We start from the raw sequence: 461,373 nt of genomic DNA on the forward strand, positions 1-461,373 counted from the left end.
ACGAGCGGTTCACAACCTTTACCTGGAAACAGCGCGAGCCCCTGGACATGGGCCCGTGGTGGCGAGAGACCGCCGTCGAGAACCCTGAGGCCGAACCGATCACCAACGTGATCGACGGCGATTTCTGGCGTCAATTCTGCGTTTGGCGCAAAGACAAGGCGATCGCCGATGCGCGACACATCGCCGTGCCCACGGGCGATGAAGATGCCACTGCTCGCTGGAAACGTCTGACCAGCTACCTGGACATCGGCTGGAACATTTTCAATTTCGGCGCCATGTTGGTCCCCGGTTTAGGCGAAGCCGTGCTGGCCATGATGGTCGGACAAATGATGCTCGAAACCCTGGAGGGGATTGAGGACTGGAGCAAAGGCGACAAGGAAGAGGCAGCGGCTCATCTGACGGGTGTGCTGATCAATTTCGCTCAATTGGCACTCATGGGGGCGGGGCATGTTCTGCCGGGTGGCGCGCCTGCACCGGTCAAAGCCTCACCCTTTATCGACGGACTGAAAAAGGTCGAACTGCCCGATAGCAAAACCCGTCTCTGGAACCCCGATTTAAGCCCTTACGAACATAAGGTGACTTTGCCCAGAGATTCGAAACCCAACGAACGGGGACTTCATCGACATAACGAACAGGACATCCTGGCGCTGGACGGTAAGCATTTCGAGGTGAAAGAAAACCCACAGACCGGGCAACCGCAACTCACGCACCCTAACCGACCAGCGGCCTATCAGCCACGAGTCGAGCATAACGGTGCGGGTGCCTGGCACACCGAACTTGACCGCCCCATCGAGTGGGACAAAACCGCACTGATGCGGCGCCTGGGCCCTTCTGTCGACGGGTTCTCCGACGAAACGCTGGAGCAGATCCGTATCGCCAGCGGTGTCGAAGAGGATGTGCTGCGCAAGCTGCAAGTGGAAACAGAGCCGCCACCGGCGTTGTTGGGCGACACCCTCAAGCGCTTCAATGTTTATGCCGATGTGGGCACGCTGGTGGAGCAGATACGGGCCAATCAGGTCGCGCAGAAATGGGCGGATCATCTGCCGCCGCTGATGACAGAGTTGCCGCGATGGCCGGAGTACAAAAGCATCGAGCTTTTCCCCGGGCCGGAGTTGTGGGGTGACTCCATCCTGCACGGTAACCCGGACGCCTCGCCAGCCCATCGTGTGAAGTTGACCCTTGCCGAACTGAAGGCCGGGAAATTATCTGACCGCGTGGTGGACGCCTTCGACGAGAAGGAAATCCAGCAGATACTCGGCCGCAGTATCAGCAGTGACAGGCAGGTGCGAATCGACGCTTTGCAGGAGCGCCTGGCCATGCGTGCAGAGCAGCAGAAGAAACGCCTCTTCGAGTCGTTCTACAAAAACTCAGAGGCCGAGACTAACGTGGCCTTACTTCAAGACGCCTTCGCAGAGCTGCCGACCAGTATCGCTAAAGAACTGCTGGCGGATGCTTCGCCGCAGGAACTGGCGACGATGGCCGAGCACAAGCGCGTTCCGTTGCATCTCAAGGAGCGGGCTCGTGCGGCGTTGCGGGAGGTGCGGTTGAACCGCGCTTATGAAGGACTGTTTCTCGATGAGCTACACAACCCGGACACCGAAAGACTGGTGCTGCACACGCTGGAATCCCTGCCGGGCTGGCCGGACGATGTGCGCATTGAAGTGCGCAACGGTGCGATGTCTGGCTCGCTTGACGACAGCATCGGCCCGGCTGAAGCCTCTGTCCGCAAGGTCCTGATCAAGAACGAAGACGGCCTGTATGCGGCACGCAGCGAAGACGACCATGAGCTTCATGGCCCCGATAACCTCCTGGCCGCTGTGCTGCATGCCTTGCCCGATGCCGAACGCGAAGCCTTGGGTTACGAGATCAATCAATGGCAAACCATCAGACTCGCCGTCCTGCGCTCCCCTCTGACCCACGACAAGTTCAGAGTGATCCTGGCGGACAACCCTGTGCGAACGCTGAAGTTCGACCCTGAAACCATGCACCTTCGCGGTGGTATGCAAGGCTTCTCCCAAGGGCTTCGTCGTGCGTCCGGGCAACTGACCGCGCAGGAACGTGTCCGGTCACTTCGTCCCGGCTGGAGCGAAACCGACATTCAAACCTATCTGGAGCACAGCGACAGCGGGGACACACCACAGGCGAGGGCAAGTGCCCTTGAAACCGAGTTCAATCAACTCAACGCCAGCTTTCGGCGCTGGCTGGACTCGCCCACACAATCGTTCAGCCTTAGCTCCGATGGCATTTCACAGTGGCAATCGCGCAATAGCGTCTATAGGGCAGTCAGGCGATGCTGGCAGCGCAGTGGTCCCCGGGATCTCGACGCCCAGGGAAACCCGAGAGGATGGGTACTTGATCTGAGCAACATCCCCATGGGGCGGCACCTGGAAACGATGCCAAAACTGGAGGCGAATTTCGAACATGTTACCCAGCTAAAGTTGCTCAACACAGAAATGACCGATGCCCACGCCTCGCTCCTCGATCATTTTCCAAAACTGCGTTCCTTGAATCTGAACAGTAATCGGCTGACTCGCTTGCCCACGGCGGTGGGACGAATGCAATTTTTGACCGAGCTGCACCTGGCCAACAACCGCATCGAATTGACCTTGCAGGCGGTGGACGAGTTGCGCGATCTCTTCCGGCTCGAATCCATCGACCTGCGAAGCAACCCGCTGCGATGGGTGCCAAACATCAGCCGTATGCCCATGTTGCACACGCTGATTCTGGCGGACACCGGGATCAACACCTGGCCCGGTGGTCTGTTTTCCCAGCCACGTTTGCGGCACTTCCATCTGAGCCTGCAGCGCAATCTCATTACCTTTGTGCCACAGGTGGTACCCGGTTCCGTAGAAGCAGAGTTGCTGGCCAGAACGATCTTGAATCGTGAGCCGCAGTGGATATCGGAAGCGAACCTGAATCAGCTGAGAGATTACATCCGCTCCGTAGGCCTGGACCCTGATCGGCCCTATCCGTCCCGTGGTGTGCGCGACAGTCTCGACTGGGAGGAAGGCTTGACGCGAGCGGAATGGGTCGACCTACAGCCGGTATGGAATGAGGTGGAGGATGAGTTCGGCTCGGTCCCGTTCTTCGATCACGTAAGACTGCTCACCAAGTCCAGCCACTTCACTAATGATCGGGTGTTCAGGGTCGACATGACAGCCAAACTCTGGCGAATGCTGGAGGCCATGTTCAAGAACAGCGAACTGCGCAGCAATCTTTTCAAGCAGGCTCAAGAGCCGATCAACTGTGTCGATGCCGGGGCGGCACTGTTCAATGCCACGGGCCTTGAGGTGCTGATTCACGAAGCTTACGAACTGGCCAATCCTGCGCTGGTCGAGGCCGAACTGGTGCTTTTGGCCAAAGGCAAATCCCGCCTGGATGAGCTGACCAGGATCGCTCATAAAGAAGTTGCCAGGCGAATGGAGAACGGCGAAGGCTTCAGGCGGGTCAATGCGCAAGGGGAGGTCACGGGAACCATTGATGAAGTCGAGACTCACCTGGCCTATATGACGGATCTTGCCAGCCGGTTGGACTTGCCGTGGCAATCCCGGGACTTGCAATTCAGAACGCACTCCGGCGTTACCTCGCAGATGATCGACGACGCTTTTAAGCGTGTTCTGGCGTTGGAGGAGGGCGATCTGCTGCGCGATTCGATCAGCGAGCAGCCCTTCTGGGAATCTTACATTCAGGGTTCCAATCGCCGTGCCTTCAAGGCCATCCGGCGTCGGCTCGATGCGGCGACAGAGTTTTACATGGCGCTGGAAAAACGGGCGACCGAGTCTCTTTCCGTACAAGAAAAGGCGCAATTGAAAGAAGAGATCAGGGTACTCGCCGCGGAACTCGGCAAACCGGAAAGTGAGTTCGCCCCGGGTCGTGTCATGAGCGCCGATGAGTATGAAACCGAAATGAAGCAGCTCAACGATGAGCGGCTGTCGCTGCTCAAGACGCTCACCCAACAGGCGATGGATCGGGCAAAACTGCAGCGGGTCGAAATCCCCTTCACCGTAAAACCCTGAACTGTTACTCCGGCACGAAGACTGATGATCTTCGTGCCGGCCCCAATAAGTCGTACATAAGGATATGTACCTTGCGAAACGAACACGAAAGCCCTAAAGCAACCGCTGTGCAATCACCGACTGCCGATCAACAAAGTATTCACGCCGAGTTCATTGCCCAGACCATCCCGGCCTGGCTGGTGAATGCCTCGCCCGAACGGCGAGAGGCGGTGAAAAATGCTCCGATCATTCTTCCCGGTTGGTATCTGGCTGCATCGCAGGCGCAACGCCAGGCCATGAACGTGTGTTTTGAGGCGAGTATGGCGTCCCAAAACCTGCTGGATAAAACCATGTCGCGTCTGCAGGGCATTGATGCTTTTGCCGAACCATTATTGGTCAAGGCACTCAAGGATCAGTTCGCCGTGGAGCTGGACGTCAAGAAAACCTTCCTGCAGCTGAAAAAGCCCTTGGAAATGGGCATTTTCGAAATCGAGGTCGGCACGTTCGAAGTGTTGAATTTGCCTCTGCTGCAAGCCGCGTTGCATAACTTCGAAGAGCATGAGTGTGCGGCCGGCCATTTTCATTCCACATCAGGATTTGTGGCCGAAGCGTCGCCCCCCGGCCAATTCAGCAAGGTGACCACCTCCCTGACGGCGGTGCAGTTTCTGAAGCTGTGTCGGGAGCTGGACATCGGTGCGAAGTATCAGGTTTACCTGAAGGACTTTTTGCAACCAGCGAACCCGGTGGCTGAAGCGGTGCTTCGTCAGCGGTTCGTGACCAGTCAAAAAGACGCCATGCGCGCTGCGGCCGAGCTGGCCCTGCTGCAAAAGGACATTGAGCCAAAGGATTACTCGATGATCCTGGCAGTCATCGACGGTGAGATGAGTCCGCTGGTAGACGATAAGCCAGTCTGGTTTCGTGACCTGGGTCTGATGAAGAAAAAGATGACGGGCTGTGTCCTGTTTCTCATCGGCGAAAAGTTTCGATACTCCGATGAAATGATTCTTTACGTTCCCCATGATCCAGAGCATCCGTTGAAGCGGTACAAGGGCCGAGCGATGGATGCGGAGCTTAAACGCCAATTCATGGCAAGAGATGCTTCGACGCCCAAGGACGGTAACCCGACCGCGTACCAGCGTTTTTTCAGCCAGTTCGTTGACTATGCCGATCGCCCTTACTACTTCGGCCAGTTCACCCGCAAAGCCGCAGACGCGCTGGCGGATCCGTTGGCCGCTCTGCGGTCTCCCTGGATGAAAGGGGTTGATGCGATCAATCCGTTTTCTGTGTTCGTCACACCCAAGGAGTTGCCACCGGAACAACCGCCCAAACAGGTGCCGGTCGAAGACCCCTACATGCGGACGTCGAGCTTTACCCAGCGAGGACTTTGGGGCGCGAATGGCGATCTGTGGGTGGACCTCTACGAGAAGAACCGTGACAAGATCATTGCCGATGCCCGTCACTATGCGGTCCCGACCGCCGATGTGGATGCCAAGGTCCGGGCGCAAAAAATCGCCGTGTTGCTGGAAATCGGCATGCTGGTGTTGAACGGCGTCTCGATGTTTGTACCGGTGCTGGGCGAAGTGATGATCGGCGTCATGGCCGGCCAGCTCTTGAGCGAGACGTTCGAAGGGGTGATCGAATGGAGTGAGGGAGATCACCGGGCCGCCCTGGCGCACATAACCGACGTCGCAGAAAACCTTGCGCTGATTGCGGTCATGCATGGCGCGGGCAAAGGGTTCGCAAAGCTGACGGCCGTCAAACCCGATCCTTTTGTCGAGGGGCTAAAACCGGTCACGCTGCCAACGGGCGAGCAACGGCTATGGAAGCCTGACCTCGGGCCTTACAAAGTCCCCATCAGGCTGCCGGCGGATTTAAAGCCAAACGAACTGGGCCTGCACAGCTACAAAGGTCAGGACATCCTGTCGCTGGATGATGATCGTTTTGTTGTCAGGCAGGATCTGGACGACGGGCAATATCGCATCCAGCACGCGAGCCGTGCGGATGCGTTTGCACCGCGACTGGAACATAACGGTGCCGGCGCCTGGACCCACGAGGCCGAAGAACCCTTGAGCTGGGACGGGCCCATCTTGATGCGGCGTCTGGGCTACCGAGCGCAGGCGTTCACCGATGCACAATTGGAACAGGTACGAGTCGCCAGTGGCGTGGAGCCCGATCAACTGCGTCGGCTGCATGTCGAACAACGGCCGCCAGCGGCGCAGCTGTCCGACACCCTGACGCGATTTCGAATCGACCGGGACATCGAAACATTCAGCGAACAAATCGGCAGCGATGACCCTGAGATCTATGCCAAGGCTGATCTGCGTATGCAATTCAGGGTCATGCGCAGTCAGGAGCTATTACCCGTTACACCCCCGATCAAAGTCCTGGACGGCAAGGCAAAGATTATTTGGGAAGATCCTGTAGCGCAGACCGAACGATCACGCAGGCTGACGTTCGTCGTGAGTGATCGGGACGCGGCGAGGGGCACGTTACTCACGTCGTTGCTGGACATGTTCAAAGCTCGACAGATCGATATCGAGAGCGTTCCGGGGGCGTCGGATTTGACGTTGGATCAGCGCGCCGTTGAGCTGCGCAAGGAAATCGCTCGCGCAGTGCAGAACAAAAAACGCTCATTGTTCGAGTCCGTGTATCGAGAGCAGGATGCCAACGCCAATGGGGCTGTGGAGCGGATCAAGGTGTTTTTCCCGCAGCTGCCCAGCGTTGTTGTGGAACAGATACTGGAAGGCGCGACTCAGGAAGATCTGTTGGCGCTGGGTAAGCCCGGACCTTTGCCTCACAGCATTTATGAGCGAGCCGAATGGGCCCGGCAAGAGCTGCGCGTGTCCCACGCTTATGAAGGCCTTTATCTCGACACCTCATCCGGCATCGACAGCGAACGACTGGCGCTGCGCAGTCTTGAAACGCTGCCAGGCTGGCCGAAGGACGTACGCTTCGAGCTTCGCGAATATGGACCGAAAGGTCAGTTACTGGACACGATTGGTACGCCGCAGACACCGGCGCGTGCGGTGTTGATCGTCGATGAAAACACCCGATTCGCTCAATCGACTTCTGCAAGCCTCTATTCGTCTGTCTTGCAAGCCTTGACGCCAGAGGAGCGGCAAGCATTGGGCTTCACGCTCGAAGAAGCCGAACGATTGAAACTGACGGTGCAGCAAACGCCGTTGCCACGAGATCAGTTCAGGGCGGATCTTCAGAAGCACCGAGTGCTCAAGCCAAGCGTCGAGCCAGGCATGAAACTGCTCGGCGGCGTTGGGCCCTCCCAGGTGATCAACTTCTTTCGAACGCCTCAAGCGCGGGTACTCAAGCTGTACCCCGACTTCAGCGAGGTGGAAGTTGAAGCATTCCTGCGCTCACTGGGCGAAGACATTCGTGGTGGACTGACTCGACGTGAAGCCGAATACGCGACCCTCAAAAATGAGTTGAATACCTGGGTTCAAGCACGGGTCACGGCAGAAAGCAGCCCCGCTGTTGCGGGGCGAATCCCGGGCGGGCGCGAACGTCAGATAGCCAGCAACATCAAGCGTTGCTGGCGGCGGCAGAGCAGTTCGACACTGAGCATTGATTCGACCGTAGAGCTGCCGTCGTTGAATGCCCAATTCAGTCATGTCGAGACGCTCGCGCTGACCGGTACAGGCGTGCGCAACCTCAATGCCTTCCTCAAAGGGTTTACCGGGCTCAAGACGCTGAAACTGGAGGGGATGTCCCGGCTCAGCGAATTGCCTGAGGCGCTCGATGACATGAAAGGTTTGACTCACTTGAGCCTCAGGGGCAGCCGGGTTCGGCTTAACGAGCACAATGTGGCAATCCTCGGTCAGTTGAATGCTCTTGAGGAACTCGACTTGTTGAGAAACCCGTTGGGTATCGCACCGGATTTCAGCACGATGACTCGATTAAGGACCATCAACCTCGGGGGTACGGGAATAGACGAATGGCCGGTGGGCACGACAAACCTGCCCGACTTGCAACTGCTGGACTTGCGCAATAACAACCTGACCGAAGTGCCCCAGGCGTTACTCTCTACAGCCGATGATCAGATCGAAGCGAACGCCAGGGTCAATCGGGTCACCCTTCTGGAAGGTAACCCCTTTACTCGCCAGGGACGGCAGCAGCTCGAGGAATACCGAGAGCGTCTGGCAGCGCTGAGGCCTGAACTGTTGGAGGGAAGTCTTCCTGGCGCATTTAAGGCTCAAGACTCGATGTCCGCCAGAGTTCGTCAGCTGTACCCCGGCTTCAGCGAGCTTGAAGTTGAGCCATTCCTGCAAGCGCTGGGGAGCGGGGCGGAGGTTGAGGCCGAGCTGATCCGCCTTGAGAGGGAGTATGAAACGCTGAATCGGCAGCTATCTGCCTGGGCGTTTTCCGGGGGAGGCGCGCGCCAGCGATACGTGCGGGCTGGCCAGAGGCAAGACTTCTCCCACTTGGCAGACCGATACGAGGCCGCCGAACGCATTCGCCGCTGCTGGAGGCTGCAAACGCCGCAACGATATGCCGTGGACGGCAGCCCGATCGGTGTTGAACTCGACTTGAGTGGCCAGACGCTGGACAGTGTTCCGGACCTCGAGGCCGATTTCAGTCATGTGGGCTCGCTCAAACTCAACAACATGGGCCTGAGTGTGTCGCCAGAGGGATTTCTCTGGCGTTTCAGGGGCGTGCGTTGGCTGGATATGTCGAATAACCAGCTGACAGCGATACCTCCGGCATTGGGTGAGATGCATGGGCTGACCCGCTTGTTTCTCCAAAGGAACCGGATTCGACTGACCCCCGAGACTGCTCAACTGTTGGCCGGGCGGACAACACTCAGGGCGTTGAGCCTGTCTTATAACCCCTTGGGCATGCTGCCGGATTTCAGCCGGATAACGGATATGCGCTCGCTCTCGCTAGTGTCGTGCGACGTTGATGCCTGGCCAGTCGGATTAGGCGAGCAACCCCTGCTGGACGGCATTTATCTGAAAAACAACCAAATTACGACGATTCCGGAGCCAATCATTGTTCCGTCTGCCGAACAGCTGGAGCGCGCGGCGCGGGTCAACAACGTTACACACATTGACGGCAATCCATTATCCGAAGCTGCTCAGCAACAGCTGAGCGATTACTGGGCCCGACTTGAGCGCGAGCGACCTGATCTTGTGGCAATGAGGCGGCCGGGTGCATTCGAGTTTCGGGCACCTGGTCCCGTGCTGCCGGAGCATGCGCAACTAGGTTTGCAAGGACAAACAGCCCTTGGGCGATGGATCAAAGACCTGCCCGCGGATCAAGTACCACTCAGGCAGACCCAATGGCAGTCACTGTACGCGCAGGACGGCGCGGGTGGATTTTTCCGCGTACTCAACGACCTCGAAAATGCTGGCGCTGGCCATGAAGACCTTCAGCGGCGCGTATGGGAGGTCATCGACTCCATCACCGAAGAAAATCCGCAGTCTGAAGCATTGCGCGGGGAGATGTTCGAGTGGGCAGGAAGGCCGGCCTGTTGCGACCGTGCAGCCTTGTCATTCAGTAACCTGGAAATCATGGCGCTGGTGTACAGGGCCCGAACGCTGGCCATGGACGGGGAGCAAAGTGCGGCGCTGCTGAAGTTGTCCCGAGGGTTGTTCCGGCTGGACGAGGTCGAGAAAATCGCACTGGCCGACATCGAACGCCGCACCACCGCTATCCATCAGACGCCGGGTCTGTCAGCGGCCGAACAGGCGCGCCGCATCAGTTACCTGGAAGATGTCGAGATAAAACTGGCCTACCGCATTGGCCTCAAGGACCGGCTCGGATTGCCGGGGCAGCCTCGGCGAGCCAGGTTCACCAGCCTGAGCAACGTCACACCGGCGATGCTGGATCAGGCGTACGCCAACGTGGTGGCACTGGACAACTCACCAGCAGAGTTTCAGTCGCTGGTAGCGAAAGACTTCTGGAAAGACTTCGTGACGAACACTTACCGACCGCAATTCGAAGCGCAACGCGAACCCTATCAGGATCGCCTGGCCAGTCTGCGTGAAAGCCAGCAGGCAGGAGGATTATCAGAGGCGCAATACAAGGCGCAATCCGAAGAGCTGGATGCTCAGCTGCAGATCGAAGAGGCTGCATTGATCGAGAAACTCACGCGAGAGGAGATGGCCAAACATCCGCTCTGAACGGGCATAGGTTGTTTTCAGTAGTGGTTACGCAATAAACAAAGGCCTGGATGCGTATGAGCATCCAGGCCTTTTTTTTGTGCCACTTAACTGATCAAAACAGGAAGTAGCGCTGAGCCATTGGCAACACATCCGCCGGTTCACACCACAGCAACACGCCATCAGCCTTGACCTGATACGTCTGCGGATCGACATCAATATTCGGCAGGTAATCGTTGTGAATCAGATCGGTTTTTTGCACCGACCGGCACCCTTTTACCACCGCGATTTTCTTCTTCAGGCCCAGGGCTTCGGGAAGACCGGCCTCCTGCGCTGCCTGGCTGATAAAGGTCAGGCTGGTGGCGTGCAGCGAACCACCGTAGCTGGCAAACATCGGACGGTAATGCACCGGTTGTGGCGTCGGGATCGACGCGTTGGCATCGCCCATCAAACTGGCCGCGATGGCGCCGCCCTTGAGGATCAGCGTCGGTTTGACGCCGAAGAACGCCGGGCGCCAGAGCACCAGATCGGCCCATTTACCCACTTCGATCGAGCCCACTTCGTGGCTGATACCGTGGGTGATTGCCGGGTTGATGGTGTACTTGGCGATGTAGCGTTTGGCGCGGAAGTTGTCGTTGCCTTCGCCATCACCGGGCAACGGGCCGCGCTGTTTTTTCATCTTGTCGGCGGTTTGCCAGGTGCGCGTGATGACTTCGCCGACACGGCCCATGGCCTGGCTGTCGGAGCTGATCATCGAAAACGCGCCGAGGTCGTGGAGGATGTCTTCGGCTGCAATCGTCTCGCGGCGAATTCGGCTTTCGGCGAACGCCACGTCTTCGGCAATGCTCGGGTCCAGGTGGTGGCAGACCATCAGCATGTCGAGGTGTTCGTCGATGGTGTTGCGGGTGAATGGCCGGGTCGGGTTGGTCGAGCTCGGCAGCACGTTGGCAAAACCGCAGGCCTTGATGATGTCCGGCGCATGACCGCCGCCCGCGCCTTCGGTGTGGTAAGTGTGGATGGTGCGGCCCTTGAAGGCGGCGAGGGTGGTTTCGACAAAACCCGATTCGTTGAGGGTGTCGGTGTGAATCGCCACTTGCACATCGTACTGGTCGGCGACGTTCAGGCAGTTATCGATGCTGGCCGGGGTGGTGCCCCAATCTTCGTGCAACTTGAGGCCGATGGCGCCGGCTTTGACCTGCTCGATCAACGGCTCCGGCAGGCTCGCGTTGCCCTTGCCGGTGAAGCCAATGTTCATCGGGAACGCATCGGCAGCCTGGAGCATGCGCGCCAGGTGCCACGGTCCTGACGTGCAAGTGGTGGCGTTGGTGCCCGTGGCCGGGCCGGTGCCGCCGCCGATCATGGTGGTGACGCCGCTCATCAATGCCTCTTCGATCTGTTGCGGGCAGATGAAATGGATGTGCGTGTCGATGCCGCCGGCAGTGAGGATCATGCCTTCACCGGCGATGACTTCGGTGCTGGCGCCGACCGCAATGGTGACGTCCGGCTGGATGTCCGGGTTGCCGGCCTTGCCGATGGCGGCGATGCGCCCGTCCTTGAGACCGACGTCGGCTTTGACGATGCCCCAGTGGTCGATGATCAGGGCGTTGGTAATCAGCGTATCGACCACTTCTGCGGCGAGTAATTGGCTTTGGCCCTGGCCGTCGCGGATGACTTTGCCGCCGCCGAATTTCACTTCTTCACCGTAGGTGGTGAAGTCTTTTTCCACTTCGATCCACAGCTCAGTGTCGGCCAGACGGACCTTGTCACCGACGGTGGGGCCGAACATGTCGGCGTAGGCTTGTCTTGAGATTTTCATGCGCTTGCCTTGAGATTCAATTGGATTTGAGACCGCTCGCATAGCTCGCTATCGCAGCCTCGCTCCGCTCGACAGCTCCTACAGGGGACCGCGTTTTCCTGTAGGAGCTGTCGAGCAGAGCGAGGCTGCGATCTTTTGGGAGCACCGCATCTTTCAGTCGAGATCACCCATGATCCTGCCGGCAAACCCGAACACCCGACGATGTCCGTCCAGGTCGACCAACTCAACCTCGCGGCTCTGCCCCGGCTCGAAGCGCACGGCGGTGCCGGCGGGGATGTTCAGGCGCATGCCGCGGCTGGCGGCGCGGTCGAAGGTCAGGGCGTCGTTGGTTTCGAAGAAGTGATAGTGCGAGCCGACCTGGATCGGGCGGTCGCCACTGTTGGCCACCTTCAGGCTGAGGGTACGGCGACCGACGTTGAGTTCGATGTCGCCGGGCTGGATCTGGTATTCACCGGGAATCATTAATGGGCTCCCTGGAGAATCTTGTAGTAAAGCGCGGTCGATTTGTACCGGCCACTTGGGTCACAGGCGTAGTCGGGGATTTCACCTGCTTTGGTGTAACCCAAGGCTTTGTAGAAGTCTTCCGCGGGGGAGCCGGCCTCGGTGTCGAGATAGAGCATGCCGCGCTTGTACTGGAGGGCGGCGGTTTCCAGAGCGCTCATCAACTGTTGGCCCAGACCCCGGCGACGCGCATGTTCGCGCACCAGCAGTTTCTGCACTTCAGCACGGTTCAGGCCGTTGGCTTTCTGGCACAGGGTCAGTTGCACACTGGCCTGCACTTGCTCGTCTTTGACCACCACCCACAGCAGCACGTTGCCCTTGTTCAGGTTCTCCTGGACATCATCGAAATAGGCTCGGGCTTGAGTGGCGTCCAGGTTGGCCATGAACCCGACGCTGGCGCCATAGCCGACGGCGTCGAGCAGCAGATCAATCAAACCCTGACGATAGTGCGCAAAGCTTTCAACATTGACGCGGCGTAGTTGGGCGGCGTTCATGGGAAATTACTCCTTGTTGGCAGTCGGCGGTTCCGCGCCAGGATTGAGGGTCAGTTGCATAAAAGTCAGATCGAGCCAGCGACCGAACTTGGTGCCCACCTGGGGCATCTGCCCGGTCGTCACGAAGCCGGTTCGCTCATGCAGGCGAATAGAAGCGGTGTTACCGCTTTCGACGGCGGCGACCATCACGTGTTTGTCGCAGCCTTTGGCGCGTTCGATCAGCACTTCCATCAGCCGCGGGCCGAGACCATTGCCGCGCTGGTCGCTGCGCACGTAAACCGAGTGCTCGACGGTATGGCGGAAACCGTCGAACGGTCGCCAGTCACCAAATGAAGCGTAGCCCAGCACCGTGTTGTCGCCGTCGACGATCACCAGAATCGGGTAGCCCTGGGATTGCCGGGCGCTGAACCAGGCCTGGCGGTTGCCCAGGTCCACGGTCTGTTCGTTCCAGATGGCCGTGGTGTTGAGTACGGCGTCGTTGTAGATGTCGCGGATCGCCGGTAGATCGGCGTGCACCGCATCGCGGATTTGATAGGTCATGACGCGTCCTCAGGCGATCGGTTGATGAACAGTGACCAGTTTGGTGCCGTCGGGGAACGTCGCTTCGACCTGGATCTCCGGGATCATTTCCGGGATGCCTTCCATCACTTGATCGCGGCTGAGCAGGGTGGTGCCGAAGTGCATCAGCTCGGCCACGGTCTGGCCGTCACGCGCGCCTTCGAGCAGCGCAGCGGAGATGTAGGCCATGGCTTCCGGGTAATTGAGTTTCACGCCGCGCGCCAAACGCCGCTCAGCCACGAGGCCGGCGGTGAAGATCAGCAGCTTGTCTTTTTCGCGAGGGGTCAGGTCCATCGTTTGGAATCCATTGTTGGCAGAATGAAAATCTAATGTCTTGCATCCTCTTGTAGGAGCTGTCGAGTGAAACGAGGCTGCGATCTTTTGATCTTGATCTTTCCTGGCATCGCTGAAGATCAAAAGATCGCAGCCTCGTTTCACTCGACAGCTCCTACAGGGGATATGTGTTCAGGTGGCCCATATTCTTGGGGGGACAGCTTCTCGGCAGAGCAACGCAGGCCTGAGCAATCGCCACAAATCAATCAGCCAACCGCGCGCCAGCAGCGCTTCACTGGCCAGGCACCGTGCAACCAGAAGCCCCGGCAATTGCGTCAGATCTCCGCGCACTTCGTTGGGCAGAGAACGGCAACGCTCCAGCAAATCACTTTCGATGTCCCCGGTCACCAGCAACGTCGCAAACACCGGTTGCCCATCCAGCCCAATCGGCGAATCAAGCAAACCGTCATTCCCGACAATGCGCTGGCGTTCGTGCCAGAGCAACTGGCCGTCGCGGCGGATATCCAGCTGCGCCTGAAAATGCCCGAGGTCGAAGCGCTCGCCACTGGCCGGGCGACCCAGCGCCACCACGTCCCAGTAAAACAACCGCGCATCGCCTTCCAGATCAATCGAGGTGCTGAGTTCAGCCTGGGCGGCGCTGAAGATAATCGTCTCTTGTGGCAGCCATTCCAGTGTCGCGCCGGCGGCTACTTTCAAGTCGAGCTTCTGATAAGCGGGTCCCGACGCGCGATACCACTTGGCCGCGCCAGGGCTGGTGATTTGCGCCCAGGCATCAGGGCCGACACTGGCCGAGATATCCAGCCGATCACCACCGGCAATCCCGCCCGGCGGGTGCACGATGATGTGCTGGCAAACTTCCGGCCCTTCGGCATACAGATGCTTCTGCACTCGCAGCGGGCCTTTATGGCGGCGCTGAACCGGGCGCGTGCTGTCGCCGAATCGGGCGTAGCCGAGTTCCAGCTCGGCGTGCCAGCTGGGGGTAAACAGGGCAGTGGGAAGAGGTAAATTCATGGCTTCTAATTATCGTTGGGACGCTACAGATTAGATCGTAGCCTTATATCGTAACCAAACCGCGTACACCCTCGGCTTCCATATTTTCTCCGCGACCCTGTTGCACGATTTCGCCCCGGGACATCACCAGGTACTGATCGGCCAGTTCGGCGGCGAAATCGTAGAACTGCTCCACCAGCAAAATCGCCATATCACCACGGGCTGCGAGCTTCTTGATGACCGCGCCGATTTCCTTGATCACCGATGGCTGGATGCCTTCGGTGGGCTCGTCGAGAATCAGCAGGCGTGGACGGCTGGCCAACGCTCGGCCGATCGCCAATTGCTGCTGTTGACCACCGGACAAGTCACCGCCGCGCCGCTGCTTCATCTGCAGCAGCACCGGAAACAGCTCGTAGATGAACGCCGGGACTTCCTTGGCTTCAGCGCCGGGAAATCGCGACAGGCCCATCAACAGGTTTTCTTCTACGGTCAGCCGGCCGAAAATTTCCCGACCCTGAGGCACGTAAGCGATCCCGGCATGAACCCGTTGGTGTGGTTTGAACGTGGTAATCGGTTTGCCTTCCCAGTTCACCGCGCCTTCTTTGGCTGGCAGCAAACCCATCAGGCACTTCAGCAGGGTGGTTTTGCCCACACCGTTGCGCCCGAGCAGGCAGGTGACTTCACCGACTTTCACGTCAAACGTCAGGCCCCGCAGGATGTGGCTACCGCCGTAATACTGATGCAGCTTGTCGACTTGCAGCATGTTCAAATTCTCCTCAATCCCCTGTGGGAGCGAGCCTGCTCGCGAAGGCGCAGGCACATTCAACATATGAGTCGCCTGACGCGCCGCATTCGCGAGCAGGCTCGCTCCCACATAAAATCAATGCTCATAGTCTTCAGCGACCGAGGTACACCTCGATCACGCGCTCGTTGTCCTGCACCTGTTCCAGCGACCCTTCAGCCAAAACACTGCCCTGGTGCAACACGGTGACGTGGTCGGCGATGGAGCCGACGAAGCCCATGTCGTGTTCCACCACCATCAGCGAATGCTTGCCGGCCAGGCTCTTGAACAATTCGGCGGTGAATTCGGTTTCGGCGTCGGTCATGCCCGCCACCGGCTCGTCGAGCAGCAGCAGTTGCGGGTCCTGCATCAACAGCATGCCGATTTCCAGAAACTGCTTCTGACCGTGGGACAGCAAACCCGCCTGACGATTGACCGAAGTGGTCAGACGAATGGTGTCCAGCACCTCGGCGATGCGATCTTTCTGTTCGCCACTGAGGCGCGCCCGCAGGCTGGCCCACACCGATTTGTCGGTTTTCTGCGCCAGTTCCAGGTTCTCGAACACGCTCAAGGCTTCGAACACCGTCGGCTTCTGGAACTTGCGGCCGATGCCGGCCTGGGCGATTTGCACTTCGCTCATCTGAGTCAGGTCGAGGGTTTCACCGAACCAGGCCTTGCCGTGACTGGGGCGAGTCTTGCCGGTGATCACGTCCATCAGCGTGGTCTTGCCCGCGCCGTTGGGGCCGATGATGCAACGCAATTCGCCGACGCCGATGTACAGATTCAAGTCGTTCAGTGCCTTGAAACCATCGAAGCTGACGCTGATGTCTTCAAGCGTCAGGATTGTGCCGTGGCGCGTATTCAGACCGGGACCGACACGTTGGCCGAGGCCGATGGCGTCACGGCTGCTGCCGGCGTCCCTGTTGGGTTCCAGTGGCGGAAAAAACGCCGGTTCGAGCATGAATTCAGCCGTCGCAGTGACTCTCATTGTTCACCTCTTTTTTTCAGCAAACCGATCACGCCTTTGGGCAGGTACAAGGTCACGACGATGAACAGCGCGCCGAGGAAAAACAGCCAGTATTCCGGGAAAGCCACGGTGAACCAGCTCTTCATGCCGTTGACCACGCCGGCCCCGAGCAACGGGCCGATCAGCGTGCCACGACCACCCAGCGCCACCCAGACCGCGGCTTCAATGGAGTTGGTCGGCGACATTTCACTCGGGTTGATAATCCCGACTTGCGGCACGTACAGCGCGCCGGCCAGGCCACACAACACCGCGCTCAGTACCCAGACAAACAACTTGAAACCGCGTGGATCGTAACCGCAGAACATCAGACGATTTTCGGCATCTCGCAGGGCGGTCAACACCCGGCCGAACTTGCTTTGCGTTAGCCGCCAGCCGATGAACAGGCTTGCCACCAGCAACACCACGGTGGCGAAAAACAGCACCGCGCGGGTGCCCGGTTCGGTGATGCCAAAGCCGAGAATGGTGCGGAAGTTGGTGAAGCCGTTGTTGCCGCCAAACCCGGTTTCATTGCGGAAGAACAGCAGCATCCCGGCGAAGGTCAGGGCCTGGGTCATGATCGAGAAATACACGCCCTTGATTCGCGAGCGGAAGGCGAAGAACCCGAACACCAACGCCAGCAACCCCGGCGCCAACACCACCAGGCACATCGACCAGAGGAAACTGCTGGTGCCGGTCCAGTACCACGGCAACTCGGTCCACGACAGGAAGGTCATGAACGCCGGCAACTCATCACCCGAGGCCTGGCGCATCAGGTACATGCCCATCGCATAACCGCCGAGGGCGAAGAACAGGCCGTGACCAAGGGACAAGAGACCGGCGTAACCCCAGACCAGATCGAGGGCCAGCGCGACAATCGCGTAGCAGAGAATCTTGCCCACCAACGTCAGCGTGTAAGCCGAGACGTGCAACGCGCTGTCCGCCGGCAACAGCGACAGTAGCGGCAATGCCAGCAGCAGAACGAGGATCACCGCGCCGATGGCGATCGTGACTTTGGGGCCGGCCTTTTGCGTGGCCGTGAGCATCAGAGGCTGGTTCATCAGTCGATCACCCGTCCTTTCAGTGCGAAGAGGCCTTGCGGACGTTTCTGGATAAACAGAATGATCAACGCGAGGATCAGGATCTTGCCGAGCACAGCACCGATCTGCGGTTCGAGAATTTTGTTGGCGATGCCGAGGCCGAACGCGGCCAGCACGCTACCCGCCAATTGGCCGACGCCACCGAGCACCACCACCAGAAACGAGTCAATGATGTAGCTCTGGCCGAGGTCCGGACCGACGTTGCCGATCTGGCTGAGCGCTACACCGCCGAGCCCGGCAATGCCGGAGCCGAGGCCGAAGGCGAGCATGTCCACGCGTCCGGTCGGTACGCCGCAGCACGCGGCCATGTTGCGGTTCTGGGTGACGGCGCGAACGTTCAAACCCAGGCGCGTCTTGTTCAGCAGCAACCAGGTGAGGACCACAACAAACAGCGCGAACGCGATGATCACGATGCGGTTGTAGGGCAGCACGAGGTTGGGCAGCACTTGAATCCCGCCCGACAACCACGCCGGGTTGGCCACTTCGACGTTCTGCGCGCCGAACACCAGTCGCACCAGCTGAATCAGCATCAGACTGATCCCCCAGGTGGCGAGCAGGGTTTCCAGTGGGCGACCGTAGAGGTGACGAATCACCGTGCGTTCCAGCGCCATGCCGATAGCGGCCGTGACAAAAAACGCTACCGGCAGAGCGATCAGCGGATAGAACTCGATGGCTTGCGGGGCGAAGCGCTGGAACATCAACTGCACGACATAGGTCGAGTACGCGCCGAGCATCAGCATCTCGCCGTGGGCCATGTTGATCACGCCGAGCAGGCCGAAGGTGATCGCCAGACCGAGTGCGGCAAGCAACAGGATCGAACCCAGCGACATGCCACTGAAGGCTTGACCGAGGATCTCGCCGATCAGCAATTTGCGTTTGACCTGAGCGAGGCTGGTTTCGGCAGCGGTGCGTACGCCGGCGTCGGCTTCGACACCGGGTTGCAGCAGGCTTTCGAGGCGGGTGCGAGCCAGTGGGTCACCGGTTTCACCGAGCAGACGCACAGCGGCAAGGCGCACGGCCGGGTCGGTGTCCACCAGTTGCAGATTGGCCAGCGCCAGGCTCAGGGCGGCGTGAACGCTTTCGTCGTGTTCGCCAGCCAGTTGCTGGTCGAGAAATTTCAACTGCGCCGGTTTGGCGCTTTTCTGCAATTGCTGCGCGGCGGCCAGACGCGTTTTGGCGTCGGTGGCGAGCAATTGGTGGCTGGCCAGCGCGGTGTCGATCAGACCGCGCAGGCGATTGTTCAGGCGCAGGGTTTTGGCTTGGCCGTCGAGAGTCAACTCGCCTTGCTGCAAGGCGTTGATCAGCTCGATACGGGCGGGATCGGGCTGCGCGGCCCAGGCTTCCAGAAGCTTGGCTTGCTGCACGGGATTGGCCGCGACGAAGTCTTCGGCGTCGCTGGCCTGTACGGCCATCGGCAGTAAGAGCGCGAGGGCGAGGATGAAGCGGTAAAGGGCAGTGGGCATTGGTGGTGTTCCTGTTAAATCGACCCCTCACCCCAGCCCTCTCCCCAATGGGGAGAGGGGGAAAGGGGGCCGATCTTCATGCTTTTCAAATCCTGAGTTCGACTTGATTGCGCAGGTCGAAGTAGCTCGACCAGACAACTCGGTCAGTCCCCTCGCCCCTCTGGGGAGAGGGTTAGGGTGAGGGGGGGATTTCAAGCCCACCCCAAACTCCAGATCCGCCTCAGTTGCTCTTCACCGCATACTCCGGCTTCTTATCGTTACCCGATATGAACGGGCTCCACGGCTGAGCACGGATCGGCCCTTCGGTCTGCCACACAACGTTGAACTGACCGTCCGCCTGAATCTCGCCGATCATCACCGGTTTGTGCAGGTGGTGGTTGGTCTTGTCCATGGTCAGCGTGTAACCCGACGGCGCGGCAAAGGTCTGGCCGGCGAGGGCTTCGCGGACTTTGTTGACGTCGGTGGACTTGGCTTTCTCAGCCGCTTGCGCCCACATGTGAATGCCCACGTACGTGGCTTCCATCGGGTCGTTGGTCACCGCTTTGTCGGCGCCCGGCAGGTTGTGTTTCTTGGCGTAGGCTTTCCAGTCGGCAACGAACTTCTTGTTCGCCGGGTTCTCGACCGACTCGAAGTAATTCCACGCCGCGAGGTTGCCCACCAGTGGCTTGGTGTCGATACCGCGCAGCTCTTCTTCACCCACCGAGAACGCCACGACCGGAACGTCAGTGGCTTTCAAGCCCTGGTTGGCCAGCTCTTTATAGAACGGCACGTTGGAGTCGCCGTTGACGGTGGAGATGACCGCTGTCTTGCCACCGGCCGAGAATTTTTTGATGTTGGCCACGATGGTTTGATAGTCGCTGTGGCCGAACGGGGTGTAGACCTCTTCGATGTCCTTGTCCGCCACACCTTTAGAATGCAGGAACGAGCGCAGAATCTTGTTGGTGGTGCGCGGGTAAACGTAGTCGGTGCCCAACAGGAAGTAACGCTTGGCGCTGCCACCTTCTTCGCTCATCAGGTATTCCACCGCCGGGATCGCCTGCTGGTTCGGCGCGGCGCCGGTGTAGAACACGTTCGGCGACATCTCTTCACCTTCGTATTGCACCGGGTAAAACAGCAGGCCGTTGAGTTCTTCGAACACCGGCAACACCGATTTACGCGACACCGACGTCCAGCAACCGAACACCACGGCGACCTTGTCCTGAGTCAGCAGTTGACGGCCCTTTTCAGCGAACAACGGCCAGTTCGACGCCGGGTCAACGACCACCGGCTCCAGCATCTTGCCGTTCACGCCACCCTTGGCGTTGATCTCGTCGATGGTCATCAACGCCATGTCTTTGAGCGACGTTTCGGAGATCGCCATGGTGCCGGACAACGAATGCAGAATACCGACCTTGATGGTCTCGGCGGCCTGGACAGTCCAGGTCATGCCCATCGCGGCAATGCTTGCCGATAGTGTGAAAGCCTTGATCAAGCTGCGACGCTTCATTGTGCGATCTCCATGAATTTATGAATTTTCTTGGTTGGCAGATGCGGACTACTGAAGGGTCTTTAGCAAGGGCTGTGCCTGGTCGGCAAAAGGCAGGGAAATGTCGTATTAGAGCGGTTGCGCGGTTTGGCGGCGCACCATGAAGGGACGAGGTCGGGGCGGTGGTGCGAGAGGGTGCGCCACATTGGGGCGCAGACCTTGCAGACAATACCGATCCAATGTGGGAGCGGCGGTGCGACGATTCGACTTGCTCGCGAAGACGGCGGCACATCCAGCATCAATGTGACTGACACACCGCTTTCGCGAGCAAGTCGAATCGTCGCACCGCCGCTCCCACATTTGAATTGTGTCGGGTGCGGGATCTGTGGACGACGATCAACCCCTGTGGGAGCGAGCCTGCTCGCGATAGCGGAGTGTCAGGCGCAGGGATGTTGAATGTGCTGCCGTTTTCGCGAGCAGGCTCACTCCCACATTTGTTTTTTGTGGTGTATTTAGGTGGGAACGACGTTGTCCACCGCGCGGTTCACGGCCAGTTCCGCCAGCATGATGATTTGCTGAATCGCCATCACCTTATGGCGTTGCGGGCCGATCATGTCGGCGGCGAAATCGCTGGCCATGACACTGGCTGACGCCAACGATTCACAGGCATTGACCAACAGGCTTTCGGTGTCGTTGTCCGGGGCGATCATGAACATGGTGCTGGGGCGGCGGGGTTTTTCCGCGTAGTGCACCGGCGGATCGAGGTAGTAGTCGAGGGCGCGTTTGATGGCGTCGCGATCTCGGAGCAGGTCGTCGTCGCGTGATGGTTCGGGATCGGGGGTGGTGGTGTCGATGGGTGGATCTGGAACTATCTTCTTATTCATTGAAACGTCCTCTAAGCAATTGGAACCATCACTCATCGTTTCTCACGCGACGGAGTGGTGGCAGCTATGTGCGGAGTGAGAAACCGGTAGAGGACTAATTCCGGCCGGACCGAAGTCCGCCCGCACACAGCCGCCATAGAACATTGCAGGCAGCAAATAAGCTGGCGGCAATTATGGTGGTACTGGCGGTGTATTAAAACCTCTACCGGGCTCTCACACCCGATCACTGAGTCTTCAGTGACAGCCACAGACTAGAGAGCCCGCTTCCGACGAACAACCTGAAAAAGGCGTGGGAAACTTCCAGATTCCGACACATCCATTAAACAAAAAAATGGAGCTCCCCCGATTTCTGTAGCAGCTGTCGAGTGAAACGAGGCTGCGAGCTTTTGATCCTGAAAAATCAAGGTCAAAGGCTCGCAGCCTCGTTTCACTCGACCGTTGCTACAGGAGACCCTGTAAATTTTAGCGGCGGCGCATGAGGCCGATGAAGAACAGGCCGCCGATGGCGGCGGTGGCGACGCCGATGGGCAGGTCCTCGGGGGCGATCAGGGTGCGGGCGGCGACATCGACCCACACAAGAAAGACGCTGCCGAGCAACACGCACACCGGCAGCAATCGCCGATGCTCCGCCCCGACCAACCGACGCGCAATGTGCGGCACCATCAGCCCGACAAACCCGATAGACCCGCTGATCGACACCAACACCCCAGTCATCAGCGACGCAATCAAAAACACCCGCAACCGCACGGTGCGAGCATTGAGCCCGAGGGTCACCGCTGTCTGTTCACCGGCCATTAACGCATTCAACGGCCGCGCCATACCCAGCAGCAACACCAGCCCCAACAACACGCTCGCCGCCGGCACCGCGAGCAATTCCCAGCGCGCCAACCCTAGCCCGCCGAGCATCCAGAACATCACCGCCGAACTCGCGCGGTGATCGCCGAGAAACAGCAGCAGGTTAGCAATCGCCATCATCACAAAGGACACCGCTACTCCGCACAGCAGCAGCCGATCACTGTCCAGTCGACCGTTGCGGTTGGCGATTATCAGCACGATCAGCATGCTCGCCAACGCGCCGATAAATGCCGCAATCGGCAAGGTCAGCAAGCCGACGATTTCACCAACATGCAGCACCACAATCACCGCGCCGAGGGTCGCGCCGGAGGTGACCCCGAGCAAATGCGGGTCGGCCAATGGATTGCGTGTCACCGCTTGCAGCACTGCACCGATCAGCGCCAATCCGGCACCCACCAAAGCGCCGAGTAACATCCGCGGAACACGAATCAACCAGACGATGTGTTCCTGCCCGGCGGCCCAGTCCGGCACGCCGAAACCGAAAATCTTGTGCAGCAAAATCCGCCACACCACCTCCACCGGCACCCGCGCCGGGCCAAAGCCCAGCGACACCACACACGACACCAGCAACAACGCGCCGAGGGCGATCAGCAACACAGCGTAGCGACGATTGATCATCCGCCGTGGAAACCCTTGGCCAGGGTTTCGACCGCCAGCACGTTGTCGATGCCTGGCGTGGCCTGCACATACGGAATCACGATGAAGCGCTGATTCTTGATCGCGTCCACCGATTGCAGGGCTTTGTTGTTGAGCAAGAATTGCTCTTTTTGCTCGGCGGTGACTTCGCCGTAATCGACGATCACGATCACCTGCGGATTGCGCTCGACCACGTTCTCCCAGTTGACCCGGGTCCAACTGGCCTCGACGTCATCCAGAATGTTGCGCCCGCCCGCCGCATCGATCAGTGCCTGCGGCATGCCGAGGCGCCCGGAAGTCATGGCCCGATCTTCACCGCTGTCGTAGAGGAACACGCGAGGTTTGTCCGCCGGCAGATCCTGGCGAACCTCGGCGACCTGCGTCTGCATCTCGGCGATCAAAGCATTGGCGCGATCCTGCACGTCGAAGATTTTTCCGAGGTTGCGCAGGTCGTTGTAGGTGTCTTCCAAGCTGGCCGGCGGACGCTTCATCACGAACGCGCAGGACTCGGTCAGCTCGTAGACATTGATGCCCAGCGGCTGCAACGTTTGCGGCGTGAGGTCACCGCCCACGCGCATGCCGTAATCCCAGCCGGCGAAGAAGAAATCGACGTTGGCGTTGAGCAGGGTTTCCACCGATGGGTACTTGGCCGCCAGCTCCGGCAAACCGTCCAGGATGCTCTGCATCTGCGGCGTGACCGACTTCCAGCCGGTCACGCCGCTGTAGCCGGCCATGCTGGGTTTGAGGCCGAGGGCGAGCATCATCTGGGTCATGTTGATGTCGTGGCTGACCGCGTGTTTCGGCGCTTGCTTGAAGGTCACTTCGCGGTTGCAGCTCTGAATCGTCAGCGGATATTTGGTGGCCTCGGCAAATGCTTGGGCATTGCCCAGCAACAGAGCGGCACAAAGCAGGGAACGCAAAGTCATGGTTGGGTTATCCAGGTGATTCGTGGGTAGCCGTGCAAGGGATGTTCATCGATCAGCGCTTCGACGCCGAACACATCGTGCAGCAGTGGGGCGGTCAGGACTTCTTTCGGCGTGCCGCTGGCGACGATGCGCCCGTGATTGATCACGTACAGCCGATCGCAGAAAGCGGCCGCCAGGTTCAGGTCGTGGATACTCGCCAGGGTGCCGATCTTCAGGCGTTTGACCAGTCGCAGCAGTTCGAGCTGAAAGCGCGGGTCGAGGTGATTGGTCGGCTCGTCGAGGATCAGCATTTGCGGTTGCTGAGCCAGGGCACGGGCGAGGATCACGCGCTGCTTTTCACCACCGGAGAGGGTAGCGAAGTCATGGTCTTCGAAACCTTTGAGGCCGACCGATTCCAATGCTTGCGTCGCAAGGTGTCGGTCTTCGAGGGTGTCGCCATCGAACAGGCCTTTGTGCGGCGTGCGACCCATGGCGACCACTTCGTTGACGGTCAGGCCGAAGGCGTCGGGGAACTCCTGCAAGACCACGGCGATGCGTTGCGCGCACCAGCGTGAGGACTGCTTCCAGACGTTGTGGTGATCAAGCTTGACCTCGCCGCTCTCGGGTTTGTTGAAGCGCCAGGCACAACGCAGCAGGCTGGTTTTGCCGCTGCCGTTGGGCCCGATCAACCCGATCAACCCGACAAACTCACCGGCAGCCACGTGCAAGGAGGCATCACGCAGCTGGAACTGGTGATGGCAATGGCCGTGGCCCAGGGGTGTCCAGGCGAGGTTTTTGAGGTTGAGCGAGGTCATGCATTTGCTCTGAGATGTTTGGCGATGCTGATGACGCTTTCGCGAGCAGGCTCGCTCCCACAGGTATTGCGTAATCCCTGTGGGAGCGAACCTGTGCGCGAAGGGCGATTTGAGCCCGAACATAATTATTGCGTTACACAGTAACACTAAAAATAACTATGAGATAAACGCCAGAAGTCTACAGATCCCTCTAAACCGCGCATCTCGCCTGTTTCATGATGAAGGTGAGGCCGATTCAGTTTGCCGATTGAATCGCGACAGCAGCACCCGGTCCAGCACCCAAACCACCACCAGCGAAGCGCCCACCAACGGAAACGCTACCGCCAATGCAAACATGATAACCATCGCGGTTTTCCATTTCGGCAGGTCATGGCGCAGCGGCGGAACACCGAATTTTCCCTGTGGACGGCGCTTCCACCAGATCACCACGCCACTGACGGCGCTGAGCAAAATCATCAGGCAGATCAGCAGCACGATGATCTGGTTGAACACGCCGAACATTTTACCTTCGTGCAGCATCACGCCGATTTCCGTCGCGCGGGCGACGGTACCGTATTGGGCGTAGCGCACGTCGGCGAGGACGTCGCCGGTGTACTGATCCACATGCAGCGTGGCGTCGCTGCGCGGGTCGTCGGCGAACACCGCGATGGTGAACACGCCGGTGGCGGTTGTCGGCAAGGTGATGCTGTAGCCCGGTTCGACCTTGCGTTGCGCAGCGATGTTCTGCACGTCCTGCAAGCTGATGGTCGGCGCGGCGGGGGCCGTTTGCGTACCGCCGTGGGCCATGTGTTCGGCGTGGTCGCCGGACATCGGCATCGGTGTGTTTTCCATCGCCCAAGGCACGGTCTGGCGAGTGGCGGTGTTGAGGCTGCGGGCCTCGACATCGGACTTCGGTACGTCGTCCCACATTGCTGCCGGAAAGACATTCCACACTTCGGCGTATTGCTTGCCCCAGAACCCGGTCCAGGTCATGCCGCTGAGCAGCATCACCAGCAGCAACGACGCGCCCCAGAACCCGGTCACCGCGTGCAGGTCACGCCAGAGCACTCGACCGCGACTGCTCAAGCGTGGCCACAGGATGCCGGCCGCCTGGCCGCGCGGCCACCACAGAAAGACGCCGGAGACCACCAACACCACGCCCCAACCGGCGGCCAGTTCGATCAGTCGATCACCGACGGTGCCGATCATCAACTCGCCATGAATGGCTCGCGCAACCGCTTGCAGATTCTTTTTGGCGTCTTGCTCGCCGAGGATGTCGCCCTGGTAGGGATCGACGAAAACGTTGAGCTCGTTACCACCATTGAGCACGACAAATTGCGCGCTGCGCTCGGCGTTGAGCGGTGGCAAATACTGCTTGATCGTGGCTTGTGGGTAAGCCTCTTTCACCCGCTTGAGCAGGTCATCGGCCGGGACGCTGTGATGCCCGGCCGGGACCTTCAGCAGGCTGCCGTACATCAGCGGATCGAGTTGCGGTTTGAACAGGTAAATGATGCCGGTCAGGGCCAGCATCACCATGAAAGGCGCGACGAACAGACCGGCATAGAAATGCCAGCGCCAGGCCAGGTTGTAGAAATTCACTTTGGGCTGTTTCATTGGTTGTGCTCCGCTTGGCTTGGGTCTTTTGTTGTTGTCTGGTGACTGCTGCGCAGTCATTCGCGAGCAGGCTCGCTCCCACAGGATCAACACTGTTCATGTGGGAGCGGGCTTGCCCGCGATGCTCTTAAAAGCTCATGTCCACTTTGGTCCAGAGCGTGCGCCCCGGTTCTTTGATGGCTTGCGGGTCATTGGCCGGGTAGCCGAAACCGGCGTTGCCGGCCAGGTTCAAGTGTTCGGCGTACGCCTTGCCGAACAGGTTGTCGACGCCGGTGCTGACCTTCCAGTGTTTGTCGATCCGATACGCACCGTTGAGCGAGAACACGCCAAAACCCGAGGTTTTGTCGAAGTCCTTGCCGACGACGTTGCCCTTGTTCTGGTCGATGCGGTTTTGCGCCGCAACGACCCTCCACAAGGCCCCGGCGCTCCAGTTGTCTTCGCTGTAGGTCAGGCCGAAACGCGCGTCCAGCGGCGGCATTTGCGGCAGTGCATTACCGTCGCTACTGTTTTTGCCCCAGGCGTAGGCCAGGGTCGCATCGGCCTTCCAGTGGGAGGTCAGCTTGTAGGCCGCACCCAATTCGCCGCCCATGATCCGTGCGTCGATGTTCTGTGCTTGCGAGGTCATGCCCATCATCCCGGGCGTGTAGCTGAACAGGATGTAGTCGCGCACTTGCCCGACGTAACCCGAGGCCCAGGCTTCGAGGTCTTCGGTTTTGTATTGCAGGCCGAAGTCGAGCTGGGTGGTTTTTTCAGGCTTGATCGAATCGAAGGCATTCACCGAACCGGCAGGCCCCGAGTTCGGCGAAAACAGCTCCCAGTAATCCGGGAAACGCTGGGTGTGACCGAGGCCGGCATACAGCGTGGTCGGACTGTCAGCCAGGTCATGCTCGTAACGGACGAAACCGCTCGGCAATGTGTCGGCGCGGGTGTCGTCGGCGGTCGGGTTAGGGCGCGCCATCATCCCGGAGCCAGTGGTCTGCCGGAAATCCTTGGCCGAAGCGCGGTCCAGTCGCGCGCCGGTAATCAGCCGGTCACGGTCGGCGGCGTACCAGGTCAATTCGCTGAACACGCCGTAGTTGTGAAAGTCGGCGTCCTTGTTGCGCGGCAGATCCTTGTAGACGTCGATGCCCATGGCGCTGCGTTGGCGATGTTCGCTGGTCTGCGCATCGATGCCGCTGATCAACTGCACATCGGCCCAGCGCCAGGTGGCTTTGATCCGTGCGCCGAGGGTTCGACGGTCGACGTTGGAGGCCATGGGACCGGCCATCATTCCGGTGCCGGACGGCGTGCGCAGGGTGTAGTTGTCCATCACGTGGTCGGCATAGTTGTAGTAGATCTGCGCCTCGACCTTATCCAGCACATCACCGATGTTCGACCTTTCGAATCGCAGGCCCAGGCTTTCGCGCTTGAACTGCGAGCCGTCCATGCCGCGCCCGGCGTAACGCGCTTCGCCGTCGCCCTTGCCGGCGGTCAGTTCCAGCAGGGTGTCGGTGTCCGGCGTCCAGCCGAATGCCACGTCACCGTTCCATTTGTCATAGCGCGACGGCACGGTGTCGTTGTTGCCGTCCTGGTAGTCATCGGCCTGCGCGGTGTTGCCGATCACTCGCACGTAACCCAATGGCCCGCCGGCAGCAGCGTCCACCACTTTGTCAAAACGGCCGTCGGAGCCGGCCAGCACGCTGGCGTTCACCCGGGTGCCGAGTTCGCCGAAGCTTTCCGGCTCACGGTCGAAGAGGATGGTCCCGGCCGATGCGCCCGGTCCCCAGAGCACGGTTTGCGGGCCTTTGATCACGGTCAGTTTGTCGTAGGTTTCCGGCGAGATGTACGAAGTTGGTGCGTCCATTCGGCTGGGGCAGGCGCCGAGCAACTGGCCGCCGTTGGTGAGGATGTTCAACCGCGAGCCGAACATGCCGCGCAACACCGGGTCGCCGTTGGTGCCGCCATTGCGTACCAGGGCGAAGCCGGGGATGGTTTTCAGGTAGTCGCCACCGTCGCTGGCCGGCACCGGTTGGCGCGGATCCTTGGGGTTGGTGACGATGGTCAGCGGTGAACTCGGCGCGATGGCGGTGATCACCGTCGGGCTCAGTTCTTCACTGTGGCCCGCGTGTTCATCGGCCAGCACCATAGGTGTCAGCAGTGCACCGCAAAAGAAGGCGGTGGCGTGCCTGAAACGAATACTGGATTCGTTCGGGGCAAAAGAAGCTTGGGCAGCGCTCAAGCGTGTGTCAGCAGAAAACCTGGACATGACAATTTCCATCGAACAGTCGTAAACGACACGGCCGGCAGCCTGCGGCTGTCTTCTAAACCGTGTGAGATCGGAGGTAGGTGTTTACGCGTCGATGGGCGGGGCGCGGGTGCGGGCGCCGGGGAAGAAGGTTTGCCGGGCGTGGCCCAGGCGAGGGGAAGGTGTGGTGAAAGTGGTGGCTTTTGGCGTGTCGAATGCGACGAAGGACTGGCCGCCGGTCAGCGCCGGGCAATTGAATAGCAGGCTGCAATAGCCGCATTTTTCCCAGAGCGCGTGATGTGCGACTTTTGGCGGGCAGTGTTCGGCAGCGGGTTGTGCGTCGTGGTCGGCGTGCTCCATCGCCGACATGTCCATGCTCATCGACATCGACATCGACATCGACATCGACATCGAGGCGCGTTGATCCATCGGCATCGACTGGGAAATCAGCGGGCCGATAAAGATCATCAACATGGCGAACAGGCTGATCCAGCTGCCGCGCGTCAGGCTTAACGGCTGACGACGGTGTGCGGATGACCTGGCGCTAAGCGGGCGCATGGCGTTTTCTGCTCAGTCGATTACTGGGCGTGGGCGTGTATCTGCATGCCTTCCGGCGGCTTCTTCTGCACCGAGACGTCGACCGTCACGTCGCCGGACTTCTCGAAGTGCATCGTCAGCGGGAAGCGCTTGCCATCGCTCAGCTGACTGCGATCTTTCAGGTTTACCAGCATCACGTGATAGGCCATCGGCGCAAAGGTGATGTTGCCACCGGCAGGAATGTCGACGCTCGGCACCTGCTGCATTTTCATCAGATCGTTTTGCATAACGTGCTCGTGCAACTGGGCTTCGCCTGCAATGGGCGAGTCGACACTGAGCAGCCGGTCAGCCGTTTTACCGTTGTTGTGAATCACGAAGTAAGCCGCAACTGTTGGCGCATTGGGTGGCAACTCTTGCGACCACGGATGAGCGATCTCCAGCTCCCCGGCCTTGTATTCGTGAGCATTGGCAAAACAGGCAGGCAGCAGCAACACAGCCAGGACGATGAGTTTGTTCAACATGGCAGTTCTCCAGAACGATTCAATACGCAGGTCAATTGCGAGAAGGAATCACACCAGAGGGGAAGCACGAGGATTGAGACTTGGCCATTGCTGGCGTGGTGTCGGTGTATCGAGAGAGGCGTGAGGCAGGCTTCGATTGGCCTCGAACTGCGCAAGGTACAGTTGCGGCATGTGCCCGGGCAGCGCCACCAGTGGCGCGGAACCTGAACAGCACCAGCAGTGCTGCATGTTGGAGTGATCGTCACTCTGCGGGGTTTTCTGTTCGATATCGCCCAGGGAAATCGCCATCATCTTCGTGCCGCTGGACGAACAGAAACTGCCCCACAGCAACTGCACGGCAGGCGATTTCGCCGTCTGCGCCATCGCTCCGGTCATCGGCATGGCGAGCACGTTGAACAGCACTGCGAAGCAGGCGATCCAGGCAAATGCGAGCCGTTGTCGGGACATGGGACAAATCCAGTGGGTGGGCGATCAGGCGCGGTTATTTAGCCTGATCAGGGCCGATAAGTAAAAAAGCGGCGTGCGGTGTGGTGTCGCAGCGCCATGCTCCATAGCCTTCATGATAGTCGTGAATTACGGATTGCCAGTGCCGTGCGGATCAGCCATCACACAATTTTGTAGCAGCTGCCGAAGGCTGCGTTCGGCTGCGCAGCAGTCGTCAATCCTCCAACCACGATTAACCTGAAAGACCGAGGCGTTTGATTTTACGACTGCTACGCAGCCGAACGCAGGCTTCGCCAGCTGCTACAGGTTATGTGGTGGATTCTGCGGTTAGTGCTGCCAATACGTCTGTCACCGCCCCAAACTCCCGATCAACCCCCGGCAACACCGGCCGCTGCAAAACAAGCACCGGTACCCCATGCTCCCGTGCCACTTCCAGTTTCGGCTCGGTCGCGGTGCTGCCGCTGTTCTTGCTGATCAGCACATCAATCTGCCGACGTTCAAACAGTTCACGTTCGTCCTCGATCAGAAAGGGCCCACGTGCGCCGATGACTTCGCAGCGTTCGTTGCCGGGGTAAACGTCCAGGGCACGCAAGGTCCAGAATTGCTCTGGCGGTATTTCATGCAGATGCTGCAAGGGTTCGCGGCCGAGGGTGAACAGTGGTCGCCGGAACGGTTTCAGCGCTTCGATCAGCTCGGCCCAGTCGCTGACTTCGCGCCAGTCATCCCAAGCCTGTGGTTGCCAGGCTGGGCGTCGCAAGGCCCAGCAGGCAATACCGCTCAACTGCGCGGCAGTGGCGGCGTTCTGGCTGATTTGTGCGGCGTAGGGATGGGTCGCGTCCAGTAGCAGGTCGATCCCTTCATCCCGAATGAACTGCGCCAGGCCTTCAGCGCCGCCGTAACCACCAACGCGAACCTGGCAGGTCAAATCCGTCGGTACGCGTCCGACACCGGCCAGGCTATAGATATGTTCTGGCCCAAGTGTGCGGGCAATGGCCAGGGCTTCGGTCACGCCGCCAAGCAGCAAAATACGCTTCATTGAAAAGCTCCCGCATGACCCACAATCCCACCCTGGCGATCGATGGCAAATACTTCAACCTGAACCTGCGCCGGCACCACGCTGCGGGCAAAGTCCAACGCGTGCTGACACACCGCATCACCCAGGGCGATCCCCGCAGCACTGGCCATCGCCAATGCTTGCTGGCTGGTGTTGGCCTCGCGAATCCCTTGCTGCAACGCTTCATCGGCACCGACCGCTGCGGCCCATTCAGCCAATTGCGGCAGGTCGATGCTCGAATGCCGGCTGTGCAAGTCCATATGCCCGGCCGCCAGTTTGCTGATCTTGCCGAAACCACCGCAGAGGCTGAGTCTATCCACAGGCACTTTGCGCAGATGTTTGAGCACGGCGCCGACGAAGTCGCCCATTTCGATCAGGGCGATTTCCGGCAAGTCGTAAACCCGGCGCATGGTGTCTTCACTGGCATTGCCGGTGCACGCGGCGATGTGCAGGTAACCGTTGGTTTTGGCGACGTCGATGCCCTGATGGATCGAGGCAATGTACGCCGCGCAGGAAAACGGGCGGACGATGCCGCTGGTGCCGAGAATCGACAAACCGCCGAGAATCCCCAAGCGCGGGTTCATGGTTTTCAAGGCCAGCGCTTCACCGCCTTCGACGTTCACCGTGACCTCGAAACCGCCGCGGTAATCGAGTTCCTCGGCCAGCAGGGTCAAGTGATCGGTGATCATCTTGCGCGGCACCGGGTTGATCGCGGGTTCGCCGACGCCCAGCACCAGCCCCGGCCGGGTCACCGTACCGACGCCGCGACCGGCATTGAAGCGAACACCCGGTTCGGCATTCAGCCGCACCCGTGAATAGAGCAAGGCGCCGTGAGTCACGTCCGGGTCGTCCCCGGCGTCCTTGATGGTTCCGGCCTCGGCACCGTCGTCGGTCAACCGGCAGAACTCCAGACGCATCTGCACGTGCTTGCCTTTGGGCAGGACGATTTCCACGGCGTCCGAATGCGTGCCAGCCAACAACAAACATGCAGCCGCCAGACTGGTGGCGGTGGCGCAGCTGCCGGTGGTCAGGCCGCTGCGCAGCGGTGCGGGTTGTTCGGCAGTTTCGTCACGCATCGAAAGGCTTCGTCACTTCCAGCAAGGTAATCGGCAACGCCTGACGCCACGTATCAAAGTCCCCCAACGGTTGCGCTTGAGCAATATGAATGCGTGTCAGCTCGCCGCCGTGCTGTTCGCGCCAGGCCATCAAGGTCATTTCACTTTGCAACGTGACGGCGTTGGCGATCAGTCGGCCGCCGGGTTTGAGTGCAGCCCAGCACGTGTCGAGCACGCCCTCACGTGTGACGCCGCCACCGATGAAAATCGCATCTGGACGCTCGAGCCCGGCCAAGGCCAGCGGTGCACTGCCGCGAACCAGTTGCAGCCCGGGAACGCCAAGGGCATCGCGGTTCTGTTCAATCAACAGCTGCCGCCCTTCGTCAGCTTCGATGGCCAGCGCCCGGCAGCTCGGGTGGGCGCGCATCCACTCGATGCCGATCGAGCCGCTGCCGGCGCCTACATCCCAGAGTAATTCGCCGGGCGTCGGGGCGAGGCGGGCGAGGGTGATGGCGCGCACGTCGCGTTTGGTCAGTTGGCCATCATGCTCGAACGCCGAGTCGGGCAGCCCGGCGAGGCGAGACAGGCGAGGTGCATTCAAGTCGGCCAGGCATTCGATGGCGATTACATTGAGGTCGGCAATGGACGGGGCATTCCAGTCATTGGCGGTGCCGTCGATGCGGTGCTCGGCACTGCCGCCCAGATGTTCGAGAACACTCAGACGACTGGCGCCGAATCCGCGCTCGCGCAGCAACGCCGCGACAGCCGCCGGGCTCTGCCCGTCATTGCTCAGCAGAAGCAACCTCACGCCGCTGAACAACTGCGCATTGAGCGCCGCCAGTGGACGGGCCACCAGTGACAGCGTCACCACGTCCTGCAACGGCCAGCCGAGCCGGGCGGCGGCCAGCGAGCAGGAGGACGGCGCGGGCAGGATCAGCATCTCGGCACTCGGCACCTGACGCGCGAGGCTGGCACCGACGCCGTAGAACATCGGATCACCGCTGGCCAGCACACACACCGCTTCGTCGCGTCGTTCCAGCACTGGCGTGAGAGAGAACGGGCTCGGCCACAACTGGCGTTCACCGCGAATGCACACCGGCAACAAATCCAGTTGACGCTGGCTGCCGACAATCCGCGAGGCGCCCATCAGGGTGCGCCGGGCGTTTTTGCCCAAGCCCATGAAACCGTCTTCACCGATGCCTATTACCGTCAGCCAGGGTGCCATGCCGTTCCTTAACCCAGTGTTCACATTCAAAGCCGGCATCATAACGCGGCCAGTGTTATCAGGCGCGAGTCTATTTGCCATTGAGAGAAGTTGCGGCTTTGAAATTTAATGTTGATAAAACCATTTTTTTACTGTGTCACAAGTCTGTTAGTTTCATTCAAGTTAAATAAAAATGACGGGTTATATAGGTGTCGCGTTATCAGTGGATGGTGGCTGCGAAAATCTTCGTGCAAGTGTCAGTGTTGGCACAAGAACTATGGAAGTGAATGTTATGGATGTAATAAAACATAGCGCAAACGTTGTGGGAAATATCTTGCTGGTTGGCGTTGAAGGTCTGTCGAAGGGGGATCATGATTTTTTAATGAACTGCATATACCTCGCCAGCACGGGGGCAGACAGTTTGTATAACAGCGACACCCAGCCCGGGCAATGGATCGATTACTTCACGGATATTTTCTGGAAGTATGGTTGGCGGCCTGATAATTATGCTGACAAGCCGGTTGTCGAGTACGTCCAGCCTCAGTTTTCGGGAAACGTACAACAGGCTTGGCTTAAAGTCGCGTCTCCCGTTCTCGATCAGAAAAAAGTTGTACAAGTGGAAAAGGGACTGGAAAAGTTTGAGAGCCACGCCAGTCTTCTGCAGCGAACTTTTGGTGCCAGTGGGAAGATCTTCGACCTGAAAATCTCGCCGGTCAGTTACTGCGAGAACGGGGATCTGGAACTGTTGAATACCCATGTGAGGTTTATCAAATCAAGCCTGAACACTGGTTATCTGTTTTGGATGGTCACGCAGAAACTGACTCAATTGGACATCAGAGCCAGACGGGTCGTAATCTCGCGCCGGGTCATGGACGCACGCCGAAATGAAGTGGAAAAAGCTGTAGAAGCCCTTGCGGCCAAATTGATCGACTATGAATTGTAAGCGTTGTCAGGCTTATGGCTCATTAGTCCGGTTGCGACACGACCATTGATTCCGACCGGCAGGCAAAGCAGGCATAATGGCGACCTTTCACCCGCCAAAGCGCCTCCAGCCAGCCGGTCATCCCTTGAACGAACGCCTGCTTTCACCTTCGTTACGTCCCTCGGCCTGCCCGGGGTTGTTGCGTATCGTCCAGGCGCTGGACGGTGGCATCTGCCGGATCAAGTTGAATGGCGGTTCGATCAGTGCGGCCCAGGCCGAAGCGGTGGCCAGTGCAGCTGAGCGGTTCGCCGGCGGCGTGATCGAGGCGACCAACCGCGCCAACCTGCAAATTCGCGGGATTGGCAGTGAACATGGCGCCATGATCGATGGCCTGATGGCTGCCGGGTTGGGCCCAAGCACCGCCGCTGGCGACGATGTGCGCAACCTGATGCTCAGCCCGAGCGCCGGGATTGATCGGCAGATGCTGTTCGACACGCGACCGCTGGCCGAAAAGATCCTCGCCACGCTGCAAAGCCATGAACGCTTTCACGACCTGAGTGCCAAGTTCGCCGTGCAACTCGATGGCGGCGAAGGCTTGGCGATGCTCGAACATCCCCATGACCTGTGGTTGTCCGCCACTGAGCGAGACGGCGAGCTGGTTTTTGCATTCGGTCTGGCGGGGTGTCCCGTGGACTCGCCAGTGGGCGCGGTGTCACTGGAGCAGGGCCACGCGCTGGTGGTCGCGGTGCTTGAGTTGTTTCTTGACCTGGCGCGCCCCGAGCAGACACGCATGCGGCATTTACTCGCTGAATGCTCGCTCGACGGGTTTCTCGCTCGTCTGGCCGAGCGCGTGCCGTTGATGTCCATTTCGGGCTGGCAGCGCGATGTCAGCCCGGGTGTCCTGCACATCGGTGCTCATCAACAGTGTGATGCCGAGCGTGTGTACATCGGCGCGGTGCCGCCGTTGGGCCGTCTCAATCCCGCGATGCTCAGAGGCGTCGCGCAACTGGCACGTGAACAGGGTGACGGCAGCCTGCGTTTCACCCCTTGGCAAAGCCTGTTGTTGCCCGGTGTTCATGGCGACGATGTGCCGCAAGTTATCCACAACCTTGAACAACTCGGCCTGCGTTGCTCGGCTGACGATGCCTTGGCGCATCTGATCGCCTGCACCGGCTCGACGGGTTGCGGCAAAGGGTTGGCCGACACCAAGGGCGATGCCCGACAACTGGCGACGCTGCTGCAACGTCACGGCCAAACGCTGAACGTGCATCTGTCCGGTTGCCCGCGTTCCTGCGCGGCCGCACACATCGCACCCCTCACGTTGTTGGCGGTTTCTCCCGGTCACTACGACCTCTATTTTCGCGATGCAGATCAGCCGAATTTCGGCGCGCTGCACGCACGCAACCTTACTATTGAAGCGGTCGCAGCCTTGCTCGACGCCCGCTCACGGAGTCCCCTTGATGCTTGATTACATCCGCGACGGTCAGGAGATCTATCGCAACTCCTTCGCGATCATTCGTGCCGAGGCCAACCTCGAGCGTATTCCGGCCGACCTGGAAAAACTCGCGGTCCGTGTGATCCACGCCTGCGGCATGGTCGACGCCATCGACGGGCTGCAATTTTCCGAAGGCGCGGGCAAGGCTGGGCGCGATGCGCTGGCCGCCGGCGCGCCGATTCTGTGCGACGCGCGGATGGTCAGCGAAGGCGTGACCCGTACTCGTTTGCCAGCGAACAACGAGGTCATCTGCACCCTGCGCGATGACGGCGTTCCAGAACTGGCGCGCGAGTTGGGCAACACCCGCTCCGCCGCTGCGCTGGAGCTATGGCGCCCGCACTTGGAAGGCAGTGTGGTGGTGATCGGCAACGCGCCGACCGCACTGTTCTATCTGTTGGAAATGCTCGACGCGGGCGCACCGAAGCCCGCGTTGATTCTCGGCTTCCCGGTGGGCTTTGTCGGCGCCGCCGAATCCAAGGCAGCGCTCGCCGCCGACAGTCGTGGCGTGCCTTTCGTCATCATGCAAGGCCGGCTGGGCGGCAGCGCCATGGCCGCCGCCGCCGTCAATGCCCTCGCCACGGAGATCGAATGATGCAGCAACCTGGACGCTTGATCGGCCTGGGCGTCGGCCCCGGTGATCCGGAACTGATTACCGTCAAAGCCCTGCGCCTGCTGCGCGAATCGCCGGTGGTGGCATACTTCGTCGCCAAGGGCAAAAAGGGCAACGCCTTCGGCATCATCGAGGCGCATTTGCAGGACGCGCAAACGCTGCTGCCGCTGGTGTATCCGGTGACCACCGAAGCGTTGCCGGCGCCGCTGTCGTATGAACAAGTGATCAGCGATTTCTACGATGCGGCCGGCGAAGAACTGGCTGCGCACCTGGACGCTGGCCGTGACGTGGCGGTGATCTGCGAAGGCGATCCGTTCTTCTATGGCTCCTACATGTACCTGCACGATCGGCTGGCCGAGCGCTATGAAGCCGAAGTCGTGCCGGGCGTTTGCTCGATGCTCGGCGGCGCTTCGGTGCTGGGCGCGCCGCTGGTGTATCGCAATCAGAGTTTGTCGGTCCTGTCGGGTGTATTGCCCGCCGACGATCTCAAGCGTCGTCTGGCCGATGCCGATGCCGCCGTGATCATGAAGCTGGGGCGCAACTTTCCCAAGGTCCGTCAGGTGCTCGAAGAACTCGGTCTGGCGGAGCGTGCGCTGTACGTTGAACGCGCGACCATGGCCAACCAGAAAATCGTCCCGCTGGATCAGGTTGAGCCGATGTCCTCGCCCTACTTCTCGCTGATCATTGTGCCCGGCGAAAGGTGGCAAGGCTGATGGCCCGTCCAGTTCCGGCGATTGTCATTCTGGGCAATGGCAGCCTCGCGACCGCGCGCAGGATCCAGCAGGTGTACCCCGGCGCGTTGATTCACGGCCTCGCCGAACGAGTGCAAGGCGCGGACTGTGTCTATCACGAGTTCGGCGCCACCTTGCGTGAGTTCTATCAGCAAGACACGCCGATCATCGCCTTATGCGCGGCGGGCATCGTGATCCGCACACTGGCCCCGCTTCTGCTGGAAAAAGGCGCCGAGCCGCCGGTGCTGGCCGTGGCTGAAGACGGCAGCGCCGTGGTGCCGCTGCTCGGTGGCCTCGGTGGCGTGAACGTCATGGCGCGCGAGATTGCCGTCGGTCTCGATGTGGCAGCGGCAATCACCACCAGTGGTGAATTGCGCTTCGGCACCTGCCTGCTCAATCCACCCAGCGGTTACGCCCTCGGCGATCTGGAACTGGGCAAGCGTTTCGTCTCGGATTTGCTCGCTGGCCAAAGCGTACGCGTCGAAGGTGCTGCGCCGTGGCTAGTGCAGGCGCAGTTGCCGGAAGATCCTCAAGCGCATCTGTCGATCCATGTCGGCCATGCCGAGAGGACACCGGCAGCCAATGAATTGATGATCTACCCGCGCAACGTGTTGGTGGCGGTGAGCGGCGAGGTGACAGATCTGCCAGGCGCGATTCGCGCGGCCCTGCATCAGGCGAACATCGCCGTGCAATCGGTGGCGTGTCTGTTGGCCAACGATCTGGACATGGCCAGTGCGGCATTGCGCGAAGCGGCGCTTGAGCTGGGCGTGCCGCTGCGGTTTGCGTCGGTTAGCGGTGGCGTCAGCGAACTGACCCGCGAGACCGTACCGAACGCTAGCGTCGTCTGGACTGACAAAGACATCGCCATCGCGGTAGCCGGCCAGCCGCTGGACCTTTCGCAGATCGGTCGTGCGCGCGGTCGTCTGGCGGTGATCGGTCTGGGCCCGGGTGCCGCCGAACTGATGGTGCCAGCGGTCAAGGCCGAACTGGCCAGGGCCACCGATGTGCTCGGTTATGAAACCTACGTGCGCATGGCCGGGCCGTTTCGGGTCGATCAAGTGCTGCATTGCACCGACAATCGCGAAGAGATGCAGCGTGCCCGCCACGCCTTCGAGCTGGCGGCGCAAGGCCGTTCGGTGATCGTGGTGTCGTCCGGTGACCCCGGCGTGTTCGCCATGGCGGCGGCGGTGCTTGAAGCGTTGCATGAGTCGAGTGAGCCGAGCTGGCACAGCGTCGATCTGGAGATTCTTCCGGGTGTCTCGGCCTCGCTGGCGACGGCTGCGCAGGCCGGTGCTCCGCTGGGTCACGACTTCTGCGTGATGTCGCTGTCGGACAACCTCAAACCCTGGTCAATCATCGAGAAGCGTCTGGACTTGGCCGCCGAAGCCGACCTGGCGCTGGCGTTCTACAACCCGATCTCCCGCGCGCGGCCGTGGCAACTCGGCCAGGCGCTGGAAATCGTCGGCCGGCATCGCACGCCGGAAACGGTGGTAGTGCTGGGTCGCGATATTGGCCGTCCTGGCCAGACGCTGCGGGTCACCACGCTCGGCGAACTGACCCCGGACCAGGTGGACATGCGCACCATGGTGCTGATCGGTTCGTCCACCACCTGCGTATTCCCTCGTGCCGAGGGTGGCGAGTGGGTGTATACGCCGCGCTGGTACGGCGAAAAACCGGCCAATTGAGCCATGGCGGTCAGTTCCGCTGGCCGCCACTGCCCCTCGAATATGTAAGATTTTTCACTGACAAGCACTGGAAACACGTTCGTCTTGACGTCGGAAATCGACGCCGCGAGCGTTGAATTGTTGTGCCCGCGCATCAGTTATTTTACTTCTGTTGTCTTCATGTTCTGAAACAGTCGTTAGAGGCCTTGGTCTTTCTTGATGTATGCAGATAATAAGAGTGTTTTAGGGTGAAAGACTAATAGTTACATTTGCGCTATGAGTTTAAGTGTAATTAATTAATTGCCTGGGTGTGCGGTTGAAGTTTGGGGTTTTATCATTTAGTGTTTTTTGGTCTGGTGAGGGCTGATGCCATTGGGTGATTGTTGTTTTCTCAATAGTGTTTGGTTCTTTCTTGAGTGCTTTTCACATTTAATTACGAAGTTGAAATAATGTCCGAATTTATCTGTCGGTCGTGTCGCTTTGCGTGTGGATATTTCCTTATTAAATTTAATCGATTGCAAGGATGTAACGCGTTATGAACTATGTGGATGGCAGGGCTGCGGCCGGGTACAAGGAATTCGTCGAACTTTTTAAACTGGTTGAACTTGAAACCGCTCTAAAGGACTTCAATGAGACTCCAGAGTATGAGGCGGTCATACGTTATTACTTTGCGTGTATCGATACGCTCAAGCCTGAACGGCAACGGGAGCCGATCGGGTTACTCAAGGAGGCTCTGGCATCGTTACCCGGGTCTGAACTACGTCGTCGGCGCGCCTCGGAGCTGGAGTTGTCGGTCAGTCCCGGTGCCGGCCAGGCACCCGATCTGACGGAGATTTACGAGCGGGTCGAAGCGTTTCAAGGGCGATTAAACAGTCATGTCGCGTTACTCCAATCCACCCCCGTCGACGTGCCGAAGAATCTTCACTTCGTTTGGCTGGGAGGGGGAGTGGGGAATATTCAGCGCGACTACATCAACGTATGGAGGCAGGTTCTGGCCCGTCAGGGCTATACGCTGAAACTTTGGTATGACCGTGATGCACTGCTTGCCCACGAAACCACTCGGGTCATTGTCGAGACGGTAAAAGCAGATGCGATGGCTCAAGGGGGGCAAACGGTTAGCGATCCACAGGCGCTTTCAAACCTGTACGAAGAACGCGCAATCGTACTCAAGACTCAGATGTTTGCGCATATCCAGGAGACCGTAGAAAAAGGCGGCACAGCCGACGAGGCAAGAATTGATCTTCTGGTGCGCGGCTACGGCCAGGATGAAGTCGCGCTGAAAGCATTGCGAGATAAAAATCTTCAAAGTATTTCCATTGAAGGTTTAGAACTTCGGGATGTGAGGGCTGATAAGTCGTTGTTTCGGTTGAGCGATATCTACGAGCGTGAAATCGGATTGCGGGGAAACCTTGCGGCGGCCTCTGATGTTGTGCGTGTCGAGGTGCTGTTAGCCGAAGGAGGCGTGTACTCCGATGTCGATAACTTGCCGCCGCTCGCCAATACACTGGGAAGCGTAGATATAAGTCAATTTAACCCAAATGCTCGTTTGGGTGTTTTGCAGTTGCTGCTTGATCAGAATCCGGAGTGGATGCCGGGCCGACAGGCAAGCAAATATTCAAGCCATGTCGAGAGTATCCCGCAGGCGCATCGTGCAGCATTAGAACAATTTGCCAAAAGCAGCCCCTCGCTCAATGACGTTTTTATTGCCCCCCGTGAACGTCTTGTACGCCCCGATGGTTTGCGGGCAGTACTCGATTCGAACAGTCTGAACAATGCGTTTCTGATGGCGCACGCAGGTTCGCAAACGCTGGAAGCGGTGCGCGATCGTTTCAGAGCCAATTATGATTTTCTCGACAACGTTACCCAACAGGCCATCAAGAATGCCATCCCCTTGACGGATGTCGAGGCGATGATCGAGATGGCGAGTGGAGTTGCGCTTCAACGTTTTGGTGCTAAGGAACAGTTGCCGGAGCTGGAAGAGCACGCGGTGGAAAACTTAATGAAAGGAGTCGTCGGTTATTTTGGCGATGGCATCCTTCCGGATGGTGACAGCACCATCTACATGACGGGGCCTGCTGCAGTACGTCACGGCATGGCGAATGCTCAGAAAATGCCCTACTCCGTCGAAATGATCGAACGCTGGAACGCGGAGGCAATACTCCCGGACAGCGTTAATCGCTTTACCGAAGAAGAGCAGGACCACTCCTGGAAAGTGGCCGAGGGTAACTCGTATCAATGGCTGGTTGATGAAAAAAAGCACTGGCAGGATGGCAAGTACAAAACCCGCTATGCCGGCGATGTCACACAGCTGCTCAAGTACCAGCGTATTGATTTCGAAGAAGGCTGGCCGGTGATCGAAGATCGTCATGTGTTGATCACCGATCTGTTGCAGCAACTGGCCGATGATCTCGGTGAGCCATTTCGCCAGGCAATGAGCCAGCGCCACAACGGCAGCGTGACGTTTGAAAAGCCGTTGTCCCTGAGCTTCGATGACCGGCAAGCGATCATTGCCCAGGACGCCAACATCCGCCCCCCGGCATCCCTCCCGGACGCGGCGACGCAAAATCTGTCGGTGGATGAGCTGCTGAGCCAGGTCGCCAAAGACCCACTGCTCACCGTGAAACTAAACCCGCTGCAACGTCTGTTGTTGGGTGGGCTATTGGGGGTCAACGCCCTGGATAACCAGCATTTTGATGCCGCCAGTGCAACGCTTGAAAACCTTGCCAATACGATGTCGGAGTTGGGACTCATCCACCGTTACGGGGCCATTGAGCGGGAGTTGTTCAAGCAAAGTCATCCGGCTTTCCTTGCCGGGTTGACGCGTGCTTCCAACCCGCCTGTGGCCTTGTCCGAAACGAGTGTTGAACTCAAGAAACAGGCACTCGGACGTCCGCTGACCCTGCAGGAGTGGGGACGTTCGGTCGCCAGAATTCAGCAAGTGGCGAAGCTCGAATACCGCGACCGGATCGGCGAACGAATCGGTGAAGTGTTGGAGAGCTTCGATCACGGCAGTTTCAAAATGGTGCCGCAGGACTTGCTGCTCGAAGGCGCGGGTGACCGGGTTGCCGGACGCTGTTACCCACTGGCGCTGGCCATGGCGGCAGCGCTCCACAAAGGCAACACGGCGGCAAACACCTTGAGAGAACGCTTTTACCTGGCCGTCACCGAACCAGAGGCCGGGGATTCAAAGGCGTTTGTGAGCATGATCGAGGAGTTGCGTGACGCACCTGTCAATGACATAGGCAAGCCATTGATGCGCTCTGATCTGGCTCAGGTCGTGGCGATACTGGAAGAAAAAACGGCCAGCACTTCCGTGATGCTCAATTCGGACAATCACTCGATGCTGGTGGCGAAAATCTTCGAAGGCGAGCACAGCGTTTATCTGCTCTACGACCCGAATTTGGGGATCTTCGAGGTTGTTACGTCGTTGGCGTTCAGTGACGCGTTGACGCACTTTTTCCTGCGCAAACAAATGGCCACGCATTACGCAGCTTTTGGCGATGCACAACGGCCGACCTTTGATCTGATCGAGCTCGATGGCGCCAAACTGAACAAGATCGTGCTTGCATCCGGCAGTGAGGTATCAAGCCTGTCCGAGCCAGGTGCTTTGCCAGAGCAAGCGCTGCCCAGGGTTCGGCAACGCGTGGCCATAACACGTGGGCGATCGCTGGTCAACAATGCGGCCCTGGGCAGTTCATTGCTGGAATTGGACGCGCACTGGTGGGGCGGGCAGATCGCGCAGGCGACACGGCAATTGCAGGAGCAACACGGGCTGGCGTCGGGCGCTGTCGCGTTGTTCGAGACACTGGAGATAACCCCGACAGGCGCTTACAAAATCAGTCTGGTCAACACTGATTCCGCGAAGACCATTGTGCGTGTGATCTCTGAGGACCATCGACTCCTGAGGATAAAAAACTTTCTCTCGGAAACCTTCCATACGTTGGCCGCTCGACCGCGAGCACCAGCACCAGCCCATTCGCTTGATCCGACGGACGCCGGAAGCGTTCATACGCTCAATGCCGGGTTCACCATCCAGGCTCTGATGAACGCGCTGCGGCATCATGAGAGCGCGGCCAGCGGAGGTGATAAGGCTCTGACCACCGCTATTCGCCTGCATGCCTATGTCAACTACGCCCAACTGGCCCATGGCAACGTGGTGGATGTGATTGGCATTGTGAAACTGGTGCGTCAGGCACTGGACGATGAAAAGCTGATCGCCCGCACCAGCGCACCTTTAGTGCAAAAGGCTTTGGGGCATGTCGCCAATGAAGGCGTCGGCACGGTGTTGGGGTTGGTGAATGTCGGGTTTGATATTTATCAGTTGAGCCATGCCACCAATGACATTGAAAAGGCGCAGTTCGGAACGCAGTTGGCGTTCGATTCCGCGAGTGCGGTGTTGGGCGCAGCCGGGCTGGGGGCGGCACTGGCTGGCGCGGGTACAGCGGCTGCGGTGCTGGGCGGCGCCGGGGTGATTCTGAGTGGGCTGGCAGTGGGCGTTGCTGCGCTGGCCGAAGGCTTTGCCACCATTGCCGAGGAGGCCAAAGAGGTCGGCCTGTTTTTTGAGGGGGTGGAAGAGGCTTATCTGCAGGGCGGCTATCATCTGGACAAGGCGTCGAATGCCTGGATTGCGCATCCCTTGACGGTCTTCGCCGAAGTGGATTTGCACGCATCCACCGTTCATTTCGACAGTCCGAAACTGTTCCCGCTTCGGGATCATTTCGGGGTTCCGGATTTCGATGTGAACTACGCATCTGCCACTGATATTCGCCAGGGACTTGGTTTGCCAGACTCGGCGCGTTTCTCACCGCAGGCGAGGCAGACAATCGTTCTGCCTTGCACACCCAAGACCTGGTACGGCTATGAATACAAGTTGTTGCCTTTTGTCACGTTTCGTCATGCCCATGGGTTCGATACGGCGCGACGCCTGGAGAAAAAGAACCAACAGGGGCAATGGCAGTTCCTGTTTTCGTTTTACTCTTTTCCTGGTGAGTATGTCGTCAACAAGCTGAACCCGGTCTATAAACCCACGGTATTCAATGTTCGTCTCGATAATGTCGAGCGCTCGCTGGCGGTCCCTGCTCTGCCCAAAATGTGGCATAGCCTGATCACCTACAGGATTGAAGGTGCAGGTGCGCAATGTTCCGTGCAGCTCAACCCGGGTGTGAGCCTCGAACTGGACGCGCCGGGACACACCGCGATGCGCTGGTTGCTGTTGGCTCCCTGGCTGAATGAGGCAGACATCCAGATAGAACCGGCGGGGCGCCTTGTTTCAAGCACGTTGGATATGAAGTTCAGTGGCAGTGGCGTACACGATGTGTTGCTCAAGCTGGCGGGTAACAAACTCATGCGCGTTGATCTTGTAGCCCGTCGGCTCGAGCTCATGGAAGAACAAGCCGATCCGGCCCTCGGGGAGCAAGCATTGCTGGATCATTTCAAGTCACTGGCTCGTGAGCATCGCCTGGCCATGCCTTATACCCGCGTTCATGACTTTGTGGTGCCGTTTGAGAAGCCGGACGAACCGAGGACGGTGGCCGCGTATTACGATTCAGCTCAGGATCGTTTTCTGTATATCCGCGACGCGAGTGTCGTGTTGTCCGATGAGGCGATATTGGGCGCGGTGTTGGAGAACTCGGCCTACTTCTATCACCCCGAGAGTTTCGATGTCTGGCAGGTCGATGCGATCACCGGCACTCTGGTTCAGCGCTATCGTTTGCTTGTAAGAGATGGCCTGACGATTGTCCGCTGTGAGGCCGTGGCCAATGGCGGCATTCAGATCGTGCAGCAGCTCACTCGAGAGGGAGGCGAGCACGATGAGCTGACCTACCTGATCCATGACCGGGCAGTGGCGCTCAGCTCGATCACCCGCGGTCAGGACCCTGCATTGCAGGCCGTTTTGGAGGCTGACACGCTGACGGACTGGAAGCAGGTACTGGGCGACTATGTGTTGCCGGCAGCGTCCGCCAACACAGTGAACTGGCGTCCCGGTGCACTGGTTTCGATTTGTTGGCAGATTGATGCCAAGTGGCGGGATCTGGTCTGGGTGCGCGACGGTGACGGGTTGATCATCCGTGCGCCTGCCCGGCGTCACCATGCGCGGGGATGGAAGGATTCGATCAAGGACTTGAATGAGCTTCTGCTTATCGCTCCCGCCGGTGCCGAGGGCGAAGTGTTCGTGACCTACGACAAGCCTTACGCAAGTCTCGTGCGACAACAAAGGTCGATGGTGGAGGGTCGCGCACAATGGTCTTCCAGCGAAATCGCCCCTCTGGGACTGAAAAATGTTGTCGCCGTTGAGCAGGGTTATCTCGCGCTGACCGACGCTGGCCTGTTCTTTAATATGACGCCGGATGGGCATTTGCGATTTGGCGGGCTGACCGAGCACTGGTTCAAGAATCGAGCTCAGTGGTGGTCGGCGCTGGCATCGGTGGCATCGCAGTATCCGGTGCCGAGTTTTGCCATCCTGGGCTTGTCCGGTTTCAAGGGCGAGGCCGGTTTGTGTGCCTGGTACCTGGATGATCGGTTGCTACTCGCTGAAATGGGGCACGGCAAAGAAGTACGGTTGTTGAGTATTACCCCGGACAACCAAGCCGCCTGGCTGTTTGATCGTTCGACCGGCAAGATTGTCCGCCAGGGTTTCATCGATGCGGACTACTTGAGCGCGGCATTTGCCCAGGGAACGAAACTGTTAGTGGCAGAGGCATTGCCTGCCCCAGTGCAGGAATGGGCGACCTGGACTTTTAGCGACGTAACGGTGGAGGGCACTGGCCTGAAGGCCACGACGCTTGAAGGCGTGGAGGTGGATTTACAGCACAATGAACCGGCACGGATTACGGGCGTTGACAGCCTTTGGGTCGCTGCACGGGAAGGTGCATTGAGTGAAGGTCTGGCGGCGCTGGCGAACGAACATCGATGTGCCGATTTTCTGTCCGTCAAAGACCCCGACAACCTGCAGTGGTATGTGGTCCGAACCGGGCGGTTGATCCGTATTCCGAAGGCTGCCATTGCTGAGCAATACGCGCTGGTGGGCACCCGGGACCAAACCAATGTGATGCTGCACGAGCGCGGGGACGGTTTTTTGCACACCTATCCGCAAAATAACAGGGTCGGACCGCTCGACTATATCGAGCGAAACGCCGAAGTATTGGTGGTTGAAGGGCCGAAGACGGGCAACGACCTGCTGCCGATGATTGCCGATGATGTCAGTATCCTGGTGCTCAAAATGGGTCAAGGTTCAACGACCAGTCGATTAACCAGAGCAGCGTGGTTGAAACTCGAATCGGTCATTGTCGATTGCCGCTATTCACTCGATCACCCGCCTTCGATTCCGGGAAAACTGATCTGGGATGTCGTGGTTGCGGATCAGTTGTGGGTGAGCCGGGTCGATGAGCACTTGGTGATTGTTGATTCCGACAGCGGGCACAGTTTGATCGTGCGAGGCGTCTGTTCGAACGATGTCAATGTGCGGGGCGATGTATATATATCGATCAAGGGGTATCCGTCTTTCGCTGTATCGAAAATAGTGACTCCGTTATTGGCGCAAAAGAGCCCTCCGGCCAGTGTGGCATTAAAACAACTATTGGCATCGGCTTGGGTTGTGTCGACGGAACAGCATTTGGCGCAGGTTTAAATATCTAATTAAGGCGACATGGCATCGGGCGATCTATTCGTCCGATGTTGTTGGGCTGTGTTTGTCACATTTTTTTGAGGCATGGAAGCGATGAGTGAATTGCAAGTATGGGCGATGGCGGGTCAGTCTTTTTCACAGGTTTTCTACCCGGGTGAATTGCCATGGATATGGCAAGAGTTTTCATCTGCTTCCGAGTATGAAACATTGCATCGGTACTATAAGGCCAGTTCTGACAGTCAGCTGTGGTCTGAGCAATTGGCACCTGCTTTGTTATTTAAGGATGCATTCGATTCGTTGGTTGCTAATCGAAAAGGCCCGGCATCAGCAAAATTATCTGATATTTCTGCACGGCTTGATAATTATGTAAATCGACTAAAAAACACCGTTCAGATGTTCAGCCCAGTGTTGCCTGAAGTGCCTAAAATCATGCACTTTGTTTGGGTGGGTGGTAGCGAGTTTGGGGGCAATCAGCGGGACTATCTCAATATCTGGAAGCAAGTGCTAAGTAACGACGGGAATACTCTGAATCTTTGGTATGACCCTGACGCACTGATGGCTTTTGATACCAATCGGATTATTACCCAGGCCGCCAAGGCGCATGCCATGGAGTCCGGCGGGGCTGAAATGACTCGTCTCAAGGATCTTTCCGAACTCGTCGAACGTCGCGTAGAGGTGCTACGGCGGCAAATGTTCGAACACGTAAAAGCCGTTCAACAGCGTGGCGGCAAAGCTGACGACGCGCGCATAGATTTGCTGGTCAATGCATATGGACAGGATCGGGCCACGCTTGAAGCCGCGAGGGCGCGATATCTTGAGAGTCACTTGGCGATGGCAGGGGAACACGTTCGGGTATGCGATGCCCGTGCGACATTCAGCTCTCACTTTCTGTGGGACGTCTATGAGCGCGAAGTGTCGTTTCGCGGGAATCTGGCCGCCGCGTCGGATGTGGTTCGACTTCAGGCGCAAAGCCTGGGGGGCGGCACTTACAGCGATCTGGACTACTTGCCGCCATTGGTCGAAGTGATGGGCGGTGTAGACATCAGCAAATATTCTTTCAATCAAAAGTTGGGTGTCTTGCAGTTGTTGCTCAATGGTAATCCTGCCTTGATGCCCCACCGTGATAAAAATCAGTACAAGAGTCAGGTGGAGGCAGTACCTGTCAAAGATCGGGAGGCGTTGGTCAAATTTTCAGCTAGCAATCCTGGCGTGCTTGATATTTTTGCTGCGACCAAGGTGCTGACCGCTCCGCAAGATGGTGTTCGTTTGGGAACGGCGCTTGGCAACAAAGAGATGAACGCTTTCATCACGGCCCATCCAGATTCCGGGATGGTTCATTCGATCATGAAGCGCATTCGCAGTAATTACGATTTGCTACTCAGTGTGGAGCAGAAAATCATCAACACCGGCGCTCATTGGGAAAGTGGTTTGGCCGGGCAGTCCGCCCAGCAACTTCTCCAGCAGGAAAGTGAGCTGACACACCGTCCGCTGGACTATCTGAATCCGTTTATTCCCAAGCTGTACACCGCCATAGGTAACTACCATCGGGATGGAATCTATCCCCAGGCCGATGGAACGATTCTCTTGACCGGGCCCGGCGCTGCCATCTGGGGAATGGAGGATTTTGTGCAAACTCACTGCATTCAGGAGGCCATGGCAGCACTCAAAGGTCAGCTGAAACTCGACACCGGATACAACCGTGCGACGGAAGAAGAGACCATTAGCGGTTGGGTTGACAATGTCACAGAGCTTGAAACGTGGGTGTTGAAAGAACAGCAGAATTGGCGTGAAGGAAAATACAAGACTCGCTACACAGGCAACCTCCCGGAGTTGTTGAAACAACCAACCATGGCCTTCAAACAAGGCTGGCCGGTCATCGAAGGTCGACCGGTTCTGCGAACCGGTCTGCTGCAACGCTGGATGGACGAGTTGGGCGAGCCCTTTATCCGTGCGATGAACGAAAAACTCAGTGGCGAACTGAACTTCGATAGACCCTGGTCCGTGGACTTCGATGATCGCCAGCAAGTGCTCGCCCAGCCCTTGACTGAACTCCCGGTTTCCCACGGCTTCGACCCCATCGGCAACCTGAATGAAATGATCGTTCGCATTGGTCACGGGTCTCTGCCGTTGGATCAGTTGAGCCCGATGCACCGGACGCTACTCGGTGGTCTCTTCGGTGCTCATACGCTGGACAATGTCGGTTTCGACGCTGCCTGGCAGCAGGTCCGCACGCTCGCGGAAAATACAGCCGACCGTGGTTTCTCCCAGCGTTTCATGGCGATCGAGCAGGTGTTGTTGACACAAAAACATCCCGAATTCGTAGCAGGGTTTGATGCGGCTCAGGGTGCTTTTCAACCCGCGAAGGAAAGCGCTCAGCTACTCAAGGCACTCGCATTCGAGAAGCCGATGAGTTTGCGCCAATGGGGTGAGCGCGTGGTCCGGATCAGGCACCAGGTGGAATATGAGCTGCGCAAGTACATCTTGGAACGCAGTGGCGCAGTGCTGGAAACGTTCATCGAATCGGGCGCTACCACGGGGAAGCTGATGCCACAGGGGCTGTTGGTTCGAGGCGAAGGCGACCCCGGAAGGCGCTGCTATCCCCTGGCGCTGCTGATGGCCGCTGCGATTCATCAGGGTGACGCGTCGGTGGAGGCATTACGCGGCAGGTTGGCCAATGCCAATCTATCTCCCGGTGAGAACGACAGTCACGCTTTCCTTCGGGCGCTCGACGATTTGCGCTCCATACCGCAAGCCGATTTTGGCAACAAGCTGGGCGCTTTGAATTTCGATGGCGTGTTAGGCGCTCTGGCGGCTAAATCCTCGCCTTGCACACTCATGCTCAATACCGAGAACCATTCCATGCTGGTGGCCAGGATCGGGACGCCAGAACAAGGTCGTTATTTTTTTTATGATCCTAATTTTGGCGTCTTCGAGTTTGATCGAATAGAGAGTCTCGAGCGTGGGATGAAGCGGCTGTTCAGTGTGCCCGAATTGGCCAGGCAGTATGCAATCGAGGCGTCGGTCAACTCGTCGTTCAACGTGATAGAGCTCGATGGTACGCGCATCGCCAGCAAGCGACTGCCATCGAAACTAAACGTCTTGGCGTTTCTCGGTAATGAGTCCTTGAGCGCTGGCAAGACCGTCGTGCCATGGCAGCATCACGCTGCCTTGCGTGCTCGTGCGTTGTCTGAAAATGCCCGATTGGGTCGCGCATTGTCCGAGCGGGATGCCAGTGTCTGGGCGAAGGAAATTGACCTGGTGACCGCGCGGGTAAGAGCTGCGAACCAGCTCGGGGCAGAGTTCGTTCCCCTGTTCTCAACCGTGCAGGCTCAGGCGGATGACAGCACTGCACTGTCGTTTATGGATATCAAGACATCACAGGTCCACGAGGTTACGAGCAAAGAACCGCTTCTCAAACAGATCAAGGCATTCCTGGACAACACCATCAAACACCTGGCAGGCAAGAATGACAGGCCCGTCAGCCCTGTTGATCCGACTGACGTTTCCGAAGGTAGCAGGTTGAGTTTTGCTTTTGGTTTCCAGACGTTGATCACGGAATTACGCAATCGGGATCATGGCGCGGAGCCAGGAATGGAGTCGAACCTGGCGGTCGCCGTTCGACTTCATGGTTACTTGGGCTATGCGCAGTTAACTCACGGTATCGTGCTCGATACGCTGCAAATGGCCAGCCTGGTTCGGCAACTTGTCAGCGTGGAGCGAGCGATAGCCGTCAAAGCTGTTTCGACGGGCGGGCAGCTGCTGACGCGAGTCGCTGGCCCAGGCTTGGGGCAGGCGCTGGGGGTGGTCAATATTGGCTTCGACCTTTACGAGTTTCTCAATGCAGAAAACCACGAGCAAAGCGCGCGCTTTGGTACTCAACTGGTGTTCGACGTCGCTGCGCTTGCACTCGATGGCGTTGCGTTGGTGGCTGGGGGAACGGCCGGCGCGGTGGCCGGGGCGCTGTCGGTGCCCTTGCTGGGCATCGGAATCGGTGTCACGGCAATAGCCGGCAACCTCGGGCAAATCATGGACAAGGCCGAGAAAGTGGCCGAATTGTTTACCCGATTCAAAATGGCCTATAGCCCAGAGGCTTTTTCGTCCAACGAGGGTTTTGTATCGGTCATGCCCGAGGCGGTGGTGGATACCCTGGATCTTCGTGAAGGCGTGATCGTGTTCGATAGCCAAGGGCTCTTTCGTTCAATGGGTGGCTCTGGGCTTCCACGGCCCGATGGAAACAAAGAGAACGCCATTGTTATTCGCGAGAGCATGGGGCTACCAAAACAGGTCGCGATTCCCGGCCCGCGCGTTCACGGCCGATTCAATGCTGTCCCGACTGGCTCGGCCTTGCTGCTTCCCGGTACTCCAAAATGCTACTACGGCTATGAATACCAACTGGGTTCTGATCCAGAAGCATTTGAGTGGGAGGACCTGATCAGGTATTCCAGTCTTGTCGGTTACGCAAGCATCGGCACCAAGAAGAAGTACCCGCAATATGAAGTCTTGCGTGATCTTGAAACTAAGGAAGAAGGTTTCTACTTCACCCATGCCAGACCCTTCCGGCACATCCTCTACAAACTAAATCCAGTCTATGAGCCCACGACGATTAACGTGCGGGTCGGAAATGAGACGCGGGCACTGTACGTTCCTGAATTGCCGCGGGAGATCAGCGGAAAGGTTTCTTACCGAATCGATACGGTAGGAGGGCCGTATGCGCTGTCACTCAGGCCGGGTGTGGTAGCGGTCACCCTCAGCGCACGTCCAGATAAGGAGGCCTTGAGCTGGGTATTGATCGCCGACTGGACGGAGCCGCAACAGGTCAGTGTCGAGAGTTTTGGGCTGAGCATTGACGGTATTCACGTGAATATCGCGGTTGGCACCGAAGTTTTTGTTCAGACACGTCGTGCAGAAATGTACCGCGTTGTCTGGAGCACCCGGCAACTGAGTCTCGCCACGCTCAAGGCGAAAAAAGGCAATTATTCCCGGACTGAACGGGAGCGTTTAAAAAAGCTTTATCAGGAACAGCGGCTGGATGGCGCCATTGTGCCCCTGGGCGAATTTCAACTGCCGTTCGGCAACCCGCAAAACCCGCAACGCACTGCAGGCTGGTATGAGGTCGCAAAAGAACGCTTCATCTACGGTCGCCAGTTTCTGGGCCCCGTCAGCGAAAAGCTTCAGCTGGCGGCTGTGCAGGGGGATCACGCGTACTTCTATCATCCGGATTACCCTCTGATTTGGCGCGTCAATGCGATCACCGGATTGACGACCTGGTGTTACCGCGTACTTAACCCCAGCCGTCAATTCGCAGTGATCGCCAGTTGTCTCGATCTGGGGGCAGGGGTCATACAAGTGACTCAGACGGTACGTCTGACGCCAACACAGCGTTATGTCGTGGTTTATCTGATTCAGGGTCAGGAAATCGTACTGGTGTCTGTCACCACCGAGCCTCCGGATTACTTTGATTCACTTGAAGGTGTGCTTTCGTTGTTCAAGCAAGTGGATTCTCCGGTGGTCGCTGATAGCGGCAGCGCCGAGAGGTGGGCGTCATGGAAGCCGGCGCGGTTTGTGACGGCAATGTCCGGTGAGATCGACAAGCCGTCGTTGCCGAGATGGATTTTCAGCGAGGGCAATCAGGTCATGCAACCGCGTCTGCCTTCCGGCGAGATCAGTGCGCAAGCGTTGCAGCTGACCCTTTTGCCAATGGGCGATGCGGATGCTCAGGCGTTCCTGTTTTATGACGCTCACAGTCAATTTATCTACCAGCAGCAACTGACTGCGTCCCCGGAGACAACGGCCCGGCATGTCCCCCTGCCGGGTAAGGTGACGCTCTCGGGCCGAGAGGGTCGATACCAGGCCATCAACGACTACGGACTGATCTTTGACCTTCGAGCGGATGCCAGCTTTTTCCTGTGGGGCGTTACCGGCCGATGGCTCAACTCACACCCTGACTGGTTGAACGAGCTTCAGGTCCTCGGTAAAGAGTTTGCTGTTTCTGTGATTGCACTCAGCGGATTGTCGAACGTTACGGGCCGGATGCCGTTGTTCGCACTCTATGTTGAACACCGACTGTTGATTGTCGATCCAGACCATGAAGGTGACTACCGTTTGCTGGGCACATCCCGGGATGGGAAATACGCCTGGCTACACGGCATGAAGACCGGCCACCTTTATCGCCAGCCTTTTATGACTGATGAGCAATTGCGTATCGCGTTCGGCGGTGGCACACGGCTGCTCCACCGCGAGGCACTCTTGCGACCTGAAAAACAATGGGCTCAATGGTCGTTTTCTGACGTGCTGCCTTATGACGGCGGTTTGCGCGGCCGCACCCGTGACGGGCTCAATATCGACATGGTTGAGGCTGGGGCGGCCCGCATCATAGGTGTCGAGCACGTTTGGTCTTATCGTTCTGGCGAGTCGATCGAGGCGTTAACGGCGCGATTGAAGGACCTTGTCTCCCGTCACGCGCATGTGCCGTACCTTCCGATTGGAAACGCCGGAAGTCGCTTTCGTTACTACGTGCCGCAGCTCAATCGTGTGTTCAGCATTTCCGGACGGTCTGACGGCCAGTGGTCGAACTTTCTCGGTACGAAGAATGAAACGATTCCTGTGCTGTTTGACCCGGTGGACGGGCTGATATTCAACCGCGATACGCACGGCGTTTTGTGGGTCAAGGCAAGCAAGGCTACCCGTGACGGCGACGTCATGACGCTAGAGATACCTGGTGAGGTGAACGATCTTTTGGCGGTGGTTCCCGATGGTGTGAGCACATTGGTCCTGGGGTGTGCCGAAACGGGATCGACTTACCGAGTATCGGAGGCAGCCTGGCAGCACTTGGACTGTATTGTTGTTGATTGCAGTGACGTGCAGGGGAGTGAAACTCAAGCGCCTGGCCACTTGATACTGGAGACGGTTGTCCGGGATGGCTGGCGGGTGGATCGGGTGGAACGGCATCTGTTGTTTACCGATCCCGACAATGGCCGAAGCGTGATCTTTCGCAATGCCCACGGTAGTCGTTCCGCGTTGCGCAGGTTGCCAAGCCTGAGCCTTCAAGTCTTGGGTGGCACGCTGGAGGTCACGGTTGATGAACTCCTGGAGGTAACGGCCAATCACGGTGAAAGCAGTCTTGAGCTCAGGGCGGTTGTTGAGCGGTTGAACGAGGTGTGATGCATTCGGGCATCAGGGTACGAGGTAACCTTTCACACCCGTGAAAATAATCTGTGCCGCCAGCGCGCAGACGAACAACCCCATCAGCCGGCTGACGATCTGCAAGCCCTGGTCACCGAGAATCCGCTCGATACGGTTGGACAAATAAAGCACCACGCCGACGGTGAAACTGGCCAGGGCAATACTGAGAATGGCCGTGAGTTTGTCGTCCCAATGCGGCTGACTCACGCCCATGACCAGCAGGGCGCCGATGGTGCCGGGGCCGACCGTCAGGGGAATGGTCAGCGGGACGATGGTCACGTCCTGCTGCACGTTGTCGGTTTGCACCGCCGACTTTCCCTGAGCCATGCCAAGTGCCGAGATGAACAGCACACTGCCGGCACCGATGCGAAAGGCGTCCACGGTGATGCCGAAAACACTGAAAATCACCCGCCCGAACAGGTACAGCAAGACGCTGGAAACCAGCGTGGCAGTCGCCACTTTCCAGGCCAGTCGCCGTTGTTCCTTACGCGAATAGCCGCGGGTCAGGCTGATGAAGCAGGACAACACGAAGAACGGGCTGTAGAGCACCAGCATCTTCAGGTAAACGCTGAATAACACAGGGAGCATGGTTTCGGCTCGCATCAAGAGAGGAGTGAGGCGAAGTCTATCAGTCGATCAATTGCGTGTGGGAATCGGGTTTCAATGACCTGGTTGTTATTTGTTTTTATTTGCGTGCTCTGAACTAAGGATATGGTGTTAGTTGTTATGGGGTGGCGGGATATGATGTTACATGTTTTGGTTTGTTAGTGTTCGCTTGTTGGGTTATTGTTTTTTCCGCAAGTTCATGAGGAACTTGCTTTAATGTAAATAAGGAAGTTGTTATGAATGACCAAGTAGTTAGTGAGCAGTATATTGCGGGTTGTGTTAAGCGTCTGCAGGAATATGAACTGGATGATGGGATGACTATTCGCCCTCGTAGTCTGTTGACGACGGGTGACAAGGTTGAAGAACCTTCGAAAGCCTCTATTGTGGGCGAAGGTGTGTTGTCTTTCAGCAGTAACCTCAGTGGTGAGAACCGGTCGGATGCGCAGAACGCTTTTCTCTATGCGAGCCTTGCAGCGAACAAAGCGTTTCCAGAGGAATCCCAGGGTAAAGAATGGTATGGAAGGTTTGTGAAAGTCATGACCGACGCAGGCTGGTCGCCTACCAGCAAGTACTACAACGACTTGCTCATCAGCGGAACCAGTGTCCGTATGGACAAACTGGTGTTGGAGATTCTTGGCTCGGTGGTCGCTGGCGTTGCACTGCCTGGTCCGACGACTGCATTGATGTTGAAAGTGGCGGGGGAGGCGCTTACAGCCCTGCAAAAGCGCGATACGGCACTGACAGTTTATGAGCGAAATCTGTTGGCGCATGGCGTAGGCGGAATTGCGACCGGTGCGTGCACTGAACATAATGGCGTAGCCACTTTTGCCCTGGGTGCGGTGCGGTTTTCACGCAGGAACACGTCGACCAAAGTGCTGTTTGTCGATGTGGATACTCGTAATGTGAATCTGTATCGCGGTGAGACTGTATTTACAAAAAATGATACGGTCGCCAAAGCCGCTCGTGGAATTATTGAGAACAAACTTATTGTTCATGCCGGCAAAATTGCTGACTATGACATCTAATTGATCTGGAAGGGCAGTCGAGTATCGGCTGCCTTTCTTTATGAGCGAGGAACTGATATGAGTTGCGATTATTCAGTGTCGGTCGTAGGTGGGGCCATCGTGATTGTCCCCGAATCTGATGGGTTGGCCGCTCATGATGATTTGGTCAATTCGGTGTTCTTGGCGCAATTGGTTGCCAATAAAAAGGTTGAAAAAGATCCAAAGGCTGATTGGTACAACGCTTATGTGGAAGTTTTAGATGATTTCTGGCTGCGGCAATCAAAAGCGCGAGAGGAATGGCTCATCACCGAAAACAGCGGCGAGTCTGCGATCGAATGGGTTACCGCTGCGATGGCCAAAGGTGCTTCAGGCGAAGGGCAAGCTGCTGCCGCAATATTGGCACGGGTGGCGAGTGTGTCGGGCACTGAACCTGCAATGAGCTTGCTGCGCAGTTACGTGCAAAAAACGTCCGCAGATGAATCGAATGAAGTACCTGCGCCGCCCAAGGCTGTGCGACTGCTGGTGATTCTGGCGCGAACTCCAACCTCGTTCACAAGTGTGTACTTGGAGTTCAAGACCCATCTGGAGATAAGTCCCAATCCTTTGGTACAGCTGTATCAGGCCGAAGATGTGCAAGGCATTGTCAGCATCCGTTATGCCCGGGCCAATCTGGACGAAAAACACTACGGTCGTGCGCGTAATTCTATCGCCTTGAAGGTCAGGGAAAAGCTTGACGCAAATGTTGCGATGTTGAGCTTGTCCGACGGCTCTTGGGGCGTCTGATCGAATCGCACCACAGGGCTGCTCAGAAGGTCGAAGCTGTACGATTCTGCTGATCACGTTGAGCCACCCAATGCTCAATCAAATCGCGCAGTTGCGACAGCTCGACCGGTTTGGCCATGTGGCCGTCCATCCCCGCCTGGCGTGCGCGTTCCTTGTGCTCTGCAAGGATGTGCGCAGTCAACGCCACCACTGGGGTGCGAGTCCGCTGATTGCCGACTTCCCAGGCACGTAATTGCTGAGTCGCGGAGAAGCCGTCGAGGATCGGCATTTCGCAGTCCATCAGGACCAGGTCATACCGCTGGGCTTTCATTGCCTGCAAGGCTTCTTCGCCATTGCTGGCAGTGTCCGGTTGCAGGTTGAGCTTGCCCAGCATGCCGCGAATAACTTTGGTCGAGATGCTGTTGTCTTCGGCCACCAGGATGCGGAAATCGCTTGGCACCTTCACCGGTAATGTCGGGCCGGTGGGCAGGTGTTGCGAGATGGAAAGGCCCTTGTTTCGCTGGTTCAGCTCATCGGCCAGCGTCGTCTTGAGGGTGTAACCGGCCACCGGTTTGGCGAGGATGCGTTTGATCCCGGAATTGCGCGCGATGATCTTGCTGGGCGCATTGCTGATACCGGTGAGCATGATCAGCAGGATGTCGTGGTTCAGGCTCGGGTCTTCCTTGATCTTGGCGGCCAGTTGCATGCCGGTCATGCCAGGCATGTTCTGGTCCAGCAGGACCACGTCGAAGTAATCGCGCAGGTGGGCCTTGGTGCGCAGCAGCGCCAGTGCTTCCTTGCCGGACGCAACGGCACTCACATTCAGACCCCAGGCGCTGCACTGTTGCACCAGCACTTTGCGACACGTGTCGTTATCGTCCACCACCAATACCCGTGCACCCTGTAGTGGGCCATCAAGGTCAGACGTCGGGTGTTCGAGGCGATCAGTGTCCAGCGGCAGGGTCAGCCACAAGGTGCTGCCTTGGTTGGCACCGCTCTTGATGCCGAACTCCCCTTGCATCAAGCGAATCAGCTGACGGGCGATCACCAGCCCCAGATTGCCTCCCAGACGGGTGGCCGAGAGGAAGTGTTTGCTGTGCAGTTCGGCGTGCATCAATGCGTCGCGCTCTTCGGCCTCCATTGGCTCACCGCTGTCCTGCACGGCAATGCGCAAGCGCGGTTTGGCACTGCGCTCATCGAGCGCGACGACGATAAGGATTTCGCCTTCGTCGGTTTTCTTCAGGGCGTTTTCCAGCAGGCTCAGCAGGGTCTGACGCAGGCGCGTCGGGTCACCGCTGATGACGCGTGGCACTTGCGGCTGGATAAAGCTGATGAGCTCGACGTTCTGCTGTTCGGCCTTGGCGCGGAAGATGCTCAGGCAGTCTTCGATCAGCGCGTTGAGATCGAACTGCACATCGTCCAGTTCGATCTGCCCGGATTCGAGCTTGGAGATGTCAAGAATTTCGTTGATCAGTGTCAGCAGTTCGTTGCCGGCACTGTGGATGGTCTGCACATAGTCGCGCTGTTTGACCGAGAGCGGCGTGCCCAGCAGCAGCTCGGTCATGCCCAGCACGCCATTCATCGGGGTGCGGATTTCGTGGCTGATTTTTGCCAGGAATTCGGCCTTGGCGTTGATCTCGGCGTTGCTGGCGGCCAGGTCGCGGCTGACGCTGAAACGGTCTTCGGTGATTCTGCGCTGACGTTCGCTCAGCGCAATGCTCATCAACACGCCGCTGATGCAGATTAACCCCAGCAGCGTCATGATCAAGCCCTGCGGTGCGACCAGGGTCAATCCCAGCAGTGCCGGCAACATGATCAGAGTGCCAATGTTGAACACCACCATCGCCGCGACGAACAGGCGCGCCGGGCGATAACCTTTTTGCCAGTGATAGGCGCTGACGAACAACATGCTCAGACCTGCCAGAGCGACCAGGGCGTAGGTCATGATGTTCAGCGGCAGCGTGTTGACGAATAACAGCAGCAAGCCGCAGACCACGATGAACAGAATGTCCCCCAGCAGCAGCTTGTTCAGCGGGTGCGGACCGAGCGGGGTGAAGAAGCGATAGGCGAACATCAGGCCGCACGGCGCCGTCAGCAGCAAGGCGAGGTAGGCGCCGGGTGTCTGCACCGCGTGCCAGTTCGGCAGCCAAGGCCCTGCCAGATTCAGCAACAGCAACAGGCTGAGCATCAACAATGCTTCGCATCCGGCCAGCCAGAGACTGCTGCGTGAACGGGTATAGGCGTAGCGGACGAGGCTGTACAGGATCAGCATCGCGATACAGCCGAACAACAGTCCGTAGATCAGCGTCTGATTCTGATTGGCCGCGGTCATGATCGCCGACTGCAGGGTGATGTAAGGCCTCAACTGATGGTCGGAGACCAGTCGCAGGTAAACGTCGAGAGGTTTTTCGTTTTGCGGCAACGGCAACATGAAGTCGCTGCTGGGCAATGGCCGTTCAGCCTGGGGCTGGCCGGTGCCGGTGTTCAATTGCTCGATCAGCGTGTCGCCGTCCAGCACATACAGATTGAGGTGCGACAGGTCAGGAGCGAACACCCGCAGCAACTGTTCATGCTTGCCGGGCGCGAGTCTGAAACGCAGCCATAACGCGCCATCGGGCTCGGCGGCGGTGAGGCGGTCGAGTTCAATGGGGCTGAATTGATTGGTGTAGCGAGCGGAACGGATGTCGCTGAGCTGCAGGTCGCCCTGTTCGTCGAGCAATACCGCCCAGCCACTGCCTTGCGCGGCTTGGGCCGGGAGCATGCAGAGCAAGGTCAGCAGAGTGACGGTGAGACCTATGGCAATCCTGAGCCAGCGCACGGCGAAATCCCTTCGTAGGTTGATGCCAGAATATAACTATGCGCGGCGCCAGAATAGTCCGGCAAGGGCCTGAAGCCCCTGCCTGGCCCAATGGCGCTCTTATTCCTGATTTTCGCCACGCTCGCGGGCAATGGCACGGTAGCCGATGTCCTTGCGATAGAAACAGCCTTCCCAATCAATTCTGGCCGCCAGCTTGTAAGCCTGCTGCTGAGCGGCATCGACACTGGCACCCATTGCCGTGGCGCAGAGTACCCGACCACCGGCCGTCACCACTTGACCGTCCTTGAGCGCAGTACCGGCGTGGAAGACTTTGCCTTCCAGTGCTGCGGCTGCATCGAGGCCGTTGATGGCAACGCCTTTAGCGTAGTCACCAGGATAGCCGCCCGCCGCCAGCACGATGCCGACACTCGGACGCGGATCCCATTGTGCTTCGACCTTGTCCAGCGCTTGCGCCAGAGCGGCTTCGACCAGCAACACCAGGCTCGACTGCAAACGCAGCATCACCGGTTGGGTCTCAGGATCGCCGAAACGGCAGTTGAACTCGATAACTTTTGGGTTACCAGCTTTGTCGATCATCAGTCCGGCGTACAGGAAGCCCGTGTAGACGTTGCCTTCCTCGGCCATGCCGTGCACGGTTGGCCAGATCACCAGATCCATGACGCGCTTGTGCACTTCGCTGGTGACCACTGGTGCAGGGGAGTAAGCACCCATGCCGCCAGTGTTCGGACCGGTATCGCCGTCGCCGACGCGTTTGTGGTCCTGGCTGGTGGCCATCGGCAATACGTTTTTGCCGTCGACCATGACGATGAAGCTGGCTTCTTCGCCGTCCAGGAACTCTTCGATCACCACGCGCGAACCGGCGTCGCCGAAGGCGTTGCCCGCGAGCATGTCGCGTACGGCGTCTTCGGCTTCGGTCAGGGTCATCGCAACGATCACGCCTTTACCGGCGGCCAGGCCATCGGCCTTGATCACGATCGGCGCGCCTTTTTCACGCAGGTAAGCCAGGGCTGGCTCGATCTCGGTGAAGTTCTGGTAGTCGGCGGTCGGGATCTTGTGGCGAGCCAGAAAATCCTTGGTGAAGGCTTTCGAACCTTCCAGCTGAGCAGCGCCAGCGGTCGGTCCGAAGCAGTCCAGGCCACGGGAGCGGAACAGATCGACGACGCCGGCGACCAGTGGCACTTCCGGACCGACGATGGTCAGGGAAGCATTCTTCTCGGCGAAGTCGGCCAACTGTTCGAGTGCCAGCACATCGATAGCGACGTTCTCGCACTTGGCTTCAATGGCGGTGCCGGCGTTGCCCGGCGCCACGAAAACTTTCTGCACGCGCGGATCCTGAGCCACTTTCCAGGCCAGGGCGTGTTCGCGGCCACCGCTGCCAATGATCAAAACATTCATTTCAAAAACCTCGGATGACGCTAATTCTGTGGAGCACCGCAGAGATGCTTTTCTGTGGGAGCGAGCCTGCTCGCGAAAGCGGTGTGTCAGTCAACATCAACGTCACTGGCAAATTGCATTCGCGAGCAGGCTCGCTCCCACAGTTGATCGTCGTACTTAGTGACGGAAGTGGCGCATGCCAGTAAAGACCATGGCGATACCCGCTTCATCAGCGGCAGCAATCACTTCGTTATCGCGCATCGAGCCGCCTGGTTGGATCACCGCAGTGATACCAACCTTTGCCGCGTTGTCGATGCCGTCGCGGAACGGGAAGAATGCATCCGATGCCATGACCGCACCTTGCACCTGCAAACCAGCGTGCTCAGCCTTGATCGCAGCAATGCGCGCGGAGTTCACACGGCTCATCTGGCCAGCGCCGACACCGATGGTCTGACGGTTCTTGGCGTAGACGATGGCGTTGGACTTAACGTATTTGGCGACTTTCCAGGCGAAGATCAGATCGTGGATCTCTTGTTCGGTCGGGGCGCGTTTGGTCACGACTTTCAGGTCGTCGGCACCGATCATGCCGATGTCGCGGCTCTGCACCAGCAGGCCACCGTTGACGCGTTTGTAGTCCCACGCAGCAGCGCGATCAGCCGACCACTCGCCGCAGGCCAGCAGGCGCACGTTGGCTTTTGCCGCCACGATGGCGCGAGCTTCTGCGCTGACGGACGGGGCGATGATCACTTCGACGAACTGACGCTCGACGATGGCCTTGGCGGTTTCAGCATCCAGCTCGCGGTTGAAGGCGATGATGCCGCCGAACGCCGACTCGGTGTCGGTGGCGTAGGCCAGTTCGTAAGCCTGGCGGATACCGCCTTCGGCGTCCGGGCTGACGGCAACGCCGCACGGGTTGGCGTGCTTGACGATCACGCAGGCCGGTTTGACGAAGCTCTTCACGCATTCCAGCGCGGCGTCGGTGTCGGCCACGTTGTTGTACGACAGCTCTTTGCCTTGCAGTTGGGTGGCGGTGGCGATACCCACTTCGGCAGGCTTGGCTTCCACGTAGAACGCCGCGCTCTGGTGCGGGTTCTCGCCGTAGCGCATTTCCTGAGCCTTGACGAACTGGCTGTTGAAGGTGCGCGGGAATTCGCTGCGACCTTCGGTGCTGAGGGTGTCAGCGGCCTGGTTTACGGTGCCCATGTAGTTGGCGATCATGCCGTCATAGGCGGCGGTGTGTTCGAAGGCCTTGAGCATCAGGTCGAAACGCTGAGCGTAGGTCAGGCCGCCGGCCTTGAGGCTTTCGAGGACGTTGGCGTAGTCGCTGGCATTCACCACGATGGCCACGTCTTTGTGGTTTTTTGCAGCCGAACGAACCATGGTCGGGCCGCCGATATCGATGTTCTCGATGGCGGTCGGCAGGTCGCAGCCTGGTTTGTTGATGGTGGCTTCGAACGGGTAGAGGTTGACCGCTACCAGGTCGATCGGCTTGATGCCGTGCTCATTCATGATGGCGTCGTCGATACCGCGACGACCGAGGATCCCGCCGTGGATTTTCGGGTGCAGGGTCTTGACCCGGCCGTCCATCATTTCTGCGAAACCGGTGTAATCCGCGACTTCCACTGCGGCAACACCGTTGTCGCGCAGCAGCTTGAACGTTCCGCCGGTGGAGAGGATCTCGACGCCCAGGGCTTCAAGCTCTTTGGCGAATTCGAGGATCCCGGTCTTGTCGGAAACGCTGATCAAGGCGCGGCGGATCGGCAGGCGGGTAGTCTGGTCGGTCATTTCAATTTCCATCAAAAGCAAAGGAGTCAGCAAAAAAGGCGACCGTTTTTACGCGGGCGCCTTTCTGGTTTGATTGAATGCTTACAGCAAATCGTACTGCTTGAGTTTCTTGCGCAGCGTGCCTCGGTTCAGCCCGAGCAGCTCGCTGGCCTTGGTCTGGTTGCCCTTGACGTAGTTCATCACGCACTCGAGCAGGGGGGCCTCGACTTCGGAGAGCACCAGGTTGTACACATCCGTGACGGCAGCGCCCTCAAGGTGGGCGAAATAATTGTGCAGCGCCTTCTCGACACTCCCGCGAAGGGTCTGACCTTCTTCGCTCGGCGTGTTGAGGTGCTGTTTCAAATTCACGTTGTCGCTCACGGGTGTTGTTCCACTCACTAAAGTCTCGGTCATCATCGTCATGCGGCCACCTCGTCTTCGTCCCCTGTCAGGCTCTTGTAACGTCCGGCGAAGAAGCCCTGAACGTTGGCGCATTGTGCTTCCGTATCTTCCAAACGATTGAAGTGGGCGCGAAACTCCCTGGCGCCCGGCAAGGTTGCGAGATACCAGCCCACATGCTTTCGAGCAATGCGTACGCCCATGACGTCTCCATAGAAGACGTGCAGCGCAGCCAGATGCTCTAGCAGAATGCGTTCCACCTCGATCAGTTCCAGTGCCGGGAGTTTCTCGCCGGTGCGCAGAAAATGATCGATCTCACGAAAAATCCATGGCCGCCCCTGGGCGGCCCGGCCTACCAGCAGGCCATCGGCACCGGTCGCATCGAGCACGTACCGGGCCTTCTCTGGCGAATCGATATCGCCATTGGCAAAGATCGGAATCGACACGGCCTGCTTGATTGCGGCAATGGTGTCGTATTCGGCTTCGCCGGTGTACAGATCGGCACGGGTGCGGCCATGAACCGCCAACGCCGTAATGCCTGCCTGCTCGGCGATCTTCGCCACGGTCAGGCCGTTCTTGTTGTCCCGGTCCCAGCCGGTGCGGATCTTCAGGGTGACCGGCACATCAACCGCAGCCACTACGGCCTGCAGGATCTCGGTCACCAGTGCTTCATCCTTCAACAGCGCGGACCCGGCGGCCTTGTTGCAGACCTTTTTCGCCGGACAGCCCATGTTGATATCAATAATTTGTGCGCCCAGTTCAACGTTGGCCCGGGCCGCATCCGCCAGCATCTGTGCATCACCACCGGCGATCTGTACCGAGCGGGGCTCGGGATCACCTTCGTGGATCATGCGCATCCGCGATTTGCGGGTGTTCCACAAGCTCATGTCGCTGGTGACCATTTCCGAGACTACAAGTCCTGCGCCCAGTCGCTTGCACAGCTGACGAAAGGGTTGGTCTGTGACCCCCGCCATCGGGGCGAGAATCAAGCCGTTGTGCAATGTGTAAGGACCGATGCGTACCGCCGACATAGGACTTCCCTGTTGTGGGGTCGGATCATGAGAGTTCGAAAAAGGGTTGGCATGATACCCGCTCTCGATGACTGGATAAAGGCTGAATTGAACAAAATCTGAACAGTTATTCTGTTATCGCCAGCGGTTTGGTATGAGCGGTCAAAGTCAGAAATATGCCGTCAAAGCCGTAACACTGAACCGTTTCACTCGGGCGAATGGAAGCTCAGGCTGTAATTCACCGCTTTGGAGCCTGGATCGAGGATATCCAGTGCGATGTGGATCGGCGTTTGCGGAGGCATTTCCGCCATCCCTTCGAGATCGCCGTTGAGGTACTCGCCGGGTTTGAAGCGACGGCTGGCGATCAGGTGGCCGTTGAGGTCGGCAAAACGCAACTCCAGCAGCGGGAAAGGCTGTGAGAAGGGCGCGCGGTTGTAGATGATCGCGTCGACCACCAGTGCACCGTTGAAGTCCGGGTGACTGCGGACCACCAGGTTGCTGCTTTTGATTTTGGCGATGTCGACTTTGGACGGTACGGTGCAGCCGATTTGCGGGCACAGTTGCTGGAACCACGGACGGTACTGATCCTGGCGCGCCAGCTCGTCGAAATGGTAAGCAATGTACTGGCCGGCGAGTGCGGCGGCGCCGAGCAGGATCAGCAGCAGCCAGAAAAATCGGCGACCCCAGGGCGAGCGGCGTTTTTGCCAGTCCAGTTGCAATGGGTCATCGGTCAGGTCTTGCAGGGCTTCAGCGCGAACAGCCGGCTCACGCTTTTTGCGCAAGGGCTCGATCGAGGGCAGATCGTCGTCGATTTCATCGGTCGCCGACAGGCGTTCGTGATGCATCGGGGCATCGAGCGGGTCGTGCAGGCGCAGCTGTGGCGGCAGAGACTCGTCGTCCAGTTCCACCGGTTCCAGGGACAGCGAAGGTTCGGTACGCGAGTATTTGCTCGGATCGAGTTCCAGCTCCGGCAAGTCGGTTTCAGCGGTCTGCGCACGATCGGCGGCCGATTCGCTGAACAGGCTGTCGGGCCACGGCGTTTCTTCGTGCTCGACGGTATCCCGGCTGGCACTCAGGTTGTCTTCGCGGGGCCGGCCGAATTCCGTGGTCGGCTGGATCTCCCGTTGTTCGAGGCGGGCGAGCTCTTCGTCCAGGTCCAGACTGTCCAGATCCAGCTCGGCGGCGGTCCATTGCTTTTGGCTGATGGCTCGCGGCTCCGGCGGTTCGACGATGGCCGGGGCGACCGGCGTGATCGCGTCTTTGCCGGCCCGTTGCTCGAGCAACTGCTTGGCGGCGTTGAACACCTGCAAGCACGAGCCGCAACGAACCACTCCGCGGGCCACGCTCAACTGAGCATGGCTGACACGGAAGCTGGTTTGGCAATGCGGGCACTGGGTGACGAAGCTGTCGGTCATGCGGCGATCCGGTTTATGCAGGCGCTCATTCTAGCGCCGACGGCCAGTGATGCGCACCCAGCCATCGCGATTGGCGATCGGGTCCAGATCGAAGTCCTGGGCGTAAGCTTTGGCGACATCTTCACCTTGCTCCGCGAGGATGCCCGACAGCGCCAAGCGACCACCGGATTTGACCAGGCTGGACAATTGCGGCGCCAGGGAAACCAGCGGGCCGGCAAGAATGTTGGCCACCAGCACGTCGGCCTGAACCTGCGGCAGATCTTCCGGCAGATACAGCGGGAAGAGTGCTTCGGCAATGTTGTTGCGCCCGGCGTTATCGCGGGAGGCTTCCAGGGCTTGTACGTCGATATCGGTACCGACGGCTTCCTTGGCGCCCAGCAGCAGGGCGGCAATCGCCAGAATCCCCGAACCGCAGCCGAAGTCCAGCACGTTGCAGTCCTTCAGGTCTTGGCCATCGAGCCATTCCAGGCACAGCGCGGTAGTCGGGTGAGTGCCGGTGCCGAACGCCAGGCCTGGATCCAGCAGCAGGTTCACGGCGTCAGGCTCGGGTGCAGCGTGCCAGCTTGGGACGATCCACAGGCGCTGACCGAAACGCATCGGCTGGAAACCGTCCATCCAGCTACGTTCCCAATCCTGGTCTTCGATGACTTCGCTGTGATACTCGGGCAGCGGGCTGCCGGTCAGCAACTCAAGGTGGGCCAGCACGGTGGCGGCTTCGGTGCCACCTTCGAACAGCGCCAGCAGGTGCGTGTGCGACCACAGCGGGGTGGTGTTGAGTTCCGGCTCGAAGATCGGTTGATCTTCGGCGTCCATGAAGGTCACCGATACAGCGCCCACTTCAAGGAAAGCGTCTTCGTAGGTTTCGGCTTGTTCTGGGCTGATGGCGAGACGGACTTGCAGCCAAGGCATGGCGGGCACCTTTGAAAAATATTGATTGCAGCCTAGCGGGCTGCGAGAAGCGCGCAAGTTTACGCGAGCTCGGAGGGTTTGTGGGAGTCGCTTGAGCTGCATTCACCGCGCAGTTCCTGAATGACATCGAACCCTGTGGGAGCGAGCCTGCTCGCGAAGAGGGTGGGACATTCAGCATCGATGTTGACTGAACCACCGCCTTCGCGAGCAGGCTCGCTCCCACAAGGGGGCATGGCAGTTGATCGGCTGAAACCTCCAGAAACAACAAAGCCGCCCGAAGGCGGCTTTGTTGTTCGGGCTAAAGCTTAGTGCTTTTCGCCAGCCAGCTTGTGTTCCAGGTAGTGGATGTTGACTCCACCTTTGCAGAAGCCTTCATCGCGGACCAGATCGCGGTGCAGCGGGATGTTGGTCTTGATCCCGTCGACAACGATTTCGTCCAGCGCATTGCGCATGCGCGCCATGGCTTCGTCACGGGTTGCGCCGTAGGTGATCAGCTTGCCGATCAACGAATCGTAGTTCGGCGGAACGGCATAGCCACTGTACAGGTGCGAATCGACGCGAACGCCGTTGCCGCCTGGTGCGTGGAAATGCTTGACCGTGCCTGGGCTTGGCATGAAGGTTTTCGGGTCTTCGGCGTTGATCCGGCATTCCAGCGCGTGACCGCGGATGACGACGTCATCCTGGGTGTACGACAGCTTGTTGCCAGCGGCGATGCTGAGCATCTCCTTGACGATGTCGATGCCGGTGACCATTTCCGAAACCGGGTGCTCAACCTGAACGCGGGTGTTCATTTCGATGAAATAGAACGCGCCGTTCTCGTACAGGAACTCGAAAGTACCCGCGCCACGGTAGTTGATGTCGATGCAAGCCTTGACGCAGCGTGCGAGGACTTCAGCCCGTGCCTTCTCGTCGATGCCCGGTGCCGGCGCTTCTTCGAGAACCTTCTGGTGACGACGTTGCAGCGAGCAGTCGCGGTCGCCCAGATGGATGGCGTGGCCCTGGCCGTCGGAAAGGACCTGAACTTCCACGTGACGTGGGTTGGTCAGGAATTTTTCCAGATAGACCATCGGGTTGCCGAACGCCGCGCCAGCTTCGGTGCGGGTCAGTTTGGCAAAGGAGATCAGGTCTTCTTCTTTATGCACAACGCGCATGCCGCGACCACCACCGCCGCCAGCGGCTTTGATGATCACCGGGTAACCGACTTCGCGACCGATGCGCAGAGCGGTTTCTTCGTCTTCAGGCAGCGGGCCGTCGGAACCCGGAACGGTTGGAACGCCAGCAGCGATCATGGCGTGCTTGGCCGATACCTTGTCGCCCATCAGGCGAATGGTGTCGGCTTTCGGGCCAATGAACGCGAAGCCGGAGTTCTCGACCTGTTCAGCGAAATCAGCGTTTTCCGCAAGGAAACCGTAGCCTGGGTGAATGGCGGTAGCGCCGGTCACTTCAGCTGCGGCGATGATTGCCGGGATGTGCAGGTAAGAATGCGCGGCCGAGGCCGGGCCGATGCAGACGGATTCGTCTGCCAGACCCAGGTGCATCAGCTCTTTGTCGGCCTTGGAGTAAACGGCGACAGTCTTGATGCCCATCTCTTTGCAGGCACGCAGAATCCGCAGGGCGATCTCACCGCGGTTGGCGATCAGAACTTTTTCCAACTTCGCAGTCATCAAAGTCTCTCCGCGGTTCAAACGATGGTGAACAGCGGTTGGTCGTACTCAACCGGCTGGCCGTCTTCGACGAGGATAGATTCGATCACACCGCTGGTTTCAGCTTCGATGTGGTTCATCATCTTCATGGCTTCGACGATGCACAGGGTGTCGCCTTTCTTCACGGTCTGGCCGACTTCAGCGAAGGACGGCGAGGATGGCGAAGACTTGCGATAGAAGGTGCCGACCATAGGCGAACGGGCAACGTTGCCGTTCAGCACTGGCGCAGCGGGAGCCGCAGGAGCGGCAGCGGCAACCGGGGCAGCAGCAACAGGCGCAGGCGCAGGCGCCGGAGCATGCATTGGAGCCGGTGCGTAGTACTGCTGAGCCGGGGTCTTGCTGTGACGGCTGATGCGTACGGACTCTTCGCCTTCCTTGATCTCGAGCTCGTCGATGCCGGACTCTTCCAGCAGTTCGATCAGTTTCTTAACTTTACGGATATCCATGAATCATCAACTCCCAAGGGTCGGTCAGGGGCGTTACGCTTGTTGTTCAAGCCGTTGCCTGTCTTTCAAGCAGCTCTAGTGCGGCCTCCAGGGCCAGTCGATAACCGCTGGCGCCAAGGCCGCAGATCACTCCCACCGCTACGTCGGAGAAGTAAGAGTGATGGCGGAAAGGTTCGCGTTTGTGCACGTTAGACAAATGCACTTCGATGAATGGGATGCTCACCGCCAGCAGCGCGTCACGTAATGCGACACTTGTGTGCGTAAAAGCTGCTGGGTTGATCAGAATGAAGTCCACACCTTCGCTGCGGGCAGCGTGGATGCGGTCGATCAATTCGTACTCGGCGTTGCTTTGCAGGTGCAGCAAATGGTGGCCGGCTTCACGGGCGCGGCGTTCCAGGTCCTGGTTGATCTGCGCCAGTGTCGTAGCGCCATAAGTGCCCGGTTCACGGGTGCCGAGCATGTTCAGGTTGGGTCCGTGCAGAACCAGTAGCGTCGCCATCTGCTGTTCCTTGTGATCTGTGTGCAATTGTCAGAACCCGGCGACTATGCCGCAAAGCCTTTGTGACTGTCCAGTTCTATGCAATAGCCAGCACGATGGCCGATGTTTGCGCGAAATATGTGACCGGGTTGTTAAATCCGGTCATTTGCTTTCGCAACACGTTCGGCGAAGTCGGTGGCGTTGATCTCGCCGATCACCCGCACATCGGCGCGTTCGACGCCGTCCTTGCCGAAAAACATCAGCGCTGGCGGGCCGAACAGTTTGTAGCGGTCGAGCAGGGCACGTTGCTCGGCGTTGCTGGCGGTGATATCGAAGCGGATCAGTCGATAGCCTTTGAGGCGTTCGACGACTTTGGTGTCGTTGAGCACTTCATGTTCGATGACTTTGCAGCTGATGCACCAGTCGGCGTACCAGTCGAGCAGCAGCGGGGTGCCCGATGATTTGGCTTCGGCGAGGACGCGGTCCAGGTCTGCCGGAGTGCTGACGGTTTGCCAGGCGCTGGTGTTTTGCGGCTGCTGGTTGCCGGCAACCGTGCGCGGCTGGCCAATCGGATTGAGCGGGTCGGTCTGACCGCTGAACGCTCCGTACCAACACGCCAGCGCATAAAACAGCAGGAACATCCCAAGCAATTGGGCCAGGCGTTTTCTCGGCGGTTTGTAGACGAACTCCAGCGCACCCATGAACAACCCGACGCCACCGGCCAGCAAGCCGATCAGCAGCAGCGTGATCTGGCCCGGCAGTACTCGACTGAGCAGACCGATCGCCAGCCCCAGCAACAAAACGCCAATCGCGTTTTTCACATAGATCAGCCAGGGGCCGCTTTTCGGCAGCCAGGCGGCGCCACCGGTGGCAACCAGCAGCAGCGGGGCGCCCATGCCAAGGCCGAGCATGAACAATTTCAGACCGCCGCCCAATGCATCGCCGCTGGCGCTGATGTACAGCAGCGCGCCGGCCAGCGGCGCCGAGACGCAGGGTGACACCAGCAGGCTGGAAACCACACCCAGCACGGCGGCGCCCCACAACGAGCCGCCTTCGGTGCGACCGGCGATCCGATCCAGCCGACTGCTGATAGCGTGAGGCAGCTTGAGTTCGAAGACGCCAAACATCGCCAAGGCAAACAGCGCAAAAAACATCGCGAATGGCACCAGCACCCACGCCGATTGCAGTCGCGCCTGAAGATTGAGCTGTGCGCCGAACATCCCCATCAACGCCCCGAGCAGGGCGAAGCAGGCGGCCATTGGCAGCACATAAGCGAGGGACAGATTGAAGCCGCGCAAACCACCCACCTGACCGCGCAACACCACGCCGGACAGGATCGGCAGCATCGGCAGCACACACGGTGTGAACGTCAGGCCCAGGCCTGCGAGGAAGAACAGCGCCAGTTCGCGCCAGCTCCAGGCGGGTGTCGCGCCTGCGCTGCCATCTATACTCAGGCGCTCGGTCTCGGGTGGATAACACAGCCCTTTGTCGGCGCAACCCTGATACGTAACCGCCAGCGTGAACGCTCGTTGATCGGTGCGCGGCAGTTCGACTTCGAGAATGCCGTGGTAGACCTCGACATCGCCGAAGTACTCATCGTGCTTCTGTTCGCCCTTGGGCAGTTGCGCGGCGCCCAGGCCAACATCGGCGGGATCGGCGCGAAACTGAAAGCGGTGTCGGTAGAGGTAGTAGCCCTCGGTGGCGACGAAACGCAGCTTGATCGATTGCGGTGTGCTTTCTACCAGACTCAACTGAAAAGCTTCGCGCACCGGCAGGAAGTCGGCGCTGTTGTTGATCGAGCCCAACGTCGAACTGGGCCGACTGTCCAGCAACCCGGCGGCGGTGGCCGGCAGGGCGAGCACTAAAAACAGCAGGCAGAGCAAACGGCGCATGACAATCTCGCGTATCGAAAGTGAGGGCATGATAGCGGACAGTCGCGGGGTGTGCAGGGCGAGACCTGTGGTGATTGTTCTGACGCCTTCGCGAGCAGGCTCGCTCCCACAATGGAATGCGTACCCCTGTGGGAGCGAGCCTGCTCGCGAAGGTGATCTATCAGACGCGGAAGGCTTGGACGGCTGTATGCAATCGCCCACCCAACACCAGCAAATTCTCCCCCTGCACGCGTCCTTCGCCAATGCGCAGCAAATTATCCCCACCCAATTGGTGAATCCGCTCACTGTGATCGCGGATTTCGCTGACGGCGCCGCTCTGCTGGGCGGTGACATCGGCGATGCGCACGGCGGTGTCGGAAATGGTCTGGATCGCGCCGACGATTTTATCCAGTGCGCCGTCGGCGGCCTGGGCCTGATTGGCAGTGGCTTCGGCGTGTTCGACTTGGGCGCGCATGCCTTCCACCGATTGTCGCGCCGCGGTTTGCAAACCCGCGATCAAGGTCTGGATCTCTGCGGTGGCACCGGCGGTGCGTTGTGCCAGTGAGCGAACTTCTTCGGCCACCACCGCAAACCCCCGGCCCATTTCTCCGGCACGAGCCGCTTCGATGGCGGCGTTCAGGGCCAGCAGGTTGGTCTGGTCGGCAATCGAACGGATCACTGTCAGCACGCCGCCGATGGTCGCCGACTCTTCGGCCAGGTGTTCGATCATCTGCGCGTTGCCTTGCACTTCGCCGACCAGCGCGTGGAGCCCGGTGAGGCTCAAACCGATGACTTTCTGGCCGTGCTCTACCGCCAATCCGGCATGGCGGCTGGCGTCGGCCGCCTGGCTGGCATCGCCGGCAACCTGTTGAATGGTCGCTTCCAGCTCACCAAGAGAGTCGCGGATCAGCGCCGTGTCGCCGGCCTGATGTTCGGCGCCGCTGTGCAGGTCGTTGCTCAACTCGGCCAGGGTTCGGCTGCTACCGGCGACCTGTTCGGCGTTGAGGCGAATGGTCCCGACCAGGTCGACCAGATAGGCGCGCAAGCGATTGAGCGAAGCTTGAATGTCATGCAGTTCGCGATTGGTCGCGCCCAATTCAATGTCCCGGCTGAAATCGCCCTCGGCCCAGGTCGAGAGGGCCGGCGCGAGGTTGGTCAGGGTTCGGGCCAGGCGTCGTTGCAGGGTATCGATGAGCAACGCGATCAACAGGATCAGGCCGATCATCACCCCTTGCATCAGCCGCACTTCGCCCTGGATCTGACCGTGCTGGGCGCGAACCACCGGCTCCAGCCCGGCAATGGCCTGCTGCACAGCGGCGATTTTCAGGTGAGTGGCGGCGCTGAGGTCGGTGCGTTTCTGGATCTGCTCACGTGTGCGCGCCAGTTCAGCCGGGTAGCGAGTGAGGAGGCTGTTCAGTTCACGCTTGAGGCCGACGCCCGCATCTTCGGCAACAGCTTTTTCGGTGTTCTCCAAGCCCATCATCGCGGCGAAATCATCGGTGCCGGATTCGCTGCTACTGGCTACACCGAGCAGCGGCAAGGCTCCCAGCAACTCAGCCTCAGTGCGGATGTTGGCGACTTCACGCTCGACATCGGCGGCCAATTCGCTGCGGCCGCTGCTGACCAGTTTGTCCCGCGCCAGAGACAATTTGCCCAAGTGCTGGGAGGCGGCGAGCAACGGCGTCAGGTACGCGGCGTTAGCGCTGGCGTATTGGCTGAGCTGATCGAGGCTGGCACCGAGTTCCCGCTCGGCTTGCAGCAACAGTGCTTGCGGATCGCCGGCCAGTTTACCAGCGGCCAGCAGGTCAGTTTTGCTGAACTCTTCGAGGTTCGACAGGCTCGGGCGCAAGGTGTCGGCCAATGCCGGTGGCAACTCGCCGAGTTCCTTTTGCAGGCTGTCGATGGCCTGACTGGCGCTGCTCAGGCGCAGGGCATCGCCGCTGGCGAGGTAGTCCTCGATGTTGCGCGCGACTTCATTTTGAAATTGCTGGGACAAGCCCAAGTAACGCTCCATCAATAGATACGGGCGCTCCAGGGCTTTTTGCGACCACCAAAGCGTGGCGCCAAGGGCCACGCACACGGCGACTAAAAGGAGGGTATTGAGATTGGTCAGCAGCTTCAGGCGCATCGCGGGTCTACCAACGGCAGAATGGTAAGTGCCTAAAGTTATTGCGTTTGTGTTACAGGGTTATGACCGAATCGGTCGATTCCGATGAAAAGGTGGCACTTTGCTTTGATGTTCGCGCGGCCTGCACGCGGTTGCGTCCAGCGTCTTTCGCGCGGTACAGCGCTTCGTCTGCCTGGCTGGCCATCATCAGGCTGTCGGAGTTTTCACACAGTTCCACCACCCCGGCGCTGAACGTACACCAGAGGTCCTGGGGTTGAGCCGGGTAGTGAATCTCGGCAAAGCGTCGACGGATTTCGTCGAGCACTTTGTGGGCCGATTCGAGATCGGTGTCCGGCATGACGATGGCGAATTCTTCACCGCCGTAACGACCGATGAAATCGGTCTTGCGCAAGCGTTGCTTCAGAAACAGCGCCAGGCTCTTGATCACCCGATCGCCCATGGGGTGGCCGTGGCTGTCGTTGACCCGTTTGAAGTGGTCGATGTCGAGCATCGCAAAGCTCAGCGGCTTGTTTTCGCGGCGGGCGCGGAAGCTGCAGTCTTCGAGCAATTGCAGAATGTGGGTGTGGTTGTACAGCCCGGTGAGGCTGTCGCGGACCATCCGCGCTTTCAAATTGCGTGCTCGCGCTGCGCGGTTGCGCACGGTGGTGATCAGGTGCCGGGGCTTGATCGGTTTGGTCAGGAAGTCGTCGCCGCCCTCGCTCATGGCGTCGAGCTGCTTGTCCAGATCGTCTTCGGCCGACAGGTAAATGATCGGCACGCTGACGTAACGGTCGTTGTGGCGGATCACTTTGGCCAGTTCAGTACCGGTGCAGGCCGGCATGTACATGTCGAGGATGATCAGGTCTGGCTGGAAGTCCGCGAGTTCGGCCATGGCCTGGATCGGCTCGATCAAGGTCCGCGTGACAATCCCGGCGCTATTGAGCAGGCGCTCGGTGTGCAAGGCCTGGGCGCGGGAATCGTCGATGATCAGCACTTTATAGGGTTCGTACTGGGCGACGCAGGTCAGGACTTCGATTTTCTCCAGCAGGCTCGAGGCTTCGAGGGTGCCGGTCAGGAATTCCTGGCCACCGGCACGCACGGCGGCGAGACGGGTCGGGGTATCGGTTTCGTTCAGGCTGAAGAACAACAGCGGTAATTGATGATCGAGGCCTTCCTGGGCTTCGGCGGCCAGCTTCAGGCCGATGCCGGCACCACTGAAGTCCACGTCCATGACGATCGCCGCGGGCAAGCGCTCGACCATCGAAGAGCGGAACGCCGCAACGCTGTCGAGGGCTTGCGCGCTGAGCCCGAAAAACTCCAGCTGCTTGGCCAGACGTTCAGCGCGGTCGTAATCCTGCAACATCACGTAGATCGGCTTGCGCAGCGGCGGCAGGAAGGTTTGTTCGAGTTGGTCGCCGTGGCGCAGACCGGTGCGCGACAGGCGCTGCATCAAACGATTGAGGTCAGTGATCAGTCCGCTGCTCAGGCGTCCGCGATTGGCGTCGACCGCCTCCAGCGACTGACCGATGTGGCGCGCCAGCTGGGTGTGTTCAGGTTGTTCAAAGCGCTCGGCGAAACGCAGCAGGCGCAGATTGGCCTCGCTCAGTTCCGATAAGTCGGTGGTGGACCACTCGCTGCATTGCAGGCGCTGCCATATCTCAAGAATTTGACGTGCCTGATGAATTACCCGCTGGGCAAAGTGGTGCTTGAGGCGCTCACGGCTGGGGTCTTCTGGCTCGGTCATATCCTGACTACTAGTTAGGGTGCATGCTGAGATCGACTGGTGGCTCTATGCTAGCACCTCTTTTCAATCGCATGAGTGTCGTACGTCAATTAACTGCAAAGCGACCTGATTCAGTTACTGACCGACTGGTCGCATAGGATCAACGCTGTGCTTCATTTATAGTGGCCCTCGATTGTAGCCCTTGTGCGGGTTAGTGTTTGCGCAGGATTTAATGCGCGGCAAACGAGGCACGATGAGATAGGGTTGTGGTCGAACCGATGAACTCAAGTGATTGAAAGGATATCGCCATGCTGGACTGGAAGAACCGCGCGGGCAGCGCCCCTGAACGTGCCGCTGAACCGAAATCGGCCACCCGCAGTTACTTGGGTGGCCTGTTGTTCAGCCGGGCGCTGGCCACCCTGATTGGCCTGTACTTGCTGGTGGCTATTGCGCTGGGCTGGTACTGGAGCCAGGAACCTGCGCTGTTTCCGGTTCAGCAGAATGCCCAGATGGCCGCCGAGAAAGAAGGCAAGCAAATGGTCATCGGCTACACCACGGTCGAAACCCTCAAGACCGTCGCCGGTACTTTGCTGACCAAACCGGGTGGCTATATTTCCAACGACCGTTTCCCGCCGGGCCTGTGGATGGATAACACGCCGAGCTGGGAATATGGCGTGCTGGTCCAGGTCCGTGACTTGACGCGTGCCTTGCGTAAAGACTTCGCCCGCTCGCAATCGCAATCTGCCGAAGACTCCGATCTGGCCAAGGCCGAGCCGCGTTTCAACTTCGACAATAAAAGCTGGGTGCTGCCATCCAGTGAGTCCGAGTACCAGGAAGGCATCAATTCCCTGAGCCGTTATCAGGCGCGCCTTTCCGATCCGTCGCAGAAAAACGCGCTGTTCTATGCCCGCGCCGACAACCTGAACAACTGGCTGGGCGATGTGGGCACCCGTCTGGGTTCGCTGTCGCAACGGCTGTCGGCCAGCGTTGGCCGGGTCAAGCTCAACACCTCGCTGAAAACCGAAGTCGTCGCACCGGGTCAGGTGCCGCAGGTTGACGAAGAAATCGTCGAAACCCCGTGGATGCAGATCGACAACGTGTTCTACGAAGCTCGCGGTCAGGCCTGGGCCTTGTCCCATCTGTTGCGCGCCATCGAAGTCGACTTCGCCGATGTGCTGGCCAAGAAGAATGCCACGGTCAGCGTGCGTCAGATCATTCGTGAACTGGAAGCCTCGCAGGAACCGGTCTGGAGTCCTATGATCCTTAATGGCAGCGGTTTCGGGGTGCTGGCCAACCACTCGCTGGTCATGGCCAACTACATCTCCCGGGCCAACGCCGCAGTGATCGATTTGCGTCAATTGCTCAATCAGGGCTGAGTCATGGTCAATAGCGCCAGAGAGGTCGCGCACCGCGCGGCCTCGGATGCCGAACAGATCGCTTGGGTCGACGAGCAGGACAACCTGCTCGGCGCCCTGGTCCGCTCCGACCTGCGTGAACGCGGGCTGATCGGGCGCGGCACTTACATCATGCTGTTCAATTCTGCCGGTGAGCTCTGCGTGCATCGACGCACGCTGAGCAAAGCCATTTATCCAGGTTTCTGGGACGTGGCGGCGGGGGGCATGGTGCTAGCGACCGAAACCTACGCCGAATCGGCTGCCCGCGAGCTGGAAGAAGAGCTGGGCGTGAGCGGTGTGGAACTGACTGCCCATGATCACTTTTTCTTCGAAGACACCGGCAATCGACTCTGGTGTTCGGCTTTTTCGGCGGTGTGGGACGGTCCGTTGATCCTGCAACCGGAAGAGGTGCTGGAAGCGCGTTTCATCCCCATCGATCAGGTCCTGCTGGAAATCCAGCAAAAGCCTTATTGCCCGGACTCTCTGGCTGCGTTGAAGCGGTATCTCCGGGCCCGTGGGTCGGACGTCGCAAAAGAGGCATAAATTGGCGCCGATTGGCTCTTAGCAAGTCGGCTTTTTGCCGTTACACTGCGCGACCTTTTCAAACTGAACCGGCATTGCTTTTTGTAGGAGCTGCCGCAGGCTGCGATCTTTTGACTTTGCTTTTGAGTCAAAATCAAAAGATCGCAGCCTCGTTGCACTCGTCAGCTCCTACACAGGGTTTTCCGTTTCAGTAGCGCTGCCCCTGCCTGAGTGGGGCTTCGCGGTCGATGGCACTTGCCCAAGTTGCCGCGACCAGTCTTTGTCCTCCCAAGAGGATTGCCGGTGGCCAAAAAAGCCGCATCCTTCGCCGCCCTTGGTGGCCTGGTATTTTCCACCGACGCAGGTCGTCATTGCCCGGATTGCAGTAAACCGGTGGATGCCTGCATCTGCAAACAGACCGTTATCCCGGCCGGCGACGGCATTGCTCGCGTGCGTCGCGAAAGCAAGGGGCGTGGCGGCAAGACGGTGACCACCATCACCGGCGTGCCGTTGGCCGAAGACGCACTCAAGGACCTGGCGACCACGTTGAAGAAACGTTGCGGGACCGGTGGTGCGTTGAAAGACGGAATCATTGAAATCCAGGGCGATCATGTCGAGCTACTCTTGGCCGAACTGATCAAACTCGGTTTCAAGGCGAAGAAGTCCGGCGGCTAGCAGCCTCTGTGAAAACCACCCTCGGCTTGATCCTGCCCTGATCCGATTCAGGTCTGGCGTCGTCTACATGGTTTTCACAGAGCCTGTTCTGACCGGTTTCTAAACTCACTGCGGTCAGCGAGGTCTATCCCCTCGTTGACGAACCGTCATTTTCATTCTTTAGACTGCGCCGGCCTGAACCCAGGCGACGCTCTATGACTTCTTTATAGGGGACTTCAATGTCCGTACGACGCACACGCAAAGACGATGGCAGCCAATGGACAGTTGCGGACAGCCGCAGTGTTTACGGGATTCGCCATTGGGGGGCCGGGTACTTCGCGATCAATGACGCCGGTCGCGTCGAAGTTCGTCCGAACGGTCCGACCAGTTCGCCTATCGACCTCTTCGAGCAAGTTGACCAGCTGCGCAAAAGCGGCCTGTCCTTGCCACTGCTGGTGCGTTTCCCGGATATCCTGCAAGACCGCGTGCGTCAGCTGACCGGCGCCTTCGACGCCAACATCGAGCGTCTGGAATACCAGAGCAAGTACACCGCGCTGTACCCGATCAAGGTGAACCAGCAAGAAGCGGTGATCGAGAACATCATTGCCACCCAAGACGTGTCCATCGGCCTGGAAGCCGGCTCCAAGCCTGAGCTGCTGGCCGTGCTGGCCCTGGCGCCGAAGGGCGGCACCATCGTCTGCAACGGCTACAAGGATCGCGAGTTCATTCGTCTGGCGCTGATGGGCCAAAAGCTCGGCCACAACGTGTTCATCGTGATCGAGAAAGAATCCGAAGTCGGGCTGGTGATCGAAGAAGCCGCCTCGTTGAAGGTCAAGCCACAAGTTGGTCTGCGCGTGCGTCTGTCGTCCCTGGCGTCGAGCAAGTGGGCCGACACTGGCGGCGAGAAATCCAAGTTCGGTCTGTCGGCGGCGCAACTGCTGTCGGTGGTCGAGCGTTTCCGCGCCGCAGGCCTGGATCAGGGCATTCGCCTGCTGCACTTCCACATGGGCTCGCAGATCGCCAACCTGGCGGACTACCAGCACGGCTTCAAGGAAGCGATTCGTTACTACGGCGAACTGCGCAACCTCGGCCTGCCGGTTGACCACATCGACGTCGGCGGCGGTTTGGGCGTGGACTACGACGGTACGCACTCGCGCAATGCCAGTTCGATCAACTACGACATGGACGATTACGCCGGTGTTGTGGTCGGGATGCTCAAGGAATTCTGCGACGCGCAGAGCCTCCCGCACCCGAACATCTTCTCCGAAAGCGGCCGCTCCCTGACCGCTCACCACGCCATGCTGGTGGTGCAAGTGACCGACGTCGAGAAACACAACGACGACGTGCCGCAGATCGAGAACAAGGAAGAACTGCCGGAAACCGTGCAGTGGCTGGTTGACCTGCTGGGCCCGACCGACATTGAGATGGTCACCGAAACCTACTGGCGGGCCACTCACTACATGAGCGACATCGCGACCCAGTACGCCGATGGCAAGCTGACCCTGGCCGAGAAAGCCCTGGCCGAGCAATGCTACTTCGCCGTGTGCCGTCGCCTGCACAACTCGTTGAAGGCGCGTCAGCGTTCGCACCGTCAGGTGCTCGACGAACTCAACGACAAACTGGCCGACAAGTACATCTGCAACTTCTCGGTATTCCAGAGCCTGCCGGACACCTGGGCCATCGGCCAGGTGTTGCCGATCCTGCCGCTGCACCGTCTCGACGAAGAGCCGCTGCGCCGTGCCGTGCTGCAAGATCTGACTTGCGACTCCGACGGCAAGATCAAGCAATACGTTGACGAGCAGAGCATCGAAACCAGCCTGCCGGTTCACGGTTTGAACGACGGTGAAGACTACCTGCTGGGTATCTTCCTGGTCGGCGCCTACCAGGAAATCCTCGGCGACATGCACAACCTGTTCGGTGACACCGACTCGGTGAACATCTACCAGAACGCTGACGGCAGCGTGTACCACGCGGGTATCGAAACCCACGACACCATTGAAGACATGCTGCGTTACGTGCACTTGTCGCCGGAAGAGTTGATGACCCACTACCGCGACAAATGCGCCAGTGCGCGCATCACTGCTGCCGAGCGTACCCAGTTCCTTGACGCTCTGCGTCTGGGCCTGACCCGTTCGTCTTACCTGTCTTCTTGAGGTAAGGCACCGCTCTCATCAGGTTGTCTGAAAATGTTCCGCACGCTGCGGAAATTTCAGATGACTTGGTGGGATGCCTCCCTGATTTCCAGCGAAATGACTCACATTCTTGGCCATCCAAGCGATGTGGTCTTCTTTTCGCGTAGGTCATTTCCTAAGTTGTACTTCGGCACTCTACTCGGCCAACTCTCTCGGAGAGAATCCCCGGCCGCCCCTCCTGTAGAGAATCGCCGATGTTCGATCCAGTCAACGAGCCGTCATTTCGTCTGGATGTAGAGGGTCTGCCCGACCCCTTTGAGGTCTTGGCGTTTACCGGTAGTGAAGCCATCAGCGAGCCTTTTGTGTTCGACGTGGATCTGCTGATCGATGACCCGACACTCGACCTTGCAAGCCTGCTGTACCGTCCGGCCTTTCTGCATGTCGGGCCTGCGGGAAACGGCTTTCACGGACAATTACATGAACTCGTCCAGCGTGATCATGACCCGGCTGTCAGGCTCTGCCGCGTACGTCTGGGGCCGAAGCTGGCGTGCCTTTCCCTGCGCTTGAGCCAGCGAATTTTCAGCGCGCGCTCGGTGCCGCAAATCCTCAGTCAGGTGCTCAAGGAACACGGGATTGCCGGCAAGAATCGGCGCTTCGAGCTGAGTGGCGATTACCCGCCCCGTGATTTCTGTACGCAGTACCGGGAATCGGATCTGCAATTTATCCAGCGTCTGTGTGCTCAGGAACGGCTTCACTACCATTTCGAACACGGCGCGCGCGGGCATTGCGTGGTTTTTGGTGAGGGGCAGGGTCATTTTCGCCTCGGCGAAAATGCGCTCTTTCAGGTCGAGAGCGAACAATCAGCGGTACGTGAGTTCAAGCTTCTGGGCTGCGCTGATACTGCCCGGGAGGGGCAACGAACCGCGCCGATTGCCGAAGGTCGGACGGACCTGACGGCGCTGCGCAGCGGTCAGTTGATGCCGCTGTCCGGCCATCCGATTGCCGACTGGAATCATCTCTGGCTGCTGACCCACGTTGAGCATCAGGGCAGCCAGGATTTAACGGCGTCCTACAGCAACCAGATCCGCGCGATTCACTGGCAGGTGCCTTTTGTATCGCCTCATTGCGCAGTGAAACCCAGGATGCACAGCCTGCAACGGGCCTGGGTGGTCGACATTGATGAGTCATGCCCCGATCCGTCCAGGCCGGTGGCCGTGCAATTTGACTGGCTCTATCAGGGCGAGGGTGCAGCGCCCAGCCACTGTTGGCTGCCGTTGGCCGCTGAACTGGGTGACGCGGCAGTCACGCAGTTGAGTGAGGGGGCCGAAGTGGTGGTGAGCTTTATCGAGGGGGATCCGGATCAGCCGCTGATTACTGGGTTTCTTCACACCCCTGCGTCCGTTGAAGACGCTGAGGAGGACAGCCCGCCGCCTACGTCCGCGGCAGATGATGTCGGGGGCTTGCTGGGGCTTCTGCGATCGAGCGAGCCATTGATGTTGCTATGTCTGCTGCCCGGTGGCGGCAGTTTCAACCATTGCACGCAGGCCCTCTGCACCTGCCGGGCGGCGATGCAGTTTGGCCAGAGCGGTGCGGCATGATCGCCGAGACCCCGCAATGGCTATTGCTGGATATACCGGGTGCGCCACAGGCGGGGGCGATGCTGCAACAGCAGTTTGCGCATGCCCGGTGGTTCTGGCTGTTCGAAGGCACTGAGTGGCATGCGCTGCGTGAACACGGCCCGGCCCTTGTCGACCTTCGGACTTGCCCTGCGCTGGCCGGTTTGTGTGACAGCGAAGTGCCCCTCTGGCGTGGCTTGCTGATGGCCAGCGAGGTGTCGTCGTCGCAGTTGCTGGAGCATTTGCGCCGCATGCTCACGGTCACTTTCGGTGTGCATCATCGAGCCTTGTTGAGTTACTACAACCCACACACGGCCAGTTACTTGTTTGATGCCTGCGATGCGCAGGAACTGAGTCGCTGGCTGGGTCCTGTCAGCCATTTGCGCTGGTTCGGCGGTACGTGGGCCGACCGCGCGATAGGCAGTCAAGGCTGGCAGCAGTTGGTCAATCCGGGGCTTTGCGTCAGCCCCTTGGCGGTTGAAGAAAACCTCAGTCCTCGTCAGCAGGAAAAACTGCAAACCTGCCTGCTGGAGCAGCATGCCTGGCACTGGAGTCGATCCACCGGGACTGATTACAACACGCTGTGGTCCCACGTGCAGGAAGGGCTGGCGCTGGATTTTACCGAGCGCCCGGTACTCGATGACTGGTTATGGCTACGCTTGCAGTACCCCGGCGCTTTGCTTGGGCACGCGTTGCCGGGACTCACCCAGCAGGAGCGTCTCGATAGCCTGCGCAACCGGTGGCAGAGCGATCAACCCTGAACACGAGGTTCGACATCGATGGCGAGTACCACGCGGCGGTTGTTCAGCTTGATAACCGGCGGCGTATTGCTGGCCGTGATGACGGCGTGCTCGCCGCTGAAGTTGCTCAATGCGCTGACCCCCGATGCAACCTACGACAAGACCGAGGGCATTACCTATGGCGCTGATCCGCGGCAAAAACTCGATGTCTATGTGCCGCGCCATCCCATGGAAAACGCCCCGGTGGTGGTGTTTTTCTACGGCGGCAGCTGGAACAGCGGTTCACGCAGCGATTACGCTTTTGTCGGCGAGGCCCTGGCGTCCCGGGGAATTGTGGCGGTGCTGGCGGACTATCGGTTGTATCCGCAGGTGCGTTATCCGCTGTTCCTTGAAGATGGCGCCCGGGCCGTGGCCTGGACCCATGAACACATTCGTCAATATTCCGGGAATCCGCAGCGGTTGTACCTGATGGGCCACAGTTCCGGGGCTTACAACGTCGCGATGCTGGCGCTGGATCCTGGGTTACTGGGGGCGGTAGGCCTGTCGCCGCACAACCTCAGCGGCTGGATCGGCCTGGCCGGGCCTTATGATTTTCTGCCGATCAAAAATCCGGATGTGCGCCCGGTGTTTTTCTGGCCGGATTCACCACCCCGGTCGCAGCCGATCAATCATGTCAGTCGCGGCGCGCCACCGGCCTTGTTGATTGCTGCGAGCGACGATGAGCGGGTCAACCCGGCCCGCAACACCGGAGGCCTGGCACGCAAACTGCGCGAGGCGGGCGTGCCGGTGCAGGACCTGTATTTCTCGCGCACCAGCCACGCCACGCTGGTGGCGACGCTGTCGCGGCCCATGCGCGGTTTGGCTCCGGTGCTGGATGTGGTCACGGCCTTCGTCAATGCCACGCCGACTCAGTGAGCTTTGCCTGCGAACCAGCCGTCGCTTTTGTGCAGATACCAGGCGAACGCGCCGAGGGTCAGGCTGCGCAGCAACATGAACAGCAGAAAGGTTATCCACAGCCCATGGTTGCCCAAACCTTGCAGTGCCCAGGCGAACGGCAGTAGCAGAATCACCGTCAGCAGCATGCCGTTGCGCATTTCCCGGGCACGGGTGGCGCCGATAAACAGCCCGTCGAGCAGGTAACTCCAGACCGCGATCAGCGGCAGTGCGGCGAGGTAGGGCAGGTAGATGAACGCCGTGTCGCGCACGCTCTGAATGTTGGTCTGCATCTCGATAAACAGATGCCCGGCGAACAGAAACAGCACGGCAAAGCCCAGGCTCGCCAGCAACGACCAACCGCAGGCCACCACCAATGAGCGACGCAGGGCCTCTCGATCGCGAGCACCAATGGCATGCCCACACAGGGCTTCCACGGCGTGGGCCAGGCCGTCCAGCGCATGGGCGGTCAGCAGCAAACCATTGAGCAGCAGCGCGTTGGCGGCGACGGTGGCATCACCCAGTCGCGCGCCTTGCACGGTGATCAGGAAAAACACCGATTGCAGCGCCAGGCTGCGGATGAATATGTCGCGGTTGACCGCCAATAGCGGCCGCCAGCTCTGCCACAGCGCCAGCGCGGCCCAGGCGATGTGGCCGGGATAGGCGCGCAGGGCGTTGCGGGTCATCAGAAGGCCGATCAGCGCACCGGTCCATTCTGCGATCACCGACGCTCGGGCCGCACCGACCACGCCCCAATCCAGCCCGAGGACGAACCACAGGTTCAGCGCGATATTCACCAGGTTGGTGCTGAGCAAAATGGCCAGCGGCGCCCGGGCGTTCTGAGTGCCGAGGAACCAACCGACCAGCGCATAACTGGCCAGCGCCGCCGGCAGACCGAACAGGCGCGTGTGGAAAAATTCGCGGGTCAGTTGATCCAGCTCCGCCGACGGCTGCATGAAGTGCAGCGCGACCCCGCTCAACGGCACCCCCAGTGCTCCCAGGACAATGGCCAGGCCCATGGCCAACAACAGACCCTGCAGCAAGATCTGCCGCAACGCCGCGCCGTCCCCACGCCCGGCGGCCTGTGCGGCGAACCCGGTGGAACCCATGCGCAGAAAACCCATGGCCCAGGCGAGAAAGGTATACAGGCTGGCGCCGACCGCGACGGCGCCCAACTGATGGGCGTGGGGCAAGTGACCGATGACGGTACTGTCGACCAGCGCCACCAGCGGTACGGAAATGTTCGAGAGAATCATCGGCGCGGCGAGTGCCCAGACTCGATGATGGGTAGGGCGGTCGCGCCAGTCGGCGATCAGGTTGGACATGCAGGCTCCTTGGGGGAGCGGGCATTGTAGCGACACATTGGAATCCGCAGCGATTCATTGTGGGAGCGAGCCTGCTCGCGATGGCGGAGTGTCAGGCGACATCAATGTCGACCGGGCGGCCGCCTTCGCGAGCAGGCTCGCTCCCACAGGGGGATCAGGTTGCTAGTGGATTATCCAGCTCAACAACCACAACCCCAGCAGCAACCAGATAATCCCCATGATGATCGACGCATTCATGAACGCCCGAATCGCCGACCACAACAGCATCAACCCCAAAATCAGCGCGATGATGCTGATGATTGACGCGTCCATGCCTAACGCACGGGACAGCCCTTCGACAAAGTTGCTGCCGGCGTGGCTCAACAGATTGAACAAGCCACTGAGGCCGTCAACGATGAAACGGATAACCGAACCGAGTGCCTGGCCGAGCCATTCGAAAAAACTTTCTACCTGCATGTCGTGAGCGTCCTTGATGAATGTGGTGGCGTGGTTGCCGGACTTGAGCCTTGGGCTATCGAGCAGGGTACCGAGTTCCCGTAGGAGCTGCCGCAGGCTGCGATCTTTTGATTATGGTGCAAAGATCCGCGCCGCACCGAGACGCTTGCCTTCCCCCGTCATCCCCCCGAAGCTATACGCCTTCAGGAGAGCCCGATGAACCTTGTTGAACTGACCGAACGCCTGCACGCCATCCGTGACCGCAATGACTGGCGGCAATTTCACAGCCCGAAAAACCTGGCCATGGCCGCGAGCGTGGAAATGTCCGAGCTGGTGGAGATTTTCCAGTGGCTGACTGAAGACCAGTCGCGCCAGTTGTCGGCGGACACACTCGCCCATGCCGGGCAGGAAATCGGCGACATCGTGCTCTATCTACTGCTGCTGTGCAGCGAGTTGGGGTTGGACATGAATGAAGTCGTGCGCAGTAAACTCGCGGACAGTGAACGGAGGTTCAGCTGATGAGCGACCGTCATTTCGATCAACTGGCGACCCGATTCGCCGAAAAAATCTACGGCGGTGCCAAAGGCGCGATCCGTCTGGCGGTGCTTCAGGCCGACCTGGCCGAAACCTTGCCGGACCGGCCGTTGCGCGTACTGGACATCGGCGCCGGCCTGGGCCACATGTCGTTGTGGCTGGCCCAGCGTGGTCATGAGGTCACGCTGGCCGAGCCCGCCGAGCCGATGCTCGAAGGCGCCCGCCAGCGCTTTGCCGACGCCGGGCAAACAGCGACGTTCATTCAGGCCCCGTGGCAGGATCTGCTCGGCCAACTCACCGAGCCCTATGACCTGGTGCTGTGCCATGCGGTGCTGGAATGGCTGGCCGAACCGCATGCGATCCTGCCGGTGCTGCATCAATTGACCAAGCAGGATGGTTGGTTGTCCCTGGCCTTCTACAACCGCGATGCGTTGATCTATCGCAACCTGCTCAAAGGCCATTTCCGCAAGATGCGCAAGAACGACATGGCCGGCGAGAAACAGAGCCTGACCCCGCAGCAGCCACTTGATCCCCGCGAACTGGCGGCGCAACTTGAAGGCCTGTGGCAGGTCGAAACCCAGAGTGGGGTGCGGGTTTTTCACGATTACATGCCGGTGGAATTCCAGGCCCGCGCCGAACTGGTGGACTTGCTGGAAATGGAACTGGCCCACCGTCGTCACCCAAGCTTTGCCGGGCTTGGGCGCTACTTGCACTGGATCTGTCGGCCGGTCTGATCGGAGCGCGAAATGAACAGTCGTTCGGGCTTATTGGTGATTTGTCTCGGGTTGGCGGCCTGCCAGGGCACCAACCCTTATGTGGCGTCATCCAACCCCTTGCCACCCGCGCCGCCTCAGGCGGCCAACACCTTTGACCGCAGCGCCTACCCGGCACCGCCGCGCGACTACGGGCGCTACCGCAGCTGGGCCTGGCTCAACGGGCAGCTGCCGCCGGGCAACGCCTGGGCGGATTCGGCGCAGGTCGCTGAAGCCGTCAGCAATGCTCTCGATCAACGTGGCTTGCGCCCGCTGCACGATAACCGCCCGGCCGACCTGTTTGTCAGCGCCGACCTGCACCTGGAAACCCGCTTGCGTCAGGTTCAGGACGACTATGGTTATTACGGCGGCGGTTATGGCGGTTACAACCGCTACGGCAGCGGTTACGGCATGTACAACACCGTGCCGGTCGTGCGGACTTATCAGGAACAGGTCGTGGTGGTGCGGGTTGATTTGTTTGACGCTCAAAGCGGTCAACCGGTATGGAGTGCCAGCGCCGAAACCAGCAACCGAGGCAGTCAGAGCGAGCGAGCCGACGCGATACGGGCGGCTGTAGAAAAGGCCATGTCGGCGTATCCTCCTAGTTAGCTTCTGTCGTTAAGAAGCATTGCGCAGGTTCATGTCTTCAACCGGAGAAATATCATGTTCCGCCGTCTCGCTTTACTGGCTGTGGCCGCGCTGCTCAGTGCCTGCGCCGCCAACCAGGTCAATCATGACTTCGATGCCAGTCGCGACTTTGCCGCCTATCGCAGCTGGAGCTGGAAAGAACCCGCCCTGCAGTATCGCCCCGATGACCCACGGATCAAGAGCGACCTGACTGAACAACGCATCCGCCAATCGGTGACCGATCAGTTGGATCAGCGCGGCCTGCGTCCGGCTGCCGGTGGCCAAAAGGGCGATTTGAGCGTGCAAACCTATCTGATCGTCGAACAGCGCCAGCAACAAGTGACCACCAACTACGGCGGCGCTTGGGGTAATCCATGGAACGGCTACTGGGGCGGGCCGATGTACAACGAAACCCGCAATGTCACCTACAAGGTCGCCACCATCCAGATCGACCTGCTTGATGGCAAGGACGGCAAACTGGTGTGGCGCGGCAGTGACGAGCAGATGCTCAGCCGCACACCGAACCCGTCGGATCGCAGCACTGCAATACGTGAAACGGTCGGGCGAATTCTCGCCAACTACCCACCGCACTAAACACGATCAACCCTGTAGGAGCCGAGCTTGCTCGCGAAGGCGGCGTCACATCCAGAAAAGAGGTGACTGACAGACCGCATTCGCGAGCAAGCTCTGCTCCTACAGGGTTTTTCTTGTCTGCAATGGCATGTTGCCAGCAGTCCGGCCAAGTCTTGTCTACACTGCTGTTCACCCATGGAGGTAGCCCTCGGTTGTGCACCGGCAAAGGAGTGCGCGATGTCTCCCCGTTTGCAGTTTCGCAGCCCGTCCCGGCAACGGGGGGCGATCGGTTTGATGGCGGCGCTGACATTGGGCATGGCCCTGATGTTCTTGCTGGTCGTGGTCGACAGCGGTCGTTTGTACCTGAAAAAACGCGACCTGCAGCGCGTAGCGGACATGGCCGCACTTGAAGCGTCCACCCGAGGGGGGGATTGCGCCGCCGGCAACACCGCCACCGTCTATGCCACCGCCAGCGCAAACCGTAACGGCTTCACGCTTCCTGACCCCAATCACAATCTGCTGGTCGCTTGCGGCGCCTTGACCCTGGATGCCAATAACCTTCGAGTATTTGGCGCCGACCCGAGCAAGAGCGAAGCCATTCGGGTGATCGCCAGCCATTCGGTTCTGCAGAGTTTCGCCGGCGGTGTCGGCGCCCTGTTCGGTGGCGCTCCACGCGCAGCGACCATCAACATGACGGCCAGCGCTGTCGCCGCATTACCGCCACCGCAGGCTTCGCTGACCCTGCGCAGCACGACGCTGAGCGTCGACACCAGCAAGTCGGCCACGCTCAACGCACTGTTCGGTGGTTTGCTCGGGGGCAACCTGAACATCAATGCGGCGGGTTGGAACGGACTGGTGAACACCAACATCAGCCTGCTCGGCTACCTCGATCGATTGAAGGTCGACCTTAACCTCGGCGCTGCCGGGTATGACCAGGTATTGGGCAATACGATTGCCGTCAGCCAGCTGATCCAGACGGCCGTCAATGTGCTGGACCCCGGCGGCACACTCGGCGCGACCGCAACCATTGCGAGTCTTCAATCGCTGAAGGTCGCGGCAGGTGCAACCACTGTCGTACTCGGCAACCTGCTGCATGTCGAGGCTGGCAGCAACGTGACGGCGCTGGCGACCAACCTGAAAGTGTTCGACCTGATCGAAGCGGTCGTGCAACTGGCCAACAAGAAAAACGGCCTGGTGGCGACCCTGCCGATCAACCTCGCGGGGCTGGCGCAAATCACCGCTCGGGTGCAGATACTGGAGCCGCCACAGCTCTCGGCCATCGGCAATCCGAAAAACGCCGCGCTCGCGCCTTTGGGGCCCAACCGGATCTATGTGAAAACCGCTCAGGTTCGTACATTGCTGTCGATCGACTTGCCCATTCTGAGTGCGATTCAACCCTTGCTCGAGGCGGCGGCTGATCTTGCCGGGCCGTTGACCAATACCCTGAACGCCTTGCTGCATCTTAATCTGGTCGGTGTCATTGACTCACTGACCTGCGCGCTGGGGGCGGCTTGTGAAACACCCTCGATCGTGCCGCTTTCCAGTACCGTAAGCCTCGATGTCGCACTGGACGTCGCGAGCGCCAACAGTTACGTCACCGCCTACAGCTGCGTCAGCGCCACCAACAAATCCCTGACCACCCATACCAGCACTTCACTGGTGAAGCTCAAAATCGGCAAGATCGATCCGAACACGGCTTTCGGCGACAACATCACGCCGCCCACCGTGGTGGTACAGCCGTTGAAGGTGATCGATATCGGGGTGAAAACCTGTCGCCGGTTCCTGATCTTTCCCGTCAGTTGCGACCCGCGAATTCCAGGCGTTGGCGGCGGCATCGATATCATGGCCGACACCACCGTGGCACAGAACGCCAACATGCCACACGTCTATTCCGCACCGCCGGCCACCAGCCTGCCGGAGATCAACCAGCCACCGTTCTACTATTCCTATTCCACCAGCAATATCGTCAGCAGCCTTACTGACACGCCGACCAATATCAAGGTCGACATGTACGGCCCGACGGGCAGTCTGGTCGGTGGTCTGGGGGCGATCCTCAGCGGTGTCACCACTTTGCTGGTCAACGCGATCAACAGCGTGCTCAGCCCGTTACTCGACACCTTGATCAACACACTGCTGCTCAGTCTGGGAATCGATCTGAACAAGGTCGATGTCGGCGCCAACCTCAGTTGTCACTCAGGACGAGCGACGCTGGCAATCTGATCGTCGGCGGCAATCGGCAGTTCGATACAAAACCGTGCGCCCTCGACCGAGTTTCTAACGCTCAGTTTTCCGCCCATGTTCTCGACGATGCCGTAACTCACCGACAACCCGAGCCCGGTGCCGACACCCACTGGTTTGGTGGTGAAGAACGGCTCGAAAATTCGCTCCAGCAACCGCGGATCGATACCGCCGCCGTTGTCCTCGACCCACAGCCGCACCGAATGCGCATCACGTTCGGCGTACACCGAAATCCACGGCTTGAACTCGCGGTCGGCCTCGCGTTTGCCAAGCAACGCATCCCGAGCGTTGACCATCAGATTGATCAACACCTGTTCGAGTTGATCGACGTAACCGCGCACTTGCACGTCAAACCCGGTCTCGCCAACCCGCAGATCGACCCCTTTGCCGCGCATCCCTTCAGCCAGCAGCGACAGCGTGCCTTCGATGGCTTGCGCAGGATTAAACGGATGTTGCTCGATCTCCGAGCGGCGGCCAAACACCCGCATGTGATCCACCACCCGCGCGGCGCGCTGGACCTGTGCATCGATGCGGTTGAGCTTGTCGGTCAGGTAGTCGATCTGCGCATCGCCGTTGTTCAGACGCTTGAGCACGTTGACGATGGCCATGCGCATCACATTCAACGGCTGATTGATTTCATGGGCCAGTCCTGTGGCCATTTCACCGAGGGTGGCCATTTTTGCACTTTGGGTGAGCTGTTGTTGGGCGCGGCGGACCTCGGTGTTGTCGCGCCCCACGGCCTGAATCTCCAGCAAATGGCCGTGCTCATCGAACACTCCGCGATCCGACCACACCCACCAGGCATGTTCCCGCCCCGGTAGTTGCAGGTTGATTTCCGCGGTGCTGACCGGGAATTCCGGGCTGAGTTGGCTGAGCCGCTGGAGAAACGCTTCGCGCTGTTCCTGCGACATCCAGCTGCCCAGACTCACCCCGGGCAGTTGCTCGGGCTGGCACTCCAGGTAAGTCGCCAGCGGGCGGTTGCCGAAGGTCAGGGTCAGGTCCGGGCGGTAGCGGCAGATCATCGCCGGAGAGTCTTCCACGAGGATCCGGTAACGTTCTTCACTCTGCTTCACCTGTTCGGCGGCCAGGGTTGCTTCGGTGACGTCCAGCCACAGGCCGACGGCTTCCACCGGCAAGCCAAGGTCGTCGCGCAGTAGCTTGGCTTCATCGAGTAGCCAGTGGTAATCGCCGCGACTGTCGCGCAGCCGATAGCGGGCGCGCACCGAACCTTCACGCAGCAAATGTCGGGTGCGTTCGAAGTACCGATCGCGGTCCTCTGGGTGTACCCTTTCAACCAAGGCTCCCGCCGCGCAATCAGCCAGTGTCCAGCCGAGCAGCGGCAGTAGGCTGTCACTGAAAAACGTCGGTTGCAGCGCACCTTCGTCATAGCGCTGCACGTAGATCACCGCCGGTGAGCTGGCGATCAGGTTGTCCAGTCGGGCATGGGCCGCCGCGGCGTTTTGCTCCTGGTTTTTGATGTCGCTGATGTCGAGCATGAAGCCCACCAGCCGTCGGCTTTTACCGATGCCCAGGACCTGGCCTTGCAGACGATACCAGTTCGGCGTTTGTGCCAAACGCACGCATAGCAGCAGAGGAATGCCGTCGTCTTGCAAGGCTTGCAGACGACTGCTCAGCTCTTCCCGGTCGGCGGGGTGCACCCGATCAAGCCAGTCGTGCAGCGGCAAACGAGCGCTCGCAAGGTTCAGGTGACTGGCCAACGACGGCGCCAATTGCACCTCGCGACTGTCGCTGAACACCTCCCACCATCCGGTGCCGAGCAAGGCTTGCAGCGACTCCAGCCGTTCCAGTTGCAGATGGTGCCGGTGCTCGCGCAAGCGCTCAAGCAGCGGGCCTGCCAGCGCGGCGGTGAGTTGCAACCAGTCGCGATCATTCATGTCGGGTGCATGTTGCTGCACCGGATAAAAGCCACACAGCAACCAGGCGGCCACACCCTGAGCATCGTGATAGGGCACCGCGAACCCTTCGGCATTACCGAAGGTGCCTTGCAAACGGGGATGTTCAGCGGGCGTCAGGCGATGCGGCGCAGAGCCGCTCAGACTGTCGAGCCCCGTGCCCAGGCGCTGAGCGTTTTGCCACAGCTGGGGGGCATCGAAGGCCGCGTATTGCTGGTGTATCTGCCAGCCTTCTTCCTGTTCATCGAGCAACGCCACCGCAATGCATGGCATGTGGAAACGCTGGGCCAGGCCTTGCAGTTGTTCCGCCAACACCTCGGGCAGGCGCGTCAGGTTGCACCGGCACAACTGTTCGCCGATCTGCGCTGCAAGTAATTGGCATTGCTCACGGCTGCGTGATTGTCGACGTTCTAGCAACAAGTCGCCGATGTCCAGCAACTGCAACAGCCAGGCGTCGGCCAACGGCTGGACCCAGCCGCGCAGCTGCAGGGGTTGTCCGTTGAGGCTGTAAAAGTCCAGGTCCAGACACTGTCCCTGCCAGTCGACGGGCGAGCCTTCAACGGCGAGGCAGCTGTGGGGCATGAGGAAATCGAGTAGGTGCGGTGCTTGCGCCGCAGGCGTCTGCTGGGCCAGCGCATGCCGCAGCGGGCCGGTCAGGTGAATCACTCGACCGTCGGCATCCAGATGCACCTGCAAACCGACACTTTGCACGCTCAGGGTGTCGGGCGTGTCCAGTGGCTGAGGCGGATGGCGGTTGAGCAGACGCCCGAAGAGTTTGTCTGCGGAACTCAAAATTGCAGGCTCGAACTGGCGGTGAGGTTTGCCGGCAGATTGGGCACCTGGCCAATCCCCGGCACGTTCAGAAACGGGATGACCTGCTGCAGTTTGCTGGTGGGGTAGTTGACGCTGACCTTCAACACCCCGCCCACGTAGGTGGCGCTGGCGTCGGTGGCGACATTGAAATTCAGTGCGGCAGGAATCCAGGCCAGCTGTCGGCTCAGTTCTGTCGTGGCAACGGTTTTTACCGCGGTGTCGTATCCGGGGGTGCTCGGATCCAGCGCCACGCTCCGGCGCACCGCTTCGGCGGTCGACTGGTTGAACGATTGCATCAGCAACAGCGGCAAGCTGTAAGTGACAACTCCATAAAACACCGCGAAAAAGATGAGGAACACCAACGCGAATTCAATCGCTACAGCGCCTTTTTGCTTACGGGGGAGGCCTGTTTTCATGACTGCGTCTACCCTGACATTCACTACGTGATATCAGCATAGAATCATTCAGCCAAAACGGACGCTTTTTACCGAATGCAGAGCTTTGTCCTACTGATCTGGCTGACGCTATGCGCAGCACAGGATGCTCGAGAACGGCACATCGCCAATGGCCTGACCCTTGGCGCAGGGGTGTTGGCGCTGGCGTATCTCCTGTGGACGGGCACTACCTGGCTGGGGGCCGAGGCGGTGCAGGGCGGCTGGGCTTTTTTGCTGGCGTTGGCCTTTACCTTGCCCGGTTATGCGCTGAAACGCTTGGGCGCAGGCGATGTGAAACTGATGACCGGCCTGGGGCTGGCGACGGACGGCATGCACCTGCTCGGCGTGTTCATCGGTGCCGGATTGGCCAGTGTGCTGTGGCTGCTGTTGGCGCCAAGAGTCTGGCTTCATATGGGTCAAGGGCTTAGAAATCGTCTTCGATATCTGGGGCCTGGAATGTCAAAGAAACAGCCCTTTGCGCCCTTCGTATTGGTGGGCCTGTTGCTCACACTCGCCTGGTTTCACTAGTCGCCTGTTCTATACAGAGTAGGAAAGTACGTCTACTTTCAATTCAGTAGTTGTACAGCCTGTGGCTGTCACTAGGGGGCGTTCTCAATTAGTTTCCCCACCGCGCCGGGTCTGCTGTTGTGCAGGGCAAGGCGCGAGAAGCGTGGTTTGGTCGTTCCAAATAAGCTTCGAGCAACGCAGCCCTGCACAACAGCAGGCCCGGCCCTTCGGGTTGTGCCTTAAAGCGGGCCAGGCTGCGTTGCAGGCCTTGGAAAGGGAACAACCATTCCCGGCGGCCTGCGCCTTGCCTGGCCCGCTTTAAGGCGACAACGCGGCGGGAAAACTAATTGAGAACGCCCCCTAGAGGAACGGTCAACTTTGACCTCGCAGGGAGTCGCACGTGAACAAGCTTTCTTCGGCAGTAAAAATCCTTGTGGTCGACAACCTGCCGTTTATTGCCGCAGAGCTCTGTGAGTTTCTTGAAGGCAGCGGTTACCGTTGCGTTCCTTGCGAGACTGGCAAGCAGGCAGTCGAGCGTTTCAATGAAGACGAAGCGATCGGCCTGGTGCTTTGCGATTTGCACATGCCCGGTCTGGACGGGATTCAACTGGTTCAGGAGCTGCAACGGTTATCCGGCAAACACCGTGTGTTTGAAGCGATCATGCTCACTGGGCGTGCGGACAAACAGGATGTGATCAAGGCGTTGCGGGCCGGGTTTGCCGATTACTACCAGAAGCCGATTAATCTGGATGAGTTGCTCGAAGGGATTGCGCGTCAGACAGTGGTTTTGCAAGAACGGCAGAAGAGTCTGCAGCTAGGGCATTTGGATCAGAAGCTGCAGTATCTTGCCGAGTCGATCGATGTTCTGTATCAGGATCTGGATAAGGTTCGGCGTGGGCCGCGGTTGTCGGTTTCCCCCGATGACGATGTCAGTGCTGTGGGTCGGGTTGAGATTCCGGCGATTTTCGGTCCGCTGTCACCAAGGCAGTTGGATGTGGCGCGGTTGGTGGGGAAGGGGCAGACGAATTATCAAATTGCCTGTGAGTTGGGGATTACCGAGAACACGGTGAAGCTTTATGTGTCGCAGGTTTTGCGGTTGACGCATATGCATAATCGGACGCAGTTGGCGCTGGCTTTGTCGCCCAGTCATTCTGGATTGCGTCATCAGGTGACTGCGCATTAGGTTTTTGTGGGTGTGCCTATCCATTCCTGCGGTAACGACCGGCGACTCACTTTTTTTACAAGCGCCCGGAATGCTTAATGCCAGTCAGTTAAGCCGTAACGCGATCTGTAGCAGCTGCGTTGTGGCGAGGGGATTTATCCCCGTTGGGCTGCGAAGCGGCCCCTGTTTTTCCAGCCACACCGCGTCCAATGGATTACGACGGCTTCGCCGCCGAACGGGGATAAATCCCCTCGCCACAACGCAGCTGCTACAAAGAGTGTCGTGGCTGAAATTGCTTAACTGACTGGCATTACCCGGAATGCCGGCCCGAAAAAAGTCAGCCAAAAAAACGCTAGCCCCCAGCGTCCAATTCCCGGAACAAGACTACCCCCCCGTCCCACCGTCCACCTTCCCGCTCTCATACTGATCAAAGTACTCCGGGATCTCATGCTGATAGCTTTTCAACCAGCGCTGCATGCTCAGCTCGCGCTCGGTCGCGGTTGAGGTTTGCGGTTTTTGGGACGCCGCCTTGTTGCTGCTTTGCAGTTGCAGCCAGCCTTCGGTTTCCTGTTGTTGGGCCGAGGCGGGGCCGGGGTCAATGGCGTGAGTGGTGAGGGGCAGGGCCAGCAGGCCGAGGCAGCAGAGGATGGTCGGTTTCATCAAAAGCCTCTCCTTATTGAAGCGTCGGTGTGGCGACGGCGACCTGGTTTACGGCGGTCGGGCCGGACTTGCTCGGTGTCTTGAGTCTTTGCGCGCGGGCCTGGGCTTCGGTGACTTGGGCGGGGCTCAGGCCAAGACGGCTGACGAGTTCGGCCGCGCGGCTCCAGTCGTCCTGATAGATCAGCAGCGTCACCAGATTCAACGCTGCCAGTTGATCGCTTTGCTTGAGTTCCATGGCCGTCAGGAATTCAAAGCGCGCATCCTCGACGCGTAATTGATTGAGGTACACCACGCCCAGGTCGTTGCGGATTTTCTCGTCGGTCGGTGCTAGCCGTGCGGCCCGTTGCAAGTGGGCTTGTGCTAGGCCGTTGTCGCCCTTGGCGGCGGCGAGTTGGCCCAGGCCGTGTTCGGCTTCGGCGGCCAGGCAACTGCCGAGCAGGCTGCGGTACAACGGCTCGGCTTCGCTGCGGCCCAGCAGTCGATAGACCTTGGCCTTGCGCAGGCGCACGTCGGCCAGGTTGTCGGGCAGGCTTTGCAGGTTGGCGAGGCTGGCGTGCAGTTTGCCGTCATTGGCCATGTCATCGGCGAGGTTCAGCGACAGTTGTTCCTCAGAGGTCAGCTTGCCGCAACTGGCCGGGTTGGTCAGGGCGCTCCAGGACGCACCGTTGCTCGCGCAACCGCCTAATAACAGCAGACTCAAACCGGCAATTATTGCTTTCATAACGATCCCTCTAAGAACCAAAGGCATGGGACAGGGCAGTGAAGCCCGGGCCGGCCAGTACGATCAATAACGCCGGGAAGAGAAACAGCATCATCACGACGGACATTTTGGCGGACAGCTTGGAGATGTATTCCTGCAAGCGCGTCAGGCGCCGGTCATCGAGCAATTGCTTGAGGGTTAGCAGGGATTTCATCGCACCGCCCCCCTGATGGATCAACTGCTGCAGGATGACGCAGGTGTCGGTGAACTCGTCGACGGCCAGCAATCGGGTGGCTTTGTTCAGTTCTTCACCCAGTTCCAGGCCGGAATCGACCCGGGCCAATACCAGACGCAATTCATGGGTCAGGGCCGGCAATAATTGTTTGCCTTCATTGCTCAACACTCGCAGCGACTGCTCCACCGCCATGCCCGATTCGAACAGGATGCGCAGTAGCGGAATGAAGGTAGAAATCTCGGTCGCCAGTTGTTTCTGCCGATGCTGCGCGGCAGCGGCCAGCAACCGTTTGGGCAATAGATAGCCGATGCCAGTGGCGAACACCGGGGCCATCCAGTGGTTGTCTGTGTGAGGGAAGAACACGCCCTGGATCAGCAAGCTCAGGGCCAGCGCCAGCACCGGAGCGCCTACCTGGAACGCCGCGAACAGTGAGCGTCGCCGGGCGCTGCGCCAGCCGAGACGGTTAAGCAATGCCTGGGTTTCGTTATCCAGGTTGACCGAGCGCTGACCGATCCGGCTGCTGCCCAGCACCTGCAGCCACTGATCCACCCGGTTGTCGCTCGCCAGTTTGCCGTCGAGTCGTTGCGCCACCTGGCGAACCCGCCGACGGTGTTCCAGCAAACCGCTGAGCAGCAACAACGTTGCCCCCAGAAACAGCAATGCGCAGATCAGCAACGGCACTTTCATACGCTGCGCAACATGTGCCAGAGCGCCAGGCTGCCGACCACCTGCAAGCCGAACGCGGACGCGAGCATGATTTGCCCCGAAGGGTCGTGCCACATGGCGAGCAAGTAATGAGGGTTGGTCGCGAGGAAATAGCCGGCCAGGCAAATCGGCAAACAGCCCAGGACCCACGCGGTCACCCGGGTTTCACCGGTCATGGCCCTGAGCTGGCGCGCAGCCTGCTCGCGCTCACGGATCATCTTGATCAGGTTTTCCAGTAATTCGCTGGCATTGCCGCCATAGCGGTGATTGACCTTCAAACCGAGCGCGAACAGGCGAAGTTCGTCTTTCTCATACAGCTCGGCGAGGTCAGCCGCGGCATCCGGCAGGCTGACCCCCAACTGTACGTTGCGCTGAACCCGCCCCATGGCATTTTTCAGCGGGTCTTCAGCGGCGTCGATGGCGCCCAGCACCGCATCGGCCAGGGTGCGCCCGGACTTCAGACTGCGCACGGTGTGATCGAGCATTTGTGGCAGTTGTTCGATCATGCGCTGGAGTCGGCGCTGATAACGCCAATTGACATACAGACGCAGAATCAACGGCGGCAGCAGTAACAGAGCCAGCAAGCCGAGCCAGCCACCGGTAGCCAATCCGAGCAAGATGCCAAAGGCCCACAGCAGCAGCCACCCCCCCAGATGCTCGGAGGGACGCCCAAGGCCGGCCCGCAGAAAGGCCCGATCCAGACCGACCCAGGAGGTTTTCGTCAGCGCCGGCTGCGGTTGCCCCTGGGTCAGGCGTCCCAGCACCCGTTCGGTGCCGGTCTGGCGCAAACCGCGATAAAACAGGCGGATCGACAGTCCGAGCAGGGCCAGGCAAACGAGGATGAGCAGCACCGGTTTGAGCATGCCGTGGCCTTCAGTACGCAGAGGGAGAGAGCGCCAACTCACGGCGCAGTTTGTCGCCGGCGGGGTTGACCGCCTCACGCATGAATCCGAAACCGCTGCGCCGGTCGAGCCGGAACAACGTGTTGGTGACATACACGTCATCACGCAAGCCGATCACCTCCACCACTTCGCTGACGCAGCGGCGGCCGTCGGGCATGCGCGTCAGCTGGATCACGACGTCCAGTGCGGCGCAGACCATTTGCCGCAAGGTACGTTCGGCGATGATGCGGCCCGTCAGGCCCACCAATGTCTCCAGGCGCAACAGCGCATCCTGGGCGTTGTTGGCGTGCACGGTACTCATGGAACCGTCGTGGCCGGTGTTCATGGCGGTGAGTACGTCCAGCACTTCGACGCCACGAATCTCGCCGAGGATGATTCGGTCCGGGCGCATCCGCAAGGCGTTGCGAATCAGGTCACTGGCCTTCACTTCGCCGTGGCCTTCGGCATTCGGCGGTCGGGTTTCCAGACGCACCACGTGAGGGTGGCCCAATTGCAGTTCGGCGACGTCTTCGATGGTGACGATTCGCTCGTGAGGGTTGATCAACTGGCTGAGAATGTTCAGCAGCGTGGTCTTGCCGGTGCCGGTGCCGCCGCTGATCAGGATGTTGCAGCGCTTGCCCACGGCCTCCTGAATGAAGTCGAAGATCGCCTGATCGATGGTTTGCATCGCCATCAGGTCCGAGCTTTTGAGCATGTCCTTGCGAAATTTACGTATCGACAGGCAGGGGCCATCGAGCGCAATCGGTGGAATGATCGCGTTGACCCGGCTACCGTCGGGCAGTCGTGCGTCGACCATCGGCGACGACTCATCGAGCCGTCGGCCAAGGGGCGCGAGGATCCGTTGCATCACCCGTTCGACGTGATGTGCATCGATGAAGCGCAGGTCGCTTTGATGCAGTACGCCGTCGCGTTCAATGAACACCCGGTGTGGGCCGTTGACCAGAATCTCCGTCACCGCCGGGTCCCGCAGCAGCACTTCCAAGGGGCCGAAACCGGTGAGTTCGTCGACGATTTCTTCGGCCAGACGCTCCATTTCATAGCGGGAAATCGCCAGGTGCAGACGGGCGATGTACTCGGCAACCTTGTCGATGACGAACTGTGAGAGCACCTGCCGTGAACCCTCCAGCAGGTTTTTGCCGGACTCCTCGATGGCGTCGATGATGTAGCGGTGCAGCACCAGTTTCAGACCTTCGTTATCGGTGTTGCCGCTGGTTGTGCGCACAGGGGCGCCGAAGAGTTTTTCACCGCTCATTGCGCACCCCTCAACCGGTTGAACCAGCCAGACTTGGGCTTGGCCAGGCCCTCGGAGCGCTTGGCCAACTGATCGCCGAGGGCGCGCAGGCTTTGAGTCAGGCCTTCGCGGGGGGCCAGCTGAAAAAGAGTGACACCTTGGTTTTTGGCGTTAAGCCGCACTTCCGGGCTGTAGACGAGGGTCGCGATGATCTCCATGCCGAAGCTTTTGCTCAGGGTGTCGGCGTCCGGTGCGACGTTGCGCAGGTAGCGGTCCACCAACAGCCTGGCGTGGTCGAGCTTCATGCCTTTTTCACGCCACAGGTTGAGGACTGCGAGGTTGCGACGGCAGTCGAGTACGTTCTGATCGGTGTACCACAGCAACTTGTCGCAATGGGTGACGAAGGTGCGTAGCGCTTCGCTGTCCGGCTGGCCTGTCAGGTTCACCACGATGTGCTGGAAGTGTTGGCGCAGGGCGCTGAGCAACATGTACAACTCGGCGGTGCTGGTGTGTTCCAGCGGCTCATCGTGGCTGGCGTAGGCGAGGATCCGCAACCCGGCGGCGCAGTGGGTGAACGCGCTGTCGATCAGCGTCGCGTCGAGGCGCCGCAAGTGCCGGAGTGCATCGCCGAAGTGGAACGAACTCTCCAGCCCGAGCAAGGCCAGGCTGTCACCGCGCGGCAGGCCCAGGTCCAGCAACAGCGTTTGCTGTCCGCTCTTGTGCACCACTTGCGCCATGTGCGTGGCGAGCAGCGCGCCGTCGGCGTTGATCTGCACACCGTAGAGCACCGTCAGGCTACCCAGTTGGGTGTTCGGGGCCACGGGCGGCAGGCGTTTGCCCAGCCGTCGCACCAACCCCGCGACTTCACTGGAACGCGAACCATAAGCCACGAAATCCCGTGCACCGGCGCGCATGGCATTGAGCACGAGTTGGTTGTCCATGCCATCGCCCAGCGCGACGATCGCCAGCATCGGTTTGGCTTCCAGGGCACCTTCGATCAGTGCGCTTTGGGCCACCACGTGTTCGCGGTCCAGGCCGACGAACACCAGGCTGGCGCAGGTCACGTCCACCAGCGCCAGTAATTCGTCGAGGCTGCCACTGCCGGCGCTGACCACTTGGCCCAACGGGGCGAGGGCGCCTTGCAGCCATTCAAGGTCGGTGCTGTTGCGCGTGATCGCGAGGAAGGTCTGGCTCAGGTTCTGGCTCTGGCTCATTGCGATAATCCGCTGCGTTTATCGAAGTTGCCGTTTTCGAGGAAGTACAGGCGATACCAGTTCGGGTCATAGTTGCGCAGCTTTTCACCCGGCAACGACGGCAATTGTGCGTTGGCAGCCAACGGTTGGACCAGGTGCGGCGTGACGATCATCAGCAACTCACGCTCTTCGCGGTTGACCGATGAGGTGCGAAAAAACGCACCGAGAATCGGGATATCGCCCAGGCCTGGAAACTTGCTGACTTGCGAACTGTTGTGAGTGCTGATCAAACCGCTGATGACGAAACTCTCGCCATCGGCCAGCGAAATGCTGGTGTCGGTGCGGCGAATGGTGAACGCCGGGACGGTGGTGCCGCCGATGGTCACGCCATTGTTGAAGTCGAGTTCGCTGACCTCCGGCGCCACTTTGAGGGTGATGCGGTCGTGGCTGACCACGGTCGGTGTGAGCGTCAGGCGGATGCCGAATTCCTTGTATTCGATGGAGTAGCTGTTGCTGTTGGCGCTGGGCACCGGGATCGGAATTTCACCCCCGGCCAGGAAGCTTGCGCTCTGCCCGCTGAGGGCCACCAGGCTCGGCCGTGCCAGGGTGTAGGCGAAGCCGCTGCCTTCCAGGGCGTTGACGATACCGAGGAATTTGCTGCTGCCACCGCCCCAGACAATGTTGAAACTGTCGTTGAGCAACGGGATGCTGGGCACCGCGATCCGGGGATCAATGTTGTGCAGCGGCACCACGCCCGGCGTCACGGCCGTGTTGGGCACCGTACCGGGTGCGCCGAAGAGGAAGTTGTTCGAGCCCTTGCCGAAAATCGACGTGCCGGCCTCTTTCAGTTTGGTCCGGCTGACTTCGACGAAACGAATGTCGGTCTGTACTTGCGACGGTAGCAGTGGGTCATCAGAGGGTAACCGTGTCGCGGTGGTCATCGCCGCGGTGGCCTTGCCCTGAACGAACACCATGCTCTGGCGCGGAGCACTGGCGCAGGCGGTCCAGACCATCAGGCTGGTAGCGCCGGGGGCCATCCCGGTCAGCAAAAAAGCTTGATTGGCGTTGACTCGCACGTCGGCGATTTTCGGGTCACCCACCGCCACCCGAGTGATCGCCACCGGCGATTGCACCTCCTGTTGCAGCCCTTCACCGACTTCCAGCACCGCAGGCAACGAACCCAGCGCGGCACAATTGCCGACGGCTGCGAACGTTACGCTGAGCGGCACACCGCTCAGTAAAGAAACCCAGAGCAGGCCTTGAAACAGGGGCATGCAATGTCTGCGCATTTAGATGCGTCCTTGCTCGATTCAGGGGGTTTGTTGGGTAATTTCGATGCCGCGGATGACTTCCACGCTCGACTTGCGCGGTGCTGTGCCGCCGTGGGTGACGACAGGTTTGGGTGGAGGCGTCATGGCCAGTTGGCTGAACTGGATCAACTCGCGGTTGGCACTGGCAAGGTTGGCCGATGAATCGCTTTCGCCGGCCCAGTAACGGGCCAGACGTTTTTCATCGGCGCTGCGTACGGCCAGGCGCAACACGCCGGCCTGGGCCGCGAGCATCAACCGACTCAGTAGTTGTTCGGGGACGGCAAGCAAGACGCTGTGGGCGTTGGTGCGCGTTTGTTCCTGCCTGAGTTTTTCTTCGAAGCTGCGGGCCGGGCTTGCGGGTTGGCCGTCATTGGTCAACCCCATCTGTTCGCCCACCCCGAGCACCCGCAAGGCCGGCACCACCAGTTGAGCCGACGGCTGAAGGTTGTTGTTGTCCGTGCGCAGAAACAGCAGCACATCGACATAGTCCCCCGGTGTCAGTTGCCCACCGGCATTGATGACTTCATCCACCGCGACGGCGAGGGCACGTTCATCGGGACGAATCATCCGCGCCAGTCTGCCGCCGGCTTCGAAGCTTTCATCATTGAGCCAGGTGCCGGCGCTGAGGGCCCGCCAGGGCGTTCGGCCAATCGCTTGATCGAGACGGCTCAGGCTGCCGGCCGGGACGGTACGAAGTTTTTCCACGGTCACGTCGGCGGCGCTGATCGGCATGAACGGTGGCACATCATGCAGCAGCACCACCACCGGTTGGCGGGTGGGGTCGTCCACGGGGACAGGCGTCTGAGCGATGGGTGCAGGCGTGACGATCTCGGGTTGCACGGCAGGCTCGGGAACGGGTTGGCGGCTCAGCGTGAGGCCCCAGTAACCGGCAATGATGGCGCCCACCAGAAACAAACCGGCCAAGCCCAGAGTGATACGACTGTTCATGACGGCTCTCCCTTTCCTGCCGCTTGAGACTTCGTCGCATCCAACGAGTCAACTTCGCAATCAGGCAGCTATGAACATGGAACTATTTCGCTATTTGACGGTAGCTCAGCTAGAGCAAAAAGCCATTACGGGCCTGAAAATAAGTAGCGAAAGTAAGTAGCCAAGACGAAAACGTGGCTTTTTTGGCGCCAACGAAACAACTAATACTTTAGTGATAATTCGTTCTTACAGTTGTGGGTATAGGGAATGCCGACAATGCTGATGCTGGCAAAGGGGAATCATGTTGCGGCCGTGCAACACCCGTCGTCTTTCAGGAGAAACATCATGTCCTTTTCCAAACTTGCTCAGAAGATCAAATCCCGCATCTTTTTTTTCAAGGGCCTGGCAAAGGATACTGAGGGTGCTTCGGGTATTGAGTACGCGATCATTGCCGCCATGATTGCGGTGGTGATTGGCACCTTCAGCACGACGATCTCTGCTGCGATCACCACCACGTTCACCAGTATCCTGAACGCGCTATGACGGTGAGGCGAGTTCTTGCCGGCAACTTGCGAATGCGCCAAAGGGGTTCTAACGTCAGCGCTTAGTCCATTGCAGGTGTTGCCCATGAACGCTCCCGTGCTCCCACGCCAACAGCTTCTTCTGGTCGATGATGAGGAGGATGCGTTGCTGGAGTTGGCGGAATTGCTGGAGGGTGAGGGCTTCAATTGCTTTACCGCCACCTCGGTCAAACTCGCGTTGCAACATCTGACGCGCCATCCTGATATTGCGTTGGTGATTACTGATTTGCGGATGCCGGAGGAGAGTGGCATGTCGTTGATCAAGCGGTTGCGCGAGCATACGTCCCGCCAGCATTTGCCGGTGATTGTGACGTCGGGGCATGCGGACATGGAGGATGTTAGTGACATGTTGCGGTTGCAGGTGCTCGACCTGTTTCGCAAGCCGATTTATCACGTGCGGTTGTTGGAGACGTTGAATAATTTGTTTCCGCAGCCTCGCATGGATTTAGTGAGTCCGTGAGGGTGGCGAATCCCTGGCGCGAGCTGGCAGTGAATTGATCGTTCCCACGCTCTGGTCTGCACCCCAAGAGCCGAACGCAGAGCACGGGAACGGATCGGGTCAGGCAACCGGCCGCCAATGCCCCACCATATGCTCAAGATCCCCCGCCCCCACCAACTGCAAATCCCCGCTCGACCCTGCCGCACTGGCCAGTAATGTCACCTCACTGGGCAATCGCACCGGTTTGCGAAATTGCACCGCAATCTCGACATTCGCCGCCGGCAGATGATCGGCAAGCGCCGCCAGGGTGCGGGCCTTGTTCCACAATCCATGGGCGATGGCCGTCGGGAAACCGAAGAGTTTGGCGCTGACGGCACTCAGGTGAATCGGGTTGTAGTCGCCGGACACTTTGGCGTACTGGCGCCCAATGTTCGACGGCGCTTTCCAGCGGGCCACCTCCGACATCTCCAGCGTCGATGCCAACACATCATCGACGGGCTCGCCTGCGAGTTTGACCCCCCGGCACAGCATCTGGCTCTCAGCTTCCCACAACGCCCCCAACTGATCGTCCAGCGTGGTCACCAGATCGAACGTCGCGCCCTTTTCATGGGGCTGAAGGTTTTGCACCTGCACGCTGACCCGCACACGATTTACACCGCCCATCGGGCGAAAGATGCGAATGCGGTTGCTCAGGTGAATCAACCCCAGCAGCGGGAACGGAAACGCCTTGGCCGTCAGCAATTGCATCTGCAAAGCGAAGGCGAGGATGTGTGGATAGGTCGGCGGCAGCAAACCGTTGTCGGCAAAACCGCAGACCTTGCGATAGGCCGCCAGGCGCGTCGGGTCGACATTGATCCAACAGCGCAACCCCGACTCTGGCAGGGTGGTGCCGGTGATTTTGCGCCGTGTCGCAGCCCGCACATACAGTCCCGACAGGCTTGGTTCGCGGTTGAGTGTGTGCCAATCGATGATCATGCTTAAGCCCCCAAAACACTTTGCCCGCACACTCGCAGCGCTTGCCCGGTGAACGCGCCGGTGCCCGGTTGAGCCAGCCACGCCACCGCTTCCGCGACGTCTTGCGGCAGGCCGCCCTGGCCCAGCGAGCTCATGCGCCGCCCGGCCTCACGGACGCCGAACGGAAGATGCGCGGTCATCTGGGTTTCGATGAAACCGGGTGCTACCGCATTGATGCTGATGCCGCGCTCATTCAGCAACGGCGCCCAGGCCTGGGCCAGGCCGATCAGCCCGGCCTTGCTCGCTGCGTAATTGGTTTGCCCGCGATTGCCGGCGATGCCGCTGATGGACGCCAGCAGGATCACCCGGCCGTTGTCGTGCAGGGTGCCGCTGTCGAGCAGTGCCTTGGTCAGCACTTGCGGTGCATTGAGGTTGACCGCCAGCACCGCGTCCCAGAATTCCGGGGTCATGTTGGCCAGGGTTTTATCCCGGGTGATGCCGGCGTTATGCACCACGATGTCGATGCCGTCGGGCAGTTGCTCGATCAACTGCGCAGCGGCGTCTTCGGCGCAAATGTCCAGGGTGATGCTGCGCCCGCCGAGGCGTGCGGCGAGGGCTTCGAGGTCAGTCTTGGCCGGTACTACGTCGAGCAGGATCACTTCGGCCCCATCGCGGGCCAGGGTTTCGGCGATGGAGGCGCCGATGCCGCGTGCCGCGCCGGTGACCAGCGCCTTACGGCCAGACAATGGACGAGTCCAGTCCGTCACCTGCGTGTCGCAGGCGTTCAAGCGAATCACTTGCCCGGAAACGAATGCACTTTTGGGCGAGAGGAAAAACCTGAGTGGGCCTTCCAGTTGATCCTCCGCCCCTTCGCCGACCTGGATCAGCTGCAAGGTGCCGCCGCTGCGCAGTTCTTTGGCCAGCGAACGGCTGAAACCTTCCACCGCTCGCTGGGCGCTGGCGGCGAACGGATCGCTCAAGGTTTCCGGCGCGCGACCCAGGATCACCAGGTGCGCGCTGTAATCGAGGTTTTTTATCAGCGGCTGGAAGAACTCGCGCAGCTGTTTGAGTTGATCGGTCTGCACCAGGTCACTGGCGTCGAACACCACGGCTTTGAGTTTGGGGCCGTGGCCGGGAATCCACGCGGTGGCCAGTGAAGGCTCGGTGCCGTAGCTGTAAATCGCGTCGGTCAGGCGGTTGGCGAAGGTGCCGATTTTCTCCGTCAACGGGCCACCGCCTAACAACAGCGCCCCCTCGACAGGCCGCAGCCGGCCAGCTTGCCAGCGCTCCAGCCGAACCGGCGACGGCAGACCCAGGGCCCCGACCACACGATGGCCGATGGACGAATTGGCGAAGTCGATATAGCGGTCAGACATGGAACGCACTCCAGCAGCTGGGGTTCAAAGTGTGGACCACGAATGGCGATCAGTCGTTCGATCCACGAGATAAGGCCTACGCTTGGCTATTGTAGGAGCTGAGCTTGCTCCGGGCGGCGCTCCGACGATGGCGGTGTATCTGTCGACATCAATGTAGCTGACACACCGCTATCGTCGGAGCGCCGCCCGGAGCAAGCTCAGCTCCTACAGGGGGCGGTTTTCAAATTGGATATTCCATCAGGAGCTTTTCATGACTCAGCTGCGTCGCGTTGCGATTATGGGTGGTAACCGTATCCCCTTCGCCCGTTCCAACGGGCCGTACACCACCGCCAGTAATCAGGCGATGCTCACCGCCGCGCTCGAAGGCCTGATCGAACGCTACAACCTGCACGGTTTGCGCATGGGCGAAGTGGTGGCGGGGGCGGTGCTCAAGCACTCCCGGGATATGAGCCTGACCCGCGAATGTGTGCTCGGCTCGCGGCTGTCGCCAACCACCCCGGCCTACGACATTCAGCAGGCGTGCGGCACCGGGCTGGAGGCTGCGTTACTGGTGGCGAATAAAATCGCGTTGGGCCAGATCGAATGCGGAATCGCCGGCGGCGTCGACACCACCTCCGACGCGCCGATCGGCGTCAACGAAGGCCTGCGCAAAATCCTCCTGCAAGCCAACCACGCCAAAACCACCGCCGAGAAACTGAAAGCCTTCCTGCAACTACGCCCCCGTCACTTGATCCCGGAACTGCCTCGCAACGGCGAGCCACGCACTGGCCTGTCGATGGGCGAGCACTGCGAGATGATGGCCCAGGCCTGGAACATTCCGCGCGACGAACAGGACCAGCTGGCGTTGGAAAGTCACCAGAAAATGGCCGCGTCCTACACTGAAGGCTGGCACAACGATTTGATGACGCCGTTCCTCGGCCTGACCCGCGACAACAACCTGCGCCCTGACCTGACCCTGGAAAAACTCGCGTCACTCAAACCGGTGTTCGAGAAAAGCACCAAGGGCACCCTGACGGCGGGCAACTCGACGCCGCTCACCGATGGCGCGTCGCTGGTGCTGCTGGGCAGTGAAGAGTGGGCCAAGGAGCGTGGCCTGCCGATCCTTGCCTATTTGCGCGATGGCGAGACGGCGGCGGTGGATTTCGTCAACGGTGCCGAAGGGCTGTTGATGGCGCCGGTGTACGCGGTGCCGCGTTTGCTGGCACGCAATGGCCTGACCTTGCAGGACTTCGATTACTACGAAATCCACGAGGCCTTCGCCGCGCAGGTGCTCTGCACGCTGAAGGCCTGGGAGGATCCGGAGTACTGCAAAACTCGTCTCGGTCTCGACGCGCCGCTGGGCTCCATCGACCGCAGCCGCCTCAACGTCAAAGGCAGTTCACTGGCGGCCGGGCATCCCTTTGCGGCTACCGGCGGGCGCATCGTCGCCAACTTGGCGAAGTTGCTGGATGCGGCGGGCAAGGGTCGAGGCTTGATCTCGATCTGCGCCGCCGGTGGCCAGGGTGTGACAGCGATTATTGAGCGCTGAGGACGGCGGCGCGTTGCTGTTGGGCTAACGGCCGATTGCGGTTGGCGTAACTCTCGGCCATGACCGAGCAGACGATCAGCTGCAACGGGTGGTAGATCATGATCGGCAACAGAATCAGCCCAAGCCCCGGGTTGGCGCCGAAGATCAGCGCCGCCATGGGCGCACCGGCGGCCAGGGATTTTTTGCTGGCGCAAAACACCGCCGCGATTTCATCCGCCGGGCTGAATTTCAACGCGCGAGCGGTGCGGGTGGTCATCCACAGGATGATCGCCAGCAGGATCGCACTGCCGATCAGTGCCGTGAGGATCACGCTGTTGCCCTGCTTTTGCCACATCCCCGAGACCATCGAATTACAGAACGCCGCGTACACCAGCAACAAGATCACCAGCTTGTCGACGATATTGGTGTAGCGCTTGTGGCGGGCGAAGATCTTGCCGAGGAACGGCCGAACCCATTGGCCGAGCACCAGTGGCAACAGCAACATGGCGCAGAGGTCGAGCAGGGTGGCGCCCAGATCGATGCCGCCCGCGCCGCTGCCGACCACGAAACTGACCAGCAACGGCGTCAGGAAAATCCCCAGCACGCTGGACAGGCTCGCATTGAGAATCGCCGCCGGTACGTTGCCGCCCGCGCTGCCGGTCAGGGCCACGGACGAGGAGATGGTCGAGGGCAGGGCGCAGAGGTACAGGAAACCCAACATCAGCAGTGACGGAATGTGCGAACCCAACAGCGTGTCGCTCAGCAGCCAGATCAGCGGAAACACCGCGAAGGTGAAACCCTGAACCATCACGTGCAGCTTCCAGTTTTTCAGACCGTGAGTGATCTGCTCGCTGGACAGGTTGACGCCGTGCAGGAAGAACACCAGGAACACGCCGATGTTGATCACGTATTCAGCGTGCATCCCGCCACCGGTGGCGCCGAAGGTCGGGAAGAAATACGCCAGCAGCGTGGCGATCAACATGCCACACAAGAACCAGTCGGTGACCACGCGTTTAAGGTGTTTAAAGGCATGCATAACAGGCACCGAATACATTTGTCAGAATGGGTGACTTAGCCTAACGTCGGCTCCATCAGCCGTCTTGCGACATAAGGCCAATCAATGCCGACTAACGGACAACTTTCCCTCGAACGGACGATTCCGACGCTCACGGCGCTGCCGCGTCCGCTGTATGCCCGTGCGGAAAGTCTCAACGCCGGTTCGTGGACGCCGCCGCATCGGCACGATTGGGTGCAGTTTTCCTACGCGATCAGCGGCGTTCTCGGCGTGCACACCGCCGAAGGCAGTTTCTTTGCGCCGCCGCAGTGGGGGATCTGGATTCCGGCGGATCTTGAACACCAGGTGGTGACTTCTATGCGCGCCGAAATGCGCAGCCTCTATGTGCGCCGCGAGGATTGTGAATGGGCGGACGGGCGTTGCCGGGTGCTGGAAGTGACGCCGTTGGCCCGGGAGCTGATCAAGAGTTTTTGTTTGCTGCCGGTTGAATATCCACAGGGCGACAGCCAGGAATCGCGGCTGGTGAGTGTGCTGCTGGATCAGTTGGCGCATCTGCCGGAGGTCGGCTTCTCGCTGCCGTTGCCGCGCCATGAACGGTTGCTGGGATTGTGCAACGAGCTGATCGAAAGCCCTGAGCGGAACGTGACCTTGCAGGCGTGGGCCGAGCGGTTGGGGACGTCGGAGAAGACCTTGATGCGGTTGTTCCAGCGGGAAACCGGGTTGAGCTTTCGAGGATGGCGCCAGCGGATGCGGTTGCTGTCGTCGTTGAGTTTGTTGGAGGAGGGGGACAGCGTGACCAATGCGGCGCTGTCTTGCGGGTATGACTCGACTTCGGCGTTTATTGCGGCGTTTAAGGGGTTGTTTGGGTTTACGCCGGGGGAGTTGTTTCGGCAGTGAGATCCAGCCCCTCATCGGAACGCCGCCCGCCCATCCCTCTCCCCACGGGGGAGAGGGGGAAAGGGAGCCGATCTTCATTGTTTTCTAAACCTGAGTTCGACTCGGAATTTCAGGTCGATGTAGCTCCAAGAGCAACTCGGTCAGTCCCCTCTACCCCTTGGGGCGGTCCGACGTTTCGGGAGGGTTAGGGTGAGGGGTGGATCTAAAACCACCCCACATCTTAAGTCCTGAACCGCCGAACCAACCCATCCAGCTCATTCGACAACCCCGCCAGACTCTGCGAATCCAGTCGCGCCGAGTTCGCCAGTTCCGCCACCAACTGCGCATCACCATGAATCTGGCTGATGTGCCGATTGATGTCTTCCGCCACCTGATGCTGTTCTTCCGCCGCGGTAGCGATCTGGGTGTTCATGTCGCGAATCACGTCCACCGACTCCCGAATCAGCCCGAAGCTGCTGCGTGCTTCACCGATGCGGCTCACCGACTGCTGAGACACTTCCAGGCTGGCATGCATCTGCTGGGTTACCTGGCTCGTACGTTTGGCGAGGTTGCCCAGCAACCCGTCGATTTCCGCCGTGGAATCTGCCGTGCGTTTGGCCAGTGCCCGCACCTCATCAGCCACTACCGCAAACCCACGACCCTGTTCACCGGCCCGCGCCGCTTCGATAGCAGCGTTCAGCGCCAGCAGGTTGGTCTGTTCGGCAATCGAGCGAATGGTCCCGAGGATTGACTGAATGTCGTTGCTATCGCGCTCAAGCTGTTGCATCGACTGGGCAGACTGTTCGATTTCCTGGCTCAAGCGATCAACGCTGGTCACGGCTGCATCAATCTGCTGCTGACCTTCTCGCGCCTGGCGCTGGCCGCTGTCGGCCGATTCCGCCGCCTGGCTGCAAGAGCGCGCGACTTCGTTGGCGGTGGCGACCATTTCGTGGAACGCCGTGGAGACCATGTCCACCGCTTCACGCTGACGCCCGGCGGCTTCGGCCATGTCACTGGAGACCTGGGTCGAGCTTTTGGAGGTCGCGAGAATTTTGGTCGCGGCGCCGCCAATGCTCTGGATCAGGTTGCGAATTGCCGCCAAAAACTGGTTGAACCAGTTGGCCAGTTGCGCGGTTTCATCGCTGCCACGGATTTGCAGGTTCTTGGTCAGGTCGCCTTCACCTTGGGCGATGCCTTCCAGACCGCTGGCCACGCTGCGGATCGGCCGCACGATGAGGCTGGCGAAACTGGCGCCGACGATGGCGAAGAATACGGCCAGCACGGCGGCGATGATCGCGATCAGCCAGGTCAGCTGGGTGGCCGAACTCATCACGTCGGTCTGCTTGATCAGGCCGATAAAGGTCCAACCCAACTGTTCCGACGGCCAGACGTTGGCCATGTAGCGTTCGCCGTTCAGCTCGACTTCCACCAGCCCTTTGCCGGCCTTGGCCAGTTGCGCGTAGCCGTCGCCGAGGCTGCTCAGCGCTTTAAAGTTGTGTTCCGGTTGCTTCGGATCGACCAGCACAGTGCCGGTGTTTTCCAGCAGCATCAGGTAGCCGGTTTCACCGAGCTTGATCTGTTTGACGATTTCGGTGAGCTGCTTGAGCGTCACGTCGATGCTGACCACGCCGCCATTGCTGCCCAACTTGTTGTCGATGGTGCGCACGGTGCTGACATACGTCGCGTCGTCCTGGGCCCAGTAATAGGCCTCAGTGCGCAACGGCTTGCCCGGTTTGGCCTGGGCAGCCTTGTACCAGGGGCGCTGGCGCGGGTCGTAATTGCTCAGCTTGGCATCGTCCGGCCAGGACACATAACCGCCCGCCGCGGTGCCGAGGATGGCATAGGCGTAGGACGGGTGACTGTTACCCAAGTCCTGTAGGAGGCCGAAGACCTTTTTGTCCATCTCGCCTTGGGGAATGCTCTCGGCGTTGGCGCTCATGTAGGTCTTGAGGCTGTCGTCGGAGTTTTTGATCAGCGGTTGGGTCGCCAGGTAATCCACGTTCTGGCTGATGCCGTCAAAGAACAGTTGCATGGCGTTGCTGACCTGACGAATTTCGCGGCCACTGCCGTCAACGAAACTGTCCTTGGCATCACTGCGCAAGTTCAGCACAACCAGGGTAGCGACCAGCACCACCGGCAAGCAGGCGATGATTGCAAACGCCCAGGTCAACTTCTGTTTGATGTTCATCCGCGCTCCAGATTTTTCTTGTAGACCCACGCAGTGCAGATGACTCGCGGATTATTGGCAGCCGTAAACGTTTTTGATCGACCCGGTTCCGTGAGTGCGCCATCGTTGTTGTAGTCGAAACGATTGTCGGACAAATCACTTTGTCACTGATGACTTCGGCTGGCCGAGGCGGAAATTGAGGCCTATTAAGAAAAATCCTACGAAGGGTATGAATCGAGATGTCAGCTTCTGTCGCAAATACCTGCTTAGCCCTTCAGCAACAAGTGACGCAGGCTCAGCTATGATCTGTGGCGGCCGATGACGACCGGCGGTTGTTGACTGATTAAACCGGCACATTGTGTGCATCTGACGGTCACTGGAACGTTCATAGGTCGGCAACCCCTCCCCCGAATGAGTGGATTGCCGTATAACGAATGACTTTCGCGTGTTTGGTAATAAAGGACCCCCAATAAAAGCTGATGAAGACTCCAAAACGCATTGAACCCCTGATCGAGGACGGTCTGGTCGACGAGGTGCTGCGCCCACTCATGAGTGGTAAAGAAGCAGCTGTTTATGTGGTGCGCTGCGGCAACGAGTTACGTTGCGCGAAGGTCTACAAGGAGGCGAATAAACGCAGTTTCCGTCAGGCGGCCGAGTATCAGGAAGGCCGCAAGGTGCGCAACAGCCGTCAGGCTCGTGCGATGGCCAAAGGCTCGAAGTTCGGCAAGAAAGAAACCGAAGACGCCTGGCAGAATGCCGAAGTGGCGGCCCTGTTCCGTCTGGCCGGTGCCGGTGTGCGGGTTCCCAAGCCGTATGACTTCCTGGAAGGCGTACTGCTCATGGAACTGGTGGCCGATGAATACGGCGATGCCGCACCGCGTTTGAACGATGTGGTGCTGGAGCCGGACCAGGCGCGCGAGTACCACACGTTCCTGATTTCGCAGATCGTGCTGATGTTGTGTACCGGTCTGGTGCACGGTGACCTGTCGGAGTTCAACGTACTGTTGACCCCGACCGGCCCGGTGATCATCGATCTGCCGCAAGCGGTCGACGCGGCGGGCAACAACCACGCGTTCAGCATGCTGGAGCGGGATGTCGGCAACATGGCGTCCTACTTCGGGCGGTTTGCGCCGGAGTTGAGAAAGACCAAGTACGCCAAGGAAATGTGGGCCTTGTACGAGGCCGGCACCTTGCACCCGGCCAGCATTTTGACCGGTGAGTTCGATGAGCCGGAAGAGTTGGCTGACGTTGGCGGGATCATGCGCGAGATCGAGGCGGCACGCCTTGATGAAGAGCGCAAACAAGCGGTGCGCGCGGCAGATGATGCGCCGCCTGGCAAAACCGAAGAGCCGCCTCCACCTTGGATGCAGTGATTGGTTAATGAAAAACCCGGCTTTGGCCGGGTTTTTTGTGTTTGCTGGATTTTGGTGGTGTGTCATGTGGATCGACCCCTCACCCCAGCCCTCTCCCCAGAGGGGAGAGGGGGAAAGGGAGCCGATCTCCATGTTTTTCAAAGCCTGAGTTCGACTCGGAATCTCAGGTCGATGTACCTCGAAATACACCTCGGTCAGTTCCCTCGCCCCCCTGGGGAGAGGGTTAGGGTGAGGGGTGGCTTCCAGATCCACAAAAAAACGCGTCTACTGCCACCGGCCCAAAACCACACTCAAGGATTGAATGTGAACACCGTATCCACCCGCAATGCCCAACTGATCATCACCGCCCGTCTGGTCTCGGACTTCGGTGCCTTCCTCAACATGGTCGCCCTGGCTACTTACGTCTACCTGTTGAGCAACAGCGCCATGAGCGTTGGCATCTTCCTCGCCAGCCGCGTGGCCGGTGGGATCTTCGCCAGCCTCATCGGTACGACGTTTTATCGCCGCTGGGCCGGGCGCCTGCCGTTGATTGCCTTCGACCTGTTGCGCGCCGGGCTGCTGGGCCTGCTGCTGGTGCTGCCGGTCACCCAGCAGATGCTGCTGTTACCAGTGATCGCTTTCGGCCTGGGATTCGGCAACTCGATGTTCGCCATCGGCCTCAACAGTCAGTTGCCGCACTTGATCGAGGCTGAGCATTTGCTCAAGACCAACGCCTGGATCACCTCGGCGTCGTCGGCAGCTATGGTCGGTGGAAGTCTGGCGTCGGGGCTGTTAGTGGCGGCATTCGGCTTTGAAACGGTGTTTGCATTGAACGTGGTCACTTATTTGCTGGCCGCGCTGGTCATCTTGCCGTTGCGCTTTTCACAACCTGCGCCCAGCACCGAACCACCCCACGAACGTGGTGAATGGGCGGCCCTGCTCCAGGGGCTGCGCAGTGCACCGGTGGTGGCGGCGATGCTCGCGGTGGCCATGGCCGACACCCTTGGCAGTGCCGCGCACAACGTGGGTTTTCCGATTATTTCCAGACTGCTGACGCCCGAGTCGGCCAGCACCACGCTGGGTCTGATGCTGGCGGTCTGGGCCAGTGGAAAACTCATCGGCACGCGCATCGCCAGCCGGCTGAAAGGCTCGGATAACGTGAACCTGGAGCGACGTTTCTTTTTTGGCGTGTTGCTGATGTCCTGCGGCTTCATCCTGATGTTTCAGCAGCAGACCCTTTACGGGCTGCTGCTGTTCTCGCTGCCGGCGGGTCTCGGCGACGGCTTCTCGGAGGTAGGACTGATGTCGCGTCTGCAGCGTGAACCGGACAGCCTGCGCCTGCCGATTTTCAGCTTTCTGACGTTGTTGCAAATGACCGGGTTCGGCGTCGGCATGCTGATCGCCGCGCCGTTCTATTCGTGGTGGGCGCCGGGTGCCGTGGTGCTGTTGTTTCACGGCATTCCCCTCACCACCTTGTTGGTGGTGAAGGGGCTGGCAATCAGGGGCGAGCGGGTGGGGCGCAACAGCCCGACTCCAGGTTCTTGAGGATCGGGCAGTCGGGACGGTGATCGCCATGGCAGTGTTCGACCAGGTCCTGCAGGGTGTCGCGCAGTTGGCCGAGTTCGCGGATTTTCTGGTTCAGCTCATCAATGTGCTGACGTGCCAGGGCCTTCACGTCGGCACTGGCTCGTTGGCGGTCCTGCCAGAGGGTCAGCAGTTTGCCGACCTCTTCCAGTGAGAACCCCAGGTCCCGGGAACGCTTGATGAACGCCAGGGTGTGCAGGTCATCGTCGCCGTAAACCCGGTAACCGCTGTCGGTACGATGGGCGGCCTTGAGCAAACCGATGGATTCGTAATAACGAATCATCTTCGCGCTCAGGCCGCTTTGGCGGGCCGCTTGGCCGATGTTCATCGGTTGTCCTCCAGATCCTTGGGTGTCCAGGTTTTCAACAGTAGCGCATTGCTCACCACGCTGACGCTCGACAACGCCATGGCCGCACCGGCCAGCACCGGGTTGAGGAAACCGAAGGCTGCCAGCGGAATTCCGATCAGGTTGTAGACGAAGGCCCAGAACAGGTTCTGACGAATCTTCGCGTAAGTCTTGCGGCTGATCTCCAGCGCCGCCGGCACCAGCCGTGGGTCGCCGCGCATCAGGGTGATCCCGGCCGCGTGCATCGCAACGTCGGTGCCACCCCCCATGGCGATGCCGATGTCTGCGGCGGCCAAGGCGGGTGCGTCGTTGATGCCGTCGCCGACCATCGCTACCACGCCGGTTTTCTTGAGTGTGGCGACGGTGGCGGCTTTGTCCGCCGGCAGTACTTCGGCGTGGACATCCGTGATGCCCAGCGCCTCGGCAACCACGTTGGCACTGCCCCGATTGTCGCCGGTCAGCAGATGGCTGCTGATGTTGCGTGCGTTGAGTTGTTGTACGGCTTGCAGTGCGCCGGGTTTGAGGGTGTCGCCGAAAGCGAAGAGGCCCAATACTCGCGGCTCGGGGCTTTGCTCGATCAGCCAGGACAGGGTCCGGCCTTCGGTCTCCCACGCGGTGGCGGAATCCGCCCATTCACCTGCGCTCAAGCTGCTCTCTTCCAACAGACGACGATTGCCCAGCGCCAATCGACGACCGTCGAGAGTGCCCGCGATGCCTCGGCCGGTCAGGGACTGGCTGTCGGTGACATCGGCTACCGTCAAGCTGCGTTCGGCGCAAGCGTCCAGAACCGCCTTGGCCAGCGGATGTTCACTGCCGCGTTGCAGGGCGCCGGCCATTTGCAGCAGGGCCGCTTCGTCATTGTTGATTGCGCTCAAATGAGCGATACGCGGGGCACCCGAAGTCAGCGTGCCAGTCTTGTCGAAGACCACCGCACTGACTTCATGGGCACGCTCCAAAGCTTCGGCGTCCTTGATCAGAATCCCGTGGCGCGCCGCCACGCCGGTGCCGGCCATAATTGCCGTTGGTGTGGCCAACCCCAGGGCGCAAGGGCAGGCGATCACCAATACCGCCACGGCATTGATCAGCGCCGTTTCCATCGGCGCGCCGTACAACCACCAACCGATCAAGGTTGCCAACGCAATCAGAAGGACCGTTGGCACGAACACCTGACTGACTTTATCCACCAGTTTCTGGATCGGTGCCTTCGCCGCTTGAGCATCTTCGACGAGGCGGATGATGCGGGCGAGCACGGTTTCCGCGCCCAAGGCCAGGGTGCGAACGAGCAACCGGCCTTCGCCATTGATCGCGCCGCCGGTGACCTTGTCGCCGGGTTGTTTGGGCACTGGCAGGCTTTCGCCGCTGATCAGCGCTTCGTCGGCGTGGCTCTGGCCTTCGACCACTTCACCGTCCACCGGGAAGCGTTCGCCGGGTTTGACCATGACCCGATCATTCAGACGCAATGCGCTGATGGCGACATCTTGCTCGCGGCCGTCGATCACCTGAATCGCCCGCTCCGGGCGCAAGGCTTCGAGAGCGCGAATGGCACTGGCGGTCTGGCGTTTGGCGCGGCTTTCCAGGTATTTACCCAGCAGCACCAAGGCAATCACCACCGCCGAGGCTTCGAAATACAGGTGCGGCATGCGCCCGGTGGCGGACGCCCATTCATAGAGACTCAAACCATAGCCGGCGCTGGTGCCCAACGCGACCAGCAAATCCATGTTGCCCGCACCGGCGCGCACGGCTTTCCATGCAGCGACGTAAAACCGCGCACCGAAGATGAATTGCACCGGCGTGGCCAGCGCGAATTGCACCCAGGCCGGGAGCATCCAGTGCACGCCGAACGGTTGCAGCAACATCGGTAAAACCAACGGCGTCGCGAGGACGATCGCCATGATCAAGGCCCAACGCTCGCGGTGCAGGCGCTGTTGCTGAAGGTCGGTTTGTGGGTGTTCAACTTCCCAGACGCTGGCGCTATAACCGGCCTTGGTCACCGCGCCGATCAGGGTTTGCGGATCGATCTGGCCGAGCAGCTCAAGGTGCGCGCGTTCGTTAGCCAGGTTTACGCTGACGCTTTTGACCCCTGGTACCTTGGCCAGCGCTCGTTCGACCCGGCCGACGCAGGAAGCGCAGGTCATGCCGTCGATGCTCAATTCCAGACTCTGCTGCGGCACGCTGTAACCGGCCTGCTGCACGGCGTCCATCAAGGCCGGCAGGCTGCCGCTGGGCGCTTGACCCCGGGCTTGCTCAGTGGCCAGGTTGACGCTGACGGCGGAGGCGCCGATGACTTTGCTCAAAGCACGCTCGACACGCCCGGCGCAACTGGCGCAGGTCATGCCGGCAATCGGCAGATCGAAAGTGGTGGATTCGGACATCAGTCACGCTCCCTGTAGAAGATACCTACAGGATCAACCTTGCCATGCTGGCAAGGTCAAGCGCCATGTCCCAGATCAAAAGATCGCAGCCTCGTTGCACTCGACAGCTCCTACAGGGGATACGAATCCTTGTAGGAGCTGTCGAGTGCAACGAGGCTGCGATCTTTTGATCTTTTTTTACCGGCGACTCAATATTCGAGGGCAGCGGGTTTCAGATACATCCCTTCCTGTGTCATCGCAATCCGGAACTTCAGCACGTCACCGGCCTTGAGCGTGATGGTCTGTGAACCCGGTGCAAGCATGCCGGGATTGCAACCCGGCGCCTGGCCCGGCAGCAGTTTCAGACGCAGGGACACATCGCCCGGCGGCAGATTGAACGAGGTGCTTTGTTCCTGGAACAACCGCGCCGACAACTGATCGTGAATGTACACGCCGATCTCGCAGGAGGTAGCGACTTCCAGGCGCTCGCGGGAAATGATCAGCACGCCGTAGTCCTCCCCGGCAGCATTGACCGAGGGCACGGCGGCGAAAAGGCTGAGAAAGCCAAACAGGCTGAGAGCTGACCAGCGCATGGCTGAATCTCCTGATGTCGAGTCATTGATGGACGCAGCTTGGCCGAGCGCGATGCCGATTGCCAGCCCGGCAGCGCACTTCAGAACTTGACCTTGCCATGGTGGCAAGCTCGAGACTGCACGCAACCTTACTCAAGGAGTCATCCCATGCAAATGTTCAACGTTCAAGGCATGTCCTGCGGTCACTGCGTCAACGCCATCACCCAGGCGCTGCAAGCCAAGGATCCTGCGGCTAGCGTGCGGATTGATCTGGCCGCGAAAGAAGTCGGTGTCGAGAGTGCGTTGACAGCGGATCAGGTGATCGCGGCGATCACCGAAGAAGGCTACGCCGCAAAACTCGCCTGAACTCAAGCACAAATCCCCTGTGGGAGCGAGCCTGCTCGCGAAGACGGAGTGTCAGTCGCCATTGATGCTGAATGACACACCGTCTTCGCAAGCAGGCTCGCTCCCACACAGGTTTTGTATTCATCCAGTGGTTTTTAATAGTTAGCGACCTAACGGAATGTTCAAGGCGTCCATGCGCGGCTAGACTGTGGGGCTGCCGCCCCCTGTCCAACTGGATGCCTGATGAATTTGCGTACCATTTTGATTCTTGGCGCCTTGAGCGCCTTCGGTCCGCTGGCGATCGATTTCTATCTGCCGGCCTTCCCGGCGATGGCGCTCGCCTTCGCCACCGATGAAAAACACGTTCAGTTGACCCTGGCGGCGTATTTCCTTGGCTTGTCCATCGGTCAACTGGCTTATGGCCCGGTGGCGGATCGTTTTGGGCGACGCATTCCCTTGCTGACCGGCGTCGGCCTATTTACCGCGGCCTCCCTGGCCTGCGCCTATGCGCCGAACCTTGAATGGCTGATTGGCGCGCGGTTTATCCAGGCGTTGGGTGGGTGCGCAGGGATGGTGATCGCACGGGCGATTGTCAGCGATAAATGCGATGCAGTGGGTTCGGCGAAGGTCTTTTCGCAGCTGATGCTGGTGATGGGCCTTGCGCCGATTCTTGCGCCCATGCTGGGTGGGCTGTTGGTCAACACCACAGGCTGGCAGTCGATATTTCTCGTGCTGACCGGTTTCAGTGCGCTGGCAGGCTTGGCCGTGGCGCTCGGGCTGCCGGAAAGTCTGCCGGCCCATGTGCCGCGTCAACCGTTGTCGGGGGCGTTGCGTCAGTACGGTCGACTGTTGTCGGACCCGGTCTACCTCGGCCACGCCCTGACCGGTGGCATCGCCATCGCCGGGATGTTTGCCTACATCGCCGGTTCACCGTTCGTGTTCATCAAACTGTATGGCGTGCCGGCCGAGCATTTCGGCTGGCTGTTCGGCACCAACGCGGCGGGTTTCATCCTGGTGGCGCAGCTCAATGCACGATTGCTGGCTAAACGTGGCCCGGCGTTCTTGCTGGCGCGCACCGTGTGGATCTACGTCGGCGCCGGTCTGGCGCTGCTGGCCGTCAGTTCGCTGCACACCGCGCAGCTATGGCCGTTGCTGATTCCGCTGTTTGTTTGTATCGCCAGCCTCGGTTGCATCCTCCCCAACGCCTCGGCCTGCGCCATGAACGGGCAGGGCGCTCGCGCCGGCAGTGCGTCGGCGATGCTCGGTTGCCTGCAATTCAGCGTCGCCGCCGGGGCCGCAGCACTGGTAGGCGTTTTACACGATGGCAGCGCCATGCCGATGGCCATGGTCATCAGCTTGTGCGGAATTCTGGTGGTGAGCGTGGCGATGCTTACCCGGCGTTTGCAAAATGCCCGGGCACTGGCGCAAGCCCAGGTCTGAGGATGGACTCAGCCAGCGGCACGCTGCTGGCGGTCAATAATTTGATGAGGTGCTTGTAGTCGTGCTTCAAGGGTGCGGGTGAAGGCGCGGGCTTCGGCTTCGCTGCGGAATGTCACGGTGTGTTGGTCCAAACGGACTTGCCACTGGGATTTTGCCAATTCTTTTATCAGGATCTTCATTGCTGATCTCTCCTCTCGTAAAAGATGTCACATAAAAGATTGTGCCGCAGAGGACTCGATTGTAGACCCGAATACGATCGCAATTGTGACAAGGGTCAACTCTCGGACTGACGGTTTGAAATGCAAAAAGATCGCAGCCTTCGGCAGCTCCTACAGGATTTGTGTACGACCGGAAACAGGGGTGTACACCCGACCTTGTAGGAGCTGGCGAAGCCTGCGATCTTTTGACCTTGGTCCTTAGAACCCTTCAAGCACAATCTTGCCCTTGGACTTGCCACTTTCGAGCAGTTCATGGGCACGGCGCAGGTTCGCCGCGTTGATGGTCCCGAAGTGCTCGCCGACCGTGGTCTTCAGCGTCCCGGCGTCGATCAGCTCAGCCACGCGGTTAAGCAATGTGTGCTGCTCGATCATGTCTGCGGTTTCGAACAGCGAGCGGGTGTACATGAACTCCCAGTGCAGCGACAGGCTCTTGCGCTTGAGCTTGGTCACGTCCAGCGCCTTCGGATCATCGATCAGGGCCAGTTTGCCTTGCGGTGCCAGTGCCTCGACCAATTGATCCAGGTGGTGATCGGTCTGGGTCAGGCTGGCGACGTGGGTCACATGGTCGACGCCTGCGCGTTTGAGTTCTTCGCTCAACGGCTGGCTGTGATCGATCACCAGGTCGGCACCCAGCTCACGAACCCAGCTCTGGGTTTGCGGCCGGGAAGCCGTGCCGATGACGTTCAGCCCGGTGAGCTGGCTGGCCAATTGCGTGAGGATCGACCCCACACCGCCCGCGGCACCGACGATCAAAAGGCTCTGGCCCTCATCGGTTTTGCTTTCACGCACTTGCAGGCGTTCGAAGAGCAATTCCCACGCGGTGATAGCGGTCAGCGGCAGCGCGGCGGCTTCGGCGAAACCGAGGGTTTTCGGCATATGGCCGACGATCCGTTCGTCTACCACGTGCAGTTCGCTGTTGCCGCCAGCTCGGGCGATGGAGCCAGCGTAGAACACCTTGTCGCCGGCCTTGAACAGCGTCACTTCACTGCCGACAGCCTTGACCACCCCGGCCACGTCCCAGCCCAGCACTTTCGGCGCGCCCGCTTCAGGCTGGACGTTCTGGCGGACCTTGGTATCCACCGGGTTGACCGAGATGGCTTTGACTTCCACCAACAGGTCACGCGGGCCGGCAACCGGTTCTGGCAGTTCGATGTCTTGCAGAGAATGTTCGTCGCTGATTGGCAACGAGGCGTAGTAGGCAATGGCTTTCATACGGGCTCCTGAGAAGTAATAAAAGAAGGCAGATCAGACGATGGAGCGCAGGCGCTTGAGGTCGAAATGTTCGAGAAAGTCGCCTGCCTTGGCGCGGAAGTTCTGGATATGCGCGCTGGCGTCATGGGCTTGCAGCGCTTCGTCGCTGCTCCAGTGTTCGATCATGTAGAAGGCGTGAGGATTGGCGAGGTCCTGGTGCAAGTCGTATTGACCGCAACCGGCCTCGGCGCGGGTCGGTTCCAGCAGCGCACGCAGGTGCTGTTCGAGGGCGTCCTGCTGGCCGGCTTTGGCGATGAGAGTGGCGATAGCGGTGAAAGGCTGGGACATGTTCGGCTCCGGGAACGGGATGAATTCGATGGGACGGATGATTGGCTATTTCTCCGCAAGATAAAACCCGCTAAAAGAGCAGTCTCTTTCAATGTTTTTTTGATAATCGAGGCTGAACAATGCTGCGTTTCGATGACTTGCAGTTGTTTGTCCGGGCGGCGGACCTGGGCAGTCTGTCAGCGGCGGCGCGCGGGATGGACATGTCGGCCGCGGTAGCCAGTGCGGCGTTGAAGCGCATCGAACAGCAGCTCGGCGCCCGGTTGCTCGCCCGTTCTACCCGCAGCCTGCGGCTGACCGCTGAAGGCGAGGGATTTCTCGAATACGCTCGGGCCGCCTTGAGTAATCTCGACGAGGGCCGTCGTTTATTGGCCAGCGGTCAGGACCAGGTCAGCGGGATTTTGCAGCTGTCGGCGCCTTCGGACTTTGGCCGCAACCTGCTGCTGCCCTGGCTAGACGAGTTTCAGCGTGAGCATCCGAAACTCACGGTGCGTTTGCTGTTGGGCGACCGCATCGCCGACCTGTTCCGCCAACCGGTGGACATCGCCCTGCGTTACGGCGAGCCGGAAGACTCAAGCCTGGTGGCGCTGCCCATTGCCCCGCAGAACCGCCGCGTCCTCTGTGCCGCCCCGAGTTACCTGGCCCGGCATGGCGAGCCTCGGCAACTGGAGCAACTGGCTCAGCACAACTGCCTGCTGTTCATGCTCGGCAGCCGGGTCCACGATCATTGGAGTTTCCACGACGGCAAACGCGAGGTCAGCCTGACCGTCAGCGGCGATCGTTTCAGCGATGATGCCGATGTCGTGCGGCTGTGGGCCGTGGCAGGTGCCGGGATCGCCTACAAATCCTGGCTCGATGTCGCAGCCGATGTGCTGGCCGGTCGATTGAAAGTGCTCATGCCGGAACTGCTCTGCGAGCGCGCACCGCTGAATTTACTGTGCGCCCATCGCGCACAATTGAGTAAGCCGGTGAACCTTTTGCGGGAAATGCTCGCCAGTCGATGCGCCCGGTTGAGCAGCCAATTTCCGACGTTATCGGGTGCCGATCATTAGTCGCAGGCAAATAGCGAAATTTCACTCAGGAACTATCACCACCAATGGATTCCCAAGGGCAGGAACCGGCGGTTAACCCGCCTATACTAGCGCTCGCCTCATGTACGCACCGTCGATCTCGCAATGGCGAGTCCACGTCCGAGTCAGCCAGGCCCCAGGGTCAATCGCCGCGGCTTTGCGAAACCTGCGAAGCAATGGCCTGTGCGAATGCCTGGCTTTGCCCGGTTTATGGCGGTTTCCACGCCTTGGCCGACGACACATTACTGGTCAAGATGTCTCTGAGCAGTAGACGAAACGATTCAACAGGGAGTGAATACATGGAACATGCACCTTGCATCAGCCAGATCGCCACGTTGCTGGCTGACCCAAAGCGCAGCGCAATGATGTGGGCCTTGATGGACGGCTCGGCGCGGCAAACCGAAGAGCTGGCCTTGTTGGCTGGCCTGTCACCGTCTTCGGCCAGTGCGCATCTGGGGCGTTTGTCCGCCGGAGGTCTGTTGAAAGTCGAAATCCGCGGCCGCAAGCGGTTCTTTCGTCTTGCCGCGCCCGAAGTGGGGGCCGCGATAGAGGCACTGGCCAGCGCCACCCTGGCCAGCACGCCTCGGGAAATCCCGGACATTTTCAAACGCACGACACCCATCGCCAAACCTCAGGCGGCGCCTTCGTCATTATTGCGCGCCAGGCTTTGCGACGACCATTTGGGCGGCACCCTCGCCGCCGATCTGTACCAGCGTCTGCTGGATGCGGGCTGGATCGAACAGTTCGATCAGCGGGTCATGATCACCCACAAGGGCGCCACGCAATTGGCGACACGGGGTGTGTTCATCCAGGCGCTGGCCCATCGCAACAGCAGAGTCGCTTGCGCTTGTCCTGACTGGAGCGAAAGGCGCCCGCACATGGGCGGATCACTGGGGGCGGCGTTGCTGCAATTGTTCATGCAGTCAGGTTGGTTGAGCCTGCCCAACGATTCGCGAGCCTTGCAGATCACCGCCGCTGGGCAGCGTGAAATCCATCGGTTCGCCAAGGAAACCGAGCTGGAAATGGCGTTGTAGACGCATCGAGATCGACGTCCGAAGCTTCGGGCGTCGTTCAGAGCTGCGAACAGGTCGCATCCAGCAGTAACCCCCAGCGGCTATCGCGCACACTCGTCCGGGGACTTTCGGATCGAGGGAATGTGGTATGGAAACACGAGGCTTCAGCGCGGCGGAACGACTGGAACGGCTGCCCATCAGTGGTTATCACCGGATCATTTTCATCATCATTGCTCTGGCGTTTTTCTTCGACTCCATGGACCTGGCGATGATGACCTTCCTGCTCGGCTCGATCAAATCCGAGTTTGGCCTGAGCACGGCACAGGCCGGGTTGCTGGCCAGTTCGAGCTTTTTCGGCATGGTGGTGGGGGCGTCGCTGTCTGGCATGCTGGCCGACCGCTTCGGTCGAAAACCGGTGTTCCAGTGGAGCATCGTGTTGTGGGGGATCGCCAGTTATCTGTGCTCCACGGCGCAGAACGTCGAAACGCTGACGTTGTTTCGAATCCTGTTGGGGATCGGCATGGGCATGGAGTTTCCCATCGCTCAGTCGATGCTCTCGGAGCTGATTCCAGCCAAAGGGCGCGGGCGTTACATTGCGTTGATGGACGGTTTCTGGCCGCTGGGCTTCGTCGCCGCCGGCGTACTGTCGTACTTCCTGCTGCCGGTGATTGGCTGGCGGGACATCTTCCTGGTGTTGGCGGTGCCGGCGGTGTTTGTCCTGGCGATTCGCTTTTTCATTCCCGAATCACCGCGCTGGCTGGAACAGGCCGGGCATCATGCCGTGGCAGACAAGGTCTTGCTGCGCATCGAAGATCGGGTCCGGACATCTCTGGGACGTTCGGATCTGCCTGAGCCGATCCGCCTGCCGAGAGTGGCGAGTACGCCGGGCCATTTCTTTTCCGCGTTGCGGCAGATCTGGTCGCCGCTGTATCGCCAGCGCACGATGATGATCTGGAGTGTCTGGTTCTTCGCTTTGCTGGGGTTCTATGGCCTGACGTCCTGGCTCAGTGCCTTGCTGCAGCAGTCGGGTTTTGCCGTGACTCAGTCGGTGTATTACACAGTGCTGATTTCCCTCGGCGGGATTCCCGGTTTCCTGATGGCCGCCTGGCTGGTGGAGCGTTGGGGGCGCAAACCGGTGTGCGTGGTGACGTTGCTCGGCGGCGGGGTGATGGCGTTTCTTTATGGTCAGAGCGCAGTGTTTGGCGGCAACGTCAGCCTGTTGATTGCCTCGGGGCTGCTGATGCAGTTTTTCCTGTTCGGCATGTGGGCGGTGCTTTACACCTACACGCCGGAGTTGTACCCGACATCCGCGCGGGCCACGGGCTCGGGATTTGCTTCGGCGATTGGCCGCGTGGGTTCGTTGCTCGGGCCAATGGTGACCGGGCTCGTGTTCCCGATGACCGGGCAGGGCGGGGTGTTTGCGCTGGGGGCGATGTGTTTTGCGATTGCGGCAGGGGTGGTGTGGGTGTTCGGGATGGAGACCAGAGGCAAGACGTTGGAGGAATTGACTGAAGCAACCCCGATCTAATTGTGGGAGCGAGCCTGCTCGCGAAGACGGTATTCCAGTCGACATCATCATTGACTGATCTGACGCCTTCGCGAGCAGGCTCGCGCTCCCACAGTGGTTATGTGGTGAGCCCTAGGGTTTCACCAACCGTGCATCCAGGCTGTTCTGCGCCAACCGCTTGGCTTGATCCTGAGTCATGCCCAAATGGGTGTACAACGCGTGGAAGTTCTCGGTGACATAACCGCCGAAGTACGCCGGGTCATCCGAGTTCACGGTCACTTTCACGCCACGCTCGAGCATGTCGAGAATGTTGTGCTGAGACATGTGATCGAACACGCAGAGTTTGGTGTTCGACAACGGGCACACGGTCAACGGGATTTGCTCGTCGATGATTCGCTGCATCAAACGCTCGTCTTCGATGGCGCGCACGCCATGGTCGATGCGCTGGATTTTCAGCAAGTCGAGGGCTTCCCAGATGTACTCGGGCGGGCCTTCTTCACCGGCGTGGGCAACGGTCAGGAAGCCTTCGTGACGGGCACGATCAAACACGCGCTGGAACTTGCTCGGCGGGTGACCCATTTCCGAACTGTCCAGACCGACGGCGACAAACGCATCACGGAACGGCAGCGCCTGGTCGAGGGTTTTCTCGGCTTCTTCTTCGCTCAAGTGGCGCAGGAAGCTCAGGATCAAACCGCTGGTGATGCCCAGTTGCTGCTCGCCATCCTTCAACGCGGCGGCGATACCGTTGAGCACCACTTCGAACGGCACGCCACGGTCGGTGTGGGTCTGCGGGTCGAAGAACGGTTCGGTGTGAATCACGTTCTGCGCCTTGCAACGCAACAGGTAAGCCCAGGTCAGGTCGTAGAAATCCTGAGAGGTGCGCAACACGTCAGCGCCCTGGTAATACAGGTCGAGAAACTCTTGCAGGTTGTTGAAGGCGTAGGCCTTGCGCAGGGTTTCGACGTCGCTCCACGGCAGGGCAATCTTGTTGCGTTCGGCCAGGGCGAACAGCAGCTCAGGCTCCAGCGAACCCTCAAGGTGCAGGTGCAGTTCTGCCTTGGGCAGGGCGTTCAGCCAGTCGTACATAGTCTTTTCTCATCAGGTGCAGATGGTGAGCATTCTACAGATGCCCGTAGAAACAATTAGCAAAACCTGACCAGCCGGTTCATCACACCGCTTCCTGTTCCCGTCGATAGGCGTAGGTATCGGCGAAGCGTGAGAGCAGGAATTCGGCGCAGGTGGTGGCCGGATACTTTGCCGGGTGCCGTTCATCCTGACAGCCGGGCAGGCATTCGATGATCGTGTCGGGGTGCGGCTCGGCGAAGAACGGCATCGAGTAGCGGTCCACGCCCAGCGGGCTGATCACCCGGTGCGGCGTCGACAGGTAACGGTCGTTGCTCCAGCGCGCCATCATGTCGCCGAGGTTGACCACGAACGTGCCGTCGATCGGCGGTGCGTCGATCCACTTGCCTTTAACGTTTCGCACTTGCAGACCGCCGGCGGCATCTTGATACAGCAGGGTGATGCAGCCGTAATCGGTGTGGGCGCCGGCGCCTTGCTGCTCTTCGGAACTGGCAGTGTGGCGCGGCGGATAGTGAATCATCCGCAGCACGCTGACCGGCTCAACGAAGCGGGTGTCGAAAAAGTCGCGCTCGATGCCCAGCGCTACGGTCATGGTCCGTAACAGGGTTTGTGCCAAGGCCTGCATGTCGACGTAGTGCTGCTCCATCAGCGATTCCCAGCCGGGCATCGACGGATGGCGGTTGGGGCCGCGCAAGGGTTTTTCCGCGAGCACTTCAGGGTGATCGGCCGGCAGGTGCAGGCCCATGTCGAAGGTTTCTTTCAGGTCGCTGGGTTTGCTCGGGTCGAGTTGTTCAGTGGCGATGGCGCCATAACCGCGGTGGTGGCGGGTTTGGGTGATGTCGATCTTGAGTTTTTCGGCGGCGGGGAGGGCGAAGAAACGTTGGGCGCTGTCGAGCACGGCGTTAATGCGCGCTGCGCTGATCGGGTGACCTTTGATGTAGAAAAAGCCCCACACGCGGCAGGCGTGGTCGATTTGCGTGGCGATTGATTGCCAGGCGTGTGCGTCATCGCTGTAGAGCGGGGCGATGTCGATGATTGGGAGTTGATTCATGCGCAGTCCTTAAGAACGCTGAAAATCCATTGTGGGAGCGAGCCGGCTCCGGGCGGCGTTCCGACGAAAGCGGTGTGTCAGCCAACATCCATGTTGAATGTTAGTCCGCTATCGTCGGAACGCCGCCCGGGCCGGCTCGCTCCCACAGGTACTGTGTACTGACTGAAGGAGCTACTTCGGCATCTCGGCCTTCATGCCTTCGACGTAGTAGTTCATCGATGCCAGCTCCGTGTTGCTGGCCGTCGCCCCCGCCGCAATTTTCTCTGTGCCTGCCTGATCCTTGATCGGTCCGGTGAACGGATGGAAAGCACCGCTTTTGATGTCGGCAATGATTTGCTCTGCCTCGGCCTTCACCGGCGCCGGCACCAGATCGCTGATCGGCAACTCAACCGTACCTTCCTTCAACCCGCCCCAGTAATCCTGCGATTTCCACGTGTGGTCGAGCGCGCTTTGGGTCGCCTGAATGTAGTGCGGGCCCCAGTCGTTGACGATGGACGTCAGCACCGCTTTCGGCCCGAAGTGCGCCATGTCCGAAGCGTAGCCCACGGCATATACGCCGCGACGTTCAGCCGCCTGGATCGGCGCCGGGCTGTCGGTGTGCTGGAACACCACGTCAACGCCCTGATCGATCAGGGCGTTGGCGGCATCGGCCTCTTTGCCCGGATCGAACCAGGAATTGACCCACACCACTTTGATCTCGGTGCCGGGGTTGTACGTGTTCAGGGCCAGTTGAATGGCGTTGATGTCGCGGATCACTTCCGGGATCGGAAAGGACGCGACATAGCCGATCTTTTTGGTCTTGGTCATCTTCGCCGCGAGGAAACCGCCGACGTAGCGACCTTCATACGTGCGCGCCAGGTAGGTGCCGAGGTTCTTGTCCTGCTTGTAGCCGGTGGCGTGTTCGAAGGTCACCTTGGGAAATTGTTTGGCGACTTTCAGGGTCGGGTTCATGTAGCCGAAGGACGTGGTGAAGATCAGGTCGTACTTGTCCTTGGCCATGTTTCGGATCACCCGTTCGGCGTCGGCGCCTTCAGCGACGTTTTCCACGTAGTTGGTGGTGATCTGGTTGCCGAATTTTTCGGCCAGCGCCTTGCGCCCCTGTTCATGCTGATACGTCCAGCCGTGGTCGCCAATCGGACCGATGTAGACGAAGCCGACTTTCAGCGGGTCGGCTGCACTGGCGGTCAGGCTGGCGCTCAGACCGATGGCTGCGGCGACGGCGCAAAGCAGCTTCTTCAACGGACGTTTGTGCATGAATTCGAACTCCATGGTGTTGTGAGGTTGGCAAGGTCAATGCAAATTGCTGACCAACAGGACAACAAATAGGCTGAGCCCGTGTAACGGCCTTCGCGAGCAGGCTCGCTCCCACAGGGGATATGCGGTGCACGGAGATCAAATGTGGGAGCGAGCCTGCTCGCGAAGAGGCCCGCAAGGCCAATAAAAGTGCACGCCCTGAACCTGTTGCCATCCACTGGTGCGCTAAGGTGTAACGAAACGTTAGCGCCGCCCCGCAGTCACTAGCTCATCACCCTGATTTCGCTTCAGTCGGCAAAAAAGGCCCGCAATGCTCACATTCCTCAAGCAAGAAACGTTTCTGTTGCTGGCCCTGCTCGCCGCCGTCGTTGCCTATCCACTGGAACACTGGATGCTGCACAGCGGCCAACCCATTGCGCTGACCGCCGGCCTCGTACTGATCGCCTTCATCGTCGCCGCCTCCATGCGCGTCGCCCATCACGCCGAGCTGCTCGCGGAAAAAGTTGGCGACCCCTACGGCACGATGATCCTGACCCTGGCCGCCGTGCTGGTGGAAGTGGTGATTCTGGCGATCATGATGAGCAACGAGGCCTCATCGACCCTGGTGCGCGACACGATTTATTCGGCGGTGATGCTCGACATCAACGGCATCCTCGGTCTGGCCGCGTTGATGGGCGGGATCAAGCACGGCGAACAGTCCTACAACGACGACTCGGCGCGCAGTTACAGCGTGATGATTCTCACCGCCATGGGCGTTTCCATGGTGGTGCCGGAGTTTATTCCCGAGGCCAACTGGAAAATTTATTCGGCGTTCACCATCGGCGCGATGATCGTGCTCTACGCCCTGTTCCTGCGTATGCAGGTCGGGCCGCACAGTTATTTCTTCAGCTACAGCTATCCGGAAAAACGTCGCAAGAAAGTCCCGGAGGAAGAACCTGAACCGGTCAATCTGGCGCTGAGTATTGGGACATTGGTGTTCGGCGTGGTGGTGATCGGCGCATTGGCCGAGGTGATGTCCAAAACCCTCGACCTGGGCCTGGAAGGGACGGGCGCACCGCCGGTGATAACGGCGATCCTGGTGGCGGCAATCTCGGCGGCGCCGGAGATACTGACCGCGTTGCGGGCGGCACTGGCCAACCGCATGCAGTCGGTGGTCAACATCGCCATGGGCGCGTCACTGTCGACGGTGATCCTGACGGTGCCGGTGATGGAGGCGATGGCGCTCTACACCGGCCAGCCGTTCCAGATGGCGATGACCCCGGTGCAGACCGTGATGGTCTTCCTCACCTTGCTCGTCAGCGCGATCAACCTCAACGATGGCGAAACCAATGCCATCGAAGGCATGACCCACTTTGTGCTGTTTGCGACATTCATCATGTTGTCGCTGCTCGGTCTCTGAAATCACCACAAATCCCCTGTGGGAGCGAGCCTGCTCGCGATGACGGAGTGTCAGTCAACATTGATAGTGTCTGACACACCGCTATCGCGAGCAGGCTCGCTCCCACAGTTTTTGATTGGTGTTATGTCAGGTACCGGCGATTAGCTGTCGAGCCGCCTGACTGTGATCGGCAATCAAGCCTTTCAAATCCAACCCTTCAACCTGGCCATCAATCACCCGCCATTTGCCGCCGACCATCACCCGATCCGCCCGATCCGCGCCGCACAGCAGCAACGCCGACACCGGATCATGGCTGCCGGAAAACCGCAGCTCATCCAGCTTGAACAGGGCCAGATCCGCCTGCTTGCCCACCGCCAGTTCGCCGATATCGGTACGGCCCAGCAACTGCGCCGAACCCTTGGTCGCCCACCCCAGCACCAACTCCGGCGTGATCTTCTCGGCGCCATAACGCAGCCGCTGAATGTACAGCGCCTGACGGGTTTCCAGCATCATGTTCGACGCATCGTTGGACGCCGAACCGTCCACGCCCAAGCCCAGCAACGCACCCGCAGCTGTCAGTTCCAGCGTCGGGCAAATGCCGGAAGCCAGACGCATGTTCGAACTCGGGCAATGGCAAATGCCGGTGCCGGCAGCGCCGAGGCGAGCGATTTCATCCGGGTTGAAGTGAATGCCGTGAGCGAGCCAGGTGCGCGGGCCGAGCCAGCCGACGCTGTCCAGGTAATCCACGGTGCGCAGGCCGAAGCGTTGCAGGCAGAAGTCTTCTTCGTCGAGGGTTTCGGCCAGATGGGTGTGCAGGCGCACGTCGAGTTTGTTCGCCAGGTCGGCGCTGGCCGACATGATTTCCGGGGTCACCGAGAACGGCGAGCACGGCGCGAGGGCGATCTGGATTTGCGCGCCGTCGCCACGTTCGTGGTACTCGGCGATCAAGCGCTGGCTGTCGGCGAGGATGACTTCGCCTTCCTGAACGGTTTGCTGCGGCGGCAGGCCACCGTCCTTCTCGCCGAGGCTCATGGAACCGCGCGTCAGCATGGCGCGCATGCCCAGTTCGCGGACGCTCTCGACTTGTACGTCGATCGCATTTTCCAGGCCTTGCGGAAACAGGTAGTGGTGATCGGCCGCGGTGGTGCAGCCAGACAGCAGCAACTCGGCCAACGCGACTTTGCTGGCGAGGGCGAGTTTTTCAGGGGTGAGGCGTGCCCAGACCGGGTAGAGGGTTTTCAGCCACGGGAACAACGGCTGATTGACCACCGGCGCCCAGGCTCGGGTCAGGGTTTGATAGAAGTGGTGATGGGTGTTGATCAGTCCCGGCAGGATCACATGCTCGCGGGCATCGAACACTTGTCCACAGGGCGCGGACGGTTGCTGGCCGGTGGCGAGCACTTCGACGATCAAACCGTCTTGCAGCACCAGGCCGCCACGGGCATCGAGGCCATTGGCAGTGAAGATCGCGAGGGGATTTTTTAACCAGGTACGGGTCGCAGGCATGTTGGCCGGCTCCTCTGAAAGTGGGGTTCAGGTTAGCCAGCTCAGTGATTACCCTGTCTGCTGATCCAGGGTCGCCGCGGGGACGAGGTGCGGAGTTTCATTCAAAAAAGCATCGCGGGCAAGCCCGGCCCGACAGAACAACCCCAGCCTCTGTGTGGAATGATCCCTTGTGGGAGCGAGCCTGCTCGCGAAGGGGGCCTCACATCCAACATCAATGCTGGATGACAAACCGCTTTCGCGAGCAGGCTCGCTCCCACAGTAGACGGTGGTGATTACCAGGGAATGGTTTCACCCCGGTAATTCACAAAATGATGCCCGCCGTTACTGGCGTATGCGTTCACCTGATCGACCAATCCGCGTGTACTGGTTTCCACATCAATGTCAGCACCTTCACCGCCCATGTCGGTCTTCACCCAACCCGGATGCAGCGACAGCACGGTGAGTTTCTGGTCGCCCAATTGAGTGACGAAGCTGTTGGTCATCGAGTTCAGCGCTGCTTTGCTGGCCTTGTACAACGCCAGCTCCGGCGCATCCGGCATGGTCACGCTGCCCAGCACCGAACTCATGAACGCCAGCACGCCACTGTCCGGACGGATCTGCCCGACGAAGCGCTGGGCCAGGTTGATCGGCGCCACGGCGTTGGTGAAAAACAGTTGCCCGACTTCGGCCAGCGTCGCGCCTCCCGGCGTTTGAACTTCCGGGCCTTTGACCCCGGCGTTCACGAACAACAGGTCAAACACTTCGCCCTTGAGTTGTTGGCTGAGGGCGATGACCGCCTGCTGATCGTCCATGTCGAGTTTTTCGATCCGCACCTTGCCCAAGGCCTGCAAGGCTTCGGCGTTCTGCGGGTTGCGCACGGTGGCGGTGACCTGCCAGCCGTCGGTCAGCAGGGTTTTTACCAGACCGAGGCCCAGGCCCCGGGAGGCGCCGATGATGAGTGCGGTTTTTGCCGTAGACATAAATGGCTTCCTTGATAAATGAGGATCACGGATTTAATGGACAACGTTGACCGAGCCGTTGCTGCAACTCCTGACGCAGGGCGCCGAGTTCGTCGATTCGGGTTTCGATCAGTTTGAGTTTGTCTTGCAGCAATTGTGTGACGGCGCTGTCCGGGTCGGGCGACTGCCACAATGCGGCGACGCTGTTGCCGATCTCGCCGAGCGTAAATCCCAACCGCTGGGCGGTCTTGATGTACAGCACCAGCTGCACCATGTCCGCCGGATAGTCGCGATAACCGTTGGCGCTGCGTTGCGCCGCAATCAACCCGCGCTGCTCGTAGAAGCGCAGCGTGTCGCGGCTGACGGCGCTGGCCTGGGCTAATTCACCGATGCGCATCATGACATCTCGAGAGGGCTTGACGCTGGAGCATACTCCAGGCTTTAGCCTTGTTGCTCCCTGAATTGATGGAGCAAGACGGATGTGGACTTCAACGCAATATCGCCGGTTGGTGAAGGGTAGCGCCTGGTATGACTTGATCGTGACGGCAGCGTTTGCCACGCCGTGGAGTTTTGCAGCGTTGCATGGCGTTTTGTTGAGTGTAAGTCAGGCGTTCAACTTGCCTGGCGAGTTGCCGCCGTTTGAGCCGATGCACCTGCTGATGGCCAATCTGTTGGGGTCGATTGTCTGCGTGTGGGCGGTGCTGCGGATCCGTGATCCGCAGCAGGTGTTTGGGCGGTATGACGCCGTTGGCAGATTTCTGTTCTCCGCTTGGCAGCTCTATGCCTTGCTCCATGGCGCCAGCTCTTTGTTGGTGATTTTCTTGTTCTTTGAATTGGCTTGGGGCGTTGTTCAGGTGTTGCCTGTTCGGACGCTTTCGCGAGCAGGCTCGCTCCCACAGGGGATCCGTGTCGACCCGCAATCCTGAGTTAAACCCGGACTACTGTGGGGGCGAGCCTGCTCGCGAAGAGGCCGGTGCAGACAAACACTAATGCCCTGCCTGCCACGGCTGCCCCAACGACATCGGCGCATACAACCGCGTACGCAGCGCATCCCGGGACAACAGCACCAACACCACAATGGTCGCGACATACGGCAGCATCGCCAGCAGACTCGACGGAATCGCCAGCCCCAACCCCTGCGCCACCAGGTGCAGGATGCTGGCGAGTCCGAACAGATACGCCCCCAGCAGCAACCGCCACACCCGCCAACTGGCAAACACCACCAGCGCCAAGGCAATCCAGCCACGCCCGGCGCTCATGTTCTCCGCCCACATCGGCGTGTAGGCCAGCGACAAATAAGCCCCGGCCAATCCCGCCATCGCTCCACCAAACAGCACCGCCAACGTGCGCACGCCCAACACCGGCAAGCCCATGGCACTGGCCGCATCCGGGTTTTCCCCGACCGCCTGAATGATCAGTCCCACGCGACTTTTCACAATCACCCAGACCACCAGCGCAAACAGCGCGAACGACAGATACACCAGCAGATCCTGCGCAAACAGCATCCGCCCGATCAGCGGGATTTCACTCAAATAAGGAATCGCCACCGGCTCGAAACCCGCCAGCGGTTTACCGACCCACGCCGCGCCGACAAAGGTCGACAGGCCCACGCCGAAGATCGTCAGCGCCAACCCGGTGGCCACCTGATTGGCGTTGAACACCAGCGCCACCAACGCAAACAACGACGACAGCAGTATCCCGGCCAGCATCGCCAGCAATACACCGAGCCACAGGTTGCCGCTGTTCAGGGCGACGATAAAACCAATCACCGCACCAAACAGCATCATTCCTTCCTGACCGAGATTGAGGACGCCGCTCTTCTCACAGATCAATTCACCGAGTGCCACCAACAACAACGGCGTGCCGCAGCGGACCATGGCGTAGAAAATATTGCTCAGCAGATCGATATCCATCACAGCGCTCCTGCGTGTACGGCGGTGGTCTGTGCACGACGGGCCCAGCGCAGGTTCAAGCGCGGTCGGTAGAGAATCAGCACGTCACTGGCCAGCAGAAAAAACAGCATCATTCCCTGGAACAATTGCGTGATGGCCTGCGGCAGATTCATGCTCATCTGCGCGCTCTCGCCGCCGATGTACAACAGCGCCATCAGCAGACTGGAAAACAGAATACCGATGGGATTGAGTCGCCCGAGAAACGCCACGGTGATCGCGGCATAGCCATAACCGGGAGAGACTTGCGGCACCAATTGGCCGATCGGCCCGGTGACTTCACACACCCCGGCCAGCCCCGCCAATCCACCGCTGATCAACAGCGCCAGCCAGATCAGCCGCTTCTCGCGAAAGCCGACGAAACCCGCCGCACGCTTGTCCAGCCCGAGCACTTTGATCTGGAACCCGATAAAGCTTTTCTGCAGCAACACCCACACCGCCACCAACGCGAGCAAGGCGAAATACACGCCTGCGTGAACCCGACCGTCCTCCATCAACAGCGGCAAACGGCTGGCATCGCCGAACATCGCTGACTCCGGAAAGTTGAACCCGGCCGGATCCTTCAGCGGCCCATGCACACAGAACAGCAACAGGTTCAGGGCGATGTAATTGAGCATGATGCTGGTGAGGATTTCGTTGGCGTTGAAACGCGTGCGCAACCACGCCGTCAGCCCGGCCCATGCCGCGCCGGCCAAGGTGCCGGCGAGCAGGATCAACACCAGCGCCCAGCGACTTTGCAGGCCGATGATATTCACGGCCAGCGCACTGCCGGCCAACGCGCCGAGCAGCAACTGACCTTCGGCACCGATGTTCCAGATCCGCGCTTGATACGCCACCGCCAGCCCCAATGCGCAGAGCAAAATCGGCAGCGCTTTGACCAGCAGTTCAGAGACGCCATACAGGTCGCTGACTGGTGCGATGAGCAACGTGTGCAAGGTCAGTAACGGGTCATGCCCCAGCGCGATAAACAGCAGCGAGCCACAGCCCAGTGTCAGCACGGCCGCCAGCAACGGCGAGCACCACAGCATCAGGCGCGATTGCTGGCCACGGGGTTCGAGAGAAAGCAGCATGTGAACTCCGTTAAACCGTTGCGGGTGCGAGTGATTGAGGGGCGTCGAACTGGCCGGCCATCCAGCCGCCGACATCGATCAGGCGCGTGTCGATCGTGGCCTTGAGCGCCGACAATCGACCGCTGCACAAAGCGCCGAGGCGGTCGCTGATCTGGAACAGTTCGTCGAGGTCTTCGGAGATCACCAGGATCGCCGCGCCGGCGTCGCGTAAGGCAATCAGCGCCCGGTGGATGGTCGCGGCGGCGCCGACGTCCACGCCCCAGGTCGGGTGCGCGGCCACCAGCAGTTTCGGTTGCTGCAGGGTTTCGCGGCCGAGGATGAATTTCTGCAAGTTGCCGCCGGACAGGCTGCGGGCCGGTGTCTGGGTGTCGGGCGTCTTGACCCCGAAGCGGCGGATGATTGCTTCGGCCAGCGCTTCGACCTTGCCGCGCTGGATCAGGCCGTTGCTGACCAGCCCTTGTTGAAAGGCAGTGAGCAGGGCGTTTTCCGCCAGGCTCAGGTCCGGCACCGCGCCATGGCCCAGACGTTCAGCGGGGACGAAGGCCAGGCCCAGTTTGCGCCGTGCATCCGGCCGCAAGTGCGCCACCGGTTGCCCGCCGAAACTGATCGTTGCGCCGTCGTTGCGGCTTAGCAGTTCTTCGCCACTGAGCAGGGCCAGCAACTCATCCTGACCATTGCCCGCGACCCCGGCGATGCCAACGATTTCGCCGCTGCGTACTTCAAGCGCGATGTCCTTCAGCGAACAGCCGAAGGGATCCGGGTTGCGCCAGGACAATCCGCTCACACTCAAGAAGACATCACTTCCGATCACCTTTGGATAATCGGTAATCAACTCGGCTGCTTCACCCACCATCAACTGCGCCAGTTGCCGATCTGAACACTCGGCCGGCACGCAATGCCCGGCCACCCGACCGCCGCGCAACACCGTTGCGCTATGGCACAACGCGCGAACTTCACCGAGTTTGTGGCTGATAAACAGAATGCTGCAGCCCTCGGCGGCCAGTCGACGCAGGGTGACGAACAATTCGTCGGCCTCTTGCGGAGTCAGCACCGAGGTCGGCTCATCGAGAATCAGCAGACGGATGTCCTGCATCAGGCAGCGAATGATTTCCACCCGCTGGCGTTCGCCGATCGACAGGCTGTGGACAAGTCGCTCCGGTTCCAGCGCCATGCCGTAGCGCCGGGAGACTTCACGAATTTTCGGCTCAAGCTGTTTCGGTGTGCCAGCCGCCGCGCCCATGGCCAGGGCAATGTTCTGCGCTACGCTCAGCGTCTCGAACAGCGAGAAATGCTGGAACACCATGCCGATTCCCAGGCTACGAGCCTGAGCCGGGTTGCGCATTGTCACGGGTTGCCCTTGCCAGATCATCTCTCCCGAGTCTGCGTGGGTGACGCCGTAGATGATCTTCATCAGCGTACTTTTGCCCGCGCCGTTTTCGCCGAGCAGGGCGTGGATTTCGCCGGGTGCAATGCTCAGATCGATGGCGTCGTTGGCCAGGCAACCGGGGTAGCGCTTGCTGATTCTGCGCAGTTGCAGACGAGGTGTTTGATCGGGGATCGGCACGGGGTTGGGCATGACAGGCTCGGGTCGATTGAAGGGATGCCTGTGGACAAAGCAATTTCCTGGCCATTGAGTCAAGAAAACTCAAAAGCGTTACAGGTTAAGGCTTTGAAGGCGGTGCCTTGCCCTATGTCGATCCCGAACCCGGCACCACTTGAGGGCAAAGCCGTTCATCAGGCTCTGGTTTTGCTCAGGGTGTTTGGTCAAAAAACAAGCAACCGACCGCAAGCCATACCGGACATGGGGCGGCGACAGCCATGAACGGGTTATCCACAGATTGCTCCACAGTATTTGTGCGCAAGCCCGAAGCTCGGGCATAAGCACTGCGTGGCTTTCTTCTAAAGGTGATAAACCACGCTAACTGATTGTTTTTACGTGGATTTAGCTTTTTTGATGGCAGATTGGGCGAAAAGTGAGCAAAGCCCGCAAAGCCGCATGACAGAAGGGCTACAGCCGGATGTGCTCAGGTTATCCACAGCCGGGTGCACAGTAGATGTGGGCAAATGCACCAGTTCGACGAAAGGGCTGTGAACGTTGTTGGTGCGATTAGTGCTGCAACAAAATGCGCCCGCGACTCAAATCCGCCAGCTGCGTTTGCAGGGTATCGATCTGGCTTTCGCCGATCGCCAATTTCAGTTCTACGCCATTGGCCGCGAAGGTTTCTTCCACCACCAATCCACCCAGTTCCGCCACCCGAAGCTTCACCAGCGGCAACTCTGCAAAAGCACAGGCACAACTCACTGGCACCCGACTGATCAACTCAACCTTTGCCGCCGCTTGCAGGCACTTATTGGCGCCGCCGCCATACGCCCGGGCGAGGCCACCGGTGCCGAGTTGAATGCCGCCATACCAACGAATCACCAGCACCGCGACCTGATCGCAATCCTGCGCGTCGATTGCCGCCAGAATCGGCCGGCCAGCGGTGCCGCCGGGCTCGCCATCGTCAGTGCTGCGGTATTGGTCGCCAAGCTTCCAGGCCCAGCAATTGTGCGAGGCATTCAAATCGCTGTGTTGTTCGATGAACGCCTGGGCTTCAGCAGGGCTGCTGATCGGCGCGGCGAAGGTGATGAAGCGGCTTTTGCGAATCTCTTCGCGGTATTCGCAAAAGCCGCTGAGGGTAAAAGGCATAAGTGTCTTAGATCGTTGGCGTCAGGCCGCAGCCCTTGAGAATGATGCGGATCAGGTTGTCGCCGGCGTCTTCCATGTCCTGCTTGGTGAGCTTGGTGCGCCCGCTGACACGGCAAATCTGCGTGGCAAAGTCCGCGTAATGCTGAGTGCTGCCCCACAAAAGGAAGATCAGGTTCACCGGGTCGACCGGGTCCATTTTTCCGGCGTCGATCCACGCCTGGAACACGGCGGCACGGCCCTGGAACCAGGCGCGATAGTCTTGATTGAAATATTCGGTCAGGCATTCGCCGCCGCTGATGACTTCCATCGCGAAGATTCGCGAGGCTTGCGGCTGACGACGGGAGAATTCCATCTTGGCGCGGATATAACGCGTCAGCGCTTCGGCTGGATCATCCTCGGCTGTCAGGGTGTTGAAGGTGCTGTCCCACAACTCGATGATGTTGCTCAACACCGCCACGTACAAACCGAGTTTGTTGGTGAAGTAGTAATGCAGGTTCGCCTTGGGCAACCCGGCATTCAGGGCGATGGTGTTCATACTGGTGCCTTTGAACCCGTGACGGGCGAACTCGTCTTCGGCGGCTTTGATGATGGTCTCTTCGTTCTTCTGACGAATGCGGCTGGCAGGTTTGCCGCCGTGAGCGGGGACTTCAAAGGTCATAGGCACTTCCGAACAGGTGGGTGGGTGCAACCAATGCGTTGATAGCGCACCCACAGGCATCAGACAAGTCCTGGAACGATAAAACTGTGGGAGCGAGCCTGCTCGCGAAGGCGGCGTGTCAGCTGTAGAAGTATCGACTGACACTCCCTCTTCGCGAGCAGGCTCGCTCCCACAAGTTTCAACGCGTAGCGGCCAAGCTTTCGAGGAAGCTTTCCAGCACCAGATGCGGGCGACGGCCCTTACGGGTGACGGATGCGAGGCTCAGGTCATAGAACCGCGCTTTTGGTTTCAGCGCACGCAATCGGCCTTGCTGCACCCAGAGGCTGGCGTAGTGGTCCGGCAGGTAGCCGATGTAGCGCCCGGTGAGGATCAGGAACGCCATGCCTTCACGGTCCGAGGCACTGGCGGTGCAATTGAGCGCCTGGTAATGGGCCTGGATTTCTGCAGGCAAACGGAAGGTCGGCGCGATGGCGTCCTGGCTATTGAGGCGCTCGTCATCCAGTTGTTTGTCGTCGACATAAAACAACGGATGACCGACCGCGCAGTAGAGCAGCGAGCGTTCGCTGTAGAGCGGCTGATATTCCAGCCCTGATAGCGCGCTGGCTTGCGGTACCACGCCGACATGCAATCGACCGTCGAGCACGCCTTGTTCGACTTCATTGGGCGCGATCATGCGGATCTGAATCTGCACGTCCGGCCCGCGCTCCTTCAATTGCGCCAAGGCGTGGGTGATGCGCATGTGGGGGAGGGTGACCAGGTTGTCGGTCAGGCCGATGGTCAATTCGCCGCGCAAGTGTTGGTGCAGACCGTTGACCTCGGTGCGGAAGCTTTCCAGCGCACTTAATAGCTGCAAGGCCGATTGGTAAACCTCGCGACCTTCTTCGGTCAGGGAAAACCCGGCGCGACCGCGTTGGCACAAGCGCAAACCGAGGCGCTGTTCCAGATCGCTCATTTGCTGGCTGATGGCCGAGCGACCGATTCCCAGGACCGATTCCGCTGCCGAGAAGCCGCCGCACTCCACCACACTGCGAAAAATCCGAAGCAGGCGTATATCAAAGTCACTGACTTGCGCCAGCGGATCGGGGCGACGGCTGCTCATAGTTTAGTGGTGACCTGACTGAACGTTAGAAGAGTTGGATTTCACCGACTTTATCCCCGTGGCAATTTAGCTGCAAGAACGCTTTTGATCTCTATGCCGCTTATTGCCCTGCGAGGTTTTTCCCATGAACGTGCCTGAAAACAACCCGACGTCCCTGGCCAGCCAGCTCAAGCTCGATGCTCACTGGATGCCCTACACCGCCAACCGTAATTTCCAGCGCGATCCGCGACTGATCGTGGCGGCTGAAGGCAGTTGGCTGATAGATGACAAGGGCCGCAAGGTTTACGACTCGCTCTCTGGTTTGTGGACCTGCGGCGCCGGGCATACCCGCAAGGAAATTCAGGACGCGGTCGCCAAGCAATTGGGCACCCTCGATTACTCGCCAGGTTTCCAGTACGGCCATCCGCTGTCGTTCCAGCTGGCTGAGAAAATCACCGACCTGACCCCGGGCAATCTGAATCATGTGTTCTTCACTGACTCGGGCTCCGAGTGCGCTGACACGGCGGTGAAGATGGTTCGTGCTTACTGGCGTCTGAAAGGCCAGGCCACCAAGACCAAGATGATCGGCCGTGCACGTGGTTATCACGGCGTGAACATTGCCGGTACCAGCCTCGGTGGCGTGAACGGCAACCGCAAAATGTTCGGTCAGGCGATGATGGACGTCGATCACCTGCCTCACACCTTGCTGGCGAGCAATGCCTACTCCCGTGGCATGCCGACAGAGGGCGGTATCGCCCTGGCGGATGAACTGCTTAAGCTGATCGAACTGCATGACGCTTCGAACATCGCCGCGGTATTCGTCGAGCCAATGGCCGGTTCCGCTGGTGTACTGGTTCCGCCACAGGGTTACCTCAAGCGTCTGCGCGAGATCTGCGATCAGCACAACATCCTGCTGGTGTTCGACGAAGTGATCACCGGTTTCGGCCGTACCGGTTCGATGTTCGGCGCCGACAGCTTCGGCGTGACCCCGGACCTGATGTGCATCGCCAAGCAAGTCACTAACGGTGCGATTCCGATGGGCGCGGTGATTGCCAGCTCAGAGATCTACCAGACCTTCATGAATCAGGCGACGCCTGAGTACGCGGTGGAATTCCCGCACGGCTACACCTATTCCGCGCACCCGGTGGCGTGCGCCGCTGGCCTGGCAGCACTCGATCTGCTGCAAAAGGAAAACCTGGTGCAGAGCGTGGCTGAAGTCGCACCGCATTTCGAAAATGCGCTGCACGGTCTGAAGGGCTCGAAGAACATTATCGACATTCGTAACTACGGTTTGGCCGGTGCAATCCAGATCGCACCGCGTGACGGCGACGCCATTGTGCGTCCGTTCGAAGCCGGCATGGCGTTGTGGAAAGCCGGGTTCTATGTGCGTTTCGGCGGCGACACCCTGCAGTTCGGCCCAACCTTCAACAGCAAGCCGCAAGACCTTGATCGTCTATTCGACGCGGTCGGCGAAGTGCTGAACAAGATCGACTGATCCCTGTAGGAGCACAGCTTGCCTGCGATGGCGTCCTTGAGGAAGGCATCGCGAGCAAGCTCGGCTCCTACGAAAAGCCATTCATATTTTAGCCGGCGCCCTCGACGGGCGTCGGTGGACAAAATTTCAGGAGCCCCGCATGAGCCTTATCCCGCATTTGATCAATGGCGAACTGGTGACCGAAGACGGTCGCACAGCTGACGTGTTCAACCCGTCCACTGGCCAGGCGATCCACAAGCTGCCATTGGCCAGCCGCGAAACCATTCAAAAAGCCATCGACTCGGCCAAGGCTGCATTCCCGGCCTGGCGTAACACTCCGCCAGCCAAGCGTGCACAGGTGATGTTCCGCTTCAAGCAACTGCTGGAGCAGAACGAAGCACGTATCGCGCAGCTGATCAGCGAAGAACACGGCAAGACGCTGGAAGATGCGGCGGGTGAATTGAAGCGCGGTATCGAGAACGTCGAGTTCGCTTGCGCGGCACCGGAAATCCTCAAGGGCGAATACAGCCGTAACGTCGGCCCGAACATTGATGCCTGGTCGGACTTCCAGCCGTTGGGCGTGGTGGCCGGTATTACTCCGTTCAACTTCCCGGCCATGGTGCCGCTGTGGATGTATCCGCTGGCGATCGTCTGCGGCAACTGCTTTATCCTCAAACCGTCCGAGCGTGATCCAAGCTCCACGCTATTGATCGCTCAATTGTTGCTGGAAGCCGGTCTGCCTAAAGGTGTGCTGAGTGTGGTGCACGGCGACAAGGCTGCGGTGGACGCGCTGATCGAAGCGCCGGAAGTCAAAGCGTTGAGCTTCGTTGGTTCGACGCCGATTGCCGAATACATCTACGCCGAAGGCACCAAGCGCGGTAAACGCGTTCAGGCACTGGGCGGGGCGAAGAACCATGCGGTGCTGATGCCGGATGCGGATCTGGATAACGCGGTCAGCGCACTGATGGGCGCGGCGTACGGTTCTTGCGGCGAGCGTTGCATGGCGATCTCGGTGGCTGTGTGTGTCGGTGACCAGGTGGCGGATGCGTTGGTGGCCAAGTTGGTACCGCAAATCAAGGCGCTGAAAATTGGTGCCGGAACTTCGTGCGGTCTGGACATGGGGCCGCTGGTTTCGGGTCAGGCTCGTGACAAAGTCAGTGGCTATATAGAAGACGGTGTTTCTTCTGGTGCGACCTTGGTGGTGGATGGTCGTGGTTTGAGCGTGGCCGGGCATGAGGAAGGGTTCTTCCTGGGTGGCTGCCTGTTCGATAACGTCACGCCAGAGATGCGCATCTATAAAGAAGAGATCTTCGGGCCGGTGCTGTGCATTGTGCGGGTGAATAGCCTGGAAGAGGCGATGCAGCTGATCAACGATCACGAGTATGGCAACGGCACCTGCATCTTTACCCGTGATGGGGAAGCGGCGCGGTTGTTCTGCGACGAGATCGAAGTCGGTATGGTTGGCGTCAACGTGCCATTGCCGGTACCGGTGGCTTATCACAGCTTTGGTGGCTGGAAGCGCTCGCTGTTCGGCGACCTGCATGCGTATGGTCCGGATGGCGTGCGTTTCTACACACGTCGCAAGGCCATTACCCAGCGCTGGCCACAACGGGCGAGCCATGAAGCTTCGCAGTTCGCATTCCCTAGCTTGTAAGTAGAAGGGAAGAAGGCCGGCCCCTTGGGGCCGGCCTTTGCGTTTCAGGGCTTTTTTTACCTATATGACAGAATTGTGAAAATAGGTGTTGACGGCAGATTCTGGAAGTCTATAATTCGCCCCACTTCCGGCGCAGTCGAAACGGAAAACTCCTTGGTAAACAAAGAGTTATGCAGTTTTCGGCAGCCAGTTGCTTCAGTTCATCGAAGCCTGGAAGGAGTTGAAAGAGCGGGGTTGTTTGGCTCTTTTAACGGTTCGATCTTCTCGGTCGAAAGCGGTGAAAAAGAGGTGTTGACAGCAGCGAGTAACGCTGTAGAATTCGCCTCCCGCTAACGAGAGATCGAAAGCGCAAGTGGTTGAAGTTGCAAAGGAAACTTTGAAAACTTCGAAAAATAACCGCTTGACAGCAACAGAGGCTGCTGTAGAATGCGCGCCTCGGTTGAGACGAAAGATCTTAACCAACCGCTCTTTAACAACTGAATCAAGCAATTCGTGTGGGTGCTTGTGGAGTCAGACTGATAGTCAACAAGATTATCAGCATCACAAGTTACTCCGCGAGAAATCAAAGATGTAACCAACGATTGCTGAGCCAAGTTTAGGGTTTCTTAAAAACCCAAAGATGTTTGAACTGAAGAGTTTGATCATGGCTCAGATTGAACGCTGGCGGCAGGCCTAACACATGCAAGTCGAGCGGCAGCACGGGTACTTGTACCTGGTGGCGAGCGGCGGACGGGTGAGTAATGCCTAGGAATCTGCCTGGTAGTGGGGGATAACGCTCGGAAACGGACGCTAATACCGCATACGTCCTACGGGAGAAAGCAGGGGACCTTCGGGCCTTGCGCTATCAGATGAGCCTAGGTCGGATTAGCTAGTTGGTGAGGTAATGGCTCACCAAGGCGACGATCCGTAACTGGTCTGAGAGGATGATCAGTCACACTGGAACTGAGACACGGTCCAGACTCCTACGGGAGGCAGCAGTGGGGAATATTGGACAATGGGCGAAAGCCTGATCCAGCCATGCCGCGTGTGTGAAGAAGGTCTTCGGATTGTAAAGCACTTTAAGTTGGGAGGAAGGGCATTAACCTAATACGTTGGTGTCTTGACGTTACCGACAGAATAAGCACCGGCTAACTCTGTGCCAGCAGCCGCGGTAATACAGAGGGTGCAAGCGTTAATCGGAATTACTGGGCGTAAAGCGCGCGTAGGTGGTTCGTTAAGTTGGATGTGAAATCCCCGGGCTCAACCTGGGAACTGCATTCAAAACTGTCGAGCTAGAGTATGGTAGAGGGTGGTGGAATTTCCTGTGTAGCGGTGAAATGCGTAGATATAGGAAGGAACACCAGTGGCGAAGGCGACCACCTGGACTGATACTGACACTGAGGTGCGAAAGCGTGGGGAGCAAACAGGATTAGATACCCTGGTAGTCCACGCCGTAAACGATGTCAACTAGCCGTTGGGAGCCTTGAGCTCTTAGTGGCGCAGCTAACGCATTAAGTTGACCGCCTGGGGAGTACGGCCGCAAGGTTAAAACTCAAATGAATTGACGGGGGCCCGCACAAGCGGTGGAGCATGTGGTTTAATTCGAAGCAACGCGAAGAACCTTACCAGGCCTTGACATCCAATGAACTTTCCAGAGATGGATGGGTGCCTTCGGGAACATTGAGACAGGTGCTGCATGGCTGTCGTCAGCTCGTGTCGTGAGATGTTGGGTTAAGTCCCGTAACGAGCGCAACCCTTGTCCTTAGTTACCAGCACGTTATGGTGGGCACTCTAAGGAGACTGCCGGTGACAAACCGGAGGAAGGTGGGGATGACGTCAAGTCATCATGGCCCTTACGGCCTGGGCTACACACGTGCTACAATGGTCGGTACAGAGGGTTGCCAAGCCGCGAGGTGGAGCTAATCCCAGAAAACCGATCGTAGTCCGGATCGCAGTCTGCAACTCGACTGCGTGAAGTCGGAATCGCTAGTAATCGCGAATCAGAATGTCGCGGTGAATACGTTCCCGGGCCTTGTACACACCGCCCGTCACACCATGGGAGTGGGTTGCACCAGAAGTAGCTAGTCTAACCTTCGGGAGGACGGTTACCACGGTGTGATTCATGACTGGGGTGAAGTCGTAACAAGGTAGCCGTAGGGGAACCTGCGGCTGGATCACCTCCTTAATCGACGACATCAGCTGCTCCATAAGTTCCCACACGAATTGCTTGATTCATTGAAGAAGACGATAAGAAGCAGCCCGAAATTGGGTCTGTAGCTCAGTTGGTTAGAGCGCACCCCTGATAAGGGTGAGGTCGGCAGTTCGAATCTGCCCAGACCCACCAATTTTGTGTGGGAACCTGTAGTAATACGGGGCCATAGCTCAGCTGGGAGAGCGCCTGCCTTGCACGCAGGAGGTCAACGGTTCGATCCCGTTTGGCTCCACCACTACTGCTTCTGTTTGTTGAAAGCTTAGAAATGAGCATTCCATCGTTGAGATGGTGAATGTTGATTTCTAGTCTTTGGCTAGATCGTTCTTTAAAAATTTGGGTATGTGATAGAAAGATAGACTGGACCACACTTTCACTGGTGTGGGATCAGGCTAAGGTAAAATTTGTGAGTTAAATTGCGAATTTTCGGCGAATGTCGTCTTCACAGTATAACCAGATTGCTTGGGGTTATATGGTCAAGTGAAGAAGCGCATACGGTGGATGCCTTGGCAGTCAGAGGCGATGAAAGACGTGGTAGCCTGCGAAAAGCTTCGGGGAGTCGGCAAACAGACTTTGATCCGGAGATGTCTGAATGGGGGAACCCAGCCATCATAAGATGGTTATCTTAAGCTGAATACATAGGCTTAAGAGGCGAACCAGGGGAACTGAAACATCTAAGTACCCTGAGGAAAAGAAATCAACCGAGATTCCCTTAGTAGTGGCGAGCGAACGGGGACTAGCCCTTAAGTGGCTTTGAGATTAGCGGAACGCTCTGGAAAGTGCGGCCATAGTGGGTGATAGCCCTGTACGCGAAAATCTCTTAGTCATGAAATCGAGTAGGACGGAGCACGAGAAACTTTGTCTGAATATGGGGGGACCATCCTCCAAGGCTAAATACTACTGACTGACCGATAGTGAACTAGTACCGTGAGGGAAAGGCGAAAAGAACCCCGGAGAGGGGAGTGAAATAGATCCTGAAACCGTATGCGTACAAGCAGTGGGAGCCCACTTTGTTGGGTGACTGCGTACCTTTTGTATAATGGGTCAGCGACTTATTTTCAGTGGCGAGCTTAACCGAATAGGGGAGGCGTAGCGAAAGCGAGTCTTAATAGGGCGTCTAGTCGCTGGGAATAGACCCGAAACCGGGCGATCTATCCATGGGCAGGTTGAAGGTTGGGTAACACTAACTGGAGGACCGAACCGACTACCGTTGAAAAGTTAGCGGATGACCTGTGGATCGGAGTGAAAGGCTAATCAAGCTCGGAGATAGCTGGTTCTCCTCGAAAGCTATTTAGGTAGCGCCTCATGTATCACTGTAGGGGGTAGAGCACTGTTTCGGCTAGGGGGTCATCCCGACTTACCAAACCGATGCAAACTCCGAATACCTACAAGTGCCGAGCATGGGAGACACACGGCGGGTGCTAACGTCCGTCGTGAAAAGGGAAACAACCCAGACCGTCAGCTAAGGTCCCAAAGTTATGGTTAAGTGGGAAACGATGTGGGAAGGCTTAGACAGCTAGGAGGTTGGCTTAGAAGCAGCCACCCTTTAAAGAAAGCGTAATAGCTCACTAGTCGAGTCGGCCTGCGCGGAAGATGTAACGGGGCTCAAACCATACACCGAAGCTACGGGTATCACTTAGGTGATGCGGTAGAGGAGCGTTCTGTAAGCCTGTGAAGGTGAGTTGAGAAGCTTGCTGGAGGTATCAGAAGTGCGAATGCTGACATGAGTAACGACAATGGGTGTGAAAAACACCCACGCCGAAAGACCAAGGTTTCCTGCGCAACGTTAATCGACGCAGGGTTAGTCGGTCCCTAAGGCGAGGCTGAAAAGCGTAGTCGATGGAAAACAGGTTAATATTCCTGTACTTCTGGTTATTGCGATGGAGGGACGGAGAAGGCTAGGCCAGCTTGGCGTTGGTTGTCCAAGTTTAAGGTGGTAGGCTGGAATCTTAGGTAAATCCGGGATTCTAAGGCCGAGAGCTGATGACGAGTTACCCTCTGGGTGACGAAGTGGTTGATGCCATGCTTCCAAGAAAAGCTTCTAAGCTTCAGGTAACCAGGAACCGTACCCCAAACCGACACAGGTGGTTGGGTAGAGAATACCAAGGCGCTTGAGAGAACTCGGGTGAAGGAACTAGGCAAAATGGCACCGTAACTTCGGGAGAAGGTGCGCCGGTGAGGGTGAAGCATTTACTGCGTAAGCCCATGCCGGTCGAAGATACCAGGCCGCTGCGACTGTTTATTAAAAACACAGCACTCTGCAAACACGAAAGTGGACGTATAGGGTGTGACGCCTGCCCGGTGCCGGAAGGTTAATTGATGGGGTTAGCTAACGCGAAGCTCTTGATCGAAGCCCCGGTAAACGGCGGCCGTAACTATAACGGTCCTAAGGTAGCGAAATTCCTTGTCGGGTAAGTTCCGACCTGCACGAATGGCGTAACGATGGCGGCGCTGTCTCCACCCGAGACTCAGTGAAATTGAAATCGCTGTGAAGATGCAGTGTATCCGCGGCTAGACGGAAAGACCCCGTGAACCTTTACTATAGCTTTGCACTGGACTTTGAATTTGCTTGTGTAGGATAGGTGGGAGGCTTTGAAGCGTGGACGCCAGTTCGCGTGGAGCCAACCTTGAAATACCACCCTGGCAACTTTGAGGTTCTAACTCAGGTCCGTTATCCGGATCGAGGACAGTGTATGGTGGGTAGTTTGACTGGGGCGGTCTCCTCCTAAAGAGTAACGGAGGAGTACGAAGGTGCGCTCAGACCGGTCGGAAATCGGTCGTAGAGTATAAAGGCAAAAGCGCGCTTGACTGCGAGACAGACACGTCGAGCAGGTACGAAAGTAGGTCTTAGTGATCCGGTGGTTCTGTATGGAAGGGCCATCGCTCAACGGATAAAAGGTACTCCGGGGATAACAGGCTGATACCGCCCAAGAGTTCATATCGACGGCGGTGTTTGGCACCTCGATGTCGGCTCATCACATCCTGGGGCTGAAGCCGGTCCCAAGGGTATGGCTGTTCGCCATTTAAAGTGGTACGCGAGCTGGGTTTAGAACGTCGTGAGACAGTTCGGTCCCTATCTGCCGTGGACGTTTGAGATTTGAGAGGGGCTGCTCCTAGTACGAGAGGACCGGAGTGGACGAACCTCTGGTGTTCCGGTTGTCACGCCAGTGGCATTGCCGGGTAGCTATGTTCGGAATAGATAACCGCTGAAAGCATCTAAGCGGGAAACTAGCCTCAAGATGAGATCTCACTGGGACCTTGAGTCCCCTGAAGGGCCGTCGAAGACTACGACGTTGATAGGTTGGGTGTGTAAGCGCTGTGAGGCGTTGAGCTAACCAATACTAATTGCCCGTGAGGCTTGACCATATAACACCCAAGCAATTTGCTGACCTGAAGAGGCACCAGATTGCGGTGTGTGAAGACGACACGAGTCGAAAATTCGCAACGCAACACACAAATCTATCACCTACCCATTCGCTGGAGCGTGAACCTGCAAAGGCCCACGACCTGGCTACCGAATTTCTTGACGACCATAGAGCATTGGAACCACCTGATCCCATCCCGAACTCAGCAGTGAAACGATGCATCGCCGATGGTAGTGTGGGGTTTCCCCATGTGAGAGTAGGTCATCGTCAAGATTAAATTCCGAAACCCCTATCTGCGTATGCAGGTAGGGGTTTTGTTTTGTCCGCAGGAAAGTTCGTACAGCAATACCGGACGGCTCCCGGCTGTCACAGTCTCCCGACAATGCTAAGGTTCGGCCCTAGCTTTTGTATTTTCCCAAGGAAGCCTTTATGCCGGACGCGACGTCCCTCAGTGCTGGTTTTATGGTGGTTCACGGCAATCGCCTGGACGAGTTGCGCAGCCTGGTGGTCGGCTGGATGCGGCGTTACCCGCTGGCTCCCTTGGAAAATGAAATTGCCCTGGTACAGAGCAACGGTATCGCCCAATGGCTGAAGCTGGCACTGGCAGAAGACCCTGAAGACGATGACTTGGGCGGCTGCGGAATTGCAGCAGCCATCGACGTGCAGTTACCGGGTAGCTTCATGTGGCAGCTCTATCGCATGGTACTTGGACGTGACGAAATCCCGGTCAAATCCCTGCTTGATAAAGCCCCTTTGACCTGGCGTCTGATGCGCCTGCTTCCTCAGTTGATCAATCAACCGCACTTCGAACCGCTGCAGCGCTTCCTGACCCATGACACCGATTTACGCAAACGCTATCAGTTGGCCGAGCGGTTGGCGGATTTGTTTGACCAATACCAGGTGTATCGAGCCGATTGGCTCGAAGACTGGGCAGAAGGTCGCCATCAATTACGAAATGGCAGAGGCGAAACCAAACCTTTGACCCCGGCTAACTGCTGGCAGGCAGAGTTGTGGCGTGCGCTGTTGCTGGATGTGGGTGAACAAGGCATGGCGCAAAGCCGAGCCGGCGTCCATCAACGGTTTATCGAGCGCATCAACAGCCTCGACGTAGCTCCCAGTGGATTGCCTTCACGGGTAATCGTTTTCGGGATTTCTTCACTGCCCGCTCAAGCTCTGGAAGCACTGGCGGGGCTGGCCCGGTTCAGCCAGGTTCTGCTCTGTGTGCACAACCCGTGTCGTCACCATTGGGCGGACATCGTCGCCGATAAAGACCTGTTGCGGCATCAGTACAAACGTCAGGCTCGCAAGAGCGGAATGCCGGTTGTGCTCGACGCGCAAACCCTTCACCAGCATGCCCATCCACTACTGGCGGCGTGGGGCAAGCAGGGGCGGGACTATATCAATCTGCTCGACAGCTACGACGATCCCAACAGCTATCGCTCGGCATTCCGCGATGGCCGTATCGACCTGTTCAGCGATAGCCAGCCGCAGAACATGCTCAATCAATTGCAGGACGACATTCTTGAGTTGCGTCCCTTGAACGAGACTCGCGAGCGCTGGCCGGATGTCGATCCGGCGAACGACGAATCGATCCGTTTTCACATCGCCCATAGTGCCCAGCGCGAAGTGGAGATTCTCCACGACCAGTTGCTTGCACGCTTCAGTGCTGATCCAGACTTAAGGCCTCGCGATGTGATCGTGATGGTCCCGGACATCGACAGCTACGCACCGCATATTCGCGCGGTATTTGCGCAGCTTGAACGCCACGATCCGCGTTTCATTCCCTTCACGCTCGCCGATCAAGGCCAGCGTGGCCGTGATCCGCTACTGATTGCTATCGAGCATCTGCTCAAACTGCCCGACAGCCGTTTCCCCGTGAGCGAGATCCTCGATCTGCTGGACGTTCCTGCACTACGCGCTCGCTTCGGTGTAGAGGAGCGTGATCTACCGACCCTGCACCGTTGGATCGAAGGAGCAGGCATCCGCTGGGGCATGAATGCTGAGCAGCGCGCGAGTCTCGGTCTGCCGCAGGAGCTGGAACAAAACAGTTGGCGTTTCGGCCTGCGACGAATGCTGCTCGGTTATGCCGTGGGCTGTGCCAGTGCCTGCGAGGGTATCGAACCCTACGACGAGATCGGTGGTCTGGATGCCGCGCTCATTGGGCCTTTGGTCGCGCTGCTGGATGCATTGGAGATTGCCCACCAGGAACTCTCTCAACCGGCAGCTCCCAAACAATGGGGCTTTCGATTGCACGCACTGGTTCAGTTGTTCTTCCAGGCCAGTAACGAGCATGACGACTACGTGTTGGCCCAACTCGAAGAGTTGCGTGAAACCTGGCTTGAGACGTGCGAGTCAGTTGGCTTGCATGATGAACTGCCGTTGACCGTGGTCCGTGAAGCATGGCTCGCCGGCCTCGACCAAGGCCGTCTGTCCCAGCGTTTTCTGGCCGGTGCGGTTAACTTCTGCACCTTGATGCCCATGCGAGCGATCCCATTCAAACTGGTCTGCCTGCTGGGCATGAATGACGGGGACTACCCGCGTGCACAGCCGCCACTGGACTTCGACCTCATGGGCAGTGATTACCGCCCTGGCGATCGCTCCCGACGTGAAGATGACCGCTATCTACTGTTGGAGGCTCTGTTGTCGGCACGTGACCAACTCTATATCAGCTGGGTCGGTCGCAGCATTCGCGATAACAGTGAACGCCCTGCGTCGGTACTGATTGGTCAATTGCGAGATCATCTGGCCAGCGGTTGGCGACTGCATGATGTCGACGAAGATCTGCTTGAAGCCATCACTCAGGAACATCCACTGCAACCTTTCAGTGCCCGCTACTTTCATGAAGGCGATGCCCTGTTCAGCTACGCGAATGAATGGCAGGTGCTGCATCAAACCAGTGAGCCGTCGACTGATATCGAGGTCCTTGATCCCTACATTCAGGAGGAGCCGCTGAGTCTCGGTCAACTGCAGGACTTCCTGCGTAATCCTGTGCGACATTTCTTCAGTCAACGACTGAAGGTGTACTTCGAAGCGGCTGAAGTGCCCTTGGCTGACGAAGAGCCATTTGTACTCGACGCATTGCAACGTTACAGCCTCAGTGACAGCTTGCTCGAAGCGGCGCTGGGACATCTGGATAGCACCGACCAGATACTGGAAGCACAGGCTAAACGTCTGCAAAACAGTGGGCTTCTGCCCATGGCCGGATTCGGCGAATGCCTTCAGCGAGAGTTGATCGAACCGTTGCCAGATCTGTTGCAGCGTTACCAACAGCTTTTGGCGTTATGGCCAACGCCGCTCACCCACGCTCTGCCGGTGAATCTGGAGTTGCAGGGTCTTTGTCTGGAAGGTTGGCTTAGCGGTCTGCATCAACGTGCGGACGGTGGTTTGCTATCAGTCACTACAATCCCCAACAGCATCGGCTCAATCAAGTCGCGCAAATGGCATCGGCTGACGCGGCCATGGGTCAATCATCTGGTTGCCTGCGCCAGTGGTATGGCGATGACCACCGCGTTGGTGGCCAGTGACGACAGTCTGCTACTCGGTCCGATGGCGGAGGATGCGGCGTTGCGGATTCTGGGTGACCTGTTAATGGCTTGGCAAACGGGCATGCGCCAACCACTGCCGATTGCGGTAAAGACAGGCTTTGCATGGCTTGGTCAAACTGATCCGGTCAAAGCCCAGGCCGCAGCCCGCAAGGCTTATGAGGGCGATGGACTGACCACCGACGGCGAGCGTCGCGAAAGCCCGGCACTCGCACGGCAGTTCGCCGACTTCGACACGCTTATCGCAGACGAAACGTTCCCGGATTGGTGCAACGCATTGTATAGGCCTCTGTTTGAAGCGCCTTGGCGTTCATTGAACAGCGAGGAGGCGCGCTGATGACCACGAAACCTCTGGCCTTGGCATTCCCCCTACGCGGCAGCCAACTGATCGAAGCGAGCGCCGGGACTGGCAAGACCTTCACCATTTCCGCGCTTTATCTGCGCCTGGTCCTTGGCCACGGCGCAGAGTCGAGCGGCTTCGGACGTGAACTGTTGCCGCCGCAAATCCTCGTAGTGACGTTCACCGATGCTGCGACCAAAGAATTGCGCGAACGTATCCGCACGCGTCTTGCTGAAGCTGCGCGGTTTTTCCGTGATGAAACATCGGCGCCCGATAGCCTTATCGCGGAGCTTCGTGAGGAGTACCTTCCCGAGCAGTGGTCCGGGTGCGCGAACCGCCTGGACATCGCCGCGCAGTGGATGGACGAGGCGGCAGTTTCGACTATCCACAGTTGGTGCCAGCGCATGTTGCGCGAGCACGCGTTCGACAGTGGTAGCCTGTTTACACAGACTCTGGAAACCGATCACAGCGATTTGCTGGGCGAAGTCCTACGCGATTACTGGCGCCTGTTTTGCTACCCGATGCAAGGCGATGCGCTGAACTGGGTGCGTGGGAATTGGGGCGGTCCAGCGGCTTTACTGCCGCGAGTGCGTGGTTTGTTCGCCAGTGAGCGAGACAGTGTTGAAGGTAAAGAGCCTGCCGAGCTGATCACGCGGTGTCTGCAAGAGCGACGAGCAGCGTTGCTCGAACTCAAGATGCCCTGGCGCCAGTGGGCGGACGAATTGCTTGCCATCTGTCACCAGGGTGTTGCGAGCAAGAGCGTCGACGGTCGCAAGATGCAGGCGCGCTATTTCGAACCTTGGTTCGAAAAGATCAGGGCCTGGGCTGAAGACGAATCGCTTGAGCAACTGGATATCGGCACCGGATTCACGCGCCTGACGCCCGATGGTATGGCTGAAGCCTGGAAGGGCGAACCACCCAGTCATCCCGGGCTGGACGCCATGCCCGGCCTCAAGGCCAGTCTCGATGGATTGCCGACACCTGATGCCGCCGTGCTGCAACACGCCGCCCAGTGGGTCGGTACACGGTTCGAGGAAGAAAAGCGTCGCCGTGCGGAGATGGGCTTCGATGACATGCTGTTGCGCCTCGATGCAGCGTTGCAGTCCGATGGCGGTGAGCGGCTGGCGACCCTGATTCGTGAGCAGTTTCCGGTGGCGTTGATCGATGAATTCCAGGACACCGACCCGGTGCAGTACCGGATCTTCGAGAGCATCTATCGCATCGAAGATAACAATCCCGAATGCGGTCTGTTCCTGATCGGCGATCCCAAGCAAGCGATCTACGCGTTCCGCGGTGCCGACATCTATACCTACTTGCGCGCCCGCCAGGCCACCGCTGGCCGCCTGCATACCCTGGGCACCAATTTCCGTTCCAGCCATGGCATGGTCAGTGCCGTGAACCATGTATTCGAGCGTGCCGAGTCTCGCGAATCCGGGCGGGGCGCCTTCCTGTTTCGGGAGAAGAATGGCGAGAATCCGGTACCGTTCCTGCCCGTCGAATCCCAAGGGCGCAAAGAAGTTCTGCACATTGCTGGCGAGGTCGTACCCGCCCTGAACATCTGGCACCTATCCGCCGATCAGCCGCTGTCCGGCGCGGTGTACCGACAACAACTCGCTGCCGCCTGCGCCAGTGAAATCACCGCGTTGCTCAATGGCGGTCAAGAAGGTAGGGCGGGTTTCATACAGGACGGCAAGGACTTCAGAGGGCTGCTGCCAGCGGATATCGCGATCCTGGTACGCGACGGTAAAGAAGCCCAGGCTGTGCGTGGCGAACTCTCCGCCCGTGGCGTTCGCAGCGTCTATCTGTCGGACAAGGACTCGGTGTTCGCCGCCCAGGAAGCCCACGATCTACTGACCTGGCTCAAAGCCTGCGCCGAGCCGGATGTCGAGCGCCCGCTGCGAGCCGCGTTGGCCTGCATCACGCTGAACCTGTCGCTGGCTGAACTGGAACGGCTCAATCAGGACGAACTGGCCTGGGAAGCTCGGGTCATGCAGTTCCGTCATTATCGCGAGCTTTGGCGCAAGCAGGGCGTGTTGCCAATGCTGCGGCGATTGCTGCATGACTTCCAGCTGCCTCAGACATTGATCATGCGCAGTGACGGCGAGCGGGTGCTGACCAATTTGCTGCACCTGTCCGAATTGCTGCAACAGGCGGCCGCGGAACTCGATGGTGAGCAAGCGCTGATCCGTCATTTGTCCGAGCACCTGGCGTTGTCCGGTCAGGCCGGTGAAGAGCAGATCCTGCGGCTGGAGAGCGACGAACAGCTGGTCAAAGTCGTGACCATTCACAAGTCCAAGGGGCTTGAGTATCCCTTGGTGTTCCTGCCGTTCATTTGCTCGGCGAAGCCGGTGGATGGCAGCCGTCTGCCGCTGCATTACCACGACGAAAGCGGCAAGGCCCAAGTGACCTTGAAGCCGACGGCCGAGTTGATTGTTCAGGCGGATGAAGAGCGTCTTGCCGAGGATCTGCGCTTGCTTTACGTGGCCCTGACCCGGGCGCAACACGCCTGCTGGCTCGGAGTGACTGATCTCAAGCGCGGCAATAACAACAGCTCGGTGTTGCATCTTTCAGCATTGGGTTATCTGCTGGGAGGCGGTGCGCCATTGGCCGAGTCGGCAGGCTTGAAGCGTTGGCTGGAAGACCTGCTGCAGGACTGTTCTGCGCTGAACTACGGTGAAATGCCTGAAGCGACTGCCGAGCACTACCATCCGCCACACAACGATGCGACGTTGCTTGCTCCGCTGATCCCCAAACGCAAGGCCAGCGAAAACTGGTGGATTGCTTCCTACAGTGCCCTGCGAATTGGCGACAGTATGAGCGTGGGCACTGATGACGCGCCGGAGAGCCCGCAAGCGCAAAAGCTCTTCGACGACGAACGCCTCGATCCGCAAGCGCCACGAGAAGTGGTGGCCGGCGGCGCTGATATCCATCGATTCCCTCGTGGCCCGAACCCCGGCACCTTTCTCCATGGTTTGCTTGAATGGGCCGGTGACGAAGGTTTTGCCACCACCCCGCAAACTGTGGAGGACGCCATTGCCCGTCGTTGCAATCGCCGTGGCTGGGAGGGCTGGATAACCGCCCTGAGCGACTGGCTGCTGCACCTGCTTACGTCCCCGCTGCATATCGGCGGCGGGCAGGCCCCCGTGGTATTCGAGCGGCTCACCCAATACCGGGTCGAGATGGAATTCTGGTTCGCCAGTCATAAGGTCGATGTGCTCAAGCTCGATGAACTGGTGCGCCAATACACCCACAACGGCGTGGCCCGGGTGGCTGCCGAGCCGGTGTTGCTCAACGGCATGTTCAAAGGCTTCATCGACCTGACGTTCGAGCACGACGGCCGCTATTACGTCGCCGACTACAAATCCAACTGGCTGGGTGTCGATGACGCGGCCTATACCGAGCAGGCCATGGAACAGTCGATTCTCGACAACCGTTACGACCTGCAATACGTGCTGTACCTGTTGGCCCTGCATCGCCAGCTCAAGGCGCGACTTGCCGATTACGATTACGACCGGCATGTCGGTGGTGCGCTGTACCTGTTCCTGCGGGGTACGCGCGCGTCCAGCCAAGGCGTGTATTTCGCCCGACCTCCAAGGGAGTTGATCGAGCGTTTGGACCGGCTGTTCCAGGGTAAGCCAGAACCCAAGGCTGAACCCGCCTGGGAACAGGGAGTTTTGTTATGAGTCGCACCTTCGCTGATTTGCTGCCCACTTCGTTGACAGCCGAAAGCCTGTCGGATCTGGCGCCGTTGAGTCGCGCCGATGACTTGCTGCTGTTGCTGACGCGCTGGGTTGAGCGCGGCTGGCTGCGAGCGCTGGACAAAGCCTTCGTCGCCTTTCTTCATGAGCTCGCTCCCGGCGATGATCCGCTGGTACTGCTGGCCGCCGCGTTGGCCAGCCATCAGTTGGGTCACGGTCATGTGTGCCTGGATCTGTTCGAGACGCTCAAGGAACCGGACTTCGCCCTGTCGCTGCCACCGGAAGGCGATCTGCAAAGTGGCGCGATGTTGTTGCCGTCGCAATTGCTTGAGGCGCTGGACGGTGCCCATTGGTGCAAGGTCCTGGCCTCCAGCAGTCTGGTCGCTTTGGCAGTCGACGGCCGCGAGGCGGCGCAGCATCGGCCATTGGTGTTATCGGGAAAACGCCTGTACTTGCGTCGCTACTGGGCTTACGAACGGCGTATCGACAACTCGCTGCGCCAACGCCTGGTGGAACACGAAACCACGCCGGATGATTTGTCCCAGCGCCTCACCCGTTTGTTCGGCCAAGCCCAGCCCGGCGAAGTGATTGACTGGCAGAAACTCGCCTGTGCCCTCGCAACCCGCAGCGCATTCAGCATCGTTACCGGTGGCCCGGGGACCGGCAAGACGACGACGGTCGTGCGTCTGCTGGCGTTGCTCCAGGCGCCGGCAGTGGAGGCGGGCAAGCCGTTGCGCATTCGTCTCGCGGCACCCACCGGCAAGGCTGCAGCCCGACTGACGGAGTCCATCAGTCAGCAGGTCAGAACCCTGGAAGTCGATGAAGCCGTACGAATGAAGATCCCGTCGGACGTCACCACCGTGCACCGCCTGCTTGGCAGTCGTCCCGGTACTCGACACTTCCGCCACCACGCCGGTAATCGCTTGCCGCTGGATGTGTTGGTGGTGGACGAAGCCTCGATGATCGATCTGGAAATGATGGCCAACTTGCTCGATGCGTTGCCGGTCCATGCCCGACTGGTGCTGCTCGGTGACAAGGATCAACTGGCATCGGTGGAGGCCGGCGCCGTTCTGGGCGACCTGTGCCGCGACGCCGAGGCCGGTTGGTACAGCCCACAGACTCGCCTGTGGCTGCAAGCGGTCAGTGGTGAAAGCCTGGATGCCAGCGGTTTGCAGGAAGACACCCAAGGGACTCATCCCCTGGCCCAGCAAGTTGTGATGCTGCGTCATTCACGCCGTTTCGGCGAGGGCAGCGGCATCGGTCAACTGGCTCGTTGGGTCAACCAGCAGCAACCCGAGAAAGCTCGTCAGTTGTTGGCAGCGCGAAGCCATGACGACGTGTTTTCCCTGTCCCTCAAGGGGGAGCAGGACCGGGCGCTGGAACGCTTGCTGCTTGAGGGGCATGGCGATGGACCGCAGGGCTATCGGCATTACCTAAGGCTCTTGCGCAGCCTGCGACCACCGCTCGGCATCACGCTTGATGATCCCTGCTGGACTGATTGGGCTCGCCAGGTACTGCAAGCCTTCGACGCCTTCCAATTGTTGTGCGCCGTACGCAAAGGGCCGTGGGGCGTGGAAGGTTTGAATCAACGTGTGACCACCGCGCTGCTCAAGGCTCGGCTGATCGACAGCGACCAGCAGTGGTACGAAGGTCGGCCGGTGCTGATGACCCGCAACGACTATGGTCTGGGTTTGATGAACGGCGACATCGGCATTGCGCTCAAGCTACCGGAACGTGAGGGGCCGGAGGTTGGGAAGCAGGTGCTGCGTGTGGCGTTCCCGAGAAATGATGGTCAGGGCGGCGTACGTTTTGTTCTGCCGAGCCGGCTCAATGATGTTGAAACCGTGTACGCCATGACGGTGCACAAATCCCAAGGCTCGGAATTTGCTCATACGGCGTTGATTTTGCCGGATGCCCTGAACCCTGTACTCACCAAGGAATTGATCTATACCGGAATTACCCGGGCCAAAAACTGGTTCACCCTGATCGAGCCTCGTTCCGGCGTATTCGAAGAGGCAGTGCGACGCAAGGTCAAACGCTTGAGCGGGTTGATGCTGGAATTGGATGAGGGTGTTGAATCAAGTGATTGAAAGGGACGGCGCCAGACGACGGAAGCTGTCCGAAGTGCCGTAGGACGCGGCCTCGCTGGCGTTTGAACGCTGTGCTATCGTTGCGGCATCATTTCGCAACGATCGAAGAGAATCCCTGCATGAAGGTCGCTGTCTGGACGACACAGCGCGTTATTGGTGGCAAACAAGTGCTGCTCGCCGGCCTTCTCTGTTTGTTCACCAGCGTCGTTTTCGCTCAGTCGGAAACGCCTGTGAGCATGGCCGACCAGCGCGCAAAATCCGTCACGCAGGTTGTACTCGGAATACTCAGTTATGCCCGTTGGCCTGTTGAGCCAGCACAACTGCGCTTGTGCATTGTGGGCCCCACCGAATACACCGACGATCTGGTCAAAGGCACAACCCAAGCCACCGGTCGACCCGTCACGGTGCGACGTCTTTTGGCCGACAACCCATCGGTTGCCGGTGAGTGCGATGCGGTGTACATCGGCAAACTGACCAGTGATGAACGCAGCCAGCTATTCGCCTCACTGGCAGGGCGTCCGGTGCTGAGCATCAGTGAAGGCGACGACCCATGCACCGTCGGCAGTCTGTTCTGCCTGCGGGTCGGCGATGAGCAAGTGTCCTTTGAGGTCAACCTCGATTCCGTCGCTCGCAGCGGTGTGCGTATTCACCCCAGTGTGCTGCAACTGTCCCGCCGCAAGCCGGCGGCGCCATGAGTCTATTCAAATCGGGTAGTCGCCCAACCTTGCGCTCGGTCATCGGGCGCGGACATTTGATCGTCGCGCTCGTCGCCGTGGCCATGGCCAGTGTTTCGCTCACTCTGCTCGGCGTTCTTGCGTTGCGGGTTTATGCCGACCACAACCTGCACCTGATTGCGCGCTCGATCAATTACACCGTCGAGGCGGCGGTGGTGTTCAACGACAAGTCTGCCGCTACCGAAGCGTTGGCGTTGATTGCTGCTACCGAAGAAGTGGCCGATGCCCAAGTGCTGGACGAACAAGGCACGTTGCTGGCTCGCTGGGAGCGGCCCGAAACCGGCTTGTTCTCGGATCTCGAAATGCAAATTGCCAAGGCCTTTCTGGAAAAGCCGATCAGCATGCCAATCGTCCATCAAGGTCAGGAAGTCGGCAGCATCCAGCTCACTGGTCACGGGGGCAGCCTGTTGCGTTTTCTACTCAGCGGTCTGGTCGGCATCGTCTTGTGTACCGCCGTCAGTGCCTGGGTGGCGCTCTATCTGGCTCGCCGACAACTTCGCGCAATCACCGGCCCGTTGCGCAGCCTGGCGTTCGTGGCTCACGCCGCACGCAGTGAGCGAGCCTTCGATCAGCGTGTGCCACCCGCCGCCATCGCCGAACTCGACAACCTGGGTAATGACTTCAATGCCTTGCTCGATGAACTTGAATCCTGGCAGACCCACCTGCAAAGCGAAAACGAAACCCTCGCACACCAAGCCAGCCATGACAGCCTCACCGGGTTGCCAAATCGGGGGTTTTTCGAAGGCCGGCTGATTCGAGCGCTGCGCAACGCCAACAAGCTCGACGAGCAAGTGGCGGTGCTGTTTCTCGACAGCGACCGGTTCAAGGAGATCAACGATAACTTCGGCCATGCCGCTGGCGATGCGGTGTTGATGGCCGTGGCCAATCGGGTTCGTGCGCAGTTGCGTGAAGATGATCTTGTGGCGCGTTTGGGGGGGGACGAATTTGCCGTTCTGCTGACGCCGCTGCATAAGATCGAGGACGCCGAGTGGATCGCCGACAAAATCATCGCCAGCATGGAAGTACCGATCCCGTTGCCAGGCAATACCCAAGTGTTGACTTCACTCAGTATCGGCATCGCTGTGTACCCCGATCATGGGGCCACACCGGGTGCTTTGCTTAACGCCGCCGATGGGGCCATGTATCAAGCCAAGCGCCTTTCCCGAGGCGCACAGCACACGGCAGGGTCGGAGCACCCTGTCGCCGATGTTTAAATCAGGAGCTAATTTTTGTGTTCTCACTGACCCGGCGTTCCCTGCGATTTTTCACGTTCACCTTATTAATGGCCTTGCTGGCATTGACCGGTTGCCAGACGGCGCCGCAAAAAGGCCTGACTCCGGCACAAATCACAGTGCTTAAGCAGCAAGGTTTCGAATTGACCGATGAGGGTTGGGCCTTTGGCCTGTCCGGCAAAGTGCTGTTTGGCAGTGACGTCGAAAGCCTGAATTCGCAAAGTACCGAGATCGTCGAGCGTATCGGCAAGGCGTTGCTGGGTGTCGGAATCGAGCGAGTGCGGATCGATGGTCACACCGATACCTCGGGCAAAGAGTCTTACAACGAACTGCTCTCTCTGCGCCGCGCAAAAAGCGTCGGCAAGGTGCTGACCACCGTTGGCATGAAAGAACAAAACATCCAATTGCGCGGTCTCGGCAGCAGAGAGCCGGTCGCCTCCAACGACACGCCGACCGGTCGTACCGAAAACCGCCGGGTGTCGATTGTGGTGAGCGCCGACTAATCGGCGAACAGCATCTCCCGACTTTCACCCATCAACAGACCTTGATTCTGCTCAGTGACCGCACGGATGTAGTCCCACAACAACGTGATCCGCTTGAGCTTGCGCAGGTCCTCGCGGCAGTACATCCAGAACTGTCGAGTGATGTTGATCTCCTGCGGCAACACCGGCAGTAACCGCGGATCCTGGGCCGCCAGGAAGCACGGCAGAATCGCCAGTGACCGCCCTTGCTGTGCGGCCACGAATTGCGCAATCACACTGGTGCTGCGCAGGTTGGCACTGGCGCCGGGCAGTACATTCGCCAGGTACAACAGCTCCGAGCTGAACGCCAGGTCGTCGACGTAACTAATGAATGAATGCTTACCCAAGTCAGCCGGGCGGCGGATCGGTGGGTGCTTGTCCAGATAATCCTGCGTCGCGTACAGCTGCAATCGGTAGTCGCAGAGTTTGCAACAGACGTACGGACCATGCTCCGGGCGCTCCAGCGCGATGACGATGTCCGCCTCGCGCTTGGACAGGCTGATGAAGTGCGGCAGCGGCAGGATGTCCACCGAGATCGCCGGGTAGGCGTCGACGAAATGGCTCAGCTGCGGGGTGATGAAAAAGCTGCCGAAGCCTTCGGTGCAGCCCATGCGCACATGGCCGGACAACGCAACGCCAGAGCCCGAAACTTGCTCGCAGGCCATGTGCAGCGTGCTTTCAATCGACTCGGCGTAACCCAGCAACCGCTGGCCCTCGGCGGTCAGGACAAAACCGCTGGTCCGGGATTTTTCGAACAGCAAAGTGCCCAACGCCGCTTCCAGCGAGCTGATGCGCCGCGACACGGTGGTGTAGTCCACCGCCAGACGCTTCGCCGCGGTGCTGGCCTTGCGGGTGCGGGCGACTTCAAGGAAAAACTTGAGGTCATCCCAGTTCAGCGAGCCTAAGGACGTGATGTTTTTTTGCATGATGGACCGGCTTTTATGTGCGTTCTTATTAGAAGTTTGCACATCTATACTCCAAAAACAGTCCGACAACCAATTCGCGACACACGCCTCATCTCAAGGCGACTTTCTCGCCTTGGCTCCACAGATAGCTCTCTAAATAAGAACAACGTCCCGGAGACCCAACATGAACGCATCGCTCACGCCAAACGAAACCACCGTGCAGAAGGTCAAGTTGTTGATCGACGGCGAGTGGGTCGAGTCCCAGTCCACTGAGTGGCACGACATCGTCAACCCGGCCACCCAGCAAGTGCTGGCCAAGGTTCCGTTCGCAACCGCGCAGGAAGTGGACGCCGCGATCAGCGCCGCCCATCGCGCCTTCCAGACCTGGAAGCTGACGCCGATCGGCGCGCGGATGCGCATCATGCTCAAGCTCCAGGCGTTGATTCGCGAACACTCCAAGCGCATTGCCGTGGTGCTCAGCAATGAGCAAGGCAAAACCATCGCCGACGCTGAAGGCGATATCTTCCGCGGCCTGGAAGTGGTCGAGCACGCTTGCTCCATCGGCAGCCTGCAAATGGGCGAGTTCGCCGAGAACGTTGCTGGCGGCGTCGATACCTACACCCTGCGTCAGCCAATCGGCGTGTGCGCCGGCATTACCCCGTTCAACTTCCCGGCCATGATTCCGCTGTGGATGTTCCCGATGGCCATCGCCTGCGGCAACACCTTCGTACTCAAGCCGTCCGAACAGGACCCGATGTCGACCATGCTGCTGGTGGAACTGGCGATCGAGGCCGGTGTTCCGGCGGGCGTGCTCAACGTCGTTCATGGCGGTAAAGACGTGGTGGATGCGCTCTGCACCCACAAGGACATCAAGGCTGTTTCCTTCGTCGGTTCGACCGCAGTCGGCACTCACGTCTACGACCTGGCGGGTAAACACGGCAAGCGCGTGCAATCGATGATGGGCGCGAAGAACCACGCCGTTGTGCTACCGGACGCGAACCGCGAACAAGCGCTCAATGCGCTGGTCGGTGCCGGTTTCGGTGCGGCCGGGCAACGCTGCATGGCCACATCCGTCGTGGTGCTGGTGGGCGCGGCCAAGCAATGGCTGCCAGACCTGAAGGCGCTGGCGCAGAAACTCAAAGTGAATGCCGGCAGCGAGCCGGGCACAGATGTTGGTCCAGTGATTTCCAAGCGTGCCAAGGCGCGGATTCTGGATCTGATCGAGAGCGGCATCAAGGAAGGCGCCAAGCTGGAACTGGACGGCCGCGATATCACGGTTCCAGGCTTCGAGAAGGGCAACTTTGTCGGCCCGACCCTGTTCTCTGGCGTAACCCCCGAGATGCAGATCTACACCCAGGAAATCTTCGGTCCGGTACTGGTCGTGCTGGAAGTCGATACCCTCGATGAGGCCATCGCACTGGTCAACGCCAACCCGTTCGGCAACGGCACTGGCCTGTTCACCCAGAGCGGTGCGGCGGCGCGTAAATTCCAGACCGAAATCGACGTCGGTCAGGTCGGCATCAACATCCCGATTCCAGTGCCGGTTCCGTTCTTCAGCTTCACCGGTTCGCGCGGTTCCAAACTTGGCGACCTCGGTCCGTATGGCAAGCAAGTGGTGCAGTTCTACACTCAGACCAAGACTGTCACCAGTCGCTGGTTCGATGACAACAGCGTCAACGACGGTGTGAACACCACCATCAACTTGCGTTAAGGAGCCGGATATGAAAATCGCTTTTATCGGTCTCGGCAACATGGGCGCGCCGATGGCGCGCAACCTGATCAAGGCCGGCCATTCGCTACGGCTGGTCGACCTGAACAAAACCGTTCTGGCAGAGCTGGAGCAATTGGGCGGCAGCATCAGCGCTTCGGCACGTGAAGCCGCTCAAGGCGCAGAACTGGTGATCACCATGCTGCCAGCCGCTGTGCATGTGCGCAGCGTGTGGCTGGGTGAGGACGGCGTGCTGGCGGGTATCGCCAAGGGCGTGCCGGCAGTCGATTGCAGCACTATCGATCCGCAGACCGCACGTGATGTTGCTGCGGCAGCGGCCAAGCAAGGCGTGGCCATGGCGGATGCGCCAGTCTCTGGCGGGACGGGTGGTGCAGCGGCCGGGACCCTGACGTTCATGGTCGGCGCTACCCCTGAGCTGTTCGCCACCCTTCAGCCGGTATTGGCGCAGATGGGCCGCAACATCGTCCATTGCGGCGAAGTCGGCACCGGGCAAATCGCCAAGATCTGCAACAACCTGCTGCTGGCGATCTCCATGGTCGGTGTCAGTGAAGCCATGGCGCTGGGTGATGCGCTCGGGATCGACACGACGGTGTTGGCGGGAATCATCAACAGTTCCACCGGCCGTTGCTGGAGTTCCGAGATGTACAACCCGTGGCCAGGTATCGTCGAAACGGCGCCGGCCTCGCGCGGTTATACCGGCGGTTTCGGTGCCGAACTGATGCTCAAGGATCTGGGACTGGCCACGGAAGCAGCGCGTCAAGCGCACCAACCGGTGGTGCTCGGCGCGGTGGCTCAGCAGTTGTATCAGGCGATGAGTCAGCGTGGGGAAGGTGGCAAGGACTTCTCGGCGATCATCAACAGCTATCGCAAACCCCAATAAGGGGTTTTCCGGGATTGTGGCGAGGGGGCTTGCCCCCGTTGGAGTGCGTAGCGCTCCCCCTGCATTCCCTCAGCCACACCGTGTAGACAGGTTTTACGACGGCTTCGCCGCCGAACGGGGGCAAGCCCCCTCGCCACAGGTCTGCATTTATCCAAAGATATTTACCGGGAAATCACGTCGGGTGATCTCCCGGTTTTTTGCATCAGGCAAACACGAAATACTTGCGCACGGTTTCAACCACTTCCCACGTGCCTTTCATGCCCGGCTCAATGACGAAAATATCACCGGCGCGCAGATGGATCGGCTCCTTTCCTTCTGGGGTGATGATGCAGTAGCCCTCGCGGAAATCGCAGTATTCCCACTTCACGTATTCCACATACCATTTGCCCGGTGTGCAGATCCAGGTGCCCATGATTTTGCTGCCGTCTTCGCTGGTGTAGGCGTTGAGGTTGACGGTGTGCGGGTCGCCTTCGAGTTTTTCCCATTTGCAGGCGTCGAGCACCGGCAGTGGGTGGGTATCGCGAAGAACGGTAATCGGTGCGGTCATGTGGACTCCGGGGCAGTGGACTAGAGAACTGAAGTCGCACCCTATAGCGCCCCGCACCCGGTCAGTTGTCTGTGCTCGACACTCAGTTACCCAGAAGCGCTGTGCCGCTTTGCCGGATCGGCTTGTAATCCCGCACGAGCATTGTTTAGTGACTGCGCTGATATAGAACAATGTTATGAAGTTATAACTACTTTCTTATCCGGTTTTTATTATTTGTACGTCCGTGCCATCAGCCAGAAGTTAATACTTTCGGTCCCCTCTCTATTTAGCCAGCGATACGACGCACACCCCCACCATACGCAGCCTTTGTTAAGTAAATAAGTCGACTGGCACGCGACTTCGCACCAACCGGGTGTGGTGCGCAGGCCAATTTTTGCGCCTGTCTCAAGTTGTTAAAAAACTTTGAATAGTTCGTTGACTCTCCCCTTAAGGGCAGAGTTTAGATTTCCGCCGCGTGAGAAGTTGCCGTGGGAATAGTTACTTCTCACATGCGGAATTGATGAAGCAATCACGATATAGGGAGATAGAGATGAACAATCCATTGGAATTGGAAAACGTCATTGCCAGCACCCGCGAGATCCTCGCGCAACTGTTGGTGATGAGCGTCGATGATATCGATGAGAGCAGCAGTATCGTCGAGGACCTCAGCGCCGATTCGCTGGATATCGTTGACCTGAGTTTTCAACTGGGCCGTCAGTATGGCTGCACCTTGCCCAAAACCAGCGTGCTCGATCACGCCATCGCTGTCTGTGGCGACGCCAGAGAGTTCCTGGCAAACGGGCGCATCACCGAAAACGGCAAAGCCTTGCTCGAACAGAGCCTGAGTGCCTACTCCCTGGGTCAACTCCAGACCGGAATGCAACCGACGCAGGTCTTTGCCGCCACCACCGTGCGCAACTGGGCGCAACAGTGCCGCAACCTCTTCAACTACCTGCCGCGAAGCTGCCCCGATTGCGGGGCTCATCAAGCTGTGCTGAACGAACGCCGGCAAGTGGTCTGTGGCGCTTGTAGTGCGCGGCTGGTGCCGGTCGACGGCGACGAGGTTTCACGTCGACTGGTGGAGCAATTTGTGGCCACTCACGCCCAAGAGACGGTGTAGGAGTTCTCATGCGGACACGAGAAGTCTATGTGACCGGATTCGGTCTGGTGGCGCCCATGGCACTGGATGCCGCCACGTTGTTCGAGCGGATCTGCCAGAAGCAGTCCTGTGTTCGCGAACATCCACGGTTCAAGGCGTTGGGCTTCAACAACAGCGCTGCCGGATTCATCGATGACAGCCAGTGGCAGCAGATCGCCGCCGGTTTCGGCGGCAATGCTGCGCTGCATCCGCGGCAAAGCGTGCTGGCCGAGTTTGTCGCCCGACGAGCCTTGCTGCACGCCGGCCTGACCCCGACAGCCTTTGCTCGCACCCGCAGTGGATTGTTCCTGGGGGCCAACAAGTACTGCGCGGACAGTCACGACCTGCTTCGGGCCAGTCGCTACATGGATGAAGACGGGCGTGTCGACCTGGATCAACTGCTGAATAACCCGGCGCCATCGAGCGCGGTCTTCGGGCGCAGGGTCGATCAGCAGACCCTGCACCTGGCCGAGACGCTCGGTATCCGCGATCACATTTCGACCCACTCTGATGCCTGCGCTGCCGGCACCATGGCGATTGGCAGCGCCTACCGGGCGATCGAGCGTGGCGAAATCGACCTGGCCATTTGCGGTGCCGTCGAACTGATGGCCAACGAGTTGCCGTATTACATGTTCAACAGTCTCGGCGCGCTGTGCCAGGCCGACCTGCCTGCCGGCGAGCAGAGCCGACCGTTCATGCCGGACCGTTGCGGCTTCGTGATTAGCGAGGGCGCGGCCATGGTCATTCTCGAATCCGCCGAGCATGCCCAACGTCGCAAAGCCACGCCGTTGGGGCGAGTGCTGGGTTACGCGAATGTGTGCGAGGCGCAAAAAATGACTTCCAGCAGCCGGGACGGCCGCAAATATGAGGAATGCATGGAAGCCGCAATCGAAGACGCCGGGCTGCTCAGCAGCGCGGTGCAACACGTCAACACCCACGGCACGTCAACCCAAGCCAACGACAGCTGTGAGGCCCTGGCTTTGCAGCGGGTGTTCGGCGAGTGCCGGGAGCACGTGACGTTCACCGCCAACAAATCGGCCATCGGTCATTCCCTGGCGGGCAGTGGCGCGATTGAAGCGGTGCTGTCGCTGATCAGCCTGCGGGACGGCGTGCTGTTGCCAACCCTGAACTACGATCATGACCGCGCCGAATACCCCTCGCTGACATTTCTCAGCGAGCCAATGCGCCAGTCGATCAACGTGGTGATGTCCAACTCATTCGGTTTTGGCGGCGTCAACAGCTCGCTGGTTCTGGGGAGGGCATGACATGAGCATTGCCGTTTACATCCATTCGGCGGCCGTATTGAACGCCGCCGGCAGCGAATGCGCCGACCTGCTCGGGACGCCACCTTCGCCGCAACCGCTGGCATTCGACGCGACGCGACGGGCTTACCCGCTGCCGACACCGCGCCTGGCCAGCGATCTGTTCGACCGCAAGATCCAGCGCAGCGTCGAACCACAAGGCTTGCGCCTGTTGCATTGCGCGGCGCGCCTGGCGCCTGCGCTGACGGCCCTGAATCTGCCGCCGGCACGGGTTGCCCTGACGGCGGCCATTCCAGAAGTCGACGCGCCGAGCCCTTGCTGGGACGCGGTGCAAGCGATCGGCGAGCAACCGCAAAAGCCTCTGGCGCAATTGTTGGCCAACACGCCGCCGCTGCACGCCCTGACGCTGCTCAACAGCAGCGTGATGGCTTACGTGGCCGAAGCGTTGCAATGTCATGGGCCGATGGGCGGGTTCTGTTCCCAGGACAACGCTGGGCTCGATGCCCTGATCGAAGCCTGTCAGCAGATTGTCGAGCAACGTGCCGACGCCGCGCTGGTGGTCAGCAGCAGTCCGAACCTGACGCCGGCCCTGTATCTGCGTGAACCCCAGCAGGCAGACGAGGCGATTTATGGCGAGGGCGCCGCCGCGCTGCTGCTCGGCTCGGCACCTTCGCCCGACACCCTGAACGCCTTGCGTATCGCCGGATTTGGCCGGGGTTACAGCGCTGACCCGCGACGTGGCGCAGCGGTTGCCCGGCGGGTGATCGACCAGGCACTGAGCCTGGAAAAACTGTGTCTCGGTGACGTCGAGCAGATCGTCGCCAATCCCGAGGATGCGCAATTGATGAGCCTGTTCGCCGACTGCCCACGGGACGTTCGCAGCACTCGTGCCATGACCGGCGATCTTGGCGCCAGCGCCTTGCTGACCGAAATCGCGCTGGCCTTGCACCATACCCACAACGCCTCGGCGACACCGGGCTACATGCTGTTGGTCAGCCATAGCCGCGCCGGTCATTGGGGCGCCTTGCTGCTGGCCAGTGAAACCATGGAGAAGCACACATGAGTGCGACACGGATTGTGATTACCGGCATGGGCGCCGTGACCGGGTTCGGTTTCGAATGGCAGACCCTCTGGGAAAAGATGCTCGGCGCCGAACATTGCGTGCGTCCATGGCAACCCGACGGGGTGGAGGACGGCACATTCCCGGTGCGCTACGCCGCGGCCGTGGATATGAGCCTGTTGCCCGAGGCCCTGCAGGAGCACCCGGCCTGGACCGTTGCCCTGGAAAAACGCAGCCGTTTTGGCTGGGTGGCGGCCACCCAGGCAGTGAACGACAGCAGACTTGCACCAGAGCAACTGCGTGAAGCCGCCGTACTTTGTGCTTCAGGTGCGCCCCAACACATGCTGGCCGATATGCTGCTGACCCAGGTACCGGATGGCCACGCCCCGGGCTGGCAACACCTGATGCCCCGTGCCGAGCAAGTGAATGCCGAGGGCTCGCTGCGTCAGAGTAATGATCGACTGGCGCGGGTCATTGCCGACGGCTTGGGCTGCGAAGGGCCCGTGATCAATATCAGTAGCGCATGCGCCGGCGCCTCCCAGGCCATCGGCAATGCCTTCCAGATGATTCGTCGCGGTGAAGTGAACGTGGCGATTGCCGGTGGCGCCGACTCGGTGCTGAACATCGACACCATGGCCGCGCTGTACCTGCTCGGCGCAGCGTCGAGCGAACAGCGCTGGGGCGTCGATCTGTGCCGGCCGTTCGACCGTGATCGCAGTGGCCTGATTGCCGGCGAGGGCGGTGGTTTCGTGGTGCTGGAAAGCCTTGAACATGCGCTGGCGCGAGGTGCGACGCCCTATGCCGAAGTCCTCGGCTTCGGTAGCAGCCTGGACGCCTACAGGGTCACCGCCCCGCAACCCGAAGGCCGGGGCGCGGCGCTGGCGATGCAAGCCGCGCTGGACGACGCTGGCCTGCGTGCGCAACAGATCGATCTGATCAACGCCCACGGCACTTCGACGCCGCTCAATGACGTCGCGGAAACCCTGGCGATCAAAAGTGTGTTCGCCGAGCACAAGCACTACCGGTCCCTGGCTGTCAGCGCCAACAAGTCGCAGTTCGGGCACTTGATTGCCGCCGCCGGCGCGCCCGAATGCATGATCACGGCCCTGGCGTGCCTGAACGATCTGGTCACGCCGACGGTGAACCTGCATGACGTCGATGAGCAGTGCGACCTGGACTATTGCGCCGGGCAAGCGGTCAGCCGCCGAGTGGATTTTGCCTTGAGCAATTCCTTTGGTTTTGGTGGCCTCAACACCTCGCTGGCCCTTGGCAAATATCGGGAGCACTCACAATGACTGGCGCTACTGTGCGTGTTGCGATCGCCGGCGGCGGTTGCGTATTACCCAGCGGCTGGGGCGTGCAACGCTTCTGGTCGGCGGCCAGTGAAGGCCGCAGCGGCATCGCTTTGCTGCAGTCGAACTTGTTTCACAGTGAGCGCGTGGCAGCCTTCGGGCATGTCAGTGATGAAGACCATCAAACCAGTCGCCAGGACGTGGCCCAGAACCTCCAGCGCTACTGCCCGCCGGCCGTGATCTGGGGTGTCAGCGCGGTGCGCCAGGCCTTGGCTGAAGCGGGGCTTGAACCGGGCAACGACGGGCTGCGTTATGGCCTCTATTGCTGTCAGGGCGGTTACACCCATCCGTCGTTGGCGGCCTATGGCGAGTTACTCCATGAGTGCCGCGATGAGTCCGGCGCCGACATGCGGCGCCTGGCTCGACGGGTGTTGCAGGAGCGCGCGCTCGATCCGTTCCTGGTACTCAAAAGCCTGAGCAACGGCTTGCTCGGGATCGTCAGCCTGGCGCTGAAACTGGAGTGCGAATGCAACGCCTACATGCAAGGCGTGGCCGGCAATCTGGCGGCATTGCGTGAGGCGTGTGCGGCGTTGCAAAGCGGTCGTATCGATGCGGCGATTGTGGTCGGCGCCGGCAGTGAGCTCGATCCGTTGGCACTGGCCGCGCTGGCCGAGGCCGGCGTGATCAGCACCGACGGTTCCCAATCCTTGCGCGCATTCGATCGTCAAGGCACGGGCGGGATTGCCGGTGAAGGAGCGGCGGCGTTGATATTGCGCCGGGCCGACGATCTACCGGATGGGCCGCAGACCTGCCTGTCGGGACTCTCCGCCCACCCGCGTCTGGGGGCGTTGAACCTGCCGGACAAACAGGTCGATCTGCTGGTCAGCAGCGCTAGCGGCAATCCGCACAAGGACGCCGACCTGGCCCGAACGCTGGCCCGCGCCGGTGCCGCGCACATCACCAGTAGCGTGCCGGTGACCGGCATTCTCAGCGGTGCGCCGAGCCTGGTCGACCTGATCCTGGCCCGCAACGCACTGCATGCCCAGCATGTGCCGCCGATCATCGGGTTGCAGCAATCGGTGGATCCGCACCTGCCGTTTGTGCTCGGTGAGGGGCGGGACGCGGTGCTGCGCGACTGCCTGATCATCAACCGCGACGACAACGGTTTCAGCGCCTGTTACCAGCTCGATCATCAGGCGGCCGACTAGCCGTTTTGAGTGCATTGAATCGCTTCTATTTTTCTACTTAAGGGATATGGCTGTCATGGATTACCGCGATTACGTACGACCGAAATTCGTTGAATTGATGCAGGCCCTGGGCCTGGAATGCCAGTTCCACCGGGCGTTGGGCAGCAAGCTGTTTTACCGCGACAAACAGGGCTGCGATGTGACCGTCACCGACTTTCTCGGCGGTTACGGCGCTGCGTTGTTTGGCCACAATGACCCGCAGTTCGTCGATCAACTCTGCGGCCTGTTGCGCGCTGATGTGCCGTTCAATGCGCAGATGTCCGTGCGTGGCGCGGCCGGCCTGTTGGGGCGCGAACTCAGCGAGGCGTTCAACCGGGAGTTGAACAACAGCGAGCGCTACATTTCGACCTTCTCCAACAGTGGCGCCGAGTCGGTGGAAATCGCCGTCAAGCATGCCGAATACCGCCGCCAGAAAACCTTGCAAAAACAGTTCGACGAACGGGATTTCGCCCTGGCCAATTTGACCGCCAGTGACAAGGCCTACGTTGAACTGGACGTCGACGACCTCGACCTGCCCGCCGGGTTGCTGCCAGACAATCTGTCATACGTGACCGTGCGCCAGGTGGTGGAAGCGGTGCGTCAACACAACCTCGCGCAGTTGCATGTCGAACCGGTATTCGTGGCCCTGCGCGGCAGCTTCCACGGCAAACTGGTGAACACCGTCCAGCTGACTTACGGCAAGCAGTACCGCCAGCCGTTCGCCCGTTTTGGCCTCAACGTCGAGTTCATCGACCCGCAACAACCCCAACAACTCCAGGATTTACCGGCCCGTCACACACGGCATTGGCTGAGCCTGGAGTGGAGCGGCGAGACCTTGCAGGTGCGCCGTGAAGCCTTCAGTGCGATCACGGCGGTGTTGCTGGAGCCGATCCAGGGCGAGGGCGGCATCAACGAGTTTGCCAGCGAGTTCTACCTGGGCCTGCGTCGCCTGTGCAATGAGCAGCAATGCCCGCTGATCATCGACGAAGTGCAATCGGGTTTCGGCCGCACCGGCACTTTGCTTGGCGCCAGCCATTTCAACTTGCAGGGCGATTACTACTGCCTGTCCAAGGCGTTGGGCGGTGGCCTGATGAAAATTGCCGCTACGGTTATCCGCGCCAGCCACTACGAAACCGATTTCAGCTACATCCACAGCTCGACCTTCGCCGAGGACGATGCCTCGTGCCATATCGCCCTGTCGGCCTTGCGCCGCTTGTTTGCGAATGACAGCGCCATGCTCAAGGACGTGAACAGGAAAGGTGAATACCTCAAGTCGTCATTGCTCGAACTTAAAACCGCGTACCCGGACGTGATTGCCGATGTGCGTGGCCGTGGCTTGTTGCTGGGGTTCGAATTGCACGACCTGACCGGCACCAGTTCGCTGGTCCAGGCGTCGGCGCAGTACAACGATGCGCTGGGTTACATCATCGCCGGCTACTTGCTGCAATTCGAATCGCTGCGGGTCGCGCCGTCGGGCAGTAACGCCAACGTGATTCGCCTGGAGCCACCGGTGTGCATCACCTTCGAGGAAATCGACGGCTTGATCGGCGCGTTGCAAAAGGTCTGTGACATGCTGCGTCGCCGCGATGCCTTCCCGCTGGCGGCCGGAGTGTGCGCCGACAGCATCCGCGAAGTACCGGCTCGCGAAGTGAGCTTCAAGGAGCCTGAAAACCTCCCAAAGTCTGACGAGAGCGTTCGCGTGGTGGCGCGCGTGGCGTTCATCAATCACCTGATCGATTCGGACATGCTCAGTGATGTCGACCCGTCGCTGTCCACCCTCAGCGCCGAACAGAAACGCGAGTTCATCAAGCGCATGGCTCCGGAGCGGCGTGCCGCACCAATCGGCCCGGTGCTGATCCGTTCGAAACTCGGCACCGCCGTGGAATTCACCCTGTACCCGTTGTGCATGGACTCCGATGCCATGGCCGCGTACATCGCCAGTGGTGACCTGGACACTATCCGGGACGAAGTCGGTAATCGCATCCGTGATGCCCGGGCCGATGGCTACAGTGTGGCCGGTCTGGGCATGTACACCTCGATCGTCACCAACAACTGTCAGGCGCTGAAAATCCCCGACATGGCGCTGACTTCCGGCAACGCGCTGACCATCGGCATGGGGCTGGAAGCGATCGAGCAAGGCTGCAAGCAGCAAGGCCTGGAACTGAGCGAACAGACGGCGGCGGTGGTCGGCGCGGCCGGCAACATTGCCTCGACGTACGCCTCGTTGCTGTCCACCAGTGTCGAACACCTGATCCTCATCGGTAGCGGTCGCGACGGCTCAGTGCGGCGCCTGGAGAAGACCGCCCAGCTGATTTACGCCGAGGCCGCCCGCGCGATTCTCAAGGGTGTCGCCGAACATGACCGCCTCGCCAGCCGCTTGCAGAAACTCGACGGCATCGACGCGTTGTTGCAGGCCCACGGTGCCGGTACCGACCTCGGTCAGCGGGTGCAGCGCCTGGTCGAAGAGCACCTGGGTTCGAATGCGTTCATCACGGTCAGCAATGACCTTGAGGTGCTGAAACAGGCGCGCATCGTGCTCTGTGCCGCGAACGCCCCTCAACCGTTTCTCGGTGCCGACCACTTCGCCGAAAACAGTGTGATCTGCGACATCGCGGTGCCGCTGAACGTCGATCAGAACCTATCCAGCCAACGTCCCGACGTGCTGTACATGCATGGCGGGATTGTCCAGACACCGTTGGGCGATGGCCTGATCCGCAACGTGCGCGCCTACCTCAAGGAAGGTCAGCTGTATGCCTGCATGGCGGAGTCGGTGTTGATGGGTTTGTCCGGGATGAAACAGCACTACTCCTACGGCGATATCAGCCGCGAGCAAGTGCAGCAGATTCGTGCCCTGGCCGCGACCCACGGCTTCAGCCTCGCGCAGTTCAAGACTGACAACTCACTCTAAGGAACGGTCATGCCGAATAAAGTAGCAGTGGTGACCGGTGGCAGTCGTGGTATCGGCCGGGCAATCGTCCTGGCCCTGGCCGGCGCGGGTTATCAGATCGCATTCAGTTATGTGCGCGACGAAGTGGCCGCCATGTCCTTGCGTGACGAGGTCCAGGTGCTTGGCCTCGAGTGTCTGGCGCTGCAGTGCGATGTCAGCAGCGGCGACAGCATCAAAGGCTTTTTCGAACGCGTCGACCAGCATTTCCAGCGCGTCGATCTGCTGGTCAACAACGCCGGCATCACCCGTGACGGGTTGCTGGCGACGATGCCGAGCCGCGACATCCTCGAGGTGATCCAGACCAACCTGATCGGCACCTTGCTCTGCTGTCAGCAGGTGGTGCCGGGCATGATGCGTCAGCGCAGCGGGTGCATCGTCAACATCAGTTCAGTGGCCGCGCAGAAACCCGGCAAGGGGCAAAGCAACTATGCCGCGGCCAAGGGCGGAGTCGAAGCGCTGACCCGCGCCCTGGCGGTGGAACTGGCGCCGCGCAACATTCGGGTGAATGCGGTGGCCCCGGGCATCGTCAACACCGAAATGAGCACGGCGCTGATTGGCAGTCAGGAGCAGGAAATCCAGTCGCGGTTGCTGATCAAGCGTTATGCCGAACCACAAGAAATTGCCGAGGCGGTGCTGTACATCGCCGATCGCGGCTTGTACCTGACGGGTGAGGTCCTGCCGGTCAACGGCGGGTTGAAAATGCCATGAGCCGGACCATTCTGATTACCGGTGCCGCCAAGGGCATCGGCCGGGCGGTGGCGGAGAATTTTGCCGCCGACGCCGGGCACCGCTTAATCCTGCTGGACCTGGATTTGCCGGAACTGCAACGCTGGGTCGACGAGCAACACGGGCAGATCAAGGCCCGGGTCGAAACCCATTCCGCGAACATTGCCGACCTGGCGGGCATGGAAGCGTTCTTCAAAATGCTCGCCAAACAAGTGGATTACGTCGATGTGCTGGTCAACAGCGCCGGCATCTGCAACGAGAATGAACCGGAAGATTTGCACAACTGGCACAAGGTGATTTCGGTCAACCTCAACGGTACGTTCTACGTCACTTCGTTGTGCCTGCCATTGATGCCGGATCGCGGGCGGATCATCAACATGTCGTCGATCCTCGGCCGTGCCGGCAAGGTCCGCAACACCGCGTACTGCGCTTCCAAGCACGGCATCATCGGCATGACCAAGGCCCTGGCGATGGACCTGGCACCACGGCTGATTACGGTGAATGCGATTCTTCCCGCGTGGATCGATACGCCCATGCTGCAAGGTGAATTGGCGGCACAAGCGGCCATTGCCGGGCTGACCCAGGAACAGATCCTGCGCAACGCCAAGAAGAAACTGCCGATGCGTCGCTTCATTCAAAGCGAAGAAGTTGCGGCGATGGTGCGTTACCTGGCCAGCCCCGAAGCGGGCGGGGTGACCGCCCAGAGCCTGGTGATCGACGGCGGTGTCGGGTTGGGAATGTAGCCATGCAGGAATCACACATCAGCCGCACCGCGTGGGCGGTATTGGCCTGCATGGTCGCGCCGCCGGCGCTGGCTGAATTGACGGTGGACGACTTCAAACCAGATTACGCCGACGCCGAAGTCGGCGTGGCCACCGCGTTGCGCTTGCACGGTGACGACCAGGTCACCCAGAAGGCCATGTATTTCAAAGCCAACCTGGAAGACAACTGGGACGGTGGTTACTACAAGGCCAAGGGCCGGGTGCGTTACGACGCCCGCTACGACGGCAACAATCCGTACAGCGAACGGGCGCGGGACAAATACCGCTTCGACGCCGACTGGCGGCATTTGTACTGGGGCCAGTCGGTGGGCGACGGCGAAGTGACCATCGGCTGGCAGCAAGTGGTCTGGGGCCGTGCCGATGAGTTGCGGGTGCTCGATCAGGTCAACCCGGTGGACTATCGCGATGGCCTGACTCCGCTATTGGAAGACAGCCGCATCGCGGTGCCCATGGTGCGGTTTGCGCAACCGGTGGGCGAGTGGGAACTGGAGGCGCTGTGGGTCACCGATTTTGTCAAAAACCAGCCGCCGGTGGCGGGCAGCGAGTTCGACGCGCCGTTGTTTGCAGCGCCGGATCCACAGTATTTCCTGTTGGATTCCAAGCCCGGCTACGACGGTGACAAGGGTTTTTCGTATGGCTTGAGCGCCAACGGCCGGATCGGTTCGGTGGACACCAGTTTTGTCGCTCTGAACGCCCGCCAACAGGACCCGGTGTACGCCGTCGAAGGCCTGGCCGATGACGGCCGCACGCGGCTGGAACGCCAGTTTCCCCGTTACACCATGGGCGGTGCGGGGCTGGCGATCGACGCCGGTCACAGCATCGTGGTGCGCAGCGAAATTGCCTGGTTCGACAACTGGCGGGTGACCAATCCGACCCGTGCCTACGGCACCGACAGCACCCCGATGGTCAAGTCGTTGCTGGGCGTCGATTACTTGCTGCGCGACTGGCTGATTTCCCTGCAATGGCAGGAGCAGCAACTGCTCGACTGGCAGGACGGCATGCTGCAGGACAAGCGAGAGCACCTGTTCACCCTGTCGGCCGAAGGCACCCATTGGCAGGACCGACTCAAGAGCCGGCTGGTGGTCGCCGCTTCGCCGCCGTTTAACGACGATGCGCTGTTGCAAGGCATCTTCACCTACAAACCGGTGGACTGGATCAAGCTCGGGCTGGAAGTGGATGTGTTCTTCGGCAAGCCCGACAAGCCCTTCGGCGAGTATGACAAACGCGATCAAGTGCGGCTGTCCGCCGGTTACCTGTTTTAACCCCATGACGCCTGCGTGCCCCTGGCGCTTTGGCTCGACCATATTCATCTGACGAAAAGGGAAGTTCCCATGTTGCCTCTGTTCAAAAGTCTGACCGCCGCCGCATTGATCCTGAGCGGCGCTTGCGCCACCGCCGCCGAAGGCAAGAATGCCGATGAAATCATCCGCCAGGTGCGCGATCGAAACGACGGTAAAAGCTTCATGTCCCAAGTGTCGCTGATCCTTCACGACAAGAAGGGCAATACCCGGGTTCGCGAGTTCACTTACCTGCAAAAGGATTACCCGGACAGCGACAAATTCAGCATGTATTTTTCCGCCCCCACGGACGTGCGCGACGTGGCCTTTCATATCGAAAACCCCCACGAAACCCTGGGGCTGGAAGACAGCCAGTGGATGTACTTGCCGGTCAGCCGCCAGACGCGGCGGATCTCCACCACCGACAAGCGCGGCTCGTTCATGGGCAGCGAGTACTCCTACGCCGACCTGGACAAGATCCGGGTCAAGGATTACTCCCAGACACTGGTCGGCGAAGAGCAGGTCAAGGGCCGCGATTGCTACGTGATCGAGCGTGAGCCGGCGTCTCCCGAGGTGCTGGCCAAGACTGGCTACAACAAACTGAAAGTGTGGATCGACAAGCAGAATTTTCTGGTCATGCGTCAGGATTTCTTCGACGTCAAAGGCGTGTTGGTCAAGCAGATGCGCACGCAAAAGGTCGACACCATCGACTCGATCGACAGCGTCGTGCTGAGCGAAACCGAACACTTCATCGACGGCACGCGTTCAGAGATGCGCTTCAACCACCTGCAATACAACGTGCAACTGGAAGACCGTTTGTTCACCCAGACCGCCATCAAGCGCGGACTGAAAACCGGCGACGTGCCGGACTTTGCCGTGTCTGCCCGCTAAGCGCCGACCCTGACGACCCTGGAACGCATGATCATGGAAAGATACCTGAACTTCGTCGAGCGCTATGCGCGGGCGATCGTTTTTCTGCTGGTGGCAATCACGGCGTATTTTACCTATACGCTGGGCGCGCTGATCTCCGACACCAACCCTTACCTGCTCAAGGAAACCCATCCGGCGCGCAAGACGATCATTGATCTGCAAAGCGAATTCACCGGCACATTCGACTCGGTGATGGTGGCAATCAACAACCCGCAGACGGTGTTCAACAAGCAGACCCTCAACGCACTGTTTTCGATGTCGCAATCGGTGCGCAAAATGATCCTGGCCAACGACGCCGACAAGGAGCAGTTGACGCAAATCGTCGCCAGGCACCCGGACGACAGTCGGGCGCAGTTGTTGACGCGCGACATTCTGGAGAACGGGTTTTCGCAGAACGACTACGCCCAGGCCAAGGCCCTGCGTGATTACGCCCAGAGCCAGAATTGGGATGCCCATGATCAGCTGTTCCTGACCTTTCTCGCCGAGCGAATCAACCCGATCCGCGAAATGGCGTCCATGGGCGACCTGGAAAACATCGTGCTGACCGACGATGGCGAGTTGCTGATCCACAAGACCCTCAACGCCTACGACATGGACCCGGCGCTGGTCGAGTCGCAGATCATGGGCAACGAGCTGATGGTCGACGGGGTGGTCTCCAAGGACAAGAAAGTCGCGATGCTGGTGGCCGAGCTGGGCACCAAGCAAGACGATGCCCAGGCGCAACTGCGCGCCTACCAGATTGTGCGTGGGATCGTCGCGGACTATCAGGCGGCGCACCCCGAGTTCAAGGATGAGATCTTCATTGCCGGGATGCCGATCTTCATCGCGGCCCAGCAGGAGATCATCGACCATGACCTGGCGGTGCTGTTTCCGATTGTCTTTTTGCTGATCACCCTGCTGTTGATTTTCTTCTTCCGCAAACCGCTGGGCGTGTTGTTGCCGCTGTTCAACATTCTGTTCTGCACCATCTGGACACTGGGCCTGATGGCCTTGTTGCGGGTGCCGTTTGACTTGCTGACCAGCGTGCTGCCAGTGTTTCTGTTCACCATTTGCTGCTCGGATGCGATCCATGTGATGGCCGAGTATTACGAGCAGAAAAACGCCGGTAAAAGTAACCGTGAAGCCAATCGTGAAACGCAACGGCTGATGGTGGTGCCGGTGGTGTTGACGACGGTGACCACCATCGCCACCTTTATGATTTCCACCACCAACAACATTGTCAGCATCCGCAATTTCGGCGTGTTCATGTCCATTGGCCTGACGGCGGCGCTGATCATTTCGCTGTTGCTGATTCCGGCCTGGATCTCGATCTGGGGCAAGGATCAAACCCCGAAAACCCTGGCTGCCGTGCATAAGGAATCGATCATCTCGCGCTATCTGGTGGCGTTCTGTGCGCGACTGATTCAGTGGCGCAAACCGATCCTGATGGTGACGCTGCCGTTGCTGGCGCTGATGACGGTGTTTACCTTCCGTGTCGATATCGAAGACTCGGGCATCGCCTACTTCAAGCCCGAGAGTCATATCCGCGTTTCGGACCAGTTCATCAACCACGCCAATGTCGCGGGCACGGCGCCGGGCTGGATCGCCATCGACAGCAAAGAGCCGCGTGGGGTGCTGACCACGGAGGTGGTGCAGTTCATCGACAAGCTCGACCACTTCATCAAGCAGCAACCGGATGTCAGTTATGGCTATTCCCTGGCCACGTATGTCAAGCGCATGAACCTGGTGCTCAATGACATGAATCCCGACTACTTGCGCGTGCCCCAAGCGACGGAGCGGGTCACATCAGTCAATGACGAGGGGCAGACCGAGCAGTTCGAGGTGCCGGGCAATTCGCTGATCGAGCAGCACGTGATGCTGTTCGAGAACGGCGGTGGTTCGGACCTCAACAATGTGCTCAACGCCGACTATTCCAAGGCGCTGACGCTGTACACCATGACGTCGTCGGTGGCCAGCGACTACCAGGGCATGCTGGATCGGCTCGATGCCTGGTTGCTGGTGAACAAACCGGCCAACCTCGAAGTGACACACGCCGGCACGCCAGTGATCTGGACCGGCGTGTTGCAGGAAATCACCCAGGGCCAGGTCCTGAGTTTTTCCCTGGCGTTGCTGGTGGTCACGCTGATGATGATGTATTGGCTCAAGTCGGTACGCCTGGGGATCCTCGGCATGCTGACCCTGTTGACCACCTCGGTGACGGTCTACGGCTTCATGTTCCTGTTCGGCATCGAACTGAACATCGGCACGACGCTGGTGACCTTCCTGGTGGTTGGTGTGGTCGATTACGCGGTGCACCTGCTGTCACGGATCAAGCTGTTGGTGGAGCAAGGGATTCATGTCGATGCGGCTATTTTGCAGGCGATGCACAGCGTCGGCCGTTCGACCGTGGTCAACGTGGTGATTTTCTCCGTGGGCTTCATGGCGCTGCTGTTTTCCGACTTCAAGCCGATTGTCGATCTGGGCGCGCTGGTGGCGATGGCGCTGTTCTCCAGCGGTGTCATGACCATTCTGCTGGTGACGCTGGTGTCGCCGTGGTTCTTCGCGGCAATTGTTCCGGTGCCTGAACAGGACCGAGCCGTGGGGGATCCTGCCTTGAGCTGACCGGACGACCGGGACCGCAGGCGCCCAGGTGACCTGCGAGCCTGGTCATCCAGCGCAGCAGGGATTTCAGTTCAGCGTATGGTTCGGGTTTTTTTCGCCATAGCGGGCGATACGCTCGAACTGACATTCCTGTCGGGCATCGTTGAGGCTGCTTTCAAACGCTTCGAGGCCATTGTGCAATTGCTGTAGAGCGCCGATCTGGGAGACCAGCTCGGCCTTTTTTTCGGCAATCGCTTTTTGCGCCATGTCCCACGGGAATTCATCACCGTGGTAGTTGTTCAACATCACCTGCAGCTCTTTGAGCTTGAAACCCAGTTGCTGGGCGCACTTGATGAACGTCAACACCTCGACACTCTGCTGGCTGTAGATGCGGTATTTGCCTTCACGCTTGGGCTCGGGCAACAGGCCGATTTCTTCGTAATGGCGAATGCTTTTGACTGTGGTGCCCGACAGCTGGGCAGCTTTACCGATATACATAAAGATCCGTCTCGATGATCAAACAGGGTATAGCGCGACCAGACTTCATGCCTGATCGGGGGAATAATATAGGGAATAACATTCAAAGGTTGCAGCGGAGTGTAAATGACGCGCGCACGCGACGAACGACCGCTTGAAGGGGGCGGGAGGGGCTGACGGCGAGGGCGCGTCGTCAGCAAACAGCGAGGGGGAGCATCAGCTGCCGGCGGTGACCCGGGCCTGTTCCAGCCACGCGTCACGCTGGGTCGACTTGGAACCCAGGATCGGCCCGAACGTCAGGGTCTTCAACGGCTTGATGCCGCAGAACTCCAGGGTTGTCTTGCGCATCTGGTGCAGGCCGGGCATGCGATAGACCCATTTGTAATACCAGGGCGGCGTGTCCATGGTCACCAGCAGATGTGCGGTCCGTCCCTTGAGCAATTTGTCGGGGAAGGCCTTGCCCTCGCGGTATTTGAAGGCAAAACCGGGCAGGAAAATACGGTCGAGAAAGCCCTTCATCAGCGCCGGTATGCCGCCCCACCAGATCGGATAAACGAACGTCAGGTGTTCGGCCCAGGTGATATCGGCCTGGGCTTGCAACAGGTCCGGCTCCAGCGGCTGGATCGTGTGATAACCCTCGTGCAGGACCGGATCGAAGTCCAGCGCATCCAGACGCAGCAGGCGCACGTCATGACCGGCATCCTTGGCGGCCTGGACGTAAGTTTCGCTCAGCGCCCCGCAGAAACTGTCGGTGGAGGGGTGACCCAGAATCACGAGCATTCGTTTGCTCATCGCATGTACTCCTGAAATGAAGCCCGCAGCATAGAGTCTGCCCCTAACGGTAGAGTCAAGGCGTTCCCGGCGTCAGCGCCTCGAGCAAGGCCCTGGCGTAACCGGGCAGACTGTCGACGTCACGGGCGCAGATTTTCAGGGTGCGGTTGGCCCAGTCTTCGGGAAGAGCGCGGGTCGTGACAGCTTGCGCCGGTAGCCAGCGCTCGATGGCGACCAGCGGCACAATGGCCAGTCCTGCGCCGCGAGCGACCATGCGAATGACCCCGTCGAAGCCGTCGGCACGAATACGGATCGGCATGCGCTGGCCAATGTGCAGGGCCTGTTCCTCAAGGTGGATCGCCAATGCACTGCTGGCGTCCAGGGCCACGTAGTCGTGGCTCAAGGTGTCGGCGAAGGTCAGTGACGGGTGTTCGGTCAGGGGATGTTCCGGGGGCAGGATCAGCACCAGCGGGTCATCGCGAAACGGCCGGGTGTGCAAGTCATCAGTGTCGACCGCGTCGGACACGATCCCGAGGTCTGCCGCCCCCTGACGCAACGCATGGGTGATGCGGGCGCTGGGCAATTCTTGAAGGTCGATGTCGAGGTTCGGATGCTCGCGCAGAAAGTCGGCAAGCAACTCCGGCAGGTATTCAGTGATGGCTGTGGTGTTGCAAAGCAACCGTACTTGACCTTTGACGCCCTTGGCGTATTCGGCCAGATCCTGTTGCATGCATTCGGCTTGTTGCAGCAAGGCCCGGGCGTGTTTCGCCAAGGCTTTGCCGGCCGGTGTCGGTGTGACGCCGCGACGACCGCGGTCCAGGAATTCGATGCCAAGTGAGGCTTCCATGGCGCGGATTCGCGCGCTCGCTGCCGCCAGGGACAAATGGCTGCGAGCGGCGCCGGCGGTGATGTTGCCGCTGTCGAGGATGTTCAGGTAGAGGCGCAGGTCGGTCAGGTCGAAGTGCATCGCAACAAGCCCAGAATATTTATTGTCTGAAAGGGCGCTTTCGCGAGCAGGCCCGCTCCCACAGTAGACCGAGTCAGCCCGGACGACGCGGTCACCTGTGGGAGCGAGCCTGCTCGCGAAGGCGTCAGTAAAAACGACGAAACCTTAAGCCTCTTGTCAAATAAGAGGCTGCCTCAGTATATGGCAGATTTTCAAGCAGCCAATCCAGGCCCACGATAGCGCCATGAATACTCTCGCCGCGTTCTATCAAAACCTCGGTCTGGCCCTTTCATTGATGGTCATCGCAACCTTTCTGCTGGCCGGCATGATCAAGGGTGTGATCGGCCTGGGTCTGCCGACCATCGCGATGGGTTTGCTCGGTCTGGCTATGGCGCCGTCGCAGGCTGCCGCACTGCTGATCATCCCCGCGACGCTCACCAATGTCTGGCAACTGGCATTCGGCGGGCATCTGCGGGGGTTGATCAAACGGTTGTGGCCGATGTTGCTGGCGATCTTCATCGGCACGGGGGCCGGCACGTTATGGATCGGCATGGCCGGTGGTCATTGGGTCGTGCGAGGGTTGGGCGCTGCGCTGTTGCTCTATGCGTTGAGCGGATTGTTTCTGCCGACCTTGCGTGTCGGCCGTCACACCGAGCGTTGGCTCGGTCCTTTTTGCGGCCTGTTGACTGGCGTCATCACCTCGGCCACCGGCGTCTTCGTGATTCCGGCCGTGCCTTATCTGCAAGCATTGGGCTTGAGCAAGGATGAACTGGTGCAGGCGCTGGGATTGTCGTTCACCGTCTCGACCCTCGCTTTGGCCGCCGGACTTTTGTGGCGTGGTGCGCTTGGTGGTGGCGAGTTAAGTGCGTCGTTGCTGGCGCTGATCCCGGCGGTGCTCGGCATGTTGCTGGGGCAATGGCTACGCCAGCGGATCAGCGCCGTGTTGTTCAAGCGCGTGTTCTTCATCGGCCTCGGTGTGCTCGGCGGCCACTTGCTGATCAGCGGGTAGCGGACGACGGGCTGAGCATGTCGATGGCGCGGATATCGAAATCCCGTTCCAGGTACTCATCGCGCTGCTCTAGGAACTGCTGCATGTGCGGCAGGTTCGAGTGCACGTCCAGGTGGGCCTGGGACTGCCAGATCTCGTAGAAGATAAACAGCGTCGGGTCCTGTTTGTCGCGCAGCATGTGGTACTCGATGCAACCGGGCTCGGCGCGACTTGCTTGCACATAGCCGCTGAAAAACGCTTCGAAGGCGTCGGATTTTTCCGGGCGGGTCTTGGCGTGCAGGATGAAGCCTTGCATTTCACTCATCAGAAATCTCCTCAAGTTCAGAATCGGCGCAAGTTTATGGCAACAATCGGCTGTCGATTCGTGCGTATTGGTCAAATGAATGTTGTGAATTCAACGCTTATTCCGCGCGAGGCAGATCGCTACTCTGCCGCCATCGAATTCCCACCTTCCGAGACTTCCCATGAAAAAAGTCCTGTTGCTCAATGGCGGCAAAAAATTTGCCCACTCCGATGGCCGCTACAACGCCACTCTTCACGAAGCGGCGCTGAGCGTGCTGGATCGCGGCGGTGTCGACGTGAAAGCCACCTTCATTGACGAGGGTTACGATGTCGCCGAAGAAGTCGCCAAATTCCTCTGGGCCGACGTGATCATTTATCAGATGCCCGGCTGGTGGATGGGCGCGCCCTGGACCGTGAAAAAGTACATCGACGAAGTCTTCACCGAAGGCCATGGCAGCCTTTACGCCAGTGACGGCCGCACGCGCTCCGACTCGTCGCAAACGTACGGCAGCGGTGGTCTGTTGCAGGGCAAGCAATACATGTTGTCCCTGACCTGGAACGCGCCGCAGCAAGCCTTCGACGACCCGAGCGATTTCTTCGAAGCCAAGGGCGTTGACGCGGTGTACTTCCCGTTCCACAAGGCCAACACCTTCCTCGGCATGACCGGCCTGCCGACGTTCCTGTGCGTTGACGTGATGAAGCGCCCCAATGTCGAAGCCGATGTCGCGCGCTATGAGCAGCATTTGACCGAGGTGTTCGGCCTTAAGGCTTGAGCCTCGGCTACTATCGATATCTTATGCGGACGCTGATTTGTGGCGAGGGGATTTATCGGAATGCCGCACCACCCCGTTGGTGCGCGAAGCGGACCCAAAACCAGCAAGCGCGGTGGTTCAGGCTATCCGCGGTGGCTGATTTTACGACGGCTGTGCCGCCGAACGGGGATAAATCCCCTCGCCACAGTAGAACTACGCCGGACTATCGATAAGGAATACACGTGAAAGCCAGATCCGATGAGTTGCAGATTTTCGTCTGCGTGATTGAATGCGGATCGATTTCCGCTGCGGCCGAACAGGTCGGGCAAACGCCTTCAGCGGTCAGCCGCACGTTGTCGCGGCTGGAGGCGAAACTCGATACCACGCTGATCAACCGCACCACGCGGCGCATGGACTTGACCGAGGAGGGCAAGTACTTCTTCGAACACGCCAAGCTGATTCTCGATCAGATGGACGAGCTCGAAGAACGCCTGACCTCACGCCAGCAAACACCGTCCGGGCGTCTGCGGATCAATGCCGCGTCGCCGTTCATGCTGCACGCCATCGTGCCGTACATCGACGAGTTCCGCCGGCTCTATCCGGACATCCAGCTGGAACTCAACAGCAACGATCTGATCATCGATTTGCTGGAACAAAGCACCGACATCGCCATTCGTATCGGCACGCTCGCCGACTCGACGTTGCACGCTCGATCTCTGGGATGCAGCCCACTGCACATCGTCGCCAGCCCGGCCTATCTTGAAAAACACGGTGTACCGGCTGAAGTGGCGGATTTGTCCGGGCACACGCTGCTGGGCTTTACTCACAACGAAGGTCTCAACCAATGGCCGCTGCGCTACGTTCACGGTGATCGCTGGCCGATTCAGGCTTCAATCAGCGCCTCCAGCGGCGAGACGATCAGACACTTGGCGCTGGAAGGTCAGGGCATTGCCTGTCTGTCGCATTTCATGACCATCGACGACATTCGCGCCGGACGTTTGCAGGTGCTGCTGGCGGATTTCAACAGCGGTTATCGCCAGCCGATCAATGCGGTGTACTACCGCAACTCGCAACTTGCCCTGCGGATTCAGTGCTTCCTGGACTTCATCCAGGGCAAGTTGGCGGTTTACGCGAATGCGGATTTCAAGGGCTGATTCGTGATCCCTGCGCAAGAGTGAATTGGGCAACGCTGTCTGTTTCCTCAGGCATCGGTCCTCGATACTGGCTGCATCACTTATTAACGCAGGGAGTTTCTCCATGAACGTATTCGTTACCGGCGCTGCAGGTTTTATCGGCGGCTCCATCGCCACGGGTCTGGTCCGGGCTGGCCACAAGGTGACTGGCCTGGTTCGCAGCACCGAACAAGCCAATGAATTGAGCGCTCTGGGCATCACCCCGGTTATCGGCACGCTTGACGACAGCGCAGTACTGACCGAACAGGCCCGCGCGGCCGATGCCGTGATCAACGCCGCCAGCAGCGACCATCGCGCTGCGGTGGAAGCGTTGCTCGATGCGCTCCGCGGGTCCAACAAAGTGTTCTTGCACACCAGCGGTTCGAGCATTGTTGGTGATGCGTCGGGCGGCAAATCCAGCGACGTTATCTATTACGAAGACAACCTGCCGGCACCGACCGTCGACAAGGCTGCGCGCGTGGCCATCGACAACCTGATCCTTGCCGCGGCGAAGGATGGGGTGAACTCGGCAGTCATCTGCAACACCTTGATCTACGGCCACAGCCTGGGCGTGAATCGTGACAGTGTGCAGCTACCGCGTTTGCTGAAACAGGCGCGTAAAAGTGGTGTGGTCCGGCATGTCGGCACCGGCCAGAACATCTGGTCCAACGTGCACATCGAAGACGTGGTTTCCCTGTACCTGCTGGCGCTGACCAAAAACGTACCGGGCACCTTCTACTTCGTCGAAAGCGGTGAAGCGTCGTTCATCGACATGACCACTGCGATCGCCCAAGCGTTGAATCTGGGTGAGCCTCAAGACTGGCCGCTGAAAGATGCGGAAGCCGAGTGGGGTTATGAAATGGCCAACTATGGCCTGGGCTCCAACAGCCGGGTTCGCGGTAAACATGCGCGGGAGTTGCTGGGTTGGTCGCCGAAGCGGACATCGGTGATTGAATGGATTCGTGACGAAATGGTTTGAGTTCGCCTTAGACCGCGTCATCGTTTTTCGTCGGAACGCCGCCCGGAGCCGGCTCGCTCCCACACTGGACTTGGGTCGACCCACAATATTGGGTTCGACGCAGGACCAATGTGGGAGCGAGCCTGCTCGCGAATGCATTTGTGGAGTCCCCACAACTGGCCGGCCCGTCCTCAATTCCGTAACATCCGCACCCTCTTTTCCGGTCACTTCCTGCGGCCTATATCTTTGGGTAAGCCATGAAACCAACACGTCTGCGCGCCGATACCCTGGCCGGACTCACCACGTCTTTCGCCCTGCTACCCGAATGCATCGCCTTCGCGCTGGTTGCTCACCTCAATCCATTGATGGGGCTTTACGGCGCGTTCATCATTTGCACGTTGACCGCGCTCTTCGGTGGGCGGCCGGGCATGGTGTCCGGCGCCGCGGGGTCGATGGCCGTGGTGATCGTCGCGCTGGTGGTGCAGCACGGCGTGCAGTACTTGCTGGCCACGGTGCTGCTGGGTGGGCTGATCATGCTGGCATTCGGGCTGTTGAAGCTGGGCAAGTTGGTGCGCATGGTGCCGCACCCGGTGATGCTCGGCTTCGTCAACGGCCTGGCGATCATCATTGCCCTGGCGCAGCTGGAACACTTCAAGAGCGGTGACGCCTGGCTCAGCGGCACGCCGCTGTACCTGATGACAGGGCTGGTTGCCGTGACGATGGCCATCGTCTACCTGCTGCCGCGCCTGACGCGTGCCGTGCCGCCAGCGCTGGTGGCGATTCTGGGCGTTGGTCTGGCGGTTTACCTGCTCGGTCTGCCGACCCGCACCTTGGGCGACATGGCGCACATCGCCGGCGGCTTGCCGACGTTTGCGCTGCCAGACATCCCCAGGAGCCTGGAAACCCTGCGCATCATCGCTCCCTACGCGATATTGATGGCGTTGGTCGGTCTGCTGGAAACCCTGCTAACCCTGAACCTCACCGACGAGATCACCGAGAGCCGTGGCTACCCGGATCGCGAGTGCGTGGCGCTGGGCGCGGCCAACATGGTCTCCGGTGTATTCGGCGGCATGGGCGGCTGCGCCATGATCGGCCAGACCGTGATCAACCTCAGTTCCGGCGGTCGCGGTCGGCTGTCCGGTGTGGTGGCCGGGGTGATGATCTTGCTGTTCATCCTCTTCCTCTCGCCGCTGATCGAGCGCATCCCGCTGGCTGCATTGGTCGGGGTGATGTTCGTGGTGTCACAGCAGACCTTCGCCTGGGCCTCGCTGCGGGTGGTGAACAAGGTGCCGCTGAACGACGTGTTGGTGATCATCGCGGTAACGGTCATTACGGTGTTCACCGATCTGGCCACTGCAGTGCTCTGCGGGATCATCATTGCGGCGCTCAACTTTGCCTGGCAGCAGGCTCGCGAGCTTTATGCCGACAGTCACCTCGAAGCCGATGGCAGTAAGCTTTACCTTCTGCATGGCACGCTGTTCTTCGCCTCGACTGCGCCTTTTCTCAACCAATTCGATCCCGCCAATGACCCCTCCGTGGTGACGATCGACTGTCGCCACTTGAGCTTCGTCGACTACTCGGCCATCGCCGCACTCAAGACCCTGCGCGAGCGCTACGCCAAGGCCGGCAAACACCTGCGCGTGCTGCACTTGTCCGAACGCTGCAAGAAACTGCTCAAACGCGCCCACGTGAATCACGACTGAAGTTGATGCGTGATCGTTCCCACTCCGCGTGGGAATGCCTCACCGGACGCTCCGCGTCCGCTCTTGGGGTGCAGACCAGAGTGTGGGAACGATCAACGTAACGGCTATGAAAGTTTCACTGGCCGATTTTCATAACCGGCGACCTCTCATACCTCTGTGCGACATCCCTTATCCCTCCACGAAAATTATTTTCACCTCGTTTGAAAATCACACCTCGAAATGATTTATGAGTTTCACAACCCATTCGACGTGACCCTTTCGAGGAGTACCGCATGACACCGTCCTTCGGCTATTGGCTGCTGGTTTACGCCGCCATCGCCATCATCGCGCTGATCGTTCTGATCGCGCGTTACCGGCTCAATCCGTTCATTGTCATCACCTTGGTGTCCATCGGTCTGGCGTTGCTGGCGGGGATGCCGCCGTCGGGCGTGGTGGGGGCGTACGAGGCGGGCGTCGGCAAGACGCTGGGCCATATCGCGCTGGTGGTCGCGCTGGGCACGATGCTCGGCAAGATGATGGCCGAGTCCGGCGGCGCCGAGCAGATGGCGCGCACATTGATCGACCGCTTCGGTGAGAAAAATGCGCACTGGGCGATGGTCTGCATCGCTTTCCTTGTAGGACTGCCGCTGTTCTTCGAGGTCGGTTTTGTACTGCTGGTGCCGATTGCTTTCACCGTAGCGCGGCGCGTGGGCGTGTCGATTTTGATGGTCGGTTTGCCGATGGTCGCCGGGCTTTCGGTGGTTCATGCGCTGGTGCCGCCGCACCCGGCGGCGATGCTGGCGGTGCAGGCTTATCAGGCCTCGGTGGGGCAGACGTTGCTCTACGCGATCCTGATCGGGATTCCGACCGCGATCATCGCCGGTCCCCTGTACGCCAAGTTCATCGTGCCGCGCATCCAACTGCCAGAAGATAACCCGCTGGAGCGTCAGTTCCTCGAGCGCGAACCGCGCGACAGCCTGCCGGGTTTCGGCATCACCATGGCGACTATTCTGCTGCCGGTGGTGCTGATGCTGGTCGGTGGTTGGGCCAATCTGATTTCCACGCCGGGCAGCGGCTTCAATCAGTTTCTGTTGTTCATCGGCAATTCGGTGATCGCCTTGCTGCTGGCGACCTTGCTGAGCTTCTGGACGCTTGGCCTGGCCCAAGGCTTCAACCGTGAATCGATCCTCAAATTCACCAATGAATGCCTGGCGCCGACCGCCAGCATCACCTTGCTGGTGGGGGCTGGCGGTGGTTTGAACCGGATTCTGGTGGACGCTGGCGTCACCGACCAGATCGTCAGCCTGGCTCAAGTATTCCACCTGTCGCCGCTGTTGATGGGTTGGCTGTTCGCTGCGCTGATGCGCATCGCCACCGGTTCTGCCACCGTGGCCATGACCACCGCGTCGGGGATCGTCGCGCCGGTGGCCATTGGTCTGGGTTATCCGCATCCAGAACTGTTGGTGCTGGCGACAGGCGCGGGGTCGGTTATCTTTTCCCACGTCAACGACGGTGGTTTCTGGTTGATCAAGGAATACTTCAACATGACCGTCGCCCAGACCTTCAAGACCTGGACAGTGCTTGAGACCATTATCTCGGTCGTCGCCTTCGGTCTGACCGTTGGCCTTTCTTACCTGCTATAGCCGGAGCCGCCCGCCATGGACATCCTCTACCAGATCCGCGCCCGTCAGGATTCCTTCAGCGCGGGTGAAGGACGCATCGCTCGGCTGATGCTCGACGACGTAGGATTTGCCTCCGCCGCCAGTCTCGATGAGCTGGCGCTGAGAGCGGAAGTCAGCACCGCCACGCTCTCGCGTTTTGCGCGTACGGTCGGCTGCCGCGACTTGCGTGATCTGCGCCTGCAACTGGCCCAGGCCAGCGGTGTCGGCAGCCGTTTTCTCGACCCTGCGAGTGCGCCCGAGCAGTCGGCGTTTTATGGGCAGATCGTTGGCGATATTGAATCGACCTTGCGCCAGCATCTGTCGGCGTTCGACGAGTCGCGTTTCGCCGACGCGGTAAAACTGCTGGGCAAGGCGAGGATGATTCACGCCTTCGGCATGGGCGGCTGCTCGACCTTATGCAGCGATGAGTTGCAAGTGCGGCTGGTGCGGTTCGGCTACCCGATTGCGGTGTGCCACGACCCGGTGATGATGCGTGTCACCGCCGCCAGCCTCGATGCCGAACGCGCAGTCATTGCCTGTTCGCTGACCGGCATCACGCCCGAACTGCTCGAGGCCGTCGAGCTGGCGCGCAGCTACGGCGCACGAATTCTCGCCATCACCCGGGCCGACTCGCCGCTGGCGCAATTGGCTGATGTGCTGCTGCCGCTGCAAGGCGTCGAAACCTCATTCATCTACAAACCCACGGCGGCGCGCTACGGCATGTTGCTGGCCATCGACGTACTTGCCACCGAGCTGGCGCTGGCCAATCCTGAAGACAATCAAGAGCGTCTGCGGCGGATTAAACTCGCCCTCGACGATTACCGCGGCGGCGACGATCACTTGCCGCTGGGAGACTGACATGATGTACGACACGCTGATCCGCAACGCCCTGATTATCGATGGCAGCAACGCCCCCGGTTATCCCGCCGACGTGGCGATTCTGAACGGCCGCATCGAGCGTATCGGAGACTTGCACGATGCCTGCGCCACCGAAGAAATTGACGCCGCCGGCCGCGTGTTGGCGCCAGGCTTCATCGACGTGCACACCCACGACGACACCGTGGTGATCCGCCAGCCACAGATGCTGCCCAAGCTCAGCCAGGGCGTGACCACAGTGATTGTCGGCAACTGCGGGATCAGCGCTTCGCCGGTGAGTTTACGCGGCGATCCTCCCGACCCGATGAACCTGCTCGGCACCGCAGCTGCGTTCGTTTATCCGAGGTTCAGCGACTACCGCGCAGCCGTCGAAGCGGCAAACACCACGCTGAACGTGGCCGCACTGGTCGGCCACACGGCGTTGCGCAGCAATCACCTCGACGATTTGTTCCGCACTGCCACTGCGGATGAAATATCCGCGATGCGCGAGCAATTGCGCGAGAGCCTTGAGGCCGGTGCCTTGGGCTTATCCACGGGGCTTGCCTACGCCAACGCGTTCTCGGCTTCCACCGATGAAGTGATGCAATTGACCGAAGAGCTGAGCGCGTTCGGCGCGGTTTACACCACGCATTTACGCAGCGAATTCGAACCGGTGCTGGAGGCGATGGACGAGGCATTCCAGATCGGCCGTCATGCGAAATCCCCGGTAATTATTTCCCACCTGAAATGTGCGGGCGCCGGTAACTGGGGGCGGAGTCCGCAACTATTGGCATCGCTCGAAAACGCGGCGAAAACCCATCCTGTGGGCTGTGATTGTTATCCCTATGCGGCGAGTTCTTCGACGCTGGACCTCAAGCAAGTCACCGACGCTCATCGCATTACCATCACTTGGTCAACGCCGCACCCAGAAGTGGGTGGCCGTGACCTGATGGACATCGCCGCCGAGTGGGGCGTGCCGCTACTTGATGCCGCTCGCCGATTGCAACCGGCCGGCGCGGTGTACTACGGGATGGATGAGGCGGATGTACGAAGAATCCTCGCGCATCCGCTGTCGATGGTGGGCTCTGACGGATTGCCGGAAGACCCGTTTCCGCATCCACGCTTGTGGGGCGCATTCCCACGCGTGCTCGGACATTTCAGTCGCGACGTCGGACTGTTTCCGCTGCACACCGCCGTGCACAAGATGACAGGGCTCTCTGCAGCACGATTTGGTTTGAAGGCGCGTGGCGAAATCCGTGAAGGGCATTGGGCGGATCTGGTGTTGTTCGATCCTGAAACGATTCGCGATGTCGCGGACTTCAATGATCCGCAACGGGCGGCGGAAGGGATTGACGGGGTGTGGGTCAACGGTGTGTTGAGTTACAGCGATGGCCAGGCGAACGGCAGAAGGGAAGGGCGGTTTCTGGCGCGGGAAGGAAATTTGAGTAAAGGCTTTCATTGATCGCATTGACGCTAAAAGATCGCAGCCTGCGGCAGCTCCTACAGGGAACGTATTTCAATGTAGGAGCTGCCGCAGGCTGCGATCTTTTGATCTGCTCCGAGTAGTGGCACATTGCAATTAAAGAAAGCCGTCACCGAGCCGAAGTGCTGACATCCATCCCAACTACAATGGGGTGTCTTATCAGTCTGGGAGCAACTCCATGAGCTTCGGTAAAACCACCCCGATCCTGCGGATTTTCGATGAAATCAAGGCAGTGGAGTTCTACGTCGACTTCCTGGGATTCAAGATCGACTGGCAGCATCGCTTCGAACCCGGTTTTCCGCTGTACCTGCAAGTCTCTCGCGGCGAATGTGTGCTGCACCTCTCCGAGCATCACGGTGACAGCACACCGGGCTCGGCGCTACGAATCGAGACCGATGAGCTTGAGGTGTTCCAGCAGCAATTGCTGGCCAAGGAATATCCCTTTGCTCACCCGCAGATTCAGGCCATGCCCTGGGGGAGCCAGGACATGACCATCAGTGATCCGTTCGGGAATCGATTGGTATTTACCAATGCGATCTGTGTGTGAAGCGCATACCTGCTACGAGTTGGGGCTCCGCATGTAAAGGGCCCTGGACGACTGCATTGATTGTAAGTGCGCCGGATAGTCGATGGGAGCGAGTCGCCCAGTGGGGATGTTGATGTCCCTGGGGATCAAGACATTACAGTTCATGCACGTGGGGAAATCGGTTGCTTGCTGAGAATCGGCAACGCCCTTCAGACGTTGCGTCATCACAAATATGTTTTCAGGCAGGACGCTGGCGCTCGATGGACGATTGAGCAATGCGTTCCTGCTCCGGACTTCTGCATGACGTCCGGGAGTACCCGACCTGATGGGGAACAAGTGTCCGGAGTTTCCCAAATGGTCGCGAATATCCCGAGCCAGAGTCGAGTGAAGGCTTACGTCACCCTGATTGGCATAATCTTGTTCAACCTGGGCCATGTAAGTCTCTGGCCGGGTGACTTCAAAGATACCCAAATCCGCTGGCCCGGTTGATGGGGGGAGCGGATTGCGATAAATGACGATCCCGGGATAGGGCGTGTCCCCCAGATGTTCAGGGAAGTTGAAATGCTCCCAGGACGAAAAGCTACCGGTTGCCGTAGTGACCGCTGCATGTGCGGTGTACTCATTCAGTTTATTTCTTGAATACGTTTTGAACGTTGGATTGGCGGCTTCGATTCCGGCGATTTCTCTGCGTGTCACAGGATGCGTCTGAGGGGGAGATAGCGCTTGCCGCGCGGTCAATATCGCTGCTTTTGCGTTTGCAAATTGTCTTGGGGCATCGGTCATCGAAACGGTTTTCACCGAAAACTGGTCGTAGTAGCTCTGAACCACTGGCACATGTGCCAACTCAGCGCGCACGAGCCCTTGTGTATCGACAAATCTCACCGGGTTGTTCCCCACCATGCAATACAGATTCAACCCGTCAGCCGTACCCGCCGGGTCCGGATTGATCCATCGTTGCAACCATGGCGCGTAATACCGTTGGCCGTAGTAATACAGCCCACTGGCATCACGCTCTTTGCCCGAGTAGCGAATGGTTCTGTAATTCGCTTCCAGCGCGTTACGGGCGGCTCGCCACGCAGTGCCGCCAAACGGGTAGTAGCCTTCCTCGCTGATCAAATTTCCTTCAGCATCCAGTTCCATCGAGTTGGACCCAAGGTGGTCGTCAAAGCTGTAACGTATAGCGTCATTCGTGATGGCTGAAGGCGTTCCCCGGCTCCAATGCAGACAACGTACGTTGCAATTGCCTGCCTGGACGCTGATAACCTCGAGATTTTCCCTGTCGCTTACACGGAGTTCCAAGCCTGGTAGGTAGATGACGTCACAGCATTTGGTGATGGTGTGTGCCTTTTTGGTTTGTCGCTTGCGAACGCGCTGACCGTTGCCATCGTAGAGGTACGTTTGCGTATCTGCTTCTTGCTCTGTTCGTTCCAGTAACGTCACGCGGTGCAATCGGTTACGCGTGTCCCACTCCAGAGGTTGGCCTGTCTGTAGTGATTGCAGATTTCCGTTGGCATCGAAGCTGTTTGCAAAATCGGGTTCAGGATCACTCGTTTTCCATGGCAGTCCACGATTGCTGTTCACTTCGATACGCATCTCACGCGTGTAATTGTTCCCCTCACGCTGATGTTGCAGCCTGATCAGGTTTCCACGGTCGTCATAGGTGTAACGCTGAGTGAAATTGAACAGTCGGCTGCGATCGCCCGGGCTCGGCGACCAGTCGGGAAGTGCAGTATGAATGCTTGCCCCATCGTCTTCGCGGCCCGAAGCCTGGATGAGTTGATAAAGGCTGTCGTACTTGTAAATGCTGACGGGCGTTACGCGTTGGTTAGCGTTGTGCTGTTCCGGTTTGCTGCGGTCTTCGACATTCAATACATTGCCGACAGCGTCGTAGGCATAGTGCAGATTTTGCAGAACACGCCCCCCGGAACGCGCGGTTTTCCACTGAGTCATGCGCCCACTTTGAGGCCTGTAAAGCGCCGTACTGGTGATCTTTCCGCCCAACGTCCGGGATTCGATCTGCCCTTGTGCGTTATAGCCGGCCTGATCGAATATCAGACGTTGTTCAGTGGCACCGTTGAGTTGCAGAGTGACTTTATTGAGCTGCCCGGCAACATCGAACCAGAAGCGTTGCGTATGACCTTTGGCATCCGCCTGTTTAAGGACTTCGCCAACCGGTGCGTACTGCCAGGTGGTGGTGTAGCCGGATCCGCTTTCGAGCAGATCATCCCGTTTGGCGGGTTCTTCGGGCCAGCCCGTTGTTTGTGGGTCTTTCAGCAAAAGTCGTGTTTCGCGCAGCAGATTCCCCGTCAGGTCATACTCGCCAAGGAGCCGTTTACCAGCCGTATCGTCATGACGAATCAATCGGCCACACAGATTTTTTTTCGCAGAGTCGGTTGAGCTGTCTGCATAAGTAAAACGTTCGGTGGCTTGGCTGGTTTTTTCTTTGCCTTTTTCGTAAATGACCGTGGGGCGTAACTGATTGTCATAGTGCGTTTTACGATGACTGCCCCGAGAGTCCCAGTTTTCCAATGCTTGTCCTGCCTCGCCGAACAGCGTCAGGCGCCAACCTGCGTCAATGCTTTTTGTTAACAGCAACGCACCCGACAGGCTGCTGACCTGCGTTGATTCCGCTGTTTTCACGCTGTCACCGCTGTGTTGCTTGGTAATTTGGCCATTGATGTGGTGCGGGTAACGAGTAATACGCACCTGAGGCTGAGGGATGGCGTCATTGCACAAGTAGGTGACTTCGCGAACCCGAAGGCCACGACCATCGACGACGTTCAGTGTCGGGGTATTGCTATGAATATTGATGCTCATACGTCGCCTCCCTGTGTAGTTGAAGGGTCAGGCTGTGTGTCGTTCTCGTCTTCAGTAATGGAGTACCAGGGGTGGTAGGTGTGCCGACGTTCGTCGCCGTTAGCATTGATGATACGAATGAGCCGGCCCAGCGGGTCGTGGAAATGTTGATCGAAAAGTTTCGACTGGTGTAAGGACTCATTGTCGATGTACCGATGACGGTCACTGAAACAGGGGCGGTAGGTACGAGTCACCAAACCCTTGGAGTCGTATTCGATGCGTTCACTGACGCGCCAGCGGTGATTGACTTCACTTTTTTGCGCGGTGTCTTTCACCTGCTTCTGAGTGCTTTCTTCATTGATGATTGTGGCTGCACCTGACTCGGCTTTTTGTTTGATTTGTAGCTGTCGACCAAAACCATCCTGGTAGACGACAGCGATACGGGTCTGCTTTTCGGCATCGGTGGGGTATCTGTCCGCCTGCATCATTGCGTGGTAAACCGGTTCGCGCTGCGCGCTAGCGATGAGCTTCTGAAGTTCTTGCTCGTCAGCTGTCTTCTTGGTTTTGAGGCCGGACAGGCGAGTACGAGTACTGGCACAAACATGCCCACCGGGCAATAGATCGCCACGTGTCACCGCTTGTTTGCACACGTCTTGTTCTGGTTTGTTTTTGGCTTCAACTTGCCCCATCCAGCTCAGCGAATTGTAGAACCAGACGCTGGCGACATTCTGGAGCGCCTGGTCCGGGTTTTCGATGGCGAGATCAGGCCGGCCCTCGTAACGACGGATGTACGTGGACAATGGCTTGAAGCCGATATATTCACCGTCGATGCTTTTGTAATGGCTGACGGCTTGAACGCGTCCGAATGGATCGTACAACGCTTCCCGGACAATGCCATTGGGGTCGGTGATCTGGGTGGGCTGGAGTGTTCGGTAGTCAATATTTGATGCTGTGGTGGCGCAATCGTCTGGCAGTTTGACGCGGGTGGTCAGGCAGTAATAAGGGTCGTAGGTAATCGCTGTTGGACCCAGCGACTGGCTTTCTTTGAACGTCTGCACTTTAAAGAAACCATCCGCTTTTTCGTAAGTAGCAAAATGGCGTCGTACCGACCAAAGTTTGCTTTTTTTATCCCACTCGGCGTCAGGCGGTAAGGCGATGGGCATTTTTTTGTAGCCACCGTCCTCGAGTTGCCTGGTCATATCAAAAGTTGCTGAGTCCGATGGAGCTTTGAGCCTGTCATAGACCTTCAATGCCACGTCATTGAGCTCGGCTATTTCCAGGTGATCCACCAACGCTTCGACACTGGCGCTTCCATCGGTATAGGTGTCTCCTGTGTCTGGTTTTCTGTAACGCATGAGCGACAGGCCAGTCATGACTTTCCTGGTGTTCCATGACGCTGAGGTGATTAGCTGAAGCAGGTTTTCATAATTGATGGCTTTGGGTTCCAACCCCCCAGCCACAGGCGCCTTGGGCAGTTTCAATGCATTGGTTCGCTGTAGATAACGCAGACCCAGGCGCCAGGCCTGAGGTGTGACAACGTGGATGAATTGAGCCTTTGTTTCGTTCACGTAGTAAAACTGTTGGGCTACATCATGGTCATCTCCCCACCATTTTTTCTGCCAGATGTCTGTAAACGGTGAGGGGTCCTGTTTCCTTTTACGTCGTGCGTAACTGATCTCCAGGCTGTGGGTGAGGTGGCCGTAGGCGTCCCATTCCAGATTGATCGAATGAGTGCAGCGAGGATCATCGGGGATGCGTTCGTATTGATAACTTATGGACTCCGCCCTCAAGGGATGCACGATGGAATAGGGGCTGTGTTTATCCAGACTCCGAAGCTCGCGTATCAGATAACGGTATTGTTCTACCGAATAGGGATGGTTTGCCTTCGGGTCCATGTCCTGACCGTAAATCTCTACCCGCAACGGGCGTCCGTTCAACGCTCTGGCGAACTCACGGCGCCGGGCAGGGGTGTTGTGGACAAGGCCGTCAAGGGACGACTCAAGCTCATGGTTTTCGCTCATTTGCAGCACGGTGGGGCTGAGCGGAACGGCAGATGCATCGCTGTGGTTGTAATCCTGATTGACCAGGTCTATTTCTTCACCGGTGTGGAACCAGGTCTTGGTCAGTTTCGTGACACCCGTGACGGACGGGCTATCGGTTTGCTGGAGCAGACCGAACCCCTGAAACATTCGCTCGCCGCTATCGTAGACGCCCCGTCGATACTTGAATCGTTGGGTTAATTGAGTGTCCGTGACTTCATCGAATTGAGTCTGTTTTTTGACAAGATGCACTGCAAAGGGAAGGCGTGAGATCGCTGGTTGGTTGTTCTGGAGTAAATGTTCTTTTTCGTCCAGCCACTCTTGTGCAGAGCTGCGATAACGAATGCTGCCACTGGCACCCATATTGTTATTGGTCGTATTGAGCAGGTAGGGCTTCTTTTCAACAAAGTCATATCGCCAATGCCGTTCTACCTCCCCCGGCAGGCTGAAAACCAGGCTGGAGCAGCCAAGCCCCTGCAGATCGGTAGCGCTGACCTGGCAGAATCGGTCATAACGCAGGCCTTCGGGCCATGGCAAAACGACCCCCCGATGCAGACTATTGCCTCCCCTGTTCATAAAAATGCGCGCACCCTCCGCTTGCAAATAGATCAGGTCGGTAGCACCCGAGCCGTCCAGATCGGCCAATAGAATGCGTGATGCGTCAAATGCCTCGTAGGTGAAATCAAGGGTGGCGATAACCCGGCCCTTTGCGAAGCGTCCGCGACCCAGGTTGGGCCAGCATTTCACTTCGTTGTGGCGGATACGGATCAGGTGTTGTTGGCCGCTGCCCAGAAAATCGCTGAAAGCGACCAGTTCACCGCGAGTGTTGCCAGGCACTGGCAAGTCATCCTCATCATCCAACCGTGACACTTCGATTGAGGGCGCGAACCGGGCGGTTTTCTGGTGGGCATACAGTCGAACACTGCGCGGGCCCAGCATTATCAGGTCGCTGAGCCCGGCTCCCATCAAATTAGCCAACTGTCCTTGAGGGTTGAAGAACTCTGCTGGAACGGCGGCAAATGAAGTGAAGTTCGACCATTTGCCATTGGGACTCAGGGTGAAAAAACCACTGAGCCCGGGTCGCATCACGATCCAGTCCGGACGACCGTCACCGCTGATGTCACCCAGAAACTGTCGAAGGGGTTTATTGCTATCGGCCAATGGTATTTCTGGCAGCTCATGCCATTGTGCGTAGGTGACGTGGTCCGTTCCCTTCTCATCTCGTAACGGTTGGCTGTAGCGCCAACTTTTGTCCGTTTGGTGAAGTACTCCAGGCAGCCCCTCTCCCAGCAAATCTACAAATTGAAAACGCTGACTGTGGTTGAGACTGGACAACGCATCGAAGGCTTTGTAACCGTCAGCGTCAGGTTTCAGAGTGAAATGGGTGTACGCGAACTCAAGCGGCGGTTGGTAGCTGCCTGTTTCTTTGCCACAGGATTGGGGCAACGCAGCACTCAGGCAGCTGTAGGATTGAGCGCTGGCATGGTACTGAAGCAAGACGCGACGAACCAACACCGGCTCTTTGCCCATGGACGTTTCATTGGGGAAGTAATGAAACATCAGGACTTGCCGGCACAAGTACCGAGTCCCTAATTCAAAACCGTAAGCGAATTCCGAGAATGGATCACCGCGTACAGACCATGCGGGAGTCGTTCTGTAGTCGGGCGTCTTATCGGGTGTTGCGTTGACCTCGTCGTAGTCGAAACGCAGTTCGAAATGCCACTGTTGATCCTTGAGGCCATCGATTTTGCACAGGTACAACTGTGAATCGGCTTTGAAATTGCCATAGCGCACGCGGCTCGGATAACGCTGGGCACGGTAATCGGCAGGGCCCGTGTTGGGCTCCTTGTCCGTGGCGTACTCATAAACAATATGTTCGCCATGAGCATTCATGCTTTCTTCGAGCAACCATTCGGCGACCCGCACCGGTGCGTCGGGATCTGCGCGACGTGCCGACGGTGTCTTTCCGTACACGTGCTGGCTGCCGTCGGCAGTATGTATCAGCCAGAAGCCGGGTTTGTCGGTGGCGCTGGACCAGTGTTCGATCAAGTCGAAATCGGCTTCGATCCGGGGGCGGTAGCGCACCACATCATGCTGCACCTGTTGTTCGCCGACACCGCACGTTTTATGAGTGGATTGGATTGCCCCCGTCGTTTTGTCCCGTTCAGGCAGCCACACTGCGCCACTGGGGCCGACGAACAGATCATCGTCGGTGTAGGCCGGGACGCCCAGGTGGGTACGTCGTGCGACAGTCGTCAACGACAGTGTCCAGCCGAGACCGAACATACCGTTGCCTTGAGCACTGCTGTAGCGCAATGCCAGGGCCGGAGCATATCCGCGCCCAGGTGACACCGGCAGCGGGATCTCGCAGGTGGCCGTACCGCTGGAGCCGACGGCGCCCAAGCCGTGACCAATGCCTTGAATCGCACCGCCGCCCTTGGGCAGGGTCGCAGGGGTGACGTGTATATCGGCTTGTTCGTTCATTGCACACCTCCATTGGCCCTGGCGGTGTACTGCACGTGCACGATGATGTCGGTCAGTGATTCGAGCATGCTTTTCTGTGCGGCAGGATTGGGGAACGACAACTGCCATTTCGATATGGCGCCGGTGTATTCAAAAGGCAGGTAGCGGTCGTCCTGAAAGTTCAGCGTGAACAGACCGTTGTCGTCGATACCCGTCGACAGGGCGATTTGCTGATTGGCCCGTAGACTTTTCATGACCGTCTTGTCGGTGCCGGGCATGACGACTTCGCTGCTCGTCTGGGTCAGCGTGGCACAGATATCTTCATAAGGGCCGAGGATGGACGGCAACGAAATACTGATGCGCCTGATCCGGCGCAGACGGTGCCCCGGGTAATCGTTTTCAAACAGGCTCTGCGTCAATTCAAACTCGCACGAGCCCGTGTCGACCAGTAGGGACTTGATCCCTTTAATCGGCGTTTTGTCCGCTGCGGGCGTATCGTCCCAGGGTTTGTTTATCGATGGCGAAGGCGTGTCCGTGACGTTTTCCTTGATCTCTTCCTTTGCGTGGAGCCGGCGTAACGACACGGTCTTGCGGATTTCCAGCTCGCGCTCGTTGCCCAGCAGATAGGCGTTTTTCATCTTCATCAAGCCCAACTTCATGCGCTCACCGGGGCCGAGCCCACGGTAGGTGCTGTTCCAGGTCTGGTGCTGGAAGAACGGCTGAGTGGTGTGGTCGGCGGTCTCATAACGCCAACTCCGTTCGGTGAACTGGCACAGAGAGAACGTTGAGTCATACGCCTGGTAGTAGAAGCTGGAGAGTTGATGGGTGAACCACTGGTAGAGCTGTGAGTTGGTGAAGCGCTGGCTGAGAAAATCGTAGGAGGTCCGGGCTTGATCCAGAGACGTTTGAGTCTGTTGTAACAGCAGTTGTGAAGCGGTCTCTCGTTCGGTCTCCAGGGCTAGTTGCGCATCGATCTGGGCGATTTCGAGTTTTGCCTGGTCGCGGGCGAGCGTCCAATCTTGATGGCGGCGTCGATATTGCGCGGCACGCTCAAGGGCTTCGCCTGCGCCATAGGCCGCGGTTGCTACGCCTTGGGCCATGGCCATCATGGCAAGCGGGCCACCCTCCAGGCGAGCCCCGCCGTCTGCCAGGCCAAATATGTTGGGAACCACCTTCAGACCCTGGCCGCCTGCATGAGCCGCATGGGCGCCTGCTTCAGCGATCCGCCCCTCTAGATGGAAAGCGCAGGCCGTCACTTCTTCCTGATTGACGATCTCATTAACCAGTTGACTGTAGTAATCCCGACGGCATTCAACGATGGCTTTACTGGCCAGTAATGCTTCCCGGGTTTTCTGGTCGATCTTCAGGGCCTGGGTCTGCAGGTCTACCGCAATGCTCGCGATATCCCAGATGTGCTGCTGCTGAAGCTCTTGATAACTGGCCTGCTCGCTACGTTCGATGAACGACATCAGCGTTGCACCGAACTGAATCACCGTGTCTACCGCACTCATGGCATGGGCATGCAGGGCACTGAAACGGTAAGGCGGGATCTCTGTGCCCAAACGCTGGGCCATGCCGGGCTCCGCAGCGCGAGAGGGATTGGCGCCGAGCTGATTGCCTGAAACGGCTGGAGTCGTAAAGAGCTCAAGCCTCAGGGGGCGACCCACAATATCGAGATGATGCCTGAGGTTGTGCAGGCGACTTTCGAGTGTCTCCCAGCGTGGGAACAGGACGGGGTTGAAGGGCAAACGCGAATGCGGCGCGTCAATCGCATGCGCAGAATGTGAATGGACATAAGGGCGAATACACAGTTCAGGGGCCAGTCCTGGTGCGACGGTTGTCGGTTGGTGTTTGCCGTCTTCACCCAGTTTTTTTTCAAACTCACGGAGTTTTTTGTTGGGCTCCTCACTGAATTTTTTCAACGTGATTGCTGCCCATAGATCGGTTTGCCTGACATCCGGTCGTGGGCCCAACAGGTTCTGTGCGCGCAGATACCAGAGCTTCGCGTCGGTCAGGCTGTCAGGGGTCAATTCGCGATACGCGGCGTCGCCGCGATTGAGCAGAATGTCGATGTAAAGCACGTACAAGGCTTTGCGAAAATGCACGGGGTGACTCAGTGCAATCTGGTGCGGATCCTGTGGCCCCTGGAGGGCGTAGCTGGATTGGCCGGGCTTGGGAATGCGGGTGATCAGTGGCACCGCGTTCCAATAGTCAGGGTTACTGTCACTGACTGCTTTTCGGGCGGGATTGAACAGGCAGTGCAACCAGCGCTCGGCTTCGGCGTATTGGCGCTCCTGGTTGAAACGGTGTGCCACCAGCCAGGGAAGGTAGAGAAACAGTTCGACGAAGTAGCGACCGTAGGCGCCGTAGAAATCCAGTTGCTCAGACGGTTTACCACTCTCGAAGGGCGGCTCTTGCAGATGCTGAGAGGACCAGCTCAGCAACGAGTCCATACTTTCTTCTGCGCGCTCGATCAGGTGCCTGGCGAAGGTGATGTTCATCCGGATGGGGTGGCGCGGCTGGTTTTTTTGAGCCTCGCTATTTTTTATTCCAGACTCATTAAAGTCGATGAAGTCTGTCGTACCTAACGTGGTGTCCGTCAGGGATTTGATACGAGGAGTTTGCGACGAGGCTGGTTGGAAAATGGACTGGAGCATTTCCGGCCTGGAGGATGGCCAGCGCTCCAGAAGCGCAATAACCGTCTCGTCTTTCTCGGCATTCAGTTTCGTGCGAGGCGTTACTTTTGAAGTGATCAAGGCATCCTTGTCGATAGCGAGCGACATGCAGAAATCGACAAATGGAATACTAAAATCTTCACGCTCAAATTCACCGATATGCAAAACGACGCAGAGTGAAGAAGTCGATTGATCACAGGTAGCAATGGTGCGAGTGATTCCCTTCAATTCCGTTAAGGTCATGCCGTTAATTGTTTCGGCCAAACAGTAACCTTGCACGCAGGTCTGCGGCGTACTCCAGCTCCCGTCATATTTCTTGAAACACATGTTCAGACGAAACAATGGATTGGTTTTGTCCTTGTTATCTTCATGGGTCGTTTGATCATGAAAGATGCATTCAGCCCAGATCACATATAAGCGATTGTTGAACATGACCGGGCGAATAGTGTGTTCGAGGGTGCTTTCGGAAACAGGCAGATTGATGCGGTGCCAGTCGGACCATGCTTGTGGTTCAGGTGCATCATATTTGGCAGACCGGGAGCCGGGTACGACGGGGCGACACGCCATGTCCAGCGAACGCCAATACCACGTATTGGCAGCACGGGATTTGGCAATGAAGTAATAGGTGCTGTTGGCGAAATCGGTTCCATCGATGTAGCCATTGACGATTTCAAGATTGGCCACTTCCTCCAGTCTGGACAGATAGGCCAGCACGGCCGTTTGCACGGACTCGGCAGTGAGCTGATTACGGTTGAGGTCATTTTCCAGTTGCGCGAAGCTTTCGGTTCTGGTCTTGCGAAGCGTCGGATCAAGGTACGCCGCCGGGAAATAGTACAGGCGCTGATTAGCTGTCCAGGCCTGGTAGTGATGCATGACGGTGCGCCAGGTTTCGACTTGATCGGTTGGAATCTGCGCGGCGTGATACCCCGGTTCCATGTTGGCCAGAATGTTGTTGATGTATTGCTGAAGGCTCGCAATGGCGCAGGCGACCAGACTGGTCGGCACGTCTTGGCTGACCAGCACATCAAGCAACCAATAGTGGTAAAGGTCGTCGGCCGTTTTGAGATGCTCTGCGATCTTCAAGGCGTTCAGTGTTTCGTCTTGCGGCGCGATCGCTGACAGATAGAGCCCGAGTTGCGCATCACGCAGGCTTTCACTCAGTTGTTTTTCAATAGCTGTAGACATGTTCATTCCTTGAGCATGTAACGAGATTAGTGACTGGCCGCCATGATGGCTTCACCCACTGTTTTCCATTGACCGGCCGAGCTGTTGCTGTCGAGAGCCGCGGCCCAGAGCAGTGCGGTCGCGCTAAGCCCGGTGGTTTTACAGGTGTTGTGACAGCGCATAACCCAATCAATGTCCTTCATTGATCTGGCCTGGTTGAACTGCAGCTTCGAGGTGAGTGCGGTGATTTCAGCCGTGGTCCAACTCATTAGTTGGGCCAGACGTTCGTTGACAGCGCTTGTCTCACGACCGGCGGAGTTGGCGAACTCCAGGTAGCTCAAAAGGCTTTTTTCCGGCTGCTGGTAAGTGCTCATGAAATGGTTGAAGCGGTCGAGCAGATACAAGGTTTTGAACGACAGCCTCAGCTGTCCATCCGGTGTGTCCAGCCAACGGGCGGTGCTCAGGAGCGCACGCAAGGCCTTGTTGCTCAACTGCAACCGGACAGCGGCCTCGGCATGGCGCAACAGCGGATGCATTTTGCGCGCAAGTTCGTGCGAGTCTTTTGAGTCCAGGGCCGAGGTGAGCGTCTGGTGGACTGAGGTTTCTGCCCATATCACTACATCTTTTGCACAGTTCATGGGCAGCAGGAACGTTTCCTGCAAAAACGTTTCGATCAGATGCTGCTGTCGATCATGGGCCAGCAGGATCAGGTTTTTAAGTTTTTGCCTGGCGTCGCTCTTGAGCCTGAGGTCTTTATCGGGATCCGCGTCCAGACTCAGCTCAGCAAACACTTTCTCCAGTGCTTCTGTCAGCTTTCGCGGAACATCGTCTTCGATCGTGGGGGCGAAATCTTTGACCAGGCCTTTTTCATCCAGCAGGGTAATTGCCAGCTTCGCCCGCCAATCAATTTTTTCCGGCAGTGCCAATGTCGCCAATTCTTGTTCCGTTACCGCGCACTTGCGTGTTTCGGCGCCAAGTTTGGTGAGGTGGTGCTGCAAATCCCCCAAGAGATAGTCATCACTGCTTTGTAGTTCAAGAACACGTTGCAGCATGGGGATGTCGTAGGCGCATTCTTTAATCCAGCGGGATGCCCAGTCCAATTGCATCATCACATCAAGGAGGTTGAAGACAGAATCACCTTGGGGCGCTTCATTAATCAGGACGACTTCATCGATGCCCCCCGTCGAGGTGCCAAACGGATACATTCCCCCCTCGGGACGAAATGATTGCAATAGCAGGGTTGGACGTTGTCGGTGGCTGAGTTCATCGAAAGCACTGCCACTCCATTCAAGTTTTTGCCCCTCCAGTGACGTGACCTGTTTCTGGTCCGTGGTTTGAATCTGATTGATGTAGATCCACGGCACCTCCTTTTCGTCTGACCCGCTGGTAAATCTGAGATCAAGTTTTTTGTCTGTTGTGGCGTCGGCAAACCATTGCGTGTTGGTGCGCAGGGTTGACCCGGCAAGCAAGGTGGCCTCGCCCGGCCCATACTGATCCGGGAGCTGAAAATTCGCGACCAGTTCGAAATATTGCGCTCTTTTTTGGCCTCTTATTCGAAGGGTTCGTCTGCCGGCATCACCGGTTGCCAGGCACCTGGAAATACTTTCCCCACCCAGCAAATTGACCAGCGTCGAACTTTCAGCGATCGAAAGACCGAACATTCGCGCCATTCGCGCCTGGCGATAAATGGACGACAGCGTGCGCAAGTCACACTTGAGCGAACCCAAGTATCGTTGCGTGTTTTTGACGACCCGCAATAGTGAATCCTCTGTCAGAGGCAAACCAAGGCTGACGCTCAAGTGCTGGAGAATGGTGTGAGAGCCACGGTCCGAACCATTCGCCAGGAATGTGCGGCCATCGAGCTTCAGTGGCGTGTCGAACACTCGGGCCTGATTGAAAACCTTATCGAGTAACGCGGTGTTATCACCCGTCGCGCAAGGCGATACATGGTGCAGCAGCGCGGCGAACTCTTCAGCCGTGACTGAATGCTTGCGACTCAGATAACGATAAACCCCGAGGGCCTGGATGACATAGCTGTCGAGTCGCATCTGTGTGTTGCTTGGCCGCGATTCAAGTGCGCTGCATATCAGGCTGTCCAGCTCGCAGAAGGGGATGTCCAGCCAGCGCTGGAGGCGGATCATTCGATGCAGGCGTTCGAGTTGGTCCTCGGTCGCATTCGCGATTTCCCCGGGCTTTGTGTCTCTGTCCAGCGCTATGCTTTTGTCAGTGACAGCGAGCGGACCGTTGACGTAACGGGCTCCATAGGGCTGGGAAAAAGGCGCCGACAATGTGTAGTGAGAAGATTGGCGTGGCGCGTATTTGCCCTGCGCCAGCAATGCTTCCATTTGCTCGGCTTTGAGTTCGGTTCGTTCCAGGAAGGTATTTATTTTTCTCAGATCGGAAATGGACGCGCTGCCGTAGATCTTTTCCCAGTAGCTGTCCTTTTGCTTGCGTTGTTCCTCGGGCGTGAGCCTGTTGTACGTTGCATCTGTCAGGACCCACTCAGCCCATGGCAGTTCTGTCAGCAGTGCCTGCTGTTTCGGACCCAACCCTGACATCAGCCGCTGAGCTTGATCAGTGGATGTTTGCAGCCCCTCGCCGTACCGAGGATTGTCCAACGGCGAGAGAGGAAGGGATTGGCTGATGCGGTAATTCAGCTCCCCGAGTGTCGGTGTGTTCGCGCTCAACCCCAGCAGGCACTGATGGTGGAAAAACTCATAGGGCAGGGCAAAGGGATAATACCGCTGCGCTAAAACGTCGTAGGTCGATTTGCCTTTGTCGCCGGTGGTCGCCAGCGCCTTCTGAATATTTTTATCCAGCGTCGAATTGACGATTCCGAGCATCGGTTGCGCAGTGAAGGTGGTTTGCTGATCAATCGACAGGTCGGCCAGATCCGGGCGTCGTTTTTCCAACGGGATTCGGTTGTTTTTTTCATCAGCTGAGGTTGAGGGGCAGGACTCCAGTTGCAGGGCAAACCGGTACAGCGCTCTAAGGTAGGCGACCGGTGAGTCGATGGCCGCGATCGAGTCGTTCTTGCAGGCATCGTCCCAATTCTCTTTGAAAAGATGGGTGTAGGTGGGGCCCTGTTTCTCGACCGCACGAATGCCCGGGGGATACCAGTGTTGCTGTGCCGTTCCTTCCGACGTCCGGTGCTCTCGATAGAGGTGGCTGATCTGGGCGGCGTAACAGTGGGCGTTGGCGTAAAGCGATTTTGTGTCGATGGGGGAAGCGTACTGCTTGAGCGTTGGATCGCCGTTGATCGCGGTGTCGATGCGGCTCTTGAAGCTGGATTCGGTGAGCGCGGTGATGGCGAACACCGAGGTGAAGCCCAGCTTTTCTTTGAAAAGGATTTGAAGGGTGTTTTTTTCTGGATCGGGTTCAAAGGCCTTGATCAGTGACTGGAGTAGGGGGTTGTCGTCCATGCCGATGAGTCTCTTTAGTTGGGACTCTGGACGTTACTCAATGACGCGGCGGCGCGATGTCAGTTTCTCCATGCGGTGAGAGCTGGAAGTTTCGTCGATCTGAAGGGGAAGGGAGGCGGGCGGCTGTAGGAATGCGAAACACCCGCCAGTATCGGACTGGCGGGGAGCTGCAGCGCAGGCCTTACACCCGGAAGTGGCTGACCATCATCTGCAACTGATTGCCCAACCGCGCCAGTTCAACACTGGAGGCGGCGGTTTCGTCGCTGGCGGCGGCGGTCTGTTCGGACACGTCGCGCACGTTGATGATGCTGCGGCTGATCTCTTCAGCCACGGCGCTTTGCTGCTCGGCAGCGGCGGCGATCTGCTGGTTCATCGACTGGATGTTGGACACCGTGCGGGTAATGTTTTCCAGTGACACGCCAGCCTTGCGCGTCAGGGCGACGCTGCTGTCGGTCAGGGCGCGGCTGTTGTTCATCACCGCCGACACCTGTTGCGTGCCATTTTGCAGACCGGCCACCAGGCCTTCGATTTCTTCGGTGGACTTTTGCGTGCGTTGAGCCAGGCCACGGACTTCGTCGGCCACCACGGCAAAACCTCGACCGGCTTCACCGGCACGGGCCGCTTCGATGGCGGCGTTGAGCGCCAGCAAGTTGGTCTGTTCGGCCACGGCCTTGATCACGTCCATGACGCTGCCGATCTTGTCGCTTTCCTGTTGCAGCACGCTCATGGCTTCGGTGGAGCGCGCCACTTCGGTGGCCAGGCGTTCGATCTGGGCGATGGCTTCGTTGACAACCTTGTCGCCTTCGCGGGCTTCGCCGTCAGCAGCGGCCGCCGCCTGGGAGGCTTCTTCGGCGTTGCGCGCGACTTCCTGCACGGTGGCGGTCATCTCGTGCATGGCGGTGGCCACCTGATCGGTTTCGATCTTTTGGCTGTTCACCCCGGCGCTGGTTTGCTCGGTCACAGCCGACAGCTCTTCGGCAGCGCTGGCGATCTGGGTGACGCCGTCGCGGATGCCGCTGATCAAGTCGCGCAAGGTCACGCCCATGCGAGCGATGCCTTGTTGCAACACGCCGAGTTCGTCGCGGCGAGTCACTTTGACGTCCTGGGACAGGTCGCCGCTGGCGATGCGTTCAACCACGGCCAAGGTGTCGCGCAGCGGGCCGGTAATCTGACGGGTGATGATCACGGCAGCAATGATGCCCACCAGCAACGCAAGCAGCGTGCTGATCAGCTGTAGCGTGCGAGCCTGGGCGCTTTCGGCGTCACGACGGTCGAGCTGGATCTGATACAGCTGGTCGCTCAGGGTCACGATGGCGGCGCCCTGGTCGGTCATTTCCTTGCGCGCCTGCACCGCATCGGTGTTGGCTGCTTTATAAGCCTGCAAGGCGCTGCGGTAGTGGGTCAGTGCGGTTTCCAGCTGACGCAGAGCGTCTTGCTGAGTGTCGGCGAAATGCACATTGAGGGGGTTGAGGCTGGCGATCGCCACGTCCAGCTGGCTGACGGCTTTTTGCTCGGTCTCGGCGTTGGTGGTCGCGGTGTAGCCGCGCACTTCGTAGCGGGCCAGCAAGAAGGCTTCCTTGGCCGCCGTGATGGCCTGGAATTGTTCGAAGCGCTGGTCGCTCAGAGGCATTTGCTGCACGCGGGTGTTGATGGCGTTGATCAGCGTGTTGGCGGTGTCGGCATTGACGCCCATGGCGTCGCGCGCGCTATTACCGGTGCGGTAGGCGCTGCGCATTTTGTTCAGGGACGTCTTGTAGGCGTCGATGACGGCGCCTTGCTCTTTGAGCAGCTTGAGGTTTTCCGGGCTCTTGAATTTCACCAGCAGTGCTTGTTGCTGAGCGGAAAACGCGTCGAGGGTGGTCTGGACGTTCTGTGCGGCGGTTTCGTCGCCGTTGGTCAGCATGTATTGCAGGCGAACCACGCGCAGCTTGGTCAGGCCGGCATTGAGCTGGGTGATGTCGCTCATCCAGTTGCTGCGGTCAATCAACCCGCCCAGGCTCGTCCAGCCGGTCAGGGCGAGGACGCAGGTCAGGGCCAGGACCAGGCCAAATCCCAAGCCCAGCTTCATATTCACGCTGATATTGCCGAACCAGCTATTCATCAAAAGTCCTCCAGGAACGTTGTGCTTCTTGATCGTCGGTTGGCTGGAAGATTGTTGTTTTTGATAGCCAGCAAGGTGTGTAACAGGACTGTATCGGCAGCCATTGCGAGAGCTGAATGGTTTTTGTGGGGCCGATATGTAACAAGGCTTTTGTGCAGGTCTTAAGCTTTTTTTCACATGAGTTTCACCGGCTGCCGACGCCAGCCTCTTTACCCTCGCGGCATCGAATGAACGTAATGCGTGCCGGCGAGGCGGTTTGATGTGGTATTGAGACTGAGTCTGTTCGGGGTAAAACGCTCGATTGATCTGAGCCGTTTTGCCCGCTATCGCAATGCGGCTGTCGTGCTCACCTCGGCACTGTTGGTGATTGCGCTGACGGTCTGGCTGTTGCATCCTGCCGCTGTACCGGACCTGGCCCACGGTAATGTGGCCGGCGCCCGGGCGTTGAAGGTCGATTGGGCCAAGGGCAACGTGATCGTGCTGGTGCGTCACGTTGAACGCTGCGATCACTCCAGCGCCGCCTGTCTGAACGGTAACGATGGCATTACCGAACGCTCTCGCAGCGTCGCGGTGGGTGTCGGTGCGCAGTTCGAACAACTGGGGCTGAACAAGACCGACATCTACAACAGCCCCATGCTCCGTACAGCGCAGACCGCTGGCTACATGTTCAACAAGGTCGGTGTCGGTGAAGAATGGTTGATCAATTGCAAGGGCACCATGCTGCGCGACGCTCTGGCGCACAAGGTGGCCGGGCGAAACCTGATTCTGGTGACCCACAGCGAATGCATGTCACAACTTGAGAAAGACCTCAAATTGCCGACCTCAACCCTCGGCTACGGCGCTTCTTTGTTTATCTCGGCCGAAACACCTCAGGCACCAAGGATGCTCGGTGTCATCGAAGCCTCGGACTGGCACTCGGTGACCGCCGAATGAATTCACTTTCTGGATCAGGACACACGATGTTGACTTCTTCCCGCTACCGCTTTTACTGGGTGAACTTCGGCATTCCGCTGGCCTGTGCGGTCGTGGTTTTCCTGCTGTTCGACCTGACCAAAATCGACATTGCTTTCAATGATCTTTTTTATGACCCGGTCACGCAGACGTTCCCGCTGGATCATGTCCATCTGTTCGAAAAGATCACCCATAAATGGGCGCGGATCATCCCGAACTGGACCGGAGAGTTAGCGATCGTCGGCGCCTTGCTGTCGTTTCTCTGGCCGCGTCTGAAGGCCGAAAAGCATTCGAAAATCATCGCATTCCTGGAAAAAATCAAAGTCGCGCCAGTGCTTCGGTTCGCCAGCAAGCGCCGTCGGGACTTCCTCTACGTGGTGGTCGCGTTCTCCGTCTGCACCGGTGTCATCCACTACCTCAAGGGCCACACCAGCGTGTACTGCCCGGTCGAAACGACCCAGTACGCGGGGAAAATCGAGCACAAGGAGTGGTATGAGAATTTTGATCTGCTGAAAGTCGCTGGGGAAGGTCGCTGCTGGCCGGGCGGACATGCCTCGGGCGGCTTCACCATGCTGGCGTTGTACTTCGTGGCGCGTCGTTACCGCTGGCGCTATTCCAAAGCGGTGATGTACGGCTCGCTGCTGCTCGGTTTCGTCTACGGCACGACACGGGTTCTGCAAGGCTGGCACTATATGTCCCACACCTTCTGGGCCGGGATCTTCGTATGGCTGGCGTGTTTGCTGACAGCGCTGGCGTTCTATGGGCGAGCGAGGCTGGAGCAACCGGTGCTGCAAGCGCATGAGCGGCCTGAAAGCGTTGCACAGCCGCAGACGGCTAGCTGATTCAAAAGACTTGAACGACAAAACCCGCCAACCCTGAAGAGGGGGGCGGGTTTTTTGTTGTCCGTCTTGTGGGGGGAGTCGGGAGATTGCCTTCGCGAGCAGGCTCGCTCCTACAGAAAAACAACGGGCTAAAAAAAGGAATACGGGGCGAATTCTTAACAAAGTGTGAACAACTGGTGTGATCTATTAATAGCAACCCTTGCTTTCCCTTAATGCCTGGCTGGCCATGCCAAGTGAGCCCTTGATTGAAACGCCCCCCCATTCCATCGCCGGCTGCAAAACGTTTTGTGCCCGGAAAAGCTATTCGCAGGTTAAGCATCGTCGCGGTCATCCTACTGATTGGCGCAGCGATGGTCGGGTACTGGATGTTTACACCGCCGGCGCCGTTTGTTCCGTTGAGTGGTCTGGATCCTTCCGCCGTATCGATGATTGCCTTGGGCGACCAGGGCAGTGGTGATCTGCAACAGTGGCGAGTGGGGCAGGCCATGGAGCGAGTCGCGGCCAGAGACGGGCGGCTGGACATGGTCGTGTTGTTGGGCGACAACTTCTATGGCAAACCGCTGACCAGTACCCACGACCTTGGCTGGCAAATGAAATTCGAGCGCGTCTATTGGGGCCAGTGGCTGAGTCATGTGCCGTTCTACGCCGTGCTGGGCAATCACGATTACCCCGCGTCGCAAAAGGTCGAGCTCGAATATGGCCGGCAGCACAAGGGCTCGGGTCGCTGGCAGATGCCGAGCAATTTCTACGTCAAGGATTTCGGCAGCGTCGATGGTCGCCCGTTGGTGCGAATGGTGTTCCTCGACACCTCGGCGCCACGGGAATCCTTTCCGCGTCAGATCGACTTGCTTGACCAAGCCTTCCAGCAACCGGGACCGGCACCTGTATGGCGCATCGCGGCGGCCCATCACCCGGTCCGCAATCATGGCCAGCATGGTGAGGACGGTGAACTGGTCAACCTGTTGTTGCCCGCACTGGAACGCAACAAGGTCGACATGTTCCTGGCCGGGCACGACCACAACCAGCAACTGCTGCTACGCGCCGCCGAGCCAGCCTGGGTGGTTTCCGGGGCTGGGGGCCAGAAACTCTACGCCGTTGGCGCCGGAGCGCAGGACACCTCGTTTGCCACCGCACACGCCGGTTTTGCCAAACTTGATTTGAATCCCAGCCAATTGCGGCTGACCTACTATGACGATCGAGGCAACCTGGAAACCGGTTATCGTTGGGACCGGGATTGTCAGTGGATGGCCAAAGGCTGTCTGCTGCCCGATGTTGCGCAAAAGGTGGTCGTGCAATAACACGATGAGCGCTTAGCGGAACCCGGCACTCGGCGCCGGGTTGATCAACGCTGTCAGCACATGATCCTGCCAGCGCCCGGCGATACTCAGGTAGGCCTTGGCGTAGCCCTCACGTTCAAATCCCAGGCGCTCCAGCAGCCGCGCACTGCGGTCATTGCCAGGGATGTAATTGGCCATGATCCGGTGCAGTTTCTGCTCATCGAACATGTAGCCGATTCCCGCTTCCAGTGCTTCCTGCATCAATCCCTGGCCCTGATGCGTTTCGTCGATGTGGTAACCGAGATAGCAGGCCTGAAACGCCCCGCGAGTGATGCCGCTGAAGTTACAGGCGCCGATCATCTGGCCGTTGTCCGGATCCAGCAGCGCGAAATGCACCGCAAGGCCGGCCTGGAAAGCGCTGGCTTGCACCTCAAGGCGCGGGCGGATGTTTTCAGGGCTGTGGTAATCGGCGGGGCGAATCGGCGACCAGCGGGCGAGATGCCTCAGGTTGCGCCGGTAGAAGTCGCTTTCCAGCGCCGCCTGTTCAGGGGCGAGCACTGCCAGCGTCAAGCGTTTACAAGGCAGGGACAACAGCGGCATAGGGCGCTCCGGTTCGCGGGGATCGTCGCGCAAGCATTGCGTGGCCAGCGGAAAAACTCAAACCGCCAGCGGCAATGTCACGATAAAGGTGCTGCCCTTGCCGTCGCTCATGCCAATCACCGTGCCGCCATGGGCTTCGACCAGCTCGCGCACCACCGTCAGGCCAATGCCAAGGCCTGCACCGTTGAAGCCGACGGCGTGAACGTCTTGCACAAACGGCTCGAAGATAAACGGCAGGGCCTGGGCGGAAATGCCGATGCCGTCATCGCAAATGCTCATCTCCAGCACGTCGGCTTCAGCGGTCACCGACAGCGTGACATTGCCACCCGGCGGTGTGTATTTGGCCGCGTTGCCCAGCAGGTTGCCGAGAATCTGCGTAAGGCGCACCGGATCACCATTCACCGCCAACGCGCACTCGGGCAGTTCAGTGGTGAAGTGCAAATGGTGATCCGTCATCACCGGGCTGCACACGTCGATGGCCTGATGGATGATCTGCACCATGTCCACGATTCGGCAATCGAGGCGCAACTTGCCGGTGCTGGCGCGGGAGACGTCGAGCAAATCGTCCACCAGTCGCGACATGTGCTGCACCTGGCCTTCGATCAGCGCCTGCATGCGCGGCAGTTCCTCACTGGGCACGCGCACCAGACGCCCGGCGATCATGCTAATGGGCGTCAGCGGGTTGCGCAGTTCGTGGGCCACCAGGGTGAGGATGTTGCGTTGTTGTTCCAGGGTGTGTTCGGCCGAGGCTTGCAGGTCTTGCGCGCTGAGGGCCGCGATCACCAATTGCGCGTTGGCTTCACGCATCTCCAGGAACAGCCGTTGTTCTTCCTGCGTGCGTTTTGGTTTTTCTGCATCGGACTGCGCCAGCAAAATCGCCAGCACCAATTGCTGATTGGCCTCGACCAGTTGCTCGACCTGCTGGCTATCGACCAGCCGGGTGTTGGCGTCGCTCAGCTCTTTTTTCAACGCCGCGAGCACCGCCCGCGCTTCAACAGTTTTCTGGCCGAGCAGAAACAGTTCGCGAGCGGCAGTGGCCATCGCTTGCTCGTTCTTGCCATTGGCCTCACTCATGGTTTTTGCTCATCCGTCGTCTTCGCCCAAACGCTGCCGGGTAGGCCGGCCACCGAGTAACCCTTCCTGATCCGGCAACATCTCGCCGATGTGCAGGCCGTTATTGTCGATGTGGTACTGGCGCAACTCATCGGAATGGGCGCTGGCCCGCACCTTGACCACGGCCATGATGCGCAGCAAGCGGCTCTGCACTTCAATGTAGCGCTGAACGATGATTGCGTCGGTGAGAAATGCTGTGCCGTAAGGGCTGAAACGCAGGTCGGTGTAGCGGTCTTCCAGCTCCGAGGTCATCAACACGCTGACCCCGACGCTCGTCAAAGCAGTGACCATGCGCGACAGCGACTCGCGAAAGTCTTCGCGGAAGGTCGGCGCCAGCGCCAGTTCGAAGCCCGACAACGAATCGATCACCACGCGGGTGGCTTTCAACCGGCTGATCTCGCTGAGCAGCAACTGCACGATCTCATCGATGGACAGGTCCGGGGCGCGGCTGTCCACCAGCCCGACCTGTCCGCTCTGGATCAGGCCCGCAAGGGTGGCGTTCTGGGAGTGATTAGGCCGTTGTTCAAACACCGCGATCACGCCGGTTTCACCATTTCTCGCGCCTTCGGCCAGGAAGGTGGACGCCAGAATGCTTTTGCCCGAGCCCGATGGCCCGGCCACCAGCAAGGAATAACCACGGGGCAGGCCGCCGCCAAGCATCTCGTCGAGCTGTGGCACGCCCATTTTCAGGCGCTTGATCGGGAACTCCAGCGGTGCTTCAACCGAGTTGAGTGCCGCCGGCGCAAAGACCTTGATCCCCGACGTCGCGATGCGGAAGGTGTGCAGCCCTGGCATCGTCGGCTGGCCGCGCATCTTCATGATTTCCATCTTGCGCACCATGGAATTGCGCTGAACGCTCTGGCGCAGCCAGATCAGGCCATCGGCCACGGTGAAAATCGGGTTGGTGTCGGTTTCGGTGAAATATTCGCCAATCAGGAAGGTCGTCGCCTGCCAGGTGGTCATCAACATGCCCAGTTGCTGAACGAACTGCGGCAGGTTGTTGTTGGGGTTGTCCTGGGTCTGGCTCGCCAGCACCACCGAACGGAACGAGTCGACAAACACCAGCGCCGGCGAATGAGCCTCCACCTCGCTGACGATGCGCCGCAGCACTTCGTCCAGATTCCCGGCCAGGGTATCGTCAGCCAGGTTGATGTAGCGGATCGAGTGGTTGATCGCTTCGCTGTCGAAAAAGTCGAATTGCTGCTGATAACGCAGCATCTTCAGCGGCGGCTCACCGAGCACTGTAAAAAACAGCGCCGGGCGCTCGGGCGTCGCCAGGGCGAACATCATCTGATGCGCCAGGGTGGTTTTGCCGCAGCCAGGCGGGCCGGCGATCAGGTTGAACGAAAATTCCGGCAATCCTCCGCCCAGCACCTCGTCCAGTCCTGGCACGCCGGTGGCCAGACGGTTGATAGTCACTTTGGTGCTCATGGCGAATTTTCCTGCGAAAGGGTGTCGCTCAAAGAAGGTTCCCACACGCCACGAAGCAAACGTGCGGTGAGCGAGGGCCCGATCAGCGTGGTCAGCAGTTCGTAAAACGTGGTCAGCAACACTTCACCGAAAAACAGCGCATCGGCTTCGCTTTGCTCAACGAGTACGGACTTGAGGGCAGTCAGATCCATGCCGGGGGGCGCTCTGTCACAGGTGCCGGCCAGACGCGGATGAGTAGAGGCGCACAGATGGAGGCTGCGGCGATAAAGCGCGGCAACCCCTTGATGGCCAATGATGGGCGTGAGGGCTGCGTCCATATCCTGCAATATTGATGCGATCGCTTGCGCGACTGTTGCAATGTCAGCGTTGGGGCCAACGCGGTGCGCCAGAGAAGCTACGATCTGGCGGCTCTCTTCGCTTAGCGTGGACATGGCTAACTGATATCCGATGGACAGTGTTTGATGGTACACCCTATGAGGATATTGGGAGTGAATTGCGTCAGGAGATTGCGGCAGGGCCCGAAAACCTGCTTTTTCGAGTGCATGGCTTAAAGTCCCCCGGTTCGCCGCACAAACAAGGAAATATCGGCTTTTTTGGCGAATATGGAATCCGCTTTTGTATCGTTTGAAGCGCCCGTAGATACCGTTTTGAGCCCACCGAATACAAAACAGCAGGCAAAAAAAAGCCCGCGGGAGGGCGGGCAAACCGTAGTTTCTTGAATGAGCGAGCGCAATGTACCCGTTGGTGAGAGGTCGTGGGGTGAAGAAAAATTCATGTCGATGAGTGCCCGCTGCTTCACACCCGTGAAACACGCTTAAGGCAAATGATCCGCCGCAAAGTCCGCTTCCGAGCGCGCCCGCAAACGGCCCTTGCGGCAGGCCTGCTGGAATCGTTCGAAGTCGCGCTCATTCTGCTCGGTGTAGCTTTGCGCATACTTGAACAGCGCGTCGGCCAGCGCATCGCTCTTGCCGATGTAGCCACTAATGTGTGCGGCGTTCCCGGACGATTTGGCATGGGCGCGGGCCAAGGCGCGGCCACAAATGCGTCCGTAGGCAGCGAAGGTGTCCGCGTCGAACGTCTCGAGTTCAGCCGAGACTTTCATGTCGCGCAACTGGCGCACATAGAAGTGTCGCCCGCTGGGGCCGGTGGTCCAGCCGAGGAACAGGTCACTGGCCGATTGCATCAACCGTTGGCCATTGACCACGCGCTGACCGTTGTGCCGAACCCGCGATTTAGTCTTCACATAATCGGCAAGGACCGAACGACGTGCTTCCTTGAACTGCAGGAACAGCGGGAACTCCTGATCATCGGTCAGCAGAGCGACCAGGCAACGAGTCCCGACGCTACCCACACCCACCACTTTGAATGCCATGTCGTGGGCATGAAAACGCGACAACAGCTCGCGACGGTCGGCTTGCAGAGTGTCGGGATAGTCACGCATGAACGCGTCGTAAAGCGGCCGCCAGTCCGACAGGCGCAGCCAGTCGTCGTCGGCATCCAGCAGCGTGGTGGTGTTGTGTAAATGGAAAATTTCCGGCAGGTCATCGCGAATGATCAGTCGGCCATGTGCGTCACGTTCACTGATTTTCGGCAGCAGTTCAGCGTGGGTGCGACGCTCGGCTTTTTCGATGGCGCGCTCTACATGTTCCAGTGTCGCTTTACTTGCCTGCTGCCGCAGATCGCGGTAACTGATGGACTCGTACCAGGTTTCCATGGCGCTTTGTTCGGCGCACTCGAGCATGGTCTGTTGGTAGGCGCCGACCACCTGGCGGCAGACCGTTTCCTGGACCGTGTCGCCATGGCGCAGATCGCGGGCGGCCACCACGAAACTCGCCACCAGCCGTTTCAAGTCCCATTCCCAAGGCCCGGGATGTGCTTCGTCGAAATCATTGACGCTGAACAGCAGATTGCGTTCCGGCGTTGCAAAACCGCCGAAGTTCATCAGGTGACTGTCGCCGCAGATGGGTGATACCAGGCCCATGTTGGCTGTTCCGGCCAGGTCGTGGGCTTGCAGCAGGGCGTTGCCGCGATAGAAGGTGAACGGCGAGACCAGCATGCGGCCGTAGCGCAACTCGACCAGCGACGTGATCCGACCTTCACTGGACGTTTTGATCAGCGGCAGCGGGTCGCGATTTATTTTCCCCATGGACGCCTGCGAACTGCGGGAGCAGTTCTTGCGAGCATCCTTGCCTTGCTTCAAGCGGTCGTTGAGGGTGGTCATGTGGGCTCGTTTGGTGAGTGTTTTCGACGTGTGAGAGATGAGTGTAGAAGGGCTTCGGATCTTCATCCGAAGTGTTTGGGCTTTGACCGCGGTAACGAAAAAAGGCACCTGCGATAGTCTCGTCAGGTGCCTTTTTATTGAGGAGGAGTCGCAATGACTTCCGATGCTCGTTTCGTTAAGCCGCCGAAACTTGCATCTGCAATCGCCGCCCCACCACATCCATCAAATCACAGCCATCGCGCAGCAAGGTCACCAGCACCCGCGCCAGTTCACTGTGAACGCCTTCATTCACCGTGAAACTCTCCAGCAATTGAGTTGCAGTGCGAATCCGGTAGGCCGCCGTTTCATGCAGCACGTCCAACGGCGCTTCGGTGTCGATCAGCAGCGACGGCACGGTGCAGTCGATGCCGGTAACCGGCATGTATCGATCCATGACAAAACCTCCATTTGATCAACGAGTGCGACCACTCAGTGGCAGACGGGCTTGACCGCCGATTCGGGCGAGTCGAGGTTGTCCAGTGCCCGGTTGGCTAACATCTCGGCCAGCACGGCCAACTGCTGAATCGCCAACGCCACATTGCGATGCGAACCTTCGAGCTGGTCGGCCAGGTCGGTGGTCATGACGTTGAGGGAGGCCAGGGTTTCGCTGGCGTGAGCAAGCAGGGTGGGCGTGTCGACGTCGGGGAGGATGGTGAAGATGTGGCTGACGGGGTCGGGCTGTTTCGGGTTGCGCAGGCGGGCGCTGACGGCGCGTTGGGTGGCTTTGGAGAGTTGGGTTAGATCAAGGGTTTCGGTTTCCGAAGGGGTGTCGGTTTCCGGGGGATTGGGGGTGATCTTTTCATGGTGAAACTCCTCACACTGTTTATAGAAGCGGTCACTCCCCTGCTGTCAAACAGGATTGGGTGGCAGCTGTACGCGGGTTGACAGACCGAGAGTGTGAGAACCCGGTGCATCCGAAGATGCCCCGCGCACAGCCGCCATAAACGATACAGCATGCATGTGAGCATGCTGACTGATCAGGAGGAGTGAAAGGTTACACTTTTCGGCCTGTCAAAGCCGATCACTGATTTGCAGCGACATGTGAAGGCTATCTGCGAAGGGCTGTGTTCGCTAGTTCATGGAAGGCGATACGTTTCGCGGGAAATTTCCTAGGACGGTGTCCGTACGCTGCCAAGCAGTCGAAAGGCGATTTAAGTGAGGGGGTCCCGTTGCGTTGAATCGCCGACCCATACGTTGATTACAGCTTCTCCGGGGAGGGGCGCGGCGACGGTGGCTTCTGTGGCCGCGGGGAATTTTTGTATTGGTAGGGCTGGCCTCTTCGCGGGCAGGCCCGCTCCCACAGAGGCCCGCGGTGGGGGATGGATTGCCAAACCCCAGATGCAACAAAACCCGCACTTGGCGGGTTTTGTTTTGCTTCGTATTTGGTGGAGCCGGGGGGATTTGAACCCCCGTCCGCCAGTACTCCGCTGTCGGTACTACATGCGTAGCCGTGTCTATTGAGTTAACCCTCAGCGACCCGACGGGCAGGGTGCTTTGGGCGAGTTGTGTAAGTTTTAGCCGCTTCGTCCACAACGTACTGCACGGCGATTCTGTTCTATATGACAATCACTTTGGGTTTACAGACATCCCCTGATGATTGCTGGACCCGAAGGTACCAGGAGGGAAGGGCTAAGGCTGCTTACGCAGCGAGAGCGTATTCCCCGTAGGTTTCGTCATTGGCAACTATAGAAAGTTGCAACAGTGGATTTACGAGTTCTGTTACCAACTCGGCATGCACCTAAAGTTTCGCAACCGGCGTCGAATCCTAAACGGCCCCGAGCCCATTGCTCTGTGAATCAAAGTGAGCAACAAGCCTGCGCAGTGTACGCCAACACACGTCAGAAGGCCAACCGGAAGGTTGGCCGCGAGTGATTATGGATTGGGTTCGTTGCTCACTTTGTCAGCGCCAATGCCTGGATGGCCTCGGTGGCGCATTTCTTGTCGTCCCCGGAGGCTTTTGAAGCTTCGGCGCTGGCCAGCAGTCTTTTGATCTCCATTGTGGTGTTGTCGGAGCTCGCCGGCAGTGCTGTTACTTTGGCTTTGAGCTCTTGCAGCTTGCTCGTACAAAGGTCGTTGTCGGCTGCAAATACGGGAGAGGCCAACATTGCAGCAGACATGAACAAACCAGCGAGTGCGGTACGTTTCATGGATATCTCCTTGTACTGATGGTCTCGGTGCTGCCGTATGAGCGGGCGGCTCGGCCGAGGTCGGAAAATAAGCCACGTTTGATGGGGCCTACTTAAAAGACTACGACGCTGCGCAGAAATTCGGTTTTTTCAGAAAGGCTATGAAAAAACTGATAGGAGCAATGGCAGTAAAAAGGGGCACAATTGCCTTTTTTCGCGGGTGCCCTCTTCGCGGGCAAGTCGGATCGCCGCACCGCTCGCTCCTACGGGCTTCGCGCCTTCCGCGGATTTGGGCATGGTGTCGAGTTTTTTCACAGCGACGCGGGCGGTTCACACATTACCAAACCCCAGATGCAACAAAACCCGCACTTGGCGGGTTTTGGTTTGCTTCGTATTGGGTGGAGCCGGGGGGATTTGAATTCCCGGCTGCCAGTACTCCGCTGTCGGTACTGCATGCGTAGACGTGTCTATTAAGTTAACCCTCAGCGACCCGACGGGCAGGGTGCTTTGGACGAGTTGTGTAAGTTTTAGCCGCTTAAACCGGCGTCGAATCCTAAACGGCCCCGAGTCTGTTGCTCTGTGAATTTTGATGAGCAACAAGCCTGCGCGGTGCACGCCAACAAGGCCAACCCGAAGGTTGGCATTGTGCTGAGTTACTTCCCGCCTTTGCTCGCGTTCTTGAGGTCCTGGATGGTTTGGTTGGTCTCGGCGATGCAATCATCAGTACCTTCCTTGGTGCCTTTTGCCTGGTCGGCTTTGGCTTGCTTGACGGAGGCCTCGACCTGCTCAGTCATCTCCGGAGGAATCTGTGCCTTGGCGTTGGCGATGGCTTGCAGGTTGACCGCGCAAATGTCATCGGCGGCAAACGAAGTAGAAGCCATCATGGAAGCAGTAACGAACAGACCAAACAGTACAGAACGTTTCATGTGTATCTCCTTGAACTGAAGGGCCAGGCATCGCTGACCATCAGGACGGGCTGCCGAGTGTTGGGAAGGTCCCACGTTTGCGGGACTTGATCAGTGGACTGCGGCGACACGTCAGGGTTCTATTTTCTACTGCAGTGCTGTCGATTCCGGCAAGAAGCATTAAAAAAGGCGCCGGAATGCGCCTTCCTTGAGGTCTTGCTATCTGGTCACCCTGGCCTTGGTAACGCGGTCCACCAGATAGACTAGCCCGTGGTAGTCAATTCCGCCGTGTTGCGTCAGCCCTATCTCACACGTGCGACTGGTCGAAATCCCCTCGCTGCATTGCTGAACTGCGTCCTTGAGCGTTCTTAACGAATGGGCGTTCAATTCCGGCGTAGTGAAACCCTTGTCCCCGGCAAATCCGCAACAGTGAATGCCCTCGGGAATCACCACGTTTTTGCTGCATTTGCGCGCCAGATCGATCAACGCCTGGCTTTCCCCAAGGTGCTGGGTGCTACAGGTGACGTGCACTGCGATTGGCGCTTCTTGCGGCGTGAAATCCAGACGATCCATCAGATGCGTACGAATGAAACGCACCGGGTCGTACAGGTCCAGGCGAACATCGCCAAGGTCCTGGGCCAGACGCAAGGTGCAGGGGCTGGTGTCGCAATAGATCGGGTCGAGCCCGCCGCGACTGGCGTGCAGCAAGGCGCCGATCAGTTCCTGGCGTTTGTGCTCGGCCTGTTCGGCGTAGCCCTTGGAGGCGAACGGCTGACCACAGCAGAGGTTGTCCAGGTTGTCCGGGAAGACCACTTGGTAACCGGCCTTTTCGAGCAGCCCACGGGTTTTGTCGTACAGCGACATTTGCTCTTTATCACCCGCCGCCGGGCCCATTGCCCGCGACACACAGGCCGCCAGATACACTACTCGAGGGCGTTCGTCCGACACGGTCGGGCTGAAACGAATGGCTTTTTCCGGTTGCGGCATGGCATTGGTCCATTGCGGGACCTGACCTTTGGATAAGCGCGTCAACGTTGCCGAAAGCTTTGCCAATCGTGGCGCCCCCAACAGCATCCGTGCACCGTTGGCCACGTGCAGGGTGAAACGCGCGCCTTGCAGGGCGGTGGCGAAATTACCTTCCAGCCAATGGGCGGTTTTCGTATGAGTGGCCTTACGGCTACGGAGCTTTTTCACCAGCTCGCCGGTGTTGATTCCTACAGGGCAACGTTGCGCGCAGAGGCCGGTGGCGGCGCAGGTGTCGATGCCTTGGTATTCGTAAGCGGCTTCGAGTTCGGTGGTGTCCACGCCAGCGCGTTTCTTGGCCTGAATATCACGCCAGATCACGATGCGCTGGCGCGGGCTCAGGGTAAGGCCTTTCGACGGGCAAACCGGTTCACAGAAACCGCACTCGATGCACTTGTCCACAATCTCGTCGGCGGCCGGCAACGGCTTCAGGTGCTTGAGGTGGATCTGCGGATCCTCGCTGAGCACCACGTCCGGGTTGAGAATGCCATTAGGGTCGAGCAGACGTTTAAGCTGCCACATCAACTGGTAGGCATCGCTGCCCCATTCCAGTTCGACAAAGGGTGCCATGTTGCGACCGGTGCCGTGTTCAGCCTTCAGCGAACCGCCGAACTCCACCGCGACCAGTTGCGCCACGTCGTCCATGAACGCCTGATAGCGTGCAACTTCTTCCGGGTTATTGAAGCCTTGGGTGAAGACGAAGTGCAGATTGCCTTCCAGCGCGTGTCCGAAAAGGATCGCTTCGTCGTAGTGATGTTTGTCGAACAGCTCGATCAGGCGGTTTACGCCGATGGCCAGTTGTTCAACCGGGAAGGTCACGTCTTCGATGATTACCGTGGTGCCGGTTTTGCGCACCGCGCCGACGGCGGGGAAGGTGTCTTTGCGGATCGCCCAGAGCCGAGCGTTTTCCACCGGGTCTTCGGTGAAGTCGACTTGTTTTTCCACGGGGAACGAGGTCAACGACGCCATGATGTGCGCCAGTTGTTCCTGTAGCAATGTGGACGACGCGGCTCGGGATTCGATCAGCAGCGCGCAGGCATTGTTCGACAGCTGTTGTACGAAAGCGGGCATGCCGGGTTTGTCCTGCACCGAACGCAGACTGCGCCGGTCCAGCAGCTCCACGGCCGACACCGGTTGGCTTTTCAGCGCGGTCACGGCGTTGCAGCAGGTTTCCACATCCGGGAACACGATCAGCGCCGAGGCCTTGTTCGGATGGTCGATCACCGTGTCGTAAGTCACCGCGCTAATGAAGCCAAGCGTGCCTTCTGAGCCCACCAACAAGTGGCTCAAGATATCCACAGGCTCGTCGAAATCCACCAGCGCATTGAGTGACAGCCCAGTGGTATTTTTCAGACGGTATTTGTGGCGAATTCTCGCTGCCAGTTCGGCATTGGCGCGGGTTTCGTGGCCCAAAGTTGCCAGGCGTTCAAGCAGCGAAGTGTGGCTCTCACGAAACGCCGCAACACTCGCCGCATCTTCGGTATCGAGACGGCTGCCGTCGGCCAGCACCAGACGAATGCCAGCCAACGTGTGATAGGTGTTTTGCGCCGTGCCGCAGCACATGCCGCTGGCATTGTTGGCGACGATGCCGCCGATCTTGCAGGCATTGATCGACGCCGGGTCCGGGCCGATCTTGCGTCCGAACGGCGCCAGCCACGCGTTGGCCTGCGCGCCGATCACGCCCGGTTGCAGGCGGATTTGCGTACCTTGCCCGCGAATCTCGCGACCGTTCCAGTTATCCCCCAGCACGATCAGCACCGAATCGCTGATGGCCTGGCCGGACAGGCTGGTGCCGGCGGCGCGGAAGGTCACCGGGACTAGATCCCGTTGCGCCAGTTTCAGCAGCGTGACGACTTCATCTTCAGACTCGACGCGAATCACCAGTTTCGGAATCAGCCGGTAGAAACTGGCGTCGGTGCCGAAGGCCAACGTCGACAGCGGGTCGTCGAAACGGCGCTCTTGAGGAATCAGTTGCTGCGCATCTCGCAGGAAAGCCGCGGGTAGATTCATTGGTCCTCCAGGATCAAGACCACCAGGTCTTTCGGACCGTGAGCGCCGTAGGCCAGGACCTGCTCGATGTCGGCGGTTTTCGACGGGCCGGACACCAGCAACGCGTTGGTCGGCATGCCTTGGGCCCATTCGAATTCCTGCTGCACTTGATAGAAGTTGTCGCTGATTTTACTGGCCTTGAGCAGGGCGAAATGCACCGGCGGCACCAGGCTCATCAGTCGCGGTTCTTCCCGCGTCGGCCAGAGAATCAGGCTACCTGTGGCGGCGATTGCGCCGAGTGTGCCGGTCAGGCTGGCCGGCGTGTCGTTGAACAATTCGGTCTTCCACTCTTCAACCGGACGGTCGTAAGCCTGGAGCGTCGGCAGGCCAGGATTTTTCGCCCAGTGCTGAGTGACACATTGCCCGTAAGGTGTAGTCGGTGCGATCAACAGACTCGGCAACTGACGGTCCCGCAACAACTGAGTAAGTAACGAAGGCCACTCTTCGCCGGACGTCAGATGGATTTCGGTGTGCACCGCTTCCATGAGTTTGCGCAGTTGCGGGATGCGTTGCTCGGCGGTGTATGTGTAGGGCGCTGTCACCAGTTCGACGTCGAACTCGTCAGGCACCGGCGTGGTGCCCGTCAGACTTTTGCGCAATTTGGCGAGGATATTTTGCTTGGCGCTCATCGACGATCTCCCTGTTTGGCCAAATGCTCGCGGGCCATGTCATGCAGTGAGCGGGCAGCGGGTTTCGGTGCGCTGTGGTTTTGCGTCCAGGGGCCGACATTGCTCGGTGCCAGCGTGCGCAAGCGAGTGGCGAAGAAGCCGAACAGTCGATAAAGCGTGGGTGAGCTGTTGAGCTTCGCCCAGGCATTCCAGATAAACCGTTCTTTGCACGAGTACTTGCTGCCTTGGCCGCGCATCACTTGATGAGGGCTGTCTGGTGCTTTGACGTTCTCTTCTCGCAGGCGACGCAGCAGTGCCGGAATCGGAATTTTTACCGGACAGACTTCACCGCAGGCGCCACACAGCGACGAGGCGCTCGGGTGGTCCGGGACTTTCGCCAGGCCGACCATGTGCGGGGTGATGATTTTTCCGATAGGCCCAGGGTAAACCTCCCCATAGGCGTGGCCGCCGATTCGAGTGTAGACCGGGCAATGATTCATACAGGCGCCGCAGCGGATGCAATTCAGGGCCTGGCGCAATTCACTGTCGGCAAAGGCCTGGCTGCGACCGTTGTCGAGCAATACGAGGTGCACTTCCTGCGGGCCATCAAGTTCATGTTCCTTGCGCGGGCCGGAGATCATGTTGACGTAGGTGGTGATCGGCTGGCCGAGGGCTGAACGGGTCAGCAATGACAACAGCGGCACCACATCGCGCAGGTTTTCCACGACTTTTTCGATGCCGGTGACGGCGATATGCACCGGTGGCACCGTGGTGGTCATGCGTCCGTTGCCTTCGTTTTCCACCAGCAGCAAGGTGCCGGTTTCGGCCACGGCGAAGTTGACGCCGGAGACGCCGATGTCTGCTTCGAAGAATTTCTGCCGCAAGACCTTGCGACCGATTTGAATGAGTTGGTCAACGTCCTTGGTGTATTCCACGCCAAGTTTGTCGTGGAACAAGGACGCGACCTGACCGGCATTCTTGTGGATCGCCGGCATAATAATGTGTGAAGGCTTCTCGTGGTCGAGCTGGACGATGTACTCGCCCATGTCCGATTCCAGGCATTCAATGCCCTGTTCAGCGAGGAAGTGATTCATTTCCATCTCTTCGCTGACCATCGATTTGCCCTTGATCACTTGCCGCCCCTCGTGAGCGCGGATGATCGAGAGGACGATGCCATTGGCCTCGTCCACCGTTTCCGCCCAGTGCACTGTCACACCGTTGCGGGTCAGGTTCTGTTCAAGCTGCTCGAGCAGGTCGGGCAACTTGGATAAAGCACGGGCGCGGACAGCATTGCCCAGCGCTCGCAAATGTTCTCGCTCAAAGGCATCGCTGAAGGACGCTGCCCGTTTTGTCATCAACGAATCCATCGCAGTGCGAAAGTTATTTCGCAGTTGCTGGTCACCCAACGCCTTGTGAGCCCGAGTGCGAAAATCCTCTTCTACGGCAACCGTAGGAATAATCGCGGAAGCGTTCAAAGAACACCTCCGGTTCGCTGCCAAAGGAAACTGGCCAGGTGTTGGCCGCGCAACGCTTCCTTCTGTTTCTCCAGCGAGCCGTTGATGTTCATCAGGCAACCGCAGTCGGCACTGAGTACCTGGTGCGCGCCGGATTCCTTCAACGATCGGGTCTTGTCAGCCACCATCGCGCCGGAAATGTCTGGCATACGGACGCTGAAAGTCCCACCGAAGCCACAGCATTCACTTTCATGGCTGTGGTCGACTCGCTCCACGTTGCCCAGTTGAGCCAACAACTCGCGGCCGTGAAGGTGGGTGTTCATCTCACGGCGTGCCGAGCACGATGTGTGCAGCGCCACTTTCACCGGTTCGCCGCTGTCCTTGAGCTGCACCTTGCAGACAAATAGCAGGAACTCGGCCAACTCATAAGTCCGGGCCGCGAGGGCCTGAACCTGTTTCAAGGTTTCCGGCTCGTCCTTGAACAAGTCGGCGTAGTGTTCGCGCAACATCCCGGCACACGATCCCGACGGCACCACCACCGGATAGTCCCCGGCAAACAGCGCCAGTTGCGAGCGCGCCACGGTCCTGGCCTGTTCGGTGTAGCCCGAGGTGTAAGCCGGTTGCCCGCAGCAGCTTTGCCCTTGCGGGTACTCGACACGAATACCTTCGCGCTCCAGCAAGTGAATCGCGTCCATCCCGGCTTCGGGGTAGAACAAATCCACCACGCAGGTCCCGAACAGGTAGACCCGTGACGGTTTTTTGCTGGGGTATTGCCGAGGCTCGGGCAGTGGCGGGGCGACGCGGGTCGCGTTCGGCACAGCGTTGTAAAAAAGCTCGCTCATCAGGCGTGTCTCTCGGCCGGTTATCCGTCTGTTGAGGCTGCTGAATATAGAGAGGCAAACTTTCAGCAGCCTTACAGACCGGGTTGTGAATAGCTGACGCCGGAATCGTGGTCCGGCATCGGTTTTTGCTTTTTATCGTGTAGTACTTAGTGCACCAGCATGCCGGTGAACCAGTAGGCCTGAGCCAGGGTGATCAAGCCGACGATCGTTGCAAAGAACAGGCTGTGCTTGAGGGTGAAGCGGAACAGATCCGATTCCTTACCCACCAGCCCGGTCGCGGCGCAGGCGACGGCGATCGATTGTGGCGAGATCATCTTGCCGGTCACGCCGCCGCTGGTGTTCGCCGCAACCAGCAACACATCGTTCACACCGATCTGGTGCGCAGTGGTCGCTTGCAGCGAACTGAACAGTGCGTTGGACGAGGTATCAGAACCGGTCAGGAATACGCCCAGCCAGCCGAGAAACGGCGAGAAGAACGGAAATGCTGCACCGGTGCCTGCCAGAACCAGAGCCATGGTCGATGACATGCCCGAGTAGTTAGTGACGAAGGCAAAGGCGAGCACCATACCGATGGACAGAATCGGCCAGCGCAGCTCGTAGAAGGTCTCTTTAAAAGTGGTCAGACCAATTTTTACATTGATCTTCAGGACCAGCATCGAGATCAGCGCGGAGAAGAAAATCGCCGTGCCGGTCGCGGAAATCGGGTCGAGTTTGAACACCGCCGGGATGGCGGTCGGGGCGGCCACGATCGGTGCGACCTTGATCACCATTTGGTCCAGGTGCGGGATCGCGAAGTTGAACACCCAGCTGTACATCGAGCCGCCAGCGGCAAACATCGCCTTGAACGGTTTCAGGGTCCAGATAGTGACCAACACGGTGAGGATCAGGAACGGTGACCAGGCTTTGAGAATTGCCAGCAGGCTGTAGGGCGAAGCCACGGTTGTGCGTTTTTGGCCGAAACCACCGACGCTGGCGCTCACCACGGAAGCCGAGACGGCACCGACGATGTGTTGGCCTGCGGCGCGCTTTGGCTGCCAGACTTTCAGGAACAGCGTCAGGGAAATCAGGCTGACCAGGGCCGAGGTGATGTCCGGCAATTCCGGGCCGATGAAGTTCGAAGTGAAGTACTGGGTGATGGCAAAGCTCAAACCTGCCACCAGTGCCGCCGGCCAGGTTTCCCGAACACCGCGCAGGCCATCCATCATGAACACCAGCCAGAACGGCACGAACAGCGACAGCAGCGGCAGTTGGCGACCGGTCATGGCGCCGATCTTGAACGCGTCGATACCGGTCACTTGCCCGGCGACGATGATCGGAATGCCCAGGGCGCCGAACGCAACCGGCGCGGTGTTGGCGATCAGGCACAGGCCCGCGGCGTACAGCGGGTTAAAGCCCAGCCCTACCAGCAGGGCGGCAGTAATCGCTACCGGCGCACCGAAACCGGCTGCACCTTCCAGGAAGGCACCGAAGCAGAAACCGATCAGCAACACTTGCAGGCGTTGGTCGTCGGTGATCGACAGCACCGAGCTGCGGATCACTTCGAACTGACCACTCTTGACCGTCAGTTTGTAGAGGAACACCGCCGCCACGATGATCCAGGCAATCGGCCACAGACCATAGGCGAAGCCATAGCCGGCGGCCGCGAAGGCCATGTCGACCGGCATCTGGAAGGCGAAGATCGCCACGGCAATGGACAAGGCCAGCGTGATGCTGCCGGCCACGTGTCCTTTGAGTCGGAACACGGCTAATGCCAGGAAGAAAAACACGATGGGGATAACGGCCGCGAGCGCGGACACGCCGAGACTGCCGAGCGGGGAATAGAGCTGTTGCCAGGTTTGCATATGGGGTGGCCCCTAATTGTTGTTGGTCAGGCACTGGTCAGCGTTCTTGGATAATTGGTAATACCAATTTACAATCGCTGTTGGCTAGAGTAAAAGCCTTGTAAGCGGCGTGTCAATTTGCCGTCCTGAAACTTTTGTCGAATAGGCGGTGCAGAGGTCCTCTGGTCCGCTCGACGACATGTCGTCTGGCAGGTGCTGATACAGCGCTGATAGGCCAGAATAGAGAGCCCGGCGAGCCGTCGGGATCGTGGAGAAATGAGTTATGGGGTTTGATCAGATTCGTCAGCGCCGTTTGTCTGACGACATTGTCGAGCAGCTCGAGGGGATGATTCTCGAGGGCACGCTGAAGGCGGGTGAGCGCTTGCCGGCCGAACGCGCGTTGGCCGAGCAGTTCGGCGTGTCACGCCCTTCGTTGCGCGAAGCGATTCAGAAACTGGCGGCCAAGGGCTTGCTGGTCAGTCGCCAGGGTGGCGGTAATTATGTGGTGGAGTCGCTGGGGTCAACCTTCAGCGATCCGCTGCTGCATCTGCTGGAAAGCAACCCTGAAGCGCAGCGCGATCTGCTGGAATTTCGTCACACCCTGGAAGCCTCCTGCGCCTATTACGCCGCCATGCGTGCTACGGACGTTGACCGCGAGCGGCTGACCGCGGCCTTCAACGAATTGCAGGACTGCTATACGCGTCATGACGAAGTGAGCCGTGCGGAAGAGGGCGCAGCGGATGCGAATTTCCATCTGGCAATTGCTGAGGCCAGTCACAACGCGGTGTTGCTGCACACCATTCGCGGGTTGTTCGACCTGCTCAAACGCAACGTGGTGACCAATATCGGCGGGATGTATAAACAGCGTACCGAGACCCGCGACATGCTGATCACCCAGCATCGTGAGTTGTACCTGGCGATTATCGAAGGAAGGGCAGAGCAGGCGCGAGAAGTCTCCAGTCGACACATTTTGTATGTGCAGGAAGTGCTGGAAGAAGTGCGTCAGGAAGTGCAGCGCATGGCCCGGGCGGAGCGGCGCAAGGGGATGTAGGGATGACTGTGGCGAGGGAGCTTGCTCCCGCTCGACTGCGCAGCAGTCGCCGGCAGTCTTCAAGCGAGGGCTGCTTCGCACCCCAGCGGGAGCGAGCTCCCTCGCCACAATCAGGCCGAAAGATTAATCTTCCTTGCCCTTGTTGCGCACCGCGCGCTGCAACTCGCGACCGGCGTCGCGTTCGCGTTCGGTATCGCGTTTGTCGTATTCCTTCTTGCCCTTGCCCAGAGCGATCTCGCACTTGACCATGTGCTTGCTCCAGTACCAGGACAGGCACACGCAGGCGTAACCTTTTTGCTGCACGGCAGCGGCCAGCTTTTCCAGCTCGCGCCGGTTGAGCAGCAATTTTCGGGTGCGGGTCGGATCAGCGATGACGTGGGTGCTGGCGGTCATCAGCGGCGTAATGTGGCTGCCGAGCAGCCAGGCTTCGCCATCCTTGAGCAGCACGTAACTGTCGACCAGTTGTAGCTTGCTTGCCCGCAGACTTTTTACTTCCCAGCCGGCCAGGACCAGACCAGCCTCGAACTTATGCTCGATGAAGTAATCGTGTCGCGCCTTTTTGTTTTGCGCGATGGTCCCTGTTGGGTGTTTCTTCTGTTTAGCCATAGGGGCGGCATTATAGGGAGTTGCACGCGAGTCGGCTACGGTATCGCTACGTGCTTGAGCAGGTTGATTGAATCCCGGACAATGCGGCCTCTTTTTTGAACGCTTGGGCGTGATAACGATGTCGACAGACAAGGTTTCTGTCCACGGCAGTTGGGCTAGTCGCTGGGTCTTCATACTCGCCGCGACCGGTTCGGCCGTGGGCCTGGGTAGTATCTGGAAATTCCCGTACATGGTTGGCGTCTACGGCGGCGGCGCCTTTGTGCTGATGTTCCTGGCTTGTATCGCGCTGATCGGTGTGCCGGTCATGCTGGCAGAAACCCTGATCGGCCGCCGCGCGCGGCAGAGTCCGGCCAACGCCTTGAGGGTCTTGGCGCTGGAAGCCGGGCATTCGGCGAAATGGTCCTGGGGCGCATTTGCCGGGATGATCACGGCGTTGTTGATCCTGTCTTTCTACAGTGTCGTGGGCGGCTGGTCGCTGGATTACATCATCGACATGGGCCGCGGTGACTTCCAGGGTGTGACGGCTGATCAGGTCGGCGCGTACTTTGGCAACGTTATCTCTGACCCGTGGCGCCTGACACTTTGGCACACGATTTTCATGCTGCTGTCGGCCGTGGTCATCGCCAAGGGCGTGGTCGCCGGCCTGGAGCGCAGCCTGCGGATCATGATGCCGCTGCTGTTCGTGATGGTGATTGTTCTGCTGGGCTACAGCATGACCACCGGCCATTTCATGGAAGGCGTGCATTTTATGTTCGACTTCCACCCGGAAAAGGTACTCGACGGCTTGCTGCCCGCCATGGGACACGCGTTTTTTTCCCTGAGCGTGGGTGTCGGTTCGATCATGATCTACGGCGCCTACATGCCGAAGAACTCATCGATTTCCGGCACCATCGTCGGCGTGGCATTGCTCGATACCTTCGTTTCCCTGGTCGCTGGTCTGGCATTGTTTCCGATTGTGTTTGCCGCGGGCCTGAACCCGAGCGAAGGCCCCGGCCTGATGTTTGTCAGCTTGCCCTTTGCCTTTGGTAACGTAGCGTTCGGCCAGTTGATGGGCGTAGTGTTCTTCGTGCTGGTGGCGATTGCAGCCTGGAGTTCGGCAATTTCTCTGCTCGAACCGATGGTGGCTTACCTGGTTGAACGCACGAAAGTCAGCCGCGCGTGGGTCACCTTCTGGCTGGCATTCACCTGCTGGTTCGTCGGTCTGGGCACGGTGTTCTCCTTCAATATCTGGAAGGAAGCCAAATTTTTCGTGAACGAAGGCGGTTTGTTCCACCTCTATCAATGGGGTGCGGCGAGCGGTCTGGATTTCTTTGGTGTGATTGATTTCTTCACCTCGCGGATCATGTTGCCACTCGGTGGTTTGTGTTTCGTGGTTTTTGCAGGCTGGGTGATGGGCCGTGAAGCGGTACGCGACGAGTTGTCGATCCGCAGTCCGGTATTGTTCGCCCTGTCCCTGTTCTTGATGCGCTATGTGGCGCCCATCGGCATTCTCGTAGTGTTTGCCGCCCAGCTGTGGAAGTGACGCTGACATGACGACACACATTCAACGTTCGGCTCTGCTGCCATACCCGGCACAAGCGCTGTATGACCTGGTCAACGACGTGGCGCGTTATCCGGAATTCCTGCCGTGGTGCTCGTCGGCCGAAGTGCTGGAAAGCTCTCCTGAGCATATGCGCGCCAGCGTAGGTGTGGCCAAGGGGGGGCTCAGTCAGCATTTCGTGACTCGAAATACCTTGGTGCCCGGACATTCGATTGAGATGAACCTTGAGGAAGGTCCGTTCAACCAGTTGCATGGCGTGTGGGTGTTCAAGCCGTTGGGGGAGAAGGCCTGCAAGATCAGTCTGGACCTGTCGTTCGATTACGCCGGGCCGATTGTTCGCGCTACCTTGGGGCCGTTGTTCAATCAGGCGGCCAATACGCTGATGGATGCTTTCTGCCAGCGCGCCAAACAGATGCATGGTTAAGGCTGTGATCAACGTTGAAGTGGTCTATGCCGCCATTGATCGTCAGGTGCTTGTGGCGGTGTCGGTGCCGGCAGGAACAACTGTACGGGCGGCCTTGCTGAAGTCAGGCATCGGCGAGGCGTTTGCGGAGCTGGATCTGGCCGGTTGCCCGGTGGGGATCTTCGGCAAAGTGATCGCTGATCCGGACAATCATCTTGTCCAGGCTGGAGATCGCATCGAGATATACCGGCCATTGCTGGCTGATCCGAAAGAGGTTCGCCGGTTGCGCGCCGCCAAGGCTGCTGAGGCCAAAGCCCGGAATCAGTGATTCGCTCAAATGCTGGACAATAAAAAACCCGGACATGCCGGGTTTTTTATTGCGTCGCAAATTATTGCGGCGAGGTTTCCAGAGGTTCTGGAGTCGGGACCGGAACGGTTTCTACACCGTCGACGTCCTTCTGGATCTGATCCAGCAACGAACCTGGCTTGACCGGTTTCTCCGGTTTTGGCTTCTCGGCGTTTTCTGCTGGCGCAGCAACTGTAGTGCCGTTGTCCTTGCCGAGAATGGCTTCGTCGCGGCTCACGCCTGGCATGAAATCACCAGAGAGGCTGACAAGCTGGTCATTTGGGTTGAAGATAACGCTAATGCGTTCCTGTTGGCGTTCACCGCCACCGGGTTGCAGGCTGTACAAGTAATCCCAGCGATCGGCATGGAACGTGTCGGTCAACAGGGGGTTGCCCATGATAAACCGTACTTGCTTGCGGGTCATTCCCGGGCGTAACTGGTCTATCATGTCCTGCGTGACGACATTGCCCTGCTGGATGTCGATTTTGTAAACCCCGGGGAATGAACAACCGGCGAGTGCGAGCAGTCCCACAAAGGTGAAACTGGTTAGCAAGAGCTTGGTGTTTTGCATCGGTGGGCGACTTCCACTATCTTGGCTGGGACAACGTAAACGCCGATCATACCCGCATTAAGAGAAGCTGCGAAGCAGCATCGCGAGAAAGCTGACCATGGTTGAAAATAGCGAACTACGCAAAGCCGGCCTCAAAGTGACCCTTCCACGGGTCAAGATTCTGCAAATGCTCGATTCCGCCGAGCAACGCCACATGAGTGCCGAGGATGTCTACAAGGCGCTGATGGAGGCTGGTGAGGACGTCGGTCTGGCCACGGTTTACCGTGTTCTGACTCAGTTCGAGGCAGCTGGCCTTGTGGTGCGGCACAACTTCGACGGAGGCCATGCGGTCTTCGAACTGGACGACGGCAAGCATCACGACCATATGGTCAACGTCGAGACCAGTGAGGTGATCGAATTCTTCGACGAAGAAATCGAGCGTCTACAGAAGGCAATCGTCGACAAGTATGGCTTCGAGATGGTTGATCACAACCTTGTACTGTACGTGCGCAAGAAAAAGTAAGCATGTCGCGCGAACCTAAGGTTCGCGAAACGAGCGAAGGCGACCCCAGGGTCGCCTTCGTGCTTTCTGCCAGTCTTAAATTTTCGCAGTGACGACCATTTTCCTGGCGTGAGCCAGGGATTCCTTGGTGAGGTCGATACCGCCCAGCATCCGCGCCACTTCTTCGACACGATCATTCTTGCTCAGCTTGGAGACGGCCGTGTGAGTGGCATCCTCGCCGCGCACTTTGTGTACGAATAGATGTTGATGACCCTGCGCTGCTACTTGCGGCAAGTGAGTTACCGTCAATACCTGTCCGCGCTCCCCAAGTCGACGCAGCAACTGACCTACAATCTCGGCGGTCGGGCCGCCGATGCCCACGTCCACTTCGTCGAACACCAGCGTCGGTACGCGGGAGGTCTGCGCGGTGATCACCTGAATCGCCAGGCTGATCCGTGACAGCTCGCCGCCGGAGGCTACTTTGGCCAGGGCTTTTAATGGCTGGCCGGGGTTAGCACTCACCAGCAGCTCTACCTGCTCAAGGCCGTTGGGCAGCAGTTCATCACTACTGTTGGGGCGCAGCTCGATGGTGAAGCGCCCACCGGGCATGCCCAGTCGCTGGATTTCCTGCTCCACGGCGCTAGCCAGGCTGCTCGACGCCTGATGGCGCAAGTCGCTCAGCTCACGAGCCTTCTCCTGATAATGGCGGGCATAGGACGCCAGTTCATCGCTCAGTCGCTCGATGGATTCGTCGTTGGCGTTCAGGGTTTCAATTTCATCCAGCAAGCGCTGCTGCATCTCGGCCACTTCGGTCGGCTGGATGCGGTGTTTGCGCGCCATGGTATAGATCGCGTCAAGGCGTTCCTCCAGGTACTGAAGGCGCGCTGGATCGGCATCGAAGTTATCAAGGAAGCGGTTCAGTTCTCCCACGGCTTCTTCGACCTGTATCTGCGCGCTGGTCAGCAGGCTGCTGGCTTCACCCAGGGCCCCAATCGAGTTGTTGACGCTCGAAAGGCGGTTGAGGCTGGCGGTGAGGGCGTTCAGCACATTCCCGGAATCACTTTCGCTGCATTGCTCGACCACCTGCCGGCAAATGCCCAGCAGGGTTTCGGCGTTGGTCAGGTTCTTGTGTTCCTGCTCCAGCTGCTCTAGCTCGTTTTCGCCGAGGCCGAGGTTTTCCAGCTCTTCGAGTTGATAGCTGAGCAATTGATGGCGGGCGCGCTGCTCGTCGCCGGAGTTGGAAAGGCGTTCCAGCTCCTGGCGGGTCTGGCGCCAGCGCTGGGCGGCCAGATGTACCTGACGGGCAAGGTCCGTTGCGCCGGCGTACTCGTCGAGCAGACGGCGGTGCGTGTCGGTCTTGAGCAGGGATTGGTGTTCATGCTGACTGTGGATATCGATCAGCAGCTCGCCCAGGGCTTTGAGGTCGCCGAGGGGGCAAGGCGTGCCGTTGATATAGCCACGCGAGCGTCCTTCGGCGGTGATCACCCGGCGCAGGATGCACGGGCCGTCACTCTCCAGGTCGCGCTCGGTCAGCCAGGCGCTGGCTTCCGGAATATCGACCAGATCGAAGGTTGCCAGGATATCGGCCTTGTCTGCGCCGGGACGCACCACGCCGCTGTCGGCGCGATCGCCCAGGGTCAGGCCGAGGGCGTCGAGCATGATCGACTTGCCGGCGCCGGTCTCCCCTGTGATCACGCTCATCCCGCGATCGAGTTCAAGATCGAGATGTTCAACGATGGCGTAGTTATGTACGGACAGGTGCACCAGCATAAAGGCCGCTCCCAGGCTTTAGGTCTGGTTATTTATACAGTGTTTTGTTTCTGGCTGACAATGCCCTCCCTTAGCTCGATTTGCTTGATCCGACGAAATCCTTAGTGCGCCCGGGAATGACAATGCAGCTGTTTTTTGTAGGGTTAATCAATAAGCGCCCCTTGAAGCTGAATTTTGCGGCCCCATATAGCTGGGCAGAAGCGCGAGTTGAGCTCGCGGACGATATTGAAAGGAGAAATCTATGGCTGACGAACAGACAGTGGATACGCAAAATCTAGACGCCGATCAGGCTGCCCAGGATTCGGGTGATGAACTGGCGGCTCGTGTTCAAGTGCTCGAAGAGCAATTGGCTGGCGCTCATGATCAGGCTTTGCGTGTAGCGGCTGATCTGCAGAACGTCCGCCGTCGCGCCGAGCAGGATGTAGAAAAGGCTCACAAGTTTGCACTGGAGAAATTCGCCGGTGACTTGTTGCCGATCATCGACAGCCTGGAGCGCGGTCTGGAGTTGTCCAGCCCGGATGACGAAAGCATCCGTCCAATGCGCGAAGGCATCGAGCTGACCCTGAAAATGTTCCAGGACACCCTGAAGCGTTATCAGCTGGAAGCGATCGATCCGCATGGCGAACCGTTCAACGCCGTTCAGCATCAGGCAATGGCCATGCAGGAAAGCGCCGACGTCGAGCCGAACAGCGTGCTCAAGGTGTTCCAGAAGGGCTATCAGCTCAACGGTCGCCTGCTGCGCCCGGCCATGGTCGTGGTCAGCAAGGCCCCGGCACCGGTTTCGCCTTCGATTGACGAGCAGGCTTGAAATTAGCCGCAAGGCCCCCATTTAGAAGTCAAGCGTTTAAGTGCTACCGCAGTTAGCCACCACTGCTGCGGCAACCAAATCCAAAGTTTCGGGAGAGTGAACATGGGCAAAATTATCGGTATCGACCTGGGGACTACCAACTCCTGCGTCTCCGTGCTTGAAAACGGCAAGGCCAAAGTTATTGAAAACGCTGAAGGCGCGCGTACCACGCCGTCGATCATCGCTTATGCCAACGATGGCGAAATTCTCGTAGGCCAGTCGGCCAAGCGTCAGGCTGTGACCAATCCGCACAACACCCTGTATGCGGTGAAGCGTCTGATCGGTCGTAAGTTCGAAGAAGAAGTCGTACAGAAAGACATCAAGATGGTCCCGTACAAAATCGCCAAGGCTGACAACGGTGATGCGTGGGTTGAAGTGAACGGCCAGAAAATGTCGCCGCCACAAATCTCGGCTGAAATTCTGAAGAAAATGAAGAAGACCGCCGAAGACTACCTCGGCGAGCCAGTGACCGAAGCGGTGATCACCGTTCCGGCCTACTTCAACGACAGCCAGCGTCAAGCCACCAAAGACGCCGGTCGCATCGCGGGCCTGGACGTAAAACGTATCATCAACGAACCAACCGCAGCCGCTCTGGCCTACGGTATGGACAAGGCCAAGGGCGACCACACCGTGATCGTTTACGACTTGGGTGGCGGTACTTTCGACGTTTCCGTGATCGAAATCGCTGAAGTCGATGGTGAGCACCAGTTCGAAGTGTTGGCCACCAACGGCGACACGTTCCTGGGCGGTGAAGACTTTGACATTCGTCTGATCGACTACCTCGTTGACGAATTCAAGAAAGAAAGCGGCATGAACCTCAAGGGTGACCCGCTGGCCATGCAGCGCCTGAAAGAAGCCGCTGAAAAAGCCAAGATCGAACTGTCCTCGAGCATGTCGACCGACGTGAACCTGCCGTACATCACTGCAGACGCCACCGGTCCTAAGCACTTGAACGTGAAAATCTCCCGCGCCAAGCTCGAAGCGCTGGTAGAAGACCTGGTTCAACGCACCATCGAACCTTGCCGCATCGCTCTGAAAGACTCCGGCATCGACATTGGCGCCATCAATGACGTGATCCTGGTCGGCGGCCAGACCCGTATGCCACTGGTTCAGAAGCTGGTGACCGAATTCTTCGGTAAAGAAGCACGTAAAGACGTGAACCCGGACGAAGCCGTTGCCATGGGTGCTGCTATCCAGGGCGCAGTATTGGCCGGTGATGTGAAAGACGTTCTGCTGCTCGACGTCAGCCCGCTGACCCTGGGTATCGAAACCATGGGTGGCGTGATGACTGCGCTGATCGAGAAAAACACCACGATTCCTACCAAGAAATCGCAAGTGTTCTCGACTGCTGACGACAACCAGGGCGCTGTGACCATTCACGTGCTGCAAGGTGAGCGTAAGCAAGCTGCTCAGAACAAGTCTTTGGGCAAGTTCGACCTGGCCGAGATTCCACCAGCACCACGTGGCGTACCACAAATTGAAGTGACCTTCGACATCGACGCCAACGGCATTCTGCACGTAGGCGCCAAAGACAAGGCTACCGGCAAGACTCAGTCGATCGTGATCAAGGCTAACTCGGGTCTGTCCGAGGAAGAGATTCAGCAGATGATTCGCGATGCTGAAGCCAACGTCGACGCAGATCGCCAGTTCGAAGAGCTGGCAACCGCTCGCAACCAGGGCGATGCGCTGGTTCACTCGACGCGCAAAATGGTCGCTGACGCTGGCGACAAAGTGAGCGCTGAAGAGAAGACTGCAATTGAAGCTGCTGTTGTTGCTCTGGAAGCCGCTATTAAAGGCGACGACAAAGCTGCAATCGAAGCCAAGGTTGAAGAGCTGTCGAAAGTCTCCGCTCCCGTGGCGCAGAAGATGTACGCCGAACAGGCTCAGCCTGCTGAAGGCGCGGCGCCGCACGACGAAAAAGCTGAAAAAGCAGACGACGTTGTCGATGCCGAGTTCGAAGAAGTCAAAGACCACAAGTAAGTTGTTGGTCGCCCGGTTGACTGCCTTCAGGCGGTGACTGGTAGGATGTCGCCGCGCGGGAGCTTGCTCCCGCGTTGGCGTGTCTGGAGTTAGCGAATTTTTACAGCATGCGACAAGGCTCGTGTGTTGGCGGTATGGCCGGAAATGCTCCTGCTTTTCGAGCCGAAAGTACCGCATTGAATCAAAGACCAGGATCGTTGAATTGACGTGAGTTGGGTCCGGGCCTGTATTGGGGCTCAACGAGTTTGGCGAGGCTCAGGAGAGGTTTGCTGAACGTCCTTAAGAGTGCAAAGACTTATGGCAAAGCGTGACTATTACGAAGTATTGGGTGTTGAGCGTGGCTCAAGCGAAGCAGACCTGAAAAAGGCCTACCGTCGCCTGGCGATGAAGCACCACCCGGACCGTAATCCCGATGACAAAGCGTCGGAAGATATGTTCAAAGAGGCCAACGAGGCCTACGAAGTACTGTCCGATTCCAGCAAACGCGCGGCGTACGACCAGTACGGTCATGCCGGTGTCGACCCGAGCATGGGCGGCGGCGGTGCGGGGTTTGGCGGTCAGAACTTCTCCGATATCTTTGGTGATGTCTTCAGTGACTTCTTCGGCGGCGGTCGCGGCGGTTCCCGTGGCGGCGCTCAGCGCGGCAGCGACTTGCGTTACACCCTGGAACTGAATCTGGAAGAAGCGGTGCGCGGTACGACCGTGAATATCCGCGTTCCGACATTGGTCAACTGCAAGCCGTGCGACGGTTCGGGTGCCAAGAAAGGCTCCTCGCCGGTTACCTGTCCGACGTGCGGCGGTATCGGCCAGGTGCGCATGCAGCAAGGCTTCTTCTCGGTGCAGCAAACCTGCCCGCGCTGCCATGGCCAAGGCAAGATCATTTCTGATCCGTGCAACTCCTGCGACGGCCAAGGCCGTGTCGAAGAGTACAAAACCCTCTCGGTGAAAGTGCCGGCCGGTGTCGATACCGGTGACCGCATTCGTCTGTCCGGCGAAGGCGAGGCGGGTGCTCAGGGTGGCCCGACTGGCGACCTGTACGTGGTGATCAATGTGCGTGAGCACGCGATCTTCCAGCGCGATGGCAAGCACCTGTTCTGCGAAGTGCCGATCAGTTTTGTCGATGCTGCGCTGGGTGGCGAGCTGGAGATTCCGACCCTCGATGGTCGAGTCAAACTGAAAATCCCTGAAGGGACTCAGACCGGCAAGCAGTTCCGTGTTCGCGGCAAGGGCGTTGCGCCAGTGCGCGGCGGCGGTGCCGGTGACTTGATGTGCCGTGTGGCGGTTGAAACCCCGGTCAATCTGGGTCGTCGTCAGCGCGAATTGCTGGAAGAGTTCCGCAGCTCCTTGGCGGATGACAACAGCCATTCGCCGAAAACCACCGGTTGGTTCGAAGGCGTGAAGCGCTTCTTTGGCGATTTGTAAGGAGTCCGCATGCGACGTATAGCTGTGATGGGCGCTGCCGGGCGCATGGGCAAGATCCTGGTCGAAGCAGTGCAGCAGCGGGCGCCGCTGACCGGGTTGACGGCAGCCATCGTACGCCCCGGCAGCACGCTGATTGGCGTGGATGCCGGTGAGCTGGCCTCGCTGGGGCGTATCGGTGTGCCGCTGTCCGGCAATCTGGACGCGGTGGCTGATGAGTTCGACGTGTTGATCGACTTTACGCTCCCGGAAGTCATGCTGAAAAACCTGGCGTTCTGCCGTAAGGCGGGCAAGGCCATGGTGATCGGCACGACGGGGCTGGACGCCGCGCAGAAGCAGTTGCTGGCTGAGGCCGGCAAGGATATTCCGATTGTGTTCGCGGCCAATTTCAGTGTCGGTGTAAACCTGTCGCTGAAGCTGCTCGACATGGCTGCTCGTGTGCTGGGTGATGAGGCGGATATCGAAATCATCGAGGCTCATCATCGGCACAAGATCGATGCGCCTTCAGGTACGGCTCTGCGCATGGGTGAAGTCATCGCAAGCGCCCTGGATCGTGATCTGCAGAAGGTGGCGGTCTATGGTCGGGAAGGCCATACCGGCGCTCGCGAGCGTGAAACGATCGGCTTTGCCACTGTTCGCGGCGGTGATGTGGTTGGCGATCATACGGTGCTGTTCGCCTGTGAGGGTGAGCGACTGGAGATCACTCACAAGGCGTCCAGTCGCATGACCTTCGCGAAGGGCGCGGTGCGTGCTGCGTTGTGGCTGGATAGCCGTGAGCCGGGTCTTTACGACATGCAAGACGTGCTCGACTTGCGTTAAGATGCCTCCGAAATCGGGTTCCAACACAGTGTTTGGGCCCGGTTTTATTACGCCAAGCGACGTCCTGTCGCATTCCCCGGCCTTTAAGGCTCATTGGCGGTAGACCAAAAATGCCTTTTTCTGTAAGCTACAGCTTTAGTGTGTCCACTAAAAGCGCGCAGAATTATTCGGTGAAGAAGCGGGGTGACGTGTCCATACGTCACTCCGCTTTTTTACAACCTGCGATCGCCCTTTCAGGCTTTATTTACGGGAGGTCTTCTTGACTAAGCCAGCCATACTCGCCCTTGCTGATGGCAGCATTTTTCGCGGCGAAGCCATTGGAGCCGACGGTCAAACCGTTGGTGAGGTGGTGTTCAACACCGCAATGACCGGCTATCAGGAAATCCTTACCGATCCTTCCTACGCCCAACAGATTGTTACCCTGACTTACCCGCACATCGGCAACACCGGCACCACGCCGGAAGACGCCGAGTCCGACCGCGTCTGGTCTGCGGGTCTGGTTATCCGCGACCTGCCACTGGTTGCGAGCAACTGGCGTAACACGATGTCTCTGTCCGACTACCTGAAAGCCAACAATGTTGTGGCAATCGCCGGTATCGACACTCGCCGCCTGACACGCATCCTGCGTGAAAAAGGCGCGCAGAACGGCTGCATCATGGCCGGTGACAACATTTCCGAAGAAGCTGCCATCGCCGCCGCCCAGGGTTTCCCTGGCCTCAAAGGCATGGACCTGGCGAAAGTCGTCAGCACCAAAGAGAAATACGAGTGGCGCTCGACTGTCTGGGATTTGAAAACCGACAGCCACGCGACCCTCTCAGCCTCTGAGCTGCCGTACCACGTGGTTGCCTACGACTACGGCGTCAAGCTGAACATCCTGCGCATGCTGGTCGAGCGCGGTTGCCGCGTGACCGTGGTGCCGGCACAGACACCCGCTGCTGAAGCGCTGGCATTGAAGCCGGACGGCGTGTTCCTGTCCAACGGCCCTGGTGACCCGGAGCCTTGCGACTACGCGATCCAGGCGATCAAAGATGTGCTGGAAACCGAAATTCCGGTCTTCGGCATCTGCCTTGGTCACCAGCTGCTGGCTCTGGCTTCCGGTGCCAAGACCCTGAAAATGGGTCACGGCCACCATGGTGCCAACCACCCGGTCCAGGATCTGGATACCGGTGTGGTGATGATCACCAGCCAGAACCACGGTTTTGCGGTAGACGAAACGACCCTGCCAGCCAACGTCCGGGCGATCCACAAATCGCTGTTCGACGGCACCCTGCAAGGTATCGAGCGTACCGACAAGAGCGCCTTCAGCTTCCAGGGTCACCCTGAAGCCAGCCCTGGCCCGAACGACGTAGCACCACTGTTTGATCGCTTCATCAACGAAATGGCCAAGCGACGCTAATCGCTCGCCTTGATGTAGCAAAGCTTGAGGGCGGTCCCGACACACGGTGGCCCCCTCAGGTCTTCAAAGATTGAACAAGACGGCTTGCCGACTGACCTGCGGATTTGAGTGACAAACCCATGCCAAAACGTACAGACATTAAAAGCATCCTGATTCTCGGCGCTGGCCCGATCGTGATCGGCCAGGCTTGCGAATTCGACTACTCCGGCGCCCAGGCCTGTAAAGCCCTGCGCGAGGAGGGTTACCGCGTCATCCTGGTGAACTCCAACCCAGCGACCATCATGACCGACCCGGACATGGCCGACGCCACCTACATCGAACCGATCAAGTGGCAGACCGTTGCCAAGATCATCGAGAAAGAGCGTCCGGACGCGCTGCTGCCGACCATGGGTGGCCAGACCGCTCTGAACTGCGCACTGGATCTGGAGCGCGAAGGCGTTCTGGAGAAGTTCGGCGTAGAGATGATCGGCGCCAACGCTGACACCATCGACAAGGCTGAAGACCGTTCGCGCTTCGACAAGGCGATGAAATCCATCGGCCTGGACTGCCCGCGTTCGGGTATCGCCCACAGCATGGAAGAGGCCAACGCGGTCCTCGAAAAGCTCGGCTTCCCGTGCATCATTCGTCCGTCCTTCACCATGGGCGGCACCGGTGGCGGTATCGCTTACAACCGTGAAGAGTTCGAAGAAATCTGCGCTCGCGGCCTAGACCTGTCGCCGACCAAAGAACTGCTGATCGACGAATCCCTGATCGGCTGGAAAGAATACGAGATGGAGGTTGTCCGCGATAAGAAGGACAACTGCATCATCGTCTGCTCCATCGAAAACTTTGACCCGATGGGCGTGCACACCGGTGACTCGATCACTGTTGCTCCGGCACAAACCCTGACGGACAAGGAATACCAGATCATGCGTAACGCCTCGTTGGCGGTGCTGCGTGAGATCGGCGTGGAAACCGGCGGCTCCAACGTTCAGTTTGGCATCTGCCCGGACACTGGCCGTATGGTCGTGATCGAGATGAACCCGCGTGTATCCCGCTCTTCGGCACTGGCCTCGAAAGCCACTGGTTTCCCGATTGCGCGTATCGCTGCCAAGCTGGCAATCGGCTACACCCTGGACGAGCTGCAGAACGAAATCACCGGCGGCGCTACTCCTGCATCCTTCGAGCCGTCCATCGACTACGTCGTGACCAAGCTGCCACGCTTCGCCTTCGAGAAATTCCCGAAAGCCGACGCGCGCCTGACCACTCAAATGAAGTCGGTCGGTGAAGTCATGGCAATCGGCCGGACTTTCCAGGAATCCCTGCAGAAAGCCCTGCGCGGTCTGGAAGTGGGCGTTTGCGGCCTGGACGAGAAGCTCGACCTGAGCAATCCGGAAAGCATGAGCATCCTCAAGCGCGAACTGACCGTGCCGGGTGCAGAGCGTATCTGGTACGTGGCTGACGCCTTCCGTGCCGGCCTGTCGGTCGAAGACATCTTCGGCATGAACATGATCGACCCGTGGTTCCTGGTGCAGATCGAAGATCTGATCAAGGAAGAAGAGAGGGTCAAGACCCTGGGTCTGGCCAGCATCGACCGCGACGTGATGTTCCGCCTCAAGCGCAAAGGCTTCTCCGACATGCGTCTGGCCAAGCTGCTGGGCGTGACCGAGAAGGCTCTGCGTCGCCACCGTCACAAGCTTGAGATTTTCCCGGTCTACAAGCGCGTTGACACCTGCGCGGCCGAGTTCGCCACCGATACCGCTTACCTCTACTCGACGTATGAGGAAGAGTGTGAAGCTGCGCCGTCGGGCCGCGACAAGATCATGATCCTCGGCGGCGGTCCTAACCGTATCGGTCAGGGCATCGAGTTCGACTACTGCTGCGTACACGCGGCACTGGCCCTGCGCGAAGATGGTTACGAGACCATCATGGTCAACTGCAACCCGGAAACCGTATCCACCGACTACGACACCTCCGATCGCCTGTACTTCGAGCCAGTCACCCTGGAAGACGTACTGGAAATCGTCCGCGTCGAGAAACCAAAAGGCGTGATCGTCCAGTACGGCGGCCAAACCCCGCTGAAACTGGCTCGCGCCCTGGAAGAAGCTGGCGTGCCAATTATCGGCACCAGCCCTGACGCCATCGACCGTGCCGAAGACCGTGAGCGCTTCCAGCAAATGGTCGAGCGCCTGAACCTGCGTCAGCCGCCAAACGCCACCGTGCGCAGCGAAGACGAAGCGATTCGTGCGGCCAGCAAGATCGGTTACCCGCTGGTGGTTCGTCCGTCCTACGTACTGGGCGGCCGCGCGATGGAAATCGTTTACGAAGAAGAAGAGCTCAAGCGCTACCTGCGTGATGCGGTGAAAGTGTCCAACGACAGCCCGGTGCTGCTCGATCACTTCCTCAACTGCGCGATCGAAATGGACGTGGATGCGGTCTGCGACGGCACCGACGTGGTGATCGGCGCGATCATGCAGCACATCGAGCAGGCCGGCGTTCACTCCGGTGACTCCGCGTGCTCCCTGCCGCCGTACTCGCTGCCTGCTCACATCCAGGACGAGATGCGCGAACAGGTCAAGAAAATGGCCCTGGAACTGGGCGTTGTCGGCCTGATGAACGTTCAGCTGGCGCTGCAAGGCGAAGACATCTACGTCATTGAAGTCAACCCGCGCGCTTCCCGTACCGTACCGTTCGTGTCGAAGTGCATCGGTGTTTCCCTGGCAATGATCGCGGCTCGCGTGATGGCCGGTAAAACCCTGAAGGAAATCGGCTTCACCAAAGAAATCATTCCGAACTTCTACAGTGTGAAAGAGGCGGTGTTCCCATTCGCCAAATTCCCTGGTGTGGACCCGATCCTGGGCCCTGAGATGAAGTCCACTGGTGAAGTGATGGGCGTGGGCGACACCTTCGGTGAAGCGTTTGCCAAAGCCCAAATGGGCGCCAGCGAAGTGCTGCCGACCGGCGGTACCGCGTTCATCAGCGTGCGTGACGACGACAAACCACTGGTTGCCGGCGTGGCCCGTGATCTGATCAACTTGGGCTTCGAAGTGGTCGCCACTGCCGGTACTGCCAAACTGATCGAAGCCGCAGGCCTGAAAGTGCGTCGTGTGAACAAGGTGACCGAAGGTCGTCCGCACGTGGTCGACATGATCAAGAATGACGAAGTCACCCTGATCATCAACACCACCGAAGGTCGTCAATCGATCGCTGATTCGTACTCCATTCGTCGTAATGCCTTGCAGCACAAGATCTACTGCACCACTACCATTGCTGCTGGCGAAGCTATCTGCGAAGCGCTGAAGTTCGGTCCCGAGAAGACCGTGCGCCGCTTGCAGGATCTACACGCAGGATTGAAGGCATGATCAAATACCCAATGACCGTCAAGGGCGCAAAAGCCCTGGAAGAAGAACACGCTCATCTGACCAAGGTCGTCCGTCCGAAGCTCAGCCAGGACATCGGTACGGCCCGCGAGTTGGGTGACTTGAAAGAAAACGCCGAATACCACGCTGCTCGCGAGCAGCAAGGTATGGTCGAGGCACGGATCCGCGACATCGAAGGCCGCATGCAGAACGCGGTGATCATTGATGTCACGACCATTCCTCACACCGGCAAAGTGATCTTCGGCACCACCGTTGAAATCGCCAACGTCGAGACGGATGAAAGCGTCACCTACCACATCGTTGGTGAGGATGAAGCTGACTTCAAGCTCGGCAAGATTTCGGTAGGTTCGCCATTGGCCCGCGCCTTGATTGCCAAGGAAGAGGGTGATGTGGTTGCCGTGAAAACGCCTGGCGGCGTTATCGAGTATGAGATTGTCGAAGTCCGCCACATCTGAAAGAAGGCGCCCGCTCCGTGCGGGCGCCATGCTTTGGCAACTGGCTCAGATGTTGTGGGTTGGCGGCCTGTGGTTGTTACACATCGGTCTGCTGCCGGTGCTGGGCCAGATTGGCCTGGCACCGCTGCTGATCGACGAAATTGCAGGCATGCTGAATGCGCTGATGGTGGGATTTGCCACGGCGTGTGTGATTTTTCAGGCTTTGGTGCTGGTTCAGGCCGAGGGCCTTGCCAGTCTATGGCGCGATATTCGTGGGCAACTGCTGATGATGGCGCTGTATGCGTGTGCGATGTTTTTCGCTGTGCGCTTCGGTTGGCCGGATGCAGTGCGTTGGCAGGTGTTCAGCTATCTTGTTCTGGGTTTTTCCGGGCTGGTACTGGTGTTGCAACCGGTGCCTGGGTGGAGTGGCAGGGTGCGCGAAGCACACCCTTGACCCTTGCCATCACTTGAAGCGATGGACGTTCGACAGCTGCTTGTTGACGCTGAAGTTCTTGCGGTAAATCAGTGCCATCTTGCCGATGACCTGAACCAGGTCCGCTTTGCCGACCTTGCACAGTTCTGCAATGTTCGCCAGGCGCGACTCGCGATCGAGGATGTTGAGCTTGATTTTAATCAGCTCGTGATCCGCCAAAGCGCGTTCAAGTTCGGCTAACACACCTTCAGTCAAACCGTTGTCAGCCACAGTCAAAACTGGTTTCAGATGGTGGCCAATGGATTTGTACTGTTTCTTCTGCTCTTGAGTGAGCGGCATAATCTGACCCCTGCGTCTGATCTTGTAAAAAGCGGCGGCCAGTTTACCCGAGCGAGTCCGGGACCGCCCAGTTAATCACGACCCGTTTTATTTTCGAGGTGGCCCGTGGCCCGTTCCAAGACAAGTCTTAAATGGCTGCAAGAGCATTTCAACGATCCATTCGTGAAAATGGCGCAAAAAGACGGGTATCGTTCCCGTGCCAGTTACAAGCTGCTGGAGATTCAGGAAAGAGACCGTTTGATCCGTCCAGGCATGAGCGTGATCGACTTGGGCGCCGCCCCAGGTGGCTGGTCCCAGGTGACCAGTCGTCTGATTGGCGGGCAAGGTACGCTGATCGCTTCCGACATCCTTGAAATGGACAGCATCCCTGATGTGACCTTCATTCAGGGCGACTTTACCGAGGACGCCGTGCTGGCGCAGATTCTCGAAGCGGTCGGAAATAAAGAAGTGGACCTTGTGATTTCCGATATGGCCCCCAATATGAGTGGACTGGCATCTGTTGATATGCCGAGATCGATGTTCCTGTGCGAGTTGGCACTGGACCTCGCCACTCGGGTGCTGAAGCCAGGTGGTGATTTTTTAATCAAGATCTTCCAGGGTGAAGGTTTCGACGAATATCACAAGAGCGTGCGCAAGCAGTTCGAGAAGGTCACGACGCGCAAGCCGAAATCGTCGCGCGATCGCTCCCGTGAGCAGTACTTGCTGGGTCGTGGTTTCCGCGGGCGCAGTGAGGAATAAGAGGTTTTTCGACCGGGGCGATAGGTTTTTCGTATTTCGCCCCGTGAGCATTAGCGAATATTGTGTAGAAAGTGTTTCACAAAGGGTTACAGACGGCGCCTGCCAGAGCCGTAGGTAATGTAGTAAGTTAGGCCGGTGAATATCATGCGAAGCGCGCGCCATTAGCGGAGCTTGCTTCAGAGGGTAGTTAATTGAACGATATGGCAAAGAATCTGATCCTGTGGTTGATCATCGCGGCTGTCCTGGTGACAGTGATGAACAACTTCTCCAGCCCTAACGAGCCGCAGACCCTCAACTATTCCGACTTCATCCAGCAGGTCAAGGATGGAAAGGTCGAGCGCGTAGCGGTTGACGGCTACGTGATTACCGGCAAACGCAACGACGGCGACAGCTTCAAGACCATTCGTCCGGCAATCCAGGACAACGGTCTGATCGGCGACCTCGTGGACAATCATGTCGTAGTCGAAGGCAAGCAGCCTGAACAGCAAAGCATCTGGACTCAGCTCCTGGTCGCAAGCTTCCCGATCCTGGTGATCATCGCCGTGTTCATGTTCTTCATGCGGCAGATGCAGGGCGGTGCAGGTGGCAAGGGTGGGCCGATGAGCTTCGGCAAGAGCAAGGCGCGCCTGCTCTCCGAGGATCAGGTGAAAACCACCTTGGGTGACGTTGCCGGTTGCGACGAAGCCAAGGAAGAAGTCGGCGAGTTGGTCGAGTTCCTGCGTGATCCGGGCAAGTTCCAGCGTCTGGGTGGCCGCATTCCACGCGGCGTGCTGATGGTGGGGCCTCCAGGTACCGGTAAAACATTGCTGGCCAAAGCGATTGCCGGCGAAGCAAAAGTACCGTTCTTCACCATTTCCGGTTCCGATTTTGTCGAAATGTTCGTCGGTGTCGGTGCCAGCCGTGTTCGTGACATGTTCGAGCAGGCCAAGAAACACGCGCCATGCATCATCTTCATCGATGAAATCGACGCCGTCGGTCGTCATCGTGGCGCCGGGATGGGTGGTGGTCACGATGAGCGCGAGCAGACTCTCAACCAGTTGCTGGTAGAGATGGACGGCTTCGAAATGAACGACGGCATTATCGTTATCGCTGCAACCAACCGTCCGGACGTACTGGACCCTGCGTTGCTGCGTCCGGGCCGCTTCGACCGTCAGGTTGTCGTCGGTCTGCCGGATATCCGTGGTCGCGAGCAGATTCTCAAGGTTCACATGCGAAAAGTGCCAATGGGCGACGACGTCGCTCCGGCCGTGATCGCTCGTGGTACTCCTGGATTCTCCGGTGCCGACCTGGCTAACCTGGTGAACGAGGCCTCGTTGTTCGCGGCCCGTGCCGGCAAGCGCATCGTCGAAATGAAAGAGTTCGAATTGGCCAAAGACAAGATCATGATGGGCGCCGAGCGCAAATCCATGGTCATGTCCGAGAAAGAGAAGCAGAACACCGCTTACCACGAAGCAGGTCACGCTATTGTTGGGCGCGTCGTGCCTGAGCATGACCCGGTCTACAAGGTGTCAATCATCCCGCGCGGTCGTGCGCTGGGTGTGACCATGTTCCTGCCGGAAGAAGATCGTTATAGCCTGTCCAAGCGCGCGTTGATCAGCCAGATCTGCTCGTTGTACGGCGGCCGTATTGCTGAAGAAATGACCTTGGGCTTCGACGGCGTCACCACCGGTGCGTCAAACGACATCATGCGTGCCAGCCAGATTGCACGGAACATGGTGACCAAGTGGGGCTTGTCGGAAAAACTCGGTCCGTTGATGTACGCAGAAGAAGAGGGCGAAGTGTTCCTCGGTCGCGGCGGTGGCGGTCAGGGTGCAAGCTTCTCCGGTGAGACAGCCAAGTTGATCGACTCCGAAGTGCGCAGCATCATTGATCAGTGCTACGGCACGGCCAAGCAGATCCTCACCGATAACCGTGACAAGCTCGACGCCATGGCTGATGCCTTGATGAAGTATGAAACGATCGACGCTGATCAGATCGACGACATCATGGCGGGTCGTACACCTCGTGAGCCTCGCGACTGGTCAGGCGGCACCGGTACCTCCGGAACTCCTCCGGTGGCACAGGATCCGCGTCCGGAAACACCGATCGGCGGTCCGGCTGCTGACGTTTAAGGTTTGAAATGACTTCTGCTCAGTCCTCGACCCGGTTGCCTTGCGGCAATCGGGTTCTTGATTTAGCCCTGACGCACGTCATGGGTATTCTCAATGTCACTCCCGATTCCTTTTCTGATGGCGGCCAATATAGCCAGCTCGATGCGGCCTTGCGCCACGCTGAGGCTATGGTGGCGGCCGGCGCTACGTTGATTGATGTCGGTGGCGAATCGACCCGGCCGGGTGCCAGGGTGGTTTCACCGCTGGAAGAGCTTGAGCGCGTAGCTCCAGTCGTCGAGCGAATACACCGTGAGCTGGATATAATTATCTCGGTCGACACTTCCACCCCAGCTGTTATGCGCGAAGCCGCACGACTTGGCGCGGGGTTGATCAATGACGTGCGCTCTCTGCGGCGCGATGGCGCTCTGGATGCGGCTGCGGCCACTGGCCTGCCAGTCTGTCTGATGCATATGCTCGGTGAGCCGGGCGACATGCAGGACAATCCGCAGTATCAGGACGTCACGAAAGAGGTGGGCGAGTTTCTCGCCGAGCGCATGGCTCAGTGTGCGTCGGTAGGAATTACGGCGGACCGGATCATCCTTGATCCGGGCTTTGGCTTCGCAAAAACCTTGCAGCACAATCTAAGCTTGTTCAAGCATATGGAGGCCCTGCATGCCTTGGGGCGGCCCCTGTTGGTCGGGGTCTCGCGAAAGAGCATGATAGGTCAGGCATTGAATCGTCCAGTTGGCGAGCGCCTGCATGGCGGTCTGGCGCTTGCAGCGCTGGCTTCGGTCAAGGGGGCGCGTATATTGCGCGTCCATGATGTGGCCGAAACCGTCGATGTGGTGCGGATGATCGCTGCAGTGGAATCAGCCGAATAAGAATGATGGAGTACTTATGACTAAGAAATACTTTGGTACCGACGGCATTCGTGGTCGGGTCGGCGAATATCCGATTACTCCTGACTTCATGCTCAAGCTCGGCTGGGCTGCTGGTATGGCGTTCCGCAAAATGGGCGCCTGCAAGGTGTTGGTGGGCAAGGACACTCGGATCTCCGGTTATATGTTCGAATCTGCGCTCGAGGCCGGACTTACGTCGGCAGGTGCCGATGTCATGCTCCTGGGCCCGATGCCGACACCGGCCATCGCCTACCTGACGCGTACCTTCCAAGCCCAGGCGGGCATCGTGATCAGTGCCTCGCACAACCCTCACGATGACAACGGCATCAAGTTTTTCTCCGGGAAGGGCACCAAGCTTCCGGATGAAGTCGAGCATATGATCGAAGAATTGCTCGATACCCCGATGACCGTGGTTGAGTCGAGCAAGATCGGCAAAGTATCGCGCATCAACGATGCTTCAGGCCGCTATATCGAATTCTGCAAAAGCAGCGTCCCGACCGGTACCAGCTTCGCTGGCCTGAAGATCGTGATCGACTGCGCTCACGGTGCGACCTACAAGGTGGCGCCTAGTGTATTCCGTGAGCTGGGGGCCGATGTCGTTGTACTTTCTGCTCATCCTAACGGCTTGAACATCAATGACAATTGCGGTTCGACCCATATGGAGCCGCTGCAAGCTGCTGTATTGGCCGAGCATGCTGATTTGGGTATCGCCTTTGACGGTGATGGTGATCGGGTTCAGATGGTTGATCATACCGGTACTGTCGTCGACGGTGATGAGTTGCTGTTCATCATTGCTCGCGACCTGCATGGGCAGGGCAAGTTGCAGGGTGGTGTGGTCGGTACGCTGATGAGTAACCTGGGGCTGGAGTTGGCCCTGGCGGATCTGGCAATCCCTTTTGTGCGGGCCAATGTTGGTGACCGTTACGTCATCTCCGAGTTGCTCGAGCGTGATTGGTTGGTGGGCGGTGAAAACTCGGGACACATTGTCTGCTTCAGTCACACCACCACCGGTGACGCGATCATTGCCGCATTGCAGGTATTGATGGCGCTAAAAACCCGTTCCGAGGGGCTGGCACAATCGCGCCAGGCGTTGCGCAAATGCCCTCAAGTGCTGATCAACGTGCGTTTCGGCGGTGGTGCGAGCCCCCTTGATCATCCCTCGGTCAAAGAGGCCAGCGAGCGCGTTACCAAGGCTATGGCTGGTCGTGGGCGCGTGCTGTTGCGCAAGTCCGGGACGGAGCCGCTGGTGCGGGTCATGGTCGAAGGCGAGGATGAAACACAGGTTCGCGGTTACGCCGAAGAGCTGGCAAAACTGGTTACTGAAGTTTCTGCCTGATTTCGGCTTGCCAGCCATGATTGTGTTGGGTAACATCTGCGCCCACTTTGACCGACGAGGTACAGCATGCGTCGCCCTATGGTAGCTGGTAACTGGAAGATGCACGGTACCCGCGCCAGCGTCGCTGAGCTGATCAATGGCCTTCGTCATCTGGCCTTGCCGAGCGATGTTGATGTAGCGGTATTCCCGCCTTGCTTGCATATCAATCAAGTGATTGATGGCTTGAAGGAAAAGTCGATTTCGGTCGGCGCGCAGAACTCTGCGGTGGAATCCACGCAAGGTGCGTTGACCGGTGAAGTTGCGCCGAGTCAGTTGGTGGATGCAGGCTGTTCTTTTGTACTTGTCGGGCACTCCGAGCGCCGCCAGATAATGGGCGAGCAGGACGGAATGCTGATTCGCAAGTTCGCAGCGGCACAGGCAAGTGGCTTGATTCCGGTGTTGTGCGTAGGGGAAACCCTCGAAGAGCGCGAGGCTGGAAAAACTCTTGAGGTTGTCGGGCGTCAGCTAGGCAGTATCATAGAGGAGCTGGGTGTTGGTGCCTTTGCAAAGGCAGTAATCGCTTACGAGCCGGTCTGGGCCATTGGTACCGGGCTGACTGCTTCGCCGCAACAGGCGCAGGATGTGCATGCAGCCATTCGCGCTCAGTTGGCGGCAGAGAATTCTGAGGTCGCACAAGGTGTGCGGCTTCTATACGGCGGCAGCGTGAAGGCGGCCAATGCGGTCGAACTGTTCGGCATGCCGGATATCGATGGGGGGCTCATTGGTGGAGCTTCCCTGAATGCAGATGAGTTCGGTGCGATTTGTCGCGCCGCGGGAAACTGAAAAAATGCTGGAAACAGTCGTAGTCGTTTTTCATCTGCTGGGTGCATTGGGCGTAGTTGCTCTGGTATTGCTGCAGCAGGGTAAAGGTGCGGATGCTGGCGCGTCTTTCGGAGCAGGTGCTTCAAATACTGTGTTCGGAAGCCAAGGTTCCTCTACCTTTCTTAGTAAGTTTACTGCTATACTTGCCGCCGGTTTCTTCATAACCAGCTTAGGGTTAGGTTACTTTGCTAAAGAGAAGGCTCATCAGCTGACTCAAGTAGGTTTGCCAAACCCGGCAGTGTTGGAAGTTCCAAAGCAACAACCGGCTTCTGATGATGTCCCGGTGCTTCAAGAGCAAAAGTCGGCTACTCCAGCGACTGACGTGCCTCCAGCTCAAGAGCAAAAGTAAGAAGGGTTTCAAACGTAGTATTGCCGAGGTGGTGGAATTGGTAGACACGCAACCTTGAGGTGGTTGTGCCCATAGGGTGTAGGGGTTCGAGTCCCCTTCTCGGTACCAATTATCAGGAGAGCCCGCTGTTGCGGGCTTTCTTGTAGGTGGAAGGTTACATTGACCCTTTCAGGGATCGGTCGTATACTTCCGCCCCAGCTTTGTCGCGGGGTGGAGCAGTCTGGTAGCTCGTCGGGCTCATAACCCGAAGGTCGTCGGTTCAAATCCGGCCCCCGCAACCAGTTTAAGGAGCCCCTTTTAAGGGGCTTTTTGTTAGCTGGACACTTTCAACGCCGCTGTTCGACGGCGTTTCAAGGATGGGCGTTTCGCCCATTTTTTTATTTTGCACAGCATGCACATACATGCACGAGGGGGTTCAGGTGTCGAGCAAGCTAGAAGAGTTGCAGGCCTTGCTGGCCCCGGTGGTCGTGGCCCTAGGCTATGAATGCTGGGGTATTGAGTTTTCGGCTCAAGGTCGCCACTCAATGTTGCGCGTTTATATCGATAAAGAGGGCGGCGTGCTGGTGGACGATTGTGCCATTGTCAGCCGTCAGATCAGCGGTGTCCTGGATGTTGAAGATCCGATCGCCGTTGAATACACCCTTGAAGTTTCCTCGCCTGGCATGGAACGCCCGCTGTTCACTATTGAGCAGTTTGCAAAATTTGCCGGTGAACAAGTGAAGATCAAGCTGCGCTCGCCTTTTGAAGGCCGACGCAACTTTCAGGGCCTTCTGCGCGGTGTAGAAGAGCAGGACGTCGTGGTGCAGGTAGAAGACCATGAGTTCCTGTTGCCGATCGATATGATCGACAAGGCCAACATTATTCCCAGTTTTGACTGAGACGCGGATCCCGCGGATCCAATGGCTTGCGAAAGGCGAGGCGTACGATGAGCAAAGAAGTACTGCTGGTTGTTGAGTCGGTATCCAATGAAAAGGGCGTACCGGCAAACGTAATTTTTGAAGCGCTGGAGCTGGCTCTGGCCACTGCTACCAAAAAACGTTTCGAGGACGAAGTCGATCTGCGTGTGGAAATCAATCGCCACACCGGTGCTTACGAAACATTCCGTCGCTGGACGGTCGTCGAAGAAGCAGACTTGGACGATCCGGCCATCGAAACCTGGCCGAGCAAGGTTGCAGAAACGCATCCTGGTGCTCAGGTCGGCGATGTAGTCGAAGAAAAGATCGAATCCATTGAGTTCGGCCGCATCGCTGCACAGACTGCCAAGCAAGTCATCGTGCAGAAAGTTCGCGAAGCCGAGCGCGCTCAAGTCGTTGATGCCTATCGCGAGCGCCTGGGAGAAATCATCTCCGGCACCGTGAAGAAAGTGACCCGCGACAACGTGATCGTCGACCTGGGCAACAACGCTGAGGCGTTGCTGGCTCGCGAAGACATCATTTCTCGCGAAACCTTCCGGGTTGGCGTGCGTCTGCGTGCGCTGCTCAAAGAGATCCGCACCGAGAACCGCGGCCCGCAGCTGATCCTGTCGCGTACCGCGCCGGAAATGCTGATCGAGTTGTTCCGCATCGAAGTGCCGGAAATCGCTGAAGGCCTGATCGAAGTAATGGCTGCTTCCCGTGATCCGGGTTCGCGCGCCAAGATCGCGGTCCGCTCCAAGGACAAACGCATCGACCCGCAAGGTGCTTGCATTGGTATGCGCGGTTCGCGCGTCCAGGCAGTGTCGGGCGAGTTGGGCGGTGAGCGTGTGGACATCGTCCTGTGGGACGACAATCCGGCTCAGTTCGTGATCAATGCAATGTCGCCGGCTGAAGTGGCGGCAATTATCGTTGACGAAGATGCCCATGCAATGGACATCGCCGTTGGCGCAGACAATCTGGCTCAGGCCATCGGTCGCGGTGGTCAGAACGTGCGTCTGGCTAGCCAGTTGACTGGCTGGACCCTGAACGTGATGACCGAATCGGACATCCAGGCTAAGCAGCAAGCAGAAACCGGCGACATCCTGCGCAACTTTATCGACGAGCTGGAAGTCGACGAAGACCTGGCACAGGTGCTGGTAGATGAAGGCTTCACCAGCCTGGAAGAGATTGCCTACGTACCGTTGGAAGAAATGCTCAACATCGACGGCTTTGACGAAGAAACCGTCAACGAGCTTCGCGCTCGCGCCAAGGATCGTTTGTTGACCAAAGCCATCGCTACTGAGGAAAAGCTGGCAGACGCCCATCCGGCCGAAGACCTGCTCTCGCTTGAGGGTATGGACAAGGATTTGGCGATGGAACTGGCGGTGCGCGGCGTAATTACCCGCGAAGACCTGGCCGAGCAGTCTATTGACGATCTGCTCGACATCGACGGCATTGACGATGATCGTGCCGGCAAGTTGATCATGGCCGCCCGAGCCCACTGGTTCGAGTAATTAGGCGCGGCCTGAGGAGAGAAGTGCATGACGCAAGTCACGGTGAAACAACTGGCCGATGAGGTCAAAACACCGGTAGAGCGCCTGTTGCAGCAGATGCGTGAGGCAGGTCTGCCGCACACCGCCGCCGAAGAAGGTGTGAGCGATAGTGAGAAGCAGTCTTTGCTGACTCACTTGAAGAGCAGCCATAAGGCGAAAGTGGAAGAACCGCGCAAGATTACATTGCAGCGCAAAACCACCAGCACCCTGCGTGTTGCTGGCAGCAAAAGCATCAGCGTTGAGGTACGTAAAAAGAAAGTTTTCGTACAGCGCAGCCCGGAAGAAATCGAAGCCGAGCGCAAACGCGAACTGGAAGAACGTCGCGCAGTAGAAAATGCTGCACGTCAGAAGGCTGAAGAAGAAGCCAAGCGTCGCGCCGAAGAAGAAGCGCGTCGCCAGCCTGCTGCTGCGCAATCCGCGACTAACGACGCCGTTGCAGCACCTGCTGCAGTTGCCGAGCCAGTACGCGAAAGCGCACCGGTAGTGGCTGCTGCACCAGCACCGTCTGCCGACGTTCGCAACAAGCAGAACGAACAGCGCCGTCCGGACAAACCACGTGCCGACGATAACAGTCGTCGTGGCAGTGGCGATGGCGAGCGCAAAAACGCTCCGCATCGTGCTTCGGTCAAGGAAAAAGCGCCTGCTCCACGCGTTGCTCCACGTACCACTGACGAAGAAAGCGATGGCTTCCGTCGTGGTGGTCGCGGCAAGGCCAAGCTGAAGAAACGCAACGCTCACGGTTTCCAGAGCCCAACCGGCCCTGTAGTGCGCGAAGTGAAGATCGGCGAGACCATCACTGTTGGCGATCTCGCCCAGCAGATGTCGGTCAAGGCTGCTGAAATCATCAAGTTCATGTTCAAACTGGGTACCCCAGCGACCATCAACCAGGTACTGGATCAGGAAACTGCCCAACTGGTTGCCGAAGAGCTGGGCCACAAAGTGACCCTGGTCAGCGACACTGCCCTGGAAGATTCCCTGGCCGAGTCCTTGAAGTTTGAAGGTGAAGCGTTCTCCCGTGCACCAGTTGTGACCGTAATGGGCCACGTTGACCACGGTAAGACATCGCTGCTCGACTATATCCGTCGTGCCAAGGTAGCTGCTGGCGAAGCCGGCGGTATCACCCAGCACATCGGTGCGTACCACGTTGAAACTGATCGCGGCATGGTCACGTTCCTCGATACCCCGGGTCACGCTGCGTTTACCGCAATGCGTGCTCGTGGTGCCAAGGCAACTGACATCGTGATCCTGGTCGTTGCAGCGGACGACGGCGTAATGCCGCAGACCATTGAAGCGGTCCAGCACGCCAAGGCTGCCGGTGTTCCACTGGTGGTTGCTGTGAACAAAATCGACAAGCCGGGCGCTGATCTCGATCGCATCCGTAGCGAACTGTCGGTTCACGGCGTGACTTCGGAAGAGTGGGGCGGCGACACCCCGTTCGTATCGGTTTCGGCGAAAGTCGGTACTGGCGTGGACGAGTTGCTCGAAGCCGTTCTGCTGCAAGCTGAAGTTCTGGAACTGAAAGCAACGCCTTCGGCTCCTGGCCGTGGCGTCGTGGTTGAATCGCGTCTCGACAAAGGTCGTGGCCCGGTTGCTACCGTTCTGGTTCAAGACGGTACCCTGCGCCAAGGCGACATGGTGCTGGTCGGTTCGAACTATGGCCGCGTTCGCGCCATGCTCGACGAGAACGGCAAGCCAATCAAGGAAGCGGGTCCATCCATCCCTGTCGAGATTCTCGGCCTGGACGGTACGCCGGACGCTGGCGACGAGATGAGCGTAGTTGCTGACGAGAAGAAAGCCCGTGAAGTGGCTCTGTTCCGTCAAGGCAAGTTCCGCGAAGTCAAACTGGCCCGTGCTCACGCCGGCAAGCTTGAAAACATCTTCGAGAACATGGGTCAGGAAGAGAAGAAGACGCTCAACATCGTCCTCAAATCCGACGTCCGTGGTTCGCTGGAAGCGTTGAACGGTGCCTTGAACGGCCTGGGTAACGACGAAGTGCAAGTGCGTGTTGTCGGTGGCGGTGTCGGTGGTATCACCGAGTCCGACGCTAACCTGGCACTGGCCTCCAATGCTGTACTGTTTGGCTTCAACGTGCGTGCCGATGCTGGCGCTCGCAAGATCGTCGAGCAGGAAGGTCTGGATATGCGTTACTACAACGTGATCTACGACATCATCGAAGACGTCAAGAAAGCCCTCACCGGTATGCTGGGCAGCGATGTTCGCGAGAACATCCTGGGTACCGCTGAAGTACGTGACGTGTTCCGTTCGCCGAAGTTTGGCGCGATCGCCGGTTGCATGGTTATCGAAGGTGTTGTTCACCGTAACCGTCCAATCCGTGTACTGCGTGAAGACATCGTTATCTTCGAAGGCGAGCTGGAATCCCTGCGCCGCTTCAAGGATGACGCTTCCGAAGTACGTGCCGGCATGGAATGCGGTATCGGCGTGAAGAGCTACAACGACGTTAAAGTCGGTGACAAGATCGAAGTCTTCGAGAAGGTTCAGGTTGCTCGCAGCCTCTAACTCGCGCACTTCAAGGGCCACGATGAGTCGCCGCATGCAGATGCGCGGCACAGCGTCAGGACTCTAAACGCAACGCCCGGTCTGGCTTTTGTCAGGCCGGGCGTTTGCCGCTTTCAGACCCTTCGGGTTTCACCGTGGGGCAGTAACAGGTAACAAGACATGGCAAAAGAATACAGCCGTACCCAACGTATCGGCGATCAGATGCAGCGTGAGCTGGCACAGCTGATCCGTCGTGAAGTCAAAGACCCGCGCGTCGGCCTGGTCACTATTACCGCTGTTGAAGTCAGCCGTGACGTCGGTCACGCCAAGATCTTCATCACTGTAATGGGTCAGGACAACGCCGAAGACATCGCGCAAAGCATCAAGGTGCTCAACTCCGCCGCCGGCTTCCTGCGCATGCAGTTGGCTCGCGAAATGAAGTTGCGCAGCGTTCCACAGTTGCACTTCCACTACGACGAAAGCGTCGTGCGTGGCGCGCACCTGTCGGCCCTGATCGAGCGTGCGGTGGCTGAAGACAATCAGCACCCGGTTGCGGCAGAAGTCGAAGACACCAAGGAGTAATCGGTGGCTCAGGTCAAACGTATCCGTCGTAACGTCAGCGGCATCATCCTGCTCGACAAGCCGCTGGGGTTCACCTCCAACGCCGCGTTGCAGAAGGTCCGCTGGCTGCTGAACGCCGAGAAAGCCGGGCACACCGGCAGTCTCGATCCGCTGGCCACCGGCGTGTTGCCGTTGTGCTTCGGTGAGGCCACCAAGTTTTCGCAATACCTGCTCGATTCCGACAAGGCTTATGAAACCCTGGCGCAACTGGGCAAGACCACCACCACGGCCGATGCCGAAGGTGAAGTTTTGCAGGAGCGCCCGGTGACCGTTGGTCGCGCCGATGTAGAAGCTGTGTTGCCGAATTTTCGTGGGCAAATCAGTCAGATACCGCCGATGTACTCGGCGCTCAAGCGTGATGGCCAGCCGCTGTACAAACTGGCCCGTGCAGGCGAAGTAGTGGAGCGCGAACCGCGTTCTGTTACTATTGCGCGCTTGGAATTGCTGGCCTTTGAAGGTGATACTGCGCGGCTTGCGGTGGATTGCAGCAAAGGCACCTATATTCGCACCCTGGTGGAAGATATCGGTGAGCAACTCGGTTGTGGCGCTTACGTTGCTGAACTGCGACGTACCCAGGCCGGGCCTTTCACGCTGGCCCAGACGGTCACCCTGGAAGAGTTGGAAGCGGTACATGCTGAAGGCGGCAACGAAGCGGTCGACCGCTTCCTGATGCCATCGGACAGCGGCTTGCTGGATTGGCCACTGTTGCAATTCTCGGAACACAGCTCGTTCTACTGGCTTAACGGCCAACCGGTACGAGCCCCGGATGCACCGAAGTTCGGCATGGTACGGGTACAGGATCACAACGGTCGCTTCATCGGTATCGGTGAAGTGAGCGAAGACGGGCGCATCGCGCCGCGTCGACTGATTCGGTCAGAATGACCGGACGAGGGTGGCTGTTAACAGGCACGGTCACTACTCATTTTTAGATACAGGGATTTGTCCCTGGCCTGTTGAAGCTGTTTCTTTGAAACAGTTTCCTGATAAAAGGATTGCCTCATGGCTCTCGACGTTCAAGAAAAAGCTCAAATCGTAGCTGACTACCAGCAAGCTGTTGGTGACACTGGTTCGCCAGAAGTGCAAGTTGCACTGCTGACCCACAACATCAACAAACTGCAAGGTCACTTCAAGGCCAACGGTAAAGATCACCACTCCCGTCGTGGTCTGATCCGCATGGTAAACCAGCGTCGTAAGCTGCTGGACTACCTGAAAGGCAAGGACGTGAGCCGTTACAGCGCTCTGATCGCTCGCCTGGGTCTGCGTCGCTAATAAGCGATTGCGCTAGAGGTTGGTTGTCTGTCGTACGTCAGTGGGTTTCCCGCTGGCGCATGGCAGGCTCCCAGCCTCAAGTTTTATCTGGATATACGTTTTGCCCTGGACAGGCGTTGGGCCGATTCCCGACATTGCCCAAGAATTTCGCAAGAAGACAAGTTCCCCAAGAGCCACAAAAGAAGGTAGGACACCGTGAACCCGGTAATCAAAAAATTCCAGTTCGGTCAGTCGACCGTTACCCTCGAGACTGGCCGTATCGCCCGTCAGGCCTCCGGCGCAGTATTGGTCACCGTTGACGACGACGTCAGCGTATTGGTGACTGTGGTCGGCGCCAAGCAAGCCGATCCAGGCAAGGGCTTCTTCCCTCTGTCTGTTCACTACCAGGAAAAAACTTACGCTGCCGGTAAGATCCCTGGCGGTTTCTTCAAGCGTGAAGGCCGTCCTTCCGAGAAAGAAACCCTGACTTCCCGACTGATCGACCGCCCGATCCGTCCGCTGTTCCCAGAAGGCTTCATGAACGAAGTGCAGGTTGTCTGCACCGTCGTTTCCACCAGCAAGAAGACCGATCCGGACATCGCTGCGATGATCGGTACCTCGGCTGCCCTGGCCATCTCCGGTATTCCTTTCGATGGCCCGATCGGCGCTGCCCGCGTTGCGTTCCACGAAAGCACCGGCTACCTGCTGAACCCGACTTACGAACAACTGAAAGCATCGAGCCTGGACATGGTTGTTGCCGGTACTTCGGAAGCCGTGTTGATGGTTGAATCGGAAGCCAAAGAGCTGACCGAAGACCAGATGCTGGGTGCGGTACTGTTTGCTCACGACGAGTTCCAGGTGGTGATCAACGCCGTTAAAGAACTGGCCGCTGAAGCTGCCAAGCCGACCTGGACCTGGGCTCCACAGCCTGAAGCCACTGCTCTGCTGGGCGCTATCCGTGCCGAGTTCGGCGACGCGATCTCCCAGGCTTACACCATCACCATCAAGGCCGACCGTTACGCTCGTCTGGGCGAACTGAAAGACCAGGTGGTTGCCAAGCTGTCCGGTGAAGAAGGTCAGCCTTCGTCCAGCGAAGTCAAAGCTGCTTTCGGCGAAATCGAATACCGCACCGTTCGCGAAAACATCGTTAACGGCAAGCCACGTATCGACGGCCGCGACACCAAGACCGTTCGTCCTTTGAACATCGAAGTCGGTGTTCTGCCAAAGACCCACGGTTCGGCTCTGTTCACCCGTGGCGAAACTCAGGCGCTGGTAGTTGCAACGCTGGGTACTGCCCGTGACGCACAGCTGCTGGACACCCTGGAAGGCGAGAAAAAAGACCCGTTCATGCTGCACTACAACTTCCCTCCGTTCTCGGTCGGTGAGTGTGGTCGCATGGGTGGCGCTGGTCGTCGCGAAATCGGTCACGGCCGTCTGGCTCGTCGTTCGGTTCAGGCCATGCTGCCAGCTGCCGACGTGTTCCCGTACACCATCCGTGTTGTGTCGGAAATCACCGAGTCCAACGGTTCGAGCTCCATGGCTTCGGTCTGCGGCGCTTCCCTGGCTCTGATGGACGCCGGCGTTCCGATGAAAGCACCGGTTGCCGGTATCGCCATGGGTCTGGTTAAAGAAGGCGAGAAGTTCGCCGTCCTGACCGACATCCTGGGTGACGAAGACCACCTGGGCGACATGGACTTCAAAGTAGCCGGTACCGCCAAAGGTGTGACCGCGCTGCAGATGGACATCAAGATCAAAGGCATCACCGAAGAAATCATGGAAATCGCTCTGGGCCAAGCCCTGGAAGCGCGCCTGAATATCCTCGGTCAGATGAACCAGATCATTGGCCAGTCGCGTACCGAACTGTCGGAAAACGCTCCGACCATGATCGCGATGAAAATCGACACCGACAAAATCCGTGATGTCATCGGTAAAGGCGGCGCGACCATTCGTGCGATCTGTGAAGAGACCAAAGCTTCGATCGACATCGAAGACGACGGCTCGATCAAGATCTTCGGCGAAACCAAGGAAGCGGCTGAAGCTGCACGTCAGCGCGTTCTGGGCATCACCGCAGAAGCTGAAATCGGCAAGATCTACGTCGGTAAGGTTGAGCGCATCGTCGACTTCGGCGCATTCGTCAACATCCTGCCTGGCAAGGACGGTCTGGTTCACATCTCGATGCTGAGCGACGCTCGCGTTGAGAAAGTGACCGATATCCTGAAAGAAGGCCAGGAAGTGGAAGTACTGGTACTGGACGTGGACAACCGCGGCCGTATCAAGCTGTCCATCAAAGACGTAGCAGCAGCCAAGGCTTCGGGCGTTTAATTACTCCCTGCGCCTGACCGCTTCAACGTTATAAAAAATGCCCCGCCGTGAAAACGGCGGGGCATTTTTTTGCCTGCAAAAAACTGAAACGTTGGGTGAAGTTGCCGGACCCCAAACCCGGTGCTAGGTTTAGGCACACGCCCGTGTAGCTCAGCCGGTAGAGCAGCGCACTCGTAACGCGAAGGTCGCAGGTTCGATTCCTGTCTCGGGCACCATTCTTTGGGTTACTTCACCTTTCTGCTCAGCTCCTCAACGGTGCGTTTGAGGTTATCCAGTTCCCGGTCCTGATCGCTGACTTCCCGCTTGAGACTCGACAACTCACTGGCGCTGGAACTGGAGCTGGATCCGTTGTTGCGCTTGAGGCCTTCAACCTGCTTGGCGAGGCTGTTCAGGTCGCGCTCCTGTTCGCTGACGGTACGCTTGAGGTCAGACATTTCCCGGTCATTCGAGCTGCTGCTGGAACCGTTATTACGTTTTAGCTCTTCGATGAGGCGCGCTTGCTCATTGACAGTTTTCTTCAAGGTTTCCAGTTCTGCCGTGTTTTCTTTCCCGGTCTTCTGCATGTTTTCCAGATTGCTGCCGGTCACGCTGGTTTTAACCAGTGTGTCTTTGCCGAACGAGTTGTGGAGAACGACGACTTTGTCTTCATATGAGGGTGGATCGAAACTCACTTCAACCCCGGCATGAGCCGTATTGGGCAGTGCCAGGTTGCCGAGTAACAGGGCGGCCATGCCAATGACAGACAGTGCGGACGAGTGCTTGGGAAAATTGCGCATCACCTGAATTCCTTGTGGAGTGCTTATGTGGCACATCGCTATGACTTGGCTTTTTGAAACTTGTTCCTGAAGCTTGCACAAAATGACAGGGCCTCCGGTTTTTTGTAGATTTGATGTAAAGAGCCATATAAATCGTCAGCCAAAGGTCCTATATTCGGACCTTGCATGAGCTCCACATTGCAGTTTTCAAATGATCCCCGAATGGTTCTGAAGGCCAGACAAGCCGGGCTTCAAACGGTTTTTTTGCGTCAGAGAGATCCTTGATGATCCAGATCCATCTTCCATTCCCCAGATCAGAGAGAACGACATGACCGTTAAAGAGTTGACCCAAGAAGCCAGACACGAAGAAGCGCTGAAGAAGTACTTGCTGGAGTCGCCCCAGCTAGCCGAAGAGATCAAGGACTTGCCCGCCGACGATCAGAAAGACCAGATCCAGTGGGCGTTCGAGGATGAGGCAGAAGCCCAGGGCTTGCAGCCGTGGGAACTGACGCTCAAGTACACCTCAACCCCTGAAGAGTTCGAGGCTGCGCGCCTTGTTCTGCACAAGGAGGCTGCCGAGGTGTTGGGAGTCGAGTGGGAAGAGTACTGCGAGATGAATAATCTGGTGGTCTGACCTGTGGGAGCGTGCCTGCTCGCGAAGAGGGCGTGTCAGTCGACGTAATTGGCGCCTGACTCACCCCATTCGCGAGCAGGCTCGCTCCCACATTTGGCACGGGCGTTTTCTCGATCAGAGGCTTAAACGCATCGACAGATCGACAGCCTTCACATCCTTGGTCATCGTACCAATCGAGATGTAATCCACTCCGGTTTCGGCGATCGGTAGCAGCGTGCTTTCGTTGATACCGCCGCTGGCCTCCAGTTTCGCCTTGCCTGCGTTCAGACGCACGGCTTCGCGCATGTCATCCAGACTCAACTCATCAAGCATGATGATGTCGGCACCGGCCGCCAGGGCTTCCTTCAGCTCCTCCAGGCTTTCCACTTCGATCTCCACCGGTTTGCCTGGGGCAATCTTGTGCGCGGCTTTGATCGCCTCCGGGATGCCACCGCAGGCGGCAATATGGTTTTCCTTGATCAGGAAGGCGTCGTACAGGCCGATGCGGTGGTTGTGGCATCCGCCGCAGGTCACGGCGTACTTCTGCGCCAGACGCAGCCCCGGCAAGGTTTTACGGGTGTCGAGCAACTTCACCTGAGTCTCGGCAACGTAATCCGCCAGGTACTGCGCGCGCGTGGCTACGCCAGAAAGCAACTGCAGGAAGTTCAGTGCACTGCGTTCGCCCGTCAGTAGCGAGCGCGCCGGACCTTCAAGGTGGAACAGCGCCTGATTGGGTTTCACCCGCTCGCCATCGCGCACCTGCCAGTGCACCGCAACACGTGGGTCCAGCTGCCGAAACACGGCATCAACCCAGGCTGTGCCGCAGATGACGGCAGCGTCGCGGGTAATGATGGTGGCTTTGGCCAGGCGTTCGGCCGGGATCAACTGTGCGGTGATGTCGCCGCTGCCGATGTCTTCGAGCAACGCACGGCGCACGTTGGCTTCGATTTCGGCGGTCAAATCGGCGAGACGTAGATTCGGCATAACGGACTCCACAAACAAAGTGGCCCGATTATAGGGCCATGGCGCTGGGCAACCCAAGGCATCAGCGGCGTTCGCATCGCTCTGAAACCTGCATTTGGTCGATTCGCCTGAGCAATCGGCACTCAGTCAGCGTCTGCTGTAAGCGTCTATTTCAATGGGAAACGCAGAGTCTGCTGGTACAGGGGACATCTTTTGCAAGATAATCCGCCTTGCTTTTGACGTCATGGCTTTGACGTGGATTTGGATTGACGACTTCGAAGACTCACCGTTTCAGGAGGCCTGAATGCACAACGACGGGAATGTAGTGCCTTTGCACAAGGTTGCTACGGACCAGGCGACTCACTCGCCGCTCGCCCGCCTGCCTGTGATTCTGCTTCAGGTTCGCGACAAGGCCGCTCAACAGCTCAGGCATGGTTTGCAGGAACTGTTCGATAACGCCGACGACACGCTGTTCGAAATGGCCGATCGGGCCCGCAATGACGTCGAACAGAACCTCTTCTTCGAAGCCATGCGCGACTTGCGCCTCAAGCGCAAAAACATCGAACGCGGCTTTCTCGAACAATTCTTCGAGGCGTTTGTCAGCCTCACCCAGTACGACATCACTCACTCTGCCTTGCCCCAGGCGTTGGCCTTCGACGCCTCGGTGGCGCTGCCCGATGACGACAGGGAGCGCAACGTGGCAGTGGAAGCGATGGTCAGCAAAGTGCTGAACCGCGACGGCTTCGCCCTGGACCAACTGACGGCCCGACTCCGCGCACTGCTGGGCAGGGAACTGCTCGATCAGCACAATCCCATGGGGCCGGCGATGCTCTGCGAGTACTTTATGCAGGCCGGGCGCAACCTGGGCGTGGAGATCAAGGTCAAGCTGATCATCCTCAAACTGTTCGAACGCTATGTGCTCAGGGATGCCAATCAGCTCTACGCCGAAGCCAATCAGTTGCTGGTCGCCACCGGTGTTCTGCCCGACCTTAAGCCCGCCCCTGCGCGTCGGGCCACGGATCGTGCGGCTGCCGGCGTCGCTACTGACCCCGCGCCGGCCAACACCCGCGCAAGCGGTCCGCCAATCGACGACAGCGTGCCGGAAGTTTTCGCGGCGTTGCAGCAATTGCTGTTTCACGTGCGTGGCAGTGTCGCGCCGACCCTTGAAGCCAGTGCTCAGACACAGCCGATTTCCACCCGTGACTTAATGCGGCTGCTCTCGCACTTGCAGCAATACGTGCCGGCGTCGGCAGCCCAGGACGACTTCGATCTGCGAAACCAGCTCGAACAACTGCTGACCCGGGTCAGCGTCAAAAGTGGCAAGTCACGCGTGGTCGGGGTGGCTGACGAAGACGTGATCAACCTGATCGCCATGCTCTTCGAATGCATCCTCGATGACCGCAACCTGCCGGACTCGCTCAAGGCATTGATCGGCCGTTTGCAGATCCCGATGCTGAAAGTGGCGGTGCTCGACAAGAGCTTCTTCAGCCGCAGCAGTCACCCGGCCCGGCGCCTGCTCAATGAAATCGCCACCGCAGCCATGGGCTGGGGTGAGTTCGATGACCATGAACGCGACAGCCTGTATCTGCGCATCAAGCAAGTGGTGCAACGGTTGTTGAGCGATTTTGTCGATGATCCGGCGGTCTTTTCCGAATTGCTGGCGGATTTTCTCGCCTTCACCAGCGACGAGCGCCGTCGCAGTGAGCTGTTGGAGCAACGTACCCGTGACGCCGAAGAAGGCCGCGCCAGGACTGAGCTGGCCCGCCAGCGCGTCGAACAGGTGCTGAATCAGGCCTTGTTGGGCAAAGTATTGCCGCAACGGGTGGTGGTGTTTGTCCAGGAAGCCTGGAGCAAAGTGTTGCTGCTGACGTGTCTCAAGTACGGCGATCAGTCGGACGAGTGGCACGCCGATGTGCAGTCCATGGAGCAATTGATCTGGAGCGTGCAGCGTCATGATGAACCCGATGCGAGCCTGCGCTTGTTGGCACTGGTGCCTGGGTTACTCAAGTCGTTGCGCGACGGGCTGAGCAGTTCGGCATTCGATCCGTTCGCCACCAGCGAGTTTTTCAGTGAGCTGGAAGCCTTGCACGTTCAACTGTTCGAACGTCCAGGGCAAAAGCTTGGACAGCCCGTCGATACACCGGTAATGGTCGAAGTTGTGCAGGAAATCGTCCTGCGAACCGCCGACGAAGGGCCGGTCGATACGGCGTCATTGCGCTTGCCGGAGGACGATGCCGGACTGCTTCAGGTCGATCAACTGCGGTTGGGGTGCTGGGTCGAGTTTCAGGAAGACGAGGACAACACCCTTCGCTGCAAGCTGGTGGCGATCATTGAAGCTACCGGCAAGTACATTTTCGTCAACCGCACCGGGATGAAAGTGCTGGAGCGCAGCCGCACCGGTCTGGCTCTGGAATTCCACCGTGGCGCGGTGCGCGCGCTGGACGACACTTTGCTGTTCGACCGGGCGCTGGAGTCGGTGATCGGCAACCTGCGGCGCCTCAATCACGGCAAGTGATCGCGTCCCGAGGGTCTATCGCGGCATACTGGGCGCCAACACAGTCGTCGTTGAAGGAACCTGTATGCAGTTGGACCCCGCGAGCGGTTGGTGTCAGGGCGTGCGTTTATGCCCTTCGCCCAACTTCAATGCGCGCCCCACGGGCGAAATTTCCCTGCTGGTGATCCACAACATCAGTTTGCCGCCAGCGCAATTCGCCACCGGCAAGGTGCAGGAATTTTTCCAGAATCGCCTGGATGTCACGGAGCATCCCTACTTTGAAGGGATCGCCGACCTGCGTGTATCTGCGCACTTTCTGATCGAACGTGACGGCACTGTCACTCAGTTTGTCTCTTGTCTTGAGCGTGCCTGGCATGCCGGCGTCTCGAGTTTCGAAGGGCGGGAAACCTGTAACGATTTTTCCGTGGGCATCGAACTTGAGGGCACGGATGATCTACCGTTCACCGACGCTCAGTATCAAGCGTTGACGACCCTGACCCGGCAGCTGCAAAGCGCCTTCACGGCCATTACCGCACAGCGCATTTGCGGGCATAGCGACATCGCACCCGGGCGTAAAACCGATCCGGGGCCAGCGTTCGACTGGGCACGCTATCGCGCCGCCCTGGCAAAAGAGGAACAACAATGAGTTTTCTGGTGTTGCTGTTGGCGGTCTGGATCGAGAAGTTTTCGGCCCTGCGTCATCGGGTTCAGCGCGATGGTGGATGGGTTCGCGAGCTGAACAAGCTTGAGGTCAGTCCGCGTCTGGCGAAAAGTCCGTGGTTGATTTTGGTGATACTGGTGTTGTTGCCAGTAGCACTGTTGGGATTGCTGCTGCTGGTGCTGGATCCGGTGGCTTACGGTCTGCTGGCGTTGCCGGTGCACCTGCTGGTGGTGATTTACAGTTTGGGCCGCGGTGATCTGCTGGCGGGTCTCGGGCCGTTTCGCGATGCCTGGCGCCGGGAAGACCTGCAAGCTGCCGCTCATGTAGCGGACCGCGATGTGGGTATCTGCGCCGATAGCGGCGAACAACTGCTGGAACGGGTCGAAGGGCATCTGCTGTGGGAGGCTTATCAGAGCTTTTTCGCGGTGATTTTCTGGTACTTCCTGCTGGGTCCGGTCGCGGCCTTGAGCTATCGACTGCTGGCCCTGGCCGAAGAGCACGGGCAGAACCCGGCCGTGGTCGAACGCGCCGCACAACTGCGTCATGCGTTCGACTGGGTGCCGGTGCGTTTGTTGGCGGCGAGTTTTGCGTTGGTCGGCAACTTTGTCGCGGTCAGCCGAGTGATGCTGCACGAGCTGCTGAACTGGAACATCAGCGCCGCCCAATTGATCGAGAAGGTCGGGCTGGTGGCCGGTGAAATCCCGGCCCCGGTGGTCGGGCCTGACGGCATCAACAGCCTCGACCGGATCTGGGAACTGTTGCTGCGCGCGGCGGTGCTCTGGTACGCCGGTTTTGCGTTGTGGACTGTCCTTCCCTAAGCACACTGACCCCTTGTAGCAGCTGCCGAAGGCTGCGTCCGGCTGCGCAGCAGTCGCCAACTCAGTCACCGCGGTTTGTCAGGCTCACCGCGCGATCAGGATTTACGACTGCTTCGCAGCCGAACGCAGCCTTCGGCAGCTGCTACAGGACCGCGTACGCTGTGTCGTTAACCTTAAGTTACAAAACCTCCCGCCGATTTGAGCTATACAGAGACAGCGTCGAATAGTGGCTATCTGCTGTCGGCCCGCGCCTGCCAATAAAAATAAGAAATCAAAGGGAGACTTCCAGTGAAGAGCTTGCTCTATCCCGCCGTCGCGCTGATGAACCGCCTGAGCTTTGGCATGAAGTTCAGCCTGATCAGCGTGCTGTTCCTTGTGCCGATGCTGGTGACCAACTTTTATCTGGTGCGCGATTCTTATCGAGAATTCCAGGGTACCCGGGTCGAACTGCAAAGCCTCGACCTGCTGGGCAGCAGTCTGACGTTACGGCGCGATCTGGAAACCCTGAACAACCTGGTGCAGATCAACGTCACCCTCGGTCAGTCCGGCAAGGCCGGCAATGTCGAGTCGCAGATCAGTACCCTGGGGCAAAGTGTGCTGAGCCATTTGCAAGGGCTGACGGCGATGACCACTGACCCCGAGCAAATCATGGTTTTCGATGGCAAACGCGATGAAATGATCGCCGCGTTCAAGGCCCAGCAAGCGGAAAACTCCCTGCAAAGCAAAAGCGGGATGATCGGCAAATTGCTCGGCAACGCGCAAATTTTCAGTCAGATCATCGCCAGTCAGGCCGGCCTGAGCCGCGACACTCAGAGCGACATGCGCCAACTGAGCGAACTCATCACCAATGTCACCCCGCCGGTGACCCAGCTTCTGGGTGAGGGCCGGGCGATGGGCTCTTTTTCGCTGGGGCAGGGCTTTCTCAACTCGGCATCGAGTACCCGTTTTGATGAGTTGCTGGCGCAGATCGAAAAACTGCAGGCCGAATATGCCCTGAAGTTGCAGGACGCGCTGGGTTCCAGCAAAGCGGCACGGGAAACCCTGGCCGCTCAGGCCGATAGCAGCAAGGCGTCGTTGAAAAAGGCCAGTGAACTGTTCGAAGAGCAGGTGGTGATGGCCGACACGCTCGATGCGCCTTGGCAGGGCTTTTACGATCAAGTCACGGGCCTGATGGACCAGACGTACCAACTCAATGAAGCCACCCTGAAGTTTCTTGGCGCCCAGTTACAACAGCGACTGGAACAGAACCGCACCCACATGGTCTTGCAGGCCGTGGCGCTGTCGGTGGTGTTTGTGTTGATTTTTTACCTCTACGGCGGCTTCTACGCCTCGACCCGCACCACCCTCAAGCGTCTTGGCGCGGTGATGGACAAAGTCGCGGCCGGCGACATGACGGTGACCTTCAGCGCCAACAGCCGCGATGAACTGGGCGAGTTGGGCGAGGTGTTCAACGGCACCGTGAAGAAAATCCATGACCTGATCGAGCGGGTTGGCCAGACCGTCGGTGAGGTCGAGCGCCAGGCCGGGCAGGTGGAGAACGTCTCCGCCCAGAGCAACCAGGCGGTGGCGGGGCAGCGCACTCAGATCGAGCAGGTCGCCACGGCCATGAACCAGATGTCGGCCACGTCCCTTGAGGTGGCACGTAGTGCCGCTGCGGCGGTCGCCAGCGCCCATAGCGTCAACGATGAGACCATCAGCGGGCGCGGGCTGGTGGCGTCTCAGCAGGGCAGTATCGCAGCCCTTGCCACAGAGATCGATCAGTCGGTGCTGGTGATCAATCAACTGGCCAGCGACAGCCAGTCCATCAGCCGCGTGCTGGAGGTGATCAAGAGCATCGCCGAACAGACCAACCTTCTGGCCCTCAACGCCGCCATCGAAGCCGCCCGGGCTGGTGAACAGGGGCGTGGTTTTGCGGTGGTGGCCGATGAGGTCCGGACACTGGCCAAGCGCACTCAGCAATCGACCGAGGAAATCGAGCAGATGATCGCCAAGCTGCACAGCGGTGTCGGCGCTGCGGTGAAGGCGATGGGCACCAGTCATCAGATGGCCAACGGCACGGTAGGGCAGTCGGAAAAAGTTCAGCAAGCGCTGGAAAACATCCTCGGTGCCGTCGGCATGATCGTCGATCAGAACCAGCAAATCGCCGCCGCGGTAGAGCAGCAGACCGCCGTGGCCCATGACATCGATCAAAACATCGTAGAGATCAACCGCGCCGGCGAACGCACCGCCGACGGTGCGCACCAGACCGAGGACGCCAGTCGTGCGTTGTCGGCCCAGGTGGTGGAACTCAAACAGCTGATCAGCGCCTTCCGGGTCTGAAACCACCCCGGCACACCTGTGGGAGCGAGCCTGCTCGCGAAAGCGGTCTGTCAGTCGACATCAATGTTGAGTGATATACCGATTCGCGAGCAGGCTCGCTCCCACAGGTTTTTATGCTCCGTCTGTAGTATTTATTCCCTTCTCAGGTCGGCAGTTTCCTTTTTTCCTCCGTCGTCTGGTTTTTCGTCTTTAATGAAGGAATATCAATCACTTGGACCTGCCCTGAGGAGGCTTGGTTATGTCTGCTGCAACGATTGGAATCCAGGGTCATTGCGCTCATTGCGGGAGCACACTTCTGCTCAAACCCTGGCAACTCAACGCCATTGCAATTAACGAAGCGTTCACGTGTTCCCACTGCCAGAAAGCGTTGCAACTGAACGATCCGAAACAGATCAAGCGCTTCAAATCCCTCGACTCCCTGGCATTGCTGCGGGCGAGCACGTTGGTCATGGTTTGCACCGCGTTGCTGGTGGCGTTGGTGTTGGAGTGGATCGGGATATTCAGCGTCGTGGAGCAGCTGAATTTTTCGCTGTTGGCGATTCTCGTCTATTTCGCCGTCATGCGGTTTGCCCGGCACCGGCAACACATGACGCTGACGCTGGAAGCCGCCAAGGCCCACGCCGACTGATTACCAGTTGAACAGCTCACAGGCATTGGCCGTGCTGGCGGTGGCCAATTGCTCAGGGCTGATCGCCATGATCCCGGCCAATGCCGAGCAGATTGCCGGCAGGTGCGCCGGGCTGTTGCGTTGGCCGGGGAACATGGCGGGCGCCATGTCCGGCGAATCGGTTTCCAGTACCACCGATTCAAGCGGCAATTCGGCCAGCACACGATGCATGCGCAGGGCTTGAGGCCAAGTCGCGGCACCGCCCAGGCCCAGTTTGAAACCGAGCTTGATGTATTCGCGGGCTTCTTCTTTGCTGCCGGCGAAGGCATGAATGATTCCCGCGTGCTTCAAGCGAAACCGTTTAAGCGTGGCAATCACTGCCGCGTGGCTGCGTCGCACATGAATCAGCGCGGGAAGATTGAAGTCAGCCGCCAGTTGCAGTTGCGCATCGAACAGTGCCTGTTGACGTTCACGGTCCAGGGTTTCGATAAAGTAATCCAGACCGATCTCGCCCACGGCGCACAGCTGTCGATGGCCGGTTAATCGAGTCAGCCAGTCACCGAGTTCCGTCAGGTCTTCGGGACGATGATCATCCAGATAGACCGGATGCAAGCCGAACGCCGCATGCAGGTCGGGATCGCTTTGCACCAGATCCCAGACCCGTTGCCAGTTGGCCTTGTAAACCCCCAGCACCACCATCCGCCGCACTCCGAGGGCGCGGCTCTCGGCCAGCAGCGCCTGACGATCATCGTCGAAGTCCGGAAAGTCCAGATGAGTGTGGCTGTCGATCAGCTCCACGGTTCAGTCCTGGCGAATACGCTGCTTGAAGGTCCGCGCGATGGCTTGCACGCCGGGTCGGTAATCCGATTGCTCGATGGCGGCCAGCGCCAGTTCCAGGGCCTTGTCGGCGATGAGCTGATGCTGCTGGGCCATGGCGTTGACCGGCAGCGGCAGAAAATCCAGCAGCTGCGTGTCGCCGAAGGTGCCAAGTCGCAGCGGGCGGGTTTTGAGCGGGAAGTCGTGCAAGGCATCGAATACGCCCTGAAGCAGCACGTAGGACGTGGTCACCAGCGCATCCGGCAAATGGCCCAGACGCTGTAGCAGTTCTTCCATCAACTGTTTGCCGCACTCACGGCTGAACGACTCGCCGTGTTCGATCAGCACCTCGCCTTTGAATCCGGCCAGAGCCTCTTTGAATCCTGCGGCCCGCTCCTGGCTGATGCTCAGTTCGGGGCGTGCGCCGATCAGTGCGATCTGCTTGGGCAGCGGGTCCAGTAGACTGCCGGTCAGTTGCAGGCTGGCCCCGCGGTCATCGCTGATCACCGAGCAGAAATGCTCAGGCTCCATGACCCGGTCGATCGCGATGATCGGAATGCCCTTGGCCTGCAATTGGCGATAGCTGTCATCGCCGGCCGGCAGGCAACTGGCAACGATCAACGCGTCGCAGCGCCGGGCCCGGAACAGTTTCAGCAATTGCCGTTCGCTGTCCGGCGCATCGTCAGAACTGGCGATCAGCAGCTGATAGCCGCGAGCGCGGGCGCCTTGTTCCAGCAGTTTGGCGATTCGCGCGTAACTGGGGTTTTCCAGGTCCGGCAGAATGAAACCCAGGGTTCGGGTGTGCCGACTGCGCAGCCCGGCAGCCTGGGGATTGGGTGTAAAGCCATGTTGTTCGACGACCGCGCGCACGCGCTCGACGGTGGCACTGCTGATACGTTGTTGTTCTGCCTTGCCATTGATGACATAGCTGGCGGTGGTAACGGACACACCGGCCAACTGGGCGATATCACTGAGTTTCAACCCGGGTTTTCCTTGTTTTTTCGAGCTTGCCTCGACATTTTCGCCAATCCTACCCGATTAAGGCAGACGACCATCGTCGCGACGCATCCGACAATTGGGCTTCAAGGATGAGACATTATCGAGTAACGTGCCAATCATTCTAGATTAAACGTTTCAGCAAGCGTATTTTCTACGTTATAGGCTCCTTTGCCGGTTCTGCCGCGAAACCGCCAAAAGTTGTGATTAAGGGCCTAAGCTGAATCATTCAAAACAATACCTGGCGTCACAAGGCGCCAAAAAGGAGAAAGCATGCTCGAGCTCACCATAGAGCAGATATCCATGGGGCAGTCGGCTGTGGATAAGTCCGCAGCGTTGCACCTGCTGGCCCAGCATCTGGTCGCCGATGGCCTGGTGGCCGAGGGTTATCTCGCCGGATTGCAGGCGCGCGAAGCCCAGGGCTCGACCTTTCTCGGTCAAGGTATTGCCATCCCTCACGGTACGCCGGAAACCCGCGATCAGGTGTTTTCCACCGGCGTGCGGCTGATGCAGTTCCCTGAAGGCGTGGACTGGGGCGACGGTCAGATCGTCTACCTGGCGATTGGTATTGCGGCCAAATCCGACGAACACCTGCGTCTGTTGCAACTGCTGACCCGCGCCCTCGGCGAAACCGACCTGGGCCAGGCCCTGCGCCGCGCCAGTTCCGCCGAAGCTTTGCTGAAACTGTTGCAAGGCGCGCCGCAAGAACTGGCGCTGGATGCACAGATGATCGGCCTCGGTGTGTCCGCCGATGACTTCGAAGAGCTGGTCTGGCGCGGTGCGCGTTTGCTGCGTCAGGCCGACTGTGTGAGCAACGGTTTCTCGGCCGTGTTGCAGCAAGTCGACGCGCTGCCGCTGGGCGATGGCCTGTGGTGGTTGCACAGCGAGCAAACGGTCAAGCGTCCGGGCCTGGCGTTCGTCACGCCGGACAAACCCATGCGTTACCTCGGTCAGCCGCTCAGCGGTCTGTTCTGCCTGGCCAGCCTCGGTGAAGCCCATCAGGCCTTGCTCGAACGCCTTTGTGCGTTGCTGATCGAAGGTCGCGGCCACGAATTGGGCCGCGCCACCAGCAGCCGTAAAGTCCTCGAAGTCCTTGGCGGCGAGCTGCCGGCCGATTGGCCCAGCGCTCGCATCGCCCTGGCCAACGCCCACGGCTTGCACGCGCGTCCGGCGAAGATCCTCGCGCAACTGGCGAAAAGTTTTGAAGGCGAAATCCGCGTACGCATTGTTGATGGCCAGGACAGCGCCGTGTCAGTGAAGAGCTTGAGCAAACTGCTCAGCCTCGGTGCCCGTCGCGGTCAGGTGCTGGAATTTGTCGCCGAACCGAGCATCGCCGCCGATGCCTTGCCAGCCTTGCTGGCGGCCATCGAAGAAGGCCTCGGTGAAGAAGTCGAACCGCTGCCCGCCGTGAGCCAGCAGCGCGAAGTGATCGCCGATGTGGCCGAAGTGGTCCTCGCACCAGCGTCCGGCAGTCTGGTTCAGGCCATTGCCGCCGCACCGGGCATCGCCATCGGCCCGGCGCACATTCAAGTGCTGCAAACCATTGAATACCCACTGCGCGGTGAGTCCGCCGCCATTGAGCGCGAGCGTCTCAAGCAGGCGTTGGCGGACGTGCGTCGCGACATCGAAGGCCTGATTGAACGCAGCAAGTCCAAGGCCATTCGCGAGATTTTCATCACCCACCAGGAAATGCTCGACGACCCGGAATTGACCGATGAAGTCGACACCCGTCTCAAGCAGGGCGAAAGCGCCGAAGCGGCGTGGATGGCGGTGATTGAAGCGGCGGCCAAACAACAGGAATCGCTGCAGGACGCCTTGCTCGCCGAGCGCGCTGCCGACTTGCGTGATATCGGTCGTCGGGTACTGGCACAGTTGAGTGGCGTCGAAACCCCGAGCGAGCCTGAGCAACCGTACATTCTGGTGATGGATGAAGTCGGTCCGTCCGATGTCGCCCGCCTTGATCCGGCCCGCGTTGCCGGCATCCTCACCGCCCGTGGCGGTGCTACCGCTCACAGCGCCATTGTCGCCCGAGCCCTCGGTATTCCAGCGTTGGTCGGTGCCGGTCCGGCCGTGTTGCTGCTGGCGCCGGGCACGCCGTTGCTGATTGATGGTCAGCGCGGCCGCCTGCACGTGGACGCCGACGCGGCGACCTTGCAGCGCGCCACCGAAGAGCGCGACACCCGCGATCAGCGTCTGAAAGCGGCCGCCGAACAACGCCATCAACCGGCACTGACCACTGACGGCCATGCGGTCGAAGTGTTCGCCAACATCGGCGAAAGCGCCGGCGTGACCAGCGCGGTGGAGCAGGGCGCCGAAGGCATTGGCCTGCTGCGCACCGAACTGATTTTCATGGCCCACTCGCAAGCGCCGGACGAAGCGACCCAAGAGATTGAATACCGTCGTGTACTCGATGGCCTGGCCGGTCGGCCGCTGGTGGTACGTACTCTCGATGTCGGCGGCGACAAACCGCTGCCCTATTGGCCGATTGCCAAAGAAGAAAACCCGTTCCTCGGCGTGCGTGGTATTCGCCTGACCCTGCAACGTCCGCACATCATGGAAGCGCAATTGCGCGCGTTGCTGCGTGCGGCGGACAACCGTCCGCTGCGGATTATGTTTCCCATGGTCGGCAGCGTTGATGAGTGGCGCCAGGCGCGGGACATGACCGAACGCCTGCGTCTGGAAATTCCGGTTGCAGACCTGCAATTGGGGATCATGATTGAAGTGCCGTCAGCTGCATTGCTGGCGCCGGTGCTGGCCAAAGAGGTCGACTTTTTCAGTGTCGGCACCAATGACTTGACCCAATACACCCTGGCGATCGACCGTGGTCATCCGACCTTGTCGGCCCAGGCTGACGGCTTGCACCCGGCGGTGCTGCAACTGATCGACATCACCGTGCGCGCGGCGCATGCCCACGGCAAGTGGGTCGGCGTGTGCGGCGAGTTGGCGGCCGATCCGCTGGCGGTGCCGGTGCTGGTCGGTCTGGGTGTGGACGAGCTCAGTGTGTCGGGTCGCAGCATTGCCGAGGTTAAGGCGCGAGTTCGCGAACTCAGCCTGGCCCAGACTCAAATCCTTGCCCAGCAGGCCCTGGCCGTGGGCAGCGCCAATGAAGTGCGCGCACTAGTGGAGGCCCTGTAATGGCCAAGATCCTGACCCTGACCCTCAACCCCGCGCTGGACCTCACCGTCCAGTTGCCGGTCCTTGCACCCGGCCAAGTCAACCGTAGCGACGAGATGCACACGCATGCCGCCGGTAAAGGCGTGAACGTGGCACAAGTGCTGGCGGACCTCGGGCATCAGCTCACGGTCAGCGGTTTCCTCGGGGAGGACAACCTCCAGGCGTTCGAAACCCTGTTCGCCAAACGCGGTTTTGTCGACGCGTTCATCCGTGTTCCCGGTGAGACGCGCAGCAATATCAAACTGGCGGAAAGCGCTGGGCGCATCACCGACATCAACGGTCCCGGACCTTTGGTAAGTGAAGCCGCGCAGCAGGCGTTGCTTGATCGACTTGATCAGATTGCACCCGATCATGACGCGGTCGTCGTTGCCGGCAGCCTGCCCCAAGGCATCAGTCCTCAGTGGTTGCAGGCGTTGATTGTGCGTTTGAAAAATCTCGGTTTGAACGTGGCGCTGGACACCAGTGGTGAAGCCTTGCGGGCGGCGCTCAAGGCTGGCCCGTGGCTGATCAAACCCAATACCGAAGAGCTGGCCGACGCGCTGGGCTGCGAGGTGGTTTCGGTGGCTGCGCAAGCGCAAGCCGCGAGCCGCTTGCACGCTCAAGGCATCGAGCACGTGGTGATCTCCGACGGCGCCGATGGCGTGAACTGGTTCAGTGTCGGCTCGGCGATGCATGCCACGCCGCCCAAGGTCAGTGTCGTCAGCACGGTGGGCGCAGGCGATTCGTTGCTGGCCGGCATGCTCCACGGTTTGCTCAGCGCCGACACGCCTGAACAGACCTTGCGCACTGCCACGGCGATTGCCGCGATGGCGGTCACCCAGATCGATTTCGGTATAGGCGACGCCACGCAGTTGGCGCGGCTCGAACAGGGCGTGCGCATGCGCAGCCTGACAGAACAATAAGAGGGTTTGTCATGAAGTTAGCCATTGTTACGGCCTGCCCGAACGGCATGGTCACCAGTGTGCTGTGCGCCCGTTTGCTTGATGCGGCTGCCCAGCGTCAGGGCTGGAGCAGCAGTGTCGAAGTCAACGATGCCGCGCACCCTGAACGCCAATTGTCGGCGGCCACGATCGAGGCGGCCGAGTGGGTGTTGCTGGTGACCAGCGCGCCAGTGGATATGTCGCGATTCATCGGCAAGCGGGTGTTCCAGAGTACCCCGGCGCAAGCCCTGCAAGATGTTGAAGCGGTGCTGCGTCGCGGTGCTGAAGAGGCTCAGGTTTACGTTGCCCCCGAAGTCGCGGCCGAACCTGCTGCCGTCGTTAAAAACGCCCCGCGTTTGGTCGCGATTACCGCGTGCCCGACCGGCGTCGCTCACACCTTCATGGCCGCTGAAGCTTTGCAGCAAGCGGCCAAGCGTTTGGGCTACGACCTGCAAGTGGAAACCCAGGGCTCGGTCGGTGCGCGCAATCCGCTGAGTGCAGCGGCGATTGCCGATGCGGACGTAGTGCTGCTGGCCTGCGATATCGAAGTCGCCACCGAGCGTTTTGCCGGTAAGAAGATTTACCGTTGCGGCACTGGCATTGCGCTCAAGCAAGCTGAAGCGACGCTGAACAAAGCGTTGGTCGAAGGCACTCAGGAAACCGCATCGACCGGCGCCAAAGGCCCGGCCAAGCAAGAGAAAAGTGGCGTCTACAAACACCTGCTGACGGGTGTGTCATTCATGCTGCCGATGGTGGTGGCGGGTGGTCTGATGATCGCCTTGTCGTTCGTGTTCGGCATCACCGCGTTCAAGGAGCCGGGCACGCTCGCGGCAGCATTGATGCAGATCGGCGGCGAGACCGCGTTCAAGCTGATGGTGCCACTGCTGGCGGGTTACATCGCCTACTCGATCGCCGACCGTCCGGGCCTGGCGCCGGGGATGATTGGTGGTCTGCTGGCAAGCACCTTGGGTGCCGGTTTTATCGGCGGGATCATTGCCGGTTTCATTGCCGGTTACGCGGCGCAGGCGATCAATCGTTATGCACGTTTGCCGCAAAGTCTTGAGGCGCTGAAGCCGATTCTGATCATCCCGCTGCTGGCGAGTCTGTTCACCGGTCTGGTGATGATCTACGTGGTGGGCAAACCGGTGGCCGGGATGCTCGCAGGGCTCACGCACTTTCTCGACAGTATGGGCACCACCAACGCGATTCTGCTCGGTGTGTTGCTCGGCGGGATGATGTGCGTCGACCTTGGCGGGCCGATCAACAAAGCCGCGTATGCATTCTCGGTGGGGCTGCTGGCGTCGCAAAGTTATGCACCGATGGCCGCGACCATGGCGGCCGGCATGGTGCCGCCGATTGGCTTGGGCATTGCTACGTTTATCGCGCGGCACAAGTTTGCTCAGACCGAACGCGAGGCCGGTAAAGCGGCGTTGGTTCTGGGGTTGTGCTTCATCTCGGAAGGTGCGATTCCGTTTGCCGCCAAGGACCCGTTGCGGGTGATCCCGGCGAGCATTGCCGGTGGTGCGCTGACCGGTGCGTTGTCGATGTATTTCGGCTGCAAACTGATGGCGCCGCACGGCGGATTGTTCGTTCTGGCGATCCCGAATGCGATCAACCATGCGCTGCTTTATTTGCTGGCGATTGTGGCCGGGAGTCTGCTGACGGCGGTGGCGTATGCGGTGCTCAAGCGGCCGGAAGTCGTTGAACTGGCAATAGAGCCCGTCAGCGCCTGACACCCACCCTCTGTAGGAGCCGAGCTTGCTCGCGATAGCGGTTTAACATTCACCGAAAATGGTGGCTGATATACCGCCATCGCGAGCAAGCTCGGCTCCTACAGGGGGGACGTGTCACAGCCATTTCACACGTCCGTGCTTAAGTTTTCCTTTTCAGGGAGAACACCATGAGCGAATTCGACCTCGGTCGCCGTCGTGTCATACAAGCCGTCGGTGCCGGGCTGTTGTTGCCAGGCCTGGCGCCGGCGGTGATTGCCTCGGTCAAGGATCGTCCGCAACTCACCGATGGCGTGCAGTCCGGCGACGTGCTGGGCGATCGGGCGATGATCTGGAGTCGTTGTGATCGTCCGGCGCGAATGGTGGTGGAGTGGGACACCCGCAGCCTGTTCAGCAACCCTCGTCGTTTTGTCTCGCCATTGGCCGTGTCCAATACCGATTTCACGGCCCGGGTCGAACTCACTGGCCTGCCCGCCGACCAGGCGATTTTCTATCGCGTGCACTTCGAAGACGCCCAGAGCGGCGTCGCCAGCGAACCCTGGTTTGGCCATCTGCGCAGCGTGCCGCAAACCCGTCGTGACATCCGTTTCGTCTGGAGCGGCGACACCGCCGGCCAGGGCTTCGGCATCAACCCGGACATCGGCGGCATGCGCATCTACGATGCCATGCGTTTGCGCCTGCCAGATTTTTTTATCAACAGCGGCGACACCATCTACGCTGACGGCCCCGTACCCGCGCAGCTCACCACAGAGAGCGGCCGCGTGTGGCGCAACATCACCACTGAAGCCAAGAGCAAAGTGGCCGAAACCCTCGACGACTATCGCGGTAATTACCGCTACAACCTGATGGACGAAAACATCCGCCGCTTCAACGCCGAGGTTCCGCAGATCTGGCAATGGGACGACCATGAAGTGGTCAACAACTGGTCGCCGGGCAAGCAGTTGGATGATCGCTACAAGAGCAAAGATATCCACAGCCTGGTCGGTCGCGCGCGTCAGGCCTGGCTCGAATACGCACCGATGCGGTTGCAGAGCGCCGATGGTGGCGGGCGGATTTATCGCAAACTCGGTTACGGTCCGTTGCTCGATGTGTTCGTGCTCGACATGCGCAGCTATCGCGGGGCCAATGACGACAACCTGGGTGCCGCTAAACCCTTCCTTGGCCGTGAACAACTGGACTGGCTCAAACGTGAGTTGAAGGCTTCCAATGCTCAGTGGAGAGTCATCGCTGCTGATATGCCGATTGGCCTCGGCGTACCGGATGGTGAAGTCAGCCCTGGTGTGGCGCGCTGGGAAGCCGTGGCCAATGGCGATCCGGGGCCGGCCCAGGGGCGTGAATTGGAAATCGCCGAATTGTTGGGTTTTCTGCGGGAGCAGCAGGTGCGCAATTTTGTCTGGCTGACGGCGGATGTGCATTACTGCGCAGCGCATCATTACCATCCGGACCGTGCGGCGTTTCAGGATTTCGAACCGTTCTGGGAGTTTGTCGCCGGGCCTTTGAATGCGGGGAGTTTCGGGCCTGATTCGCTGGATAAGACCTTTGGTCCAGAGGTGGTGTTCGAGAAGGCACCGCCGGCACAGAACACCTCACCGTTTGCCGGGTTTCAGTTTTTTGGTGAGGTGAATATTGATGGGCAGACGGGGGAGATGAGTGTGGTGTTGCGGGATTTGGATGGGGTTGGGGTGTTTGAGCAGAAGTTGCAGCCAGTCTGATAGATCCACCCCTCACCCCAGCCCTCTCCCCACGGGGGAGAGGGGGAAAGGGAGCCGATCCCTGTTGCTTTCGAAACCGGAGTTCGACTCGATGTTTCAGGTCGATGTAACTCTAAGAACAACTCGGTCAGTCCCCTCTCCCTCCGGGAGAGGGTTAGGGTGAGGGGGCGATGTTCGATTCGCAGCAAACCTCAGGATCTGCTCAAGCACTTCACTCATCCGCTCAATAACCTCCAGATTGCTAAACCGCACAACCTCAATACCTTGCTGCTGAAGGTAAAGCGTTCGACGCTGGTCATGTATTTTTGCCGTCGTCTCGTAATGCTGACCACCATCCAGTTCGATGGCCAACTTCAGTTCCACGCAATAAAAATCCAGGATGTACGGCGGGCATGGAAACTGCCGACGGAATTTCAGATTGGCGATTTGCCGAGAACGAAGTTTTTGCCAGAGCAGGAGTTCGCAGTCGGTTTGGTGGGTGCGCAGATGGCGGGCGAATTGGCGTTGGTTGAGGGTGGGGCGGGTGGGCATGCTTCACGTCCGTGTGAAGGGGGGATGGAGGTTTAACTGTAGTCTGGATTTTGCGGATGATTTGAAATCGACCCCTCACCCCAGCCCTCTCCCCACGGGGGAGAGGGGGAAAGGGAGCAGACCGGAGGCCTTTCAGAACCTGAGTTCGACTCGATTTTTCAGGTCGATGTATAACGTGAGACACCTCGGTCAGTCCCCTCTCCCTACGGGCGGTCCGACGTTTCGGGAGGGCTAGGGTGAGGGGCTCTTTCAGTAGACGTCACGCCGGTAGCGGCCCTGCTCGATCAGGCGATCGACCTCTGCAATTCCGAGTATTTCGTTGAGCGCGTGATCCACCCCTGAAGCCATCCCTTGCAAGCTACCGCAAATGTAAATGACCGCACCCTCGGCCAGCCACTTCTTCAACTCCCCAGCCGACTCGCGCAGTCGATCCTGCACATAAATCTTCTCAGCCTGATCCCGCGAGAACGCCAGATCCAGACGCTCGATGTCCCCCGAAATCAGCCACTCTTCAAGCTCAGCGCGGCACAGGTAGTCATGTTCCCGATTGCGCTCGCCAAACAGTAGCCAATGGCGCTGCTGCCCATCGGCGATCCGCGCCTTGAGCAAACTGCGCAGCCCGGCAAGGCCGGTGCCGTTGCCCAGCAGGATCATCGGCACTGGCTCGACCGGCAGGTGGAAACCGCTGTTGCGTCGTACGCGCAGGCTGATGGTGCCGCCCACCGGGGCGTGTTCGGTCAGCCAGCCGGAGCCGACGCCCAGGCTGCCATCAGGATGCAGTTCCTGACGCACGATCAGTTCGAGGATGCCATCGGCGGCGATCGAGGCGATGGAGTATTCGCGCATGGCCAAGGGCACCAGCGCATCCACCAGCGCCTGGGCATGCAGGCCGACCAGGTGAGTTCGGTTTTCCGGCAGTTGTCGAGTGGCGAGGGCTTGCTCCAGGGGTTGCGACAGGCCAGCGAGCGCAACCGTGGCCCGACCGTCAATGCCCAGGCCATCGAGGAAATGTTCGATCGCCCCCGGACAATTGCGCGGCAACACTTCCACCAGATCGCCGGCCAGCCAGCTGCTGGTGGTCGGGGCTGTGAGGCCCAGCAAATAAACACCCGAACCGCTGCTGTCAGGGTTGAGCAACTCACGACGGGTCAGGTTCCAATTGTCATAGCTTGGCGCTTGCCAGGTGTCCACGGGCGCCTGTCCGGTCAGCAGCCCCAGTTGCTGCTGCCAGTGACGCAAGGCGTAAGGGTCGCCGCTGTCGACCTCCACCGGGGCGAACAGGGTCTTGCCGCCGTGTTCGCCCAGCCAGGTGTGCAAGCGTCGAGCGAAACCGCAGAAATGTTGATACTGCCGATCACCGAGGCCGAGCACGGCGTAGTTCAGGCTTTCCAGGCTCGACGCCCGACCCAGCACTTTGCGTTCGAAGCTGCGGGCACTGTCCGGTGCTTCGCCGTCGCCAAAGGTGCTGACCACGAACAACGCATTGCTGGATTCACGCAAGTCCTGTTCGCTGACGTCCGCCAGCGGCTGAACCTTCACCGGCACGCCGGCAGCTTGCAATTGCCCGGCGGTCTGCCACGCCAGTTGCTCGGCAAACCCGCTTTGGCTGGCGAAGCCGATCAACCAGGCTGGCGTATTGCTGCCTGTTTGCGCGAAATCTTTGCGCGCGTCTTTGATCTGCTTTTTCTTGCGTCGACGATCGAGGTACAGCAACCAGCCCGTGACAAAGAACAGCGGCATGGTCAGCGCGCTGAGCGTCAGAATAATCCGCCCGACGATGCCGAAGTAGCTGCCGACGTGCAGCGCGTAAATGCTGGTCAGCAGTTGCGCCTTGAGGCTCTTGTCGCTGTAGCGGTCATGCCGTTTGACGGTGCCGGTCGCCGGATCGAGGGTGATCTGGTTCAGCGCGCGGTCGTGGGGCGAGGTGTTCAGCAGGTAGAACACGGTGGCCGGTTGTCCGGCCACTGGCGGCATACGAATGTTGTAGGCGCTGAGTGCCGGACCGGCGGCGCTGTAGATGCTGCTCCACATCGCTGCGTAATTAGCAGTCGGTGCCGGACCGCTTGGCGCAGGGCCGCGCCCGCCGCGAACGCGCTCGTTCTGCGGTGAGTCGGAAAGCAATCGGGTCAGGCCCTTGTTGTACCACTCATAGGACCAGGACAATCCGGTGAGCGCTGCCAGGAGGTAAAACACCAGGCACCAGGTGCCGGCCACCGAGTGCAAATCCCAGTTGAAGCTGCGGCCCTTTTTCTTCCAGTCGAGGGTCAGCCAGGCGCGCCAGCTGTTCCACTGACGCGGCCAGCGCAGGTAAAGACCGGACAGGCAGAAGAACACCAGAATCAGCGTGCACGCGCCGGTGATCTGCCGACCGCTATCGCCCATGGCGAGGAAGCGGTGCAGTTGCAGCATCAGGCCGAAGAAGTCCTGGCCAGTGGCGTCGCCCATGAACTCGGCGGTGTACGGGTCGAAGTAGCGCATCTGCCCGCGGCGCTCACCCGGTGGTGGGGTAAAGGACACCCGCGCGGCGTTGCCGCTGTCGGTCTCGACCCAGAGCATCGCGACTTTTTTGCCGGATGCACCTTCGATTTTTTCCACCAGTTCGGCGGGCGGCAGGACGCCAGCGACCTGCTTCTCGACCTGCAGCACAGAAGGGTTCAGCGCGCGCAGGATTTCATCCTGGAACGACACCGTCGCCCCGGTGATGCCCATCAGGGCCAGGACCAGTCCGGCGCTGATGCCGAAAAACCAGTGCAACTGGAACAGGGTTTTCTTCAACACGTCGCTCGCCTTGTTCGTTCGGAAATAATCATCACGGCGCGCATTATGCCGTGGGTTGTCGAGAAACATTCTTTTTTACGCACAAAAGCCCCGTTCAATTGAATGAACGGGGCCAGGGCGCCCACCACTCTAGTGTGGGAGCGAGCCTGCTCGCGAAGGCTATGTCAGCCGCAACAGATAAAGTGCGACAGGGACACCGTATTCGTCGGAACGCCGCCCGGAGCCGGCTCGCTCCCACAGGATCAGAAGTGGAAGTTGGCGCTCAGCAGGGCGGTACGACCCGCCGCCACGTGGGCGTAGTGCGTCTGGAACACCTGGTCGAAGTAACGCTTGTCGGTCAGGTTCTGCACGTTGAGTTGCAGGTCGACGTTCTTGGTCAGGCGATAGCTGGCCATTGCGTCGTAGCGCCAGTAGGACGGGATCTCCACCGAGTTGGCGATGTTGCCGAACTGCGAGTCGACGAACGTGGCACCGGCGCCGACGGTCAACTTGTCCGGCACCAGGTCGTAGGTCGACCAGAACGTGAAGTTGTTCCGTGGGGTGCTTGGCATGTGGTTGCCTTCATCGGCGGCGAGGGTGGTTTTGACCACTTCGCTTTCCATGTAGGTGTAGCCGCCGAAGACCCTCCAGTTACGGGTCAGCTTGCCGGCGTAGCTCAGTTCCAGGCCATTGACCTGCTGTTCGCCATCCAGCACTTGAGTGGTGCCGCCGTCCGGATCGTTGATCCGCGCGTTGGTTTTCTCGGTGCGGAACAGTGCGGCGGTCAGCGACAGGTCGTCACCGAAGAAGTCCCACTTGGTACCGATCTCGTAGTTGCGGTTCTTTTCCGGGTCCAGATCGGTGTTGTTCGCGGCCAGGTCCAGGCCGCCGTTGCCGCTGGTTTCACCGGACGGGTTGCTGGAGGTGGAGTAGGCCGCGTAGAGACTGCCGTTAGGCAACGGGTTGTAGACCACGCCGATCTGGTAGTTGACCAGGTCGCTGGTGTTCTCACGGGAGAAGTCGTTCGCTGGCGCTGTGCTGCTAGCGTTGGCGTGGCCGCTGGATTTGACCTGGTAGTTGTCGTAACGCAGGCCCAGGTTCAAGGACCATTGCTCGTTGAACTTCAGCGTGTCGAACACGTAGGCCGCAGCGGTTTTGGTGTCGGTGTCGGTGAACGCGGCGCTGTCGGTGATCGAGCCGTTCCAGTTATCCCCAGGCGTCGGGTTTTGCAGACTGGTGCAGTCGCCGGAATTGAACAGGGCGCGGTTGCACCGGGTGCCGCTGGCGGTCGAGGTCAGAATGTACGGGCGGTTGTGGGTGTCTTGATAGGAAAACTCAAGGCCGGTGACCAGGCTGTGCTCGATGGCGCCGGTGTTGAACCTGGCGCTCAGGTCGGTCTGGTTGATCCAGCCGCTGGACGTCGAGTTACGGCTTTTCGCGCCACGGTACACGCTGCCAAGAGCCACGTTGCCCTTGCTGTCGTCCGGGTTGGTGACGACGTAGTCGAGCGTCGAACGGGACATGCGGAAGCTGTTCGAGACGGTCAGGTCATCATTCAGATCGTGTTCGATCTTGATGGTGCCGCTGTCGTTGCTGGTCTCGCGGAAGTCGCGACCAGTGAGGCCGTAGAAGTTGTCACGATCGACATGCGCAGGTTTATCTACGTTGTACTTGCTGCGGTTGGGGCTCAAGGTCAACGGGAGGCCGTAGTCGGGCATGTCGTCGGTTTCGACGTGGTAGTAGCCGACGGTCAGGCGGGTGTCGGTACCCAGGCCAAACGCGAAGGAAGGTGCCACGCCCCAGCGGCTGACGTCCACGGCATCACGGCCGGCGACGTTGGCTTCGTGCTTCATCAGGTTCAGACGGAAGGCCGAGGTGTCAGTCATCTGCTGATTCAGATCGAGGGTGGTGCGTTTGGTCTGGTCCGAGCCCCAGGTGAAACCGCCGTTGTAGGCATTGCCCAGCTTGGCGGTCTTGCTCACCAGGTTCAGGCTGCCACCGGTGGAACCCGCGCCGGTGAAGGCTGACCCCGGGCCCTTGCTGACTTCGATCGATTCTACGTTGAAGATCTCGCGGCTCTGGGAAGCCGGGTCGCGCATGCCGTCGATGAACACGTCGCTTTCTGCGTTGAAGCCGCGAATGATCGGACGATCGCCGGCCGGGTTGCCGCCTTCACCGGCACCGAACGTGATGCCCGGTGTGGTACGTAGCGCGTCGACCAGACTGGTGGCTCCAGTGTCGCGAATCACTTGTTGCGGAATCACGGTGACGCTTTTCGGTGTTTCGCGCAGCGGCGCGGTGTACTTCTTGTTGGCCGAGGTATCGGTCTTGTAGGAGGTCTCGTCCTGAGCTTCGCCGGTGATATCGGTAGCGCCCAGGGAAATCACATTGCTCGGTGCTTTTTCGTCGGTCTTTTCAGCCGCGAAAGCCATGTGGCCCGCAGAGCTGGCAGTGATCGCCACGCCAATTGCAGACGCGAGTAAACGCGGTGAACTGACCGGTACTTGTGGTTGTTGACGTGACATTTGAATTCCCCTCCCCAAGCATTTGAGGCCGCGGAATATAGGGTAAACAGGTATTTGTATCAATTGCGAAACTTTACTATTCGCATTAAATTTACGTTCTTTACAATTTACCCTTACGGTTTTTGCTGTCTCGTTCGTCACAGGATTTTACACGAGCAATAAGAATCAATACCATTGCCGCCTCTTTGTCTTCAGGTGTCATCCCATGCTGCTGCACATTCCCGGCGTGTTCGCGAAAGAAGAAGTGCAGCGCATCCGTGAAGCTCTGGAGCGGGCAGATTGGGCGGATGGCAAGATCACCGCCGGCTACCAGTCGGCCAAAGCCAAGCACAATCTGCAGCTACCGGAAGGTCATCCGCTGGCCAAGGAAGTCGGCGCGGCGATGCTGGAGCGGCTGTGGAAAAATCCGCTGTTCATGTCGGCCGCGTTGCCGCACAAGGTCTTTCCTCCGTTACTGAACTGTTACACGGCCGGCGGCAGTTTCGACTTTCACATCGACAACGCCGTGCGCCAGCCCAAAGGCAGCATCGAGCGAGTGCGCACCGATCTCTCGGCAACGCTGTTCTTCAGTGAACCTGAGGATTACGACGGCGGCGAACTGGAAATCCAGGACACCTTTGGCACCCAACGGGTGAAGTTGCCGGCCGGCGACATGGTTCTGTACCCCGGCACCAGCCTGCACAAGGTCAACGCCGTGACGCGCGGCACTCGCTACGCCTCGTTCTTCTGGACCCAAAGCCTGGTCCGCGAAGACAGCCAGCGTGCCTTGCTGTTCGAGATGGACGGGGCGATCCAGCAACTGACCCAGGACATGCCCGACCACCCTTCGCTGATTCGCCTCACCGGCACTTATCACAACCTGTTGCGTCGCTGGGTCGAGGTGTAAGTCATGAGTTATCAACTGCGTCGCGAGGAAGTCCTCGATGGCGAGCGCCTCAAATCCATGCTCGACGAAAGCCCTGCACGTGCCGCCCAGGCGATTTTGATCGCCGCTCGTGAAGGTGTGCTAGATGCTCAGGCTTTACTCGGGCAGATCCTGCTGGACGGGCAGGGCATTGCGATGGATCAGGCGCTGGCACTGCGCTGGTTCGGGATTGCGGCTCAGGGCGGGCATTTGATGGCGCGCAACATGCTCGGTCGTTGTCATGAGCATGGCTGGGGTTGCGTTGCCGATGCTTCGGTTGCTGCGGGTCATTATCGCCAGGCCGCCGAAGCCGGACTGGATTGGGCGATGTACAACTACGCAAATCTGCTGGCCACCGGACGCGGCGTCATCGAGGATCAGGCACAAGCACTGGATCTTTATCGCCGTGCCGCTGAACAGGGCCATGCAAAGTCGATGAACCTGCTGGGGCGTTATCTTGAAGAGGGACGCTGTTGCGAGGCCGACCTTATTGCTGCGCTCAATTGGTATCGACGTTCCGCTGAAGGCGGTGACTTTCGTGGGCAATTCAGTTACGGCACCTACTTGGCCGAACAAGGCCAGATAGACGAGGCGCGTACTTGGTTGCATAAAGCACTGACGGGTGGAAATCCGAACTTTCTACGCACCGCTGCCAACACCCTGCGCCAGGTTGGATTGGAGGCACTAGCGGATGTCTATCTTCAGCGAGCGCAAGCGTTGGGGATAGAGGGAAGTAAATAATTCTTGCCAGGTTGCTTTTAGTTGGATTAAGAGATGATTAAAGCCTTATATGGTTTATGCCTATGAGGCTTTTTTATGGGCGCTGAAGAAGTTGTTTGTTTGTAAGTCCTTGTTGGTATCGTTTTTTAATATTTGTTTTTTAGTTATGTTTTGACGGCCATCCCCAGATGGGCCTAGTATTTTTTCGTGACTTGGCATTCGTCAATTACGTATTGATATTGGCTTGCCGTCGAAGTAAGCCTTAACGTTAAAAAATCAAAGGAATGAAATGATGGAAAATAATAAGTTGTGGGATGACGTGTTCGTCGGGGCGGATTACGAAAAAGTTTCCACGTTAGCAGCGCAAGTTCCGAGAACATTGTTTGAGGCTTCGGCCGGTCTTCGCGAGAGTGCGAGACCTGATCCGGGCTTGGTCCTGACAAAAGAGCAGATCATCTGGATTAAAGAATATGTTGCCATTGGTCTATCATTTCCCGTTACCTGGAAAGACGTTTCAGATTATCTGAGGTATGGTGTCGGCGAAAATGGCGGTAAAGGTTTGTCTGTCTCTGATTTTGTTAACACGTTCCAGACAATCCGTACGCATTGTTATAAGTGGGGCGATTTGCGTCAGCGTATTACTTCGACCAGTTCGACATTTAAGCTGTTCAGTGATCAAATGAAGGGGTGGTGGGAGAGCTTTGACGAGATCTATAACGACGATGCTTCTGTAAAACTGATGAAGGAGCATGGCGTTGAAACGTATGAGGATTTAAACAAACTTAAGATCGAATGGCAGGGTGCATTTCCGGGGCTGAGTCGCGGTACCTTGCCCGATCTGAAAGATATCTTTAATGAAATCAGAAATGCGATTCAAGAGCGTTGGGAAGAAGCCCGTACGATACAATTGGATCTGGATAATTTTAGTGAGGAGCTTCAAACGAAGGTCATCTATTCGCTAAATCTGCGACTGGGGTTTATAAAAAACAACACATACGGTGTTGAAATTGATCAAATTAAAAATAAAATTGACGAGCGAGCCCTTGATATTACGAGGTTGGACGGAGAGTACAAGGCGCTGGTAGAGAAATCCCTGGGTTCTCTTGCGAACTTCAATGTTTTTGGTCTCGCCATGGCAATCTATATAGGAGTAGAGGCCGAGAATATTCGCGCTGAAAGGCGGAAGTTAAACCGTGCGCAAGAGTTGGATATTGAAACTCTTGCCAATAAAAACCAGACGCTGGCTGCTTTGAAGCGAGCAGAGAAAGACTTGCAAAATTGCAATTTTGCCGCGATAGATGCTGCTTATGCAGTGAGGAATCTCCAGCATCTTTGGACTTCTGTCGACAAATATGCCACCGCTTCTCGTCAAGCGATTTCAAATATCACTGACGGAGTGAGACTGGCTGCCTTCCGGAGAAATTTCAAGGCTGTGGTCACGTCGTGGGCAGAAGTTAAAAAGTATGCCGATACCGTGGCTAACGTTTTTGCCGAGGCGGATAAAGAGTATCAGGACAAACAACGTCAGCCCCGTATGGCGAGGTCTCAGGTGATCAGCTTAGTTGCACGTGATACCTACCCTGTGCTCGACATGGTGACTTTATATGACGTAAAGAAACTAATGGATCAAAATTTTCCTACAATGGCAGTGTTGTCTCAAAAGCATAATTATCTGCCTTTGGTGAGGCACCGTTTTACTGAATTGACGGTTCAAGTAACCACGGCGGTGATGAAGTTGGAGGGGTTAGCCTATGGAGGAAAAATTCAACTTGAGCTGAAGAAAAAACAACTTGAGGATTTGGATGGCGAACTCGCTGGCGCCATCAGTGAAGGGGCCGATGAGCGCGATATCGAAGATATACATACTGCGCGTATGGAAGTTGTAAAAAGTATTTTCCAAGAGTTCTTGATTGATCGAAAAATTTTACAGACCCATTACAATCCTCTTGCCCGACGTTTCGATACCATCGATATGAGTTATTACGCTAGCGGATTACAGCTTGATATTGATAATGCCAGTGACCTGCAAGCAGCATTTAACGCCACCCTCGCCAAGCACCGCGTCGCTCAGGCAGTCATTGATGACGCTGTTGCTGTTATTAACAGCGCAGGCATCGAAAATATCGGGAAAGACATTAATTTGACGCTCGACAAACTCAAAACACTGAACATGAGCATGCCGCAAATCGAATTGGTGATGCTGGCAATCGATCAGATGAAGGTCACCATTACAAATATTGCCAAAAATGTTTCGTTTTTGATGATGCTGGATGAAAGTAAAAAACTGCGCGCTAAAGTAGTAGCTGTACAGGCTGAAATCAAAACTCAAGAAGCGATCATCGCAGTGGCTACGGATAAGCTTCAGTTTATTGGTAAGGTCTATGCTCTTGAAGCGCAGCGTAAACGAATCGTGCCAGAGTTTAAGAAGATGGACGAGGCGTACGGACTATTTTTGTCTTCGCTTGATGGCACTTCGGAAGAGTCGGCTTTGAATGAAATTAACACATTTATCAATGTTCTGGCTCAGGTTTCCTCGCCTGCCTGATTAGGATAAGTGGGGGCGTCCAATGTTAAGGGTGCCCCCTGCGCCGACAGATTGAAAATCTGTCGGCGCTGCCCATTTTATTTAATAAAGAGTCGTCTCTATGAAGGGTTATTTGTTGTCAGAGGAGCACTTCAGTTCTCTCAAAGACTATATTGATTTTTTAAACAGTCTCCCCTCTGCACTGGAGGAAATTCGACTTTTTTCCGAGTCGTTTGCCCGCAAGGGACATCAGTTGGTGACACCGCCAAATGCCGAGTTGCTTGCACGGGCGGCGAGGGATAACAGATTGGCTTGGCTGGCACTACAGGAAGCTATTCCGTTACTGGGAAGATCGTCTGCCACCGCATTGAAGTCCACACAATATTTCATCGACGAGTTTCGCACTTTCACCCAGGGGAGCGAGGGGCGACGACGAAAAATCGATACCATCGACCCTCTGCGTTTCGATCTGGCGAACTTTCCGGAATGGGCAAAGGCGCCCCCAGCGAATGTCATCGATCTAATGCGTGAACTCGACGCTCGTCTGCTTCGATGTGAATCCCCGATCAATGCGTTCGGGCGAGCTTTAGCGCCTATCGGTGTTAGCTTGCACGGCATCTTTGTCCGGTTTATCGAATCACTGAGCATTGCGCTGTGCAGTTGTGATGGTCCCATTTCCAAGATTGAGGCTTACTACACGCTCGGAAAAATCGGGTTGCCCAATCTGCAATATCAGCCGAATAAAGCTTACTCGGAGAGTGAGCGCCTGGCGTTTGCCAGAGAGCATTTGGCGCAGTTGAGAGGCATGCGAGCCAGGGCCGCCAATGCTGTCGATGGCCTCAATGACTATTGCTATGGCATGCAACAACTTCTAGCGCACGCGCGCCGTCAGTTGCAAAGCAATCAACCGTCGTCTAGTTGGTCTCGTTCCAACCTCTTGCTGACCTTTACCGAAACCCCACTCAAGGATGTCAAAGTCATGTCCGATGACCTGCTTCTGATGGCTCAAAAACTCAAGGCCTAAAAAAAGCCCATGATGCAAATCATGGGCTTCTTACGTGCAGCCTGGCGTCGCTCTTATACGTAAAACGACTTCAGCGGCGGGAAGCCATTGAACTCAACGGCGCTGTAGCTGGTGGTGTAAGCACCGGTCGACAGCCAGTACAAACGATCACCAATCGCCAGGTTCAGCGGCAACCCGTACTTGTAGTTTTCGTACATGATGTCGGCGCTGTCGCAGGTCGGGCCGGCAATGACCACTTCTTCCATCTCGCCTTTCTTCTCGGTCCAGATCGGGAACTTGATGGCTTCGTCCATGGTTTCGATCAGGCCGGAGAATTTGCCCACATCCGTGTACACCCATCGCTCTACAGCGGTACGGGATTTACGCGCCACCAACACCACTTCGCTGACCAGGATGCCGGCGTTGGCGATCAACGAACGGCCCGGCTCCAGGATGATTTCCGGCAGATCGTCGCCGAAATCTTCCTTGAGGAAACGGATGATTTCTTCAGCGTAGGTTTCCAGGCTGTTGGTGCGGGTGATGTAGTTGGCCGGGAAGCCGCCGCCCATGTTGATCAGCTTCAGGTGAATGCCGTCTTCTTCCTTCAGGCGTTCGAAGATCACTTTGACCTTGGCGATCGCCGCGTCCCAGACGCTGATGTCGCGTTGTTGCGAGCCGACGTGGAACGAGATGCCGTACGGCACCAGGCCCAGGTCACGAGCGAGGATCAGCAGGTCCATGGCCATGTCGGTCTGGCAACCGAATTTGCGCGACAAAGGCCAATCAGCGGTGGTCGAGCCTTCGGTGAGGATGCGCACGTAGACTTTCGAACCCGGTGCAGCCTTGGCGATGTTGCGCAGGTCGGCTTCGGAGTCGGTGGCATACAGACGCACGCCCTTCTCGTAGAAGTAGCGAATGTCTTTGGATTTCTTGATGGTGTTGCCGTAGCTGATGCGATCCGGGCCGACGCCCTGGTTCATCACTTTGTCGAGCTCGTAGATCGAAGCGATGTCGAAGTTCGAGCCTTTCTCTTTGAGCAGGTCGATGATTTCGACGGCCGGGTTGGCCTTGACCGCGTAGTAGACCTTGGCGAATTCGAAACCGGCGCGCAGGTCGTCATAGGCCTGGCTGATCATCGCGGTGTCGATCACCACGAACGGGGTTTCTTGTTTGTCGGCGAAGGCCTTCATTTTGTTGAAGGTATCGCGCGCGAAATAGTCTTCGACGTTGATCGACATGCTGGGAACTCCTACTGGCAAACTAGATTAATCAATGGGTGCAAATGAACGTCCTCCGTATCCCCACTTTGGTTCGCCTACTTCCCAAGGCATGTCGCCGAAAGCAAAAAGGCCATGGGAGGCGGTGCTTTCCCTTGGCCTTGCTGTCTCGTCGTCAGTACTTGAGCCGGATGGATCGTTTCCAGCATGGACGTTCGGCGCGAACTTTAGGGCGTGAGGAGCTTGAGATCAACAAAAAATGTCGCGTTTTTGCACGCATCCGTCGTGCGGTCCCGGACAGCTACTGATGTAACCGACCTGCATGACAGTGTGATGTTCCCGTAGGAGGGATATTTGAGGGGATTCAGGCGGGAATTGTGGTGCCCCCAATCGCGAGCAGGCTCGCTCCCACAGGGGATCTGTGTTGATGCACATATTGCATGTACACCACAGATCCAATGTGGGAGCGAGCCTGCTCGCGAAGGCGTCGGTCAGGCCAACGCAGCTTCTGCAGGCGAAACAATGCTGGTCTTGCCGCCACGGGACTTACCGGAGCTCAAGTATTCGGCAATCGATTCCTGGGTCACTTCCCCCAGGAACACTCGCTCGGCATCCATCACCGGCAACCACGAGCGGTTGAACTCGTACATGCGCGACAGCAGGATGCGCAAATGTTCGTCATACACGGCGGTGGCGTTGAACTCGCGCAGGTATTGCGCGCAAGTCCCGGTCTGACGGTGCAGGTCGCGACGTCGTACATAACCCAGCGCCTTGTTGTCGGCGCAAGTGACCACCACGTAGCGACGGTCCAGTTCGTCCATCAACTCCAGGGCTTCAGCCACTGGCGTTTCCGGGCTGAGTGACGGCGCGTTGTCCGCCGCGTCTTCGGCTTTCACCAGCAACAGACGCTTGAGGGTGCTGTCCTGGCCGACGAAGTTGCTGACAAAGTCATCCGCCGGGTGCGCGAGCAGGGTGTCCGGGTGATCGATCTGCAGCAGTTTGCCGGCGCGGAAGATTGCGATCTTGTCGCCCAGCTTGATGGCTTCGTCGATGTCGTGGCTGACCATGATCACGGTCTTGTTCAGCGCGCGCTGCATTTCGAAGAACTCGTTCTGGATCATCTCGCGGTTGATCGGGTCGACCGCGCCGAACGGTTCGTCCATCAACAACAGCGGCGCATCCGCCGCCAGCGCGCGAATCACGCCGATCCGTTGCTGCTGGCCACCGGACAATTCACGCGGGTAGCGATTCAGGTACTGCTTGGGCTCAAGCTTGATCATGCTCATCAACTCGCGGGCGCGGTCGTGGCATTTCTGTTTGTCCCAGCCCAGCAGACGCGGAACGATGGTGATGTTTTCCTCGATGGTCATGTTCGGGAACAGACCGATCTGCTGGATCACATAACCGATGTTGCGGCGCAGGGTCACGGCGTCGAGTTCGGTGGTGTCTTCGCCGTTGATCAGGATCTTGCCGGAGGTCGGCTTGATCAGGCGGTTGATCATTTTCAGCGTGGTGCTTTTGCCGCAGCCCGATGGCCCGAGGAACACACAGATCTCGCCTTCATTGACGGTCAGGCTTACCGAGTCCACGGCTTTCACATCTTTGCCGTTGCTTTGGAAGGTCTTGCTGAGGTTTTGAAGTTCGATCATTTCAGGAGTCCTTTTGGAGTCAGCGTGCGTTGCAGCCATTGCAGAAGCAGGTCGGCGAAGATGGCCAGGAGACTGACCAGCACGGCGCCGACGATCAGCATCGACATGTCGCTGCGGCTGATGGAAGCAAGAATGAGTACACCGAGGCCACCGGCGCCGATGGTGGCGGCGATGGTCATGACACCAATGTTCATGACCACGGCGGTGCGCACTCCGGCGAGGATCACTGGCACCGCGATCGGCAGCTCGACCATGCGCAGGCGCTGGCCGAAGGTCATGCCGATGCCGCGGGCGGCTTCGCGAATGCCGGGGTCGACGCCGGTCAGGGCGAGGTAGGTGTTACGCATGATCGGCAGCAGAGAGTACAAAAACACCGCAGTGATCGCCGGCATCGGACCCAGGCCCTGGCCGAATTTGGAGTAGAACGGCAGCAGCAGGCCGAACAGCGCAATCGACGGCACGGTCAGCAGCACCGTGGCGCTGGCTTGCAACGGGCCGGCGAGGGTCGGGAAGCGTGTCATCAGGATGCCCAGCGGCACGCCGACCAGAATCGCCAGGGTCACGGCGATGCCGACGAGGGTGATGTGCTGCCCGGTCAGTTGCAGGACCAGCGGCCAGTCGAGATGGGAAAAGGCGTTCAGAAATTCCATGTCTTTTCCTCCTTATTTGATGGGGTGCTGGCGCAGGAAATCGGCGGCAACGGATGAAGGGCTTTCGTGGTCGACATCGACCCGCGCATTGAGCTGGCGCATGGTGACGTCGTCGAACAGTTCGGCCAGCGGCTTGAGCTCTTCGGCGAGTTTCGGGTGGGCGTCGAGGTAAACCTGACGCACCACTGGCGCGGCCGTGTAGTCCGGGAAGTAATGCTTGTCGTCTTCCAGCAACTTGAGCTTGAAGGCGTTCAAACGACCGTCGGTGGTGTAGACCAGACCGGCAAACACTTGGCCATTGCGCAGCGCGGTGTAGACCAGCCCGGCATCCATCTGGCGAATGTTGTTGCGGGTCAGGTTCATGCCGTAGAGGTCCACCATGCCATCGAGACCGTCGGAACGGTTGGCGAACTCGGTGTCCAGGGCGACGAGGTGATTGGTCTTCGCCTCAGCCTGCAGCACCGTGTTCAGCTCGCTCATGGTGTTGATCTGTGGGTAAGCCTTCGCGGTGTTTTCCGGCAGGGCCAGGGCGTAGGTGTTGCTGAACTTCGACGGGGTGAGCCAGACCAGGCCTTTTTTCGCGTCGAGTTCTTTCACCCGGGCGTAGGACTGAGCGCTGTCGAGCTTGTCGGTGACGTGGTTGTAAGCCACCAGCGAGACGCCGGTGTATTCCCACATCAAATCCAGCTGACCACTTTCGTGGGCACTGCGAGCCAGGTTGCTGCCCAGACCGCCGGTCACCTGGGTGTCGTACCCCTTGGTGCGCAGGTATTGGGAGGTGATTTCCGCCAGCAGGGTTTGTTCGGTGAACACCCGGGCGCCGATGCGGATCACGGGTTTTTCAGCGGCTTGGGCGATTCCTGCGAACAGCAGAACGCAGCCTATTAAAAAGCTTAATTTCTTCATAAGTATTCCTTTGCCGAGGCTTAAGACGGGCGTAGGCCGCGTTCGAGCCAGAGGCGGCTGGCAAGTGTCACCAGTCCGTCGAGCAGCAAGGCCAGCAGGGCGGTGCAGGCCGCGCCGAGCAACAGTTGCGGCTGATTGTTCAGGGCGATGCCGGGGAAAATCAGGCTACCCAGACTGTTGGCGCCAATCAGGAACGCCAGCGGTGCGGTACCGACGTTGATCGCCAGCGCCACGCGCACACCACCGATGATGATCGGCACGGCATTCGGCAGTTCGACCCGCCATAGCACCTGAGTCGGTGTCATGCCGATGCCAACGGCCGCTTCCTTGAGTGAACCTTGGACGTTTTTCAGGCCTTCATAGGTGTTGCGCACAATCGGCAACAGCGAGGCGAGGAACAGGGCGAAAATCGCAGGGCCGCTGCCGATGCCGAGGATCCCCAGGGCGATGGCCAGTACGGCAAGAGGCGGCACGGTGTTGCCGATGTTGAAGATCTGCATGAAGCGTTCAGCGCGGCCCACCATGGTCGGGCGGCTGAGGAAGATGCCGGCGGGTATGCCGACAACGAGGGCGGCGAGCATGGAAACAAGGACGAGAATCAAATGGGCTTGCAGGTAAAACAACAAATCGTCGCGGTAATGTTCGATCGTGTTGATGCCAATCCAGTGGACCAGCAGGGCCAGAAGGGCGACGACAACCGCACCTCCTATCAGCCCCTTGCCATAGCGAATAGCCACAGGCGGACTCCTTTTTCTTTGTCGGCGAACGCAGTCCCGTGGGGCATGCCATTCCTGGCTGCCGGGATTATCAACGTTCGCGAGAAGCAGCTCCCCATGCTGGTGAAACCGCATGAGATCGAGCCATAAGCGCAGCCTCGTCAGGCCAACTTGCTGATTTTTCAGCCCCTGATACGAGTGCCGTAACAGGGGAGTGGACGCCTCCACCTTTTAAAAGGTTCCATATTTAGCAGCAATTAGCTACCACGCATCTCATCTTGCCTCCCGTAGCAGCTGTCGGAGTGGCGAGGGGATTTATCCTCGTTGGGCTGCGAAGCGGCCCCTTTTTTCCAGCCACACCCCGTCCAATGGATTACGACGGCTTCGCCGCCGAACGGGGATAAATCCCCTCGCCACTCCGGCAGCTGCTACAGGGCGAACGGTGGTCTGTAGATGCTGGTTTGCGCTATACTCGCCGCCCTTTTTTGAATCACCTGCCAGGCGATTTCCCATGACCAAACAGGCCGCCGAAGTCGCGAAACGCCGCACTTTCGCCATTATTTCCCACCCCGATGCCGGTAAAACCACCATCACCGAGAAGCTCTTGCTGATGGGCAAGGCGATTGCGATTGCTGGCACGGTGAAATCTCGCAAATCCGACCGCCATGCCACCTCCGACTGGATGGAAATGGAAAAACAACGGGGTATTTCCATTACCACGTCGGTCATGCAGTTCCCGTATCGCGAGCACATGATCAACCTGCTCGACACCCCGGGCCACGAAGACTTCTCCGAAGATACGTACCGCACCTTGACGGCGGTGGACTCGGCATTGATGGTTCTCGACGGCGGTAAGGGTGTAGAGCCACGGACCATCGCGCTGATGGACGTCTGCCGTCTGCGTGACACGCCGATCGTCAGCTTCATCAACAAGCTCGACCGTGACATCCGCGACCCGATCGAACTGCTCGACGAAATTGAAGCGGTCCTGAAGATCAAGGCGGCGCCGATCACCTGGCCGATCGGTTGCTACCGCGATTTCAAGGGCGTTTATCACCTCGCCGACGACTACATCATCGTTTACACCGCTGGCCACGGCCACGAGCGCACCGATGTGAAAATCATCGAGAAGCTCGACTCCGATGAAGCCCGCGCGCACTTGGGCGACGAGTACGATCGCTTCGTCGACCAGCTGGAGCTGGTGCAGGGCGCCTGTCATGAATTCAATCAACAGGAATTCCTCGACGGCCAACTGACCCCGGTGTTCTTCGGGACTGCACTGGGCAACTTTGGTGTCGATCACGTGCTCGACGCCGTGGTCAACTGGGCGCCGAAACCGCTGGCCCGTGTCGCCAACGAGCGCACCGTGGAGCCGGTTGAAGAGAAATTCGCCGGCTTCGTGTTCAAGATTCAAGCGAACATGGACCCGAAACACCGCGACCGTATCGCCTTCATGCGTATCTGCTCCGGCAAGTACGAAAAAGGCATGAAGATGCGCCACGTGCGCACCGGCAAAGACGTGCGGATCGGCGATGCGCTGACCTTCTTCTCCTCCGAGCGTGAGCAACTGGAAGAAGCGTTTGCCGGCGACATCATCGGTTTGCACAACCACGGCACCATCCAGATCGGCGACACCTTCACCGAAGGCGAAGTCCTGGGCTTCACCGGTATCCCGCACTTCGCCCCGGAACTGTTCCGTCGCGTGCGTTTGCGTGATCCGCTGAAATCCAAGCAACTGCGTCAGGGTCTGCAGCAACTGGCGGAAGAGGGCGCGACCCAAGTGTTCTTCCCGACGCGCAGCAACGACATCATTCTCGGCGCCGTCGGTGTGCTGCAGTTCGATGTGGTCGCCAGCCGTTTGAAAGAGGAATACAAGGTCGAGTGCTCCTACGAGCCGATTACCGTTTATTCCGCGCGCTGGATCGATTGCAGCGATAAGAAGAAGCTCGAAGAATTCCAGATCAAGGCTGTGGAAAACCTCGCGATCGACGGCGGCGGTCACCTGACCTACCTGGCCCCGACGCGGGTGAACCTGGCGCTGATGGAAGAGCGTTGGCCGGATGTGAAATTCCGTGCGACGCGTGAGCATCATTAAGCGCTGAGCTGAAACACCGAAAGCCCCGCCTGCGATCAGCAGGCGGGGTTTTTTTTTTTTTTTATGTGCGCCCAGCATGGGCGCAATCTTGTGGGTGAAAGTCCCGCCGTAAGCTGACCACAGCGAACGAAGTGAAGCGCAACTGCATGAGGGCGACCGAGTGTGGGGAGGAAGCGTGGATCGAAGCCATGAGCCGATGTACAAGAACCGGATAGAAGGCGAAGCCGATCAGGGCGAGCGGGCATAAAACCGCGAAGCTCTTGTGGTCAAGGATCAGGTTGCGTAAATCCGGCGGTTGTGTGGTGAAGGATTGCGTTCTTACCTGGGGAGATCTCGCCTTGTGCCTGAAAGGGCGACGGTGCAAGCCGGAGCGAGAAGTCAGCAGAGGCCGTAGTAGTCTTTTTTTTTTTTTTGACGAAGGGCCGAACGAGAGAAAGCGTTATAGGCCATGTTGATGCGAACGACCGGAAGTCAGATGCCTGCCAAACGCGGGGCGGATGTGAGGACGCGAGCGGTGAAACCGTGAGAAGCCCCATCAGCGACGAGGTCAATCGCCCGCAAGATGAATCCGACAACGCAGGGCAAGGGCTGCTGGATCGGGCCTTTGCGAGAGAAAACCTGAAGCGGGCATGGAAGCGGGTCAAGGCCAACAAGGGAGCAGCGGGCGTCGATGGTCTGGATATTGAACAGACCGCCGAACATCTACTGAGCCAGTGGGCGGCGATTCGCGAACAGCTTCTTTCAGGCGTCTACCGGCCCAGCCCGGTACGACGTGTGGTCATCCCCAAACCTGACGGCGGTCAGCGCGAGTTGGGAATTCCAACGGTCACCGATCGCTTGATCCAACAAGCGTTGCTGCAAGTCTTGCAACCAGAACTCGATCCGACTTTCAGTGAACACAGCTACGGCTTTCGCCCGGGACGTTGCGCGCAGGATGCTGTTTTGGCGGCTCAGCGCCATGTGTCTTCAGGGCGAAGAGTGGTGGTGGATGTTGATCTGGAGAAGTTCTTCGACCGGGTCGATCACGATATTTTGATTGATCGTTTACGCAAGCGGATTGCGGATCGGGCGGTTATCCGGCTGATTCGGGCGTATCTGGATGCGGGAACGCAGATCAATGGCGTAGTCGAGAAAAGCCGCTGCGGGGCGCCGCAAGGCGGCCCGCTGTCGCCGTTGCTGGCGAACGTGCTGCTGGACGAAGTGGATCGGGAACTTGAACGTCGAGGTCATTGCTTCGTGCGCTATGCCGACGATGCGAATGTGTATGTTCGCAGCAAGAAGGCCGGGCAGCGAGTGATGGCCTTGCTCAAGCGTCTGTATGAAAAGCTGCACTTGAGCGTCAACGAGAGCAAGAGTGCGGTGGCGAGTGTATTTGGTCGCAAGTTTCTGGGGTACGCGTTCTGGGCTTCTCCACAAGGCGTCAAAAGGACAGTAGCGGTCAAAGCGCGTCAGCGCTTCAAACAGTGCATCCGCTGGTTTACCCGGCGCTCAGGTGGCCGCAGCTTGCAACAAGTTGTCGACCGATTAAGGCCCTACATGCTTGGCTGGAAGGGATATTTCGGCTTGTCGCAAACTCCCAGAATCTGGCGAGAGTTAGATGAATGGATACGACACCGACTACGAGCAATCCAGCTCAAGCAATGGCGGCGTAGTTCAACGATCTATCGAGAGCTGCGCAGGTTGGGTGCAAGTGAGGCTACTGCTCGCAAAGTGGCGGGAAGCTCTCGCTGCTGGTGGCGCAATAGCGCTCTTGAACTCAACCGAGTGCTCGATATAGCGTGGTTCGACAGAACGGGTTTACCGCGTCTCTCCTGACCTCAATCTCTCGAACCGCCCGGTGCGGACCCGCATGCCGGGTGGTGTGGCAGGGGAACGGCCTATGAAGGCCGTCCCCTATGCCGATTGACCACTATTCCACTGTGGGAGCGAGCCTGCTCGCGATAGCGGTCTGGCATTCAGACATGTGTCGACTGGCTGTCCGCTATCGCGAGCAGACTCGCTCCCACAGGAGGCATCATTGTTAGTAGGTTTGGATATAACCCTTATTCAAAACCAATCTCCCCACCAACGGCATTCCGTCCATTCGTTAGCGTCCTATCTGGAGAACCGTACTGATCGGAACTAAATTTCATTCAGTGTCACACAGACACCCACGCTTCACTTATGCAGGATGGATTCGGCTATGAGCATTTTTCAACGCATTGTGCTGTTGCTTAAGGTTTTGGTGATGCTGTCCGTTGGCATGTCGGCGGCGTGGGCGGAGTGCCCGGACCACGGTGAGCAGGCCTCGAGCGGGCAAGTGACGCACACTGCCCTGATGATCGCCAAATCCGAATCTGAGCCGGGCGACCAGGATCAGGGTGGAAGCAAAGGTGATGACGATTCGACCACTGATGAGCCGGACAGTGACGACGATGAGGACGACGGCCAGACATAGAGTGTAAATCGCAGCCAAAAGAAAACCCCTTCTACCGGACTGATGCGCAATCCAGAAAGAAGGGGTTGGTAACCAGGTTCTGTATCCCTGTGGGAGCGAGCCTGCTCCGGGCGGCGTTCCGACGAATGCGTTATTTCAGTCAATATCTATGTCGACTGACAGGCCGCTTTCGTCGGAACGCCGCCCGGAGCCGGCTCACTCCCACATTTTTATGCCGCGCCGTCGAGAAACTGCTCGGCGTAGTGGCAAGCCACCTGACGGCTGTCGAGCAGACGCAGGGCCGGCTCTTCAGTGCTGCAACGCTCAGTGGCATACGGGCAACGCTTGTGGAACGCGCAGCCGGACGGAGGGTTCAACGGATTAGGCAATTCGCCGACGATCTTGATTTTCGGCTTGTTCGGGTCCGGGTGAATGGTCGGGGTGGCCGACAGCAACGCCTGGGTGTACGGGTGCAGAGGACGCTCGTAGATGTCGTTCTTCGGACCCATTTCCACCGGGCGACCGAGGTACATCACCATCACGTCATCGGCAACGTGTTGCACCACCGCCAGGTTGTGGGAGATGAACACGTAAGCGGTGTTGAACTCTTGCTGCAAGTCCATGAACAGGTTCAGCACCTGCGCCTGAATCGACACGTCCAGCGCCGAGGTCGGTTCGTCCGCGACCAGCACTTTAGGCTGCAACATCATCGCGCGGGCCAGGGCGATCCGCTGGCGCTGACCGCCGGAGAACATGTGCGGATAACGCTGGTAGTGCTCAGGACGCAAGCCCACCTGCTTCATCATCGCCTGCACTTTCTCGCGACGTTCGGCGGCGCTCAGGTTGGTGTTGATCAGCAGCGGCTCAGCCAGTTGATCACCGACTTTTTGCCGTGGGTTCAACGATGCGTACGGGCTCTGGAACACCATCTGCACGTCTTTGCGCAGTTGCTTACGCTGGGCCTTGTCGGCGCCGGCGACTTCCTGTCCGGCGATTTTCAAAGAACCGGAGGATGGCTCTTCGATCAGGGTCAGGGCACGGGCCAGGGTGGATTTGCCGCAGCCCGATTCGCCGACGACAGCGAGGGTCTTGCCGGCTTCCAGTTCGAACGACACACCGTTCAAGGCGCGTACGGTCGCATGGCCCTTGAACAGGCCGCGGGACACTTCGTAGTGACGGGTCAGGTCGCGGGCGGTAAGTACGACGGCCATTACGCCACCTCCTGATTCAGCGGGTAGAAGCAGCGGGCGAGGCTGTTGCTTTTTGGGTCAAGGGTTGGACGTTGTTGACGGCAGGTATCCTGCACGTACGGGCAACGCGGCGACAGCAGGCAACCCTTCGGACGGTCATAACGACCTGGAACGATGCCCGGCAGCGTGGCCAGGCGCGTGGCGCCCAGGCTGTGTTCCGGAATGGCCTTGAGCAGCGCTTCGCTGTACGGGTGCGCCGGAATGTCGAACAGCTGAGGCACCTGACCCACTTCAACCGCTTGGCCGGCGTACATCACGCACACGCGCTGCGCGGTTTCGGCCACGACCGCGAGGTCGTGAGTGATCAGCACCAGGCCCATGTTCTGCTCTTTCTGCAGGGCCAACAGCAGGTCCATGATCTGGGCCTGAATGGTTACGTCCAGTGCGGTGGTCGGTTCGTCGGCGATCAGCAGTTTCGGTTCGCCGGCAATCGCCATGGCGATCGCAACACGCTGGCTCATACCACCGGACAGTTGATGCGGGTAGGCGTCCATACGGCTGGCGGCGCCCGGGATTTCAACTTTTTCCAGCAGTTCGATGGCGCGTGCGCGGGCTTGCTTGCCGGACATTTTCAGGTGCAGGCGCAGCACTTCTTCGATCTGGAAACCGACGGTGTAGCTCGGGTTCAGCGCGGTCATCGGGTCCTGGAAGACCATGGCGAGGTCTTTGCCGACAATCTGCCGACGCTGACGGTTGCTCAGCTTGAGCATGTTCTTGCCGTCGAAATTCAGGGCGTCGGCGGTGACGATCCCCGGATGCTCGATCAGGCCCATCAGCGCCATCATGGTCACGGACTTGCCGGAACCCGATTCGCCAACGATGGCCAGAACTTCGCCCTTGTCCACGGTAATGTCGAGACCGTCGACCACCGGAACGGCGTTCTTGTCGCCGAAGCGAACGTTGAGATTCTTGATTTCTAACAGTGACATTTGAATCTCCTCAGGCGGCGTTCTTGAGTTTCGGGTCCAGCGCATCGCGCAGGCCGTCGCCCATCAAGTTGATTGCCAGCACGCTGAGCAAAATGGTCAAACCAGGCAGACTGACGACCCACCAGGCGCGTTCGATGTAGTCGCGAGCCGAAGCCAGCATGGTGCCCCACTCAGGGGTTGGCGGTTGTACGCCAAGGCCGAGGAAGCCCAGTGCCGCGGCATCGAGGATCGCCGAGGAGAAACTCAGGGTGGCCTGAACGATCAGTGGCGCCATGCAGTTCGGCAGCACAGTGACGAACATCAGGCGTGGCAGACCGGCACCGGCCAGGCGCGCGGCGGTCACGTAGTCGCGGTTCAATTCGCCCATCACCGCGGCGCGGGTCAGACGAACATAGGACGGCAACGAAACCACGGCGATGGCAATAATGGTGTTGATCAGGCCAGGGCCGAGGATGGCGACAATCGCCACCGCCAGCAGCAGGGACGGCAGGGCCAGCATGATGTCCATCAGACGCATGATGGTCGGGCCGAGCAAGCGCGGGAAGAACCCGGCGAACAGACCCAAAAGGATGCCCGGAATCAGCGACATCACTACCGACGACAAGCCGATCAGCAGGGACAGGCGCGAACCGTGGATCAGCCGCGACAGCAGGTCGCGACCCAGTTCATCGGTACCGAGCAGGAACTGGATTTGTCCACCTTCCAGCCAGGACGGCGGGGTCAGCAGGAAGTCGCGGAATTGCTCGCTCGGGTTATGCGGCGCGACCCAAGGGGCGAACAGGGCGCAGAAAATCACTAGCAGCATGAACAGCAGGCCGGCGACGGCGCCTTTGTTCTTGGAGAACGCTTGCCAGAATTCTTTGTAGGGAGACGGATACAGCAGGCTTTGATCGACTGCTACCGCTGGAATTGAAGTGGTCATTGTCATGATGATCTCAGCGCTGATGGCGAATGCGTGGGTTGGCAAAGCCGTAGAGGATGTCCACCACGAAGTTGACCAGAATCACCAGGCAGGCGATTAACAGGATGCCGTTCTGCACCACGGGATAATCCCGTGCGCCAATGGCTTCGATCAGCCATTTGCCGATGCCGGGCCAGGAGAAGATGGTTTCGGTCAGGACCGCCCCGGCCAGCAATGTGCCGACTTGCAGGCCGACCACGGTCAGCACCGGAATCAGCGCGTTGCGCAGACCGTGAACGAACACCACGCGCGACGGCGACAGGCCTTTGGCGCGGGCGGTACGGATGTAGTCTTCACGCAGCACTTCGAGCATTGAAGAGCGGGTCATCCGCGCGATCACCGCCAGCGGGATGGTGCCGAGCACAATGGCCGGCAGGATCAGGTGATGCAGCGCATCGAAGAACGCACCGACGTCATCGGCCAGCAACGTATCGATGAGCATGAAGCCGGTCCGCGGCTCGATGTCATAGAGCAGGTCGATCCGCCCGGACACCGGGGTCCAGCCCAGGCTCACCGAGAAGAACATGATCAGGATCAGGCCCCACCAGAAGATCGGCATCGAATATCCCGCCAGGGAGATGCCCATCACCCCATGGTCGAACAGGGATCCTCGCTTGAGTGCCGCGATCACCCCGGCCAGAAGGCCCAGGATGCCGGCGAACAACAGGGCGGCCGTGGACAGTTCCAGGGTCGCGGGGAATAGAGAAGTGAATTCGGTCCAGACGCTTTCACGGGTACGCAGGGATTGGCCAAGGTCGCCGTGGGCCAACTTGCCGATGTAATCCAGGTATTGGGCATACAGGGGTTTGTTCAGACCTAGGCGTTCCATTGCCTGAGCATGCATTTCGGGGTCGACGCGACGTTCGCCCATCATCACTTCCACGGGGTCGCCTGGAATCATGCGAATCAACGCGAAAGTCAGCAAGGTGATGCCGAAGAATGTGGGGATCAATAACCCCAATCGGCGGGCAATAAAACTAAACATCTTGTGGTGTACCTCATCAGCCGGTTAGGCGTGCCCGGCATTCCTGGGTCAGGAATGCCGGTAGTTTCTTATCTACTTCACCTGGGTGGTGGCGAAGTTATTAGTGGTGAGCGGGCTAATGTGATAGCCCTCTACGTTGTTGCGCATTGCGGTGAACATACGGGTGTGCGCCATGCTGATCCATGGCTGGTCCTGATTGAAAACCTCCTGGGCTTGCTCATAGAGCGCTGCGCGTTCCGCCGGGTTTACTTTAGCTCGGGCTTCATCGATCAGCGTCTGGAACTTTTCATTGCACCAACGGGCGTAGTTTTCGCCGTTTTTGGCCGCCTCGCAACTGAGCATAGGCGTCAGGAAGTTATCCGGGTCGCCGTTATCGCCCGCCCATCCGGCAGACACCATGTCGTGCTCGCCGTTTTTGGCGCGCTTGAGCATTTCGCCCCATTCCATGACACGAATATCGACCTTGATCCCGACCTTGGCCAGGTCAGCCTGCATCATCTGCGCGCCGAGCATCGGGTTCGGGTTGGTTGGACCGCCGCCGTTACGGGTGAACAGGGTGAACGTGGTGCCTTCCGGTACGCCGGCTTCCTTGAGCAAGGCGCGAGCCTTGTCCAGATCACGTGGCGGATTCTTCAGGTCGTGGTTGTAGCCCAGCAGAGTGTCCGGGTACGGATTGACCGCGACCGTCGCATTGCCTTTGCCAAACAGCGCGTTGACGTACGCGGCCTTGTCGAAGGCGATGTCGATGGCTTTACGTACGCGCACATCGCTCATGTACTTGTGCGAGGTATTCATGGCGATGTAGGAGACGGTCATCGCGTTCAGTTCATCGACACTCAGCTTTGCGTCTTTCTTGATGCTCGGAATGTCATCTGGCTTGGGATACAGCGCAATCTGGCACTCGTTGGCTTTCAGTTTTTGCAGGCGCACGTTGTTGTCGGTGGCGATGGCCAGGATCAGCGAATCAGCCGGTGGCTTGCCACGGAAGTAGTCCGGGTTGGCCTTGAAGCGGACCTGAGCGTCCTTGGCATAACGCTGGAAGATGAACGGGCCGGTACCGACCGGTTTGTTGTTCAGGTCGCCGGTCTTGTCGGCCTTGAGCAGCTGGTCGGCATACTCGGCGGAGTAAATCGAGGAGAAGGCCATGGCGATGTCGGCCAGGAACGGCGCTTCGCGGCGGGTCAGGGTGAAGGTGACGGTGTTGTCGTCGATCTTCTCGACACTTTTAAGCAGTTCCTTGAAGCCCATGCTTTCAAAGTACGGGAAGCCCACGCTCGACAGTTTGTGCCACGGGTGATTCGGGTCCAGCTGACGCTGGAAGCTCCAGACCACGTCGTCGGCGTTCATGTCGCGGGTCGGCTTGAAGTATTCGGTGGTGTGGAACTTGACGCCTTTGCGCAGGTGGAACGTGTAGGTCAGACCGTCCTCGCTGATGTCCCAGGAGTCGGCCAGTGCCGGAATCACTTCAGTGGTGCCAGGCTTGAAGTCCGCCAGACGATTGAAGATGGTTTCGGCCACCGCATCGGCTGTGACTGCAGTCGTGTACTGGACCATATCGAAGCCTTCCGGACTGGCTTCGGTGCAAACCACCAGGGGTTTGGCCGAGACGCCAACAGCGACACTCAGCAGCGCGGCCGCGATGGCCGCACGTAGGGGAAGCATTTTCATCAAAGAACCCTCTGCAATCGATTAAAAGGACAAAAGCCGAACGGCCGATTCGTCACTGAATCAGCCGTTTGGCAGGTTCATTACAGAATGTTGAACGGGATGGTGGTCACGAGACGGAACTCGTTGATGCTGCCATCCGCCTGGTTTTCGCTGGCGCGGTGAGCGGTGTAGGTCGCGCGAATAGCGGTGGCCTTGAGTGGACCGCTCTGCACGGCGTACGAAGCACCGATACCGTATTCATAGTGGGTTTCGCCATCTTGAATCTGGATACCGTCGTAACCCTTGCCTGCTACGCCTTCGTTGCCGGTGTAGTGAGTGCCGTCGATGCCCCAGCCGCGAGCCTGGTAGATGTTGAATTTCAGGCCAGGCACGCCGTATTCGGCCATGTTCAGACCGTAGGCAATCTGGAAGGATTTCTCGTTCGGGCCGTTGAAGTCCGACAGCAGGGAGTTGGCCAGGTAGATGCCGTTGGTTTCGTGCAGGTAGTCGAAGTATTCGTTACCGTTCACTTCCTGGTACGAGAAGGTCAGGCTATGCGCCTGGTGAGTCAGGCCGAACGACAGGGAGTAGGTATCGTTGTCAATCTCGCCCAGTTTGGCCGAACCCGATTCAACGGTTTTGTAGTAGTTCAGGCCGGTGGTCAGGCTCACGACCTGGCTGTCACCCAACACGTGGCTCGCGCCGAAGTAGTACTGGTTCCACAGGTCTTCAGCCTGGGTGCCCCACAGACTGGTGGTCAGGCTGGCGAATGGTGTGTAGGTGATACCGGCTGTGTTGACGTGATCGGTTTCAGCATCCGAGTTGCCGTATTCGGAGCGGAACTTGCTCAGGCTTTCTTCGGTACGCGGCGAAACGCGGTCAAAGGTCCCTGCATCGAAGGACAGGTTGTTCAGCTCTTCGCTGTGGATCGCGACACCTTCGAAGCTCGAAGGCAGTGGACGGTTGCCGATCACATCGACTTGCGGGCTGCTGAAGTTCATGCGGCCAGCGGTCAGGGTAGTGTTGGAGACACGGGCCTTGACGTTGGCCAGGCCGATTTTGCTCCACTGACCTTGAGCGTCGCCGCCTTCTTTGGTCAGGGTACGGTTGTTGCCCGCGCCAGGACGAGTGCCCGGTGCGCCGCCGTTGTTGGACGCCAGGTTCTCGCGGTCACGTTCCAGAGCAATGGCGTTGTAGGCCGCTACTTCTGTGCTGAAACCCACGGTGCCTTCGGTGAAGCCCGAGTTGTACTTGACGATGGTGCCCTGGAGCCAGTTGATACGACGATCAGTCGGGGTCGCTACACCGTCTTTACGGTAAGTGAACTTGCCACCACGCTTCAGTTGTTCGTTGGCGTACCAGTTACGCGTGCTGCCGGTGACCGTACTGCCTTCGATAAAGCCTGTTGCATCGGCTTGAGCGCTTTTGGTGTTGACCGTAACCGGGGTGAATTCCTGGCTTTGGGTTTCTGCGTACGCCGAGGCGGTTACGCTGCTGATGGCCAAGGCCAATAACGCGGTGCTGCTCAGTTTCATGGGGTGAAGCTCCTTTCTTTCTTTTTTTAATGCCGGTCTTTTTTGGTGATCCGGCTATTTGGTTTAGAACTCATACAAGGCATCGCAAACGTTTGCTGTAGGCCTGATTGGCGAATTACGGCAATACGCTTGCGTGAGGGCGGAATCCGCCCCCAGCGTTTCTGGCTAATCGGTTATTTTTCTATGCTGACACCCGAGAACACGTTACGACCGAAAGGACTCACCTTGAATCCTTCGATTTTGGCGCTCAACGGCTGGTTAACCGTCGAATGGGCGACTGGCGTAATCGGCACCTGCTGCTTGAGGTACTGCTGCGCCTGTTTGTAAAGCACGGTGCGCTGGTCGCGGTCAGTGACGACCTTGGCCTGCTTGATCAGCTTGTCGTACGCCGGATCACACCACATGGAGTAGTTGTTGCCGCCAATGGCGTCGCAGCTGTAAAGCGTGCCGAGCCAGTTGTCCGGGTCCCCGTTGTCACCGGTCCATCCAATCAGGCTGACGTCGTGCTCGCCATTCTTGGTGCGCTTGATGTACTCGCCCCATTCGTAGCTGACGATCTTCACTTTGAGGCCGATTTTTGCCCAGTCAGCCTGGAGCATCTCGGCCATCAATTTGGCGTTCGGGTTGTACGGGCGCTGGACCGGCATGGCCCAGAGGGTAATTTCAGTGCCTTCTTTCACCCCGGCAGCCTTGAGTAATTCCTTGGCTTTTTCCGGGTTGTAGGCGGCGTCTTTAATGGTCTCGTCGTAGGACCATTGGGTCGGCGGCATGGCGTTGACCGCCAGCTGGCCGGCGCCTTGGTAAACGGCATTGAGAATGCCTTGCTTGTTCACCGCCATGTCCAGCGCCTGACGCACTTCGAGCTGGTCGAAAGGTTTGTGGCGCACGTTGTAGGCGATGTAACCGAGGTTGAAACCGGGCTTCTCGATGAGCTTGAGTGTCGGGTCGTTCTTCAGCGCGGTCACGTCGGCTGGACGCGGGTGCAGGGTGATCTGGCACTCGTTGGCCTTGAGCTTCTGCACCCGCACCGAGGCATCGGTGTTGATGGCGAAAATCAGGTTCTCAAGCTTGACCCGGCTCGGGTCCCAGTATTGCTTGTTGCCGGTGTAACGGATGTTGGAATCTTTCTGGTAGCTCTTGAACACGAACGGCCCGGTGCCGATCGGCTTCTGGTTGATGTCGCTCGGCTTGCCTTCGGCCAGCAGTTTGTCGGCGTATTCGGCGGACAGGATGGCAGCGAAGCTCATGGCGATGTTCTGGATGAACGCGGCGTCCACGCTGTTGAGCGTCATGACCACGGTCAGCGGTCCGGTCTTCTCGACCTTGGCGATGTTCTTGTTCAGGCTCATCCCGTTGAAGTACGGGAACTCGGTCGGATAAGCCTTACGGAAAGGTTGCTGCGGATCGAGCATGCGATTGAACGTGAACAGCACGTCATCGGCGTTGAAATCACGGGTCGGCGTGAAGTATTTGGTTGTGTGAAATTTCACCCCTTCGCGTAGGTGGAATGTGTACTTGAGGCCGTCCTCGGAAATATCCCAGCGAGTGGCCAAGCCTGGTACGACGTTGGTGGCGCCTTTTTCGAACTCTGCCAGTCGGTTGTACAACGGCTCGGCGGCGTCATTGTCGGTCGCGGTCGTGTACTGCGCGGTGTCGAAGCCAGCGGGGCTGCCTTCTGAGCAGAACACCAGGCTGTTGTTGGCGGCCTGGCTGATGGAAGCGGCGGCCAACAGGCCAGTGCCCAGCAATGCGGATAAAACCAAGGTATGGCGCATGACGCTCCCTTTTCTCTTTCTCTTATGTGTTTTTCAATGAGCCGCCATCCCGTCCGGGGACGTGGAGGCATCACTGATCTCAAGCCATGACGTGCAGCAATAACCGAGAGCCCACGCATAAACTGGTCAGATCCCGACGGTAGGAGCCGCGGGTCTGGCAGTAAATGCGTAGAGTCCTAAAGACTCGTAGGAAATGGCAACGCGTCCGACGCCGCTGCTGTAATGCTCAGCGGAATTGGATGTAGGTGGTTTCCTACTTTCTCGGCAGATAAAGCAACGGCGACGTCAAAAACGTCGCCGTTGCAAAACCTTATTTGCTGACGCTGACGCCGTAGAAGGAGTTCAAGCCAAACGGGCTGATCTTGAAGTCCTGCACGTTGTCGCGCATGGGTTGGAACACCGTCGAGTGAGCGATAGGTGTCATTGGAACGGCATCTTTGAGGACGTGTTGCGCCTGTTTGTACAGTTCGGTGCGCTTGGACTGATCGGTCGTGCGCTTGGCTTCTTTCACGATGCCGTCAAACTTCTTGTCGCACCACTTGGAGAAGTTGTTGCCTTGCAGAGAGTCGCAGCCGAACAGCACGTTCAGCCAGTTGTCCGGGTCACCGTTGTCGCCGCTCCAGCCAATCAGCATCGCGCCGTTTTCACCGCCTTTGGAGCGCTTGATGTACTCGCCCCACTCGTAGGTCACGATCTTGGCTTTGATACCGATCTTGGCCCAGTCGGACTGCAGCATTTCAGCCATCAGCTTGGCGTTCGGGTTGTAAGGACGCTGCACCGGCATCGCCCAGAGGTTGATCTCGGTGCCTTCCTTGACGCCGGCTTCCTTGAGCAGCTCTTTGGCTTTCTCAGGGTTGTACGGCGCATCCTTGATGGTGGTGTCGTAAGACCACTGGGTTGGCGGCATGGCGTTGACGGCCAGCTGACCAGCACCCTGGTAAACGGAGTCGATGATCTGCTGCTTGTTGACGGCCATGTCCAGTGCCTGACGCACTTTCAGTTGGGCCATCGGGTTCGGCTGGTCGCTGCCCTTGATCTTGTCCATCACGTTGTAGGCGATGTAACCCAGGTTGAAACCGGCCTGGTTAGGCACCTTCAAAGTCTTGTCTTCCTGAAGAGCCTTCAGGTCGGCCGGACGTGGGAACAGAGTGATTTGGCACTCGTTCTTTTTCAGCTTCTGAATACGCACCGACGGGTCGGTGGTGATGGCGAAGATCAGGTTGTCGATCTTGACGTCGTCAGGCTTCCAATAGTCCTTGTTCCCGGTGTAGCGGATGTTGGAGTCTTTCTGGTAGCTCTTGAACACGAACGGACCAGTGCCGACCGGCTTCTGGTTGATGTCGGCGGCTTTGCCTTCCTTGAGCAGCTGGGCAGCGTACTCGGCAGACTGGACGGAAGCGAAACTCATGGCCATGTTCTGAATGAACGCGGCGTCGACTTCTTTCAGGGTGAACTTGACCGTTTTGTCGTCGACTTTATCGATCTTGGTGATGTTGGTGTCCATCCCCATGTCGGTAAAGTACGGGAACTCGGTTGGGTACGCCTTACGGAACGGATCATCCTTGTTAATCATGCGATTAAAGGTGAACAGCACGTCGTCGGCGTTGAACTCACGAGTCGGCTTGAAGTACGGGGTGGTGTGGAACTTGACGCCTTCACGCAGGTGGAAGGTGTAAGTCAGGCCGTCCGGGGAAATGTCCCACTTGGTCGCCAGACCAGGAATGACAGCGGTGCCGCCACGTTCGAACTGAGTCAAACGGTTGAACATGGTTTCTGCAGAGGCGTCGAAGTCGGTTCCGGTGGTGTACTGACCAGGATCAAAACCGGCCGGGCTCCCTTCGGAGCAAAACACCAGGTTAGTCGCCGCTTGGGCGAAAGGTGCGCTAGCTAACAAACTTGCGCCGACTAAAAACGGAATGACCGCGTGTTTAAGCATGGTGGCCTCATGATTTGTTGTCATTTTTGGAATTAGAGGACGACCTCGTGAGTCGTGCCTGCGGATACTTATGCAGGGGCCATACCCAATGCAAGATCCTGAGCGACCACAGGCGTTAAACAGTGGCACGAACGTACCTTAATGTCGCATATGTATAAATTCAGGCGCATTTGACCGTTTGCGCAGGTTTTTTTCAGTGCAAACCGCGCACCGACAGAGGGCAGCCGGGGCGCCTGGCGCACCCGGTTAGAGCGTGGTGTTACTTATTTATACCCACACCATAGAAGGGTGTGAGGCCGAACGGGCTGATCTTGAAGTCGGTGACTTCCTTGCGCAGTGGTTGGAACACCGTCGAGTTGGCAATCGGTGTGATAGGGACTTGTTGCTTAAGGATGTGTTGTGCCTGTTGGTACAAATTGACCCGTTGCAGTTTGTCTGTGGACACTTTGGCTTGCTGAATCAATTTGTCGTACGCCGGGTCGCACCACTTGGCGTAGTTGCTACCTTTCACCGCGGCGCAGCTGTAAAGCACGCCGAGCCAGTTGTCCGGGTCACCGTTGTCGCCGGTCCAGCCGTAAATCATCGCGTCGTGTTCGCCATTTTTGGCGCGCTTGATGTACTCGCCCCATTCATAGCTGACGATGTTGGCCTTGATCCCGATTTTCTCCCAGTCCTGCTGGATCATCTGTGCCGACATCCGGGCGTTGGGGTTCGATGCGCGTTGCACGGTCATGGCCCACAAATTAATAGTGGTACCGGGTGCAACCCCTGCTTCTTTCAGTAGCGCTTTCGCTTTCGTCGGGTCGTGGGGGGCGTCCTTGATGCTCGGGTCATACGACCATTGGGCGGGAGGCAGGGCGTTCTGTGCCAGTTGGCCGGCACTTTGATAGACGGCTTTGATGATCGCGGGTTTGTCGATGGCCATGTCCAGGGCCTGGCGAACCTTGAGCTGGTCCAGCGGTGGATGCGTCACGTTGTAGGCCAGGAAACCGAGGTTAAAACCGGCTTGCTTGAGCACGGTGAGATTCGGGTCTTTCTCCATCACTTCGATGTCTGCCGGGCGCGGGTAGCCGCTGACCTGGCATTCGCCGGCCTTGAGTTTCTGCAAGCGAACGGCGGCGTCCGGGGTGATCGAGAAGATCAGGTTGTCGAGTTTCACGTCCTCGGGTTTCCAGTAAGCCTTGTTGGCGGCGTAGCGGATCTGCGAGTCCTTTTGATAGCGCTTGAACACGAACGGGCCGGTGCCGACGGGTTTCTGGTTGATATCCGCGGCTTTGCCTTCTTTTAGTAACTGCGCGCCGTACTCGGCGGATTGCACCGAGGCGAAGCTCATGGCCAGGTTTTGGATGAAGGCGGCGTCGATGTTGTTCAGGCTGAAACGCACGGTGTGCTCGTCGATTTTGTCGATGCTTTTGATCGTTTTGTTCAGGTCCATGTCGGTGAAGTACGGCGACTCGGCGGGGTAGGCCTTGCGGAACGCATTGTCCGGGTCGAGCAAACGTTGGAAGGTGAACAGCACGTCGTCGGCGTTGAAGTCACGGGTCGGGGTGAAGTAGTCGGTGGTGTGGAATTTCACGCCGTCGCGCAGGTGGAAGGTGTAGGTGAGGCCGTCCTTGCTCACATCCCAACTGGTCGCTAATCCGGGCTCGATCTCGGTGCCGCCGCGTTTGAATTGGGTGAGGCGGTTGAAGACGGTTTCGGCGGAGGCGTCGAAGTCGGTGCCGCTGGTGTATTGGCTGGGGTCGAAGCCGGCGGGGCTGGCTTCGGAACAGTAGACCAGGGTGGTGGCGGCTTGGGCCAATGGGGCGGTTGTTGCAAGGGCGAGAGCGAGCAGGAGTGGTTTGACGGTGGTTCTTTCCATGGAGTCCCCGAGGGTTTGGGCGGTGGTGTTTTCCTGAGAGTAGCGGTGTTGGCGGGTGTCGCGGAAATATCGTTTTTGGAGGGGGACCCTTCTATCTCGGCATATTCAGGCTGCTTTTTGAGCTTGGCGGCCTGATAGCCGACCAGCTTTTTACTGATGTACACAGTTCAACTGTGGGAGCGAGCCTGCTCGCGAAGGCGGCCTAGTAGCCGACCATTCTCTTTCAGGTGTACATATCCATTCCTGCGGTAACGGCGGCTGGCGGTTTCGCCCTTACGGCCATCCCTTTCAAGGTCTTTTGACTTTGGCGGCCTTGAGCACCCTATCCGTCGACACGTGGGCATGCACTGCCTTGCCTTCAAGCCACTCCTTGGATTTAGGCACCTTCGGACCTCGTTTGCTTTTAGCGACGGTTTTTGGCGGGACTTTTCTGGCCAGCGCCAGTAAGTGCTGAGCCAGCCCTCCTGCGCGGATTGGGATGGATAAGTGCTCTGGCGGCAAGGCAATCTGCATGCCCTCATAACCACTGCGTACCTGTATCGTCAGGTGGAAAATCGATGCTTCCCAATCTTCAGGTTGGGTCTGGCGATGAGCCTGTTCAACGCTGCGCTTAAGCACCGACAAAATGTTGTAAGCCAACACAGCCGACGCAAACCCCAGCAGGGCTGCCTTAGGGTTGCCCAAGGTTTCGATTTCACTTTCCAGCACCGATTCCAGGCGCTGGAACATCCCTTCGATACTCCAGCGACGACGGTACAAGTCGGCGATTTGTTCAGCGCTGATGGTGTCGGGCAAGTTGCTCCAGAACAACAGCGTGGCGTCGCCTGATTCGGTGGGTTTTTGCAGGCGAAGTTCGACACGCCGCCACTGGCGTCCGCTTTTCACTTCGATGGTTTGCTCGCGCACGTTTCCCGTCGCGACCGCGACAGACTCCTGCCAGTCGCTTTCCTGAAACAGGCGCGGATGCTTACTTGGCTCACGAATAATGAATGAAGCCCCGGCATCTTCGCAGGCCTCCATGACCGGGAGCGTGCAATACAGTCGATCAGCCATCCACAGTTGGCCAGCACTGGCTTTTTCCAGCAACGGCAGCACGCTGACGCGCTCGCTGGCGTAAGCATCTTCGCAGGGCTGAAGGTCGACGACCTGGTCGAGATCAGGGTCGTAAACCACGACCGAAAAACCAGGCCGAGCGGCGCCTCGTTCACGGCGCAAAGCGCCCAAACGTTTTTCGCTGGAAGGCAGGTGGTTACCGTCAACGACTCGCAGTTGCCAGCCAGGCAAAATGGCAGAACAACCCAGCTCTTCAATCGTCGGAGCCAGGCGCTGTGCGCTGCCGATTACCAAGGCACGCAGCAGCGCAGGCTCTGTGCGACTGACCTTGTCATAGAGCGCCGCCAAGCTGACGGGAAGATCATTCATCTGCCGCGCTGCGGCATGCAGCGAAGGCCGCAAACCCAGTGAAACCAAGGACATCAGCTCAACGATAGTCGAAAACAAAAGCTCACGCGGGTACTGCCGTTGACGATGCTCTTCAAACACCTGATCGACCCACTCAGGCGCAATGGCCTGCTCCAACACCAATTTGGCCATGACACTGGCCGGTGCTTTTTTCTCGAACCGCGCTAAAACCTCTGCCCACATCGTCTCGTCGTCCTGACCGGTATTTTTGGGGGATTTTATCAAAGACCTTGAAAGGGATGGCCCTTACGGCGACTCACTTTTTTTACAAGCGCCTAAAAAAAGTAAGCAAAAAAACGCTCGCCCCAAGCGTCCGGCCCCTCGCCTAGGCTCGGCGTTCCTTCGTTCCTGTATTCATCTGGGGGCATCGCCTCCGGTTGGCTTCGCTTCAACCTCCTCTCGATGTGTGCGGCTTCGCTGCACGGCGCTACGCGCCCACCCCCAGATGAACACCTCCACTCAGCCTCCCGAAGGGGCGGGTGGATCAAGATCAGGAGCTGCAGGCGAGCTAACGCTCGGACTGTTGAGTGGTGAAGGGCAGCGGGTGTGCGCCGCTCTGCTTTTGTAGGAGCCGAGCTTGCTCGCGATGGCGGCCTGACAGCCGACCAATCTCTTTCTGCTGCACCCAATTGATCGTTCCCACGCGCAGCAAAGGAATGCAGCCCGGGACGCTCTGCATTCCATTTTTTGTGTTGAACGATGTGTAAGAAACACAGAGCTTTCCCACGTATTTTTCAGGTTGCCGGGTAGGAAGCAGTGTCTCTAACCTCTGGCTGTCGCTGAAAAACTCAGCGATCGGGTGTGAGAACCCGGTAACAGATATGTATGAATCTAGCGCCAGTATCACCATAATTGCCGCCAGCTATTCGCTGCCTGCAATGCTATATGGCGGCTGTGTGCGGGCGGACTTCGGTCCGGCCGGTTCTCTGTTCCCGGTTTTCTCACCCTGCACATAGCTGCCACCATTTTCCGTGTGAGAAACGGCAAGTGATGGCTCCAAATAGAGAACAGAGAATTCTAATGAACAAACTTGTCCCAGACCCACCAATCGACACTACCACTCCCAGCGCCGAAGACACGCAGGCCGAAGCGCTCCTCAGAGACCGCGAAGCCATAAAACGCGCCCTCGATTACTACCTCGATCCACCCGACCAATACGCCCCCAAGCCCCGTCGTCCCAGCACGATGTACATGATCGCCCCGAACATGGATACCGAAAGTCTGCTGGCCCAAGCCTGCGAATCGTTGGCTTCTGCGAGTGTCATGGCCAGTGATTTCGCCACAAACCTGATCGGCCCGCAGCGTAATACGGTGTTGGCGATCCAGCAGATCATCATGCTGGCGGAGCTGGCAGTGAATCGGGCGTTGGACAACGTCGATCCGGCGTAGACCGCGTTATCGTTCTTCGCGAGCAGGCTCGCTCCCACAGAAGATCGGGTGGGTACATAAATTGTGTGTTCACCCGGACCCACTGTGGGAGCGAGCCTGCTCGCGATGGCGGCCGTTCAATCACCACAAGACCTGACGGAAAAACTCCATTTCTGCAGGGCACAAAAAAACCGGCGATCACTCACTGATCGCCGGTTTTCGTTCAACTCTTACCCAATCAAGGCATCAACACTTCAATCGCCCCATCCGCCGTCATGCTGACCTGGCTGGTGCCCGCCTCAACCTCAGGCGTCACCGGCGCACCATCCATGCTCGCCGCTTTCATCATCATCGGCCCACGCATGTACGGTTGTGGATAACCGTTGCTGTTCAAGTTCAGGTTAACGATTTTGTAACCCTTGCCGCCCAACGCGTCGGTCGCCAATTGAGCGCGGGCTTTGAAGGCTGTCACGGCTTCTTTAAGCAACGCATCTTCGCTGGCCTTGCGGGTTGGTGTGGCGATGGCGAAGTCCATACCGCCCATTTTCAGGTCGGTGAGCAGTTCGCCGGTCAGTTTCGACAGGGCGGCGAAATCCGAGCTTTCCAGGCGCAGTTCGGCGCGTTCGCGCCAGCCGGTGATTTTCTGGCCCTTGGTGTCGTAGATCGGGTAGCTGTTGCGGCTGCCCTGGCGCAGGGTGACTTCCTTGACCTGTTTGGCCTGGGCCAGGGCTTTGTTCATGGTGGTGCTGACGTCGGCGGCGAGTTTGGCCGGGTCGGTGTTTTGTTCTTCGGTGTAGAGGGTCACGATCATCAGGTCGCGGGCCACTTCCTGACTGACTTCGGCGCGCAGGGCGATCTGGTTGTAATGAAGTTCGTCGGCGGCCAGGGCCGGGAGGCTGGCGAGGGTGCCAGCGCTGAGGGCGAGAAGGGCGGCGCTGCGGCGCAATGTGTGCATGAAAACTCCTTGGACGGTGCGCAGGGGTAATGGTCCGAGCCTGCGTGAAACCATCAGACTCTAGCTTTTATGATCCGGTTCGCACAGTTACAACTTCTATACAGATCGATTGCAGGTGGCCCTGTGGCGAGGGGATTTATCCCCGTTCGGCTGCGAAGCAGTCGTAAACCGCTCTCTGCAATAATCTGACAAATTTGTTTGCTGATTTGGGGCGGCTTCGCCACCCAACGGGAATAAATCCCCTCGCCACAAAGACCTTCATGCCACTCACAAGTGTGGCCGTTTGCCGCACTTTTGCCTGCCAGCCCCCGTGCTTGGTTATACTCCGTGCGATCCGCCTGGAGCGCTCATCAGGAGAGCTCATGCTCGCCGCCGTTCAAATCACTTCCGCAACTCGCCAGAATCTCTGGCGGCTGACGTTCATCCGCACATTGGTGCTGGCCGCTCAGGCCGGTTCCGTGGGCCTGGCCTACTGGCTCGACTTGCTGCCGCTGCCTTGGTTCCAACTGGCCGCGACCCTCGGTTGCTCGATGTTGTTGTGCGCGTTCACGGCCATTCGCCTGCGCACCTCATGGCCGGTTACCGAGCTCGAATACGCCGTGCAACTGGCCTGTGACCTGTTTATCCACAGTGCCTTGCTGTATTTCTCCGGCGGGTCGACCAACCCCTTCGTCTCTTATTACCTGGTGCCGCTGACCATCGCCGCCGTGACGTTGCCGTGGCGTTATTCGGTGATTCTGTCCGGCATCGCGTTGACGATGTATACCCTGCTGCTGGCGCGCTTCTATCCGCTGCAAACCTTCCCGATCGCTCGGGAAAACCTGCAGGTTTACGGGATGTGGCTGAGTTTCGCCCTGGCCGCGGCGGTCATCACCTTCTTCGCCGCACGCATGGCCGAAGAGCTGCGCCGCCAGGAAGAACTGCGTGCCATCCGTCGCGAAGAGGGCCTGCGCGATCAGCAACTGCTGGCTGTCGCCACCCAGGCCGCCGGCGCTGCCCATGAACTGGGCACGCCGCTGGCGACCATGAGTGTGTTGCTCAAGGAAATGCGTCAGGACCATCACGACCCGATGTTGCAGGATGACCTGAGCGTGCTGCAGGATCAGGTCAAACTCTGCAAAGAAACCTTGCAGCAACTGGTGCGCGCCGCCGAGGCCAATCGCCGCTTGGCGGTGGAGATGCAGGACGTCACCGATTGGCTCGACGAAGCGCTGAATCGCTGGCACCTGATGCGCCCGGAAGCCAGTTATCGCTTCCAGCGCTTGGGCCAAGGCGCCGTGCCGCGCATGGCGCCGCCGCCGGACCTGACCCAGGCGCTGCTGAATTTGCTCAACAACGCCGCCGACGCTTGCCCCGAAGGGCTGCAAGTGACGCTGGACTGGAATGCCGAAGACCTGACCATCAGCATTCGCGACCATGGCGCCGGCGTGCCGCTGGCCATTGCCGAGCAGATCGGCAAACCGTTTTTTACCACCAAGGGCAAAGGTTTCGGCCTGGGCCTGTTTTTGAGCAAGGCCAGCGTGACACGCGCCGGCGGCTCAGTGAAACTCTACAGTCATGAGGAAGGCGGCACGCTCACCGAGCTGCGCCTGCCCCGTGTCGCCCGAGGAGACGAACATGAGTGACGAGATCCAAGTCGAAGGCGAAGGTGAAGAACTGCCGCATTTGCTGCTGGTAGACGACGACGCAACGTTTACCCGGGTGATGGCCCGTGCGATGGCCCGCCGCGGTTTTCGCGTCAGCACCGCCGGTTCCGCCGAAGAAGGCCTGACCATCGCTCAGGCCGACCTGCCGGACTACGCCGCGCTGGACCTGAAAATGGACGGCGATTCCGGCCTGGTGCTGTTGCCCAAGCTGCTTGAGCTGGACCCGGAAATGCGCGTGGTGATCCTCACCGGTTACTCGAGCATTGCCACCGCCGTCGAGGCGATCAAGCGCGGCGCGTGCAATTACCTGTGCAAACCGGCGGACGCCGATGACGTGCTGGCCGCGCTGCTCTCCGAGCACGCCGACCTCGACACGCTGGTGCCGGAGAACCCGATGTCGGTGGATCGCCTGCAGTGGGAACACATCCAGCGCGTGCTGACCGAACACGAAGGCAACATCTCCGCCACGGCCCGCGCCCTGGGCATGCACCGCCGCACGCTGCAGCGCAAACTGCAGAAGCGCCCGGTCCGTCGCTGAACCGGTGCTGAACAATTGTTGTCACACCTCGTTACAAGCCGAGCCGTTCATTTATGATCGGCTCGTGTGTGTTCTTTTCTTTATCGAGCCTTATCCATGAATCAGAACGCTGAATATTCCGCGGTCAACGATGCTGTGCGCGGGCAGTTTTTTCGCAAAGTCTGGGCGATGACCACGCCTTACTGGCGCAGCGAAGAGAAGGGCAAGGCCTGGACGTTGCTGATCGCCGTGATCGCGCTGTCGCTGTTCAGCGTGGCGATTTCGGTGTGGATCAACAGTTGGTACAAGGACTTCTACAACGCCCTGCAGAAAAAGGACGAAGCGGCCTTCTGGCAGTTGATCCTGTATTTCTGCGGCATCGCGGCGGTGGCGATTCTTGGCGCGGTGTATCGGCTCTACCTGACGCAGATGCTGACGATCCGCTGGCGGGCCTGGCTCACCGAGAAGCACTTCGCCCGCTGGCTGGGCAACAAGAATTACTACCAGCTGGAGCAGGGCGGTTACACCGATAACCCGGACCAGCGGATTTCCGAAGACCTTAACAGCTTCACGTCCAATACCCTGAGCCTGGGCTTGGGCCTGATCCGCAACGTGGTCAGCCTGGTGTCGTTTTCGATCATTTTGTGGGGCGTGTCGGGCAGCATCGAAGTGCTCGGCTTCACCATTCCCGGCTATATGTTCTGGTGCGCGCTGGTGTACGCCGCGGTCGGCAGTTGGCTGACGCATTTGATCGGCCGTCGTTTGATCGGCCTCAACAACAATCAACAACGCTTCGAAGCCGACCTGCGTTTTTCCATGGTCCGGGTTCGCGAGAATGCCGAAAGCATCGCGTTGTACAACGGCGAACCCAACGAAAACCGTCGCTTGAGCAGCCGCTTCGGGCTGGTCTGGCACAATTTCTGGGACATCATGCGGGTGTCCAAGCGCCTGACGTTTTTCACTTCCGGGTATGGCCAGATCGCAATCATCTTCCCGTTCATGGTCGCCGCGCCGCGCTACTTCGCCGGCAAGATCGAGCTCGGTGAGCTGATGCAAATCAACTCGGCGTTTGGCAACGTCCAGGAGAACTTCAGCTGGTTCATCAGCGCGTACCAGGACCTCGCCGCGTGGCGCGCCACCTGTGATCGTCTGCTGAGTTTCCGTCAGGCCATGACCGACAACGAAGAGCGCGCACCGGCGATCGATGTGCAGAATCACGGTTCGGCGCTGAAAGTGCACAACCTTGGCCTCGACCTCGCTGACGGTCGTCACCTGCTGACCAGCGCCGACATGACTGTGGAGGAGGGCGAGCGCGTCATGCTCAGCGGTCGTTCTGGCAGCGGCAAGTCAACCTTGCTGCGGGCGATGGGGCATCTGTGGCCTGCTGGGCACGGCAGTATTCGTCTTCCTGCGGCGCGTTATTTGTTCCTGCCGCAAAAACCCTATCTGCCAATTGGCACGTTGCGTGAAGTGTTGAGTTATCCACAGTCTGGCGATACGTATCCGCATGAACGCTACGTTCATGTGCTGGAAGCCTGCCGTTTGCCGCACCTCGTTGCCCGTCTGGACGAAGCCAATCACTGGCAGCGCATGCTCTCGCCGGGTGAGCAGCAACGTCTGGCCTTCGCCCGCGCGCTGCTGTACGCACCGCAATGGCTGTACATGGACGAAGCGACCTCGGCGATGGACGAGGAGGACGAAGCGTCGCTGTATCAGGCCTTGATCGATGAGATTCCGGGGTTGAGCATTGTCAGCGTCGGGCATCGCAGCAGCCTGAAGCGCTTCCATCCACGGCATGTTCGTATCGAGAATGGCCATCTGGTGGACCAAACCGTGACCGCCTGACCACCACAAACCCTCCTGTGGGAGCGAGCCTGCTCGCGAAAGCGGTCTGACATCCAGCCTTGAGGTGTCTGACATTCCGCTTTCGCGAGCAGGCTCGCTCCCACAAGGGGAATGGTGTTCACCCCGACGGTGATCGTACAACCGCGTTGAGCTATGATGCGGTTTCAGCCGCAACTTTCGAGAAAGACGTTCACCATGGAAAACCCGATCGACGCACCACGCCTCCCTCGCAAGCGCCGCAGCCTCGCTCAGGAACTGGTGACGGTGCTGTCCGAGCAGATCCGCGACGGTCACCTCAAGCGTGGCGACAAGTTGCCCACCGAGTCGGCGATCATGGACGCCCATGGGGTCAGTCGCACCGTGGTGCGCGAAGCGATTTCCCGTTTGCAGGCCGCCGGGCAAGTGGAAACCCGTCACGGCATCGGCACCTTCGTGCTCGACACCCCAAGCCCGAGCGGCTTCCGTATCGACCCGGCGACCGTGGTCACGTTGCGTGACGTGCTGGCGATTCTGGAACTGCGCATCAGCCTCGAAGTGGAGTCCGCCGGCCTTGCCGCGCAGCGCCGCAGCCCCGAGCAACTGGCGTTGATGCGCGCGGCACTGGACGCGTTGAATGAAAGTGTCTCGCATGCCAGCGATGCCGTGGCGTCCGACTTCCAGTTCCACCTGCAAATCGCCCTGGCGACGGGCAACCGCTATTTCACCGACATCATGACCCACCTGGGCACCAGCATCATTCCGCGTACGCGGCTGAACTCGGCGCGTCTGGCCCATGACGATCAGCAGCACTACATGAATCGCCTGAGCCGTGAGCACGAAGAGATTTACGACGCGATTGCTCGTCAGGATTCCGATGCGGCGCGGGCAGCGATGCGGTTACACCTGACAAATAGCCGGGAACGGCTGCGCCATGCGCATGAAGAGGCAGAGGCGCAGCGGGGGTAGGCCGTTATTGAGCGAAGTCTGTGTCGTAGTCGACGTACTCGATTGTGTTGTCCATTAACACTTTGTATTTTTTCTGAGTGATCACCCAGTTCACGTCGGGAATCGTCTCAAACTCAACGAGATTTCCGACTTGTACGGAGAGATCGAAATCGGGGGTTACCTCCAAGGCCGAATGTTTGGTCGTTGTGGGAAATTGTTTTCATGGGCGCATGCCTGATTGTTGATCGAACCGGTGATCTCAGCACCGATTGCTGCGTCATGGGAAATGCCATCGCGAGCAGGCTCGCCCCCACCTTGGGTCATTGGCGCCCACAAATAATGTGTTCACAGAAGATCCCTTGTGGGAGCGAGCCTGCTCGCGAAGGAGCCATTAGCTTCAGCCAGTCTTCAGAATCGAACGATCCACCCTCACGGCCAACTGAACCGCCGCAGATTTAACATCGAACGTTGCACTTCCATGCTTATCCACAACCCCCCGAGCAATCGGCACACCATCAGCCAACAACTCCAACGGCGCACCCTTCAGCGATTGCCCCGAAGCCAGTTCCAGTTTCAATTTGATAGTCATCATCGATCTCCTTATCAGGCAACGTTGCCAGTGGGTTTGTAATCCTTGAGCAGCAAATAAGTGCTCCAGCCCCACCAGTCGTCCACAGTGGTGGTGTCGTTCAGGTTGTTGACGTCCTTGCGCCGCAGCACCTTGTTGCCCTCGACCCTGAACAGCGGCGAGAAGTTGGTCGCCAGGTTCAGTACCGCTTGCAGATCAGGCATCTTTTTCAAGGCGCCGAATTGGCCGGCCGACGGAGCGATTCCACTGAGATAAGCCGCGAACACCTCATCCGCAGACACCTGAACCGCTTGATTCACCTGGGCGCGATTGGCGCTGGAGAGGGCGTCGAAGTAGCGCTTGTCCCCATACGCGCGCCATTGGTCGCTGTTGCCATTGCGCACATTGAGGCCGAACTTGCTGTCTTCGTCGTGCATGAAGCGGGTGATCAACGAACCCAGATCGCTGGGCGTGACCACCGCTGCCAATTGTTTGCGCGGCACTCGCAGGTGGCCGGCGGAAAACAGGTCGGTCAGGTAGTGATCGGCAAAAGCGTTCATCGCATAGGCCAGCTCCAACTGCTTTTCATCGCCGCTGGTGTGGGCCAGCACCGCTTGTTGCACCGCCGCGGTGTGACCGGCGATGTAAGCCAGCAGTGCCCATTCGGCGAAGTGATCGGCATTGTTGGCTGCCAGTTTCAGGTAGCGGCCCAATGGAAACAGCGCCGAGACCACACTGCCGCCGCCGGTGATCTTGTTCCACTCTTCCGACAACGTATCACCGAGGGCGTCATAAGCCTCGTGAGGTTGTTTACCGTCCTTGATCGCCTGCTTGATCGCGGCGATTTCCTTTTGCATCACGCCGAGGATCAGCTTGGCCTCGGCATTAGCAGCAGGTAGCACGGCCAGGGAGTTGAAGGCGTTGGTAAAACGCTGGATTCGGTCGGCGGCCGTTGCGCCTTCGCTGATCGGTTGATCGGGAATTCCATAAAAATCACCCCCCAGCGCAACGACCTGGCCATAAGTCAGCGCCAGCCCATTGGGTAAATGCAGCTCCACCTGCGAAGCCGGGATAGGCGGTGCGTCCTTGACGAAACGCAGCAGTGTGCTGTCGCCGATGGCCGTGTGTTCGCCACCCTCGAACCTCAGCTGTGGCTTGCCTTTCAGGGCTTTACCGGAGGTTGTGGGCAGAGGTGCGGGAAGGGGAGTTGTAGGGCTGTAATGATCAGCAATCTGCAAGACCACATGTGGGTTATCCCCGATGAGAGGGATGCCATGCTCGGTAAAAAGATCATCCAGTTCGGCGATGACCTGTTTCGGTTTTTCCTTCGGTTGTGCGTGTAGACCTGACATTTCTATCTCCTTGATATGTCGTCGGTACGATCAAAATAACTGTATGTATATACAGTTATATGGATCATAGATGAGAAATTTCCTACGTCAAGAAAATACCTTTCCGACTCAAATTCTGCGGTTGGCGATGAAATGCAGTTGACGGTTATTATTTAAGTTGTACGATGACCTACAACTTCGGCGCAGGCTGAACGGTTTTCTCACACACACACATATGTTGCTACCAGGGTGTTCGAATAATGAATCCACAAGAACTGAAGTCCATCCTCTCTTCCGGTCTGCTGTCTTTCCCGGTTACCGATTTCAATGCTCAGGGCGACTTCCATCGCGCGAGCTACATCAAGCGTCTCGAATGGCTGGCCCCATACGGCGCCTCGGCATTGTTCGCCGCGGGCGGCACCGGTGAGTTCTTCTCTCTGGCGGCCAGCGAATATTCGGAAATCATCAAGACTGCCGTCGACACCTGCGAAACCAGCGTGCCGATTCTGGCCGGCGTTGGCGGTTCGACGCGTCAAGCCATCGAATACGCACAGGAAGCCGAGCGTCTGGGCGCCAAAGGCTTGTTGCTGCTGCCGCACTACCTGACCGAAGCCAGCCAGGACGGCGTTGCCGCCCACGTTGAAGCTGTGTGCAAATCGGTGAAAATCGGCGTGGTGGTTTACAACCGCAACGTCTGCCGCCTGACCGCGCCGCTGCTGGAACGTCTGGCCGAGCGCTGCCCGAACCTGATCGGCTACAAGGATGGCCTGGGCGATATCGAGTTGATGGTGTCGATCCGTCGCCGCCTCGGTGATCGCTTCAGCTACCTGGGCGGTTTGCCGACCGCCGAAGTCTACGCTGCCGCCTACAAGGCACTGGGCGTGCCGGTTTACTCCTCGGCGGTGTTCAACTTCATCCCGAAAACCGCGATGGATTTCTACCACGCCATTGCCCGCGAAGATCACGCCACCGTCGGCAAGATCATCGACGACTTCTTCCTGCCATACCTGGACATCCGTAACCGCAAAGCGGGTTACGCGGTGAGCATCGTCAAGGCCGGGGCAAAAATTGTCGGCTATGACGCAGGTCCTGTGCGTGCGCCGCTGACCGATCTGACGGGCGAAGAGTACGAAATGCTCGCCGCGCTGATCGACAAGCAAGGTGCTCAGTAACACACCCGATTAACAAGGCCGTTGAGTGATCAGCGGCCTTTTGCGTGAGGAGATTTGCTGTGGCTAATACGAAGCGTTTTGATAACTACATCAACGGTGAATGGGTGGCGGGCAGTGATTACTGCGCCAACATCAACCCGTCCGAACTGACCGATACCATCGGCGAGTACGCCAAGGCTGATCTGGCGCAGGTTCACGCCGCCATCGACGCCGCTCGCGCCGCGTTCCCGGCCTGGTCCACTTCGGGCATTCAGGCGCGTCACGATTCGCTGGATAAAGTCGGCAGCGAAATCCTCGCCCGCCGCGAAGAACTCGGCACCTTGCTGGCCCGGGAAGAGGGCAAGACCCTGCCCGAAGCCATCGGCGAAGTGACGCGCGCTGGCAATATCTTCAAGTTCTTCGCCGGTGAATGCCTGCGTCTGTCCGGCGACTACTTGCCGTCGGTGCGTCCGGGTGTGAACGTTGAAGTGACTCGCGAAGCGCTGGGCGTGGTCGGTCTGATCACGCCATGGAACTTCCCGATCGCGATCCCGGCGTGGAAAATCGCCCCGGCCCTGGCCTACGGTAACTGCGTCGTTCTGAAACCGGCCGATCTGGTGCCGGGTTGCGCCTGGGCGCTGGCCGAAATCATCTCCCGCGCAGGCTTCCCCGCTGGCGTGTTCAACCTGGTGATGGGCAGCGGTCGCGTGGTTGGCGATGCCCTGGTGCAGAGCCCGAAAGTCGACGGCATCAGCTTCACCGGTTCCGTGGGTGTGGGTCGTCAGATTGCGGTCAGCTGCGTGTCGCGCCAGGCCAAGGTTCAGCTGGAAATGGGTGGCAAGAACCCGCAGATCATTCTCGACGACGCCGACCTCAAGCAAGCGGTCGAGCTGTCGGTACAGAGCGCGTTCTACTCCACCGGCCAGCGTTGCACCGCCTCGAGCCGCTTCATCGTCACCGCCGGGATTCACGACAAGTTCGTTGAAGCCGTGGCTGAGCGCATGAAGTCGATCAAGGTCGGTCACGCGCTGAAAACCGGCACCGACATCGGTCCGGTCGTCTCGCAAGCGCAGCTTGAACAGGACATGAAGTACATCGATATTGGCCAGTCCGAAGGTGCACGTCTGGTCAGCGGCGGCGGTTTGGTGACCTGCGATACCGAAGGCTACTACCTCGCGCCAACCCTGTTTGCCGACAGCGAAGCCGCGATGCGTATCAGCCGTGAAGAGATCTTCGGCCCGGTGGCCAACGTGGTTCGCGTAGCGGATTACGAGGCTGCGCTGGCCATGGCCAACGACACCGAATTCGGTCTGTCGGCGGGCATCGCCACCACGTCGCTGAAGTACGCCAACCACTTCAAGCGCCACTCCCAGGCAGGGATGGTGATGGTCAACCTGCCGACGGCGGGCGTGGATTACCACGTTCCATTCGGTGGGCGTAAAGGTTCATCCTATGGATCTCGCGAGCAAGGTCGCTACGCGCAAGAGTTTTACACCGTGGTGAAGACCAGCTACATCGGCTCCTGACAGGAAACATCGCGGTATCGGCATCGATACCGCAACCCCTGTAGCAGCTGTCGAGTGAAACGAGGCTGCGATCTTTTGATCCTGAAAAGCAAAGATCGCAGCCTCGTTTCACTCGACAGCTGCTACAGGGATAAACAGTTCCACCCGCGCATAAAAATAATCAGTGGGAGTACATCTACATGCAAGCGACCAAGCCGACCCACGTCCGCTATTTGATTTTGCTCATGCTTTTTCTGGTGACCACGATCAACTACGCCGACCGGGCTACCATCGCCATCGCGGGCTCCAGCCTGCAAAAAGACCTCGGCATCGACGCGGTCACCCTCGGTTACATCTTCTCTGCATTCGGTTGGGCCTACGTGGCCGGGCAAATTCCCGGTGGCTGGCTGCTGGACCGTTTCGGCTCGAAAAAAGTGTACGCACTGAGCATCTTCACCTGGTCGCTGTTCACCGTGTTGCAGGGTTATGTCGGTGAGTTCGGCATGTCCACGGCGGTGGTTGCGCTGTTCATGCTGCGTTTCCTGGTGGGCCTGGCCGAAGCGCCATCTTTCCCCGGTAACGCGCGCATCGTGGCGGCCTGGTTTCCGACCGCTGAACGCGGGACGGCGTCTGCGATTTTCAACTCGGCGCAATACTTCGCCACGGTGCTGTTTGCGCCGCTGATGGGTTGGATCGTTTACAGCTTCGGCTGGCAGCACGTGTTTATCGTCATGGGCGTGATCGGCATCATCTTCTCGGGGATCTGGCTGAAGGTTATCCACAGCCCGCGTCAGCACCCGATGATCAATGACGCCGAGTTCAAGCACATCGCCGATAACGGCGGCATGGTCGACATGGACCAGGACAAAGGCAAAGGCAAAAAAGTCGACGGTCCGAAGTGGGACTACATCCGCCAGTTGCTGACCAACCGCATGATGCTCGGCGTGTATCTGGGCCAATACTGCATCAACGGCATCACCTACTTCTTCCTGACCTGGTTCCCGGTGTACCTGGTGCAAGAACGCGGCATGACCATCCTCAAAGCGGGTTTCATTGCCTCGTTGCCGGCGATCTGCGGCTTTATCGGTGGTGTGCTTGGCGGGGTGATTTCCGATTACCTGCTGCGCAAAGGTCATTCCCTGACCTTCGCCCGCAAGGCGCCGATCATTGCTGGCTTGCTGGTCTCCAGCAGCATCGTGGCCTGCAACTATGTGGACGTTGAATGGATGGTCGTCGGCTTCATGGCCCTGGCATTCTTCGGCAAAGGCGTGGGCGCGTTGGGCTGGGCGGTGGTGTCCGACACCTCGCCGAAACAGATCGCCGGTTTGAGTGGCGGCCTGTTCAACATGTTCGGCAACATTGCTTCGATCACCACCCCGATTGTCATCGGCTACATCATCAGCTCTACCGGGTCGTTCAAATGGGCGCTGGTGTTTGTCGGCTGCAACGCCCTGGTCGCAGTGTTCAGTTACCTGGTGATCGTGGGTCCGATCAAACGTGTGGTACTTAAGGAGCCGCCAGTCAGCGGTCCTGAAACCAATAACAAATTGTCTCAAGCGCATTCCTGAGGAGCGGCGTCATGCAGTTGATTGAACATTCCGACTCGCCGCGCTACATCCGCTTGCACGAGCGGGACAACGTAGTGATTGTGGTCAATGACCAAGGCGTGCCGGCCGGCACCGAGTTTCCGGACGGCCTGGTCACCGTGGACTTCGTGCCACAGAGCCACAAGGTCACCCTGGAAGACATTCCCGAGGGCGGCCGGGTGATTCGTTACGGCCAGACCATTGGCTACGCGTTGCAGCCGATTCCGCGCGGTAGCTGGGTCAAGGAAGATCAACTGCGCATGCCCACCGCGCCACCGCTGGACAGCTTGCCGCTGTCCACCGAAGTGCCGGCGGCGCAGGCACCGCTGGAAGGCTTCACGTTCGAGGGTTATCGCAACGCCGACGGCACCGTCGGCACGCGCAACATTCTGGGGATTACCACGACTGTTCAGTGCGTCACCGGCGTGCTGGATCATGCGGTCAAACGCATCAAGGACGAGTTGCTGCCCAAGTACCCAAACGTCGATGACGTGGTGGCGCTGACCCACAGCTACGGCTGTGGCGTGGCGATTACCGCGACTGACGCGTACATCCCGATCCGCACCGTGCGCAACCTGGCGCGCAACCCGAACCTGGGTGGTGAAGCCTTGGTGATCAGCCTGGGCTGCGAGAAATTGCAGGCCGGGCAGGTGATGCACGAGAACGACAGCTCGGTGGATTTGAGCGAGCCGTGGTTGTACCGCTTGCAGGATTCCAGTCACGGTTTCACCGAGATGATCGAGCAGATCATGACGTTGGCCGAAACCCGTTTGAAGAAGCTCGATCAACGTCGTCGGGAAACCGTGCCGGCGTCCGAGTTGATTCTCGGCATGCAGTGCGGCGGCAGCGATGCGTTTTCCGGGATCACCGCCAACCCGGCGTTGGGCTATGCCTCGGACCTATTGTTGCGAGCCGGCGCGACGGTGATGTTTTCTGAAGTCACCGAAGTGCGCGATGCGATTTACTTGCTGACTTCACGTGCGGAAACAGAAGAAGTTGCTCAGGAACTGGTACGTGAGATGGACTGGTACGACCGTTACCTGGCCAAGGGCGAAGCGGATCGCAGCGCCAACACCACCCCGGGCAACAAGAAGGGCGGGTTGTCGAACATTGTCGAGAAGTCGTTGGGCTCGATCGTCAAATCCGGCAGCAGCGCGATCAACGGGGTGCTGGGCCCTGGCGAACGGTTCAAGCGCAAAGGTCTGATCTTCTGTGCGACCCCGGCCAGTGATTTTGTCTGCGGGACGTTGCAATTGGCAGCCGGGATGAACCTGCATGTGTTCACCACCGGGCGTGGTACACCGTATGGGCTGGCGATGGCGCCAGTGGTGAAGGTGTCGACCCGGACCGAGCTGGCGCAGCGTTGGCCGGACTTGATCGACATCGATGCCGGGCGGATTGCGACCGGGCGGGCGTCGATTGAAGATCTTGGCTGGGAGTTGTTTCACTACTACCTGGATGTGGCCAGCGGCAAGAAGCAGACGTGGGCCGAGAAGCACAAGCTGCATAACGACATCACGTTGTTTAACCCGGCGCCGATCACTTGAGGGCTGGGTTAGGTTGAAGGTGATGAGGCGGTGACTGCAAAATCCACCCCTCACCCCAACCCTCTCCCCACAGGGGAGAGGGGGAAAGGGAGCAAATCTACATGCTTTTCAAGTCCTGAGTTCGGCTCGGACTTTCAGGTCGATGTAACTTGAACAATCACCTCAGTCAGTCCCCTCTACCCCTTGGGGAGAGGGTTAGGGTGAGGGGTGTTTCTCCCAGACGCCCACATCAATGCGGCTTTAGCGCCATGGGTGGCTTATCATTAGCCCCCTAACGACGCTCACCCAAGGTTATCCCCGGCATGCTGGCTATCTTCCTCGAAACCCTGAACATCACCGCGCCGGTGTTTGCCATGCTGTTTCTGGGTGTGCTGCTCAAACGCATCGACTGGATCAACGACAATTTCATCCACACTGCGTCGGCCCTGGTGTTCAACGTCACCATGCCGGCGTTGCTGTTCCTGGGCATCCTGCATGCCGACCTGCACGCCGCGTTGCAACCGGCGCTGCTGATCTATTTCTCGCTCGCCACCCTGGCGAGTTTCGCCATCGCCTGGGGCTGGGCGATCTGGAAGTGCCCGCGGGAAGACCGGGGGATTTATACCCAAGGCGCCTTTCGCGGCAACAACGGGGTGATCGGGCTGGCGCTGGCGGCAAGCATGTACGGCGCCTACGGGATTTCCCTCGGGGCGATTCTCGCGGCGTTGGTGATCCTGTTCTACAACACGCTTTCGACTATCGTGCTGGCGGTGTACAGCCCGGTGATCAAGTCCGACCCGTGGAGCATCTGCAAAAGCGTGATGGTCAATCCGCTGATCATCAGCGTGTTTGTGGCGGCGCCGTTTGCCTACTTCAAGATCGGCTTGCCGGGATGGCTGGAGACGTCCGGCCAATACCTGGCGCAAACCACCTTGCCGTTAGCGCTGATCTGCATTGGCGGCACGCTGTCGCTGGCGGCACTGCGCAAAAGCGGCAACATGGCGCTGAGCTCAAGCCTGGTGAAGATGATCGGCCTGCCAGTGCTGGCGACGCTGGGTGCATGGCTCTGGGGCTTTCGTGGTGCGGAGTTGGGGATTCTGTTTCTGTACTTCGGCAGCCCGACCGCCGCGGCCAGTTTTGTCATGGCCCGTCAGGCCAATGGCAATCATGAACTGGCGGCGGCGATCATCGTGATCACCACGTTGATGGCCGCGGTCACCACCAACATCGGGATCTTCTTGTTGCAGTGGGGCGGGTGGATCTAGCTTCAAGGTTTAGCGGTGGTTTTAAAGGCCTCTTCGCGAGCAGGCTCGCTCCCACAGTGGATCTTCAGTGTTCATATGATCCCTGTGGGAGCGAGCCTGCTCGCGAAAGCAATCTCACTGCCAATACAAATGTCAGCTTGTTACTCCGGCTTCTGATAGTTGTCGATCACTTCCTGCGCCGCCCGAAACGCATCGATTGCCGCCGGGACACCGGCGTACACCGCGCAATGCAGCAGCGCTTCACGAATCTCTTCCACGGTGCAGCCATTGTTCAGCGCGCCGCGCACGTGACCTTTCAATTCCTGCGGGCACTTCAACGCGGTCAGCGCGGCGAGGGTGATCAGGCTGCGCGTTTTCAATGGCAGGCCTTCGCGGTTCCAGACACTGCCCCAGGCGTGCTCGTTGACGAAATCCTGCAGCGGTTGCGTGAACTCGGTGGCATTGCCCAGCGCGCGGTCGACGAAGGCGTCGCCCATCACTTGGCGGCGTACTTCAACGCCAGGCTTTTTATCATCGGTCATGGCAATTCACTCTTGTGGTGTTGGCGACGCCAGGCGCGCAGCGACGTGAACAGCAAAAACGCCACCAGCGCCGGCAGGGCAAAAAACAGCATCAGGTGTTCAAGCTTGCCGGCCAGCGGCATGCCGGTGGTGAACGACACCACATGCAGACCGTAAGCCAGATACAAACCCAAAAACATCAGACCTTCGGCGCGGGTCACCCGGTAACCGGAATAGAACACCGGCAGGCACAACACCGCGACGCCGAGCATCACCGGCAAGTCGAAATCCAGGGCGTTGGGCGATACCGAAAGCGGCGACGGCGCGATCAACGCGGTGAAGCCCAGTACACCCAAGAGGTTGAACAGGTTGCTGCCGATCACGTTGCCCACGGCGATGTCGCGCTGACCACGCAAGGCGGCGATCAAGGAGGTGGCCAGTTCGGGCAGGGACGTGCTGACAGCGACGATGGTCAGGCCGATGATCCGCTCCGACAATCCCAGATCGGTCGCGACCGAAACCGCCGCGCCCAACAGCAAGTGCCCGGCGTATACCAGCATCGCCAAACCCACGACGATCATCAGTAGGCTGCTGAGCCATGGTGCTTGCGGGGCTTCGTGGGTTGTCGATTGCGGGCGGGCCGAGTGCCGCGACTGGCGCAGCAACAGGCCCAGATACAACGCCAGTGCCGCCAGCAGCAGCACGCCGTCCGCGCGGGTCAGTTCTTCGTTCCACGCCAATACGAACACCAGCAGGCTGGCGCCGATCATCAGCGGAATATCCAGGCGCACCAGTTGCCGTGAAACCCGCAGCGGGATGATCAGCGCCGAGAGCCCGAGAGTGACAAGGATGTTGAAGATGCTGCTGCCGATCACGCTGCCGACGGCGATGTCGGCGTTCTGCGCCAGGGTCGCTTGCAGGCTGACTGCCATCTGCGGTGCGCTGCTGCCGAGGGCGACGATGGTCAGGCCGATAATCAGCGGTCGTACATGCAGGCGCGCGGCGAGGCGCACGGCGGCGCGCACCATCAACTCGGCGCCGGCGATCAGCAGCAGCAAGCCGCAGAGCAATTCAATCACGCTGATCAGGGGTATATCGGCAAGTCCGAAAATGGTCGGCGCTCCGTCTGTCAGTCGTCGAGGGCTTGCACGCGAACCCGTGCGGTGCCGCTTCTGAGCATCCCCAGTTGTTCGGCCGCTTCATGTGAAATATCGATCAGACGCTCACGGGTATGTGGCCCGCGATCGTTGATACGGACCACACAGGATTTGTCGTTATTCAGATTGGTGACCTTCACCCGCGTGCCAAAGGGCAACTGGCGATGGGCGGCGGTCAGGGAATTCTTGTTGAAACGCTCGCCACTGGCGGTGCGTTTACCTTGGTGTTTGGCGCCGTAATACGAGGCAACGCCGGTCTTGTCATAGCCGTGTGGATCGATGACATCGGTGCTGGCGCAACCGGCCAGCAGAGAGAGCAGGGCGCAGGTACTGAGCAGACGCTTCATTAAAAAGTTTCCCGAAATAAATGTGGCGAGGGAGCTTGCTCCCGCTGGTCTGCGAAGCAGACCCAAATCGGCACCCGCATTCTTTCTGGAAGAATGCATCAGCCGACTTTGCGACCGCTTCGCGGCCGAGCGGGAGCAAGCTCCCTCGCCACAGGGGAATGAGCCAGGCTTTAGAGCTGGCTCCATTCTCATCAGCCTTCGAGCTTGCTTTTCAGCAGTTCGTTAACCTGTTGCGGGTTGGCCTTGCCTTTGGAGGCTTTCATGGCCTGGCCGACGAAGAAGCCGAACATCTTGCCGCGTTTGGCTTCGTCTGCCGCGCGGTATTGTTCGACCTGTTCGGCATTGGCCGCGAGCATCTCGTCCAGCACCGCCGAGATCGCGCCGGTGTCGGTCACTTGCTTGAGGCCGCGCTTGTCGATGATCTCGTCCGCGCTGCCTTCGCCGTTGGCCATGGCTTCAAACACCACTTTGGCGATTTTGCCGGAGATAGTGTTGTCGGTGATGCGCAGCAGCATGCCGCCCAGTTGCTCGGCCGAGACCGGCGACTGGTCGATGTCCAGGCCCTGTTTGTTCAACAGGCTGCCCAGTTCAACCATCACCCAGTTGGCCGCCAGCTTGGCGTCGCCGCCGATGCTCACGACTTTCTCGAAGTAATCGGCTTGCTCGCGGCTGGTGGCCAGGATGCTGGCGTCGTAGACCGACAGACCGAACTGCGCCTGGAAGCGCTCGCGTTTCTGCGGTGGCAATTCCGGCAGGGTGGCGCGCACGTCGTCGAGGAACGAGTCTTCGATGACCACCGGCAGCAGGTCCGGATCGGGGAAGTAACGGTAGTCGTTGGCTTCCTCTTTGCTGCGCATCGGACGGGTTTCGTCCTTGTTCGGATCGTACAGACGGGTCTGCTGGATCACCTTGCCGCCGTCTTCGATCAGTTCGATCTGACGCTGCACTTCGGTGTTGATCGCCTTCTCGATAAAACGGAACGAGTTGACGTTCTTGATCTCGCAGCGAGTACCGAATTCAACCTGGCCTTTCGGACGGATCGACACGTTGCAGTCGCAACGCAGCGAGCCTTCGGCCATGTTGCCGTCGCAGATGCCGAGGTAGCGCACCAGCGCGTGGATGGTTTTGACGTAGGCCACGGCTTCCTTGGCGCTGCGCATGTCCGGCTCGGAAACGATTTCCAGCAGCGGCGTACCGGCACGGTTCAGGTCGATGCCGGTGGCACCGGTAAACTCTTCGTGCAGGCTTTTGCCGGCGTCTTCTTCCAGGTGCGCACGGGTCACACCGACACGTTTGATCGTGCCGTCTTCCATGGCGATGTCCAAGTGGCCCTTGCCGACGATCGGCAATTCCATCTGGCTGATCTGGTAGCCCTTGGGCAGGTCCGGGTAGAAATAGTTTTTACGGGCGAACACGTTGTGCTGACCGATCTCGGCATCAATGGCCAGACCGAACATCACCGCCATGCGCACCGCTTCCTGGTTCAGCACCGGCAATACGCCGGGCATGCCGAGGTCTACCAGGCTGGCCTGGGTGTTCGGCTCGGAACCGAAGGTGGTGGAACTACCGGAAAAGATTTTCGACCGGGTGGTGAGCTGGGTATGAATCTCCAGCCCGATCACGACTTCCCATTGCATGTGTTTCTCCTCAGAAGCCGGTTGGGGTGCGGGTGTGCCAGTCAGTGTTCTGCTGATATTGATGGGCAACGTTCAACAGGCGACCTTCCTGGAAATACGGTGCGAGCAACTGCACGCCGACCGGCAGGCCATCGACAAAACCTGCAGGCATGGACAAGCCTGGCAGACCGGCGAGGTTGGCGGTGATGGTGTAGACGTCTTCCAGGTACGCAGCGACCGGGTCGCTGTTCTTGGCGCCGAGCTTCCAGGCCGGGTTCGGCGTGGTTGGGCCGAGGATGATGTCGACCTCATTAAAGGCAGCCATGAAGTCGTTCTTGATCAGACGACGGATTTTCTGCGCCTTCAGGTAGTAGGCGTCGTAGTAACCGGCCGACAGCGCGTAGGCACCGACCATGATCCGGCGCTGCACTTCCGGGCCGAAACCTTCGCCACGGGAACGCTTGTACAGGTCGATCAGGTTTTTCGGGTCTTCGCAGCGATAGCCGAAACGTACACCGTCGAAACGTGACAGGTTGGAAGAGGCTTCGGCCGGGGCGATCACGTAGTACGCAGGGATCGCGTGCTGCATGTTCGGCAGGCTGATTTCCTTGACCACGGCACCGAGCTTTTCCAGCTCCTTGACGCTGTTGTGGATCAGCTCGGCGATGCGCGGGTCGAGACCGGCGCTGAAGTATTCCTTTGGCACGCCAATGCGCAGGCCTTGCAGCGAACCGTTGAGGCTGGCGCTGTAATCAGGCACGGGTTCGTCGATGCTGGTGGAGTCTTGCGGATCGAAACCGGCCATGCCTTGCAGCAGGATGGCGCAGTCTTCGGCCGTGCGAGCCAACGGGCCGCCCTGATCGAGACTCGAGGCGTAAGCGATCATGCCCCAGCGCGAAACGCGACCGTACGTCGGTTTCAGACCGGTGAGGTTGGTCAGGGCGGCGGGCTGACGGATCGAACCGCCCGTGTCGGTGCCCGTGGCCGCAGGCAGCAGGCGTGCGGCAACCGCAGCCGCCGAACCGCCGGACGAACCACCCGGAACGTGTTCCAGGTTCCACGGGTTTTTCACCGGGCCGTAGTAGCTCGACTCGTTGGCCGAACCCATGGCGAATTCGTCCATGTTGGTCTTGCCCAGGGTCACGGCCCCGGCAGCGGCCAGCTTGGCAACGACAGTGGCGTCGTACGGTGCTTTAAAGTTGTCGAGCATCTTCGAGCCGCAGCTGGTGCGGATGCCCTGGGTGCAGAACAGGTCTTTGTGGGCGATCGGCGCGCCGAGCAGGGCGCCGCTCTCACCGTTGGCGCGGCGTGCGTCAGCGGCTTTCGCCTGCTGGAGCGCCAGGTCTTCGGTGAGGCTGATGAAACTGTTGAGCTGCGGATCGAGCTGGGCGATACGCGCCAGCAAGGTTTTGGTCAGCTCTTCGGAAGAAAACTTTTTATCGGCGAGTCCGCGGGCGATCTCGGCCAGAGTCAATTGATGCATTGCAGGCTCTTTCCCTTTAGTCGATGACTTTCGGAACCAGGTACAGGCCGTTTTCGACCGCTGGTGCGATGGACTGATAGGCCTCGCGATGATTGGTCTCGGTCACGACGTCTGCACGCAGGCGCTGGCTGGCTTCCAGTGGGTGGGCGAGCGGCTCGATACCGTCGGTATTGACCGCCTGCATTTCGTCGACCAGCCCCAGAATGCTGTTCAGGGCCGAAGTGATGTGTGGAAGATCGGCATCATTAAGGCCCAGACAGGCCAGATGAGCGATTTTTTCCACGTCGGAGCGTTCAAGCGCCATGGGAATCTCCAGTGGAAAACAGAACGGACGGCGTCCGTGTGTTAGATTGTCGGAACACTACCGCATTTCTACGGTCATAAGGCCGCGATTGTGGGGGTTGGTGCACAGAAAAGCGGCCAATTTAACATATTGGCGCCTTGCCCAAAATCCCTGTCGTTGTTAGAGTTTGCCGCACTTTTTTACCCACGCGTTGCCTAGGGTCCCTTTCCCATGTTCAAGAAACTGCGTGGCATGTTTTCCAGCGATCTTTCCATTGACCTGGGCACTGCCAACACCCTTATTTACGTGCGCGAGCGCGGTATCGTCCTGAATGAGCCCTCGGTTGTGGCTATTCGGACACACGGTAACCAGAAAAGTGTCGTTGCTGTCGGCACCGAGGCCAAGCGCATGCTCGGCCGTACGCCGGGCAACATTGCTGCCATTCGTCCGATGAAGGACGGCGTGATTGCCGACTTCAGCGTCTGCGAAAAGATGCTGCAATACTTTATCAACAAGGTTCACGAAAACAGCTTCCTGCAGCCTAGCCCTCGTGTGCTGATCTGCGTTCCGTGCAAATCCACCCAGGTTGAGCGTCGTGCCATCCGTGAATCGGCCCTCGGTGCCGGTGCCCGTGAAGTGTTCCTGATCGAAGAGCCAATGGCTGCTGCGATCGGTGCCGGCCTGCCGGTTGAAGAAGCTCGCGGCTCGATGGTTGTCGATATCGGTGGTGGTACCACTGAAATCGCGCTGATCTCCCTGAACGGTGTGGTTTACGCCGAATCCGTACGGGTTGGCGGCGACCGCTTCGACGAAGCGATCATCACTTATGTGCGTCGCAACTACGGCAGCCTGATCGGCGAATCCACTGCCGAGCGCATCAAACAGGAAATCGGTACGGCCTACCCGGGCGGCGAAGTTCGCGAAGTCGACGTTCGTGGCCGTAACCTGGCCGAAGGCGTTCCACGCGCATTCACCCTGAACTCCAATGAAGTGCTGGAAGCTCTGCAAGAGTCCCTGGCCACCATCGTTCAGGCTGTGAAAAGTGCGCTGGAGCAATCGCCTCCGGAACTGGCTTCCGATATCGCCGAGCGTGGTCTGGTACTGACCGGTGGTGGCGCCTTGCTGCGTGACCTCGACAAGTTGCTGGCCCAGGAAACCGGTCTGCCGGTCATCGTCGCCGAAGACCCGCTGACCTGCGTTGCTCGCGGCGGTGGCCGTGCATTGGAAATGATGGATAAACACACCATGGACCTGCTGTCGAGCGAGTGATCTCGCCCGAGGCATCTATGCTGTTGGCGCGCAGGCAGCACTTTGCAGTGCTGCCTGTTGGCGTTTATCTTCTGTCAGTCTGCATCCAGGCCGGTTTGATGCCGTATGAATAAAGAGAACATTTGCCTGGGAGGAGCGGCTTATTAAACCGCTTTTCACCAAAGGGCCTTCACTGGGCGTGCGCTTGTTGGTGCTGGTCGTGCTATCGGTCGCGCTGATGGTGGTCGATGCCCGCTTCACACTGCTCAAGCCAGTGCGTAGCCAAATGTCGCTGGTACTGATGCAGTCTTACTGGATCACCGACCTGCCACAGCGGCTATGGCAGGGTGTGGCCAGCCAGTTTGGCAGCCGTACCGAGCTCGTGGCCGAAAACGAAAAACTCAAAACCGAAAACCTGCTGTTGCAGGGCCGCATGCAAAAGCTTGCCGCCCTCACCGAGCAGAACGTTCGGCTGCGCGAGCTGCTCAACTCCTCCGCGCTGGTCAACGAGAAGGTCGAAGTGGCCGAACTGATCGGCATGGACCCCAATCCCTTCACCCACCGCATCATCATCAATAAAGGTGAGCGCGACGGTGTGGTCCTCGGTCAGCCGGTGCTCGATGCCCGTGGCTTGATGGGCCAGGTGGTCGAGTTGATGCCGTACACCTCTCGTGTGCTGTTGCTGACTGACACCACTCACAGCATTCCGGTGCAGGTGAACCGCAACGGTCTGCGGGCGATTGCCAGCGGCACCGGCAACCCGGAACGCCTGGAGCTGCGTCACGTGGCCGATACCGCCGACATTAAAGAAGGCGATCTGCTGGTCAGCTCCGGTCTGGGTCAGCGGTTCCCGGCGGGTTACCCGGTGGCGACGGTCAAGGAAGTGATTCACGATTCCGGTCAGCCGTTCGCTATTGTGCGTGCCGTGCCGACCGCCGCCTTGAACCGCAGCCGTTACCTGCTGCTGGTGTTCACCGACGGCCGCACAGCCGAAGAACGCGCCAACGAAGCCGCCCAGGCTCAAGAGGCTTTGGACCAGCACGGTGGTGGGCCGATCATTCCAGCGACCGTGCCGAAACCTGCCATCGTCCCGGCTGCAGTTGCTGCGCCCGCCACTCCGGTTGCGCCGGCAACTGCCCCTGCTGCCGCAATTCCGCCCAAACCTGCGGCGACTCATCCTGCTGCTGCGAAACCTGCCGTCAGTAAGCCGCCCGCGACGCAACCTGCGGCCGCTAAACCTCCGGCCACGCCACCCGCTGCCGTGAAGCCGGCTGCCAAACCGCCTGTCTCTGTGCCGGCTACCACTGGGGGACGAGAATAATGGTGGGTGCTACTGCCTCCCGAAACGGCTGGATAGTCTGGCTGACATTCGCCATAGGCATGCTGCTCAGCGTTTCGCCGCTGCCGCAATTCATGGAAATCCTCCGTCCGCTGTGGCTGGCCCTGCTGCTCGCGTTCTGGGCATTGGCCATGCCGCAGACAGTCGGGATGGTCACCGCGTGGTGCCTGGGCCTGGCCGAAGATGTGCTCTATGGCACGTTGCTGGGTCAAAACGCGTTGATCCTGACGCTGATCACGTACCTGGTGCTGGCACTGCAACAACGCCTGCGCATGTTCCCGATGTGGCAACAGAGCCTGGTAATCCTGGTGATCTTCGGCCTCGCGCAGCTTGTTCAACTATGGCTCAGCGCCCTGACCGGCAATCGTCAGCCGACGCTGGCGCTGGTCTTGCCGGCACTGGTCAGCGCATTGCTCTGGCCGTGGATCAGCTACGGTTTGCGCGGTTTGCGTCGACGCTACAAAATCAATTAATTCGGTCAGGCATTTGCCCACACCTCGACAGGGAGATGTCTTGATGAAATTACTGTACCTCGCCTCAGGCTCGCCGCGTCGGCGTGAACTGCTCACGCAGATCGGCGTGCCGTTCTGCGCCATCAGTGCGGACATCGATGAAACCCCTTTAAGTGATGAATCCCCGTCGGCCTATGTCGAGCGCCTGGCGCGCAGCAAGGCCGAGGCCGGGCGCGGGACTGTCGTGTCTGATGCAGATTTTTGCGTGCTGGGCGCTGACACCGCGGTGGTGCTGGACGGAAAAATTCTCGGCAAGCCGGTTGATGAAGCCGAGGCGTGCGCCATGCTTATGATGTTGTCCGGGCGTGAACATGAAGTCCTGACGGCGATTGCGGTGCTCGAGGGTGAGCGTTGCGAGTCTCGGGTCGTGCGCAGTCTGGTGCGTTTTCGCAACATCAGCCGTGATGAAGCGGTGGCCTACTGGGCCAGCGGCGAGCCGCAGGACAAGGCCGGCGGCTACGGTATTCAAGGACTCGGCGCGGTGTTTGTCGCCGGCCTCAATGGCAGTTACTCGGCGGTGGTCGGGTTGCCGCTGTGCGAAACCGCTGAGCTGCTTGGCCATTTCGGCATACCCTGTTGGCAAACCCTTAACGCGCGTTGAGCGTCGTACTGACAAGATGCGGCCATTATCGTGAACATGCCTGAACGAGACCCTGCCATGAGTGAAGAGATCCTGATCAACATCACGCCGATGGAATCGCGCGTGGCGGTGGTTGAAAACGGTGTTCTGCAAGAGGTCCACGTCGAGCGCACGCAAAAGCGCGGGATCGTCGGCAACATCTATAAAGGCAAGGTCGTACGGGTTTTGCCAGGCATGCAGGCGGCGTTCGTCGACATCGGTCTGGACCGTGCGGCGTTCATTCACGCCTCGGAAATTTCCCTGCGCGAAGGCCCGGCGGTCGAGAGCATCAGCGCCCTGGTCCATGAAGGCCAGAGCCTGGTGGTCCAGGTCACCAAGGACCCGATCGGCTCTAAAGGCGCACGCCTGACGACTCAGTTGTCGATTCCATCGCGTTATCTGGTGTACATGCCGCGCACCGCGCACGTTGGCATTTCGTTGAAGATCGAAGACGAAGCCGAGCGCGAACGTCTCAAACAAGTGGTCACCGATTGCGTGGCCAAAGAAGGCATCCAAGAGGCCGGTGGCTTCATCCTGCGCACCGCCGCCGAAGGTGCCGGGGCCGATGAAATCCTCATGGACATCCGCTACCTGCGCCGGCTCTGGGATCAAATCAACGAACAGATCAAAACCATCAGCGCGCCGAGTGTGATCTACGAAGACCTCGGCCTGGCGCTGCGCACCTTGCGTGACCTGGTGAGCCCGAAGATCGAGAAGATCCGGATCGACTCCCGGGAAACCTTCCAGAAAACCACGCAGTTCGTCGCCGAACTGATGCCGGAAATCGCCGACCGTCTTGAGCATTACCCGGGTGAACGGCCGATCTTTGACCTGTACGGCGTCGAAGACGAAATCCAGAAAGCCCTGGAGCGCAAAGTTCCGCTGAAGTCCGGCGGTTATCTGGTGGTCGATCCGGCTGAAGCCATGAGCACCATCGACGTCAACACCGGGGCGTTCGTCGGTCATCGCAACCTCGAAGAAACCATCTTCAAGACCAACCTCGAAGCCGCGACCGCCATTGCTCGCCAGCTGCGCCTGCGCAACCTGGGCGGGATCATCATCATCGACTTCATCGACATGGAAGATGAAGAGCACCAGCGTCAGGTGCTGCGCACCCTCGAGAAGCAACTGGAGCGCGATCACGCCAAGACCAACATCATCGGCATCACCGAGTTGGGCCTGGTGCAGATGACCCGCAAGCGTACCCGCGAAAGTCTTGAACAAGTGCTGTGCGAGCCGTGCAGCAGCTGTCAGGGCCGCGGCAAGCTCAAGACGCCGGAAACCGTTTGCTACGAGATTTTCCGCGAAATCCTCCGAGAGGCTCGCGCCTATCAGGCGGAAGGCTATCGTGTATTGGCAAACCAGAAAGTGGTCGACCGTTTGCTCGATGAAGAATCGGGCAATGTCGCCGAGCTCGAAGGTTTTATCGGACGCACTATCCGGTTCCAGGTGGAAACCATGTATTCCCAGGAACAATACGACGTGGTGCTGCTCTGAATCGCTGTATTTCAACCCTGCTAGAACGGCTGGCCTCAGCTTTTTGCAGTATTTTTGCCATGGGAGCCAACTGACATGGAACGTCTGACACGCATTTTGGCCGCACTGACCCGATGGGGGCTGGGGCTGTGTGCGTTGGTATTGGTGTTGATGGCGTTGTACGTCAGCCTCGGCCGAGAACTGACACCGCTGGTGGCCGAGTACCGTGCCGAAGTCGAAGCCAAAGCCAGCGCTGCCTTGGGCATGCCGCTGACTATCGGCGAACTGGAAGGCAACTGGAGCGGCTTTGCGCCGATCATGCTGGCTCACGATGTGATGGTCGGCGAGGGCGCCAATGTCCTGCGTCTGGATCAGGTGCGCGCGGTGCCGGATCTGTGGGCCAGTCTGCTGGCTCGTGAAGTGCGCATCGCTCACCTGGAACTCAGCGGCCTGAAGATCAGCCTCAAGGAAGACGAGGACGGTCATTGGGCGCTGGAAGGTTTGCCGGTGCAGCAGGATCAGCCGCTGGATCCTGAGCAATTGCTCACTCGCATGCAGAGGGTTCAGCAGCTGTCGGTGCTCGATAGCCAGGTCACTTTGCAACCACTGCAAGAGCAGCCTCTGACCTTGACTTACGTCGGTCTGAATCTGAAAACCGGCGTGTCGCGTCAGCGACTCGACGTTCGCCTGACCCTGCCCGATGGCCAACCGGTGGCCATGAGTCTGCGCACCCGTCTACGTGCCAGCGAGTGGAAGGATGGCGAGGCGCAGGCTTACCTGAGCCTGCCGCAAAGCGACTGGTCAAAATGGTTGCCTGAGCGTCTGACCCAGCAATGGAATTTCTCCGAGATCAAGGCGGGTGGCGAGCTCTGGTTAAACTGGAACGAGGGCGCCCTGCAAAGCGCCGCGATTCGCCTGAACGCGCCGCAACTCAAGGGTGCCTACGCCGAACGCAAGCCAATCCAGATCAATAATCTGGCGCTGAACGGCTATTTTCAGCGCAGTGCCGAAGGCCTTCTGGTGACCCTGGACTCCCTGGCCATGAACCTCGGCGAGACCCGCTGGGAATCGCATATGCAACTCAAACAAAACGCGGCGACCGACAAGACTGAAGAGCTTTGGCATCTGCAAGCTGACCGCCTCGACCTCACCCCGATCACCCCGATACTGAATGCCTTGGGGCCGCTGCCCGAAGGCATGGCCACCGCCGTCGAGCGACTCAAAGTGACCGGCGGCCTGCGCAACGTGCTGATCGACTTACGGCCCACTGCCACCGACGACAGCAAGTTCAGCTTTGCCGCTAACCTGGATCGGGTCGGCTTCGATGCCTATCACGGCGCTCCGGCGGCGCGAAATGTCAGTGGCAGCATCAGCGGTGATCTGGGCGGTGGCGAGTTGCGCATGGACAGCAAGGATTTTTCCCTGCACCTGGACCCGATCTTCGCCAAGCCATGGCAGTACATTCAGGCCAATGCCCGCCTGACCTGGAAACTCGACAAAGATGCCTTCACCTTGATCGCGCCGTACCTGAAGGTGCTGGGCGAAGAAGGCAAGATTGCCGGCGACTTTCTGATCCGCCTGCATTTCGACCACACCCAGGAAGACTACATGGACCTGCGGGTCGGTCTGGTGGACGGCGATGGGCGCTACACCGCCAAGTACTTGCCGGCAATGCTCAGCCCGGGGCTGGACGAATGGCTGCGCACGGCGATTCTGAAGGGTGCGGTGGATCAAGGTTTCTTCCAGTACCAAGGCTCGCTGAACCACGGGGCCGCCGAGACTGCCCGCAGCATCAGCCTGTTCTTCAAGGTTCACGATGCCGAACTGGCCTTCCAGCCAGGCTGGCCACATGTCAGCAAGGTCACGGGTGACGTGTTTGTTGAAGACAGCGGTGTACGGATTTTGGCCAGCACGGGTCAGTTGCTCAATACCCAGGTCAGCGACATTTACGTCAATATTCCCCGTGTGCCTTCCGGACAAAACGTCCACCTGTTCCTCGACGGTGGATTCGCCGGCGGGCTGGGCGATGGTCTGAAAATTCTCCAGGAAGCGCCGATCGGCACCGCAGCCACCTTTGCTGGTTGGGAAGGCGAGGGCGATCTGCAGGGCAAACTGAAACTGGACATTCCATTGGTCAAAGGCGAGCAGCCAAAAATTCTCGTCGACTTCAAGACCGCCAAGGCCCGTCTGAAACTGGCTGAACCACCCCTGGAGCTGACTCAGCTCAAGGGCGATTTCCGTTTCGACAGCACCAAGGGGTTGAGCGGGCAAAACATCACCGCGCGCGCCTTTGATAAACCTGTCACTGCACAGATTTTCGCCGATGGCGGCCCCGGCAACCTCAAGACTCGCGTCACCGCCTCCGGCCAGGTCGAGGTCAAGAAACTGACTGACTGGCTGAGTGTTACTCAGCCGTTGCCAGTGTCCGGTGTGATCCCTTATCAGCTGCAACTGAACCTCGATGGCCCTGACAGCCAACTGATGGTCAATTCCAGTCTCAAAGGCGTGGCGATCGATTTGCCGGCGCCGTTCGGCATGGCTGCTGATGTCGGCCGCGACACCACGTTCCGCATGACCCTACAAGGACCGGAGCGGCGTTACTGGGTCAACTATGGTGAGCTGGCAAACTTCATGTTTGCGGCGCCGACCGGCAATTTTGCCGACGGTCGCGGTGAGTTGTTCCTGGGGGGCGGCAATGCCGTACTACCCGCCGCCAAAGGCCTGCGGGTGCGCGGTGTGCTGTCGGAACTGGATGTCGGCCCCTGGAAGGACCTGGTAGACAAGTACGCCGGCCAGGATCCGGGCGGCAACGCCAAACAGTTGCTCAGCAGTGCGGATTTCAAGATTGGCAAGCTCAGCGGTGTCGGGACTACGCTCGATCAGGCTTCCGTACAGTTGAACCGCAAACCTGCCGCGTGGGCCTTGCAACTCGACAGTCAGCAGGTCAAAGGCAGCGCCAGCATCCCCGATGCGAAAGCCGCGCCGATTGCGATCAATCTGCAATACGTGCGTTTGCCAGCGCCAGACCCGACGGTGCTGGCCGACGAGAATTCACCGGATCCGCTGGTCAAGGTAGACCCGACGAAGATCCCGGCACTGGATATCACCATCAATCAGCTGTTCCAGGGGCAGGACCTCGTTGGGGCCTGGTACCTGAAAGTCCGTCCGACCGCCAAGGGCATTGCGTTTACCACGCTGGATCTGGGCCTCAAAGGCATCCTCTTGCAGGGCAGCGGCGGTTGGGAAGGCACGCCCGGTTCCAGCAGCAGTTGGTACAAGGGCCGGGTCAGCGGCAAGAATCTCGCCGATGTACTGAAGGGCTGGGGCTTTGCGCCGAGTGTCACCAGTGAAGATTTTCATATGGATGTCGATGGTCGCTGGCCCGGCTCGCCGGCCTGGCTGGCCACCAAGCGCTTCTCCGGAACCCTCGATGCTTCGCTGAATAAAGGCCAGTTTGTTGAAGTTGAAGGCAGCGCCCAGGCGTTGCGAGTGTTTGGCTTGCTGAACTTCAACTCCATCGGTCGCCGTCTGCGTCTGGACTTCTCCGATCTGTTCGGCAAAGGCTTGAGTTACGACCGGGTCAAAGGCCTGCTGGTCGCGACCAACGGCGTATACGTGACGCGTGAGCCGATCCTGCTGACCGGTCCGTCGAGCAACATCGAACTCAACGGTACGCTGGACCTGGTGGGCGATCAGGTCGATGCCAAGTTACTGGTGACTTTGCCTGTGACCAACAACCTGCCGATTGCTGCGCTGATCGTCGGTGCACCGGCTATCGGCGGTGCGCTGTTCCTGATCGACAAGTTGATCGGTGACCGTGTGGCGCGTTTCGCCAGCGTCAAATACACCGTCAAGGGGCCGTGGAAAGAGCCGAAAATCACCTTCGACAAGCCTTTTTGAAAAGCCACGCCTTTGGCCGATGGAGTAGCATGGCCATACGTAGCGGCGCAGCTCCCCTGTAGCAGCCTGCGTCCGGCTGCGCAGCAGTCGTAAAATCAGATACCGCGGACTTTCAGATAAACCGTGCATTCTGGATTTACGACTGCTGCGCAGCCGGACGCAGCCTTCGGCAGCTGCTACAGGACGGTGTACAGATTTCAAGTAAGGAAAAGGCCATGTCTTTTGCGGTGATTCAAATGGTCAGCCAGAGCGATGTACTGGTCAATCTGGCCCAGGCCCGTCGACTGCTTGAGCAAGCGGCAGCCGGTGGCGCGCAGCTGGCTGTGCTTCCGGAAAACTTCGCCGCCATGGGCCGTCGCGACATTGCCGACATCGGCCGCGCCGAGGCGTTGGGCGAAGGCCCGATCCTGCCATGGTTGAAACAGACCGCGCGCGACCTCAAGTTATGGATAGTGGCCGGCACGTTGCCGTTGCCGCCGGTGGATCAACCGACGGCCAAAGTGCACGCCTGCTCGCTGCTGGTGGATGACCACGGCGAAACCGTTGCACGGTATGACAAGTTGCACCTCTTCGACGTCGATGTGGCGGACAATCGCGGGCGTTATCGCGAATCCGATGACTATGCTTATGGCAGTGGGGTAGTCGTGGCGGACACGCCCGTCGGTCGAGTCGGGCTGACCGTGTGTTACGACCTGCGCTTCCCGGAGCTGTACAGCGAATTACGCGCTGCCGGTGCGGAGTTGATTACTGCGCCGTCGGCCTTTACCGCGGTGACCGGCGCGGCGCATTGGGATGTGTTGATTCGCGCGCGGGCCATCGAAACTCAATGTTATGTGCTCGCGGCCGCCCAGGGTGGGACGCATCCGGGGCCGCGAGAAACCTTTGGCCATGCCGCGATTATCGACCCGTGGGGACGTGTGCTGGCGCAACAGGATCAAGGCGAGGCCGTGTTGCTGGCCGAACGCGATAGCAGCGAACAGGCGTCCATCAGGGCGCGGATGCCGGTGTCCAGTCACCGGCGCTTTTTCTCGCAGGGCGCCCAGCGACCTGCCTCAGAACGATGAATTTAAGGCGTAAAGCATATGAGCGAGTTGTTGTCCTCAGTCAGTGAACACCTCCTGGCGCCTGGCGGCGTAACAATCGAGAGCCTGCAAGGTGTGCTCGGCGATTTGGCCGGCCCGGGCATCGATGCCGCCGACCTGTATTTTCAGGGACAGATTTCCGAGTCCTGGGCGCTGGAAGACGGGATCGTCAAGGAAGGCAGCTTCAACCTCGACCAAGGTGTCGGCGTGCGAGCGCAATCGGGGGAGAAAACCGGTTTCGCCTACAGCAACGCCATTACTCTCGAAGCCCTTGGCGCCGCGGCCCGTGCGGCGCGTTCGATCTCCCGCGCGGGGCAGAATGGCACGGTTCAAGCCTTCACGACTCAGGATGTCGCCCAACTGTACGGGCCGGACAACCCGTTAGAAGTGATGACCCGTGCCGAGAAGGTTGAGCTGCTCAAACGTATCGACGTCGCGACTCGCGCCCTCGACCCGCGTATCCAGCAAGTCACCGTGAGCATGGCCGGCGTCTGGGAGCGAATCCTCGTGGCTTCCACCGACGGAGGCCTGGCCGCCGATGTACGGCCGTTGGTGCGCTTTAACGTCAGCGTGATCGTCGAGCAGAACGGTCGCCGTGAGCGCGGCGGTCATGGCGGTGGCGGTCGTACCGATTACCGTTATTTCCTCAGTGATGACCGCGCCATGGGCTATGCCCGTGAAGCGTTGCGTCAGGCGCTGGTCAACCTCGAAGCCATCCCTGCGCCGGCCGGTACGTTGCCGGTGGTGCTGGGTTCGGGCTGGTCCGGCGTGTTGCTGCACGAAGCAGTCGGCCACGGTCTGGAAGGCGACTTCAACCGCAAGGGCAGTTCCGCCTACAGTGGGCGCATGGGCGAAATGGTGGCGTCCAAGCTTTGCACCATCGTTGATGACGGTACGCTGGCCGGTCGTCGCGGTTCCCTGAGCGTCGATGATGAAGGCACCCCGACCGAGTGCACCACGCTGATCGAAAACGGCGTACTCAAAGGCTACATGCAGGACAAGCTCAACGCGCGCCTGATGGGCGTGGCCCGTACCGGTAACGGTCGTCGCGAATCCTACGCACACCTGCCGATGCCGCGCATGACCAACACCTACATGCTGGCTGGCGAAAGCGACCCTGCAGAAATCATCGCCTCGGTGAAGCGGGGCATCTACTGCGCCAATCTCGGTGGCGGTCAGGTGGACATCACCAGCGGCAAGTTCGTGTTCTCCACCAGCGAGGCGTACCTGATCGAAGACGGCAAAATCACTGCCCCGGTCAAAGGCGCGACGTTGATCGGCAACGGGCCGGAAGCCATGAGCAAGGTGTCGATGGTCGGTAACGATCTGGCGCTGGACAGCGGCGTGGGGACGTGTGGCAAGGATGGGCAGTCGGTGCCGGTGGGTGTCGGCCAGCCAACGCTGAAAATCGATGCGATCACTGTGGGTGGCACAGGATCTTAAGGGCTCTTGAAAAAGTGAAGCTTCGGGTGGGCCGCGTGGCGACCCACCCGAGAAGAGATTTAACGCAGACCGCGTTGAGTCTCGTCCAGCTCACGGATGTACTTGAAGATTTTACGGCTCGATGCCGGTGGCTTATTGGTCGCCAGTTCGTGCTGGGCCTGACGGATCAGGGAGCGCAATTGCTGACGATCAGCTTCCGGGTAGTCGATCACGAACTTCTCCAGGACCGCATCGTCGCCCGCGATCAAGCGATCGCGCCAGCGTTCCAGGCCATGGAAACGTTCGTTGTACTGCCGAGTGGAGGCATCAAGTTGATCGAGCAACGTCAGAATGGCGTCAGTGTCCTGATCGCGCATCAGTTTGCCGATGAACATAAGGTGCCGTTTACGCGCGATATTCGCGGTGTGCTTGGAGGCATCGCCCAGAGCCCGGCGCAAAGCGTCGGTCAACGGCAGTTTTGCCAGCAAGTCAGGCTTGAGCGTTGTAAGGCGCTCGCCAAGGTCAACCAGAGCATGAAGCTCGCGTTTAACCTGGGATTTGCTTTTTTCTCCCGTATCGAGGGAGTCGTCGTAAGAATCAACCATGGTGGCCGTCCGCAAAGAAACGCCGCCATGATAACCAGTCGGGGGCCGCTTGTCCGGCCCGGTCGCTCGAAGGCCCTAGCCGAAAGCAGAATTTGAGTGGAGAACAGCATGAGTGCAGTTGAAAGCGTCGGCCCACAAGCGTTGCCGGCACTGCAAGAACAAGTCGAGCAGATCATCGCTGAAGCCAAGCGCCAGGGCGCCAGTGCCTGTGAAGTGGCAGTGTCGCTGGAGCAGGGCTTGTCGACCACGGTGCGTCAGCGGGAAGTCGAAACCGTTGAGTTCAATCGCGATCAGGGCTTTGGCATCACCTTGTACGTCGGCCAGCGCAAGGGCTCGGCCAGCACGTCGGCCAGTGGTCCTGAGGCGATTCGCGAAACCGTCGCCGCCGCACTGGCCATCGCCAAGCACACCTCGGAAGACGAAGCTTCGGGCCTGGCGGACGCCGCGCTGATGGCCAAGGATTTGCAGGATTTCGACCTGTTCCATCAATGGGACATCACCCCGGAGCAAGCCATCGAGCAGGCCCTGGCCTGTGAAGCGGCGGCATTTGCCACCGACAGCCGGATCAAGAACGCCGATGGCACCACCCTCAGCACCCATCAGGGCTGCCGCGTTTATGGCAACAGCCACGGTTTTATCGGTGGCTACGCGTCGACTCGTCACAGCCTCAGCTGCGTGATGATCGCCGAAGCCGATGGCCAGATGCAGCGCGATTACTGGTATGACGTGAACCGTCAGGGCAATTTGCTGGCCTCTCCGGAGAGCATCGGCCAGCGTGCCGCGCAACGGGCGGCGAGTCGTCTGGGCGCACGCCCGGTGCCGACCTGCGAAGTGCCGGTGCTGTTTTCCGCGGAACTGGCCGGTGGTTTGTTCGGCAGTTTCCTCTCGGCGATTTCCGGCGGCAGTCTGTATCGCAAATCGTCGTTCCTCGAAGGCACCCTGGGACAGAAGTTGTTCCCGGAATGGTTGACCATCGATGAACGTCCGCACCTGATGCGCGCGCTGGGCAGTTCGGCGTTCGACGGCGACGGTCTGGCGACGTACGCCAAACCGTTCGTCGAAAAGGGCGAGTTGGTGTCGTACATTCTTGGCACGTACTCCGGTCGTAAGCTCGGGATGCCGAGTACCGCCAACGCGGGTGGCGTGCATAATCTGTTCGTCACCCATGGTGACGAAGACCAGGCAGCCTTGCTGCGCCGCATGGGCCGCGGCCTGCTGGTGACTGAATTGATGGGCCAGGGCCTGAACATGGTCACTGGCGATTACTCGCGTGGCGCGGCGGGTTACTGGGTCGAGAACGGCGAAATCCAGTTTGCGGTCCAGGAAGTGACCATCGCTGGCAACATGCGTGACATGTTCAAACAGATCGTTGCGGTCGGTAATGATCTGGAATTGCGCAGCAACATTCGTACAGGTTCGGTGCTGATCGAGCGCATGACGGTAGCGGGTAGCTAAACCCCGTCAGTTGCACAAAAAAAGGCGCACCACCCATTGGGTGGTGGGCCTTTTTTATGCGCCTTGCGCCGTCCCTGTAAGGATCACGGCTCGCCAGCGATGGCATCCCTGGGTCAAGGCGTTCCTGATCGGTGCAGCATCAGGGGGCGAGCCGGTCTTGGGCTGCTGATCAGGTTTTGCTTGATGATGGTGATGGATACAGCATTGGCTTGACACTGACTATGTAGCAGCTGGCGAAGCCTGCGTTCGGTTCGGGCCGCGTTCGGACGCAGCAGTCGTAAACCCTGCTCACGCGGTCTGCCTGACATACCGCAGAGCCCAATTTTACGACTGCTTCGTCCGAACGCGGCCCGAACCGAACGCAGCCTTCGGCAGCTGCTACAGGGCGAGGTGTTACTCGCCTTCGCCGAAGTAGTCATTGATCAAATCCACCAATGCCTGCAGCGCCTCATCAGCTTTTTCACCTTCGGTGCTCAGGTGGATTTTGGTGCCCTTACCCGCAGCGAGCATCATCATTGCCATGATACTTTTTCCGTCGACCGTGGATTCCGGCGTGCGTCCTACTCTGATCGTGCAATCCTTGAACTCACCGGCGACGCCAACGAATTTTGCAGAAGCGCGGGCATGCAGGCCCAGCTTGTTGATGATTTCAATTTCCAGAGCAGGCATCGCGGTGTGAATCCTTTAGCTGAGGTCGCGGTGGCGAACCTGGACGTTCTTCAGGGATTTTTGCAGGGCCTGGCCCAGACGTTCGGTCAGGTAGACGGAGCGGTGATGTCCGCCGGTGCAGCCAATGGCAATGGTGACATAAGCACGGTTGCTGGCGGCGAAGCGCGGTAGCCACTTGAACAAGTAGGTGGATATGTCCTGGAACATCTCTTCGACGTCCGGCTGTGCCGCCAGGTACTCGGCAACCGGTTGGTCGAGCCCGGATTGATCGCGCAACTCCGGCTTCCAATAGGGATTTGGCAGGCAACGCACGTCGAACACCAGATCAGCGTCCACTGGCATGCCACGCTTGAAGCCGAAAGACTCCACCAGGAACGCCGTACCGGGCTCCGGCTGGTTCAGCAGGCGCAGCTTGATGGTATCGCGCAGCTGATACAGGTTCAGGTTGGTGGTATTTACTTTGAGATCGGCGAGGTCGGCAATCGGCCCGAGCAGGTTGGTTTCATCGTTGATGGCCTCGGCCAGTGAGCGATTGGCATTGCTCAGCGGATGACGACGGCGGGTTTCCGAGAAACGTTTGAGCAAGGTTTCTTCGTCGGCGTCCAGATAAAGCACATCACACTGGATATGCCGGCTGCGCACTTCTTCGAGCAGTTCGGGAAACCGCGACAAGTGACTCGGCAGGTTACGCGCATCGATGGATACGGCAACCAGCGGTTGTGCAAGCTCGGTGTGAATCAACGCGCGTTCGGCCAGTTCCGGCAACAAACCGGCGGGCAGGTTGTCGATGCAGTAGTAGCCGTTGTCCTCGAGAACATCGAGTGCGGTACTTTTACCTGAGCCGGAGCGGCCGCTGACGATGATCAAGCGCATGATTAATGACCGTTTTGCTCGTTCAGGACAACCTGATACAAGGCTTCATTACTCGGGGCGCTGCGCAGTTTTTCACGCACTTCCTTGCGATCGAGCATGCTGGCGATCTGGCGCAGTAGCTCCAGGTGCGCATCGGTGGCCGCTTGTGGGACCAGTAGAACGAACAACAGGTCAACCGGAGCGCCGTCGATGGCGTCGAAATCGATAGGGGCGTCCAAGTGCATCAAGGCACTAATGGGCGCGTCGCAACCCTTCAGGCGGCAGTGTGGGATGGCGATGCCGTTGCCAAAACCGGTGGAACCGAGTTTTTCACGGGCAATCAGAGCCTCGAAGACATCTTGCATCTCCAGATCCGGCACTTCCCGGGCGATCAGGTTGGCAATTTGCTCGAGGGCTTTCTTTTTACTGCCGCCCGGCACGTTCACGAGGGAACGGCCGGGGGTCAGGATGCTTTCAAGTCGGATCATGGGTTGGGAGTGTTAACGACCGGTCGCGCCCTGGAGGAGGCTTTGGGTCTTTTCCTTATGCTTTTTGAGTTGTTTATCGAGCTTGTCGGTGAGTGCGTCGATCGCCGCGTACATATCGGTATGTTCCGCGTTGGCGACCACTTCATTCCCGGGAATATGCAGCGTGGCTTCGATTTTCTGCTTGAGCTTTTCGACCGTCATCGTGACCTGCACGTTGGTTATCTTGTCGAAATGCCTCTCTAATCGTTGGAGTTTTTCGCCGATGTAGGTGCGAAGAGGTTCGGTCACTTCCAGTTGGTGTCCACTGATGTTGACTTGCATACAGCTTCTCCTTCGTTGCCAGTGCATAAAGCGGCAGGCAGAAATGCCTGCCACTGGAACGCTGTGGCGTGGCTCTACATCAACCGCTTGCGTTCGCTCGAAGGCGCGATCCCGAGGGATTCGCGGTACTTGGCGACGGTGCGGCGAGCCACCTGAATGCCTTGTGCCTCCAGTAAACCAGCGATCTTGCTGTCACTCAACGGCTTTTTCTGATTTTCCGCGGCAACCAGTTTTTTGATGATCGCGCGGATCGCCGTGGACGAGCATTCACCGCCCTCGGACGTGCTGACGTGGCTGGAGAAAAAGTATTTCAGTTCATATATGCCCCGAGGGGTATGCATGAATTTCTGCGTGGTCACCCGTGAAATCGTCGACTCGTGCATGCCCACCGCTTCGGCGATGTCATGCAGGACCAGCGGCTTCATTGCCTCGTCGCCGTACTCAAGAAAGCCGCGCTGATGCTCGACGATCTGAGTGGCTACTTTCATCAGGGTTTCGTTGCGGCTTTGCAGGCTCTTGATGAACCAGCGGGCCTCTTGCAACTGATTGCGCATGAAGGTGTTGTCGGCGCTGGTGTCGGCGCGGCGCACGAAGCCGGCGTATTGAGCGTTGACCCGCAGTCGTGGCACCGATTCCTGGTTCAGCTCCACCAGCCAGCGCTCGTTGTCCTTGCGTACGATCACGTCGGGAACGACGTATTCGGCTTCGCTGGATTCGATCTGCGAGCCTGGGCGCGGGTTGAGGCTCTGGACCAGTTCAATCACTTGGCGCAGTTCATCTTCCTTGAGCTTCATGCGACGCATCAGCTGGCTGTAATCGCGGCTGCCGAGCAGGTCGATGTAATCGGTGACCAGGCGTTTGGCTTCGATCAGCCAAGGCGTCTTGGCGGACAACTGACGCAATTGCAGCAGCAGGCATTCGCCCAGGTTGCGGGCGCCGATACCCGCGGGTTCGAATTGCTGGATGCGGTGCAGGACGGCTTCGATTTCGTCCAGCTCGATGTCCAGTTCCGGGTCGAAGGCTTCGAGAATCTCCTCGAGGGTTTCGTCCAGGTAGCCCTGATTGTTGATGCAGTCGATCAGGGTCACGGCGATCAGGCGATCAGTGTCGGACATCGGTGCCAGATTCAGTTGCCACAGCAGGTGGCTTTGCAGGCTTTCACCGGCCGATGTGCGGGTGGTGAAATCCCACTCGTCGTCATCGTTGCTCGGCAGGCTGCTGGCGCTGGTCTGGTAGACGTCTTCCCACGCGGTATCGACGGGCAGTTCGTTGGGGATACGCTCGTTCCAGTCGCCTTCCTCGAGGTTATCAACCGTCGGGGCGGTTTCCTGGTAGGAGGGTTCCTGAATGTCGGCGTTGGGTTGCTGTTCGGCTTTGTCGGCCAAGGGATCGGCGTTATCGAAGTCGTCGCCTTCTTCCTGGCGTTCGAGCATCGGATTGGATTCCAGGGCCTCCTGGATTTCCTGTTGCAGGTCCAGGGTCGACAATTGGAGCAGGCGGATGGCCTGTTGCAGCTGCGGTGTCATCGTCAGCTGCTGGCCCATTCTCAAGACTAGCGATGGTTTCATGGCAGGGGCTTAACACCTTATTCGCCGGCGCACATGCGCCATCCACTACAGGGCGCCGGAGCGCCAAACATAAGCAAATTATATGCCCGAAACTGCAGCGTTTGCCTAGAGCGCTGTAACAATAAAAAAATATTGATTTTTTATCGAGACAAGCGCCCGAGCAACCAGCCAGACACCTCAGTGCTTACAGGCGGAACTCATGGCCCAGATACACTTCCTTGACCAGGTTGTTGGCCAGGATGGTGGCAGAGTCACCTTCGGCGATCAGCTGGCCATCGTTGACGATGTAGGCGGTTTCGCAGATATCCAGGGTTTCACGGACGTTGTGGTCAGTGATCAGCACGCCAATGCCCTTGGCCTTGAGGTGATAGATGATCTGCTTGATGTCTCCCACCGAAATCGGGTCCACGCCGGCGAACGGTTCGTCGAGCAAGATGAATTTCGGGTTGGTGGCCAGTGCCCTGGCAATTTCCACGCGGCGGCGTTCACCGCCGGACAGGCTCATGCCGAGATTGTCGCGGATGTGGCTGATGTGGAATTCCTGCAGCAGGTTTTCCAGCTCCTTGCGACGACCGGTCTTGTCGAGCTCCTTGCGGGTCTCGAGGATCGCCATGATGTTGTCGGCTACCGAGAGTTTGCGGAAGATCGATGCTTCTTGCGGAAGATAGCCGATACCGGCCTTCGCACGACCGTGCATAGGCTGGTGGCTGACATCCAGATCGTCAATCAGTACGCGGCCCTGATCGGCCTGTACCAGGCCGACAATCATGTAGAAACAGGTGGTTTTGCCGGCGCCGTTGGGACCCAGCAGGCCGACAATCTGACCGCTGTCGATCGACAAGCTGACGTCACGCACGACCTGGCGGCTCTTGTAGCTCTTGGCCAGATGCTGAGCTTTCAGAGTTGCCATTACTGGGCCTTTTGCTCGTCGGTTTTCTTCTTCGGCTGGATCACCATGTCGATGCGTGGACGCGACTCGGTGACTTTGTTACCTGTGGCGCGACCGGCGCTCGCCAGCTTTTTGACCGTGTCGTAGACGATTTTCTCGCCTTGGGTGACGTTGTTGTCCTTGTCGATGACTTTCGCCTTATCGATCAGCACAACGCGGTTTTGCGAGGCGTGGTACTGAATAGTCACTCCCCAGCCCTGAACAGGCTTGGTGTCGCCCTGGGTTTGCAGTTGCTCGAAATAGGCGAGGTTGCCCACGGAGGTCACCACATCGATGTCACCCGTCGGGGTGCGGGTGATGGTCACGGTATTGCCGGTGACCTTCATCGAGCCCTGAGTGATGATCACGTCACCTTTATAGGTGGCAATACCATTCTTGTCGTCCAGCTGGGCGTCGTCGGCCTGGATGCGGATAGGCTGCGCTTGATCGGTCGGCAGAGCCCAGGCGCTCACGCTTCCCAGTGCTGCGCTCAGACCGAGCAAAATAGGGAGGGTTTTAACGAGCCTCATACTGTCCTCTTACGTTCGATAGCAGGTGTATCCTGCTTTCTTTCAAATACGCTTTCATTCCCTTGCCAGTCGACACACCACCAGCGCCGTCGATTCTAACGGGTTGCTCGGTCTGCGCATATTGCTGCTGCGGGAACACTGTCATGCGGGTGGTGGTAATCAGGGTCTTGCGGTTTTTCTCGTCGAAGCGCGTGATGCGCACCGAGTCAATCAGTTCGACCTGAGTGCCATCGGGATTCACTTCACCGTGCTCGCTCTGGACGTGCCAGGGAAACTCGGTGCCGCGAAACATGTTCAGGTCGGGATTGGTCAGCAACGTCACTTCGGTCGCTTTCAGGTGTTCAACCTTGTCGGACGTCATTTCGTATTGCAGTTTGCCGTCGGGCAGGTACTGCACGCTGTGGGCGTTGACCGCGTAATAGTCGATCATGGTTTCATCGACCTTTGCCACCGGCCGGTCGAGGAAGCGCTCCGGGCTGATATTCCAGTAGCCGACCGCCGCGAATATAGCTGCGATGCAACCGAACACCAGGAATTTGCGAAACTTTTTGCTCAGCATAGTTGGCTCACAGGTACGCGGCGTTGGCCGCATCGAGGCGGCCCTGGGCGCGCAGGATCAATTCGCAGAATTCGCGAGCGGCACCCTCGCCACCACGGGCCTGGGTGATGCCGTGGGCGTGTTCACGCACGAAACTGGCAGCGTTAGCCACCGCCATGCCCAGGCCGACGCGACGAATCACCGGCAGGTCCGGCAGGTCGTCGCCGAGATAGGCGACCTGTTCATAGCTTAGGTTGAGTTGGGCAAGAAGCTCGTCGAGCACCACCAGTTTGTCTTCGCGCCCTTGGTAGAGGTGTGGAATGCCGAGGTTCTTCGCTCGTCGCTCGACCACCGGGGTCTTGCGGCCGCTGATGATAGCGGTCTGCACACCGGCTGCCATCAACATCTTGATGCCTTGGCCGTCGAGGGTGTTGAACGTCTTGAATTCGCTACCGTCTTCGAGGAAATACAGGCGTCCGTCAGTCAGGACGCCGTCGACGTCGAAAACCGCCAGCTTGATGTTTTTGCCACGTTGCAGCAGATCGTTGCTCATCACATTACTCCTGCACGCAGCAGATCGGACAGGTTGAAGGCGCCGATCGGCCGGTCGTCCTTGTCCACCACCACCAGCGCGTTGATTCGATGGTCTTCCATGATTTTCAGTGCCTCGGCCGCGAGCATCTCGGGGCGGGCGGTTTTGCCGTGGACGGTCATGACCTCGTCGATGGTCGTGTGATGGATGTCGATGGTGCGATCCAGGGTGCGTCGCAAATCACCGTCAGTGAAGATCCCGGCGAGTTTGCCATCGGCTTCCACGATCGCCGTCATGCCCAGACCCTTGCGGGTCATTTCCATCAGAGCGTCTTTGAGCAGAGTGCCGCGTTGAACCTGCGGCAGCTCCTGTCCTGCATGCATCACGGTTTCCACTTTCAATAACAGACGCCGGCCAAGCGCGCCGCCGGGGTGGGAAAACGCAAAGTCTTCAGCGGTAAAGCCGCGGGCTTCCAACAGCGCAACGGCCAGGGCGTCGCCCATGACCAGCGCGGCAGTGGTCGATGAGGTCGGTGCCAGGTTAAGCGGGCAGGCTTCGTGCTCGACATGCACGTTGAGGTTGACCTCGGCAGCCTTCGCCAGGGGTGAATCAGGGTTGCCGGTCATGCTGATCAATTGAATGCCTAAGCGCTTGATCAGCGGCAGCAGGGTGACGATTTCATTGGTGGAGCCGGAGTTCGACAGCGCCAGGATGATGTCGTCGCGGGTGATCATGCCCATGTCGCCGTGGCTGGCTTCGGCCGGGTGCACGAAAAAGGCCGTGGTGCCGGTGCTGGCCAGGGTGGCGGCGATCTTGTTGCCGATGTGCCCGGATTTGCCCATGCCGACCACGACCACGCGGCCTTTGCTGGCCAGAATCATCTCGCAAGCGCGTACGAAATCTGCGTCGATACGGGGCAGCAAACCTTGTACGGCTTCCAGTTCGAGGCGGATGGTGCGTTGGGCAGATTGAATCAGGTCGCTGGATTGGCTCATGTCAGAAATCGTATAGCCTGATGAAAAGGCGGCGATTATAACGGTAATGATCGAAACCCTCACGCAAGTTCGTCGCGCTTTGTCATTCCCGGTTACCGAATACCCCTGAATAGAAGCTTTTGCCCCGTCATGGTGCTGAACATGGCCCGGCTTGGGCCTTGGGCGCTTGGCCTTTGCAGTGATATAGTTCGCCGCCAGTTCGGCCTGCCCAGGAGGTATGTGCTTTCGCGAGAAAGTCAGGCGTCCGAGTGAGAGGCTGCATCGCAAGGAGTTTAGATGAGTGCCGATAAAGCCTACGCGGTCGAGCTGAAGGGACTGACCTTCAAGCGCGGTGCGCGCAGCATTTTCAATAATGTCGATATACGTATTCCGCGCGGCAAGGTCACCGGCATCATGGGGCCTTCCGGGTGTGGCAAGACCACGCTGTTGCGGCTGATGGGCGCACAGTTGCGGCCCACCAAAGGCGAAGTCTGGGTCAACGGGCAGAACCTGCCGAAGCTATCGCGCAGTGATCTGTTCGATGCGCGCAAGCACATGGGCGTACTGTTTCAGAGTGGTGCTCTGTTTACCGATCTCGATGTGTTCGAGAACGTCGCCTTTCCGCTACGCGTTCATACCGAACTGCCGGAAGAAATGATCCGGGACATTGTCCTGCTCAAATTGCAGGCCGTGGGCTTGCGTGGCGCCATCGATCTGATGCCTGACGAGTTGTCCGGAGGCATGAAACGTCGTGTCGCGCTGGCCCGGGCAATCGCCCTCGATCCGCAGATTCTCATGTATGACGAGCCCTTTGTCGGCCAGGACCCCATCGCCATGGGCGTATTGGTGCGCCTGATCCGCCTGCTCAACGATGCGCTGGGCATCACCAGTATCGTGGTCTCCCACGACCTGGCCGAGACCGCGAGCATCGCCGATTACATCTATGTCGTCGGCGAAGGCCAGGTGTTGGGGCAGGGCACTCCCGAGGAGCTGATGAACTCGCAGGAGCCACGCATCCGTCAATTCATGACAGGCGAGCCGGACGGTCCGGTCGCCTATCATTTTCCAGCGACGGATTACCGCGCAGATCTTCTGGGGAAGCGTTGATGCGCAAGATTTCACTCATAGAGCGGGTTCGCCGGTTCGGCCACTCTGGCATTGATGTGCTGGGGGTGTTCGGCCGTTCGGCGATATTCCTGTTTCATGCCTTGCTTGGCCGCGGCGGCATTGGCGGCGGTTTTGGCCTGCTGATCAAGCAACTGCACTCGGTGGGCGTGATGTCCCTGGTGATCATCGTGGTCTCCGGGGTATTCATTGGCATGGTGCTGGCGCTGCAAGGCTTCAACATTCTATCCAGCTATGGTTCTGAGCAGGCGGTCGGCCAGATGGTTGCGCTGACGCTGTTGCGTGAACTGGGCCCCGTGGTCACGGCATTGTTGTTCGCCGGGCGCGCCGGTTCGGCATTGACTGCCGAAATCGGCAACATGAAGTCCACCGAGCAGTTGTCCAGTCTGGAAATGATTGGCGTCGACCCGCTCAAGTACATCATTGCCCCGCGCCTGTGGGCCGGCTTCATTTCCCTTCCCGTGCTGGCGATGATCTTCAGCGTGGTGGGTATCTGGGGTGGTTCGTGGGTGGCTGTCGACTGGCTGGGTGTCTATGAAGGTTCCTACTGGTCCAACATGCAGAACAGCGTGACCTTTGCTGACGATGTGCTCAATGGCATCATCAAAAGCATCGTTTTTGCCTTTGTCGTCACCTGGATCGCCGTATTCCAAGGCTATGACTGCGAGCCCACTTCCGAGGGGATCAGTCGTGCCACGACCAAGACCGTGGTGTATGCCTCTTTGGCTGTACTCGGCCTGGACTTTATTCTGACCGCCTTGATGTTTGGAGATTTCTGATGCAAAACCGCACCCTGGAAATCGGTGTCGGCCTTTTCTTGCTGGCTGGCATCCTGGCTTTGCTGTTGCTGGCGTTGCGGGTGAGTGGCCTGTCCCCGAGCGCAACCACCGACACTTATAAACTTTATGCGTATTTCGACAATATCGCCGGTTTGACTGTCAGAGCTAAAGTGACCATGGCCGGTGTGACCATCGGCAAGGTTACGGCGATCGATCTGGACCGCGACAGTTTCACCGGTCGAGTGACCATGCAGCTGGAAAAACGCGTAGATAACCTGCCGACTGACTCCACTGCATCTATCCTGACCGCTGGGCTGTTGGGCGAGAAGTACATCGGTCTCAGCGTGGGCGGCGAAGAAGGCTTGCTCAAGGATGGCTCAACCATCCACGACACGCAGTCGTCGCTGGTACTTGAAGACCTGATCGGTAAATTTCTGCTCAATACCGTTAGTAAAGACGCCAAATGAGGAGCTTTTGTATGATCTCTACCTTGCGACGTGGCCTGTTGGTATTACTCGCGGCCCTGCCGTTGATGGCTAACGCCGTGGCAGCGCCCTCGGCGCACGATATCGTGCAGGACACCACCAATCGGTTACTTGCCGATCTGTCGGCCAATAAAGAGAAGTACAAGCAGGATCCGAAAGACTTTTATGCCGCGCTGGACAGCATCGTCGGACCTGTTGTGGATGCCGAAGGCATTTCCAAGAGCATCATGACGGTCAAGTATTCGCGCAAAGCCACGCCTGCGCAAATGAAGACGTTTGAAGAAAACTTCAAAAAAGGCCTGTTCCAGTTTTATGGCAATGCGTTGCTCGAGTACAACAACCAAGGGATCGTCGTTGACCCTGCCAAGGATGAGTCGGGAGACCGTACAAGCGTTGCCATGACGGTCAAGGGCAGTAACGGCGCGATCTATCCAGTGTCTTACACACTCGAAAAGATCAATGGCGAGTGGAAACTGCGCAACGTGATCATCAACGGCATTAACATCGGCAAGCTGTTTCGTGATCAATTCGCTGATGCGATGCAGCGCAATGGTAACGACCTGGACAAGACCATCAATGGTTGGGCCGGGGAAGTCGCCAAAGCCAAGGAAGCCAGCCAGAAGCAAACCACTGAGACGCAAACTCAATGAGTGTGTCGGCCATTCGCATAAGCGAATCCGGCGAGCTGACGCTTAGCGGCATGCTGGATTACCGCACCGGCCCCGGCTTGCGCAAGCAGGGGCAGGCGCTGATCAAGTCCAGCAAGGCCGCTGCACTGGTGGTCGATTGCTCGGCAGTGTTGAAATCCAGCAGTGTCGGCTTGTCGCTGCTGCTGTGCTTCATGCGTGATGCGGAGGCGGCCGGCAAGGCGCTGAGCATCCGCGGGATGCCAGAAGACATGCGCGAAATCGCTCAGGTCAGCGAAATGACCGAGCTGTTGGCGCATCCCTAACCGCATCTATAAAGAAGCCCCCCGTCAGAGTCCTGCTTCGCGGGGTTCGCAGGCGCGGGGCTTTTTTGTATGATGTCCGACCCGCGCGCACAGGGCGCCGATTGAGGTTGAGCATGCAGGCCAACGAAGTAAAGAGCTTCCTTGAAGGAAAGCTGTCTGATTCTCTGTCACAAGTGCAGGTAGAAGTTGAAGGCGAAGGCTGCAACTTTCAGCTGAACGTGATTAGCGATGAACTGGCGGCGTTGAGCCCGGTGAAGCGTCAGCAGCAGATCTATGCCCATTTGAACCCATGGATCACCGATGGCAGCATCCATGCGGTCACTATGAAATTTTTCAGCAGCGCGGCCTGGGCCGAGCGCACCTGAACCCAAGGGCGTCGAGATTCTTATGGATAAATTGATTATTACCGGTGGCGCTCGTCTTGATGGCGAGATCCGCATTTCCGGGGCAAAGAACTCTGCCCTGCCGATCCTGGCTGCAACCTTGCTGTGCGATGGCCCGGTGACTGTTGCCAACCTGCCGCACCTGCACGACATCACCACCATGATCGAACTGTTCGGTCGCATGGGCATTGAGCCGGTGATCGACGAGAAACTCAGCGTCGAAATCGACCCGCGTACCATCAAGACCCTGATCGCGCCGTACGAACTGGTTAAAACCATGCGTGCGTCGATTCTGGTGCTGGGCCCGATGGTTGCCCGTTTCGGTGAAGCCGAAGTCGCACTGCCTGGCGGTTGCGCCATCGGTTCGCGTCCGGTTGACCTGCACATCCGTGGCCTCGAAGCCATGGGCGCGGTCATCGACGTCGAAGGCGGCTACATCAAGGCCAAGGCGCCTGAAGGCGGCCTGCGCGGTGCGCACTTCTTCTTCGACACCGTCAGCGTGACCGGTACCGAAAACATCATGATGGCGGCCGCTCTGGCCAAGGGCCGCAGCGTTCTGGCAAACGCCGCTCGCGAACCTGAAGTCATCGACCTGGCGAACTTCCTGATCGCCATGGGCGCCAAGATCACTGGCGCCGGCACCGACACCATCACCATCGATGGCGTCGAGCGTCTGCACCCGACCACTTACAAAGTGATGCCTGACCGTATCGAAACCGGGACCTACCTGGTTGCAGCTGCCGTGACCGGCGGCCGTGTGAAGGTCAAGGACACCGACCCGACGATCCTCGAAGCCGTTCTGGAAAAACTCCGTGAAGCCGGCGCCGAAATCACTTCGGGCGAAGACTGGATCGAGCTGAACATGCACGGCAAGCGGCCAAAAGCCGTTAACGTGCGCACCGCTCCGTACCCGGCGTTCCCGACCGACATGCAAGCGCAGTTCATCTCGCTCAACGCCATTGCCGAAGGCACCGGTGCCGTGATCGAGACGATCTTCGAAAACCGCTTCATGCACGTTTACGAACTGCACCGCATGGGCGCGAAGATCCAGGTCGAAGGCAACACCGCCATCGTCACCGGTACCGAGAAGCTGAAAGGCGCGCCAGTCATGGCCACAGACCTGCGTGCTTCGGCCAGCCTGGTGATCTCGGCGCTGATCGCTGAAGGTGACACCCTGATCGACCGCATCTACCACATCGACCGTGGTTACGAGTGCATCGAAGAGAAACTGCAGATGCTCGGCGCCAAGATCCGCCGCGTACCGGGCTAGTTTCTGCTGCATGGGCGCAGGGACGCGCTCGTTGATTTGTTGAAGTCGAGCCGGTTTCCGGCTCGATGTGTGTCCGGCGCCATTTGCGACCGGGCATGAGTACCTTGATAAGGACTGACGTTTCCCATGTTGACCATCGCACTGTCCAAGGGCCGCATCCTTGACGACACCCTGCCGCTTCTGGCTGAAGCGGGCATCGTGCCGACCGAGAATCCGGACAAGAGCCGCAAGCTGATCATCCCCACGACTCAGGCCGATGTGCGCCTGTTGATCGTGCGCGCCACCGATGTGCCGACTTACGTCGAACATGGTGCCGCTGACCTGGGCGTCGCCGGTAAAGATGTGCTGATGGAATACGGCGGCCAGGGTTTGTACGAGCCATTGGACCTGCGAATTGCCCTCTGCAAGCTGATGACCGCCGGCCGTGTCGGCGATGTCGAGCCCAAGGGCCGCCTGCGTGTGGCGACCAAATTCGTCAACGTTGCCAAGCGCTACTACGCCGAACAGGGCCGTCAGGTCGACATCATCAAGCTCTATGGCTCGATGGAACTGGCGCCGCTGATCGGTCTGGCAGACAAGATCATCGACGTGGTCGATACCGGCAATACCCTGCGCGCCAATGGTCTGGAACCCCAGGATTTCATTGCCGACATCAGCTCCCGGCTGATCGTGAACAAAGCTTCGATGAAAATGCAGCACGCCCGTATCCAGGCGTTGATCGACACCCTGCGCAAGGCAGTGGAGTCTCGACACCGCGGCTGATTCACCTGCGCGACGTTAAGTCGCGCCCGTCTATCCGCCTCATAGCCAGAATTCTCAGGTGCCCAAGCGGATCGGCTGCTAGCTTACGGCACCTGAGTTTTTTGCCATTCCTATGAGGCTCTCGCTATGACCGCACCGACTGCAATTCGCCGACTCAACGCTGCTGACCCGGATTTCGCACATCATCTGGATCATCTGCTGAGCTGGGAAAGTGTGTCTGACGACTCGGTCAATCAGCGGGTGCTGGACATCATCAAGGCCGTGCGTGAGCGTGGCGATGCGGCACTGGTGGAATTCACCCAGAAGTTCGACGGCCTGCAAGTCGCATCCATGGCGGACCTGATCCTGCCCCGTGAACGCCTGGAACTGGCCCTGACCCGAATCACCGTGCCTCAGCGTGAAGCGCTGGAAAAAGCCGCGTCCCGAGTACGCAGCTACCACGAGAAACAGAAACAGGACTCCTGGAGCTACACCGAAGCTGACGGCACCGTGCTGGGCCAGAAGGTCACGCCGCTGGATCGCGCCGGCCTGTATGTACCGGGCGGCAAGGCGTCTTATCCTTCCTCGGTACTGATGAACGCGATTCCAGCCAAGGTGGCCGGCGTGACCGAAGTGGTTATGGTGGTGCCGACACCTCGTGGTGAAATCAACGAGCTGGTGCTGGCCGCAGCTTGCATCGCCGGCGTCGACCGCGTGTTCACCATCGGCGGCGCTCAAGCGGTCGCCGCGCTGGCCTATGGCACTGAAAGCGTGCCGAAGGTCGACAAGGTGGTCGGTCCGGGCAACATCTACGTCGCCACCGCCAAGCGCCACGTGTTTGGTCAGGTCGGCATCGACATGATCGCCGGCCCATCCGAAATCCTCGTGGTCTGCGACGGCCAGACTGATCCGGACTGGATCGCCATGGACCTGTTCTCCCAGGCCGAGCACGACGAAGACGCCCAGGCGATTCTGGTCAGCCCGGACGCCGAGTTCCTCGACAAGGTCGCCGCCAGCATCGCCAAATTGCTGCCGACCATGGAGCGTGCCGAGATCATCGAAACCTCGATCAAAGGCCGTGGTGCGCTGATCAAAGTCCGCGACATGGACCAAGCCATCGAAGTGGCCAATCGCATCGCGCCGGAACACCTTGAGTTGTCCGTTGCTGACCCTCAGGCCTGGCTGCCGAAGATTCGCCACGCCGGCGCGATCTTCATGGGCCGTCACACGTCCGAAGCGCTGGGCGATTACTGCGCAGGTCCGAACCACGTGTTGCCGACCTCCGGCACCGCGCGCTTCTCCTCGCCGCTGGGTGTGTACGACTTCCAGAAACGTTCGTCGATCATCTTCTGCTCCGAGCAGGGTGCGTCGGAACTGGGCAAAACCGCCTCCGTGCTGGCCCGTGGCGAGTCGCTGACTGCCCACGCGCGGAGCGCCGAATACCGCATCGTTGATGAGCAAAAGGGAAACTGAGCATGAGTAAATTCTGGAGCCCGTTCGTCAAGAATCTGGTGCCTTACGTGCCGGGCGAGCAGCCGAAACTGGCGAAACTGGTGAAGCTCAACACCAACGAAAACCCGTACGGACCATCGCCAAAAGCCTTGGCGGCGATGCAGACCGAACTGAACGACAACCTGCGTCTGTACCCGGACCCGAACAGCGATCTGCTGAAAAACGCCGTGGCTACTTATTACGGCGTGCAGGCCAATCAGGTGTTCCTTGGCAACGGTTCCGATGAAGTCCTGGCGCACATCTTTCACGGTTTGCTGCAACACGACAAAGCAGTGCTGTTCCCGGACATCAGCTACAGCTTCTATCCGGTCTACTGCGGGTTGTATGGCATCACGTACGACGCGGTGCCGCTGGACGAACAATTCCAGATCAACCCGGCAGACTACGCCAAGCCGAACGGCGGGATCATCTTCCCCAACCCGAACGCGCCGACCGGTTGCCTGTTGGCACTGGACGCTGTGGAGCGGATCCTCAAGGCCAGCCCGGATTCGGTGGTCGTGGTGGATGAGGCCTACATCGACTTTGGCGGCGAAACCGCGATCACGTTGGTAGACCGTTATCCGAACCTGCTGGTGACCCAGACCTTGTCCAAATCCCGCTCGCTGGCCGGCTTGCGGGTGGGGTTGGCGGTGGGGCATCCGGACTTGATCGAGGCGCTGGAGAGAATCAAGAACAGCTTCAACTCCTATCCGCTGGATCGTCTGGCGAATGTCGGTGCTGCGGCGGCGTTCGAGGATCGCGGGTACTTCGACAAGACGTGCCGCTTGGTCATCGAGCATCGTGAGTGGGTGGTTGCCCAACTGGAAGCGAAGGGCTTTGAAGTGCTGCCGTCGGCGGCGAACTTCATTTTCGCCCGTCATCCGCAGCACGATGCGGCTGGTCTCGCGGCGAAATTGCGCGAGCAAGGCGTGATTGTTCGGCACTTCAAGCAGGAACGGATTGCCCAGTTCCTGCGGATCTCCATCGGCACACCGGAGCAGAATCAGGCGTTGATCGACGGCCTCGGCGACCTGTAAATCAACACTGACCCTGTGGGAGCGAGCCTGCTCGCGAAGGCGGTCTGACATTCAACATAGATATTGAATGTTATGGCCTCTTCGCGAGCAGGCTCGCTCCCACTAGGGTTTTGTGCTGACTTCTTACTCTTCTTCTTTCTCTTTAACCGGCGCAGGTGGCGGACGCAAACCGATCTCTGCGGTGAGCTTGAGCTCTTTGCCGTTGCGCATCACCTGGATCGTGACCTTGTCGGTGGGCTTGATCCGCGCAACCTGGTTCATCGAACGGCGACCATCGCCAGCCGGCTCGCCGTCGATGCTGAGGATCACGTCACCCAATTGCAGGCCAGCCTTCTGCGCCGGACCGTCACGGAAAATCCCCGCGACCACAATGCCCGGCCGTCCCGACAGACCAAATGACTCCGCCAGTTCCTGGGACAATGGCTGCACTTCGATGCCGAGCCAGCCGCGAATCACCTGGCCGTGTTCGATAATCGACTTCATCACTTCCATGGCCAGCTTCACCGGGATCGCGAAACCGATGCCCTGCGAACCGCCGGATTTGGAGAATATCGCCGTGTTGATGCCGGTCAGGTTGCCGTTGGCATCCACCAGCGCACCGCCGGAGTTGCCGGGGTTGATCGCAGCGTCGGTCTGAATGAAGTCTTCGTAGTTGTTCAAGCCCAGCTGATTGCGCCCGGTGGCGCTGATGATGCCCATGGTCACGGTCTGGCCGACGCCGAACGGGTTGCCGATGGCCAGGGCCACGTCGCCGATGCGGATGTTGTCGGAGCGCCCGACGGTAATCGATGGAAGATTCTTCAAGTCGATCTTCAGGACCGCAAGGTCGGTTTCCGGGTCGCTGCCTATCACCCGGGCCAGGGTTTCACGACCGTCCTTGAGCGCCACCACGATCTGGTCGGCGCCGCTGGTCACGTGGTTGTTGGTCAGCAGGTAACCTTCCGGGCTCATAATCACGCCTGAACCGAGGCTCGATTCCATGCGCTTCTGCTTGGGCGAGTTGTCGCCGAAGAAGCGGCGGAACTGCGGGTCCTCGAACAGCGGATGGTTCGGTTTGTTGATGACTTTGGTGGTGTACAGGTTGACCACCGACGGCGCGGCCGTGGTGACCGCGTCGGCATAGGACACGGGGCCTTGTTGCATGGTGGTGGTTTGCGGGGCTTGCTGCATGTTGACGTCGAGGCTCGGGAGCCCGACCCACTGCGGGTAACGCTGGATTATCAACAGAGCGATAAGCACGCCGGCCAACAGCGGCCAGCCGGAAAAACGCAGCGCTTTGAGCATTAAGCACGTCCTGAGAGGTTGCAGGCGGTATGAGACCGCCCATAATGTCGCGCATTATACGAGGCGAAGCGTGCCTCTGAACGGGATATTTAGGAGTCTTTTATGGCCGTCGCCCTGAGCACCCTGGTCGAAGAAGCCGACCGTTACCTTAGCAGCGCAAAGATTGCCGATTACTGCCCCAACGGGTTGCAAGTCGAAGGCCGGCCGCAGGTGATGCGCATCGTCAGTGGCGTCACCGCCAGCCAGGCGTTGCTCGACGCCGCAGTGGAAGCCAGCGCCGATCTGGTGCTGGTGCATCACGGCTATTTCTGGAAGGGCGAGAATCCGTGCATCACTGGCATGAAGCAGCGTCGGTTGAAAACCCTGCTCAAGCACGATATCAGCCTGCTGTCCTACCATCTGCCGCTGGATCTGCACCCGGAAGTCGGCAATAACGTGCAGCTGGCACGTCAGCTGGACATCACCGTCGAAGGCCCGCTGGACCCGGACAACCTCAAAGTTGTCGGCCTGGTCGGTTCATTGAGCGAACCGGTGACACCCCGCGATTTTGCCCGTCGCGTACAAGAAGTCATGGGGCGCGAGCCGTTACTGATTGAAGGCAGCGAGATGATCCGGCGCGTTGGCTGGTGCACCGGTGGCGGTCAGGGGTACATCGATCAGGCCGTGCTGGCTGGCGTCGACTTGTACCTCAGCGGTGAGGCGTCCGAGCAGACCTTCCACAGCGCCCGGGAAAACGACATCAGCTTCATCGCCGCCGGCCACCATGCCACCGAGCGCTACGGCGTTCAGGCCCTGGGCGATTATCTGGCGCGCCGTTTCGCCCTTGAGCACATCTTCATCGATTGCCCGAATCCCATCTGAATCACCCCCCTATCCACTGTGGGAGCGAGCCTGCTCGCGATGGCTGCGTCACATTCGACATTGATGTGACTGACACACCGCTATCGCGAGCAGGCTCACTCCCACAGGGCCCAGTACACCCGAACAGGCAGGTATATTCATATACCCTTTCGATCTAGTCGACGACCTGATTAGAAGAGGTCGCTGTGCTAGGATTCCCCGCTCGAACACGGCCCGCTGGCCGTCCATAAGATCGTTTTCGTGAGTAGCCATGGTCGACAAACTGACGCATCTGAAACAGCTGGAGGCCGAAAGCATCCACATCATCCGCGAGGTCGCCGCCGAGTTCGATAACCCGGTGATGCTGTACTCCGTCGGTAAAGACTCCGCCGTGATGCTGCACCTTGCGCGCAAGGCATTCTTCCCGGGCAAACTGCCGTTCCCGGTGATGCACGTCGACACCCGGTGGAAGTTCAAGGAAATGTACGCGTTCCGCGACCGCATGGTCGAAGAACTCGGCCTGGACCTGATCGTGCACGTGAATCCCGAGGGTGTTGCGCAGGGCATCAACCCGCTGACCCACGGTAGCGCCAAGCACACCGATATCATGAAAACCGAAGGCCTCAAGCAGGCCCTCGACAAGTACGGTTTCGATGCCGCTTTCGGTGGTGCCCGTCGCGACGAAGAGAAGTCTCGTGCCAAAGAGCGCGTGTATTCCTTCCGCGACACCAAGCACCGCTGGGACCCGAAAAACCAGCGTCCCGAGTTGTGGAATGTCTACAACGGCAAGGTCAACAAGGGCGAATCGATCCGTGTGTTCCCGTTGTCGAACTGGACCGAACTGGACATCTGGCAGTACATCTACCTCGAAGGCATCCCGATTGTGCCGCTGTATTTCGCCGCCGAGCGCGACGTTATCGAGATGAATGGCACCTGGATCATGATCGACGACGAACGTCTGCTCAATCACCTGAGCGATGAAGACAAGGCGCGTATCGTCAAGAAGAAGGTCCGCTTCCGTACGCTCGGCGACTACCCGCTGACCGGTGCGGTCGAGTCCGAGGCCACCAGCCTGACCGACATCATTCAGGAAATGCTCCTGACGCGAACTTCCGAACGCCAGGGCCGGGTCATCGATCACGATGGCGCAGGCTCGATGGAAGAAAAGAAACGTCAGGGTTATTTCTAAGGGGTTGTCATGTCGCACGCATCTGATTTGATCAGCGAGGACATCCTCGCCTACCTGGGCCAGCACGAACGCAAGGAAATGCTGCGCTTTCTGACCTGTGGCAACGTCGACGACGGCAAGAGCACCCTGATCGGGCGCCTGCTGCACGACTCCAAAATGATCTACGAAGATCACCTGGAAGCCATTACCCGCGACTCGAAAAAAGTCGGCACCACCGGTGATGACATCGACCTGGCATTGCTGGTCGACGGCCTGCAGGCCGAGCGGGAGCAGGGCATCACCATCGATGTCGCTTACCGTTATTTCTCCACCGCCAAACGCAAATTCATCATCGCCGACACCCCTGGCCATGAGCAGTACACCCGCAACATGGCCACCGGTGCATCCACCTGTGACCTGGCGATCATCCTGGTCGACGCCCGTTACGGCGTGCAGACCCAGACCCGTCGCCACAGCTTCATTGCCTCGTTGCTCGGCATCAAGCACATCGTTGTCGCCATCAACAAGATGGACCTCAACGGTTTCGACGAAACAGTCTTCGAGTCGATCAAGGCCGATTACCTGAAGTTCGCCGAAGGCATCGCGTTCAAGCCGACCACCATGGCCTTCGTGCCGATGTCGGCGCTGAAGGGCGACAACGTGGTGAACAAGTCCGAGCGCTCGCCGTGGTACACCGGCCAGTCGCTGATGGAAATTCTCGAGACCGTCGAGATCGCCAACGACCGCAATTACACCGATTTGCGTTTCCCGGTGCAGTACGTCAACCGTCCGAACCTGAATTTCCGTGGTTTCGCAGGTACCTTGGCCAGCGGCGTCGTGCACAAGGGCGACGAAGTCGTTGTGCTGCCGTCGGGCAAGAGCAGCCGCGTGAAATCCATCGTCACCTTCGAAGGTGAGCTGGAGCATGCCGGTCCTGGTCAAGCGGTAACGCTGACCATGGAAGACGAGATCGACATCTCCCGCGGCGACTTGCTGGTGCACGCCGACAACCTGCCGCAAGTGACTGACGCCTTCGACGCCATGCTGGTGTGGATGGCCGAAGAACCAATGCTGCCGGGCAAGAAATACGACATCAAGCGCGCCACGAGTTACGTGCCGGGTTCGATCACCAGCATCGTCAACCGCGTTGACGTGAACACCCTGGAAGAAGGTCCGGCCAGTGCGCTGCACTTGAACGAAATCGGTCGGGTCAAGATCAGCCTCGACGCGGCCATCGCGCTGGACGGTTACGCGAGCAACCGCACCACTGGTTCGTTCATCGTCATCGATCGTTTGACCAATGGCACCGTCGCGGCCGGCATGATCATCGCTCAGCCGTTGAGTCATGGCACCAGCACGCATCACGGCAAACTGGCGCACGTCGCCACCGAAGAACGCGCCCAGCGCTTCGGCCAGCAACCGGCCACCGTGTTGTTCAGCGGTTTGTCGGGCGCCGGCAAAAGCACCCTGGCCTACGCCGTTGAACGCAAGCTGTTCGACATGGGCCGCGCGGTGTTTGTACTCGATGGCCAGAACCTGCGTCACGACCTGAACAAAGGTCTGCCACAGGATCGCGCCGGGCGTACCGAGAACTGGCGTCGTGCGGCGCACGTTGCGCGTCAGTTCAACGAAGCCGGTCTGCTGACCCTGGCAGCCTTCGTTGCGCCGAGTGCCGAAGGTCGTGAGCAGGCCAGGGAACTGATCGGGAAGGAGCGTCTGCTGACGGTCTACGTCCAGGCCTCTCCGACGGTCTGTGCCGAGCGTGACCCACAAGGCCTGTACGCGGCGGCCGGGGATAACATCCCGGGCGATTCCTTCCCGTACGACGTGCCGCTGGATGCCGACCTTGTGGTCGACACCCAGTCGCTGTCGCTGGAAGAAAGCGTCAAGCAAGTGCTGGATCTGCTGCGTAAGCGCGGCGCGATCTAAGCGTTAGCAGTAATAAAAAACCCGCCGATGAGTGATCATCGGCGGGTTTTTTTGTGTCCCTGAAATCGCCTTCGCGAGCAGGCTCGCTCCCACAAGATCAGTGTTTACCGAAGATCAACTGTGGGAGCGAGCCTTCTCGCGAAGAGGCCGGAACAGGCGCCGGACTATTTCGCTGGATACTCGCGATGCATCTGCGCAAGCAACGCATCCTTGTCGTCCCACAGCTGGTTGATCCAGCCCTGAAACTGCAGTCGATACTCGCCATCCTGGTCGTAATTCTTGCCAATAAACTGCGGCGGAATCTTCAATTCCTGGAAATGCACCACAACATCCTTCACATTCCCGCAGAGCAAATCCCAATACCCTGGACGCCCGCCTGGGTAGTGAATCGTCACATTGACGATGGATTCCAGCTGCTCACCCATCGCATCCAGCACAAACGCAATGCCGCCCGCCTTCGGTTTGAGCAGGTGGCGGAACGGAGATTTCTGCTGCGCATGCTTGCCCTTGGTGAAGCGCGTGCCTTCGACGAAGTTGAAAATCCCCACCGGGTTATTACGGAACTTGTCGCAAGTCTTGCGGGTGGTTTCCAGGTCTTTGCCTTTCTTCTCCGGGTGCTTTTCCAGGTAGGCCTTGGAGTAGCGCTTCATGAACGGAAAGCCGAGCGCCCACCACGCCAGACCAATCACCGGCACCCAGATCAGTTCCTGTTTGAGGAAGAACTTCAGCGGGCGAATCTTCCGGTTCAGCACGTACTGCAACACCATGATGTCGACCCAGCTCTGGTGGTTGCTGGTGATCAGGTACGAGTGCTGATAGTCCAGACCTTCCAGGCCGCTGAGCGTCCAGCGCGTGTGCCCCAGCAAGTCCATCCAGGCCTTGTTGTTGCTGATCCAGGCTTCGTGGATGTGGCTCATCAGCCAATCGGTAAAACGCTGGGCGGCGGGGAAGGGCAGCAGCAGTTTGAAGATCGCCACGATGAACAGCGGTGTGCAGCAGGCAATCGTGTTCAGCGCCAACAGCAGCGAGGCAATCACGCCTCGCAGGGGTGCAGGTAGAGAATCCAGCATTTAAAGATCCAAAGGTCGGTTGGCAGCTTGAATCGCGGTCAACGCGATGGTGTAGACGATGTCGTCGACTTGCGCGCCGCGCGGCAGGTCGTTCACCGGTTTGCGCAGGCCTTGCAGCATCGGCCCGAGGCTGACGCAGTCGGCGCTGCGCTGCACCGCTTTGTGGGTGGTGTTGCCGGTGTTCAGGTCCGGGAAGACGAACACCGTGGCGCGACCGGCGACCTGGCTGTTCGGTGCCAGCTGCTTGGCCACGGTTTCGTTGGCGGCGGCGTCGTATTGCAACGGGCCGTCGATCAACAGCGAGTTTTGTTGCTCGTGGGCGAGCAATGTTGCTTCGCGAACCTTCTCGACTTCTTCACCGCTGGCCGATTCACCGCTGGAGTAGCTGATCATCGCCACACGCGGGGTGATGCCGAATGCGGCTGCCGAGTCGGCACTTTGTAGCGCGATCTCGGCCAGTTCGCTGGCGCTCGGGTGTGGGTTCATCACGCAATCGCCGTAGACCAGCACTTCCTCGGGGAAGAGCATGAAGAACACCGACGACACCAGCGTGCAGCCCGGCGCGGTCTTGATCAGTTGCAGGGCCGGGCGGATGGTGTTGGCGGTGGAGTGAATGACACCGGACACGAGGCCGTCGACTTCATCCAGCGCCAGCATCATGGTGCCGATCACCACGGTGTCTTCCAGTTGCTGCTCGGCCATCGGCGCGTTGAGGCTTTTGGTTTTGCGCAGGGCGACCATCGGCTCGACGTAGCGCTCGCGAATCAGGTCCGGGTCGAGGATTTCCAGCCCCGGCGGCAGTTCGATGCCTTGGGCGCGAGCGACGGCTTCGACGTCCGCCGGTTTCGCCAGCAACACGCAACGGGCAATGCCGCGCGCCTGACAGATCGCCGCGGCTTGCACCGTCAGAGGCTCGCTGCCCTCAGGCAAAACGATGCGCTTGTTGGCGGCTTGGGCGCGCTGGATCAATTGATAACGGAACACGGCAGGCGACAGGCGCATTTCCCGTGGCGTGCCGCAGCGTTGGTGCAGCCAGTTGGCGTCCAGGTGGCTGGCGACGAAGTCGGTGATGATCTCCGCGCGCTCGCGGTCGTCGATCGGGATTTCCTTGTTCAAACCGTTCAACTGGTTGGCGGTGTCGTAGGAACCGGTGCTCACCGACAACACCGGCAGGCCCGCCTGCAAGGCGCCACGGCACAGGTCCATGATGCGCGGGTCGGGCAAGGTGTCGCTGGTCAGCAACAGGCCGGCCAGAGGCACGCCATTCATGGCCGCGAGGCTAACGGCGAGGATGATGTCGTCGCGATCGCCGGGGGTTACCACCAACACGCCGGGCTTGAGCAGCTCCACGGTGTTGCGCATGGTGCGGGCGCAGATGATGATTTTGGTCATGCGCCGGGTTTCGTAATCGCCAGCGTTGAGGATCTGCGCGCCCATCAGGTCGGCGACGTCGCGGGTGCGCGGGGCGTTCAATTCCGGCTGGAACGGGATGCAACCCAGCAGACGGAAATCGCCACTGCGCAGCAATGGCGAGTGTTCCTTCAGGCGTGAGGCGAAGGCCTCCATGCTCTCCTCGGTTTTGACCTTATTGAGGATCACACCGAGGACTTTCGGGTCTTTCGGGCCGCCGAACAATTGCGCCTGCAATTCCACTCGGCCGGACAGTTCGGTCAGCACTTCGTTTTCCGGTGCCGAGACCAGGATCACTTCGGCGTCGAGGCTCTTGGCCAAATGCAGATTGACCCGCGCGGCGTAACTGGCGCTGCGGGTCGGGACCATGCCTTCGACGATCAGCACATCTTTGCCGACAGCCGCCTGCTGATAGAGCGTGATGATTTCTTCGAGCAACTCATCCAGCTGTCCGTCGCCGAGCATGCGCTCGACGTGCGCCAGACCGAGCGGCTGAGGCGGTTTCAAACCGTGAGTGCGCGCCACCAGTTCAGTGGACCGTTCAGGCCCGGTGTCACCCGGGTGCGGCTGGGCAATCGGTTTGAAAAAGCCGACTTTGAGGCCGGCCCGCTCAAGGGTACGTACCAGCCCGAGGCTGATGGAGGTCAGACCCACACCAAAATCGGTGGGCGCGATAAAAAAAGTTTGCATGCGAATTCTCTGGAGGTGCATGGCAATGGTGACGACCTATGTCTGGCCGTTTACCGAAATTCAGTCGCCAAGGTTATCGCTAACCGAGCCTTGTGCGCACCAACCACAATCAAAGGGCTGGCCTATTTTTTCAATACGTTGCGCGGGGTCCAGAACCCAGGCGCGCGATTGCCACGGTGGCTGGTGGCGCAGGTGCTGGGTGTGGCCGCAGGAAAGCTCGGCCACCCAGTGCCCGTCCTCATCCTGATGGAAGCCTGTGACCGTCGAGCCTTTCGCCGCCACCCGTCTGTCCGGGTTGTGTTCGCTTTCGGGCGATTGCTTCGCTAAACTTGGCCATTCTTCATTCTTATGCAAAAGGTCTCGCCCCATGCTGATCGCCGCCAATAAGGCTGTCTCCATCGACTATACCCTGACCAACGACGCTGGTGAGGTCATCGACAGCTCCGCCGGCGGCGCGCCGCTGGTCTACCTGCAAGGCGCAGGTAACATCATTCCGGGCCTGGAAAAGGCTCTGGAAGGCAAAGCCGTCGGTGACGAACTGACTGTCGCCGTAGAACCTGAAGATGCCTACGGCGAATACGCTGCCGAACTGGTCAGCACCCTGAGCCGCAGCATGTTCGAAGGCGTCGATGAGCTGGAAGTGGGCATGCAGTTCCACGCATCCGCTCCGGACGGCCAGATGCAGATCGTCACCATTCGCGATCTGGACGGCGACGATGTCACCGTCGACGGCAACCACCCGTTGGCCGGTCAGCGTCTGAATTTCCAGGTCAAGATCATCGACATCCGTGATGCCAGTCAGGAAGAAATCGCTCATGGTCACGTCCATGGCGAAGGTGGCCATCACCACTGATTTTCTGCGCTAAGCTCAGAGAACTGGAGAGGCGCCCGAGGGGCGCCTTTTTAGTCCGCGGCTGTCCCTGGTGACACCGCCAAGTGGCTGTTTCGAGAAGAACACGGGAATTTGGAGTTCGTCATGAGTGCTTTTCACGACCTTAAATTGACAGGCCTGGATGGTCAGGAGCTACCTCTGGCGCCCTTCAAGGGGCACGTCGTGCTGGTGGTCAACGTCGCCTCCAAATGTGGCTTGACCCCACAATACGCGGCGCTGGAAAACCTCTACCAGCAATACAAGGCCAAAGGCTTCAGTGTGCTGGGCCTGCCGTGCAACCAGTTTGCCGGGCAGGAGCCGGGCACCGAGAAAGAGATCCAGGATTTCTGCAGCCTCAACTATGGCGTGACCTTTCCGTTGTCCAGCAAGCTGGAAGTCAACGGTCACGATCGTCATCAGCTGTACCGTCTGCTGGCGGGCGAGGGTGCTGAATTTCCCGGGGACATTACCTGGAACTTCGAAAAATTCCTGCTGGGCAAGGATGGTCGCGTGCTGGCGCGGTTCTCGCCGCGTACGGCGCCGGATGATCCGTCTGTCGTTCATGCGATTGAAAAAGCGCTGAGCTAAAAGATCAAAAGATCGTCCGAACGTGGCCCGAACCTTCGGACGATCTTTTGCTTTCTGTCTTTTGATCCTTAATCACCTAAATCAATAGTGCTGTTCAAGGCTCTCCACTGCCAATATTATCGCCGTCATAAAGTCTATTTCCGTGGAGCGTCCCATGCCCGTCAAAGCCCTGTTCAAACCGTTCCACCTCGGCACCCTCGAATTGCCGACTCGCGTCGTCATGGCGCCGATGACCCGCTCGTTTTCGCCGGGTGGCATTCCCAATTCCAAAGTGATCGAGTACTACCGTCGCCGCGCCGCTGCGGGTGTTGGCCTGATCATCACTGAAGGCACCACCGTCGGCCACAAGGCTTCCAACGGCTACCCGAACGTGCCGCATTTCTACGGCGAAGCAGCGCTGGCCGGCTGGAAAAAAGTGGTCGACGCGGTTCACGCTGAAGGCGGCAAGATCGTTCCGCAGCTGTGGCATGTCGGCAGCGTGCGCCGCATCGGCACCGAGCCGGATGCCAGCGTGCCGGGTTACGGCCCGTCGGAGAAATTAAAGGACGGTCAGGTCGTGGTTCACGGCATGACCCAGCAAGATATCCAGGACGTGATCGCCGCGTTCGCCCAGGCCGCCAAAGATGCCCAAAGCATTGGCATGGACGGCGTGGAAATTCACGGTGCCCACGGCTACCTCGTGGACCAGTTCTTCTGGGAAGGCAGCAACCAGCGCACCGACGAATACGGCGGTAGCTTGGCCAACCGTTCGCGTTTCGCCATTGAACTGATTCAGGCGGTGCGTGCAGCGGTCGGTGAAGGCTTCCCGATTATTTTCCGTTTCTCCCAATGGAAGCAGCAGGATTACACCGCGCGTCTGGTGCAAACACCGGAGGCGTTGGGCGAATTCCTCAAGCCGTTGTCCGACGCCGGCGTGGATATTTTCCACTGCTCGACGCGCCGTTTCTGGGAGCCGGAGTTCGACGGTTCCGAGCTGAACCTGGCCGGCTGGACCCGCAAACTCACTGGCAAGCCGACCATCACCGTGGGCAGCGTCGGCCTGGACGGCGAGTTCCTGCAGTTCATGGTCAACACCGACAAGATCGCGCAGCCGGCCAGTCTGGAAAAACTGCTGGAGCGTTTGAACAATGATGAGTTCGACCTGGTGGCGGTGGGTCGTGCGCTGCTGGTGGACCCGGACTGGGCGCAGAAAGTGCGTGACGGCCGTGAAGAAGACATCCTGCCGTTCAGCCGTGAAGCGTTGATGACCCTGGTTTAAGCGGCGCCTTGACTGACGCCTTCGCGAGCAGGCTCGCTCCCACAGTGGTTGTGCGTCATGCACAAATCCAGTGTGGGAGCGAGCCTGCTCGCGAAGACTGATTAAATGTCACCCAAGATTCAGGGCAAGGTCGGTGCATTCGGAACCAACTGCTCCCCCACACAAGCCCCGCGCAACTGCCCCTCAAACTGCTCGATAATCGCCGGCCAACCCTGCCGACTCGCATGTTGGCGCGCATTAAGCCGCACGCAGCGCAAGGTTTCGCGCTCCTCCAGCAGCCAGCACGCGGCATCGCAGAACGCTTCTTCGTCCCCCGGCATCGCCAGTACGCCGTTGTAGCCATGGCGGATGTGCTGAGCCGCTGCAGCCTGATCGTACGCCACCACACCCAATCCAGAGGCCAGCGCCTCAAGCACGACATTGCCGAAGGTTTCGGTCATGCTCGGAAACAGAAATACATCACCGGATGCGTAGTGACTGGCCAACGCTTCGCCGCGTTGTGAGCCGCAGAAAACCGCCTCGGGCAGTTCCTGCTCCAGCGCCGCTCGTTGCGGGCCGTCGCCGATCACAATCAACTGTATTTTGCGCTGTGGATAAGTGGCTTTCAGTGCGTCGAAGCAGCGCTTGAGCAGGCCAAGATTTTTCTCCGGTGCCAGACGTCCTACGTGGATGACAGCGATGTCGTCGTTACCCAATCCCCAGCTCTCACGCAGGGCGTTAATCCGTTTGGTCGGGTGAAACAATTGGCTGTCGACCCCACGCGATAGCAACGCCAGGCGCTCAAAATGCCGGCGTTCCAATTCCATTCTTTGACTCACGCTCGGCACCAGGGTCAAGGTCGAGCGATTGTGAAACCAGCGCAGGTAGTGGGTCAGCAATCGCGTCAGCAGTCCAAGCCCATACTGACTGGAGTACTGCTGGAAATTGGTGTGGAAGCCGCTGACCACCGAAATCCCCAAGCGCCGTGCCGCGCGCAATGCGGACAACCCCAGCGGTCCTTCCGTGGCGATGTACAGCACGTCCGGCCGATGACGTTTCCAGCGCCGCAGCAGCTTGTGCATCGACGACTGACCCCATTGCAAACCGGGATAACCCGGCAGCGGCCAGCCCCGGCACAGCAACAACGCATCGTTGCTGCTCAACTGCTGATCGCAACCCTGACGCGGTCGCACCAATTCCACCTGATGCCCGCGCGCGCGCAAGCCGTCGCACAAGCGGCCGAGGGTATTGGCCACTCCGTTGATTTCGGGAGGGAAGGTTTCGGTGATCAGAGTGATATGCAGAGCTGTCGTCATGGCCTCAGTGTCGGCTGAGGCCATGTCGTCAGTGTGACGGTGGGATGATGAATTTGTGACCGAATCAGCGCTGGACCACCAGGTTTTCCGCGCCGCGTTCACGCACCCAGAACAACGTCGCCCCCGCCACAGCCGCCGGCATCATCAGGATGTTGACCACCGGAATCAGCAGCACCAGATAAACACTCCCGCCGAAACTCATGCTCTGCCAGCGCTTCTGGCGCAGCCACGCGAGCATCTCGTTCCAGCCCAGCTTGTGGTTATCCGCCGGGTAGTCGATGTACTGGATCGCCATCATCCACACCCCGAACAGCAGCCACAATGGCGCAGCGATGATGTTCACCACTGGAATGAACGAGAGGATGAACAACCCGATGGCGCGCGGCAGGAAGTAGCCGAGTTTGCGCATCTCCCGGGCCAGGGTGCGGGGAATCATGGCGATCAGTTCGCCCCAGCTGAAGGTCGGGAAGTCGTCAGTACCGCGCACCACGACTTCGACTTTTTCCGCGAGGAACCCGTTGAATGGCGCGGCGATGACGTTGGCCAGCATGGTGAAGGTGAAAAACACCATCAACACCACCAGCACCACAAAAATCGGCCAGAGGATGTAGCTGAGAAAACTCAGCCAGTCGGGCAGGGTCGGCATCAGCGTATCGACCCACAGACTGAATTGATGGCCGGCCAGATAAATCAATCCGACGAACAGCACCAGGTTGATTGCCAGCGGCAACAACACGAATAAACGCAGGCTGGGGCTCAGGACCAGCTTGAGGCCTTCGCGCAGGTATTGCGGTCCAGACAGGACGGGTGCGGGCATAACGTGCTCCGGGCAGAGGGAAACGCGCCGACCTTACCGGCTTTGTCTGACGGGCGAAAGCGCGGTAGCAGCATCGACATTAACTGTAACAAAGGCGCCTATGTATCCATCGTGATGGGATAGAGACCGCCTATGAGCTGGATTGTTAAACCGTATTTCCTTAATCTTCGCCCCCTCGATACGCTGCACCCAATCTTTTTACAGGACTGTCGAGGCTCAAGCCTTCCCCAAGTGCTTTCAACGGTCCTTTTTTATTCCCGCCGGCAACCCGGCGTTCCGCGCCAGAAGTTTCGGCCCGGTCAACAGGAGCAGGTCATGTCTGAAGTCCGTCATTCGCGAGTGATTATTCTCGGTTCCGGCCCTGCCGGTTACAGCGCCGCGGTCTATGCCGCCCGTGCCAACCTCAAGCCATTGCTGATCACCGGCATGCAAGCCGGCGGTCAACTGACCACCACCACCGAAGTCGACAACTGGCCTGGCGACGTCCACGGCCTGACCGGCCCGGCGCTGATGGAACGCATGAAAGAGCACGCCGAGCGCTTTGAAACCGAGATCGTTTTCGATCACATCAATGCCGTGGACTTCGCTTCCAAGCCTTACACCCTGATCGGCGACAGCGCGACCTACACCTGCGACGCCTTGATCATCGCCACCGGCGCCAGCGCTCGTTACCTGGGCCTGCCGTCGGAAGAAGCGTTCATGGGCAAAGGCGTTTCGGCCTGCGCGACCTGCGACGGTTTCTTCTACCGCAACAAGCCAGTGGCCGTGGTCGGTGGCGGCAACACCGCCGTTGAAGAGGCGTTGTACCTGGCCAACATCGCCAGCAAGGTCACCCTGATCCACCGTCGCGAAACCTTCCGCGCCGAGAAGATCCTGATCGACAAGCTGAATGCCCGGGTTGCCGAAGGCAAAATCGAGCTGAAGCTGAACGCGACTCTGGATGAAGTCCTGGGCGACAACATGGGCGTGACCGGTGCTCGCCTGAAGAACAATGACGGCAGCTTCGACGAGCTGACAGTCGACGGCGTGTTCATCGCCATCGGCCACACCCCGAACACTTCGTTGTTCGAAGGTCAGCTGACGTTGAAAGACGGCTACCTGGTAGTGCAGGGCGGTCGTGAAGGCAACGCCACTGCCACCAGCCTCGAAGGCATCTTTGCTGCCGGTGACGTGGCTGACCACGTTTACCGTCAGGCCATCACCTCGGCCGGCGCCGGCTGCATGGCGGCACTGGACGCCGAGCGCTACCTCGACGACCTGCAGAACGCTTCGTTCTGATTCTGTAGAAACAAAAAAACCGGCCTCGGCCGGTTTTTTTGTGTCCGCAGAGGAACCCTGTAGCAGCTGGCGAAGCCTGCGTTCGGCTGCGCAGCAGTCGTAAAATCAGAACTCGCGGTGTATCAGGAAGACTATGCAGGCCCGAATTGCGACTGCTGCGCAGCCGAACGCAGGCTTCGCCAGCTGCTACAGGGGGGGCGTTGCAGCTTAGCCCTTGAGCCGCTCCTGAACGAAATCCATGAGTTTCAATGATTGATAGAGCGCATTGGCCGCAACCCGTCCGAACGGCCCGCCGTTCCAGTCCAGCAAGTACGGTTTGAACACCTGATAACGCGCACTTTCCCCGCACACCGCTTCGGCGATGACCCTGCCGCCAATCGAGCCAGTATTCATGCCATGGCCGCCAAACGAGGTGCAGGCCCAAACGCCCGGTTCCAGCAATCCCAGGTTGGGCATTTTGTTGGTGGAGTACCCCATCAGGCCGGACCAGGCGAGTTCGATGTTTACCGAGGCCAGTTGTGGATAGACCGAGACCATGTCGGCCTTGAGCATGGCAGCGAGGGCCTTTTCGTTCTGTTCGTTGCGGGTGGTGATGCGTCCGCCCCAGAGCAGGCGATCGCCTTCGACCACGCGGTAGTAGTCCGAGGCGCGGCGGTCGTCGGAGAACGCGGCGCCGGAGTCGAGGACGTTTTTGATCGCCTCGCCCAGGTGTTCGGTCAGCACCACGTAGGTGGCAATGGGCAGGTAGGCGCGGCTGAGTTTTTGCAGCTCCGGGCCGCCGTAACCGCCGGCGCAGAACACCAGGTCCTGGCAGCACACAGTGCCGTTGGCGGTCTGGACGATTTTGTCCGCGCCTTCGTGACGCCAGGCCCGCATTTTTGATTGTTCGAAAATCCGGCCTCCCGCGGCTTCGATGGCGAGGGCCAGCCCCAGGCAATAATTCAACGGGTGAAAGTGCAACGCCTTCGGATCCTCGATGCCCTGGAAATAGCGCAGGGTGTGAGCCCGTTCGCGGACTTGGGCGGTGTCGAGGAAGTTGAGTTCATAGCCGAAGTCGCGGCGCATCGTGTCGATGTGGTTTTTCACGCCAGCGCTGTCGTCGTAACGCTTGACCTGAATAGTGCCGGCGGATGGATCGCAACCGGGCAGCGCCAATTCAGCCATGTTGCGGCGGACAATCTCCACGCCCTCGACCGACATTTGAAATAGCGCCTTGGCCTGTTCCAGTCCAAGTTTCTTGCGGATCGCTCCCGAACCCTGAGCCCAGCCCGGCGAGACCACGCCGCCATTTCGACCGGACGCGCCCCAGGCGACTTGCCGGGCTTCGAGGATGATCACGCGTTTGCCCCGTCGGGTCAGTTCCAGGGCGGCGGTAAGGCCAGCGATCCCGGCGCCGATGATGCAGACGTCACAGGTTTCGTCAGTGCGCAGTTCGGGTCTGGCCGCGCGGGGCAGCGAGGTTTGGGAATACCAGGTGGTGGGGAAGGACATGGTCAATCCTTGAGAAATTTCCGGTCAGTGAAGTGAACCTCTGGCTTTTGTGGGAGCGAGCCTGCTCGCGAAAAAACGTAAGGACGACGCGTGCATTCAGACAGACCGCGTCATCGTTGACGTCCTTCGCGAGCAGGCTCGCTCCCACAGGTGGGCGGTGTTACTTGACCGTTGAGTAATCCACGCCGTACCACTTGGTCGACAGCTTGGTCAACGTGCCGTCCTTGTGCATCGCTCCGATGATCTCACCGAGCTTGGCCTTCAACTCCGCGTCACCCTTGTCGGTGGCAATGGCCAGGGGTTCGTAGAACACCACGCCGTTGTCGATGGCCCGCAGCGGGTAGTTTTTCTTGATGGCCGCTTCCAGCGTGCTGCGCTGAGTGAGGATGCCGTCGAGACGAACGCCGTCGCCCAGTCGCAAGTCATCCAGCGGTCCAAGGGAGCCGGCATAGGTTTTCATCTTTTTGGTCTGTACGTCGTAGGTGACCGGCGGCAGGTCGGTTGCTTCGATGGCCAGCGCCTGGTTCAGGTAGTCCTCGGACGTGGTGCCGCCTTCGACACCGATAGTTTTGCCATTGAGGGCTTTGTGGTCGGTGAGTGTGGATTTGTTGTGAACCGCAAACACATAGGGCACGTAGTAATAGGTCGCGGGGAAATCGAGAATGCGCGCGCGACTTTTGGTGGCGGTCATCGAGCCCACGGACATGTCCCAGCGCCCGTTCCACTTGCCGGCGGTGATCACGTCCCAATCAGGGGTGATGAACTTGACCTCGACGCCGAGGCGCTTGGCGATCTCCTTGGAAACGTCGATATCAAACCCGTCGATTTCATTCTTGTCGTTGATAAACCCTTGGGGTGGCCAGGTCGCCGACGTGGCGACGGTCATTGTTTTACTGCTCTGGATTTTGTCCAGTACGGCTCCGGCGTTGGCGGCGCCGACGAACACCAGCGACATTGCGGCTGCGATTACGTGTTTTTTGCTGACCATGTCCATCTCCACTTATCGTTATTGTTATGAAGGGGCAAAGCGGTACTCAGTGACCAATGATCTGTGACAGGAATTTCTGTGCGCGTTCGGTTTGCGGGTTGTTGAAAAACTCGGCAGGGGTGGCTTGTTCGATGACCTGGCCCTGGTCCATGAACAACACGCGGTCGGCGACCTTGCTGGCAAAACCCATTTCGTGGGTTACGCAAATCATGGTCATGCCGTCGGTGGCCAACTCACCCATCACGTCCAGCACTTCGTGGACCATTTCCGGATCGAGGGCCGAGGTTGGTTCGTCGAACAGCATCACTTTGGGGTTCATGCACAGCGCCCGGGCAATCGCCACGCGCTGCTGCTGGCCGCCGGACAATTGCGAAGGGTACTTGTGCGCATGCTCGGCAATTCGCACCCGTTCCAGGTACACCTGAGCGCGTTTTTTCGCCTCGGCGCTCGACACGCCTTGCACCAGTTGCGGGGCCAGGGTCAGGTTGTCCAGCACGCTCAAATGCGGGAACAGGTTGAAGCTCTGGAACACCATGCCGATTTCCCGGCGCACGGCGCTAACACTCTCGGCCTCGCTGGTGAGGGTGATGCCGTTGACCTGGATGTGACCTTTCTGGAAGTTTTCCAGGTGATTGATGCAGCGAATCATCGTCGACTTGCCCGAGCCCGATGGTCCGCACACCACCAGGATTTCACCCGTGGCGACGTTCAGGTCGACATCGCGCAATGCGTGAAAGTCGCCGTACCACTTGTTCAAACCGATGATGGAAATCATCGAGGGGCTGGCCTGCGCAACAGGTGCCAGGTCGATTCGTTCTGCCGTAGTCATCACGCATCAGCCCCTTGCGATGGATCGGTTGACCCGTTTTTCGATTCGCGCCTGCACCCGTTCGAGGATGAACGACAGGGCCCAGTAAATCATCGCGGCGGTGATCAGCATTTCCAGGTGGCGGAAGTCCGCGCGGCCCTGGGTCTTGGCCAGGTACATCAATTCCCAGACGCCGATCACCGACACCAGCGAACTGTCCTTGAGCATGGCGATGAACTGGTTACCGGTGGGCGGGATGATCACCCGCAAGGCTTGCGGCATGATCACCCGGCTCAGGGTCTTGAACGGGCTAATGCCCAGGGCTCGTGAGGCTTCCCACTGACCCACCGGAATGCTCTGGATGCCCGCACGAAAAATCTCGGTCATGTAGGCGCCGTAGCACAGCGACAACGCGAGGATGCCGGCTGGTACTGCGTCCACCACGTAACCCAGTTGCGGCAGGCCCAGGTAAATCAGGTAGATCTGGATCAGCAGCGGAACACCGCGAAAGAACGAGGTGTAGAACGAGGCAATGGCGTTGGCCAGGCCGTTGTTCGACAGCTTGGCCACGGCCCCGATCAATGCCAGCACGAAGGCAATCACAATCGCGATGGCGGAAATGTACAGCGTGGTTGCAGCGCCCTGGATGATCAGGAAGCCGATCTTGTCGAGGATGAAGCTGTAAGAGAGGTCGAAGGTGTCGAAGAACGCCAGGAACAGGATCAGCAGTTCGATCCAGACCACGGTGGTCTGCACTTTGAATTTCAAGCGTCCGAGGACGTGAAAGTTCAGCGTGCCCAGTGCGGCAATCGCCAGGCCGATGGCGATGTTGCGAGCGGTCAGACTATCCGGGGTATTGCCCAACAGCGGATGGAGGAAATGACTGAGGGCGCTGTTGCCCAGGTTCATCAGGTAGGAGCCGAGAAACAGCACCACGCCTACGCCAAGCAGGAATTGAGGATCATTGGACTTTTTTTTATAAATTATATTGTCGTGATACATGACGGCCTCAGGCTTGTAGGTGGTAGTGATCTCGCTTGGTAAAAGGGGTATTCGGCCAGTATTGCGACGCAAAATTGGGGACTACAAGCGAACATAATTCGCTATGTCAGTCCCTGATCGTAGTTTGCTTTTCAGGAAAGGTTCGCCAGGCAGGCCTCGAGGATATCCAGCCCTTCCTCCAGCACAGCGGCCTCAGTGGTCAACGGCGCCAGAAGCCGAATGATGTGCCGTGATTTGCCGCTGGGCATCAGCAGCAAACCCGCGTCGCGGGCCAGGGCCAGCAATTGGGTCAACTGCGCTGAGGCGGGTGTGCCGTCGGGATTGATCAGTTCGATACCGCGCATCGCGCCAACGCCGGTCAAACGGCCCAGAAACGGGGAAAGCTTGTTGGCGCGCCAGGCTTCGTAGCGGCTGACGATGGCTTCTTCCTGTTGCGAGCCCCAGGCATGCAGGTTCGCATCGGTCATCTCTTCCAGGGTTGCCAGTGCTGCGGCGCAGGCAATCGGGTTGCCTGAATAGGTGCCGCCCAGTCCGCCCTTGGGCAAGGTGTCGAGCAGCGACTTGCGCCCGACCACCGCACCCAGCGGCACACCGCCGGCGATGCTTTTGGCCAGCAGGATCAGGTCCGGCTCAATGCCCAGTCGCGAAAACGCAAAACGCTGGCCGGTGCGACCGAAGCCGGACTGGATTTCATCAGCGATCAGCAGGATGTTTTTTTCATCACAGAAGCGGCGGAGCGCTTGGGCAAATTCCACGTCCAGCGTCAGGAAGCCCGATTCGCCCTGCACCGGTTCGACGATAAAACAGGCGACGTCATCGACGTCGATCTCGACGCTGAACAGGCGGTCCATGGCTTTCAGGGCCTCCGCGCAGGTCACGCCGTTGTCCTTGCTAGGGAAGGGCAGGTGAAAAACCGGACCCGGCAGCACGCCGACTTTCTGTTTGTAAGGCGCGACTTTGCCGTTGAGGTTGAGCGTGGCGAGAGTGCGACCATGGAAGGCGCCGTCGAAGGCGATGACGGCCGTGCGACCGGTGGCGCCACGCACGATCTTCAGGGCGTTTTCCGCCGCTTCCGCGCCGCTGTTGGTGAGCATGCCGCTGACCGGGTAGTCCACCGGAATAAACGCGGTGAGACGATCCATCAGTTCGATGTAGGGCGTATGCGGAGCGGCGTTGAACGCATAGTGGGTCAGCCGGGTGGCTTGTTCGCGAATGGCCTCGACGATGCGCGGATGGCAATGGCCGAGGTTCAATACACCGATGCCGCCGACGAAGTCGATGTAGCGCTTGCCATCGGTGTCCCAGACCTCGGCATTTTTGCCGTGGCTGAGCGTGACGGGATGAACGATGTTGATCGACTGGCTGATGGTTTCGCTGCTCATGGATGACCGACTCTGAAGAAGGGATGCTTCTTTTTATCTAAGCCGTGAGCAGCGGTGCCCGGCAAACGAAATAAAGTTGCCGGGTCAATCTTAAAAGTCGGGATGTGCCCTGATTAAGAGATGGGCTGGCGAAGCGTAACCTGTGGCGAGGGAGCTTGCTCCCGTTGGGGCGCGGAGCGACCCTGCTTGCCTTAAAAAGAAGGGGGCAGCTGCGCAGCCCAGCGGGAGCAAGCTCCCTCGCCACAGGTTCAGTGTCACTCGTGATGTGTTTGCGGGCTTTGATCAGCGGCGAGTCAACGGCTGTTGAGTGAACTTCACACCGGCCAATCCGTGAGCAATCAACGCGCGGATATTCCCGTGATCGCTGCCTTCAGGCGTCGCCACCACTGAACGGTAATGCTCGCCAAACGCCAACAGCGCTTCTTCATCGCTCAAGCCTTCCAGCAGCGCCAGACCCAACGTCTTGCACGAACCTTCGTTCTGCCCGGCTGCGTTTTCCACGCCGCCATTGTTGAAAGCCTGAGGCTGGTAATCGTAACCCGCGGCGATGAATGCCAGGGTGTCGGCGAAAACGTGTTCGCCGCTTTTAAGGCTGGCGCGCAGGGTGTTCAAATCACTCATTGGGTTTTCCTTTGGCGAACGCCGCTTGTTGTTCGGCGTTGGCTTCTTGCTGGTATTGGGCTTTCCACTCGGCGTACGGCATGCCGTAAACCACTTCGCGGGCGTCATCGAGGCTGACCTCGATCTGGCGTTCGTCGGCAGCGGCCTTGTACCACTTGGACAAGCAATTGCGGCAGAAACCGGAGAGGTTCATCAGGTCGATATTCTGCACATCCTTGCGGCTGTCCAGATGGGCGACCAGCCGGCGAAAGGCGGCGGCTTCGAGTTCCAGGCGTTGTTGATCGGTCATGGCGGGCTCTGTGCAATCAAATCGTGCGCGGATGATAAAAGTCTGACGAGCAATGTGCCAGACGTGGTCAGCGGCTCGCTGCAAGCGTAATAGACACCGACTCGGCGAATCGCAGGGCGTGGGGCTTGTCGACTTCGACCTCGGCGTACAACACCGACTCGTTGACCATGACCAGATCGAGAATTTCCTGAGTCAGGCGCTCGAGCAGGGCGAAGCGATTGCCCTCCACGTGGGCGATGATCGCCTTGGTGATGGTGCGGTAGTTCAGCGCGTGATCGATGTCGTTATCACGCACCGCTTCCTGAGCGGCATACAGGATGGTCAGGTTGATCAGCACATCCTGCTTGTTGAGGATTTCATCCTCGTTGATCCCGATGAAGGTCCGCAGGCACAGGTCCTTGACCCGGATGCGTGCCGTTCCTGGTTGAAGTTGTGGCATTGCTACTTGCTCCGTCCAATCAATTGCAGGAACTCCTGGCGGGTGTTGCTCGACTCGCGGAAGGCGCCGAGCATCACCGAGGTGTTCATGGTCGAATTCTGTTTCTCGACGCCGCGCATCATCATGCACATGTGCTTGGCTTCGATGACCACCGCGACGCCCGCCGCACCGGTCACCTGCTGCACCGCGTCGGCGATTTGCCGAGTGAGGTTTTCCTGGATTTGCAGGCGACGGGCGAACATGTCCACCAGTCGCGCAATCTTCGACAGGCCCAGCACCTTTCCCGTTGGAATATAAGCCACATGCGCCTTGCCGATGAAGGGCAATATGTGATGTTCGCAGAGCGAGTACAGCTCGATGTTGTCGACGATGATCATTTCATCGTTGTCGGAAGCGAACAGCGCGCCGTTGACGATCTCTTCGACGCTTTGCTCGTAACCATGGCAGAGGTACTGCATGGCTTTTGCCGCGCGAGCCGGGGTGTCTTGCAGGCCCTCGCGGTCGGGGTTTTCACCGAGGCCGATGAGGATCTCGCGATAGCTCTGGGACAGGGCGTTCTGGGGCAGGGATAACGTCATGGAACATCCTCGCGGGGGCCGCTTATTTGATGTGCCGTCCGCCGTTGACGGTCAGGGTCGTGCCGGTGACATAAGGGTTGTCGAGCAAATAGCGCAAGCTCTGGTAGATCACTTCGCTGCCGGGTTCGATACCCAGCGCGGACTTGGCCAGTGCCTTGGCGCGGTACGCCGCGTCGTCGTCGGGGTTGAACATTAGCAGGGCTGGCGCGATACCGTTGACCTTGATTGTCGGCGCGTATTTCGCGGCGAAGGACAGGGTGAGGCTGTCGAGCCCGGCTTTACTGGCGCAGTAGCCAATGTGCTTGCTGCTGCCCTTGCGGGTCACGTCGTCGCTGATGTGCACGATGTCGGCGGGGCTTGAGCGTTGCAGCAAGTCGGCACAATGCAGATTGATCAGGTAGGGCGCCAGCATGTGCACGCTGAACATGCGGGTGAAGGCTTCGGCGTCGGTGCCCGGGGTTTCGGCCAGCCATTCGGAAGCGTTATGGACAATCGCGCGCAGGGCGTCGGTGTGGGTTTTCAGTTCACTGATGAACGCAAGAATTCCCGCTTCGCTGGAGAAGTCTGCAAACACCGCGGTCGCGCCAAGGTCGCGTAATGTCTGTACGCCGGGGCGTTCACTGCGGTAGCTGAAGATCACCGGCTGGCCATCCTCGAGCAAACGCTGCGCGCAGTGCAGGCCGACACGTTGGCCGGCACCGGTGATGAGGATTGGGGCTACGAAAGAGGTCATGAACGGCTCACGTCGCGGTAAGAGCAAAACTATACCAGCGACGGAGGCGGTCTACCTATTGGTGAGGCATCCTCTGAGGGAGCGAGCCTGCTCGCGAAGGCGGTGTGTCATTCAACAAAAGTATCGAATGTTCCGGCGTCTTCGCGAGCAGGCTCGCTCCCACAAGGGTTATCAGTGGTTTTGTGTGGAGGGCGCGGCGGGCAATGGGCGTGCCGGTGTACTGTTCAGCCAACCGGCCAGCAGGCGGGTCGACAGCGGTATGAAGAAGTAGACCATCAGCGGGGTCAGGCACAAGGTGCTGATGAACACCCGGCTCAGCAGGCCCAAGTCGCTCAGCAACGGCCCGAGGACAACGTTGAACAGCAGGGACACCGGAAAGAACGCCAACCAGATCGCCACGGCCTGTTTCCAGCGTGGTGGGCGCTGGCCGGTGGCGCCGAACCAGCCTTCGATGCCGCTGACCCGATGTTCCGTTGGATGGGCAAACAAGTCGCTGCCGCGGCCAAGCCAGGCAGTGCGCGAGGCGGAATGCTCCCAGGCGTGCAGCGTCTGCTCATCGGCGAAGCGGAAGATAATCTGGAATTCGTCATCGTCGGGCGGCGGAGCGAGCACGCCAGAGCCGAGATAGCCGGGAAAATCTGTGGCCAGTTGTTCGCCTTCACGCAACCAGGCGATCAGGTCCTGATAGCGCCCATCGGCGACGCGGCGCGCAACCATCAGCGTGACGGGTGAGGTAGACATTGTGTATCTCCGTATGACAATCGCGTTACTCCGGGTAGGGAGTTTCGCCAGGCGCAGCGCCGGGGTGGTGGGCTGCGTCTTGGAACAAGCAAGGATTATTCCTGATTCTGCCGGGTACGTCAGTGATATTCATCGCCATCAATGTCTTGAAGGGTATGGGGGCAGGGGAGGTAGAATGGGATCCAATTTATACATGGACGTAAAATTAGAAAATGCCTGTCCTGACTGACGTTGTCCCTGGATTGCAGCCTGGTCTTCCTCTCGAGCAGGAAGAACTGTTTCCGATTCGCGAAGTGGCGCGCCTGACAGGGGTCAACCCGGTCACGCTGCGTGCATGGGAACGCCGCTATGGGTTAATACAGCCCACGCGCACCGAAAGTGGACACCGACTCTATTCGATGACCGATATCGATCGTGTCCGCAGCATCCTGGGCTGGATCGAACGCGGCGTTGCTGTCAGTAAAGTCGGCAAGATACTGGCCAGGATTGCACCGCTTCAGGCGCTGTCGCACATCATCCCGAATGAGCTCGTACAAGCTGACTACACGCAATGGCAGCAGCAAGTTCAGGCGGTGGTGAGTGCGTTTGACGAGGTTCAACTGGAGCAAGTCTATGGACAGATCTTTTCCAGTTATCCCCTGACTGTCGTGTTTCAGGACATTCTGCTTCCACTCTGGAAGCAATTACTGCAGCGCCATGAAGCGTTCGGTCAGGCCAGTGAATGGCTTTTCCTGGATGGTTTTCTGCGTTCTCGAGTGTTGCAACGCCTGCTGCTGGTGCGTGTCCTGCAGCCGCGACGGGTGATTGTCTGCGCCCTGAACGATCAGTGTCGTGAACTCGAAGTGCTGGTCACTGCGCTGTTTCTGAGCAGTGTCGATTCGGCTATTCAAGTGTTGGCTATCGGTCAGCCATTCGACGAATTGGCCCTGGTCTGCGAACGGATCAAGCCCCAGGCGCTGGTGCTGATTTCCAATCACGCGCCTGCGCCCGAGTTGCCACGGCGATTGAAGCGCCTGGCCTTGAGCCTGGATTGTCAGTTGATGCTGGCGGGGGATGCGTCCGATCTGGTGCAGGAGAGCCTGGCTGGATCGTCGATTGGATGTCTGGGTAACGAGGGAATGGTGATGCGTCAGCGTCTGAAACAGTTCCTGACGGGCAACCTGGATACTTGAATCAGAGGTGCATGGCCGGATGCGTCAGCCGATGCTGCTGAAGGATGTATTGGCGCAGACGCTCGGTTTCGTCCTTGTCACCCTGATTCAACTGATAGGCATAGAAGCCGTTCTCAGTTTCTTTCTCGAAGGTGCCGCGCAACGCGATGCGCTCATAGCCAGACGGGCTGAACCACAAGGCGAAATGTTTGGGCGGTTTGGTTTTGTTGCGAGCTTCCAGCAAAACCCCTTTGAACGACACTTCGTGCACCCACATCGTACCGGGTTGGCCACTGGCATTCTCCAGCGCTACCGGTTCTTCGAGTACCAGGCGCCATGGCCGGACCATCGGTCCGTCTTCATAGATGCTGGGCACGCCGAGGCGTAAATGCAGCGCATGAAACTCGTCTTCCACCAGGTGCAGCGGGAAGGTCATTTGCTGATTTTCGAAATTGGCCTGGATGGTGACTTGCTCATGAGCGGCGAGGCGCGTGAGCAAATCACGGATTTGTGAACCACCGTTGACGAGCAGGCTCGACGTCGCATCCCGCACATTGAGTTGCGGGTTGTGTTGCATTGTCTGGATAAAATCCAGCTCATCCTGGGTCAGGAGTGCGTCGCGTTGCATGATCGGCTCGACAGAAAAAGTTACACAGTCATCGGTGATTGTAGTTAATGACAATCAATTCTTCGTTTTGTTTTCGCCGCTCGTCGCTTTTAGTGTGGCAAGCTCGGCCTGGACCTCGGCCAATTGCGCTTCCAGCTGCGCGACTCGCTGCAGCGCCTTGACCTGAACGGTGACGTCTTTCTGCACTCCGACGAAATAGGTCTGCCCGTCGTCCGGGTTTTTCACCGTCGAAAGGGACAGTTCGTTCCAGAAAGGCGTGCCGTCCTTGCGGTAATTCCTGAGGATTTCCCGGCAGGAACCGCCACTGCTCAACGCCTCGCGAATCAACGGGAGAGCTTCCTGGTCGCGGTCCCCGGACTGAAGAAAACGGCAATCCTGGTAGAGGATTTCTTCGCTGGTGTAACCCGTCAGGCGTTCGAATGCCGGGTTGACGTAAATCAGGATGTTGTCCTGATCGCCTTCCTTTTCGGCAATCACGATGCCGTCGTTGGAAGCGTTGATCACCATTTGCAGCAGTTGGGCGTTAATCATCGGAGAGTCCTTTCCAATTTGATTGTGGGATGCATTCTAAAAGAACACTGAGCACTGTCTACTGACCACCAGCGTTAATTGAGAGTCAATCGCAGCCTTTTTGCCATGGCTGTTAATATCCCCCGTCTTTTTACTCAGCTTCAGGATCAGATTGATGAAAGTCGCCATCCTTTCCGGCTCGGTGTACGGCACGGCTGAAGAAGTCGCCCGCCACGCCGCAAATATTTTAAAAGCTGCGGGTTTCGACACCTGGCACAACCCGCGTGCAAGCCTCGCCGATGTTCAGGCCTTTGGTCCCGACGCTTTCCTGGCGGTGACCTCGACCACCGGCATGGGCGAGTTGCCGGACAACCTGCAACCGTTGTATTTCGCCATTCGCGACCAGTTGCCTGCTGCCTGGCGTGGATTGCCGGGCGCCGTAATTGGCCTGGGCGATGCGAGCTACGGCGATACGTTCTGCGGTGGCGGCGAGCAAATGCGTGAATTGTTCGGCGAACTGGGCCTACGCGAAGTCCTGCCCATGCTGCGCCTGGACGCCAGTGAAAGCGTGACGCCGGAAACCGACGCCGAGCCTTGGCTGGCGGAGTTGGTCAGCGCTCTGCGGGGCTGACCGGCCGCTCGCGCAGCAGGGCGAGCCAGGCTTGCGCGGCTTTTGACAAGTACGCGCCCTGACGCCAGATGAAGGCGATATCCCAACGCAAATAACTCGGCGCGTTCAAGGTCAGGCGCACCACGCCTGGCCGCACCAGCCCGCGAGCCACCACGCGCGGCAACAACACCACGCCTTGACCGGCCGCCACCAGCGCTGCAAGAAAATCTGCCTGGCCGCTGCGACCGCCTTCCTTTGGTGTAAACCCCAGCTGCTGGCAGGCTTGCAGCAAACGGTCGTTGAGCACGAAGCTGCGCTGATACAGCAGGAAGGGCGTGTCGGCCAATTCCTCCAGCCCAATCACAGTCTTCGACGCCAGCGGATGATCGGCGGGCAGCAGGGCGTCCAGCGGTTCGTCGCAGAATGGCTGGAAGGCGAATTGCGGGTCTTTCGTCAACAGGCTGCCACCCAGTTCCAACTCTCCACTCAAAACGGCCTGTTCGATGTTCAGGCTGCCACCCTCCAGCAATTGAATGCTGATGTTGGGGTAGCGTCGCCGGTACTCGGCGAACAGTCCGGCGAACAGCGCATCGCTGCCCAGTAGCGGTAAACCCAGACGCAATTCCCCGCGGGCCAGCTGGCTCAAGTCATCCAGTTCACTGAGCATTTCGTTGCGCAGCCGCAACATGCCTTCGGCCCGTAGAAGGACCACGCTGCCGGCGGCGGTCAGGCGCAGCTGCGAACCCTGCCGTTCGAGCAGCGCAGTGCCAAGGCTCTGTTCCAGCTGAGCGACCTGTTTGCTCACCGCCGATTGACTGATGTGCAGAGTCTTGGCGGCTTGAGTAAAACCACCCTGATGCATGACCTCGACGAAGCTGCGTAGCTGTTTGAATTCCATTTGCATGATTCCATTTTGGAATGGCTTCGAGTCTAACAATTCGCTTCGGGTATAGCAGCCCGCTCCTTAAAATGAGCACCTGTGAGGACCGAAGACATGAACGCATCAACCTTAAAAAGCTTGGCTCGACTGGCGGCCGAATTGGCCGTGCTGCTGGCCATCTATCTGCTCGGCTGCCAGATGGCCGTGTGGTTTGCCTGGCCAATTCCCGGCGGTGTCATCGGCATGGTGCTGTTGCTGCTGGCGTTCGCTTTGGGTGTGGTCAAACCGGCGGCGCTGCAAATGGGCGCCGGCCTGTTGATGGCCGAGATGCTGTTGTTCTTCATTCCGGCGCTGATGAGCCTGCTCGATTACGGCGGTCTGCTGCGTAGCGACGGTTGGCGAATTTTGTTGGTGATCGGCGTCAGCACGTTGATGGTGATGCTGGTGACCGCATTCACCGTGGAACTGGTGGTGCGGTTGAGGAGGTCTTGTGAAGCTTGAACTGATGCCGATGTTCTGGCTGGCCTTCACGCTGCTGGCTTATTTATTCAGCCGCTGGATCTACCGTCGCACTGGTCGCTATGTACTGTCGCCACTGATTCTGGTTCCGGCCTTGCTGCTCGCGCTCGCCGTGCCGCTGCACACCGCGTATGCCGAATATTCGAGTAACACCCATTGGCTGATGCTGGTGCTGGGGCCGGTTACCGTCGCTTTTGCTGTACCGATCTGGCAGCAGCGGCAGATGCTGATGCGGCATTGGTCGGCGTTGTTGCTTGGGATGCTGGCGGGCAGCGCGGCGTCCATCGGCAGTTCGTTCGGGTTGGCCAAGGCGCTGGCGCTGGACAGTTCGGTGACGATGTCGCTGGTGCCGCGCTCGATCACCACGCCGTTTGCCATGCCGCTGGCCCATGACCTGGGCGGCGTGCCGGAGCTGACGGCGGTGTTTGTGATGTTCACCGGGGTGTTCGGGGCGATGCTCGGTGGCATTCTGCTCAAGTGGTTGCCCCTGCGCAGCGCCTTGGCTCGAGGGGCGTTGTTTGGCGTCGGCGCACACGGTGCCGGGGTCAGTCGGGCGCATGAAGTGGGGGGTGAAGAGGGCTCGGTGGCGGGGTTAGTCATGGTTCTGACGGGGCTGCTGAATCTGTTCGCCGCACCGTTGTTGGCGGCAGTACTTTGACATGGATCCAGGATCATCGGCGTACTGACTCGCTAGGCCATCAAGCTGGCTGCCAATGCAACTACAGGATCCCCGGGGGCTGACTAGACTGATTCACGTGAGCAAAATAATAAGAACAGGAGTTTCTTGCCGTGAGCGTAACCCCCGTCCAATCGCCACACAGTGTCAAAGACCAGGTCAGCGCCGCCGAGTGGCAGACCCGCGTCGATCTTGCCGCTTGCTATCGTCTGGTCGCCCTGCATGGCTGGGATGACCTGATTTTTACCCACATCTCGGCCAAGGTCCCCGGTACCGAAGACTTTCTGATCAACCCGTTCGGGCTGATGTTCCACGAGATTACCGCGTCCAGCCTGGTCAAGGTCGATCAGGCCGGCAACAAGCTGATGGACAGCCCTTACGAGATCAACCCGGCCGGTTACACCATCCATAGCGCGGTGCACGAGGTTCGTCACGATGTCGTCTGCGTGCTGCACACCCATACGGCGGCGGGTGTCGCGGTGTCGGCGCAGAAACAAGGCATTTTGCCGATCAGCCAACAATCGTTGTTTGTTCTGTCCAGCCTGGCTTATCACGCTTACGAAGGTGTTGCGCTTAACCATGAAGAGAAGGCGCGACTGCAAGCCGACCTCGGTGAAAACAATTTCCTGATGCTGCACAACCACGGTCTGTTGACCTGCGGCGCTACCATCGCCGACACGTTCCTGATGATGTTTACCTTCCAGCGCGCCTGCGATATCCAGGTGCTGGCGCAGAACGGTGGCGCCGAATTGATCGCCATCGAGCCGCAGATTCTGGCAGGCGCCAAGGCGATGATCGCCGGCGTCACCAAAAGTGCTCAAGGGATGGGCGGCGCACTGGCCTGGCCAGCGCTGCTGCGCAAACTCGATAAACAAGACCCGGGTTATAAACTTTAATGGCCCTCGCCGAGATCCCCCTGTGTGTCTGGCGCAAACGCGGCCAGACGTTCGTATTCCGTGGCCAGACCATCCGTTACTGGACGGCGGGGCAGGGTGAGCCGCTGTTGCTCATTCATGGCTTCCCGACCGCCAGTTGGGACTGGCACTTCCTGTGGCAGCCGCTGACTCAGCGCTATCGGGTGATTGCCTGCGACATGCTCGGCTTTGGCGACTCCGCCAAACCGGTGGGCCACGAATACAGCCTGCTGGAGCAGGCCGATCTGCAACAGGCCTTGCTGGCACATGTAAAGGTCGAGCAGCCGGTGCACCTGTTGGCCCACGATTATGGCGACAGCGTGGCCCAGGAACTGTTGGCCCGGCATTACGAAGCGCGCATCCATATCGCCAGTTGCGTGTTCCTCAATGGCGGGCTGTTTCCCGAAACCCATCGCCCGGTGTTGATGCAAAAACTCCTGCTCAGCCCCTTGGGCTGGATGATCGGGCGAGCCTTTTCCCGTGACGGTCTGGTGAAGAGTTTCCGGCAGATCTTCGGCCCCCAGAGCCGCCCCACCGAGAGCGAGATGGATGATTTCTGGAGCCTGATCGAGAGCAATCACGGGCCACGGATCATGCACAAATTGATCGCCTACATCCCTGAGCGGCGTGCCCAGCGCGAGCGTTGGGTCGCGGCGATGCAGCGTGGTGAAGTGCCGTTGCGGGTGATCGATGGTGAGGTCGACCCAATCTCCGGCGTGCACATGGTCGAGCGTTATCGGGAACTGATCCCGAACCCGGACACGGTCTTGTTGCCCGGTATTGGCCACTACCCTCAAACCGAGGCGCCGGGGCAGGTGCTCAAGCACTATCTGGAGTTTCGCGATCAGCTGATTTCACCGCCGCGCAAGGTCGCCTGCTCCTGATTATCCCCCTGCCTTATCGCGCACCATTCAGCCTCACCCCTGTTCGTTGTGACCCGCATCGCCGTGCCTGACACTCGGACTCATTGTCCCCTGGCCTGCTGGAGTCCCCCCAATGAATGAGTCTGTGCGCTTCGAAGATAAAGTCGTGATCATCACAGGTGCAGGCGGCGGCCTGGGCCGGGCCCATGCGCTGCTGTTCGCTAAACAGGGCGCCAAAGTGCTGGTCAACGATCTAGGCGGCTCGGCTCAGGGCGAAGGCGCAAACGCTTCGGCGGCAGACCGGGTAGTGGCCGAAATTCGCGAGGCCGGCGGCATCGCCGAGGCCAACCATGACTCCGTCACCGACGGCGACAAAATCGTTCAGAACGCCCTGGACACCTTCGGCCGTGTCGATGTAGTGGTCAACAACGCCGGGATCCTGCGGGACAAGACCTTCCACAAAATGGAAGACGGCGATTGGGACCTGGTTTACCGCGTCCACGTCGAAGGCGCCTACAAAGTCACCCGTGCTGCCTGGCCGCACCTGCGCGAGCAAAACTACGGCCGCATCATCTTCACCGCTTCGACCTCGGGCATCTACGGCAACTTCGGTCAGTCCAACTACGGCATGGCCAAACTCGGCCTCTACGGCCTGACCCGCACATTGGCTATTGAAGGCCGCAAGAACAACATCCTGGTCAACGCTATCGCCCCCACCGGCGGCACCCGCATGACCGAAGGCCTGATCCCGCCGCAAGTCTTTGAACAACTCAAACCGGAACTGGTCAGCCCGCTGGTGGTGTACCTCGCCAGCGAGAATTGCCAGGAAACCTCCGGGTTGTTTGAAGTCGGTGGTGGCTGGATGGGCAAGGTGCGCTGGGAACGAAGCCTCGGCGCCGGGTTTGATCCCCGGGTCGGTTTCTCACCCGAAGAGGTGGCAGCGCATTGGCAGCAGATCTGCGATTTTGAAGGCGCGGTGCATCCGCAGGACAACCTTGAAGCGCTGAAGGAAATGATGGGGAATTTGCAGAAGTATTCGCGTTAATGGAAACCAGCAAGGTCACTGTTCTTGACCTTGCTGGTTCTTAATATTCGGCCCCGACATCTGGTTTGCAGCGGTGATCAAGAAAAATACTTGTGAACCAATGCCGCCAGATTCGCGGCCGTTTGCGCATCCATGATCCCGTCGTAAGTCTCCGGGCGAAAGTGCAGCTGAAAGGCCCTAACCAGTTGTGTGAAACCTTGTTCGGTTGATGCACCGGAAACGTCGTACCCGTAAGTCTTGAACAGGTTGAGCAATTCGGTTCGGGCTGGCATGCCGGTCTCGCAATATTGCTGCAGATAGGTGTCTCGGGTGGCATCGTCGAACCAGGCACCGACGCCTTTCAAGTAAAGGGCATGCCAGGGGAATTTCGGCCCCGGGTCACTCTTGCGGCCGACTGCAATATCCGAGTGCCCCAGAACAAGGGTCGGGCTGATATCCGGGTAGCGTTCAAGGATGTTCAACGCCAGCGCTTCAATGGCGACAATTTGTTCTGGCTGATACGGCGGAAAATCGAAAACCCCTTGGCTAAACGTTGCAAGGTTGACGATTTCAACGCCGATAGACGTGTCGTTCAGATTGCTTCGATTGCCCCAAGTACTGACGCCCGCATGCCACGCGCGCTTGGTTTCGTCGACGAGGTTGAAGACTTCCTGCCCGGTATAACCTGCTTTCAAGTAGCTCGGATCGGTGATGTCGGGAACCAGATAGTGGGCGCTGACATTCGGGCCGGTCAGTGCATTGACCGAACTGGAGAAGTTGCCGGCTGTGTAGTGGAAAATCAAAAAGCGTACGCGGGTGTTAAAACTTTTAGTGGCGCGGTACTTGTTGAAGTCAATGGGTTTCATGAAGAGACTGCTCGCAATGAATTAGGTTGAAGTCAGCGCGATTACAAAATGAATGGCTGACTTGTCATTAACCTTAATCGTTGGGGCACTTCGCGTGATTACAGAACTGTGTAGTCGCTTTCCGAGAAATGTGTAGGTGCTAGGAAGTCTCGCGAGTTTGCATAAAGACTGGCGGTGAATGTGCAGTACAAGAAGCAAGCACGAATGCTTGCTTCTTTGTTTGGATTACTGTTCTTCAGGTTTGAAGCCTGGTTTGCCGTTCGCTGCTCGCCATTGTTTGAAGATGTTTACTACGCCGTTTGGACTGTCTTCCACACCCTCTTCTGGGTGGCACAATACGTCTGATGCGTTGGGGTGTTCAGAAGTGCTAATTATGTTTTCAAAGATGTTGTCGTGCTCATCCTCTGATGAGTAGTCTCCTTCAAATAACAAACCTACAAGGATTAGGTACTCGTGCTCTGTGTAGTCTTCAAATTTATTTTTTAAAATCATATTTAATCTCCTTAGCTTTTTTTGGAGTGAGTTTGGATGTGCTGCTTTGGAGTTAATATGCGCAGATTGTCTATGTCGTAAACTGCTCCTCCATTGTCGATTGGTATTACATGGTGGATTTCGTATTTTCGCCGTTGACCTACATGTTCGGTTTGATGAGGTTTTGGCGATAACCCATGTTTTATACTAGCTTTGTCTATACGGTCAAACTGTTCAAATAAGTACTCATCGCTAGCCACTGCTTTCCAAAATGCCTTACGAAACGCTTTAAAACTCGAAAACTCCCGCCCTCGAAATTTATCCGCAATCTGCATCGGAATTGGCGCTCCTTCTCCCGTCGAGGCTGCACCCAACCAGTTTCCGGAAACTGGTTGTCCGGCGCCACTGGCAATACCGGGATCCTGCCGCCGATCCCTGAACATCGTGAACGTGGGAGGGATCCCGGACTCGATCGGGAAGACGGTGATGAAGCCACCAAATCCGTAGAGATCCAACTCTGGAAACGGATCGATTCGCCCCGTGTCGGGGGTGACGGTAGCGCCTTCATATATCGGCAGGTCAGTGTCGATCAGCGGAAATTCCGTTGAAGGATCCTGCGGTTCTGTCAGCGGCGTCCAGGTGATGACGGGACCGTTGGAGACGGTGCTGCTGGATACGTAGACATTCTTGCGCGCGTCAAAGTGAGCAAGCCTTACCGGCACACTGGCGGGTACTGTCACTCCGTCAGTGGTAACAACGACGATCTCTACCCTGTTGCCTATCGTCCTCGAACCGAGTCTCACTGGCAGGTCGATTTCCCCTCCAGCGGCTGCCAGTTCATACAGGTCGGCAGTTGAATCAGGAGCGAGTTCTGACAGCGGAACACTTACAGAGAAAAGATCACCGTTACCCAGCCTGGAGGGAGCCAATAGAGCGGCGAACCCGACCAGTACCGGCGCTGCTACTGACGCGAGCGCTGCGATAGCCACGGATACCGCTGCACGTAACGCGGTCCTGAGCGCCAAGGAGGTCGCGGGACTAACGCCGAAGGTCCCGGTTGTGCCGGTAAACGCCGGGCCGAACGCCGCCATCGAACCGACATTGGCAAACGAGGGGCTTTGCCACCGAGCCTCTGTTTCCTCGCGCCATTGCGCCATGAGGCGTGCTTGCTCGAGTTGTCGTTGGGTCTCAGCCTCTTCCGCCAGATGAGTCTGTTGCCGCTGGCGCTCTTGTGCCTGCTTTTCCCTTTGCTGCTGTATCTTCAGATTCGCCAGTTGAGCTTGGCGTTGAGCCACGGCGGTAGCTGTATCAATGACTTTCCTGCGAATCTCCAGACTCTGTCTTTCTATTTGTAGTTGCTTTTGTATCTGCTCGATTTGCTGTTCCATGTGAGCTTGGAGACGAGCCTGTTCGGCTGCGAAATGCTGCGCGGCTGCTTCTGCCTTGGCTTCAGCCTCGGCCAGAGCTGTATTCAATGCTGCAATTCGTGCCCTTTTTTGAGCCTCAAACTGAACCAGATTCGCCTGAAGCTGTGCTTTAGCTTTAGCTTGAGCCTCAACAAAAAAGTCAGCTTCCGCCTGTATGCGCGCCTTTTCAGCGGCAACACGTCATGCTTCTTGTTCCGCCGCCAATCGTGCCCGTTCGGCTGCTGCACGCTGTGCGTGCTGCTCAGCAGCGATTCGCTCTCGGTCGTTGGCCTGCACGGCGGCCAGCCACTTGTGAACTTCGACTTGTTGCTGGTTGAGCATTTGAATTGATTGCGCCAGCAGCCTTGCTTCGTGAGCCGCACGGTATGAGGCTGTCCATGCTTGCATCGCAATACCACCAGGCATGACCCTTTGTCCCATGGCCGATGCTGTTTGATAGAACTCAATCAAGCTTCGGTTCAGCGGGTCGCCGCCATAAAACTGATTGGCGAGATCCGTTTTCTGATGGAAGTCAGCGGTCTTTCGGCTCAAAAGAATGTTACGAACGCCTAGTTCACGAATGATCGCGTCTGCGGGAGGGAGCGGATGAGTCGGACCTTCCAGTCTTGTGGCTGCCAGTTCTTGTTCGATGGTTTGTGGAAGTTGGCTTGTGCGCGTTTGATATTCCTGCTCAAGTGATTTTTTGGTTGCGTCTATCGTATGTGAGTTGGCAATAACAATATGGTGGGGGCCAAAGTTGTGGGGGCCAAACATGCCACTATGGGGAAGGGTCGATGAAGTTCCAGATGCGACCGGAATGTGTAATGGTGCAATTGCTGTTATGTGAACAGCTTCGGTCAACTCCCATGTTGGAGGCTTTTGCATACTCATATCCTTTTGAATGTGCTTGTTGAATGGTGGAGTGGTGGGACATTATTCGATTGGCATCGACTCGCTTTTTGCCAACGAGTGGTCGATATGTTTCAAGTTGCAGCAAAACTTTGGTTCATGATTCTGGTAAGGCTGTAAGTAAATGCGTATGGGTTTGAGTTCATTCGGCTGGCTAAAACGATCGAGAGTAAATACTTCTGTTCAAGAAGAAATTTCCCATGTCGTTTCCGGAAGTTTCTCGGAGGGGGGCGTTCTTTTTTTTCAACAGGCATAAAAAAGGCCGCTGCAAACGCAGCGGCCAAAGTAAGACGATTGATCAGGAGCTATAAATCAACGTCAGTGAACACGGGGCGATGAGTCGAAATCTTCAATTCATCTGAAATCGTTTGCCAATGGAGCGGGCGGGTCACACGCCATTGCTTTGTCTTCCAGGCTGTTTGCCTTGAAAGCCCGATAAGCATAAGCGCTTGCCGGCAAAGGAAAAACAGCGAATCCAGACATGCACTGTTGCAGTCTGAGCAACAGTCCCGTTCCCGTACGTGATCACCTTCCATGTAGCAGCTGTCGAGCTTGCGAGGCTGCGTTCGGCTGCGCAGCAGTCGTGAAATCAGCCACCTCGGTATTTTCAGGATGACCGTGCATGCAGGATTTACGACTGCTGCGCAGCCGAACGCAGCCTCGCAAGCTCGACAGCTGCTACAGAGCCCGAGCTCAGTCCTCGACGGACGCTGCGGGTGCGTGTTTGTGCGCCCGATGCGTCTGGCTGATAACCCCCCATCCAGCCCATCCATAACCCGCGCAAATCCCCGTCCCATGCGGGCATTCATCCTTTGGAGGTACATCGCGAATACCTCCTTGGTGCGCTTATCGCTCCCAACGTGCGGCAGTAGGGTGGGGCCTTCTGTCACTCACCGGGGAAGACGCATGACAAAAACAACAATGCGCGCCATCTTCACGCCGCAAGCGCTGGCCGCTGCGGTTGCCTTGGGTTGCTGCGCCCAGGCGCAGGCTGTTTCATTCAACATCGGGGAAATCGAGGGGACCTTTGACTCTTCGCTGTCCGTCGGCGCGAGCTGGGGCATGCGCGATGCCGACAAATCCCTGGTGGGCATCGTCAATGGCGGGACCGGCCAGTCTTCGACCGGGGATGACGGGCGGCTGAACTTCAAGAAGGGCGAAACCTTCTCCAAGATCTTCAAAGGTATTCATGACCTTGAATTGAAGTACGGCGACACCGGGGTGTTCGTGCGTGGCAAGTACTGGTACGACTTCGAACTCAAGGACGAAGACCGCGAGTTCAAGCAGATCAGTGACAGCGGTCGCAAAGAGGGCGCCAAGTCCTCCGGGGCGCAGCTTCTCGACGCCTTCGTCTATCACAACTATTCCATCGCTGATCTGCCGGGCACTGTGCGCGCCGGCAAGCAGGTGGTCAGTTGGGGTGAAAGTACCTTCATCGGCAACTCGATCAACAGCATCAACCCGATCGACGTTTCAGCGTTCCGCCGTCCTGGCGCCGAAATCAAGGAAGGCCTGATTCCGGTGAACATGCTGTTCGCCTCCCAGGGTCTGACCGATCAGCTCTCGGTGGAAGGTTTCTATCAACTGGAGTGGGATCAGACTGTCGTCGACAACTGCGGCACCTTCTTCGGCAACGACGTGGTGGCGGATGGTTGCAACAAGAACTACACCGTTGCCAGCCCGGCGATCGCACCGTTGCAACCGATCGCTGCAGCGTTTGGCCAAGGCTTCGAAGTCAGCAGGGAAGGGGTGATCGTCCCGCGCGGTGGTGACCGCGATGCCCGAGACTCCGGGCAGTGGGGCACGGCGCTGCGCTGGCTCGGCGACGACACCGAGTACGGTCTGTACTTCATGAACTATCACAGCCGTACCCCGACGGTCGGCACCACCACGGCCGGCCTGACAACGCTGGCACGGATCCCGGCCATCGTCGGTGCCGCCAACAGAATCGCGCCCGGTACCGGGTCGGCACTGGCTCAGAGCGTGATGCTCGGTCGCGGCCAGTATTACCTCGAATACCCGGAAGACATTCGTCTGTATGGCGCTAGTTTCTCCACCACCCTGCCCACCGGCACTGCGTGGACCGGCGAGATCAGCTATCGCCCCAACGCTCCGGTGCAAGTCAACACCAACGACCTGACCCTGGCCTTGCTCAACCCGATCGCAGGTGGCGCGGCATCGCCTATCGCGACCACACCAGGTGCCGACAACAAAGGCTACCGCCGCAAAGAAGTGACGCAGGTCCAGAGCACCCTGACGCACTTCTTCGACCAAGTACTGGGCGCCCAACGGCTGACCCTGGTAGGCGAAGCGGCGGTGGTGCACGTCGGTGGTCTGGAGTCGCGCACCAAACTGCGTTACGGCCGTGACTCGGTCTATGGCCAGTACGGTTTTGGCGGCGATACCGACGGCTTCGTCACCTCGACCTCCTGGGGCTACCGCGCCCGGGCGATCCTCGATTACGCCAACGTGATCGGCGGGATCAACCTCAAGCCCAACCTGTCCTGGTCCCATGACGTCGCCGGCTACGGCCCCAACGGGCTGTTCAACGAAGACGCCAAGGCCGTCAGCGTCGGCGTCGATGCCGACTACCGCAACACCTATACCGCGAGCCTCAGTTATACCGATTTCTTCGGCGGTGACTTCAACACCCTGGAAGACCGCGACTTCCTGGCGCTGAGCTTCGGCGTGAACTTCTGATCTGGCTGAGAAGGATGACTTTAATGCGCAAGATGATTCTGCAATGCGGCGCCCTGGCCTTGAGCCTGCTGGCTGCCAACGTGATGGCGGCGGTGTCGCCGGAAGAAGCCAACAAACTGGGCACCAGCCTCACGCCGCTGGGCGCCGAGAAGGCCGGCAACGCCGATGGCTCGATCCCGGCCTGGACTGGCGGCATCCCGAAAAACGCCGGCGCGGTGGACAGCAAGGGTTTCCTGGCTGACCCGTTCGCCAGCGAGAAACCACTGTTTATCATCACCGCCGCGACGGTCGACAAGTACAAAGACAAGTTGTCGGAAGGTCAGGTGGCGATGTTCAAGCGCTACCCGGAAACCTACAAGATCCCGGTCTACCCGACCCACCGCACCGTGGCCGTACCACCGGAAATTTACGAGTCGGCCAAGCGTAGCGCGCTGAACGTGAACAGTATCAACGAGGGTAACGGCCTGGCCAATTTCACCGGCAACCGCTACTACGCCTTCCCGATTCCGAAGACCGGCGTCGAGGTGCTGTGGAACCACATCACCCGCTATCACGGCGGTAACCTGCGACGCATCATCACTCAGGTGACCCCGCAAACGAACGGCAGCTACACGCCGATCCGCTTCGAGGAAGAGATCGCCGTACCGCAACTGATGAAGGAACTGGACCCGGAAAAAGCCGCCAACGTGCTGACTTTCTTCAAGCAATCGGTGACGGCACCTGCGCGTCTGGCGGGTAACGTGCTGCTGGTGCACGAAACCCTCGATCAAGTGAAAGAGCCTCGTCTGGCGTGGATCTACAACGCCGGCCAACGCCGTGTGCGTCGCGCACCGCAAGTGGCTTATGACGGGCCGGGTACTGCCGCTGACGGCCTGCGCACGTCCGACAACTTCGACATGTTCTCCGGTGCACCGGATCGCTACGACTGGAAACTGGTCGGCAAGAAGGAAATGTACATCCCTTACAACAGCTACAAACTCGACTCGCCGAGTCTCAAGTACGACGACATTGTCAAGGCCGGGCACATCAACCAGGACCTGACCCGCTATGAATTGCACCGGGTCTGGGAAGTGATCGGTACGGTCAAGCCGAGCGAGCGGCACATCTACGCCAAACGCCACATGTACCTCGACGAAGACAGCTGGCAAGTGGCGCTGGCAGACCATTACGACGGTCGCGGTCAGCTATGGCGGGTGGCCGAGGGTCACGCTCAGTACTACTACGATCACCAGACCCAGGCCTACACCCTCGAAGCGCTCTACGACATCATTGCCGGCCGATACATTGCCTTGGGAATGAAGAACGAAGAGAAGCACAGTTTTGAATTCGGCTTCGAAGCCAAGGCCGCCGACTACACGCCATCAGCGTTGCGTGCCGAGGGTGTTCGGTAAGGGTTTTGATACATCGACAGTACAAAAGGCGACCGGTTGGTCGCTTTTTTTATGGCGGCCAATCAGCGTGCTGAATACTTCTCAACAAGCGGGTTAGAGAGGGCTAGGGTTGCCGGACAATTATAAAAAGGCACGCCGCAATGACCGCCATGATCCCGTGTCTGGACCGTTCTGGATTCCTGCCCCGTCTGTCCACTCATCACCAGTCACGGGCTCGCTTGACCGAGCCGTTACTGTCTTCCACGGCACGGGTGAAATTACTCTGCGCGCCGGCCGGCAGTGGCAAGACAGCGCTGCTCGCCGAATGCCTGTTGCAGGCACCGCCGCAATGCCGCGCGTTCTGGTTGCCATTGGCTGGCGTGGTGTTGAGCGCTGCGGATTTTCGTCATCGTCTGGCAGAGACACTTGGACTGGCTTCATCGGGCGAGTCCGAGTTGCTGGGGTATCTGTCGCGATTGCAGACGCCAACCTGGCTGTTTCTCGATGACTACTGCCGTGTCCCGAACCCCGAGTTGGACCTGCTGCTGGATCGCATGCTGGCGGTCAGCAGCCCGATGCTGACCTGGTGGTTGGGCACCCGCCGTCGACCGCAATGTAACTGGCCGCGGTTACTGCTCGATGATGAGATCTATGAGTGCGAGCACTCCATGCTGGCGTTCAATCAAAGTGAGATCGCCCAGCTGTTGCGTCATTTGGCACCGGCCGACGCCAATACTGTCGCCGGTAATATCATCCAGCGCAGTGGCGGCTGGTGCGCCGGCGTACGGATTGCACTGCTGCAAAAATGCGACTGGTCACACACCAATACGCTACATGGCCGAACGAACACCTTGCTCGATTACCTGGAACACGAACTGTTCACCACGCTGACGCCGGAGCTGACGGAAGCCTGGCGGGTACTGGCGCATTTGCCGCGATTCAATGCAAGGCTTTGCGATCACCTGTTTGGCGCGGGCGAAGGTGCGCAATGTTTGAGGACATTGCAGGAGTTGGGTTGCTTTATCGAGCCTTGGAAGGACTCGGCAGACTGGCTGCAGATTTTCCCCCCGCTCACTCAGTTGATGCGCGATGAGCAATGGCCGGCGGGACGTTCCTGGCATCGTCGTGCCTGCCAGTGGTTCGCGGCCGAGCTGGACTGGAAAGCCGCGTTTGAGCAGGCCTTGTTGGCTGAAGAGTTCGAGGTCGCAGTCAGCCTGTTGCAGCATTTCAGTTTCGAGCGCCTGTTCGAGGAGCAAATGGTTGTCCTGTTGCTGCGCTTGCATGAACAACAAGGCGAGGAGCTGATGCTCGGGTCGTCGCAATTGGTCGGACTGATCACCGCAGCCTTGCTGTTTGCCGGTCGATTCGAGCAAGCGGCCGATTGCATCGAACATCTGTCTCGATTCACCCCTCAGCCGTCGGCGTTCCTTCAGCGGCAATTGATTGCGCGCTGGCAGGCCCAGCAAGGCTGGCTACTGCATTTGCAGGGGCGCATGGAGGATTCGCGCGCGCATTTTCTTGATGCGCTGACCGTGCTCGGTCCAGACCTCTGGCCCGTGCGCTTGATGTGCCTGTCGGGTTTAACGCAACAAGCCTTGCTCAGGGGCGAGCTCGATGTGGCGCAGGCAATAAACCGAGATGCATTGTGCCTGGCGCGAGCACAAGGCTCGCTGGTGTTCGAAGGGCTGTTGGAACTCGATCACGCGCAATTGTTGGAGCAACGTGGTGCTCCTCAACGTGCCGAAAGCCTGCTTGCGAATATTTCTGATTTGCTCAGTCAGCGTGCTGAGCGACCTGTGCCATTGCTGGGGAGAATCGCGCTGCGTCGTGGTCGGCTTGCCTTGTGCCAGGGACACGATGAGCGCGCCGAGGAATTCTTTCAGGCTGGGCTGGAGATTTGCCTGCGCAGCCACGACAAACGTGTGCTTTATGGTTTCCTCGGTTTGGCGCAGGTGGTGGCCAATCAGCGCGACTATGCCCAAGCGTTTGTCCATCTGCGCGACGCCGAACGCTTGATGCAGCAGCGGAAGATTCCCGACACCGTTTACCGCGGTGTGTTGTTGCAAATCAGCAGTCAAATCTGGCTACAGCAGGGCCGCCCTGAACTGGCCCATGAAGCACTCAGCCGGGTGCTGCGCCATTACCGTGGTCCGCTGGCGCGGCAGGCACCACCGGCGACGATGATGTTGATTGCGCGGAATGAATACTTGCTGGTGTTGGCGCAGGTTTATCTGCACCGGGCCAAAGACCCGATGAGCCAACTCGCACCTCTGCTCGAACAGTCGCAACGGTCGGCCATGCTGGCGCTGGAGGTCGAACTGCTGTTCGCCGGGGCTGAAGTAGCGTGGCAGAACGGCGATTACACTACGGCCAGAGAATCTTTGCGCAAGGGCTTGAGCCTGGTCGATCGCTGTGGCGTACGGCAGGCGCTTCGAGAGTTGCAATTGCGTCAGCCCAACCTTCTATCAACGCTGGGCACTGGCGAAACGTGTCTTGAAAACATAGCAGTTGTGAGTGATGTAAGTCCGCTCAGTCAACGTGAAGTTGAAGTGCTCAAGTTAATTGCGCTGGGTAATTCCAATCAGCAGATTGCAGGACAGCTGTTTATCTCGTTACATACGGTAAAAACTCATGCGCGGCGAATCCATGGAAAGTTAGGTGTTGAACGCAGAACTCAGGCTGTTGCAAAGGCTAAGAGACTAGGGTTGCTGGACTGAGGAAGGATCTGCCGGTTGTTACGGTGCTTTGTATTTTTTATTGCTATTGGAAGTTGCTGAGCTTTTTTTGAGTTGAGTTGGGTGGTGAGCTACATAAAAAGAAAGAGGTTTTAGGTGTTTGTTTTTTTGCGGCAACGTTAGTTTTTGTTGGTCGAATAGTTGGTGTGTTGCCAAAGTCGTTATCAACAAGGATGGTTTAAATGAATGATATAAATAGTGCGAAAAGTCAGCGAGATGCTCGATTGGATTTTTGGAAGGAAAGTTATCAAGAGAAGTACGTTCGACGGTTTCTTGAACTTGAGGCGGAACTACTTAAAAGTGAAATCAACCTGAATGAAGTTCTCGGGCCTCGCGCTTCGCTGAAGGCTTATGCAAATCATCGTGTACGCTCGTGGCTTGACAGCGCGATGGGCGAAGTCCAGGACCCTGACCTGATTTTTGTTAAAACTTCTCATGCCATGACGGTAGGCGGCCGGGAAATCGTCCAGCAAGATCGAAGGACACTTACTGAATTTGCCATCTTAGGCTTGCAGGATAATAGTTCTCAGAAAATAAGTTTTGAAGGTGAAGCCTTACCCGGACTGTCTCCTAACAGGCTTGCGGACTGGCTGCATTCGGCGGATATACGTTCCGACTATGCCCTGATGATAGTGCGGGGAATGCCTGCTGAAGCGAACGAGGCCATGCAGGAACATTTGGCCAGGAAAATTGAGTTCACGCTTTTTTGCGCCAGTGTTGAAATTAATTTCCACCGTCGGCATCAGGAATGGGTAACGCGCTATCTTCAGGGAGATCCGAGTCTTTTTGTTCGTGGCGTTGTTCTTCCGGGTTCCGGCGCTCCGATGAAGGATCTCTTTGTAATCAGCGAGAGAGCTAACCCCAACGGGCCTAATATTCTGTATGCACCCGACGCGCCCAGTGGAGACGTCTGGTACACATTTAATACATTGGCGGAGATGGGCGCGAAAATAGGCGCGTGGGCAGCCAAAACTTCTGAGTTCATCGACACTCACGTGGGGTCATCAAGGATGTCGATGCGCAGACCACCAGCCTGGCTGAAATCATTACAGGATTGACGTACAACGCCGTGATTCTTGCGGCACAAGTTATCAGCCTGGTTATTCCACCTCTGGGTCTGGTGGTCAGTGCCATACAAATCACCAAAAATATTCTGGACGGTGGTCAGGCGTATCTTGAGGGAGATAATAAAAGAGCCTTCGGCCATTTCACGGATGCACTGATTGACCTGGCCACATTGGGTTATGGCAAATACAAAGAACTGGGCAAGCAAGCGATTACTACCACGCAAAAAACGCTGATCAGCTTTGCCAAGGATGCAAAGGAACTTGCAGACCTGATTTCTGCGGCAACCGGACAAAAGGTCCCATACCAAATACTTTTGGAAATCGTTCAGGACGTGCTGAACGATGCTGAAGCAGAGGCCAGCCAAACGATCGTGCGTTGATTCGAACACTCACTAATCATTGAGCTGCATTACTTCTCGGCTTGGCTCATACCCCATCCGCCAACTCACGGCCCGCGTCGCCGCCAGCAATCGCTGCGCCGCCGGGCCGTTTTCGTCGGCGTGAAACAACGACGCCGGGCCGACAATGGTCATCACCGCTGCAACATTTCCGACAGCATTGAATACCGGCGCCGACAACGCATCGACCCCCGGCATCAGCAAGCCATGCACATGATGCAGACCGCGTTCGCGGATCTGTTCGCACAATGCCTTATAGGCCTGATCATCCGCCAGCGCATGGGTCGAACCGCTCTGCAGTTCCTGCTCACGCAAGTCCACGGTTTCACGCTTCGGCAGATAGGCGCCGAACACCAGCCCCGTGGACGAACTGAGCAACGGCAACACCGAGCCCAATTGCGTCACCACCGTCACCGCGCGCACAGCCGGTTCGATATGCACCACGGTTGCGCCCTGGTTGCCCCACACCGCCAGAAAGCAGGTCTCGTTCAACTCATCGCGCAATTCGGCCAGGGGCAGGGCGCCGACTTTCAGCACGTCCATACTGTTGAGTGCGGCGAGACCGACGCGCAAGGCTTCGCGGCCCAGGCCGTAATGGTTGGTGGCAGCATTCTGTTCAGCAAAACCACTGGCGATCAACGCCTGCAAATAGCGGTGAACCTTGCTTGCCGGCATCTGCACGTGTTCGGCCAAGCGTGACAACGAGGTGGATGGCGACAACTCGGCCAAGGCCTTGAGGATGTCGGTGCCGACCTCGGCCGAGCGGACTTTCTGTTTATCGTTGCTGCGCGGCGTTTCCATGGAGGCGGTCTGATCCCGGGACGAATGGGCGTCTTTATAGCTTGACGGTCAATACCAATCAAATTACGTTAAGCGTAATCGAATTACGATAAAAATAACCCAGGCGTGCCGAGACCTCTTCAACGGAGCGGCCATTGCCTACTCCCTGTTCAGGAGGCTCCATGAACCTCGATTCAACGGCGCCCGAGCTGGCTTATCAGTCCGGCTTCGGCAACGAATTCAGCAGCGAAGCGTTGCCCGGCGCACTGCCCGTCGGCCAGAACTCCCCGCAAAAAGCGCCTTACGGTCTCTACACCGAACTGTTCTCCGGCACGGCATTCACCATGCCTCGCAGCGAAGCGCGGCGGACCTGGATGTACCGCATTCAGCCGTCGGCCAATCACCCGGCGTTCGTCAAACTGGATCGGCAACTGGCCGGCGGCCCGTTGGGTGAAGTGACCCCCAACCGCCTGCGCTGGAACCCGCTGAATATTCCGAGCGAACCCACCGATTTCATCGACGGGCTGGTGAGCATGGCCGCCAACTCGGGCGCGGAAAAACCGGCCGGGATCAGCATCTATAGCTACCGCGCCAACCGCTCCATGGAGCGCGTGTTTTTCAACGCCGATGGTGAACTGTTGCTGGTGCCGGAACTGGGACGCTTGCGCATTGCGACCGAATTGGGCGTGCTGGAACTGGAGCCACAGGAAATCGCCGTGCTGCCACGCGGTCTGAAATTTCGCGTCGAACTGCTCGACCCGCAAGCTCGCGGCTACATCGCCGAGAACCATGGCGCGCCGCTGCGCCTGCCGGACTTGGGGCCCATCGGCAGCAATGGCCTGGCCAATGCCCGGGACTTTCTGACCCCGGTCGCCCATTACGAAAACCTCAAGCAACCAACCACGCTGGTGCAGAAATTCCTCGGCCAGTTGTGGGGCTGCGAACTCGATCATTCGCCGCTGAACGTGGTCGCCTGGCACGGCAATAACGTGCCGTACAAGTATGACCTGCGTCGTTTCAACACCATCGGCACGGTCAGCTTCGATCACCCGGATCCGTCGATCTTCACCGTCCTGACGTCGCCGACCAGCGTCCACGGTCTGGCCAATCTGGACTTCGTAATCTTCCCGCCGCGCTGGATGGTGGCCGAGAAAACTTTCCGTCCACCGTGGTTCCATCGCAACCTGATGAACGAATTCATGGGCCTGATCAAGGGCGAGTACGACGCCAAGGCCGAAGGCTTCGTGCCCGGCGGTGCGTCCTTGCACAGTTGCATGAGCGCCCACGGCCCTGACGGCGAAACCTGCACCAAGGCGATCAACGCCGAACTGGCCCCGGCGAAAATCGACAACACCATGGCCTTCATGTTCGAGACCAGCCAGGTGCTGCGCCCGAGCCGATTCGCCCTCGATTGCCCGCAACTGCAAAACAACTACGATGCCTGCTGGGCCACGCTGCCCGCCACTTTCGACCCGACCCGGAGATAACCCATGACTCAGACTTCCATCACTCGTAGCTGGGTTGCCTCCGCCAACGATCACGCTGATTTCCCGCTGCAAAACCTGCCATTGGGCGTGTTCAGCGTGAAGGGTTCGGCACCGCGCAGTGGCGTGGCCATTGGCGAACATATCTTTGATCTGGAAGCTGCACTGGATGCCGGTCTGTTCGATGGCGTCGCAAAAACTGCAGTCGAAGCCACCCGTGGCGGCCAGTTGAATGCGTTCTTCGAACTGGGTCGTGACGCTCGCGTTGCCCTGCGCGAACGCCTGCTGGAACTGTTCAAAGAAGGCAGCACCCTGCACGGCAAGATCGAAGCCCAAGGCGCAAAACTGCTGCCACTGGCGGCGAATTGCGAGATGCACCTGCCAGCGAAAATCAACGACTACACCGATTTCTACGTCGGCATCGAGCACGCGCAGAACGTCGGCAAACTGTTCCGTCCCGACAACCCGTTGCTGCCGAACTACAAGTACGTGCCGATCGGTTATCACGGCCGCGCTTCGACCATTCGTCCGTCCGGCACCGACGTTCGCCGTCCGAAAGGCCAGACGCTGCCAGCCGGCCAGACCGAGCCAACTTTTGGCCCGTGCGCACGTTTGGACTATGAGCTGGAACTGGGCATCTGGATCGGTCAGGGCAACGAGATGGGCGACTCGATCGCCATCGGTGACGCCGCCGATCACATCGCCGGTTTCTGCCTGCTCAACGACTGGTCGGCGCGGGACATCCAGGCCTGGGAATACCAGCCGCTGGGGCCGTTCCTGTCGAAAAGCTTTATCACCAGCATCTCGCCGTGGGTGGTGACTGCCGAAGCGCTGGAGCCGTTCCGTCGTGCTCAACCGGCACGTCCGGAAGGTGATCCGCAGCCGCTGCCGTACCTGTTCGACAAACGCGATCAAGCCGCTGGCGCCTTCGACATCGAGCTGGAAGTGCTGCTGCTCACCGAAGGCCTGCGCGAGCAAAAACTGCCGGCCCATCGCCTGACCCTCAGCAACACCCAACACATGTACTGGACCGTGGCGCAAATGGTCGCGCACCACAGCGTTAACGGTTGCCAATTGCAGGCCGGTGACCTGTTCGGTTCGGGTACCTTGTCCGGCCCGGAAAATGGTCAGTTCGGTAGCCTGCTGGAAATCACCGAGGGCGGTAAAAAGCCGATCGAACTGGCGTCCGGCGAGGTGCGTAAGTTCCTTGAGGACGGCGACGAAATCATCCTGCGCGCCCGTTGCAGCCGCGAGGGTTTTGCCTCCATCGGTTTCGGCGAATGCCGCGGCAAAGTGCTGCCGGCGCGCTAAGAGGATCGGGTCATGGAACTCTATACCTACTATCGTTCGACTTCGTCCTATCGGGTGCGCATTGCATTGGCGCTCAAGGGGCTGGATTACCAGGCGCTGCCGATCAACCTGATCGCGCCGCCAGGTGGCGAACATCGACAGCCGCCGTATCTCGCCGTTAACCCGCAAGGCCGAGTGCCGGCCTTGCGCACTGACGTAGGCGAACTGCTGATCCAGTCGCCGGCGATCATCGAGTACCTGGAGGAACGTTATCCACAGGTGCCGCTGCTCTCCAAAGACCTCGCTGCCCGCGCCCATGAGCGTGGTGCGGCGGCAGTGATCGGCTGCGACGTGCATCCGCTGCACAACGTCAGCGTACTCAACAAGCTGCGGCAGTTGGGGCACGATGAATCGCAGGTGGTGGAATGGATCGGGCACTGGATCAGCCAAGGGTTGGCGACGGTGGAGCAGTTGATCGGCGATGAGGGTTATTGCTTTGGTCCGATGCCTGGGCTGGCGGATACCTATCTGATCCCGCAGCTGTATGCGGCCGAGCGCTTCAGCATTTCACTTGAGGCCTATCCGCGAATTCGTCGAGTGGCGGCGTTGGCGGCCACACATCCGGCATTCATCAAGGCGCATCCGGCGAACCAGCCAGACACTCCTTGACGCTTCACACCAGCCCAATGTGGGAGCGAGCCTGCTCGCGAAGAGAGCGTGTCAGTCGACATTAATGCAGCTGACACACCGCATTCGCGAGCAGGCTCGCTGCCACAAGGGATCAGTGGACGATGGAGTTTGGCGGTAGGTGCCCTAATCGCTCAGTCAGGCGAATCCGCTGGATCGGGTCGTCGCTAAGCAGCAGGGCATGCTCCAGGTCAAAGCGCTCGGCGTTCGGGCAATCCAGCCGTTGATAGAGGCTGGCCCGGGCCAGGTAGTCGGAGGCGCTGGCGTTGCCCAGTTCCAGCACACGTTCGGCGTCGATCAGGGCGCCGATGTAGTCATCTTGAGAAAGGTGTAACTGACGCAGGTTGCGCGACAGCCGCTGCAGCATTTGCACCGGCTCGGCGGTGAGCAAATGCTCGGCGCTGAGCTTCATGTTCGGGCCGTACTGGCGTTGCAGCAGTTCCCGGCAATCGTTGGGGTACAAGCGACGTCCGCCGCATGGGTCGAGCAGGTGGTCGGCGCCCGGTACTCGTAGCAGGAAATGCCCGGGGAAGTTGACCCCGACCAAGGGGATCTCCAGACCTTTGGCCAGTTCCAGAGCAATCAACCCCAGACTCAGCGGCTGCCCACGTCTGCGTTCCAGCACTTTATTGACCAGCGCGACGTGCGGACGCAATGGCGTGGAGTCGTCCTGAGCGAATCCCAGATCATTCATACGCCGTAACAACGGCTGGGCCAACTCGCTGACCGGTAACATTGGCAAACCATAACTGACCCGTTGTTGCAGGACCTTGAAATCGTTCAGCACCGCCTCGGGATTGACCTCACTGTCGTGTTCGGCGGCAATCCACAGCGCCGCCTCGAACAGCGCGGGCGGTGAACGTTGCAGGCAGTCGAAGAAACGTTGGCGGGGCGTCATCAAAATCTCCGGGTAATGCCTCGTTTTAGCCCCGTCTCCGTCATTCGTCCAGTGCCGCACATAGGCGGTTGCAGGTTATGTCCGAAAGTCTGCATGGCGGCGGCGCTTATTCCCGTGCGCTTCTGCAATTTTTGAGCGCAAGCCTATACTGGCGACTACAAGAGGTCTTTCGGGAGCCCTACGATGTTCGCTCTCATGCAAAGCACTCGCCTTGAATCGCTGCATCTGAGCGTCGACCCGGTCACCGGGTTGAAGGCGGTGATTGCCATCCATAACAGCCGTCTGGGGCCTGCCCTCGGCGGGTGTCGTTACCTTGCCTATCCCAGCGATGAGTCCGCCATCGAGGATGCGGTGCGCCTCGCCCAAGGCATGAGTTACAAGGCGGCGCTGGCCGGCCTGGCTCAGGGTGGCGGCGTTGCGGTGATTGTTCGCCCGGTTCATGTGGAAAACCGCGCCGCGCTATTCGAAGCCTTCGGGCGCTGCATCAATCAACTCGACGGCCGCTACATCACCGCCATCGACAGTGGCACCTCCGTGGCGGACATGGATTGCATCGCCCAACAGACCCAACACGTCACCAGCACCACCTCGGCAGGCGACCCAGCGCCGCACGCGGCGATGGGCGTGTTCACCGGCATCCGTGCCACCGCCATGGCCCGGCTGGGCAGCGATAACCTCGAAGGCCTGCGAGTGGCGATTCAAGGGCTCGGCAACGTCGGCTTTGCCCTCGCCGAACAACTGCATGCCGCCGGTGCCGAACTGCTGGTCAGTGACATCGATCACGGCAAAGTGCAATTGGCGATGGAGCAACTCGGCGCTCACCCGATCGCCAACGACGCGCTGCTCAGCACCCCTTGCGACATTCTCGCGCCATGCGGCCTCGGTGGCGTGCTCAACAGCCACAGCGTGACGCAACTGCGCTGCGCAGCGGTGGCCGGCTCGGCGAACAACCAGCTGACCCATCTGGAAGTTGCTGATCAACTGGAGCGGCGGGGCATTCTGTATGCGCCGGATTACGTGATCAATTCCGGCGGGCTGATCTACGTTTCGCTCAAACACCGCGGCGAAGAGCTATCGACCATCACCGCACACCTGTCGAAAATCAGCTCCCGACTGACCGAAGTCTTCGCCCATGCTCAGGCGGAAAAACGCTCACCTGCACGGGTGGCAGACGAACTGGCGGAAAAAGTGCTGTACCGATGAGGTTGCAACCGATGAAGGAGTGAGGGCCTATCCGGCAGACTTGCTCCCAAAGCCTGGCGCCACAAGCGTCAGGCTTGACTGACGCACGCTGACGCGGCGTGCCAGGAGCCCCTGTGATGCTTCACAAGGTTGAGCTGCCTTACACCCGTTTTTTATCCCCTGAAGGCCAATTGCTCGGCGATCTTCCCACTTGGGCCGACGATTTTAATCTGCTGACGCGCCTTTATCGGCAGATGGTCCTGACCCGCCTTTTCGATCAGAAAGCCGTCGCCTTGCAACGCACCGGGCGCATCGGCACTTATGCGCCGACGTTGGGCCAGGAAGCCATTGGCGTCGCCGTCGGCAGCGTGATGCACGCCGAAGACGTGCTGATTCCGTATTACCGAGACACCGCCGTGCAGTTGATGCGCGGGGTGCGCATGGAGGAAATCCTCCTGTACTGGGGTGGCGACGAGCGCGGCAGCGACTTTGCCGAACCGGCGGCGGCCCAGGACTTTCCGATCTGTGTGCCGATTGCCACCCAGGCCCTGCATGCCTGCGGCGTCGCCAGCGCCTTTAAAATCCGCGGCGAGCACCGGGTCGCCGTCACCACCTGCGGTGACGGCGCCACCAGCAAAGGCGATTTCCTCGAAGCCCTCAACGTTGCTGGTGCCTGGCAGTTGCCGGTGGTGTTCGTGGTCAATAACAACCAATGGGCGATCTCGGTGCCACGGCGAATTCAGTGCGGCGCCCCGACGCTGGCACAGAAAGCGATCGGTGCCGGGTTCCACGGTGAGCAGGTCGACGGCAATGACATGCTCGCGGTTTACGACCGAGTACAGGCGGCCCTTGAGCGGGCGCGCCACGGTAAAGGTCCGGTGTTGCTGGAATGCCTGAGCTATCGCCTCGGCGACCACACCACCGCCGACGATGCCACACGCTACCGGCCGGCGGACGAGGTCAAGCAGGCCTGGCTGGAAGAACCGGTCAAACGCCTGCAACGCTTCATGGTCGGCCAAGGCGTATGGGACGAAGGCCGCGAACAGGCGCTGATCAGCGAATGCCAGGGCCTGGTGCAGCGTGCTGTGGATAACTTCGAGGCAGCGGGGACTCAGGCGCCCGAATCGGTCATGGATTACGTCTATGCCCAATGGCCGGCGTCCCTCGCCGGGCAGCGTGAAGAGTTGCTCGAACGGGCGGCACGCCGCGCGGGAGATTCGAGCCATGAGTAACGGCAAAGTCACGTTGCTGGACGCGGTGAATCTCGCGCTGCATCGGGCGATGAGCGAAGACGAGAACGTCATCGTCCTCGGTGAAGACGTCGGGGTGAACGGCGGCGTGTTTCGCGCCACCCAAGGGCTGCGCGACAGCTTTGGCTTCAAGCGAGTGATTGACTCGCCGTTGGCCGAAACCATGCTCGGCGGACTGGTGGTGGGGATGGCCGCTCAGGGCCTGAAACCGGTGGTGGAAATCCAGTTCATGGGTTTCATCTACGCGGCCATGGAACACCTGGTGTCCCACGCCAGCCGCATGCGCAATCGCACACGCGGGCGGATCACGTGCCCGATGGTCATGCGCACACCGATGGGCGCAGGGATTCGCGCGCCGGAACATCACAGTGAAAGCACTGAAGCATTGTTCGCGCACATTCCAGGGCTGCGGGTGGTGATTCCGTCTTCGCCGGCCCGGGCCTATGGCTTGTTGCTGGCGGCCATCGATGACCCTGATCCGGTGGTGTTTCTCGAACCGACCCGGCTCTATCGCATGAATCCGCAAACGCTGGTGGATGACGGTAAACGCCTGCCACTGGACAGCTGTTTCACCCTGCGCGAAGGCAGCGACATCACGCTGATCAGCTGGGGCGCCAGTGTGATGGAAACCCTGCAAGCCGCCACCGCATTGGCCGAGCGGGGCGTCTCGGCAGAAGTGATCGATGTCGCGAGTATCAAGCCGCTGGACCTCGACACGCTGGAAGCCTCGGTGCGCAAGACCGGTCGTTGCGTGATCGTCCACGAGGCGCCTCGCTCCTGTGGTGTCGGCGCGGAAATCGCCGCGAGTCTCTACGAACGGGTGTTGCTGGAATTGCAGGCGCCGATCCAGCGGGTTACTGCGCCGGACATTCCGCCGCCGCTGTATCGACTGGAATCGCTGTACATGCCCAACGTCGAAGACATTCTTCACGCCTGTGACACGGCACTGCTGCACCTCTAAAAAGACGCTTGAGCCCAATCCAAGGAGCCGCGATGAAATATTTCAAACTGCCGGATCTGGGCGAAGGTTTGCAGGAGGCGGAAATCGTCCGTTGGCACGTCGCAGTCGGCGATACCGTCAAGGCCGATCAGCTGCTGGTGTCGGTAGAAACCGCCAAGGCGCTGGTGGATATCCCTGCACCCTATGACGGCGTGGTGGCAAAACTCTACGGCGGCGAGGGCGACATTATTCACGTCGGTGAACCCTTGCTCGGTTACGAAGGCGAAGCCGATGCGGGCACCGTAGTGGGGCGACTCGAAGGTGGCGGCAGCAGTCAGGAGGACTCGTTTTTCATCGGGGCGGCCCCCTCGACCCGAGAACACTTGGCGACTCGCGCCACCCCGGCCGTGCGACAACTGGCTCGGCAACTCGGCGTGGAGTTGAGCGGGTTGACGGGCTCCGGCCACGAGGGGCTGATCACCCGCACGGATGTGGAAAGCGCGGCTCAAACTGAACGCGAGCGCTTCGGCGGCGAACGGTTGCGCGGTGTGCGGCGCAGCATGGCGCTGAACATGGCGCGGTCCCATGCGGAAGTGGTGCCGGTGACGATTTTCGGTGACGCCGACCTGCATCGCTGGGGGCAGGCACGCGAACCGCTGATTCGTCTCGCCAAAGCGATGGCGGCAGCGTGCGCCGTGGAGCCCATGCTCAACAGCGCCTTCGACGGCAAAACCCTGTCGCTCAAACAACACGAACGGCTCGATTTGGGCATCGCCGTGGACACCCCGGACGGATTGTTTGTGCCGGTGCTGCGCGATGTCGGTCATCGCACCCCGGCTGATTTGAAGGAAGGCGTCATGCGATTAAGGGCCGACGTGCAGGCGCGATCGATTCCGCCCAAGGAAATGATGGGGGCGACCCTGACGTTGTCGAATTTCGGCACCTTGTTCGGTCGCTACGCCAACCCGGTGGTGGTGCCGCCGCAAGTGGCAATCCTCGCCGCTGGCGCGATCCGCGACGAACCGGTGGCGGTCGATGGCGCAGTAGTGGTGCACCCGGTCCTGCCGCTGTCTCTGACCTTCGATCATCGCGTGGTGACGGGCGGCGAGGCGGCGCGTTTTTTCAAGGCCCTGGTCGAGGCGCTGGAACAACCCGACGCTTAGGTTTTTCGCAGGCATGAAAAAGGCCCTGAGTCTTTTGACTCAGGGCCTATTCAATTCGGGCGTTGCTTACTTGGCAGCCTTGGGCGCTTTAGCGGGCTTGGTCGGCTCAGCACTCGCGACTTCAGCAGGTGCAGGCGCTTCAACAGGTGCAGATTTTTCAACCACTTCAGCCGGCGCATTCAGCAGTTCGGACAAAGCATCCGGCTGACTCTTGAACGCCTTGGCGAACACATCGCGGTTCTTCGCCATGTAGATCCCGGCTTCTTCCACTTGCTGTTCGGTCAGGGACGGAACGGCTTTTTGCAACACTTCAGCCAGCAACTCGGCCAGTTCGAGCATTTTGTCATGACGGTCAGCTTCGGCTTTATCCATGAACAAGCGCTCCAGATCTCGGCTGCTGCGGTATACCACTTCGACGGCCATTCACCACCTCACATGCCTTCACATTAAGTTGTCTTATTCGACTACTGTATTTATATACAGCGAAAAGGATAAGCGAATCCCTGCGCTTTGGGTAGTGGCTTTTTAATGTAGACCGAATTCAGGTGGTCTGCGCAAGACCTGTGGGAGCCGAGCTTGCTCGCGATGAGGCCCTCGAACTCTCCACAAAAGTGTCCAATGGCAGCCTATCGCCATCTCACCCAACAGCCCCTGGCCTTTTTTCTGCATGCAGAACAACCGTCACGTCCAACCCGCATCATCCGCTCGAACCGAGCTAAGGAAGAATCATCGTGAAAATAAACTGGGCCGAGAACCTGCGGCAGAACGTGCACCAACTGGCCGAGTCTCTGGGCAACCTGTTCGTCGAGACCTTCCACTATCTGGCGTTGTTCGCCATCGGTGCAGTCACCGCGTGGGCGGCGGTGATGGAGTTTTTGCAGATGATCGAGGCGGGGCACATCAAGATCGATGACATCTTGCTGCTGTTCATCTACCTGGAACTGGGGGCGATGGTCGGGATTTACTTCAAGACCAACCACATGCCGGTGCGCTTCCTGATCTACGTGGCGATCACTGCGCTGACGCGACTGCTGATCTCCAACGTTTCGCACCACAACCCGCCGGATATCGGCATCATCTACCTGTGCGGCGGGATTCTGCTGCTGGCGTTCTCGATTCTGGTGGTGCGTTACGCCTCGTCGCAATTCCCTTCGGTGAAGATCGAACACCCGCAACGCAAGATCGGTGCGGGTTCCGGTGAGCATCCCGAAGTGGAGAAGGGCGAGCTTTAAAGCCTCATGGCTGGCCGGCTGTGGCCCTTGACGCGTGGCGGCGGCAGGTTGCGATTGTCGCCGTCGGTCATGGCTTCGAGGATGGCCACGGCGCTGTGGCCCTGTTCGATAGCGATGCCGAATTGAATGCTTTGCACCAGGCGTTTGAGGCGCTGGGGGTCATTGCGTTGTTCGGCGCTGATCATCCGTTTGGCGACCACACGACCGCTGTCGGACAGGGTCAGCATGATGCTGCCGTCCAGCCCCTGAATGCTCAGGTTGATCTGATAATCCGGTGCAAAGGCATCGGTAATGAGCTGAAAAGGGTTGTCCATGATGCGTTACCGCCTGATTGAACGTGCAGTTGTTGACCCACCGTGATCGGGATTAGTTCGCAACACCAGACCACCGGCATTCCATGTTCATGTACTTTCACCCGTGCAACGTAGGAGCTGCCGAAGGTTCGGGCCGCGTTCGGACGATCTTTTGATCTTGATGTTCGGTGAAGGCGCTGAAGATCAAAAGATCGCAGCCTGCGGCAGCTCCTACGGTGTCGTAGCAAGGGGCATGCCGGAAAAATTGTCGAACAATAGACACGGCAAAAAAGAGGCGGGCATCGTGGCCCGCCTTCTTTTTGCCTGCCCGTTTCAGGGCATGAATGAGTAGATGATCGCAGACAGTGCAATCAAACCGATCAACACCACGAACACGTTCGAGGCCTGACCCGAATACTGGCGCAAAGCCGGCACGCGGCGGATGGCGTACATCGGCATCAGGAACAGCAGGCACGCGATGATTGGCCCACCGAGGGTTTCGATCATGCCGAGGATGCTTGGGTTGAACGTCGCCACGGCCCAGCAGCTGAGGATCATGAACAGCGCAGTGATGCGGTTCAGCCAGCTCGTCGACATCACCCGGCCACGGCCGCGCAGGCTTTTCACGATCAGGCCCTGAAAGCCTTCACTGGCGCCGATGTAATGCCCGAGGAAGGACTTGGTGATCGCCACCAGCGCAATCAGCGGCGCGGCGTAAGCGATGACTGGCGTCTGGAAATGGTTGGCCAGGTACGACAGGATCGAGATGTTCTGCGCCTTCGCCGCCGCCAAATCAGCTGGGGACAGGGCCAACACGCAGCTGAAGCAGAAGAACATCACCGTCACCACCATCATCGCGTGGGCGATGGCGAGGATGCCGCTGCTTTTGCGTTCGGCCTGCTCGCCATAGCGCTGTTTCTGATCGACGGAGAAGGCGGAAATGATCGGCGAATGGTTGAACGAGAACACCATCACCGGGATCGCCAGCCACAGCGTTTTAAAGAACAGCGGCATGGCCATGCCTTCGCTCGCTACGTTTTCAAACTACCTGCTTCGGAATGCTCCTCAGCACTCCACCCAGCTCACCGCCAGGCCGCCCCGTGAAGTCTCTTTGTATTTGTCATGCATGTCGGCGCCGGTATCGCGCATGGTGCGGATTACCCGGTCCAGGGAAATGAAGTGTTTACCGTCGCCGCGCAGGGCCATTTGCGTGGCGTTGATCGCCTTTACGGCAGCGATGGCGTTGCGCTCGATGCACGGCACTTGCACCAGCCCGCCGACCGGGTCGCAGGTCAGGCCGAGGTTGTGTTCCAGACCGATTTCGGCGGCGTTTTCCAATTGCTCAGGCGTGGCGCCGAGCACGTCCGCCAGACCGGCGGCGGCCATGGCACAGGCGGAGCCGACTTCGCCCTGGCAGCCAACTTCGGCGCCAGAGATAGACGCGTTTTTCTTGCAGAGAATGCCTACAGCCGCCGCGCCCAAGAAGAACGCGACAACGTCATCGTCCGACGCGTCCGGGTTGAATTTCATGTAGTAGTGCAGCACCGCCGGAATGATCCCCGCCGCGCCGTTGGTCGGCGCCGTGACCATGCGACCGCCCGCTGCGTTTTCTTCGTTCACGGCGAGGGCAAACAGGTTGACCCATTCCATGGCCGACAGGGTGGAGGTGATGACATTCGGCTTGCCGATTTCCAGCAGGCTGCGGTGCAATTTCGCCGCGCGGCGCGGAACATTCAGACCGCCGGGCAGGATGCCTTCGTGGCGCAACCCTTGCTCGACGCATTCGCGCATCACCGACCAAATGTGCAGCAGGCCCTGACGGATTTCGGCTTCGCTGCGCCAGGCCAGTTCATTGGCCATCATCAACTCGGAAACCCGCAGGCCGTGCTGGTTGCAGAGCTTGAGCAATTCGGCGGCGCTGGAAAAATCGTACGGCAGCACCACGTCGCTGGTGGGCGCGATGCCGGACTCGGCTTCGGCCGCTTCGATGATGAAACCACCGCCAATCGAGTAGTACGTTTGCTCCGACAACTCACCGGTTTCGCCAAAGGCTGTCAGGGACATGGCGTTGGGGTGGTAGGGCAGGCTCTCGTCGAGTAGCAAGAGATCGCGTTGCCAGTTGAAGGCGATGGTGGTTTTGCCTGCCAGAGACAGTTCGCCGGTTTCTCGCAGGGTCTGGATTCGGCTGTCAATGGACGTGGGATCGATGCTGTCCGGCCATTCGCCCATCAGGCCCATGACGCAGGCGCGATCGGTGGCGTGGCCGACGCCGGTGGCGGAAAGGGAACCATAAAGGCGGATTTCTACCCGACGTACGGCGTCGAGCAAATCCTGGTCAATCAGTGCCTGGGCGAAGGTCGCGGCGGCGCGCATCGGGCCGACGGTATGGGAACTGGACGGACCGATGCTGACTTTGAAGAGATCGAAAACACTGATAGCCATGCTAAAGCCTATACAAGCAATGGAAGAGAAATCGCTGCCATTTTTGTAGGACAAGCGCAATGTCGGCGATACTGCCTACCTCGGTCCTACGCGACCAACGAAACTTCCTAAGACAGCCTTTAGCGGGACTAAACAATGAGTCGCCAATTGCACGCCCAGACTTACGTCTGGCTGCACGTGTTTTCCTGTGCCGCACGGCACTTGTCGTTCACCCGCTACGCTGAAGAACTGCACATCACGCCGGGTGCGGTCAGTCAGCAAATTCGACAACTGGAAGAGCGGCTGGGGTTTCGACTTTTTCACCGTCGTGCTCGGGGCGTGGAGTTGAGCGCCGAAGGCCAGCGACTGGCCATCACCGTCAACGAGGCCTACGGCAGCATCGATGCCGAATTGCGACGACTGGACGCGGGAATGATCAGCGGGATTTTGCGGCTGCGCTCGATTCCATCGTTCCTGAGCAAGTGGCTGACGCCGCGTCTGCCACGTTTGCAGCAGCGATTCCCGGACATTCAGTTACGGCTGGTGGCCGAGGACAGCAGCGTGCCGCTGCACGAGGGCGACTTCGACCTGGCCATCGACCTGAATGACGGCAGCTATCCCGGTTTGTTATCCACAACCTTGCTCGACGAACAGATATTTCCGGTCTGCGCCCCAAGCCTGTTGCGCGGCCGCCCGCCGCTGCATGGCCCGGCAGACTTGATGCATTTCCCGTTGCTGCACGACATTACCGCCTGGCGCGGCAGTTATGAGTACGCGGAATGGGAGTTCTACCTCAACGCCATCGGCTTTGAGGGTGCGGACGTGCGGCGCGGGCACACCTTCAATCGCAATCACCTGACCATCGAAGCGGCGATCGCCGGGATGGGCGTGGCGATTGCACGGCGAACGTTGCTGAACGATGAGCTGGAGCGGGGGACGTTGATCGTGCCGTTTGGCCTGGCGGTGCCCAATCACAAGCGTTACGTGCTGCTCTATGCGCCTGGGGCGCTGAGCCATCCGGGCGTGCGCGCGGTGCATGACTGGCTGGTGGAGGAAGCGGGGATCTTTCGAAGCCTGCACCCGCTGGCGGAGCGGCAGATGTGAGCAATTGTGACAAAAGAGCGAGGCGACCCAACTCCCGACCTTAACAGCGCTTTTGCTCCTTGTCCGGCTTTTTTTGCGTATGAAAATTTATCTTTTTTTAGGGGTTGAATTGTTCTGCGAGCAGACCGATTGTGTAACCAAGAGGTCACGGTGATGAAGCCCAAGGGCCAGCCGAAGGGCCTCTCGCGAGCTAGCTGAAATAAGGGATGAACTATGCAAATCCAAGTCAACAGCGATAACCATATTCAAGGCAGCATCCGACTGGAGGAGTGGGTACGTACTACCATTGAGAGCACGCTCGAACGTTATGAAGAGGACCTGACACGCGTCGAGGTTCATCTGCGGGACGAGAACGGCGACAAGCCCGGTCCCCATGACATGCGCTGTCAGCTGGAAGCGCGGCCAAAAGGCCACCAACCGATTTCTGTAACCCATAAAGCCGACTCCCTGGAACTGGCGATCGACGGGGCGGCCGAAAAACTCGAACATGCGCTGGAACATCTGTTCGGCAAACTGCGGGGCAAACCACGTGCCGCTGTGGTGCCGTTCGAGAGGGGCGCTCATGCTGATGTGCTCTTGGAAGAAGAGTTTCTCGAGAACGAACAGGCTGCGCAAAACGGCTGAAGCCTGATTCACCTTTTACCTTCCCACCACTGAAAACGGGCCTGCTTATGCAGGCCCGTTTTGGTTTGTGCTGATCGTCATTTGGACTGCCGTAACAACGATCCCGTCGGATCTCTTTTGCGTATGAGAATATTTATCATTAATATTGCGGCCTTGTTGGCCCCGTGACATTCACGAGGCCTCACCCGTTTCAAGGTCGAAACATGAAAGGCAAAATCACCGCGCTCCCCGTTTCCTATCGCCTGGCCGTCACTTCCCGAGTGCTGGCCGCTGTGCTGGGGGGGTACCTCGTCGCGGCATTGGCCAGTGTCAGCCTGACGATGTGGCTGCCCATGGCTCGTGACGAAGCGGTGGTCACCGGGATGATGACCTCGTTTCTGGTCTATCTGGTCGCCGTACTCTGGTGTTTTGCCTGCCGCAGTGCGTGGCAAGCCTGGTTCGGATTGATCGTACCGAGCGTGGTTTTGGCCGCTGTGTCGGGGCTGGCGTACTGGATGGGCCACGCATGAAGGAGGGCTTTCGACAGGCCATGGCCTGGCTGCACACCTGGGCCGGGTTGATCTTCGGCTGGCTGCTGTTCGCGATTTTCCTGACCGGCACGCTCGCCTATTTCAAGGATGAGATCAGCCACTGGATGCAGCCGGAAATTCCCGCCCGTTCGCTGTCCTCCGAAGCCAGTTTGACCCTGGCCCAGCACTATCTTGAGCAGCACGCCGCCGGCGCCTCGCGATGGCTCATCGATTTGCCGGATGCTCGCGAACCCGGGCTGTCGGTGAGGTGGCAGCAAGCACCGGCCAAGCCCGGCACGCGCGGTCAATTCACCGAAAAACGCCTCGATCCGCAAACCGGCGCAGAAGTGCAGGGCCGGGACACTCGCGGTGGCGAGTTCTTTTACCGCTTCCACTTTCAGTTGCAGATGCCCTATCCGTGGGGTCGCTGGCTGTCGACCCTCGCAGCGATGGTGATGTTCGTCGCGCTGATCAGCGGGATCATCACCCACAAGAAAATCTTCAAGGACTTCTTCACCTTCCGCCCGCGCAAGGGCCAGCGCTCCTGGCTCGACGGGCATAACGCGGTGGGCGTTCTGGTGTTGCCGTTTCATCTGATGATCACTTACAGCAGCCTGGTGATTTTCATGGCGATGGTGATGCCGGCGAGCATCCTTGCCTCGTACAAAGGTGATGTCGAGGCGTTTTACGATGAGGTGTTTCCGGCGTCCAATACGCCCGAAATGGCAGGCAAACCGGGCCAGTTGGCACCGTTGGCACCACTGCTGGAACGGGCCAGCGAGCAGTGGTCGGGCGGGCGAACCGGGTGGCTGACGGTCAACAGTCCGGGCGATGCGAATGCCTCGGTCATTCTTGCGCGTGACGGTGCCGACCGAGTGGTCCATGACTTTGGCAGCGCGGTGACATTCAACGGCGTGACCGGGCAGCTACTCAGCACGACGCCGAAGCAAGCGCTGCCGATGGCGATTGCCGGCAGTTTCTATGGTTTGCACATGGGCCATTTCGCCGGTCCGGTGTTGCGCTGGCTGTACTTCATGTGTGGTTTGGCGGGCACCGCGATGATCGGTACCGGGCTAGTGGTCTGGCTCGGCAAGCGTCAGCTCAAACATACGAAGAGCGGTGTGATGCCGTTTGAGTTGAGACTGGTGGAAGTGCTGAACATCGCCAGCATGTCGGGGTTGATGGTCGCGGTGGCGGCATTCTTCTGGGCCAATCGATTGTTGCCGGTCGGGATGGCCGGGCGGGCGGATTGGGAAGTGAACAGCTTCTTCATCGTCTGGGGCTTGAGTGTGTTGCATGCCATGGTCCGCCGTGGTCGCGCAGCGTGGGTCGAACAGTTGGCGCTGGCGGCGTTGCTGTTCTGTGCGGTGCCGCTGCTGAACGCACTGACCACGCCTTATCACTTGGGCGTCACACTGATGCAGGGCGATTGGGCCATGGCCGGTTTCGATCTGACGTGCCTGGGCAGTGGTCTGTTTTTCGCGTGGGCTGGGTGGAAAATGCAGCGCGCGGGGCAGGCTGGAATCGTCACCCGACCACGGGCGAAATCGATAATGCTTGAGCAAGAGGCGTACTGAATGTTCTTGGCCTTGTTGCTGTGCTACGGCGGTTTCACCGCGCTCTGTTTATCCATGGATCGGCATCACGCCGAACTGCTGGGGCGTAAGCCCTCGGCCCGTCGCCGCCAAGGGATGAAACTCTGTGGCTGGCTGTTGCTGGCGTTGTCGTTGTGGGCGGCGGTGTCGTCGACGGTGTGGGGGCTTGGATTGGTGGAGTGGTTTGCGGTGTTGATGCTCAGCGCTCTGGTGCTGGTGCTGTTGATGCCGTATCGCCCGCGTCTGGCCTTGGCGTTGGCCGGGTTGAGCTTGCTCGCCAGCCCCGTCGCCGTGTTTGCAAAGGGCTGACCTGATGATCACCCGCCCACCGGAATCCCATGACGACGAACATCGCGGTGCGCGTGCGCATTTCCTGCAGGTGTTCCTTTCCCAGCGTTCGCAAATGGAAGCGCTGGTGAGTCGTCGTGTGGGGTGTCGGGCGACGGCCGCGGACCTGGTGCAGGACTTGTTCCTGCGCTTCTGGCGTCGGCCGCTGGTGCAGGTCGAAGAGCTCAGCACTTACCTGTTGCGCTGCGCCGGCAACATCGCCATCGACCATTTGCGCAGCGAAGGCACGCGGGTGCGGGTCAACGAGGGCTGGATGCCGGACCAACCCGACAGCCACGGCAGCGAACCGCAAGCGGCGTTGGAGGCAGGCAACGATTTGCGTCACGTCGAAGCGGCGTTGCGCGCGCTGCCTGAGCGCACGCGGCAGATTTTTTTGCTCAACCGTATCCATGGCAGCAAATACGCGGAGATCGCGAAGGCCATGGGTTTGTCCCAAAGCGCCGTGGAAAAACATATGATGCGCGCCCTCGAGGCCTGCAAGGCCAGCCTGCGGGAAACCGACCCGCGCACGCCAGGGAAAGCACCGTGAACAACACCGGACGCGTCACCCCGACGCCCGCTCAGCAGCAGGCGGCCTTCGCCTGGCTGAGTCTGTTGCATGACCAGCCCAGCAGCGGCGATCAGGCCACCTTCAGCCATTGGTTACAGGCCGACCCCGCCCATGCCGAGGCTTACGCCCAGGCGCAAGTGGTGTGGGAGTTGACCGAAACACCAGCCCGAACGTTGGCCGATGAAGAGGCGTTTGCCTTGCAGGGTTACCTCAACGCCATGAATCGCTCGCGCCGTACCAGCGTTCGGCGTTGGTCCGGGGCGTTGGCGATGGCGGCGTGCCTGGTGCTGATGATCGGCTTCGGTGCGGGCTGGCAACCGTCGCGCTGGGTCGATGATCTGGGCGCGGACTATGTGTCGGCGCCGGGGGAGATTCGCACCGTCACGTTGGCGGATCAGTCGCAAGTCACGCTGGATGCCGACAGTGCGATTGCGGTGGATTTCAGTCGTGGCGAGCGGCATGTCCAGGTGCGTCGTGGTGCCGGATTTTTCAACGTGACCCACACCGGCGAGCCGTTCGTGGTGGACGCTGAAAAGGGTCAGGCGCGGGTGCTTGGCACGCAGTTCGAAGTGCGTCTGCAACCGTACGGTGCTCAAGTCACTGTGTTGTCCGGGTGGGTCGGTGTGACGGCAGAAAAAAACGCCGCGCAGCAAATCCTGACGGCTGGCCAGCAAGTGGCGTATGGCGATGGCTTGGCGGAAAAACTCCACAGCGTCGACAGCGAAGCGCAATTGGCGTGGCGTCAGGGTTGGCTCAATTACTACAAGGTGACGCTTGCCGAGGTGGTGCAAGACCTGGGGCGGTATTACCCGGGACGGATTGTGCTGCTCAACGATGAACTGGCGGCGCGGCGGGTCAGTGGCAGCTTTCCGAGCAAGAATCCGCAGGCGGTGTTGAGTTCGTTGCAGGGCGTTTTGGGGTTTGAGCAGACCAAGGTGATGGGGCATCTGATTATTTTGCGGTGAGGCTGCTGGCCTCTTCGCGAGCAGGCTCGCTCCCACATTTGAAATGCATTCCCCTGTGGGAGCGAGCCTGCTCGCGAAGGCGTCAGATCAAACACCGCATGGCCCGAATAAAAATATTTTCAAAATTTTGGTGAGGTAAACCCTAACCCCATCCGTGTAGTGACTGAAACTGCGAGTCATTCGCATCCGTAGTGGTTCTACACAGGTCATGAGCAATGAAGTCCAGGGCAAAATCGGGTTCGGTCAAACAGTGGTTGGGCACTTGTGCGTTGAGCTTTACGGCGTTGGCGTTGCTGCCGTTGAGTGTGGCGGCGGCGGCTGAGGCCGGCAGTGCCCGACAGAGTGCGCCGTTCAGCTTCGCAATGGCCGCCAAACCGCTGCCCCAGGCCTTGAGCGACTTTAGCCGGATCACCGGCACCAGCGTGATCTACACCGATGAAGCACCGTACGGCCTCAATGCTCCAGCGCTCAGCGGGCAGATGAGTGCCGAGCAGGCGATGCAGCTTTTGCTCAGCGGTTCGGGGTTCACCTTCCGTCGCACCGACGGCCACACCTTGGTGCTGGAGCCGTTGCCTACCGATGGCGCCTTGAACCTGGGCGCGACCACCATCACCTCGGTGGCTGATGAGTCCATGAGCTATCAGCCCCCGCCCACCAGTTCGGTGATGCGCTCATCGGCCTTGCTTCAGGAAATCCCCCAGACCGTCAACGTGGTTCCGGCTCAGGTCATTCGTGATCAAGCACCGCGCAATCTGGATGACGCGCTGGCCAACGTCAGCGGCATTACTCAAGGCAACACACTGGCGAGCACTCAGGACTCGGTGATGACTCGTGGCTTCGGCGACAACCGCAATGGCTCGATCATGCGCGACGGCATGCCGATCGTGCAGGGCCGTGGTCTCAACGCCACCGTGGATCGGGTCGAAGTGCTCAAAGGCCCGGCATCCTTGCTCTACGGCATCCAGGACCCGGGCGGTGTGGTGAACATGGTCAGCAAAAAGCCTGAACTTGAGCAATACAACGCATTGACCCTGCGCGGCTCGACCTACGGCGACGACAAAAACGGCAGTGGCGGCGGCCTCGACAGCACGGGTGCGCTCGGCGAATCCGGGTTGGCCTATCGCATGGTTCTGGACCACGAAGACGAAGATTACTGGCGCAATTTCGGCACTCACCGCGAGACGCTGGTGGCGCCATCGCTGGCCTGGTTCGGCGAAAGCACCAAGCTGCTGTTCGCCTACGAACACCGTGAGTTCCTGACCCCGTTCGACCGTGGCACGATCATCGACCCGCGTGACAATCATCCGCTGGACATCTCCCGCGAGCGTCGCCTCGACGAGCCGTTCAACAACATGGAAGGCCGCTCGGACCTCTATCACTTTGAGGCAGACCACGAGCTTAACGACAACTGGAAAGCCCACTTCGGCTACAGCTGGAATCGCGAAACCTACGACGCCAGCCAGGTGCGCATCACCGCCATCGATACCAACAAAGGCACCCTGACGCGCAGCATGGACGGCACTCAGAACGCGATCAGCACCGACCGCTTCACCACCGCCAGCCTTGAAGGCAATGTCCAGCTCGCGGGGATGAAGCATGACCTGGTGTTCGGCGTCGATGACGAATACCGCAAGATCTACCGCGAAGACCTGATCCGCCAGAAAAGCCTGAGCACCTTCAGTTACATCAACCCGGTCTACGGCCGCGAAGTCGCCGGCACCACGGTCAGCCCGGCCGACAGCGCGCAGACCGATGAACTGCGCAACGATTCGGTGTTTTTGCAGGACTCGATTCACCTGACCGATCAATGGATTCTGGTGGCCGGCGGGCGCTTCCAGGAATACGACCAGTACGCCGGCAAAGGCGTACCGTTCCAAGCCAACACCGATAGCAACGGCCAGAAATGGGTGCCTCGCGCCGGCCTGGTGTACCGCTACACCGATGAACTGTCGTTCTACGGCAGCTACACCGAGTCGTTCAAACCCAACTCGACCATTGCGCCATTGAGCGGCAGCAGCACCGTGCTGGACGGCAGCATCGCGCCGGAAGAAGCCAAGTCCTGGGAAATCGGCGCCAAGCTCGACATGCCGGGCCGCGTCACCGGTAATGTCGCGCTGTTCGACATCAAAAAACGTAACGTGCTGGTGGCCAATTCCGAAGGTCCGGTGACGATCTACAGCGCCGCTGGTGAAGTTCGTTCCCGTGGTCTGGAAGTGGACCTGAGCGGTCAGCTGAGTGATCGCTGGAGCATGATCGGCAGCTATGCCTACACCGACGCCGAAGTCACTGAAGACCCGATCTACAAAGGCAAAAAACTGCAAAACGTCGCCAAGAACACCGGTTCGTTAGCGGCGGTCTATGACTTCGGCACCATTGTCGGTGGCGATCAACTGCGGGTCGGCGCGGGGGCGCGGTATGTCGGTGAGCGAGCGGGTAACGCTGTGAACGATTTCGACCTGCCGAGCTACACCGTGGCGGATGCGTTCGCCACCTACGACACCAAGGTTGAAGGGCAGAAGGTGAAGTTTCAGCTCAACGTGAAGAACCTGTTTGACCGCACCTACTACACCTCGGCGGCGAGCCGGTTCTTTGTGTCGATGGGGGATTCGCGGCAGATCTCCTTGTCCAGCACGTTGGAGTTTTAGGTTGGGTTCAAGATCGACCCCTCACCCCAACCCTCTCCCCACGGGGGAGAGGGGGAAAGGGGGCAGATCTCCAAGCCTTTCTAATCCTGAGTTCGACTCGATATTTCAGGTCGATATAGCTCTAAGAACACCTCGGTCAGTCCCCTCTACCCCTTGGGGAGAGGGTTAGGGTGAGGGGTGGATTTCAATGACACCCCACCACACGAAAAACCTACCGCAAAAACGCCTGCCGATACTCCCCAGGCGTCCCACCCAACGCCTGACGAAACCGATTGGTGAAATGACTGGCACTGGCAAACCCGCACGCCAACGCGATCTCCCCCAACGGCTGCGACGTCGAGCGCAACAACTCCCGCGCCCGGCTCAATCGCCGCGCCAACACATACTGGTGCGGTGGCAAGCCGAAGCTCTCGCGAAACATCCGCGCAAAGTGGTATTCGGATAACGCACACAACGCAGCCAACTGCCCCAGGCTGATGGCCTCGGCCAATTGGTTGTCGATGAACTCCACCAACTGCCGTCGCTGATGCGCAGCCAATCCACCTTTAAGCCGCAAGCCCTCACGCATTCCAACCTGGCCGAGCAGTACGTGGCTGAGCATTTCATGGGCCAGGCTGCTGGTGAGTACGCGTTCGCCGGGTTCGTCCCAGTTGAGTGTGAGCATTTGCCGAAAGCGCCGGGCTTGTGCCGGATCGTCCAGAAAGGTGGCTTCGCGCAACTGTAGCTCGCGAGGTTCGCGGTCCAGCAACGTAACGCAGCCGAGGGCGAATTGTTCGGGGCTGAAATACACGTGGGCCAGGCGTATGTCGCCGTTGATCACCCAGCCCGATTGATGCTCGGCCGGCAGGATGCACAGCTTGTCGGGGCCGCCCTTGGTGCCGGGCTGGTCACGGCGAAAGGTCCCGGTGCCGCCGGCGATGTAGCAGGACAGGGTGTGGTGGCTCGGCGCTTCGTAATCCTGGGCGTCGTGATGGTTGCTCCACAAGGCTGCAGCCATGCCGTCACCGAGCTCGGCGCTGTGCTCCAGGCGAGCATTGGGCGAGCGGTTGAGGGCTTGAAAGACTTGCAGGGTTTCCAGTGCAGGCATGATGGCTTCTCTCCGACGCCTTGCATCCTACTCCGTAGCCGTTCGGCTGCCAGCCTGTGGCCCGACAAAAGCGCAAGTTTATGCAAGTGCGAAAGGCCTTGGCGCAGGACACTGAAGGCCTATTCAGGAGCCTTTGCCATGAACCTTTCGTTGTACTTGCTGACCGTGCTGATCTGGGGCACCACCTGGATTGCCTTGAAATGGCAATTGGGCGTGGTGGCGATTCCGGTGTCGATCGTCTATCGCTTCGGCCTCGCGGCGTTGGTGCTGTTCGTGATGCTGCTGCTAAGTCGCCGCCTGCAAGTGATGAACCGTCGCGGGCATCTAATCTGCCTGGCGCAGGGCTTGTGCCTGTTCTGCATCAACTTCATGTGCTTCCTGACCGCCAGCCAGTGGATCCCCAGCGGTCTGGTCGCGGTGGTGTTTTCCACGGCCACGTTGTGGAACGCACTCAATGCACGCGTGTTCTTCGGGCAGAGAGTCGCTCGTAATGTGCTCATGGGCGGTGCGCTGGGGTTGCTTGGGCTTGGCCTGTTGTTCTGGCCTGAACTGGCGGGCCACACCGCCAGCCCGCAAACCTTGCTCGGGTTGGGCCTGGCGTTGCTCGGTACCCTGTGCTTCTCGGCCGGTAACATGCTGTCGAGTTTGCAGCAGAAGGCGGGGCTGAAACCGCTGACCACCAACGCCTGGGGCATGGCTTATGGCGCGGCGATGTTGTCGGTGTGGTGCCTGGTCAAAGGCATTCCGTTCGACATGGAATGGAACGCGCGCTACATCGGCTCGTTGCTGTACCTGGTGATTCCGGGTTCGGTGATCGGTTTCACTGCCTACCTGACGTTGGTCGGGCGGATGGGGCCGGAGCGTGCAGCCTATTGCACTGTACTGTTCCCGGTCGTGGCGCTGAACGTGTCGGCGTTTGTCGAAGGCTATCAATGGACCGCGCCGGCCTTGGTGGGCTTGGTACTGGTGATGTTGGGCAATGTGCTGGTGTTTCGTAAGCCCAAGGCGTCGATGGTGCAAGGGAACGGCAAGCTGGCCTGAGAGGCATGATGATTGAGCGTTGAGGCCACTCAGCGCTCAATTCTAATGGCTATAAATATCAGCAAAGGCAATATGAAATCGACGATATGCCGAGCCCAGTCCTTCGCGTTCCAGGTTTGTGATTCATCCATATTGAACCATTCGACACCGACCACTTGCAGGCAGATGTAATAAACAAACAGGGCGATCAATAATCCGATAATTGCAAACTTCTTCGCCTCATGAAAGTTTTCGGAAGCGGCGTTTATGTTTCGATAAAGATGATAGGCACCTAGTAAGCAGAAAGCGGTATAAGTGACTTCGAGGGTAATAATGATCCAATAGATTCGGTGGTGGAGCATGGGCGAGGTAATTGCCCTGTAGCTCAGGTTCAGGTTTTCTCGGGTGGTGTCCATGCTCAGGACGTGACCGACATATTCATAGTTGGATGCGTAGTCGGTGAAGTTGCTGTACATCACCAGCAGGCCAAAGAAACTTATATAAGCCATCAGTATTACTTTGCTGTATCGGATGATCTTGTCGGTTGTAATGTTGTTCAAGGTTAGCGCTCTCCATAACTAATAATCCGAGTGTCGGGTCAATGGTGGAGAGTCTATAGTGCCTATCTTGTTTTCGTCGGTAGACTGAATTGCAAGTTGTGTATGGAACGGGCAGACGTTTAAAGCGTCTGCCCTTTTTAGTTAGCGCTTCCAAACTTGTGGGTTCACCAGGTCTTGCGGTCGCTCACCCAGCAAAGCGCTGCGCAGATTGGCCAAGGCACGGTTGGCCATGGCTTCGCGAGTTTCATGAGTCGCCGAGCCGATGTGCGGCAATGTCACCGCGTTTTTCAGTTGGAACAGGGGGGACTCGGCCAGCGGTTCTTTCTCGTAAACGTCCAGCCCGGCGCCGCGAATCCGGTTGTTTTGCAGTGCTTCGATCAGGGCAGGTTCGTCCACCACCGGGCCGCGGGAGATGTTTACCAAAATGGCGCTTGGTTTCATCAGTGCCAGTTCGCGATGGCTGATCAGGTGTCTGGTTTTTTCGCTGAGCGGCACTACCAGGCAGACGAAATCGGCTTCGGCCAGCAGTTGATCCAGTGTGCGGAATTGGGCGCCGAGTTCTTGCTCCAGCTCGGTCTTGCGGCTGTTTCCGCTGTAGAGGATCGGCATGTTGAAGCCCAGTCGGCCACGTCGGGCGATGGCCGCACCGATGTTGCCCATGCCGACGATGCCCAGGGTTTTGCCGTGTACATCGCAGCCGAACAATGGCGCGCCGACGGTGGCTTGCCATTGGCCAGCCTTGGTCCAGGCGTCCAGTTCGGCGACGCGGCGGGCGCTGCTCATGAGCAGGGCGAAGGCCAGGTCGGCGGTGCTTTCGGTTAGGACGTCGGGGGTGTTGGTGAGCATGATGCCGCGCTCGTTGAAGTAGGCGACGTCGTAGTTGTCGTAGCCGACCGAGACGCTGGAGACGACTTCCAGTTTGGCGGCGTTTTCCAGTTGTGCGCGACCGAGTTTGCGACCGACGCCGATGAGGCCGTGGGCGTGGGGCAGGGCTTCGTTGAATTGGGCGTTGATGTCGCCGTTTTTCGGGTTTGGCACGATGACGTCGAAGTCTTGCTTCAGGCGTTCGACCATTTCGGGAGTGACGCGGCTGAAGGCGAGGACGGTCTTTTTCATGGGAGGAGGGCTCGTCGGGGCTTGGTGAATGCCAAGCACGCTAACATTCTTTTCCAGCGTTGTGCGAGTACTCGGACTGGCCCGAAGTACACCGTCCAGAACTGTGGGAGCTGGCTTGTCGGGTCGCCGCATCGCTGCGATGGCGGCCTGACAGCCGACCAGTCTCATTCAGGTGTACATATCCATTCCTGCGGTAACGGCCGCTAATGGTTTCGCTCTTACAGCGAGTCACTTTTTCAAACGACAAAAAGTAACCAAAAGTCTTCGCCCCGAGCGTCCGGCCCCTCGCCTAGGCTCGGCGTTCCTTCGTTCCGGCATTCATCTGGGGGCATCGCCTCGGGTCGGCTTCGCTTCGACCTCCTCTCGATGTGTGCGGCTTCGCCGCACGGCGCTTCGCGCCTACCCCCCAGATGAACGCCTCCACTCAGCCTCCCGAAGGGGCGGGTGGATCAAGATCAAGGGCTGCAGGCGAGCTAACGCTCGGCCTGTTGAGTGGTGAGGGGCGGGTGTATGCAGGTCTGTTTTTGCTTTTGCTTTTGTAGGAGCAAGCGATGCGGCGACCCGACTTGCCCGCGAAGGCGGCCTGACAGCCGACCAGTATTTTGCTGATGTACCCAATCCAACTGTGGGAGCTGGCTTGCCTGCGATGGCAGCCTGAAAGCCGACCAGTATTTTGCTGATGTACACGATCTACTGTGGGAGTGAGCCTGCTCGCGATGGCGATGGTTCATTCAACATTGATGTCGACAGACACACCGCTATCGCGAGCAAGCTCAGCTCCTACAGGGGATTAGCGGTGTGGCGCAGGTTTTGGTGTGTTGATGTTATCCAGCATCCGGTTCACCGCCAGCTCGGCCAGCATGACGATCTGCTGGATCGCCATCGCCGTGTTCCGATGCGGGCCTTCCAGATACCCCGCAAAATCACTGGCCATCACACTGGCCTGGGCCAACGATTCACAGGTATGGGCCAGCAGGTCTTCGTCTTTGAGGTCCGGAGCGAGCATAAACATCGTGCTGGGTTTGCGGGTGGTCGGTGATTTGAGGGCAGCAGGATTGAGGTAGTGATTCAGCGCGCGTTCGGCGGCGTCGTTGAGTTTTTTGGAATCGAGGGATTCGTAGGGGGAAACGTCGTCGGTTTCCGGAGGGTTCGGTGTTTCTTTAATCATGCGGACGTTACTCATTGGCGTGTTTATTGGAGCCGCCATTTTCGCTTCCAGACGAAAGGGTGGCAGCCGTGCGCAGGCTGGAAAACCGGATAAACCCGCCAAAACCCGGCAGACCCGAAGGTCTCCCGCGCACAGCTGCCATAACAGAACATTGCGAGCAGAAAAAAGCGCCGCAGTATGCCATGAGCTGTTGACGTGTTTATCAGGTTTCCAGGCCTGATCGCTGAAATGCCAGCGACCCCAAAAGCCTACCCATTTCCCTTCCGACCCAACAACCGACAGAACCCGTCGGAAACATTCCCCAAAATCACCGCATCTGTAGGACCGTGAAATCAGTTCGCCACCCGAACCCCACCCATGCTCCCGCTCAATTCATACGCCACCAATTCCGCCTGATGCGCCGCCAAGATCTCCGGCAACGAGCCACGCAAGTACTCGACCCACGTCTTGATCTTAGCGTCCAGATACTGCCGCGACGGGTAGATCGCATACAGGTTCAATTCCTGCGAGCGGTACTTGGGCATCACCCGCACCAGACTCCCGTTACGCAAGCCTTCAATCGCCGCATACACCGGCAACACGCCAATCCCCATGCCGCTGATGATCGCGGTCTTCATCGCATCAGCGGAGTTCACCAAAAACGGTGAGCTATTAATGGTGACCATTTCCTGGCCTTCAGGCCCGTCGAAGGTCCACTTCTCCAGCGGAATCACCGGGCTCACCAAACGCAGGCAGGCGTGGTTCAGCAAGTCGCTGGGCTTCTGCGCGCAACCGTTGGCTTTCACATAGGCCGGTGAGGCGCAAACGATGCTGTAGGTGATGCCCAAACGCTGGGAAACAAAACCCGAGTCCGGCAGTTCGCTGGCGAGCACGATGGACACGTCGTAGCCCTCGTCCAGCAAGTCCGGCACACGGTTGGCCATGGTCAGGTCGAAGGTGACGTCGGGGTGGGTCTTGCGGTAGCGGGCGATGGCGTCGATCACGAAGTGCTGACCGATGCCGGTCATGGTGTGCACCTTGAGCTGCCCGGCCGGGCGGGCGTGGGCGTCGCTGGCTTCGGCTTCGGCTTCTTCGACGTAGGCCAGGATCTGCTCGCAGCGCAACAGATAGCGCTTGCCGGCTTCGGTCAGGGCGATGCGTCGGGTGGTGCGGTTGAGCAGGCGGGTTTGCAGGTGGGCTTCCAGGTTGGAGACCGCGCGCGAGACGTTGGCCGTGGTGGTGTCGAGTTGCACGGCGGCGGCGGTGAAGCTGCCGGCCTCGGCCACGTAACTGAAGGCGCGCATGTTTTGCAAAGTGTCCATGGGGTGCTCTCTAAGCGAATGGCAAATTGTGACACGAAGTTGCTGATTTTTTACAGGCGACTAAAGATGGACCAACGGATTATCGCGTTAACGGTAACAAAGATTCACAGGATTCCCAGCTTATCGCCAACAAAGCCGACCCCTAGAATTGCGCCACCGCTGGAACATCAAACCCTGTGGGAGCGAGCCTGCTCGCGAAGGCGGTAGGTCAGTCAACATCTGAGCCAAATGACACACCGCCTTCGCGAGCAGGCTCGCTCCCACAGGGTTGCGGTGCCGTTCCCACAAAATCTTATACCTCCCCCCACCTCAGGAATTTGCAGCAGTGCCGCGTCGCATCAACAGAGCGCTCAAGACGCTCAGTGTTTTGGCTTTAACCCTGGCAATCAGCGGCTGCATCGGTACCGGAGGTATTGCCCCACAGGGCAAGGCGTTGGAGGCCGATTCATTGGCCACCGACGAAGCCATCCAGAACGCCGCACAGGACGCTCACTGGCCCACCGCGCAATGGTGGCAGGCCTATGGCGACCCGCAACTGAACCGCTGGATCGACCTCGCCCTGCAAGGCAGCCCGACCATGGCCATGGCGGCGGCGCGAGTGCGTCAGGCCAAATCCATGGCCGGGATCGCCGAGTCCGCCGAGTCGCTGCAGATCAATGGCGAATCCACCCTCAAACGCCACAACTGGCCCACCGATCAGTTCTACGGGCCGGGCGAATTGGCCAACACCACCACGTGGGACAACAACGCGGCATTGGGCTTCAGCTACGCCCTCGACCTTTGGGGCCGTGAAAGCAACGCCACCGAGCGCGCTGTGGACATGGCTCACATGACCGCTGCCGAAGCGCGGCTGGCCCAGCTCGAATTGCAGAACAACATCGTGCGCGCCTACATCGAGTTGTCGTTGCATTACGCGCAACGGGACATCGTCGCCGCGACCCTGAAGCAGCAACAGCAAATTCTCGACCTCGCGCAGAAGCGCCTGAACGGCGGCATCGGCACCCATTTCGAAGTCAGTCAGGCCGAAACGCCGCTGCCGGAAACCCACCGCCAGATCGATGCGCTGGACGAAGAAATCGCCCTCAGCCGCAACCAGCTCGCGGCCCTTGCGGGCAAAGGTCCGGGGGAGGGAGCGCAGTTGCAACGGCCGACGCTGTCGTTGGGCGCAGTGCTGAAGTTGCCTTCGTCCTTGCCTGCGCAATTGCTCGGCCAGCGTCCGGACGTGGTCGCCAGTCGCTGGCAAGTGGCGGCCCAGGCGCGCGGTATAGATGTTGCGCACGCCGGGTTCTACCCCAACGTCGATCTGGTCGGCAGCCTCGGCTACATGGCCACCGGCGGCGGGGCGCTGGAGTTTTTGACCGGCAAGAAGCTCAACTACGGCGTCGGCCCGGCCATCTCGTTGCCGATCTTCGAAGGCGGCCGTTTGCGCTCGGAGCTGGGCGAAGCCTCGGCCGGTTACGACATCGCCGTGGCCAAGTACAACCAGACGCTGGTCAACGCGTTGAAAAACATCTCCGACCAGCTGATCCGCCGCGAGTCCATGGACAAGCAGCAGGGTTTTGCCGCCGAGTCGGTGGCGACTGCGCAGAAGACTTACGACATCGCGATGATCGCCTACCAGCGCGGCCTCACCGATTACCTCAACGTGCTCAACGCCCAGACCTTGTTGTTCAAACAGCAACAAGTTCAGCAACAGGTGCAGGCGGCGCGACTGAGTGCTCACGCCGAACTGGTGACGGCGCTCGGCGGTGGACTCGGCGCGGGCAACGATGTGCCAAAAGACAGTCAGACCCAGGCACCGAAAACCCCGGCCCTTCTCAAGAGCCTCTCGAATTGAACATGCAACCTGTGGGAGCGAGCCTGCTCGCGAAAGCGGTGTGTCAGGCGACATCAGCAGTGACTGACACACCGCATTCGCGAGCAGGCTCGCTCCCACAGGTTCCTCACCTGACTGAATTGCATTGAGCAGAATTTCATGACCCCCTTGCCCGCACCTTTGCGCTGGCTGTATTCCCTTGAATGGCGCCGGGGTTTCTTTGACTGGGCGCGCAGCGATGGCGTGACCTGGGTCTACATTTTCAAGGTCTTGTTCGCGGCGTTTCTGACGTTGTGGCTGGCCATGCGTCTGGAGTTGCCGCAACCGCGCACGGCGATGATCACTGTGTTCATCGTCATGCAACCGCAAAGCGGCCACGTATTCGCCAAGAGTTTCTATCGCTTCCTCGGCACCTTGGCCGGCTCGGCGGTGATGGTTGCGCTGATTGCCTTGTTTGCGCAGAACACCGAGCTGTTCCTCGGCTCATTGGCGATTTGGGTGGGCATCTGTTCGGCGGGCGCGGCGCGCTATCGTAACTTCCGCGCTTACGGTTTCGTGCTCGCCGGTTACACTGCCGCGATGGTCGGTTTGCCTGCCTTGGCGCACCCGGACGGCGCGTTTATGGCGGCGGTTTGGCGGGTGCTGGAAATTTCGCTGGGGATTATTTGCTCGACGCTGGTCAGCGCCTCGATCCTGCCGCAAACCGCCAGCGCCGCCATGCGCAACGCCTTGTATCAACGCTTCGGCGTCTTCGCGTTGTTCGTCACCGATGGCCTGCGCGGTCGCAGCAAACGGGAGGCTTTCGAGGCGAGCAACGTGCGCTTCATCGCTGAGGCTGTGGGGCTGGAAGGACTGCGTAGCGTCACCGTGTTCGAAGACCCGCACATGCGTCGGCGCAACGGTCGGCTCAGCCGCTTGAACAGCGAATTCATGGGCATCACCACGCGCTTCAACGCCTTGCACCAGTTGCTTGAGCGCTTGCGCGGCAGCGGCACCGATCACGTGGTCGCGGCGATCAAACCAGGGTTACAAGACCTGGCGGAAGTGCTCGACGGTTTCAGCGGCCGCGCCCTGACGAGCCCCGATGCTGCGCGCCTGACGATTGCATTGACGACCTATAAGGAAAACCTGCCGGCGCGCGTTCGCAGCTTGCGGGCAATCTTTCAAGAGAGCGAGCCGAGCGACGCCGAGCAGCTGGATTTTCATACCGCGTATGAACTGCTCTATCGCTTCGTCGACGACTTGCACAGTTATGCACAGACCCACGCGTCGCTGGCCGATCACAGTCACGCGCGCGAGCAATGGGATGAGCCGTTCACTCCGCAAACCAACTGGATGGCGTCGGCCGCCTCGGGGATTCGCGCGGCGTTCATTCTGGTTGTACTCGGCAGCTATTGGGTCGCCACGGCGTGGCCGAGCGGTGCGACCATGACCCTGATTGCCGCCGCGACCGTGGGCCTTTCGGCGGCGACACCGAACCCGAAGCGCATGGCGTTTCAGATGGCTTGCGGGACGTTCCTCGGGGCCCTGATCGGCTTCGTCGAGATGTTTTTCATCTTCCCTTGGATCGACGGTTTTCCGTTGCTCTGCGTGATGCTCGCACCGGTGATCGTGCTGGGTTCGTTCCTGACTTCACGGCCGCAATATGCGGGCGTAGGGCTCGGCCTGCTGATCTTCTTCAGCACCGGTTCGGTGCCGGACAACCTCACCGTTTACAACCCTTACGCCTTCATCAACGACTACATCGCCATGGTGCTCGGCATGCTGGTGTGCGCGGCGGCCGGGGCGATCATTCTGCCGCCCAACAGCCGCTGGTTGTGGCGTCGGCTGGAACAGGATTTGCGCGGGCAAGTGGTGTACGCCATCAGCGGCAAACTCAAGGGCCTGGCGTCGAGTTTCGAAAGCAGCACCCGCGACCTGTTGCATCAGGCCTACGGTCTCGCGGCAGGGCAGCCGCAGGTACAACGGGACTTGCTGCGCTGGATGTTTGTGGTGCTGGAAGTCGGCCACGCGATCATTGAGTTGCGCAAGGAACAGGCGATCCTGCCGGTGCACCCGGCCTATGCCGAATCCCAACCGTGGCGCCAGGCAATCCGCGTGATGGGCCGCTCGTTGGTGCGGCTGTTTCTGCAACCGAGCCAGAGCAATCTGGAGCGCAGCCTGATCGCGGTCGACCATGCGATCAGCCGCGTGCAAGCCACCGACGAACCTTTCGCGCCGCACTTCGACACCTCGGCCTTGCGTCGGGTGAAGAGCTATTTGCACTTCATCCGCACCTCGCTGCTCGACCCGCAATCACCGCTCGCTGCTTACACCAACACCAAGCCGCAAGGACTTGAACATGCCTCGTGAAATCGCTTTCCACGGCGTGTACATGCCGACCATGACCCTGATGTTTTTTATCGCGGCGGCGCTGGCCTGGGCGCTCGATCGGTTCCTGTCCGGGTTCGATCTGTACCGCTTCTTCTGGCACCCGGCGCTGCTGCGCCTGAGTCTGTTTACCTGTCTGTTCGGCGCCCTGGCGCTGACTGTTTACCGTTGACTCTCTATCACTGACTCTCTATCTCTGAAGAAGGCCCTGATGAAAAAGCTTTTCAGCCTGCTCGCTACCCTGCTGGTGCTGGCCCTTGCAATGTGGATCGGCCGGACCCTGTGGGTGCATTACATGGACACGCCATGGACCCGCGACGGCCGGGTGCGCGCCGACATCATCAACGTCGCCGCCGACGTCACCGGGGAAGTGGTGGACGTGCCAGTGCGTGACAACCAACGGGTGAAGAAGGGTGACCTGCTGATGCAGATCGACCCCGAGCACTACCGCATCGCGGTCAAACAGGCGCAGGCGCTGGTGGCCTCGCGCAAGTCGACGTGGGAGATGCGCAAGGTCAACGCCCACCGCCGCGCTGACATGGACAACCTGGTGATCTCCAGGGAAAACCGCGACGACGCCAGCAACATCGCCGACTCCGCACTGGCCGATTACCAGCACGCACAAGCGCAACTGGAAGCCGCCGAACTGAACCTCAAACGCACCGAGGTCCGCGCAGCAGTGGACGGTTACGTGACCAACCTCAATGTGCATCGCGGCGATTACGCACGCATCGGTGAAGCGAAAATGGCCGTGGTCGACATGAACTCGTTCTGGGTCTACGGCTTCTTCGAGGAAACCAAATTGCCCCACGTGCGGGTCGGCGATAAAGCCGACATGCAGCTGATGAGTGGGGAAGTGTTGAAGGGGCATGTGGAAAGCATTTCTCGCGGCATCTACGACCGTGATAACCCGGAAAGTCGCGAGCTGATTGCCGATGTGAACCCGACCTTTAACTGGGTGCGCTTGGCGCAGCGGGTACCGGTGCGGATTCACATTGATGAAGTGCCGGAGGGGGTGCTGTTGGCGGCGGGGATTACTTGCACCGTTGTGGTTAACTGACCGTAAGACCGAGTCGCGCCCATCGCGAGCAGGCTCGCTCCCACATTGACCGAGTTCGAACGCTGATTCGGTGAACGACGCAAATCCCCTGTGGGAGCGAGCCTGCTCGCGATGGGCGCGACTCAGGTTCATCCCTTGCAAAACGTCTCATGCAAATGCCGCCAAATGAGCTTGCCATCGGCCCGCTTCTCAAACACCACGGTCGAACGTCGGTCAGAATGCAGACCGGTTGCATCCGTCTGTTGCTCGCGATAACTCACAGTCGCTCCACCGTCGTACAAAGCAATGCCGCGCAACTCGCTTAGCTCAATCCTGAACCCGAGCTTCTTCCCGGCCGCCATCAGAAACAACTCACTCAAGGCGTCGAAATCCAGCACCCGGCCCAACGGCGAGAGCATGGAAAACTGCGGTGAAAATCGGGTCAGTAATTGTTCAAGCGCGGATGCGTCTTGTTCCTCGGCCAACCATTGCTCAATAGCGACGTGGGCCTGGATCACTTCGTCGAAGTATTCGGTGTAGTCGGTCATGGGAGATGTGATCACTTATGGATTTCGGTAAAGGTTCAAGGTTTTCAGTGCTTGTTCGGGCGTCATCGCGAGCAGGCTTGCTCCCACATTTGCAATGCATTCCCCCTGTGGGAGCGAGCCTGCTCGCGAAGGCGTCGACTCGGTCTTAGAGTTGCCCCTTCAGCCCGAACCGCTTCATCAACCCCGCCTCCAGCAGCCCTTTAGGCAACAACCCCGCCAGTAACGGCAACGCCCGGCTGCCATTGCCCAAACGAATCAGACGCGGAGGTTTGCTCTGCTGCACGGCCTTGAGCAACCCGGCGGCAAACTCCTTGGCCGGCGTCGGGTTGTCCTGAGAGGCCTTGGCCCGTGCGCGAATGCCTTCACGCAGCGGAAACCAGGGCGATTGTTCGGTGATCAACTGCTCGGCCTCATGGCCGGCATTCTTGGCAAAACTGGAGGCGATGGCGCCCGGCTGGACTTCCATGACCCGCACGCCAAATGGTGCCAGTTCCATACGCAACGCATCGGTCAAGGCATGCACCGCCGCTTTCGAGGCGCAGTAGGCGCCGGCGAACGGCGTGACCAAAACCCCGGACACGCTGCCGATGTTCACCACCAGACCCTTGGCGCGACGCAGCACCGGGAACAGGGCGCGGGTGACGCCGACGATGGCGAACACATTGGTTTCGAATTGCCGCTGCATGGCCGGCACGCCGCCGTCGAGCAACGGCCCCATGGCGCCGTAACCGGCATTGTTGATCAGCACGTCGAGGCCGCCATGTTGCTGGTTGATGCGCTCGCTCAAGTGTTCGAGTGCCGCGCCGTCGTTGACGTCCAGTTGCACGGCGGTGAAACCGGCAGCGGCCAGAGCCGCCACGTCTTCAGCCTTGCGGGCGCTGGCCCAGACGTCGTATCCGGCATTTTTGAAAACATCAGCGAGGGCGCGGCCTATGCCGCTGGAGCAACCGGTAATTAACGCAACAGGCATGGCGCGGTCCTTGTGCAAAAAGAAGAAGGGAATTAGTCGGAGAAACTACCTTGCAAATGCTCGGCGCGAAACTCCAGCGTTTGCGGGCGATAGCCAGGACGCAGCGGCGGCAGGGGCAAGCAGTCTTCCCAGTTCGCGCCGGCCTGCAATTCACCGGGCCCGCGATAGCGCGGGGCAGCGTATTGATTGTCGGCCAGATTGACCGTATCACCCGGCGCATACGCGGCGACGCGCCAGCGCAACTCGGTCAGCGGCACGTCGTTGCCGTTGTTCATTTTCAGTTGCAACGGCCGGTCAGCCGGGCAGTGTTCGGGCGCGTAGGTGATGCGCAACTCCAGGCGCGCCAGTTGCTTGACCTCGCGGTTATCCATCCAGATCACCCAGGTTGCCACCAGGCCCAGCCCGATGGCCGCCGCCACCGAAACCTGCAATGCCTTGGCCGGATAGCGCAGCAACAAAATCAGCCAGGTGATGACCAGCAGGACGCCGATGAACATGTTTGAACGCTCCTTGAACTCATGACCACCATCCTACCGAAGGGCCGAAGGAATGGACATTCACCGATCAAGGTCTGTTGCCGTTGGTCGGCACTGTAATTTCTGACAGTAGCCTGGCCTGTCCCAGCGCGGTTAGATGACCGCTGGTAAACAAGGACGCCACCCGCATGCAGGCCTTGACGATGGGAATGCACCACAAAACACCCCGACTGTCTGTTATCGACCCGCGTGGTCTGCCGATCCGTTCGGTTGATTATTGGCGCGCTGTCGAAACCGACCCCACTCAGGCACGCATCAACCGCACTTTTTACGATGCCGCAGGACGTGCGGTTGAACAGTGGGATCCTCGGCTTTGGGCGCTGCCAAAAGAAGATCCGCTGAGGCGCGCCAACCTCACGACGGTGTTTTCGCTGTCGGGTAGTGTGCTGTTCACTGACAGCGTTGATGCCGGTTGGCAGCTCAACCTGCCAGGTCTGGGCAATGAGATTTTGCTGGGATGGGACAGCCGAGGCACGCTACGCGAGGTCGAATACGACGACTTGCTTCGTCCTGTGGCAGTGTTCGAGAAGGGCGTGACTGAGGAACGCATGGCCTATGGCGGTCCTGATCATGGCGACCAGAATCAATGCGGGCAGTTGATCCGTCATGACGACCTGGCAGGGACAGTGCTGTTCGAGTCATTTTCAATAACTGGCCAATGCGTGAAGCAAGTCCGTCACTTCACCCTGGACCCTGTTGCACCGGACTGGCCGCAGTTGGAAGCCGATCGCCAGCGGCTGCTTGAGCCTGGGGAGGGGGCCGCTTCGACGTGGAATTTCGGTCCACTGAATGATGTGCTGGAACAGACCGATGCCTAGGGCAACTGCCAGGCCTTCAGCCTAACCCTTGACGGACGCTTGCGTGAGACGCGTCTGCAACTTCAGGGACTGACCACCTGGAAAACGCTGGTCAGCGATATCGAGTACAACGCTGAGGGGCAAGTGACGCACGAAACCGCCGGCAACGACGTACAAACAACCCTCCTTTACCGCGCTGAAGACGGCTTATTGATGGAGCGTCGGGCACAGGACGCGAGTGCCCGGTGGTTGCAGCATCTGATCTACGACTATGACCGGACGGGCAATGTCCTGCGCATTGAGGACAAGGCACTGCCGGTGCATTACTTCGCCAACCAGCGTATCGACCCGGTCAGTCGCTTTATCTACGACAGCCTTTACCAATTGATCGAGGCCTTTGGCTGGGAGGCGGGTGGCCCTAACCAGGGGCCGGAATCCGTGGGGCGGACCGATCCTGCGGCGGTCAGCAATTACCACCAGATCTACAGTTACGACGAGGGTGGCAATTTGCGAGAGCTGACACACGTCGGCGCGCAGGGGCCTGGACATAAATTGAAGGCCGCGCGTGATAGCAATCGCTATCTGCCCTGGCGCAATGGCGTGCCGCCCACCGAGGAAGCAATCGCCGCTGCGTTCGACACTCGGGGCAATTTACTGGAGCTGGACCAGGGGCGGTTTTTGACGTGGGACCTGCGTAACCAGTTGCAATCGGTCAGTCCGGTAGAGCGCGCCTCTGGGCTCAATGATCGGGAGTCCTATGTCTACGATGGCGGTGGCCAGCGCGTGCGCAAAATCCGCTCGTTACAGACCAATGCCCGAACCGTGGTGGCTGAAGTGCGTTACTTGCCGGGACTTGAACTGCGCACCGATGACGGGACTGCAAAGAAGTTGCAGGTGATCACCGCCCAGGCGGGTCTCAACAGCGTGCGCGTGCTGCACAGGGAGAGCGATTCACCGCACGGCATGAGCAACGATCAGTACCGTTACAGCCTCGTCGATCACTTGAGTTCTTGCACCTTGGAGCTTGCGGATGACGCGCGAATCATCAGTCGGGAAATCTATTACCCGTTTGGCGCAACGGCCTGGTTTGCCGGGGATGATGTGATAGAGGTCAGTTATAAAGTCATTCGCTACTCGGGCAAAGAACGGGATGCCACCGGGCTTTATTACTACGGCCTGCGTTATTACGTGCCGTGGTTGCAGCGCTGGCTCAATCCTGATCCCAAGGGGTTCGTCGATGGTCCGAACCTGTATCAGATGGTCGGTAACTCGCCCATGAATTATGTCGATAGCGACGGCGGTGCAAAGACCGAAGCTTCAGAGTTGAGCCAAGGCGTGGACAAGCAACGTGCCTTGGTGACATCGGTAGGTCAAGCTGCTTCTGACGTTAAGAATTCAATGCTCAATCACGCCTACCCGAAGCATCGGTTCAAAGCGTTGGGTAGACGAGTAATTACCCAACTTGCCAGCAGTGCCGTCAGTGCTGCCGGTACGTCGGCAGGTACTGCGGCAGGCGGTGCCTTGGGTGGGTTGATAGGTCCGGGGGGGGGGCAACGCTGGGGGCCAAGGTCGGGGCGAAAGTCGGCTCCAAGGCAGCAGATGCTTTGATTTCCAAGGTGGTGGACACCTATCGACTGGACCGTCCGATCAACTTCAAGGGTAACGAAATGAACCCTAAAGCATTCATTGAGAGCGTTGAACCCAAAAAGAAACTCAGTCTTGCAACGGCAAAACTTGAACTGTCGGCGGTTGACCCGCGGACACGTGAAGGGCGAAAGCAATTGGGGGGAAAAGTCACCACTGCGGTTGTGGATAAAGTTGTCGGTAAGGTGGCCAGTAAGCTGGGATCGGAAGCGCCGGGTCTGATCAAGACAGGTCGGGAGTTTTACCAGGCATCGCAAGGACTGAGCGCGACATCACTTAGCGAGGCTTACGACGAGACGCCAGCAGTGATCGATATGATGGAGTTCAGGATGCAGGCAATCAAAACTGAATTCGCCGTTTCCGGTAGCGCGGATCCGGAAACCTTCGAGCGTATCGCTGAGCTCTCGATGCAGACGCAGGCAGTGGTTCAGACGTTGAACCGAAACCAGGATTTCATTGAGCTTGTCGCGCCCAAGCCTTATGCCGGAAGACGACAATCACTGAATGGAACATCCAGGTCAGCCCCGGTTCGACAAATGTCAAAAGGCTGATGCAAGAAAAAAGCCCCCCCAACCCGCTGCGGATAGGGAAACGCAGCGGGTTGGACGGGGGCTTCTTGTGTTACAGATCAATCACTGCGCGATGGTTTTCACCGATACGCCGCGTTCGATCGGGGTAGAGCGACCGTAGATATCTTCAAACCGCTCGATATCGTCTTCGCCCAGGTAGCTGCCCGACTGCACTTCGATGATTTCCAGCGAGATCTTGCCCGGATTGCGCAAGCGGTGGACTGAGGCGATCGGGATGTAGGTCGACTGGTTCTCAGTGAGCAGGAACACGTTTTCGTCGCAGGTCACTTCAGCGGTGCCGCTGACCACGATCCAGTGTTCGGCGCGGTGGTGGTGCATCTGCAGCGACAGGCACGCGCCCGGTTTGACCGAGATGCGCTTGACCTGGAAGCGGCCGCCCATGTCCACCGAGTCGTAGGAGCCCCACGGACGATAGACTTCGCAGTGGGTCTGGGTTTCGCTGCGGCCTTGTTCGTTGAGCGTGTTGACCATCTGTTTCACGCCTTGGACCTTGTCCTTGTGGGCGATCATCATGGCGTCCTTGGTTTCGACGACCACGATGTTTTCCAGGCCAATCACTGACACCAGTTTGCCGTTGCCATGGATCATGCAGTTTTTGCTGTCCTGGATGACCACGTCGCCTTTGGTGACGTTGCCGTTGGCGTCTTTTTCATTCACTTCCCACAGCGACGACCAGCAGCCGACATCGCTCCAGCCTGCAGTGAGTGGTACAACGCAAGCGCGTTGGGTTTTTTCCATCACCGAGTAGTCGATGGAATTGTCCGGGCAGCAAGCGAAGGTAGCGGAGTCGATGTCGACCGTGTCGGCATCCTGCTCGCTGCGTTCCAGGGTCAGCAGGCAGGTGTCGTAGATGTCCGGATCGTGCTTTTTCAGCTCTTCGAGGAAGCGGCTGGCGCGGAACAGGAACATGCCGCTGTTCCAGAAGTAACCGCCGGACTCGACGAACTCGGTGGCGCGTTTCAGGTCCGGTTTTTCGACGAAGTGCGAGACGCGGCTGACGCCTTCCGGCAGCAGCGAATCATTGGTCGACTTGATGTAGCCATAGCCGGTTTCCGGTTTGGTGGCTGGTACGCCGAACAGCACCATTTCGCCGTTTTCTGCAGCGACCGTGGCCAGGGCCAGGGCGCGTTGCAGGGCTTTCTGATCTTTCAGCACGTGGTCGGCCGGCAGCACCAGCATCAACTCGTCGCGACCTTCGTTGACCAGCATCATTGCGGTCAAGGCCACCGCCGGCGAGGTGTTGCGGCCGAACGGTTCCATCAGGATGCGCTGTACATCCAGTTTACGGGCGTCCAGTTGCTCGTTGACGATGAAACGGTGTTCCTTGTTGCAGACCACGATCGGGGTGTCCATGCCTTCGAACACCAGGCGTTCCAGGGTTTGCTGGAACAGAGTTTGTTCGCCGGTCAGGGCGAGGAATTGCTTAGGGAATTGCTTACGCGAAAGCGGCCAAAGACGTGAGCCACTACCACCTGACAAGATCACCGGAATCATGTTGTTACTCCTTGAAAATCGTATGGGTCAGAGCTACTGCGTTCTGTCGTTTCACTCTTGTTCTTATTCCGTGGCCCGACTGGTGCTGCGGGTCGGTGTGGGAGCGAGCCTGCTCGCGAAGGCGGCTTATTGGTCGACATCGATGTTGAATGTCAGACCGCTTTCGCGAGCAGGCTCGCTCCCACAAGGGAACCGTGTCAGTCAGGCAAATGTGTTAGCGCGTCGAAACCGGGCGTTTTACCCAGACTGGCGCCAGGCTGCTGCCGGTGCCGGTGACGTACAGCACGGCGGCTTCACCGCGTTCCAGGGCAACCGGTTTCACGTCGCCGACTTTCTTGTCGCCATCGTATAGAGCGAGGCTGACTTTGACCGGGTTGATTTCACGCTCGCCACGGCTCTTGGCAGCCACGGTCGGGACCACTTCGGTCTTGCCGTCAGCGGTTTTCAGGGTCAGCGCCTTGTCGCTGAGGTTCTGCACGCGAACCAGGGATTTCTGCTTGTTCTTGAACGGTGGCTCTTCGATCAGTTGCGGTGCGCCGCTGGCGTTGCTGACCAGGGTGTAATAGTGATCACCGGCCAGTTTCACCGGCAGGGTCTGGCTGCCGACTTTGGCGCTGTAATCGCCGCCCGGCATAAAGCTGAAGTCACTGCTGGACAGCGGCGCGACTTCGGCCAGGTTGGTGGTGCCGACGGTGGCGCTGACTTCAGCGTTACCGGCGTTGTAGACACGCACGAAGCTGGAGCCTTTCGGTGCGGTCGGGCCGTAGAGCGCGGAGTCACCACCGGCGAAGGCGTTCATGGAAAGGACGCTGAAGGTCGCGGCCAAAGCAACTGCTTTTAAGGAGCGAGCGGCGAGACGGCGAGGAGTAGTAGTGAAAGTCATGGAAGTACCTCTCTCTTTCAGTTTTGCGCCCGGTCGGGCGTCTCGGATTTAGTGTTTGCGGCTACGTTTTGTTGGCGAACGCCGGCTTCTTTGAGCTCTGCGACCCACTGCGGGTCGGCGTCACCGATTTCGTTGTTCACAGGCAGATAACGTTCAGGAAACTCCCAGATCAGCACTTGTGGCGGGCTGTTCTTGAAAGCATCGCTTTTCAGATAGCTGAGCATCGGCAGAATCGGGCCGTGGCCGTCTTCGGCGTAATTGACCACGTCGCTGTTCAGCGCTTGTTTCAGCGCACCGACGAAGTTCCAGTTGGGGTTGGCGCTGTAGCTGGTGCCGATCAGGGCCACCGGCACTTCAGTGTTGGCGAACAGGGCGTCATCACCGGCAGGCTGGTCCTGGGCCGCAACGGTGTTGCGTTTCTGCAACGGCTCAGTCTTGGGCATCAGGTTTTCGAACAGCGGGTCCAGCGGCAGGAACAACCGCAGGTCGCCCTTGTGAGTCACCTTCTCCGCAGGTTCAGTGACGAAGTGTTGCGGCTCGCCGCTCAGCGGGTATTTGTCGGTAATGGATTTCGCCAGGGTCTCGGCGGCGACTTGTGCGCCTTCCGGGGTCCAGTGGGTGTCGGTGCGCAGGAATACTTGCTGACCGTCCAACTTGGCTTTTAGCATCGGGCCGAACAGGTCGGGCGCGAGGACCTTGTTGGCCGCCACATGAGCGTGGAAGTCCTCATAGAGGTTGGCATGGATGCTCGAAGGCTTCACTTCACCCAGGTGTTCCGGGTACAGGCGAGTCTTGGCCGGCACGATCGCCATGACCAGTTTCACGCCTTTCGCTTTCAGTTCCTGGCGCACGCCTTCAACCAGCGCGTAGTTGCCTTGCAGGTTCAGCTCTTCGTTGACGATCGGGTTGAATTCCTCGTCGCTGTACAACCACTGATCGCGGCCGAGCACGACGCCCGGACGACCTTCGTTGAACAGTTTGAAATCCAGCGCGGCCCAAAGGTTGGTGCCCAGACGCTTGATCGGAAACTCGTCGTCGTAATGTGTTTCCACGGCTTTGGTCCAGCGGCCGTTGAGCACCGTCGTTTCGGCGCTGGTGTTAAAGCCGAAGAAACTGCGCGTGGACCACAGGCCCAACACCAGCAGGGTCAGCAGGAACAGGCCGATGTAGAGGATGCGTAATGAGCGGGTCATAGTCAGATCCCTCAGAACTGGAAGTAAAGGAACGGCGAGAAGCTTTGCGCCGAGAGTTTGAAAATCGAGGCGATGAACAACACCAGTACCAGCGTGCGCATCACGTAACGAGACCAGTCAGCGGTCCAGTAGGCCGGTTGCACGGTCGCTTCAACGCCGACGGTGTAGCCAGGCTCGTGGATGCTGCCCGGGTTGTCGCCCGGTACGGCTTTGATCATTCCAGGTGTGGCGGTGGCCGGGCCATCGGCCTCGACGTTCACAACAGGCTTGGTCTTCTCAGGCGGCAGATTGGTGTAGAAGTCACGAATGCCGAAGAACGCCAGGGTGATGTAAGCCACCACCAGAGTCGCCACTTGCAGGCCGGTGAGGCTGGCCTGGTTGAGTTCCGACAGTGACCATTCGCCGAAGCTGAACATCGCGCCGTACATACGACCGGCGACGTGCAGGTTTTCCGAGCGGAAGATCACCCAGCCCATAACCACGAGCAGGAAGGTCAGCGCCCAGCGGATCGGGTTGATGCTGCGTGGCGAGGTGTTCAGGCCCAGGGCCTTCTCGATCGCCAACCACATGCCGTGCCACGCACCCCAAACGATGTACGTGATGTTCGCGCCGTGCCACAGACCACCGAGCAGCATGGTCAGGAACAGGTTGCGATAGGTCATCAGCGTACCTTTACGGTTACCGCCCAGCGTGATGTACAGGTAGTCACGCAACCAGGTGGACAGGCTGATGTGCCAGCGACGCCAGAACTCGGTGATCGACTGGCTGATGTACGGCTGTTTGAAGTTTTCCATGAAGCGGAAACCCATCATCAAGCCCAGGCCGATGGCCATGTCGCTGTAGCCGGAGAAGTCGAAATACAACTGCGCGGTGTAGGCCAGCGCGCCGAGCCAGGCATCGCCCGTGGTCGGGTTCTGCAAGGCGAAGCAATGGTCGGCTACCACCGCCAGGGTGTCGGCGATGAAGACCTTTTTGATGAAGCCCTGCATGAATCGCGTCGCACCTTCGGAGAACTTGTCGAGGGTGTGAGTGCGGTTGTTGAACTGGTCGGCGAGGTCGCGGAAACGCAACACGGGACCGGCGATCAGGTGCGGGAAGATCGCCACGAAAGCGGCAAAGTCGATCAGGTTACGGGTCGCCGGCGTGTCACCACGGTAGACGTCGATGATGTAGCTGATGGACTCGAAGATGTAGAACGAGATCCCGATCGGCAACAGTACGTGGGTCAGGATGAACGGCGACAGACCGACGGAGGTCATCATCGCGTTGATGCTGTCGACGCCGAAGTTGGCGTACTTGAAGTAGCCGAGAATGCACAGATCGACGGCCACGCCCAGGAGCAACCAGCGTTGTGCCGGTTTGGTCCGAACGCCTGCGGCACCGACTTTGAGGCCGATCCAGTAGTTCCACAGCGTGACGGCTGCGAACAGCGCAAGGAAGTCCACGCGCCACCAGGCATAGAACACGTAGCTGGCGATCAGCAGCAGCAGGTTGCGATAGCGTATTCCGCTTAAGTAGTACATGCCGAGAAAGATCGGCAAGAACAAAAACAGGAACACGTTGGATGAAAATACCATCCCGGTCTCTCCATGTTTAACCAACAGTCAAGGGCCAACGGCCCCCCCTAACCCCCCACCGAAATCCGGGGGATACATCACACAAAATTCATGTCTTGCACTGACCCTGTGGGAGCGGGCCTGCTCGCGAAAGCGGTGTATCAGTCGACATCATTGGTGAATGTCGGACCGCATTCGCAAGCAGGCTCGCTCCCACAAGGGGTTTTGCGTTTGGCTCTAGGAGCCTTTTTTGCCTTTCTCATTCGCCGGGTCGTAGACCTTGGTCAGGTCACCACCGAGGCGGAAGGTTTTGAACGGCTGCATCTCGTGCTTTTTCTCAAGCACATCCGGCGAGCAGGTGTAGAGCGAGCAGAACGGTTCGAGCCAGGCGAATTTCGAGTCGACTTTCAGGTCGGTCATGTCCTGATCCTTACCGTTCTTCTTCTCGAATTCATCCGGGTCTTTGACACCCGCGAGCACTCGATCACCCAGGCGTTTCAATGCGCCGTTGTTTTCCTGACGCAAGTCCACACCGTTGACCTGAGCGAAACTGGCGATCATTGCCAGTGGCGGCAGGGCGTAGTTGTGATAGGCGAGGGCGCGTTGCTGGCGCTTGAGTTCGTTGGGCAGGAAACCCTGCGCGTCGATTTGATTGGCGCCGACCTTGAACTCCTTCACCGACCAGTCGAACAGGTCGCGGCGGTTGGTGGCGATGGACGTTGCCATCACCGACCAGGCGGCCCAGTACGAATGGTTGTTGGTTTGTTCCAGCGGCAAGTTGTCCCAGTCGCTGACCACCTGATCGGCCATTTTGTTGAACCAGGCTTCAATCAACTGCGATTCTTGCGGATGATTCGCCAACGGGTGGGAGTCGGAAAACTTCAGGCGAATGTACGAAGACGCCATGCTGCCCAAGGCCCATTTGCGCATCGACTTGCCGGTATGGTTGAAGTCCTTGGACATTAACGCATCGGCCTTGGCCCAGGCGGTCAACCAGTTCAGCGTGCACTCGAGTTGTTCCGGACGACCGTCACGCATGAACTGCATCACGCGCTTGCTGGTGCCGCGTTCCAGTTTGGTGATGTCGGCGGTGCTGTCGCGGAAGGCTTTTTCCGATGCCTCGTTCAGGGTCGAACGGGCCTTGTCGGAACCTTCGTACTTGCTGCGAAATTGCAGTGAGCCGGTGTACGGCGTCGGCATCGCATCACAGCCTTCGCTCTTGTCGCCGGTTTTGACTTTTTCAATCGGCGCGAAGTAACCCTGGGGTGGACGCAGGGGCGCGGCGGCCTGGGTGGCTCCGGCGAACATCGCCAGAGTCAGCAGGGAGGGCGCGAGTAACTTTTTCAAAGTTCGGGTTTGCATAGTTGCCTCATTGCCCGGTCTGAGCGGTACGCTGCCCAGCGCCAGGGAACACGTTGCGTTTGCAGATTTTCGCTTCGACTTTCTGTGGCGCGGCACCTGCTTCAGCAGGGCCCTGGATTTCGACGGCCAGCAGATTCTGCGAGGCCCAGTCTTCGTCCGTGCGCAACTCAAAGGCGAAACGCCCGTCGGTGTCGGAAGTTTCCGGCTTATCGATCTTGATGTCCTCGTGGCGACCGTTCATGTACCAGAGGGTGGCTTGCAGAGTTTTCACCGACGGATCGGCGAAGCGGATATCAACCTGGTGGCTGCTGTTTTGCAGGTTCAGGTTCTTGCTGTTGACCATCAATTCGTTCTTGCCCGGTTTCAACGTGGTGCTGCCGGTCATCTGTGCATCCTTTCCTTCGCAACCGTTGTCCAGCAGCGCCATCATCTGGCGGTAGATGGTTTCCTGGTCGAGGCGATAGAGCGGCGAGAATTCCCAGATCAGAATCTTCGGTGGCTTGGTCTGGAACTCTTCGCTGCCCAGGTACTGCAGCATCGAACCTTCCAGGCCACCGCCGGGGAACGCCACGTTGAGGATGTCGGCGCCGATGGCCTCTTCGAGGAAACCGGCGAAGTTGTAGTTCTTGCCACTGTGGCTGGTACCGACCAGGGTGACTTCCGGATTGCCGGAATCACTGAACAGATCGCCATCAGCTGCTTCACCTTTCGGCTCGGTGGTGAACTGATCCATGTACTGGATCGCGTAGCTAGTGCCACAGAGTTGACCAGCCATGTTGTGTAACGTTCCGGTCTTGCCCATACGACCCGACTTATGGCTCACGAATTCGCGCTTGGGCACGTCGGCAAAGGCCGGCATTTTCTTGATTTGCTCACCGACGATTTTCGCCGTGCGCTGGGCGCCATAAGGCGTCCAGTGTTGGTCGCCCTGGAAGTAGAAATCGTGGGCCGGCAGGGTGTCAGGCAGCGACTCGTTGGTCAGCGGCGACAGGTCCGGCACGGTGTAGCCCATGGCGGCGAAACGCCCGAGCATGGTCTTGTAGTTCTTCAAGGCCTTGTCGAAATCGTACTTGGCCTTGTCTTCCGGGTTGAGCTTGTTGCGGTTCACAAGACCACGGGTCGGCTGGTAGACGATGACCAGTTCCACACCTTTGCTCTTGAACGCATCGTGCAGTTCTTTCATGCGTTTGTAGCCGCCGGGTGTGGTGTCGAACTCGGTGCGCAAGTCTTCTTGCGTACGGAACAACCAGTCGCCCTGAGCCTGCACCAGCGTGGTGAAGTTCTGCTGGTAACGCGTGGTGTAGTTCTTCGCGTCGTGGGCTTCCGGGCACAGGTTGCAGCACGGTTCGGCGTCGAAGCTGGGTGCTTTGGCTTCATCGGCACGAGCGCCGGCGCTGGCCACGAGAATGCCGGCGGTCAGGGCCGACAGGCTGAGTAATTTGATCAAGTGTGGGTGCATAAAATTATCCTCAGTCCCGCATTTTGGTCTGGCGTTCGACAGGGTCGATCAGCACGGCTTTCTGCTGGCGCACCAGCAGGTCGAGAATTTCGTCCTGGCGCTCGCCGAGAATCCCCGAGAAGCTGATGCCGCTGGATTTGGTCGGCGCGAGCATCGACACGCGATACAACTCCACGCTCAACGGCGAGTCGATGGACAGCGGGCCGCTGCCGTTGCCGGCCAGTTCGCCGCCGACCACGATCAGGGACACCTGGGCGTCGAACGGGTCGAGCTTGATGTCCCGGTCGGTGTCGCTCAGGTCCTTGATGTGCCCGTAGACGCCGGTCAGGCCGTTGGCCATGGACAGGTTTTCGTAAAGACGGATGTTCACGCTGTTACGAATACGGATGCCGTGGCGACGGTTGCTGATCACCTTGTTGCCCCACAGCAGGTTGTCGGCACTCTCGTAGAGGGTGATGCCGTCGGTGTGGTTCTTGTAGATCTCGTTGTAGGCGATCAGGTTGTTGACGCTGTTACGGTCGATTACCAGGCCCGACAACTTGTTGTCGTAGCTGCGGTTGTTGAAGATGAAGCTGTCGTTCACTTCACGGGAAATAATGATCCCGTGTTTCTTCTTGGTCCCAAACACTGTGTTGTCGGCAATGATCAGACCGTGGGAACGGTCATGCGGGTCAATGCCGTAGACGATATTGTCTTTGTAGGTGTTGCCCTTGACCACGAAGCCCTGGGTTTCGTAGCAGTAGAAGCCATACCACATGTCCGAGAACTCGGAACCGACGATCCAGCCGGTCGGTTCAGGGCGCTTGAGCACCTTGGCCATGTTCGGCGTGTACTGGGAAATACTCACGCCGTAGGACTTACTGTTGGCGTAGCCGAAACTGGCGATCTTGCTGTTGGCGATGTAGGTCTGGGTGCCGCCCCAGGACAGCAGGAACGGACGGAATTCCTTCGGCGACTTGAACGTCGCCGGGCCGTTTGCCTTCTCGCTCCAGCCAGTGATTTTGGTATCGCGCACGAATAGCTGACCGTCGTTGACCAGGAACGAACCGGCCTCTTGGGACAGGCGCAGTTCCTGGGTCTGCTTGTCGATTTCCAGGATGCCTTTCTCACCCACCACGATCGGCAACTTCGCCAGGAATACACCCGGCGAGGTTTCGCTGAAGTACTGCTTGGGCAGCTTCTTGGCCAGATCCTTGAGGTTCATGTAGCCGTCGTCGATGAAAATCGCCTGTGGGATACCGTGCTGACGCACCACCCATTCAGCCATCTTGTTATCGCCGCCGATGAAGTCCTTCAGGGCGTTTTCCTGCATCATCCGGCGCACGCTGATTTTGCCGGCCTTGGTGCGCACGACTTTCGCGGCGATGGCTTCGGCGGTGTAGCCGGAGGTGTCCGGCAGTTTCGGCTTGGCCAACTCCAGCGGCGCGGTCGGTGCGCTGCTGACGGTGTAGGTCTTGGCCTGTTGCAATCCCTTGGCAATGGTCGCCGGCTGGCCTTTTTGAACGGGCGAGGCCGGCTCCACAGTGGCGAAGACTGCCGTACTGGCCAGCAACATCGCGCCGGCCAGCAAGGTTATCGAGCCTCTCTTCGGACTGTACATGTCAGGAACTCCCTTAGCGGTTCGCATCAGAAGCGCCAGATCACGTCGACAAACGCGCGGTGCATGTATGAGTCGACGCCTTTGCCATACGCATCGCCGGGCTTGAACACACCGCCACGCAAACGCACCAGGGCCGAAGGCTCATCGATCGATTGGCTCAAGGCTGCGGGCAGCAGGCCTTGCTTGAAGTACTTGGTGACGACCACGTCCATTTCCTGACCGAGGTCTTTGTTGCCATCTTCCAGCGGCAGAGACGTGCTGGAAAGAATCGCGCCGGTCGCGTCGTCGGTGTTGTTCTCGACGGCGTTGATGCCGTTGCTGCCGACAGGCTTGTTGCCGTCGACGCGCCAGAATTTGTGGTAGATCACACTGGCGTCGTATTCGTCGTTGAGCATCCACGAACCGAACAAGGTCGCGCTCTGCATGTTGTTCATTTCGCCACGGAAGGCTTCGCCGAAACGGTGAACCCGCGATTGAGTACCGGTGTAGTTCGAGCGGTTACTTTCCAGGCCGTTCTGTTCGTAATCAGCGCTGGCGCGGGCATAGGCTGCACCGACTTGCCATTGCGGATCGAGGCGCAGACGCACACCCAAATCGGTGGCCCAGCCATCAACATTGCCATTGGTTTTGGCTTGTGCCGGAGCGGTGCCGTCGGCGTTGAGCGGGTTGACCTTGTCACGGTCACCGCTCATGCCGGTCACGCTGCCCCAGTAATTGACGGTGTTGGTGTTGCGCCAGTTGTAGGCATCGCTGTCGGCGGTAAGGCCGATCCAGCTGATGTCGCCATTCTCTTTCTTGTCCAGAGAATCGGCGGGAACACCTGGCTGCGCGGTATCGAGCTTGCCGTCATCGTGGGTGTGATGACCGCGAATGCCGACCCAGTTGCCCGGGTTCCACTGGTACGCCGCGTCGGCGTAAGCGTGCAGGCGATCCTTGTCCTTGGGCGCGAGTTCGGTGAGGTCGGTGCGGTACTCGCTGAAGCGTTCGGCAACACCGGCGTTGGCGCGCAACAGGGTGGTGTCGAAGGTCCAGTTCAGGGCTTCGATGTTGGTGTCGCGCCATTGGCCGTCGTCATTGCGCAGGCGCTGGCGACCGAGTTTGAGCATCTCGCCGGGGTAGGGCGTCAGGCCGCTGTAACCGACCCAGAACTCGCGCATCGCCAAGTAGTTTTTCTTGGTCTTGCGATCACCGTTGTCGGTGGGCTGGGTGCCGTCACTGTCGGACTGTTGCAGGGTGTCGGTCTCGATGATGTCGGTGGACGTCACGGCCTGACCCATGGCATAGGCGCTCCACGCGCCGCTCTCGCCATAGACCCACGGACGCAAGTCAAGGCCGACGCCATTGACGTCACCGCCCTTGGCAGTGCCGAGGTCGGCGTCGTCTTCGGACTGGGCGGTGACTTTGACGTCAAGGCCGTAGTTCTTGCTTTCAGTCAGGGCTGCCAGAGTCGGGCACGACCACAAGAGGGCGAATGACAGGCCAATACCGGCCTTAACAAATGGATTCAACTTCATAGGGATTCCTCGCCGTCTTCTTCTTCCAGGGCATGCAGTTCCAGCGTGTTCTGGCTCAAGGCACCACGAACGGCCTGTTCTTGTTTCAACAGGCGTTGGGCCTCGACGAGCTGGGCAGGCGGCAGTTGGGCTTCGAGTGTTTGTGCAAGCTCCGTGGCTTGCGGGGTGTTCTGAGCCTTGGCCAATTGGCTGAAGACATAAGCGTTAAGCGGGTCGGGCCGGGTGCCCTTGCCTTGGGAAAACAGTTGGGCGATGGCGAAGTCGGCACTGTTCTGGCCGTTACGCGCAGCTTTGAGCAGGTGATCCAGCGCTTTTTGCGGATAGACCTTGCCCAGGTAACCGCGACGGTAGATCTGGCCGAGGTAGTAATCGGCGGCCACTTCCTTGTCGACAGCTTTCTTGAAGTGCTCTTCGGCGACTTTGGCGTCGGCCGGCACCCATTTGCCTTCGTAGTAGAGTTTGCCCAGCAACAGTTCGGCACGTGGCTGGTCAGCCGCGCGACCGTTGTCCAGGTACTTCATCATCGTGTCGACGTCACCCAGTTCGGGGAAGTCGTAGAGCAATTGCGCCAGGCTGACCCAGGAAGCAGGGTAGGCAGGAGCGATGCCTTCGAGCAGCGACTGAGCGGTTTTCTCGTCGGTCTTGCCGAGGGTAGCATCGCCCAGTACACGGGCCACGCTGTCGATTCGCTGAGCGGACACCGCGCCGCGAGCATGAGCGGCCTGCATCTGCTTGATTAGCTCGGCTGTTTGTTCTGGCTGGGCTTTTTTCTGATAGACCGTGGCCAGTTCAACGTAGCAGATGTCGGTGGTGTTCAACGCGGCTTTGCAGATCGTTTCCACTTCGTCCAGGTGCTGGTCGTAAGTGCCCTGGGTGCGATAGAGCAGCACTTGGGCCAGGCCCGCTTCCGGTTTGCCTTCGGCACGCCATTGGCTGATCTGCTGCTGCGCGTTGACGTTCGGGAAACTGTGCGGGTATTGCAGGTACAGCATCGCCAGCGGAATCAGGGTGTTGCCTTCACCATTGGCCGAGGCTTTTTTCAACAGGCCTTCGGCTTCGTGCTGTTCGGCTTCGGTGGAGCCGGGTTTGGCCACCAGCAGACGACCCAGGCGAGCCTGAGCTCGCGGCGAGACGCCGGCCGCGGCGCGATAAGTCGCCTCAGCTTTCTTGATCTGCGCCGGGTCACGGCTGTCGACCTGGATATCGGCGAGGCCAACCTGTGCTTCGCTGTAGCCCAGGTCTGCCAGTTGCTGGTAATTCTGCGCCGCCAGCGTGGTATCGCCGCGCTTGAGGGCTTCGTTGGCCAGACGCTGGTCGGGCAGGCCGGCGCATCCGGCCAGGGCGATTGCCATGGCCAGAGTCAGCGGGACTGGCAGGATTCTGAGTGGGCTAGTCACGGGCATGTCCTCTGTTGTTAACGACCGGCGGCCATGGCTTTGTCGATCAGCCAGTTCAGGTTCGGACCACGAGTGGCGTTGACTTCAACCGGGCGACCGGCGAATTTGCTGTCCAGCGGCTCGTCAGGCTTGATCTGCACGCGGATGTCGGACGACAGGTCGGTGCTTTTCAGGCTGGTGCTGCTGACGATCGTGCCGGAGCGGGTTTTGTCTTCGCCGGCGATCTGGAAGCTGACCGAGCTGCCTGGCAGCACGTCGCCGAACTGGCGATAGGAGAAGCGCGCTTCAACGTTGGCTTCGCTGTTACGCGGCACCAGTTGGAAGATCACGTCGCCCTTGCTGGCGTACTGACCGTTGGCGACCATTTGCTGCGCCACGGTGCAATCGCACGGCGACGTCAGGGTGCCGGTCATTTGCTTGCCGAACAGTTCTTCAACCTTGGCCGGTTGCAGTTGGTCTTCGTCCAGATGGCCCTTGAGTACATCGAGCATGCTGGTGCTGAACGTCGCCAGCGGGGCGCCTTTGGCCGCAACGCCGTCGGTTTTGATCAGGCTCTGCACCGTGCCATCGCGCGGCATGGTGATGTTCATGCCCGCTACGCTGACCAGACCGGCCTGGGCGTGGCTGACGAAGTACATGCCGTACACCGACTTGAAGATGAAACCGAATGCCGTCAGGCCGACGAGGAAAATCGCGAGGCTGAAGGTCACTGCACGCAGACGACCGAACGGGGTCATGCCGTGGCCGCCATCCTTGACCTTGCGCGCCTTGGTGAAGTTGTCGCGTTGCAGGGTGGCCAGCACTTCACCCATGGTGACGATGTCGCCGGCCAGGTGAGAAGTGATCAGGTGGCGCAGGGTGGAAATGTCCTGAGATTCGAGGTTCTGGAACTGGCAACCGGTACGACCGGTTTCGCGGTCGTGGGAGCGGACCAGTAACTCGACGTCCATGGCCAGGCCGAGGTTATCGATGACGAACTGCAGGCGAGCCTTGTACACGTCGCCGACCTTCAGTGGCAGCTGACCGGCGTTGAAAGCCAGGCCGCCAGCGGAGAGGTCGATGACCCGAGCTTCTACCGGGGTCCGGTCAGGACCGTAGAAACGCAGCTTGGCCGGGATTTTTACCCGGGCGTGCTGGCGCTGGGCTTCTGATTCATGCACTACGTTGGCGTTGACGGCGGTATTCATATGGACGATTTCCTAGTTAATTCAGGCGAGTTCGGTCAGACCATCATCAGCAGCACAGCAACAAAAATGCTGCCGGCGGAGAAGGTCATGGTCCGAGACGACCAAGTGTTGAACCAACCTTGAAAGCTGGCGAGATCACGGGTCAGGGAAGTGGGCTGGCGACTCCAGGACTGTCGGTCGAGGCGGAAGAACACGTAGATCTTCACCAGCGCGCCGACGATCTGGTTGTAATAGAGAATCGCCGGGTAGGCCGGGCCGATCGTGTGACCGGACAAAGACAGCAGGATGGTCAGGATCAGGCGGGTAATGCCAATCCACAGCAGGTAAACCAGGATGAACGCGGCGCCGTATTTGAAGGTGGCGATGAGCGCGACGGTCAGGCCCAGCAGCGACGTCCACATCGACACACGCTGGTCGAACAGCACCACCGAAGTGAACAGGCCGAGACGTTTCATCCCCAGGCCCAAGGCGCGGGAGTTCTGCCGCAGGTTGTTGCCGTACCAGCGGAACATCAATTTGCGACTGGCCTTGATGAAGCTTTTTTCCGGCGGGTGTTCCACGGTGTGAATGGCGGCGTCTGGCACATAAAACGTGTCGTAGCCCAGGCGCATCAAGCTGAACCAGCTCGACTTGTCATCACCGGTGAGGAACTTGAAGCGACCCAGGCGCCAGTGTTGCAGCGAGTCGCTTTCCACGTCGGCGATGAAGTCCGGGTTGGTCACCACAGTGGCGCGGAATACCGACATCCGCCCGGTCATGGTCAGCACGCGCTTGGACAGGGCCATCGAGCACATGTTGATGTGGCGCTGGGCGAAGCGCAGTTTGTGCCACTCGCTCATGATGTAGCCGCCGCGCACTTCGCAGAACTCGTTGGTGGTCAGGCCGCCGACATTGCCGAACAGCTGGAACCACGGGACGGTCTTGAGCACGACGCCTTCGGCGAGCACGGTGTCGCCATCGATCACTGCAACCACTGCGCGGTCGTCCGGCAGGTGGCGGGAGATGGCGCGGAAACCGTAGGCCAGGCCATCGCGCTTGCCGGTGCCGGGAATGCGCACGAAGTCGAGCTTGACCCGAGCCGGCGGATTCATTTTGGTCCAAAGGCTTTTCACCAGCTTCTCATCGGACATTTCCACGATGGAGCAGACCATGGTGGTCGGCAGGCCGCAGTCGATCGCTTCGCGAATCACCGAGGCGTAGACCTGGGCGGTGGTCAGTGCGTCGATACGAAAACTGGTGACCATCAGAAACACATGGGACGGGTCTGCCGCTTTACCCAGCTTGCGCACTTTGCGCCGCAGGTGCGGGTAGACCACGTACAGAAACAGCATGCCGCGCAGAAAGTGCGTAGCACCCATCGAGTAGCGCCAGATACCGACGATACCGATCAGGAAGATGAAGTCCTTCGACTCGGAGTCGAACGTGGACGCAGGCAACGCCATGGCGATGCCCATCAATAAACTTAGGTAAAACAGCCAACCGGCGACCTGAAGTAGGCCGTGCTTTAGCCTGTGCATAATCTGCATCCGTCTCTATCTCGGGCGAGCCTGTGGGGTGGCCCGATGGGGTTAAGGCAGGCTTACGAAAACTGGCGACATCCGTTCTGGATGACGCCAGAAATCCTGTAGGAGCTGGCGAAGCCTGCGATCTTTTGATCTTTCGCTTGAAACTCAAGTGGACCTGGAAAGATC

The 461,373-nt window shown here is 59.0% G+C and carries 373 protein-coding genes, 5 tRNA genes, 3 rRNA genes, 1 other RNA gene and 6 pseudogenes (1 of these 388 only partly in view); 194 read left to right on the plus strand and 194 right to left on the minus strand.

The window, feature by feature from the left end; all coding sequences use genetic code 11:
* A protein-coding gene (locus ACYZTW_RS03815; protein ID WP_462003795.1) for a dermonecrotic toxin domain-containing protein crosses the window boundary here: on the plus strand, positions 1-4,016 show its 3' portion. 1,255 nt of this gene lie to the left of the window's left edge; 4,016 of the gene's 5,271 nt are visible here — the last part of the coding sequence; the start codon falls outside the window, past its left edge; the stop codon is at positions 4,014-4,016.
* Between the two features lie 71 nt (positions 4,017-4,087).
* Positions 4,088-10,132: an NEL-type E3 ubiquitin ligase domain-containing protein gene (locus ACYZTW_RS03820; protein WP_462003796.1), complete on the plus strand. Its 6,045-nt coding sequence runs from the start codon at positions 4,088-4,090 to the stop codon at positions 10,130-10,132.
* A gap of 94 nt (positions 10,133-10,226) precedes the next feature.
* Here the strand turns inward: ACYZTW_RS03820 and ureC are convergent, their stop codons facing one another.
* The 23 genes from ureC to cbiE form a co-directional block, all read right to left on the minus strand.
* Positions 10,227-11,927, minus strand: coding sequence for an urease subunit alpha (ureC, locus tag ACYZTW_RS03825; protein WP_462003797.1), 1,701 nt, complete (start codon positions 11,925-11,927; stop codon positions 10,227-10,229).
* A 153-nt stretch (positions 11,928-12,080) separates the two neighbouring features.
* On the minus strand, positions 12,081-12,389 hold the full coding sequence (locus ACYZTW_RS03830) for an urease subunit beta (protein ID WP_462003798.1): 309 nt from the start codon (positions 12,387-12,389) through the stop codon (positions 12,081-12,083).
* Positions 12,389-12,922, minus strand: coding sequence for a GNAT family N-acetyltransferase (locus tag ACYZTW_RS03835; protein WP_462003799.1), 534 nt, complete (start codon positions 12,920-12,922; stop codon positions 12,389-12,391). The genes ACYZTW_RS03830 and ACYZTW_RS03835 overlap by 1 nt, the downstream gene beginning before the upstream one ends.
* 6 nt (positions 12,923-12,928) lie before the next feature.
* Complete coding sequence (locus tag ACYZTW_RS03840) at positions 12,929-13,462, minus strand: GNAT family N-acetyltransferase (protein WP_462003800.1); 534 nt, start codon at positions 13,460-13,462, stop codon at positions 12,929-12,931.
* Positions 13,463-13,471: 9 nt separating this feature from the next.
* Entirely contained in the window at positions 13,472-13,774 is a 303-nt protein-coding gene (gene ureA, locus ACYZTW_RS03845; protein ID WP_269379893.1) for an urease subunit gamma, read from the minus strand.
* 171 nt (positions 13,775-13,945) lie between these two features.
* Entirely contained in the window at positions 13,946-14,785 is an 840-nt protein-coding gene (locus ACYZTW_RS03850; protein ID WP_462003801.1) for an urease accessory protein UreD, read from the minus strand.
* A gap of 43 nt (positions 14,786-14,828) precedes the next feature.
* Positions 14,829-15,527 (minus strand): urea ABC transporter ATP-binding subunit UrtE, encoded by a 699-nt coding sequence (gene urtE, locus ACYZTW_RS03855; protein ID WP_129438890.1) that lies wholly within the window; start codon positions 15,525-15,527, stop codon positions 14,829-14,831.
* Positions 15,528-15,660: 133 nt separating this feature from the next.
* Positions 15,661-16,533 carry an urea ABC transporter ATP-binding protein UrtD gene (urtD, locus tag ACYZTW_RS03860; RefSeq protein WP_462003802.1) on the minus strand — a complete coding sequence of 291 codons (873 nt, stop codon included), beginning with the start codon at positions 16,531-16,533 and terminating at the stop codon, positions 15,661-15,663.
* Positions 16,530-17,609: an urea ABC transporter permease subunit UrtC gene (urtC, locus tag ACYZTW_RS03865; protein ID WP_462003803.1), complete on the minus strand. Its 1,080-nt coding sequence runs from the start codon at positions 17,607-17,609 to the stop codon at positions 16,530-16,532. Before urtC ends, urtD begins: the two co-directional genes overlap by 4 nt.
* Positions 17,609-19,111 (minus strand): urea ABC transporter permease subunit UrtB, encoded by a 1,503-nt coding sequence (urtB, locus tag ACYZTW_RS03870; protein ID WP_462003804.1) that lies wholly within the window; start codon positions 19,109-19,111, stop codon positions 17,609-17,611. The genes urtC and urtB overlap by 1 nt, the downstream gene beginning before the upstream one ends.
* A 220-nt stretch (positions 19,112-19,331) precedes the next feature.
* Positions 19,332-20,597 carry an urea ABC transporter substrate-binding protein gene (gene urtA, locus ACYZTW_RS03875; protein ID WP_462003805.1) on the minus strand — a complete coding sequence of 422 codons (1,266 nt, stop codon included), beginning with the start codon at positions 20,595-20,597 and terminating at the stop codon, positions 19,332-19,334.
* A 491-nt stretch (positions 20,598-21,088) separates the two neighbouring features.
* Positions 21,089-21,460 (minus strand): DUF6124 family protein, encoded by a 372-nt coding sequence (locus tag ACYZTW_RS03880; RefSeq protein ID WP_462003807.1) that lies wholly within the window; start codon positions 21,458-21,460, stop codon positions 21,089-21,091.
* A gap of 462 nt (positions 21,461-21,922) precedes the next feature.
* On the minus strand, positions 21,923-22,933 hold the full coding sequence (locus tag ACYZTW_RS03885) for a FecCD family ABC transporter permease (protein ID WP_462003808.1): 1,011 nt from the start codon (positions 22,931-22,933) through the stop codon (positions 21,923-21,925).
* Positions 22,930-23,877, minus strand: coding sequence for an ABC transporter substrate-binding protein (locus tag ACYZTW_RS03890; RefSeq protein WP_462003809.1), 948 nt, complete (start codon positions 23,875-23,877; stop codon positions 22,930-22,932). Before ACYZTW_RS03890 ends, ACYZTW_RS03885 begins: the two co-directional genes overlap by 4 nt.
* A complete protein-coding gene (locus ACYZTW_RS03895; protein WP_462003810.1) occupies positions 23,874-24,671 on the minus strand; it encodes an ABC transporter ATP-binding protein in 798 nt (265 codons plus the stop codon). Before ACYZTW_RS03895 ends, ACYZTW_RS03890 begins: the two co-directional genes overlap by 4 nt.
* 213 nt (positions 24,672-24,884) lie before the next feature.
* Positions 24,885-26,264, minus strand: a complete 1,380-nt coding sequence (locus ACYZTW_RS03900) for a PepSY-associated TM helix domain-containing protein (protein ID WP_462003811.1) — start codon at positions 26,262-26,264, stop codon at positions 24,885-24,887.
* A gap of 127 nt (positions 26,265-26,391) precedes the next feature.
* A complete protein-coding gene (locus ACYZTW_RS03905; RefSeq protein ID WP_462003812.1) occupies positions 26,392-28,509 on the minus strand; it encodes a TonB-dependent copper receptor in 2,118 nt (705 codons plus the stop codon).
* A gap of 84 nt (positions 28,510-28,593) precedes the next feature.
* Entirely contained in the window at positions 28,594-29,046 is a 453-nt protein-coding gene (locus ACYZTW_RS03910) for a DUF2946 domain-containing protein (protein WP_462003814.1), read from the minus strand.
* Between the two features lie 20 nt (positions 29,047-29,066).
* On the minus strand, positions 29,067-29,546 hold the full coding sequence (locus ACYZTW_RS03915) for a copper chaperone PCu(A)C (RefSeq protein ID WP_462003815.1): 480 nt from the start codon (positions 29,544-29,546) through the stop codon (positions 29,067-29,069).
* 48 nt (positions 29,547-29,594) lie between these two features.
* Positions 29,595-29,993, minus strand: coding sequence for a DUF2946 domain-containing protein (locus tag ACYZTW_RS03920; protein ID WP_462003816.1), 399 nt, complete (start codon positions 29,991-29,993; stop codon positions 29,595-29,597).
* 304 nt (positions 29,994-30,297) lie between these two features.
* A complete protein-coding gene (locus tag ACYZTW_RS03925) occupies positions 30,298-31,026 on the minus strand; it encodes a cobalt-precorrin-6A reductase (RefSeq protein WP_462003817.1) in 729 nt (242 codons plus the stop codon).
* Positions 31,023-32,120 carry a cobalt-precorrin-5B (C(1))-methyltransferase gene (locus tag ACYZTW_RS03930; RefSeq protein WP_462003818.1) on the minus strand — a complete coding sequence of 366 codons (1,098 nt, stop codon included), beginning with the start codon at positions 32,118-32,120 and terminating at the stop codon, positions 31,023-31,025. Before ACYZTW_RS03930 ends, ACYZTW_RS03925 begins: the two co-directional genes overlap by 4 nt.
* Complete coding sequence (gene cbiE, locus ACYZTW_RS03935) at positions 32,113-33,324, minus strand: precorrin-6y C5,15-methyltransferase (decarboxylating) subunit CbiE (RefSeq protein WP_462003819.1); 1,212 nt, start codon at positions 33,322-33,324, stop codon at positions 32,113-32,115. Before cbiE ends, ACYZTW_RS03930 begins: the two co-directional genes overlap by 8 nt.
* Before the next feature lie 271 nt (positions 33,325-33,595).
* Between cbiE and ACYZTW_RS03940 the strand changes: the two genes are divergently transcribed.
* The 7 genes from ACYZTW_RS03940 to ACYZTW_RS03970 all read left to right on the plus strand — a co-directional run bounded on the left by ACYZTW_RS03940 (position 33,596) and on the right by ACYZTW_RS03970 (position 53,510).
* Positions 33,596-34,246 carry a hypothetical protein gene (locus tag ACYZTW_RS03940; protein WP_462003820.1) on the plus strand — a complete coding sequence of 217 codons (651 nt, stop codon included), beginning with the start codon at positions 33,596-33,598 and terminating at the stop codon, positions 34,244-34,246.
* A 76-nt stretch (positions 34,247-34,322) separates the two neighbouring features.
* Complete coding sequence (cobG, locus tag ACYZTW_RS03945) at positions 34,323-35,693, plus strand: precorrin-3B synthase (RefSeq protein WP_462003821.1); 1,371 nt, start codon at positions 34,323-34,325, stop codon at positions 35,691-35,693.
* A complete protein-coding gene (locus ACYZTW_RS03950; RefSeq protein ID WP_462003822.1) occupies positions 35,686-36,312 on the plus strand; it encodes a precorrin-8X methylmutase in 627 nt (208 codons plus the stop codon). The genes cobG and ACYZTW_RS03950 overlap by 8 nt, the downstream gene beginning before the upstream one ends.
* Positions 36,312-37,043 carry a precorrin-2 C(20)-methyltransferase gene (locus tag ACYZTW_RS03955; RefSeq protein WP_033053597.1) on the plus strand — a complete coding sequence of 244 codons (732 nt, stop codon included), beginning with the start codon at positions 36,312-36,314 and terminating at the stop codon, positions 37,041-37,043. The genes ACYZTW_RS03950 and ACYZTW_RS03955 overlap by 1 nt, the downstream gene beginning before the upstream one ends.
* A complete protein-coding gene (gene cobJ / locus ACYZTW_RS03960; protein ID WP_462003823.1) occupies positions 37,043-38,746 on the plus strand; it encodes a precorrin-3B C(17)-methyltransferase in 1,704 nt (567 codons plus the stop codon). The genes ACYZTW_RS03955 and cobJ overlap by 1 nt, the downstream gene beginning before the upstream one ends.
* A gap of 514 nt (positions 38,747-39,260) precedes the next feature.
* Positions 39,261-46,352, plus strand: coding sequence for a TcdA/TcdB pore-forming domain-containing protein (locus ACYZTW_RS03965; RefSeq protein ID WP_462003824.1), 7,092 nt, complete (start codon positions 39,261-39,263; stop codon positions 46,350-46,352).
* Between the two features lie 90 nt (positions 46,353-46,442).
* Positions 46,443-53,510 carry a TcdA/TcdB pore-forming domain-containing protein gene (locus ACYZTW_RS03970; RefSeq protein WP_462003825.1) on the plus strand — a complete coding sequence of 2,356 codons (7,068 nt, stop codon included), beginning with the start codon at positions 46,443-46,445 and terminating at the stop codon, positions 53,508-53,510.
* 12 nt (positions 53,511-53,522) lie between these two features.
* On the opposite strand, the gene ACYZTW_RS03975 is transcribed toward ACYZTW_RS03970, so the two are convergent.
* Entirely contained in the window at positions 53,523-54,119 is a 597-nt protein-coding gene (locus tag ACYZTW_RS03975; protein WP_462003826.1) for a MarC family protein, read from the minus strand.
* Positions 54,120-54,373: 254 nt separating this feature from the next.
* On the opposite strand from ACYZTW_RS03975, the gene ACYZTW_RS03980 reads away from it, so the two are divergent.
* Positions 54,374-55,162 carry a hypothetical protein gene (locus tag ACYZTW_RS03980; RefSeq protein ID WP_462003827.1) on the plus strand — a complete coding sequence of 263 codons (789 nt, stop codon included), beginning with the start codon at positions 54,374-54,376 and terminating at the stop codon, positions 55,160-55,162.
* Positions 55,163-55,219: 57 nt separating this feature from the next.
* Positions 55,220-55,924, plus strand: a complete 705-nt coding sequence (locus ACYZTW_RS03985) for a hypothetical protein (RefSeq protein WP_462003828.1) — start codon at positions 55,220-55,222, stop codon at positions 55,922-55,924.
* 22 nt (positions 55,925-55,946) lie between these two features.
* Here ACYZTW_RS03985 and ACYZTW_RS03990 read toward each other — a convergent pair whose 3' ends face one another.
* The 13 genes and pseudogenes from ACYZTW_RS03990 to gcbA form a co-directional block, all read right to left on the minus strand.
* Positions 55,947-58,721 carry a hybrid sensor histidine kinase/response regulator gene (locus tag ACYZTW_RS03990; protein ID WP_462003829.1) on the minus strand — a complete coding sequence of 925 codons (2,775 nt, stop codon included), beginning with the start codon at positions 58,719-58,721 and terminating at the stop codon, positions 55,947-55,949.
* A 99-nt stretch (positions 58,722-58,820) separates the two neighbouring features.
* A complete protein-coding gene (gene purD / locus ACYZTW_RS03995; protein ID WP_462003830.1) occupies positions 58,821-60,116 on the minus strand; it encodes a phosphoribosylamine--glycine ligase in 1,296 nt (431 codons plus the stop codon).
* A gap of 156 nt (positions 60,117-60,272) precedes the next feature.
* Complete coding sequence (gene purH / locus ACYZTW_RS04000; protein ID WP_462003831.1) at positions 60,273-61,880, minus strand: bifunctional phosphoribosylaminoimidazolecarboxamide formyltransferase/IMP cyclohydrolase; 1,608 nt, start codon at positions 61,878-61,880, stop codon at positions 60,273-60,275.
* Between the two features lie 81 nt (positions 61,881-61,961).
* Entirely contained in the window at positions 61,962-62,282 is a 321-nt protein-coding gene (gene fis / locus ACYZTW_RS04005; RefSeq protein ID WP_007907419.1) for a DNA-binding transcriptional regulator Fis, read from the minus strand.
* On the minus strand, positions 62,279-63,289 hold the full coding sequence (gene dusB, locus ACYZTW_RS04010) for a tRNA dihydrouridine synthase DusB (RefSeq protein ID WP_462003832.1): 1,011 nt from the start codon (positions 63,287-63,289) through the stop codon (positions 62,279-62,281). Before dusB ends, fis begins: the two co-directional genes overlap by 4 nt.
* Positions 63,290-63,474: 185 nt before the next feature.
* Positions 63,475-64,683 carry a DUF3426 domain-containing protein gene (locus ACYZTW_RS04015; RefSeq protein ID WP_462003833.1) on the minus strand — a complete coding sequence of 403 codons (1,209 nt, stop codon included), beginning with the start codon at positions 64,681-64,683 and terminating at the stop codon, positions 63,475-63,477.
* A 30-nt stretch (positions 64,684-64,713) separates the two neighbouring features.
* Positions 64,714-65,592, minus strand: coding sequence for a 50S ribosomal protein L11 methyltransferase (gene prmA, locus ACYZTW_RS04020; RefSeq protein ID WP_462003834.1), 879 nt, complete (start codon positions 65,590-65,592; stop codon positions 64,714-64,716).
* Positions 65,593-65,897: 305 nt separating this feature from the next.
* Positions 65,898-67,256, minus strand: coding sequence for an acetyl-CoA carboxylase biotin carboxylase subunit (accC, locus tag ACYZTW_RS04025; RefSeq protein ID WP_462003835.1), 1,359 nt, complete (start codon positions 67,254-67,256; stop codon positions 65,898-65,900).
* A 17-nt stretch (positions 67,257-67,273) separates the two neighbouring features.
* Positions 67,274-67,741, minus strand: a complete 468-nt coding sequence (accB, locus tag ACYZTW_RS04030) for an acetyl-CoA carboxylase biotin carboxyl carrier protein (protein ID WP_462003836.1) — start codon at positions 67,739-67,741, stop codon at positions 67,274-67,276.
* A gap of 46 nt (positions 67,742-67,787) precedes the next feature.
* Positions 67,788-68,240, minus strand: coding sequence for a type II 3-dehydroquinate dehydratase (aroQ, locus tag ACYZTW_RS04035; protein WP_129438831.1), 453 nt, complete (start codon positions 68,238-68,240; stop codon positions 67,788-67,790).
* A 131-nt stretch (positions 68,241-68,371) separates the two neighbouring features.
* Positions 68,372-70,111, minus strand: a complete 1,740-nt coding sequence (locus tag ACYZTW_RS04040; protein ID WP_462003837.1) for a protein-disulfide reductase DsbD — start codon at positions 70,109-70,111, stop codon at positions 68,372-68,374.
* 160 nt (positions 70,112-70,271) lie between these two features.
* Positions 70,272-70,778: pseudogene (locus ACYZTW_RS04045) on the minus strand (methyl-accepting chemotaxis protein); the annotation flags it as partial.
* A 1,492-nt stretch (positions 70,779-72,270) separates the two neighbouring features.
* A complete protein-coding gene (gcbA, locus tag ACYZTW_RS04050) occupies positions 72,271-73,941 on the minus strand; it encodes a diguanylate cyclase GcbA (protein ID WP_462003838.1) in 1,671 nt (556 codons plus the stop codon).
* A gap of 287 nt (positions 73,942-74,228) precedes the next feature.
* Between gcbA and ACYZTW_RS04055 the strand changes: the two genes are divergently transcribed.
* The 7 genes from ACYZTW_RS04055 (at position 74,229) to ACYZTW_RS04085 (ending at position 81,893) form a co-directional block, all read left to right on the plus strand.
* Positions 74,229-75,296 (plus strand): DUF2333 family protein, encoded by a 1,068-nt coding sequence (locus ACYZTW_RS04055; RefSeq protein WP_462003839.1) that lies wholly within the window; start codon positions 74,229-74,231, stop codon positions 75,294-75,296.
* Between the two features lie 3 nt (positions 75,297-75,299).
* On the plus strand, positions 75,300-75,857 hold the full coding sequence (locus ACYZTW_RS04060) for an NUDIX hydrolase (protein ID WP_462003840.1): 558 nt from the start codon (positions 75,300-75,302) through the stop codon (positions 75,855-75,857).
* Positions 75,858-76,139: 282 nt separating this feature from the next.
* A complete protein-coding gene (locus ACYZTW_RS04065) occupies positions 76,140-76,511 on the plus strand; it encodes a translation initiation factor Sui1 (protein ID WP_090176030.1) in 372 nt (123 codons plus the stop codon).
* A 218-nt stretch (positions 76,512-76,729) separates the two neighbouring features.
* On the plus strand, positions 76,730-78,643 hold the full coding sequence (speA, locus tag ACYZTW_RS04070; protein WP_462003841.1) for an arginine decarboxylase: 1,914 nt from the start codon (positions 76,730-76,732) through the stop codon (positions 78,641-78,643).
* A 233-nt stretch (positions 78,644-78,876) separates the two neighbouring features.
* Positions 78,877-80,220 (plus strand): contractile injection system protein, VgrG/Pvc8 family, encoded by a 1,344-nt coding sequence (locus ACYZTW_RS04075; protein WP_462003842.1) that lies wholly within the window; start codon positions 78,877-78,879, stop codon positions 80,218-80,220.
* Positions 80,217-80,999, plus strand: a complete 783-nt coding sequence (locus ACYZTW_RS04080) for a DUF4123 domain-containing protein (RefSeq protein WP_462003843.1) — start codon at positions 80,217-80,219, stop codon at positions 80,997-80,999. The genes ACYZTW_RS04075 and ACYZTW_RS04080 overlap by 4 nt, the downstream gene beginning before the upstream one ends.
* Before the next feature lie 18 nt (positions 81,000-81,017).
* Positions 81,018-81,893 (plus strand): alpha/beta hydrolase, encoded by an 876-nt coding sequence (locus ACYZTW_RS04085; protein WP_462003844.1) that lies wholly within the window; start codon positions 81,018-81,020, stop codon positions 81,891-81,893.
* Here ACYZTW_RS04085 and ACYZTW_RS04090 read toward each other — a convergent pair.
* Positions 81,887-83,236 (minus strand): MATE family efflux transporter, encoded by a 1,350-nt coding sequence (locus ACYZTW_RS04090; RefSeq protein WP_462003845.1) that lies wholly within the window; start codon positions 83,234-83,236, stop codon positions 81,887-81,889. The genes ACYZTW_RS04085 and ACYZTW_RS04090 overlap by 7 nt on opposite strands.
* A 162-nt stretch (positions 83,237-83,398) precedes the next feature.
* Positions 83,399-83,692, minus strand: a complete 294-nt coding sequence (locus ACYZTW_RS04095) for a hypothetical protein (RefSeq protein WP_033059560.1) — start codon at positions 83,690-83,692, stop codon at positions 83,399-83,401.
* A 195-nt stretch (positions 83,693-83,887) separates the two neighbouring features.
* Here ACYZTW_RS04095 and ACYZTW_RS04100 point away from each other — a divergent pair, with 195 nt between their 5' ends.
* From ACYZTW_RS04100 to ACYZTW_RS04120, 5 genes are all read left to right on the plus strand, one after another.
* The gene (locus ACYZTW_RS04100) at positions 83,888-84,190 is read left to right on the plus strand and encodes a MazG-like family protein (RefSeq protein ID WP_462003846.1); all 303 of its coding nucleotides are present in this window, start codon (positions 83,888-83,890) and stop codon (positions 84,188-84,190) included.
* Positions 84,190-84,939 (plus strand): methyltransferase, encoded by a 750-nt coding sequence (locus ACYZTW_RS04105; protein ID WP_129438807.1) that lies wholly within the window; start codon positions 84,190-84,192, stop codon positions 84,937-84,939. Before ACYZTW_RS04100 ends, ACYZTW_RS04105 begins: the two co-directional genes overlap by 1 nt.
* A gap of 12 nt (positions 84,940-84,951) precedes the next feature.
* A complete protein-coding gene (locus ACYZTW_RS04110; protein WP_462003847.1) occupies positions 84,952-85,566 on the plus strand; it encodes a DUF4136 domain-containing protein in 615 nt (204 codons plus the stop codon).
* A gap of 54 nt (positions 85,567-85,620) precedes the next feature.
* Positions 85,621-86,178, plus strand: coding sequence for a DUF4136 domain-containing protein (locus ACYZTW_RS04115; RefSeq protein WP_462003848.1), 558 nt, complete (start codon positions 85,621-85,623; stop codon positions 86,176-86,178).
* Between the two features lie 216 nt (positions 86,179-86,394).
* Positions 86,395-88,377, plus strand: coding sequence for a pilus assembly protein TadG-related protein (locus tag ACYZTW_RS04120; RefSeq protein WP_462003849.1), 1,983 nt, complete (start codon positions 86,395-86,397; stop codon positions 88,375-88,377).
* Here the strand turns inward: ACYZTW_RS04120 and ACYZTW_RS04125 are convergent.
* Together ACYZTW_RS04125 and ACYZTW_RS04130 are read right to left on the minus strand one after the other, a co-directional pair.
* Positions 88,347-91,100, minus strand: coding sequence for a PAS domain-containing sensor histidine kinase (locus ACYZTW_RS04125; RefSeq protein ID WP_462003850.1), 2,754 nt, complete (start codon positions 91,098-91,100; stop codon positions 88,347-88,349). The two genes, ACYZTW_RS04120 and ACYZTW_RS04125, sit on opposite strands and share 31 nt — an antisense overlap.
* Positions 91,097-91,537, minus strand: a complete 441-nt coding sequence (locus ACYZTW_RS04130) for a TadE/TadG family type IV pilus assembly protein (protein ID WP_462003851.1) — start codon at positions 91,535-91,537, stop codon at positions 91,097-91,099. Before ACYZTW_RS04130 ends, ACYZTW_RS04125 begins: the two co-directional genes overlap by 4 nt.
* Positions 91,538-91,612: 75 nt before the next feature.
* Here ACYZTW_RS04130 and ACYZTW_RS04135 point away from each other — a divergent pair, with 75 nt between their 5' ends.
* On the plus strand, positions 91,613-92,083 hold the full coding sequence (locus ACYZTW_RS04135) for a prepilin peptidase (RefSeq protein WP_462003852.1): 471 nt from the start codon (positions 91,613-91,615) through the stop codon (positions 92,081-92,083).
* 379 nt (positions 92,084-92,462) lie between these two features.
* Positions 92,463-93,245 (plus strand): response regulator, encoded by a 783-nt coding sequence (locus ACYZTW_RS04140; protein ID WP_462003853.1) that lies wholly within the window; start codon positions 92,463-92,465, stop codon positions 93,243-93,245.
* A 363-nt stretch (positions 93,246-93,608) separates the two neighbouring features.
* Here ACYZTW_RS04140 and ACYZTW_RS04145 read toward each other — a convergent pair whose 3' ends face one another.
* The 8 genes from ACYZTW_RS04145 to cpaB are packed head-to-tail and all read right to left on the minus strand — an operon-like array spanning position 93,609 to position 101,108.
* On the minus strand, positions 93,609-93,884 hold the full coding sequence (locus tag ACYZTW_RS04145) for a DUF3613 domain-containing protein (RefSeq protein WP_462003854.1): 276 nt from the start codon (positions 93,882-93,884) through the stop codon (positions 93,609-93,611).
* A 13-nt stretch (positions 93,885-93,897) separates the two neighbouring features.
* A complete protein-coding gene (locus tag ACYZTW_RS04150) occupies positions 93,898-94,605 on the minus strand; it encodes a hypothetical protein (RefSeq protein WP_462003855.1) in 708 nt (235 codons plus the stop codon).
* A 10-nt stretch (positions 94,606-94,615) separates the two neighbouring features.
* Entirely contained in the window at positions 94,616-95,506 is an 891-nt protein-coding gene (locus tag ACYZTW_RS04155) for a type II secretion system F family protein (RefSeq protein ID WP_462003856.1), read from the minus strand.
* A complete protein-coding gene (locus tag ACYZTW_RS04160; protein ID WP_462005697.1) occupies positions 95,503-96,387 on the minus strand; it encodes a type II secretion system F family protein in 885 nt (294 codons plus the stop codon). Before ACYZTW_RS04160 ends, ACYZTW_RS04155 begins: the two co-directional genes overlap by 4 nt.
* A 10-nt stretch (positions 96,388-96,397) precedes the next feature.
* Complete coding sequence (locus ACYZTW_RS04165; protein ID WP_462003857.1) at positions 96,398-97,678, minus strand: CpaF family protein; 1,281 nt, start codon at positions 97,676-97,678, stop codon at positions 96,398-96,400.
* The gene (locus tag ACYZTW_RS04170; RefSeq protein WP_462003858.1) at positions 97,675-98,871 is read right to left on the minus strand and encodes an AAA family ATPase; all 1,197 of its coding nucleotides are present in this window, start codon (positions 98,869-98,871) and stop codon (positions 97,675-97,677) included. Before ACYZTW_RS04170 ends, ACYZTW_RS04165 begins: the two co-directional genes overlap by 4 nt.
* The gene (locus tag ACYZTW_RS04175; protein ID WP_462003859.1) at positions 98,868-100,139 is read right to left on the minus strand and encodes a type II and III secretion system protein family protein; all 1,272 of its coding nucleotides are present in this window, start codon (positions 100,137-100,139) and stop codon (positions 98,868-98,870) included. Before ACYZTW_RS04175 ends, ACYZTW_RS04170 begins: the two co-directional genes overlap by 4 nt.
* 21 nt (positions 100,140-100,160) lie before the next feature.
* Positions 100,161-101,108, minus strand: a complete 948-nt coding sequence (gene cpaB / locus ACYZTW_RS04180) for a Flp pilus assembly protein CpaB (RefSeq protein WP_462003860.1) — start codon at positions 101,106-101,108, stop codon at positions 100,161-100,163.
* 324 nt (positions 101,109-101,432) lie between these two features.
* Between cpaB and ACYZTW_RS04185 the strand changes: the two genes are divergently transcribed.
* Positions 101,433-101,630: a Flp family type IVb pilin gene (locus ACYZTW_RS04185; RefSeq protein ID WP_462003861.1), complete on the plus strand. Its 198-nt coding sequence runs from the start codon at positions 101,433-101,435 to the stop codon at positions 101,628-101,630.
* 84 nt (positions 101,631-101,714) lie between these two features.
* Positions 101,715-102,128, plus strand: coding sequence for a response regulator (locus ACYZTW_RS04190; protein ID WP_462003862.1), 414 nt, complete (start codon positions 101,715-101,717; stop codon positions 102,126-102,128).
* 99 nt (positions 102,129-102,227) lie between these two features.
* On the opposite strand, the gene ACYZTW_RS04195 is transcribed toward ACYZTW_RS04190, so the two are convergent.
* Together ACYZTW_RS04195 and ACYZTW_RS04200 are read right to left on the minus strand one after the other, a co-directional pair.
* Positions 102,228-103,082 (minus strand): MaoC family dehydratase, encoded by an 855-nt coding sequence (locus ACYZTW_RS04195; protein WP_462003863.1) that lies wholly within the window; start codon positions 103,080-103,082, stop codon positions 102,228-102,230.
* A gap of 2 nt (positions 103,083-103,084) precedes the next feature.
* Entirely contained in the window at positions 103,085-104,437 is a 1,353-nt protein-coding gene (locus tag ACYZTW_RS04200) for a 3-oxoacyl-ACP reductase (RefSeq protein ID WP_462003864.1), read from the minus strand.
* 250 nt (positions 104,438-104,687) lie between these two features.
* On the opposite strand from ACYZTW_RS04200, the gene ACYZTW_RS04205 reads away from it, so the two are divergent.
* Positions 104,688-105,965, plus strand: a complete 1,278-nt coding sequence (locus tag ACYZTW_RS04205; protein WP_462003865.1) for an acetyl-CoA C-acetyltransferase — start codon at positions 104,688-104,690, stop codon at positions 105,963-105,965.
* Here the strand turns inward: ACYZTW_RS04205 and ACYZTW_RS04210 are convergent.
* A complete protein-coding gene (locus ACYZTW_RS04210) occupies positions 105,952-106,980 on the minus strand; it encodes a bile acid:sodium symporter family protein (RefSeq protein ID WP_462003866.1) in 1,029 nt (342 codons plus the stop codon). The two genes, ACYZTW_RS04205 and ACYZTW_RS04210, sit on opposite strands and share 14 nt — an antisense overlap.
* Before the next feature lie 84 nt (positions 106,981-107,064).
* Between ACYZTW_RS04210 and ACYZTW_RS04215 the strand changes: the two genes are divergently transcribed.
* Entirely contained in the window at positions 107,065-107,856 is a 792-nt protein-coding gene (locus tag ACYZTW_RS04215; protein WP_192410053.1) for an AraC family transcriptional regulator, read from the plus strand.
* A 220-nt stretch (positions 107,857-108,076) separates the two neighbouring features.
* On the opposite strand, the gene ACYZTW_RS04220 is transcribed toward ACYZTW_RS04215, so the two are convergent.
* Complete coding sequence (locus ACYZTW_RS04220; protein WP_462005698.1) at positions 108,077-108,844, minus strand: methyl-accepting chemotaxis protein; 768 nt, start codon at positions 108,842-108,844, stop codon at positions 108,077-108,079.
* A gap of 90 nt (positions 108,845-108,934) precedes the next feature.
* A pseudogene (locus tag ACYZTW_RS04225) lies at positions 108,935-110,023 on the minus strand (cache domain-containing protein); the annotation flags it as partial.
* A 458-nt stretch (positions 110,024-110,481) separates the two neighbouring features.
* Between ACYZTW_RS04225 and ACYZTW_RS04230 the strand changes: the two are divergent.
* Together ACYZTW_RS04230 and ACYZTW_RS04235 are read left to right on the plus strand one after the other, a co-directional pair.
* Entirely contained in the window at positions 110,482-111,375 is an 894-nt protein-coding gene (locus tag ACYZTW_RS04230; protein WP_462003867.1) for a PA4780 family RIO1-like protein kinase, read from the plus strand.
* Positions 111,376-111,678: 303 nt separating this feature from the next.
* A complete protein-coding gene (locus tag ACYZTW_RS04235) occupies positions 111,679-112,899 on the plus strand; it encodes an MFS transporter (protein ID WP_462003868.1) in 1,221 nt (406 codons plus the stop codon).
* Here ACYZTW_RS04235 and cueR read toward each other — a convergent pair.
* The 3 genes from cueR to ACYZTW_RS04250 form a co-directional block, all read right to left on the minus strand.
* A complete protein-coding gene (cueR, locus tag ACYZTW_RS04240) occupies positions 112,853-113,266 on the minus strand; it encodes a Cu(I)-responsive transcriptional regulator (protein WP_111449153.1) in 414 nt (137 codons plus the stop codon). The two genes, ACYZTW_RS04235 and cueR, sit on opposite strands and share 47 nt — an antisense overlap.
* Entirely contained in the window at positions 113,263-115,656 is a 2,394-nt protein-coding gene (locus ACYZTW_RS04245; protein WP_462003869.1) for a heavy metal translocating P-type ATPase, read from the minus strand. Before ACYZTW_RS04245 ends, cueR begins: the two co-directional genes overlap by 4 nt.
* Before the next feature lie 188 nt (positions 115,657-115,844).
* Positions 115,845-116,228: a hypothetical protein gene (locus ACYZTW_RS04250; RefSeq protein WP_462003870.1), complete on the minus strand. Its 384-nt coding sequence runs from the start codon at positions 116,226-116,228 to the stop codon at positions 115,845-115,847.
* A 147-nt stretch (positions 116,229-116,375) separates the two neighbouring features.
* Between ACYZTW_RS04250 and ACYZTW_RS04255 the strand changes: the two genes are divergently transcribed.
* Entirely contained in the window at positions 116,376-116,573 is a 198-nt protein-coding gene (locus ACYZTW_RS04255) for a heavy-metal-associated domain-containing protein (protein WP_462003871.1), read from the plus strand.
* Between the two features lie 222 nt (positions 116,574-116,795).
* The gene (locus ACYZTW_RS04260) at positions 116,796-117,992 is read left to right on the plus strand and encodes a multidrug effflux MFS transporter (protein WP_462003872.1); all 1,197 of its coding nucleotides are present in this window, start codon (positions 116,796-116,798) and stop codon (positions 117,990-117,992) included.
* Between the two features lie 8 nt (positions 117,993-118,000).
* Here the strand turns inward: ACYZTW_RS04260 and ACYZTW_RS04265 are convergent, their stop codons facing one another.
* The 3 genes from ACYZTW_RS04265 to ACYZTW_RS04275 all read right to left on the minus strand — a co-directional run bounded on the left by ACYZTW_RS04265 (position 118,001) and on the right by ACYZTW_RS04275 (position 119,749).
* The gene (locus tag ACYZTW_RS04265; protein ID WP_462003873.1) at positions 118,001-118,171 is read right to left on the minus strand and encodes a hypothetical protein; all 171 of its coding nucleotides are present in this window, start codon (positions 118,169-118,171) and stop codon (positions 118,001-118,003) included.
* 237 nt (positions 118,172-118,408) lie between these two features.
* Complete coding sequence (locus tag ACYZTW_RS04270) at positions 118,409-119,422, minus strand: zinc-binding alcohol dehydrogenase family protein (RefSeq protein WP_462003874.1); 1,014 nt, start codon at positions 119,420-119,422, stop codon at positions 118,409-118,411.
* Between the two features lie 33 nt (positions 119,423-119,455).
* Positions 119,456-119,749, minus strand: a complete 294-nt coding sequence (locus tag ACYZTW_RS04275) for a putative quinol monooxygenase (protein WP_282376847.1) — start codon at positions 119,747-119,749, stop codon at positions 119,456-119,458.
* Between the two features lie 119 nt (positions 119,750-119,868).
* Here ACYZTW_RS04275 and ACYZTW_RS04280 point away from each other — a divergent pair, with 119 nt between their 5' ends.
* From ACYZTW_RS04280 to ACYZTW_RS04290, 3 genes are all read left to right on the plus strand, one after another.
* A complete protein-coding gene (locus ACYZTW_RS04280; RefSeq protein ID WP_008156521.1) occupies positions 119,869-120,798 on the plus strand; it encodes a LysR family transcriptional regulator in 930 nt (309 codons plus the stop codon).
* Positions 120,799-121,115: 317 nt separating this feature from the next.
* Entirely contained in the window at positions 121,116-121,850 is a 735-nt protein-coding gene (locus tag ACYZTW_RS04285; protein ID WP_462003875.1) for an ArsR/SmtB family transcription factor, read from the plus strand.
* A gap of 127 nt (positions 121,851-121,977) precedes the next feature.
* A complete protein-coding gene (locus tag ACYZTW_RS04290; protein WP_462003876.1) occupies positions 121,978-123,357 on the plus strand; it encodes an MFS transporter in 1,380 nt (459 codons plus the stop codon).
* Between the two features lie 111 nt (positions 123,358-123,468).
* Here the strand turns inward: ACYZTW_RS04290 and ACYZTW_RS04295 are convergent, their stop codons facing one another.
* From ACYZTW_RS04295 to ACYZTW_RS04305, 3 genes are all read right to left on the minus strand, one after another.
* Positions 123,469-124,422: an adenosine deaminase gene (locus ACYZTW_RS04295; protein WP_102615717.1), complete on the minus strand. Its 954-nt coding sequence runs from the start codon at positions 124,420-124,422 to the stop codon at positions 123,469-123,471.
* Positions 124,423-124,504: 82 nt separating this feature from the next.
* A complete protein-coding gene (locus ACYZTW_RS04300) occupies positions 124,505-125,470 on the minus strand; it encodes a 2-oxoglutarate and iron-dependent oxygenase domain-containing protein (RefSeq protein ID WP_462003877.1) in 966 nt (321 codons plus the stop codon).
* 171 nt (positions 125,471-125,641) lie between these two features.
* Positions 125,642-126,724 carry a BMP family ABC transporter substrate-binding protein gene (locus tag ACYZTW_RS04305; protein ID WP_462003878.1) on the minus strand — a complete coding sequence of 361 codons (1,083 nt, stop codon included), beginning with the start codon at positions 126,722-126,724 and terminating at the stop codon, positions 125,642-125,644.
* A gap of 310 nt (positions 126,725-127,034) precedes the next feature.
* On the opposite strand from ACYZTW_RS04305, the gene ACYZTW_RS04310 reads away from it, so the two are divergent.
* Positions 127,035-128,123, plus strand: a complete 1,089-nt coding sequence (locus ACYZTW_RS04310) for a calcium:cation antiporter (protein ID WP_462003879.1) — start codon at positions 127,035-127,037, stop codon at positions 128,121-128,123.
* Positions 128,124-128,249: 126 nt separating this feature from the next.
* On the opposite strand, the gene ACYZTW_RS04315 is transcribed toward ACYZTW_RS04310, so the two are convergent.
* From ACYZTW_RS04315 to ACYZTW_RS04325, 3 genes are all read right to left on the minus strand, one after another.
* Positions 128,250-129,608 carry an 8-oxoguanine deaminase gene (locus ACYZTW_RS04315; protein WP_462003880.1) on the minus strand — a complete coding sequence of 453 codons (1,359 nt, stop codon included), beginning with the start codon at positions 129,606-129,608 and terminating at the stop codon, positions 128,250-128,252.
* A gap of 272 nt (positions 129,609-129,880) precedes the next feature.
* Complete coding sequence (locus tag ACYZTW_RS04320) at positions 129,881-130,567, minus strand: SDR family oxidoreductase (protein WP_462003881.1); 687 nt, start codon at positions 130,565-130,567, stop codon at positions 129,881-129,883.
* Positions 130,568-130,592: 25 nt separating this feature from the next.
* A complete protein-coding gene (locus tag ACYZTW_RS04325; RefSeq protein WP_046054540.1) occupies positions 130,593-130,943 on the minus strand; it encodes a MerR family transcriptional regulator in 351 nt (116 codons plus the stop codon).
* A gap of 82 nt (positions 130,944-131,025) precedes the next feature.
* On the opposite strand from ACYZTW_RS04325, the gene ACYZTW_RS04330 reads away from it, so the two are divergent.
* Positions 131,026-131,472, plus strand: coding sequence for a hypothetical protein (locus ACYZTW_RS04330; protein ID WP_462003882.1), 447 nt, complete (start codon positions 131,026-131,028; stop codon positions 131,470-131,472).
* Positions 131,473-131,532: 60 nt separating this feature from the next.
* Here the strand turns inward: ACYZTW_RS04330 and ACYZTW_RS04335 are convergent, their stop codons facing one another.
* The 6 genes from ACYZTW_RS04335 to ACYZTW_RS04360 all read right to left on the minus strand — a co-directional run bounded on the left by ACYZTW_RS04335 (position 131,533) and on the right by ACYZTW_RS04360 (position 138,011).
* Positions 131,533-132,459, minus strand: coding sequence for an ABC transporter permease (locus ACYZTW_RS04335; protein WP_462003883.1), 927 nt, complete (start codon positions 132,457-132,459; stop codon positions 131,533-131,535).
* Positions 132,459-133,565 (minus strand): ABC transporter permease, encoded by a 1,107-nt coding sequence (locus tag ACYZTW_RS04340; RefSeq protein WP_462003884.1) that lies wholly within the window; start codon positions 133,563-133,565, stop codon positions 132,459-132,461. Before ACYZTW_RS04340 ends, ACYZTW_RS04335 begins: the two co-directional genes overlap by 1 nt.
* Before the next feature lie 10 nt (positions 133,566-133,575).
* Positions 133,576-135,141: an ABC transporter ATP-binding protein gene (locus tag ACYZTW_RS04345; RefSeq protein WP_462003885.1), complete on the minus strand. Its 1,566-nt coding sequence runs from the start codon at positions 135,139-135,141 to the stop codon at positions 133,576-133,578.
* 531 nt (positions 135,142-135,672) lie between these two features.
* Positions 135,673-136,254 carry an IMPACT family protein gene (locus ACYZTW_RS04350; protein ID WP_462003886.1) on the minus strand — a complete coding sequence of 194 codons (582 nt, stop codon included), beginning with the start codon at positions 136,252-136,254 and terminating at the stop codon, positions 135,673-135,675.
* 7 nt (positions 136,255-136,261) lie between these two features.
* Positions 136,262-136,912 (minus strand): TetR/AcrR family transcriptional regulator, encoded by a 651-nt coding sequence (locus ACYZTW_RS04355; protein ID WP_462003887.1) that lies wholly within the window; start codon positions 136,910-136,912, stop codon positions 136,262-136,264.
* 178 nt (positions 136,913-137,090) lie between these two features.
* Complete coding sequence (locus ACYZTW_RS04360; RefSeq protein ID WP_008006295.1) at positions 137,091-138,011, minus strand: LysR family transcriptional regulator; 921 nt, start codon at positions 138,009-138,011, stop codon at positions 137,091-137,093.
* 124 nt (positions 138,012-138,135) lie between these two features.
* On the opposite strand from ACYZTW_RS04360, the gene aptA reads away from it, so the two are divergent.
* From aptA to ACYZTW_RS04425, 13 genes are all read left to right on the plus strand, one after another.
* Positions 138,136-139,485 carry an omega-aminotransferase AptA gene (gene aptA, locus ACYZTW_RS04365; RefSeq protein ID WP_462003888.1) on the plus strand — a complete coding sequence of 450 codons (1,350 nt, stop codon included), beginning with the start codon at positions 138,136-138,138 and terminating at the stop codon, positions 139,483-139,485.
* Between the two features lie 139 nt (positions 139,486-139,624).
* A complete protein-coding gene (locus ACYZTW_RS04370; RefSeq protein WP_462003889.1) occupies positions 139,625-141,118 on the plus strand; it encodes a CoA-acylating methylmalonate-semialdehyde dehydrogenase in 1,494 nt (497 codons plus the stop codon).
* Between the two features lie 625 nt (positions 141,119-141,743).
* Positions 141,744-143,282 (plus strand): 16S ribosomal RNA (locus tag ACYZTW_RS04375).
* 82 nt (positions 143,283-143,364) lie between these two features.
* A tRNA-Ile gene (locus ACYZTW_RS04380) sits at positions 143,365-143,441 on the plus strand.
* Positions 143,442-143,468: 27 nt separating this feature from the next.
* Positions 143,469-143,544 (plus strand) — tRNA-Ala (locus ACYZTW_RS04385).
* A 236-nt stretch (positions 143,545-143,780) separates the two neighbouring features.
* Positions 143,781-146,672 (plus strand): 23S ribosomal RNA (locus tag ACYZTW_RS04390).
* Positions 146,673-146,828: 156 nt separating this feature from the next.
* Positions 146,829-146,944 (plus strand): 5S ribosomal RNA (gene rrf, locus ACYZTW_RS04395).
* The 16S, 23S and 5S rRNA genes sit together here with 2 tRNA genes alongside, the layout of an rRNA operon.
* A 156-nt stretch (positions 146,945-147,100) precedes the next feature.
* Positions 147,101-150,550, plus strand: a complete 3,450-nt coding sequence (recC, locus tag ACYZTW_RS04400; protein ID WP_462003890.1) for an exodeoxyribonuclease V subunit gamma — start codon at positions 147,101-147,103, stop codon at positions 150,548-150,550.
* Positions 150,550-154,236, plus strand: coding sequence for an exodeoxyribonuclease V subunit beta (gene recB, locus ACYZTW_RS04405; protein WP_462003891.1), 3,687 nt, complete (start codon positions 150,550-150,552; stop codon positions 154,234-154,236). Before recC ends, recB begins: the two co-directional genes overlap by 1 nt.
* Positions 154,233-156,341: an exodeoxyribonuclease V subunit alpha gene (gene recD, locus ACYZTW_RS04410; protein WP_462003892.1), complete on the plus strand. Its 2,109-nt coding sequence runs from the start codon at positions 154,233-154,235 to the stop codon at positions 156,339-156,341. Before recB ends, recD begins: the two co-directional genes overlap by 4 nt.
* A 119-nt stretch (positions 156,342-156,460) precedes the next feature.
* Positions 156,461-157,036 carry a YfiR family protein gene (locus ACYZTW_RS04415; protein WP_462003893.1) on the plus strand — a complete coding sequence of 192 codons (576 nt, stop codon included), beginning with the start codon at positions 156,461-156,463 and terminating at the stop codon, positions 157,034-157,036.
* Positions 157,033-158,289, plus strand: a complete 1,257-nt coding sequence (locus ACYZTW_RS04420; protein WP_462003894.1) for a diguanylate cyclase domain-containing protein — start codon at positions 157,033-157,035, stop codon at positions 158,287-158,289. The genes ACYZTW_RS04415 and ACYZTW_RS04420 overlap by 4 nt, the downstream gene beginning before the upstream one ends.
* Positions 158,290-158,357: 68 nt before the next feature.
* On the plus strand, positions 158,358-158,810 hold the full coding sequence (locus ACYZTW_RS04425; protein WP_462005699.1) for an OmpA family protein: 453 nt from the start codon (positions 158,358-158,360) through the stop codon (positions 158,808-158,810).
* Here the strand turns inward: ACYZTW_RS04425 and ACYZTW_RS04430 are convergent.
* A complete protein-coding gene (locus ACYZTW_RS04430; RefSeq protein WP_129438716.1) occupies positions 158,807-159,754 on the minus strand; it encodes a LysR family transcriptional regulator in 948 nt (315 codons plus the stop codon). The two genes, ACYZTW_RS04425 and ACYZTW_RS04430, sit on opposite strands and share 4 nt — an antisense overlap.
* A gap of 163 nt (positions 159,755-159,917) precedes the next feature.
* Here ACYZTW_RS04430 and ACYZTW_RS04435 point away from each other — a divergent pair, with 163 nt between their 5' ends.
* Both ACYZTW_RS04435 and mmsB read left to right on the plus strand, forming a co-directional pair.
* On the plus strand, positions 159,918-161,444 hold the full coding sequence (locus ACYZTW_RS04435; protein WP_462003895.1) for a CoA-acylating methylmalonate-semialdehyde dehydrogenase: 1,527 nt from the start codon (positions 159,918-159,920) through the stop codon (positions 161,442-161,444).
* Between the two features lie 10 nt (positions 161,445-161,454).
* Positions 161,455-162,342, plus strand: coding sequence for a 3-hydroxyisobutyrate dehydrogenase (mmsB, locus tag ACYZTW_RS04440; RefSeq protein ID WP_123365150.1), 888 nt, complete (start codon positions 161,455-161,457; stop codon positions 162,340-162,342).
* 202 nt (positions 162,343-162,544) lie between these two features.
* Here the strand turns inward: mmsB and ACYZTW_RS04445 are convergent, their stop codons facing one another.
* Positions 162,545-162,889: a cupin domain-containing protein gene (locus ACYZTW_RS04445; protein WP_007946320.1), complete on the minus strand. Its 345-nt coding sequence runs from the start codon at positions 162,887-162,889 to the stop codon at positions 162,545-162,547.
* Positions 162,890-163,418: 529 nt separating this feature from the next.
* Between ACYZTW_RS04445 and ACYZTW_RS04450 the strand changes: the two genes are divergently transcribed.
* The 11 genes from ACYZTW_RS04450 to ACYZTW_RS04500 all read left to right on the plus strand — a co-directional run bounded on the left by ACYZTW_RS04450 (position 163,419) and on the right by ACYZTW_RS04500 (position 178,109).
* Complete coding sequence (locus ACYZTW_RS04450; protein WP_462003896.1) at positions 163,419-163,988, plus strand: acyl carrier protein; 570 nt, start codon at positions 163,419-163,421, stop codon at positions 163,986-163,988.
* Positions 163,989-163,996: 8 nt separating this feature from the next.
* Positions 163,997-165,271: a beta-ketoacyl-[acyl-carrier-protein] synthase family protein gene (locus ACYZTW_RS04455; protein ID WP_462003897.1), complete on the plus strand. Its 1,275-nt coding sequence runs from the start codon at positions 163,997-163,999 to the stop codon at positions 165,269-165,271.
* A gap of 1 nt (position 165,272) precedes the next feature.
* Positions 165,273-166,331 (plus strand): beta-ketoacyl synthase, encoded by a 1,059-nt coding sequence (locus ACYZTW_RS04460; protein ID WP_462003898.1) that lies wholly within the window; start codon positions 165,273-165,275, stop codon positions 166,329-166,331.
* A complete protein-coding gene (locus ACYZTW_RS04465; protein ID WP_462003899.1) occupies positions 166,328-167,623 on the plus strand; it encodes a beta-ketoacyl-[acyl-carrier-protein] synthase family protein in 1,296 nt (431 codons plus the stop codon). The genes ACYZTW_RS04460 and ACYZTW_RS04465 overlap by 4 nt, the downstream gene beginning before the upstream one ends.
* On the plus strand, positions 167,620-168,828 hold the full coding sequence (locus ACYZTW_RS04470; protein WP_462003900.1) for a beta-ketoacyl synthase N-terminal-like domain-containing protein: 1,209 nt from the start codon (positions 167,620-167,622) through the stop codon (positions 168,826-168,828). Before ACYZTW_RS04465 ends, ACYZTW_RS04470 begins: the two co-directional genes overlap by 4 nt.
* A gap of 55 nt (positions 168,829-168,883) precedes the next feature.
* Positions 168,884-171,754, plus strand: a complete 2,871-nt coding sequence (locus ACYZTW_RS04475) for an aminotransferase class III-fold pyridoxal phosphate-dependent enzyme (RefSeq protein WP_462003901.1) — start codon at positions 168,884-168,886, stop codon at positions 171,752-171,754.
* 9 nt (positions 171,755-171,763) lie between these two features.
* The gene (locus tag ACYZTW_RS04480; protein ID WP_462003902.1) at positions 171,764-172,501 is read left to right on the plus strand and encodes a 3-oxoacyl-ACP reductase family protein; all 738 of its coding nucleotides are present in this window, start codon (positions 171,764-171,766) and stop codon (positions 172,499-172,501) included.
* Positions 172,498-173,262 carry an SDR family NAD(P)-dependent oxidoreductase gene (locus ACYZTW_RS04485; protein WP_462003903.1) on the plus strand — a complete coding sequence of 255 codons (765 nt, stop codon included), beginning with the start codon at positions 172,498-172,500 and terminating at the stop codon, positions 173,260-173,262. Before ACYZTW_RS04480 ends, ACYZTW_RS04485 begins: the two co-directional genes overlap by 4 nt.
* A 2-nt stretch (positions 173,263-173,264) precedes the next feature.
* Entirely contained in the window at positions 173,265-174,563 is a 1,299-nt protein-coding gene (locus ACYZTW_RS04490) for a DUF1302 domain-containing protein (protein WP_462003904.1), read from the plus strand.
* 69 nt (positions 174,564-174,632) lie between these two features.
* Entirely contained in the window at positions 174,633-175,469 is an 837-nt protein-coding gene (locus tag ACYZTW_RS04495) for an outer membrane lipoprotein-sorting protein (RefSeq protein ID WP_462003905.1), read from the plus strand.
* Between the two features lie 33 nt (positions 175,470-175,502).
* The gene (locus ACYZTW_RS04500; RefSeq protein ID WP_462003906.1) at positions 175,503-178,109 is read left to right on the plus strand and encodes an efflux RND transporter permease subunit; all 2,607 of its coding nucleotides are present in this window, start codon (positions 175,503-175,505) and stop codon (positions 178,107-178,109) included.
* 66 nt (positions 178,110-178,175) lie between these two features.
* On the opposite strand, the gene ACYZTW_RS04505 is transcribed toward ACYZTW_RS04500, so the two are convergent.
* The 3 genes from ACYZTW_RS04505 to ACYZTW_RS04515 form a co-directional block, all read right to left on the minus strand.
* Positions 178,176-178,586: a MerR family transcriptional regulator gene (locus ACYZTW_RS04505; protein WP_462003907.1), complete on the minus strand. Its 411-nt coding sequence runs from the start codon at positions 178,584-178,586 to the stop codon at positions 178,176-178,178.
* 195 nt (positions 178,587-178,781) lie between these two features.
* The gene (locus ACYZTW_RS04510; protein ID WP_046045752.1) at positions 178,782-179,357 is read right to left on the minus strand and encodes an NAD(P)H-dependent oxidoreductase; all 576 of its coding nucleotides are present in this window, start codon (positions 179,355-179,357) and stop codon (positions 178,782-178,784) included.
* Between the two features lie 55 nt (positions 179,358-179,412).
* On the minus strand, positions 179,413-180,303 hold the full coding sequence (locus tag ACYZTW_RS04515) for a LysR family transcriptional regulator (RefSeq protein ID WP_462003908.1): 891 nt from the start codon (positions 180,301-180,303) through the stop codon (positions 179,413-179,415).
* Positions 180,304-180,526: 223 nt separating this feature from the next.
* On the opposite strand from ACYZTW_RS04515, the gene ACYZTW_RS04520 reads away from it, so the two are divergent.
* Positions 180,527-181,291, plus strand: coding sequence for a sulfite exporter TauE/SafE family protein (locus tag ACYZTW_RS04520; RefSeq protein WP_462003909.1), 765 nt, complete (start codon positions 180,527-180,529; stop codon positions 181,289-181,291).
* On the opposite strand, the gene ACYZTW_RS04525 is transcribed toward ACYZTW_RS04520, so the two are convergent.
* Positions 181,281-181,595, minus strand: coding sequence for a putative quinol monooxygenase (locus tag ACYZTW_RS04525; protein WP_462003910.1), 315 nt, complete (start codon positions 181,593-181,595; stop codon positions 181,281-181,283). The two genes, ACYZTW_RS04520 and ACYZTW_RS04525, sit on opposite strands and share 11 nt — an antisense overlap.
* A gap of 160 nt (positions 181,596-181,755) precedes the next feature.
* On the opposite strand from ACYZTW_RS04525, the gene ACYZTW_RS04530 reads away from it, so the two are divergent.
* From ACYZTW_RS04530 to ACYZTW_RS04565, 8 genes are all read left to right on the plus strand, one after another.
* Positions 181,756-182,346, plus strand: a complete 591-nt coding sequence (locus ACYZTW_RS04530) for an NAD(P)H-dependent oxidoreductase (RefSeq protein WP_462003911.1) — start codon at positions 181,756-181,758, stop codon at positions 182,344-182,346.
* A gap of 221 nt (positions 182,347-182,567) precedes the next feature.
* Complete coding sequence (locus ACYZTW_RS04535) at positions 182,568-183,479, plus strand: LysR family transcriptional regulator (RefSeq protein WP_134104778.1); 912 nt, start codon at positions 182,568-182,570, stop codon at positions 183,477-183,479.
* A gap of 103 nt (positions 183,480-183,582) precedes the next feature.
* Complete coding sequence (locus tag ACYZTW_RS04540; RefSeq protein WP_462003912.1) at positions 183,583-184,476, plus strand: NAD-dependent epimerase/dehydratase family protein; 894 nt, start codon at positions 183,583-183,585, stop codon at positions 184,474-184,476.
* 236 nt (positions 184,477-184,712) lie between these two features.
* The gene (locus ACYZTW_RS04545) at positions 184,713-186,158 is read left to right on the plus strand and encodes a SulP family inorganic anion transporter (protein ID WP_462003913.1); all 1,446 of its coding nucleotides are present in this window, start codon (positions 184,713-184,715) and stop codon (positions 186,156-186,158) included.
* A 272-nt stretch (positions 186,159-186,430) separates the two neighbouring features.
* Positions 186,431-187,780 (plus strand): GntP family permease, encoded by a 1,350-nt coding sequence (locus ACYZTW_RS04550; RefSeq protein ID WP_008149082.1) that lies wholly within the window; start codon positions 186,431-186,433, stop codon positions 187,778-187,780.
* A gap of 15 nt (positions 187,781-187,795) precedes the next feature.
* Positions 187,796-188,656: a MurR/RpiR family transcriptional regulator gene (locus ACYZTW_RS04555; RefSeq protein WP_415766439.1), complete on the plus strand. Its 861-nt coding sequence runs from the start codon at positions 187,796-187,798 to the stop codon at positions 188,654-188,656.
* A 1-nt stretch (position 188,657) separates the two neighbouring features.
* Positions 188,658-190,115 (plus strand): N-acyl-D-amino-acid deacylase family protein, encoded by a 1,458-nt coding sequence (locus tag ACYZTW_RS04560; RefSeq protein ID WP_462003914.1) that lies wholly within the window; start codon positions 188,658-188,660, stop codon positions 190,113-190,115.
* A 199-nt stretch (positions 190,116-190,314) separates the two neighbouring features.
* A complete protein-coding gene (locus tag ACYZTW_RS04565) occupies positions 190,315-190,683 on the plus strand; it encodes a glyoxalase superfamily protein (RefSeq protein WP_462003915.1) in 369 nt (122 codons plus the stop codon).
* 12 nt (positions 190,684-190,695) lie between these two features.
* Here the strand turns inward: ACYZTW_RS04565 and ACYZTW_RS04570 are convergent, their stop codons facing one another.
* From ACYZTW_RS04570 to ACYZTW_RS04595, 6 genes and pseudogenes are all read right to left on the minus strand, one after another.
* On the minus strand, positions 190,696-193,479 hold the full coding sequence (locus tag ACYZTW_RS04570) for an RHS repeat-associated core domain-containing protein (RefSeq protein ID WP_462003916.1): 2,784 nt from the start codon (positions 193,477-193,479) through the stop codon (positions 190,696-190,698).
* Positions 193,476-197,981: a SpvB/TcaC N-terminal domain-containing protein gene (locus tag ACYZTW_RS04575; RefSeq protein ID WP_462003917.1), complete on the minus strand. Its 4,506-nt coding sequence runs from the start codon at positions 197,979-197,981 to the stop codon at positions 193,476-193,478. Before ACYZTW_RS04575 ends, ACYZTW_RS04570 begins: the two co-directional genes overlap by 4 nt.
* Positions 197,978-201,820, minus strand: a complete 3,843-nt coding sequence (locus ACYZTW_RS04580; RefSeq protein WP_462003918.1) for a Tc toxin subunit A-related protein — start codon at positions 201,818-201,820, stop codon at positions 197,978-197,980. The genes ACYZTW_RS04575 and ACYZTW_RS04580 overlap by 4 nt, the downstream gene beginning before the upstream one ends.
* A 26-nt stretch (positions 201,821-201,846) precedes the next feature.
* Entirely contained in the window at positions 201,847-205,221 is a 3,375-nt protein-coding gene (locus ACYZTW_RS04585) for a Tc toxin subunit A (RefSeq protein ID WP_462003919.1), read from the minus strand.
* 181 nt (positions 205,222-205,402) lie between these two features.
* A complete protein-coding gene (locus ACYZTW_RS04590; RefSeq protein WP_411741511.1) occupies positions 205,403-206,266 on the minus strand; it encodes a methyl-accepting chemotaxis protein in 864 nt (287 codons plus the stop codon).
* Between the two features lie 42 nt (positions 206,267-206,308).
* Positions 206,309-207,322, minus strand: a pseudogene (locus ACYZTW_RS04595) (methyl-accepting chemotaxis protein); the annotation flags it as partial.
* Positions 207,323-207,583: 261 nt separating this feature from the next.
* Between ACYZTW_RS04595 and pmrG the strand changes: the two are divergent.
* The 3 genes from pmrG (at position 207,584) to ACYZTW_RS04610 (ending at position 210,413) form a co-directional block, all read left to right on the plus strand.
* The gene (gene pmrG, locus ACYZTW_RS04600; protein WP_462003920.1) at positions 207,584-208,255 is read left to right on the plus strand and encodes a lipopolysaccharide core heptose(II)-phosphate phosphatase PmrG; all 672 of its coding nucleotides are present in this window, start codon (positions 207,584-207,586) and stop codon (positions 208,253-208,255) included.
* Positions 208,256-208,281: 26 nt separating this feature from the next.
* Complete coding sequence (locus ACYZTW_RS04605) at positions 208,282-209,115, plus strand: phosphatase PAP2 family protein (protein ID WP_462003921.1); 834 nt, start codon at positions 208,282-208,284, stop codon at positions 209,113-209,115.
* Positions 209,116-209,360: 245 nt separating this feature from the next.
* Entirely contained in the window at positions 209,361-210,413 is a 1,053-nt protein-coding gene (locus tag ACYZTW_RS04610) for a metallophosphoesterase (protein ID WP_462003922.1), read from the plus strand.
* 12 nt (positions 210,414-210,425) lie between these two features.
* On the opposite strand, the gene rimJ is transcribed toward ACYZTW_RS04610, so the two are convergent.
* From rimJ to ACYZTW_RS04685, 15 genes are all read right to left on the minus strand, one after another.
* Positions 210,426-210,992, minus strand: a complete 567-nt coding sequence (gene rimJ / locus ACYZTW_RS04615) for a ribosomal protein S5-alanine N-acetyltransferase (RefSeq protein WP_462003923.1) — start codon at positions 210,990-210,992, stop codon at positions 210,426-210,428.
* Positions 210,993-211,049: 57 nt separating this feature from the next.
* Positions 211,050-212,066, minus strand: a complete 1,017-nt coding sequence (locus ACYZTW_RS04620; RefSeq protein ID WP_462003924.1) for a sensor histidine kinase — start codon at positions 212,064-212,066, stop codon at positions 211,050-211,052.
* Between the two features lie 9 nt (positions 212,067-212,075).
* On the minus strand, positions 212,076-213,536 hold the full coding sequence (locus tag ACYZTW_RS04625) for an ATPase domain-containing protein (protein WP_462003925.1): 1,461 nt from the start codon (positions 213,534-213,536) through the stop codon (positions 212,076-212,078).
* Positions 213,533-214,240: a hypothetical protein gene (locus ACYZTW_RS04630; RefSeq protein WP_462003926.1), complete on the minus strand. Its 708-nt coding sequence runs from the start codon at positions 214,238-214,240 to the stop codon at positions 213,533-213,535. Before ACYZTW_RS04630 ends, ACYZTW_RS04625 begins: the two co-directional genes overlap by 4 nt.
* Positions 214,241-214,350: 110 nt before the next feature.
* Entirely contained in the window at positions 214,351-215,757 is a 1,407-nt protein-coding gene (locus ACYZTW_RS04635) for a DUF2252 domain-containing protein (RefSeq protein WP_462003927.1), read from the minus strand.
* A 175-nt stretch (positions 215,758-215,932) separates the two neighbouring features.
* A complete protein-coding gene (locus ACYZTW_RS04640) occupies positions 215,933-216,190 on the minus strand; it encodes a hypothetical protein (protein WP_462003928.1) in 258 nt (85 codons plus the stop codon).
* Positions 216,191-216,225: 35 nt separating this feature from the next.
* Positions 216,226-216,591 (minus strand): DUF6124 family protein, encoded by a 366-nt coding sequence (locus ACYZTW_RS04645; RefSeq protein ID WP_462005700.1) that lies wholly within the window; start codon positions 216,589-216,591, stop codon positions 216,226-216,228.
* A gap of 588 nt (positions 216,592-217,179) precedes the next feature.
* Positions 217,180-217,573, minus strand: a transfer-messenger RNA (tmRNA) gene (gene ssrA / locus ACYZTW_RS04650).
* Between the two features lie 115 nt (positions 217,574-217,688).
* Positions 217,689-217,943: a hypothetical protein gene (locus ACYZTW_RS04655; RefSeq protein WP_462003929.1), complete on the minus strand. Its 255-nt coding sequence runs from the start codon at positions 217,941-217,943 to the stop codon at positions 217,689-217,691.
* 632 nt (positions 217,944-218,575) lie between these two features.
* Positions 218,576-218,848, minus strand: a complete 273-nt coding sequence (locus ACYZTW_RS04660) for a hypothetical protein (protein WP_462003930.1) — start codon at positions 218,846-218,848, stop codon at positions 218,576-218,578.
* A gap of 198 nt (positions 218,849-219,046) precedes the next feature.
* Complete coding sequence (locus ACYZTW_RS04665) at positions 219,047-221,860, minus strand: FAD-binding and (Fe-S)-binding domain-containing protein (RefSeq protein ID WP_462003931.1); 2,814 nt, start codon at positions 221,858-221,860, stop codon at positions 219,047-219,049.
* Positions 221,857-222,528 carry a LutC/YkgG family protein gene (locus ACYZTW_RS04670; protein ID WP_462003932.1) on the minus strand — a complete coding sequence of 224 codons (672 nt, stop codon included), beginning with the start codon at positions 222,526-222,528 and terminating at the stop codon, positions 221,857-221,859. The genes ACYZTW_RS04665 and ACYZTW_RS04670 overlap by 4 nt, the downstream gene beginning before the upstream one ends.
* Positions 222,525-223,982: a LutB/LldF family L-lactate oxidation iron-sulfur protein gene (locus ACYZTW_RS04675; RefSeq protein WP_462003933.1), complete on the minus strand. Its 1,458-nt coding sequence runs from the start codon at positions 223,980-223,982 to the stop codon at positions 222,525-222,527. The genes ACYZTW_RS04670 and ACYZTW_RS04675 overlap by 4 nt, the downstream gene beginning before the upstream one ends.
* Entirely contained in the window at positions 223,979-224,803 is an 825-nt protein-coding gene (locus tag ACYZTW_RS04680) for a (Fe-S)-binding protein (RefSeq protein WP_462003934.1), read from the minus strand. Before ACYZTW_RS04680 ends, ACYZTW_RS04675 begins: the two co-directional genes overlap by 4 nt.
* Positions 224,804-224,949: 146 nt before the next feature.
* The gene (locus tag ACYZTW_RS04685) at positions 224,950-226,644 is read right to left on the minus strand and encodes a lactate permease LctP family transporter (RefSeq protein WP_462003935.1); all 1,695 of its coding nucleotides are present in this window, start codon (positions 226,642-226,644) and stop codon (positions 224,950-224,952) included.
* Positions 226,645-226,906: 262 nt separating this feature from the next.
* On the opposite strand from ACYZTW_RS04685, the gene ACYZTW_RS04690 reads away from it, so the two are divergent.
* Positions 226,907-227,674, plus strand: a complete 768-nt coding sequence (locus ACYZTW_RS04690) for a GntR family transcriptional regulator (RefSeq protein WP_462003936.1) — start codon at positions 226,907-226,909, stop codon at positions 227,672-227,674.
* 123 nt (positions 227,675-227,797) lie between these two features.
* On the opposite strand, the gene smpB is transcribed toward ACYZTW_RS04690, so the two are convergent.
* Positions 227,798-228,280 carry an SsrA-binding protein SmpB gene (smpB, locus tag ACYZTW_RS04695; RefSeq protein ID WP_007900551.1) on the minus strand — a complete coding sequence of 161 codons (483 nt, stop codon included), beginning with the start codon at positions 228,278-228,280 and terminating at the stop codon, positions 227,798-227,800.
* 118 nt (positions 228,281-228,398) lie between these two features.
* Here smpB and ACYZTW_RS04700 point away from each other — a divergent pair, with 118 nt between their 5' ends.
* From ACYZTW_RS04700 to ACYZTW_RS04710, 3 genes are read left to right on the plus strand one after another with little or no spacing between them, the layout of a single operon-like run.
* Positions 228,399-229,802: a sodium-dependent transporter gene (locus ACYZTW_RS04700; RefSeq protein ID WP_462003937.1), complete on the plus strand. Its 1,404-nt coding sequence runs from the start codon at positions 228,399-228,401 to the stop codon at positions 229,800-229,802.
* A gap of 7 nt (positions 229,803-229,809) precedes the next feature.
* Positions 229,810-230,244 carry a type II toxin-antitoxin system RatA family toxin gene (locus tag ACYZTW_RS04705; RefSeq protein WP_462003938.1) on the plus strand — a complete coding sequence of 145 codons (435 nt, stop codon included), beginning with the start codon at positions 229,810-229,812 and terminating at the stop codon, positions 230,242-230,244.
* Positions 230,237-230,551 carry an RnfH family protein gene (locus tag ACYZTW_RS04710; protein ID WP_462003939.1) on the plus strand — a complete coding sequence of 105 codons (315 nt, stop codon included), beginning with the start codon at positions 230,237-230,239 and terminating at the stop codon, positions 230,549-230,551. Before ACYZTW_RS04705 ends, ACYZTW_RS04710 begins: the two co-directional genes overlap by 8 nt.
* A gap of 61 nt (positions 230,552-230,612) precedes the next feature.
* Here the strand turns inward: ACYZTW_RS04710 and ACYZTW_RS04715 are convergent, their stop codons facing one another.
* Positions 230,613-231,140, minus strand: coding sequence for an outer membrane protein assembly factor BamE (locus ACYZTW_RS04715; protein ID WP_462003940.1), 528 nt, complete (start codon positions 231,138-231,140; stop codon positions 230,613-230,615).
* A gap of 97 nt (positions 231,141-231,237) precedes the next feature.
* Between ACYZTW_RS04715 and fur the strand changes: the two genes are divergently transcribed.
* Positions 231,238-231,642, plus strand: a complete 405-nt coding sequence (gene fur / locus ACYZTW_RS04720; RefSeq protein WP_003197684.1) for a ferric iron uptake transcriptional regulator — start codon at positions 231,238-231,240, stop codon at positions 231,640-231,642.
* A gap of 75 nt (positions 231,643-231,717) precedes the next feature.
* Here fur and recN read toward each other — a convergent pair whose 3' ends face one another.
* Positions 231,718-233,391 (minus strand): DNA repair protein RecN, encoded by a 1,674-nt coding sequence (recN, locus tag ACYZTW_RS04725; protein ID WP_462003941.1) that lies wholly within the window; start codon positions 233,389-233,391, stop codon positions 231,718-231,720.
* 241 nt (positions 233,392-233,632) lie between these two features.
* Between recN and grpE the strand changes: the two genes are divergently transcribed.
* The 8 genes from grpE (at position 233,633) to ACYZTW_RS04765 (ending at position 244,099) form a co-directional block, all read left to right on the plus strand.
* Complete coding sequence (grpE, locus tag ACYZTW_RS04730) at positions 233,633-234,199, plus strand: nucleotide exchange factor GrpE (protein ID WP_033058135.1); 567 nt, start codon at positions 233,633-233,635, stop codon at positions 234,197-234,199.
* A 102-nt stretch (positions 234,200-234,301) separates the two neighbouring features.
* Positions 234,302-236,218, plus strand: a complete 1,917-nt coding sequence (dnaK, locus tag ACYZTW_RS04735; protein WP_462003942.1) for a molecular chaperone DnaK — start codon at positions 234,302-234,304, stop codon at positions 236,216-236,218.
* 297 nt (positions 236,219-236,515) lie between these two features.
* Positions 236,516-237,640 (plus strand): molecular chaperone DnaJ, encoded by a 1,125-nt coding sequence (gene dnaJ, locus ACYZTW_RS04740; RefSeq protein ID WP_461996934.1) that lies wholly within the window; start codon positions 236,516-236,518, stop codon positions 237,638-237,640.
* A 9-nt stretch (positions 237,641-237,649) separates the two neighbouring features.
* Entirely contained in the window at positions 237,650-238,456 is an 807-nt protein-coding gene (dapB, locus tag ACYZTW_RS04745; protein WP_462003943.1) for a 4-hydroxy-tetrahydrodipicolinate reductase, read from the plus strand.
* A gap of 259 nt (positions 238,457-238,715) precedes the next feature.
* Positions 238,716-239,852 (plus strand): glutamine-hydrolyzing carbamoyl-phosphate synthase small subunit, encoded by a 1,137-nt coding sequence (carA, locus tag ACYZTW_RS04750; RefSeq protein ID WP_462003945.1) that lies wholly within the window; start codon positions 238,716-238,718, stop codon positions 239,850-239,852.
* Positions 239,853-239,971: 119 nt separating this feature from the next.
* On the plus strand, positions 239,972-243,193 hold the full coding sequence (gene carB, locus ACYZTW_RS04755) for a carbamoyl-phosphate synthase large subunit (RefSeq protein WP_462003946.1): 3,222 nt from the start codon (positions 239,972-239,974) through the stop codon (positions 243,191-243,193).
* On the plus strand, positions 243,190-243,666 hold the full coding sequence (greA, locus tag ACYZTW_RS04760) for a transcription elongation factor GreA (protein WP_046045786.1): 477 nt from the start codon (positions 243,190-243,192) through the stop codon (positions 243,664-243,666). The genes carB and greA overlap by 4 nt, the downstream gene beginning before the upstream one ends.
* A 28-nt stretch (positions 243,667-243,694) precedes the next feature.
* Positions 243,695-244,099, plus strand: a complete 405-nt coding sequence (locus tag ACYZTW_RS04765) for an MFS transporter (protein WP_462003947.1) — start codon at positions 243,695-243,697, stop codon at positions 244,097-244,099.
* A 9-nt stretch (positions 244,100-244,108) separates the two neighbouring features.
* Here the strand turns inward: ACYZTW_RS04765 and ACYZTW_RS04770 are convergent, their stop codons facing one another.
* Positions 244,109-244,417 (minus strand): YhbY family RNA-binding protein, encoded by a 309-nt coding sequence (locus ACYZTW_RS04770; protein ID WP_008005472.1) that lies wholly within the window; start codon positions 244,415-244,417, stop codon positions 244,109-244,111.
* A 105-nt stretch (positions 244,418-244,522) separates the two neighbouring features.
* Here ACYZTW_RS04770 and rlmE point away from each other — a divergent pair, with 105 nt between their 5' ends.
* The 16 genes from rlmE (at position 244,523) to ACYZTW_RS04850 (ending at position 260,038) form a co-directional block, all read left to right on the plus strand.
* Positions 244,523-245,155: a 23S rRNA (uridine(2552)-2'-O)-methyltransferase RlmE gene (gene rlmE / locus ACYZTW_RS04775; protein WP_201114939.1), complete on the plus strand. Its 633-nt coding sequence runs from the start codon at positions 244,523-244,525 to the stop codon at positions 245,153-245,155.
* 200 nt (positions 245,156-245,355) lie between these two features.
* Positions 245,356-247,266: an ATP-dependent zinc metalloprotease FtsH gene (ftsH, locus tag ACYZTW_RS04780; RefSeq protein WP_033053619.1), complete on the plus strand. Its 1,911-nt coding sequence runs from the start codon at positions 245,356-245,358 to the stop codon at positions 247,264-247,266.
* A gap of 8 nt (positions 247,267-247,274) precedes the next feature.
* Positions 247,275-248,126 carry a dihydropteroate synthase gene (gene folP, locus ACYZTW_RS04785; RefSeq protein ID WP_462003948.1) on the plus strand — a complete coding sequence of 284 codons (852 nt, stop codon included), beginning with the start codon at positions 247,275-247,277 and terminating at the stop codon, positions 248,124-248,126.
* Positions 248,127-248,142: 16 nt separating this feature from the next.
* On the plus strand, positions 248,143-249,480 hold the full coding sequence (glmM, locus tag ACYZTW_RS04790) for a phosphoglucosamine mutase (RefSeq protein WP_462003949.1): 1,338 nt from the start codon (positions 248,143-248,145) through the stop codon (positions 249,478-249,480).
* Between the two features lie 66 nt (positions 249,481-249,546).
* Positions 249,547-250,302, plus strand: coding sequence for a triose-phosphate isomerase (gene tpiA / locus ACYZTW_RS04795; RefSeq protein ID WP_462003950.1), 756 nt, complete (start codon positions 249,547-249,549; stop codon positions 250,300-250,302).
* Positions 250,303-250,306: 4 nt separating this feature from the next.
* On the plus strand, positions 250,307-250,690 hold the full coding sequence (gene secG / locus ACYZTW_RS04800) for a preprotein translocase subunit SecG (RefSeq protein ID WP_017336473.1): 384 nt from the start codon (positions 250,307-250,309) through the stop codon (positions 250,688-250,690).
* Positions 250,691-250,712: 22 nt separating this feature from the next.
* Positions 250,713-250,798: transfer RNA gene (locus ACYZTW_RS04805), tRNA-Leu, on the plus strand.
* Between the two features lie 96 nt (positions 250,799-250,894).
* A tRNA-Met gene (locus tag ACYZTW_RS04810) sits at positions 250,895-250,971 on the plus strand.
* Positions 250,972-251,109: 138 nt separating this feature from the next.
* Positions 251,110-251,568 carry a ribosome maturation factor RimP gene (gene rimP, locus ACYZTW_RS04815; RefSeq protein WP_010463487.1) on the plus strand — a complete coding sequence of 153 codons (459 nt, stop codon included), beginning with the start codon at positions 251,110-251,112 and terminating at the stop codon, positions 251,566-251,568.
* A gap of 47 nt (positions 251,569-251,615) precedes the next feature.
* The gene (gene nusA / locus ACYZTW_RS04820; protein WP_008024459.1) at positions 251,616-253,097 is read left to right on the plus strand and encodes a transcription termination factor NusA; all 1,482 of its coding nucleotides are present in this window, start codon (positions 251,616-251,618) and stop codon (positions 253,095-253,097) included.
* A gap of 27 nt (positions 253,098-253,124) precedes the next feature.
* Positions 253,125-255,653 (plus strand): translation initiation factor IF-2, encoded by a 2,529-nt coding sequence (gene infB / locus ACYZTW_RS04825; RefSeq protein ID WP_462003951.1) that lies wholly within the window; start codon positions 253,125-253,127, stop codon positions 255,651-255,653.
* A 159-nt stretch (positions 255,654-255,812) separates the two neighbouring features.
* On the plus strand, positions 255,813-256,214 hold the full coding sequence (gene rbfA / locus ACYZTW_RS04830; protein WP_461989304.1) for a 30S ribosome-binding factor RbfA: 402 nt from the start codon (positions 255,813-255,815) through the stop codon (positions 256,212-256,214).
* Between the two features lie 3 nt (positions 256,215-256,217).
* Positions 256,218-257,135 (plus strand): tRNA pseudouridine(55) synthase TruB, encoded by a 918-nt coding sequence (truB, locus tag ACYZTW_RS04835; protein ID WP_201114932.1) that lies wholly within the window; start codon positions 256,218-256,220, stop codon positions 257,133-257,135.
* Positions 257,136-257,252: 117 nt separating this feature from the next.
* On the plus strand, positions 257,253-257,522 hold the full coding sequence (gene rpsO / locus ACYZTW_RS04840; protein WP_003197723.1) for a 30S ribosomal protein S15: 270 nt from the start codon (positions 257,253-257,255) through the stop codon (positions 257,520-257,522).
* Between the two features lie 195 nt (positions 257,523-257,717).
* A complete protein-coding gene (pnp, locus tag ACYZTW_RS04845; RefSeq protein ID WP_008024453.1) occupies positions 257,718-259,823 on the plus strand; it encodes a polyribonucleotide nucleotidyltransferase in 2,106 nt (701 codons plus the stop codon).
* 139 nt (positions 259,824-259,962) lie between these two features.
* A tRNA-Thr gene (locus ACYZTW_RS04850) sits at positions 259,963-260,038 on the plus strand.
* 9 nt (positions 260,039-260,047) lie between these two features.
* On the opposite strand, the gene ACYZTW_RS04855 is transcribed toward ACYZTW_RS04850, so the two are convergent.
* A complete protein-coding gene (locus tag ACYZTW_RS04855) occupies positions 260,048-260,599 on the minus strand; it encodes a hypothetical protein (protein WP_462003952.1) in 552 nt (183 codons plus the stop codon).
* 307 nt (positions 260,600-260,906) lie between these two features.
* Between ACYZTW_RS04855 and ACYZTW_RS04860 the strand changes: the two genes are divergently transcribed.
* Entirely contained in the window at positions 260,907-261,212 is a 306-nt protein-coding gene (locus tag ACYZTW_RS04860) for a DUF6388 family protein (protein WP_090188316.1), read from the plus strand.
* 114 nt (positions 261,213-261,326) lie between these two features.
* On the opposite strand, the gene nadC is transcribed toward ACYZTW_RS04860, so the two are convergent.
* A complete protein-coding gene (gene nadC / locus ACYZTW_RS04865) occupies positions 261,327-262,175 on the minus strand; it encodes a carboxylating nicotinate-nucleotide diphosphorylase (protein WP_462003953.1) in 849 nt (282 codons plus the stop codon).
* A gap of 283 nt (positions 262,176-262,458) precedes the next feature.
* Between nadC and ACYZTW_RS04870 the strand changes: the two genes are divergently transcribed.
* From ACYZTW_RS04870 to ACYZTW_RS04890, 5 genes are all read left to right on the plus strand, one after another.
* Positions 262,459-264,669 carry a DUF1631 domain-containing protein gene (locus tag ACYZTW_RS04870; protein WP_462003954.1) on the plus strand — a complete coding sequence of 737 codons (2,211 nt, stop codon included), beginning with the start codon at positions 262,459-262,461 and terminating at the stop codon, positions 264,667-264,669.
* A gap of 64 nt (positions 264,670-264,733) precedes the next feature.
* Positions 264,734-265,294 (plus strand): 1,6-anhydro-N-acetylmuramyl-L-alanine amidase AmpD, encoded by a 561-nt coding sequence (gene ampD / locus ACYZTW_RS04875; protein WP_462003955.1) that lies wholly within the window; start codon positions 264,734-264,736, stop codon positions 265,292-265,294.
* The gene (ampE, locus tag ACYZTW_RS04880; protein WP_462003956.1) at positions 265,291-266,127 is read left to right on the plus strand and encodes a regulatory signaling modulator protein AmpE; all 837 of its coding nucleotides are present in this window, start codon (positions 265,291-265,293) and stop codon (positions 266,125-266,127) included. Before ampD ends, ampE begins: the two co-directional genes overlap by 4 nt.
* A 1,614-nt stretch (positions 266,128-267,741) precedes the next feature.
* The gene (locus ACYZTW_RS04885) at positions 267,742-268,446 is read left to right on the plus strand and encodes a methyl-accepting chemotaxis protein (protein ID WP_462005701.1); all 705 of its coding nucleotides are present in this window, start codon (positions 267,742-267,744) and stop codon (positions 268,444-268,446) included.
* 238 nt (positions 268,447-268,684) lie between these two features.
* Positions 268,685-269,074: a hypothetical protein gene (locus ACYZTW_RS04890; RefSeq protein ID WP_462003957.1), complete on the plus strand. Its 390-nt coding sequence runs from the start codon at positions 268,685-268,687 to the stop codon at positions 269,072-269,074.
* Here the strand turns inward: ACYZTW_RS04890 and ACYZTW_RS04895 are convergent, their stop codons facing one another.
* Both ACYZTW_RS04895 and cra read right to left on the minus strand, forming a co-directional pair.
* Positions 269,075-269,851: a TatD family hydrolase gene (locus ACYZTW_RS04895; RefSeq protein ID WP_462003958.1), complete on the minus strand. Its 777-nt coding sequence runs from the start codon at positions 269,849-269,851 to the stop codon at positions 269,075-269,077. It abuts the gene before it with no gap.
* 3 nt (positions 269,852-269,854) lie between these two features.
* Entirely contained in the window at positions 269,855-270,850 is a 996-nt protein-coding gene (gene cra / locus ACYZTW_RS04900; RefSeq protein ID WP_462003960.1) for a catabolite repressor/activator, read from the minus strand.
* A gap of 288 nt (positions 270,851-271,138) precedes the next feature.
* Between cra and ptsP the strand changes: the two genes are divergently transcribed.
* The 4 genes from ptsP to ACYZTW_RS04920 all read left to right on the plus strand — a co-directional run bounded on the left by ptsP (position 271,139) and on the right by ACYZTW_RS04920 (position 278,401).
* Positions 271,139-274,000, plus strand: a complete 2,862-nt coding sequence (gene ptsP / locus ACYZTW_RS04905) for a phosphoenolpyruvate--protein phosphotransferase (protein WP_462003961.1) — start codon at positions 271,139-271,141, stop codon at positions 273,998-274,000.
* The gene (gene pfkB, locus ACYZTW_RS04910; protein WP_462003962.1) at positions 274,000-274,941 is read left to right on the plus strand and encodes a 1-phosphofructokinase; all 942 of its coding nucleotides are present in this window, start codon (positions 274,000-274,002) and stop codon (positions 274,939-274,941) included. The genes ptsP and pfkB overlap by 1 nt, the downstream gene beginning before the upstream one ends.
* 11 nt (positions 274,942-274,952) lie before the next feature.
* Entirely contained in the window at positions 274,953-276,692 is a 1,740-nt protein-coding gene (locus tag ACYZTW_RS04915) for a PTS fructose-like transporter subunit IIB (protein ID WP_462003963.1), read from the plus strand.
* Between the two features lie 167 nt (positions 276,693-276,859).
* A complete protein-coding gene (locus ACYZTW_RS04920) occupies positions 276,860-278,401 on the plus strand; it encodes an alkaline phosphatase D family protein (RefSeq protein WP_462003964.1) in 1,542 nt (513 codons plus the stop codon).
* Between the two features lie 96 nt (positions 278,402-278,497).
* Here the strand turns inward: ACYZTW_RS04920 and ACYZTW_RS04925 are convergent, their stop codons facing one another.
* The 3 genes from ACYZTW_RS04925 to ACYZTW_RS04935 all read right to left on the minus strand — a co-directional run bounded on the left by ACYZTW_RS04925 (position 278,498) and on the right by ACYZTW_RS04935 (position 284,214).
* Positions 278,498-278,932, minus strand: a complete 435-nt coding sequence (locus tag ACYZTW_RS04925; RefSeq protein WP_462003965.1) for an endonuclease domain-containing protein — start codon at positions 278,930-278,932, stop codon at positions 278,498-278,500.
* Between the two features lie 249 nt (positions 278,933-279,181).
* Complete coding sequence (locus tag ACYZTW_RS04930) at positions 279,182-281,710, minus strand: PepSY domain-containing protein (protein ID WP_462003966.1); 2,529 nt, start codon at positions 281,708-281,710, stop codon at positions 279,182-279,184.
* 242 nt (positions 281,711-281,952) lie between these two features.
* Entirely contained in the window at positions 281,953-284,214 is a 2,262-nt protein-coding gene (locus ACYZTW_RS04935; protein ID WP_462003967.1) for a TonB-dependent receptor, read from the minus strand.
* A 205-nt stretch (positions 284,215-284,419) separates the two neighbouring features.
* On the opposite strand from ACYZTW_RS04935, the gene ACYZTW_RS04940 reads away from it, so the two are divergent.
* The 4 genes from ACYZTW_RS04940 to ACYZTW_RS04955 all read left to right on the plus strand — a co-directional run bounded on the left by ACYZTW_RS04940 (position 284,420) and on the right by ACYZTW_RS04955 (position 289,386).
* The gene (locus ACYZTW_RS04940) at positions 284,420-285,100 is read left to right on the plus strand and encodes a Fe2+-dependent dioxygenase (RefSeq protein ID WP_462003968.1); all 681 of its coding nucleotides are present in this window, start codon (positions 284,420-284,422) and stop codon (positions 285,098-285,100) included.
* Between the two features lie 3 nt (positions 285,101-285,103).
* Positions 285,104-285,859, plus strand: coding sequence for a tetratricopeptide repeat protein (locus ACYZTW_RS04945; protein WP_462003969.1), 756 nt, complete (start codon positions 285,104-285,106; stop codon positions 285,857-285,859).
* A 268-nt stretch (positions 285,860-286,127) separates the two neighbouring features.
* Positions 286,128-288,383, plus strand: a complete 2,256-nt coding sequence (locus ACYZTW_RS04950) for an alpha-xenorhabdolysin family binary toxin subunit A (protein ID WP_462003970.1) — start codon at positions 286,128-286,130, stop codon at positions 288,381-288,383.
* A 100-nt stretch (positions 288,384-288,483) separates the two neighbouring features.
* Complete coding sequence (locus tag ACYZTW_RS04955; protein WP_462003971.1) at positions 288,484-289,386, plus strand: hypothetical protein; 903 nt, start codon at positions 288,484-288,486, stop codon at positions 289,384-289,386.
* Positions 289,387-289,439: 53 nt separating this feature from the next.
* On the opposite strand, the gene ACYZTW_RS04960 is transcribed toward ACYZTW_RS04955, so the two are convergent.
* The 5 genes from ACYZTW_RS04960 to ACYZTW_RS04980 all read right to left on the minus strand — a co-directional run bounded on the left by ACYZTW_RS04960 (position 289,440) and on the right by ACYZTW_RS04980 (position 294,524).
* Positions 289,440-290,603: a type III PLP-dependent enzyme gene (locus ACYZTW_RS04960; RefSeq protein ID WP_027924486.1), complete on the minus strand. Its 1,164-nt coding sequence runs from the start codon at positions 290,601-290,603 to the stop codon at positions 289,440-289,442.
* 470 nt (positions 290,604-291,073) lie between these two features.
* Entirely contained in the window at positions 291,074-292,231 is a 1,158-nt protein-coding gene (locus tag ACYZTW_RS04965; RefSeq protein ID WP_462003972.1) for an osmoprotectant ABC transporter ATP-binding protein OsmV, read from the minus strand.
* Positions 292,228-292,881, minus strand: a complete 654-nt coding sequence (locus tag ACYZTW_RS04970; protein WP_008148960.1) for an ABC transporter permease — start codon at positions 292,879-292,881, stop codon at positions 292,228-292,230. The genes ACYZTW_RS04965 and ACYZTW_RS04970 overlap by 4 nt, the downstream gene beginning before the upstream one ends.
* A gap of 12 nt (positions 292,882-292,893) precedes the next feature.
* Positions 292,894-293,787 carry a glycine betaine ABC transporter substrate-binding protein gene (locus ACYZTW_RS04975; protein WP_462003973.1) on the minus strand — a complete coding sequence of 298 codons (894 nt, stop codon included), beginning with the start codon at positions 293,785-293,787 and terminating at the stop codon, positions 292,894-292,896.
* 20 nt (positions 293,788-293,807) lie between these two features.
* Positions 293,808-294,524: an ABC transporter permease gene (locus ACYZTW_RS04980; protein WP_054049992.1), complete on the minus strand. Its 717-nt coding sequence runs from the start codon at positions 294,522-294,524 to the stop codon at positions 293,808-293,810.
* Between the two features lie 490 nt (positions 294,525-295,014).
* Between ACYZTW_RS04980 and ACYZTW_RS04985 the strand changes: the two genes are divergently transcribed.
* The 3 genes from ACYZTW_RS04985 (at position 295,015) to ACYZTW_RS04995 (ending at position 299,035) form a co-directional block, all read left to right on the plus strand.
* Positions 295,015-296,598, plus strand: a complete 1,584-nt coding sequence (locus ACYZTW_RS04985; RefSeq protein WP_129438551.1) for a peptide chain release factor 3 — start codon at positions 295,015-295,017, stop codon at positions 296,596-296,598.
* A gap of 522 nt (positions 296,599-297,120) precedes the next feature.
* Positions 297,121-298,413, plus strand: a complete 1,293-nt coding sequence (gene ltrA / locus ACYZTW_RS04990) for a group II intron reverse transcriptase/maturase (protein ID WP_462001131.1) — start codon at positions 297,121-297,123, stop codon at positions 298,411-298,413.
* Positions 298,414-298,780: 367 nt separating this feature from the next.
* On the plus strand, positions 298,781-299,035 hold the full coding sequence (locus ACYZTW_RS04995) for a hypothetical protein (RefSeq protein ID WP_462003974.1): 255 nt from the start codon (positions 298,781-298,783) through the stop codon (positions 299,033-299,035).
* 209 nt (positions 299,036-299,244) lie between these two features.
* Here the strand turns inward: ACYZTW_RS04995 and ACYZTW_RS05000 are convergent, their stop codons facing one another.
* The 10 genes from ACYZTW_RS05000 to ACYZTW_RS05045 form a co-directional block, all read right to left on the minus strand.
* On the minus strand, positions 299,245-300,225 hold the full coding sequence (locus ACYZTW_RS05000) for a peptide ABC transporter ATP-binding protein (protein ID WP_462003975.1): 981 nt from the start codon (positions 300,223-300,225) through the stop codon (positions 299,245-299,247).
* Positions 300,225-301,193 (minus strand): ABC transporter ATP-binding protein, encoded by a 969-nt coding sequence (locus ACYZTW_RS05005; protein ID WP_462003976.1) that lies wholly within the window; start codon positions 301,191-301,193, stop codon positions 300,225-300,227. The genes ACYZTW_RS05000 and ACYZTW_RS05005 overlap by 1 nt, the downstream gene beginning before the upstream one ends.
* Positions 301,194-301,203: 10 nt before the next feature.
* Positions 301,204-302,115, minus strand: a complete 912-nt coding sequence (locus ACYZTW_RS05010) for an ABC transporter permease subunit (protein WP_462005702.1) — start codon at positions 302,113-302,115, stop codon at positions 301,204-301,206.
* Between the two features lie 13 nt (positions 302,116-302,128).
* A complete protein-coding gene (locus ACYZTW_RS05015) occupies positions 302,129-303,139 on the minus strand; it encodes an ABC transporter permease subunit (RefSeq protein ID WP_462003977.1) in 1,011 nt (336 codons plus the stop codon).
* Positions 303,140-303,211: 72 nt separating this feature from the next.
* A complete protein-coding gene (locus tag ACYZTW_RS05020) occupies positions 303,212-304,807 on the minus strand; it encodes an ABC transporter substrate-binding protein (RefSeq protein ID WP_462003978.1) in 1,596 nt (531 codons plus the stop codon).
* An 80-nt stretch (positions 304,808-304,887) separates the two neighbouring features.
* On the minus strand, positions 304,888-306,321 hold the full coding sequence (locus ACYZTW_RS05025) for an OprD family porin (protein WP_462003979.1): 1,434 nt from the start codon (positions 306,319-306,321) through the stop codon (positions 304,888-304,890).
* Between the two features lie 173 nt (positions 306,322-306,494).
* Positions 306,495-308,096, minus strand: a complete 1,602-nt coding sequence (locus ACYZTW_RS05030) for an ABC transporter substrate-binding protein (protein ID WP_462003980.1) — start codon at positions 308,094-308,096, stop codon at positions 306,495-306,497.
* A gap of 310 nt (positions 308,097-308,406) precedes the next feature.
* Positions 308,407-310,032 carry an ABC transporter substrate-binding protein gene (locus ACYZTW_RS05035; RefSeq protein WP_462003981.1) on the minus strand — a complete coding sequence of 542 codons (1,626 nt, stop codon included), beginning with the start codon at positions 310,030-310,032 and terminating at the stop codon, positions 308,407-308,409.
* Between the two features lie 259 nt (positions 310,033-310,291).
* On the minus strand, positions 310,292-311,893 hold the full coding sequence (locus ACYZTW_RS05040) for an ABC transporter substrate-binding protein (protein ID WP_462003982.1): 1,602 nt from the start codon (positions 311,891-311,893) through the stop codon (positions 310,292-310,294).
* Positions 311,894-312,181: 288 nt separating this feature from the next.
* Entirely contained in the window at positions 312,182-313,486 is a 1,305-nt protein-coding gene (locus ACYZTW_RS05045; RefSeq protein ID WP_462005703.1) for an IS4 family transposase, read from the minus strand.
* Between the two features lie 888 nt (positions 313,487-314,374).
* On the opposite strand from ACYZTW_RS05045, the gene ACYZTW_RS05050 reads away from it, so the two are divergent.
* The gene (locus tag ACYZTW_RS05050; protein WP_462003983.1) at positions 314,375-314,743 is read left to right on the plus strand and encodes a DUF6124 family protein; all 369 of its coding nucleotides are present in this window, start codon (positions 314,375-314,377) and stop codon (positions 314,741-314,743) included.
* A gap of 217 nt (positions 314,744-314,960) precedes the next feature.
* Here the strand turns inward: ACYZTW_RS05050 and ACYZTW_RS05055 are convergent, their stop codons facing one another.
* Positions 314,961-315,677 (minus strand): SIMPL domain-containing protein, encoded by a 717-nt coding sequence (locus tag ACYZTW_RS05055; RefSeq protein ID WP_462003984.1) that lies wholly within the window; start codon positions 315,675-315,677, stop codon positions 314,961-314,963.
* Positions 315,678-316,039: 362 nt separating this feature from the next.
* Between ACYZTW_RS05055 and ACYZTW_RS05060 the strand changes: the two genes are divergently transcribed.
* The 4 genes from ACYZTW_RS05060 to ACYZTW_RS05075 all read left to right on the plus strand — a co-directional run bounded on the left by ACYZTW_RS05060 (position 316,040) and on the right by ACYZTW_RS05075 (position 320,630).
* The gene (locus ACYZTW_RS05060; RefSeq protein WP_401363011.1) at positions 316,040-317,302 is read left to right on the plus strand and encodes an ATP-binding protein; all 1,263 of its coding nucleotides are present in this window, start codon (positions 316,040-316,042) and stop codon (positions 317,300-317,302) included.
* The gene (locus tag ACYZTW_RS05065) at positions 317,295-317,861 is read left to right on the plus strand and encodes a response regulator transcription factor (protein ID WP_008148925.1); all 567 of its coding nucleotides are present in this window, start codon (positions 317,295-317,297) and stop codon (positions 317,859-317,861) included. Before ACYZTW_RS05060 ends, ACYZTW_RS05065 begins: the two co-directional genes overlap by 8 nt.
* 96 nt (positions 317,862-317,957) lie before the next feature.
* Positions 317,958-319,685 carry an ABC transporter ATP-binding protein/permease gene (locus ACYZTW_RS05070; protein ID WP_462003985.1) on the plus strand — a complete coding sequence of 576 codons (1,728 nt, stop codon included), beginning with the start codon at positions 317,958-317,960 and terminating at the stop codon, positions 319,683-319,685.
* Positions 319,686-319,880: 195 nt separating this feature from the next.
* The gene (locus ACYZTW_RS05075) at positions 319,881-320,630 is read left to right on the plus strand and encodes a FadR/GntR family transcriptional regulator (protein ID WP_046045828.1); all 750 of its coding nucleotides are present in this window, start codon (positions 319,881-319,883) and stop codon (positions 320,628-320,630) included.
* Between the two features lie 376 nt (positions 320,631-321,006).
* Here ACYZTW_RS05075 and ACYZTW_RS05080 read toward each other — a convergent pair whose 3' ends face one another.
* Together ACYZTW_RS05080 and ACYZTW_RS05085 are read right to left on the minus strand one after the other, a co-directional pair.
* On the minus strand, positions 321,007-321,198 hold the full coding sequence (locus ACYZTW_RS05080) for a hypothetical protein (protein WP_462005704.1): 192 nt from the start codon (positions 321,196-321,198) through the stop codon (positions 321,007-321,009).
* 14 nt (positions 321,199-321,212) lie between these two features.
* Entirely contained in the window at positions 321,213-322,529 is a 1,317-nt protein-coding gene (locus ACYZTW_RS05085; RefSeq protein WP_462003986.1) for a phospholipase, read from the minus strand.
* A gap of 239 nt (positions 322,530-322,768) precedes the next feature.
* Between ACYZTW_RS05085 and kdgD the strand changes: the two genes are divergently transcribed.
* The 5 genes from kdgD to ACYZTW_RS05110 all read left to right on the plus strand — a co-directional run bounded on the left by kdgD (position 322,769) and on the right by ACYZTW_RS05110 (position 329,541).
* Positions 322,769-323,680, plus strand: coding sequence for a 5-dehydro-4-deoxyglucarate dehydratase (kdgD, locus tag ACYZTW_RS05090; protein ID WP_462003987.1), 912 nt, complete (start codon positions 322,769-322,771; stop codon positions 323,678-323,680).
* 59 nt (positions 323,681-323,739) lie between these two features.
* Positions 323,740-325,185: an aldehyde dehydrogenase family protein gene (locus ACYZTW_RS05095; protein ID WP_462003988.1), complete on the plus strand. Its 1,446-nt coding sequence runs from the start codon at positions 323,740-323,742 to the stop codon at positions 325,183-325,185.
* A 179-nt stretch (positions 325,186-325,364) separates the two neighbouring features.
* Positions 325,365-326,732 carry an MFS transporter gene (locus tag ACYZTW_RS05100; protein ID WP_462003989.1) on the plus strand — a complete coding sequence of 456 codons (1,368 nt, stop codon included), beginning with the start codon at positions 325,365-325,367 and terminating at the stop codon, positions 326,730-326,732.
* A gap of 11 nt (positions 326,733-326,743) precedes the next feature.
* On the plus strand, positions 326,744-328,297 hold the full coding sequence (gene garD / locus ACYZTW_RS05105; RefSeq protein WP_462003990.1) for a galactarate dehydratase: 1,554 nt from the start codon (positions 326,744-326,746) through the stop codon (positions 328,295-328,297).
* Between the two features lie 302 nt (positions 328,298-328,599).
* Positions 328,600-329,541: an AEC family transporter gene (locus ACYZTW_RS05110; protein ID WP_462003991.1), complete on the plus strand. Its 942-nt coding sequence runs from the start codon at positions 328,600-328,602 to the stop codon at positions 329,539-329,541.
* A gap of 140 nt (positions 329,542-329,681) precedes the next feature.
* On the opposite strand, the gene ACYZTW_RS05115 is transcribed toward ACYZTW_RS05110, so the two are convergent.
* The 6 genes from ACYZTW_RS05115 to gatC all read right to left on the minus strand — a co-directional run bounded on the left by ACYZTW_RS05115 (position 329,682) and on the right by gatC (position 334,948).
* Positions 329,682-330,062 (minus strand): carboxymuconolactone decarboxylase family protein, encoded by a 381-nt coding sequence (locus tag ACYZTW_RS05115; protein WP_462003992.1) that lies wholly within the window; start codon positions 330,060-330,062, stop codon positions 329,682-329,684.
* The gene (locus ACYZTW_RS05120) at positions 330,059-331,120 is read right to left on the minus strand and encodes a calcium/sodium antiporter (protein ID WP_462003993.1); all 1,062 of its coding nucleotides are present in this window, start codon (positions 331,118-331,120) and stop codon (positions 330,059-330,061) included. Before ACYZTW_RS05120 ends, ACYZTW_RS05115 begins: the two co-directional genes overlap by 4 nt.
* A gap of 50 nt (positions 331,121-331,170) precedes the next feature.
* Positions 331,171-331,545: a septal ring lytic transglycosylase RlpA family protein gene (locus ACYZTW_RS05125; RefSeq protein WP_462003994.1), complete on the minus strand. Its 375-nt coding sequence runs from the start codon at positions 331,543-331,545 to the stop codon at positions 331,171-331,173.
* Positions 331,546-331,736: 191 nt separating this feature from the next.
* Positions 331,737-333,182 carry an Asp-tRNA(Asn)/Glu-tRNA(Gln) amidotransferase subunit GatB gene (gene gatB, locus ACYZTW_RS05130; protein WP_462003995.1) on the minus strand — a complete coding sequence of 482 codons (1,446 nt, stop codon included), beginning with the start codon at positions 333,180-333,182 and terminating at the stop codon, positions 331,737-331,739.
* Between the two features lie 10 nt (positions 333,183-333,192).
* Positions 333,193-334,644, minus strand: a complete 1,452-nt coding sequence (gene gatA, locus ACYZTW_RS05135; protein ID WP_462003996.1) for an Asp-tRNA(Asn)/Glu-tRNA(Gln) amidotransferase subunit GatA — start codon at positions 334,642-334,644, stop codon at positions 333,193-333,195.
* A gap of 16 nt (positions 334,645-334,660) precedes the next feature.
* Complete coding sequence (gene gatC, locus ACYZTW_RS05140; RefSeq protein ID WP_007901429.1) at positions 334,661-334,948, minus strand: Asp-tRNA(Asn)/Glu-tRNA(Gln) amidotransferase subunit GatC; 288 nt, start codon at positions 334,946-334,948, stop codon at positions 334,661-334,663.
* Positions 334,949-335,158: 210 nt separating this feature from the next.
* Between gatC and mreB the strand changes: the two genes are divergently transcribed.
* The 8 genes from mreB to tldD all read left to right on the plus strand — a co-directional run bounded on the left by mreB (position 335,159) and on the right by tldD (position 346,546).
* Positions 335,159-336,196: a rod shape-determining protein MreB gene (gene mreB, locus ACYZTW_RS05145; protein ID WP_002555108.1), complete on the plus strand. Its 1,038-nt coding sequence runs from the start codon at positions 335,159-335,161 to the stop codon at positions 336,194-336,196.
* Positions 336,197-336,338: 142 nt separating this feature from the next.
* The gene (gene mreC / locus ACYZTW_RS05150) at positions 336,339-337,496 is read left to right on the plus strand and encodes a rod shape-determining protein MreC (protein ID WP_462005705.1); all 1,158 of its coding nucleotides are present in this window, start codon (positions 336,339-336,341) and stop codon (positions 337,494-337,496) included.
* Complete coding sequence (gene mreD / locus ACYZTW_RS05155; RefSeq protein WP_462003997.1) at positions 337,496-337,987, plus strand: rod shape-determining protein MreD; 492 nt, start codon at positions 337,496-337,498, stop codon at positions 337,985-337,987. The genes mreC and mreD overlap by 1 nt, the downstream gene beginning before the upstream one ends.
* A 43-nt stretch (positions 337,988-338,030) precedes the next feature.
* A complete protein-coding gene (locus ACYZTW_RS05160) occupies positions 338,031-338,627 on the plus strand; it encodes a Maf family protein (protein ID WP_462003998.1) in 597 nt (198 codons plus the stop codon).
* Between the two features lie 57 nt (positions 338,628-338,684).
* The gene (rng, locus tag ACYZTW_RS05165; RefSeq protein ID WP_033058026.1) at positions 338,685-340,142 is read left to right on the plus strand and encodes a ribonuclease G; all 1,458 of its coding nucleotides are present in this window, start codon (positions 338,685-338,687) and stop codon (positions 340,140-340,142) included.
* A gap of 75 nt (positions 340,143-340,217) precedes the next feature.
* On the plus strand, positions 340,218-344,021 hold the full coding sequence (locus ACYZTW_RS05170; RefSeq protein WP_462003999.1) for a YhdP family protein: 3,804 nt from the start codon (positions 340,218-340,220) through the stop codon (positions 344,019-344,021).
* A 215-nt stretch (positions 344,022-344,236) separates the two neighbouring features.
* Positions 344,237-345,085, plus strand: a complete 849-nt coding sequence (locus ACYZTW_RS05175; RefSeq protein ID WP_462004000.1) for a carbon-nitrogen hydrolase family protein — start codon at positions 344,237-344,239, stop codon at positions 345,083-345,085.
* 18 nt (positions 345,086-345,103) lie between these two features.
* On the plus strand, positions 345,104-346,546 hold the full coding sequence (gene tldD, locus ACYZTW_RS05180; RefSeq protein WP_033058018.1) for a metalloprotease TldD: 1,443 nt from the start codon (positions 345,104-345,106) through the stop codon (positions 346,544-346,546).
* Positions 346,547-346,605: 59 nt separating this feature from the next.
* On the opposite strand, the gene yjgA is transcribed toward tldD, so the two are convergent.
* Positions 346,606-347,130, minus strand: coding sequence for a ribosome biogenesis factor YjgA (gene yjgA / locus ACYZTW_RS05185; RefSeq protein ID WP_462004001.1), 525 nt, complete (start codon positions 347,128-347,130; stop codon positions 346,606-346,608).
* A 108-nt stretch (positions 347,131-347,238) separates the two neighbouring features.
* On the opposite strand from yjgA, the gene pmbA reads away from it, so the two are divergent.
* Positions 347,239-348,585, plus strand: coding sequence for a metalloprotease PmbA (gene pmbA / locus ACYZTW_RS05190; protein WP_462004002.1), 1,347 nt, complete (start codon positions 347,239-347,241; stop codon positions 348,583-348,585).
* 393 nt (positions 348,586-348,978) lie between these two features.
* On the opposite strand, the gene ACYZTW_RS05195 is transcribed toward pmbA, so the two are convergent.
* From ACYZTW_RS05195 to ACYZTW_RS05240, 10 genes are all read right to left on the minus strand, one after another.
* A complete protein-coding gene (locus ACYZTW_RS05195) occupies positions 348,979-349,254 on the minus strand; it encodes an HPr family phosphocarrier protein (RefSeq protein ID WP_462004003.1) in 276 nt (91 codons plus the stop codon).
* Between the two features lie 15 nt (positions 349,255-349,269).
* A complete protein-coding gene (rapZ, locus tag ACYZTW_RS05200) occupies positions 349,270-350,127 on the minus strand; it encodes an RNase adapter RapZ (RefSeq protein ID WP_462004004.1) in 858 nt (285 codons plus the stop codon).
* Positions 350,128-350,129: 2 nt separating this feature from the next.
* Entirely contained in the window at positions 350,130-350,594 is a 465-nt protein-coding gene (gene ptsN, locus ACYZTW_RS05205) for a PTS IIA-like nitrogen regulatory protein PtsN (protein WP_462004005.1), read from the minus strand.
* Positions 350,595-350,606: 12 nt separating this feature from the next.
* Positions 350,607-350,915: a ribosome hibernation-promoting factor, HPF/YfiA family gene (gene hpf, locus ACYZTW_RS05210; RefSeq protein ID WP_047537716.1), complete on the minus strand. Its 309-nt coding sequence runs from the start codon at positions 350,913-350,915 to the stop codon at positions 350,607-350,609.
* Between the two features lie 74 nt (positions 350,916-350,989).
* The gene (locus ACYZTW_RS05215) at positions 350,990-352,483 is read right to left on the minus strand and encodes an RNA polymerase factor sigma-54 (protein ID WP_462004006.1); all 1,494 of its coding nucleotides are present in this window, start codon (positions 352,481-352,483) and stop codon (positions 350,990-350,992) included.
* A 184-nt stretch (positions 352,484-352,667) separates the two neighbouring features.
* Positions 352,668-353,393 carry an LPS export ABC transporter ATP-binding protein gene (gene lptB, locus ACYZTW_RS05220; protein ID WP_462004007.1) on the minus strand — a complete coding sequence of 242 codons (726 nt, stop codon included), beginning with the start codon at positions 353,391-353,393 and terminating at the stop codon, positions 352,668-352,670.
* The gene (gene lptA / locus ACYZTW_RS05225; protein ID WP_462004008.1) at positions 353,393-353,941 is read right to left on the minus strand and encodes a lipopolysaccharide transport periplasmic protein LptA; all 549 of its coding nucleotides are present in this window, start codon (positions 353,939-353,941) and stop codon (positions 353,393-353,395) included. The genes lptB and lptA overlap by 1 nt, the downstream gene beginning before the upstream one ends.
* The gene (lptC, locus tag ACYZTW_RS05230; protein WP_462004009.1) at positions 353,928-354,500 is read right to left on the minus strand and encodes an LPS export ABC transporter periplasmic protein LptC; all 573 of its coding nucleotides are present in this window, start codon (positions 354,498-354,500) and stop codon (positions 353,928-353,930) included. Before lptC ends, lptA begins: the two co-directional genes overlap by 14 nt.
* Positions 354,501-354,507: 7 nt before the next feature.
* Entirely contained in the window at positions 354,508-355,032 is a 525-nt protein-coding gene (locus tag ACYZTW_RS05235) for a KdsC family phosphatase (RefSeq protein WP_462004010.1), read from the minus strand.
* The gene (locus tag ACYZTW_RS05240; protein ID WP_462004011.1) at positions 355,032-356,006 is read right to left on the minus strand and encodes a KpsF/GutQ family sugar-phosphate isomerase; all 975 of its coding nucleotides are present in this window, start codon (positions 356,004-356,006) and stop codon (positions 355,032-355,034) included. Before ACYZTW_RS05240 ends, ACYZTW_RS05235 begins: the two co-directional genes overlap by 1 nt.
* Positions 356,007-356,282: 276 nt before the next feature.
* Here ACYZTW_RS05240 and ACYZTW_RS05245 point away from each other — a divergent pair, with 276 nt between their 5' ends.
* The 10 genes from ACYZTW_RS05245 to hisC all read left to right on the plus strand — a co-directional run bounded on the left by ACYZTW_RS05245 (position 356,283) and on the right by hisC (position 364,248).
* Positions 356,283-357,092 (plus strand): ATP-binding cassette domain-containing protein, encoded by an 810-nt coding sequence (locus ACYZTW_RS05245; protein WP_059403257.1) that lies wholly within the window; start codon positions 356,283-356,285, stop codon positions 357,090-357,092.
* On the plus strand, positions 357,092-357,889 hold the full coding sequence (gene mlaE / locus ACYZTW_RS05250; protein WP_008150745.1) for a lipid asymmetry maintenance ABC transporter permease subunit MlaE: 798 nt from the start codon (positions 357,092-357,094) through the stop codon (positions 357,887-357,889). The genes ACYZTW_RS05245 and mlaE overlap by 1 nt, the downstream gene beginning before the upstream one ends.
* Positions 357,889-358,356 carry an outer membrane lipid asymmetry maintenance protein MlaD gene (gene mlaD, locus ACYZTW_RS05255; protein ID WP_008150743.1) on the plus strand — a complete coding sequence of 156 codons (468 nt, stop codon included), beginning with the start codon at positions 357,889-357,891 and terminating at the stop codon, positions 358,354-358,356. Before mlaE ends, mlaD begins: the two co-directional genes overlap by 1 nt.
* A gap of 11 nt (positions 358,357-358,367) precedes the next feature.
* Positions 358,368-359,024: an MlaC/ttg2D family ABC transporter substrate-binding protein gene (locus tag ACYZTW_RS05260; RefSeq protein ID WP_462004012.1), complete on the plus strand. Its 657-nt coding sequence runs from the start codon at positions 358,368-358,370 to the stop codon at positions 359,022-359,024.
* Positions 359,021-359,326, plus strand: coding sequence for an STAS domain-containing protein (locus ACYZTW_RS05265; RefSeq protein WP_462004013.1), 306 nt, complete (start codon positions 359,021-359,023; stop codon positions 359,324-359,326). The genes ACYZTW_RS05260 and ACYZTW_RS05265 overlap by 4 nt, the downstream gene beginning before the upstream one ends.
* A 113-nt stretch (positions 359,327-359,439) precedes the next feature.
* Positions 359,440-359,691 carry a BolA family protein gene (locus tag ACYZTW_RS05270; protein ID WP_038978976.1) on the plus strand — a complete coding sequence of 84 codons (252 nt, stop codon included), beginning with the start codon at positions 359,440-359,442 and terminating at the stop codon, positions 359,689-359,691.
* A 22-nt stretch (positions 359,692-359,713) separates the two neighbouring features.
* Positions 359,714-360,979, plus strand: a complete 1,266-nt coding sequence (gene murA / locus ACYZTW_RS05275; RefSeq protein ID WP_150633264.1) for a UDP-N-acetylglucosamine 1-carboxyvinyltransferase — start codon at positions 359,714-359,716, stop codon at positions 360,977-360,979.
* Positions 360,980-361,105: 126 nt separating this feature from the next.
* Positions 361,106-361,741, plus strand: a complete 636-nt coding sequence (gene hisG / locus ACYZTW_RS05280) for an ATP phosphoribosyltransferase (protein WP_007901570.1) — start codon at positions 361,106-361,108, stop codon at positions 361,739-361,741.
* A gap of 126 nt (positions 361,742-361,867) precedes the next feature.
* Positions 361,868-363,193 carry a histidinol dehydrogenase gene (hisD, locus tag ACYZTW_RS05285; RefSeq protein ID WP_462004014.1) on the plus strand — a complete coding sequence of 442 codons (1,326 nt, stop codon included), beginning with the start codon at positions 361,868-361,870 and terminating at the stop codon, positions 363,191-363,193.
* Between the two features lie 2 nt (positions 363,194-363,195).
* Positions 363,196-364,248 carry a histidinol-phosphate transaminase gene (gene hisC / locus ACYZTW_RS05290; RefSeq protein ID WP_462004015.1) on the plus strand — a complete coding sequence of 351 codons (1,053 nt, stop codon included), beginning with the start codon at positions 363,196-363,198 and terminating at the stop codon, positions 364,246-364,248.
* Positions 364,249-364,371: 123 nt separating this feature from the next.
* Here the strand turns inward: hisC and algW are convergent, their stop codons facing one another.
* Complete coding sequence (algW, locus tag ACYZTW_RS05295; RefSeq protein ID WP_462004016.1) at positions 364,372-365,532, minus strand: Do family serine endopeptidase AlgW; 1,161 nt, start codon at positions 365,530-365,532, stop codon at positions 364,372-364,374.
* A 102-nt stretch (positions 365,533-365,634) separates the two neighbouring features.
* Between algW and ACYZTW_RS05300 the strand changes: the two genes are divergently transcribed.
* From ACYZTW_RS05300 to cysN, 3 genes are all read left to right on the plus strand, one after another.
* On the plus strand, positions 365,635-366,393 hold the full coding sequence (locus ACYZTW_RS05300; protein WP_462004017.1) for a Nif3-like dinuclear metal center hexameric protein: 759 nt from the start codon (positions 365,635-365,637) through the stop codon (positions 366,391-366,393).
* Between the two features lie 250 nt (positions 366,394-366,643).
* Positions 366,644-367,561, plus strand: coding sequence for a sulfate adenylyltransferase subunit CysD (gene cysD / locus ACYZTW_RS05305; protein WP_462004018.1), 918 nt, complete (start codon positions 366,644-366,646; stop codon positions 367,559-367,561).
* 9 nt (positions 367,562-367,570) lie between these two features.
* Entirely contained in the window at positions 367,571-369,469 is a 1,899-nt protein-coding gene (gene cysN / locus ACYZTW_RS05310) for a sulfate adenylyltransferase subunit CysN (RefSeq protein WP_462004019.1), read from the plus strand.
* A gap of 164 nt (positions 369,470-369,633) precedes the next feature.
* Here the strand turns inward: cysN and ACYZTW_RS05315 are convergent, their stop codons facing one another.
* The 3 genes from ACYZTW_RS05315 to ACYZTW_RS05325 are packed head-to-tail and all read right to left on the minus strand — an operon-like array spanning position 369,634 to position 373,038.
* On the minus strand, positions 369,634-370,539 hold the full coding sequence (locus ACYZTW_RS05315; RefSeq protein ID WP_462004020.1) for an acyltransferase: 906 nt from the start codon (positions 370,537-370,539) through the stop codon (positions 369,634-369,636).
* Positions 370,540-372,639 carry a phosphate acetyltransferase gene (pta, locus tag ACYZTW_RS05320; RefSeq protein ID WP_462004021.1) on the minus strand — a complete coding sequence of 700 codons (2,100 nt, stop codon included), beginning with the start codon at positions 372,637-372,639 and terminating at the stop codon, positions 370,540-370,542.
* A gap of 60 nt (positions 372,640-372,699) precedes the next feature.
* On the minus strand, positions 372,700-373,038 hold the full coding sequence (locus tag ACYZTW_RS05325; RefSeq protein WP_056742973.1) for a DUF3565 domain-containing protein: 339 nt from the start codon (positions 373,036-373,038) through the stop codon (positions 372,700-372,702).
* Between ACYZTW_RS05325 and ACYZTW_RS05330 the strand changes: the two genes are divergently transcribed.
* From ACYZTW_RS05330 to ACYZTW_RS05340, 3 genes are all read left to right on the plus strand, one after another.
* On the plus strand, positions 373,007-373,492 hold the full coding sequence (locus ACYZTW_RS05330; protein WP_007901600.1) for an FKBP-type peptidyl-prolyl cis-trans isomerase: 486 nt from the start codon (positions 373,007-373,009) through the stop codon (positions 373,490-373,492). The genes ACYZTW_RS05325 and ACYZTW_RS05330 overlap by 32 nt on opposite strands.
* A 123-nt stretch (positions 373,493-373,615) precedes the next feature.
* Positions 373,616-374,098: a glutathione peroxidase gene (locus tag ACYZTW_RS05335; protein ID WP_462004022.1), complete on the plus strand. Its 483-nt coding sequence runs from the start codon at positions 373,616-373,618 to the stop codon at positions 374,096-374,098.
* Positions 374,099-374,252: 154 nt separating this feature from the next.
* Entirely contained in the window at positions 374,253-375,356 is a 1,104-nt protein-coding gene (locus tag ACYZTW_RS05340) for an NADH:flavin oxidoreductase (RefSeq protein WP_462004023.1), read from the plus strand.
* A 119-nt stretch (positions 375,357-375,475) separates the two neighbouring features.
* Here the strand turns inward: ACYZTW_RS05340 and ACYZTW_RS05345 are convergent, their stop codons facing one another.
* Together ACYZTW_RS05345 and cysZ are read right to left on the minus strand one after the other, a co-directional pair.
* On the minus strand, positions 375,476-376,675 hold the full coding sequence (locus tag ACYZTW_RS05345) for a glycosyltransferase family 4 protein (protein ID WP_462004024.1): 1,200 nt from the start codon (positions 376,673-376,675) through the stop codon (positions 375,476-375,478).
* Between the two features lie 40 nt (positions 376,676-376,715).
* Entirely contained in the window at positions 376,716-377,468 is a 753-nt protein-coding gene (cysZ, locus tag ACYZTW_RS05350) for a sulfate transporter CysZ (protein ID WP_462004025.1), read from the minus strand.
* Positions 377,469-377,783: 315 nt separating this feature from the next.
* Here cysZ and trxB point away from each other — a divergent pair, with 315 nt between their 5' ends.
* Complete coding sequence (trxB, locus tag ACYZTW_RS05355; protein WP_462004026.1) at positions 377,784-378,746, plus strand: thioredoxin-disulfide reductase; 963 nt, start codon at positions 377,784-377,786, stop codon at positions 378,744-378,746.
* A 207-nt stretch (positions 378,747-378,953) separates the two neighbouring features.
* Here trxB and ACYZTW_RS05360 read toward each other — a convergent pair whose 3' ends face one another.
* The 11 genes from ACYZTW_RS05360 to ACYZTW_RS05410 form a co-directional block, all read right to left on the minus strand.
* A complete protein-coding gene (locus tag ACYZTW_RS05360) occupies positions 378,954-380,237 on the minus strand; it encodes an NAD(P)/FAD-dependent oxidoreductase (protein WP_462004027.1) in 1,284 nt (427 codons plus the stop codon).
* Positions 380,238-380,397: 160 nt separating this feature from the next.
* Positions 380,398-381,225 carry a transporter substrate-binding domain-containing protein gene (locus ACYZTW_RS05365; protein ID WP_462004028.1) on the minus strand — a complete coding sequence of 276 codons (828 nt, stop codon included), beginning with the start codon at positions 381,223-381,225 and terminating at the stop codon, positions 380,398-380,400.
* 46 nt (positions 381,226-381,271) lie between these two features.
* Complete coding sequence (locus ACYZTW_RS05370; RefSeq protein ID WP_462005706.1) at positions 381,272-382,000, minus strand: amino acid ABC transporter ATP-binding protein; 729 nt, start codon at positions 381,998-382,000, stop codon at positions 381,272-381,274.
* Positions 382,001-382,060: 60 nt separating this feature from the next.
* Entirely contained in the window at positions 382,061-383,035 is a 975-nt protein-coding gene (locus tag ACYZTW_RS05375; RefSeq protein ID WP_462004029.1) for an amino acid ABC transporter permease, read from the minus strand.
* Positions 383,036-383,166: 131 nt separating this feature from the next.
* Positions 383,167-384,417: a 2-aminoadipate transaminase gene (locus ACYZTW_RS05380; RefSeq protein WP_462004030.1), complete on the minus strand. Its 1,251-nt coding sequence runs from the start codon at positions 384,415-384,417 to the stop codon at positions 383,167-383,169.
* Between the two features lie 282 nt (positions 384,418-384,699).
* Positions 384,700-385,038, minus strand: coding sequence for a HopJ type III effector protein (locus ACYZTW_RS05385; RefSeq protein ID WP_008037347.1), 339 nt, complete (start codon positions 385,036-385,038; stop codon positions 384,700-384,702).
* The gene (locus tag ACYZTW_RS05390; protein ID WP_008150700.1) at positions 385,031-385,327 is read right to left on the minus strand and encodes a DUF1244 domain-containing protein; all 297 of its coding nucleotides are present in this window, start codon (positions 385,325-385,327) and stop codon (positions 385,031-385,033) included. The genes ACYZTW_RS05385 and ACYZTW_RS05390 overlap by 8 nt, the downstream gene beginning before the upstream one ends.
* 67 nt (positions 385,328-385,394) lie before the next feature.
* Positions 385,395-385,766 carry a dihydroneopterin triphosphate 2'-epimerase gene (gene folX, locus ACYZTW_RS05395; protein WP_046045886.1) on the minus strand — a complete coding sequence of 124 codons (372 nt, stop codon included), beginning with the start codon at positions 385,764-385,766 and terminating at the stop codon, positions 385,395-385,397.
* 2 nt (positions 385,767-385,768) lie between these two features.
* The gene (gene folE / locus ACYZTW_RS05400) at positions 385,769-386,344 is read right to left on the minus strand and encodes a GTP cyclohydrolase I FolE (RefSeq protein ID WP_462004031.1); all 576 of its coding nucleotides are present in this window, start codon (positions 386,342-386,344) and stop codon (positions 385,769-385,771) included.
* A gap of 22 nt (positions 386,345-386,366) precedes the next feature.
* Entirely contained in the window at positions 386,367-387,077 is a 711-nt protein-coding gene (folM, locus tag ACYZTW_RS05405; protein WP_462004032.1) for a dihydromonapterin reductase, read from the minus strand.
* Between the two features lie 171 nt (positions 387,078-387,248).
* A complete protein-coding gene (locus ACYZTW_RS05410; RefSeq protein ID WP_462004033.1) occupies positions 387,249-387,818 on the minus strand; it encodes an antibiotic biosynthesis monooxygenase in 570 nt (189 codons plus the stop codon).
* A 212-nt stretch (positions 387,819-388,030) separates the two neighbouring features.
* Here ACYZTW_RS05410 and ACYZTW_RS05415 point away from each other — a divergent pair, with 212 nt between their 5' ends.
* A complete protein-coding gene (locus ACYZTW_RS05415) occupies positions 388,031-388,990 on the plus strand; it encodes a MerR family transcriptional regulator (protein ID WP_462004034.1) in 960 nt (319 codons plus the stop codon).
* A 1-nt stretch (position 388,991) separates the two neighbouring features.
* Here the strand turns inward: ACYZTW_RS05415 and ACYZTW_RS05420 are convergent, their stop codons facing one another.
* Together ACYZTW_RS05420 and ACYZTW_RS05425 are read right to left on the minus strand one after the other, a co-directional pair.
* Entirely contained in the window at positions 388,992-389,597 is a 606-nt protein-coding gene (locus ACYZTW_RS05420; protein ID WP_462004035.1) for a hypothetical protein, read from the minus strand.
* Between the two features lie 54 nt (positions 389,598-389,651).
* The gene (locus tag ACYZTW_RS05425) at positions 389,652-390,128 is read right to left on the minus strand and encodes a PAS domain-containing protein (protein WP_462004036.1); all 477 of its coding nucleotides are present in this window, start codon (positions 390,126-390,128) and stop codon (positions 389,652-389,654) included.
* Positions 390,129-390,282: 154 nt separating this feature from the next.
* Between ACYZTW_RS05425 and ACYZTW_RS05430 the strand changes: the two genes are divergently transcribed.
* On the plus strand, positions 390,283-390,738 hold the full coding sequence (locus tag ACYZTW_RS05430; RefSeq protein WP_462004037.1) for a flavodoxin: 456 nt from the start codon (positions 390,283-390,285) through the stop codon (positions 390,736-390,738).
* Here ACYZTW_RS05430 and ACYZTW_RS05435 read toward each other — a convergent pair.
* A complete protein-coding gene (locus ACYZTW_RS05435; RefSeq protein ID WP_462004038.1) occupies positions 390,719-391,615 on the minus strand; it encodes a LysR family transcriptional regulator in 897 nt (298 codons plus the stop codon). The two genes, ACYZTW_RS05430 and ACYZTW_RS05435, sit on opposite strands and share 20 nt — an antisense overlap.
* Positions 391,616-391,711: 96 nt before the next feature.
* Between ACYZTW_RS05435 and ACYZTW_RS05440 the strand changes: the two genes are divergently transcribed.
* The 5 genes from ACYZTW_RS05440 to ACYZTW_RS05460 all read left to right on the plus strand — a co-directional run bounded on the left by ACYZTW_RS05440 (position 391,712) and on the right by ACYZTW_RS05460 (position 395,614).
* Complete coding sequence (locus ACYZTW_RS05440) at positions 391,712-392,098, plus strand: CidA/LrgA family protein (protein WP_462004039.1); 387 nt, start codon at positions 391,712-391,714, stop codon at positions 392,096-392,098.
* Positions 392,088-392,774 (plus strand): LrgB family protein, encoded by a 687-nt coding sequence (locus tag ACYZTW_RS05445; RefSeq protein ID WP_033057889.1) that lies wholly within the window; start codon positions 392,088-392,090, stop codon positions 392,772-392,774. Before ACYZTW_RS05440 ends, ACYZTW_RS05445 begins: the two co-directional genes overlap by 11 nt.
* 131 nt (positions 392,775-392,905) lie before the next feature.
* A complete protein-coding gene (locus ACYZTW_RS05450; protein WP_462004040.1) occupies positions 392,906-393,688 on the plus strand; it encodes a class II aldolase/adducin family protein in 783 nt (260 codons plus the stop codon).
* Complete coding sequence (locus tag ACYZTW_RS05455; protein WP_462004041.1) at positions 393,688-394,590, plus strand: alpha/beta fold hydrolase; 903 nt, start codon at positions 393,688-393,690, stop codon at positions 394,588-394,590. Before ACYZTW_RS05450 ends, ACYZTW_RS05455 begins: the two co-directional genes overlap by 1 nt.
* Before the next feature lie 112 nt (positions 394,591-394,702).
* Positions 394,703-395,614, plus strand: coding sequence for an SDR family oxidoreductase (locus ACYZTW_RS05460; RefSeq protein WP_462004042.1), 912 nt, complete (start codon positions 394,703-394,705; stop codon positions 395,612-395,614).
* Positions 395,615-395,691: 77 nt separating this feature from the next.
* Here ACYZTW_RS05460 and ACYZTW_RS05465 read toward each other — a convergent pair whose 3' ends face one another.
* The 4 genes from ACYZTW_RS05465 to ACYZTW_RS05480 form a co-directional block, all read right to left on the minus strand.
* Positions 395,692-396,459, minus strand: a complete 768-nt coding sequence (locus tag ACYZTW_RS05465) for an N-acetylmuramoyl-L-alanine amidase (protein ID WP_462004043.1) — start codon at positions 396,457-396,459, stop codon at positions 395,692-395,694.
* Between the two features lie 225 nt (positions 396,460-396,684).
* Positions 396,685-396,951 carry a bacteriocin immunity protein gene (locus tag ACYZTW_RS05470; RefSeq protein ID WP_462004044.1) on the minus strand — a complete coding sequence of 89 codons (267 nt, stop codon included), beginning with the start codon at positions 396,949-396,951 and terminating at the stop codon, positions 396,685-396,687.
* 11 nt (positions 396,952-396,962) lie between these two features.
* Positions 396,963-398,405 (minus strand): S-type pyocin domain-containing protein, encoded by a 1,443-nt coding sequence (locus ACYZTW_RS05475; protein ID WP_462004045.1) that lies wholly within the window; start codon positions 398,403-398,405, stop codon positions 396,963-396,965.
* A 132-nt stretch (positions 398,406-398,537) separates the two neighbouring features.
* A complete protein-coding gene (locus tag ACYZTW_RS05480) occupies positions 398,538-399,221 on the minus strand; it encodes a hypothetical protein (protein ID WP_462004046.1) in 684 nt (227 codons plus the stop codon).
* A gap of 930 nt (positions 399,222-400,151) precedes the next feature.
* Here ACYZTW_RS05480 and ACYZTW_RS05485 point away from each other — a divergent pair.
* The 5 genes from ACYZTW_RS05485 (at position 400,152) to ACYZTW_RS05505 (ending at position 407,497) form a co-directional block, all read left to right on the plus strand.
* Positions 400,152-401,945: a DUF1302 domain-containing protein gene (locus tag ACYZTW_RS05485; RefSeq protein ID WP_462004047.1), complete on the plus strand. Its 1,794-nt coding sequence runs from the start codon at positions 400,152-400,154 to the stop codon at positions 401,943-401,945.
* A 23-nt stretch (positions 401,946-401,968) separates the two neighbouring features.
* Positions 401,969-403,336 (plus strand): DUF1329 domain-containing protein, encoded by a 1,368-nt coding sequence (locus ACYZTW_RS05490; RefSeq protein ID WP_201183365.1) that lies wholly within the window; start codon positions 401,969-401,971, stop codon positions 403,334-403,336.
* 140 nt (positions 403,337-403,476) lie between these two features.
* Positions 403,477-406,032 (plus strand): LuxR C-terminal-related transcriptional regulator, encoded by a 2,556-nt coding sequence (locus tag ACYZTW_RS05495; protein WP_462004048.1) that lies wholly within the window; start codon positions 403,477-403,479, stop codon positions 406,030-406,032.
* Between the two features lie 200 nt (positions 406,033-406,232).
* Positions 406,233-407,108 (plus strand): dermonecrotic toxin domain-containing protein, encoded by an 876-nt coding sequence (locus ACYZTW_RS05500; protein ID WP_462004049.1) that lies wholly within the window; start codon positions 406,233-406,235, stop codon positions 407,106-407,108.
* Between the two features lie 11 nt (positions 407,109-407,119).
* Positions 407,120-407,497, plus strand: coding sequence for a hypothetical protein (locus tag ACYZTW_RS05505; RefSeq protein ID WP_462004050.1), 378 nt, complete (start codon positions 407,120-407,122; stop codon positions 407,495-407,497).
* A 12-nt stretch (positions 407,498-407,509) separates the two neighbouring features.
* Here ACYZTW_RS05505 and ACYZTW_RS05510 read toward each other — a convergent pair whose 3' ends face one another.
* The gene (locus tag ACYZTW_RS05510; protein WP_462004051.1) at positions 407,510-408,316 is read right to left on the minus strand and encodes an IclR family transcriptional regulator; all 807 of its coding nucleotides are present in this window, start codon (positions 408,314-408,316) and stop codon (positions 407,510-407,512) included.
* 161 nt (positions 408,317-408,477) lie between these two features.
* Here ACYZTW_RS05510 and hmgA point away from each other — a divergent pair, with 161 nt between their 5' ends.
* From hmgA to maiA, 3 genes are read left to right on the plus strand one after another with little or no spacing between them, the layout of a single operon-like run.
* Positions 408,478-409,782: a homogentisate 1,2-dioxygenase gene (gene hmgA, locus ACYZTW_RS05515; RefSeq protein WP_462004052.1), complete on the plus strand. Its 1,305-nt coding sequence runs from the start codon at positions 408,478-408,480 to the stop codon at positions 409,780-409,782.
* 3 nt (positions 409,783-409,785) lie between these two features.
* Positions 409,786-411,090, plus strand: coding sequence for a fumarylacetoacetase (gene fahA / locus ACYZTW_RS05520; protein ID WP_462004053.1), 1,305 nt, complete (start codon positions 409,786-409,788; stop codon positions 411,088-411,090).
* Between the two features lie 12 nt (positions 411,091-411,102).
* Positions 411,103-411,738, plus strand: a complete 636-nt coding sequence (maiA, locus tag ACYZTW_RS05525; protein ID WP_462004054.1) for a maleylacetoacetate isomerase — start codon at positions 411,103-411,105, stop codon at positions 411,736-411,738.
* Between the two features lie 112 nt (positions 411,739-411,850).
* Here the strand turns inward: maiA and ACYZTW_RS05530 are convergent, their stop codons facing one another.
* The gene (locus tag ACYZTW_RS05530) at positions 411,851-412,654 is read right to left on the minus strand and encodes a SirB1 family protein (RefSeq protein ID WP_462004055.1); all 804 of its coding nucleotides are present in this window, start codon (positions 412,652-412,654) and stop codon (positions 411,851-411,853) included.
* A 183-nt stretch (positions 412,655-412,837) separates the two neighbouring features.
* On the opposite strand from ACYZTW_RS05530, the gene ACYZTW_RS05535 reads away from it, so the two are divergent.
* The 4 genes from ACYZTW_RS05535 to ACYZTW_RS05550 all read left to right on the plus strand — a co-directional run bounded on the left by ACYZTW_RS05535 (position 412,838) and on the right by ACYZTW_RS05550 (position 417,189).
* Entirely contained in the window at positions 412,838-413,857 is a 1,020-nt protein-coding gene (locus ACYZTW_RS05535) for a Glu/Leu/Phe/Val dehydrogenase family protein (RefSeq protein WP_462004056.1), read from the plus strand.
* Positions 413,858-413,973: 116 nt separating this feature from the next.
* Entirely contained in the window at positions 413,974-415,068 is a 1,095-nt protein-coding gene (gene pdhA, locus ACYZTW_RS05540; protein ID WP_462004057.1) for a pyruvate dehydrogenase (acetyl-transferring) E1 component subunit alpha, read from the plus strand.
* Positions 415,061-416,047: an alpha-ketoacid dehydrogenase subunit beta gene (locus ACYZTW_RS05545; RefSeq protein WP_462004058.1), complete on the plus strand. Its 987-nt coding sequence runs from the start codon at positions 415,061-415,063 to the stop codon at positions 416,045-416,047. Before pdhA ends, ACYZTW_RS05545 begins: the two co-directional genes overlap by 8 nt.
* Positions 416,048-416,079: 32 nt before the next feature.
* Positions 416,080-417,189 carry a dihydrolipoamide acetyltransferase family protein gene (locus ACYZTW_RS05550; RefSeq protein ID WP_462004059.1) on the plus strand — a complete coding sequence of 370 codons (1,110 nt, stop codon included), beginning with the start codon at positions 416,080-416,082 and terminating at the stop codon, positions 417,187-417,189.
* A gap of 168 nt (positions 417,190-417,357) precedes the next feature.
* On the opposite strand, the pseudogene ACYZTW_RS05555 reads toward ACYZTW_RS05550, so the two are convergent.
* Positions 417,358-417,612 (minus strand): annotated as a pseudogene (locus ACYZTW_RS05555) (YebG family protein); the annotation flags it as partial.
* 308 nt (positions 417,613-417,920) lie between these two features.
* On the opposite strand from ACYZTW_RS05555, the gene ACYZTW_RS05560 reads away from it, so the two are divergent.
* Complete coding sequence (locus ACYZTW_RS05560) at positions 417,921-418,421, plus strand: phosphate-starvation-inducible protein PsiE (RefSeq protein WP_008150634.1); 501 nt, start codon at positions 417,921-417,923, stop codon at positions 418,419-418,421.
* On the opposite strand, the gene ACYZTW_RS05565 is transcribed toward ACYZTW_RS05560, so the two are convergent.
* On the minus strand, positions 418,418-418,735 hold the full coding sequence (locus tag ACYZTW_RS05565; RefSeq protein WP_462004060.1) for a DUF3509 domain-containing protein: 318 nt from the start codon (positions 418,733-418,735) through the stop codon (positions 418,418-418,420). The two genes, ACYZTW_RS05560 and ACYZTW_RS05565, sit on opposite strands and share 4 nt — an antisense overlap.
* A 151-nt stretch (positions 418,736-418,886) precedes the next feature.
* On the opposite strand from ACYZTW_RS05565, the gene ACYZTW_RS05570 reads away from it, so the two are divergent.
* Positions 418,887-419,066, plus strand: a complete 180-nt coding sequence (locus ACYZTW_RS05570; RefSeq protein ID WP_462004061.1) for a hypothetical protein — start codon at positions 418,887-418,889, stop codon at positions 419,064-419,066.
* On the opposite strand, the pseudogene ACYZTW_RS05575 reads toward ACYZTW_RS05570, so the two are convergent.
* Together ACYZTW_RS05575 and ACYZTW_RS05580 are read right to left on the minus strand one after the other, a co-directional pair.
* Positions 419,048-419,746, minus strand: a pseudogene (locus tag ACYZTW_RS05575) (SLC5/6 family protein); the annotation flags it as partial. The gene ACYZTW_RS05570 and the pseudogene ACYZTW_RS05575 sit on opposite strands and share 19 nt — an antisense overlap.
* Before the next feature lie 33 nt (positions 419,747-419,779).
* On the minus strand, positions 419,780-421,156 hold the full coding sequence (locus ACYZTW_RS05580; protein WP_462004062.1) for an L-serine ammonia-lyase: 1,377 nt from the start codon (positions 421,154-421,156) through the stop codon (positions 419,780-419,782).
* Between the two features lie 135 nt (positions 421,157-421,291).
* Between ACYZTW_RS05580 and ACYZTW_RS05585 the strand changes: the two genes are divergently transcribed.
* The 8 genes from ACYZTW_RS05585 (at position 421,292) to ACYZTW_RS05620 (ending at position 429,475) form a co-directional block, all read left to right on the plus strand.
* Positions 421,292-422,239, plus strand: a complete 948-nt coding sequence (locus ACYZTW_RS05585; protein WP_462004063.1) for a LysR substrate-binding domain-containing protein — start codon at positions 421,292-421,294, stop codon at positions 422,237-422,239.
* A gap of 213 nt (positions 422,240-422,452) precedes the next feature.
* Positions 422,453-422,863 carry an HPF/RaiA family ribosome-associated protein gene (locus tag ACYZTW_RS05590; protein WP_123365331.1) on the plus strand — a complete coding sequence of 137 codons (411 nt, stop codon included), beginning with the start codon at positions 422,453-422,455 and terminating at the stop codon, positions 422,861-422,863.
* A 203-nt stretch (positions 422,864-423,066) separates the two neighbouring features.
* The gene (locus ACYZTW_RS05595; RefSeq protein WP_462004064.1) at positions 423,067-423,372 is read left to right on the plus strand and encodes a DUF3649 domain-containing protein; all 306 of its coding nucleotides are present in this window, start codon (positions 423,067-423,069) and stop codon (positions 423,370-423,372) included.
* Positions 423,369-424,949, plus strand: coding sequence for a PepSY-associated TM helix domain-containing protein (locus tag ACYZTW_RS05600; RefSeq protein ID WP_462004065.1), 1,581 nt, complete (start codon positions 423,369-423,371; stop codon positions 424,947-424,949). Before ACYZTW_RS05595 ends, ACYZTW_RS05600 begins: the two co-directional genes overlap by 4 nt.
* The gene (locus ACYZTW_RS05605) at positions 424,950-425,276 is read left to right on the plus strand and encodes a DUF3325 domain-containing protein (RefSeq protein ID WP_462004066.1); all 327 of its coding nucleotides are present in this window, start codon (positions 424,950-424,952) and stop codon (positions 425,274-425,276) included.
* A 4-nt stretch (positions 425,277-425,280) separates the two neighbouring features.
* Positions 425,281-425,844, plus strand: coding sequence for an RNA polymerase sigma factor (locus ACYZTW_RS05610; RefSeq protein WP_462004067.1), 564 nt, complete (start codon positions 425,281-425,283; stop codon positions 425,842-425,844).
* On the plus strand, positions 425,841-426,830 hold the full coding sequence (locus tag ACYZTW_RS05615; RefSeq protein WP_462004068.1) for a FecR family protein: 990 nt from the start codon (positions 425,841-425,843) through the stop codon (positions 426,828-426,830). Before ACYZTW_RS05610 ends, ACYZTW_RS05615 begins: the two co-directional genes overlap by 4 nt.
* A gap of 215 nt (positions 426,831-427,045) precedes the next feature.
* Positions 427,046-429,475: a TonB-dependent siderophore receptor gene (locus tag ACYZTW_RS05620; RefSeq protein ID WP_462004069.1), complete on the plus strand. Its 2,430-nt coding sequence runs from the start codon at positions 427,046-427,048 to the stop codon at positions 429,473-429,475.
* Between the two features lie 211 nt (positions 429,476-429,686).
* On the opposite strand, the gene ACYZTW_RS05625 is transcribed toward ACYZTW_RS05620, so the two are convergent.
* The gene (locus tag ACYZTW_RS05625; protein WP_415757873.1) at positions 429,687-430,562 is read right to left on the minus strand and encodes an AraC family transcriptional regulator; all 876 of its coding nucleotides are present in this window, start codon (positions 430,560-430,562) and stop codon (positions 429,687-429,689) included.
* Between the two features lie 138 nt (positions 430,563-430,700).
* Here ACYZTW_RS05625 and ACYZTW_RS05630 point away from each other — a divergent pair, with 138 nt between their 5' ends.
* Positions 430,701-431,603 carry a DMT family transporter gene (locus ACYZTW_RS05630; RefSeq protein ID WP_462004070.1) on the plus strand — a complete coding sequence of 301 codons (903 nt, stop codon included), beginning with the start codon at positions 430,701-430,703 and terminating at the stop codon, positions 431,601-431,603.
* A 29-nt stretch (positions 431,604-431,632) separates the two neighbouring features.
* Here the strand turns inward: ACYZTW_RS05630 and ACYZTW_RS05635 are convergent, their stop codons facing one another.
* The 4 genes from ACYZTW_RS05635 to ACYZTW_RS05650 form a co-directional block, all read right to left on the minus strand.
* Entirely contained in the window at positions 431,633-432,142 is a 510-nt protein-coding gene (locus tag ACYZTW_RS05635) for a DUF2165 family protein (protein WP_462004071.1), read from the minus strand.
* A gap of 141 nt (positions 432,143-432,283) precedes the next feature.
* Positions 432,284-433,258, minus strand: a complete 975-nt coding sequence (locus ACYZTW_RS05640; protein ID WP_462004073.1) for a 2-hydroxyacid dehydrogenase — start codon at positions 433,256-433,258, stop codon at positions 432,284-432,286.
* Positions 433,259-434,048: 790 nt separating this feature from the next.
* The gene (locus ACYZTW_RS05645) at positions 434,049-434,426 is read right to left on the minus strand and encodes a DUF6124 family protein (protein WP_462004074.1); all 378 of its coding nucleotides are present in this window, start codon (positions 434,424-434,426) and stop codon (positions 434,049-434,051) included.
* A gap of 332 nt (positions 434,427-434,758) precedes the next feature.
* Positions 434,759-435,727 carry a LysR family transcriptional regulator gene (locus tag ACYZTW_RS05650; protein ID WP_462004075.1) on the minus strand — a complete coding sequence of 323 codons (969 nt, stop codon included), beginning with the start codon at positions 435,725-435,727 and terminating at the stop codon, positions 434,759-434,761.
* Positions 435,728-436,052: 325 nt separating this feature from the next.
* On the opposite strand from ACYZTW_RS05650, the gene ACYZTW_RS05655 reads away from it, so the two are divergent.
* The 4 genes from ACYZTW_RS05655 to ACYZTW_RS05670 all read left to right on the plus strand — a co-directional run bounded on the left by ACYZTW_RS05655 (position 436,053) and on the right by ACYZTW_RS05670 (position 440,973).
* Positions 436,053-437,564, plus strand: a complete 1,512-nt coding sequence (locus ACYZTW_RS05655; RefSeq protein ID WP_462004076.1) for an efflux transporter outer membrane subunit — start codon at positions 436,053-436,055, stop codon at positions 437,562-437,564.
* 138 nt (positions 437,565-437,702) lie between these two features.
* Positions 437,703-439,895, plus strand: coding sequence for an FUSC family protein (locus tag ACYZTW_RS05660; RefSeq protein ID WP_462004077.1), 2,193 nt, complete (start codon positions 437,703-437,705; stop codon positions 439,893-439,895).
* A complete protein-coding gene (locus ACYZTW_RS05665; protein WP_007896379.1) occupies positions 439,885-440,085 on the plus strand; it encodes a DUF1656 domain-containing protein in 201 nt (66 codons plus the stop codon). The genes ACYZTW_RS05660 and ACYZTW_RS05665 overlap by 11 nt, the downstream gene beginning before the upstream one ends.
* Before the next feature lie 39 nt (positions 440,086-440,124).
* The gene (locus tag ACYZTW_RS05670) at positions 440,125-440,973 is read left to right on the plus strand and encodes an efflux RND transporter periplasmic adaptor subunit (protein WP_462004078.1); all 849 of its coding nucleotides are present in this window, start codon (positions 440,125-440,127) and stop codon (positions 440,971-440,973) included.
* Between the two features lie 128 nt (positions 440,974-441,101).
* On the opposite strand, the gene ACYZTW_RS05675 is transcribed toward ACYZTW_RS05670, so the two are convergent.
* The 3 genes from ACYZTW_RS05675 to ACYZTW_RS05685 all read right to left on the minus strand — a co-directional run bounded on the left by ACYZTW_RS05675 (position 441,102) and on the right by ACYZTW_RS05685 (position 442,967).
* The gene (locus tag ACYZTW_RS05675) at positions 441,102-441,500 is read right to left on the minus strand and encodes a DUF4440 domain-containing protein (protein WP_462004079.1); all 399 of its coding nucleotides are present in this window, start codon (positions 441,498-441,500) and stop codon (positions 441,102-441,104) included.
* A gap of 145 nt (positions 441,501-441,645) precedes the next feature.
* Positions 441,646-442,470 carry an SDR family oxidoreductase gene (locus ACYZTW_RS05680; RefSeq protein ID WP_462004080.1) on the minus strand — a complete coding sequence of 275 codons (825 nt, stop codon included), beginning with the start codon at positions 442,468-442,470 and terminating at the stop codon, positions 441,646-441,648.
* A gap of 32 nt (positions 442,471-442,502) precedes the next feature.
* Positions 442,503-442,967, minus strand: a complete 465-nt coding sequence (locus ACYZTW_RS05685) for a multidrug transporter (RefSeq protein WP_462004081.1) — start codon at positions 442,965-442,967, stop codon at positions 442,503-442,505.
* A 182-nt stretch (positions 442,968-443,149) separates the two neighbouring features.
* Between ACYZTW_RS05685 and ACYZTW_RS05690 the strand changes: the two are divergent.
* Together ACYZTW_RS05690 and ACYZTW_RS05695 are read left to right on the plus strand one after the other, a co-directional pair.
* Positions 443,150-445,102: pseudogene (locus ACYZTW_RS05690) on the plus strand (RHS repeat-associated core domain-containing protein); the annotation flags it as partial.
* 305 nt (positions 445,103-445,407) lie between these two features.
* Entirely contained in the window at positions 445,408-445,998 is a 591-nt protein-coding gene (locus tag ACYZTW_RS05695; protein ID WP_462004082.1) for a hypothetical protein, read from the plus strand.
* A gap of 81 nt (positions 445,999-446,079) precedes the next feature.
* On the opposite strand, the gene ACYZTW_RS05700 is transcribed toward ACYZTW_RS05695, so the two are convergent.
* The 11 genes from ACYZTW_RS05700 to alg8 form a co-directional block, all read right to left on the minus strand.
* Positions 446,080-447,531, minus strand: coding sequence for a mannose-1-phosphate guanylyltransferase/mannose-6-phosphate isomerase (locus ACYZTW_RS05700; RefSeq protein ID WP_462004083.1), 1,452 nt, complete (start codon positions 447,529-447,531; stop codon positions 446,080-446,082).
* A 214-nt stretch (positions 447,532-447,745) separates the two neighbouring features.
* Positions 447,746-448,414 (minus strand): alginate O-acetyltransferase AlgF, encoded by a 669-nt coding sequence (locus tag ACYZTW_RS05705; RefSeq protein WP_462004084.1) that lies wholly within the window; start codon positions 448,412-448,414, stop codon positions 447,746-447,748.
* Between the two features lie 17 nt (positions 448,415-448,431).
* Complete coding sequence (locus ACYZTW_RS05710) at positions 448,432-449,607, minus strand: alginate O-acetyltransferase (RefSeq protein ID WP_462004085.1); 1,176 nt, start codon at positions 449,605-449,607, stop codon at positions 448,432-448,434.
* Positions 449,608-449,618: 11 nt separating this feature from the next.
* Positions 449,619-451,184 carry an MBOAT family O-acyltransferase gene (locus ACYZTW_RS05715; protein ID WP_462004086.1) on the minus strand — a complete coding sequence of 522 codons (1,566 nt, stop codon included), beginning with the start codon at positions 451,182-451,184 and terminating at the stop codon, positions 449,619-449,621.
* Between the two features lie 216 nt (positions 451,185-451,400).
* Positions 451,401-452,525: a mannuronate-specific alginate lyase gene (locus ACYZTW_RS05720; protein ID WP_462004087.1), complete on the minus strand. Its 1,125-nt coding sequence runs from the start codon at positions 452,523-452,525 to the stop codon at positions 451,401-451,403.
* 7 nt (positions 452,526-452,532) lie between these two features.
* Positions 452,533-453,984, minus strand: coding sequence for an alginate O-acetyltransferase (locus ACYZTW_RS05725; RefSeq protein ID WP_462004088.1), 1,452 nt, complete (start codon positions 453,982-453,984; stop codon positions 452,533-452,535).
* Between the two features lie 10 nt (positions 453,985-453,994).
* Entirely contained in the window at positions 453,995-455,584 is a 1,590-nt protein-coding gene (algG, locus tag ACYZTW_RS05730; protein WP_462004089.1) for a mannuronan 5-epimerase AlgG, read from the minus strand.
* A 26-nt stretch (positions 455,585-455,610) separates the two neighbouring features.
* Positions 455,611-457,098, minus strand: coding sequence for an alginate export family protein (locus ACYZTW_RS05735; RefSeq protein WP_462004090.1), 1,488 nt, complete (start codon positions 457,096-457,098; stop codon positions 455,611-455,613).
* Complete coding sequence (algK, locus tag ACYZTW_RS05740; protein ID WP_462004091.1) at positions 457,095-458,501, minus strand: alginate biosynthesis TPR repeat lipoprotein AlgK; 1,407 nt, start codon at positions 458,499-458,501, stop codon at positions 457,095-457,097. Before algK ends, ACYZTW_RS05735 begins: the two co-directional genes overlap by 4 nt.
* 11 nt (positions 458,502-458,512) lie before the next feature.
* Positions 458,513-459,682: an alginate biosynthesis protein Alg44 gene (locus ACYZTW_RS05745; RefSeq protein WP_462004092.1), complete on the minus strand. Its 1,170-nt coding sequence runs from the start codon at positions 459,680-459,682 to the stop codon at positions 458,513-458,515.
* Between the two features lie 35 nt (positions 459,683-459,717).
* Positions 459,718-461,199 (minus strand): mannuronan synthase, encoded by a 1,482-nt coding sequence (gene alg8 / locus ACYZTW_RS05750; RefSeq protein ID WP_462004093.1) that lies wholly within the window; start codon positions 461,197-461,199, stop codon positions 459,718-459,720.
* Positions 461,200-461,373: the final 174 nt, after the last annotated feature.

The sequence above is a fragment of the Pseudomonas sp. LB3P25 genome, assembly GCF_054897985.1.

What these genes read in the sequence shown, in the direction of transcription:
- ACYZTW_RS04100 (WP_462003846.1), top strand. Translation starts at nt 83,888, where the DNA reads ATGAACCTTGTTGAACTGACCGAACGCCTGCACGCCATCCGTGACCGC.
- ACYZTW_RS04445 (WP_007946320.1), bottom strand. Translation starts at nt 162,889, where the DNA reads ATGACCGCACCGATTACCGTTCTTCGCGATACCCACCCACTGCCGGTG.
- ACYZTW_RS04480 (WP_462003902.1), top strand. Translation starts at nt 171,764, where the DNA reads ATGCCGAATAAAGTAGCAGTGGTGACCGGTGGCAGTCGTGGTATCGGC.
- ACYZTW_RS04705 (WP_462003938.1), top strand. Translation starts at nt 229,810, where the DNA reads ATGACGACACACATTCAACGTTCGGCTCTGCTGCCATACCCGGCACAA.
- rpsO (WP_003197723.1), top strand. Translation starts at nt 257,253, where the DNA reads ATGGCTCTCGACGTTCAAGAAAAAGCTCAAATCGTAGCTGACTACCAG.
- ACYZTW_RS04450 (WP_462003896.1), top strand. Translation starts at nt 163,419, where the DNA reads ATGAACAATCCATTGGAATTGGAAAACGTCATTGCCAGCACCCGCGAG.
- ACYZTW_RS03885 (WP_462003808.1), bottom strand. Translation starts at nt 22,933, where the DNA reads ATGATCAATCGTCGCTACGCTGTGTTGCTGATCGCCCTCGGCGCGTTG.
- ACYZTW_RS05030 (WP_462003980.1), bottom strand. Translation starts at nt 308,096, where the DNA reads ATGCGCCATACCTTGGTTTTATCCGCATTGCTGGGCACTGGCCTGTTG.
- trxB (WP_462004026.1), top strand. Translation starts at nt 377,784, where the DNA reads ATGTCTGAAGTCCGTCATTCGCGAGTGATTATTCTCGGTTCCGGCCCT.
- folP (WP_462003948.1), top strand. Translation starts at nt 247,275, where the DNA reads ATGACTTCTGCTCAGTCCTCGACCCGGTTGCCTTGCGGCAATCGGGTT.
- ACYZTW_RS05685 (WP_462004081.1), bottom strand. Translation starts at nt 442,967, where the DNA reads ATGTTCATCGGCGTCCTGCTGGTCATCACCTGGCTGATTTTGTTGCTG.
- ACYZTW_RS04420 (WP_462003894.1), top strand. Translation starts at nt 157,033, where the DNA reads ATGAGTCTATTCAAATCGGGTAGTCGCCCAACCTTGCGCTCGGTCATC.
- recN (WP_462003941.1), bottom strand. Translation starts at nt 233,391, where the DNA reads ATGCTGGTGCACCTGTCCGTACATAACTACGCCATCGTTGAACATCTC.
- ACYZTW_RS05720 (WP_462004087.1), bottom strand. Translation starts at nt 452,525, where the DNA reads ATGCAAACCCGAACTTTGAAAAAGTTACTCGCGCCCTCCCTGCTGACT.
- ACYZTW_RS04665 (WP_462003931.1), bottom strand. Translation starts at nt 221,860, where the DNA reads ATGAATCTACCCGCGGCTTTCCTGCGAGATGCGCAGCAACTGATTCCT.
- recC (WP_462003890.1), top strand. Translation starts at nt 147,101, where the DNA reads ATGCCGGACGCGACGTCCCTCAGTGCTGGTTTTATGGTGGTTCACGGC.
- ACYZTW_RS05265 (WP_462004013.1), top strand. Translation starts at nt 359,021, where the DNA reads ATGAGTGTGTCGGCCATTCGCATAAGCGAATCCGGCGAGCTGACGCTT.
- ACYZTW_RS04885 (WP_462005701.1), top strand. Translation starts at nt 267,742, where the DNA reads ATGTCGGCCACGTCCCTTGAGGTGGCACGTAGTGCCGCTGCGGCGGTC.
- ACYZTW_RS03940 (WP_462003820.1), top strand. Translation starts at nt 33,596, where the DNA reads ATGGATGTAATAAAACATAGCGCAAACGTTGTGGGAAATATCTTGCTG.
- ureC (WP_462003797.1), bottom strand. Translation starts at nt 11,927, where the DNA reads ATGAAAATCTCAAGACAAGCCTACGCCGACATGTTCGGCCCCACCGTC.
- ACYZTW_RS05005 (WP_462003976.1), bottom strand. Translation starts at nt 301,193, where the DNA reads ATGTCACTGTTAGAAATCAAGAATCTCAACGTTCGCTTCGGCGACAAG.
- ACYZTW_RS04985 (WP_129438551.1), top strand. Translation starts at nt 295,015, where the DNA reads ATGACCAAACAGGCCGCCGAAGTCGCGAAACGCCGCACTTTCGCCATT.
- ACYZTW_RS05020 (WP_462003978.1), bottom strand. Translation starts at nt 304,807, where the DNA reads ATGAAAATGCTTCCCCTACGTGCGGCCATCGCGGCCGCGCTGCTGAGT.
- ACYZTW_RS04110 (WP_462003847.1), top strand. Translation starts at nt 84,952, where the DNA reads ATGAACAGTCGTTCGGGCTTATTGGTGATTTGTCTCGGGTTGGCGGCC.
- rbfA (WP_461989304.1), top strand. Translation starts at nt 255,813, where the DNA reads ATGGCAAAAGAATACAGCCGTACCCAACGTATCGGCGATCAGATGCAG.
- tpiA (WP_462003950.1), top strand. Translation starts at nt 249,547, where the DNA reads ATGCGTCGCCCTATGGTAGCTGGTAACTGGAAGATGCACGGTACCCGC.
- recD (WP_462003892.1), top strand. Translation starts at nt 154,233, where the DNA reads ATGAGTCGCACCTTCGCTGATTTGCTGCCCACTTCGTTGACAGCCGAA.
- ACYZTW_RS04295 (WP_102615717.1), bottom strand. Translation starts at nt 124,422, where the DNA reads ATGTACGACTGGCTGAACGCCCTGCCCAAGGCAGAACTGCACCTGCAC.
- ACYZTW_RS05545 (WP_462004058.1), top strand. Translation starts at nt 415,061, where the DNA reads ATGAGTAACGGCAAAGTCACGTTGCTGGACGCGGTGAATCTCGCGCTG.
- ampD (WP_462003955.1), top strand. Translation starts at nt 264,734, where the DNA reads ATGCAGTTGGACCCCGCGAGCGGTTGGTGTCAGGGCGTGCGTTTATGC.
- gatB (WP_462003995.1), bottom strand. Translation starts at nt 333,182, where the DNA reads ATGCAATGGGAAGTCGTGATCGGGCTGGAGATTCATACCCAGCTCACC.
- ACYZTW_RS04130 (WP_462003851.1), bottom strand. Translation starts at nt 91,537, where the DNA reads ATGAAAACAGGCCTCCCCCGTAAGCAAAAAGGCGCTGTAGCGATTGAA.
- ACYZTW_RS03880 (WP_462003807.1), bottom strand. Translation starts at nt 21,460, where the DNA reads ATGAATAAGAAGATAGTTCCAGATCCACCCATCGACACCACCACCCCC.
- purH (WP_462003831.1), bottom strand. Translation starts at nt 61,880, where the DNA reads ATGACCGACCAGACTACCCGCCTGCCGATCCGCCGCGCCTTGATCAGC.
- ACYZTW_RS04040 (WP_462003837.1), bottom strand. Translation starts at nt 70,111, where the DNA reads ATGCGCCGTTTGCTCTGCCTGCTGTTTTTAGTGCTCGCCCTGCCGGCC.
- carB (WP_462003946.1), top strand. Translation starts at nt 239,972, where the DNA reads ATGCCAAAACGTACAGACATTAAAAGCATCCTGATTCTCGGCGCTGGC.
- kdgD (WP_462003987.1), top strand. Translation starts at nt 322,769, where the DNA reads ATGAATCCACAAGAACTGAAGTCCATCCTCTCTTCCGGTCTGCTGTCT.
- urtD (WP_462003802.1), bottom strand. Translation starts at nt 16,533, where the DNA reads ATGAGAGTCACTGCGACGGCTGAATTCATGCTCGAACCGGCGTTTTTT.
- ACYZTW_RS04325 (WP_046054540.1), bottom strand. Translation starts at nt 130,943, where the DNA reads ATGCGCATCGGTGAATTAGCCCAGGCCAGCGCCGTCAGCCGCGACACG.
- ACYZTW_RS05270 (WP_038978976.1), top strand. Translation starts at nt 359,440, where the DNA reads ATGCAGGCCAACGAAGTAAAGAGCTTCCTTGAAGGAAAGCTGTCTGAT.
- ACYZTW_RS04545 (WP_462003913.1), top strand. Translation starts at nt 184,713, where the DNA reads ATGAAACCAACACGTCTGCGCGCCGATACCCTGGCCGGACTCACCACG.
- ACYZTW_RS03920 (WP_462003816.1), bottom strand. Translation starts at nt 29,993, where the DNA reads ATGTCCCGACAACGGCTCGCATTTGCCTGGATCGCCTGCTTCGCAGTG.
- ACYZTW_RS05340 (WP_462004023.1), top strand. Translation starts at nt 374,253, where the DNA reads ATGCCCGTCAAAGCCCTGTTCAAACCGTTCCACCTCGGCACCCTCGAA.
- ACYZTW_RS05435 (WP_462004038.1), bottom strand. Translation starts at nt 391,615, where the DNA reads ATGGAATTCAAACAGCTACGCAGCTTCGTCGAGGTCATGCATCAGGGT.
- ACYZTW_RS05460 (WP_462004042.1), top strand. Translation starts at nt 394,703, where the DNA reads ATGAATGAGTCTGTGCGCTTCGAAGATAAAGTCGTGATCATCACAGGT.
- ACYZTW_RS04250 (WP_462003870.1), bottom strand. Translation starts at nt 116,228, where the DNA reads ATGCGCTGGTCAGCTCTCAGCCTGTTTGGCTTTCTCAGCCTTTTCGCC.
- accB (WP_462003836.1), bottom strand. Translation starts at nt 67,741, where the DNA reads ATGGATATCCGTAAAGTTAAGAAACTGATCGAACTGCTGGAAGAGTCC.
- ACYZTW_RS04215 (WP_192410053.1), top strand. Translation starts at nt 107,065, where the DNA reads ATGCCGACTAACGGACAACTTTCCCTCGAACGGACGATTCCGACGCTC.
- ptsN (WP_462004005.1), bottom strand. Translation starts at nt 350,594, where the DNA reads ATGATCCGACTTGAAAGCATCCTGACCCCCGGCCGTTCCCTCGTGAAC.
- murA (WP_150633264.1), top strand. Translation starts at nt 359,714, where the DNA reads ATGGATAAATTGATTATTACCGGTGGCGCTCGTCTTGATGGCGAGATC.
- fahA (WP_462004053.1), top strand. Translation starts at nt 409,786, where the DNA reads ATGACTCAGACTTCCATCACTCGTAGCTGGGTTGCCTCCGCCAACGAT.
- ACYZTW_RS05365 (WP_462004028.1), bottom strand. Translation starts at nt 381,225, where the DNA reads ATGGTCAGCAAAAAACACGTAATCGCAGCCGCAATGTCGCTGGTGTTC.
- ACYZTW_RS05625 (WP_415757873.1), bottom strand. Translation starts at nt 430,562, where the DNA reads ATGCCTGCACTGGAAACCCTGCAAGTCTTTCAAGCCCTCAACCGCTCG.
- ACYZTW_RS05240 (WP_462004011.1), bottom strand. Translation starts at nt 356,006, where the DNA reads ATGAGCCAATCCAGCGACCTGATTCAATCTGCCCAACGCACCATCCGC.
- ACYZTW_RS03975 (WP_462003826.1), bottom strand. Translation starts at nt 54,119, where the DNA reads ATGCTCCCTGTGTTATTCAGCGTTTACCTGAAGATGCTGGTGCTCTAC.
- ACYZTW_RS04115 (WP_462003848.1), top strand. Translation starts at nt 85,621, where the DNA reads ATGTTCCGCCGTCTCGCTTTACTGGCTGTGGCCGCGCTGCTCAGTGCC.
- ACYZTW_RS03955 (WP_033053597.1), top strand. Translation starts at nt 36,312, where the DNA reads ATGCAGCAACCTGGACGCTTGATCGGCCTGGGCGTCGGCCCCGGTGAT.
- ACYZTW_RS04965 (WP_462003972.1), bottom strand. Translation starts at nt 292,231, where the DNA reads ATGATCGAACTTCAAAACCTCAGCAAGACCTTCCAAAGCAACGGCAAA.
- ACYZTW_RS05345 (WP_462004024.1), bottom strand. Translation starts at nt 376,675, where the DNA reads ATGGCCTCAGCCGACACTGAGGCCATGACGACAGCTCTGCATATCACT.
- ACYZTW_RS04770 (WP_008005472.1), bottom strand. Translation starts at nt 244,417, where the DNA reads ATGCCGCTCACTCAAGAGCAGAAGAAACAGTACAAATCCATTGGCCAC.
- ACYZTW_RS04950 (WP_462003970.1), top strand. Translation starts at nt 286,128, where the DNA reads ATGATGGAAAATAATAAGTTGTGGGATGACGTGTTCGTCGGGGCGGAT.
- ACYZTW_RS05440 (WP_462004039.1), top strand. Translation starts at nt 391,712, where the DNA reads ATGAACGCATCAACCTTAAAAAGCTTGGCTCGACTGGCGGCCGAATTG.
- speA (WP_462003841.1), top strand. Translation starts at nt 76,730, where the DNA reads ATGTCCGTACGACGCACACGCAAAGACGATGGCAGCCAATGGACAGTT.
- ACYZTW_RS04055 (WP_462003839.1), top strand. Translation starts at nt 74,229, where the DNA reads ATGCTGGACTGGAAGAACCGCGCGGGCAGCGCCCCTGAACGTGCCGCT.
- ACYZTW_RS04300 (WP_462003877.1), bottom strand. Translation starts at nt 125,470, where the DNA reads ATGAATCAACTCCCAATCATCGACATCGCCCCGCTCTACAGCGATGAC.
- grpE (WP_033058135.1), top strand. Translation starts at nt 233,633, where the DNA reads ATGGCTGACGAACAGACAGTGGATACGCAAAATCTAGACGCCGATCAG.
- ACYZTW_RS05415 (WP_462004034.1), top strand. Translation starts at nt 388,031, where the DNA reads ATGCCTGTCCTGACTGACGTTGTCCCTGGATTGCAGCCTGGTCTTCCT.
- dusB (WP_462003832.1), bottom strand. Translation starts at nt 63,289, where the DNA reads ATGTCGGCGGTACGCATCGGTCCTTACACATTGCACAACGGCTTGATT.
- ACYZTW_RS04195 (WP_462003863.1), bottom strand. Translation starts at nt 103,082, where the DNA reads ATGATCATCGATTGGCACACACTCAACCGCGAACCAAGCCTGTCGGGA.
- ACYZTW_RS05675 (WP_462004079.1), bottom strand. Translation starts at nt 441,500, where the DNA reads ATGACCGACTACACCGAATACTTCGACGAAGTGATCCAGGCCCACGTC.
- ACYZTW_RS04455 (WP_462003897.1), top strand. Translation starts at nt 163,997, where the DNA reads ATGCGGACACGAGAAGTCTATGTGACCGGATTCGGTCTGGTGGCGCCC.
- ACYZTW_RS04260 (WP_462003872.1), top strand. Translation starts at nt 116,796, where the DNA reads ATGAATTTGCGTACCATTTTGATTCTTGGCGCCTTGAGCGCCTTCGGT.
- ACYZTW_RS04175 (WP_462003859.1), bottom strand. Translation starts at nt 100,139, where the DNA reads ATGCGCAGACATTGCATGCCCCTGTTTCAAGGCCTGCTCTGGGTTTCT.
- ACYZTW_RS05170 (WP_462003999.1), top strand. Translation starts at nt 340,218, where the DNA reads ATGGAACGTCTGACACGCATTTTGGCCGCACTGACCCGATGGGGGCTG.
- ACYZTW_RS04060 (WP_462003840.1), top strand. Translation starts at nt 75,300, where the DNA reads ATGGTCAATAGCGCCAGAGAGGTCGCGCACCGCGCGGCCTCGGATGCC.
- ACYZTW_RS05040 (WP_462003982.1), bottom strand. Translation starts at nt 311,893, where the DNA reads ATGGAAAGAACCACCGTCAAACCACTCCTGCTCGCTCTCGCCCTTGCA.
- ACYZTW_RS04305 (WP_462003878.1), bottom strand. Translation starts at nt 126,724, where the DNA reads ATGCACAAACGTCCGTTGAAGAAGCTGCTTTGCGCCGTCGCCGCAGCC.
- greA (WP_046045786.1), top strand. Translation starts at nt 243,190, where the DNA reads ATGATCAAATACCCAATGACCGTCAAGGGCGCAAAAGCCCTGGAAGAA.
- maiA (WP_462004054.1), top strand. Translation starts at nt 411,103, where the DNA reads ATGGAACTCTATACCTACTATCGTTCGACTTCGTCCTATCGGGTGCGC.
- ACYZTW_RS04540 (WP_462003912.1), top strand. Translation starts at nt 183,583, where the DNA reads ATGAACGTATTCGTTACCGGCGCTGCAGGTTTTATCGGCGGCTCCATC.
- ACYZTW_RS04765 (WP_462003947.1), top strand. Translation starts at nt 243,695, where the DNA reads ATGCTTTGGCAACTGGCTCAGATGTTGTGGGTTGGCGGCCTGTGGTTG.
- ACYZTW_RS04230 (WP_462003867.1), top strand. Translation starts at nt 110,482, where the DNA reads ATGAAGACTCCAAAACGCATTGAACCCCTGATCGAGGACGGTCTGGTC.
- ACYZTW_RS03985 (WP_462003828.1), top strand. Translation starts at nt 55,220, where the DNA reads ATGAGTTGCGATTATTCAGTGTCGGTCGTAGGTGGGGCCATCGTGATT.
- ACYZTW_RS03840 (WP_462003800.1), bottom strand. Translation starts at nt 13,462, where the DNA reads ATGACCTATCAAATCCGCGATGCGGTGCACGCCGATCTACCGGCGATC.
- ACYZTW_RS05060 (WP_401363011.1), top strand. Translation starts at nt 316,040, where the DNA reads ATGCTCGCCGCCGTTCAAATCACTTCCGCAACTCGCCAGAATCTCTGG.
- hisC (WP_462004015.1), top strand. Translation starts at nt 363,196, where the DNA reads ATGAGTAAATTCTGGAGCCCGTTCGTCAAGAATCTGGTGCCTTACGTG.
- folX (WP_046045886.1), bottom strand. Translation starts at nt 385,766, where the DNA reads ATGCCACAACTTCAACCAGGAACGGCACGCATCCGGGTCAAGGACCTG.
- ACYZTW_RS05385 (WP_008037347.1), bottom strand. Translation starts at nt 385,038, where the DNA reads ATGAGTGATTTGAACACCCTGCGCGCCAGCCTTAAAAGCGGCGAACAC.
- urtE (WP_129438890.1), bottom strand. Translation starts at nt 15,527, where the DNA reads ATGCTGCAAGTCGACAAGCTGCATCAGTATTACGGCGGTAGCCACATC.
- ACYZTW_RS05550 (WP_462004059.1), top strand. Translation starts at nt 416,080, where the DNA reads ATGAAATATTTCAAACTGCCGGATCTGGGCGAAGGTTTGCAGGAGGCG.
- ptsP (WP_462003961.1), top strand. Translation starts at nt 271,139, where the DNA reads ATGCTCGAGCTCACCATAGAGCAGATATCCATGGGGCAGTCGGCTGTG.
- ACYZTW_RS04170 (WP_462003858.1), bottom strand. Translation starts at nt 98,871, where the DNA reads ATGAGCCAGAGCCAGAACCTGAGCCAGACCTTCCTCGCGATCACGCGC.
- infB (WP_462003951.1), top strand. Translation starts at nt 253,125, where the DNA reads ATGACGCAAGTCACGGTGAAACAACTGGCCGATGAGGTCAAAACACCG.
- ACYZTW_RS04715 (WP_462003940.1), bottom strand. Translation starts at nt 231,140, where the DNA reads ATGCAAAACACCAAGCTCTTGCTAACCAGTTTCACCTTTGTGGGACTG.
- ACYZTW_RS05215 (WP_462004006.1), bottom strand. Translation starts at nt 352,483, where the DNA reads ATGAAACCATCGCTAGTCTTGAGAATGGGCCAGCAGCTGACGATGACA.
- glmM (WP_462003949.1), top strand. Translation starts at nt 248,143, where the DNA reads ATGACTAAGAAATACTTTGGTACCGACGGCATTCGTGGTCGGGTCGGC.
- ACYZTW_RS04315 (WP_462003880.1), bottom strand. Translation starts at nt 129,608, where the DNA reads ATGCCTGCGACCCGTACCTGGTTAAAAAATCCCCTCGCGATCTTCACT.
- ACYZTW_RS05535 (WP_462004056.1), top strand. Translation starts at nt 412,838, where the DNA reads ATGTTCGCTCTCATGCAAAGCACTCGCCTTGAATCGCTGCATCTGAGC.
- cobG (WP_462003821.1), top strand. Translation starts at nt 34,323, where the DNA reads ATGGCGACCTTTCACCCGCCAAAGCGCCTCCAGCCAGCCGGTCATCCC.
- ACYZTW_RS04105 (WP_129438807.1), top strand. Translation starts at nt 84,190, where the DNA reads ATGAGCGACCGTCATTTCGATCAACTGGCGACCCGATTCGCCGAAAAA.
- ACYZTW_RS05070 (WP_462003985.1), top strand. Translation starts at nt 317,958, where the DNA reads ATGAATCAGAACGCTGAATATTCCGCGGTCAACGATGCTGTGCGCGGG.
- ACYZTW_RS05045 (WP_462005703.1), bottom strand. Translation starts at nt 313,486, where the DNA reads ATGGCCAAATTGGTGTTGGAGCAGGCCATTGCGCCTGAGTGGGTCGAT.
- dnaK (WP_462003942.1), top strand. Translation starts at nt 234,302, where the DNA reads ATGGGCAAAATTATCGGTATCGACCTGGGGACTACCAACTCCTGCGTC.
- secG (WP_017336473.1), top strand. Translation starts at nt 250,307, where the DNA reads ATGCTGGAAACAGTCGTAGTCGTTTTTCATCTGCTGGGTGCATTGGGC.
- ACYZTW_RS05500 (WP_462004049.1), top strand. Translation starts at nt 406,233, where the DNA reads ATGAATGATATAAATAGTGCGAAAAGTCAGCGAGATGCTCGATTGGAT.
- ACYZTW_RS04190 (WP_462003862.1), top strand. Translation starts at nt 101,715, where the DNA reads ATGAACGCTCCCGTGCTCCCACGCCAACAGCTTCTTCTGGTCGATGAT.
- ACYZTW_RS05465 (WP_462004043.1), bottom strand. Translation starts at nt 396,459, where the DNA reads ATGAAACCCATTGACTTCAACAAGTACCGCGCCACTAAAAGTTTTAAC.
- ACYZTW_RS04470 (WP_462003900.1), top strand. Translation starts at nt 167,620, where the DNA reads ATGACTGGCGCTACTGTGCGTGTTGCGATCGCCGGCGGCGGTTGCGTA.
- ACYZTW_RS05710 (WP_462004085.1), bottom strand. Translation starts at nt 449,607, where the DNA reads ATGACCCGCTCATTACGCATCCTCTACATCGGCCTGTTCCTGCTGACC.
- ACYZTW_RS04360 (WP_008006295.1), bottom strand. Translation starts at nt 138,011, where the DNA reads ATGAGCAGCCGTCGCCCCGATCCGCTGGCGCAAGTCAGTGACTTTGAT.
- ACYZTW_RS05715 (WP_462004086.1), bottom strand. Translation starts at nt 451,184, where the DNA reads ATGGTATTTTCATCCAACGTGTTCCTGTTTTTGTTCTTGCCGATCTTT.
- ACYZTW_RS05430 (WP_462004037.1), top strand. Translation starts at nt 390,283, where the DNA reads ATGAAAGTCGCCATCCTTTCCGGCTCGGTGTACGGCACGGCTGAAGAA.
- ACYZTW_RS03950 (WP_462003822.1), top strand. Translation starts at nt 35,686, where the DNA reads ATGCTTGATTACATCCGCGACGGTCAGGAGATCTATCGCAACTCCTTC.
- ACYZTW_RS04415 (WP_462003893.1), top strand. Translation starts at nt 156,461, where the DNA reads ATGAAGGTCGCTGTCTGGACGACACAGCGCGTTATTGGTGGCAAACAA.
- ACYZTW_RS05490 (WP_201183365.1), top strand. Translation starts at nt 401,969, where the DNA reads ATGCGCAAGATGATTCTGCAATGCGGCGCCCTGGCCTTGAGCCTGCTG.
- ACYZTW_RS04870 (WP_462003954.1), top strand. Translation starts at nt 262,459, where the DNA reads ATGCACAACGACGGGAATGTAGTGCCTTTGCACAAGGTTGCTACGGAC.
- ACYZTW_RS04185 (WP_462003861.1), top strand. Translation starts at nt 101,433, where the DNA reads ATGTCCTTTTCCAAACTTGCTCAGAAGATCAAATCCCGCATCTTTTTT.
- ACYZTW_RS05115 (WP_462003992.1), bottom strand. Translation starts at nt 330,062, where the DNA reads ATGACCGATGATAAAAAGCCTGGCGTTGAAGTACGCCGCCAAGTGATG.
- ACYZTW_RS04590 (WP_411741511.1), bottom strand. Translation starts at nt 206,266, where the DNA reads ATGGGCGTGACCTTGCGCGACTTGATCAGCGGCATCCGCGACGGCGTC.
- ACYZTW_RS05620 (WP_462004069.1), top strand. Translation starts at nt 427,046, where the DNA reads ATGAAGTCCAGGGCAAAATCGGGTTCGGTCAAACAGTGGTTGGGCACT.
- cobJ (WP_462003823.1), top strand. Translation starts at nt 37,043, where the DNA reads ATGGCCCGTCCAGTTCCGGCGATTGTCATTCTGGGCAATGGCAGCCTC.
- ACYZTW_RS03970 (WP_462003825.1), top strand. Translation starts at nt 46,443, where the DNA reads ATGAGTGAATTGCAAGTATGGGCGATGGCGGGTCAGTCTTTTTCACAG.
- ACYZTW_RS04135 (WP_462003852.1), top strand. Translation starts at nt 91,613, where the DNA reads ATGCAGAGCTTTGTCCTACTGATCTGGCTGACGCTATGCGCAGCACAG.
- pta (WP_462004021.1), bottom strand. Translation starts at nt 372,639, where the DNA reads ATGCAAACTTTTTTTATCGCGCCCACCGATTTTGGTGTGGGTCTGACC.
- purD (WP_462003830.1), bottom strand. Translation starts at nt 60,116, where the DNA reads ATGAATGTTTTGATCATTGGCAGCGGTGGCCGCGAACACGCCCTGGCC.
- ACYZTW_RS05610 (WP_462004067.1), top strand. Translation starts at nt 425,281, where the DNA reads ATGATCACCCGCCCACCGGAATCCCATGACGACGAACATCGCGGTGCG.
- hmgA (WP_462004052.1), top strand. Translation starts at nt 408,478, where the DNA reads ATGAACCTCGATTCAACGGCGCCCGAGCTGGCTTATCAGTCCGGCTTC.
- ampE (WP_462003956.1), top strand. Translation starts at nt 265,291, where the DNA reads ATGAGTTTTCTGGTGTTGCTGTTGGCGGTCTGGATCGAGAAGTTTTCG.
- ACYZTW_RS04310 (WP_462003879.1), top strand. Translation starts at nt 127,035, where the DNA reads ATGCTCACATTCCTCAAGCAAGAAACGTTTCTGTTGCTGGCCCTGCTC.
- ACYZTW_RS04350 (WP_462003886.1), bottom strand. Translation starts at nt 136,254, where the DNA reads ATGCCTTTTACCCTCAGCGGCTTTTGCGAATACCGCGAAGAGATTCGC.
- ACYZTW_RS05745 (WP_462004092.1), bottom strand. Translation starts at nt 459,682, where the DNA reads ATGAATACCGCCGTCAACGCCAACGTAGTGCATGAATCAGAAGCCCAG.
- ACYZTW_RS03900 (WP_462003811.1), bottom strand. Translation starts at nt 26,264, where the DNA reads ATGAAACAGCCCAAAGTGAATTTCTACAACCTGGCCTGGCGCTGGCAT.
- ACYZTW_RS04680 (WP_462003934.1), bottom strand. Translation starts at nt 224,803, where the DNA reads ATGAGCGAGCTTTTTTACAACGCTGTGCCGAACGCGACCCGCGTCGCC.
- ACYZTW_RS04205 (WP_462003865.1), top strand. Translation starts at nt 104,688, where the DNA reads ATGACTCAGCTGCGTCGCGTTGCGATTATGGGTGGTAACCGTATCCCC.
- ACYZTW_RS04145 (WP_462003854.1), bottom strand. Translation starts at nt 93,884, where the DNA reads ATGAAACCGACCATCCTCTGCTGCCTCGGCCTGCTGGCCCTGCCCCTC.
- ureA (WP_269379893.1), bottom strand. Translation starts at nt 13,774, where the DNA reads ATGGACCTGACCCCTCGCGAAAAAGACAAGCTGCTGATCTTCACCGCC.
- ftsH (WP_033053619.1), top strand. Translation starts at nt 245,356, where the DNA reads ATGGCAAAGAATCTGATCCTGTGGTTGATCATCGCGGCTGTCCTGGTG.
- ACYZTW_RS05100 (WP_462003989.1), top strand. Translation starts at nt 325,365, where the DNA reads ATGCAAGCGACCAAGCCGACCCACGTCCGCTATTTGATTTTGCTCATG.
- ACYZTW_RS05510 (WP_462004051.1), bottom strand. Translation starts at nt 408,316, where the DNA reads ATGGAAACGCCGCGCAGCAACGATAAACAGAAAGTCCGCTCGGCCGAG.
- ACYZTW_RS04710 (WP_462003939.1), top strand. Translation starts at nt 230,237, where the DNA reads ATGGTTAAGGCTGTGATCAACGTTGAAGTGGTCTATGCCGCCATTGAT.
- ACYZTW_RS04435 (WP_462003895.1), top strand. Translation starts at nt 159,918, where the DNA reads ATGAACGCATCGCTCACGCCAAACGAAACCACCGTGCAGAAGGTCAAG.
- ACYZTW_RS04515 (WP_462003908.1), bottom strand. Translation starts at nt 180,303, where the DNA reads ATGCACTTCGACCTGACCGACCTGCGCCTCTACCTGAACATCCTCGAC.
- ACYZTW_RS04320 (WP_462003881.1), bottom strand. Translation starts at nt 130,567, where the DNA reads ATGTCTACGGCAAAAACCGCACTCATCATCGGCGCCTCCCGGGGCCTG.
- ACYZTW_RS04430 (WP_129438716.1), bottom strand. Translation starts at nt 159,754, where the DNA reads ATGCAAAAAAACATCACGTCCTTAGGCTCGCTGAACTGGGATGACCTC.
- fis (WP_007907419.1), bottom strand. Translation starts at nt 62,282, where the DNA reads ATGACGATGATGACCGAGACTTTAGTGAGTGGAACAACACCCGTGAGC.
- ACYZTW_RS04620 (WP_462003924.1), bottom strand. Translation starts at nt 212,066, where the DNA reads ATGAGTGAGGCCAATGGCAAGAACGAGCAAGCGATGGCCACTGCCGCT.
- smpB (WP_007900551.1), bottom strand. Translation starts at nt 228,280, where the DNA reads ATGGCTAAACAGAAGAAACACCCAACAGGGACCATCGCGCAAAACAAA.
- rapZ (WP_462004004.1), bottom strand. Translation starts at nt 350,127, where the DNA reads ATGCGCTTGATCATCGTCAGCGGCCGCTCCGGCTCAGGTAAAAGTACC.
- dapB (WP_462003943.1), top strand. Translation starts at nt 237,650, where the DNA reads ATGCGACGTATAGCTGTGATGGGCGCTGCCGGGCGCATGGGCAAGATC.
- ACYZTW_RS03895 (WP_462003810.1), bottom strand. Translation starts at nt 24,671, where the DNA reads ATGACCTCGCTCAACCTCAAAAACCTCGCCTGGACACCCCTGGGCCAC.
- ACYZTW_RS04530 (WP_462003911.1), top strand. Translation starts at nt 181,756, where the DNA reads ATGAAAAAAGTCCTGTTGCTCAATGGCGGCAAAAAATTTGCCCACTCC.
- folM (WP_462004032.1), bottom strand. Translation starts at nt 387,077, where the DNA reads ATGACCTCTTTCGTAGCCCCAATCCTCATCACCGGTGCCGGCCAACGT.
- ACYZTW_RS05650 (WP_462004075.1), bottom strand. Translation starts at nt 435,727, where the DNA reads ATGGACACTTTGCAAAACATGCGCGCCTTCAGTTACGTGGCCGAGGCC.
- cysZ (WP_462004025.1), bottom strand. Translation starts at nt 377,468, where the DNA reads ATGCCCGCACCCGTCCTGTCTGGACCGCAATACCTGCGCGAAGGCCTC.
- mmsB (WP_123365150.1), top strand. Translation starts at nt 161,455, where the DNA reads ATGAAAATCGCTTTTATCGGTCTCGGCAACATGGGCGCGCCGATGGCG.
- rimJ (WP_462003923.1), bottom strand. Translation starts at nt 210,992, where the DNA reads ATGCCGCTGTTGTCCCTGCCTTGTAAACGCTTGACGCTGGCAGTGCTC.
- ACYZTW_RS04335 (WP_462003883.1), bottom strand. Translation starts at nt 132,459, where the DNA reads ATGGATATCGATCTGCTGAGCAATATTTTCTACGCCATGGTCCGCTGC.
- ACYZTW_RS05485 (WP_462004047.1), top strand. Translation starts at nt 400,152, where the DNA reads ATGACAAAAACAACAATGCGCGCCATCTTCACGCCGCAAGCGCTGGCC.
- ACYZTW_RS04370 (WP_462003889.1), top strand. Translation starts at nt 139,625, where the DNA reads ATGAGCCTTATCCCGCATTTGATCAATGGCGAACTGGTGACCGAAGAC.
- ACYZTW_RS05600 (WP_462004065.1), top strand. Translation starts at nt 423,369, where the DNA reads ATGAAGGAGGGCTTTCGACAGGCCATGGCCTGGCTGCACACCTGGGCC.
- ACYZTW_RS05680 (WP_462004080.1), bottom strand. Translation starts at nt 442,470, where the DNA reads ATGCCTGTTGCGTTAATTACCGGTTGCTCCAGCGGCATAGGCCGCGCC.
- ACYZTW_RS05705 (WP_462004084.1), bottom strand. Translation starts at nt 448,414, where the DNA reads ATGACTTTCACTACTACTCCTCGCCGTCTCGCCGCTCGCTCCTTAAAA.
- ACYZTW_RS04165 (WP_462003857.1), bottom strand. Translation starts at nt 97,678, where the DNA reads ATGAGCGGTGAAAAACTCTTCGGCGCCCCTGTGCGCACAACCAGCGGC.
- gatA (WP_462003996.1), bottom strand. Translation starts at nt 334,644, where the DNA reads ATGCATCAATTGACTCTGGCCGAGATCGCCCGCGGACTCGCCGATAAA.
- ACYZTW_RS05565 (WP_462004060.1), bottom strand. Translation starts at nt 418,735, where the DNA reads ATGGACAACCCTTTTCAGCTCATTACCGATGCCTTTGCACCGGATTAT.
- ACYZTW_RS04460 (WP_462003898.1), top strand. Translation starts at nt 165,273, where the DNA reads ATGAGCATTGCCGTTTACATCCATTCGGCGGCCGTATTGAACGCCGCC.
- ACYZTW_RS04635 (WP_462003927.1), bottom strand. Translation starts at nt 215,757, where the DNA reads ATGACCACCCTCAACGACCGCTTGAAGCAAGGCAAGGATGCTCGCAAG.
- ACYZTW_RS05125 (WP_462003994.1), bottom strand. Translation starts at nt 331,545, where the DNA reads ATGAAGCGTCTGCTCAGTACCTGCGCCCTGCTCTCTCTGCTGGCCGGT.
- ACYZTW_RS03965 (WP_462003824.1), top strand. Translation starts at nt 39,261, where the DNA reads ATGAACTATGTGGATGGCAGGGCTGCGGCCGGGTACAAGGAATTCGTC.
- urtB (WP_462003804.1), bottom strand. Translation starts at nt 19,111, where the DNA reads ATGCCCACTGCCCTTTACCGCTTCATCCTCGCCCTCGCGCTCTTACTG.
- garD (WP_462003990.1), top strand. Translation starts at nt 326,744, where the DNA reads ATGCAGTTGATTGAACATTCCGACTCGCCGCGCTACATCCGCTTGCAC.
- ACYZTW_RS04570 (WP_462003916.1), bottom strand. Translation starts at nt 193,479, where the DNA reads ATGAGCATCAATATTCATAGCAATACCCCGACACTGAACGTCGTCGAT.
- ACYZTW_RS04640 (WP_462003928.1), bottom strand. Translation starts at nt 216,190, where the DNA reads ATGGATCGATACATGCCGGTTACCGGCATCGACTGCACCGTGCCGTCG.
- ACYZTW_RS04355 (WP_462003887.1), bottom strand. Translation starts at nt 136,912, where the DNA reads ATGACCTTTGAAGTCCCCGCTCACGGCGGCAAACCTGCCAGCCGCATT.
- ACYZTW_RS04340 (WP_462003884.1), bottom strand. Translation starts at nt 133,565, where the DNA reads ATGCTGCTTTCTCTCGAACCCCGTGGCCAGCAATCGCGCCTGATGCTG.
- ACYZTW_RS05245 (WP_059403257.1), top strand. Translation starts at nt 356,283, where the DNA reads ATGAGTGCCGATAAAGCCTACGCGGTCGAGCTGAAGGGACTGACCTTC.
- ACYZTW_RS03925 (WP_462003817.1), bottom strand. Translation starts at nt 31,026, where the DNA reads ATGAAGCGTATTTTGCTGCTTGGCGGCGTGACCGAAGCCCTGGCCATT.
- ACYZTW_RS04280 (WP_008156521.1), top strand. Translation starts at nt 119,869, where the DNA reads ATGCTGCGTTTCGATGACTTGCAGTTGTTTGTCCGGGCGGCGGACCTG.
- algK (WP_462004091.1), bottom strand. Translation starts at nt 458,501, where the DNA reads ATGCCCGTGACTAGCCCACTCAGAATCCTGCCAGTCCCGCTGACTCTG.
- ACYZTW_RS04685 (WP_462003935.1), bottom strand. Translation starts at nt 226,644, where the DNA reads ATGCAAACCTGGCAACAGCTCTATTCCCCGCTCGGCAGTCTCGGCGTG.
- folE (WP_462004031.1), bottom strand. Translation starts at nt 386,344, where the DNA reads ATGACGTTATCCCTGCCCCAGAACGCCCTGTCCCAGAGCTATCGCGAG.
- ACYZTW_RS04565 (WP_462003915.1), top strand. Translation starts at nt 190,315, where the DNA reads ATGAGCTTCGGTAAAACCACCCCGATCCTGCGGATTTTCGATGAAATC.
- ACYZTW_RS05470 (WP_462004044.1), bottom strand. Translation starts at nt 396,951, where the DNA reads ATGATTTTAAAAAATAAATTTGAAGACTACACAGAGCACGAGTACCTA.
- ACYZTW_RS04150 (WP_462003855.1), bottom strand. Translation starts at nt 94,605, where the DNA reads ATGAAAGCAATAATTGCCGGTTTGAGTCTGCTGTTATTAGGCGGTTGC.
- tldD (WP_033058018.1), top strand. Translation starts at nt 345,104, where the DNA reads ATGAGCGAGTTGTTGTCCTCAGTCAGTGAACACCTCCTGGCGCCTGGC.
- ACYZTW_RS05410 (WP_462004033.1), bottom strand. Translation starts at nt 387,818, where the DNA reads ATGTCTACCTCACCCGTCACGCTGATGGTTGCGCGCCGCGTCGCCGAT.
- ACYZTW_RS04690 (WP_462003936.1), top strand. Translation starts at nt 226,907, where the DNA reads ATGGGGTTTGATCAGATTCGTCAGCGCCGTTTGTCTGACGACATTGTC.
- ACYZTW_RS03930 (WP_462003818.1), bottom strand. Translation starts at nt 32,120, where the DNA reads ATGCGTGACGAAACTGCCGAACAACCCGCACCGCTGCGCAGCGGCCTG.
- cysD (WP_462004018.1), top strand. Translation starts at nt 366,644, where the DNA reads ATGGTCGACAAACTGACGCATCTGAAACAGCTGGAGGCCGAAAGCATC.
- ACYZTW_RS05665 (WP_007896379.1), top strand. Translation starts at nt 439,885, where the DNA reads ATGCCTCGTGAAATCGCTTTCCACGGCGTGTACATGCCGACCATGACC.
- ACYZTW_RS04655 (WP_462003929.1), bottom strand. Translation starts at nt 217,943, where the DNA reads ATGAAACGTACCGCACTCGCTGGTTTGTTCATGTCTGCTGCAATGTTG.
- ACYZTW_RS04245 (WP_462003869.1), bottom strand. Translation starts at nt 115,656, where the DNA reads ATGTCCGAATCCACCACTTTCGATCTGCCGATTGCCGGCATGACCTGC.
- ACYZTW_RS04120 (WP_462003849.1), top strand. Translation starts at nt 86,395, where the DNA reads ATGTCTCCCCGTTTGCAGTTTCGCAGCCCGTCCCGGCAACGGGGGGCG.
- ACYZTW_RS05025 (WP_462003979.1), bottom strand. Translation starts at nt 306,321, where the DNA reads ATGAAACTGAGCAGCACCGCGTTATTGGCCTTGGCCATCAGCAGCGTA.
- ACYZTW_RS04495 (WP_462003905.1), top strand. Translation starts at nt 174,633, where the DNA reads ATGTTGCCTCTGTTCAAAAGTCTGACCGCCGCCGCATTGATCCTGAGC.
- ACYZTW_RS04500 (WP_462003906.1), top strand. Translation starts at nt 175,503, where the DNA reads ATGGAAAGATACCTGAACTTCGTCGAGCGCTATGCGCGGGCGATCGTT.
- ACYZTW_RS04925 (WP_462003965.1), bottom strand. Translation starts at nt 278,932, where the DNA reads ATGCCCACCCGCCCCACCCTCAACCAACGCCAATTCGCCCGCCATCTG.
- cbiE (WP_462003819.1), bottom strand. Translation starts at nt 33,324, where the DNA reads ATGGCACCCTGGCTGACGGTAATAGGCATCGGTGAAGACGGTTTCATG.
- ACYZTW_RS04605 (WP_462003921.1), top strand. Translation starts at nt 208,282, where the DNA reads ATGTTGACTTCTTCCCGCTACCGCTTTTACTGGGTGAACTTCGGCATT.
- hisD (WP_462004014.1), top strand. Translation starts at nt 361,868, where the DNA reads ATGACCGCACCGACTGCAATTCGCCGACTCAACGCTGCTGACCCGGAT.
- ACYZTW_RS04660 (WP_462003930.1), bottom strand. Translation starts at nt 218,848, where the DNA reads ATGAAACGTTCTGTACTGTTTGGTCTGTTCGTTACTGCTTCCATGATG.
- ACYZTW_RS05425 (WP_462004036.1), bottom strand. Translation starts at nt 390,128, where the DNA reads ATGATTAACGCCCAACTGCTGCAAATGGTGATCAACGCTTCCAACGAC.
- mlaE (WP_008150745.1), top strand. Translation starts at nt 357,092, where the DNA reads ATGCGCAAGATTTCACTCATAGAGCGGGTTCGCCGGTTCGGCCACTCT.
- hisG (WP_007901570.1), top strand. Translation starts at nt 361,106, where the DNA reads ATGTTGACCATCGCACTGTCCAAGGGCCGCATCCTTGACGACACCCTG.
- ACYZTW_RS05700 (WP_462004083.1), bottom strand. Translation starts at nt 447,531, where the DNA reads ATGATTCCGGTGATCTTGTCAGGTGGTAGTGGCTCACGTCTTTGGCCG.
- ACYZTW_RS05235 (WP_462004010.1), bottom strand. Translation starts at nt 355,032, where the DNA reads ATGAGCAACGATCTGCTGCAACGTGGCAAAAACATCAAGCTGGCGGTT.
- ACYZTW_RS05670 (WP_462004078.1), top strand. Translation starts at nt 440,125, where the DNA reads ATGAAAAAGCTTTTCAGCCTGCTCGCTACCCTGCTGGTGCTGGCCCTT.
- ACYZTW_RS04955 (WP_462003971.1), top strand. Translation starts at nt 288,484, where the DNA reads ATGAAGGGTTATTTGTTGTCAGAGGAGCACTTCAGTTCTCTCAAAGAC.
- ACYZTW_RS05630 (WP_462004070.1), top strand. Translation starts at nt 430,701, where the DNA reads ATGAACCTTTCGTTGTACTTGCTGACCGTGCTGATCTGGGGCACCACC.
- lptB (WP_462004007.1), bottom strand. Translation starts at nt 353,393, where the DNA reads ATGGCAACTCTGAAAGCTCAGCATCTGGCCAAGAGCTACAAGAGCCGC.
- ACYZTW_RS05735 (WP_462004090.1), bottom strand. Translation starts at nt 457,098, where the DNA reads ATGAAGTTGAATCCATTTGTTAAGGCCGGTATTGGCCTGTCATTCGCC.
- ACYZTW_RS05015 (WP_462003977.1), bottom strand. Translation starts at nt 303,139, where the DNA reads ATGTTTAGTTTTATTGCCCGCCGATTGGGGTTATTGATCCCCACATTC.
- ACYZTW_RS05530 (WP_462004055.1), bottom strand. Translation starts at nt 412,654, where the DNA reads ATGACGCCCCGCCAACGTTTCTTCGACTGCCTGCAACGTTCACCGCCC.
- ACYZTW_RS04625 (WP_462003925.1), bottom strand. Translation starts at nt 213,536, where the DNA reads ATGAGCACCAAAGTGACTATCAACCGTCTGGCCACCGGCGTGCCAGGA.
- ACYZTW_RS04915 (WP_462003963.1), top strand. Translation starts at nt 274,953, where the DNA reads ATGAAGTTAGCCATTGTTACGGCCTGCCCGAACGGCATGGTCACCAGT.
- ACYZTW_RS04080 (WP_462003843.1), top strand. Translation starts at nt 80,217, where the DNA reads ATGATCGCCGAGACCCCGCAATGGCTATTGCTGGATATACCGGGTGCG.
- ACYZTW_RS05480 (WP_462004046.1), bottom strand. Translation starts at nt 399,221, where the DNA reads ATGCAAAAGCCTCCAACATGGGAGTTGACCGAAGCTGTTCACATAACA.
- ACYZTW_RS03850 (WP_462003801.1), bottom strand. Translation starts at nt 14,785, where the DNA reads ATGAATTTACCTCTTCCCACTGCCCTGTTTACCCCCAGCTGGCACGCC.
- lptC (WP_462004009.1), bottom strand. Translation starts at nt 354,500, where the DNA reads ATGCTGAGCAAAAAGTTTCGCAAATTCCTGGTGTTCGGTTGCATCGCA.
- ACYZTW_RS04670 (WP_462003932.1), bottom strand. Translation starts at nt 222,528, where the DNA reads ATGAGCGCCAAGCAAAATATCCTCGCCAAATTGCGCAAAAGTCTGACG.
- ACYZTW_RS03835 (WP_462003799.1), bottom strand. Translation starts at nt 12,922, where the DNA reads ATGAACGCCGCCCAACTACGCCGCGTCAATGTTGAAAGCTTTGCGCAC.
- ACYZTW_RS04920 (WP_462003964.1), top strand. Translation starts at nt 276,860, where the DNA reads ATGAGCGAATTCGACCTCGGTCGCCGTCGTGTCATACAAGCCGTCGGT.
- aroQ (WP_129438831.1), bottom strand. Translation starts at nt 68,240, where the DNA reads ATGGCGACGCTACTGGTTCTGCACGGACCCAACCTGAACATGCTCGGC.
- aptA (WP_462003888.1), top strand. Translation starts at nt 138,136, where the DNA reads ATGAACGTGCCTGAAAACAACCCGACGTCCCTGGCCAGCCAGCTCAAG.
- ACYZTW_RS04505 (WP_462003907.1), bottom strand. Translation starts at nt 178,586, where the DNA reads ATGTATATCGGTAAAGCTGCCCAGCTGTCGGGCACCACAGTCAAAAGC.
- rng (WP_033058026.1), top strand. Translation starts at nt 338,685, where the DNA reads ATGAGTGAAGAGATCCTGATCAACATCACGCCGATGGAATCGCGCGTG.
- cueR (WP_111449153.1), bottom strand. Translation starts at nt 113,266, where the DNA reads ATGAACATCGGCCAAGCGGCCCGCCAAAGCGGCCTGAGCGCGAAGATG.
- ACYZTW_RS04945 (WP_462003969.1), top strand. Translation starts at nt 285,104, where the DNA reads ATGAGTTATCAACTGCGTCGCGAGGAAGTCCTCGATGGCGAGCGCCTC.
- ACYZTW_RS05455 (WP_462004041.1), top strand. Translation starts at nt 393,688, where the DNA reads ATGGCCCTCGCCGAGATCCCCCTGTGTGTCTGGCGCAAACGCGGCCAG.
- ACYZTW_RS05590 (WP_123365331.1), top strand. Translation starts at nt 422,453, where the DNA reads ATGCAAATCCAAGTCAACAGCGATAACCATATTCAAGGCAGCATCCGA.
- ACYZTW_RS03830 (WP_462003798.1), bottom strand. Translation starts at nt 12,389, where the DNA reads ATGATTCCCGGTGAATACCAGATCCAGCCCGGCGACATCGAACTCAAC.
- dnaJ (WP_461996934.1), top strand. Translation starts at nt 236,516, where the DNA reads ATGGCAAAGCGTGACTATTACGAAGTATTGGGTGTTGAGCGTGGCTCA.
- pmbA (WP_462004002.1), top strand. Translation starts at nt 347,239, where the DNA reads ATGAGTGCAGTTGAAAGCGTCGGCCCACAAGCGTTGCCGGCACTGCAA.
- ACYZTW_RS05110 (WP_462003991.1), top strand. Translation starts at nt 328,600, where the DNA reads ATGCTGGCTATCTTCCTCGAAACCCTGAACATCACCGCGCCGGTGTTT.
- pdhA (WP_462004057.1), top strand. Translation starts at nt 413,974, where the DNA reads ATGCTTCACAAGGTTGAGCTGCCTTACACCCGTTTTTTATCCCCTGAA.
- ACYZTW_RS04255 (WP_462003871.1), top strand. Translation starts at nt 116,376, where the DNA reads ATGCAAATGTTCAACGTTCAAGGCATGTCCTGCGGTCACTGCGTCAAC.
- ACYZTW_RS05580 (WP_462004062.1), bottom strand. Translation starts at nt 421,156, where the DNA reads ATGGCTATCAGTGTTTTCGATCTCTTCAAAGTCAGCATCGGTCCGTCC.
- ACYZTW_RS05300 (WP_462004017.1), top strand. Translation starts at nt 365,635, where the DNA reads ATGGCCGTCGCCCTGAGCACCCTGGTCGAAGAAGCCGACCGTTACCTT.
- ACYZTW_RS04200 (WP_462003864.1), bottom strand. Translation starts at nt 104,437, where the DNA reads ATGTCTGACCGCTATATCGACTTCGCCAATTCGTCCATCGGCCATCGT.
- ACYZTW_RS05375 (WP_462004029.1), bottom strand. Translation starts at nt 383,035, where the DNA reads ATGTATCACGACAATATAATTTATAAAAAAAAGTCCAATGATCCTCAA.
- ACYZTW_RS04970 (WP_008148960.1), bottom strand. Translation starts at nt 292,881, where the DNA reads ATGGAATTTCTGAACGCCTTTTCCCATCTCGACTGGCCGCTGGTCCTG.
- nadC (WP_462003953.1), bottom strand. Translation starts at nt 262,175, where the DNA reads ATGCCGAATCTACGTCTCGCCGATTTGACCGCCGAAATCGAAGCCAAC.
- ACYZTW_RS04525 (WP_462003910.1), bottom strand. Translation starts at nt 181,595, where the DNA reads ATGAGTGAAATGCAAGGCTTCATCCTGCACGCCAAGACCCGCCCGGAA.
- ACYZTW_RS04940 (WP_462003968.1), top strand. Translation starts at nt 284,420, where the DNA reads ATGCTGCTGCACATTCCCGGCGTGTTCGCGAAAGAAGAAGTGCAGCGC.
- cpaB (WP_462003860.1), bottom strand. Translation starts at nt 101,108, where the DNA reads ATGAACAGTCGTATCACTCTGGGCTTGGCCGGTTTGTTTCTGGTGGGC.
- ACYZTW_RS05335 (WP_462004022.1), top strand. Translation starts at nt 373,616, where the DNA reads ATGAGTGCTTTTCACGACCTTAAATTGACAGGCCTGGATGGTCAGGAG.
- ACYZTW_RS04585 (WP_462003919.1), bottom strand. Translation starts at nt 205,221, where the DNA reads ATGGACGACAACCCCCTACTCCAGTCACTGATCAAGGCCTTTGAACCC.
- ACYZTW_RS03905 (WP_462003812.1), bottom strand. Translation starts at nt 28,509, where the DNA reads ATGTCCAGGTTTTCTGCTGACACACGCTTGAGCGCTGCCCAAGCTTCT.
- ACYZTW_RS05605 (WP_462004066.1), top strand. Translation starts at nt 424,950, where the DNA reads ATGTTCTTGGCCTTGTTGCTGTGCTACGGCGGTTTCACCGCGCTCTGT.
- lptA (WP_462004008.1), bottom strand. Translation starts at nt 353,941, where the DNA reads ATGAGGCTCGTTAAAACCCTCCCTATTTTGCTCGGTCTGAGCGCAGCA.
- ACYZTW_RS04210 (WP_462003866.1), bottom strand. Translation starts at nt 106,980, where the DNA reads ATGCATGCCTTTAAACACCTTAAACGCGTGGTCACCGACTGGTTCTTG.
- hpf (WP_047537716.1), bottom strand. Translation starts at nt 350,915, where the DNA reads ATGCAAGTCAACATCAGTGGACACCAACTGGAAGTGACCGAACCTCTT.
- fur (WP_003197684.1), top strand. Translation starts at nt 231,238, where the DNA reads ATGGTTGAAAATAGCGAACTACGCAAAGCCGGCCTCAAAGTGACCCTT.
- ACYZTW_RS04960 (WP_027924486.1), bottom strand. Translation starts at nt 290,603, where the DNA reads ATGTCGATCAACGTCGAAGACTATTTCGCGCGCGATACCTTCAACAAA.
- ACYZTW_RS05035 (WP_462003981.1), bottom strand. Translation starts at nt 310,032, where the DNA reads ATGCTTAAACACGCGGTCATTCCGTTTTTAGTCGGCGCAAGTTTGTTA.
- ACYZTW_RS05325 (WP_056742973.1), bottom strand. Translation starts at nt 373,038, where the DNA reads ATGGAGACAGCCTTATTGGCGGCGATCAGCATGGGGCGAGACCTTTTG.
- ACYZTW_RS04265 (WP_462003873.1), bottom strand. Translation starts at nt 118,171, where the DNA reads ATGAAGATCCTGATAAAAGAATTGGCAAAATCCCAGTGGCAAGTCCGT.
- ACYZTW_RS05725 (WP_462004088.1), bottom strand. Translation starts at nt 453,984, where the DNA reads ATGCACCCACACTTGATCAAATTACTCAGCCTGTCGGCCCTGACCGCC.
- ACYZTW_RS05050 (WP_462003983.1), top strand. Translation starts at nt 314,375, where the DNA reads ATGAACAAACTTGTCCCAGACCCACCAATCGACACTACCACTCCCAGC.
- ACYZTW_RS05585 (WP_462004063.1), top strand. Translation starts at nt 421,292, where the DNA reads ATGAGTCGCCAATTGCACGCCCAGACTTACGTCTGGCTGCACGTGTTT.
- ACYZTW_RS04075 (WP_462003842.1), top strand. Translation starts at nt 78,877, where the DNA reads ATGTTCGATCCAGTCAACGAGCCGTCATTTCGTCTGGATGTAGAGGGT.
- ACYZTW_RS05380 (WP_462004030.1), bottom strand. Translation starts at nt 384,417, where the DNA reads ATGAGCAGCGAAACCATCAGCCAGTCGATCAACATCGTTCATCCCGTC.
- ACYZTW_RS04560 (WP_462003914.1), top strand. Translation starts at nt 188,658, where the DNA reads ATGATGTACGACACGCTGATCCGCAACGCCCTGATTATCGATGGCAGC.
- ACYZTW_RS05420 (WP_462004035.1), bottom strand. Translation starts at nt 389,597, where the DNA reads ATGCAACGCGACGCACTCCTGACCCAGGATGAGCTGGATTTTATCCAG.
- ACYZTW_RS05195 (WP_462004003.1), bottom strand. Translation starts at nt 349,254, where the DNA reads ATGCCTGCTCTGGAAATTGAAATCATCAACAAGCTGGGCCTGCATGCC.
- ACYZTW_RS05260 (WP_462004012.1), top strand. Translation starts at nt 358,368, where the DNA reads ATGATCTCTACCTTGCGACGTGGCCTGTTGGTATTACTCGCGGCCCTG.
- accC (WP_462003835.1), bottom strand. Translation starts at nt 67,256, where the DNA reads ATGACTGCGAAGTTGGAAAAAGTTCTGATCGCCAACCGCGGTGAGATC.
- mlaD (WP_008150743.1), top strand. Translation starts at nt 357,889, where the DNA reads ATGCAAAACCGCACCCTGGAAATCGGTGTCGGCCTTTTCTTGCTGGCT.
- ACYZTW_RS04270 (WP_462003874.1), bottom strand. Translation starts at nt 119,422, where the DNA reads ATGAAAGCCATTGCCTACTACGCCTCGTTGCCAATCAGCGACGAACAT.
- ACYZTW_RS05595 (WP_462004064.1), top strand. Translation starts at nt 423,067, where the DNA reads ATGAAAGGCAAAATCACCGCGCTCCCCGTTTCCTATCGCCTGGCCGTC.
- ACYZTW_RS04345 (WP_462003885.1), bottom strand. Translation starts at nt 135,141, where the DNA reads ATGCCCAACCCCGTGCCGATCCCCGATCAAACACCTCGTCTGCAACTG.
- ACYZTW_RS04575 (WP_462003917.1), bottom strand. Translation starts at nt 197,981, where the DNA reads ATGAACGAACAAGCCGATATACACGTCACCCCTGCGACCCTGCCCAAG.
- ACYZTW_RS05660 (WP_462004077.1), top strand. Translation starts at nt 437,703, where the DNA reads ATGACCCCCTTGCCCGCACCTTTGCGCTGGCTGTATTCCCTTGAATGG.
- ACYZTW_RS04015 (WP_462003833.1), bottom strand. Translation starts at nt 64,683, where the DNA reads ATGACCGACAGCTTCGTCACCCAGTGCCCGCATTGCCAAACCAGCTTC.
- ACYZTW_RS04290 (WP_462003876.1), top strand. Translation starts at nt 121,978, where the DNA reads ATGGAAACACGAGGCTTCAGCGCGGCGGAACGACTGGAACGGCTGCCC.
- ACYZTW_RS04475 (WP_462003901.1), top strand. Translation starts at nt 168,884, where the DNA reads ATGGATTACCGCGATTACGTACGACCGAAATTCGTTGAATTGATGCAG.
- ACYZTW_RS04975 (WP_462003973.1), bottom strand. Translation starts at nt 293,787, where the DNA reads ATGAAGAAATTAAGCTTTTTAATAGGCTGCGTTCTGCTGTTCGCAGGA.
- ACYZTW_RS05315 (WP_462004020.1), bottom strand. Translation starts at nt 370,539, where the DNA reads ATGCTGGATTCTCTACCTGCACCCCTGCGAGGCGTGATTGCCTCGCTG.
- ACYZTW_RS03915 (WP_462003815.1), bottom strand. Translation starts at nt 29,546, where the DNA reads ATGTTGAACAAACTCATCGTCCTGGCTGTGTTGCTGCTGCCTGCCTGT.
- yjgA (WP_462004001.1), bottom strand. Translation starts at nt 347,130, where the DNA reads ATGGTTGATTCTTACGACGACTCCCTCGATACGGGAGAAAAAAGCAAA.
- ACYZTW_RS04085 (WP_462003844.1), top strand. Translation starts at nt 81,018, where the DNA reads ATGGCGAGTACCACGCGGCGGTTGTTCAGCTTGATAACCGGCGGCGTA.
- ACYZTW_RS04855 (WP_462003952.1), bottom strand. Translation starts at nt 260,599, where the DNA reads ATGCGCAATTTTCCCAAGCACTCGTCCGCACTGTCTGTCATTGGCATG.
- algG (WP_462004089.1), bottom strand. Translation starts at nt 455,584, where the DNA reads ATGTACAGTCCGAAGAGAGGCTCGATAACCTTGCTGGCCGGCGCGATG.
- ACYZTW_RS04465 (WP_462003899.1), top strand. Translation starts at nt 166,328, where the DNA reads ATGAGTGCGACACGGATTGTGATTACCGGCATGGGCGCCGTGACCGGG.
- urtA (WP_462003805.1), bottom strand. Translation starts at nt 20,597, where the DNA reads ATGAAGCGTCGCAGCTTGATCAAGGCTTTCACACTATCGGCAAGCATT.
- ACYZTW_RS04275 (WP_282376847.1), bottom strand. Translation starts at nt 119,749, where the DNA reads ATGTCCCAGCCTTTCACCGCTATCGCCACTCTCATCGCCAAAGCCGGC.
- urtC (WP_462003803.1), bottom strand. Translation starts at nt 17,609, where the DNA reads ATGAACCAGCCTCTGATGCTCACGGCCACGCAAAAGGCCGGCCCCAAA.
- ACYZTW_RS05495 (WP_462004048.1), top strand. Translation starts at nt 403,477, where the DNA reads ATGACCGCCATGATCCCGTGTCTGGACCGTTCTGGATTCCTGCCCCGT.
- mreB (WP_002555108.1), top strand. Translation starts at nt 335,159, where the DNA reads ATGTTCAAGAAACTGCGTGGCATGTTTTCCAGCGATCTTTCCATTGAC.
- ACYZTW_RS05360 (WP_462004027.1), bottom strand. Translation starts at nt 380,237, where the DNA reads ATGTCCTTCCCCACCACCTGGTATTCCCAAACCTCGCTGCCCCGCGCG.
- ACYZTW_RS05370 (WP_462005706.1), bottom strand. Translation starts at nt 382,000, where the DNA reads ATGATTTCCATCATCGGTTTGAACAAGTGGTACGGCGACTTTCACGCA.
- ACYZTW_RS05000 (WP_462003975.1), bottom strand. Translation starts at nt 300,225, where the DNA reads ATGGCCGTCGTACTTACCGCCCGCGACCTGACCCGTCACTACGAAGTG.
- recB (WP_462003891.1), top strand. Translation starts at nt 150,550, where the DNA reads ATGACCACGAAACCTCTGGCCTTGGCATTCCCCCTACGCGGCAGCCAA.
- ACYZTW_RS04860 (WP_090188316.1), top strand. Translation starts at nt 260,907, where the DNA reads ATGACCGTTAAAGAGTTGACCCAAGAAGCCAGACACGAAGAAGCGCTG.
- ACYZTW_RS04890 (WP_462003957.1), top strand. Translation starts at nt 268,685, where the DNA reads ATGTCTGCTGCAACGATTGGAATCCAGGGTCATTGCGCTCATTGCGGG.
- ACYZTW_RS05055 (WP_462003984.1), bottom strand. Translation starts at nt 315,677, where the DNA reads ATGCACACATTGCGCCGCAGCGCCGCCCTTCTCGCCCTCAGCGCTGGC.
- ACYZTW_RS05010 (WP_462005702.1), bottom strand. Translation starts at nt 302,115, where the DNA reads ATGACCACTTCAATTCCAGCGGTAGCAGTCGATCAAAGCCTGCTGTAT.
- ACYZTW_RS04550 (WP_008149082.1), top strand. Translation starts at nt 186,431, where the DNA reads ATGACACCGTCCTTCGGCTATTGGCTGCTGGTTTACGCCGCCATCGCC.
- pfkB (WP_462003962.1), top strand. Translation starts at nt 274,000, where the DNA reads ATGGCCAAGATCCTGACCCTGACCCTCAACCCCGCGCTGGACCTCACC.
- mreD (WP_462003997.1), top strand. Translation starts at nt 337,496, where the DNA reads ATGGTGGGTGCTACTGCCTCCCGAAACGGCTGGATAGTCTGGCTGACA.
- ACYZTW_RS04155 (WP_462003856.1), bottom strand. Translation starts at nt 95,506, where the DNA reads ATGAAAGTGCCGTTGCTGATCTGCGCATTGCTGTTTCTGGGGGCAACG.
- cysN (WP_462004019.1), top strand. Translation starts at nt 367,571, where the DNA reads ATGTCGCACGCATCTGATTTGATCAGCGAGGACATCCTCGCCTACCTG.
- ACYZTW_RS05645 (WP_462004074.1), bottom strand. Translation starts at nt 434,426, where the DNA reads ATGATTAAAGAAACACCGAACCCTCCGGAAACCGACGACGTTTCCCCC.
- ACYZTW_RS04520 (WP_462003909.1), top strand. Translation starts at nt 180,527, where the DNA reads ATGAATACTCTCGCCGCGTTCTATCAAAACCTCGGTCTGGCCCTTTCA.
- ACYZTW_RS05175 (WP_462004000.1), top strand. Translation starts at nt 344,237, where the DNA reads ATGTCTTTTGCGGTGATTCAAATGGTCAGCCAGAGCGATGTACTGGTC.
- ACYZTW_RS04285 (WP_462003875.1), top strand. Translation starts at nt 121,116, where the DNA reads ATGGAACATGCACCTTGCATCAGCCAGATCGCCACGTTGCTGGCTGAC.
- algW (WP_462004016.1), bottom strand. Translation starts at nt 365,532, where the DNA reads ATGCTCAAAGCGCTGCGTTTTTCCGGCTGGCCGCTGTTGGCCGGCGTG.
- ACYZTW_RS03980 (WP_462003827.1), top strand. Translation starts at nt 54,374, where the DNA reads ATGAATGACCAAGTAGTTAGTGAGCAGTATATTGCGGGTTGTGTTAAG.
- ACYZTW_RS05075 (WP_046045828.1), top strand. Translation starts at nt 319,881, where the DNA reads ATGGAAAACCCGATCGACGCACCACGCCTCCCTCGCAAGCGCCGCAGC.
- ACYZTW_RS04220 (WP_462005698.1), bottom strand. Translation starts at nt 108,844, where the DNA reads ATGGCCGAAGCCGCCGGGCGTCAGCGTGAAGCGGTGGACATGGTCTCC.
- ACYZTW_RS05065 (WP_008148925.1), top strand. Translation starts at nt 317,295, where the DNA reads ATGAGTGACGAGATCCAAGTCGAAGGCGAAGGTGAAGAACTGCCGCAT.
- ACYZTW_RS04580 (WP_462003918.1), bottom strand. Translation starts at nt 201,820, where the DNA reads ATGTCTACAGCTATTGAAAAACAACTGAGTGAAAGCCTGCGTGATGCG.
- ACYZTW_RS04425 (WP_462005699.1), top strand. Translation starts at nt 158,358, where the DNA reads ATGGCCTTGCTGGCATTGACCGGTTGCCAGACGGCGCCGCAAAAAGGC.
- ACYZTW_RS04700 (WP_462003937.1), top strand. Translation starts at nt 228,399, where the DNA reads ATGTCGACAGACAAGGTTTCTGTCCACGGCAGTTGGGCTAGTCGCTGG.
- ACYZTW_RS05080 (WP_462005704.1), bottom strand. Translation starts at nt 321,198, where the DNA reads ATGACTATCAAATTGAAACTGGAACTGGCTTCGGGGCAATCGCTGAAG.
- ACYZTW_RS05390 (WP_008150700.1), bottom strand. Translation starts at nt 385,327, where the DNA reads ATGACCGATCAACAACGCCTGGAACTCGAAGCCGCCGCCTTTCGCCGG.
- ACYZTW_RS04485 (WP_462003903.1), top strand. Translation starts at nt 172,498, where the DNA reads ATGAGCCGGACCATTCTGATTACCGGTGCCGCCAAGGGCATCGGCCGG.
- ACYZTW_RS04555 (WP_415766439.1), top strand. Translation starts at nt 187,796, where the DNA reads ATGGACATCCTCTACCAGATCCGCGCCCGTCAGGATTCCTTCAGCGCG.
- nusA (WP_008024459.1), top strand. Translation starts at nt 251,616, where the DNA reads ATGAGCAAAGAAGTACTGCTGGTTGTTGAGTCGGTATCCAATGAAAAG.
- ACYZTW_RS04995 (WP_462003974.1), top strand. Translation starts at nt 298,781, where the DNA reads ATGAGCATTTTTCAACGCATTGTGCTGTTGCTTAAGGTTTTGGTGATG.
- ACYZTW_RS03910 (WP_462003814.1), bottom strand. Translation starts at nt 29,046, where the DNA reads ATGCGCCCGCTTAGCGCCAGGTCATCCGCACACCGTCGTCAGCCGTTA.
- ACYZTW_RS05085 (WP_462003986.1), bottom strand. Translation starts at nt 322,529, where the DNA reads ATGTCAGGTCTACACGCACAACCGAAGGAAAAACCGAAACAGGTCATC.
- ACYZTW_RS04490 (WP_462003904.1), top strand. Translation starts at nt 173,265, where the DNA reads ATGCAGGAATCACACATCAGCCGCACCGCGTGGGCGGTATTGGCCTGC.
- gcbA (WP_462003838.1), bottom strand. Translation starts at nt 73,941, where the DNA reads ATGACCGAGCCAGAAGACCCCAGCCGTGAGCGCCTCAAGCACCACTTT.
- ACYZTW_RS04160 (WP_462005697.1), bottom strand. Translation starts at nt 96,387, where the DNA reads ATGCTCAAACCGGTGCTGCTCATCCTCGTTTGCCTGGCCCTGCTCGGA.
- ACYZTW_RS05330 (WP_007901600.1), top strand. Translation starts at nt 373,007, where the DNA reads ATGCTGATCGCCGCCAATAAGGCTGTCTCCATCGACTATACCCTGACC.
- ACYZTW_RS04330 (WP_462003882.1), top strand. Translation starts at nt 131,026, where the DNA reads ATGTGGACTTCAACGCAATATCGCCGGTTGGTGAAGGGTAGCGCCTGG.
- ACYZTW_RS04095 (WP_033059560.1), bottom strand. Translation starts at nt 83,692, where the DNA reads ATGCAGGTAGAAAGTTTTTTCGAATGGCTCGGCCAGGCACTCGGTTCG.
- ACYZTW_RS03890 (WP_462003809.1), bottom strand. Translation starts at nt 23,877, where the DNA reads ATGACTTTGCGTTCCCTGCTTTGTGCCGCTCTGTTGCTGGGCAATGCC.
- alg8 (WP_462004093.1), bottom strand. Translation starts at nt 461,199, where the DNA reads ATGCACAGGCTAAAGCACGGCCTACTTCAGGTCGCCGGTTGGCTGTTT.
- gatC (WP_007901429.1), bottom strand. Translation starts at nt 334,948, where the DNA reads ATGGCGCTTGAACGCTCCGACGTGGAAAAAATCGCTCATCTGGCCTGT.
- ACYZTW_RS04090 (WP_462003845.1), bottom strand. Translation starts at nt 83,236, where the DNA reads ATGTCCAACCTGATCGCCGACTGGCGCGACCGCCCTACCCATCATCGA.
- prmA (WP_462003834.1), bottom strand. Translation starts at nt 65,592, where the DNA reads ATGCCTTGGCTGCAAGTCCGTCTCGCCATCAGCCCAGAACAAGCCGAA.
- ACYZTW_RS04510 (WP_046045752.1), bottom strand. Translation starts at nt 179,357, where the DNA reads ATGAGCAAACGAATGCTCGTGATTCTGGGTCACCCCTCCACCGACAGT.
- ACYZTW_RS05160 (WP_462003998.1), top strand. Translation starts at nt 338,031, where the DNA reads ATGAAATTACTGTACCTCGCCTCAGGCTCGCCGCGTCGGCGTGAACTG.
- ACYZTW_RS05640 (WP_462004073.1), bottom strand. Translation starts at nt 433,258, where the DNA reads ATGAAAAAGACCGTCCTCGCCTTCAGCCGCGTCACTCCCGAAATGGTC.
- ACYZTW_RS04935 (WP_462003967.1), bottom strand. Translation starts at nt 284,214, where the DNA reads ATGTCACGTCAACAACCACAAGTACCGGTCAGTTCACCGCGTTTACTC.